At 71.2% G+C, this 461373-nt stretch carries 387 protein-coding genes, 11 pseudogenes and 1 riboswitch (1 of these 399 only partly in view); of the genes and pseudogenes, 174 read left to right on the forward strand and 224 right to left on the reverse strand.

Annotated elements, in window-relative coordinates:
* Positions 1-375 precede the first annotated feature (375 nt).
* Positions 376-846, reverse strand: coding sequence for an ATP-binding protein (locus ACIPFH_RS11330; protein ID WP_401825174.1), 471 nt, complete (start codon positions 844-846; stop codon positions 376-378).
* Between the two features lie 169 nt (positions 847-1015).
* Between ACIPFH_RS11330 and ACIPFH_RS11335 the strand changes: the two genes are divergently transcribed.
* A complete protein-coding gene (locus ACIPFH_RS11335) occupies positions 1016-1384 on the forward strand; it encodes an STAS domain-containing protein (RefSeq protein WP_401825175.1) in 369 nt (122 codons plus the stop codon).
* Positions 1385-1644: 260 nt separating this feature from the next.
* Here ACIPFH_RS11335 and ACIPFH_RS11340 read toward each other — a convergent pair whose 3' ends face one another.
* Both ACIPFH_RS11340 and ACIPFH_RS11345 read right to left on the reverse strand, forming a co-directional pair.
* Positions 1645-2136 carry an NUDIX hydrolase gene (locus ACIPFH_RS11340; protein WP_401825177.1) on the reverse strand — a complete coding sequence of 164 codons (492 nt, stop codon included), beginning with the start codon at positions 2134-2136 and terminating at the stop codon, positions 1645-1647.
* Between the two features lie 197 nt (positions 2137-2333).
* On the reverse strand, positions 2334-3185 hold the full coding sequence (locus tag ACIPFH_RS11345; RefSeq protein WP_401825179.1) for a LysR family transcriptional regulator: 852 nt from the start codon (positions 3183-3185) through the stop codon (positions 2334-2336).
* A gap of 401 nt (positions 3186-3586) precedes the next feature.
* On the opposite strand from ACIPFH_RS11345, the gene ACIPFH_RS11350 reads away from it, so the two are divergent.
* Positions 3587-3949: a DoxX family protein gene (locus ACIPFH_RS11350; protein WP_401825181.1), complete on the forward strand. Its 363-nt coding sequence runs from the start codon at positions 3587-3589 to the stop codon at positions 3947-3949.
* A 419-nt stretch (positions 3950-4368) separates the two neighbouring features.
* Positions 4369-5049, forward strand: a complete 681-nt coding sequence (locus ACIPFH_RS11355; RefSeq protein ID WP_401825183.1) for a class I SAM-dependent methyltransferase — start codon at positions 4369-4371, stop codon at positions 5047-5049.
* A 234-nt stretch (positions 5050-5283) separates the two neighbouring features.
* Here ACIPFH_RS11355 and ACIPFH_RS11360 read toward each other — a convergent pair whose 3' ends face one another.
* Both ACIPFH_RS11360 and ACIPFH_RS11365 read right to left on the reverse strand, forming a co-directional pair.
* The gene (locus ACIPFH_RS11360; RefSeq protein WP_401825185.1) at positions 5284-5790 is read right to left on the reverse strand and encodes a hypothetical protein; all 507 of its coding nucleotides are present in this window, start codon (positions 5788-5790) and stop codon (positions 5284-5286) included.
* Positions 5791-5856: 66 nt separating this feature from the next.
* Positions 5857-6414, reverse strand: coding sequence for a hypothetical protein (locus tag ACIPFH_RS11365; protein WP_401826802.1), 558 nt, complete (start codon positions 6412-6414; stop codon positions 5857-5859).
* Between the two features lie 509 nt (positions 6415-6923).
* Here ACIPFH_RS11365 and ACIPFH_RS11370 point away from each other — a divergent pair.
* Positions 6924-7526 (forward strand): HutD family protein, encoded by a 603-nt coding sequence (locus ACIPFH_RS11370; RefSeq protein WP_401825186.1) that lies wholly within the window; start codon positions 6924-6926, stop codon positions 7524-7526.
* 434 nt (positions 7527-7960) lie between these two features.
* Here ACIPFH_RS11370 and ACIPFH_RS11375 read toward each other — a convergent pair whose 3' ends face one another.
* Positions 7961-10105 carry an alpha-galactosidase gene (locus ACIPFH_RS11375; RefSeq protein ID WP_401825188.1) on the reverse strand — a complete coding sequence of 715 codons (2145 nt, stop codon included), beginning with the start codon at positions 10103-10105 and terminating at the stop codon, positions 7961-7963.
* A 168-nt stretch (positions 10106-10273) separates the two neighbouring features.
* On the opposite strand from ACIPFH_RS11375, the gene ACIPFH_RS11380 reads away from it, so the two are divergent.
* The 5 genes from ACIPFH_RS11380 (at position 10274) to ACIPFH_RS11400 (ending at position 17285) form a co-directional block, all read left to right on the forward strand.
* The gene (locus ACIPFH_RS11380) at positions 10274-11344 is read left to right on the forward strand and encodes a LacI family DNA-binding transcriptional regulator (RefSeq protein ID WP_401825190.1); all 1071 of its coding nucleotides are present in this window, start codon (positions 10274-10276) and stop codon (positions 11342-11344) included.
* A gap of 114 nt (positions 11345-11458) precedes the next feature.
* On the forward strand, positions 11459-12772 hold the full coding sequence (locus ACIPFH_RS11385) for an ABC transporter substrate-binding protein (protein WP_401825192.1): 1314 nt from the start codon (positions 11459-11461) through the stop codon (positions 12770-12772).
* Positions 12773-12852: 80 nt separating this feature from the next.
* Positions 12853-13809, forward strand: a complete 957-nt coding sequence (locus ACIPFH_RS11390) for a carbohydrate ABC transporter permease (RefSeq protein ID WP_401825194.1) — start codon at positions 12853-12855, stop codon at positions 13807-13809.
* Positions 13806-14660, forward strand: a complete 855-nt coding sequence (locus ACIPFH_RS11395) for a carbohydrate ABC transporter permease (protein WP_401825195.1) — start codon at positions 13806-13808, stop codon at positions 14658-14660. The genes ACIPFH_RS11390 and ACIPFH_RS11395 overlap by 4 nt, the downstream gene beginning before the upstream one ends.
* Positions 14661-14729: 69 nt before the next feature.
* A complete protein-coding gene (locus ACIPFH_RS11400) occupies positions 14730-17285 on the forward strand; it encodes a CBM35 domain-containing protein (protein WP_401825196.1) in 2556 nt (851 codons plus the stop codon).
* A 265-nt stretch (positions 17286-17550) separates the two neighbouring features.
* Here the strand turns inward: ACIPFH_RS11400 and ACIPFH_RS11405 are convergent, their stop codons facing one another.
* From ACIPFH_RS11405 to ACIPFH_RS11425, 5 genes are read right to left on the reverse strand one after another with little or no spacing between them, the layout of a single operon-like run.
* Positions 17551-17934, reverse strand: coding sequence for a nuclear transport factor 2 family protein (locus ACIPFH_RS11405; RefSeq protein WP_401825198.1), 384 nt, complete (start codon positions 17932-17934; stop codon positions 17551-17553).
* 23 nt (positions 17935-17957) lie between these two features.
* A complete protein-coding gene (locus ACIPFH_RS11410) occupies positions 17958-19550 on the reverse strand; it encodes a Na+/H+ antiporter (protein WP_401825200.1) in 1593 nt (530 codons plus the stop codon).
* Positions 19547-19687: a hypothetical protein gene (locus tag ACIPFH_RS11415; protein ID WP_401825202.1), complete on the reverse strand. Its 141-nt coding sequence runs from the start codon at positions 19685-19687 to the stop codon at positions 19547-19549. Before ACIPFH_RS11415 ends, ACIPFH_RS11410 begins: the two co-directional genes overlap by 4 nt.
* A gap of 19 nt (positions 19688-19706) precedes the next feature.
* Positions 19707-20090: a DUF2255 family protein gene (locus tag ACIPFH_RS11420; protein ID WP_401825204.1), complete on the reverse strand. Its 384-nt coding sequence runs from the start codon at positions 20088-20090 to the stop codon at positions 19707-19709.
* Positions 20087-21493, reverse strand: a complete 1407-nt coding sequence (locus tag ACIPFH_RS11425; RefSeq protein WP_401825205.1) for an MFS transporter — start codon at positions 21491-21493, stop codon at positions 20087-20089. The genes ACIPFH_RS11420 and ACIPFH_RS11425 overlap by 4 nt, the downstream gene beginning before the upstream one ends.
* Before the next feature lie 187 nt (positions 21494-21680).
* Between ACIPFH_RS11425 and ACIPFH_RS11430 the strand changes: the two genes are divergently transcribed.
* Entirely contained in the window at positions 21681-22580 is a 900-nt protein-coding gene (locus tag ACIPFH_RS11430) for a helix-turn-helix transcriptional regulator (protein WP_401825207.1), read from the forward strand.
* A 25-nt stretch (positions 22581-22605) separates the two neighbouring features.
* On the opposite strand, the gene ACIPFH_RS11435 is transcribed toward ACIPFH_RS11430, so the two are convergent.
* The gene (locus tag ACIPFH_RS11435; protein ID WP_401825209.1) at positions 22606-23640 is read right to left on the reverse strand and encodes a zinc-binding dehydrogenase; all 1035 of its coding nucleotides are present in this window, start codon (positions 23638-23640) and stop codon (positions 22606-22608) included.
* 158 nt (positions 23641-23798) lie between these two features.
* Positions 23799-23978, reverse strand: coding sequence for a hypothetical protein (locus ACIPFH_RS11440; protein ID WP_401825210.1), 180 nt, complete (start codon positions 23976-23978; stop codon positions 23799-23801).
* A gap of 123 nt (positions 23979-24101) precedes the next feature.
* Here ACIPFH_RS11440 and ACIPFH_RS11445 point away from each other — a divergent pair, with 123 nt between their 5' ends.
* Positions 24102-25037, forward strand: a complete 936-nt coding sequence (locus tag ACIPFH_RS11445) for a helix-turn-helix transcriptional regulator (RefSeq protein ID WP_401825212.1) — start codon at positions 24102-24104, stop codon at positions 25035-25037.
* Between the two features lie 227 nt (positions 25038-25264).
* Here ACIPFH_RS11445 and ACIPFH_RS11450 read toward each other — a convergent pair whose 3' ends face one another.
* On the reverse strand, positions 25265-26113 hold the full coding sequence (locus tag ACIPFH_RS11450) for an SDR family oxidoreductase (RefSeq protein WP_401825214.1): 849 nt from the start codon (positions 26111-26113) through the stop codon (positions 25265-25267).
* A 223-nt stretch (positions 26114-26336) separates the two neighbouring features.
* Complete coding sequence (locus tag ACIPFH_RS11455) at positions 26337-27251, reverse strand: helix-turn-helix transcriptional regulator (RefSeq protein WP_401825216.1); 915 nt, start codon at positions 27249-27251, stop codon at positions 26337-26339.
* A gap of 151 nt (positions 27252-27402) precedes the next feature.
* On the opposite strand from ACIPFH_RS11455, the gene ACIPFH_RS11460 reads away from it, so the two are divergent.
* The 3 genes from ACIPFH_RS11460 (at position 27403) to ACIPFH_RS11470 (ending at position 29879) form a co-directional block, all read left to right on the forward strand.
* Positions 27403-28254 (forward strand): aldo/keto reductase, encoded by an 852-nt coding sequence (locus tag ACIPFH_RS11460; protein ID WP_401825217.1) that lies wholly within the window; start codon positions 27403-27405, stop codon positions 28252-28254.
* Between the two features lie 138 nt (positions 28255-28392).
* Positions 28393-29166 (forward strand): SDR family oxidoreductase, encoded by a 774-nt coding sequence (locus ACIPFH_RS11465; RefSeq protein WP_401825219.1) that lies wholly within the window; start codon positions 28393-28395, stop codon positions 29164-29166.
* A gap of 92 nt (positions 29167-29258) precedes the next feature.
* Complete coding sequence (locus ACIPFH_RS11470) at positions 29259-29879, forward strand: flavodoxin (protein ID WP_401825221.1); 621 nt, start codon at positions 29259-29261, stop codon at positions 29877-29879.
* A 463-nt stretch (positions 29880-30342) separates the two neighbouring features.
* Here ACIPFH_RS11470 and ACIPFH_RS11475 read toward each other — a convergent pair whose 3' ends face one another.
* Genes ACIPFH_RS11475 through ACIPFH_RS11485 form a run of 3 tightly spaced genes read right to left on the reverse strand, consistent with a single transcriptional unit; the run spans position 30343 to position 32973 of the window.
* On the reverse strand, positions 30343-30873 hold the full coding sequence (locus tag ACIPFH_RS11475; RefSeq protein WP_401825222.1) for a cupin domain-containing protein: 531 nt from the start codon (positions 30871-30873) through the stop codon (positions 30343-30345).
* Positions 30874-30919: 46 nt separating this feature from the next.
* Positions 30920-31972, reverse strand: a complete 1053-nt coding sequence (locus ACIPFH_RS11480; protein WP_401825224.1) for a phosphotransferase family protein — start codon at positions 31970-31972, stop codon at positions 30920-30922.
* A complete protein-coding gene (locus ACIPFH_RS11485; RefSeq protein ID WP_401825226.1) occupies positions 31969-32973 on the reverse strand; it encodes a C-terminal binding protein in 1005 nt (334 codons plus the stop codon). The genes ACIPFH_RS11480 and ACIPFH_RS11485 overlap by 4 nt, the downstream gene beginning before the upstream one ends.
* A 735-nt stretch (positions 32974-33708) precedes the next feature.
* Here ACIPFH_RS11485 and ACIPFH_RS11490 point away from each other — a divergent pair.
* On the forward strand, positions 33709-34977 hold the full coding sequence (locus ACIPFH_RS11490) for an MFS transporter (RefSeq protein WP_401825228.1): 1269 nt from the start codon (positions 33709-33711) through the stop codon (positions 34975-34977).
* 155 nt (positions 34978-35132) lie between these two features.
* On the opposite strand, the gene ACIPFH_RS11495 is transcribed toward ACIPFH_RS11490, so the two are convergent.
* Positions 35133-35912: a fumarylacetoacetate hydrolase family protein gene (locus tag ACIPFH_RS11495; protein WP_401825229.1), complete on the reverse strand. Its 780-nt coding sequence runs from the start codon at positions 35910-35912 to the stop codon at positions 35133-35135.
* 183 nt (positions 35913-36095) lie between these two features.
* Between ACIPFH_RS11495 and ACIPFH_RS11500 the strand changes: the two genes are divergently transcribed.
* Complete coding sequence (locus ACIPFH_RS11500; protein ID WP_401825231.1) at positions 36096-37184, forward strand: LacI family DNA-binding transcriptional regulator; 1089 nt, start codon at positions 36096-36098, stop codon at positions 37182-37184.
* A gap of 293 nt (positions 37185-37477) precedes the next feature.
* On the opposite strand, the gene ACIPFH_RS11505 is transcribed toward ACIPFH_RS11500, so the two are convergent.
* The gene (locus tag ACIPFH_RS11505; RefSeq protein WP_401825233.1) at positions 37478-38071 is read right to left on the reverse strand and encodes an NADPH-dependent FMN reductase; all 594 of its coding nucleotides are present in this window, start codon (positions 38069-38071) and stop codon (positions 37478-37480) included.
* Between the two features lie 444 nt (positions 38072-38515).
* On the opposite strand from ACIPFH_RS11505, the gene eno reads away from it, so the two are divergent.
* The 6 genes from eno to ACIPFH_RS11535 all read left to right on the forward strand — a co-directional run bounded on the left by eno (position 38516) and on the right by ACIPFH_RS11535 (position 44701).
* Positions 38516-39826 carry a phosphopyruvate hydratase gene (gene eno / locus ACIPFH_RS11510; RefSeq protein ID WP_401825234.1) on the forward strand — a complete coding sequence of 437 codons (1311 nt, stop codon included), beginning with the start codon at positions 38516-38518 and terminating at the stop codon, positions 39824-39826.
* A gap of 60 nt (positions 39827-39886) precedes the next feature.
* A complete protein-coding gene (locus tag ACIPFH_RS11515; RefSeq protein WP_401825236.1) occupies positions 39887-40891 on the forward strand; it encodes a VOC family protein in 1005 nt (334 codons plus the stop codon).
* Between the two features lie 24 nt (positions 40892-40915).
* The gene (locus ACIPFH_RS11520; RefSeq protein ID WP_359121931.1) at positions 40916-41467 is read left to right on the forward strand and encodes a carboxymuconolactone decarboxylase family protein; all 552 of its coding nucleotides are present in this window, start codon (positions 40916-40918) and stop codon (positions 41465-41467) included.
* Positions 41468-41526: 59 nt separating this feature from the next.
* Positions 41527-42633, forward strand: a complete 1107-nt coding sequence (locus ACIPFH_RS11525; RefSeq protein WP_401825238.1) for an alcohol dehydrogenase catalytic domain-containing protein — start codon at positions 41527-41529, stop codon at positions 42631-42633.
* A 109-nt stretch (positions 42634-42742) separates the two neighbouring features.
* Complete coding sequence (locus ACIPFH_RS11530) at positions 42743-43663, forward strand: LysR substrate-binding domain-containing protein (RefSeq protein ID WP_401825240.1); 921 nt, start codon at positions 42743-42745, stop codon at positions 43661-43663.
* Positions 43664-43834: 171 nt separating this feature from the next.
* The gene (locus tag ACIPFH_RS11535; protein ID WP_401825242.1) at positions 43835-44701 is read left to right on the forward strand and encodes a 3-hydroxybutyryl-CoA dehydrogenase; all 867 of its coding nucleotides are present in this window, start codon (positions 43835-43837) and stop codon (positions 44699-44701) included.
* Positions 44702-45506: 805 nt separating this feature from the next.
* Here ACIPFH_RS11535 and ACIPFH_RS11540 read toward each other — a convergent pair.
* From ACIPFH_RS11540 to ACIPFH_RS11550, 3 genes are all read right to left on the reverse strand, one after another.
* Positions 45507-46685, reverse strand: coding sequence for an acyl-CoA dehydrogenase family protein (locus tag ACIPFH_RS11540; protein WP_401825244.1), 1179 nt, complete (start codon positions 46683-46685; stop codon positions 45507-45509).
* Positions 46686-46742: 57 nt separating this feature from the next.
* Positions 46743-47987 carry a CaiB/BaiF CoA transferase family protein gene (locus ACIPFH_RS11545; protein ID WP_401825246.1) on the reverse strand — a complete coding sequence of 415 codons (1245 nt, stop codon included), beginning with the start codon at positions 47985-47987 and terminating at the stop codon, positions 46743-46745.
* Between the two features lie 62 nt (positions 47988-48049).
* A complete protein-coding gene (locus tag ACIPFH_RS11550; RefSeq protein WP_401825248.1) occupies positions 48050-48484 on the reverse strand; it encodes a Zn-ribbon domain-containing OB-fold protein in 435 nt (144 codons plus the stop codon).
* Between the two features lie 341 nt (positions 48485-48825).
* Here ACIPFH_RS11550 and ACIPFH_RS11555 point away from each other — a divergent pair, with 341 nt between their 5' ends.
* The gene (locus ACIPFH_RS11555) at positions 48826-50724 is read left to right on the forward strand and encodes an SMI1/KNR4 family protein (RefSeq protein ID WP_401825250.1); all 1899 of its coding nucleotides are present in this window, start codon (positions 48826-48828) and stop codon (positions 50722-50724) included.
* An 85-nt stretch (positions 50725-50809) separates the two neighbouring features.
* Here the strand turns inward: ACIPFH_RS11555 and ACIPFH_RS11560 are convergent, their stop codons facing one another.
* Positions 50810-51457, reverse strand: a complete 648-nt coding sequence (locus tag ACIPFH_RS11560; protein ID WP_401825251.1) for a tetratricopeptide repeat protein — start codon at positions 51455-51457, stop codon at positions 50810-50812.
* A 286-nt stretch (positions 51458-51743) separates the two neighbouring features.
* Positions 51744-52601, reverse strand: a complete 858-nt coding sequence (locus ACIPFH_RS11565; RefSeq protein ID WP_401825252.1) for an IclR family transcriptional regulator — start codon at positions 52599-52601, stop codon at positions 51744-51746.
* Positions 52602-52691: 90 nt separating this feature from the next.
* Between ACIPFH_RS11565 and ACIPFH_RS11570 the strand changes: the two genes are divergently transcribed.
* From ACIPFH_RS11570 to ACIPFH_RS11580, 3 genes are all read left to right on the forward strand, one after another.
* On the forward strand, positions 52692-53165 hold the full coding sequence (locus ACIPFH_RS11570) for a hypothetical protein (protein WP_401825254.1): 474 nt from the start codon (positions 52692-52694) through the stop codon (positions 53163-53165).
* 329 nt (positions 53166-53494) lie between these two features.
* Positions 53495-54283, forward strand: a complete 789-nt coding sequence (locus ACIPFH_RS11575; RefSeq protein ID WP_401825256.1) for a cyclase family protein — start codon at positions 53495-53497, stop codon at positions 54281-54283.
* Between the two features lie 44 nt (positions 54284-54327).
* A complete protein-coding gene (locus ACIPFH_RS11580; RefSeq protein WP_401825257.1) occupies positions 54328-55137 on the forward strand; it encodes an IclR family transcriptional regulator C-terminal domain-containing protein in 810 nt (269 codons plus the stop codon).
* A gap of 174 nt (positions 55138-55311) precedes the next feature.
* Here the strand turns inward: ACIPFH_RS11580 and ACIPFH_RS11585 are convergent, their stop codons facing one another.
* Both ACIPFH_RS11585 and ACIPFH_RS11590 read right to left on the reverse strand, forming a co-directional pair.
* Positions 55312-55758 (reverse strand): RICIN domain-containing protein, encoded by a 447-nt coding sequence (locus tag ACIPFH_RS11585; protein ID WP_401825259.1) that lies wholly within the window; start codon positions 55756-55758, stop codon positions 55312-55314.
* Between the two features lie 85 nt (positions 55759-55843).
* Positions 55844-56614, reverse strand: a complete 771-nt coding sequence (locus tag ACIPFH_RS11590) for a M23 family metallopeptidase (protein WP_401825261.1) — start codon at positions 56612-56614, stop codon at positions 55844-55846.
* A gap of 163 nt (positions 56615-56777) precedes the next feature.
* On the opposite strand from ACIPFH_RS11590, the gene ACIPFH_RS11595 reads away from it, so the two are divergent.
* Positions 56778-58058 (forward strand): SH3 domain-containing protein, encoded by a 1281-nt coding sequence (locus tag ACIPFH_RS11595; protein ID WP_401825263.1) that lies wholly within the window; start codon positions 56778-56780, stop codon positions 58056-58058.
* Between the two features lie 122 nt (positions 58059-58180).
* A complete protein-coding gene (locus tag ACIPFH_RS11600; RefSeq protein ID WP_401825264.1) occupies positions 58181-59071 on the forward strand; it encodes a M23 family metallopeptidase in 891 nt (296 codons plus the stop codon).
* Between the two features lie 39 nt (positions 59072-59110).
* Here the strand turns inward: ACIPFH_RS11600 and ACIPFH_RS11605 are convergent, their stop codons facing one another.
* The 4 genes from ACIPFH_RS11605 to ACIPFH_RS11620 form a co-directional block, all read right to left on the reverse strand.
* Positions 59111-60550 carry a serine/threonine-protein kinase gene (locus ACIPFH_RS11605; RefSeq protein ID WP_401825266.1) on the reverse strand — a complete coding sequence of 480 codons (1440 nt, stop codon included), beginning with the start codon at positions 60548-60550 and terminating at the stop codon, positions 59111-59113.
* A complete protein-coding gene (locus ACIPFH_RS11610) occupies positions 60547-61332 on the reverse strand; it encodes a serine/threonine protein kinase (RefSeq protein ID WP_401825268.1) in 786 nt (261 codons plus the stop codon). The genes ACIPFH_RS11605 and ACIPFH_RS11610 overlap by 4 nt, the downstream gene beginning before the upstream one ends.
* A gap of 334 nt (positions 61333-61666) precedes the next feature.
* On the reverse strand, positions 61667-62926 hold the full coding sequence (locus ACIPFH_RS11615; RefSeq protein ID WP_401826804.1) for a cellulose binding domain-containing protein: 1260 nt from the start codon (positions 62924-62926) through the stop codon (positions 61667-61669).
* Between the two features lie 73 nt (positions 62927-62999).
* Entirely contained in the window at positions 63000-64646 is a 1647-nt protein-coding gene (locus ACIPFH_RS11620; RefSeq protein WP_401825270.1) for a glycoside hydrolase family 27 protein, read from the reverse strand.
* A gap of 467 nt (positions 64647-65113) precedes the next feature.
* On the opposite strand from ACIPFH_RS11620, the gene ACIPFH_RS11625 reads away from it, so the two are divergent.
* From ACIPFH_RS11625 to ACIPFH_RS11635, 3 genes are all read left to right on the forward strand, one after another.
* On the forward strand, positions 65114-66748 hold the full coding sequence (locus ACIPFH_RS11625) for a glycoside hydrolase 43 family protein (protein ID WP_401826807.1): 1635 nt from the start codon (positions 65114-65116) through the stop codon (positions 66746-66748).
* A gap of 53 nt (positions 66749-66801) precedes the next feature.
* The gene (locus tag ACIPFH_RS11630; protein ID WP_401825271.1) at positions 66802-68808 is read left to right on the forward strand and encodes a non-reducing end alpha-L-arabinofuranosidase family hydrolase; all 2007 of its coding nucleotides are present in this window, start codon (positions 66802-66804) and stop codon (positions 68806-68808) included.
* 95 nt (positions 68809-68903) lie between these two features.
* Positions 68904-69869, forward strand: a complete 966-nt coding sequence (locus ACIPFH_RS11635; protein WP_401825272.1) for a glycoside hydrolase family 6 protein — start codon at positions 68904-68906, stop codon at positions 69867-69869.
* A gap of 201 nt (positions 69870-70070) precedes the next feature.
* Here ACIPFH_RS11635 and ACIPFH_RS11640 read toward each other — a convergent pair whose 3' ends face one another.
* Positions 70071-70676: a sugar O-acetyltransferase gene (locus ACIPFH_RS11640; protein ID WP_401825274.1), complete on the reverse strand. Its 606-nt coding sequence runs from the start codon at positions 70674-70676 to the stop codon at positions 70071-70073.
* 111 nt (positions 70677-70787) lie between these two features.
* Entirely contained in the window at positions 70788-71495 is a 708-nt protein-coding gene (locus ACIPFH_RS11645) for an IclR family transcriptional regulator (protein WP_401825275.1), read from the reverse strand.
* Between the two features lie 382 nt (positions 71496-71877).
* On the opposite strand from ACIPFH_RS11645, the gene ACIPFH_RS11650 reads away from it, so the two are divergent.
* Positions 71878-74733: a BTAD domain-containing putative transcriptional regulator gene (locus tag ACIPFH_RS11650; protein WP_401825277.1), complete on the forward strand. Its 2856-nt coding sequence runs from the start codon at positions 71878-71880 to the stop codon at positions 74731-74733.
* A 193-nt stretch (positions 74734-74926) separates the two neighbouring features.
* A complete protein-coding gene (locus tag ACIPFH_RS11655) occupies positions 74927-75769 on the forward strand; it encodes a BTAD domain-containing putative transcriptional regulator (RefSeq protein ID WP_401825279.1) in 843 nt (280 codons plus the stop codon).
* Positions 75770-75891: 122 nt separating this feature from the next.
* Here ACIPFH_RS11655 and ACIPFH_RS11660 read toward each other — a convergent pair whose 3' ends face one another.
* Positions 75892-76500, reverse strand: coding sequence for a hypothetical protein (locus tag ACIPFH_RS11660; protein WP_401825280.1), 609 nt, complete (start codon positions 76498-76500; stop codon positions 75892-75894).
* 522 nt (positions 76501-77022) lie between these two features.
* On the opposite strand from ACIPFH_RS11660, the gene ACIPFH_RS11665 reads away from it, so the two are divergent.
* The gene (locus tag ACIPFH_RS11665) at positions 77023-77865 is read left to right on the forward strand and encodes a hypothetical protein (protein WP_401825282.1); all 843 of its coding nucleotides are present in this window, start codon (positions 77023-77025) and stop codon (positions 77863-77865) included.
* A 224-nt stretch (positions 77866-78089) separates the two neighbouring features.
* Here ACIPFH_RS11665 and ACIPFH_RS11670 read toward each other — a convergent pair whose 3' ends face one another.
* Positions 78090-78716, reverse strand: a complete 627-nt coding sequence (locus tag ACIPFH_RS11670; RefSeq protein ID WP_401826810.1) for a class I SAM-dependent methyltransferase — start codon at positions 78714-78716, stop codon at positions 78090-78092.
* A 403-nt stretch (positions 78717-79119) separates the two neighbouring features.
* Positions 79120-80061 (reverse strand): aldo/keto reductase, encoded by a 942-nt coding sequence (locus ACIPFH_RS11675; RefSeq protein ID WP_401825284.1) that lies wholly within the window; start codon positions 80059-80061, stop codon positions 79120-79122.
* 46 nt (positions 80062-80107) lie between these two features.
* On the opposite strand from ACIPFH_RS11675, the gene ACIPFH_RS11680 reads away from it, so the two are divergent.
* The gene (locus tag ACIPFH_RS11680; protein WP_401825286.1) at positions 80108-81547 is read left to right on the forward strand and encodes a PLP-dependent aminotransferase family protein; all 1440 of its coding nucleotides are present in this window, start codon (positions 80108-80110) and stop codon (positions 81545-81547) included.
* Between the two features lie 107 nt (positions 81548-81654).
* Here the strand turns inward: ACIPFH_RS11680 and ACIPFH_RS11685 are convergent, their stop codons facing one another.
* Positions 81655-82650 (reverse strand): LysR family transcriptional regulator, encoded by a 996-nt coding sequence (locus ACIPFH_RS11685; protein WP_401825288.1) that lies wholly within the window; start codon positions 82648-82650, stop codon positions 81655-81657.
* 95 nt (positions 82651-82745) lie between these two features.
* Between ACIPFH_RS11685 and ACIPFH_RS11690 the strand changes: the two genes are divergently transcribed.
* On the forward strand, positions 82746-83903 hold the full coding sequence (locus tag ACIPFH_RS11690) for a nuclear transport factor 2 family protein (RefSeq protein WP_401825290.1): 1158 nt from the start codon (positions 82746-82748) through the stop codon (positions 83901-83903).
* Here ACIPFH_RS11690 and ACIPFH_RS11695 read toward each other — a convergent pair.
* Positions 83827-84663, reverse strand: a complete 837-nt coding sequence (locus tag ACIPFH_RS11695; protein ID WP_401825292.1) for an alpha/beta fold hydrolase — start codon at positions 84661-84663, stop codon at positions 83827-83829. The two genes, ACIPFH_RS11690 and ACIPFH_RS11695, sit on opposite strands and share 77 nt — an antisense overlap.
* 591 nt (positions 84664-85254) lie before the next feature.
* On the opposite strand from ACIPFH_RS11695, the gene ACIPFH_RS11700 reads away from it, so the two are divergent.
* From ACIPFH_RS11700 to ACIPFH_RS11800, 21 genes and pseudogenes are all read left to right on the forward strand, one after another.
* On the forward strand, positions 85255-86733 hold the full coding sequence (locus ACIPFH_RS11700; RefSeq protein WP_401825294.1) for a sugar transferase: 1479 nt from the start codon (positions 85255-85257) through the stop codon (positions 86731-86733).
* Between the two features lie 73 nt (positions 86734-86806).
* Positions 86807-88123 (forward strand): nucleotide sugar dehydrogenase, encoded by a 1317-nt coding sequence (locus ACIPFH_RS11705; protein ID WP_401825296.1) that lies wholly within the window; start codon positions 86807-86809, stop codon positions 88121-88123.
* Positions 88113-89377: pseudogene (locus ACIPFH_RS11710) on the forward strand (glycosyltransferase family 4 protein). The gene ACIPFH_RS11705 and the pseudogene ACIPFH_RS11710 overlap by 11 nt, the downstream one beginning before the upstream one ends.
* On the forward strand, positions 89374-90750 hold the full coding sequence (locus ACIPFH_RS11715; RefSeq protein WP_401825297.1) for a Wzz/FepE/Etk N-terminal domain-containing protein: 1377 nt from the start codon (positions 89374-89376) through the stop codon (positions 90748-90750). The pseudogene ACIPFH_RS11710 and the gene ACIPFH_RS11715 overlap by 4 nt, the downstream one beginning before the upstream one ends.
* Positions 90747-92264, forward strand: a complete 1518-nt coding sequence (locus ACIPFH_RS11720; RefSeq protein WP_401825298.1) for a Wzz/FepE/Etk N-terminal domain-containing protein — start codon at positions 90747-90749, stop codon at positions 92262-92264. Before ACIPFH_RS11715 ends, ACIPFH_RS11720 begins: the two co-directional genes overlap by 4 nt.
* Before the next feature lie 3 nt (positions 92265-92267).
* Positions 92268-94193 (forward strand): asparagine synthase (glutamine-hydrolyzing), encoded by a 1926-nt coding sequence (gene asnB, locus ACIPFH_RS11725; RefSeq protein WP_401825300.1) that lies wholly within the window; start codon positions 92268-92270, stop codon positions 94191-94193.
* Between the two features lie 25 nt (positions 94194-94218).
* Complete coding sequence (locus tag ACIPFH_RS11730; protein WP_401825301.1) at positions 94219-96414, forward strand: bi-domain-containing oxidoreductase; 2196 nt, start codon at positions 94219-94221, stop codon at positions 96412-96414.
* A complete protein-coding gene (locus ACIPFH_RS11735) occupies positions 96411-98372 on the forward strand; it encodes an alginate lyase family protein (protein ID WP_401825303.1) in 1962 nt (653 codons plus the stop codon). Before ACIPFH_RS11730 ends, ACIPFH_RS11735 begins: the two co-directional genes overlap by 4 nt.
* Before the next feature lie 14 nt (positions 98373-98386).
* Positions 98387-99910 (forward strand): right-handed parallel beta-helix repeat-containing protein, encoded by a 1524-nt coding sequence (locus ACIPFH_RS11740; protein ID WP_401825305.1) that lies wholly within the window; start codon positions 98387-98389, stop codon positions 99908-99910.
* A 16-nt stretch (positions 99911-99926) separates the two neighbouring features.
* A complete protein-coding gene (locus ACIPFH_RS11745) occupies positions 99927-101159 on the forward strand; it encodes an O-antigen ligase domain-containing protein (protein WP_401826811.1) in 1233 nt (410 codons plus the stop codon).
* A gap of 2 nt (positions 101160-101161) precedes the next feature.
* Positions 101162-102436 carry a glycosyltransferase gene (locus ACIPFH_RS11750; RefSeq protein ID WP_401825306.1) on the forward strand — a complete coding sequence of 425 codons (1275 nt, stop codon included), beginning with the start codon at positions 101162-101164 and terminating at the stop codon, positions 102434-102436.
* Positions 102433-103668 (forward strand): class I SAM-dependent methyltransferase, encoded by a 1236-nt coding sequence (locus ACIPFH_RS11755; RefSeq protein WP_401825308.1) that lies wholly within the window; start codon positions 102433-102435, stop codon positions 103666-103668. Before ACIPFH_RS11750 ends, ACIPFH_RS11755 begins: the two co-directional genes overlap by 4 nt.
* Positions 103665-104492 carry a glucose-1-phosphate cytidylyltransferase gene (locus ACIPFH_RS11760; RefSeq protein WP_401825310.1) on the forward strand — a complete coding sequence of 276 codons (828 nt, stop codon included), beginning with the start codon at positions 103665-103667 and terminating at the stop codon, positions 104490-104492. The genes ACIPFH_RS11755 and ACIPFH_RS11760 overlap by 4 nt, the downstream gene beginning before the upstream one ends.
* A complete protein-coding gene (locus ACIPFH_RS11765; RefSeq protein WP_401825312.1) occupies positions 104489-105136 on the forward strand; it encodes a PIG-L deacetylase family protein in 648 nt (215 codons plus the stop codon). The genes ACIPFH_RS11760 and ACIPFH_RS11765 overlap by 4 nt, the downstream gene beginning before the upstream one ends.
* A 3-nt stretch (positions 105137-105139) precedes the next feature.
* Positions 105140-106165, forward strand: coding sequence for an SDR family oxidoreductase (locus ACIPFH_RS11770; RefSeq protein WP_359129500.1), 1026 nt, complete (start codon positions 105140-105142; stop codon positions 106163-106165).
* The gene (locus ACIPFH_RS11775) at positions 106162-107436 is read left to right on the forward strand and encodes a DUF4910 domain-containing protein (RefSeq protein WP_401825314.1); all 1275 of its coding nucleotides are present in this window, start codon (positions 106162-106164) and stop codon (positions 107434-107436) included. The genes ACIPFH_RS11770 and ACIPFH_RS11775 overlap by 4 nt, the downstream gene beginning before the upstream one ends.
* Before the next feature lie 5 nt (positions 107437-107441).
* A complete protein-coding gene (locus ACIPFH_RS11780; protein ID WP_401826814.1) occupies positions 107442-108713 on the forward strand; it encodes a hypothetical protein in 1272 nt (423 codons plus the stop codon).
* Between the two features lie 61 nt (positions 108714-108774).
* Positions 108775-109722: a glycosyltransferase family 2 protein gene (locus tag ACIPFH_RS11785; protein ID WP_401825316.1), complete on the forward strand. Its 948-nt coding sequence runs from the start codon at positions 108775-108777 to the stop codon at positions 109720-109722.
* On the forward strand, positions 109719-110951 hold the full coding sequence (locus tag ACIPFH_RS11790) for a polysaccharide pyruvyl transferase family protein (protein ID WP_401825318.1): 1233 nt from the start codon (positions 109719-109721) through the stop codon (positions 110949-110951). Before ACIPFH_RS11785 ends, ACIPFH_RS11790 begins: the two co-directional genes overlap by 4 nt.
* Positions 110948-111499, forward strand: a complete 552-nt coding sequence (gene rfbC / locus ACIPFH_RS11795) for a dTDP-4-dehydrorhamnose 3,5-epimerase (RefSeq protein WP_401825319.1) — start codon at positions 110948-110950, stop codon at positions 111497-111499. The genes ACIPFH_RS11790 and rfbC overlap by 4 nt, the downstream gene beginning before the upstream one ends.
* Positions 111492-112850, forward strand: a complete 1359-nt coding sequence (locus ACIPFH_RS11800; protein ID WP_401825321.1) for a glutamate-1-semialdehyde 2,1-aminomutase — start codon at positions 111492-111494, stop codon at positions 112848-112850. Before rfbC ends, ACIPFH_RS11800 begins: the two co-directional genes overlap by 8 nt.
* Positions 112851-112857: 7 nt before the next feature.
* Here the strand turns inward: ACIPFH_RS11800 and ACIPFH_RS11805 are convergent, their stop codons facing one another.
* Positions 112858-113538 (reverse strand): phosphatase PAP2 family protein, encoded by a 681-nt coding sequence (locus tag ACIPFH_RS11805; protein ID WP_401825323.1) that lies wholly within the window; start codon positions 113536-113538, stop codon positions 112858-112860.
* 641 nt (positions 113539-114179) lie between these two features.
* Here ACIPFH_RS11805 and ACIPFH_RS11810 point away from each other — a divergent pair.
* Positions 114180-114560, forward strand: a complete 381-nt coding sequence (locus ACIPFH_RS11810; protein WP_401825324.1) for an antibiotic biosynthesis monooxygenase family protein — start codon at positions 114180-114182, stop codon at positions 114558-114560.
* A gap of 178 nt (positions 114561-114738) precedes the next feature.
* Here the strand turns inward: ACIPFH_RS11810 and ACIPFH_RS11815 are convergent, their stop codons facing one another.
* Positions 114739-115962 (reverse strand): sensor histidine kinase, encoded by a 1224-nt coding sequence (locus ACIPFH_RS11815; protein ID WP_401825325.1) that lies wholly within the window; start codon positions 115960-115962, stop codon positions 114739-114741.
* Positions 115955-116650, reverse strand: a complete 696-nt coding sequence (locus ACIPFH_RS11820) for a response regulator transcription factor (protein ID WP_401825327.1) — start codon at positions 116648-116650, stop codon at positions 115955-115957. Before ACIPFH_RS11820 ends, ACIPFH_RS11815 begins: the two co-directional genes overlap by 8 nt.
* A gap of 518 nt (positions 116651-117168) precedes the next feature.
* On the opposite strand from ACIPFH_RS11820, the gene ACIPFH_RS11825 reads away from it, so the two are divergent.
* Positions 117169-118248 (forward strand): endonuclease/exonuclease/phosphatase family protein, encoded by a 1080-nt coding sequence (locus ACIPFH_RS11825; protein ID WP_401826817.1) that lies wholly within the window; start codon positions 117169-117171, stop codon positions 118246-118248.
* 228 nt (positions 118249-118476) lie between these two features.
* On the opposite strand, the gene ACIPFH_RS11830 is transcribed toward ACIPFH_RS11825, so the two are convergent.
* Together ACIPFH_RS11830 and ACIPFH_RS11835 are read right to left on the reverse strand one after the other, a co-directional pair.
* Positions 118477-118635 carry a hypothetical protein gene (locus tag ACIPFH_RS11830; RefSeq protein WP_401825329.1) on the reverse strand — a complete coding sequence of 53 codons (159 nt, stop codon included), beginning with the start codon at positions 118633-118635 and terminating at the stop codon, positions 118477-118479.
* Entirely contained in the window at positions 118632-119516 is an 885-nt protein-coding gene (locus tag ACIPFH_RS11835; protein WP_401825331.1) for an NAD(P)-dependent oxidoreductase, read from the reverse strand. The genes ACIPFH_RS11830 and ACIPFH_RS11835 overlap by 4 nt, the downstream gene beginning before the upstream one ends.
* A gap of 131 nt (positions 119517-119647) precedes the next feature.
* On the opposite strand from ACIPFH_RS11835, the gene ACIPFH_RS11840 reads away from it, so the two are divergent.
* Entirely contained in the window at positions 119648-120682 is a 1035-nt protein-coding gene (locus ACIPFH_RS11840; RefSeq protein WP_401825333.1) for a GlxA family transcriptional regulator, read from the forward strand.
* Between the two features lie 320 nt (positions 120683-121002).
* Here the strand turns inward: ACIPFH_RS11840 and ACIPFH_RS11845 are convergent, their stop codons facing one another.
* Positions 121003-121437, reverse strand: coding sequence for a VOC family protein (locus ACIPFH_RS11845; protein WP_356260014.1), 435 nt, complete (start codon positions 121435-121437; stop codon positions 121003-121005).
* Positions 121438-121526: 89 nt separating this feature from the next.
* On the opposite strand from ACIPFH_RS11845, the pseudogene ACIPFH_RS11850 reads away from it, so the two are divergent.
* Positions 121527-121884: pseudogene (locus ACIPFH_RS11850) on the forward strand (NADP-dependent oxidoreductase); the annotation flags it as partial.
* A 14-nt stretch (positions 121885-121898) separates the two neighbouring features.
* On the opposite strand, the gene ACIPFH_RS11855 reads toward ACIPFH_RS11850, so the two are convergent.
* A complete protein-coding gene (locus tag ACIPFH_RS11855) occupies positions 121899-122372 on the reverse strand; it encodes a winged helix-turn-helix transcriptional regulator (RefSeq protein WP_401826820.1) in 474 nt (157 codons plus the stop codon).
* A gap of 370 nt (positions 122373-122742) precedes the next feature.
* Here ACIPFH_RS11855 and ACIPFH_RS11860 point away from each other — a divergent pair, with 370 nt between their 5' ends.
* Positions 122743-123315 (forward strand): TetR/AcrR family transcriptional regulator, encoded by a 573-nt coding sequence (locus ACIPFH_RS11860; protein ID WP_401825334.1) that lies wholly within the window; start codon positions 122743-122745, stop codon positions 123313-123315.
* A gap of 256 nt (positions 123316-123571) precedes the next feature.
* On the opposite strand, the gene ACIPFH_RS11865 is transcribed toward ACIPFH_RS11860, so the two are convergent.
* From ACIPFH_RS11865 to ACIPFH_RS11875, 3 genes are all read right to left on the reverse strand, one after another.
* A complete protein-coding gene (locus ACIPFH_RS11865; RefSeq protein WP_401825336.1) occupies positions 123572-124456 on the reverse strand; it encodes an alpha/beta fold hydrolase in 885 nt (294 codons plus the stop codon).
* A 327-nt stretch (positions 124457-124783) separates the two neighbouring features.
* Positions 124784-124987 (reverse strand): transposase, encoded by a 204-nt coding sequence (locus ACIPFH_RS11870; RefSeq protein WP_401825338.1) that lies wholly within the window; start codon positions 124985-124987, stop codon positions 124784-124786.
* Positions 124988-125257: 270 nt separating this feature from the next.
* Positions 125258-125848, reverse strand: coding sequence for a TetR/AcrR family transcriptional regulator (locus tag ACIPFH_RS11875; protein WP_401825339.1), 591 nt, complete (start codon positions 125846-125848; stop codon positions 125258-125260).
* A gap of 626 nt (positions 125849-126474) precedes the next feature.
* On the opposite strand from ACIPFH_RS11875, the gene ACIPFH_RS11880 reads away from it, so the two are divergent.
* The 3 genes from ACIPFH_RS11880 to ACIPFH_RS11890 all read left to right on the forward strand — a co-directional run bounded on the left by ACIPFH_RS11880 (position 126475) and on the right by ACIPFH_RS11890 (position 129013).
* The gene (locus ACIPFH_RS11880) at positions 126475-127380 is read left to right on the forward strand and encodes an NADP-dependent oxidoreductase (protein WP_401825341.1); all 906 of its coding nucleotides are present in this window, start codon (positions 126475-126477) and stop codon (positions 127378-127380) included.
* A gap of 80 nt (positions 127381-127460) precedes the next feature.
* Positions 127461-128522, forward strand: coding sequence for an alkene reductase (locus tag ACIPFH_RS11885; protein WP_401825342.1), 1062 nt, complete (start codon positions 127461-127463; stop codon positions 128520-128522).
* A gap of 11 nt (positions 128523-128533) precedes the next feature.
* Positions 128534-129013, forward strand: coding sequence for a MarR family winged helix-turn-helix transcriptional regulator (locus tag ACIPFH_RS11890; protein ID WP_401825343.1), 480 nt, complete (start codon positions 128534-128536; stop codon positions 129011-129013).
* Positions 129014-129560: 547 nt separating this feature from the next.
* Here the strand turns inward: ACIPFH_RS11890 and ACIPFH_RS11895 are convergent.
* Positions 129561-129959 (reverse strand): winged helix-turn-helix transcriptional regulator, encoded by a 399-nt coding sequence (locus ACIPFH_RS11895; protein ID WP_401825345.1) that lies wholly within the window; start codon positions 129957-129959, stop codon positions 129561-129563.
* Between the two features lie 267 nt (positions 129960-130226).
* On the opposite strand from ACIPFH_RS11895, the gene ACIPFH_RS11900 reads away from it, so the two are divergent.
* Positions 130227-131240, forward strand: coding sequence for an NADP-dependent oxidoreductase (locus ACIPFH_RS11900; protein WP_401825347.1), 1014 nt, complete (start codon positions 130227-130229; stop codon positions 131238-131240).
* Positions 131241-131738: 498 nt separating this feature from the next.
* Positions 131739-132383: a GAP family protein gene (locus ACIPFH_RS11905; RefSeq protein ID WP_401825348.1), complete on the forward strand. Its 645-nt coding sequence runs from the start codon at positions 131739-131741 to the stop codon at positions 132381-132383.
* 112 nt (positions 132384-132495) lie between these two features.
* On the opposite strand, the gene ACIPFH_RS11910 is transcribed toward ACIPFH_RS11905, so the two are convergent.
* The 3 genes and pseudogenes from ACIPFH_RS11910 to ACIPFH_RS11920 all read right to left on the reverse strand — a co-directional run.
* Positions 132496-133860 (reverse strand): glutamate decarboxylase, encoded by a 1365-nt coding sequence (locus ACIPFH_RS11910; protein ID WP_359126498.1) that lies wholly within the window; start codon positions 133858-133860, stop codon positions 132496-132498.
* 250 nt (positions 133861-134110) lie between these two features.
* Positions 134111-135349 carry a PP2C family protein-serine/threonine phosphatase gene (locus ACIPFH_RS11915; RefSeq protein ID WP_401825350.1) on the reverse strand — a complete coding sequence of 413 codons (1239 nt, stop codon included), beginning with the start codon at positions 135347-135349 and terminating at the stop codon, positions 134111-134113.
* A gap of 358 nt (positions 135350-135707) precedes the next feature.
* A pseudogene (locus tag ACIPFH_RS11920) lies at positions 135708-135952 on the reverse strand (aldo/keto reductase); the annotation flags it as partial.
* 225 nt (positions 135953-136177) lie between these two features.
* Between ACIPFH_RS11920 and ACIPFH_RS11925 the strand changes: the two are divergent.
* Both ACIPFH_RS11925 and ACIPFH_RS11930 read left to right on the forward strand, forming a co-directional pair.
* Positions 136178-137863: a ribonuclease J gene (locus tag ACIPFH_RS11925; protein ID WP_356265449.1), complete on the forward strand. Its 1686-nt coding sequence runs from the start codon at positions 136178-136180 to the stop codon at positions 137861-137863.
* 106 nt (positions 137864-137969) lie between these two features.
* The gene (locus ACIPFH_RS11930; protein WP_401825352.1) at positions 137970-138707 is read left to right on the forward strand and encodes a spermidine synthase; all 738 of its coding nucleotides are present in this window, start codon (positions 137970-137972) and stop codon (positions 138705-138707) included.
* 338 nt (positions 138708-139045) lie between these two features.
* On the opposite strand, the gene ACIPFH_RS11935 is transcribed toward ACIPFH_RS11930, so the two are convergent.
* The 4 genes from ACIPFH_RS11935 to ACIPFH_RS11950 form a co-directional block, all read right to left on the reverse strand.
* Positions 139046-139615: a TetR/AcrR family transcriptional regulator gene (locus ACIPFH_RS11935; protein WP_401825353.1), complete on the reverse strand. Its 570-nt coding sequence runs from the start codon at positions 139613-139615 to the stop codon at positions 139046-139048.
* A gap of 419 nt (positions 139616-140034) precedes the next feature.
* The gene (locus tag ACIPFH_RS11940) at positions 140035-141003 is read right to left on the reverse strand and encodes an anti-sigma factor RsbA family regulatory protein (protein WP_401825354.1); all 969 of its coding nucleotides are present in this window, start codon (positions 141001-141003) and stop codon (positions 140035-140037) included.
* Entirely contained in the window at positions 141000-141788 is a 789-nt protein-coding gene (locus ACIPFH_RS11945) for an MEDS domain-containing protein (RefSeq protein ID WP_401825356.1), read from the reverse strand. The genes ACIPFH_RS11940 and ACIPFH_RS11945 overlap by 4 nt, the downstream gene beginning before the upstream one ends.
* A gap of 631 nt (positions 141789-142419) precedes the next feature.
* A complete protein-coding gene (locus ACIPFH_RS11950; protein ID WP_401825357.1) occupies positions 142420-142860 on the reverse strand; it encodes a MarR family winged helix-turn-helix transcriptional regulator in 441 nt (146 codons plus the stop codon).
* 158 nt (positions 142861-143018) lie between these two features.
* On the opposite strand from ACIPFH_RS11950, the gene ACIPFH_RS11955 reads away from it, so the two are divergent.
* From ACIPFH_RS11955 to ACIPFH_RS11975, 5 genes are all read left to right on the forward strand, one after another.
* Positions 143019-144116: a substrate-binding domain-containing protein gene (locus ACIPFH_RS11955; RefSeq protein WP_401825359.1), complete on the forward strand. Its 1098-nt coding sequence runs from the start codon at positions 143019-143021 to the stop codon at positions 144114-144116.
* Between the two features lie 111 nt (positions 144117-144227).
* Positions 144228-144509 (forward strand): zinc ribbon domain-containing protein, encoded by a 282-nt coding sequence (locus tag ACIPFH_RS11960; RefSeq protein ID WP_401825361.1) that lies wholly within the window; start codon positions 144228-144230, stop codon positions 144507-144509.
* A 214-nt stretch (positions 144510-144723) separates the two neighbouring features.
* Positions 144724-145971: a formamidase gene (gene fmdA, locus ACIPFH_RS11965; RefSeq protein ID WP_401825362.1), complete on the forward strand. Its 1248-nt coding sequence runs from the start codon at positions 144724-144726 to the stop codon at positions 145969-145971.
* A gap of 47 nt (positions 145972-146018) precedes the next feature.
* Positions 146019-147053, forward strand: a complete 1035-nt coding sequence (locus ACIPFH_RS11970) for an alpha/beta fold hydrolase (protein WP_401825364.1) — start codon at positions 146019-146021, stop codon at positions 147051-147053.
* Positions 147054-147055: 2 nt separating this feature from the next.
* Positions 147056-147658, forward strand: a complete 603-nt coding sequence (locus ACIPFH_RS11975; protein WP_401825365.1) for a DUF1097 domain-containing protein — start codon at positions 147056-147058, stop codon at positions 147656-147658.
* Between the two features lie 832 nt (positions 147659-148490).
* On the opposite strand, the gene ACIPFH_RS11980 is transcribed toward ACIPFH_RS11975, so the two are convergent.
* Positions 148491-149372, reverse strand: a complete 882-nt coding sequence (locus ACIPFH_RS11980; protein ID WP_401825367.1) for an NAD(P)-dependent oxidoreductase — start codon at positions 149370-149372, stop codon at positions 148491-148493.
* Between the two features lie 96 nt (positions 149373-149468).
* Here ACIPFH_RS11980 and ACIPFH_RS11985 point away from each other — a divergent pair, with 96 nt between their 5' ends.
* Positions 149469-149951 (forward strand): winged helix-turn-helix transcriptional regulator, encoded by a 483-nt coding sequence (locus tag ACIPFH_RS11985; RefSeq protein ID WP_401825368.1) that lies wholly within the window; start codon positions 149469-149471, stop codon positions 149949-149951.
* 148 nt (positions 149952-150099) lie between these two features.
* Here ACIPFH_RS11985 and ACIPFH_RS11990 read toward each other — a convergent pair whose 3' ends face one another.
* Positions 150100-150519, reverse strand: coding sequence for a VOC family protein (locus tag ACIPFH_RS11990; protein ID WP_401825370.1), 420 nt, complete (start codon positions 150517-150519; stop codon positions 150100-150102).
* Between the two features lie 20 nt (positions 150520-150539).
* Entirely contained in the window at positions 150540-151313 is a 774-nt protein-coding gene (locus ACIPFH_RS11995) for an ArsR family transcriptional regulator (protein WP_401825372.1), read from the reverse strand.
* A gap of 495 nt (positions 151314-151808) precedes the next feature.
* Here ACIPFH_RS11995 and ACIPFH_RS12000 point away from each other — a divergent pair, with 495 nt between their 5' ends.
* Complete coding sequence (locus ACIPFH_RS12000) at positions 151809-152153, forward strand: zinc-binding dehydrogenase (RefSeq protein ID WP_401825374.1); 345 nt, start codon at positions 151809-151811, stop codon at positions 152151-152153.
* 287 nt (positions 152154-152440) lie between these two features.
* Here ACIPFH_RS12000 and ACIPFH_RS12005 read toward each other — a convergent pair whose 3' ends face one another.
* The 6 genes from ACIPFH_RS12005 to ACIPFH_RS12030 all read right to left on the reverse strand — a co-directional run bounded on the left by ACIPFH_RS12005 (position 152441) and on the right by ACIPFH_RS12030 (position 159743).
* Positions 152441-153247 carry a GntR family transcriptional regulator gene (locus ACIPFH_RS12005; protein ID WP_401825376.1) on the reverse strand — a complete coding sequence of 269 codons (807 nt, stop codon included), beginning with the start codon at positions 153245-153247 and terminating at the stop codon, positions 152441-152443.
* Between the two features lie 147 nt (positions 153248-153394).
* Positions 153395-153847 carry a hypothetical protein gene (locus tag ACIPFH_RS12010; protein WP_401825378.1) on the reverse strand — a complete coding sequence of 151 codons (453 nt, stop codon included), beginning with the start codon at positions 153845-153847 and terminating at the stop codon, positions 153395-153397.
* A 377-nt stretch (positions 153848-154224) separates the two neighbouring features.
* The gene (locus ACIPFH_RS12015) at positions 154225-156336 is read right to left on the reverse strand and encodes a SpoIIE family protein phosphatase (protein WP_401825379.1); all 2112 of its coding nucleotides are present in this window, start codon (positions 156334-156336) and stop codon (positions 154225-154227) included.
* A gap of 142 nt (positions 156337-156478) precedes the next feature.
* The gene (locus ACIPFH_RS12020) at positions 156479-157693 is read right to left on the reverse strand and encodes an FAD-dependent monooxygenase (RefSeq protein WP_401825381.1); all 1215 of its coding nucleotides are present in this window, start codon (positions 157691-157693) and stop codon (positions 156479-156481) included.
* Entirely contained in the window at positions 157690-158598 is a 909-nt protein-coding gene (locus ACIPFH_RS12025; protein WP_401825383.1) for a dioxygenase, read from the reverse strand. The genes ACIPFH_RS12020 and ACIPFH_RS12025 overlap by 4 nt, the downstream gene beginning before the upstream one ends.
* Entirely contained in the window at positions 158595-159743 is a 1149-nt protein-coding gene (locus ACIPFH_RS12030; RefSeq protein WP_401825385.1) for a maleylacetate reductase, read from the reverse strand. The genes ACIPFH_RS12025 and ACIPFH_RS12030 overlap by 4 nt, the downstream gene beginning before the upstream one ends.
* Before the next feature lie 154 nt (positions 159744-159897).
* Here ACIPFH_RS12030 and ACIPFH_RS12035 point away from each other — a divergent pair, with 154 nt between their 5' ends.
* The 7 genes and pseudogenes from ACIPFH_RS12035 to ACIPFH_RS12065 all read left to right on the forward strand — a co-directional run bounded on the left by ACIPFH_RS12035 (position 159898) and on the right by ACIPFH_RS12065 (position 166245).
* Positions 159898-160680 (forward strand): IclR family transcriptional regulator, encoded by a 783-nt coding sequence (locus ACIPFH_RS12035; RefSeq protein ID WP_401825386.1) that lies wholly within the window; start codon positions 159898-159900, stop codon positions 160678-160680.
* Positions 160681-160778: 98 nt separating this feature from the next.
* Positions 160779-160958, forward strand: a pseudogene (locus ACIPFH_RS12040) (hypothetical protein); the annotation flags it as partial.
* Positions 160959-161250: 292 nt separating this feature from the next.
* A complete protein-coding gene (locus ACIPFH_RS12045) occupies positions 161251-161787 on the forward strand; it encodes a DinB family protein (protein WP_401825388.1) in 537 nt (178 codons plus the stop codon).
* Positions 161788-162081: 294 nt separating this feature from the next.
* Positions 162082-163542: a glycine betaine/L-proline transporter ProP gene (gene proP, locus ACIPFH_RS12050; RefSeq protein ID WP_401825390.1), complete on the forward strand. Its 1461-nt coding sequence runs from the start codon at positions 162082-162084 to the stop codon at positions 163540-163542.
* A gap of 185 nt (positions 163543-163727) precedes the next feature.
* Entirely contained in the window at positions 163728-164174 is a 447-nt protein-coding gene (locus ACIPFH_RS12055; RefSeq protein ID WP_401825392.1) for an SRPBCC domain-containing protein, read from the forward strand.
* Positions 164171-164569: an ArsR/SmtB family transcription factor gene (locus tag ACIPFH_RS12060; RefSeq protein ID WP_401825393.1), complete on the forward strand. Its 399-nt coding sequence runs from the start codon at positions 164171-164173 to the stop codon at positions 164567-164569. Before ACIPFH_RS12055 ends, ACIPFH_RS12060 begins: the two co-directional genes overlap by 4 nt.
* A gap of 854 nt (positions 164570-165423) precedes the next feature.
* Entirely contained in the window at positions 165424-166245 is an 822-nt protein-coding gene (locus ACIPFH_RS12065) for a CAP domain-containing protein (RefSeq protein WP_401825395.1), read from the forward strand.
* A 604-nt stretch (positions 166246-166849) separates the two neighbouring features.
* Here the strand turns inward: ACIPFH_RS12065 and ACIPFH_RS12070 are convergent.
* Complete coding sequence (locus ACIPFH_RS12070) at positions 166850-167278, reverse strand: ATP-binding protein (RefSeq protein ID WP_401825397.1); 429 nt, start codon at positions 167276-167278, stop codon at positions 166850-166852.
* A gap of 221 nt (positions 167279-167499) precedes the next feature.
* Here ACIPFH_RS12070 and ACIPFH_RS12075 point away from each other — a divergent pair, with 221 nt between their 5' ends.
* A complete protein-coding gene (locus tag ACIPFH_RS12075; RefSeq protein WP_401825399.1) occupies positions 167500-167865 on the forward strand; it encodes an STAS domain-containing protein in 366 nt (121 codons plus the stop codon).
* 396 nt (positions 167866-168261) lie between these two features.
* Here ACIPFH_RS12075 and ACIPFH_RS12080 read toward each other — a convergent pair whose 3' ends face one another.
* The 10 genes from ACIPFH_RS12080 to ACIPFH_RS12125 form a co-directional block, all read right to left on the reverse strand.
* Entirely contained in the window at positions 168262-172824 is a 4563-nt protein-coding gene (locus ACIPFH_RS12080) for an HAD-IC family P-type ATPase (protein WP_401825401.1), read from the reverse strand.
* The gene (locus ACIPFH_RS12085) at positions 172821-173432 is read right to left on the reverse strand and encodes a hypothetical protein (protein ID WP_401825403.1); all 612 of its coding nucleotides are present in this window, start codon (positions 173430-173432) and stop codon (positions 172821-172823) included. The genes ACIPFH_RS12080 and ACIPFH_RS12085 overlap by 4 nt, the downstream gene beginning before the upstream one ends.
* 380 nt (positions 173433-173812) lie before the next feature.
* Positions 173813-177004: an RICIN domain-containing protein gene (locus tag ACIPFH_RS12090; RefSeq protein ID WP_401825405.1), complete on the reverse strand. Its 3192-nt coding sequence runs from the start codon at positions 177002-177004 to the stop codon at positions 173813-173815.
* Positions 177005-177088: 84 nt separating this feature from the next.
* Entirely contained in the window at positions 177089-178855 is a 1767-nt protein-coding gene (locus ACIPFH_RS12095; protein ID WP_401825407.1) for an amylo-alpha-1,6-glucosidase, read from the reverse strand.
* A gap of 103 nt (positions 178856-178958) precedes the next feature.
* Positions 178959-179720, reverse strand: coding sequence for a carbohydrate ABC transporter permease (locus ACIPFH_RS12100; RefSeq protein ID WP_401826823.1), 762 nt, complete (start codon positions 179718-179720; stop codon positions 178959-178961).
* 80 nt (positions 179721-179800) lie between these two features.
* Positions 179801-180784 carry a carbohydrate ABC transporter permease gene (locus ACIPFH_RS12105; protein WP_401825408.1) on the reverse strand — a complete coding sequence of 328 codons (984 nt, stop codon included), beginning with the start codon at positions 180782-180784 and terminating at the stop codon, positions 179801-179803.
* 19 nt (positions 180785-180803) lie between these two features.
* On the reverse strand, positions 180804-182048 hold the full coding sequence (locus ACIPFH_RS12110; protein ID WP_401825410.1) for an extracellular solute-binding protein: 1245 nt from the start codon (positions 182046-182048) through the stop codon (positions 180804-180806).
* Positions 182049-182212: 164 nt separating this feature from the next.
* Complete coding sequence (locus tag ACIPFH_RS12115; RefSeq protein WP_401825411.1) at positions 182213-183268, reverse strand: LacI family DNA-binding transcriptional regulator; 1056 nt, start codon at positions 183266-183268, stop codon at positions 182213-182215.
* An 833-nt stretch (positions 183269-184101) separates the two neighbouring features.
* Positions 184102-184437: a hypothetical protein gene (locus ACIPFH_RS12120; protein WP_401825413.1), complete on the reverse strand. Its 336-nt coding sequence runs from the start codon at positions 184435-184437 to the stop codon at positions 184102-184104.
* Between the two features lie 161 nt (positions 184438-184598).
* Positions 184599-185132 carry a hypothetical protein gene (locus ACIPFH_RS12125; protein WP_401825415.1) on the reverse strand — a complete coding sequence of 178 codons (534 nt, stop codon included), beginning with the start codon at positions 185130-185132 and terminating at the stop codon, positions 184599-184601.
* Positions 185133-185197: 65 nt separating this feature from the next.
* On the opposite strand from ACIPFH_RS12125, the gene ACIPFH_RS12130 reads away from it, so the two are divergent.
* Positions 185198-185794, forward strand: coding sequence for an HD domain-containing protein (locus ACIPFH_RS12130; protein ID WP_401825417.1), 597 nt, complete (start codon positions 185198-185200; stop codon positions 185792-185794).
* Positions 185795-186022: 228 nt separating this feature from the next.
* On the opposite strand, the gene ACIPFH_RS12135 is transcribed toward ACIPFH_RS12130, so the two are convergent.
* On the reverse strand, positions 186023-187009 hold the full coding sequence (locus ACIPFH_RS12135) for a hypothetical protein (protein WP_401825418.1): 987 nt from the start codon (positions 187007-187009) through the stop codon (positions 186023-186025).
* A gap of 173 nt (positions 187010-187182) precedes the next feature.
* Entirely contained in the window at positions 187183-187536 is a 354-nt protein-coding gene (locus tag ACIPFH_RS12140) for an ArsR/SmtB family transcription factor (RefSeq protein ID WP_401825419.1), read from the reverse strand.
* A 137-nt stretch (positions 187537-187673) separates the two neighbouring features.
* Here ACIPFH_RS12140 and ACIPFH_RS12145 point away from each other — a divergent pair, with 137 nt between their 5' ends.
* The 4 genes from ACIPFH_RS12145 to ACIPFH_RS12160 all read left to right on the forward strand — a co-directional run bounded on the left by ACIPFH_RS12145 (position 187674) and on the right by ACIPFH_RS12160 (position 191209).
* Positions 187674-188651, forward strand: coding sequence for a zinc-binding alcohol dehydrogenase family protein (locus tag ACIPFH_RS12145; RefSeq protein ID WP_401825421.1), 978 nt, complete (start codon positions 187674-187676; stop codon positions 188649-188651).
* Between the two features lie 496 nt (positions 188652-189147).
* Positions 189148-189939, forward strand: coding sequence for a hypothetical protein (locus tag ACIPFH_RS12150; RefSeq protein WP_401825422.1), 792 nt, complete (start codon positions 189148-189150; stop codon positions 189937-189939).
* Positions 189876-190619, forward strand: coding sequence for a DUF1775 domain-containing protein (locus ACIPFH_RS12155; RefSeq protein ID WP_401826826.1), 744 nt, complete (start codon positions 189876-189878; stop codon positions 190617-190619). The genes ACIPFH_RS12150 and ACIPFH_RS12155 overlap by 64 nt, the downstream gene beginning before the upstream one ends.
* Positions 190620-190738: 119 nt before the next feature.
* Entirely contained in the window at positions 190739-191209 is a 471-nt protein-coding gene (locus tag ACIPFH_RS12160; RefSeq protein WP_401825423.1) for a DUF6174 domain-containing protein, read from the forward strand.
* 25 nt (positions 191210-191234) lie between these two features.
* On the opposite strand, the gene ACIPFH_RS12165 is transcribed toward ACIPFH_RS12160, so the two are convergent.
* Together ACIPFH_RS12165 and ACIPFH_RS12170 are read right to left on the reverse strand one after the other, a co-directional pair.
* Positions 191235-192461, reverse strand: a complete 1227-nt coding sequence (locus ACIPFH_RS12165; protein WP_401825424.1) for an MFS transporter — start codon at positions 192459-192461, stop codon at positions 191235-191237.
* A gap of 295 nt (positions 192462-192756) precedes the next feature.
* Positions 192757-193104 carry a PRC-barrel domain containing protein gene (locus tag ACIPFH_RS12170; protein ID WP_356265556.1) on the reverse strand — a complete coding sequence of 116 codons (348 nt, stop codon included), beginning with the start codon at positions 193102-193104 and terminating at the stop codon, positions 192757-192759.
* A 758-nt stretch (positions 193105-193862) separates the two neighbouring features.
* Between ACIPFH_RS12170 and ACIPFH_RS12175 the strand changes: the two genes are divergently transcribed.
* The gene (locus ACIPFH_RS12175; protein ID WP_401825426.1) at positions 193863-195308 is read left to right on the forward strand and encodes a M6 family metalloprotease domain-containing protein; all 1446 of its coding nucleotides are present in this window, start codon (positions 193863-193865) and stop codon (positions 195306-195308) included.
* Positions 195309-195469: 161 nt separating this feature from the next.
* Positions 195470-195805, forward strand: coding sequence for a YnfA family protein (locus ACIPFH_RS12180; RefSeq protein WP_356262071.1), 336 nt, complete (start codon positions 195470-195472; stop codon positions 195803-195805).
* 232 nt (positions 195806-196037) lie between these two features.
* On the opposite strand, the gene ACIPFH_RS12185 is transcribed toward ACIPFH_RS12180, so the two are convergent.
* Positions 196038-197207 carry a hypothetical protein gene (locus tag ACIPFH_RS12185; RefSeq protein WP_401825428.1) on the reverse strand — a complete coding sequence of 390 codons (1170 nt, stop codon included), beginning with the start codon at positions 197205-197207 and terminating at the stop codon, positions 196038-196040.
* Between the two features lie 632 nt (positions 197208-197839).
* Between ACIPFH_RS12185 and aspA the strand changes: the two are divergent.
* Positions 197840-198036, forward strand: a pseudogene (aspA, locus tag ACIPFH_RS12190) (aspartate ammonia-lyase); the annotation flags it as partial.
* 141 nt (positions 198037-198177) lie between these two features.
* Here the strand turns inward: aspA and ACIPFH_RS12195 are convergent.
* The 3 genes and pseudogenes from ACIPFH_RS12195 to ACIPFH_RS12205 form a co-directional block, all read right to left on the reverse strand.
* A complete protein-coding gene (locus tag ACIPFH_RS12195; RefSeq protein ID WP_401825430.1) occupies positions 198178-198921 on the reverse strand; it encodes an RICIN domain-containing protein in 744 nt (247 codons plus the stop codon).
* Positions 198876-199511 (reverse strand): annotated as a pseudogene (locus ACIPFH_RS12200) (RICIN domain-containing protein); the annotation flags it as partial. The pseudogene ACIPFH_RS12200 and the gene ACIPFH_RS12195, both read right to left, overlap by 46 nt.
* A gap of 947 nt (positions 199512-200458) precedes the next feature.
* A pseudogene (locus ACIPFH_RS12205) lies at positions 200459-200761 on the reverse strand (substrate-binding domain-containing protein); the annotation flags it as partial.
* 2 nt (positions 200762-200763) lie between these two features.
* Here ACIPFH_RS12205 and ACIPFH_RS12210 point away from each other — a divergent pair.
* Positions 200764-201375 (forward strand): annotated as a pseudogene (locus ACIPFH_RS12210) (beta-galactosidase); the annotation flags it as partial.
* Positions 201376-201548: 173 nt separating this feature from the next.
* On the opposite strand, the gene ACIPFH_RS12215 reads toward ACIPFH_RS12210, so the two are convergent.
* The gene (locus ACIPFH_RS12215; protein ID WP_401825432.1) at positions 201549-201980 is read right to left on the reverse strand and encodes a MarR family winged helix-turn-helix transcriptional regulator; all 432 of its coding nucleotides are present in this window, start codon (positions 201978-201980) and stop codon (positions 201549-201551) included.
* Between the two features lie 64 nt (positions 201981-202044).
* On the opposite strand from ACIPFH_RS12215, the gene ACIPFH_RS12220 reads away from it, so the two are divergent.
* Together ACIPFH_RS12220 and ACIPFH_RS12225 are read left to right on the forward strand one after the other, a co-directional pair.
* The gene (locus ACIPFH_RS12220; RefSeq protein WP_401825434.1) at positions 202045-202806 is read left to right on the forward strand and encodes an alpha/beta fold hydrolase; all 762 of its coding nucleotides are present in this window, start codon (positions 202045-202047) and stop codon (positions 202804-202806) included.
* A gap of 132 nt (positions 202807-202938) precedes the next feature.
* Positions 202939-203385: a DUF6086 family protein gene (locus ACIPFH_RS12225; RefSeq protein WP_401825436.1), complete on the forward strand. Its 447-nt coding sequence runs from the start codon at positions 202939-202941 to the stop codon at positions 203383-203385.
* A 158-nt stretch (positions 203386-203543) separates the two neighbouring features.
* Here the strand turns inward: ACIPFH_RS12225 and ACIPFH_RS12230 are convergent, their stop codons facing one another.
* The 4 genes from ACIPFH_RS12230 to ACIPFH_RS12245 all read right to left on the reverse strand — a co-directional run bounded on the left by ACIPFH_RS12230 (position 203544) and on the right by ACIPFH_RS12245 (position 206194).
* Entirely contained in the window at positions 203544-204242 is a 699-nt protein-coding gene (locus ACIPFH_RS12230) for an alpha/beta fold hydrolase (protein WP_401825437.1), read from the reverse strand.
* Between the two features lie 71 nt (positions 204243-204313).
* Positions 204314-204724, reverse strand: coding sequence for a nuclear transport factor 2 family protein (locus ACIPFH_RS12235; protein WP_401825439.1), 411 nt, complete (start codon positions 204722-204724; stop codon positions 204314-204316).
* A gap of 2 nt (positions 204725-204726) precedes the next feature.
* Positions 204727-205533 carry an MBL fold metallo-hydrolase gene (locus ACIPFH_RS12240; RefSeq protein WP_401825440.1) on the reverse strand — a complete coding sequence of 269 codons (807 nt, stop codon included), beginning with the start codon at positions 205531-205533 and terminating at the stop codon, positions 204727-204729.
* Between the two features lie 34 nt (positions 205534-205567).
* Positions 205568-206194: a DsbA family protein gene (locus ACIPFH_RS12245; RefSeq protein ID WP_401825442.1), complete on the reverse strand. Its 627-nt coding sequence runs from the start codon at positions 206192-206194 to the stop codon at positions 205568-205570.
* A gap of 472 nt (positions 206195-206666) precedes the next feature.
* Here ACIPFH_RS12245 and ACIPFH_RS12250 point away from each other — a divergent pair, with 472 nt between their 5' ends.
* The 3 genes and pseudogenes from ACIPFH_RS12250 to ACIPFH_RS12260 all read left to right on the forward strand — a co-directional run.
* Positions 206667-208013: a jacalin-like lectin gene (locus tag ACIPFH_RS12250; protein ID WP_401825444.1), complete on the forward strand. Its 1347-nt coding sequence runs from the start codon at positions 206667-206669 to the stop codon at positions 208011-208013.
* A 186-nt stretch (positions 208014-208199) separates the two neighbouring features.
* The gene (locus tag ACIPFH_RS12255) at positions 208200-208514 is read left to right on the forward strand and encodes a DUF6980 family protein (protein ID WP_401825446.1); all 315 of its coding nucleotides are present in this window, start codon (positions 208200-208202) and stop codon (positions 208512-208514) included.
* A 102-nt stretch (positions 208515-208616) separates the two neighbouring features.
* Positions 208617-209039, forward strand: a pseudogene (locus ACIPFH_RS12260) (SAM-dependent methyltransferase); the annotation flags it as partial.
* Positions 209040-209171: 132 nt separating this feature from the next.
* Here the strand turns inward: ACIPFH_RS12260 and msrA are convergent.
* The 6 genes from msrA to ACIPFH_RS12290 form a co-directional block, all read right to left on the reverse strand.
* Complete coding sequence (gene msrA, locus ACIPFH_RS12265) at positions 209172-209684, reverse strand: peptide-methionine (S)-S-oxide reductase MsrA (protein ID WP_356265594.1); 513 nt, start codon at positions 209682-209684, stop codon at positions 209172-209174.
* A 189-nt stretch (positions 209685-209873) separates the two neighbouring features.
* On the reverse strand, positions 209874-211334 hold the full coding sequence (locus ACIPFH_RS12270; protein WP_401825448.1) for an aminotransferase class I/II-fold pyridoxal phosphate-dependent enzyme: 1461 nt from the start codon (positions 211332-211334) through the stop codon (positions 209874-209876).
* 156 nt (positions 211335-211490) lie between these two features.
* Positions 211491-213659, reverse strand: a complete 2169-nt coding sequence (locus tag ACIPFH_RS12275) for a S9 family peptidase (protein WP_401826828.1) — start codon at positions 213657-213659, stop codon at positions 211491-211493.
* 89 nt (positions 213660-213748) lie between these two features.
* Positions 213749-215533: an N-acetylglutaminylglutamine amidotransferase gene (locus ACIPFH_RS12280; protein ID WP_401825450.1), complete on the reverse strand. Its 1785-nt coding sequence runs from the start codon at positions 215531-215533 to the stop codon at positions 213749-213751.
* 100 nt (positions 215534-215633) lie between these two features.
* Positions 215634-216818: a glutamate--cysteine ligase gene (locus tag ACIPFH_RS12285; RefSeq protein WP_401825451.1), complete on the reverse strand. Its 1185-nt coding sequence runs from the start codon at positions 216816-216818 to the stop codon at positions 215634-215636.
* Between the two features lie 846 nt (positions 216819-217664).
* Positions 217665-218885: an acyl-CoA dehydrogenase family protein gene (locus tag ACIPFH_RS12290; RefSeq protein ID WP_401825453.1), complete on the reverse strand. Its 1221-nt coding sequence runs from the start codon at positions 218883-218885 to the stop codon at positions 217665-217667.
* Between the two features lie 131 nt (positions 218886-219016).
* Here ACIPFH_RS12290 and ACIPFH_RS12295 point away from each other — a divergent pair, with 131 nt between their 5' ends.
* The 7 genes from ACIPFH_RS12295 (at position 219017) to ACIPFH_RS12325 (ending at position 226681) form a co-directional block, all read left to right on the forward strand.
* The gene (locus ACIPFH_RS12295) at positions 219017-219853 is read left to right on the forward strand and encodes an enoyl-CoA hydratase/isomerase family protein (RefSeq protein ID WP_401825455.1); all 837 of its coding nucleotides are present in this window, start codon (positions 219017-219019) and stop codon (positions 219851-219853) included.
* A 95-nt stretch (positions 219854-219948) separates the two neighbouring features.
* Positions 219949-220581, forward strand: coding sequence for a hypothetical protein (locus tag ACIPFH_RS12300; RefSeq protein WP_401825456.1), 633 nt, complete (start codon positions 219949-219951; stop codon positions 220579-220581).
* Positions 220578-223223 (forward strand): putative PEP-binding protein, encoded by a 2646-nt coding sequence (locus tag ACIPFH_RS12305; protein WP_401825457.1) that lies wholly within the window; start codon positions 220578-220580, stop codon positions 223221-223223. Before ACIPFH_RS12300 ends, ACIPFH_RS12305 begins: the two co-directional genes overlap by 4 nt.
* Positions 223220-224338, forward strand: a complete 1119-nt coding sequence (locus ACIPFH_RS12310; RefSeq protein ID WP_401825458.1) for an acyl-CoA dehydrogenase family protein — start codon at positions 223220-223222, stop codon at positions 224336-224338. Before ACIPFH_RS12305 ends, ACIPFH_RS12310 begins: the two co-directional genes overlap by 4 nt.
* 20 nt (positions 224339-224358) lie before the next feature.
* Positions 224359-224808 carry a Zn-ribbon domain-containing OB-fold protein gene (locus tag ACIPFH_RS12315; RefSeq protein ID WP_401825460.1) on the forward strand — a complete coding sequence of 150 codons (450 nt, stop codon included), beginning with the start codon at positions 224359-224361 and terminating at the stop codon, positions 224806-224808.
* Positions 224805-225959: a thiolase family protein gene (locus tag ACIPFH_RS12320; protein ID WP_401825462.1), complete on the forward strand. Its 1155-nt coding sequence runs from the start codon at positions 224805-224807 to the stop codon at positions 225957-225959. The genes ACIPFH_RS12315 and ACIPFH_RS12320 overlap by 4 nt, the downstream gene beginning before the upstream one ends.
* Before the next feature lie 17 nt (positions 225960-225976).
* Positions 225977-226681 carry an SDR family NAD(P)-dependent oxidoreductase gene (locus tag ACIPFH_RS12325; RefSeq protein ID WP_401825464.1) on the forward strand — a complete coding sequence of 235 codons (705 nt, stop codon included), beginning with the start codon at positions 225977-225979 and terminating at the stop codon, positions 226679-226681.
* 6 nt (positions 226682-226687) lie between these two features.
* On the opposite strand, the gene ACIPFH_RS12330 is transcribed toward ACIPFH_RS12325, so the two are convergent.
* Positions 226688-227362, reverse strand: coding sequence for a TetR/AcrR family transcriptional regulator (locus tag ACIPFH_RS12330; RefSeq protein WP_401825465.1), 675 nt, complete (start codon positions 227360-227362; stop codon positions 226688-226690).
* A 140-nt stretch (positions 227363-227502) separates the two neighbouring features.
* Between ACIPFH_RS12330 and ACIPFH_RS12335 the strand changes: the two genes are divergently transcribed.
* Positions 227503-228108, forward strand: a complete 606-nt coding sequence (locus ACIPFH_RS12335; RefSeq protein ID WP_401825467.1) for a TetR/AcrR family transcriptional regulator — start codon at positions 227503-227505, stop codon at positions 228106-228108.
* Positions 228109-228160: 52 nt separating this feature from the next.
* Here ACIPFH_RS12335 and ACIPFH_RS12340 read toward each other — a convergent pair whose 3' ends face one another.
* The 4 genes from ACIPFH_RS12340 to ACIPFH_RS12355 all read right to left on the reverse strand — a co-directional run bounded on the left by ACIPFH_RS12340 (position 228161) and on the right by ACIPFH_RS12355 (position 232244).
* Positions 228161-229639, reverse strand: a complete 1479-nt coding sequence (locus tag ACIPFH_RS12340; RefSeq protein WP_401825468.1) for a 2-oxo acid dehydrogenase subunit E2 — start codon at positions 229637-229639, stop codon at positions 228161-228163.
* A gap of 5 nt (positions 229640-229644) precedes the next feature.
* Entirely contained in the window at positions 229645-230670 is a 1026-nt protein-coding gene (locus tag ACIPFH_RS12345) for an alpha-ketoacid dehydrogenase subunit beta (protein WP_401825470.1), read from the reverse strand.
* Positions 230671-230675: 5 nt separating this feature from the next.
* Complete coding sequence (locus ACIPFH_RS12350; protein ID WP_356264886.1) at positions 230676-231680, reverse strand: thiamine pyrophosphate-dependent dehydrogenase E1 component subunit alpha; 1005 nt, start codon at positions 231678-231680, stop codon at positions 230676-230678.
* Between the two features lie 96 nt (positions 231681-231776).
* Positions 231777-232244, reverse strand: coding sequence for a VOC family protein (locus tag ACIPFH_RS12355; protein ID WP_401825472.1), 468 nt, complete (start codon positions 232242-232244; stop codon positions 231777-231779).
* Positions 232245-232399: 155 nt separating this feature from the next.
* Between ACIPFH_RS12355 and ACIPFH_RS12360 the strand changes: the two genes are divergently transcribed.
* The 4 genes from ACIPFH_RS12360 to ACIPFH_RS12375 all read left to right on the forward strand — a co-directional run bounded on the left by ACIPFH_RS12360 (position 232400) and on the right by ACIPFH_RS12375 (position 236721).
* Entirely contained in the window at positions 232400-233716 is a 1317-nt protein-coding gene (locus tag ACIPFH_RS12360) for an aromatic ring-hydroxylating dioxygenase subunit alpha (RefSeq protein WP_356264880.1), read from the forward strand.
* On the forward strand, positions 233713-234537 hold the full coding sequence (locus ACIPFH_RS12365; protein ID WP_401825474.1) for an SDR family NAD(P)-dependent oxidoreductase: 825 nt from the start codon (positions 233713-233715) through the stop codon (positions 234535-234537). Before ACIPFH_RS12360 ends, ACIPFH_RS12365 begins: the two co-directional genes overlap by 4 nt.
* A 52-nt stretch (positions 234538-234589) precedes the next feature.
* Positions 234590-236326, forward strand: a complete 1737-nt coding sequence (locus tag ACIPFH_RS12370) for a PEP-utilizing enzyme (RefSeq protein ID WP_401825475.1) — start codon at positions 234590-234592, stop codon at positions 236324-236326.
* 71 nt (positions 236327-236397) lie between these two features.
* Positions 236398-236721 carry a putative quinol monooxygenase gene (locus ACIPFH_RS12375; protein WP_356260467.1) on the forward strand — a complete coding sequence of 108 codons (324 nt, stop codon included), beginning with the start codon at positions 236398-236400 and terminating at the stop codon, positions 236719-236721.
* 55 nt (positions 236722-236776) lie between these two features.
* Here the strand turns inward: ACIPFH_RS12375 and ACIPFH_RS12380 are convergent, their stop codons facing one another.
* The 4 genes from ACIPFH_RS12380 to ACIPFH_RS12395 are packed head-to-tail and all read right to left on the reverse strand — an operon-like array spanning position 236777 to position 239756.
* Positions 236777-237808, reverse strand: a complete 1032-nt coding sequence (locus tag ACIPFH_RS12380) for an NADP-dependent oxidoreductase (protein WP_401825477.1) — start codon at positions 237806-237808, stop codon at positions 236777-236779.
* 4 nt (positions 237809-237812) lie between these two features.
* On the reverse strand, positions 237813-238028 hold the full coding sequence (locus tag ACIPFH_RS12385) for a transposase (protein WP_401825479.1): 216 nt from the start codon (positions 238026-238028) through the stop codon (positions 237813-237815).
* Positions 238029-238035: 7 nt separating this feature from the next.
* The gene (locus ACIPFH_RS12390; RefSeq protein ID WP_401825481.1) at positions 238036-238338 is read right to left on the reverse strand and encodes a 2Fe-2S iron-sulfur cluster-binding protein; all 303 of its coding nucleotides are present in this window, start codon (positions 238336-238338) and stop codon (positions 238036-238038) included.
* 8 nt (positions 238339-238346) lie between these two features.
* A complete protein-coding gene (locus tag ACIPFH_RS12395; protein WP_401825483.1) occupies positions 238347-239756 on the reverse strand; it encodes an SRPBCC family protein in 1410 nt (469 codons plus the stop codon).
* A gap of 438 nt (positions 239757-240194) precedes the next feature.
* Between ACIPFH_RS12395 and ACIPFH_RS12400 the strand changes: the two genes are divergently transcribed.
* Genes ACIPFH_RS12400 through ACIPFH_RS12415 form a run of 4 tightly spaced genes read left to right on the forward strand, consistent with a single transcriptional unit; the run spans position 240195 to position 245137 of the window.
* The gene (locus ACIPFH_RS12400; RefSeq protein WP_401825485.1) at positions 240195-241337 is read left to right on the forward strand and encodes a substrate-binding domain-containing protein; all 1143 of its coding nucleotides are present in this window, start codon (positions 240195-240197) and stop codon (positions 241335-241337) included.
* 59 nt (positions 241338-241396) lie between these two features.
* Complete coding sequence (locus tag ACIPFH_RS12405; RefSeq protein ID WP_401825486.1) at positions 241397-242980, forward strand: sugar ABC transporter ATP-binding protein; 1584 nt, start codon at positions 241397-241399, stop codon at positions 242978-242980.
* Position 242981: 1 nt separating this feature from the next.
* Entirely contained in the window at positions 242982-244091 is a 1110-nt protein-coding gene (locus ACIPFH_RS12410; RefSeq protein WP_401825488.1) for an ABC transporter permease, read from the forward strand.
* On the forward strand, positions 244088-245137 hold the full coding sequence (locus tag ACIPFH_RS12415; RefSeq protein WP_401825490.1) for an NAD(P)-dependent alcohol dehydrogenase: 1050 nt from the start codon (positions 244088-244090) through the stop codon (positions 245135-245137). The genes ACIPFH_RS12410 and ACIPFH_RS12415 overlap by 4 nt, the downstream gene beginning before the upstream one ends.
* Before the next feature lie 345 nt (positions 245138-245482).
* Here ACIPFH_RS12415 and ACIPFH_RS12420 read toward each other — a convergent pair whose 3' ends face one another.
* The 3 genes from ACIPFH_RS12420 to ACIPFH_RS12430 all read right to left on the reverse strand — a co-directional run bounded on the left by ACIPFH_RS12420 (position 245483) and on the right by ACIPFH_RS12430 (position 248382).
* Positions 245483-246280 (reverse strand): ThuA domain-containing protein, encoded by a 798-nt coding sequence (locus tag ACIPFH_RS12420; protein WP_401825492.1) that lies wholly within the window; start codon positions 246278-246280, stop codon positions 245483-245485.
* 3 nt (positions 246281-246283) lie between these two features.
* Complete coding sequence (locus ACIPFH_RS12425; RefSeq protein WP_401825493.1) at positions 246284-247048, reverse strand: SDR family NAD(P)-dependent oxidoreductase; 765 nt, start codon at positions 247046-247048, stop codon at positions 246284-246286.
* Between the two features lie 89 nt (positions 247049-247137).
* Complete coding sequence (locus tag ACIPFH_RS12430; protein ID WP_401825495.1) at positions 247138-248382, reverse strand: acyl-CoA dehydrogenase family protein; 1245 nt, start codon at positions 248380-248382, stop codon at positions 247138-247140.
* 195 nt (positions 248383-248577) lie between these two features.
* Here ACIPFH_RS12430 and ACIPFH_RS12435 point away from each other — a divergent pair, with 195 nt between their 5' ends.
* The 4 genes from ACIPFH_RS12435 to ACIPFH_RS12450 are packed head-to-tail and all read left to right on the forward strand — an operon-like array spanning position 248578 to position 252975.
* Entirely contained in the window at positions 248578-250116 is a 1539-nt protein-coding gene (locus tag ACIPFH_RS12435; protein ID WP_401825496.1) for an AMP-binding protein, read from the forward strand.
* Positions 250117-250152: 36 nt separating this feature from the next.
* Positions 250153-250758: a histidine phosphatase family protein gene (locus ACIPFH_RS12440; RefSeq protein ID WP_401825498.1), complete on the forward strand. Its 606-nt coding sequence runs from the start codon at positions 250153-250155 to the stop codon at positions 250756-250758.
* A 30-nt stretch (positions 250759-250788) separates the two neighbouring features.
* Positions 250789-251979, forward strand: a complete 1191-nt coding sequence (locus ACIPFH_RS12445; RefSeq protein ID WP_401825499.1) for an acetyl-CoA C-acyltransferase — start codon at positions 250789-250791, stop codon at positions 251977-251979.
* 18 nt (positions 251980-251997) lie between these two features.
* Complete coding sequence (locus tag ACIPFH_RS12450) at positions 251998-252975, forward strand: PDR/VanB family oxidoreductase (protein WP_401825501.1); 978 nt, start codon at positions 251998-252000, stop codon at positions 252973-252975.
* A gap of 172 nt (positions 252976-253147) precedes the next feature.
* Here the strand turns inward: ACIPFH_RS12450 and ACIPFH_RS12455 are convergent, their stop codons facing one another.
* Positions 253148-253351: a tautomerase family protein gene (locus ACIPFH_RS12455; protein WP_401825503.1), complete on the reverse strand. Its 204-nt coding sequence runs from the start codon at positions 253349-253351 to the stop codon at positions 253148-253150.
* 190 nt (positions 253352-253541) lie between these two features.
* Here ACIPFH_RS12455 and ACIPFH_RS12460 point away from each other — a divergent pair, with 190 nt between their 5' ends.
* Complete coding sequence (locus ACIPFH_RS12460; protein WP_401825505.1) at positions 253542-254420, forward strand: helix-turn-helix transcriptional regulator; 879 nt, start codon at positions 253542-253544, stop codon at positions 254418-254420.
* 67 nt (positions 254421-254487) lie between these two features.
* On the opposite strand, the gene ACIPFH_RS12465 is transcribed toward ACIPFH_RS12460, so the two are convergent.
* The 8 genes from ACIPFH_RS12465 to ACIPFH_RS12500 all read right to left on the reverse strand — a co-directional run bounded on the left by ACIPFH_RS12465 (position 254488) and on the right by ACIPFH_RS12500 (position 267960).
* On the reverse strand, positions 254488-255090 hold the full coding sequence (locus tag ACIPFH_RS12465) for a sarcosine oxidase subunit gamma (protein WP_401825507.1): 603 nt from the start codon (positions 255088-255090) through the stop codon (positions 254488-254490).
* Positions 255083-258325, reverse strand: coding sequence for a sarcosine oxidase subunit delta family protein (locus ACIPFH_RS12470; protein WP_401825508.1), 3243 nt, complete (start codon positions 258323-258325; stop codon positions 255083-255085). Before ACIPFH_RS12470 ends, ACIPFH_RS12465 begins: the two co-directional genes overlap by 8 nt.
* 11 nt (positions 258326-258336) lie before the next feature.
* Entirely contained in the window at positions 258337-259569 is a 1233-nt protein-coding gene (locus ACIPFH_RS12475; RefSeq protein ID WP_401825509.1) for a sarcosine oxidase subunit beta family protein, read from the reverse strand.
* Positions 259570-259716: 147 nt separating this feature from the next.
* The gene (locus tag ACIPFH_RS12480; protein ID WP_401825510.1) at positions 259717-262155 is read right to left on the reverse strand and encodes an FAD-dependent oxidoreductase; all 2439 of its coding nucleotides are present in this window, start codon (positions 262153-262155) and stop codon (positions 259717-259719) included.
* 227 nt (positions 262156-262382) lie between these two features.
* Positions 262383-263369 (reverse strand): ABC transporter substrate-binding protein, encoded by a 987-nt coding sequence (locus tag ACIPFH_RS12485; RefSeq protein ID WP_401825511.1) that lies wholly within the window; start codon positions 263367-263369, stop codon positions 262383-262385.
* 12 nt (positions 263370-263381) lie between these two features.
* Positions 263382-265382, reverse strand: a complete 2001-nt coding sequence (locus tag ACIPFH_RS12490) for an ABC transporter permease (RefSeq protein ID WP_401825512.1) — start codon at positions 265380-265382, stop codon at positions 263382-263384.
* Positions 265379-266470 (reverse strand): glycine betaine/L-proline ABC transporter ATP-binding protein, encoded by a 1092-nt coding sequence (locus ACIPFH_RS12495; RefSeq protein ID WP_401825513.1) that lies wholly within the window; start codon positions 266468-266470, stop codon positions 265379-265381. The genes ACIPFH_RS12490 and ACIPFH_RS12495 overlap by 4 nt, the downstream gene beginning before the upstream one ends.
* A 20-nt stretch (positions 266471-266490) precedes the next feature.
* Positions 266491-267960 carry an aldehyde dehydrogenase family protein gene (locus tag ACIPFH_RS12500; RefSeq protein ID WP_401825515.1) on the reverse strand — a complete coding sequence of 490 codons (1470 nt, stop codon included), beginning with the start codon at positions 267958-267960 and terminating at the stop codon, positions 266491-266493.
* A 218-nt stretch (positions 267961-268178) separates the two neighbouring features.
* Between ACIPFH_RS12500 and purU the strand changes: the two genes are divergently transcribed.
* Complete coding sequence (purU, locus tag ACIPFH_RS12505; RefSeq protein ID WP_401825516.1) at positions 268179-269051, forward strand: formyltetrahydrofolate deformylase; 873 nt, start codon at positions 268179-268181, stop codon at positions 269049-269051.
* A gap of 144 nt (positions 269052-269195) precedes the next feature.
* Here the strand turns inward: purU and ACIPFH_RS12510 are convergent, their stop codons facing one another.
* Both ACIPFH_RS12510 and betA read right to left on the reverse strand, forming a co-directional pair.
* Positions 269196-270029 (reverse strand): 5,10-methylenetetrahydrofolate reductase, encoded by an 834-nt coding sequence (locus tag ACIPFH_RS12510; protein WP_401825517.1) that lies wholly within the window; start codon positions 270027-270029, stop codon positions 269196-269198.
* A gap of 3 nt (positions 270030-270032) precedes the next feature.
* Positions 270033-271703, reverse strand: coding sequence for a choline dehydrogenase (gene betA / locus ACIPFH_RS12515; RefSeq protein WP_401825518.1), 1671 nt, complete (start codon positions 271701-271703; stop codon positions 270033-270035).
* 202 nt (positions 271704-271905) lie between these two features.
* Between betA and ACIPFH_RS12520 the strand changes: the two genes are divergently transcribed.
* On the forward strand, positions 271906-272652 hold the full coding sequence (locus tag ACIPFH_RS12520; protein WP_401826830.1) for an IclR family transcriptional regulator: 747 nt from the start codon (positions 271906-271908) through the stop codon (positions 272650-272652).
* A 9-nt stretch (positions 272653-272661) separates the two neighbouring features.
* Here the strand turns inward: ACIPFH_RS12520 and ACIPFH_RS12525 are convergent, their stop codons facing one another.
* From ACIPFH_RS12525 to ACIPFH_RS12565, 9 genes are all read right to left on the reverse strand, one after another.
* Positions 272662-273792 carry an aromatic ring-hydroxylating dioxygenase subunit alpha gene (locus tag ACIPFH_RS12525; protein WP_401825519.1) on the reverse strand — a complete coding sequence of 377 codons (1131 nt, stop codon included), beginning with the start codon at positions 273790-273792 and terminating at the stop codon, positions 272662-272664.
* 171 nt (positions 273793-273963) lie between these two features.
* Positions 273964-275124, reverse strand: coding sequence for an NAD(P)/FAD-dependent oxidoreductase (locus ACIPFH_RS12530; RefSeq protein ID WP_401825521.1), 1161 nt, complete (start codon positions 275122-275124; stop codon positions 273964-273966).
* On the reverse strand, positions 275121-275483 hold the full coding sequence (locus tag ACIPFH_RS12535; RefSeq protein ID WP_401825522.1) for a bifunctional 3-phenylpropionate/cinnamic acid dioxygenase ferredoxin subunit: 363 nt from the start codon (positions 275481-275483) through the stop codon (positions 275121-275123). Before ACIPFH_RS12535 ends, ACIPFH_RS12530 begins: the two co-directional genes overlap by 4 nt.
* Positions 275484-275742: 259 nt before the next feature.
* Positions 275743-276372, reverse strand: coding sequence for an MBL fold metallo-hydrolase (locus ACIPFH_RS12540; RefSeq protein ID WP_401825523.1), 630 nt, complete (start codon positions 276370-276372; stop codon positions 275743-275745).
* Positions 276372-277457 (reverse strand): S-(hydroxymethyl)mycothiol dehydrogenase, encoded by a 1086-nt coding sequence (locus tag ACIPFH_RS12545; RefSeq protein WP_401826832.1) that lies wholly within the window; start codon positions 277455-277457, stop codon positions 276372-276374. Before ACIPFH_RS12545 ends, ACIPFH_RS12540 begins: the two co-directional genes overlap by 1 nt.
* Positions 277458-277694: 237 nt before the next feature.
* Entirely contained in the window at positions 277695-279725 is a 2031-nt protein-coding gene (locus ACIPFH_RS12550; protein WP_401825524.1) for a PQQ-dependent sugar dehydrogenase, read from the reverse strand.
* Complete coding sequence (locus tag ACIPFH_RS12555; protein ID WP_401825526.1) at positions 279722-281119, reverse strand: glycoside hydrolase family 27 protein; 1398 nt, start codon at positions 281117-281119, stop codon at positions 279722-279724. Before ACIPFH_RS12555 ends, ACIPFH_RS12550 begins: the two co-directional genes overlap by 4 nt.
* Complete coding sequence (locus tag ACIPFH_RS12560) at positions 281116-282942, reverse strand: discoidin domain-containing protein (RefSeq protein ID WP_401825528.1); 1827 nt, start codon at positions 282940-282942, stop codon at positions 281116-281118. Before ACIPFH_RS12560 ends, ACIPFH_RS12555 begins: the two co-directional genes overlap by 4 nt.
* 11 nt (positions 282943-282953) lie before the next feature.
* Positions 282954-283739: a Tat pathway signal sequence domain protein gene (locus ACIPFH_RS12565; protein WP_401825529.1), complete on the reverse strand. Its 786-nt coding sequence runs from the start codon at positions 283737-283739 to the stop codon at positions 282954-282956.
* Positions 283740-284254: 515 nt separating this feature from the next.
* Here ACIPFH_RS12565 and ACIPFH_RS12570 point away from each other — a divergent pair.
* A complete protein-coding gene (locus tag ACIPFH_RS12570) occupies positions 284255-284974 on the forward strand; it encodes a glycoside hydrolase family 75 protein (protein ID WP_401825530.1) in 720 nt (239 codons plus the stop codon).
* A 247-nt stretch (positions 284975-285221) separates the two neighbouring features.
* On the opposite strand, the gene ACIPFH_RS12575 is transcribed toward ACIPFH_RS12570, so the two are convergent.
* The 3 genes from ACIPFH_RS12575 to ACIPFH_RS12585 form a co-directional block, all read right to left on the reverse strand.
* Positions 285222-286739, reverse strand: a complete 1518-nt coding sequence (locus ACIPFH_RS12575) for a glycoside hydrolase family 43 protein (protein ID WP_401825532.1) — start codon at positions 286737-286739, stop codon at positions 285222-285224.
* Between the two features lie 57 nt (positions 286740-286796).
* Positions 286797-288335, reverse strand: a complete 1539-nt coding sequence (locus tag ACIPFH_RS12580) for a cellulose-binding protein (protein WP_401825533.1) — start codon at positions 288333-288335, stop codon at positions 286797-286799.
* Positions 288336-288544: 209 nt separating this feature from the next.
* Complete coding sequence (locus tag ACIPFH_RS12585) at positions 288545-289603, reverse strand: LacI family DNA-binding transcriptional regulator (protein WP_401825535.1); 1059 nt, start codon at positions 289601-289603, stop codon at positions 288545-288547.
* A 276-nt stretch (positions 289604-289879) separates the two neighbouring features.
* On the opposite strand from ACIPFH_RS12585, the gene ACIPFH_RS12590 reads away from it, so the two are divergent.
* Positions 289880-291640, forward strand: a complete 1761-nt coding sequence (locus ACIPFH_RS12590) for a cellulase family glycosylhydrolase (RefSeq protein ID WP_401825537.1) — start codon at positions 289880-289882, stop codon at positions 291638-291640.
* Positions 291641-291883: 243 nt separating this feature from the next.
* Here ACIPFH_RS12590 and ACIPFH_RS12595 read toward each other — a convergent pair whose 3' ends face one another.
* The 6 genes from ACIPFH_RS12595 to ACIPFH_RS12620 form a co-directional block, all read right to left on the reverse strand.
* On the reverse strand, positions 291884-292765 hold the full coding sequence (locus ACIPFH_RS12595; RefSeq protein ID WP_401825539.1) for an SMP-30/gluconolactonase/LRE family protein: 882 nt from the start codon (positions 292763-292765) through the stop codon (positions 291884-291886).
* A gap of 15 nt (positions 292766-292780) precedes the next feature.
* Complete coding sequence (locus tag ACIPFH_RS12600) at positions 292781-293755, reverse strand: sugar kinase (protein WP_401825541.1); 975 nt, start codon at positions 293753-293755, stop codon at positions 292781-292783.
* A complete protein-coding gene (locus tag ACIPFH_RS12605; RefSeq protein WP_401825544.1) occupies positions 293752-294372 on the reverse strand; it encodes a bifunctional 4-hydroxy-2-oxoglutarate aldolase/2-dehydro-3-deoxy-phosphogluconate aldolase in 621 nt (206 codons plus the stop codon). The genes ACIPFH_RS12600 and ACIPFH_RS12605 overlap by 4 nt, the downstream gene beginning before the upstream one ends.
* A 62-nt stretch (positions 294373-294434) precedes the next feature.
* Complete coding sequence (gene dgoD / locus ACIPFH_RS12610) at positions 294435-295580, reverse strand: galactonate dehydratase (RefSeq protein WP_401825547.1); 1146 nt, start codon at positions 295578-295580, stop codon at positions 294435-294437.
* Positions 295577-296323, reverse strand: a complete 747-nt coding sequence (locus ACIPFH_RS12615; protein ID WP_401825549.1) for a FadR/GntR family transcriptional regulator — start codon at positions 296321-296323, stop codon at positions 295577-295579. The genes dgoD and ACIPFH_RS12615 overlap by 4 nt, the downstream gene beginning before the upstream one ends.
* 67 nt (positions 296324-296390) lie before the next feature.
* Positions 296391-297134 (reverse strand): SDR family NAD(P)-dependent oxidoreductase, encoded by a 744-nt coding sequence (locus ACIPFH_RS12620; protein WP_401825551.1) that lies wholly within the window; start codon positions 297132-297134, stop codon positions 296391-296393.
* Between the two features lie 168 nt (positions 297135-297302).
* Here ACIPFH_RS12620 and ACIPFH_RS12625 point away from each other — a divergent pair, with 168 nt between their 5' ends.
* From ACIPFH_RS12625 to ACIPFH_RS12635, 3 genes are all read left to right on the forward strand, one after another.
* Positions 297303-298646, forward strand: a complete 1344-nt coding sequence (locus ACIPFH_RS12625) for an ABC transporter substrate-binding protein (RefSeq protein ID WP_401825554.1) — start codon at positions 297303-297305, stop codon at positions 298644-298646.
* Positions 298647-298711: 65 nt separating this feature from the next.
* Positions 298712-299617, forward strand: coding sequence for a carbohydrate ABC transporter permease (locus ACIPFH_RS12630; RefSeq protein WP_401825556.1), 906 nt, complete (start codon positions 298712-298714; stop codon positions 299615-299617).
* Positions 299614-300543 carry a carbohydrate ABC transporter permease gene (locus ACIPFH_RS12635; protein ID WP_401825559.1) on the forward strand — a complete coding sequence of 310 codons (930 nt, stop codon included), beginning with the start codon at positions 299614-299616 and terminating at the stop codon, positions 300541-300543. Before ACIPFH_RS12630 ends, ACIPFH_RS12635 begins: the two co-directional genes overlap by 4 nt.
* Before the next feature lie 185 nt (positions 300544-300728).
* Here the strand turns inward: ACIPFH_RS12635 and ACIPFH_RS12640 are convergent, their stop codons facing one another.
* Entirely contained in the window at positions 300729-302777 is a 2049-nt protein-coding gene (locus ACIPFH_RS12640; RefSeq protein WP_401825562.1) for a glycoside hydrolase family 2 protein, read from the reverse strand.
* Between the two features lie 161 nt (positions 302778-302938).
* On the opposite strand from ACIPFH_RS12640, the gene ACIPFH_RS12645 reads away from it, so the two are divergent.
* Entirely contained in the window at positions 302939-304258 is a 1320-nt protein-coding gene (locus ACIPFH_RS12645) for a cellulase-like family protein (RefSeq protein ID WP_401825565.1), read from the forward strand.
* Positions 304259-304309: 51 nt separating this feature from the next.
* On the opposite strand, the gene ACIPFH_RS12650 is transcribed toward ACIPFH_RS12645, so the two are convergent.
* From ACIPFH_RS12650 to ACIPFH_RS12675, 6 genes are all read right to left on the reverse strand, one after another.
* A complete protein-coding gene (locus tag ACIPFH_RS12650; RefSeq protein ID WP_401825568.1) occupies positions 304310-305206 on the reverse strand; it encodes a helix-turn-helix transcriptional regulator in 897 nt (298 codons plus the stop codon).
* A 400-nt stretch (positions 305207-305606) separates the two neighbouring features.
* Positions 305607-308849 (reverse strand): glycosyl hydrolase family 95 catalytic domain-containing protein, encoded by a 3243-nt coding sequence (locus ACIPFH_RS12655; protein WP_401825571.1) that lies wholly within the window; start codon positions 308847-308849, stop codon positions 305607-305609.
* Between the two features lie 152 nt (positions 308850-309001).
* Positions 309002-309703: a FadR/GntR family transcriptional regulator gene (locus ACIPFH_RS12660; RefSeq protein WP_401825573.1), complete on the reverse strand. Its 702-nt coding sequence runs from the start codon at positions 309701-309703 to the stop codon at positions 309002-309004.
* A 99-nt stretch (positions 309704-309802) separates the two neighbouring features.
* The gene (locus tag ACIPFH_RS12665) at positions 309803-310846 is read right to left on the reverse strand and encodes an ABC transporter permease (RefSeq protein ID WP_356262472.1); all 1044 of its coding nucleotides are present in this window, start codon (positions 310844-310846) and stop codon (positions 309803-309805) included.
* 2 nt (positions 310847-310848) lie between these two features.
* Positions 310849-312423 (reverse strand): sugar ABC transporter ATP-binding protein, encoded by a 1575-nt coding sequence (locus ACIPFH_RS12670; protein WP_401825575.1) that lies wholly within the window; start codon positions 312421-312423, stop codon positions 310849-310851.
* Positions 312424-312530: 107 nt separating this feature from the next.
* A complete protein-coding gene (locus tag ACIPFH_RS12675; protein ID WP_401825577.1) occupies positions 312531-313586 on the reverse strand; it encodes a sugar ABC transporter substrate-binding protein in 1056 nt (351 codons plus the stop codon).
* Between the two features lie 863 nt (positions 313587-314449).
* Between ACIPFH_RS12675 and ACIPFH_RS12680 the strand changes: the two genes are divergently transcribed.
* The 4 genes from ACIPFH_RS12680 (at position 314450) to ACIPFH_RS12695 (ending at position 318615) form a co-directional block, all read left to right on the forward strand.
* A complete protein-coding gene (locus tag ACIPFH_RS12680) occupies positions 314450-315301 on the forward strand; it encodes a fumarylacetoacetate hydrolase family protein (protein ID WP_401825579.1) in 852 nt (283 codons plus the stop codon).
* An 11-nt stretch (positions 315302-315312) separates the two neighbouring features.
* Entirely contained in the window at positions 315313-316659 is a 1347-nt protein-coding gene (locus tag ACIPFH_RS12685) for an L-fuconate dehydratase (RefSeq protein ID WP_401825581.1), read from the forward strand.
* Positions 316656-317414 (forward strand): SDR family oxidoreductase, encoded by a 759-nt coding sequence (locus tag ACIPFH_RS12690; RefSeq protein ID WP_356262458.1) that lies wholly within the window; start codon positions 316656-316658, stop codon positions 317412-317414. Before ACIPFH_RS12685 ends, ACIPFH_RS12690 begins: the two co-directional genes overlap by 4 nt.
* A 235-nt stretch (positions 317415-317649) precedes the next feature.
* Positions 317650-318615, forward strand: coding sequence for a YihY/virulence factor BrkB family protein (locus ACIPFH_RS12695; RefSeq protein WP_401825584.1), 966 nt, complete (start codon positions 317650-317652; stop codon positions 318613-318615).
* A 79-nt stretch (positions 318616-318694) separates the two neighbouring features.
* Here the strand turns inward: ACIPFH_RS12695 and ACIPFH_RS12700 are convergent, their stop codons facing one another.
* Together ACIPFH_RS12700 and ACIPFH_RS12705 are read right to left on the reverse strand one after the other, a co-directional pair.
* Complete coding sequence (locus ACIPFH_RS12700; RefSeq protein ID WP_401825587.1) at positions 318695-319123, reverse strand: DUF6003 family protein; 429 nt, start codon at positions 319121-319123, stop codon at positions 318695-318697.
* Between the two features lie 186 nt (positions 319124-319309).
* Entirely contained in the window at positions 319310-319981 is a 672-nt protein-coding gene (locus tag ACIPFH_RS12705; RefSeq protein WP_401825589.1) for a beta-glucanase, read from the reverse strand.
* A gap of 218 nt (positions 319982-320199) precedes the next feature.
* On the opposite strand from ACIPFH_RS12705, the gene ACIPFH_RS12710 reads away from it, so the two are divergent.
* Positions 320200-320415 carry a hypothetical protein gene (locus tag ACIPFH_RS12710; protein ID WP_401825591.1) on the forward strand — a complete coding sequence of 72 codons (216 nt, stop codon included), beginning with the start codon at positions 320200-320202 and terminating at the stop codon, positions 320413-320415.
* Positions 320416-320502: 87 nt separating this feature from the next.
* On the opposite strand, the pseudogene ACIPFH_RS12715 reads toward ACIPFH_RS12710, so the two are convergent.
* From ACIPFH_RS12715 to ACIPFH_RS12735, 5 genes and pseudogenes are all read right to left on the reverse strand, one after another.
* A pseudogene (locus ACIPFH_RS12715) lies at positions 320503-320652 on the reverse strand (DUF3140 domain-containing protein); the annotation flags it as partial.
* A 191-nt stretch (positions 320653-320843) separates the two neighbouring features.
* Positions 320844-323792, reverse strand: a complete 2949-nt coding sequence (locus tag ACIPFH_RS12720; RefSeq protein WP_401825594.1) for a poly(A) polymerase — start codon at positions 323790-323792, stop codon at positions 320844-320846.
* Positions 323792-325513, reverse strand: coding sequence for an RNA ligase family protein (locus ACIPFH_RS12725; protein ID WP_401825596.1), 1722 nt, complete (start codon positions 325511-325513; stop codon positions 323792-323794). The genes ACIPFH_RS12720 and ACIPFH_RS12725 overlap by 1 nt, the downstream gene beginning before the upstream one ends.
* Before the next feature lie 338 nt (positions 325514-325851).
* Positions 325852-326790, reverse strand: coding sequence for an amidohydrolase family protein (locus ACIPFH_RS12730; RefSeq protein ID WP_401825598.1), 939 nt, complete (start codon positions 326788-326790; stop codon positions 325852-325854).
* A 188-nt stretch (positions 326791-326978) separates the two neighbouring features.
* Positions 326979-327182 carry a cold-shock protein gene (locus tag ACIPFH_RS12735; protein ID WP_356262773.1) on the reverse strand — a complete coding sequence of 68 codons (204 nt, stop codon included), beginning with the start codon at positions 327180-327182 and terminating at the stop codon, positions 326979-326981.
* A 404-nt stretch (positions 327183-327586) separates the two neighbouring features.
* Between ACIPFH_RS12735 and ACIPFH_RS12740 the strand changes: the two genes are divergently transcribed.
* The 4 genes from ACIPFH_RS12740 to ACIPFH_RS12755 all read left to right on the forward strand — a co-directional run bounded on the left by ACIPFH_RS12740 (position 327587) and on the right by ACIPFH_RS12755 (position 331608).
* On the forward strand, positions 327587-328255 hold the full coding sequence (locus ACIPFH_RS12740; RefSeq protein ID WP_401826834.1) for a hypothetical protein: 669 nt from the start codon (positions 327587-327589) through the stop codon (positions 328253-328255).
* A 478-nt stretch (positions 328256-328733) separates the two neighbouring features.
* On the forward strand, positions 328734-330719 hold the full coding sequence (locus ACIPFH_RS12745; protein ID WP_401826837.1) for a SpoIIE family protein phosphatase: 1986 nt from the start codon (positions 328734-328736) through the stop codon (positions 330717-330719).
* A 334-nt stretch (positions 330720-331053) separates the two neighbouring features.
* On the forward strand, positions 331054-331410 hold the full coding sequence (locus ACIPFH_RS12750; RefSeq protein ID WP_356262782.1) for a PRC-barrel domain-containing protein: 357 nt from the start codon (positions 331054-331056) through the stop codon (positions 331408-331410).
* 24 nt (positions 331411-331434) lie between these two features.
* Complete coding sequence (locus tag ACIPFH_RS12755) at positions 331435-331608, forward strand: hypothetical protein (protein ID WP_401825601.1); 174 nt, start codon at positions 331435-331437, stop codon at positions 331606-331608.
* A 62-nt stretch (positions 331609-331670) separates the two neighbouring features.
* On the opposite strand, the gene ACIPFH_RS12760 is transcribed toward ACIPFH_RS12755, so the two are convergent.
* Positions 331671-332129 carry an SRPBCC family protein gene (locus ACIPFH_RS12760; RefSeq protein ID WP_356262787.1) on the reverse strand — a complete coding sequence of 153 codons (459 nt, stop codon included), beginning with the start codon at positions 332127-332129 and terminating at the stop codon, positions 331671-331673.
* 277 nt (positions 332130-332406) lie between these two features.
* Between ACIPFH_RS12760 and ACIPFH_RS12765 the strand changes: the two genes are divergently transcribed.
* Positions 332407-333396: an aldo/keto reductase gene (locus ACIPFH_RS12765; RefSeq protein WP_401825604.1), complete on the forward strand. Its 990-nt coding sequence runs from the start codon at positions 332407-332409 to the stop codon at positions 333394-333396.
* Between the two features lie 67 nt (positions 333397-333463).
* On the opposite strand, the gene ACIPFH_RS12770 is transcribed toward ACIPFH_RS12765, so the two are convergent.
* The 3 genes from ACIPFH_RS12770 to ACIPFH_RS12780 all read right to left on the reverse strand — a co-directional run bounded on the left by ACIPFH_RS12770 (position 333464) and on the right by ACIPFH_RS12780 (position 336452).
* Positions 333464-333757 (reverse strand): hypothetical protein, encoded by a 294-nt coding sequence (locus tag ACIPFH_RS12770; RefSeq protein WP_401825606.1) that lies wholly within the window; start codon positions 333755-333757, stop codon positions 333464-333466.
* Between the two features lie 107 nt (positions 333758-333864).
* A complete protein-coding gene (locus ACIPFH_RS12775; protein ID WP_401825607.1) occupies positions 333865-334554 on the reverse strand; it encodes a 1,4-alpha-glucan branching protein in 690 nt (229 codons plus the stop codon).
* Between the two features lie 410 nt (positions 334555-334964).
* Positions 334965-336452 (reverse strand): long-chain fatty acid--CoA ligase, encoded by a 1488-nt coding sequence (locus ACIPFH_RS12780; protein ID WP_401825610.1) that lies wholly within the window; start codon positions 336450-336452, stop codon positions 334965-334967.
* A 150-nt stretch (positions 336453-336602) separates the two neighbouring features.
* Here ACIPFH_RS12780 and ACIPFH_RS12785 point away from each other — a divergent pair, with 150 nt between their 5' ends.
* From ACIPFH_RS12785 to ACIPFH_RS12795, 3 genes are all read left to right on the forward strand, one after another.
* Positions 336603-337811 carry a PucR family transcriptional regulator gene (locus ACIPFH_RS12785; RefSeq protein WP_401825612.1) on the forward strand — a complete coding sequence of 403 codons (1209 nt, stop codon included), beginning with the start codon at positions 336603-336605 and terminating at the stop codon, positions 337809-337811.
* A 770-nt stretch (positions 337812-338581) separates the two neighbouring features.
* On the forward strand, positions 338582-339811 hold the full coding sequence (locus tag ACIPFH_RS12790) for a PP2C family protein-serine/threonine phosphatase (RefSeq protein ID WP_401825614.1): 1230 nt from the start codon (positions 338582-338584) through the stop codon (positions 339809-339811).
* 96 nt (positions 339812-339907) lie between these two features.
* Positions 339908-340744: a hypothetical protein gene (locus ACIPFH_RS12795; RefSeq protein WP_401825617.1), complete on the forward strand. Its 837-nt coding sequence runs from the start codon at positions 339908-339910 to the stop codon at positions 340742-340744.
* A gap of 27 nt (positions 340745-340771) precedes the next feature.
* Here ACIPFH_RS12795 and ACIPFH_RS12800 read toward each other — a convergent pair whose 3' ends face one another.
* From ACIPFH_RS12800 to ACIPFH_RS12820, 5 genes are all read right to left on the reverse strand, one after another.
* Positions 340772-341245 (reverse strand): hypothetical protein, encoded by a 474-nt coding sequence (locus ACIPFH_RS12800; RefSeq protein ID WP_401825618.1) that lies wholly within the window; start codon positions 341243-341245, stop codon positions 340772-340774.
* A 146-nt stretch (positions 341246-341391) separates the two neighbouring features.
* Positions 341392-342249: a DMT family transporter gene (locus ACIPFH_RS12805; protein WP_401825620.1), complete on the reverse strand. Its 858-nt coding sequence runs from the start codon at positions 342247-342249 to the stop codon at positions 341392-341394.
* Between the two features lie 156 nt (positions 342250-342405).
* The gene (locus ACIPFH_RS12810; RefSeq protein WP_401825622.1) at positions 342406-342639 is read right to left on the reverse strand and encodes a hypothetical protein; all 234 of its coding nucleotides are present in this window, start codon (positions 342637-342639) and stop codon (positions 342406-342408) included.
* Positions 342640-342760: 121 nt separating this feature from the next.
* Entirely contained in the window at positions 342761-343189 is a 429-nt protein-coding gene (locus tag ACIPFH_RS12815; RefSeq protein WP_401825625.1) for a DUF3618 domain-containing protein, read from the reverse strand.
* Entirely contained in the window at positions 343186-343626 is a 441-nt protein-coding gene (locus tag ACIPFH_RS12820) for a phage holin family protein (RefSeq protein ID WP_356265131.1), read from the reverse strand. The genes ACIPFH_RS12815 and ACIPFH_RS12820 overlap by 4 nt, the downstream gene beginning before the upstream one ends.
* A gap of 448 nt (positions 343627-344074) precedes the next feature.
* On the opposite strand from ACIPFH_RS12820, the gene ACIPFH_RS12825 reads away from it, so the two are divergent.
* The 3 genes from ACIPFH_RS12825 (at position 344075) to ACIPFH_RS12835 (ending at position 347769) form a co-directional block, all read left to right on the forward strand.
* On the forward strand, positions 344075-344536 hold the full coding sequence (locus ACIPFH_RS12825) for an excalibur calcium-binding protein (protein ID WP_401825627.1): 462 nt from the start codon (positions 344075-344077) through the stop codon (positions 344534-344536).
* Positions 344537-344927: 391 nt separating this feature from the next.
* Positions 344928-347204, forward strand: a complete 2277-nt coding sequence (locus ACIPFH_RS12830) for a catalase (RefSeq protein WP_401825629.1) — start codon at positions 344928-344930, stop codon at positions 347202-347204.
* Positions 347205-347295: 91 nt separating this feature from the next.
* A complete protein-coding gene (locus tag ACIPFH_RS12835; RefSeq protein ID WP_401825631.1) occupies positions 347296-347769 on the forward strand; it encodes an MSMEG_6728 family protein in 474 nt (157 codons plus the stop codon).
* 126 nt (positions 347770-347895) lie between these two features.
* Here the strand turns inward: ACIPFH_RS12835 and ACIPFH_RS12840 are convergent, their stop codons facing one another.
* From ACIPFH_RS12840 to ACIPFH_RS12875, 8 genes are all read right to left on the reverse strand, one after another.
* Positions 347896-349578, reverse strand: a complete 1683-nt coding sequence (locus ACIPFH_RS12840) for a RecQ family ATP-dependent DNA helicase (RefSeq protein WP_401825633.1) — start codon at positions 349576-349578, stop codon at positions 347896-347898.
* A 73-nt stretch (positions 349579-349651) separates the two neighbouring features.
* Complete coding sequence (locus ACIPFH_RS12845) at positions 349652-350851, reverse strand: SGNH/GDSL hydrolase family protein (RefSeq protein ID WP_401825635.1); 1200 nt, start codon at positions 350849-350851, stop codon at positions 349652-349654.
* Positions 350848-353214 (reverse strand): glycosyl hydrolase family 95 catalytic domain-containing protein, encoded by a 2367-nt coding sequence (locus ACIPFH_RS12850; protein ID WP_401825637.1) that lies wholly within the window; start codon positions 353212-353214, stop codon positions 350848-350850. Before ACIPFH_RS12850 ends, ACIPFH_RS12845 begins: the two co-directional genes overlap by 4 nt.
* A 55-nt stretch (positions 353215-353269) precedes the next feature.
* Positions 353270-355099, reverse strand: coding sequence for an alpha-galactosidase D (locus tag ACIPFH_RS12855; protein WP_401825640.1), 1830 nt, complete (start codon positions 355097-355099; stop codon positions 353270-353272).
* Positions 355100-355222: 123 nt separating this feature from the next.
* Entirely contained in the window at positions 355223-356404 is a 1182-nt protein-coding gene (locus tag ACIPFH_RS12860) for an ROK family protein (RefSeq protein ID WP_401825642.1), read from the reverse strand.
* Between the two features lie 157 nt (positions 356405-356561).
* Positions 356562-356705, reverse strand: a complete 144-nt coding sequence (locus ACIPFH_RS12865) for a hypothetical protein (RefSeq protein ID WP_171401420.1) — start codon at positions 356703-356705, stop codon at positions 356562-356564.
* Positions 356706-356867: 162 nt separating this feature from the next.
* Positions 356868-357446, reverse strand: coding sequence for a cell envelope biogenesis protein OmpA (locus tag ACIPFH_RS12870; protein ID WP_401825644.1), 579 nt, complete (start codon positions 357444-357446; stop codon positions 356868-356870).
* A 392-nt stretch (positions 357447-357838) separates the two neighbouring features.
* Positions 357839-358336 (reverse strand): GNAT family N-acetyltransferase, encoded by a 498-nt coding sequence (locus ACIPFH_RS12875; RefSeq protein ID WP_401825645.1) that lies wholly within the window; start codon positions 358334-358336, stop codon positions 357839-357841.
* Between the two features lie 100 nt (positions 358337-358436).
* On the opposite strand from ACIPFH_RS12875, the gene ACIPFH_RS12880 reads away from it, so the two are divergent.
* Entirely contained in the window at positions 358437-359543 is a 1107-nt protein-coding gene (locus ACIPFH_RS12880; protein WP_401825648.1) for a YihY/virulence factor BrkB family protein, read from the forward strand.
* Between the two features lie 42 nt (positions 359544-359585).
* Here ACIPFH_RS12880 and ACIPFH_RS12885 read toward each other — a convergent pair whose 3' ends face one another.
* Complete coding sequence (locus ACIPFH_RS12885; RefSeq protein ID WP_401825651.1) at positions 359586-360266, reverse strand: pyridoxamine 5'-phosphate oxidase family protein; 681 nt, start codon at positions 360264-360266, stop codon at positions 359586-359588.
* Positions 360267-360501: 235 nt separating this feature from the next.
* On the opposite strand from ACIPFH_RS12885, the gene ACIPFH_RS12890 reads away from it, so the two are divergent.
* The 4 genes from ACIPFH_RS12890 to ACIPFH_RS12905 all read left to right on the forward strand — a co-directional run bounded on the left by ACIPFH_RS12890 (position 360502) and on the right by ACIPFH_RS12905 (position 364893).
* A complete protein-coding gene (locus ACIPFH_RS12890; RefSeq protein ID WP_401826840.1) occupies positions 360502-361650 on the forward strand; it encodes an amidohydrolase in 1149 nt (382 codons plus the stop codon).
* 97 nt (positions 361651-361747) lie between these two features.
* Positions 361748-362257: an SRPBCC family protein gene (locus ACIPFH_RS12895; protein ID WP_401826842.1), complete on the forward strand. Its 510-nt coding sequence runs from the start codon at positions 361748-361750 to the stop codon at positions 362255-362257.
* Positions 362250-363881, forward strand: coding sequence for a phytoene desaturase family protein (locus ACIPFH_RS12900; RefSeq protein WP_401825654.1), 1632 nt, complete (start codon positions 362250-362252; stop codon positions 363879-363881). Before ACIPFH_RS12895 ends, ACIPFH_RS12900 begins: the two co-directional genes overlap by 8 nt.
* Positions 363882-364014: 133 nt before the next feature.
* Entirely contained in the window at positions 364015-364893 is an 879-nt protein-coding gene (locus tag ACIPFH_RS12905; RefSeq protein WP_401825656.1) for an SDR family oxidoreductase, read from the forward strand.
* Positions 364894-365056: 163 nt separating this feature from the next.
* Here ACIPFH_RS12905 and ACIPFH_RS12910 read toward each other — a convergent pair whose 3' ends face one another.
* From ACIPFH_RS12910 to ACIPFH_RS12975, 14 genes are all read right to left on the reverse strand, one after another.
* Positions 365057-366298 carry an aminotransferase class V-fold PLP-dependent enzyme gene (locus ACIPFH_RS12910; protein ID WP_401825659.1) on the reverse strand — a complete coding sequence of 414 codons (1242 nt, stop codon included), beginning with the start codon at positions 366296-366298 and terminating at the stop codon, positions 365057-365059.
* A 92-nt stretch (positions 366299-366390) separates the two neighbouring features.
* Positions 366391-366630 (reverse strand): hypothetical protein, encoded by a 240-nt coding sequence (locus tag ACIPFH_RS12915; RefSeq protein WP_356263439.1) that lies wholly within the window; start codon positions 366628-366630, stop codon positions 366391-366393.
* A 223-nt stretch (positions 366631-366853) separates the two neighbouring features.
* Positions 366854-367603, reverse strand: coding sequence for an alpha/beta hydrolase (locus ACIPFH_RS12920; protein WP_401825662.1), 750 nt, complete (start codon positions 367601-367603; stop codon positions 366854-366856).
* Between the two features lie 52 nt (positions 367604-367655).
* Positions 367656-368477, reverse strand: a complete 822-nt coding sequence (locus tag ACIPFH_RS12925; protein WP_401825664.1) for a restriction endonuclease — start codon at positions 368475-368477, stop codon at positions 367656-367658.
* A 198-nt stretch (positions 368478-368675) separates the two neighbouring features.
* The gene (locus tag ACIPFH_RS12930) at positions 368676-369968 is read right to left on the reverse strand and encodes an MFS transporter (RefSeq protein WP_401825667.1); all 1293 of its coding nucleotides are present in this window, start codon (positions 369966-369968) and stop codon (positions 368676-368678) included.
* Positions 369969-370105: 137 nt separating this feature from the next.
* Positions 370106-372286, reverse strand: a complete 2181-nt coding sequence (locus ACIPFH_RS12935) for a SpoIIE family protein phosphatase (RefSeq protein WP_401825670.1) — start codon at positions 372284-372286, stop codon at positions 370106-370108.
* Between the two features lie 357 nt (positions 372287-372643).
* Positions 372644-373789 (reverse strand): winged helix DNA-binding domain-containing protein, encoded by a 1146-nt coding sequence (locus ACIPFH_RS12940; protein WP_401825672.1) that lies wholly within the window; start codon positions 373787-373789, stop codon positions 372644-372646.
* 177 nt (positions 373790-373966) lie between these two features.
* The gene (locus ACIPFH_RS12945) at positions 373967-374791 is read right to left on the reverse strand and encodes an SAM-dependent methyltransferase (RefSeq protein WP_401825675.1); all 825 of its coding nucleotides are present in this window, start codon (positions 374789-374791) and stop codon (positions 373967-373969) included.
* Between the two features lie 169 nt (positions 374792-374960).
* The gene (locus tag ACIPFH_RS12950; protein ID WP_401825677.1) at positions 374961-376067 is read right to left on the reverse strand and encodes an NAD(P)/FAD-dependent oxidoreductase; all 1107 of its coding nucleotides are present in this window, start codon (positions 376065-376067) and stop codon (positions 374961-374963) included.
* Between the two features lie 263 nt (positions 376068-376330).
* Positions 376331-378505: a beta-L-arabinofuranosidase domain-containing protein gene (locus ACIPFH_RS12955; protein WP_401825679.1), complete on the reverse strand. Its 2175-nt coding sequence runs from the start codon at positions 378503-378505 to the stop codon at positions 376331-376333.
* A gap of 140 nt (positions 378506-378645) precedes the next feature.
* Positions 378646-380610, reverse strand: coding sequence for a glycoside hydrolase family 127 protein (locus ACIPFH_RS12960; RefSeq protein WP_401825681.1), 1965 nt, complete (start codon positions 380608-380610; stop codon positions 378646-378648).
* A 180-nt stretch (positions 380611-380790) separates the two neighbouring features.
* Positions 380791-381612 (reverse strand): carbohydrate ABC transporter permease, encoded by an 822-nt coding sequence (locus tag ACIPFH_RS12965; RefSeq protein ID WP_401825682.1) that lies wholly within the window; start codon positions 381610-381612, stop codon positions 380791-380793.
* A 107-nt stretch (positions 381613-381719) separates the two neighbouring features.
* Positions 381720-382670 (reverse strand): carbohydrate ABC transporter permease, encoded by a 951-nt coding sequence (locus ACIPFH_RS12970; protein WP_401825684.1) that lies wholly within the window; start codon positions 382668-382670, stop codon positions 381720-381722.
* A 167-nt stretch (positions 382671-382837) separates the two neighbouring features.
* On the reverse strand, positions 382838-384154 hold the full coding sequence (locus ACIPFH_RS12975) for an ABC transporter substrate-binding protein (RefSeq protein ID WP_401825687.1): 1317 nt from the start codon (positions 384152-384154) through the stop codon (positions 382838-382840).
* Between the two features lie 216 nt (positions 384155-384370).
* Here ACIPFH_RS12975 and ACIPFH_RS12980 point away from each other — a divergent pair, with 216 nt between their 5' ends.
* From ACIPFH_RS12980 to ACIPFH_RS12995, 4 genes are all read left to right on the forward strand, one after another.
* Complete coding sequence (locus ACIPFH_RS12980) at positions 384371-385399, forward strand: LacI family DNA-binding transcriptional regulator (RefSeq protein ID WP_401825688.1); 1029 nt, start codon at positions 384371-384373, stop codon at positions 385397-385399.
* A gap of 155 nt (positions 385400-385554) precedes the next feature.
* The gene (locus ACIPFH_RS12985) at positions 385555-388806 is read left to right on the forward strand and encodes a discoidin domain-containing protein (protein ID WP_401825690.1); all 3252 of its coding nucleotides are present in this window, start codon (positions 385555-385557) and stop codon (positions 388804-388806) included.
* Positions 388803-390296 (forward strand): family 43 glycosylhydrolase, encoded by a 1494-nt coding sequence (locus ACIPFH_RS12990; RefSeq protein WP_401825693.1) that lies wholly within the window; start codon positions 388803-388805, stop codon positions 390294-390296. Before ACIPFH_RS12985 ends, ACIPFH_RS12990 begins: the two co-directional genes overlap by 4 nt.
* A gap of 4 nt (positions 390297-390300) precedes the next feature.
* Positions 390301-391461, forward strand: a complete 1161-nt coding sequence (locus tag ACIPFH_RS12995) for an RICIN domain-containing protein (protein ID WP_401825696.1) — start codon at positions 390301-390303, stop codon at positions 391459-391461.
* 103 nt (positions 391462-391564) lie between these two features.
* Here the strand turns inward: ACIPFH_RS12995 and ACIPFH_RS13000 are convergent, their stop codons facing one another.
* The 5 genes from ACIPFH_RS13000 to ACIPFH_RS13020 all read right to left on the reverse strand — a co-directional run bounded on the left by ACIPFH_RS13000 (position 391565) and on the right by ACIPFH_RS13020 (position 396768).
* On the reverse strand, positions 391565-392383 hold the full coding sequence (locus tag ACIPFH_RS13000; protein WP_401825699.1) for a hypothetical protein: 819 nt from the start codon (positions 392381-392383) through the stop codon (positions 391565-391567).
* A 30-nt stretch (positions 392384-392413) separates the two neighbouring features.
* Positions 392414-393571 (reverse strand): PP2C family protein-serine/threonine phosphatase, encoded by a 1158-nt coding sequence (locus ACIPFH_RS13005; RefSeq protein ID WP_401825700.1) that lies wholly within the window; start codon positions 393569-393571, stop codon positions 392414-392416.
* Between the two features lie 117 nt (positions 393572-393688).
* Positions 393689-394447 carry an IclR family transcriptional regulator gene (locus ACIPFH_RS13010; protein WP_401825703.1) on the reverse strand — a complete coding sequence of 253 codons (759 nt, stop codon included), beginning with the start codon at positions 394445-394447 and terminating at the stop codon, positions 393689-393691.
* Between the two features lie 146 nt (positions 394448-394593).
* Positions 394594-395265 (reverse strand): hypothetical protein, encoded by a 672-nt coding sequence (locus tag ACIPFH_RS13015; protein ID WP_401825705.1) that lies wholly within the window; start codon positions 395263-395265, stop codon positions 394594-394596.
* 237 nt (positions 395266-395502) lie between these two features.
* Positions 395503-396768 (reverse strand): ROK family protein, encoded by a 1266-nt coding sequence (locus tag ACIPFH_RS13020; protein ID WP_401825708.1) that lies wholly within the window; start codon positions 396766-396768, stop codon positions 395503-395505.
* 214 nt (positions 396769-396982) lie between these two features.
* Between ACIPFH_RS13020 and mmsA the strand changes: the two genes are divergently transcribed.
* The 3 genes from mmsA (at position 396983) to ACIPFH_RS13035 (ending at position 401019) form a co-directional block, all read left to right on the forward strand.
* On the forward strand, positions 396983-398533 hold the full coding sequence (gene mmsA / locus ACIPFH_RS13025) for a multiple monosaccharide ABC transporter ATP-binding protein (RefSeq protein WP_401825710.1): 1551 nt from the start codon (positions 396983-396985) through the stop codon (positions 398531-398533).
* Complete coding sequence (gene mmsB / locus ACIPFH_RS13030) at positions 398530-399828, forward strand: multiple monosaccharide ABC transporter permease (RefSeq protein ID WP_401825713.1); 1299 nt, start codon at positions 398530-398532, stop codon at positions 399826-399828. The genes mmsA and mmsB overlap by 4 nt, the downstream gene beginning before the upstream one ends.
* A gap of 81 nt (positions 399829-399909) precedes the next feature.
* Positions 399910-401019, forward strand: coding sequence for a sugar-binding protein (locus tag ACIPFH_RS13035; RefSeq protein WP_356248432.1), 1110 nt, complete (start codon positions 399910-399912; stop codon positions 401017-401019).
* 76 nt (positions 401020-401095) lie between these two features.
* On the opposite strand, the gene ACIPFH_RS13040 is transcribed toward ACIPFH_RS13035, so the two are convergent.
* The gene (locus ACIPFH_RS13040) at positions 401096-402019 is read right to left on the reverse strand and encodes a LysR substrate-binding domain-containing protein (RefSeq protein WP_401825716.1); all 924 of its coding nucleotides are present in this window, start codon (positions 402017-402019) and stop codon (positions 401096-401098) included.
* 105 nt (positions 402020-402124) lie between these two features.
* On the opposite strand from ACIPFH_RS13040, the gene ACIPFH_RS13045 reads away from it, so the two are divergent.
* On the forward strand, positions 402125-402970 hold the full coding sequence (locus ACIPFH_RS13045; protein ID WP_401825719.1) for an SDR family oxidoreductase: 846 nt from the start codon (positions 402125-402127) through the stop codon (positions 402968-402970).
* 63 nt (positions 402971-403033) lie between these two features.
* Here ACIPFH_RS13045 and ACIPFH_RS13050 read toward each other — a convergent pair whose 3' ends face one another.
* The 3 genes from ACIPFH_RS13050 to ACIPFH_RS13060 form a co-directional block, all read right to left on the reverse strand.
* Positions 403034-405199 carry an RICIN domain-containing protein gene (locus ACIPFH_RS13050; protein ID WP_401826844.1) on the reverse strand — a complete coding sequence of 722 codons (2166 nt, stop codon included), beginning with the start codon at positions 405197-405199 and terminating at the stop codon, positions 403034-403036.
* Positions 405200-405340: 141 nt separating this feature from the next.
* Complete coding sequence (locus tag ACIPFH_RS13055) at positions 405341-406744, reverse strand: ricin-type beta-trefoil lectin domain protein (protein WP_401825722.1); 1404 nt, start codon at positions 406742-406744, stop codon at positions 405341-405343.
* The gene (locus ACIPFH_RS13060) at positions 406726-408006 is read right to left on the reverse strand and encodes a ricin-type beta-trefoil lectin domain protein (RefSeq protein WP_401825725.1); all 1281 of its coding nucleotides are present in this window, start codon (positions 408004-408006) and stop codon (positions 406726-406728) included. Before ACIPFH_RS13060 ends, ACIPFH_RS13055 begins: the two co-directional genes overlap by 19 nt.
* A gap of 365 nt (positions 408007-408371) precedes the next feature.
* On the opposite strand from ACIPFH_RS13060, the gene ACIPFH_RS13065 reads away from it, so the two are divergent.
* Complete coding sequence (locus tag ACIPFH_RS13065) at positions 408372-408695, forward strand: antibiotic biosynthesis monooxygenase family protein (protein ID WP_401825728.1); 324 nt, start codon at positions 408372-408374, stop codon at positions 408693-408695.
* A 108-nt stretch (positions 408696-408803) separates the two neighbouring features.
* On the opposite strand, the gene ACIPFH_RS13070 is transcribed toward ACIPFH_RS13065, so the two are convergent.
* Positions 408804-409355 (reverse strand): YciI family protein, encoded by a 552-nt coding sequence (locus ACIPFH_RS13070; RefSeq protein WP_401826846.1) that lies wholly within the window; start codon positions 409353-409355, stop codon positions 408804-408806.
* A 338-nt stretch (positions 409356-409693) separates the two neighbouring features.
* Between ACIPFH_RS13070 and ACIPFH_RS13075 the strand changes: the two genes are divergently transcribed.
* A complete protein-coding gene (locus tag ACIPFH_RS13075) occupies positions 409694-411001 on the forward strand; it encodes a PP2C family protein-serine/threonine phosphatase (RefSeq protein WP_401825730.1) in 1308 nt (435 codons plus the stop codon).
* Between the two features lie 188 nt (positions 411002-411189).
* Here the strand turns inward: ACIPFH_RS13075 and ACIPFH_RS13080 are convergent, their stop codons facing one another.
* A complete protein-coding gene (locus ACIPFH_RS13080) occupies positions 411190-411747 on the reverse strand; it encodes an AAA family ATPase (protein WP_401826849.1) in 558 nt (185 codons plus the stop codon).
* A gap of 162 nt (positions 411748-411909) precedes the next feature.
* On the opposite strand from ACIPFH_RS13080, the gene ACIPFH_RS13085 reads away from it, so the two are divergent.
* From ACIPFH_RS13085 to ACIPFH_RS13120, 8 genes are all read left to right on the forward strand, one after another.
* A complete protein-coding gene (locus ACIPFH_RS13085) occupies positions 411910-412725 on the forward strand; it encodes an SAM-dependent methyltransferase (protein WP_401825732.1) in 816 nt (271 codons plus the stop codon).
* A 152-nt stretch (positions 412726-412877) separates the two neighbouring features.
* Positions 412878-412988: riboswitch (SAM riboswitch) on the forward strand.
* A gap of 34 nt (positions 412989-413022) precedes the next feature.
* Entirely contained in the window at positions 413023-413139 is a 117-nt protein-coding gene (locus ACIPFH_RS13090) for a putative leader peptide (protein WP_401825735.1), read from the forward strand.
* A gap of 190 nt (positions 413140-413329) precedes the next feature.
* On the forward strand, positions 413330-414952 hold the full coding sequence (locus ACIPFH_RS13095; protein ID WP_401825737.1) for an ABC transporter substrate-binding protein: 1623 nt from the start codon (positions 413330-413332) through the stop codon (positions 414950-414952).
* Between the two features lie 8 nt (positions 414953-414960).
* Positions 414961-415920 carry an ABC transporter permease gene (locus tag ACIPFH_RS13100; RefSeq protein WP_401825739.1) on the forward strand — a complete coding sequence of 320 codons (960 nt, stop codon included), beginning with the start codon at positions 414961-414963 and terminating at the stop codon, positions 415918-415920.
* Complete coding sequence (locus ACIPFH_RS13105) at positions 415917-416900, forward strand: ABC transporter permease (RefSeq protein WP_401825742.1); 984 nt, start codon at positions 415917-415919, stop codon at positions 416898-416900. The genes ACIPFH_RS13100 and ACIPFH_RS13105 overlap by 4 nt, the downstream gene beginning before the upstream one ends.
* Positions 416897-418852, forward strand: coding sequence for an ABC transporter ATP-binding protein (locus ACIPFH_RS13110; RefSeq protein WP_401825745.1), 1956 nt, complete (start codon positions 416897-416899; stop codon positions 418850-418852). Before ACIPFH_RS13105 ends, ACIPFH_RS13110 begins: the two co-directional genes overlap by 4 nt.
* Complete coding sequence (locus ACIPFH_RS13115) at positions 418849-419673, forward strand: DUF1684 domain-containing protein (RefSeq protein ID WP_401825748.1); 825 nt, start codon at positions 418849-418851, stop codon at positions 419671-419673. The genes ACIPFH_RS13110 and ACIPFH_RS13115 overlap by 4 nt, the downstream gene beginning before the upstream one ends.
* Positions 419674-419720: 47 nt before the next feature.
* Positions 419721-420821: an LLM class flavin-dependent oxidoreductase gene (locus ACIPFH_RS13120; RefSeq protein ID WP_401825751.1), complete on the forward strand. Its 1101-nt coding sequence runs from the start codon at positions 419721-419723 to the stop codon at positions 420819-420821.
* Between the two features lie 124 nt (positions 420822-420945).
* Here the strand turns inward: ACIPFH_RS13120 and ACIPFH_RS13125 are convergent, their stop codons facing one another.
* From ACIPFH_RS13125 to urtA, 9 genes are all read right to left on the reverse strand, one after another.
* Positions 420946-422400 carry a WGR domain-containing protein gene (locus ACIPFH_RS13125; RefSeq protein WP_401825753.1) on the reverse strand — a complete coding sequence of 485 codons (1455 nt, stop codon included), beginning with the start codon at positions 422398-422400 and terminating at the stop codon, positions 420946-420948.
* An 84-nt stretch (positions 422401-422484) separates the two neighbouring features.
* Positions 422485-422739, reverse strand: a complete 255-nt coding sequence (locus tag ACIPFH_RS13130; RefSeq protein ID WP_401825756.1) for a hypothetical protein — start codon at positions 422737-422739, stop codon at positions 422485-422487.
* Positions 422740-422882: 143 nt separating this feature from the next.
* On the reverse strand, positions 422883-423917 hold the full coding sequence (locus tag ACIPFH_RS13135; RefSeq protein ID WP_401825759.1) for an MASE1 domain-containing protein: 1035 nt from the start codon (positions 423915-423917) through the stop codon (positions 422883-422885).
* 50 nt (positions 423918-423967) lie between these two features.
* Entirely contained in the window at positions 423968-424816 is an 849-nt protein-coding gene (locus ACIPFH_RS13140; RefSeq protein ID WP_401825761.1) for a PP2C family protein-serine/threonine phosphatase, read from the reverse strand.
* Between the two features lie 294 nt (positions 424817-425110).
* Positions 425111-425833 (reverse strand): urea ABC transporter ATP-binding subunit UrtE, encoded by a 723-nt coding sequence (gene urtE, locus ACIPFH_RS13145; RefSeq protein WP_356248462.1) that lies wholly within the window; start codon positions 425831-425833, stop codon positions 425111-425113.
* 5 nt (positions 425834-425838) lie between these two features.
* Positions 425839-426636, reverse strand: a complete 798-nt coding sequence (urtD, locus tag ACIPFH_RS13150; protein WP_401825763.1) for an urea ABC transporter ATP-binding protein UrtD — start codon at positions 426634-426636, stop codon at positions 425839-425841.
* On the reverse strand, positions 426633-427754 hold the full coding sequence (urtC, locus tag ACIPFH_RS13155; RefSeq protein WP_401825764.1) for an urea ABC transporter permease subunit UrtC: 1122 nt from the start codon (positions 427752-427754) through the stop codon (positions 426633-426635). The genes urtD and urtC overlap by 4 nt, the downstream gene beginning before the upstream one ends.
* A complete protein-coding gene (gene urtB / locus ACIPFH_RS13160; protein ID WP_401825767.1) occupies positions 427751-428638 on the reverse strand; it encodes an urea ABC transporter permease subunit UrtB in 888 nt (295 codons plus the stop codon). Before urtB ends, urtC begins: the two co-directional genes overlap by 4 nt.
* Positions 428639-428827: 189 nt before the next feature.
* Positions 428828-430084, reverse strand: a complete 1257-nt coding sequence (gene urtA / locus ACIPFH_RS13165) for an urea ABC transporter substrate-binding protein (RefSeq protein WP_401825768.1) — start codon at positions 430082-430084, stop codon at positions 428828-428830.
* A gap of 318 nt (positions 430085-430402) precedes the next feature.
* On the opposite strand from urtA, the gene ACIPFH_RS13170 reads away from it, so the two are divergent.
* Positions 430403-430891, forward strand: coding sequence for a MarR family winged helix-turn-helix transcriptional regulator (locus tag ACIPFH_RS13170; protein ID WP_401825771.1), 489 nt, complete (start codon positions 430403-430405; stop codon positions 430889-430891).
* Here the strand turns inward: ACIPFH_RS13170 and ACIPFH_RS13175 are convergent.
* The 4 genes and pseudogenes from ACIPFH_RS13175 to ACIPFH_RS13190 form a co-directional block, all read right to left on the reverse strand.
* Complete coding sequence (locus tag ACIPFH_RS13175; RefSeq protein WP_401825773.1) at positions 430848-431963, reverse strand: substrate-binding domain-containing protein; 1116 nt, start codon at positions 431961-431963, stop codon at positions 430848-430850. The two genes, ACIPFH_RS13170 and ACIPFH_RS13175, sit on opposite strands and share 44 nt — an antisense overlap.
* Before the next feature lie 141 nt (positions 431964-432104).
* Positions 432105-433745, reverse strand: coding sequence for a phosphoglucomutase (alpha-D-glucose-1,6-bisphosphate-dependent) (gene pgm / locus ACIPFH_RS13180; RefSeq protein ID WP_401825776.1), 1641 nt, complete (start codon positions 433743-433745; stop codon positions 432105-432107).
* Between the two features lie 100 nt (positions 433746-433845).
* Positions 433846-434022, reverse strand: coding sequence for a hypothetical protein (locus ACIPFH_RS13185; RefSeq protein WP_356248498.1), 177 nt, complete (start codon positions 434020-434022; stop codon positions 433846-433848).
* Between the two features lie 156 nt (positions 434023-434178).
* A pseudogene (locus ACIPFH_RS13190) lies at positions 434179-434402 on the reverse strand (iron chelate uptake ABC transporter family permease subunit); the annotation flags it as partial.
* Between the two features lie 283 nt (positions 434403-434685).
* On the opposite strand from ACIPFH_RS13190, the gene ACIPFH_RS13195 reads away from it, so the two are divergent.
* Entirely contained in the window at positions 434686-435072 is a 387-nt protein-coding gene (locus tag ACIPFH_RS13195; protein WP_401825778.1) for a hypothetical protein, read from the forward strand.
* A gap of 189 nt (positions 435073-435261) precedes the next feature.
* Here the strand turns inward: ACIPFH_RS13195 and hypE are convergent, their stop codons facing one another.
* From hypE to ACIPFH_RS13280, 17 genes are all read right to left on the reverse strand, one after another.
* A complete protein-coding gene (gene hypE, locus ACIPFH_RS13200) occupies positions 435262-436341 on the reverse strand; it encodes a hydrogenase expression/formation protein HypE (protein WP_401825781.1) in 1080 nt (359 codons plus the stop codon).
* Positions 436334-437461 (reverse strand): hydrogenase formation protein HypD, encoded by a 1128-nt coding sequence (gene hypD / locus ACIPFH_RS13205; protein WP_401825783.1) that lies wholly within the window; start codon positions 437459-437461, stop codon positions 436334-436336. Before hypD ends, hypE begins: the two co-directional genes overlap by 8 nt.
* Complete coding sequence (locus tag ACIPFH_RS13210) at positions 437458-437763, reverse strand: HypC/HybG/HupF family hydrogenase formation chaperone (protein WP_356248473.1); 306 nt, start codon at positions 437761-437763, stop codon at positions 437458-437460. The genes hypD and ACIPFH_RS13210 overlap by 4 nt, the downstream gene beginning before the upstream one ends.
* Positions 437764-437794: 31 nt before the next feature.
* Positions 437795-440185: a carbamoyltransferase HypF gene (gene hypF, locus ACIPFH_RS13215; protein WP_401825785.1), complete on the reverse strand. Its 2391-nt coding sequence runs from the start codon at positions 440183-440185 to the stop codon at positions 437795-437797.
* A complete protein-coding gene (gene hypB / locus ACIPFH_RS13220; protein ID WP_401825787.1) occupies positions 440182-440946 on the reverse strand; it encodes a hydrogenase nickel incorporation protein HypB in 765 nt (254 codons plus the stop codon). The genes hypF and hypB overlap by 4 nt, the downstream gene beginning before the upstream one ends.
* A gap of 3 nt (positions 440947-440949) precedes the next feature.
* Positions 440950-441348, reverse strand: a complete 399-nt coding sequence (hypA, locus tag ACIPFH_RS13225) for a hydrogenase maturation nickel metallochaperone HypA (RefSeq protein ID WP_401825789.1) — start codon at positions 441346-441348, stop codon at positions 440950-440952.
* A gap of 143 nt (positions 441349-441491) precedes the next feature.
* Positions 441492-441596: a DUF6893 family small protein gene (locus ACIPFH_RS13230; protein WP_401825791.1), complete on the reverse strand. Its 105-nt coding sequence runs from the start codon at positions 441594-441596 to the stop codon at positions 441492-441494.
* 27 nt (positions 441597-441623) lie between these two features.
* The gene (locus tag ACIPFH_RS13235) at positions 441624-442175 is read right to left on the reverse strand and encodes a hydrogenase maturation protease (protein WP_401825793.1); all 552 of its coding nucleotides are present in this window, start codon (positions 442173-442175) and stop codon (positions 441624-441626) included.
* Entirely contained in the window at positions 442172-443620 is a 1449-nt protein-coding gene (locus tag ACIPFH_RS13240) for a hypothetical protein (protein WP_401825796.1), read from the reverse strand. The genes ACIPFH_RS13235 and ACIPFH_RS13240 overlap by 4 nt, the downstream gene beginning before the upstream one ends.
* Entirely contained in the window at positions 443617-444309 is a 693-nt protein-coding gene (locus ACIPFH_RS13245) for a DUF6084 family protein (protein WP_401825799.1), read from the reverse strand. Before ACIPFH_RS13245 ends, ACIPFH_RS13240 begins: the two co-directional genes overlap by 4 nt.
* Positions 444306-444947: a DUF5947 family protein gene (locus ACIPFH_RS13250; RefSeq protein WP_401825801.1), complete on the reverse strand. Its 642-nt coding sequence runs from the start codon at positions 444945-444947 to the stop codon at positions 444306-444308. The genes ACIPFH_RS13245 and ACIPFH_RS13250 overlap by 4 nt, the downstream gene beginning before the upstream one ends.
* A complete protein-coding gene (locus tag ACIPFH_RS13255) occupies positions 444944-445477 on the reverse strand; it encodes a hypothetical protein (RefSeq protein ID WP_401825804.1) in 534 nt (177 codons plus the stop codon). Before ACIPFH_RS13255 ends, ACIPFH_RS13250 begins: the two co-directional genes overlap by 4 nt.
* Positions 445474-447255, reverse strand: coding sequence for a nickel-dependent hydrogenase large subunit (locus ACIPFH_RS13260; RefSeq protein WP_401825807.1), 1782 nt, complete (start codon positions 447253-447255; stop codon positions 445474-445476). The genes ACIPFH_RS13255 and ACIPFH_RS13260 overlap by 4 nt, the downstream gene beginning before the upstream one ends.
* An 82-nt stretch (positions 447256-447337) precedes the next feature.
* Entirely contained in the window at positions 447338-448426 is a 1089-nt protein-coding gene (locus tag ACIPFH_RS13265) for a hydrogenase expression protein HypE (RefSeq protein WP_356248483.1), read from the reverse strand.
* Positions 448427-448529: 103 nt separating this feature from the next.
* Positions 448530-450272 carry a hydrogenase maturation protein gene (locus ACIPFH_RS13270; RefSeq protein ID WP_401825810.1) on the reverse strand — a complete coding sequence of 581 codons (1743 nt, stop codon included), beginning with the start codon at positions 450270-450272 and terminating at the stop codon, positions 448530-448532.
* Positions 450273-450472: 200 nt separating this feature from the next.
* Complete coding sequence (locus ACIPFH_RS13275; RefSeq protein ID WP_401825812.1) at positions 450473-450730, reverse strand: hypothetical protein; 258 nt, start codon at positions 450728-450730, stop codon at positions 450473-450475.
* Positions 450717-451031: a DUF6400 family protein gene (locus ACIPFH_RS13280; RefSeq protein WP_401825815.1), complete on the reverse strand. Its 315-nt coding sequence runs from the start codon at positions 451029-451031 to the stop codon at positions 450717-450719. The genes ACIPFH_RS13275 and ACIPFH_RS13280 overlap by 14 nt, the downstream gene beginning before the upstream one ends.
* A gap of 832 nt (positions 451032-451863) precedes the next feature.
* Here ACIPFH_RS13280 and ACIPFH_RS13285 point away from each other — a divergent pair.
* The 5 genes from ACIPFH_RS13285 (at position 451864) to ACIPFH_RS13305 (ending at position 459542) form a co-directional block, all read left to right on the forward strand.
* Positions 451864-453660, forward strand: a complete 1797-nt coding sequence (locus tag ACIPFH_RS13285; protein ID WP_401825818.1) for a methylmalonyl-CoA mutase family protein — start codon at positions 451864-451866, stop codon at positions 453658-453660.
* Positions 453660-455834, forward strand: coding sequence for a methylmalonyl-CoA mutase (gene scpA, locus ACIPFH_RS13290; protein WP_401825819.1), 2175 nt, complete (start codon positions 453660-453662; stop codon positions 455832-455834). Before ACIPFH_RS13285 ends, scpA begins: the two co-directional genes overlap by 1 nt.
* A 5-nt stretch (positions 455835-455839) precedes the next feature.
* Entirely contained in the window at positions 455840-456826 is a 987-nt protein-coding gene (gene meaB / locus ACIPFH_RS13295; RefSeq protein WP_401825822.1) for a methylmalonyl Co-A mutase-associated GTPase MeaB, read from the forward strand.
* A gap of 110 nt (positions 456827-456936) precedes the next feature.
* The gene (locus ACIPFH_RS13300; protein ID WP_401825824.1) at positions 456937-457308 is read left to right on the forward strand and encodes a universal stress protein; all 372 of its coding nucleotides are present in this window, start codon (positions 456937-456939) and stop codon (positions 457306-457308) included.
* Between the two features lie 182 nt (positions 457309-457490).
* Positions 457491-459542, forward strand: a complete 2052-nt coding sequence (locus ACIPFH_RS13305; RefSeq protein WP_401825827.1) for a SpoIIE family protein phosphatase — start codon at positions 457491-457493, stop codon at positions 459540-459542.
* A 51-nt stretch (positions 459543-459593) separates the two neighbouring features.
* Here ACIPFH_RS13305 and ACIPFH_RS13310 read toward each other — a convergent pair whose 3' ends face one another.
* The gene (locus ACIPFH_RS13310) at positions 459594-460316 is read right to left on the reverse strand and encodes a TetR/AcrR family transcriptional regulator (RefSeq protein WP_401825829.1); all 723 of its coding nucleotides are present in this window, start codon (positions 460314-460316) and stop codon (positions 459594-459596) included.
* A 157-nt stretch (positions 460317-460473) separates the two neighbouring features.
* On the opposite strand from ACIPFH_RS13310, the gene ACIPFH_RS13315 reads away from it, so the two are divergent.
* Positions 460474-461373, forward strand: the 5' portion of a protein-coding gene (locus ACIPFH_RS13315) for an APC family permease (protein ID WP_401825831.1). It continues 615 nt past the right edge of the window; 900 of the gene's 1515 nt are visible here — the first part of the coding sequence; the start codon lies at positions 460474-460476; its stop codon lies beyond the right edge, outside the window.

The following is a 461373-nucleotide window of genomic DNA, read 5'->3' on the forward strand; positions in this document are numbered from 1 at the left end:
GTCCCGTCGCCGTCCTGCAACAACCCTGGCTTCGAAACTCCACCGCCGCACCGTCCTGCGCAATGCAACTGCGTACTGCTGCCCGGCAGTTCGTGCCTCCGGGCCCTTCTTGATCTCGGCTACGAGAGAAACCATAACCGGACTGCCACCCAATGTCTACTCCAGCCAACATAGATTTTCGTGCACCCGACTGCGAGATAGTCACCCACGAACGGGACAGGGAACAGGCATACGAGCCTCCCCCGCGGCCGGGCAACGGGGCCAGTGGCATGTCTCCGGCACGGCGGCCGCCGTCTTTGAAATGGACCCCTTGCGGGCCCTTCGTACACCCCGTTGACGCTATGACCACGGTCACGCTCCAAGCCGACGTGCCTCTCAGCGGCGGACGGTGCCGCTGTTCGGTGTGTCGGTCAGGGCGATGCGTGCGGTGATGCGTTTGCCGACCGGTTCCTGCTCGGTGAAGAGCGACTCGGTGACTGCCTTGACGATCTCCAGGCCGTGCTGGCCGATCCTGTTGGGATCGGGGGCCCGGGCGGCGGGAACAGCCGGGTGGCTGTCCCAGACGACGATGTCCACGGCGCGGGTGTTGATGCGCAGTTCCATCAGAACGGGGCCGGGGGCGTACTTGAGGGCGTTGGTGACCAGCTCGCTCACCACCAGCTGGGTGAGGTCTCTGGCCCGTGCGGGCACGGGCAGGTGGTGGTCGGCGTGTGCCTGGTCGAGGAAGGCGACGGCGTGGTGGCGGGCTTCGGCGATGCGGGCGTCGCCTCCTTCCAGGGCGTAGCCGGCGCGCATCAGGTGCTCGTCCGGCTCGGTGCCGCCGTCATCATCGTCATGGGATGTCACTGGCCTCGCCCTCATTCCCCGTTTTACGCGCGCCTCTACCCCCGATCCCGTCTTACATGTCAGAGGCATGTTGTTCGGCACCTGCTCGAGCGTATGCGGCCGGGCTGTTGGGGCAGAATCGTCTGTGCACGCCCTCACCCGGGGCATCCTGAGCGCAGTTGAGGAGACGGTGAGCAACATCGAGAAAGCGGAGCGGCCAGGCGGGCTCTCCGTCGAGCACAGCATGGTCGAGGGCGTGCGCGTCGTGACCGTGCAGGGCGAGATCGACCACGACGTCAAGGAAGTGCTCAGCGAAGCCCTGCTGCCCAGGGACGGCACAGCACCCCCGTCACGGATCGTGGTGGACCTCAGCGGCGTGACCTTCATGGACTCCAGCGGCATCAACGTCTTCGTCGCCGCCCACCAGGCCGTCAGCGGCAACGAGGGATGGCTGCGTATCGCCGCCGCACAGAAACCCGTCCTGCACGTGCTGCGACTGGTCGGCATCGACGCCCTCATCACCTGCCACCCCACCCTCGAGCAGGCCCTCGAACCCTGACCGTCCTACCCGGGCCGGTCCGCAGCATTCTCCTGGCGTAAGTGCCGCTGCACGGCTGCCTCCAGCTCCGGGCCCACCGGCTCCGCCGGCGGTCGCCCCGGCGCCCGGCCGATCACCGATGCCGCGACCGTGTGCAGCTTGATGTCGGTGTGGCGGGAAACCTCGCCGCATCAAGCTGCTCGAGCTCCAGATGTTCGGCCGCGCAGACTCCGCCCTTCTCCGAAGCCAGTCCCGCGCGCGCCATGACTCGGGCTGTCCGCTCAGAGACCCAGCCGCGCCGGCCTGGCCGGAACACCAGAGGTGATCAATGCTGTCAAAGGTGTCGCAAGGTCGCGGGGGGAGAAGAGATCGGCACCGGCATAGGAAGCGACTTCACGCGGGTGCCACCAACGCAGACCGCTGATGTTCTCCGCAGCAAGCTGCTCGGCGGACAGTGTCCCGCGCGGAGTGAACTGGGCGGTGCGCACGAGAAAGTAGTCGTTGACGATCCCGTCGTAGCCTGGGGCATGGCCTGCCACGACTTCCTGGTGCCACACGTGCGGCGGATCGGTCTCGACCGACAGGCCCACCTCTTCCCGCAGTTCGCGGCGCAGTGCGGCAAGCGGTGTCTCGCCCGGCTCGATCCCTCCGCCGGGAGCTGCCCACACCACCGTTCCCGCTGGTTCTGGAATCGTGTGCCGGCACAGAAGGATGCGGTCGGCCTCGTCCAGGACGACCGCGCGGACTGAATGACGCAGGTTCACAGACGGCATCCGCACACGCTAGCCGCCCTCAGCCTGGAGGGTGCGATGGAACAAGGTAGGCCAAGCCCAGTAGCTCACCGTCACCGACCACGGAAGTTGACCCAGAACCGGAACGGGCAGCAGATGGTCACTGTTTCGGGACGCAGACCCGAGGGCCGCCGCGTTCGCGTTGTTCACGAGTTGCGGCAGCACCGTTTGCCAGGTACTCAGTAGCGGTACGCGGCTGTCGCGATCTCGATGAACGATCGGATCAACGGGTTGGTGTCGCCCTGGTTCCACACCGCCACCACTCGGCTTGGCGCCATGTCCATCAGCGGCACCACGGCCAGCTCCGCGGGCAGCTCGTGCCCGAGCGGGGCCAGGCCGACCGTGCCGTTCCACAGCACGGCCTGCAGGCATTCCTGGACGACGCGCACTACTGGCCCCCCGCGCGGCTCGCCGCCGTTCCAGTACGACTGCCAGATCGGGTCGGTTCCCTGCGGGAACCGGAACCAGCGGCGGTCGCCCAGGTCGGCCAGCTGCAGTTGACCTCGGCGGGCCAGCGGATCGTCGGCGCGCAGGACCACGCCCACCGGATCGGTACGCAGCTCACGCAGCGTCAGGGCGGTCTCGTTGAACGGCGCCCGAGTCAGGGCGACGTCGACCAGTCCGGCGCGCAGCCCGCAGGTCGGGTCGGTCAGGTCGGTGTCGCGGATGCGGATGTCGATGCCGGGGTGGCTTCGACGGTAAGCGGCGGCCAGCCTGGTCGCTCCCGGGTCAGTGCTGTCGCCCAGGATGCCGACGGTGATGGTCGCGTCGCCGGCCGCGGCCGTCACGCGTACGCGGACGCGGTCGGCGTGCTCGAGCAGGGCCCGCGCCTCGTCGAGCAGTACTGCTCCCACCGGGGTGAGCGTGACGCCGACGGACGAGCGGGCGAACAGCAGGGCACCGACCTCGGTCTCCAACTGCTTGATCGCCCGGCTCAACGGCGGCTGGCTCATGTGCAGTCGAGTGGCGGCCCGGCCGAAGTGGAGTTCCTCAGCGACCGCCACGAAGTAGCGCAGGGTACGTAGGTCCACGCTGCAACGATACCCAAGCGGTATCGGCGTCGCGGAATGGGTCTTGGACAGGCGCGGGGCCCTGGCGGTGCACTCGGAGCATGACCGAAGAGGCGAACACCAGCGCACCGCAGGCCGACCCCGCCGTATCGGTGGTCGGTCCGACGACGGCGAGACGGTCGTCACGGACACCACGTGCATGCGCGTCCTCAGCGATGAGCCGCTACGCCACAGAGCCCGGCACCGACCTCAGCTGAAACCGTCGGGTTGACATCACCCGGCCGTCCTCCACCTGACCAGCGCAGCCGGGGCGCTCCCACCTTTCAGCTTCCGGGTCGCTTAGACAACGGCTCGGGCCTTCTCCGGGGATCGCCCTGGGAATCGACGGGTCACCCGCAAACCGGTGACCGTGGACGGGAATCATGAACATCGCGTATTGGATCGTCGCCGGACTGCTCGCCCTCTTCTACCTCTACGCAGGCGCGATGAAGGTTTTCCGTAGCCGAGATCAACTCCGCCCGATGATGGCCTGGGTCGATCGCGTGCCCCTGCCCGCCGTCAGGGCGCTGGGGGCGGTCGAGATACTCGGCGCGACCGGGCTGATCCTGCCGCCCCTGACCGGCATCGCACCCTGGCTGGCAATCGCCGCGACCATCGGGTTCGTGCTCCTGCAGCTCGGTGCGATCGCCGTCCATCTGACCGGCGAGGACCGCCGGATCACACTCAACCTCGGGCTCATCGCCACTGCGGCCGTGGTCATCTGGCCGGCCACCACCTGGCTGTGACCGAGCACATGGTGGAGGCCGGGAATCCATCTCCGTTCCGCCGCCCTTGGCAGACCGAAGACATGCCGTTGGGCCGAACGCCGACCTGCCGTGGTCGAGCTCATGGCCAGGGTCCGGATTCTGAAGAAGCCCGAGGAATACGGGCTTTTTCAGCCTTCAACCCGTGGGTGTTGCGCGGCATCCCGTGCTCTCGGGCGACCGGCTCGTGGATACGCGGGGCTGTGGCCTTGCCCGCGGCTCCGAGAGCGCCGGCTTGTGCCATCGAAGACTGCCTGCGCAGGGTGAAGAGGCCGCGGCCGGTCCGTCTCGAGGATGTCCAGTACGACTACCGCCCCGCTGTTCCTCGCCCCTCGGACGCCGTTTTGCCGGACCGGCAACAGGAGTGGCGGCACCGGGAGGCGATGGGCGACGGTGGGCCCGTGACCGACAACATTCCCGTACGACCGCCCGCGCCCGACGCCCCCTTGCCTGCCGACGGATACGTCGGAGACCCCGCGGTGCGGGCGGAGTGGGACAACCGATACGCCGACCGACAACAGCTGTGGAGCGGCCGGCCCAACGGTGCACTCGTGGCCGAGGTCGCCGGGCTCACACCCGGGCGGGTGCTCGACGTCGGCTGCGGCGAGGGCGCGGACGCCGTCTGGCTCGCGCGCGCCGGCTGGGACGTGACCGCGCTCGAGGTCTCGGGCGTGGCGCTGGAGCGGGCCGCTGGGCACGCGCGGGACGCCGGCCTCACCGTTCGCTGGGTGCACGCCGCACTGACGGAAGCGGCACTCCCGCCGGCCTCCTTCGACCTGGTCTCCGCGCAGTACCCGGCCCTGCTGCGCACCCCCGACGCCGCAGCCGAGCGAGCGCTGCTCGCGGCCGTCGCGCCCGGCGGCGTGCTGCTGCTCGTACACCACGCGGGAATGGACACCCGGCAGGCGCACGACACCGGCTTCGACCCTGCCGACTACGTCTGGCCCTCGATGGTCGCCGCTCTGCTCAACGAGGACTGGGAGGTGGAGGTGGACGAGCAGCGACCACGCGTGGCACCCGACGGCGGAGCCGGCGCGCACCACGACGACGACCTCGTGCTGCGGGCTCGTCGGCTGCGCTGAGTCTTTCTTCGGGCGTCACCGACGCGAACCCGGGCTTGGATCGTCAACTCCCCAGGACCACCCACAGCACTCTCCTGACCGCCGCCGGGCGGCCGGGCCGGTAGGCCCTGGCTCCCACTGCGGGGCCTCTCTCATCCCCTGGCCGCCCTGACGGTAAGCCACAGGTCCACCTCCGGCAGGATGGCTGCCGGACCAATCGAGGCGGCTCTCCGCCACGCCGTCCGCCGCGTTGTGTCAGGTGACCAGCAGGCGGTTGAAGAACGAACGGTAGTGGCGCAGTGCCTGGCGCAGGTCTTCGGTGTTCACCTGTTCGCCTCGGTTCCACTGGCCTTCGAGTTCCTGTTTGTGGTCGGCGAACGTGGCGGCCAGCCTCTGCATCACGTCGGCGACGAGAGCGTCGGCGGTGTGCACGGCGTCGCGCGGGTCGTCCACAAACCTGTCCTGCACTTCCTGCCAGCGGGTGCGGAACCCTTCCTCGTCGTCTGCGGTGAGGAGTTGCGGAACGTCGTCCTCGCCTTGGGCGTTCTGGCCCGTGGTCGGGGCCGGAGTACCTGCGGCGGCCTCCACGGGCTCGTCTTCGGCGGGCCTGCGCGGCGTGTCCGTGCTCTCACCGGGGAAGGTCGGTACATCGGCCTGCGGGCCGGCCGCGCCCTCCTGCATGGACCGGTCGCGAGGCTGGGCGAGGTCGTCGGTGGACAGGCCGCTCGCGGCGGCGGTGCCCCGTGTTTGTTCGCGTCGCATGTCTCCTCCGTTCCCGGACGCCTGGACGGTGTCCCGGCTCGGGTGGCGGGCTGCTCGCCGAGCCGTTCAGGCCCGGGCGTGGCGGGGTCGTCCGCCGTCGGCGAGCAACTCGTCGAACAGGGCGCGGTAGTGCACCATGGCGCCCCGCAACTGTTCGGTGGTCGCCTCGTGACGGGTGCTGAGCACGTCGACATCGTGGGCGGCCCGATAGTGCTCGAGTGTGCGGCCATGCTCGACCGAGAGGTCTTTGAGCTGTTGCCCGAAGTCCTTGGTCGGGTAGCCACGCTCGTGCATCAGCGAGGTCACCAAGCGGTCGGCGTCATGCACGGCGTCTTCCGGACGGTCCACGAACTCGTCCTGCACGTCGGTCCAGTCCCGCGTGTACCGATCCCTGACGCTGCTGTCCAGCGGCTTGATGGCCAGCGAGTCATGTCGCTTCTCTCGGGCCCTGAGCTCACGTTCGCCGGCCATGCGGCTGTCGGCGTCCTCCACCGTGCGCGTGTACTCCGGGCCGAAGCGCTCACGCAGCTTCCGGCGGCGCATGAGGAGGAAAACCGCGACGGCTGCCAGGGCGATCACCACCACGACGGGAACGATGATTGCCAGAAGTGTCCCTGTCGACATGGGCAGAACCCCCTCACGGGCGCGCAAAATTTTCTTATTATGCCGGTTCCCGACGTTTTGTCTTTGAAACGAGACGGGCGGGATCGTGCATGGGTGTGCTCGCGCCGACCGTGCCACCGCTTCCCGTTCACCACATCTGGCAGACAGTGCCTGCTGAGCGCGTTTGTCGGCCCGTGAGGGGCCGGATGGCCCGGGTGAGCGCCCCAGGCAGCCGGAATGGCACCGCCTGCTCCGCCGAAAGCCTCCGTGCACTGCCCCCGCACGGCGGATGAGAACGGAACCCCTCCTCAAGCCGCCGGCCGAGCCGGCCTGGCGCTCGGAATCGCGGCGAGCCTCGGGACTCGACTGGTGAGGCACTCCCGGCCTCCGTGCATGGACGGCGCGTAGGCTGGCCCCGGACCCGGTGATCACGTGCCTGGGCGCCCCTTCCGTCCGGCGGCCGAGAGGTCGGTGGCCCGGCTTCGCCGGTGAAGGCGGCCGGCCAGAGGACGGAGCAAGGAGGCGGCTCGATGGGCGGAGATACTCTGCGCTGGAGCGGATACCGCCGCATGCCGTGGAAGAACGGCGGCGGAACGACCCGAGAGGTCGCGTCGGGCGCCGTGCAAGGGCCTGCGGTCCCGGCGGAGATCGCGGACGGCATCGACTGGCGGGTGAGCGTCGCGGACGTGGACGCGGGAGGCCCCTTCTCCGCCTTTCCCGGGATCGACCGCGTGATCACCCTCGTCGAGGGCGAGGGCATGGTACTGACCGTGGACGGGACACCGCATCCGGTCGGGCGGTTGAGTCCCTTCGCCTTCTCCGGCGACGCGGGGACGGACTGTCGGCTGGAGGCGGGCCCGGTCCGCAACATGAATGTGATGACCCGCAGGAGCCGGGCTACCGCAAAGGTGCGGATCATCACCGTCGCCGCCGCCCGGGAGGCAGAGATGGCCTGCGCCGCGGGCGAGACCCTACTTGTCATGGCCGTCACCGAGGGGATCGCCGTCGGCGGACCGGACGGACGCGAGACCACGCTCGGCCGTCTCGACTGCGTGCGTCACGAAGGCCCGGCGGTGCTGACACTGCGGGGCGACGGCACGGTGGCCGGGACCAGGATCACCGCGGCCCGCTGACGGCAGGAATCGGCGCCCGCCCGGTCGTCTCGTGCTCCCGCGCCGACTCCTTCTCGCCCCGAGCCCCGGAAGAACACGCCCCGGCCCATGAAGCGGGGAGGGGATCAGAGGAGTTGACCCGAGAACGGTCCGTACGAAGCGGTCCAACGAGGACGTCTTCGCCCAGCACTGGCTGTCCGCCGCAGCCGAGGCGCAAACTTCCGAGCCCAGTTGCCGCGTGACGGTCACCATCGGCCCGTACTCGGACATCGTCGTCCGCGACGACATGTGACCACACGGTCGGGAAGCAACCAACCCGTTCCTGACGCGGTGGCGCCGCCTACCGGAAGTACGCCGTGTCGTTGTAGCTGACCGATACCGGCTTCGGCTTCTCCCTGCTCAGTGAGTTCCGGGCCCCGCTGCCCGAGTCGCCTGCGGGCCGCGTGGTGATCGACTCAAGCGGAGCCCAACCGGAGAAGAACGGCGGTGTCGGCGCGCGGCAGGGAGACAGTGAGCTCCCCGGCAGCCGCGTCCCACTCCGCGGTGGCATCGGCGGTCATGGGTTGCAGCACCGTGGGGCTTACGTGAGCGCCCGCCAGATGGGGGATGGTGAGCGTACGTCTGCCGGCTTGCCCGTTTCGGCCGTGCGGGCTCAGAGCGGCTCGGCTGCCGCCCCTGCCCGGCTCCCGTCTCCAGACCGTGAGGTAAGTGGAGTCCTCGCTCCGTAGTCCGTGGGCGATCCACTCGTCCTGCCAGGCGGGGAGTCCCAGGGGCCAGAACGGGTGGGCGTCGGGGATGTGCGGCCGGATGTCCTTGTAGACGGAGATCGCCGAGCGGACGAGGTCGAGTTGTTCGTGGCTCATGCGGTCGAGGAAGCCGGAGAGGTGGATGCGGCCGAGGAGTGCGCCGGTGAGCGTGAAGGCGATCTGGTCGAGGCTGTGGTCGGGCTGGGGATAGGCCCACACGGCTGCCTGTTCGGGTGTGGCGGCGGTGGCGGCCGCGGCGGCGATGGGCGGGTAGCGCTGCGGGTCCTGCTGGTCGCTGGTGGACTGGATCTGCGCCACGGCCAGCTGTGCGTAGTCCATGCGCAGACCGCCTGAGCCGCAGTTCTCCAGGACCAGTGCGGGGTGCCGGTCGAGGAGGGAGGCCATCCAGTCGAGGTGGGCGCGGTGGTGTCCGAGCAGTCCGGCGCCCGGGCTTTGGGTGCCGTTCTCCGTGCCGGGGCCGATGTTGATGTTGTAGTCGAGTTTGAGGTAGCCGACGCCCCACTCGCCGACCAGCCGGTTCACGACCTTGTCGAGGTGGGCGCGGGCCGCGGGGTGGCGCAGGTCGAGATGGTGACGTCCGTGTTCGGTCACCCGCATCCCGCCGCGCTGGAAGAAGGCTTCGGGTGGCAGGGTGTGCGCCAGGGGGCTGCGGACGCCCACGACCTCGGGTTCCAGCCACAGTCCCGGGGTCATTCCGTGTCGTCGGATGGCGTCCAGGACCTTCTGTATGCCGCCGGGGAAGCGGTTGGGGGCGGGTTCCCAGGCGCCGACGGAGTCCCACCAGCCCTGGGCGTCGTCGTCGTACCATCCTGCGTCGATGACGAAGACCTCGGCGCCGGCCGCGCTCGCTGCTGTGATGAGGGGCAGGAGTTTTTCGGTGGTGGGGTCGCCCATGAGGGTGTTCATGTAGTCGTTGTAGATCACTGGGAGGGTGTGCAGGTCGGGGTGGTCGCGGCGGATGCTGCGGCGGTAGTCGGTGAGTTCGCCGAAGGCGGCGTCCAGGCCGCCGGTCCGGGTGTGGACGAGGGCGGCGGGGACGGTGTGGAACTCCTGGCCGGGCTCGAGGGTGTGGTGCCACTGGTGGTGGGCGTCGTCGGGGCCGAACAGTGCGGCATAGGCCGCGCCTTCGCGTTCGCCGGTTTCGAAGCGCCAGCCGGCGCTGGACTCGATCTGCCAGAGCCAGGCCCGGTCCTCGTGGTCGGTGAGGGCGCCGATCGGGAGGTGGCGGCCGGTGGACCAGCTGCCCTGCGAGTAGCGCTCGAAGCAGCCGCGTCCCTCGTGGCCGTGGGCGGGCCGGCTCAGGGGGACGGCCTGGTCGCGGAAGGCGGCTTGGCGCCAGCGGCATTCGGCGAGCCAGTCGTTGTCCGCCCAGTGCAGGGTCAGGCCGTCGAGGCCGCCGTCGGCGTCGACGATGCCGCCGAGGGTGAGGGTGGTCACGCTTTCCAGTCGCAGCGCTGTGCTGCCCTCGTTGACCAGGCGCACCCGGGAGCGCAGGAATCCGGCCCCCGGACGGGTCTCCAGGCTCACGTCGGCGGCCAGGCCCGTCGCGGTGTCGGCCAGCCGGATCGTCGTGCGCTCCCGGTGTGCGTGCTGGAGCGTCTCGTGGCCGCGGTAGGTCAGGCGGTGGCCGATGGCTGTCTCGATGAAGCGTTCTCCCGACCACAGGCGTCCGTGCCCGGTGGCGGTCACCTCGACGAGGGGCACCAGGCGGTCCCAGTTCTGGCCGGGCATGCCCAGCCTGACCGAGCCGGTGGGGTCCACCACGGCGTGCAGCCCGAGCTCCGGATGCGACCAGACACGGGTCCTCTCAACTGTTGCGGCGGCAGCGGTCAACGCGTTTTCCCTTCCGGAACGGTTCGGTACTGCGGTGGCTCGTGGGGTCTGAGCTGGTCGTTCGCGCTCGGAGGGCGGCGGGTGGGGCGCGTCGGTGCATGTGTTGGGGGAGTGAATCCCGGGTTACGGGCTCTTGACGCCCACGTTGTGACCGCTCACAATCCTCGCATGTCTGTGACCGGTCACACAAGTTCCGGTAGCTATCCCGCCCCTCCTCAAGGGCAGCAGAAGGCCGCCAGCATCCGCGATGTCGCCCAGGCGGCAGGCGTCTCCTACCAAACCGTCTCGCGGGTCATCAACGGCCATCCGAACGTCAAGGAAGAGACACGCCGGCGGATCGAGGCGGCCATCCAGATCCTGGGATTCAGGCGCAACGCCACCGCGTTCGCCCTGGCCAGCGGCGTGACCCGATCGGTCACTGTCCTCACCTCGAACACCGTCCTCCACGGCTACGCGGCCACCCTGCAGGTACTGGAGGAGGCATCCCGCGCCGCCGGGTACGCGCTCGGCGTGCGGGTCGTGACACCCGAGGACGACCCGGACCGGACGATCGCCTCGACCGTCGACACCGGTGGCGGCCTGGTGGTCATCGGCTTCGACCGTCTCGGCGCCGCCGCACTGGATCGCGTACCGGCGCATGTGCCGTGCGCGGCGGTGGTGGAAGCGCCGGCGCCCGACCGGACACCCGGCCGTCCGGCGGTGTGGGCCGACGACCGGGAGGCGGCCCGTACCGCCACCGCACACCTGCTGGCGCTCGGCCACGAAACCGTGCACTATGTGGCGATCCCTGCCTCCACCGGAACCCGGCGGACGGCGGCACCCCGCGCCGAGGGCTGGCGTCAGGCCCTGCGCGCGGCCGGCGTGACCCCTCCCCCGCCGTCGGGCAAGGCGTGGGACGCCCAGGCCGGATACGAGGCCGGGAAGAAGCTCGCCCAGAGCCCGGACGTCACCGCGATCCTGTGCGGCAACGACGACCTGGCGCTGGGTGTCCTGCGGGCCCTGCACCACGCGGGCCGACGGGTCCCGGAGGACGTCAGCGTCATCGGGTTCGACGACGCCCCGCACTCCGCCTTCGCCACCCCGTCCCTCACGACGGTCCGGATGGACTTCCACGGACTGGGGCGTGCCGCCTTCGGCCTCCTGCACGCCCAACTCGAATCCGACCCCCACAGACATCCGCCGGTGCCTGCCGAACCCACCCTCGTCGTGCGAGAGAGCTCCGGACCGCGGGCCACATGAACCGGACCCGGCACTCGCCCTCCCCCTGCCTCTCAGCCGCCCTGCCCCGCGGCTGGCGCCCCATCTCCGCAGCCCCGCCCCGCCCTGCCTCTCCGCACCATCAAGGATCTCGCCATGAGAAGAGCCGTCTCCGTCCTTGTCACCGCCTGCATCGTCGGGCTGACCGCCACCGCCTGCAGCGACACGAGCGGTAACAGCACCGGCGCCGCACCCACCGGATCGGTCGACGCCACCGCCTCTCTCAAGGGCGTCAACCTGACCATGTGGGTCGCCCAGAACAGCGTCGCGGAGCCCAAGCAGGCCATCGAGGCCTTCGAGAAGGCCACCGGCGCGAAGATCACCACGGAGGTCATCCCCGACCCCTACGAGTCGAACGTCCCCACCAAGCTCGCCTCCGGTGACAAGCCCGACCTGATGTTCTGGCAGCCGACGGCCAGCACCCTGCCGTTCATCCAGCCGGCCAAGAACCTGCTGCAGCTCGACAACGAGGACTGGGTCTCCAAGCTCGGCAAGACCGAGCAGAGCCTCGGCCAGGTCGACGGCCACCGCTACGCCGCCATCGTCACCAGCCCCGCGGTCCTCGGCGTCTACTACAACAAGGGCGTCTTCGAGAAGGCCGGCATCGACAGGATGCCTACCAGCTACGACGACATGCTCGCCAAGGCGGCGCAGATCAAGGCGAAGGTGCCGGGTGTGGCCCCGTTCTTCGAGGTCGGCGGCGACAAGTGGCCGCTGCAGTGGCAGGTCCAGGCCCAGATGACGGACCTGCCCCAGTCGTTCTGGGACGACCTGAACAAGAACAAGGACTCCTGGACCAACAAGACCATCGTCGGCGCCATCACCAAGTACAAGACGAAGATCCTCGACGGCGGCCTGGCCCAGAAGAACTACAAGACCGCCACGTTCGTCGACCAGGGCAAGGCGATCATGGACGGCACCGCCGCGATGGCCCTGAACGTCACCGCGCTCCAGTCCCAGATCCAGGCCACCTCCAGCACGCAGGAGATGGACAAGAAGCTCGGCTGGTTCCCCATCGCCAACAGCGCCGCCAACGCCGAGTACTCGCCCGACCAGACCAACGGCGTCGTCGCCTTCAACACCGGCGACACCAAGCGTCAGAACGCCTCGCGGCAGTTCATGTCCTTCTGGCTCGGCCCGGACTACCCGGCCTACATCAAGGCCAACAAGCTCGTCTCGGTGGAGCCGTCCGTGCCCAACCCCATCGGCCTGCCGCAGACCGCACTCGCCCAGTCCCATGCACTGGCCACCGCCACGGGTGTCTTCCAGGTCAACGCGTTGACCGCCCCGGACATGCACCTGGCCCTCGCCGACATGATCTACGGCAAGAAGACCCCGCAGCAGGTCGCCCAGACCGCCGAGGACCAGTTCACCCAGGTCCTCAAGGCACGCGGCATCTCCGGCTTCTGACCGGCGCCCGCCTCTTCCTGCCCCTTTCCCCGGGCCGCCCGTCGGCGGCGCGTCCGGGGCCCCGTACCGGAGGTTGAAAAGTGGCGAACACAGCCACCATCGGCGTCAGTGACGCCCCGCACGCGAAGGGACCGGACCGGCCCGCGCGTCACGGCCGCCGCCCGCGCCGTCGCCGCAGGGCCAACCAGCCGTGGTGGTTCGCGGTGCCCGCGCTCGCCGTGTTCGGCCTGTTCTTCCTGCTGCCGAACCTGCTGAACTTCGTCTACCCGTTCACCGACTGGTCGGCGTTCCACCCGCGGATCAGCTTCGCGGGCCTGTCGAACTTCAGCACCATCCTGCACGACGGGTCGATGGCCCGGGACATCCGCATCACCCTGGAGTACGCGGTCCTCGTAGCCGTCTTCCAGAACGGCTTCGGTCTCGGTCTCGCCCTGCTGCTGGAGCGCGACAGCCGCTTCAACCGCTTCTTCCGAGCGGTCTTCTTCCTGCCCGTGCTGATCTCCGCCCTGGCCGTCGGCTACATCTTCCGGGCCCTGCTCGCCCAGGACGGGGCGCTCAACAGCGTGCTGTCCTCGCTCGCCGGACACCCCGTCGACACCCCGTGGCTCGGCTCGACGACCTGGACCCTGGCCGTGGTCACGCTCATCCACGGCTGGAAGTGGATGGGCCTGGCCATGCTGATCTACCTGGCGGGCCTGAAGAGCATGCCCGGTGACGTGCTGGAGGCCGCCCGCATCGACGGGGCCGGTTCCTGGCGCACCTTCTGGGCGATCCGCTTCCCCCTCCTCGCACCGGCGGTCACGTTCAACGTCACCACCGCGCTGATCGGCTCCATGAACACCTTCGACATCGTCCAGGCCACCACAGCCGGCGGTCCCGGCAGCGAGACCGAGGTGTTCAACATCTACATGTTCCGCATCTTCGGCCAGGGACTCTACGCGCAGGCGTCGGCGATGAGCCTGGTGCTCTTCCTCATCGTCGTGGTCCTCGCCGTGCCCGTCATCGTCGGCCTGCGCCGCAGGGAGAACAACCAGTGACCACCGTTACCGCGTTCGCTCCCGCGCACCGGCGCCCATCGCGCTGGATCCAGCCCGTCGTCGTCGTGATCGTCGCCGCCGTCACCATCGGCATCCCGCTGTGGCTGGTCGCGGTCACCTCGGCCAAACCCCAGGGCGAGGCCATCAAGCCCAACCTCGCCCTGCCCCACCACGTCCAGGCCGCCGCCAACTACCAGCAGAGCTTCGACGAGGGCAAGGTCGTCCAGGGCTTCGTCAACAGCCTCCTGGTCGTCGCCCCGTCGGTGGTCCTCGTCCTGCTCCTGGGGGCGGGCGCCGCCTGGGTGTTCGCCCGCCGCAAGGGGCGCCTGGTCAACGCCATGTACGCGCTGAGCATCAGCGGCCTGCTCCTGCCTCCCGCCGTGATCACCATCGTCATGGAACTGCGCCAGCTCGGCCTGGCCGGCACCCGGCCCGGCATGATCGGCGTCTACGCCGGGATGTACCTGTCCACCTCGATCTTCTTCATGACCGGGTTCATCCGCGCTCTCCCCGAGGAACTGGAGGAGGCCGCGCGCATGGACGGCGCAGGCCCGGTGCGGGTCTTCCTGCGCATCATCCTGCCGCTGCTGCGGCCGGTCATCGCCACCGCGACGATCATGGTGATGCTCTTCGCCTGGAGCGACATCTTCTACTCGTTCTTCGTCCTCGGCGGAGGAGCCAAGGCCACCCTGCCGCTCAATCTCTACCAGGTCGCCAACGCGCAGCTCTACCTCAACAACTGGCACCTGATCTTCGCCTACGTCGTGATGATGAGCCTTCCCATGATCCTCGTCTTCGTCATGGCCCAGCGCCGCATCGTCTCCGGCATCACCAGCGGCGCCGTCAAATAGCCCCGGGTGGAACCTGCCCGGGGTCAGACCCGCGAGCCCCCGCAACGGTGCGGGAGTCAAAGGACAGTCATGCCTCGAACACATCGCAGATCCGGACGCTTCCGCGGCCTCGTGGGCGCGGGCGCCGTCACCGCCGCCCTCGTGAGCACGGCGTTGACCATCCCCGCCGCGCAGGCCGCCACGCCGCAGCTGACCGTCGACCTCGCCCAGACCACCGGCGCGGTCATGCACGGCGCCAACGGAGCCCTGTACGGACTCAGCGACGACGGCGTACCCGGCGACAGCATCACCACCCCCCTGCACATGACCTCGATCGCGACGAAGGCGCCCGACGGCGCGCAGCACCCCAACGGTGACGCGCTGGTCGTCCAGCCGCAGTTCGCCCGGGGCGGTGGCGGCGACAACCTGATCTACATGCAGGACATCTACGTCAACTGGCCCTACGAGAACCTCGGTCTGAGCGACTACCTGGCCAAGGTCGACACGATGGTCCGCAAGGTCGCCGCCCGGCCCGACGCGGACACGTTCGTGTGGGTGCCGTTCAACGAGCCGGACGGCAACTGGTACACCGGTCTGGGCAGTTCCAACCCGACCACGTACACGAACGCGCTGAGCAGTTTCGAGAGCGACTGGACCACCGTCTACAAGAAGATCCGGTCGATCATCCCGGACGCCAGGATCGCCGGTCCCAACGAGACGCACTACGACACCCGCCTCATGGGCGACTTCTACCCGTGGGCGAAGGCCAACAACGTCCTGCCGGACATGACCACCTGGCACGAGCTGGACCCGGGGTCGCTGTCCCACTTCGAGGGCACCCTCAGCGCCTACCGGGCCATCGAGCGCAAGATCGGCATCAGCCCCCGGCCGGTCAACATCAACGAGTACGGCAACCGCCGCGACCTCTCGGTGCCCGGCCAGATGGTCCAGTGGATGTCCATGTTCGAACGGAACAAGGTCTATGCCGACCAAGCCTACTGGGACGTCGCGGGGAACCTGGACGGCAACGTCAGCCAGACGAACATCCCCAACGGCGACTGGTGGCTGCTGCGCTGGTACGCGGGCCTGACCGACAAGACCGTCAAGGTGACCCCGCCGCAGTCGAACGTCATCGACACACTTCAGGGCATCGCATCGCTGGACGCCCATGCCAAGCAGGCCCAGGTGCTCCTCGGCGGCGGAACCTCCGGCTCGGCCGACACCGTCATCCAGCACATACCGGCCTCCTTCGGCACCAAGGTCAACGTCTCCGTGGAGCGCACCGCCTGGAGCGGTTACGAGGGAGCGGCCCCCGCACCGACGGTGCTGGCCCGCACGACCTACGCCGTCGGCGCGGACGGCAGCGTCACCGTGCCGCTGACCGGCCTCGACCCGATGGCGGCCTACCGCATCACCGTCAACCCGGCCGGCACCGGCTCTCCCACCGCGGCCGACGTCCCCTGGTCCGCGACGTACGAGGCGGAGGACGCCGCCCTGACCAGCGGCACGGTCTACACCCAGGGCACGGTGTCCAACCCCTACGGCTACGCCACCTCGGGCACGAAGGATGTCGGCAGCCTGAACAAGGCCGACAGCAGGGCCGCCTTCACCGTCGACGTCCCCAGCACGGGCACGTACGACCTCGACGTGTTCTACGGCAACCAGTCCGGCGGACCGGCGACCCAGACCCTCACCGTCGACGGCGGTTCGGCACAGACGATCACCTACACGCCGACCCTGAACTGGACCTACCGTTCCATCGCCGGCGCCTCGGTGTCCCTGTCAGCGGGCAAGCACACCCTGACCCTGGCCAAGGGGACCAACGAGGTCACCCTCGACAAGATCGACCTCACCAAGGCCTCCGCCTCGGAGACCGTCTACCCGGCCACCTACGCCGACATCACCGGAAAGCCCTCCTACCACTACACCGACTCCGGCATCACGGGCGCGGGCGCTCTGCACCTGAAGACGGGCGACTCGGCCACCTTCGACGTCTATGCGCCGACCGACGGTTACCACACCGTCCACACGGACTACTCCTCCAAGGGAGGCGCCACCCTTACCCTGAACGGCACCGCCGTCGCTCTGCCGTCCACGAGCGGCGATCTCGCCGACCGGAGCACACGGCTGTACCTGTCCGCGGGCAACAACCGCGTCACCGCCGCCACGTCCGGGTCCAATCTGGACCTGAGCGACCTGCGCGTCGCCGCCGCCGGGGACACCTCGGGCGTCACCGCCTACGAGGCCGAGGACGGCACCCGCGCCGGAACCGCCGTCGTCGCCTCGGACACCTGGGCATCCGGCGGCAAGTACGTCGGCTACGTCGGCAACGGCTCGGGCAACACTCTCACCGTCAAGGTCGACGCCCCCGAGGCCGGGCGGTACGTCATGGCCGTCCGTTACGCCAACAACCAGGTCTCCGGCTCCGGGAACTACAACACCAACGTCGTCTCCCGCGCGGCCCGGATCAGCGTCAACGGCACCGCCCAGACGGTCATGTTCCGCAACAACTACAGCTGGTCGAGCTACTGGGACCTGCCCGTCCCGGTCACCCTCAGCGCGGGCGCCAACACGATCACCTTCGCCAACGCCGACGCCTACGCACCCAACATCGACCGCATCACCGTCGCGCCGGTCACCGGCTGACCGCCCGGCTCCGAGCGGGGCCCGGCAACGACGCCGGCCTCGCTCGGCCCCCACTTCCACAAGCTCCGCCCCATCCCGCCAACTTCGAGGACCTCGGCCGACATCGCCCTCCACACCATGGCCCTGTCACCGGCGGCCCCGCCGCCCCCACACCTCCCGCAACGCCACTACACCCGCGACCACGGCCCCGACGCCTACTACGCAACCCCACTTCCACGCCCGTCCTGTGACAACCGGTGTCCGCTGCGAGCCCGCCGCCCTTGTGTCACCAGGTTGTCGCCACGGAGCGCAGCGCGGTCCACGTCTCGCCTTCGCGGGCGTAGTCCATGGTGAATCGCAGCGGCCAGTCGGCGTGTGTGCCGTAGACCGTCGCCTCGGTGACGACGCGGCCGACGAGGCGGGCCGTGTCGCCCTCCACGTCGACGGCGACGTTCTTCTCGATCACGCCGTGATAGACGAACTGGCCGGCTCGCATCTGGGACAGCCACTCGGTCTTGGGCTGTTGGTACCCGGTGATGTGAGTGAGGGTGAAGCCGTCGTCGAGCAGGTCGTCCAGGGCGTCGGTGTCGCCGTCGGTCATCGCCCGCAGGTGGGCACGGTAGGCCGCCAGGACCTCTTCACGGGCGTTCGCGTCCGGGGATGCGTTCATGGGGGCTCCTGGCCTGGTGGGGGTCATTCGGCGGCTTGGCCTCGGGACAGCCGCACTTCCTCGATGTCGAGATGGCGCTGGACATGGCGCAGCACGGTGTCGTCGATCTGGTGGTCGTCGCGGAGGCGGAGCACCGTGGCGCGTTTGTGGGCGAGGAGAGCCAGACGCAGGGCGGTGTAGTGCCGGTGGTGGCGCAGGACGTCCTCGTCGTCGGTGGCCGTCTCGCCGCCGCCGGCGCGGACGACGAGCAGGTGGGTCTCGAACTCCTGGCGCATGCGTTCGGCGACCGCCGGGTCGGTGTCCAGGTCGTCGGCGAGTGTGGGGAGGGCCTTGAGGGCTTCCTCGGTGGCGGTCGTCTCGGCGAGGAAGCGTTCCTCCTCCACCGAGGTGTCGCGCGGCAGCCGGGCCCAGCGCACCACGGCCGGCAGCAGCAGTCCCTGCACGACCAGCGTGGTGACGATGACCCCGGAGGTGACGAAGACGATCGTGTCCCGGTCCGGGAAGGGCGCGCCCGAGTCGAGTGCCGTCGGCACCGACAGGGCCACCGCCAGCGACACCGCACCCCGGAAGCCCGCGATCGAAGTGACCACGCGGGCGCGGTAGTTCATCCGGCGCAGCCGCTGCTGCGGACGGCGGTCCAGCAGACGGATCAGGTACGGAACGGTGAAGTTGAAGGCGAAGCGCGCGGCGACGACCACGGCCGATACGGCCGCGACGGCGACGAGGGCATGGGTGAGGTCACTGCCGTGCAGTTCGCGTACGGCGGCCTGTGCCTGCAGGCCGACGAGGACGAACAGGGAGCCGTTGAGCACGAAGGTGGCCAGCGACCAGGCCTCCTCCGCCTGGCGTCGCATCGCCGCCCCTGCCACGCGCGGCCCGGCCTGGCTCATGATCAGCCCCGCGACCACGGCCGAAAGGACGCCGGAGGCGTGGATCAGCTCGGCGAGAAGATAGGCGGTGAAGGGGGTGAGGATCATGGCCACGTTGCCGAGCAGCGGGTCGTCGAAGACCCGCCGCGCCCTGATCACCAGCCACGCCGTCAAGGCTCCGGCCGCGGCCCCGCCGACGTAGGAGACGGCGAACAGTGCGGTGACGTGGGGCACGGTGAAGTGCTCCTCGCCGACCGTGATACCGACGGCCAGCCCGAAGACCACCAGCGCGGTGCCGTCGTTGATGAGGCTCTCCGCACGCAGCAGGGTGATGTTGCGGCGGGGCAGTGCCTTGGCGAGCACGCCGACGGCGGTCGCGTCGGTGGGGGCCACGGCCGCGCCCAGCACCCATGCCGGCCCCCAGGCCAGACCCAGTTCGTGTGCCACGGCCGCCACGGCTCCGGCGGTGCCGATGACCAGCACGGTGCTCATCAGGATGATGCCGCGCAGATCCCGCCGGATCTCCCGCAGGGAGGTGGTCAGGCTCTCCCAGTACAGCAGCACCGGCAGGAAGATGAGCAGGACCGCCTCCGGCGGAAGCTCCACCTCGCGCAGCGCGGGCACGAAGCCGAGCAGCGCGCCGAAGACCAGCAGTACGACGGGCGGTGCGATCCGGTAGCGGTCACCGGCGGCGTTGCCCAGGAGCACCGCCACGCCGAGGATCACGACGAGTTCGAGACCGATCACGGCATGGCTCCCCGCCGGGTCAGGAGCCGGATGCCCGACTTCGCGGCATCGTGGGGACTGGGATCACGGCGCTCGGGCATGGTCGGGTCGAGGGGCTCGCCGGACGACGTGTCGGCGTGGGCGTCGGCAGTGGACATCGGCCTTCTCCCGCGGCGGTCAGCGCGGCAGGAGCCGCATGGTCGTCGAGCCCGCGGTGGAGCTCGTGATGCGCTGGATGGTGTTGGCCGAGTAGCGGCCGTACTTGGTGCGGTAGGCGGCGTCGACCGCGTCGTTGATCTCGCCGTCGACGTCCTCGAACGTCACGTCCCTCTCGACCCCTCCGGCCTCGACACGGCCCTCGTGGCGGGCTCGGGTGCCGCGGAACCAGGCTGAGGCGGGGCCGTTCACGGAACGGACGTAGATGCCGTCGCCGACCCGGACCACCCAGATCGTCCGTCGGCTGCCCAGTTCGCCGCCGCGCCGCAGGGACGCGATCTGCAGTTCCTCCGCGTGCTCGATGCTGTCGAGCTCGTGGTCGGTCCAGGCAGGTGTCGAGGTCATGAGGACTTCTCCTTGACGAGTACAGAGGCCGCCGCGGTCAGGGACACGAGCAGCGCGGCGATCAGGAGGCTGGTGCGCAGACCGTGCAGGAACTGCGCGTGGTGGGAGACCAGGGCCCCGAAGACGGCCACCGACAGGGCGCCGCCCAGCTGGCGGGAGGCGTTGAGCACGCCGCTCGCGGTACCGGCGCGCTGGGCGGGGACCCGGTCGAGGAGCAGCGAGGTCACCGCCGGTACGGCGAGGCCGCCACCGGTGCCTACCGGGATCATCAGCAGCACGAGCAGCCAGGCGGGCGCCGACGCCGACGGAACGCAGAGCGCCACCAGGCCCACGGCCATCAGCAGCTGCCCGGTGACGATCGGCATCCGCGGCCCGAACCTTGCGGCGAGCCGGGCGGCCGTCGGGCTGACGACGGCGGTCAGCAGCGTCATCGGCAGGAACGCCAGCCCGGTGGCCATCGGCGAGAGGCCCTGTTCCTGCTGGAGATACAGGCCGAGCAGGAAGATCATGCCGTAGAAGCCGACGTTGAGCGCGAACCCGATGGTCGCCGAGAGCGCCATCGTCCGAGCGCGCAACAGCTCCAGCGGCACCATCGGGTTCCGGCCGCGTGCCTGGGCCACCACGAAGACCACCGCCGCGACCACGGCCACCGCCAGGGCGAGCAGCACGCGCGGCGCGCCCAGGCCCACGGCGCCGGCCTCGATCGCCGTGTACGTCAGGCCGCCCATCGCCGCCACCGCGGCGATCTGCCCGGTCCAGTCGAACGGGGCGTCGCCCTGGCGGGGCGAGCGGGCGGTCCGGGCGAGCAGGAACAGCGCCAGTACGCCCACCGGCAGATTGACGAAGAAGATCATCCGCCAGCTGAGCTCACTGAGCACTCCCCCCAGCACCGGTCCGGCCGCGGCGCCCACCGAGCCGCCCATCGCCCACACGGAGATGGCCCGCGCCCTGCGGGCCGGGTCGGGGAACGCCTCGCGGATCAGCGCCAGCGAGGCGGGCACGATCACCGCGGCGCCCGCACCCTGCACCAGCCGCGCCACGATCAGCACAGTCAGGTTCGGTGCGAAGCCGCAGGCCGCCGAGGCGACGGTGAACACCACGAGTCCCGCCCCGAACGCCTGCCGCGCACCGATCCGGTCGGTCACGGAACCGGCCGACAGCAGCAGCGCGGCGAACATCAGCGTGTAGCCGTCCACCACCCACTGCAGGCCCGTCATACCGCCGCCGAAGCCACGCCCGATCTCGGGCAGCGCGACGTTGACGATCAGGGCGTCGAGTGTCATCACGAAGAAGCCGAGCAGCGCGGCCGCCAGCGCCCACCGGGCACCGTTCGCGGTGCCGGGCCGCCCGGCGGCGGTGTCGGCCGACGACGACGGCTTGTCCGATGCGACAGAACTGGACACGGGTGGTTCTCCTGAGAACGAAGCGAAATGGACTCTGTGCGGAACGAGTGCTTCAACCGTCGTCCAGCCTGCGCGCCGGACGCGTCGCGTGGCAGGCCGAGCTGTGCCGGGGAGCACTGTTCGGGGGTGTGACAGGGCCCCCCAGGACCAGCACCTGGATCATCGCCCGGCCTGACAGACTGGCCCCATGGCACGTGAGCAGCGCAACGGCAGCGACGGCACCGAACTGGGGCGCTTCCTGCGCGCCCACCGCACCCGGGTGACGCCCGAGCAGGTCGGTCTCAAGGCCGGCCCCGGCCTGCGGCGCACGCCCGGGCTGCGCCGTGAGGAACTGGCCACCCTCGCGGGGGTGAGCATCGACTACTACACGCGGCTGGAGCGAGGCAAGGAGGCCCATCCCAGCCCGTCCGTCGTCGACGCGCTCGCCCGTGTGCTTCTGCTGGACGAGCACGCGCACGAGCACTTGCGTGACCTCGCCGTGTGCGCCGCCCGCCCCGCCGCCTCCGAGCCCCCGACGGCGCCCACCTCGTCGGTAGGACCGGGGATCAAGCTGCTGTTGGAGAGCCTGCGGCCCCACCCCGCGGTCGTGGTCAGTCGCACGATGGACCTGCTCGCGTGGAACCCGGGCGGGCTACGGCTGTTCGTGGGCATGGAGCAGTGGCCGGTCGAGAAGCGCAACGTCGCACGCTGGGTGTTCCTCAATCCCGGCGCCCGTACGGTGTTCGAGCACTGGGACGAGCAGATCCGTGCGTGCGTGGGGCGTCTGCGCGCCCTGGCCGGCACCGACCCCGATGCCCCCGACCTCGTCGGGCTCGTAGACGAACTACTCGCCGAGAGCCCGGAGTTCGTACAGCTCTGGGACCGTTACGACGTACGGGCGCACACCCACGGCAGTAAGACCTTCCACCTCCCGGACGTCGGCACCCTCACGCTCGCCTACCAGTCCATGCAGTTGGAGGGCTTCCCCGGCCACCGGCTGGTCGCCCACTATGCCGATCCCGGCACCACCGACCACGACAGGATGGTCCTGCTGGACATGGTCGCCACCGGGGCGAACGTGACACCCGCCGAAGAGAAGCGGAACTGACGGCCGGCGCGGGCTCTCGACCGGGTCAGGGCCGGATCAGGACCTTCAGAGCGGTCCGGTCGGCCATGGCACGGTAGCCGTCCGGTGTGCCGTCGAAGCCGACGGTGTGATCGAAGACCCGGCCGGGATCGACCGTTCCGTCGAGGATGTCGGGCAGCAGTTCCTCGATGTAGGCGCGGGCCGGGGCAGCACCGCCGGTGACCGTGATGTTGCCCATCATCGATTCGAAGCCGAGCGGGATCTCGGTGTACTGCGCGACACCGAGCCGGCTGATCACACCACCGTGGCGGACGATGTTAAGCGCCGTGTCCATGGCCTGCGTGGCGCCGACGGCCTCCACCACCGCGTGCGTGCCGTCGCCGCCGGTCAACTCCCTTACGCGCTCGATGCCTTCCTCGCCGCGCTCGGGTACGACGTCGGTGGCGCCGAAATCGCGGCCCAGGTCGGTACGGTCCGTGTGCCGGCCCATGAGGATGATCTGCTCGGCGCCGAGCCGCTTGGCGGCCAGCACCGCGCACAGCCCGACGGCGCCGTCGCCGATCACGGTGACGGACCTGCCGGGGGCGACCCGGGAAGTGACGACTCCGTGGTGGCCGGTGCAGTACACGTCGGACAGGGTCAGCAAGGACGGCAGCAGGGCCGAGTCCTCGGCGACCGGCAGCTTCACCAGCGTGCCCTGCGCCTGCGGGACCCGCACGGCCTCTCCTTGGCCGGCGTCCACTCCGTTCGCGCCCCACTGCCCGCCGTGACGGCAGGAGGTCTGCAGGCCTTCGGTACAGAAGTCGCAGGTGTTGTCCGCCCAGACGAAGGGCGCGACCACCAGATCACCGCTCTTCAGGCCGGACACGTCCGAGCCGACGTCCTCGACCACACCGAGGAATTCGTGGCCCATGCGGCGGCCCTGCTCCGAGGCCGGCATGGAGCCGTACGGCCACAGGTCGCTCCCGCAGACGCAGGAACGCACGACGCGTACGACGGCGTCCGTGGAGTTCTGGATCTTGGGGTCGGGTACGTTCTCGACGCGGACATCGCCGGCGCCGTACATCACTGTTGCTCGCATGAGCCTTCTCCCTACGTGCGATGGTGCTGATCAGAACCGTGGGTCCGCCGTTCAGCGGGTGCTGCTGCTCGGCGCGTCGTAGTCGGTGTCGTCGACCTTCTCCAGCCAGGTCGTCTCCGGGCTGCCGTCGCCCGCGCCCTCCCACATGGCGAGGTGGGTCATGAAGTGGTCGGGGGTCGCACCCAGTGCTCCTCGCCCGGCGGCGTGTGGATCGTGTCGCCGGGGTGCGCCTCCTTGGGTCGCCCGGCGAGCGCCTGGTAGGTGATGACCTCGACCGGCTCGTCCTTGCCGGGGCCGGGCGCTCCCGGAGGTCGCCGAACGGAAGTCTCCGATGCCATCGACCCTTGCCCCATCCCACGCCGCGTGGCAGGGCGGGCTGTGCCGGGGAGCGGCATTCCGGGGTGTGACAGGGCCCCCCACGCATATGCCGCAGCGGTCGCGCGGCCCGCAGACTGGAAGACATGAACAGCGAGCAGCACAACGGCGTGGGCACCGAGCTGGGCCGCTTCCTGCGCGCCCGCCGGGCCCGGGTGAGGCCGGAGGAGGTCGGCCTGACGGCCGGTTCCGGCCTGCGCCGCACGCCCGGGCTGCGCCGCGAGGAACTGGCCACCCTGGCCGGGATCAGCATCGACTACTACGTCCGCCTGGAGCGCGGCAAGGAGACCCGGCCCGGCACGTCCGTGGTCGATTCCCTGGCCCGCGCCCTTCTGCTGGAGGACGACGAGCACGAACACCTGCGCAGCCTGGCCACCCGCGCGGCGCGCCGGGCGCCCGAGCCTCCCGCCGCGCCCAGCCGCACCGTCCGGCCCGGCGTGAAGCTCCTGCTGGAGAGTCTGCGCCCCCAACCCGCGCACGTCGTCAGCCGTACCAACGATCTGCTCGCCGCCAATCCAGGCGGACTGCGGCTCCTCGCCGGCATCCAGGACTGGCCGGCCAGGGAGAGGAACATCGCCCGGTACCTCTTCCTCCACCCCGCCTCGCGTGAGCTGTTCCACGACTGGAAGGCCCAGGCCCGCGGCTGCGTGGCCCGGCTGCGCGCCCTGGCCGGCACCGACCCCGACGCTCCCGACCTCACCCGGCTCGCCGGTGAGCTGCTGCTGAAGAGCCCGGAGTTCGCCCGCCTGTGGGAGCGCTACGACGTCAAGGGCCACTCCTACGGCCGCAAGACCTTCCACCACCCCGACGTCGGCGATCTCACCCTCGGCTTCCAGTCCATGGAACTGGAAGGCACCCCCGGCCACCGCATGGTGACGTACCACGCCGAGCCCGGCACCGCCGATCACGACGCGATGGTCCTGCTCGACCTGCTCGGGCAGGAGCAGCCCGCGAAGAAGACGCCGGCACACGAGGACCGGTCGGCGGCTGTGGAGGACGATCCCACCTCCCCCCTGTCCTGACCTTCCCCCTTCCCTCGGACTTCGACCGATCCGCCGTCCTGTCAGAGGTCACGGGGGTCGAGCCGGGCGGCCCCGAGGACGGCGGACGGGGCGGTGTGCCGCTGTCGCGCGGGCAGGCGTGCGCAGTCCGCGGGGCCCGGCGTGTCAGCGGCGAGGAACAGCCGTCCGTCCGGGTCCGGACTGCGGGCCCGGACCCGGACCGATTCACGGCCGCGGCTCTCGGCTCGTCACGGCGTGGTCAGCTCACCGGCGCGCAGCGCCGCGGTCACGCCGCCGTCCATCAGGAGGTCGGCTCCGGTGATGAAGCCGGCGTCCCGGCCGAGCAGAAAGGCGGCAGCCGCGGCGACCTCCTCGGAGGTGCCGAAGCGCTTGGCGGCCGAAACCTCGCGCACCGTCTCGAACCACTCGCGGCGCGGTCCGGAGAGCTCGTCGAGGGCCAGCGGCGTGATGATCACGCCGGGGCTGACGGCGTTGACGCGGGCCCCGCGCTTGCCCCACGCGGCGGCTGCGGTCTGCACGCGCAGTGAGTTGGCCCGCTTGGACATGGCGTACGCGTGGACGGATGAGCCGATCCGGTCGGGCTGCAGAAACGGCAGCGCGAGCAGCTGCGAGGTCTCGGTGGTCGCGAGCGCCTGCTCGATCTCGCGCGTGTAGGGGCTCTCCCGGTGCCCGGCCATGCTGGCGACCACGATGCCCGCCCCGCCGGGCGCGATCACGCGGGCGAAGGCGTCCAGGACGTACGCCGTGCCGAGCAGATCGACGTGCAGCAGCCGCTCGATGGTCGCCTGGGTGGGTGAGACGCCGGCGGCCTGGATCACCTGGGTGACCGCGCCCATCTCCGCGGCCGCGGCGGCCAGCGCCTCGACCTGGGCGAGATCGGAGATGTCCGTGGTCTGGACGGCCACCTCGTAGCCCTCGCCGCGCAACTGCTCGGCTGCGGCCTGCGAGGCCTTCTCGTCGTGTGCGGCCAGCAGCAGGGTGCGCCCGGTGCCGACCCGGCGGGCGATGGCCAGGCCGATGCTGCCGGGGCCGATGACGACGACGATTTCCTTGACGGCCCTGTTTTCGTCGCTCATGTTTCAGACTCCTTCATTCCATGTTCTCGGGTGACCGGGCGGCCGGGACGCGACCGACCAACCGGTCGGCTGCCCGTTGGCGGCGTAGCGTCGGCGTAGCCCTCGTAAGAGTGAGCGGCTCGTCGGGCTCGGCCGGGTCGGCCGAGCCCGGTTCGACGTCCCCCGCGCGGGTTGCCCAGACCCATCGGCTCATCGCGGCAGGGCACCGTCCGCACCCTGATCGTCAGGATCGTGTGCGCCGCTGCTCTTCGGACGTCATGTCCGGATGCGCGACGGGCCGGGGTGCGGCCAGGTCGAGGAGGAGCATGGCGTCGTGGTCGGGGGTGCCGGGTTCGGCGGTGTAGACGCCGAGGCGCTGGCCGGGGGTGCCTTCGAGGTGCATGCTCTCGCCGCTGAGGGTGAGGACGCCGACCTCGGGGTGGTGGAAGGTCTTCTGGATCTTCTTACGGCCGACGACGTCGTAGCGCTCCCACAGCTTGGCGAAGTCGGGGCTCTTGAGCAGGAGTTCGCCCACCAGGCGGGTGAGGTCGGGGGCGTCGGGGTCGATGCCTGACTGGGCGCGCAGCCGGGCGACACAGCCGCGGACCTGGTGGGCCCAGTCGGGGAAGAGCGTGCGCGCGGTGGGGTGGAGGAAGAGATAGCGGGCGATGTTGCGCTGAGTGGCGGGCCACTCTGCGAGGCCCGCGAACAGGGCGAGGCCGCCCGGGTTCCAGGCCAGCAGGTCCATGCTGCGGCTGATGACGTAGGCGGGGCTCGGCCGCAGTGTCTCCAGGACCAGCTTCAGGTGCGGGCGCACGGCACGGCTCGGCGGCGGCGGGGGCTCGGGGGCGTACCGCGCGGCTCGGGTGGCGAGCTCGCGCAGGTGCTGGTGCTCGGCGTCGTCGAGGTGCAGGGCGCGGGCGATCGCGTCCAGCACGGCGGGGCTGGGGCGGGTCTCCTTGCCGCGTTCCAGGCGGACGTAGTAGTCGATGCTGATACCGGCGAGCGTGGCCAGTTCCTCGCGGCGCAGACCGGGGGTGCGGCGCGGGCTCGTGCCCACGGTGAGGCCGACCTGGCCGGGGCTCGTCCCGGTGCGCCGCGCGCGCAGGAACCGGCCGAGTTCTCCGCCACCCCTGTCTGTGCTCTGCTCGGATGCCATTCCGTCAGTGTCACACCGCGTTGACCTGCGTGGCAGGCGCGTGGGGGGCCCTGTCATTACCCCGAACGCCGCTCCCCGGCACAGCTCGACCTGCCATCCGGGCCGGAAAGGCGGGATGCTCGAATGAACCCACGAAACGTAAGGAACGCCCATGCAGACCGTCACCCTCAACAGCGGCGTCGAGATGCCGATCCTCGGTTTCGGCGTCTATCAGATCCCGCCGGAGCAGACCGAGCAGGCCGTCACCGAGGCCCTCGCCGCCGGCTACCGGCTGCTCGACACGGCCGCCGCCTACGGCAACGAGGAGGCTGTCGGCCGTGCGATCAAGAGCAGTGGCATCCCGCGCGATGAGCTGTTCGTCACCACCAAGTTGTGGATCCAGGACGCGCCCGCCGAGGAGAACACCAAGCGCGCCTTCGAGACGTCGCTGACCAAGCTGGGCCTGGACCACCTCGACCTCTACCTGATGCACCAGCCCTACGGCGACGTGTACGGCCAGTGGCGCGCCATGGAGGCTCTCCACCACGAGGGCCGCGTCAAGGCGATCGGCGTCGCCAACTTCTACCCCGACCGGCTTCTCGACCTCGCCCTCAACAACGAGGTCACACCGGCGGTCAACCAGATCGAGACCCATCCGTTCTTCCAGCGCACGGCCGACCAGGAGCTCATGCGCGAGCACGGGGTCCAGATCCAGTCGTGGGGCGGGTTCGCTGAGGGGAAGAACGACATCTTCACTCACCCCGTCCTGAGCGAGATCGGCGCGAAGCACGGCAAGTCCGTGGCGCAGGTCGTGCTGCGCTGGCTGACCCAGCGCGGCGTCGTCGCGATCCCCAAGTCGGTCCGTGCCGAGCGCATGGCGGAGAACTTCGACATCTTCGACTTCGAGCTCACCGACGACCAGATGGCGGCCATCGCCACGCTGGACACCGGGGCGACGCTGTTCTTCGACCATCACGACCCGGCGATGGTCAGCTGGCTCAGCGCACGGCGGCTGGACGGCTGAGCCGGCGGACGGCAGGGACACCGCACCAGAACGAAATCGCGCGGGTCCTTTGCCGCTACGGACCGAGGCGCGCGCCCGGGAGGGACACCTCCGCGACGTCCTCACGACGGCACCCACCTCATGGAGCAGGGCTTCACCATGTCCCAGAAGCAGAACATCGCCGATGTACTCATGGTCGGCGCGACCGGCAGTATCGGACGGCTCGCGGTGGAGGCCGCACAACGGCATGGTCTGCGCCCGCGGGCACTGGTACGCGACCTACGGCGAGGCGAAGCACTGCTCCCCGGCGTCGAACTCGTGCGGGGCGACCTCGAGGATCCCGCCTCCCTGCGGAGTGCGGTCGGCGGAGCCGATGCCATCGTCCTCACCCACGGCTCCGGCAGCGACCCCGACGCCCGCCGCCGTGTCGACTACGGCGGTGTGCGCAACATCCTGCAGGCCCTCGACGGCGCCCGCCCGCGCGTGTCGCTGATGACGTCCGTCTACGCGACGCGCAGTGACATCCCCGGCGCCACTCCGTGGAAGCGGCGCTCCGAGCGCCTCCTGCGGGCCAGCGGCCTGCCCTGCACGATCGTCCGGCCCGGCTGGTTCGACCATGCCGGCCCCGCCCAGCGGCGGCTCGTCCTGGAGCAGGGCGGTACGGCCGACGGCGGGATCGCCCGTGACCAGATCGCCGAGACGCTCATCCGGAGCCTGCTGACGAACACCGCGCTGGACAAGACGTTCGAGCTGATCGCCGTCGAGGGGGAGGAGCAGTCCGACTGGGCGGAGCTCTTCGGCACCCTGAAGGCCGATGGATCCGGCTCGGTGGACGGCGTGTTGGACCCGTCCGACCTTCCCGTCGAAGCCGAGCCGCAGGCAGTGCGTGCGGATCTCGATGCCGTCCGTTCTCTTCGCGGAACCAGCGGATGACAGCGGGCGGACTCGACGCGGGAAAAGGCAAACCCTCCGCGCTGGGGCGACGCACGCTCCTTCGCGGCGTACTTCTGGGAGGAGCCACCGTCATGACCGGTGTCCAGATCAGCGGCTGTTCCCCGTCGCAGTCGAGCGGGGCGGCGCCGGAGTCCGGTGAGCGCCCCTCCCCGGCCACCGGGTCCGACAAGCGGGTCCTGCTGGCCTACTTCTCCCGGCCGGGCGAGAACTACCACTACGGCGGACGTACCGACCTCCAGACCGGAAACACCGAGGTCCTCGCCCAAACGATCAGCGAGCTCATCGAGTGCGACGTGCACCGCATCGAAGCCGTCGACCCCTACTCCGACGACTACGACGCTACGGTCGCCCGCAACGTCCGCGAACAGGACGCCGATGCCCGGCCGGCCATCGCCAACCGCCTGTCCGGGATCGACCGTTACGACGTGGTGCTACTGGGCAGCCCGATCTGGAACGTCCGAGCACCCATGATCATGTCGACCTTCACCGAGAGGTACGACTTCCGCGGCCGGACGGTCCATCCGGTCACGACACATGCGATGAGCGGACTGGGTACCACCGAGCGCGACTACGCGGCATCCTGCCCGGGCGCGGCCATCGGGGAAGGGCTCGCGGTGCACGGCGAGGAAGTCCGCGAAGCAGACACCGAGGTCCGGTCGTGGCTGCGGCGCATCGGCATCCTCCAGGACTGACCCCGCTGGCGAACAGTCCGGCTCGATGATGTCCAAGAGACGGACAGAAGCGGGGCGTTGTCACATTCTGGCCGACCGTGCCCCGACACAACGCGGCCCGCTACGCCACCAGTCGACCTCAGCACTCGAAGGTCGATCGGGAGCAGCCGCGCCCGCCCCTCTGGGCCCGTGGCAACTTCGGCCGGCCGTCAGGACAAGGCGGTGGGGCGACAGGGAGCGCCGTGGCGAGCCGGACTCCGGTCCTGACCTTTGCTCTGGAGGGGGCCTGACGAGCGGGCACCAGACGCACGGCGGACCTCGGCCCGCGGCCGCTGCGGACGCGCGCCCTGACCCGTGCGGCCGCGACACCGAGCTGCTCGCGCACCTCGTTCGCGGCTGCCATCCGCCAGGGCGAAGGGCGCCTTGTACGTCGGCCACCGGCTGAGAGGACCACTGCTGCCGCGTCGTCCGCGGCTGCGCCGGGTCAGCCGTCGTCTCCCACGCCGACCAGGACGAAGGCCATCGTGACCGGCTGGTCGCTGCGATTGCGCCAGCCGTGGCGGGTGCCGTTCTGTATCACGAGGTCTCCCGCCGAGAGCCGCGTACAGCGGCCGTCGTCGAGTTCGAGGGCGATCTCTCCCTGGAGCACGATGCAGTAGTCCACTGTCGGCGTCGTGTGCATGCCGTCGGGCTCCATGAGATCCGCGATCCCCGGTGAATCGGCCCGCTGCTCGCGATCGAAGGCGACGGGGTCGAAGGCCGGGTCGGCCATCGCGCTGTCCGGCGGGAAGGTCAGGACCACGAAACGTGTGCCGCCCGGCGCCGGGAGCAGGCTGGTGACCTTCGGCGTGGGATCTTCTCCGCTCCGGGTGACGGGTTCGCGGGGTTCGGTGGCCCAGGGCAGTCGGGACACCCAGCCCGGCAGACTGGTGAACTCCCGGCTGCGTGGGACGGGGCCGTCGCTGACGACGACCGACCGGCCGCTCTCGTCGTGGCCGGTGACGACTCTGCGCATGTGCGTCTCTCCTCGGTCGGTCCGTCCAACCGCTCCAGTCGGTTGGTCAACGGGGTTGACTGCGGCCGACCCCGGTCGGCGCTCCGAGCGCCGTCGCCCAGGCGTCCAGCACGTCCGCCACCGTGGCGGCGGGAGCGCGGAGCAGGGCCGACGCCACGGTCCGTACGAACAGCCGGTGCCGTTCGTCCGTGAGGTACTCGACCGGGGACTTGCCGTCCACGCGCGCGAGCAGGAGCGCCGGCAGCAGTGACGCGACCCGCGACTCCAGGGCCGGCCTCGGCTCCCAGTCGACGCACCGGCCGTACTCCTCGGCCAGCACCCGGGCGGACCGCAGGAGATCCTCCCGGCGCTCCGGCACCACCAGGCTCTTGAGCAGCAGATGGTTGACGCAGAAGGCCAGGTCGAAGGCCGGGTCTCCGTACCAGGCGCACTCGGCGTCCAGCAGCACGGGCCCCGTCGGGCCGACGAGGATGTTCTTGGGGCTGACGTCGCCGTGCACCAGAGCGAGGTGCGTGTTCGCCGTACGGTCGGCGAGGCCCTGGAGGGTGTCGCGCAGGCCGGGGTGCGCGGCGGCGGTCGCGAGCAGGTAGGGGTCGACGCGCAGGGCGTGGAAGTTGTCGTCGGTGGCGAACTCCGCGGCCAGGGCCACGTCTCCCGCGCTCGCCGCGTGGAGACGGCCGAGCAGTTCCCCGACGGCCGCGGCGGTCGTCACCCGCACCTCGCCGCGCAGCAGTTGTGCCTTCCACATCGGGTACCGCTCGGGGGGCAGGAACGCCATCGCGAAGAGGCCGGCAGCGGGATCGTGCGCCAGCAGTTCGGGCACGCTGTCCGGGCGGTGCCGGGACGCGAAGCACATCCACGCCCATTCGTAGGCGTTGCGCGACACCGGCGCCTGCCAGTCGGCGGCGACCTTCAGCTTGGCCAGGGCGCGTTTGACGCAGAGGGAGCGGCCCGGCAGGTCCACTCGCCACAGGTCGGACGAGACTCCGCCGGCCAGTGGCGTCCAGCGTGCCGCTTCGTCGGCTCCGGCGAGATGGTGTGCGGTGAGGAAGTCGGTCAGCAGGGGTTCCGGGTTCGCCTCAGCGGGGGTTCCGCTCATCGCGGGTCCCCCGGCCCGGTAGGCGGATTACGGGGGGCGTTGCAGGCGTGGGCCGGCGGCTCGTCCGCCAGGATCCGTACGACCTCCTGGGCCGCACGGCGTCGCAGTTCGGTGACCGAGGCGTCGGAGGAGAAGGCGATGTGCGGAGTGAGCAGGGCGCCCGGCTGCTGGAGCAGTCCGGCGGGGACGTGCGGCTCGGATTCCAGTACGTCGAAGGCGGCCCCGTCCAGGTGCCCGGTGTCGAGCGCCTTGACGACCGCGTCGGTGTCCACCAGGCCGCCCCGGCTGACATTGACCAGCAGCCCGCCCGGCCGCATGGACGCCAGCCTGTCGGCGTCGATGATGTGATGCGTGGCGGGGGTCAGCGGCACGTGGAGGATCACTGCGTCGCTGCGGCTCAGCAGTTCCTCCAGGCCCACCATCTCCACCCCCCTGGCCTCCTTCGGCGGGTACGGGTCATGGGCCAGGACCCGGCAGCCGAACGCGCCGAGCTTGCGGACGGTGGCGCGTCCGATGCGCCCGTATCCGACCACCCCGCAGGTCAGCTCCGACAGCCGGCGCAGCCGGGCCCCGGCGGGGTTCCAACGGCCGGCGCGGACCTCCCGGTCGGACACGGCCAGACCGCGCGTCCAGGCCAGGACCATGCCGACGGCGTGGTCGGAGACCTCTTCGACGCAGTAGTCCGGCACGTTGGTGACCCATACGCCGCGCTCGGTGGCGGCGTCCACGGCGATGTTGTCGAGTCCCACGCCGAGCCTGGCCACGATCCGCAGGCCGGGCGAGCTGCTGATCGCGGTGGCGGAGACGGGGGCCCAGCAGGTGAGGATTCCGGCGGGCCGGTGCTCGGCCACCAGCTTCTCGATCTCCTCGGCGGAAGCGGGATCGGCGGGTCCCGTGACGAGGGTGTGGCCGGCCTCTTCGATGACCGATCGCTCGACGGTGTCGTCGGGCCAGGCGTAGTCGGTGAGCAGCACGGTGCCGGGGCGGCTCGGTGGTTTCATGGCAGGTCGTCCTCGCTGAATCGTGCCGCCGCCACGGACGGCCGGGCGTGGAGCCCGGTCGCGTCCGAGGAGCGGGTGCAGTCGCCGCCCGGAGGGCGGCCGTAGGCGTCTCCGGGCGGCCGTCGGCCGCCGTGGGCAGGCGGAAGGGGTCGCTGATCTCGGGTCGGGGGTCGTCGGCACGCACCGTCTTGTGGTCGGTACGGGCGCCGCGGTATGTCCGGGGATCGGGTCACGAGATGCCGGGGCACGTCGAGTCACTCTGTCACAGCCACGTGATGCTAACGATAGCATTGAGCCTCTTCGGCACGTCAAGTGTCCGCCGTGATTCAGCTCGGCCGCGCCCCGCGTCGGGGCCATACGGCTCCTCCGCGCCAGGCTAGGCACACGAAATGAAGGCCCACCGAAGAAAACCGGTGTGCACATCTTGACGCACCGGAGATATTCCCCTCATGGTTTCTGCCAGCGCCGACCGTGTGACCGATAAGCGTCCACACGGTGTCCGGCTGTCGAAGACTCCATAGCCACGGACGTCCCCGACGGGCGATATACGGCTGAATTCCGCTGCGGCGTCCGACCGCGCGGCAGCTTGTCGTCCCCATTCCGTCAGTCGCCGACGGCATCGCCGTCGCGTCTCGAGTCCGTGTTCAGCTCACCACGACTCGTCATCGCCCATACGACCCGTACGGCGACGGATCCGCCGCGGCCTGCCGCGACCCTTTCCTCCCAGGAGCCGCTATGACTCACGCAGCGCAAGTCGACACCGGCGCGGCACCGGCCGCAGACACTCAGGAAGCCAGCAGGGCCCCTCTTTCCCGCGTCATGACCGGGGTGGGCTTTCTGCTGGTGGTCCTCTCCTACATGGTCAACGCGATGGACCGGCAGGTCTTCCCGCCCCTGCTGCCGAACATCCGCGCCGAGTACGGGTTCTCCCTGGAGCAGGGCGGACTGCTCGCGACGAACTTCACCCTCGGCATGGCCCTGGCCGGCCTGCCCGCGGGCTACCTCCTGGACCGGTTCCGCCGCAAGACGGTGCTGCTGGTCAGCATCGTGATCTACTCCCTCGGCACGATGGCCACGCCGCTGGCGACCGGCTTCGCCGACATGACGCTGTACCGGGTCGTCTCCGGCTTCGGCGAGGGCATGCAGTCCGCCGCCATCTTCGCGGCGATCGGCGCCTTCTTCGCCCACCGGCGAGGCCTCGCCTTCGGCGTCATCGGCGTGGGCTACTCGATCGGCGTGTTCATCGCCCCGCTCATCGGCGTCCGGCTCATGAGCACGCACGGCACCTGGCACGCGCCCTTCTACCTGTTCGGCACGGCCGGGCTGCTGATCGCCACCGCCTCCCTCTTCCTGGTGAGGACCGGCCTGACCGAGCACTCCGCCGAGAGGACGGTCTCGTCCAGGACTCACGAGTACATGCCGGCCTCCGCCTACAACCGCAACACCGTCGCACTGGCCGTCCACTCGGTCGTCAGCGGTGTGGCCATCTACGGGTTCCTCGGCCTCTACCCGACCTACCTCATCACCTCGCTGCACTACACCGCCGGACAGGCGGCCCTGGCCATGAGCCTGCTCGGCTTCGGCGGCATGACGGCCGTGTTCGGAGGCTGGCTCGGCGACCGCTTCGACCAGCGCAACCTGCTGATCCTGAGCCTGCTGGCCGTCTCGGCCATAAGCGTGTGCATCTACCAGACGCATGCGGGGGTCGCGGTGCAGTGCGTGTTCGCCTTCCTCATGGGCGCCTTCGGGCTGGGCTTCGTCTACCCCAACTCCAACAGCGCGATGCAGCGGGCCGTCCGCCCCGGACAGATCGGACGCGCCTCAGGCCTCTTCGTCACCAGCTACTACGGACCGGCGGCGTTCTCGGGACTGCTCTTCGCCGCCCTGGTGGAGGCCTACGGCTGGAGCCGGGCCGGACTGCTCCAGGTCACGCTCCTGCCGCTGCTGGGCGTCGCCGCCCTGGCCTTCGTCCGCACCTCGCGGTTCAACAACGCGGTCCGTTAGCGGACCCACCCCCCGCGTCCCTCACACCAAGGGGCCTGCCACCGCTGAGCGGTGGGCAGGCCCCTTGGGTCTTTCGTTTGATCAGGGCGGATCAGGGAGCGGGGTCCGGTGCCGGCGGACAACCCTCAGGTGTGCCGCCCGACGGATGTTCGGCGTCAGCGGCTCTCGGCCACGACCGGATTGCGCAGCACGCCGATTCCCTCGATCTCCACCTCGACCTCGTCGCCGGGCCGGATCGGCCCGACGCCGGCCGGTGTGCCGGTCATGATCGCGTCTCCGGGCAGCAGCGTCAGATAGCGGCTGAGGTAACCGACGAGGTCGGGAACGGCGAGCAGCAGGTCGGCGGTGCTCGCGGACTGCGCGACGGCTCCGTTCACACGGGTCGTCAGCGCCAGGTCCGAGGGGTCCAGTCCGGTCGCGATGACCGGCCCGAGGGGCGCGAACGTGTCCTGCCCCTTGCCGATCAGCAGCGTTCCGAACGCGCTTTCCCTGCGCTGCACAATGCGGTCGCTGACATCATTTCCGCAGGTGTATCCGAGGATGTACTCATGGGCCTCGGAGGGCTTTACATGGCGGGCTTTCTTTCCGATGACGACGACCAACTCACCTTCGAAATGGATCAGTTCACCGTCCGCCGGATAGACGATGGCATCGCCCGGTCCGATCACCGCGGTGCTCGGCTTCATGAAGCACACGGGAACCTCCGGGACATCACGATCGGTCTCCTCGACGTGCGCGGCATAGTTGTACGCGAACCCGAAAATCCGGGGCGCCACGAGCGGCGGGAGAAGGACGACGTCACTCAGTTCGTCGATACACCCCGCAGGGGACAGTCCGGTGAAGGGATCGCCCTCGAACCTCGCGATCCCGGCCTCATCCGCTTCCCATTCTCCGTAGTGACACTCGCCGCCGACGGCATACCTGACGATCCGCACGGACACCTCCGCAACCAGGCAGCCACGGGCGGCTGCACACCCTATCCAGCAGTGCTAACGTTAGCACAAATGCGATGACCAGCCCGGTGCGTCCGCTTCTCCGACCACGGAGCGCTACGAGAATGCTATCGTTGGCACACGGAAAGTGACGGCACGGGACCAGTCACCTCGAGGGGGCCATACGTGATCACGACCAAGGACATCGCCGAACGCCTGGGAATCTCGGTTTCCACCGTCGGCCGCGCGCTCTCCGACGACCCCCGCATCAGCGAGGAGACCAAGTTCCGGGTCCGTCAGGCCGCTTCCGAGATGGGATACGTCGGCAATCGAGCGGCTCGCATGATGCGCGGCGCCTCCAGCAACGTGGTCGCGCTGGTGATCCCGGACATCCGCAACAGCTTCTACTCCACCATCGCGCACGAACTGTCCAAGAACATGGAGGCCGAGGGCTTCCAGTTGATGCTCTCGGAGACCGACGACGACCGGATGGTGGAGCTGCGCCATCTGCGCGAGCTCTCCGCCAACCGCGTCGCCGGCGTGATCATCGTGCCCACGGCCCGCCCGCACAACGACTCGGTCAAGCTCCTGCGCGGCCTCCCGCACCTCCAGCTGCTGCGCCGCCACCCCTCACTCGGCGCCCAGTGGTTCGGCGTGGACGACCACGAGGCACTGCGCCAGGCCACGGCCCATCTGGTCGCCCAGGGCCACACCCGCATCGCGTATGTCGGCGGACCCGAGGAACTGCCCACGGGCGCCGAGCGACTGCGCGGCTTCCGCAGCGCCCTGAGGGAAGGCGGCCTGCCCGACGACGCCGGGCACACGGCGCTCGGCCCGCCGTCCTCCGTGGACCACGGCCGCCGGGCCGTGCGCCGGCTGCTGAACGGTCCGGACGCGCCCAGCGCACTCGTACTGGGATCGATCCAGCTCACTCTGGGCGTCCTGGAAGAGCTGTCCCAACGGGGTGTGAAGGTGCCTGGGGAGCTGTCCGTGGTCGGCTTCGGGGACGAGCCGGGGTTCTCCTGGTGGGGGCCCGGACTCACCACGATCGGTCTGCCGATCCAGGAGATGGCCACCGGTTGCGCGCTCTGGCTGCTGCGCCGGCTCAAGACGAAGCCCGGCGACGACAGCCCCTACACGTCACTCTCCCCCGGTTCGCTGATCGCGCGCGGCAGCACGGCGCCGCCGGACGGAGAGGCCCGGTCGGGGTCCGGATCCTCCGAGTCCCGGTCCTCCCGGACCGGGTCCCGATCCTCCGAGCCCGGGTCCGGCTGAAGCCGGGGCTGCCCGCCACGCAGGCCCCGCCGCCGCCCACGCAAGCGACAGCGCCCGGAGACTTGGTTCCGGGCGCTTCGCATATCGGCCGGGCCGGGGCCGGGGACCGGGGACCGGGGGCCAGGGGCCAGGGGCCAGGGGCCAGGGGCCAGGGCCGGGGCCCAGGGGCCGGGGGCCAGGGGCCAGGGGCCAGGGGCCAGGGCCGGGGCCCAGGGGCCGGGGGCCAGGGGCCAGGGGCCAGGGCCGGGGCCCAGGGGCCGGGGGCATCAGGTCAGTGCGCTTGACTGCGCCCTTCAGTGCGTCTCGGTGCGCAGCCGCCGCATGACGCGGGCGGTGCGCGCGAGTTCGTCGAGCACCTGCTCGGCGGCGGCCTCGTGTATTTTCCCGGGCCGGAACACGCCGTCCTCGACGAGTTCGCCGATGAACGGAATGCTCACGGTCGGCCCGATCGGCAGCATCCTGAGGTTCGCCACGATCTGCTTGCCCATCTGCACCGCCCGAGTGCCCGCCGAGACGCCCCCGTAGCTGACGAAGGCGGCCGGCTTGTGCTGCCACTCCCCTACGAGGTAGTCCCAGGCGTTCTTCAACGGGGCGGGGAAGCCTCCGTTGTACTCGGGGGTGACGAACACGAACGCGTCCGACGCGTCGACGATCCGGCTCCATTCGCGGGTGTGGCTCTTCGTGTACTGCCGCAGGGCCGGGGGATTCGGCTCGTCGAAGAACGGGAGAGCGAGTTCGTACAGGTCGACGGTGTGCGACTCGAACTGGTCGCACTCCGCGGCCCGGAGGAAGAACCAGTCCGCGACGGATCTGCCCACCCGCCCCGGACGCGTGCTGGCCACGACGGTCGTGAGGGTCAAGGGCGCCGCGGAGGGCTGAAGCGTCATGTGGGGCTCGCTTTCCTGTCGGTCGGGATGCGGCCCGACGGACCCACGCCGCCTGTGCTGTCCGTCCGTCCAGGAGAGCGCGGGTCCGCCGGAGTACTTGATGGCGCACCAGATCAGTGCGAACGATAGCATTGAGGTTCCGAAGGGCCAAGAAGTGGCCTTCAGCAGCATATTCACGCACATCGAGCAGCTACACCCCCTTGACAGAGCCGCTGCATCTCCCCACGATTGCGCTATCGTTAGCATTGCTGAGGGGGCGTAGCGGCGAGCACCTTTCGTCCAGCGGGTCGGCTCGCGTCCGATACGGATGCGAGTACGGCGATCGCCTCCTCGGCGGGCCGGGCCCTGGGGGTTCCTCACTGCTCCAGTCCCGAACTCCGGACTCCGGCCTACGACTTCGAGTCCGAACCCAAAAATTCCTGCCCCCCGAAAGGTTGCACCGCCATGACAGACGCGCGGATCGCCAGGCTCCACGGCCGCAGGGTGTGGGACTCACGCGGCCGGCCGACCGTGGAGGTCGAGGTTCACCTCGCGGACGGCGCGGTCGGGCGGGCCATCGCACCGGCCGGTGCGTCGACGGGCCAGGGCGAGGCCCTCGACCTGCGCGACGGTGGCAGCCGCTTCGGCGGATTCGATGTCCACCGCGCGGTGGGCTCGGTCAACGCCGAGATCGCGCCCGCTCTTGTGGACCTCGACACCACGGACCAGGAAACCGTCGACCGGCTGCTGGTGGACCTCGACGGAACACCGGACCGCAGCCGCCTCGGCGGCAACGCGATCGTGGCCACGTCCATGGCGGTCCTGCACGCCACCGCCGCGTCGGCGGGCGTGCCCCTGTGGCAGCACCTCGCGGGCGGGCGGCCGGTACGCATCCCGCTGCCGGAGATCCAGATTTTCGGCGGTGGCGCACACGCGGACCGCCGCGTCGACGTCCAGGACTTCATGGTCGTCTGTCCCGCGGCACGGAGCTTCTCCGAGGCCCTGGATTGGACCGCGGAGATCTACCGGGCCGCCGGAGCTCTGATGAGGAAGGCCGGCAAGGCCCAGGGGGTGGCCGACGAAGGCGGCTTCTGGCCGGCGTTCGGCGCCAATGAGGAGGCGCTGGAGACACTGGCCCTGGCCATCGAGAGCGCGGGTTTCGCACCCGCGACACAGGTCGGCATCTCCCTGGACGTCGCGGCCTCACAGTTCGGCAACGGCGGACGGTACGCCCTGGCCCTGGACAACCGCACCCTGGACACCACCGCGCTGGTCGACATGCTGGGCGGCTGGATCGAGGACTATCCGATCCTGTCCGTCGAGGACCCGGTGGGCGAGGACGACCACGAGGGCATGCTGGAGTTCACCCGGCGCTACGGCCACCGCTGCCAGGTGATCGGCGACGACTACCTGGTCACGAACGCCAAGCGCGTCGAAGCCGCGGCGGCGGGCGGAGCGGCGAACGCGGTCCTCGTCAAGCCGAACCAGGCCGGAACGGTCACAGAGGCGTTCCAGGCACTGCGCGCCGGAAAGGACGCCGGCTTCGGCACCATCGTCTCGGCTCGATCCGGCGAGACCGAGGACGTCACCATCGCCCATCTGAGCGTCGGATGGGACGCGGGCCAGCTGAAGGTGGGCTCGTTCACCCGTTCCGAGCGCATGGCCAAGTGGAACGAGGTTCTGCGCATCGAGGAGTCCCTCGGTGAATCCGCGGAATTCAGTGGTTGGTCCGCCTTCCCGTTCACCGCGCCCCAAGCCTCGGCGCCCAAACCGTAAACAGCGCCGAAGTATTAAAGTCAACGAAATCCAGAGCCCGATCGGAGCACGGAGACCAGCATGCTGCCACCCGTCAATCTGCGCCCGAGTTTCAATATCACCCGCTCCAGCCATGTGCGTCTCACGGTCGCCGATCTCGCCGAGAGCCGGAATTTCTACGTGAACGTGCTGGGACTCGTCGTCAGTGACGAGGACGAACGCACCTGCTACCTGCGCGGCCTGGCAGAAGCCTGCCACCACAGCCTCGTCCTGGAGCTGGACGAGGGAGGCGGCGGCACCTGCCGCAGGGTCGGCTACCGGGTCTTCCTCGACGAGGACCTCGACCTCGCGTACGCCTGGTTCCGCGAACGCGGGCTGCCCGCCGAGTGGGTCGACCTCCCGTATCAGGGCAGGACCCTGCACGTCGGCGACCCCATCGGCACGCCCCTGGAGCTGTGCGCGCACATGGAGACCCGGCCGAGGCTGCACATCGACTTCGCCTCCTACCGGGGCGCCCACGCGCAGCGTCTGGACCACTACCAGATCTTCGCCCCCGACACCTACGCGCTGTGCGCGTTCTACAGCGAGCTCGGCTTCAGGAACTCGGAGTACCTCGAGCACGGCGACAAGCTGCTGGGGGCGTTCATGTACCGCAAGGGCACCTGCCTGGACCTGGCCATCGTCGAGAACTCCGGGCCCGCCCTGCACCACTTCGCCTACACCGTCTCCGAGAGCCGGGACATCTTCACCGCATGCGACTGGGCGGGGATCCAGGGCTATGGCGACGGCGTGGAGCGAGGGCCGGGGCGGCACGGGCCGGGAGGAATGCTCTTCACCTACCTGCGCGACCCCGACGGGCACCGGGTGGAGGTCTTCAACAGCCACTACCAGACCATCGACACCGAGGTCGAGCCGGTCCGCTGGGACGCGGCGGCGCTGAGCACCAACGCCCGCTGGGGCCTGCCGGCGCTGGAGAGGTGGTACCTCGAGGCTTCGCCCTTCGTGGGGGCCGAGCAGATCCCGCCCGCCGACCCGCCGAACCCGATGACCCTCGAGCGGTACCTGCTCGGACAGTCCGCCCACTGACCCTTCCGTCCCCGAGGAGACACCATGGCTCGAGTCCCCTACCTACACCGCGAAGACGCGGACGATTCGCAGAAGCCTCTGTACGACAGGCTGGAAGCCGAACGCAAGGTGCCGACGGCGAACATCTTCCTCGCCCTGGCCCAGGCGCCGGCCCAGCTGGACGGCTTCCTGACCTACGCCAACTCGCTGCGAGCCGCCGACCTCAGCCCCAAGCTGCGGGAACTGGCGATCCTGACCGTGGGATACGCGACCCGGTCGGCGTACGAGGTGGCGCACCACCAGTCGCACGGGCTGGGGGCCGGGCTCACCGAGAAGCAGCTCGCCGCGGTGGCCGACTTCGAGACGTCCGACCTGTTCGACGCGACGGAGAAGGCGGTGATGCGCCTCGCCAGGGAATCCACGCTCCTCGTGGATGTCTCGGAAGAGACGTGGCGTGCCGCCGCCGCCGAGCTGACGGACAAGCAGATGGTCGAACTCTCGTTGTCCATCGCCTGGTACAACTCCGGCGTTCGCATCATGGGGCTGCTGGGAATCGACCTCGAGGACAATTACCCACACCCTTTCCCGAACTCATAGGGAATTCTTAACGTCTCCGCTCCGGCCGCCGGGACGGAGCAGTTTCAAGGAGTATTTCAATGGCGAAAATGCTCGCTGCACGACTGCACGCCCTCGGTGAACCGATGTCCGTGGACACGATCGACGTGCCCAGCCCGAGGCCGACCGACGTCCTGGTGCGGGTCAAGGCGTGCGGGATCGTGCCGAACATGGCCAACGTGATCAACAACTGGCCGACCTGGTTCCCGCACCAGCCGCTGCCGAAGTTCCCCGCCATCTTCGGCCTGGACGCGGCCGGCGTGGTCGAGGCGGTCGGCGAGGCAGTGCTGCACACCAAGCCGGGCGACCGGGTGTACGTGAACCCCCTGCGCTCCTGCGGCAGTTGTCAGGTCTGCCGGGGCGGTGAGCTGAGCCGCTGCCGCTACTTCACGTTGAACGGCTACTTCAGCACCTCCCGTGACGGCCAGCGGATCTTCGACCTCTACCCGTACGGCGGGTTCGCGGAGTACATGACCGCCCCGCAGTACTCGATCGTCAACATCCCGGACACCATGACGTTCGAACAGGCGGGCAAGCTGGGTTACATCGGCACGGCCTACGGCGCCCTCAAGAACGCGGCGGCCGGTCCGGGCCAGGTCGCGCTCGTCGACGGGGTCACGGGAACCCTCGGCGTCGCGTCGACCGTGCTCGCACTGGCCTCCGGCGCCTCCCGGGTCCTCGGGACCGGCCGCAACGAGGAACTTCTCAAGCGGGTCAGGGAACTGGATCCGGCGAGGGTCGAGGTCTTCCGGCTGGGTGACGGCTCCACCGGTGAGTGGGCGAAGTCCCTCACCGGCGGCGAAGGCGCGGACTACGTGATCAGCGCCCTCGGCGCCAAGGCGCCGGTGGAGACGATGCTCGACTCCATGCAGGGCGTCCGGCGGGGCGGCAGGGTGGTCAACGTCGGAGGCGTGGCCGACCGGCTGCCCGTGGACGTGAAGTGGCTCATGGACGAGCAGGTCCAGCTGATCGGATCCAACTGGTTCAGCACCGCCCAGGGACAGGAACTCGCCGACATGGCGGCCACGGGCGCCCTGGACCTGTCCTACCTCCAGGCCAAGCCCTTCCCGCTGGCCCGGGTCAACGAGGCGATCTCGGGACTCGATGACCGGGACGGCGGCTTCAGCAACTACGTCGTCATCCCCTGACGGCTCGCACTCACCCTGCGGCGGTCCTGTCCTGCCCTGACGCCGCCGCGGGGTGCCCGTTCCACCGGCCGAACCCGCGGCTGGTGCGCCCGGTACGACGGAGGAGCCGATGGAACTGCGCTGGCTGGAGTCATTCGTCATCGTCGCGGAGGAACTGCACTTCGCGCGCGCGGCGGACCGTCTGCATTTGGCTCCTTCGGCACTCAGCGCCCAGGTCAGGGCGCTGGAGTCGCACCTGGGAGTCCGTCTGATCGACCGCGGACGACGCACCCGCCCGGCGCTCACCAGCGCCGGGCGGCTCTTCCTCGAAGAAGCACGGCTGACGCTGGCACAGGCTGCCCGGGCGGAGGCGGTGGGACGGCGGGCCGGTCGCGGGGAGCTGGGGCATGCCGAGATCGCGTACGTGGCCTCCGCCGCCTTCTCCGGCGTACTGACCGACGTCCTCACCCGGTGCGCGGCTCTCGACACCCAGCTCACCGTGCAGGTACGCGAGTTGGAGACACCAGCGCAGCTGGAGGCACTGTCCTGCGGGGATGTCGACGTCGGCTTCCTGCGCTGGCGGCCGGAGTACCCGGCCGGCGTCGCGACCACCTGTCTGCTGACCGAGGAGGTCGTGTTGGCGCTGCCGGACGGAGCGCCGCTGGCGGCGTACGAGGCGGTGCCGGCGGCGGAGCTGCGCCACGAGCAGTTCGTGGCCCCGCACTTCGCCGAGGAGTACGGCTGCCGCGACCAGATCCTGGAAGTGGCCGAGCAGGGCGGCTTCAGTCCCCGGTGCGCGCCTCCGGTACGGGATTTCATCGCGGCCCTCACTCTGGTGGGCGGCGGTCTCGCCGTGGCCCTGGTGCCGGATTCGTTGCGCCGCGTGCGCATACCGGGAGTCGCCTACCGTCCGCTGGCGGACGTGCCGTTGACCACCCGGCTCGTGGGCGCCTACCGCAGAGGCGAGCCGTCGCCCGCGGTGCGCGGCGTGATCCGCCGTCTGCGGGAGTCGGCGGCCGACGCGCCCGCCGCCGACCGGCCTCACGGATGAGGCGGGCGGCCGCCCACAGCCGATCAGCACTGCGCGACGCAGATCTGCGCGCGGAAAACGCATCGTTCGCGCAGGTCAGAGAAATTTACCCAGTGCACGCCCGACTCGGCGCCACAGACCGTCACAGCGTCGCTCGACCGCGACGAAGCGGAGAGACAGGTAGAGGAACACATGACATCGATCAAGCACGTGGGAGTCGTCGGCGCCGGGCAGATGGGCCGGGGCATCACCGAGGTCTGCGCGCGGGCCGGGCTGCACGTCACGTTGTGCGACGTGACCGAGGACCGGGCCCGTGCGGGCCTGGCGGGCGTGGCGGACTCCCTCCTCATGGCGGAGAAGAGCGGCACCCTCGCTCCGGAGGACCGCGCCCACGCCCTGGCCGGCATCTCGTCCACCGCGGATCTCTCCCGGCTGTCCGGTGCCGACCTGGTCATCGAGGCCGCTGTCGAGGACGAACAGGCCAAGACCGCGCTCTTCCGGCTGCTGGACCAGGTGGTCGCGAATCCGGAGGCTGTACTGGCCAGCAACACCTCCTCGATCCCCATCGCCCGGCTCGCGGCCGCGACCGGACGGCCGGAAGCGGTGGTCGGGCTGCACTTCTTCAATCCGGTCCCCGTCATGCCGCTGGTCGAGGTGATCCCCTCACTTCAGACCTCGAAGGCCACGGAACTGCGTATGCGTGCCTTCGCCGGCGAAGTCCTGGGCAAGAAGACGGTTGTGGCACAGGACCGCGCGGGCTTCGTCGTCAACTCCCTCCTGGTCCCCTACCTGTTGGCAGCCGTGCGAATGGTCGGCTCCGGCACGGCGACGGCGGAGGACATCGACACGGGCATGACGGCGGGCTGCGCCCACCCGATGGGCCCGCTGCGCCTCGCCGACCTGATCGGCCTGGACACCGTGGCGGCGATAGGCGAGGCGCTCTACGAAGAGCACCGCGAACCGCTGTACGCCCCTCCCCCGCTGCTGCGCCGCATGGTCGAATCGGGTCTGCTGGGCCGCAAATCGGGACAGGGGTTCTTCAGCTACCGGACCGCCTGATGTGATGATGCGCGGGTCGGTGCCGGGGACGACGAGGACACCGCCGTGGGGCGGGAGCCGCCGATCTCCGGCCGCCGGACTTCCTGCGGACGGCTCATGTGGTTCCACGCCTCCCGGCAGGGAGGAAGATCGTCGTCAGGGACAGCACCCAGGCCGAGGTGAACACCCCGTTGGGGACGTCACTCAGACGCGCGCCAAGCCGGTGAGTCCCGCAGGCACACCGGCACTGACCGTCCCGTCCCGGGCGGCCCGGCCCGGGCCGGCAGCTCCGGCGCAGCCGTTCGCGCTCGGCGCGGGAGAGCTGAAGGGCCGGGCCAGGGTGCCGGGCGCACGGCGATCGCCGGTGTTCACACGGCGGCAGCGCATTCCCGGACGGCGATCTCCAAGGCGTCGGCGGACCGCGACCTCCAGGGCCTCGGCGGCGGACGTGGCGAGGAACTCGGCCTCGTCGTGGACTCCGTCGCGTGGACGCTCGTCGCGCCGTGACGGGCGAGGGATTCCCTGAAGCGCTCCGCCTGCCGGGAGTCACGACGACGACGGGGCCGACGCTCGCCCGACCGTCGATGGTCGCGTCGCCGGCGAGGACCAGGCCGGCGTCCGCCGCTGTCAGACGGCGGCTGCCGGGACCCTCGCGGTGGTCAGCAGCACCGTGACGCCTGTCGTCGCGGATGTGGATCCCAAGGTCGGTACCTCTCCTTCAGCCGAAGGTGTGGTCGGCTTGGGACAAGGTGCGTTCGGCACCCGAGTCTGGCACCTGCTGGCGAGTACGCCGTCGTTCACGGTGCTCTCCCCCGGCCTCAGGCGGTCAGCGGAACGCCGGCTGGCCGGTGATCGCCTGGCCGACGACCAGGGTGTGCATCTCGCTCGTGCCTTCGTAGGTCAGCACGGACTCCAGGTTGTTGGCGTGGCGCAGCGGCGAGTACTCCAGCGAGATGCCGTTGGCGCCCAGGATGCTACGGCACTCCCGCGCGATGGCGAGCGCTTCCCGGACGTTGTTGAGCTTGCCGACGCTGATCTGCTCGGGCCTGATGCGGTGCTGGTCCTTGAGCCGACCCAGGTGCAGGGCCAGGAGCGCGGAGTTGCCCAGGGACACCGTCATGTCGGTGAGCTTCTTCTGGGTCAGCTGGAAAGCGCTGATCGGCCTGTCGAACTGCACCCGGGAGTCGGCGTACTCGATGGCCGCCTGGAGGGAGTCGCGGCCCGCGCCGACCGCGCCGAACAGGATGCCGAAGCGGGCCTCGTTCAGACAGGACAAGGGTCCGCGCAGACCTTCCGCGAGGGGCAGTCGCGCCGAGTCGGGCAGCCGCACGTTGTCGAAGTACAGCTCTGAGGTGACGGAGGCGCGCAGGGACATCTTCTGCTTGATGTCCTGTGTGGTGAAGCCGGGTGTGCCGCGCGGCACGAGGAAGCCTCGGATACCGTCCTCGGTCTGTGCCCAGACGGTGGCCACATCGGCGATGCCGCCGTTGGTGATCCACATCTTGGAGCCGTCGAGGATCCAGTCGGCGCCGTCGTGGACGGCCCGGGTACGCATGCCGGAGGGGTTGCTGCCGAAGTCGGGCTCGGTGAGGCCGAAGCAGCCGATCGCCTCCCCGGCGGCGAGCCGGGGCAGCCACTCCTGCTTCTGCTCCTCGGAGCCCCACTTCCAGATGGAGAACATCGACAGCGAGCCCTGCACGGAGACGAAGCTGCGGAAGCCGGAATCCGCGGCCTCCAGTTCCAGACAGGCGAGTCCGTAGCCGACCGCGCTCGTCCCCGCGCATCCGTAGCCGTCGAGGTGCATGCCGAGAACCCCCAACTTGCCGAGTTCCGGGACGAGTTCGCGGGCGAAGTGGGCGTTCTCGAACCACTCGCCGACATGCGGGCGGACCCGGTCGGCGAGGAACTTGGCGACGGTGGCCTGGATCTCGCGTTCCTCGTCGCTGAGGGTGGAGGAGAGGTCGAGCAGGTCGAGGGGATCCTTCATGGGCTTGGCGCCGCTCATCGTGAGCTCCTGAGGTGTGTGTGGGGTGGGGTCGGTGGTGTCCAGTGCCGCGAGCGGTCAGGTGACCGCTCCGTCCGGCGCGGGTGTGCGGTCGGAAGGTCGGTGCAGGATCTCCGCCGTGTGCTCCCCCAGGCGCGGCGGTGGCAGACGGTACTGCGCGGGTGTGCCGCTGAGCGCGATGGGGTTCGCGACCTGACGCACCGGCCTGCTGTCCGCTGCGTCGACGCATGGGTCGGGCATGTCGACGATGCCGGGGAGGCCGAGCTTGTGGGCGAAGGCGAACGCCTCGTCGAGGGTGTTGACCGGTCCGGCCGGCACTCCGGCGGCCAACAGGGCGGCTGACCAGTGATCGGCGCCGGCCGTGCTGAGCCGGGTGGTCAGGATGTCCCGCAGTGCGGTGCGGTGGGCGACGCGGTCGGCGTTGGCACGGAAACGGTCGTCGAGAGCGAGGCCCGGCTCTCCGACGATGTCGGCGAGCGCCGCGAACTGACGGTCGTTGCCGACCGCGATCGCGATCGGGCGATCGGCCGTGGGAACGGTCTCGTACGGGGCGATGCTGGGGTGGGCGTTGCCCATGCGGCCCGGGACCACCCCGGCGACGGCGTACGCGGACGCCTGGTTGACCATGGCCGACAGCAGAGAGCCGAGGAGATTCACCTCCACCCGCTGTCCCTCTCCCGTGGCGTCCCGGTGGCGGAGCGCGGCAAGGATGCCGAGGGAGGCGTGCAAGCCCGTGATCACGTCGACCAGGGCCACCCCCGCTTTCACCGGCTCCCCGGTGGCGTCTCCGGTCACGCTCATCAGACCGCCGAGGGCCTGTACGAGGAGGTCGTATCCGGGGATCGCCGCGCCCGCGCCGCCACCGAAGCCGCTGATTGAGCAGTAGATCAACTCCGGCTGTCGGGCACGGAGTTCGCGAGGGCCGAGGCCGAGCCGTTCCATCGTGCCGGGGCGGAAGTTCTCCACCAGCACATCGGACTCGGCGACCAGCGCACGAGCCTGTTCGCGTCCGGCGTCGGTCGTGAGGTCCAGGACGACCGACCTCTTGTTCCGGTTGACGCTCAGGAAGTAGGTGGAGGTGCCCTCGTGATCCACCGGAGGTGTCCACGCCCGGGTGTCGTCGCCGCTGCCCGGCCGCTCGACCTTGATCACCTCTGCGCCGAGGTCGGCGAGGAGCATGGTGGCGTAAGGGCCGGCGAGGACCCGGGAGAAGTCGGCGATGCGCAGACCCTCCAGCGCGCCCCGTCCTTCACTGTCGCGAGCGGCGACCGGTTCGTCCGGCGCGTTGTGCTGGGTGCTCACGCACCCTCCTCTCTGATCCGTCCGCCGGTGCGACGTGGCTGCTGGGTCCCGGCCGCCCACCGTCACCACCAGCGCTCCAGAGGCGGTGCCGGATGGGTGAGTTCGACGAGGGGCAGGCCCTGGTCGTGGGGGCCGACGGGCCGTACGACGCTGACCCGTGCCCCCACCGAGACGGCGACCGGCGCCGATCCGGTGACTTGGCAGAGCAGATGGAAGCCTTCGTCCATCGCGACGAACCAGGTGTTGAGCGGGACGTGGCCGTTTCGGCGCACGACGATCCCGGAGCCCGCGCTGCGCGCCCGGGTGAAGGCGGTGGACCCGCAGGCGCGGCAGAACGAACGGCGGTAGGCCGTGGTGGCGCACCACCGGCAGCGCTGGAAAAAAAGCTCCCGGTGGTCTGCCGGTGCATCTGTCGTGGGGGCCGCGTCGGTGGCTGCGGTAGTTGCCTCGTGGTCGTCCGTGAACTCGGTCGGTTCGCGGGTTTCCGTCTGGAGCATCGCGGCCTCCTGCACGCACTTCGGTGACCGGAATCGGCTGGTCGGGATCCGTTTGGGTTCCTCCACCCTGGCCCTGTGGCGGATCGCCGGTCAACGACGTACTGACGCATCTTTGTGCGCGGAACACGTGCCGTTCACCGGGCCCGAGGCCATACGCCGGACCTATGCGTCGCGTGCCCCCGGGCGCGCGACGGCCGTTCAGGCGTCGACGACCGGGCGAGGCGGCTCCCCCCGCGCTGCGCGGTCTCAAGCCCGACTGGCTGCGTGATCCGAAGGTCTGGGGTCCTGCGCCGGGAAGGGGCCGGGGCGCCGTTGTCAGTGCCGGATGACACCATCCAGCCATGAGTGGCGAGTCTTTCAACTGGCACGATTTGCTGGGACGTTGGCAGGAAGAGTGGGTTCCGCGCGCGGACGAGGACGAGGGCGGGGACGGCGGGCGGAAGGTCGTCTCCTTGGGCAGGGCAGGGGCGGACGAGGCGGCCATCGTCGCGGCCGAGGAGCGGCTGGGGCGGCGGCTGCCGCCGTCGTACCGGGAGTTCCTGGCCGTGAGCGACGGGTGGAACGTGGACCAGATGGCCGGGGTCTATCAGCTCGGTGGCGTCGCGGACATCGACTGGTTCCAGGATCCGCACGACATGCCCCCGCTGTACGAGGAGGCTCTGGACGACAACCCACGCGAGGAGGATGTCCTGCTCGCCGGGATGTGGCAGCGAGCGCTGCGGCTGGAGACGGACTCCGACATGTCGTACGCCCTGCTCGACCCGGGAGACAGCGACCAGGACGGTGAGTGGGCGCTCTACGTCTACAAGGGCTGGAGCGGTGAACTACCGGACCGTTACCCGTCGTTCCGCGCGTACATGGAGGCCATGTACCGCGGCTTCCACGCCGACCGGGCGGAACTGGCCGGCTTCGTGAACGCGACCACGCGCGCCCAGGACGCCCATGTGGAGGAGGCACGCCTGCTGGCCCTGCGCGGACGGTACGAGCAGGCCCTGCCCCTGCTCGAGGAGGCGCTGTCCTTCGGACGGCCGGGGAGCGCCGTCCTGCTGAACCAGCTCCGGCATGTGCTGGCTCCACAGGGTTCCCGGGATTACGGCAACCTGGTGGCCGACCCGCGCTACCTCTCCGAGATCCTGCCGGTGCAGGCCATGTCGCCGGCGAGCGGCGAGTGGCGGCTGGGCGGGGACGACCACTGGCTCGGGATGATGACCGCTCGCGGGGCCGCCCGCACGACCGCCGAGGACGTACTGAGCGCGATGCGGGACGGCACCCACCGCTATGCGCCTTCCGGTCCATGGGGTCGGGCCGTCGCCGAGGCCCGGGAGTCGGCCCGTTGGGGGGCGACCGATGCCGCGTGGCGGGTGCTGCGGGACGCGCTCCCGCTGTGGGAAGCACCCGGGCCCTCGCTGATCGCCCCGATCGGCCTGCTCGCCGATCGGGTCCTGGGTCCGCTGATCACCCCGGAGCGCGGGCGGGAGATCCTCGCGACTCCGCGGGCAGGGCAGACGGGACCCGCTCCCGAGGCGGTGCCCGATCTCGACCGGCCGGGCCTCACCTGGCTGGCGGATCCTGCGACGAACCGGCAGCCGCTCGACGGATACCGCTGTGTCTGGGTCGAGGGGATCGACCCCGGCCGCCTGCCCGCCCTGATCGGCGAGGAAGGCGCCGAACTGAGTGCGCCCACGGATCCGCGCACGGCGTCCTGGCGGGCGCTCGCCCCCCACGAGCAAGTGGGTGTGGAACTCTGGGAGGACCGGGCCGTGGTCGCCGTCGGTCGCACCGCCCAAGCGTGGGCCTTCGCCTTCGACGGCTACTCCCAGCGCCACTTGAGCAAGCTGTTCCTGTCCCCCGCTCCGGCCGCCTCCTCGTCCGGCCGCGCGGTGGTGGTGTGGCGGGACCCGAGATCCCCGGGTGGCCATCCGGCCGCTTTCCACCTGTCGGTGGCCGAACAGGGCGAGGAACTCTACTCGTTCACCGTGCGCGGTACGGAGATCCAGCGCTTCGGCGCGATACCCGAGGCCCTGGATCCCGAACGGCTGTTCCGTCCCGAGGACCCGGAACCGGACTGCGAACTACGCGCGTTGGACGCCCTGCACGTCGTACTCGGGCTCTCGCTCCCCCGCTTCGCGCTGACCCAAGGCCGGCTCCACACCTTCACCACCCGCTCCTGGACCCGGGAGCCCCGGCCGGGCGAGGGATTCGGCTACGCCTACCTGGGCTCCCCGCGACACCAGCGGTGAACTCGAGCGGGCCCGCGTCCCCTGCGGAAGGCGGGCCCGCCCGCCGACGACGACCGGCCGTGGCTCAGGTCACGTTGATCGCATCCTAGAAGCGGATGTGCGTGCGGGCTTGCTCGATCCACCCCGACACGGCCTTGGCACCGCTGCTCTCGGCGACCGACTGCGCCTCGTCGAGGTGGTGGGACGCGGCCGTCGGATCGCCGGTTTCGGCCGCGAGGTAGGCCAGTGCGACCAGGCCGGCCGCTTCCCCGGGCCTGAAGCCGATCTCCCGGCGCAGTGTCACCGACTCGGTCAACCGCTCGCGGGCCTGATCGAAGTGGCCCGCGTCCCTGTCGGCGAAGCCGAGATGGCGAATCGCATAGGACATCGTCATCCGGTCGTCCACGGATTTCGCCAGTGCGTACGACCGCTCGAAGTATGGCCTGCCGGTGGCGCCGGCACCCTTGACCACCTGGTGCCAGCAGCCCACCCAGAACAAGGCCTCCGCCTCACCCGACGCGTCTCCCAGACGCTCGTACAACTCGGCCGCGCGCTCGAACAGCACCAGTTCCTGGATGTTCTCTTCCCGGTCGTTGAGGAAGCGGACGTGCAGCACCTTGCCTCGTGCCAGGGAAAGCGGCGCCTCGACCGCGTCCAGCACGTCATCGGCCCGGGCCAGCGCGGACGTGTCCCCGCCGAACATCGCCACTTCGAACAGCTCTCCCGCCCGTTCGATCCAGTCCTGCCCTTGCATACTCCTGCCCCTCCCCGTCGGACGATGTCAGCGCCGAGGCTATCTCCGCGCTGCCGACGGAAGGCGGAATTCTCGGGCGCCGCTCTCGAACACCCCGGTCGCCCGGAGGTGGGAGGCGGGAGGCGGGAGGCGGGAGGCGGACGACAGCCAGGGCGTCGCCGTAGGACCGTGCGCTGCCTCGTTACGCGGTCCGCCGGGGCGCCGACTCCTGCTCCGCTGTCATGACGCTCCTCCTTCGGAGGCCGGGAGGGCCGCCGCCCGGCGGGCGCCGCTCTGGGTGTGGCGTTCAAGCCCCGCGCAGGGCTGTTTCCAGCAGGCTTCCCCAGCGCAGGGCGGCGGCCACGCACTCCTGCGTCCGGGGTTCCAGACGCCGTCGCGGTCCGACGACCTGTACGGCGGCGACGACCTCGTCGGTGAAGTCGCGGACCGGTACGGCGACCGAGTACAGGCCCGGTTCGGCCTCCTCGTCGACGATCGAGTAGCCGCGCCGTCGGGTCACCTCCAGCCGGCGCAGGAAGTCGTCGAGGCCGGTCGGCGTGTTGGGGCCGTGGGGTACGAAGTCGGTGCGGGCGAACACCGCTGCCACCTCGTCGTCGTCGGCGTCGCTGAGCAGCGCCCGGCCGCAGTCACTGCAGTAGGCCGGGTAGGGGCGGCCGATCCACGAACCGAGCTGCCGGCTGCCTTGCGGCACCCGTTCGGCGATGGTCACGGTGGTGTCGCCGACCAGGACGCCGAGATAGCAGCTTTCGCCGGTCTCGGCGGCCATGCCCTCCAGGGCGGTCAGCCCGTCCGTACGCAGCCGGTGCGCCGTGAGGTCGCGCGCCGCCGCGTAGAGCCGCCAGTGCGGCGTGACGCCGCCCGAGACGTCGTCGCGGGCGGCGAACTCCTCCGCGGCCATGGCGGTGAGCATGCGGGAGAGCTGGCTGCGGTCGCGGCCCGTTCGGCGGGCCAGGTCGGAGACGGAGGCGGCGGAGCCGTGTCGCCGACCCTCGGCCGTGCTGCGGGCGAGCGCCGACAGGGCGTCCATGCCCTTCGTCACGCTTGAGTCCACGTGCTCCTCCGCCGTGCCGACGCGCGCGTTCGCCGGGGTGCCGTCCCCGTGGCTGTCGGTCCGCACTGTACCGCCGCCCCTCCCGCCGATCATGAATGTGCACCATCTGCATCTTGCCGTGCATTTAATGCACGCCTAGCATCCTTACATCAGCCGCCGCCGACTGCCGAGGGATGACTGCGCATGGCTACGACGACGATCACGCCGAAAGCCGCCGGAGAGGACCGGGAGCCCGCCCGGGCACCGGTCCGGCGTCGGACGGTCCGGACGATCAAGGTGTACTGGCCGGTCGAGACGGCGACGCTGGCCGCGTGCGCGGCGGGCGGCCTCGAGGCGCTGCGCGCCGACGAGTCCTTCGCCTCGCTGCTGCGGGTCCTGGAGACCTCCCCCGAACTCGGGGACTTCGGCGTGTACGGCGACGTCTTCGAGGTGGCCCTGGGCGCGGAGGGCTTCACCGTCCGGCCCGGCGCCCGTCCCTCCCTCGGCTCGGTCGGCGGACGGTTTCTCTCCTCGACCCTCGCCGTCACCACCTACGTCGACGCCGCGGCGGACGACGACGACCTGGCACGGATCCTCGCCCGCCTCGCCGACGCCCACCCCTGGGAGACTCCGGTGATCGAGCTCTCCGCCCCGCTGGACCTCGTCTCAAGGGCCTGACCCGCCTCCCCGAGCCCGTCGCAGGCGCCCGACACCCGCTGCAGCCGGTGCGCGACCAGCCCGACGCGCATTCCTCACCCGTCGAAAGTGGCCTCACCCCGCCGCATGCCGTTCCGATCGCCCACTGGCGGCCCTGTTCTGCGCCGGGATCGCGCTGCCGGTGCCCGTCTGGGCGCTGGGCCTCACGGCCGTATCCCCGCCGTCCAGGTGCGGTGGGGACACGGCCTCCCGGCGGAGTCGGCCGGCGCGGTCGCTTCCGCCACTGAACAGGCCGAATCGGCGCAACGGGCCGAGCAGTTGAACAACACCGAGAAAGAGGACGAGCACGCATGACACGAGCACGCATGACACCGGAACCGGCCACGGTCACCGAACCGCCGCTGTGGGCCCTGCACCGGGAGCTGATCGGCATGACGGTCCGCACCGACCTCACGCACGCTTTCCATCCCGGTCAGCCGCACTTTCCGGCCTTCCCGGACGAGAAGCGTGAGATGCCCTTCGACATGTCCCGCGGCGACGGGTTCAACGTGCACCTGTACACGATCGTCGGACAGTGGGGCACCCATGTCGACCCGCCCGTGCACTTCGTCGCCGGCGCCCGTCCCCTGGACGAGATACCCGTCGACGAGATGATCCTGCCGCTCGTCGTCCTCGACATCGCCGGGCGCGTCGCCGCGGACCCGGACGCCGTACCGACGCTGGACGACGTGGCGGCCTGGGAGGCGCGTCACGGCCGGATTCCGCAGGGGTCGTTCGTCGCGCTGCGCACCGGCTGGAGCCGCCGCTGGCCCGACCCGGCCGCCATGGCCAACAAGGACGAGGCAGGCCTGAGTCACTACCCGGGCTGGTCCGCCGAGGTGCTGCGCTACCTCTTCGAGGAGGCCGGCGTCACCGCGATCGGGCACGAGCAGACCGACACCGACCCCGGACTGGCCACCTCGGCGGGCGACTTCGGCCTGGAGAGCTACGTCCTGCGACGGGACCGCTGGCAGATCGAGCTGATGGCCAACCTCGACCAGGTACCGGAGGCGGGGGCGCTGATCGTCGCCACCTGGCCCAAGCCGCAGGGTGGTTCCGGCTTCCCCGCCCGTGTCTTCGCCCTGCACCACGAGGGCTGAACGCGGTGCGGACCGGCAGATCACCGGCTCGCTATAGTGCGGAGGTGACGACGAACGGTCCCGCACTCGGACAGTCGGGCCTGGGAGCGGCCTCCTCGCTGCGTATGGCTCTGCGGATGGTCAACACCGTGCTGGACCGCGAAGCCTCCGGCCGGACCGGCTTCAACGTCAGCAGGCTCGCCGACGAGGTCGGCGTCGAGCGCAGCAAGGCGTCACGCACCACCCAGGACCTGTGTGACAAGGGCTTCCTCGAACGCCGCGACGACGCGACGCTGCGCGCCGGCAAAGCCTTCTTCGCCACGGCCGCGTCCTTGCACCCCGGCCTGCTCCGCCGCAGCCGCCCGCTCCTGCGCCGCATCGCCGTCGCGCACGGCGCAGGCGCACGGCTCTCCGTCCGCGACGGCGTCCAGGTCCGGCTGCTGCGCGCCGAGTCCGCCGCGGGTCACGCCCAGGAGTGGCAGGGCCGGGCGAGTCTCGTCACCCCGTGCTGGTGCACCGGCGCCGGCCGCGCGCTCCTCCTGGACCACACCACCGAGGAGATCACCGCGCTGCTCGACGGCTACGAGCTGATCGGCGTCGGCGGCCCCGACGCGGCCCACTCCGCCGGGGAACTCGCCGCCGCCAACGACCGCGACCGTCTGCGTGGCTTCGTCGCTGCGCACGGTGAGTTCGAACACGGCGTCACCGAGTACGCCGTACCCGTGCGTGACAACGACGCACACATCCGGGCCGCTGTCTCGGTCGTCGGCAGACGGCAGGATCTGCTGCCCCAGGAGCGGACGATCCGCACGAGCCTCACCGCGGCCGCCGAGGCACTGGCGGACTGCGTCGACGGTGACGACACACCGCGGTAGCAGACTGGGCTGCGGCGAGGCTCGGGTCGGGCGCCGTCCGGGCAGGGCACCCATCCGCGCCGTGCCGGTGTCCGGCCAGTGGTCAGATCTGCCGGATCAGGATCCGCACGGCGACTGCCACCGCGGACGAGCGGCCGCTTCCCCGCCTGTGGTCGGACACCGTTACCGAAGGGGTCAGAACCAGCTCTGGAACTGTCCGGCATTGCAGCCGAGGGTGCGGAAGCCCAGGCCGCTGTCGTCGATGCAGCGGGTCGTCGCCTGGTTCTTGAGCTCGAGCGTGCCGTCGTTCCAGTGGTGGACGTACCAGCTCTGGTTGGTGCTGGAGTCACACGGCCGGGTCGTGAAGCCCTGGTCGCTGTCGTACATGCAGCGGTTGGTGCCGGCGTTCTTCAGCTGGACGGTGCCGTCGCCCCACGCGTGGACGATCCAGTTCTGGGCGTTGGTGCCGTTGCAGTCCCAGGTGCGGAAGCCCTGGTCGGTGTCGTCGATGCAGCGGTTCGTCGCCTGGTTCTGGAACGTGTTGACCACGTCCGCTGCGGAGGCCGTGGCCGCCGGTACGAGGGCGAGGGCGGCGACGGAGACGCCGAGCGCCGCGACGCGGGTGAGCGTGGAGACGGACATGGGTGGTTCCCTTCGGTCGGGTGATCGTGGAGCGCCGCGGGGCGCGGCAGAGATCGGGGGGCCGGGAGCCCGGCTGTGGGCGTGGTCAGCCGCACTCGCGACTGACGTTGCCCGTCTCGTCGCCCTGGAGGTAGATCGCGCTGACGTAGCCCACCCCGCCCGCACGCAGCGGCAACTCGACCCACTTGTCGCTCGTGTATCCCTCGGCGGAGACGAGCTGGCCGGTCTTCCAGCAGTTCGCCGGGTAGCTCTCGTCGGGCTGAACGGTGCTGACCACGCCGCAGGTGGTGGCGGCGCAGGAGCGGACGTTGGCCTGTGCCCAGGCGGTCACGGTGGTCTGTCCGCCGCCTCCGCCGCCCGGGGTACAGGGCAGGTTGACCCCGCGGTCGCGCAGATAGGGCACCGGGTCGATGCCGCGGACCGTGGTGGACGTGCCGATCCTGACGCGCAGGTGCAGGTGGGGGCCGGTCGCCTCGCCCTCACTTCCCATCAGGGCGATGCGTTGTCCGGCCTGGACCTGCTGGCCGACGACGACGTCGCGTTGGTACATGTGCCCGTACTCGGTCACGGTGCCGTCGTCGTGCAGGATGCGGATCCACTGCCCGTAGCCGCTGGCGGGGCCGGAGGCGATGACCTCGCCGGCGCCGACGGCGTAGATGGGTGTGCCCTGGGCGTTCGCGATGTCCACGCCGTCGTGGCTGCTGCTGTAGCCCTGGCTGATGATTCCGGCGGTGGGGCACGCGGCGGAGTAGGCGGTCGCCGTGGCGGGCGGGGCGGCGACGGCGGGGACCGCTGCCGCCAGGGGCAGGAGCAGAGCGACCGTTGTGACGAGTCCGGCGCGGGGATACAGACGCACGAAGCTTCCTCCGAGGGGTTTCTGTGGGGACGCCCCGGAAGTTATCCGCGCCCGTCGGACCGGCGGCATCCGGAACGTTCCGGAATGACAGCGCGTGACGCCTGCCGATAGGGCTCTCACTTGTCGAACACACCGTCTCAGAGCCCAGTTCGGGAGTCCCGTCGTGCGATCCACCACCAGAAGACTGATCCGGGGCCTGTGCGCCCTGCTGATCGTGGGCGGGCTGCCGCCCGCCACCGCCGCTGCCGCCACCGCCACCGGGGAGCGGCCCGCCACCGCACGGCCGGCCGCGGACTGGCGGGTCGACCTCGCCAGTACCTCGGCGGACCAGCACAACGTCGGCCGCCGCGCGGGCGGCGGCCTGGTCATCGGCGACCTGCGCACACGCACGCCGTCCGCCCCCGGCAAGGCGTTCGCCGTGTACACCGCCCCCTCCCGCGGTCTCGGCCTGCAGGCGGTCGACTTCACCGTCAGCCGTCGGGCCGACGTACCGTCAGGTACCCAGGTGGTGACCGAGGTACGGGGCAGCGGCCACCCCGGCCGGTGGACACAGTGGACCTCCCCCGACGACGCCGGCCGGCTGCGGCTGGCAGAAGCCGTCTCCGTCCTCCAGGTGCGGCTGACGCTCCTGGGCACCGAGGACGCCTCACCGGTCGTCTCCGCGGTTGCCGTGCACGCCGACGGGGCGCGGGCCGTCGCCGGCGCGCGCGGCGGCGCGGCGGCGACGGTCTCGCCGACGTACCGGCTGTTCGCCACCCGTGAGGGCCTGACGGGGCAGACCACGGCCAACGGCCATGTCATCCAGCCGCGTGACCACTTCGTGGCGCTGCCGTCCCGTCGGATGCTGGCGGGCAACGGCGGCCGTGAGTACCAGGTGCGGCTCTGCTACCAGCGCACGGGCCGCTGCGAGACCGCCCCGGTCTGGGACGTCGGCCCCTGGAACACGCAGGACGACTACTGGAACCCGCCCGCGCAACGGCAGATGTGGCGTGACCTGCCGCAGGGCAGGCCCGAGGCGCAGGCGGCCTACGAGTCCGGCTACAACGGCGGCCTCGACGAGTTCGGCCGCCGGGTCGCCAACCCGGCCGGTATCGACGTGGCCGACGGCACCTTCTGGGACGGTCTCGGCATGACGGACAACGACTGGGTGGACGTGACCTTCCAGCCGACCGACGGCGGGGGCGGACAGACCACCGTGACCGCCTGGACACAGGCCAACGTCCGCTCCTGCGCCGCCACCACCTGCGGCGTGGTCAGCACCGTCCAGCCCGACGAGAGCTACCCGGCGAACTGCTGGAAGACCGGCCAGCTCGTCTCCGCCGAGGGATACACGAGCGACAAGTGGGTCGAGTTGCCGCTGCGTGCGGGCGGGGTGGGTTATGTCAGCGGGATCTACCTCAAGGGCGACGTGACCGGCGGCGTGAGCCGTCAGTGCGACGCCTGATCCGCCCCGCGCCCGGGGCCACCCCGTAACGTTCCGGGGTCCCTTCTCCTGCGCGGTGCGGCAACGTCGCCGGTGCGGCGCTGACAGCGCAGCGCACCGATCAGGAGAAGGGTGAGGATCCCGTGAGGTTGTGGCCACGACGCAAACCGGTCTGGGCGGCGTCACTGACGGCGTTGCTGATCACGGCGGGACTGTGCGCGGGCGCGCCGGCCGCGTCGGGGGCGCCCGTCGCCCGCCCGGATTTCAGGCTGCCGTTCCCGTGCGGGCAGACCTGGCAGCTGCAGACCTACCTGGGCCACGCGCCCGACGACAAGAAGCTGGACCTGTACCGCGTCGACGGCGCGACCCTCGGGGCGACGGTGGCCGCCTCGGCCGACGGCACGGTCACCGAGTTCTTCGAGCCCGGCGGCCTGGAGATCAACCACGGCAACGGCTGGTTCACGGTCTATCTGCACATGGACCGCATCGACGTACGCCTCGGCCAGCGTGTGGCTTCCGGTGAGAGCGTCGGGCGCGTCGGCCTGGTCGGCACGGACTCGGCGCATCTGCACTACGAGCAGCTCTACGACACCAACGGCGACAACGACGGCGAGACGGACGAGATGGTCCACCCGGTGCTCCAGGGCACCGAGTACCGGCTCAGCCCGAGCGGCCCGTTCCCGCGGGTCACGAGCACCAACGCCTGCGACGGCGGAGGCGATCCGCAGCGGTACTGGGTGGACACCTTCGCCGACGCCACCGGCTACCGGGACGTCGACTGCGTGGACGACACCACGGCGCGGTGCGCGCCCCAGGGCACGCTGCGCGAGGGCACCAACTACGTCCTGTGCAGGAAGTGGGGCGAGGAGGTACGGGTCGGCGCGTCGTCCAACCACTGGTGGCTGCTCACCGACCTCGACGAGGTGACGCCGGGCGGGCAGGGGCGGGCGTATGTCTCTGCCTACTACCTCCGCAGGTGGGGCAACGACGAGGCCAAGGACAACGACGGCCGGGACATCCGCGGCTGCGCCTGACCCGGCCCGTGGACCGCGCCGGCGGCCGCGCGAGAGCGTTCAGCCGCACTCGGGCACGGCGGGGCGGTCCATCGTACGGACGGCCGGGAGCCAGGCCGTGGACCCGGGTTCGCTGTTCGGCAGCCGGACGCGGTACCACTCGGTGGAACGGGTGCCGACCTCGTCGGTCACCGGCAGTCCCTGAGACATCCGGCACTCCGCGGGAAGGACGTCTCCGTGCCATACCCGGGCGGGCAGCACGTTCTCGATGGTGTACGCCGCCATCGGGTCCAGGGCCAGGCCGAGGCTGCACTGCATCTCACGCTCGTCGGCCCGGTCGCGGCAGGGTTTCTCCACGTTGTACACCGTGACGTGGGCGGCGGGCGCGGTGCTGCCGGCGATGCTCTCGACGTGGACCGGAGTGTCACCCTTCGAACCGCCGTCGTCCTGGTCGTCCGTGCCGGTGTACGACCAGACGGCGGCCGTCGCCGCGCACACGGCGGTGGCGGTGGCGACGACGCGCGCGAGTCGCCTGCGCCGACGGCGGGACCGGACGGCGGGCTCCGTGCCCGTCAGGGTCGCCGCACCGGTCTCGGCTGTGGCCGATGCTCGGATGCGGTCCAGCAGATCCTGCGCGGTGTGCGCGGCGCGCGACTCGTGGGTGGGGGCGAGGCAGTCGGTGGCGAGGGCGCGCCAGAACGGCGGCACCGCGGCGTCGAGCCGCAGCGGCGCCCGGCCGGCCGCGAACTCCTGCACGGCCGCTGCTCGCCCCGACGATGTCGCCCCGACGAAGGGCGAGGCCCCTCCCGTGAACATCTGGTGGATCACGATGCCGAGTGCCCAGATGTCGGCGCTCGGCCGCACCTGCACCCCCCGCTCGCCCAGCGGGGCCTTCCAGCGCTCGGGCGGAAGGTAGTCGGGGGTTCCGAGGGGTGGGATCCAGGCGTGTGTGCCGTGGGTGCCGTCGAGTTCCGCTGCGAGTCCGAAGTCCGACAGGCGGACCGAACCGTCCGCCATGATGAGAACGTTGTCGGGTTTCAGGTCGCCGTGCACCCAGCCCAGGTCGTGGAGATACGCGAGGCCCTCGCAGATCTCCGTCAGCACCCGCTCCCGCTCTGCGTCCCGCACCTGCCCTTCCTGGCCCAGGAGTTGCCGCAGACTGCGCTCGGCGCGCTCCATCACCAGGACCACCGCCCCGTCGAGCCCGGGGTGGTCCGGTTCGTCCAGCACGACGGAATCGAGCAGCCGGATCAGCCGGGGATGGTCGGCCCGGCGGCCGAACTCGCTCTCCCTGCGCGCGCTTTCCACCAGTCCACGAGCCTGTCGCGGCGCGAGTCCGGCCGTGGGCAGGAACTTCAGCGCGACGACGGCGTCCTCGTGCGACCCGCCGACGCTGCGCCCCTCGTAGACCCACCCCCAGCCGCCGTCCGCGATCGGCTCGTCCACCTCCCAGTCCCCGACCCGGTAACCACGTGGAACGCGCTCCGTCGGCTCGCTCACTGACACTCAGCCCGTTCCTGGGCCGTACCCGGTCTGGTCGCCGTACGCGCCGGAAGGAGTGGGAGGTGCCCCTCACCGACCAGTCCGAAGCGCAGCGCGACACCGACGAGCGCCTCGCGCTTGCCGTTGCGGCGGGCACCACGGCCCGCCTCGCCCCCGGCCGGCGGACCGATGCGGAGTTTCTCCTCGGCGAGGTAGTCGATGTGCGAACTCACCGCGCGGGCGGTGAGCTGGACGCACTGCGGATGCGAACGGAGACGCTCGACGATCTCGGGCGTGGTCGGCACCGCGAGCGCCGACTCGTCACGCAGCCGCGGTTCGCACAGCGCGACCAGCACCAGGAAGTACGTGGCGGTCTCGTCCAGCGAGTACGCGGTCAGTGTCTGGGCGCCCCACCGGCCGGGCGCCGGCCCGTCCGGGTCCAGGTAGACGTGATCGGGCGCGAAGACCTGGAAGCTCACCCCGGACCCCCGGGTGGGCAGCACGACCCGCGCGAACTCGAAGGGGATCGGCGCCCCGACGCGACGCGGCGGCACTCGCAGGTACTCCCCCGCACCCTCCGGGTTCTCCACCAAGTAGCTTTGCGTGGCGCTGTAGTTGCTGAGCAGCCAGTGGTCGTCGGCCACCCGGATCTCCCCGGCCAGCCGGGACACCGCCGGGTCGTCGAGCATCAGGTCCACGGCCACCGTGTCCGAACCACGACCGAAGCGCGCCACCTCCCCCGCGCCGAGCCGCACCGTCAGCGGCGGATCCTGGGTCAGATGGATCAGTAAGCTGCTCATGCGCCCCATCTTGGCAGTTCCCTGCCGTCAGCACCGTACATGTGAACGAATGGCGGCCCGCACGTTCCGCGCGGCCCGGTCGGCCGGTGCGCGAGGGCATGAACGCCCCTTCACGCACGCCCAGTTGGTCACGTACAGCCGCCACCGCAGCGGGGTCCCGCTCCCGCTGCGGTGGCGACGGCTGCCGCGTCTGGCGCCCCGGAGCGTACTGTGCGCCGACCCGGCACCGGGAGTTCCCCGCTGCCGCGACCCCGAAGGGCGACGCACCCTGCCCGCCGCCCGACCCGGTGCTCGGTCCGAGGCGGAGAACGCCCGGGCGCCGACGGACCCCGGGTCACTTCGGCGCAGTCACCGTCATGGCGCAGGCCGTGCCGTTGAGAGTGTAGGAGCTCGGCGGAGCGGCGTTGCCGGTGTGGGTCGCCTGGAATCCGATGTCGACGGACGCGCCTGGAGCGATCGTGGCGTTGTGGGCGACGTTCCTGGCCGTCACCTGGCCGGAGGCGGGCGAGTAGTCCGCGTTCCAGCCGGCGGTCACGGTCTGGCCGGCGGGCAGGGCGAGGACGAGGGACCAGCCGTCGATCGTGGTGGTGCCGGTGTTGGCGATACTGATGTTCGACGAGAGGCCGGTGTTCCAGGCGCTGACGGTGGCGGTGACCCGGCAGGTCGCCGTCCCCGGCGGCGGGGTGGAGGTCTGGAACTGCGTGAAGAACTTCCACACCTCGGCCGGCAGCCAGGTCCTGGCTCCGCTGTCACCCGCGGCCCCGTCCTGCGGAGCGGCGATGTGTCCTTCGTCGAACGCGGCCCAGACGACCGGATGCCCGGCCGAGCAGCCCGAATAGGCGGTGACCCGGTGCGTCAGGCTGCCCTGGGCCGGCTCCGGCGGGTTCTGGGTGGCGCAGCCGTTGTTCCTGACGAACCTGTCCCGCAACGCCCGTCCGCCGGAGATGCCGAGGACGTTGTCCCTGAGGCCGTGCACCCCGAGGTAGGCGATGGGCTGGGTGCCACCGCTGCATCCGCTGAGCTGCCCGCCGCTCTGGACCGCGACCGCGCGGAAGACCGTCGCGCGGGAACAGGCGAGCGCGTACGACATGGCGGCGCCGTAGCTGAACCCCAGGGCGAAGCGCTGTGTCGTGTCGACGCAAAGATCCGTCTCGATCCACCTGAGCAGGTCGTCGACGAAGGTGACGTCCTCCCCACCGGCATTGGCCCAGCCGTTGTCGAGGCCTTGGGGCGCTACGAAGATGGTGCTGTCGTTCGCCAGTCGCTGGAGCCCGTAGTAGGCCCAGGTGCCCGTTTCCACGGTGCGGCCCGTAGCCACGTCGGTGGAGGTGCCGCCCAGCCAGTGGAACCCGAAGACCAGCCGGTGGGCTCGGTTGCGGTCGTAGCCGTCGGGGATGCGCAGGATGAAGTTCCGGTTCTTGCCGCCGCTCCGGATCGTGTGCGTTCCGCTCGTCAGGGCGGGGATCCTGCCGCAACCGGAGCTCGGAGCGGCGGTGCCTGCGGATGCGGCTGCCGTGCCGGAGGCCGTGCGCGGGGTCTTCTCGCCCTGGGCGCGGCCCAGTGCGGTGCCTCCCAGGCTCAGGACGACCAGCACCGCGATCACGGCGGAACATAAGAGGGATCTTGTCCTCGTCATCGTGAAACTCTCCTTCTGAAGCCGTGGTTGTTCACGCGCGGGTCCACTTCTGGTTGGCCTGGCCAGTGCAGCTCCACAGGACCAGCGGGGTTCCGTCGGCGGTGCCGGCCCGGTCGGCGTCGAGGCACAGCCCGGCGTGGACGTTGCGGATCGACCCGTCGGAGCCGACGGTCCACTTCTGGTTGCCCTGTCCGTTGCAGGGCCAGGTGATGACCCGGGTGCCGTTGGCGGTGCCCTGGTCGTAGGCGTCCAGGCACTTGTCGCCGAAGACGCGGATCTCGCCGCCCGCCCATGTGGTCCACAACTGGTTGGCGGCCGTGTGGCAGTCCCGGATCAGTGCCGTGGCGCCGGAAGCGGTGGAGGCGTTGTCCACGTCCAGGCAGCGGCCGGACGCGTTGCCGCGCAGCCGCGAGGTGGTGGCGGCCGACGGGCTGCCACCGCTCACCCGGAACACGGCCACACCGTGCGCGGAGACGCTCGCCGAGATCTGCCCGGACGTGCTCGACGTACCGCCGGTCCACAGGTCGGTGAGGGTGAACGGCCCGCCGGACAGGCCGACTTGAGCAGTCGTCGCGTTGACCGTCGCCGTGTCGCCTCCCCGGTTGAACAGGCCCACCGCGACCGAGCCGTCGGACATCTGTTTGGCGAACACCTCGGTGCTGCCGTCGTCGCGCACCCTGCGCCCACCCGCGCCCAGCGGATCCTGGTCCACCGCCAGCAGACGCGGGTTGCGCAGGATCGCGCCGACGTCGGCGGACATGGTGCGGATGTCGTTGCCGGCCATGAGCGGTGCGCCCAGCAGCGCCCACAGGGCGAAGTGCGAGCGGGACTCGGTCAGTGACAGGCCGGGGCGGCCGACGACCAGCATGTCGGGGTCGTTCCAGTGCCCCGGGCCCGACTGCGCCGCCAGCGGCGCGGTGACGTCCAGAACGTTGCCGACGCCCATCGGATAGCTGTTGGTGTTGCCGTTCTGCCAGATGTCGAGCAGGTCCTCGGTCGTCCGCCACAGGTCGGCGACCTCGCCCCAGTTGTAGGTGGCGCCGGTGATGGCGTGCAGGCTGTTGGGGTTGATGCTGTAGACGATCGGCCGCCCGGTGGCCCGCAGGGCGTCGCGCATGAGCGTGAACCGCGCGACCTGCTCGTCGCGGGTTCCGCTGGACGAACACCAGTCGTACTTGAGGTAGTCGACACCCCACGAGGCGAACGCGGTGGCGTCCTGGGTCTCGTGCCCCCTGCTGCCGGTGGACCCCGGGTAGCCGCCCGTGGCCTGCGCGCAGGTGCGTTCGCCCGGCACCTGGTAGATGCCGAACTTCAGTCCCTTGCCGTGGATGTAGTCCCCGAGCGCCTTCATTCCGCTCGGGAACCTGGCCGCATTGGCCCGCAGGTTGCCGGCCGCGTCACGCTGCGGGTCGAACCAGCAGTCGTCGACCACCACGTACCGGTAGCCGGCATCCCGCATGCCCGAGGACGCCATCGCGTCGGCAGCCTGGCGAACCTGCGCCTCGGTGATCCCGCACCCGAAGCTGTTCCAGCTGTTCCAGCCCAGTGGTGGGGTGAGCGCCGGGCTGCCGGGCGCGGCCGAGGCGGTGGAGTGAGCGGACGCGGTCACGGCCGCGGTGACCGTCAGCGCGGCCGCCGCGAGGAGGCGAAGCAGCCGTCCCCCTGATCGTCTGGACACCAAGTGCTCCCTTTCCCGGAGGGCGCCATGGGCGGGTGACGCGAAGATCAATGTCACGTCCATGACACTGCATAGAAGAGAAGGCCGGTTCGAAATTTCGGTAGTCATTCGGAAACTCGAGGCCTCACGGATACTAAAGAGGCGGTCGAACATGTCAACCCCAACGCCGCAACGCCTCCGTGATTCGGCCATACAGACCCGCCGAAGGTGGCCGATCTGCATCATCCGGGCGATTGGCCTGCGGCGACACCGAATCGAATATCTCGAATGTTTCGAAGCCACCGTCGATTCATGCGTGGGGTATTGACGGGATTCCCCGGCCCCCTATCATCCAAAATGCTCGACAAGCCGAAACATGTTCGAAATCTCGTATACGGAGCAGCCGCTCCGCGCGAACCAGCAGGGCACCTCCGGACAACTCCCACCACCTACGGCTGGGCAACAGAAGGAGAACGCCACCCGTGCAGATGTCATGGACTCATCACATCCTGTCCCGTCGCCGCGCACTGACGACCGCCACCGGCGTGGCCGCCGGCGCCCTGCTTCCTGCGACAGCGGCCCACGGCACCGCCTCCGCACAAGGGCCGGTCCTCACGACCGCGGCGGCCTTCACGAACCCGGTGATCTGGCAGGACTTCGCGGACATCGACGTCATCCGCGTCGGTGACACCTTCTACGCCTCGGCCTCGACCATGCACTACTCGCCGGGCGCGCCCGTCCTGCGTTCGTACGACCTGGTCGACTGGGAGATCGCCGGTCACTCGGTGCCCGTGCTCGACTTCGGCGCCAAGTACGACCTGAACGGTGCCCGCGGCTACGTCAGAGGAATCTGGGCGTCGTCGCTGGCCTACCGGCCGAGCAACAGAACGTTCTACTGGCTCGGCCAGATCGACTTCGCCCGCACCTACGTCTACACCGCCACCGCCGCCGAGGGGCCGTGGAACAGGCTGACCACGATCAGCACCCCCTACTACGACGCCGGGCTGCTCGTCGACAGTGACGACACCCTCTACGTGGCGTACGGGAACACCACGATCAGCGTGGCCCAGCTCTCGCCCGACGGCCGCAACCAGGTCCGCACGCAGCAGGTGTTCACCGCCCCGTCGAGTGTCGGCACCCTCGAGGGCTCCCGCTTCTACAAGATCAACGGGCAGTACTACATCTTCCTGACCCGCCCCGCGAACGGCCAGTACATCCTGAAGTCGTCGAGCGGCCCCTTCGGTCCCTACACGATGCGGCAGGTCCTCCTCGACCTGCGCGGACCGATCCCCGGCGGTGGCGTCCCGCACCAGGGCGGGCTGGTGCAGACGCAGAACGGCGCCTGGTACTACCTGGCCTTCGTCGACGCGTACCCCGGTGGCCGGACGCCCGCCCTGGCGCCGGTCACCTGGACCGCGGACGGCTGGCCGGTCGTGCAACTCGTCAACGGCGCATGGGGCACCTCGTATCCAAGTCCGGCCGTGCCCACCCCGCCCCGCCAGGTCACCCCCATGACCGGCGTCGACACCTTCGACGGCACGGCCCTCAAGCCGAGGTGGGAGTGGAACCACAACCCGGACGACACCAAATGGTCGGTGAACAACGGCCTGAGCCTGCGGACCGCGACGGTCACCGACGATCTCTACTGGGCCCGCAACACCCTCACGCACCGCATCCAGGGCCCCACCTCCACCGCCACGGTCCAGCTCGACCACACCTCGATGCGGGACGGCGACAGCGCGGGGCTCGCGCTGTTGCGTGACTCCTCCGCCTGGATCGGCGTCAAGCGCGACGGCGGTACGACGCGGGTGGTGATGGTCAACGGGCTGACCATGGACACCAACTGGAACACGACCGGCACCGGCACCGAGATCGCGAGCGCGGCCGTCCCGGGCGGCCACCTCCGGCTGCGCGCGAGCGCCGACATCCGTCCCGGCACCGGACGCCTGGGCACCTTCTCCTACAGCACCGACGGCACCACCTTCACCCGCCTCGGACCCGCCTTCTCCCTGGGCAACGACTGGCGGTTCTTCATGGGCCACCGATTCGCCCTCTTCAACCACGCCACGCAGGCGCTCGGCGGCGCGGTCCGCTTCACACGGTTCGAGCTGACCACGCCCTGAAGAGGTCCACCGATCGCACCACGCAACCCCCCACCCATCCCACGAGGAGAACCATGAACCCGCTCAAACGGCTCGGCTGTCGCCGAGCCTCGATCCTGGGCCTGCTGGCCGCGACCGTCCTGGCGACACCCGGGACCGCGACCGGCGCGCCCGACGCCGTTCGGGCCTCCACCCTGGGCGCCCAGGCGGCCCAGTCCGGCCGGTACTTCGGAACCGCCGTGGCCGCAGGCCGGCTCGGCGACCGTACGTACACCGGCATCCTCGACCGTGAGTTCAACATGGTCACGCCCGAGAACGAGATGAAGTGGGACACCACCGAGCCGTCCCGTGGCTCGTTCAACTTCGGCCCCGGCGACCAGATCGTCAACCGGGCGACGTCCCACGGTCAGCGCATGCGTGGCCACACCCTGGTGTGGCACTCCCAACTGCCCGGCTGGGTCGGCTCCATCAGGGACGCGAACACCCTGCGATCCGTGATGAACAACCACATCAACACCGTGGCGAACCACTACCGGGGAAAGATCTACGCCTGGGACGTGGTGAACGAGGCCTTCGCCGACGGCGGCAGCGGCCAGCTCCGCAGCTCGGTCTTCCGGGACGTGCTGGGCACCGGCTTCGTGGAAGAGGCGTTCCGCACGGCCCGGACGGCCGACCCGGGGGCCAAGCTCTGCTACAACGACTACAGCATCGACGACTGGAACGCCGCCAAGACCCAGGGCGTCTACCGCATGGTGCGCGACTTCAAGGCACGCGGCGTGCCCATCGACTGCGTCGGCCTCCAGGCCCACTTCGGCGCCGGCGGTCCCCCCGGCAGCTTCCAGACGACGCTGTCGAGCTTCGCCGCCCTCGGCGTGGACGTCCAGATCACCGAACTGGACATCGCCCAGGCGTCACCGACCGCGTACGCGAACACGGTCAGGGCCTGCATGAACGTGGCGCGCTGCACCGGCATCACGGTCTGGGGCATCCGCGACAGCGACTCCTGGCGCAGCAACGAGAACCCGCTGCTGTTCGACCGCAACGGCAACAAGAAGTCGGCGTACAACGCGGCGCTGACGACGCTGGGCGGCACGCCCGCCACCACGCGCGGCACCGCCGACGCCACCGCCCTGCCCAGCAGGTACTCGTGGAGCTCCAGCGGCCAGCTGATCGCACCGAAGCCGGACTCGACCCACAACATCGCCGGCATCAAGGACCCGACGGTCGTCCAGTACAACGGCAAGTACCACGTGTTCGCCAGTACCGCGAGCTCCTCCGGCTACAACCTGGTCTACCTGAACTTCAGCGACTGGTCCCAGGCCGGCTCGGCCACCCACCACTACCTGGACCGCACCGCCATCGGCTCGGGCTACCGGGCCGCACCGCAGGTCTTCTACAACGCCCCGCAGCGCCTGTGGTACCTCGTCTACCAGACCGGCAACGCCTCGTACTCCACCAACCCCGACATCAGCAACCCCAACGGGTGGAGCGCACCCCGCAACTTCTACTCCTCGATGCCTGACATCATCCGGCAGAACATCGGCAACGGCTACTGGGTCGACATGTGGGTGATCTGCGACAGCGCCAACTGCTACCTGTTCTCCTCCGACGACAACGGGCACCTCTACCGCTCGCAGACGACCGTCGGTCAGTTCCCGAACGGCTTCACGAACACCGTCATCGCACTGCAGGACTCCAAGAACGCGTTGTTCGAAGCGAGCAACGTGTACAAGGTGCAGGGCAGCAACCAGTACCTGCTCCTGGTCGAGGCCATCGGTTCCGACGGGCGGCGCTACTTCCGCTCCTGGACCGCCGCCAGTCTCGCCGGCTCCTGGACGCAGCTCGCCGCATCCGAGAGCAATCCCTTCGCCCGGGCGAACAACGTCAGCTTCCCCGCGGGCGCGTGGACCCGGGACGTCAGCCACGGCGAGATGATCCGCGCAGGCTACGACCAGACACTCACCATTCCGGCATGCCGGCTCCAGTACCTGTACCAGGGCCTGAATCCCAGCGCGGGCGGCGACTACAACCTCCTCCCGTGGCGGCTCGGCCTCCTGACCCAGACCAACTCGACCTGCTGACCGACCTGCCCGTGGGGAGCGCTTCCGACGGGGGCGCTCCCCACGCTCACCGCCGGCCATCGGACGCATCCCTGCCAGAGAACCGAGGTACCGTCATGCGCCGCAGACTGCTCGCCCTGGTAGCAGCGCTCTCCTCGCTGCCGCTGGCGCTCGCCGCCGCACCGTCCGCCCACGCGGCGGACCCGACGACCATGACCAACGGGTTCTACGTGGACCCCGACTCCAGCGCGAAGCGGTGGGTGGCCGCCAACCCCGGCGACGGCCGGGCGCCCGCGGTCAACGCCTCCATCGCCAACACCCCGACGGCCCGCTGGTTCGGCTCCTGGAGCGGCACCATCGGCACCGCCACCGGCGCGTACGTGGGCGCCGCGGACGCCCGGGACAAGCTGCCCGTCCTGGTCGCCTACAACATCTACAACCGCGACTACTGCGGCGGGCACTCCGCGGGCGGAGCCTCCTCGCCGTCCGCCTACAGGAACTGGATCGCCCAGTTCGCGGGCGGGATCGCGGGCCGCCCGGCCGTCGTCGTCCTCGAACCGGACTCCCTCGGGGACTACGGCTGCATGACCCAGGCCCAGATCGACGAACGCGAGGCCATGCTCACCGGCGCGCTCGCCGAGTTCAACCGCCAGGCTCCCCAGACCTGGGTCTATCTCGACGCCGGCAACCCGGCCTGGGTGAGCGCGGCGACCATGGCCCGGCGCCTCCACGAAGCCGGCCTCCGACAGGCCCACGGCTTCTCGCTCAACGTCTCCAACTACCTGACCACGGCCGAGAACACCGCGTACGGCAACGCCGTCAACAGTGAACTGGGCGCCCGGTACGGGTACACCAAGCCGTTCGTCGTGGACACCAGCCGCAACGGCAACGGCTCCAACGGCCAGTGGTGCAACCCCTCGGGCCGCCGTATCGGCACTCCCACGCAGCTGGGGGGAGGTGCCGAGATGCTCCTGTGGATCAAGGTCCCGGGCGAGTCCGACGGCAACTGCGGCGCCGGAAGCGGCTCCTCGGCCGGACAGTTCCTCCCCGAGGTCGCCTACAAGATGATCTACGGCTACTGATCGGACCCGCCCGGGCGCGGTTCCGGGACCGGGTCAGGGGCGAGAGCGGCTCGTCGCTGTCACCGGTCCCGGAACGACGGGACCGGCCGCCCCGTCGTTCCGGGACCGGCCCATGACGTCGGAGCCGAGTGCGTCGCGGCTCCTTTCCTCCGGTCCGCCCGCTGAGCCAGACGCGTTCCCTCGCAATGCCCCGCATTCCCTTCAGCGTCCCGCAGCACGTGTCGTGAGGTCCTCGTCCGTGATGGGGCGGACCACTCGGCAGGGTGTCCCGAGCGCGACGGACATCGGGGGAATGTCGCGGCTGACGACGCTGCCGGCGCCGATGACCGACCCGTATCCGATACGGACGCCGGGCAGGACCACCACGTTGCTGCCGATCCACACCTTGTCCTCGATCACGATCGGTTCGGAGAATCTTCCGAAGTCAGCGCGTCGTGAAGGATGAACCGGATGTCCCGTCGTGGTCAGCGTGACACTCGGAGCGATCAGGACACCGTCTCCTATGCGGATGTCCACGTCGTCGACGAACGTCAGGTTCACGTTCCCGAAGAAGTCGTCGCCGATGTGGACGTTGCTGCCGAACCCGGCGTGGAACGGGGGCAGCAGCACCGTGCGTTCACCGACCGAACCGAAGATCTCGACGAGCAGTGACCGACGCTTCTCCGTTTCGCCCGGTGGTGTGTGGTTGTACTCGAAGATCTGCTCCGTGCGGCGCCGAGGACCCTGAAAGGCCGCTTCCGACTCGGTGTAGACCAGCCCCTTCGCGATCCGGGCCCGAACCTCTTCTTCGTCGTGACCACCCGTCACAGCGAGACGCTCCCTTCGCTCGACTCCTCGGGCACAGGCCCGGCGCGCCCCGGTCTTCGGCGCGGTCCCAGAGCCTACGTGCACCGCGCACGCATCATGAATCATTTCTGTTCACCCGCCGGCACCCGGTGCGATACGGGGAGGTCGCGCTGCCCGGCCTGATCCGAGGCGGCCGCCGCCGAGGCCCGCGCTGATCGCCGTGCCGGTCCGCCGTACGACATCGGCGAGCCGCTCCGGCCGGTGTGCAGGGCCGGTCGCGGCGAACAGCGCGGCGACCGGGGCGCCGTTCACGTCGTACAGCGGGGCGGCCACACAGCACACGCCGGGCGTCAGGATCCCTCGGTCGACCGCGACGCCCCGCTCTCGGATCGCTCGTCTCTCCCTCGGCCATGAAGCGGGCACGGCGCTCGGCGGGAAGCGGTACTCCGGCGCTGCGGCGAGCACTTTGCCTGCGGCGGTGTACCAGGGCCGGGCCGTGCGGTTCCGCAGCGCCACGACCGCGACGGCCTCACCGGGTGTCCAGTCGAGGACGAGGGTCCGGTCGTACCGCAGCACCGCGATCCCGACGGCCGCGCCCGTGACCGCTGCCAGGCGGCGAGCGGGCTCGGCCGCGGCGGCACGCAGCCTCGGGTGCGGCTGCCACCCGTTCCCGAGCTGGAACAGGCGCGAGCCGATGCCGTACCCCTCCGCGTCCCGCTCCACCGCACCCAGGCCGACCAGCTGCTCCAGCAACCGGTGCGCCGTGGCTTTGGGCAGTCCGCTCTCGGACGACAGCCGCGTCAGCCCCGCTCCGCCGGTACGTTCCACCGCGGCCAGCAACGCGAAGGCTCCCCCGAGTACACTCCGCCCGCCCCCGTGCGCCGAGGTATGTCGCGAGCCGGACCGGGGTGGGCCCGACGGCCGCTGCCGGACCGGCTCCAGCGGGTCTCCCCACCGCGCCTGCCCGTCGGTGTCCCCGCCCGCACCGGACTCGCCGCCGGTGCGCACACGTACAGATCTTCCGCTCTCTCGCATGTTCTCCCCCACTCCCCCGTGTCCCTGTGCGACGCGTCCGGTGGTCGGCCGTCGCGTGCAGGTCCATGGTGAGAGCCAGGCCTGGGCGAAATGTTGTCAATAGTTTGTCGTCTCCCGCGGTCGGGACTGTCGCTCACCGTTCGGACGTGGGCAGACTCTTGCGACGCCGAAGGACCTGGGGGGCAACATGCTGTACGTGCGATTACTCGGACCTGTCGAACTGGCCGCGCCGGAGCGGACAACCGAGGTGGGGCCACCGCAACGGCGGGCCGTGCTGGCGGCGTTGGCCGTGGACGCGGGCCGACCGGTGACAGCGGACGTGGTGATCAGGCGGGTCTGGGGCACGGACCCTCCGGAGGGGGCCCGCCGCTCGGTGTACTCACACATCGCCCGCATCCGTCAGCTCTGCGAGCAGACGGGTGACGCCGCCGGCGAACGTCTGCGGCTGATGCGCCGGTCCGGCGGATACGTGCTGGAAGCCGGCCGGGAGCAGGTCGACGTGCACCGCTTCCGGCGCATGGTCGGCCAGGCACGGACGGACACGCTGCCGGACCCGGCGCGGGCGTCACTGCTGAGCGAGGCCCTCGGCCTGTGGCGCGGTGATCCGCTCAGCGGACTGGACGGACCGTGGGCGGAGCAGACGCGCGAGGAGTGGCGGCGGGAGCAGGTGGACGCGACCATCCACTGGGCCTCCGTCCGGACGCGTCTCGGCGACCCCGACGCGGCGATCGGCCCACTCTCCGCGCTCCTGGGCGAACATCCGCTGGTGGAGCCGCTGGCGGAGGCACTGATGCGGGCTCTGTACACCGCCGCTCGTGGCGCGGAGGCCCTGGAGTGCTACGCCTCCGTCCGGCAGCGGCTGGCCGAGGAGCTCGGGACGGAACCCGGCACCGCGCTGCGCGAAGTCCACCGGCTCATCCTGCGGGGACAGGAGCTCGGGCCCGCCGCCCCGGCACGTCCTGCGGCGGCGCCCCACTCCCATCCGCAACGGAGCGTCGTTCCCGCTCAACTGCCGGGACGGGTACGCGGCTTCACCGGCCGGGACGCGGAACTGTCGCGGCTGGACGCGCTTCTCGATGCGTCGCGGCCATCGGCCCCCGTGGTGATCTCGGCGGTGTCGGGCACAGCAGGGGTGGGAAAGACCACGCTCGCCGTGCACTGGGGGCACCGGATGCGCAAGCACTTTCCCGACGGGCAGCTGTATGTGAACCTGCGCGGCTTCGATCCGAGCGGGGCGTCGCGGGACCCGGCCGAGGCGCTGCGAGGATTCCTGGACGCCTTCGAGGTACCCCCGGCCAGGGTCCCCACGGGTGTGGACGCACAGGCCGCCCTCTATCGCAGTCTGCTGGCCGACCGGCGCGTACTGGTGGTGCTGGACAACGCCCGGGACGCCGAACAGGTACGGCCGCTGCTGCCCGGCGCGCCCGGCTGCCTCGCGCTGGTCACCAGCCGTAACCGGCTCACCAGCCTGGCGGCGGCCGAGGTCGCCCATCTGCTCGCCCTGGACGTGCTCACCCCCGCCGAGGCCACCTCCATGCTGGCCGCCCGGCTCGGTGCCCCCCGCACGGAAGCCGAGCCCGCCGCCGTCGCCGACATCGTGACCCGGTGTGCGGGTCTGCCGCTGGCCCTGGCCGTCGTGGCCGCCCGTGCCGCCACCCAGCCGCGCATCCCACTCGCCACCCTCGCCGACGAGCTGCGTGACACCGGCGACCGCCTGGACGCACTCGACGGCGGTGATCCGGCCAGCCAGGTACGAGCCGTCCTCTCCTGGTCCTACGACGCCCTCAGTCCCGCCGCCGCCCGGCTCTTCCGGCTGCTCGGGCTGCATCCCGGGCCCGATGTAGGCGCGCCGGCCGCCGCGAGCCTGGCCGGTCTGCCGCCCGCACGGGTCAGGGCGCTGCTGGCCGAACTGATACGGACGCATCTGCTCGCCGAATCCGTGCCCGGCCGGTACTCCTTCCACGATCTGCTCCGCGCCTACGCCGCGGAACTGGCCCATGCCCAGGACGAGGAGGACGACCGCCGTCACGCGACCCACCGGATGCTCGACCACTACCTGCACACCGCTCTGGGGGCACAACGCCTCCTCGGGCCGCCGGCCGACCGGATTCTCCCCCACCCGGCCCAGCCACAGGTTGCTCCCGAGCAACCGGCCGACCGTGAGGCCGCGATGGCCTGGTTCGCCGCCGAGCACCCCGTTCTCCTCAACACCGTTCACCAGGCCTTCGAGACCGGCTTCGACACGCACGTCTGGCAGCTGGCAGCGGCGCTGACCACGTTCCACCAGCGCAGAGTGCTGTGGTCCGAGTGGACCGCCGCCCACACCGTCGCCTTGGCCGCGGCCCGCCGAGTGGGCGACCCGGCGGCGGAGGCGTGTGCCCGGCGCAACCTCGGCAACGCCGCCTCGGCTCTCGGGCGGCAGGCCGAGGCCCGCGTGGACCTCGAGCGCGCCGCGCAGCTGTACCGGGATCTCGGCGACCCGGGAGGCGAAGCGCACGCCCGTCTCGCCCTCGGCCGGGTCTCGACACGCCAGGAACTTCGCACCGAGGCACTGGACCACTCACGGCGGGCGGTGGAACTCTTCGGCGCCGCGGGCGACCGCGCCTGGCAGGCGATGGCTCTGAACAACGTCGGCTGGGACCAGGCGGAACTGGGCCATTACGAGGAGGCCATCGTGCACGGCAGGCAGGCGCTCGCCCTGGTGGCGCAGACCGGCCACACCTCCGGCGAGGCCCACACCTGGGACACCCTCGGTTACGCCCATCATCATCTCGGCCGGCACGACGAGGCCGCCACCTGCTACCGACAAGCCGCGGCCCCCTTCCACCAGTTGGGAGACCGCTACTTCGAGGCGGACATTCTCGCCCACCTCGGTGACACCCACCACGCCGCCCGCGATCGCGACGCCGCCCGCAGCGCCTGGACCCGGTCCCTGACGCTCTTCGAGGAACTCGACCATCCCGACGCCGAGGCGCTGCGGGTGCGACTCCTGCACCATCTCGGCAAGGACCCTGCCGACACCGTGCTCCCGGAGCGCGCCTGACGATGCCCCCACCGGCGCACACGGGCGGATGCGCAGGTGAGGGCGTCGTGTCCACGGCCCGCTGAGCGGAACCCGGCGTGACAAGCGCCTGGCACCGCGCCACGCTTTCGGACCACCTGACGGTTCTGGCGAGCGCCCCGGCCGCCCACTCGGTCGCCCCACTCGGTCGCCACGCCCTTGATGGAAAGCGGGGATGAAGACCATGGAGACCTCCGAATTACTGGAACTGCGCGTACTGGGCCCGCTCGAGGCCGTCGTGCACGGCCGGCCCGTGGCTCTCGGCGGCCCTCAGCCGCGGGGCGTCCTGGCCCAGCTCGCGGCCGTGCCCGGCCGGACGGTGAGCATGTGGGTGCTGGTGGATGAGTTGTGGGGTGCGCGCCCTCCGGAGGGCGCGCACCGGACCGTGCGCACGTATGTCTCGAGGCTGCGCGCGGCCCTGCGCCACGCAGGCGGAGCCGACGCGGCGACGGTGCTGGTCACCCGCCCGGCGGGCTATCAACTGCGGGTGGATCCGACGGTCGTCGACGCTGTGCGGTTCGAGCGGTTGGTGGCATCGGGCCGACAGGCCGTGGAGACACGGCCCCGGCTCGCGTTCGAGCAACTGACCACCGCACTCGGACTGTGGCGTGGCGATGCCTTCGCCGAGTTCCGCCACGTCCCCGCGATCGCCGCGAAGTCGACGCAGCTGGAACAGCTCCGGCTGTCAGCGATGGAGACCCGGATCGAGGCCGCGCTAGCCCTGCGGCTGGAAGCCCAGGCGGCCGTCGAACTGGAGGGGCTGGTCCGGGCCCACCCCACACGGGAACTGCTGTGGGGCCAGTTGATGATCGTGCTCTACCGTCTCGGACGGCAGGCTGACGCCCTGGCAGCGTTCCGCACAGCCCGGGCCGTGCTGATGGACGGACACGGGGTCGACCCCTCGCCGGCCCTCGCCGAGATCCATCGGCGCGTCCTCCGGCAGGATGCCGCCCTCAACCGCGACTGGCGTGCGCCGCTGCCGGAACAGGCCCTGCACGGCTCATCCGGTGAGAGCTGACCGCCTCGGGGCGCGGGAGACACCCGCGCCCCGACACACGACCGACCCGACCGACCGAGGCGATGGACCGACCGACGCGATGGACCGACCGACGCGACCAGGGCGGCCAAGTCGGCCGATGGTCAGGAGACGATGATGCGGACGAACGCGTTCACGGAGTCCAGGCACTGGTTACCGGTGCCGTTGTCGTGCGCGGTGTAGCCGTTGTCCGAGTAACCGTCGTCCTCGTAGCCCAGTTTGAGGCTCCCGCCCCGGCCTCCCACCACATACGGCCGTCCGACCACGTTCACCAGCCGCGCCAGGTCGCCCGTCGCCCCCGGAACGGTGATCAGGCCGTGGTAGAGGTCGCCGTCCGAGGCCGGATCGACGTACCGCTTCCAGGTCAGTCCGTGGCCCCCGGTCTGCACACAGCCTCCCGCGGTCACGGTGACATGGTCGCCCGGAAGGAACGAGAAGGGGTATGTCGTCTCCCGCTGGGTCACGACCGGCTCGGTGATCGTGCAGTCGATGGGCAGTGTGGTGCCCGAACAGCCGGAGCTGTAGATCACGTTCGCCGCCGCCGTCGTCGCGGGCACCCGGCTGACGTTGCGGTTGACGGACGGCCCGGGGTGCGAGGCCGCGGCCGCCGGTGCAGTGCCGGTGGCCGAAGCGGAGGCGGAGGGCGCCGTACTCGCCGCGGCGCCCGCGGCCAGGGCAGCCGCGGCGACGACGGTCATCACGCGCTTTCTCATGCTGGATCACTCCTCGAGAACGGGGGTTTCGCCGGTGAAGAAGTCCGATGGACCTCGACTCCCCTCATCCTGGCGAGGGCCGTCCACAATCCGTTCGCAGCTCGTCGACACCCCTGGTCGGGCGTGGGGAGGAAGACCGGCGACTCATGAGGTCGCCCGGCGCCCCCTCCCCGACCTCGGCCGACCAACCCGCGAGGCGCGGCCTCCTGTGCGCTGGACGGCGAGCTCGGCCGGAAAGTGACCGAGCGGCCGCCGAAGCCGACGTCGATCCCGTCGTCCGTGGAGGTGACCGACCGCAGGCACACCCCTTCGTGGAGGTTCCACAGCCGGACGCGCTCCGCCAGGGCCTGTCGAGCAGCGCGTTCAGCGGTGGGACGAGCCGGGCTCGCGCCACTTCCCGCCGTCGAGGGCGGGCCGCCGGGCACCGTCCCCGCAGCCCGCACCTTGCGGGCTGCGGGGACGGCTCTGCGGGACGGCGTTTCGCACGTCCTCCGGTCCTGCCGGGGGTTCTAGGCTCGGCCCGTGGGACAACCTGAACAGCACGCCGAGATCACGGGACCGTTCACCACCCGGCTCACCTGGCACCTTCCCGACGGCGGCACCGCCGTGTGGGAGTCCCGGCTCGCGCGGCGGCGTGGGATGCTCTCCGTCCGTCCCCTCAGCGCGGCGGCAACTCGTCACATCCGCGCGGACGCCGTTTCCCTCACCCGACTGCGCCGACTCAACGCCATCGCCGCGATCGCCTTCGTCATCGGCGGCGCCCTCTTCGCGGCCGGCGCGGCCGTCGCCCAGTTCGGCTCCGGCGACGCCACCGAGTGCGCCTCCCTCTACTTCGCGGGCGGCCTGTCCTTCAGCACCGGCGGGTACGCCTCGCTGCTCCAGGTGATCAACGCACCCCGGCACGTCGCCGGCGGCGAAGGACGGCTGGTCACCCGCCACTGGCGATGGTGGAGCTACGAGCCGACGCGGGTGGACTGGCTCAGCACCTTCGTCCTCTTCGCCGGGACACTCGTCTTCGCCGTCGACCTGCTGGACTCCTTCCTTCAGGGCCTGACCGCCCAGCAGGTCAACCGGCTGATCTGGACGCCCGACGTGATCGGCTGCGTCCTGTTCCTGCTCTCCGGCCACCTGGCCTTCGTCGAGGTCTGCCACGGTCGGCTCCGCGTCCAGCCGCACAACCTCGGCTGGTGGATCGTCGCCGTCAACCAGCTCGGTTCCGTCCTGTTCATGGTCTCGGCCCTCGCTGCCTACACCCGCCCCGCCACCGGCAGCCTGGTCAACGCCGACATCGCCAACTGGGGCACCCTCACCGGCGCCCTGTGCTTCTCCGTCGCCGGCATCCTCCAACTCGGCGAACACCCCTAGGCGCGCGACGAGGTGACGCCGATCAACCGCTTCACCGGCACCGGCGCAGTGCTCTTCGCGAAGCCTGTCGGCGGTAGCCCTAGTTCAAGGATGAAACGATTCCGAAGGGCGATCGGACGTGGCGCAGCACCCGGGCAGCCGGCTGTGCCGTGTGCGGTCGCGCGCAGGGGCCGGCTGCCCTGCCGCGGGCGCCGGCCCGGAGCAGAGCTAGCTGCCCATCGGGTTCAGGCGGCGGGGCGGGCATGCACGCTGACGGCATAGCCGCCGCCTGGACGGTAGGGCTCACCGGCCCAGGTGGCGAACCGCTGCCGCAGCGCCAGTCCGGCCTCGGAGCACCAGCGATCGAAGTCCGCCACCGTCACTGTGGGCTGCGGCAGTGGCAGGTGTTCCGCGTCCAGGCCCATGCCGGTGATCAGCAGTCCGCCGGGGCGCAGTACGGCGGCAAGGTGCCGCACAACAGCCGGTTCGGTACCGGGGGCCAACAAGGGGATGACGTTGCCGGCGGCGAGCGCCAGGTCGAAGCCGGGTTCCAGACCGAGGCTGTCCAGGTGCGCCAGGTCACCCTGGATCCATTCCTGCGTGGGGGCCTCGCGGCGGGCGACGGCGAGCATGGAGCGGTCGACGTCCACGCCCGTGCAGAGGTGACCCAGCTCGGCGAGGCGGATCGCGATCCGCCCGGTGCCGCAGCCGGCATCGAGTATCCGGGCGGCAGGCTTCAGCAGCGCGTCGCAGAAGGCGGCCTCGCCGTGAACGTCATGGCCTGATTCAGCGAGCCGCGCAAACCGCCGGGCGTACTCCTCTCCGGCCTGTCCGCCTGTCAGTTCCGCCCAGCGGTCGCGTTGGCTGCTCATGGTGTGCGTGCCTTCCGGTAGAGACGACGACGCCGTCACGCCCATTCTTCTTCCTGGCCGCCTCCCGCGCGGCGCACAGCACGACCCCAGCGAGATCGGCGCCGCGGACACCCCGCTCGCCCACGCCTGCGCCCCAGGGCGTGGGGCGGTGTCACCTGTCCCTCGACGGAGTGCGAGCTCCCTGGCCATGACCTGGTACCCGCGGTGGGTGGCGGTGAGCCGGCTGAGCTGGGCGTGCCGGTGCGGGGCGTTGTACGACGACAGCCGGTGCCTCACCCAATTCCTTCCGCGCCGCACCCAGCACGTGGGACGGAGACGCGTCGGCCTTCCGAGCTGCCGGAAACCGTGGCTGGTGCCGAGTCGCCGCCGCCGGTGGAGGCGTTGACCGGGCTGCGGGGGCGAGTCAGGTCGCGGAGTCGAGGCGTTCGCGCTGTTCGGCGGTCAACTCCAGTGACACTCCCGCAATCGCCTCCTCCAGCTGTTGGACCGTGCTGACGCCGACGATCGGCGTGGCGGCCGGGTTCCCTCCTGTCAGCCACGCCAGCACGACCCGGTTGCGGTTCGTGCCGGTGTCCGCGGCGATCTCGTCGAGCGCTGCGAGGCGGCGGGTCGTGCCTGGGTGCTCGTACTCCGTCGGCAGCGGCTTGTCCGCGCGGGTGTAGCGTCCGCTCAGCAGCGGCGTGTAGGCCCACAGGGCCATGTCCGGGTGGTGCTCCAGGTAGTGGAGCACCTCGTCGGTGACCGCGCCGAACCGGTGCACCACGGTGGGCCGGGTCGCGGGGCGCGGTTGCAGGTAGGTGTGGTGTTGCTGCACCGCGGTGAAGCCGGCGCCGCCGTGCGCGCGTGCGATCCGACGGGCCCGTTCGATCTGCCAGACGGGGTAGTTGGAGCAGCCGAGTCGGCCGACCGTGCCGGCGGACACCAGCTCGCCGAAGGCGGCGACCGTCTCTTCCAGTGGTGTGGCCGGATCGGGCTTGTGGGCCCAGTACAGCTCGACGTGGTCCGTACCGAGGCGTCGCAGGCTCCCCTCGATCCCTTTTCTGACGGTCCCGGCGGAGAGGCCTTCGGCCGTCTCAGGGAAGCGGCCGGCCTCGGTCGGTTCGCAGCCCACTTTGGTGCTGATCCTGACGCGGTCACGGACGCCCGGGCGGCGTGCCAGCCAGCGCCCGAGCAATGTCTCGCTCTGTCCGCCGAAGCCGGTGGGATCGGCCCAGAACGAGTAGCAGTCGGCGGTGTCGATCCAGACGCCTCCGGCGTCCACGAATCGGTCGAGGAGTTCGTACGATCGGCGCTCGTCCTGGACCGTGCCGAACAGCATGGCCCCAAGAGCCAGGTTCTCAATCATGCTGATCACGGTATGCAGATTCGGATCGGCGCTACGCTCCAATCCTGTGACCGTTTCCCAGACCAATCTCGCCTGGGCGACGCTGCTGGACGTCAGCCCTCGGAAGCACGGCCGGCGGCGCCTGCACGATCGCCTGGCTCACGCGCTGCGCACCGCGATCCGGGACGGCCGGCTGCCGGAGGGCGCCGCCGTGCCACCGAGCCGAGCGCTCGCCGAAGAACTCGGCTGCTCCCGCTGGGTCGTGACGGAGGCGTACGGGCAGCTCGTCGCGGAGGGCTACCTCTGCGCACGGGTGGGTTCCGCCACGCGTGTGTCATGGTCACCGGACACCGATCCGCCGCGGTCTCGCGCGGGGCGCGCACCGGAGCGGACACCGATCCGGTACGACCTCGCGCCCGGCCTGCCCGACCTGCGGGCCTTTCCGCGCCGCCGCTGGGCGGACGCCGTCCGCACGGTCACCGGCTCCGCCGTCCACTACGACCTCGGCCTGCCCGACCCCGCCGGCCACGCGGTGCTGCGTACCACCGTCGCGCAGTACCTGCGGCGCTCACGCGGCGCGGACGCGCACGCCGAGTCCGTGTCCGTGTGCGCGGGCGTCACCGACGCTCTGGTCCGGACGTGCCGGGCGCTGCGCGCCGAGGGGTTCACCGATCTGGCGGTGGAAGACCCGGGCTGGGGGCGGCTGCGGGAGGCAGCGGCGAGCGCCCGCCTACGCGTGCACCCGGTGGCCGTGGACCACGAGGGCCTGCGCGTCGACGACCTGGCGCGGACGCCGGCCCGGGCCGTCGTCGTCGGCGCGGCACACCAGTTCCCCACCGGCACGGTGCTCTCCCCGGCACGCAGAGCGCGTCTGGTGCGCTGGGCGCGCGAGGTGGACGGCTTCGTCATCGAGGACGACTACGACGCCGAGTTCCGCTACGACCGCCATCCGGTCGCGGTCGTGCAGGGGATGGATCCGAGCCGGGTCTTCCTCCTCGGCTCGGTCAGCAAGACGCTGTCGCCGGCCCTGGGCCTGGGCTGGCTGGTCGCGCCTGCCGCGATGGCCCCGGTGCTCCGGGCAGCGAACGCCGTCGCCGCCGCGCCACCGGTGCTGGACCAGCTCGCGCTCGCCACGTTCATCGACCGCGGGTGGTACGACGCCCATCTGCGCGCGTCGCGGCGGCGATTCCGCTCCCGCCGCGACCTGCTGGTCCGCACTCTCGGCGCCCAGGTGCCGGAGGGCCGGGTCGCCGGCACCGCCGCCGGGTTGCACATCCTGCTCCACCTGCCGGACGGCTCCGACACACAGGCGGCGGTCCGCTCCGCGACCACCGCCGGTCTGCGTCTGGCGGACATCGGCGACTACCGCGCCGAGCCGTCGACGAAGCGCGCGCTCGTCCTCGGGTACGGCAACATCAGCGACACGGACATTCCCCCGGCCATCGCGCTCCTCGGCGAAGCGTTGCGTTCGGCCGTCCCGCGGTCTGGGCTCGACGAGGGCAGCTGAGGACACACGTTGCCCGGCGGACGAGCGCGGCAGACCTCGACGACCTCACGCCCGAAGGAGAGCAGCGGATGTCGGCGCGGCCTCTGCGCGGTGCCGCACCACGCCGATCATCGGCGGTGCTCAGGTGTGTGGCGGGGCGCTTCGATGCGGTGGTGAAGCGCCGACGCCGTGGCGTGGGCGTCCGTGCCGGGCGGGTGGTGCGCGGCCTGGGGGAGACGGAGCGAGGCGAAGGCTGTCACGAGTTGGTCGACCAGGGGTGCTGCGCAGGGGTGGGGGTCGCGGCGCGGTGTGATCGTGTAGATGCCGCGAGCCGGGGGATCGACGAGGGGCACGGTGGTGACGTCGGTGCGCAGCGCGCCCGTCAGCACCCCGGGTATCAGCGCGATGGCGTGACCGGTCGCCACCAGTGCCAGCTTGCCGTGCAGATCGGCCGCCGTGAGGTCGATGCGGGCACTGACTCCGGCACGGGCCGCGTGCCGGCGCAGGAGCACCGCGGAGCCGTCGTTGTCCTCGACCCAGGTCTGGTCGGCCAGCGTCCGCATGTGAACCGGGCTGCGCCCGGCCTGCGGATGGCCGACGGGCAGTACGACGACCATGTCGTCCAGCCCGAGGAACCGTCGCACGACCCGTGAGTCGTTCGGCAGCCCTGGCGGTGCGTCGGTGACGACAGCGACGTCGAGATCACTGGCGGTCACGCGGTCGTGCAGTTGTGCGCTCAGGCCGGGGAGCAGGCTCCACGGGATGGCTCCTGCCTGCTTCAGCAGACCCCGGATGGCCTCGGGGACGATTCCCGCGGCGAGAGAGGGCGTGGCCCCGACGGCCAGCGGTCGCTCGACCGCCCCGTCGCGAACCTCTCGTACGGCGCGAACGGCACGGTCGGCCTCGGCGAGCGTGACCACGGCGTGGCGCCGGAACACCTCTCCCGCAGCGGTCGGACGCACACCGCGCGCATGGCGCTCCATCAGAGTGACGCCGAGCTCCCGCTCCAGGCCCGCGATCTGCCGGGAGACGGCCGACTGCGTGTGATGGAGTTCGGCGGCAGCCGCCGACAGCGATCCGAGCTGACATACCGTCACGAAGGTTCGCCACACGGTCAATTCCATGAAGTGAGTATGCCCGGTCGGTGTGCGAGTACCGCATGGCAGCCCTGCGGGACATGCGCTTGTCGCAGGCATCGCGGTGCACCACTCTGGCGTGCATGACCACACCTCACACGATCGCCGTCCTCGGTTTGGGGCGCATGGGCGGCGCGATCGCGACCCGTCTCGCCGCCCAGAACTGGGACGTCGTCGGCTGGACACGCTCCGGACGCGCATCGGGCTCCGTCAGGAGAGCCGGCGATCCGAACGAGGCCGTGGCGAAGGCCGACCTGGTGCTCCTGGCGGTGTTCGACGGTCCGGCCTGTGCGCAGGTCCTCGACGACGTCCGTGGCTCACTGCGAGCGAATGCGATCGTGTTGAACACCAGCACCGTCTCCCCCGCCGAAGCGGCGAGGCTGGCACGGCAACTCGGCGAGTCCTACGTTCACGCGCCCGTGCTCGGTTCTGTGCCCGCTGCCGCCGCCGGCGCCCTACGCATTCTCGCCGCCGCCGACGACGACGCACTCGAACGAATCCGACCGGTTCTGGACACGCTCGGCACCGTGCGGCGCGTCGGTGACGCCTCCACCGCCGCTGCGCTCAAGTTGATCGCCAACAACAGCCTCTTCGGCGCCCTGTGCGCACTGCGTGACTCACTGCGGCAGGCCGACGCCCTCGGCCTGCCCCGTACCCAGGTGCTGGACGTCCTGGAACTCGGCCGGCTCGGTGGGCTCGTGGCGCGCAAACGCCCCTTCCTCGCCGGACAGGCGACCGCCGTCACGGCCGAGTTCACGATCGGGGCCCTGGCCAAGGACATGGCGCTGCTGGCCACCGCGTCGAACACCCCGCTGCGCAGCGCAGCCGGCCTCGGCGACACCCCGGCCGACCTTGACGCCGACATCGCCGTCGCCGCCACGGCCCCTGCCGTGGAGGACGCCGTGCTCGAACCGCTCCGCGCCTACATCCGCGGACACGCCACCGGCGACTCCACCCACTTTCGCGACGCGTTCCTGCCCACCGCCCACATCGAGGGAATCCGGGACGGTGCCTTCGTTTCCTGGACCCTGGACGAGTACCGCGCCCTCTTCCACGGCCGGCCGGCCCCGGACGAACCGACCCGCTCCCGCCGCATCGACGCCATCGACGTCCACGGCACGGTCGCGACCGCAACCATGACGCTCCGGCACGGCTCGGACACGTTCACCGACGTCTTCCTGCTGGTCCGCGTCGACGACAACTGGCGCATCGCCAACAAGGCTTACCACCGACGCTCCTGAGAGAGGCGGGATCCGGCGAGGCGACCCCGCCGCGAACACCCCGCTTCTGCGAGCCGTCCCGCTGGGCGGGTCGGAGCGGGCGGGCCCTTGAAGGCGCCGGCCGGCTCAGTGGTGGCCGGAGTCGAGGATCCCGTGGAGCCTTCCCGCTGTGGTGACAGAAACCTTGGACAAGCCTCACCATCCCGGCTCGGAAAGCATTTTCATGCTTCCGCTCGGGATCCGGGCGCCAGGGGAAGGCGGATGCCGGCGGCCACCGAGGAAGCCTTCGACCACTGTCGCCAAAGATCGTCCTGCGGTTGCCGGGATCCTCGGCAGCCCCGACCAACAGCTCCCGCATCTCCCCTTCGAGCGGGAACCCGGACGCGGGTACCGGCGAGATTGCGACAATCGAGCGGACCCGCGAGGGGGCGTCCAGCGACATCAGCCGGGCCGCCTTGCCGCCCATCGAGTGACCGATGACCGAGAAGGCGTCCCAGCCGCGGCCGTCGGCCACCGCGAGGCCGTCCGCCGCGACCTCCTCCATCGTGTACGTGCCCAACGGCGTAGTCCGCTCGTCAACGTCGTCGACCAGCCGCCAAGGGCCCTCGTCGCCCACCTCGTTGTCCGGGTCGGTCGCCTCGTTGTACGGGTCGATCGCCCCGCCCGCCTCAGGCACGCGCCCGCCTCGGACACCCCGCAGTGCCACGCTGTAGTGCACGAACCGCGGGACTTCGTCGCCGGACCGGACGCCGCGGAAGGCCTGCTTCAGTTCGCCTGTCATTACCACGTAAGAGCCGCGCGCGGGGGCCGAACGGGCTGCTGGGGCGCGCGATGGCGTCAAGACACCCGTGGGCGGTCAGTGATCGTGGATCAAGTCTCAAAGCTTCAACACAAATTACACACACCCTCTCTTCATACCGGCCCCGATGGTCTAGATTGACCATGCTTCAGCTGTTCGGACACAAGGCGACCCATAATGATCTAGAGGCGACCCATAATGATCTATAGGTCCGGCGCTACGGAAAGCCAGCAGTCACGTCCCCTGCGCCAGACGCGGGAATGATCAATTCTTTGTAGCCCGAGAGGGCCTTGGGTGCGGGGATCACCCGAGGTTTCGACGGGTTCGCGCGCACCTCGAGAGTCCGGCAGGACATACGAGTCCGTCGCCGCCAGGGTGGGTCTTCAAGTAGCTCTGCAACAGCCGGGATGTCATACGCCGGGGGCGTGAGCCTGCCCGGAGGGAGGAACAGCGCGGTGCGGGAGGCCGGGGGGCCTCCCGAGGGGAGGAACAGTGCGGGAGGCGGGGGCCTCCCGGGGGGGAGGAACGGTGTTGGGCGAACACGTCGAACCGCTCGGGGACCTGAGGGGTTCTGTGCGGCAAGGGGAATTGGTCAGCCCATTTCCGACGACGCGCGAGCGTCTGACGAACGGGGCAATCAGCCGGCCCGCGATCGACTGGGAGCAGCGGTACCGCCGTGCCGTGATCACCAGCGATACCGTGGCCACCGCCTTCGTGGTGGCGGCGATCGGCAACTTCTTCGGGGCCCGGGACGCGGCCAACTGGCATGAGAAGTGGGGAATTCTCGCATTCGGCACCGAGCTGCTGGTGCTGGGGGCACTCGCGGTGAGCCGGTCGTGGGCTCCGGCCGTTCTCGGCCAGGGCGCCGAGGAATTCCGTCGGCTCGGACGCTCACTGTTCACGGCGACCGTCGTACTGGCGCTCGGGGGGATCGCCCTCACCTCGCGCAACATCAAGCTCTGGATCTTCGTCGCGATCCCCGCGATCGCGCTGGTCACCATGACCGCGCGGTATCTGCTGCGCCTGTCGCTGCACAAACAGCGGAAGGAAGGACGGTGCCTGAGACCGGTACTCGCTGCCGGGAGCCCGGACACCGTGCGCGACCTGATCACCCGGACCCGCAAGTTCCCGCACCTCGGCTGGCGGGTGGACGCCGTGTGCACGACGGACGGTCTCGGGCTCGACGGAAACCAACTGGACGGAGTGCCGGTCGTCGGCCGACTGGCGGACGTCGCGGGCCACGTCCACCGCGACGGCTACCGTGTCGTCGCGGTCACACCGGACGCGCACTGGTCACCTGACCGGCTGCAGCGGCTGGCCTGGAACCTCGAAGGCAGCGACGCCGAGATGGTCGTGGCCCCCGTTTTGATGGAGGTGGCCGGCCCGCGGCTGCACGTCGACGCGGTGCTCGGGATCCCACTGCTCCGGGTCAGCATGCCGACCTTCAGCGGGGGCCGCCGGGCGGTCAAGGGTGTCGTCGACCGAGTAGGCGCAACGATTCTGCTGATGCTGTTCGCGCCGCTGATGGTGTTCGTCGGACTGCTCGTGCTGGTGGACAGTCGGGGTGGGGCGTTCTACCGCCAGCGCAGGGTCGGCAAGGACGGCCACGAGTTCACCATTCTGAAGTTCCGCACCATGGTCGCCGGGGCCGACGGGGCGCGTGCCGAGCTGGCCGACCGCAACGAGGGAGCCGGCCTGCTGTTCAAGCTCCGCCGGGATCCGCGGGTGACCCGGGTGGGAACAGTGCTGCGCCGGTACTCGATCGACGAGCTCCCGCAGCTTTTCAACGTGCTCACCGGATCGATGTCGCTCGTCGGTCCGCGGCCTCCGTTGCCGGAGGAGTCCGCTGCGTACGGCCCGGACATCCGGCGCAGGCTGCTGGTCAAGCCCGGACTCACCGGCCTGTGGCAGATCAGCGGACGCAGCGATCTGTCGTGGGAGGAGGCGGTCCGGTTGGACCTGCGGTACGTGGAGGACTGGTCGCTCGCCCTGGACACAGTGATCTTGTGGAAGACGCTGCGTGCGGTGCTCTACGGGCAGGGGGCCTACTGATGCGCGGGGATCGTCGTCCGGTCGGCTCGCGGAGCGCAGGCCGAAAGGGCCTGCCTGGGGGGAGGAACGGGTCATGAGAGTCAGCGTTTTCGGGCTCGGCTACGTGGGCTGTGTGTCGGCCGCGTGCCTGGCCAGCATGGGTCACGAGGTCATCGGGGTGGACGTCAACCAGGTGAAGGTCGACCTGGTCAACGACGGCAAGGCCCCGGTGGTCGAGGAACGGATCGGCGAGCTCATCGCCGAGGTCGTGCGGACCGGAGCGTTGCGCGCTACCGACGACGTCCGCGAGGCGATCATGGACAGCGAGGTGTCGTTGGTCTGTGTGGGAACGCCGTCGGAGCCCAACGGCAGCCTGTGCACGACGTACTTGGAGCGGGTCACCGAGCAGATCGGCGCCGCGCTGGCCGAGCGGGGTGGACGGCACACCGTCGTGTTCCGCAGCACCATGCTCCCGGGCACCTGCCTGAACCTGCTGGTACCGATCCTGGAGAAGTACGTCGGCGGGACGGCCGGGGTGGACGTCGGGGTCGCGGTCAACCCGGAGTTCCTGCGCGAGGGCACGAGCGTGCAGGACTTCTTCGACCCGCCCAAGACCGTCATCGGCGAGCTCGACCCGGCAAGCGGCGATGCGGTGATGGCGCTGTACGACGGCCTGCCCGGCGAGGTGTTCCGGGTGCCGGTCCCGACGGCCGAGGCGATCAAGTATGCGGACAACGCGTTCCACGGCCTCAAGATCGGCTTCGCGAACGAGCTGGGCGCGGTGTACCAGGCGCTCGGGGTGGACTCGCACCAGGTGATGGACGTGTTCCTGGCCGACCGCAAGCTGAACATCAGCCCCGCCTACCTGCGGCCCGGCTTCGCCTTCGGTGGGTCCTGCCTGCCCAAGGACCTGCGCAGCCTGGTCCACGCGGCGCAGCGGGCCGACGTCTCGGTGCCCATCCTCTCCCATGTGCTGCCCTCCAACTCCGACCATCTGCAGCGCGCGGTGGAGCTGGTCGAGCGCACCGGCAAACGCCGGGCGGGCCTGTTCGGGCTGTCCTTCAAACCCGGCACCGACGACCTCCGCGAGAGCCCCCTCGTCGAGCTGGCGGAGAGACTCTTCGGCAAGGGCTACGACCTGAAGATCTACGACGCCAACGTGAGCCTCTCCCGGCTGCTCGGCGCGAACCGCGAGTACATCGAGACCCGACTGCCGCACCTCGCGCAGCTGCTCGCGGACTCCGTCGAGGAGGTGCTCGAGCACGCCGACGTGATCCTGGTCGGGACCAGGGATCCGGCCGTGCTGGCGGCGCTGCCCCATGGCGACCGCCCGGTGATCATCGACCTCATCCACCTTCCCGACGCCGACGCGCGCCGGGCCGAACCGGGGTACGTGGGCCTTGCTTGGTGACGCGACCAGGGGCGACCGGCCGGACCGGCGGGCGCTGATTCTGGTGGAGAACCTGTCGGTGCCGTTCGACCGGCGGGTGTGGCAGGAGTGCACGACGCTGCGCGACGCGGGCTGGAAAGTTCACGTCATCTGTCCCCAGGGGAGCAAACGGGACACGGAGCCGGAGGCCGAGATCGACGGGGTGCGGATCCACCGCTACCCGTTGCGCGCGGCCACCGGAGGGCCGGCCGGCTACCTGCGGGAGTACGGATCGGCGTTGTGGCACACGGTCCGGCTGGCCCGAAAGGTCGGCCCGGTCGACGTGGTCCACGCCTGCAACCCGCCCGACCTGCTGTTCCTGCCGGCTCTGTGGCTGAAGCGGCGCGGAGCGCGGTTCGTCTTCGACCAGCACGACCTGGTACCCGAGCTGTACCTCTCCCGGTTCGACCGCGGCGAAGATCTGCTCTACCGCGCCGTGTGCGCGCTGGAACGGCTGACCTACCGGGCCGCGGACGTCGTGCTCGCCACGAACGAGAGCTACCGGGACGTCGCGGTGCGCCGTGGCGGTCAGCGGCCGGCGGACGTGTTCGTGGTGCGCAGCGCGCCCGACACCGACCGGTTCCACCCCGTGGCGCCCGAGCCGGAGCTGAAGCGTGGCAAGCCTCATCTGCTGTGCTACCTCGGCGTCATGGGCCCACAGGACGGCGTCGACTACGCGTTGCGGGCCCTGGCGAAGCTGCGCGACGAGCTCGGACGGACCGACTGGCATGCGGTGTTCGTCGGCGCCGGCGACACCTTCGACGCGATGGTGGAGCTGTCCCGGCGGCTCGGGCTCTCGGAGCAGGTGCAGTTCACCGGGCGCATTCCGGACGCCGACCTGGTGCGCTACCTGTCCACCGCGGACGTGTGCCTCTCCCCCGACCCGCGCAATCCGCTCAACGACGTCTCGACCATGAACAAGGTCCTTGAGTACATGGTGATGGGCCGGCCGATCGTCTCGTTCGACCTCCGGGAGGCACGGGTCTCCGCCGGTGACGCCGCCGTCTACGCACCCGCCAACGACGAGGGCCAGTTCGCCAAGCTCATCGCGCTGCTGCTGGACGATCCGGAGAAGCGGGCCCGGATGGGCGAGATCGGCCAGGAGCGGATAGGCGGGCCGCTCTCCTGGCGGAACTCCCAACGATCCCTGCTGTCCGCCTACGCCGCTGCCTGCCGTGACCACGCCCCGACGTCGGTGGGCCACACGACCGTGCAGGGAAGAGGCCGCTCCGTTGAGCGATGACACGATACGCCTGGTCACGATCGGGCGGATTATCCGTCGGCGCTGGCGGCTGCTCACCATGTTCGCCCTGGTGGGTGCGCTCGTCGGATACGGCGCCTCCACGCTGTTTCCGCCGCGCTACACGACCTCGGCATCGGTGCTGCTGCCGGGGACGTGGGAGGAGCGCGAGCTGCTGACTCAGACGGAGGTGGCGACCAGTTCGGTGGTGGTCGACCGCGCGGCCGCCACGCTCGGCTGGACCGGGGTGAGCGGCAGCGACCTGCGGGATCAGGTCAGCGCCAAGGCCACCGACGGGAACATCATCAAGATCTCCGGCACGGCCGACTCCCCGGAGCGTGCACAGCGGCTCTCCGACCAGGTGGCCAAGGAGTTCGTCTCCTACGCCATGCGGATCGCGAGCGAAACCGCCGACCCGGAGGCGGCGGAGGAGCTCGCCGCGCTTCAGCAGTCGGTGGAGGACACCAGCCGCCGCATCAGCAAGCTGGCCGACGCGACCGATCCGGGGCAGAGCGTGGAGAGCGTGCAGACCCGCACCGAGCTGGAGAAGCTGCGCACCGCGCTGCGGGAGGCCATCGGCACCATCAAGGAGGCCGACCCGGCCGACGACGAGGCGAAGAACATGGTCGTCATGGGGTCGGCGGCCCGGCCGACCGGCGAGGCACCGCCGACGAGGGCGCAGCTCATCGCGGGCGGAGCGCTGCTGTTCTTCCTGTTCGCGGTCATAGGCCATCTCACCGCCGCGCGGATGAGCCGCCGGCTGCGCGGCGAACCGGAGATCACCGCGGCGCTGGGCTCGGCGCTGCTGGGCAGCGTCGACGTACCCGTTGAACGAACCACGCACCGGCCGGAAGGCCGTGGCCTGCGGGCTTTGATCCGCCGGCTGCTGGGCCTCGACGTCCGGTGGGACATCCCGGCCCCGCAGACGTCCGGCGACGAGGCCAGCAGGCGGATCCGCTACCGGCGGGTGTGCTCCCGCCTCCGCGACCAGTTGTCGGCCCCGCAGCGGCTCCTGGTCGTCTTTCCCGACGGTGACGAGATCGCCCGCCGGGCCGCCGGGCAGCTCGTCGTCGAGGCCGGGAGCGATCCGGTGCTGCGAGCGGTGGCGGTCTCGGTGTCCCGGCCGATGGTGCCTGACCGCGGCCACGAGTCCGGTGCCCTGGTCGTGGTCAGCGCCGGCAGCTGGACCGCGGCGGAGCTCGCCGGCGTCGCCGAGGCGTGTGCGGACGCCAAGCACGCGGTCGTCGGCATCGTCCTCGCAGGCCCGGTCCGTGCCACGCGGTCGGCCGACCACCCGCGGCATTCCGCCGTACCGGCGCTCGCGAGCTTCGACGGCGAACTGGACGACGCGACAGGAGTCACAGGGTGACGACGAGTACGACCGCGGAGTCGTCGGCCGCCGCTCCGCTGCTGGATCTTCAGGCTCTGGTGGCGGCGGTGCGCAGGCGGCGCCGCCTCTGGTCGTCCCTCGCGCTGCTGGGGCTGCTCGCCGGCACGGCGGCGGCGTTCCTGCTGCCGCAGCCGCCGACCGCGGTGACCAAGATTCTGGTCGCGCATGAGGAGGACCAGCCGAACGACCCCGGAACGCTGATCCGCACCGACGTCGCACTGCTGCAGACCACACGGATCGCCGACACGGCCCTGAAGTCCCTCGCGTCCCAGGAAAAGGCCGGGGACTTCATGCAGGACTACAGCGGTACCGGTTTGACCAACAACGTGCTGCAGATCACCGTGACCGGTGACAGCGACGCGGAAGCGGTGGCCCGCGCCAAGGCGTTGGCCGATGCGTTCGTCGCGGACCATGTGAAGCGGATACAGGAGGCCTCGAAAGCCGAGGCCAAGGCCCTGCGCGACCAGCGTGACCAGTTGAAGGGCCAACTGGCCCAGGTCAACAAGACGATCGGCGAGGGAACCGAGGCGAGCGGGCCGGGGTCGTCGGCGGACCTGGAGTCCCTCTACGCCCGCCGGGCCGAACTCACCTCGCAGATCACCGATTTCAGCCAGCGCGCCGCGGAGGCGAGCATCGGCACGCCCCGGCTCGTCGCCGGCACGCAGATCGTGGACGCCCCGTACGCGGTGCGGCACTCCCTGCCCAAGGCCGCTGCCACCGACGCCGTGATCGGGTTCTTCCTCGGGCTCTTCCTCGGGCTCGCGGTGGCCGCGGTCGGCGCGGTGGTGGCAGACCGTCCCGTGCTGCGCCGGGAGATCGCCGCGAACCTCGGCGCCTCGGTCATCGTCGAGCTGCCCCACCGGTCGGGCGGGCGATGGCAGCGCCGCCGGGTCCGGGCGGCACGCGAACGGCTCATCGGGTCCCTGGCCCGCACCGTGCGCGGCTCCGCGGAACCCGTATCGCTGCTGGAACTGGGGTGCGCGCGCAACACGAGCGTGATCGCCCTGGACCTCGCCAGGGCGCTGGCGGCGGAGGGGCCGGTGGTCGTCGTCGACGGTCTGCCCGGCCGACAACTCGCCGGCCGCCGCCCGAAGCCGGGTGACCCGGCCGTGGTCACCGGCGAGCGTGCCGCGGCCGTGTCGCCCGAGGAGCGCCGGCTCGGCGTCGGCTCGGTGGCGCCCGGCGCTGCGTGGACCGATCTCCAGTACCTCGGCACGCAGACCGTTCTCGTCGTGCGTGCCGGGCACGGCAGCGCCGCATGGCTGCACACCGTGGCGCGACAGCTCGCGGACCAGCGCATCGCGGTGATCGGTGTGGTGCTGATCGACCCCGACCCGCGTGACCGGACCGACGGCACGCTGTGGAACGGGCTGCACACCGCGCTGCGCGGCCACGAGCGGCCGGCCCGGCAGAACGGGACGGGACGGCGGGGGACGGAGCGGCCTCCGACGTGGGCGGCACGGGTCCCGGACAGCGACCAGGAGGTGCGGTAGGACATGTGTGGCATCGCAGGCACTTACCGATGGCCGGACGGGAAGGTCGTGACCGACCGGCTCACCGAGACCCTCGCCCACCGCGGTCCGGACGGGGCGGGCCGGTACGGCCACCCCCTCGGCGACGGCGAAGTGCAGCTCGGGCACCGCCGGCTGGCCATCGTCGACCTGTCCGAGACCGGCGCCCAGCCGATGGTCTCGGACGGCCTCGTCCTGACGTACAACGGCGAGCTGTACAACGCGCCGGAGCTGCGTGCCGAGCTGGCAGCCGCCGGGGTGCGCTTCCGCGGTACCTCCGACACCGAGGTGCTGCTGGAGGCCTGGCGGCGCTGGGGCACGGACTGCCTGCCCCGGCTGCGCGGCATGTTCGCGTTCGGGATCTTCGACGAGCGAACCGGTGACCTGGTGCTCGCCCGCGACCAGCTCGGCATCAAGCCCCTGTTCCTGCTCCGGCGCGGCGAGGGTCTGGTGTTCGCCTCCGAGCTCAAGGCGCTCGCCGCCGTGACCGGCGGGTCGCTGCGGGTGGACCATGCGGCGCTGGTGGCCTCGCTGCTGTACTACTGGGTGCCGGACTCACGGTGCGCGTTCCGCGAGGCGGAGAAGCTGCCGCCGGGGAGCTGGCTCCGGTGCCGGCCCGACGGCCGGGTGGAGCGCGGCCGGTACTGGCATCTGAAGGACGTGGCCGCCGAGGGGCAGGAGCGGGCGCGCAGCGGCGAACAGCCGGATCTGGCTGCCGTCGTCGAGGAGTCGACCCGGCGCCACCTGCTCTCCGACGTACCCGTGGCGACCTTCCTCTCCGGCGGCCTCGACTCCAGCTACCTGACCGCGCTGGCCGCCCGCGACCGACCCGGGATCTCCGCTTACACGATCGGGTTCCGCGCCGAGGACGCCAGGTTCGAGGCGATGCCGGACGACCTGCGCTATGCCCGGCAGGTGGCCGAGCGGTTCGGCGTCGACCTGCACGAGATCGAGATCGCTCCGAACGTGCTCGACCTGCTGCCGCAGATGACGTACCACCTGGACGAGCCGATCGGCGACCCCGCCGCGATCAACACGTTCCTGATATGCCAGGCCGCCCGGGAGGCCGGGGTCAAGGTGATGCTCTCGGGGATGGGAGCCGACGAGCTGTTCGCCGGCTACCGCAAGCACCTCGCCAACCTGATCGCGCTGCGTTACCAGCGCATCCCGCGGCCCCTGCGGCGCGGCCTGTCCAGGACCGTGGACCGGCTGCCGGTCGCCACGGCCCGCCGGGGGTACCGGTCGGTGCGATTCGCGAAGCGGTTCCTCTCCTTCGCCGATCTGCCGGAGGAGACCGCGTTCCGGCGCAGCTACACCATGTACGACCGGGACGAGCTGCTCGCCCTGATCGATCCCGAGCTGGCCGGGACGGTCGACGACGTGCTGACCGAGCATGCGGACACCTACCAGGACAACGACCTCGACGACTTCGTCAACCGCATGTGCCTGGGTGACGCCCGGATGTTCCTGCCGGGCCTGAACCTCGCCTACACGGACCGGTCGAGCATGGCCGCGTCGACCGAGGTGCGGGTGCCGTACGTGGACGTGGAGGTGGTCAAGGCGGCGTTCGCCGTGCCCGGTGATCGCAAGATCGTCGGACGGCAGGGCAAGGCCGTCCTCAAGGAGGCGGCCGCCTCGATCCTGCCCCGGGAGATCGTGTACCGGCCCAAGGGCCTGTTCAGCGCCCCGCTGCGCGCCTGGATGAGCCGGGATCTGGCCCCGCTGGTGCGCGAGGTGGTACACGACGGCGTGCTCGTCAATTCCGGGCTCCTGCGCCGCGACGCGCTGGCGCGCATGGTCGCCGAGGACGCCGCCGGGCACCGGGACTTCTCCAAGCATCTGTGGCACGTGCTGACCCTCGAGTACTGGTATCGCGGCGCGACCTCCGGGTCCGGCCAGAACTCTCTTTGACGGCGTAGAGACAAGAGGACTTCGGGTGAAACAGGTTGTGCAGAACTACAAGAGTGGCGAGCTGGCGCTGCTTGACGTGCCGGTGCCGGGGTGCAAGCCGGGCGGTGTGCTGGTCCGCACCGCCTACTCGCTGATATCCACCGGGACCGAACTCATGAAGGTCTCCGAGGCCGGCATGTCGATGCTGGGCAAGGCCCGCTCCCGCCCGGACCAGGTGGCCAAGGTGTTGCAGAGCGTGGCCACCAACGGGGTGCCCGCCACCTACCGCAAGGTGATGGGCAAGCTGGACTCCTACACGCCACTGGGCTACTCGCTGTGCGGGGTGGTCGAGCAGGTCGGCACCGGGATCGACGATGTGAAGGTCGGCGACCTCGTGGCCTGCGCCGGCAACGAGCACGCGTTGCACGCCGAGCTGAACTGGGTGCCCAAGAACCTCTACGCCCGGGTGCCGGACGGCCTCGCGCCGCGGCACGCGGCCTTCGGCACCGTCGGGTCGATCGCGATGCAGGGCGTGCGCCAGGGCGAGCCGCAGCTCGGCGAGGTGGCGCTGGTCATCGGTCTCGGGCTGATCGGGCAGCTGGTGGTGCAGCTGCTGGCCGCCTCGGGAGTCCGCGTCGTCGGGGTCGACCCCGACCCGGTGCGCTGCGAGCTCGCCGAGCGCCTGGGTGCGGCGGCCTGCGGCGATCCCGCGTCCGTGGCGGTCGAAGCCGCCGTCGCCGAGCTCACCGGTGGTCACGGTGTGGACCAGGTGTACCTGGCCGCCGGCGGCGGCAGCAACCAGCCGGTCGAGCTGGCCGCCCGGATGAGCCGGGACCGCGGCCGGGTCGTCGACATCGGCAAGTGCCGCCTGGACCTTCCGTGGAACGCGTACTACGAGAAGGAGCTCGACGTCCGGTTCTCCCGCAGTTACGGCCCCGGGCGCTACGACCCGGAGTACGAGCTCGAGGGGCGGGACTACCCGATCGGCCACGTGCGCTGGACCGAGCGCCGCAACCTGGCGTGCTTCCTCGATCTCCTCGCCCGCGGCCGCGTCGACGTGGAGCCCCTGGTCTCCCACATCGCCGACTTCGACGACGCCGTCGAGACGTACCAACGCCTGAAGGACGGCGACCTGAAGGCCGTGGCCGTGCTGTTCCGGTACCCCGAGCAGAAAGAGGAAGCGGGCGAGGCGGAGGCCCCGGCGGTGGCGGTGCCCGCGGTGCGGCACGGCGGCGCGGTGTCCACCCCGGCCCGGTCCGCCAAGGCGCCGGTGCGGCTGGCGTTCGTCGGCGCGGGAAACTACGCGACGTCGATGCTGCTGCCGCACCTGGCACAGCGCGACGGCGTCGAGCTGTCCACGGTCGTCACCACGACGGCACTGTCCGCGGCCAACGCGCAGCGGAAGTTCGGCTTCGCCGAGGCGACCACCGATCTCGACGCCGTGCTCGGCGACAAGTCCATCGACGCGGTGTTCGTCGTCACCCGGCACAGCTCGCACGCCGAACTGACCCGAAGGGCACTGCTGGCCGGCAAGGCGGTGTTCGTCGAGAAGCCCCTGGCCCTCACCGAGGACGAGCTGGCCGGCGTGCTCGCGGCGGTCGAGGAATCCGGCAACGACCGGCTCCAGGTGGGCTTCAACCGTCGGTTCGCGCCGCTGTTGCAGGAGGCCAGGAAGCGGTTCGGCGCCCGGACCGGTCCGGCGAGCCTGCGCTACCTGGTCAACGCGGGCCGGCTGCAGCACGGCAGCTGGTACCTCCAACAGGGCACCGAGGGCTCGCGCTTCGCCGGCGAGGGCGGACACTTCATCGACACGGCGAGCTGGCTGCTCGAGGCCGACCCGGTATCGGTGTACGCGGTCGCCACGTCCGGCAACGAGGACCTGCAGGTCGTGCTGCACTACCCGGACGGGTCCACCGCCACCATCAGCTACGTCACCACCGGCGCGCCCAGCTTCCCCAAGGAGACGCTGGACCTCGTCGCGGACGGCAAGGTGCTGCGGCTCGACGACTTCGTCCGTGCCGCTGTCTACGGTGGCAGCCGCAAGCGGTGGGTCAGTTCGCGGCTGCCCAAGGCTCGGGACAAGGGCCAGAACGCCGAGCTGGCCGCGTTCATCAAGGCCGTGCGGACCGGCGGGCCGATGCCGGTGCCGCTGGAGTCGCTGGTCGCCACCACGGCGGCCACACTCGCCGTGCAGGCCGGCCTGGTCGGCGGCCTGCCGGTGACGTTGGCGGGGCCGCGATGACGGTGAACTCGGGGAGCCCGGGCTGGTACCTGCGGCGGCTGTCCCGGATGGGACCGCGGGAGGTCGGCGGCCGGGCGGGCGACGCGGTGCGCAGGCGACGGTGGCGGTCGTCGCGGCCGGAGAGTCCGAGCGTGACCGGCGCCCCGTTCACCGCGGTACTGCCCGCGGGGACGAGCGCCGATGTGCCACCGGACGCCGCGAAACGTCTCATCGCCGAGGCGGACCGGCTGATGGCCGGGCACGCCGAGTACTTCGGGGTGGACCGCGACGATCTGGCCGACCCGGACTGGTGGTACGACCCGAAGACCGGGCGCCGGGCTCCGTGGGGCTACGCCTTCGACGTGCCGTACCGGAACGAGGACGCGGTCGGGGACATCAAGCAGATCTGGGAGCCGTCCCGGCATCAGTACCTCACCGTGCTCGCCGCCGCCTACGCGGTCACCGGCAACGAGCGGTACGCCGAGCGAGTGGCCGAGCACCTGCGGTCGTGGTGGGCGGGCAACGCGCCGCTGCGCGGGGTGCACTGGACCAGCGGCATCGAGCTGGGGATCCGGCTGCTGTCCTGGGTGTGGATCCGCCGGCTGCTCGACGGCTGGCCGGGCGCGGCGGCTCTGTTCGAGGACAACCCGGTGGCGCTGAACCAGATCTGGCACCACCAGCACTGGCTGGCCGCCTTCCCCAGCCGGGGGTCTTCGGCGAACAACCACGTCATCGCCGAGGCCGCCGGGCAGTTCGCCGCGGCCTGCGCGTTCGGGTGGTTCCCCTCCTCGGCGCGCTGGCGAGCCGACGCGCTGCGGTCGCTGGAGCGGCATCTGCGCGGCAACACCTTCGACTCCGGCCTCAACCGCGAGCTGGCCACCGAGTACCACGGACTGGTGCTGGAGCTCGGCCTGGCCGCGCTGGCCGAGGCGGATGCCGCCGACGTGCCGGTCCCCGCGTCGATCCGGCTGGTGCTGCTGCGGATGACCGACGCGCTCGCCGCCATCGTGGACAGCCGGCTACGGCCGCCACGCCAGGGGGACGCGGACGACGGGCACGGTCTGGTCGTGGACGGGGCGGGCACCGACCGCTGGGCCTCGCTGCTGGCCACCGGGGACGCCGTGTTCGGCCGGCTCGCCTGGTGGCCGACGGTGACCGGCACCGATGTGCGCACCCCGCTGCTGGCCGCGCTCATCCGGCCCACCGCACCGGCCGTGTCCCGCCCGGCGAGCCGACCGGCCCATTTCGCCGACGCGGGCATGACCATCCTGCGCGGTCCGGCGGAGATCTGGTGCCGCTGCGACGGTGGTCCGCACGGATTCCTGTCCATCGCCGCGCATGCTCACGCGGACGCCCTGTCCGTGGAGGTCCGGCACGACGGGGTCGACGTCCTCGCCGACCCCGGGACGTACTGCTACCACGGGCAGCCCGAGTGGCGGCAGTACTTCCGGTCGACCCTCGGCCACAACACCCTGCAACTGGACGGCGAAGACCAGTCGGTGTCCGGCGGCCCGTTCCTGTGGACCCGGCACGCCCGCAGCCGCGTCCTGACCGTGGACACATCCGGCACCTCCGACGGGGGGACGGCCCGCTGGTGCGCCGAACACGACGGCTACCAGCGCTCCGTGCACCGCCGCCGGGTGGAGCTGACGGCCGCGAGCCAGGAGCTGAGGGTGGTCGACGAGGTGCGCGGCCCGCGCCGGGCGGTGCGCCTGGCGTTCCACCTCGGCCCGACGGTCACCGCCGAGCTGGCGGGGAACCGGGCGGCGCTCACCTGGTCCCGGGACGGCGAGGACCGCTCCGCGGCGCTCGACCTGCCCGAGCGGCTGTCGTGGCAGGCGCATCGCGGCGAGAGCGACCCGCCGCTGGGCTGGTACTCCGCCGGCTTCGGGCGCAAGGAACCCGCGACCACCCTGGTCGGGACCGGCTTCACCGATGACACGGAGGGCTTCACCACCGTGCTCAGGTTCCACGGTTAGGGAGGGGAGGACGCATGGGGATCAAGTGGCGGCACCGGGCGTTGCCGGCGGCACCGCTGGCACTGGCCCTGCTGGCGGCGACCGGCTGTGACAGCAGCACGCGGGACGCGGCGCCGACGCCCACCGCTGCGCCCTCCACGTCCGTGGCCCGCGTGTGTGCCAAGCCCGCCGCCGGGCCGGTGAAGGCGCCGGCGGGCGCGGTGACCGTCGACCCTGCGGTGCCCGGCGACTTGGCCGCGAAGACCGAGAGCAGCCCTGCGCACACCACCTTCTGGCTTCGGCCGGGCAAGCACACGCTCCTGTCGGACCGCTACGACCAGGTGATCCCCAAGGAAGGGGACGTCTACGTCGGCGCGCCCGGGGCGGTGCTCGACGGCCGGAAGAGCAACCACTACGCGTTCGGCGGCACCGCCCGCGACGTCACCATCCGCTACCTGACCGTGCAGGGGTTCGCGGCGCCGCAGGACGAGGGCGTGGTCAACCACGACTCGGCCGACGGGTGGGTGATCGAGCACGCGACGATCCAGAACAACTCCGGCGCCGGGCTGATGGCCGGCGCCCGCCAGCAGGTCCGCGCCAGCTGCCTGCGCGACAACGGCCAGTACGGCATGAACGCGTACCAGGCCGCCGACGGTATCAGCGGCCTGGTGGTCGAAGGCAACGAGATCGTGGGCAACAACAAGGACGACTGGGAGCGGCGGCGGCCGGACTGCGGCTGCAGTGGAGGCGTCAAGTTCTGGGCCGTCGACGGCGCGGACATACGCGGCAACTGGGTGCACGACAACCGCGGAACCGGGTTGTGGGCGGACACCAACAACAACGACTTCCTCATCGAGGCCAACCTGATCGAGGACAACGACGGCGCCGCGCTGATCTACGAGATCAGCTACAACGCGGTCATCCGGAAGAACACGATCCGGCGGAACAACCGGGTCGAGGGCCGCGACTACGCAGCCGCCGGCGACAGCTTCCCGTTCGGGACCGTCTACCTCTCCGAGTCCGGGGGCGAACCGCGGATCCGAGCCCGCACGGACAAGATCGAGATCTATCGGAACGTGCTGGAGAACAACTGGTCAGGGATCACCCTGTGGGAGAACGCCGACCGGTTCTGCAACAGCCCGGCCAACACCTCGTCCGGTGACTGCACATTGCTGGTGAAGAACACCGACCGCTGCACGCAGCCCGCGATCGCCAAGGCGCCGCTGTATTCCGACTGCCGGTGGAAGACCCAGCGGGTGGACATCCACGACAACCGCTTCGTGCTGGACAAGTCCGTCGTCGACTGCACCGTGAAGTGCGACCGGATGGCGGTGCTGTCCAACTACGGCACCTATCCGGACTGGTCGCCGTACCAGGGCGAGCGGGTGGCCGAGGCGATCACCGGCGAGCAGCACAACCGCTGGCACGACAACGTCTACGTCGGACCGTGGACCTTCGTCGTCCACGACGCGAGCCGGACAGTCGGCTTCAAGCAGTGGCAGGGCACTCCGTACCGGCAGGACGCGGGCAGCACCTTCCGTGCCGGGGACGGTGGTTGAGATGGGCGCGGCTGAGATGGGCGCGGACCACACGTCGAAGATCGTCGGGACGGTCTGGGGGCTGCTCGTCCTCAACACCCTCGGCTCCGCCGGGGCGAGGACCATCGTCCCGCTGCCCCGCTCCCTCATCCAGATGGCCACCATGGGCGCGCTGGTCGCCGCGTTCGCACTGGCGCTCGTGGTCAACCCCCGGGTGCGTATCCGGGCCAGCGCCTACGTGTTCCTGCTCACCCTGCTGCTGGTGCCGAGCCTGATCTCCAGCGTGGACCAGGGGGCCGGGCTCGGCGCGCTGTTCCGCTGCGCCCGGCTGGCTCTCTTCGTCGGCACGCTGTGGCTGCTCAGCCGCTGGTGGGACGGCGGCCTGACGTTCGTCCGGCACCACATCCGGATGTACTTCGCGGTGCTCGGGTCGGTGGCCGCCGGCCTGGTCGTCTCACCGGGCGCCGCCCTGCCCGACCTCTACGGCGGGCGGCTGGTGGGCGCCTTGTGGCCGCTCACCCCGCCGCAGATCGGACAGTACGCCGCGGTGATCATCGGGCTCACCGTGCTGCTCGTCCTGGGCCGCCGGACCGACCGGACCAGCGCGGCGTTGGTCATCGTGCCCTGCCTCGCCCTGCTCGCGCTGACCCACACCCGGACGGCCACGCTCGGCCTGATCATCGCGCTGGTGCTGGCGATCACCTCCCTCGTCCTGACCAGCGCCGCCGCCCGCCGGCTCTTCACCTGGGCGGTGCTGTGCGCCGCGGTGGCGGCGGTGGGGTTCAGCTCCGCGCTCCAGGCGTGGTTCCTGCGCGGGCAGAGCCAGGAGAACTTCGCCAGCCTCACCGGCCGGGCCAAGGTCTGGCACGCCCTGCTGGCAGCGCCCCGGACGATGTCGGAGTACCTGTTCGGCGCGGGCCTGGGCGACAAGTCGTTCGGCGGACTGCCGATCGACAACAGCTGGCTGGCCGTCTACAACGAACAGGGCATGATCGGCGTCGCGTTGGTGGCGGCGGTCATCATCGTGCTGGGCGGCGTCGCGTTGCTGCGGCCGCCGTCGCTGTCGAGGGCCTGCGCGATCTTCCTGATCAGCTACTGCGCGATCGCGTCGTACACCGAGGCCGGGCTGGGCGACGCCTCGCCGTATCTGCTGCATCTGGCCGTGGCCGCCTCGCTGCTGGCGACACCTGTCGAGGCCGCTCCCCTGCCGGTGCCCGAAGCCCCTCGCCGACGCGTCCCGCGATGGGCCCAGAGAACGGAGGTGACCTGAGCATGCACGTACTCGTGGTGCACAACCGCTACGCCTCGGCGCAGCCGAGCGGGGAGAACAAGGTGGTCGACCAGGAGGTGGCGCTGCTGCGCGGAGCCGGGCACCGGGTCGAGGTGTTCGAGCGGCGCAGCGACGACATCGCCGCCCGGTCCCCGCTGGGCAAGGCCGCGGTAGCGCTGCTGGTGCCGTGGAATCCGGCGGTCCGCGCGGAGCTCGCCGCCCGGCTTCGGGCCGACCGGCCGGACGTGGTGCACGTCCACAACGTCTTCCCGCTCCTGTCGCCGGCCGTGCTGGCCGCCTGCGCCGACGTCGGCGTGCCCGCCGTCGCCACGCTGCACAACTACACCCAGGTCTGCCCGCCCGGCACGTTGCAGCGGGACGGCCGGCCGTGCACCGAGTGCGTCGGGTCCGCGCCGCTGCCCGCGGTCCGGCACGGCTGCTACCGGAACTCCCGGCTGGCGACGGTGCCGCTCGCGGTCAGCCTGTCGGTCAACCGGCGGCGATGGTGGTCCGGCGTGGAGCGGTTCTTCTGCATCTCCGCGGCGCAGCGCGACGTGCTGGTGCGCTCGGGGATGCCGCCCGAGCGGCTGGCGGTGAAGCACAACTTCGTGCCCGACCCGGGCGCCTGCCGATCGGGCGCCGGCGAGCATCTGCTCTATCTCGGCCGGCTCGCGGAGGCCAAGGGCGTGCGGCTGCTCATGGACGCGTGGGACGAGATCGCCGCTGACGGCGGTGTGGGCGTGCCGCTCGTGATCGCCGGCGCGGGGCCACTGGAACGAGAGGTGGCCGCCTGGGCGGCGGGCCGGGACGACGTGCGGTACGTCGGCCTGTACGACTCGGCGGAATGCGGGCAGGCCATCGCGCGGTCGGTCGCCGTGGTGGCTCCCTCCACCTGGCTCGAGGCGTTCGGCCTGGTGGTCGTGGAGGCGATGGCGGCGGGAGTCCCGGTCGTCGCCGCCGGTCACGGCGCCTTCGTCGAACTCGTCGAGGAGGGGAAGACCGGGCTGCTGCACCGGCCGGGCGAGCGCGCCTCGCTCGCGTCCTGCCTGCGCCGGATCACGGCCGAGCCGGGCCGCAACCGGGAGATGGGCCAGGCGGCCCGGCGCCGTTACGAGCGGGACTTCAGCCCGGCCGTCGGGCTGGAGCGCCTGATGGACGAGTACCGCACCGCGATCGCGGGTCGGTCCGGTGGCGGGGACAGCCCGCCGCCGGTAGGGGACAAAAGCACTGGCTCGCGGCGGGGGCACTCGCGCGAGCGGGATGGGGGCAGTCAATGACACGATGCCGACTCTGCGGCTCGGCGGCGCTGGTGAGCGTCGTCGATCTCGGGGCGACTCCGCCGTGTGAGAGCTTTCTCGCCGCGGACCAACTGGACCAGCCGGAGCCGGCGTACCCGCTGCACCTGCGGGTCTGCACCGACTGCTGGCTCGCCCAGATCCCTCCGCTGATCACGCCGGAGGAGACGTTCAAGGAGTACGCGTACTTCTCCTCCTACTCGACCTCGTGGGTGGAGCACGCGCGCACGTTCGTCGCCGACGCGGTGCGGCGGCTGGATCTCGGCACCGACGCCTTCGTGGTCGAGGTCGCGAGCAACGACGGGTACCTGCTGCGGCATGTGGTGGACCGCGGGATCCGCTGCCTGGGCATCGAGCCCTCGGTGAACGTCGGCGCCGCGGCGCGGGACGCGGGTGTGCCCACACGCACGGACTTCCTGGACCCGGCCACCGGCGCCGACGTCCGCGCCGAGCACGGCCCGGCGGACCTGGTCGTGGCCAACAACGTGTACGCGCACATCCCCGACGTGGTCGGGTTCACCCAGGGGCTGCGCGCCCTGGTCGCCGACGACGGCTGGGTCTCCATCGAGGTGCAGCACCTGCTGACCCTGATCGAGGAGAACCAGTACGACACGATCTACCACGAGCACTTCCAGTACTACACGGTCGCGTCCGCCGCCCGGGCGCTGGCGAGCGGCGGACTCACGCTCGTGGACGTCGAGTTGCTGCCCACGCACGGCGGCTCCATCCGGCTGTGGGCCCGGCCGGCCGAGGTGGCCGGCGAGCCGACCGGGCGGGTGGCCGACGTGCTGGCCCGGGAGAAGGCCGCCGGGCTGCAGGAGCTGTCCGGGTACACCGAGTTCTCCGCTCGGGTGGCCAAGGTGCGCCGGGATCTGCTGCGGTTCCTCATCGAGGCGGCCGAGCGCGGCGAGACGGTCGTCGGCTACGGCGCCCCGGGCAAGGGCAACACCCTGCTCAACCACTGTGGCATCCGGCCCGACCTGCTCCCCTACACGGTCGACCGCAACCCCTACAAGCACGGCAGGTTCACCCCGGGCACCCGCATCCCGATCCTGTCGCCCGAGCAGATTGCCGCCGACGAGCCGGACTACGTCCTCGTCCTGCCGTGGAACCTGCGGGCCGAACTGGTCGAGCAGCTGTCCTTCGTGCACGCCTGGGGCGGCCGACTGGTCTTTCCCATACCGGAACTGAGCATTGTCGAGGTCAAGGCATGAAGGTCGTACTGTTCTGCGGCGGCTACGGGCTGCGGATGCGCAACGGAGCCTCCGACGACGTGCCCAAGCCGATGGCGATGGTCGGCCCACGGCCGCTGATCTGGCACGTCATGCGCTACTACGCGTACTTCGGGCACACGGAGTTCATCCTGTGCCTCGGGTACGGGGCACACCACATCAAGAACTTCTTCCTCAACTACGAGGAGACGACGTCCAACGACTTCGTGCTGCGCAAGGGGCAGACCGAGCTGCTGTCCACCGACATCGCCTCCTGGACGATCACGTTCGCGCAGACCGGCATCGAGTCACCGATCGGGGAGCGGCTGCGCCGGGTGCGGCACCACCTGGACGGCGACGAGATGTTCCTCGCCAACTACGCCGACGTGCTCACCGATGCCCCGCTGCCGGAGATGATCGACCGGTTCGCCCGGCGCGACGCCGGTGCGTCGATGATGGTGGTGCCGCCGCAGTCCTCGTTCCACTGCGTGGACCTGGGCGAGGACGGCCTGGTGGGGGGCATCACCGCGGTGAGCGAACTGCCCCTGTGGGAGAACGGCGGGTACTTCGTGCTCCGCCAGGAGGTCTTCGACCACATCCCGGAGGGCGGGGACCTGGTCGCCGACGGGTGCTCCCAACTGGCCAAGCGGGGACGGCTGGTGGCGCACCAGCACCGCGGCTTCTGGAAGCCGACCGACACCGTGAAGGAGCGGGCCGCGCTCGACGACGCCTACGCCCGGGGCGACCGCCCGTGGGCCGTGTGGGAACGGGACGGCGCGGGGGCGAGCGCGACCGGCGGCAGGAACGGCTCCGGAGCGAGGGCGTGATCCGGCTCGGGGCCGGGCGCCCGGACCGGATCGTCGCGGTGGGCGCGCACTGCGACGACATCGCCATCGGCGCCGGCGGCACGCTGCTGACGCTGTGCCTCGCGCGGCCGGGTGTCCGCGTCGACGCGCTGGTGCTCTCCGGCGGTGGCAGCGAGCGGGAGCAGGAGGAGCAGGCCGCGCTCGCCGCCTTCTGCCCGGGCGCCGACCTGCGGCTGACCGTGCACAAGCTGCCGGACGGCAGGCTGCCCGCGCACTGGGAGGAGGCCAAGGCGGCGGTCGAGGAACTGCGCGCGCAGACCGAGCCGGATCTCGTGCTGGCCCCGCGCACCGAGGACGCGCACCAGGATCACCGCGGCCTGGCGAAGCTGATACCCACCGCGTTCCGTGACCACCTCGTGCTCGGCTACGAGATCGTCAAGTGGGACGGCGATCTCGGCCGCCCGACGGCTTACCAGCCGCTGTCGCCGGAGATCGCCGAACAGAAGGTGCGGCTGCTGCAGGAGCACTACCCCTCGCAGCGGCACCGGCCCTGGTACGACCGGGAGGCCTTCCTCGGGCTGGCCCGGATCCGCGGCATCGAATGCCACGCGCGCTACGCCGAGGCGTTCGCCGTCACCAAACTCACTCTCGACCTGGGGGAATGAACCTTGCGCGTACTACTGACCGGACATCAGGGCTACCTGGGCACCGTGATGGCTCCGGTACTCGCGGCCGCCGGGCACGAGGTCGTCGGTCTTGACGCCGGCCTGTTCGCCGACTGTGTGCTGGGCCCGCAGCCCGCGGACCCGCCGGGGCCGCGGGTGGACCTGCGCGACGTCACGGCCGAACACGTGGCCGGGGTGGACGCCGTGATCCACCTGGCCGCCCTGTCCAACGACCCGCTGGGATCGCTGGCGCCGGAGCTGACCTACGACATCAACCACCACGCGTCCGTACGCCTGGCCCGGCTGGCCCGCGACGCCGGCGTGCGGCGCTTCCTGTACGCGTCGACCTGCTCGGTGTACGGCGCCGCCGGCGGTGACGACCTGGTGGGCGAGGACGCCCCGCTGCGCCCGGTGACGCCGTACGCGGAGTCGAAGGTCCGGGTGGAGGACGACCTGCACGCGCTGTCCGACGGCGACTTCAGTCCGGTGTTCATGCGCAACGCCACCGCCTTCGGCTTCTCACCCCGGCTGCGCGCCGACATCGTGCTGAACAACCTGGTGGGCCACGCGCTCCTGTCCGGCGAGGTCCTTGTGCTCTCCGACGGCACCCCCTGGCGGCCGCTGGTGCATGCCGCCGACATCGCACGGGCCTTCGCGGCCGCGCTGACCGCGCCGCGGGAAGCGGTGCACGACCGGGCCTTCAACATCGGCAGCGAGATCAACAACGTCACGGTCGCCGAGATCGCCGATCAGGTCGCCGAGGCGGTGTCCGGCGCGAAGGTGGTGATCACCGGGGAGAACGGTGCCGATCCGCGGTCGTACCGGGTGGACTTCTCCCGGATCCGGGCCGCGATACCCGGCTTCGACTGCGAGTGGACGGTGAAGCAGGGTGCGCTCGAACTCGCCGACGCCTACCGGGAACACGGGCTGACCCGGGAGGACTTCGAGCGACGCTTCACCCGGCTGGCCGTGCTGCGCGCGGCGTCCGACGCCGGCGCCGTCGACGACACCCTGCGGTGGCGCCGATGACCACACCCGGCGAGGAGATGCACGCGCTGGTGGAGCGGTTGTACCCGCTGTGCCGGAGCATCACCGGCGACGGGGTGCGCGCCACCCTGGAGATCGTCGGCGAGTACATCCCGCTGCAGAGGCACGAGGTGCCGACCGGGACTCAGGTACTCGACTGGACGGTGCCGCAGGAGTGGAACATCCGGGACGCGTATGTCGCCGACACCGCCGGCCACCGGGTCGTCGACTTCGCCGCGTCCAGCCTGCACGTGCTCGGCTACAGCGTGCCGGTGTCGGCGACCATGCCGCTGGAAGAGCTTCGCGCGCACCTGCACACCCTGCCGGAGCACCCGGCCTGGGTGCCGTACCGCACCAGCTACTACAAGCCGGAATGGGGGTTCTGCCTCGCCCAGGACACCTTGGACGCGCTGCCGGACGGCGACTACGAGGTGCGCATCGACTCCACGCTGGCGGACGGCCACCTCACCTACGCCGAGCACGTGGTCCCCGGGCAGGTCCCCGACGAGGTGATCGTCTCGTGCCATGTCTGCCACCCGTCGCTGGCCAACGACAACCTGGCCGGCATCGCGGTGGCGACGTTCCTGGCCCGGGCGCTGGCCGAGCGGACGCCGTACTACACCTACCGGTTCATATTCGCGCCCGGCACCATCGGGGCGATCACCTGGCTGGCCCGCAACGCGGAGCGGGTGGAACGGGTCAAGCACGGCCTTGTGCTGGCCTGCGCCGGCGACCAGGGTCGGCTGACGTACAAGCAGAGCAGGCGCGGCGACGCGGAGATCGACCGGGTGATGCGGCACGTGCTGGCAGCCTCCGAACGCCCGCACCACATCACCGAGTTCACTCCGTACGGCTACGACGAGCGGCAGTTCTGCTCACCCGGATTCGACCTCGGCGTGGGCTCGCTCAGCCGGACGCCGTACGCCGGCTACCCCGAGTACCACACCTCGGCGGACAACCTGGACTTCGTCTCCCCGGAGGCGATGGCCGACACGCTCGCCGTCTGCCGCGAGGCATTCGCCGTCCTCGACCGCAACCGGCAGTACGTCAACCTCAGCCCCTACGGCGAGCCACAGCTGGGCCGGCGTGGGCTGTACGACGCGCTCGGCGGCCGCAGCGACACCAAGCAGGCCCAGATGGCCATGCTCTGGGTGCTCAACCTCTCCGACGGCGAGCACAGTCTGCTGGACGTCGCCGAACGATCCGGGCTGCCGTTCGACGCCGTCGCCGTCGCGGCCGACGCCCTGCACGGCGCCGGGCTGATCAAGGCATGACGCCGATGACCACCGAGGGGGCGAAGACGACGACGCCGGCCGGATCCGCCCGGCGGGCCATCGTCGGCCGGCTGTCCTGGGGGCTGGCCGACCAGGCGGCCTCCAGCATGACCAACTTCGCGGTGGGGATCTACGTGGCCCGCTCGCTGGGCGTGACCGCGTTCGGTGTGTTCGGCCTCGCCTGGGTGACCTACGGCGTGGTGCTGAGCGTCTCCCGCGGGCTGGCCACCGACCCGCTCGTGGTGCGTTTCAGCGGCGTCTCGGACGCGTCCTGGCGCGGGGCGGTGGCCCGGTCGTCGGGTACCGCGCTCAACGTCGGCGTCGCCATCGGCGCGGCGTGTCTCGTGGTCGGCCTTGCCCTCGGCGGCGGCGTGGGGCCCGCGTTCGCCTGCCTCGGCGTCATGTTGCCGGGGCTGCTGCTGCAGGACGCCTGGCGGTACTCGTTCTTCGCCGCCGGCAACGGGCGGAAGGCGTTCGTCAACGACCTCGTGTGGGGCGTCGCGCTCGTCCCGGCCATGGTCGTGGCGGCCCGCGTGGGCAGCGTGGCCGCTTTCGTCCTCGCGTGGGGCGTGTCCGCCGCGGTGGCCGCGGTGTACGGCTGCCTCCAGTCCGGCATCCGGCCCCGGATGACCGGGGCGCGCGAGTGGCTGCGCGAGCAGCGCGATCTCAGCTACCGGTACCTGGTCGAGAACGTCGGCGTCAGCGGCGCGAGCCAGCTGCGGGCGTACGGGCTCGGCGCGATCGTCGGGGTCGGCGCGGTGGGTGCGGTCCGGGGCGCGGAGCTGCTGCTCGGCCCTTTCCTCGCCGTGCTGATGGGTCTTTCGCTGGTGACCGTCGCGGAGGCGGCACGGGTGCTGCGGCGGGCCCCGCACCGGCTGGCCAAGTTCTGCCTCCTGCTCGGTGCCGGGCAGGCCGTCGCCGCGCTGTTCTGGGGCGCGGCGCTGCTGCTGGTGCCGGACGGGGCCGGCGAGTTCGTGCTCGGCGACGTCTGGAGCTCAGCCTCGGAGCTCATCGTGCCGGCCACGCTCGGCGTCGCGGGCGCCGGCCTCGGCACCGGCGCGGCGGCCGGGCTGCGCGCACTGGGCGCGGCCCGGCGCAGCCTGCGCAGCCAGCTGTTCGCCTCGTCCTGTTACGTCGGCGGCGGACTCGGCGGGGCGGCCGTGGCCGGCACGGTCGGCTCGGCCTGGGGCGTCGCCGCCGCCACCGTCTGCAGCTCGGCCGTGTGGTGGCTGCAGCTGCGGTCCGCCCTGCGCGAGCGCCACCGAGGGGGTGCCTGATGGATCTCCGCGGCGTCGCGACGCCCGGCACCCCCCACCCCATCCCCGAAGTGAGGACCTCATGACCGCGCAACCCAGGCTGAGCATCGGCCTGCCCGTGTACAACGGCGAGGAGTACCTGGCCGAGTCGCTCGACGCCCTGCTCGGCCAGACCTACGAGGACTTCGAGCTGGTCGTCTCCGACAACGCCTCGACCGACGGGACCCAGGACCTCTGCCGCCGCTACGCCGCGAAGGACTCGCGCATCCGGTACCTCCGGCTGCCCCGGAACATCGGCGCCGCGCCGAACCACAACCACGTGTTCACCGAGTGCCGCGGCGAGCTGTTCAAGTGGGCCTCACATGACGACCTGTACGCCCGGGACCTGCTGAAACGCTGCGTTGAGGCGCTGGACGAGCGGCCGGACGTGATCCTCGCGCACAGCGGCCAGGCGGTCATCGACGGCGACGGCCAGGTGAAGGTCCCGTACGAGTACGGTCTCGCCACCGACTCACCGCACGCGCCCGAGCGCTTCCGCAGCCTGCTGTTCGAGCCCGGTGGCGACGACTTCTACGGGGTGATGCGCGCCGACATGCTGCGCCGGGTGAAGCCGCACGACAGCTACCACCACGCGGACCGCACGTTCGTCGCCGAGATCACCCTGCACGGGCCCTTCCACCAGGTCCCGGAACTGCTGTACTTCCGCCGCGACCACCCCACCCGCGCAGAGCGGGCCAACCCCTCCAAGCGCTCCCGGTGCGTCAACCTGGACCCGCGCCGGGCGGGCCCGCTGCACCCGACGCCCCGGCTGCTCGCCGAGTACGTCTGGGGCTTCGCCTCGGCGATCCGGCGGGCGCCGTTGTCCCCGGCCGACCGGCGCGCGTGCTTCCGCCACCTGGCCGCGTGGATGACCAGCCGGGTCCGGCCGGGCGCCGGCGAGCGGGTCGAGGACCGCGCCCCGGTCGACCCGGGCGGGCTCACCGTCTCCGTCGACGCCCTCGTCGCCGGACGTGAGGGGAGGCAGGCATGACGTCCGCGGACGAAACCCCGGTGCGCGTCGGGGTGTTCGGCCTGCTCGGCTCCGGCAACCTCGGCAACGACGGGTCGCTCGAGGCCGTGCTGGGGTACCTCCGCGCCGCGCATCCGGAGGCGATCGTGGATGCGCTGTGCGGCGGACCCGAGGTCGTCGCGGCCCGGTACGGGATCCCCGCGACGCGGCTGCACTGGTACCGCGGGGAGTACCGGACCGCGTCGCGTGCGGGCGCGATCGCGTCGAAGGGCCTGGGCAAACTCGTCGACGTCTTTCGCACCGCTGCCTGGGTGCGCCGGCACGACGTGGTGATCGTGCCGGGCATGGGCGTCCTGGAGGCCACGCTGCCGCTGCGGCCGTGGGGCTTCCCCTACTCGCTGTTCCTGCTCTGCGCGACCGGCCGGCTGTTCGGCACCCGGGTCGCGCTGGTCGGCGTGGGCGCCGCCGCGATCGGCGACCGGCCGACCCGGACCCTGGTGCGCTGGTCGGCGCGGCTGGCCGCCTACCGGTCGTACCGGGACGCCCTGTCCCGCGACGCGATGCGGGCGATGGGCGTGGACACCGCGCGCGACGAGGTATATCCGGACCTCGCCTTCGCCCTGCCGACGCCGCAGGCGAGCGCGCCCTCGACCCCGCCGGGCCCGGTCTGCGTCGGCGTCATGGACTTCCACGGCGGCAACGACGACCGCGCCCGGGCCGAGGAGATCCACCGACGCTACCTCGACGGGACGATCCGGTTCGTCCGCGCGCTGGTCGAGGACGGCAGGCCGGTCCGGCTGCTCACCGGCGACGAGTGCGACGCGCCGGTGGTCGCCGCGATCCTCGACGCGGTGGACTCGCCCCTGGTCACCGCTGCCGAGGCCGCCTCGCTGGCCGAGCTGATGAAGGAAATGGCGGCCGCCGACACCGTGGTGGCGACCCGGTACCACAACCTGATCTGCGCGCTGAAGGTCGGCACGCCGACGCTCGCACTCAGCTATGCGGCGAAGAGCGACGCGCTCATGGCCCAGATGGGCCTTGCCGCGTACTGCCATCCGGCTCGCGAGGTCGACACCGACCGGCTGCTCGAGCAGTTCCGGGAGCTGGAGAAGCGGTCGGCGGAACTGCGGCGGACCCTCACGGAGCGGAACCTGGCCGCCGCCCAGCGCCTCCAGCACCAGTTCACCGCCTTGACCACGGCCCTGTTCCCGGCAACCGACCACGCCCACGCCCTGCGAGAGGCTCCATGAAAGCGACCCGAGTCCCGGCGATCGCCGGCGCGTACCTGTTCGAGCCGACGCCCTACGCCGACGAGCGCGGCTTCTTCTGCCGCACCTTCGACGCCGACGTGGTCCGGTCGGTGGGCCTCGACCCGGACGCCTTCGTCCAGGACAGCCTGTCCCGCTCGGTCCGGGGCGTACTGCGCGGCCTGCACCTGCGCTCCGGCGCCGGCGAGGCCAAGCTGGTGCGGTGCTCGTACGGGAGGATCTTCGACGTCGTCGTGGACCTGCGGACGGACTCGCCGACCTACCGCAACCGGGCCTTCTTCGAGCTGTCGGACGAGACGCAGGCGACCCTGTACATCCCGGCGGGGTGCGCGCACGGTTTCCAGGCGCTGACCGAAACGGCCGACACCTCGTACCGGATCGACCGCCCGCACGATCCGGCCGAGGACGTGACGATCGCCTTCGACGACCCGGAGCTCGCCATTCCCTGGCCGCTGCCGGCCACATCGATGTCCAAGCGGGACCGGGAGGCGCCGAGCCTCGCCGAGGTCCTGCAGCAAAGAGATGAGTGAGGTCGGCGTGGACACCGAAGAGACCCGAGAGACCGAAGAGTTCCTCCTGCCCCGGTCGCGGGCGGCGAACGAGCGGCTGCACGCCATGATCCCCGGCGGCGCGCACACCTACGCCAAGGGCGACGACCAGTACCCCGAGAACCTGGCCCCGGTCATCAGCCACGGCCACGGTGCCCATGTGTGGGACATCGACGGCAACCGCTATGTCGAGTACGGCTCCGGCCTGCGGTCGGTCAGCCTCGGCCACGCCCACCCACGCGTGATCGAGGCGGTCCGGCGGGAAATCGACCGCGGCAGCAACTTCGTCCGGCCGTCCATCGTCGAAGTCGAGGCCGCGGAGCGTTTCCTGGCCACGGTGCCGACGGCCGAGATGGTGAAGTTCGCGAAGAACGGCTCCGACGTCACCACCGCCGCGGTGCGCCTCGCCCGGGCCGTCACCGGGCGCCCGCGGGTGGCCATCTGCGGCGACCACCCGTTCTTCTCCACCGACGACTGGTTCATCGGCACCACGCCGATGTCCGCCGGCATTCCGGCGGCGACCACCGAACTCACCGTGTCGTTCCCCTACGGGGACCTGGCCGCCACGGAGGAGCTGCTCACCCGGCACCGGGACGAGGTCGCCTGCCTGATCCTCGAACCCGCCGGCCACAGCGAGCCGCCGCCCGGGTACCTCGTCGGCCTGCGCGAGCTGGCCGACCGGCACGGCTGCGTACTGATCTTCGATGAGATGATCACCGGCTTCCGCTGGTCCGAGGCGGGCGCCCAGGGCCTGTACGGCGTCGTCCCCGACCTCTCCACGTTCGGCAAGGCGCTGGGTAACGGGTTCGCCGTCTCCGCGCTGGCCGGGCGCCGCGAACTGATGGAGCGGGGCGGACTGCGCCACGCCGGCGACCGGGTGTTCCTGCTGTCCACCACCCACGGTGCGGAGACGCACTCGCTGGCAGCCGCGATGGCCGTGCAGACCACCTATGTGGAGGAAGGCGTCACCGCGCGGCTGCACGCCCTCGGCGAGCGGTTGGCCGCCGGTGTCCGTGACGCCGCGGCCGGCATGGGCGTCGGCGACCACCTCGTCGTCCGGGGCCGGGCAAGCAACCTGGTCTACGCCACCCTCGACGAGAACGGGCAGCCATCCCAGCAGTACCGCACGCTGTTCCTGCGCCGGCTCCTCGCGGGCGGGGTGCTGGCCCCGTCGTTCGTGGTGAGCAGCGCGCTCGACGACGCCGACATCGATCACACCGTCGACGTGGTGGCCCAGGCATGTGCGGTGTACCGCAAGGCACTGGACGCCGGTGACCCCACCCCCTGGCTGGCCGGACGGCCGGTGAAGCCCGTGTTCCGCCGCTTGGCGTGACCTGACGTCAGCCTCGCTCCGGTCGACCGGCGTCGGCCGTCCGGTCGGCCAGCCGGTCGGCCGTCCGGTCGACCAGCCACGCGGTCGCCGGTATCACCGCCAGCGCGGTGCACCAGCCGCCGAGGACGTCGGTCGGGTAGTGCGCGCCCAGGGCGACCTGGGCCCAGCCCATGGCGGCGCCGGCGACCAGCGCCGCGGCGAGCACGAGTGACGTGCCGGCCGTCCTGCCGAGGCCGAGCCGGCCGGTCGCGAGCAGCGCCACCACGAGGGCGAGCGCGGTGAGGAAGGCGGTGTGCCCGCTCGGGTAGGACAGGTTCCCGTCGTGGATGGTGCGCCCCACCAGGGACTTGAGCAGCGTCGCCGTCACCACGGCCATGCCGACGCCGGCGACGACGAGCACCGCCGCGCGAGGTCGCCGAAGCAGCAGGCAGCCTGTCACGGTGGCCGCGACCAGCGTCGCCGCTCCCACGGGCTCCCCCAGGAAGTCCGTGGCCTGAGCGACGTGCCGCCACGGCGGCCCCACGCCGTACACGGCCGCCCCGATCCGCGTGTCCACCATGCCGGGCTCGCTGTCGTCGGCGTACAGGATCCCGAGCACGACGACCACCAGCGCGGCGAGGGACGCAATCAGCCCGAGCCACCCGCGCAGCGACGCGGGCAGGACCGCGGGCCCCGACCGGCCGGTCACAGGCCCACCTTCTTGTCTGCGCAGACCGTCCGGCAGATGCGAAGCACCTTCCCTTCCCGTCAGGGCCGGCGCCATGTCAGCCGCCGCTACCGCGATGCCGCGCCCCGAGAACTGCCCGCCGGCGCCCGCCGACCTGGCCGGAATCGTCACATCGCACGGGCTGTGCGCGGCTGGACCGAGCAAGACTGCAAACACGTCAAGCGCGAACCGGGCCGGGCCGACTTGCCACCCTAACCAACAATGCGGTCGCGGCAACCGCCTTCGGAAAGTCCGCGTCCCAGCGCTCCACGAATTCTGCTTCCGGATCGCCTGTCCGTGCCGAAGCCACGGAGCGTCCGCGAAACCGCGATCGTGACGCGTCGTGGAGGACACCACGGTCGGCTGCTTGGCTTTCGGCGTCCCCGGTGTGGGCGCGGGAGCGGTCGCGGCTTTCCCCGGGTGGGCTGGGTGAAGTTGGTGCCGTCCAGGTCACTGGAGAAGCGATCGGCGTCCGCGTACCGGTCGGTCCCCGGCGCGGGAGACTGGTCCTTTCTGAACTGCGCATGCTGCCCCGGGCGGGCCAACCGGCAGCCCGATCCCTTATGCGTCCCATCCGGGAAAGACGCTGGATCGTTGGGCGCATCCCGCCTTACGGTGGCGTCATGAGCAATCACGCGGAAGCGTCTGTCGCACCCGTCGAGGCCTATGAACCCCCTTACTACGTGGCCGTCTTCACTGCGGTGCGAACCCAGGACCAGAGCGGCTACAGCGAGACCAACGCACGCATGGAAGTCCTGGTGAAGGACGTTCCTGGGTTCCTGGGGATGGACCACGCGCAGAGTCCTGGCGGGCTGTCCATCACCGTCGGGTACTTCCGCGACGCCGACGCCCTCACGGAGTGGCGGTGCAACGCCGAGCACCGCGCGGCGCAGAAGCGCGGGCAGGAAGAGTGGTACCAGAGCTACACGCTGCATGTGGCGAAAGTCGAGCGCAGCCACGGGTTCACGCGAGCGCAGGCCGCGCAGAGCCCGACAGCAGGGTGACCAACAGAAGTCACCTCGGCGACCGTCCCGTCACAAGCTCGCGTGGAACGGGTCGGCGCGTACCGGGCGAGCCCGATCCAGTGTTCTGACCGCACAGGTTCGCCGGCTCTTCGTTGTGCTCGTCGGCGTGCTGATCCGTCACGACGTATCCAGCGACGTCGCCGGTTGAAGCACGGATTCATCGTCCGAGACGGCGGCCGTGGGCCCGCTGTCGACAAATCGCGCCGCAGTACGCGCCGCAGTAACGTGCCGGGCGCCCGGTGCTCCGGGCATCGAACTGGGCCCCGCACTCCTCGCATCGCGGCCCGGTTGCGGGTAGTTGCACAGTGATGCGGATCCCGCCGGCAGTGCGCGGGGTGAGGGTGAGTGTTCCGTCGTGTGCGTGGGTGATGGTCTTGACGATTGCCAGGCCGAGGCCGACGCCCGCATGGTCGGCGTGTACGCGCTCGCTGCCGCGCTGGAATGGTTCGGTGAGTGTCGAGGCCAGCTCTGGAGTGAGCTTCTCGCCGGTGTTCTCTACAGTGAGCATCACAGTCTGGGGGCGGACGCCGGTATTGACCCACACGGTGCCCTGTCGGGGCAGGTTGTGGACGATCGCGTTGTGCAGGAGGTTCGCGATCAGCTGCAGCAGGAGCGCTTGCGATCCGATCGTGGGCGTGATGTCGCCGGAGGTCTCGATGGTGACGCCGCGCTTTTCCGCGAGGGGAAGAAGTGTTTCGGTGGCCTCTTCCACAAGCAGGGTCAGGTCGAGGGGTTCTCGGGCGAAGGACCCCTGGTTGGCGCGGCTGAGGAGGAGCAGAGCTTCAGTGAGGTTGATCGCTCGGGTGTTGACGGCGTGGAGGCGGTCGATGACTTCGCCGGCGTCGTGGTGCGGATCGGTGCGGGCCACGTCGATGAGCGCCTTCGAGATCGCCAGCGGCGTGCGCAACTCGTGAGAGGCGTTGGCTGCGAATCTCTGCTGTTCGGCTACGTGTGCTTCGAGCCGTGCGAGCATCGTGTCGAAGGCGTCGGCGAGTTCGCGGAACTCGTCCTCGCGGCCCGGCAGCCGGATTCGGTGGGAGAGCGTTCCGTTCGTGGCCATGCGTGTGGCGCCCGTGATGCGGGTCAGCGGGGCGAGCATCCGGCCAGCGAGGATCCACCCTCCCACGAGGCCGAACAACAGCAGGAACGCCAACACCGCGGCTGCCCTCGGAGCGAAAACGTGCAGGAGGTTGGACCGGACGGGAAAGACGCCACCCGTGAGCGTGTCAGTGGAGCCGGGGACGATGAGCGCACGGTCCGGGACGTAACGCAGGAGGAACACCCATACCGCCGCGAGCAGCAGGACGCCGGCAAGCATGAGGAACGCGGCGTAGCTGAGGGTGAGTTTGAGCCGAACGCTCAGCCCACGTGCTCTATCCACGCTCACCTCCCTCGTGTCCGGCCTCCGGTTGCGTGCCGATGCGGTAACCGACGCCTGGCACGGTGGCGATGACCCACGGTTCGCCGAGGCGCTTGCGCAGTGCCGACACGGTGATGCGCACCGCGTTGGTGAACGGGTCGGCGTTCTCGTCCCACGCCCGCTCCAGGAGTTCTTCGGCGCTGACGACACCGCCTTCGGCAGCGACGAGGACTTCTAGCACAGCGAACTGCTTCCTGGTCAGCGCCACGTAGCGGCCGTCCCGGTAGACCTCTCTGCGGAACGGGTCCAGCCGAAGGCCCGCGATCTCCCGCACGGGCGGCCGGTTGTGGGCACGTCTGCGGTCGAGCGCTCTGAGCCTGAGCGCGAGCTCTCGGAGTTCAAAGGGTTTCGTGAGGTAGTCGTCGGCGCCGAGTTCGAACCCGGAGGCCTTGTCGTCGAGACGGTCGGCCGCGGTGAGCATGAGGATCGGCATGCCGCTGCCGGAGGCGACGATGCGTTTGGCGATCTCGTCACCGGACGGTCCGGGAATGTCGCGGTCGAGGACGGCGATGTCGTAGGCGTTGATGCTCAGCAGTTCCAGAGCGGTGTCGCCGTCACCCGCGAGGTCGGCCGCGATCGCTTCCAGGCGTAGGCCATCGCGGATGGCTTCTGCCAGGTAGGGTTCGTCCTCGACGATCAACACGCGCATGCTGTCGATGCTACGAGCCGGCCCATATCGTCGGCGTATCGAAAACCGCATACGGGCCGGCAACACCGCGTTGCCTTGACTGGCGGCATGGCCAATCACACCAGCAGCACGAACAACGACCCGCCGGATTCACCGGCTCCTTGCCATCGGCCCGATAGTCGTCATCGCGGCGATCACCGCGGCCTTTGGCCACCAGTCGCCGAATTACTCGATCCAGATCTGCTCAGGGCCCCTCCGACAGGGTGCGACGGACGTCGCGGAATACGGAACCGAGTTCTACGTCAACAGCGGCCGGCGCTCCCCGGGTTCCGGCGTCAGCTTGGCATCTGGCACTCCGATGCGACGGCGTGGCCGTCCAAGCATGTCGCCGAGTACGGGCTGTGCCACATCTTCAGGAACGCCCCCCGGCCGTACGACCTGCGCACCCGTGCGATCGATCGCGGTGGCCCGCGTGTGCATGCCGACCCCACCCAGGATCCAGGGGTGCGGCGGTGACCGGCAGTGAGCGCGGACGGACGATGACGCGGGTGGACACGGCGGAGACCGGGCAGGGCGGCTCCGGCCCCCGGGGTGCGGGCCCGGGTTCCCGGCGCGCGGGCATCCGCCGGGCGATCCGCGTCGTCTCACGGCCGGGGCCCTGGAAGCGCGGCCTGGTACTCGCGGCGCTGGCGCTGCTGCTGGGTCTGCTCATGCTGCTGCACGCGAAGATCCCCAACCGGATCGGAAACCTCGGCAGCCTGGCGGAGACCGTCCTGCCGTGGTTCGGCCTGTTCATCCCGGTGCTGCTGGCCGGGGCGCTGTGGCGCCGCTCCGCCTCCGCGGTGGCCGCGCTGCTGCTGCCGGTCCTGGTGTGGCTGAGCCTCTTCGGCGGGCTGCTGATCGACAAGTCCCACCCGGGCAGCGACCTCACCGTCGCCAGCCACAACGTCGGCGCCGACAACTCCGACCCGGTCGGCACCGCCCGCGACCTGGCCGCCTCCGGCGCGGACGTGCTGGCCCTGGAGGAGGTCACCCCGCAGGCCAAGCCGTTGTACGAGAAGGAACTGGCGAGGGCGTACCCGTACCACACGGTGCAGGGCACGGTCGGGCTGTGGAGCAAGCTCCCGCTGTCGGACACCCAGCCGGTCGACACCGAGATGGACTACGGGCCGCTGGCGGACACCAAGCCGGTCGAGGTCAAGATGGCCTACAACCGGGCGCTGCGCACGACGGTGGCCACGGACCAGGGTCCGCTGGCGGTGTACGTGGCTCACCTCGGTTCCGCACGGGTGAACCCCAGGAGGGGCTTCTGGACGGAGTCGCGGGACAGAGGCGCGCAGGCGCTCGGCAGGGCCCTCGCCGCCGAGCAGAACGAGCGAGTGGTACTGCTCGGCGACCTGAACGGCACCATGGACGACCGCGCGTTCGCCGACATCACCTCGCGGCTGCGCTCGGCCCAGGACGCGGCCGGCAATGGCTTCGGCTTCAGCTGGCCGGCAAAGTTCCCGGTGGTGCGGATCGACCAGATCCTGGTCCGCGGCGTGAAGCCGGAGAGCTCCTGGTCGCTGCCGGCCACGGGCAGTGACCATCTGCCGGTGGCGGCCGGAATCAGCTGGTGAACACCGCACAGAGCCGGCGCTCCACCTACTGCAGACGGCACTTGTCACGGCCGCCGTCCCGGCTTCGTCGGCCGAACGGCGGCACCGCGCTGAAGCGGCGACCCTCCCTTCGGCCGAGACGGGGTCGGACCCGACCCAACGCCGAGAGCGCCACGTCCGCAGCCGTCCCGGGCGCGCTGCTGAACGACACCGGTGACGGCTGCGGCTCGTCCTGTCAGTCCACCTGCCTCAACGCCCGCCCCACCGCGTCTCGGCCCCGCCGCACGCGTCCGCCACGGCACGGAACACCGGGCCGTCCAGCGTCGACGCCACGTGGCTCGACGGCGTCAGCGCCCGATGGGCGACCTGGTCAGGCACCGGGTGCTCCAGCGCTGGTGTCACGGTCATTTGTCGTCCGCCGGGTTCTTCAGGACCTCGATCACACTCGCGTAGCTGTCGGAGCCGTGGCCTGCGGCCTTGGTCCGTTCCATGGCGGACTTCAGGAGTTCGGGCAGGGCGTTGTCGATGCCACGGGCCGCCGCGGCGTGGATGAGATGGTCGATGGCAGCGATCTGCACGTCGACGGTGGCGTCGTCACCCGGGTAACGGCCGGCGTCCACCTGGGGCGCGTAGGTGGTCAGAAAGCCGGCCACGGCGGTCAGCCAGCGGATCGCGACGGGGGTGAAGGCCGTGGCCGGTGTCTTCTCGGCGCCGACCAGCGCGGTGCCGTGCAGCCAGCCGGTCATGGTGGACCACATCAGGCCGAGCAGGGCGGCGTCGTACAGGGAGGCCAGGCCCGGGTCGGCGCCCAGGTACAGGGGGTCGCCCAGGGACGACAAGGTCGGGCAGTGGGTCTGGAAGGCGGCATCCGAACCGCTGTAGAGGAACATCATCTCGGGACTGCCGACCCCCGGCGGGGTGGTCATGATCGCGCCGTCGAGGTAGTCGGCGGCATGCGATCGGGCCCAGGCGGCGGCCTGGTGGGCCTGCTCCGGGGAACCGGAGGTGAGGTTGATCAGGACCTTGCCCGCGACGGAGCCGGCGACGGGGTCGAGGACGGCGTGCAGCGCCTCGTAGTCCAGTACGCAGGCGATGGTCAGGGGGCTTGCCGCCAACGCCTCCTCGGGTGTCGCGGCGAGGCGGGCACCCCGGTCGACCAGCGACCGGGCCTTGTGCGCAGAGCGATTCCACACGGTGGTCGCGTGGCCCCGTTCCAGCAGCACGGTGGCCAGCGCTGAGCCCATCGAGCCCAGTCCCATGACGGTTACCGCCGGGCGATCAGAATGCATTTTTTCCACAACTCCCTGTACGTCCGCCTGCGGCGGGTGATCACGTAAGGGCCAAGATCGCAGTGCACGGCGGCTGGAAACAGTGACACCGGTGACGGCGACCACCAAATTCCTGCCATACGCTTCGAGGCATGAATCCTGGTTCCGTCGCCGTAGTGGTGACCGAGGACATCGGAGTCCCCTCATGGGATCTTTACGAGTTGAGCATTCCCTGCACCGTCTTCGGGAAGCCGCAGCCTGACCTGGCCGACCCCTGGTACGACCTGCGGCTGTGCGGTACGGGCGGGCCTCAGCAGGACAGCGCCCCCACCGAAGCGGGGCTGTCTCTGCGGACCCGGTACGGACTCGATGACCTGGTCGGCGCCGTCACGGTCATCGTCCCCTCGGTGCCCGACCCCTGCGTCGACGAGGGAAGACCGCTGCCGCGGGAACTGATCACGGCCCTGCGCGACGCCTACGACGCGGGCGCCCGCATGGTCTCCTTGTGCACCGGCGCCTTCGCACTCGCCGAGGCGGGCCTGCTCGACGGACGACGCGCGACCGCCCATTGGATGCATACCGCTCAACTGGCCGAACGCTATCCGAAGGTACAGGTCGACGACTCGGTCCTGTACGTGGACGACGGCGATGTACTCACCAGCGCCGGGCTGACCGCCGGACTCGACCTCTGCCTCCACCTGGTACGCCGTGACCTGGGTGCACACGTCGCCAACCAGCTGGCCCGTCGGATGGTGGTGCCCGCGCACCGGCCCGGCGGCCAGGCGCAGTTCATCGACCTCTCCGTGCCCACCACCGACGACGCGAGCCTGGCACCCGTCCTGGACTGGGCTCGTACACACCTGGACCAGCCACTGACGGTCGAGGAGCTGGCACGGCGCGCAGCGATGAGCCCGCGGACCTTCCACCGGCGACTCCAGGGAGCCACGGGGACAACTCCACTTCAGTGGCTCCTCAACCAGCGCCTGGGACGGGCTCAAAGCCTGCTGGAGTCGACCGACTTGCCCATCGAGAAGGTCGGGGAGCTGAGCGGGCTTGGCACGGCGAACAACCTGCGCCACCACTTCCTCAAACAGATCGGGGTGTCGCCGGGCAACTACCGACGGGCCTTCCCCCGCAAGACGCCCGACACATCTCCCTCCCCGTCCGAGAGCACAACCGAGGGCTGAGAGGGCGGTCAGGAGGCGGTGGTGCGGGCGCTCCGCGGATCGCCCACGTCATCTCCGGCGCCGTAGCCGGAGGTGTCGTCCCACCGCTCGGTCCGTCGATCACGTCGAAGAGGTGGCGGCCGCGGACTACGGCGCCCGAGTGGGGCGGTCCGTCGCGCGGATACCGGCGATCGTCGGAATCCGGGGAGAACGCTCAGGCGTGCGGGACTTCACCGCCGGTGCCCAGCCCGTTGTCCGGACGGGAGGTCGGACCCGGTGACGAAGCCGCCCGGACGGCGTACGCACGCGTCGACTCGCGACGGTGCCACGTTCGCCGCCACTCAGTCGAGACAGAACTCGTTGCCCTCGATGTCCTGCATCGGGAGGCACGACTCGTTGAATCCATCGGCAAGCAGTAGTTGCCCGCGTACCGCGCCGAGCGGGATCAGTCGGGCGCACTCGGCCTCGAGTGCCGCGAGGCGCTCTTCACCCACGAGCCCGGTGCCGACCCGCACGTCAAGATGCACCCGATTCTTGACGACCTTGCCTTCGGGCACGCGCTGGAAGAACAGTCGCGGGCCGACCCCTGAGGGATCCATGCACGCGAACGCCGCACCCTGACGCTCGGGCGGCAGTGAGCGATCGAATTCGTCCCAAGTGGCAAACCCCTCCGGTGGCTGCGGTACGACGTACCCCAACACCTCGCACCAGAACCGAGCGACGCGCTCAGGCTCTGCGCAGTCGAAGGTGATCTGGACCTGCTTGATCGACGCCATCGGTCCATCGTAGAGGCAGGTTCTTTCGTCGTCTCAACGGGCCTGCCCCGGCTGGGCCTTGGCGCACGCGGTTGTTTGAGCGACCTCACCTGGGCGCGCCGCTGGACGGTCCCGCGGTCGGCCGCGTCCTGGCGTCCAACGCCGAGGGCTTCGCTCCCGGCGACCACGTGGTGCACGTGCTCGGCCGGCGCGACCACGCGGTCGTCGACGCGGCGACCGCCCAGAAGGTGGACCCGGATCTGGCGCCCCTCACCGGCTACCTGGGCGTGCTCGGCGTCACCGGCCTCCGCGTACATCGGGCTCGAGCGGTTCGCGAAGATCAAGGAGGGGGACACGGTCTTCGTGTCCGGCGCGGCGGGCGCGGTCGGCACCGTGGCCGGTCAGATCGCGAAGCTGAAGGGCGCCGGACGGGTGATCGGCAGCGCGGGCTCGGCCGAGAAGGTCAAGCCGAGTTCCTCAGCTCACTCGGGCGACCTCATACGAAAGGCGGGGCCTGGGACGCTCTCGATGTCCTTCGCCTGCACCGGGTGGCCTCGTTCGCAGCGAATCTGGAGGTCGACGTGCGCGCCGCACTCGCGGTGCCGCGCCAGCATCGCCGGCCCCTCAGGGTCGGCGCGGTAACGGTCACCCCACTGCAGGAGCCCCATCACGGCGGGCACCAGATCCATGCCCTTGGGAGTGATCACATACTTCGGCCGACTGCGCGAACCGGGCTCCTTGTACGTCTCGGTCGCCAGGATCCCTTCCTCCACCAGCATCCGAAGCCGCGTCGCCAGAAGGTTACGAGGACAGCCCAGGACACGTTCGAAGTCCCCGAACCGGGACGAGCCGTAGAACACCTCACGCAGGATGAGGATGGTCCACTTCTCGCCCACGATCTCAAGAGTCCGCGCTATCGAGCAGTTGGACGTGTCCCGGTCGAGTCGGGGGTCCATGCCGGTGTCTTGACGAACTTCGGTCCACGCATCCATGGGAGCGATTCTAACCGAGCTTGAGTTCATTTTTAGATACTCAGCCGTGGGTCACCGTCGGCCGCTCGACCTGACCGCACACGCGCAGCGTCAAAAGCTCTCGCGGGGTCCTCGGCGAGCCGATCCGCCGGACCGACCCGAGCACAGTGCCGGGACCGCGACCCGTCCTGATCGCGTTGAGCCATTGAGGCAACCCGTGCGGCCCTCGACACCGAGAAACCCGCAATGGACGCAGACCATCCCATTGGCCATGATCGTAATATTATGCGCGTCAGGCCATCGGCCGGGCTCGGACCGCAGGGCCACGGCCTTACATCGCGACGGGAGGAAGCCTGTGGCGCGCTACGCCAGGGAGCACAAGCAGGTGACGCGGCAACGGATCATCGACAAGGCCGGGCACCGATTCAAGCAGGACGGGATAGACGGCTCGGGCATCTCGACACTGATGGCGGACGCCGGGCTCACCAACGGCGCCTTCTACGCCCACTTCGCCTCCAAGGACGACCTCGTCGCCCACGTTGTCGCCGATGAACTGCGCACTCAGGTGGAGAGGTACGACGAGCTGCGGCCCGGCCGACAGGGACTCGAGGACTTCGTTCGCGTCTATCTGTCGCCCGAGCACCGTGACCAGCCCGGCACCGGATGTCCCTCCGCCGCACTGCTCGACGAGATCGGCCGCTGCGCGGACGTCACCAAGCAGGCGTACACCGAGGGCGCGACGGCCATCCTGGACGAGATCGCCGCCCGTCTGGCGCCTGCGGATCCGCAGTCCGCTCGCGGCAGGGCCATCGGGCTCTTCACCATGATGGTGGGGACGCTGCAACTGTCCCGCGCCCTCGCCGACCGCAAGTTCGCCGACGAGGTCCTCGAGCAGGGAATCGAGATCGCCCGGACGTTCCTGCACTGAGAGGAACGACCGAGGCGCGACAGTGCGGTGCTCGACCCGCGCCGGGCGATGCGCGAGTGCGCTGCGCCGAGCCCGGATGCGTCAACCGTACGTCAACCGTTCCACGCGTCCGGGCACGCCCACTCGCGGCCACTCGCGGCTCGTGAAGTGGCCTCCGCGGCTTCTGCTGCCTCGCCTCATCACCGGCTGACGGTGGTCGACCACCCCGGAAGCCTCCGACGCCTCCAGCGCACGCTCCGCCCGCCCCTGACACCCACTACCGCTCAAGGAAGTCGAGTGCTTCCGCCACGAACTGCTCGTGGAACTGGAAGATGCCTCCGTGGCCGGCGTCGGGGTAGACGACCAGGTCGGCGTTCGGCAGTCGCCGGGCCAGTTCGAACGAGTTCTTCGTCGGCACCATCCTGTCGCTCTCGCCATTGGCCACGAGCACGGGCTGATGGATGACGGAGAGGTCCTGGAGCTCCGCCAGGCCCCAGCGGTGGATGGCCTTGAGCTGGGCGAAGTACGATGCGAGCGAGATCGCCTTGTCCCGGTCGTGGGTGCGCTCCTTGAGACGGGCCAGGAACTGCTTTCCGGCTCGGCGCCCGCCCGCGGTGCGGGTGAAGAAGAGGAACTGCTTCGGGTCCTGGAGGGTGAACAGGGCCCGGACGGTGTCCAGATGGGACAGTCGGCTCACGTTCTTGATGCCCTCGCCGCCTGCGGGGCCGGTGCCCGTGAGGATCAGCTTGCGGACGAGCTGCGGTTCGTCCTGCACGATCACCTGGGCGATCATGCCGCCCATCGAGAAGCCGTGAACGTCGACCTGCTCGAGCCCGAGTCCCCGGATGAAGGTGACGGCGTCCTTCGCCATTTCCTCGATGGTCTTCGGTGTCGAGCCGCTGGAAGCGCCTACGCCCCTGTTGTCGAAGGTGATGACGCGGCGCCTGGCGGCGATGCCGTCGACGACCCGGGGGTCCCAGTTGTCGAGGACCGCGGCGAGGTGGGTGATGAAGACCACCGGGACGCCGGCCTTCGGGCCGAGGTCGCGGTAGGCGAAGGTCACTCCCCCGGCGGTGAGGGTGCGGGTGGGCGCCTTCCTGTACGACGTCACCACGTCGCCTCGTACTCCTTGTGCGTCGTTCACGACCGTGCCCTTCTGCATGGGGTTTGCGGACTGCGGCTGCAATCAGTTCGGTCGAGGGCAAAAGGCCCGCAGGAGCCGGAACCCTGTTCGGCCGAGTCCTTCAGCATCACGCCGACCATTAGAGTATGACCATAATTCCAAGTGCCCGCAAGAGGTGCGCGGCACACGATGACGCCCCCATTGCCGACCAGGACCAGCCGACCAGCGCCACACCCCGCTCCCGCCGCACCCGACCCCGCCCGACCCCGGGGCATGGCACGCGCGAGAGAAAGGCCCCTCTTGCGGGCTCGCCGACCCACGACTTAGAATGATGAACGTAATTTAATTGGCGGGAGCCTGGGCCGCTCACACCGGCATCCACGACGCGAGGCAATGCCGCTCAGAAGCCCGGGCGGCCTCGAGTTTGGCGGCGGCCTTGTGCCCGTGGCGCGGCCTGGGGACGAACTCGCCGTTGGAGTCGGCGAGGAAGTTCGCTATGCCCAGGTCGATGCCGACCGCGCTGCCGGTCGCGGGCAGGGGCCGCGACCGCTCCTGTTCGGCGGTGAGCACGACGAACTACTTATGGCCCTCACACTGGACCGAACCGCCGGCTGATCACTTGGGAGAGCACGGAGGCGCCGTCCTCGGCAGCCTGCGGCAGCCGAGGACGGCGATGATCAAGAGCTTGGCTCCGGCGAAAAACCGCAGCCGGGGTCTTCCACCGACTTCGGCAGCGCAGGAGCTGAGACCCGGTGGCGTCGGCCGGGTCGCGGATGGGAGAGAACCTGCCGGCGTCGGACTTCGCCGAGAGCCACGGCCTGGGGCCGGCGATGTGGTGCGTCAGACGCGCTGCCCGGCATCGAGCAGGGCGAGGGCGTTGTCTATCCCCTGATCGAGGAGCTCATCGGCGAGTCGACTGTCGGTCAAGGCACGGGAAAGCTGCAGCGTCCCGGCCATCAGGCCGAGGAGGCTGAGCGCCTTCACACGTGCGGAGGACGGGGCCTCCGGCACCATGCGGGCGGCGATGCCCTCGACAAGAACCAGCACACCGTCGGTGTAGGCCTGCCTGGTCGTGTCGGTGCAGCGCCCGATCTCGTCGAGCAGAGCGGCATTGGGACAGCCGTCGCCAAGGCTGTCGCGGTGCTGGGGCGACAGGTACCCCCGCACTATCTGCTCGAGTCCGGCCCGGCCGGGCGCAGCCCGGGCGACGACATTCTCGGCCTGCGCCTTCAACTGCTCGGCGATTGCCGTGGTGACGAGGTCGTCCTTGGACTCGAAGTGAGCGTAGAAGGCTCCATTCGTCAGCCCCGCGTCCTTCATGAGCGTCGAGACCCCGGAGCCGTCGATCCCGTCCTGCTTGAGCCGGCGGCCCGCCGTCTCGATGATCCGTCGCCTCGTCTCCGACTTGTGCTCTTTTGCGTACCGCACCACAGCACACACTCCTCGCCGACCGGAAGGACCGGTTGCCCTTTACCGACTTCACCAGTCTATGGTATTGCGAACGTAATCCGAAGGGTCGGTGGCGACGGTCGGTAACCTCGTGGCCCGTTGGCCTCTGCGGCCAGGACGACGGGCGGGCGTCGGGCTTTCCTCAGTGGGGGCAGACAGCGGACCCGGCGTCCGAACTCGCTCTCATGGGCCGAGGCTCATGGCGTCGGCCGTCACCACGAGCGTCGCCGACCACTCCACAGGCACGCCGGCGCTGACGTACGCAGCCGGAGTCGGGGAATTCGCCGCGTGACTGCCGCCTGCCCGGACGGTCTCCGGCTGATCGGCCTCAGCCACTACGGCGGCCGGGGCCTGCCCGACGCCACCGACGGCCTTCCCATGGCGGCCACTCCGGTCGGTGCGATCCCGCTCGCCCGGGCCACGGAACCCTTGCTCACACCCTGGCGGTCGTCGCGGTCGTTTACGTGGTCGGCCACGCAAGTGGTCGAGGCACCCCGAAGCGAGCCGAGGTGGACCGCCTTCGCAAATACTTGGCTAGCCACACGATTGCTGCTAACTTAATTACGTGGCCAGCCACTCTTTTGGTGGCCGAAGGGAATGGAGTCATCATGAAAGCAATCGTCTTCGACCAGTTCGGCGGCCCGGACGTACTGCACGAGGCGGACGTCGAGGTGCCGCAGCCCGGCCCCGGCCAGGTCCGGGTCCGCGTGAAGGCCGCCGGGCTGAACGCGCTGGACGGCAAGATCCGCTCCGGGATGCTGGAGGCCGTCCGCCCGACGACCCTCCCCGCCGTCCCCGGTGGCGAGCTCGCCGGCGTGGTCGACGCCCTGGGTGAGGGCGTGAGCGACGTGCAGGTCGGCGATGAGGTGCTGGGCTGGTCGGACACCGGCTCGTACGCCCAGTACGCGCTGGCCACCACCGTGACCCCCAAGCCCGCCGGCCTCGACTGGCAGCACGCGGTCGCGCTGCCGGTGGCCGGCGAGACGGCCGAGCGGGTCCTGAACCTGCTGGAGGTGGCCGCCGGGGAGACCGTGCTGATGCACGGCGCGTCCGGAGCAGTGGGAACCCTGGCGGTCCAGCTCGCCACGGCCCGCGGAGCACGCGTGATTGCCACCGCGGGCCCCTCCAACCAGGACTACCTCACCTCGCTCGGCGCCACCGCGACGGTGTACGGCGACGGTCTGGTCGAACGGGTGCGAGCGCTGGCCCCCGACGGCGTGGACGCGGTGTTCGACCTGGCCGGGAAGGGCGCCCTGGAGGACTCCATCACCCTGCGGGGCGGCACCGAGCGCATCGTCACCATCGCCGACTTCGGCGCACGGCAGCTGGGCATCACCTTCTCCCAGGGAGCCCAGGAACGCTCGACCGCCCGCCTGGCCGCCCTGGCCCAGGACGCCGCGGCCGGCAAGCTCGTCACCACCGTCACCGCCTACCCGCTCGACCAGGCCGCCACGGCCCAGCAGGTCAGCGACGCCGGGCACGTGCGGGGCAAGCTCGTCCTGACCGTCGACTGAGCGCCCCCGCCCACCGCCTCCCCACGACCACGCTGCCTTTACGGTGACCTGCCGGTCACCGCCCTATCGAAGGACCCCTCATGCTGAATTCCCTGTGGACGCCGACCACTCTTGGCGGCATACCTCTGCCGCACCGCCTGGTCATGGCCCCCATGACCCGTGACCGCTCCACGCCCGAAGGCGTACCGACCGAGCTGAACTCCGAGTACTACGCCCAGCGGGCCTCGCACGCGCTCATCATCACCGAGGGAACCCAGCCCTCCGCCGACGGCCAGGGCTACCTCCTGACCCCCGGCATCCACAATGACGAGCAGATCGCCGGGTGGCGCAAGGTCACCGACGCCGTGCACGAGGCCGACGGCCGGATCGTCATCCAGCTGATGCACACCGGACGCATCGCCCACCCCGACAACACCCCCCACGGGCGCCGGCCGGTCGCCCCTTCGGCAATCCGGCCGCAGGGCATGATGTTCACCGCGTCCGGGCCCCAGGAGATGCCGACCCCCCGTGCTCTGTCGACGCAGGAGGTCACGGCGACCGTCGACGACTTCCGCCGCGCCGCAGCGGCCGCCGTCGCGGCCGGCGCCGACGGCGTGGAGATCCACGGCGCCAACGGCTACCTGGTGCACCAGTTCCTGTCCGACAACACCAATCAGCGCACCGATGGCTACGGCGGCTCGATCGAGGGCCGCATCCGCTTCGCCGTCGAGGTCGCCGCCGCGGTGGCCGACGAGATCGGCGCCGAGCGCACCGGCATCCGTATCTCCCCCGGCAACCCCTACAACGACATCGCCGAGTCCGACACCGCCGAGCTGTATCCGGCGCTCCTGGACGCCCTGCGCCCCCTGGACCTGGCCTACCTCCACGTGATGCACGCGGGCGACGAGGAGCTGCTGGGCACCCTGCGCGCGCTGTGGCCGACCACGCTGATCCTCAACCGGGGCGGCACCGACCTGCCCGCCCGTGCCAAGGACATCGACAACGGCACGGCCGACCTCGTCTCCGTCGGCGCCCTCGCGCTCGCCAACCCGGACCTGGTCGAGCGGCTCCGCGTCGGCGCGCCGCTGAACACCCCCGACCCGGCGACCTTCTACGGCGGCGGAGTGACCGGCTACACCGACTACCCCACCCACACCGTCTGAGGAACCGAACCATGCCCACCCCCGAACCCCTCATCCCCACGACGGCCGGCGCAGGACCGATGAGCTACGCGATCTTCCAACTCGCCCGCGCCCACCGCGCCTACGCCGCCGCCATGCTCCGCGAGATGGACCTGCATCCCGGACAGGAGCTGCTGCTGATGCACCTTCTTGACCGCGACGGCCAGACCCAGTCCGAGCTGCTCGACAGCGTCGGCCTGGACCACTCCACCGTCTCCAAGTCCCTTCGCCGCATGCAGGACGCCGGCCTGCTCATCCGTGAGCCGGCCGCACATGACCGGCGCGTCATGGTGGTCCACCTCACCGACAAGGGCCGGGCGATGCGCGAGCCCCTGGCAGCCCTGTGGCAGGCCCTGGAGGAGACCTCCGCCCGGAATCTGTCGGAGCAGCAGGCGGAGTCCTTCGTCGAGACCGCGTACGCCATCACCGAGGCGATCAGCAGCCGCGCGCTGCCCGAAGAAGAGTCCGCGTGACCCCCCGGTGTGCACCCCACGAGGACTGGGGTGCACACCGTCCCGCATGCGGCGCGACCACCGCCAGGTCGGCCCTGTCACCCATCCGTCGCGGCTGCCTGGACGCGGCACGTTCCGGCGGCGAGGCGCACTGCGGATCCGCCCCCACGGCCCGCCTCCATCGGCCCCCCGGCACGCGGGCGCCCATGTCTGCCGCCGCGCCTGCCAGCCCACCAAGCCCCTCGCTGACGACCTGACGGAAAGTCAGGCCGGCCGGCGACGCCAGCCGGCTCGAAAGCCGGGGCGTTCAGATCGCCCGCGGCGACACGCTCGACGTCGACTCGCTCGTTGCCGCGATGCCGCGATGCCGAGAAGATCCTGGAGTCGACGCACGAAGCCCTGACCGCACCACACCGGCCTTGACCCGAAATCCTGGACACGGGCCATGCGGCCGGGGCCCAACGCCACGTAATGAAGAGTTCGTTGGGCCCGTCAAGCACACCCCGGCAGCGCTCAGGCCACCGGCAGACCGAGCCCACCACGAGTTCCTGGCGCGACCGCGCTCAGCTCACTCGGCGGGCCTGACCCGAAACGCCGGGCCGGGGACGCTTCCGATGTCCTGCGCCGGCACGGTGTGGCCCCGTTCGCAGCGGATCCGGGCGTCGACATGCGCGCCGCATCCGCGGTGTCGCGCCAGTACGGCCGGGCCCTCGGGGTCGGCGCGGTAGCGGTCGCCCCACTGCAGGAGCCCCATCACGGCCGGGACCAGAGCCATGCCTGCGGGCGTGATCACGTAATGGGGCCGGCTCCGCGAGCCCGGTTCCCGGTAGGTCTCGGTGGCCAGGATTCCTTCCTCCACGAGCATCCGGAGCCGCGCCGCGAGGAGGTCGCGCGGGCAGCCGATGACGCGTTCGCGCTGAAGCGGGACGAGCCGTACCAGACCTCGCGCAGGATCAGGATCGTCCACTTCTCCCCCACGGTCTCAAGAGTCCGGGCGATGGAGCAGTTCGACATGTCCCGGTCGAGACGGGGGTCCACGCCGGCGCCCCGAAGAGCTTCGGTCCTCGCATCCGTGAGGGTGATCCCAACCCTCCTGAGTTTACTTTTCCATACTCAGACAGTAGCGTCGTGACCAGCACATCAACCCGGCCGCAGGCGAGAAACGAGCGCGCAGGGCGACCTGCGCGAAGAATCGCACCGACCACCGCAACACCCGCACAGAAAGGCGGCCGGCATGAAGGCATTCGTCGTCGAGAAGTACGGCAAGGACGGCGCGCGCGCCGCAGACGTACCCGAGCCCACCGTCGGAGACCGCGACGTACTGGTCGAAGTGAGCGCCGCCGGCATCAACCCGCTGGACAAAATGGTCCGCAACGGGGAGTTCAAGCAGCTCCTGAGGTACAAGCGGCCGTTCGTGCTCGGGCACGACGTGGCCGGCGTCGTGACGCGGGTCGGCTCCGCCGTACACGGTCTCGAAGTCGGCGACGAGGTCTACGCCCGCCCGCGCGACCTGCGGATCGGAGGCTTCGCGGAGTTCATCGCGATCGACATGGACGATGTCGCGCCCAAGCCCGCCTCCCTCACTCTCCAGGAGGCAGCCGCAGTGCCGCTGGTGGCGCTTGCCGCCTGGCAGATCCTCGTCGACCGCGCCCACGTGAAGCCGGGCCAGAAGGTGCTCATCCACGCCGGCGCCGGCGGCCTGGGCTCGACGGTCATCCAGCTCGCCAAGCACCTCGGCGCCACCGTCGCGACGACCACGAGCACCGACACCGAGGAGTTGGTCAGGAGCCTGGGCGCCGACGTCGTCGTCGACTACACCAAGGAGGACTTCTCGAAGGTCCTGTCCGGCTACGACCTGGTGCTGGACTCCCTGGGCGGAGCGAACCTCGAGAAGTCGCTGACCGTGCTGAAGCCCGGCGGCCTCGCCATCAGTGTCGTCGGTCCGCCCGACGCCGGCTTCGCCAAGCAGCTCGGCGGCCCCTCCTTCCTCAGCCTGGTCATGAGCACGCTCAGCCGCAAGATCCGCAAGCAGGCCAAGGCACTGGGCGTGCGCTACCAGTTCTTCTTCATGCAGGCCGACGGCTCCCAGCTGCGCAAACTCGGCGCCCTCTACGACAGCGGCAAACTCCGCCCGGTCATCGACAGCACCTTCCCGTTCGACCAGACGCTCCAGGCGATGGCGCACGTCGAGCACGGCCGCACCAAGGCCGGCAAGGTCATGGTCTCGATGGTGCCCGCCAACGACTGAGACCGTGCCGTCCACAGCCCCTCCGTCCGACACGGTCACCGGACGGGCGACGACGCCGTCGGCGATCCACTGGCGACCACGGTCGCGAAGAGCAGCCCCTCGCGGCACCGGCCCCGCAGGTTCCGATCCGGACGTCGGGATCGCACGCGACGAAGCGATCCTGCGCTCGGTCCTCCTCGGCATCACGACACCCGGCCGACTGGCCGACCGCGCCGACGCCCAGGTCTCCGGCGACCTCGGAAGGCTGACGGAGCTCCTCGGCCGGCTCAGCGACCGGAGCCCGACTTCGCCCTCATCACTCCGTGACCGGCCGTACGCCCGCCCGGAAACAGCCCGCCGGGGGGCCGTTGCCGCCATGCGGGCGTGGCCTGCTTGACCGGCCCGGCCGCCGCCTGCAGAGTCGGAATGCGGCACCGCAGCGGCACCGCCTCCCTCTGCCGACCGGTCCGCCCGTCCACAGGTGGCAGACGGCCCTGACACCCAGGAGCGATTGATCCGATGGTCCTCGACCTGGTGGTGATCGGTACGGCCATCACCCTGGGGCCCTTGCACAACAGCGCCTTCATCCTGCTGCTCTCGTCACGGCGCGGCGTTCGCCAGGGCCTTGCCTTCCTGTTGTCCTGGCTGGCCAACCTGGTTGTGGTGATCGCCTGCGTGGTACTGCTGACCGGTGGTCAGCCCCCGGCCGGTCACAGCGCGCCCTCGACCGCCGCGATCGGTGCGAAACTCGCCATCGGCCTGGCTCTGGTGCTGTACGGCGCATACCGGCACCGCCGACCGCCCCGCCCGCACGGCCCGCCACGCTGGACCGCCCGGATCGACAACGCCTCCCCGGCCACGGCAGCCGGTCTGGCATGGCTGCTGCAGCCCTGGGCGCTGGTGGGCGCCGGCGCCGCGACCGCCGTCGACGCGAACCTCTCCACCCTCACCGACTGGCTCGCACTGACCGGCTACTGTCTGCTGGCCACACTCAGCCTGGTCGTCATGGAGATGTACGTGGTCTGGGCGCCCGCGGTCGCGAACGCCCGGTTGAACGCCCTCCGGAGCTGGCTGGAGCAGCACCAGGAGCAGCTGATCGTCACCCTCTCCCTGCTCTTCGGCGTGTTGCTGACGGCCCGGAGCATCGCCGAGCTGGTCGCCTGACAGGGGGCGCCCCCGAACGCGCGTCATCGGTGGCGGGCCGGCCTCCCGGGGTGTCGGGCTTCGGTCGGTTGACCGCCTTGCCCACCGGAACCACGACTCCGTCACAAGGGTGTCAGTAGCCGGTGCCGCGCTTGACCTGGGTCCGCTCGATCCCGTGGGCCGCACCCTTCTCGTCCAACGTGCGACACGCGTCGGCGATGTCCTGACTCAGACGATCGATCTGCTCGCGGCTCAGGGTCTCCTTGACCAGAGCGCGCAGGATCTTCACCCGCTCCGCGTTGGGCGGGAGCGTGTATGCCGGCACCATCCAGCCCCGCTCGGCCGAGAGCTGCCAGGCGATGTCGGACTCGTCGTAGGCGTGTGTGCCGGCGAGGCGGAAAGCGACCAGTGGCAGCTGCTCGAGGTCGCTCCCGATCACTTCGAAGCGGCCGCTGCTGCGCAGGTTGTCCGCCAACGCGCGGGCGTTCTCCTGCATGATCTTCATGACGTAGGTGTAGCCCTGACGACCGAGCCGCACGAAGTTGTAGTACTGCGCGAGCACCATCGACGCACCGGTGGAGAAGTTCAGCGTGAACGTCGCGTCGGTCTTGCCCAGGTAGTTCTCGTAGAAGACGAGATCCTTGGCCAGGTCGGACTCCTCGCGGAAGACCAGCCATCCGATGCCGGGGTAGACCAGGCCGTACTTGTGTCCCGAGACGTTGATCGAACGTACCTGCTCGAGCCGGAAGTCCCATTTCGAGTCCGGGTAGAGGAAGGGCCACACGAATGCCCCGCTGGCGCCGTCGACGTGAATCGGGATGTCGAGGTCCCGCTCTTTGCGGATGTCACGCAGGAGTTTGTCGATCCCGACGACATCGTCCTTGTGTCCGGTGAACGTGGTGCCGAGGACGGCGACGACGCCGATCGTGTTCTCGTCGAGGTGGGGCTCCACGTCCTCCGGGCCGATCGTGTACTTGCCCTCGGCAAGCGGCACGATCCGCGGCTCGACGTCGAAGTAGCGGCAGAACTTCTCCCACACGACGTGGACGTCTCCCCCGAAGACCAGATTGGGCCGGTCGGTCGACAGGTTCGCCGCCTGGCGGCGCTCGCGCCACTTCCACTTCAACGACAGCGCGCCGAGCATGATCGCCTCGGACGAGCCCTGGGTCCGACACCCGGTCGTCCTGCCCGGCGCGTGGAAGAGGTCGGCGAGCATCCGCACGCAACGCTGCTCGATCTCGGCGGAAATGGGGTACTCCGCATGGTCGATGAAGTTGCGGTGGAGGTTCTCGGCGATCAGCCGCTGCGCCTCCGGCTCCATCCAGGTGGTGACGAACGTGGCGAGGTTGCGCTGCGGGTCGCCCTCCATGGCGAGATCCACGTCCACGAGCCTCATGGCGTCCGTCGCGGCCATGCCCCCCTCGGGGAAGGTCTCCGAGGGAGCGGGCGCGGTCAGGAATCGGTTACCGAAAAGAGCTGAATCATCACTTTTGGTCATGCAGCGATTCAAACAGCGCGGTAGCCTGCCGCGGGCGAGGGACACACCGGGACGGAACCGCGAGCGGGTCACGAACGGGACCCTGGGCACGGATTCGCCGACGGTCGGTCTCCCTGCGCTCCGGCCCGCGAGCTTGTGCAGGGCACCGGCCACGGCCGGCCGGTGGCCCTTTGGGCCGTGGTCGCCCCACGCACTTCCGGGCTCCGGGAGGCGCTTCCCGCCCTCGGCCGACGCCCGGGAGAGCCCCAGGTCACCGCCCCTGCCGCATGCGGCCGGCTGAAGCCTGCCGAGTGTCCGCACCGGAGCTGACGTGCCGGTGGGTCTCCTGGTGGCCGTGCCAGTCCAGACACATCACGGTGGCATCGTCTTCGAGCCGGCCGCCGGCTGCCTCCCGGACCGCGGACGTCAGCATCAACGCGGTCTCCCGCGGGTGCAGCTCCCGGGTGCGCTCCAGCAGGGCGGGCAGGTCGACCTTCTCCCCGTGCCGTTCGAGCATGCCGTCGGTGAGCATGAGCAGACGGTCACCGGGGCGCAGGTCGATGTCCTGAACCCGGTAGGGGCGGGGCACGGGCATGGAGAGCCCGAAGGGATGGTCCACCTCGCAGGCGATCTCCTTCGCAGTCCCGTCACGCACGCGCAGCGGCCAGGGATGACCGGCGTTGACGAGCCGGGCCTGCCCGGTGTGGAGATCGATGCGCAGCAGCTGCCCGGTGGCGTGACCGCGGCCGTGATCGGCCAGCGCCTGGTCAGCCCGGTGGGCCTGCTCGGCCAGGCCGACTCCCGCACGGCGGGCGCCGCGCAGGGCGCCCACCAGGACGGTGGCGGCCAGTGCGGCATCGATGTCGTGGCCCATCGGATCGGTCACCGAAATGTGCAGGGTGTCGCGGTCCAGGCTGTAGTCGAACGTGTCGCCGTTGAGGTCTTCGGAGGGCTCCAGGCTCCCGCACAGGGTGAACTGCGCAGCCTCGCACGACAGTGACAGGGGCAGCAGCTGGTACTGGATTTCCGCTGCCAAGGTGGGGGGCCAGGAACGTTTGCCCCAGGTGTAGAGGTCGGTGAAGCGCCCGTTGGCGATCACGACGTAGGCCAGCGCGTGGGCGGCTTCCTCGACCGCGTCAAGGACGTCGCCGCCGGGGGCGGTCGGCAGGAGCAGTTCCAGCAGCCCGATGGCATCTCCCCGGTTGGTGACCGGCACAATCACTCGCTGTCCCTGGCCGGTCGCCTCCTGATACAGCCGCTGGGTACGGATCACCTGCTCGTAGACGCTGCCGAACAGCGGGATGCGCTCGGCTTCCCGCCCGCTCGTCACGGCGGCGGCGGTGGACAGCCGCGCCACCGCCTTCCCCGTCAGGTCCACGATGAGGAAAGTGACCTTCGTGGCCTCGAAACGCCGCCGTAGGTCCTCAGCCACCACGTCGACGGCGTCCACCGGCGCCGCTGTCTCCGCCGCCGTCAGCAGCCGGGTAAGTTCGTTCTGTCCACCACTCACGGCCGCGGTCCCTTCGACCAGCCCTTGCTATCAGCTTGGGGACCGCCACGGTGAGCGTCAATCCGTGAACAGTCACGGTGGGTGAAGGCGGTCACGTGGTGCCTTCGCAGAAGTGGTCGAGCCCCGGCGTCCGCCCGGGGTCACGCGGCCGTCACGCCTGCCCTGGCCGCGAAGCCCCACGATACCTGCCGCAGCCGCCCCGCTGCTCGGCAGCCGGATCCGAGGGGCCCGACAGACCCCGGCCGCTTCGACGGACACACGGCTCATGAGAGGGGCGCCGCGGGCCACCTCGCTTTCGCGCGGTCGTCGCGGAACCGGCTGTCCCGGGACGGCACGACGCCTGGCGCAGCCCGGCTGCGCCCGCGGCCGGCGTCAGGTTGTTCAGGCGCTCGAGCTGAGCGGCGGTCAGTTCGATGCCGTCGGCGTTGGTGTTCTCTTCGACGCGCGTAACCCGCCGGGTTCCGGGGACGAGGGCGATGTCGTCGCCGCGGGTCAGCGGCCACGCCGGCGCGGTCTGTGCCGGGTGGCTCCGATTTCGGCGCCGATGGCCCGCACTTCGTCGACGATCGCCAGGTTGCGCTGGAAGTTCTCGCCGGTGAAGCGTGACTGACCGCGGGGGCAGCGCCGCCCCTGCTCCGGGATCTCCGGTCGTCATGCGGCGGCTCCCATCATGCGGACAGCGCGGCATCGAGGACGCCCACCAGCGCGCCCGAGTCCGGATCCTGTGCCTCCCCCGCAGTGACCGCGACGCCCGTGATTCGCACCGTGCCTCGCATCGACGGTGCAGGTGGTGGATCACACCCGCAGACTCTTCGGTAACGTGAGGCTATGAGCCATCCGCACCCAGAACTCAAAGCCGCCCCGCCGTTGCCCGAAGGCGGGCTGAGGGTGACCGCCTTGGGCGGCTTGGGCGAAATCGGTCGTAATATGACCGTCTTTGAGCATGCCGGCAAGCTGTTGATCGTGGACTGCGGTGTGCTGTTCCCAGAGGAGAACCAGCCCGGGGTGGACGTGATCCTGCCCGACTTCACCTCGATCCGGGACCGCCTGGACGACATCGTGGCCGTCGTGCTGACGCACGGCCACGAGGATCACATCGGGGGCGTGCCCTATTTGCTGCGGGAGCGGGCGGACATCCCGGTCGTCGGCTCGAAGCTCACCCTCGCGTTCTTGGAGGCCAAGCTCAAGGAGCACGGAATCAGGCCCCGCACGGTGCGCGTGCGCGAGGGCGATCGACGCGACTTCGGCCCGTTCGGCTGCGAGTTCGTGGCCGTCAACCACTCCATCCCGGACGGGCTGGCGGTGGCTTTGCGGACCCGAGCCGGCCTGGTGCTGCACACCGGCGACTTCAAGATGGACCAGTTCCCCCTGGACGACCGGATCACCGACCTGCGTGCCTTCGCCCGCCTGGGCGAGGAGGGCGTGGACCTGTTCCTCACCGACTCCACCAACGCCGAGGTCCCCGGCTTCACGACCTCCGAACGCGAACTGAACCCCGCGATCGAACAGGTCATCCGCACCGCGCCACGCCGGGTCATCGTCTCCAGCTTCGCCAGCCATGTGCATCGCATCCAACAGGTGCTGGACGCCGCCCACCAGCACGGCCGCAAGGTGGCCTTCGTCGGCCGCTCGATGGTCCGCAACATGGGCATCGCCCGCGACCTCGGGTACCTCAAGGTCCCGTCCGGCCTGGTCGTGAACGCCAAGGAACTGGAGAAGCTGCCGGACCACCGGATCACCCTGGTGTGCACGGGCTCCCAGGGTGAGCCGATGGCCGCCCTGTCACGGATGGCCAACCGCGACCACGCGATCCGCATCGGCAAGGGCGACACCGTTCTGCTCGCCAGCTCCCTCATCCCCGGCAACGAGAACGCCATCTATCGGGTGATCAACGGCCTGACCCGCTGGGGTGCCAACGTCGTCCACAAGGGCAACGCCAAGGTGCACGTCTCCGGCCACGCCAGCGCCGGCGAACTCGTCTACTGCTACAACATCGTCCGACCCCGCAACGTCATGCCCGTCCACGGCGAGTTCCGCCACCTGCGGGCCAACGCCGACCTCGCCATCCGCACCGGCGTCGACCCCGACCGGGTCGTCATCGCGGAGGACGGTGTCGTCGTCGACCTCGTCGACGGCCGTGCCTCCATCACCGGCAAGGTGCCCGCCGGGAACGTGTACGTGGACGGCATGGAAGTCGGCGGCGCGACCGAGGCGTCCCTCAAGGACCGGGTCACGCTCGCCCAGGAGGGCGTCATCACGGTCGTCGCCATCGTCGACGCCGACACCGGCGCCCTCGCCGAGGCCCCCGACTTCCTGGCCCGCGGGTTCGTCCACGACGACGCCACTTTCGAGCCGGTCATCCCCGTCATCGAGAAGACGCTGGCCACCGCCGCGCAGGAAGGCGTCGGCGACGCCCACCAGCTCGAACAGCTCATCGCCCGCGCCGTGGCCAACTGGGCTTTCCGCACGCACCGCCGCAGGCCGCTGATCATCCCCGTCATCATCGACGCCTGACCGGCCCCACCGCCCCGGTCCCCCCGGCTCCCACGCCGGGGCGGATCATCCGTCGCCGCGCCGGCAACGGCGCCCATGCATCCACGAACGTAAGAAAGGTGAGCGGATGGGCCTGCGCTTCGAGGAGATCGACTGGCAACCGACGCCGATCGGCGAGATCAGTCTGCGGCGGCGCCGGCACCCGGTCACGGGAGACAACGTCTACGAGGTGAAGCTCGGGGACGAGTTCCTGATGTCCAGCGACTTCACCGCCGGCGAGATCGCGCTCACGGAACTCGGACTGGCCGAGCTGCCGAACAACGAACGGCCCGAACTGGACGTAGCCGTCGGCGGGCTCGGGCTCGGCTACACCGCCCAGACGGCCCTGGACGACCCCCGGGTGCGTTCGCTGACCGTGATCGAAGCGCTCGCCGAAGTCATCGACTGGCACCAGCGGCACCTGGTACCCCTCGGAGCCCAGCTGACCTCGGACACTCGCTGCCGCCTGGTGCACGGCGACTTCTTCGCGCTGGCGGCCGACCCTGGGGGCCTGGATCCCGAGGCGCCGGGCCGTCGCTTCCACGCCGTCCTGCTGGACGTCGACCACTCACCACGCCATGTGCTCCACCCACGTCACGCGGCCCTCTACCAACCCGCCGGGCTCCGTGCCCTCGCCGAACACCTCCACCCCGGCGGGGTGTTCGCCCTGTGGTCGAACGACCCGCCCGACGAGCAGTTCACCTCCGTGCTCACGGACGTGTTCGCACACGCGTCAGCCCAGGTCGTCGAGTTCGACAACCCCCTGCAGGGCGGTAAGTCGACCAACACCGTCTACGTGGCCCGTCGAGCGCCGGGCACACCGTAGGGCGACGGCCAGGGCAGGATCCGGCGCGGCACTCGCACAAGGCACACCGTCCAAGCTCGACGGGCGGGGTTCCGTCGGGTGCGGTGGTGTCCGGCAGGCCGCAGCGCGGGGCGATCACAACGCGCCCGCCCCGTCGGCCGTGCGTGTCCGTTTCAGTCGGCGGTGCGGCGGTGCGGCGGTGACCGAACGAGGGCGTCAACCGCGACGACCGCCTTATCCGGCGCCCCGTCCCCGCCGCCGTGCGCTCGTGGTTTCCGGCCATGCGACCCGCTCCGGCGACCAGGGACATCCACTCGCAGAGCGCACCGGTAATCGAGCCCACCGCGCAACGCGATGCCTCAGCGCATGCCTGCCGCATCCAGCAGGACGGCCACAGTCGGAGCGATGAGCCCTGCCAGGTTGTCGGCCTGGATGCCCGCGCGGGCGCTGGCGCCGTCGAAGACGAGCATCAGCTGCCGGGCCAGCAGGTCGGGATCACTCACCCCGCCCCTTCGGGCCTCGGCACGGAAAAAGGCTGTCAGATTGCTCTTGACCTGGTGGGCCACCTGGCTCGCAGGGTGGTTCTGGTCCTTGAGCTCGATCTGAACGGCCAGGTACCTACAGCCCCGGAACTCGGACGCGCCCGAATGCGATTCGAGCCGCTCGAAGACGTGCAGGATCCGCTCGCGGGGCGGACGGCCGTCGTCCGCCGCGGGAAGAAGCCCGGCCACGAAGTCGGAGGCGCGTTCCTTCAGGCTCGCCGCCAGCAGTTCGTCCTTGCTCTCGAACAGCTGGTACATGGAGCGCTTGGACACCCCCGCCGCCTTGCACAGCGCCTCGACGCCGATGCCGACACCGTCTCGGTAGGTGAGCGCGGCCGCCGCCTCCAGCAGCCGCTCTCGGGAACTTGGCTTCACTTCGGTGGTCATACCGCGAGGTTAACCCGATCCCGACAAAATGGAAACCGATCGGTGTACGAGGGCGTGTCGGGGTGATGTCCCGCGGCCCCGCGCAGCCGGGCGGGCACCTGAAGTGCGAGAGGTCGGCACGGCGGCTCGGCTACGCCCTTACCGAGGAACGCCGTCGCCGATCCCCCGGTGGTGCGCGCACCGCCCTCCCCGCGAGGCGACACACGACGGGGCTCCACCGGCGCGTCTGACCGCCCGGGTGACGCATCAGCCGAAGCGGCCACCATCGGCTCACGTCACCGTCGGGTGGTCACGTCGCGGCGCAGCTGCTACCCACCCCACCCTGCGACGACTTGGCCTGGGCCGGGCCCCCTGCCGGGCCTGTTCAGAAGGCCGGCAGGCCTTCGCCGAACGCGTCCTGGCTCTGTGGGTCGGCTTCGTCAGCTTCGTTCGGTGACGTCGACATGCAGGCGGACGGTGGTGCCCTGGTCCCGGGTGGAGCGGATTTCGACGAGGTCGCAGAGCTGGTGGGCGAGCCAGAGGCCGCGGCCGCCGATCTGGTCGGCGGTGGGACGAGTGCGGCCGGCCATCACGTCGGGGATGTAGCCGGCGTCGCGGAACTCGCACAGGAACGTCGAGTCCCGGCTCCAGGTGCGCAGGGTTCCGCGGCCCCCGCCATGCCGGATGCTGTTCGTGGCGATCTCCGTGACGGCGACTGCGAGCTTCCGCAACTGGTCCTCCGAGACACCGGCGTCCGTTGCGCACTGGGACACCTTCGAGCGGATCGCGGCCAGGTCACCGTGCGTGTAGCTCAGTTCCTGGTACGGATCGCACGGGGCGTTCATGGCCTCGAAGGGATACTCCTCGGCGGTGAGGTAGCCCTCGTTGCGCACGTAGTGGCCGTCCTGGCGGATCAGCGGGTGGCAGCGGGACAAGGACTGCAGGGCGCCCTGGTCCTCGTCGGAGTCGTCGTAGGGGCACAGCATCGACCAGGCGGAGCTGCGGGCGAAGGCGCGGTTCAAGAGCCACTCGTGATAGCGCAGCTCAGAGAGGTGTGCGGCGCTGCGGGCCTCGCGCCAGGCTGTCTCCCCGATGCCCCGTACCGGTCTGTCGCCCTCGCCCCGCTCCCTCATCCAGGCCACCCAGGCGCCGACGAGGCGGCCGGGGTTGGGGCCGAGCGTCGTGGTATCGACGAAGGTGACCGCAGGCTCGTCGGCGAGTTCGCCGCGCAGGAGCGACGCCCTGTCCGAGGGGATGGCGACGACCACGGCCTCGCCGCCTTCCAGGGCCTCCTGGATGTAGCCCAGGGTCCCGGACAGGAACTGCTCCTCCCCGCGATACGGGTAGAGCTCGTGGCGGAACGAGGGCTCGACCTCGCCGGACGGTTCGGGGGGCAGGACGTCTGTCATGCGGCCATCACCACCGGCATGCCGGTGACCGCGTAGCCCGCGAGCTCCCAGCACAGACGCACGGTCTCGTTGGCGCCTTCCACGACGATCCGGCGCTCCGGCACGTGACGGGCGGCGTCGACGAGGGCGTGCATACCAGCGGCGTCGATCATGTCCAGGGCGTCGAAGCGCAGTCTCACCCTGGACGAGCGCCGGGTCACCGCGCGTACCGCCGCGTTGAACGCGTCCGCGCACTCCGAGTCGATCACTCCGTCAACGCTCCAGCTGTCGGCGCCCGCACTGTACATCCGGAAGGCCGGACGTTCAGCGCGTATGCCCATCTCGTGCGGGTGCACACATGCCACGTGTTCCAGCGTAGACGCGTCCCACTGCGACGGCCTGAAGGCGCACACCACGATGGCGTTGCTCTCCGAGGCGAACTCGTCGAGCCTCAGCTCCTGCGCCACCAGTTCCTCGGTCCCCCTGTGCACCGCGCCCGGCACCCGCTCGGTGAGCACGCGCACCGAGCGGTAACCCTCCCGGGCCGCGGTACGGGCTTCCCGGCGGACCGCAGCCAGGACGGCGTCAGGGTCCGCGAGACGAGGGAGATCGAGAACCACCGAGGCGGAGGGCACCGCATCACGCGGCAGACCCGAGGCGGCGCCGGCGGAACCGACAACCACGATCTTGTCGCCGTACAGAGCGCCGTCAGCCACGTAGGCGAGCACATCCGCGGGGGACGCGGCGGTTGAGTCCGGATGCCAGCAGACGTGGTCACCGAGCTCGACGTCGTCGAACGTAGCCAACGTCCGAGCCGCTCTCACCTGGCCCCCCTCTCCGACCTGCCAACCCTTCCCGGACAGAGCGTACTGGGCCGACCCTCCGATCGTTAACCCGAATGGAGATCTTCCAGCGGCGGCCCGCCGATGTCGGAGTTCTCGAGCAGCCGGGCCGAACATCCGTGTCCGTAACCACGTCAGGCCGTGTGTCGGCGCGGTTGTCGTCCCCGCGGCAGGGCGAGTCCGGCTGTCGGCCGGCGCACCTGCTGCACGCGTGCACGGTCGTGCGGCCCCCGCGGCGCGGCATCTCCCGCGCCCTGGCGGCTCAGGAGGCCCGCGGTCTGCAGGGCTGAAGGGCTCGCAACTTCGTCACCGGAGGATGACGCTCACGCACCGGTCCTCGAGGGTTTCCAGGATCAGGTCGAACAGCGACACCTCGCCGTCGGCGGTGGACTTGCGCTGTGCCGACCGTGCTCTGGCGTCGGCCGAGGCATCCAGTGCTGAGCTGCGAGACGGATCGGTTCTGGCGGCGGCGCCGAAGAGCAGGGCGGCGGGGAAGCGCGCCGCCGTTTCCTACATGCCCCGCCACGGGTCCGCCTCGGTGAACGGGACGGACTCGACGTACGACTCCGCCGACGGAGGTCCCGGCTCGCGACAGTCAGCCCAGGCGCCTCGAGGCCCGCCCCAGCAGCGTCCGCAGCAGGGCCGTCTCCTCGGCGCCGAGGGCGGTCACGATGTGCTCCTGTTCGCGCTCGATCGCTGTCGTCCAGCGCGTCAGTGCCTCGCTGCCCCGCTCGGACGCGAACACCAGCACGCGCCGCCGGTCCGCGTCGTCCACCCGGCGCAGGACGAGGTTGAGCGACACCATGCGGTCGACGACCTTGGTCAGGGTCGGTGCCGTCAGCAGCGCGAACTCGGCGACTTCGGTCATCGCATGGCCGACGCCGTCACCCAGGAACGACAGCACGCGCCATTCCTCGAGCGTCGCGCCCTCCGCCTTCAGCGCCTCACCGAGCCTTCGGACGACGTTCCGCTCCACCAGCGTGAGCGCTCGCGCCAGGTCGAGTTCGGATACGGCCGCCGGGGTGGTCGTGGTCATCGCCCTGCCAAGAGTCGTGGTGGTCGTGGGGGCTGCAGCGATCGCCGTCGGGCAGGCTGGCGCGGCAGGGGGAATCGCGTGGAGCGCTTCCACGATACAGTCATTTCCTTATCGTCGCGAAATATTCTCGTAGCAACGGATCTCTAGTGTGAGCGCCTATGATCGAGAAGGCGTCTGTCCGGCTCGGTTCTCCGCCATGCCGGGCCGGGGACGCGCTGGACGTCGCCCTGGTGATCCCGCTCCAGGGCCCGGCCGGCATCTTCGGCCCGTCCTGCGAGTGCTGCGCGCAGCTCGCGGCCGAGGAGGTCAACTCCGAGGCGGGCGTGCTGGGCAGGGAGCTGCGGCTGGTCCTCGTCGACGGCGGGGCGCCACCCGAGCAGGTGGCGAGCGAGGTCGACGCGCTGATCTCCGGTGGCGTCGTGGACGCGGTGGCCGGCTGGCACATCTCCGCCGTCCGCGAGGTCGTCGCCCCGCGCATCGACGGCCGCGTGCCGTACATCTACACCGCGCTCTACGAAGGCGGAGAGCGGTCGCCGGGTGTGTTCCTGACCGGCGAGACCCCCAACCGGCAACTGCGCCCCGCGCTGCGGTGGTTCGCCGGCGAGCTCGGCATCCGGCGCTGGACGATCGTCGGCGACGACTACGTCTGGCCCCGCTCCTCCGCCCGCGCCGCCCACCGCTATCTGCGCGAACTCGGCGGTGAGGTCTGCGACGAGATGTACGTGCCGCTCGGCACCAAGGACTTCGGCCCGGTCCTGGCCCGGGTCGCGGCCAGTGGCTGCGAGGCCGTCCTCATGCTGCTGATCGGCGACGACGCCGTGCTCTTCAACCGCGCGTTCACCGCGGCCGGGCTGGACCGCGACCACATCCGGTTCAGCTCGCTGATCGAGGAGAACGTCCTGTTGGCGACCGGGCCGGAGAACACCCGGGGCCTGATGACCTCGGCAGGCTACTTCGAGGACCTGCCGACCGCTTCCGGCCTCGACTTCGCCGCCGCCTACGCACGCCGGTTCGGGCCACGGGCACCGGTGCTCAACAGCCTCGGCGAGTCCTGCTACGAGGGCGTCCGCATGCTCACCGAGCTGCTGCGCCGGGCGGGCGCCGTGGACATGGCCCGGATCCAGGCGACCGCCGAGGGCCTGGAGTACGAGAGTCCGCGCGGCACGGTCCAGATACGGGACCGCCATCTCGCGCAGCGTGTGTTCCTCGCCGCAGCCGACGGACTGCAGTGGGACGTTCTGCAGCAGCTGCCGTAGCCCAGGCGTCCGGACGCATCTTCTTTTACACGCATGTAACACGAACAACCCTTGCCCAATTGCTTCGGCCGGAAATACTTTTTTCCCGAAGCTTTTGGAGGTGGGTCGTCCATGGCCACCTATCAGTACCGCTGCCCGGGCTGCGGACCCTTCGACGTGATCCGTCCGATGGGCCGCGCCCTCCCCGACGAGCCGTGCACCACGTGCGGTGCCCAGGCCCGCCGGGACTTCACCGCCCCGATGCTCACCCGCACCTCCACTCCCCTGGCTCGCGCCCTGGGTGCCCAGGAGGCCAGCGCCCACGAACCGCGCGTGGTCACCGAGGTGCCTTCCGCCCACCGCCGACCGGCCCCGGCCGCCGACCCCCGGCACACCCGGCTGCCCAAGCCCTGAACCCTGCCGCCGGGACCGCTCAGTCCCTTGCCCAAGCGCTGAACAAGCTTGCCCGATCCCCCATCCCCGGTCCGCAAAGCCCTCTTGCCCAGGCCTTCAGTCACCTGCCCGACCCCGCAACCACTGTCGGCAGCCCACAGCCCACTTGCCCAACACCCCGGCCTCAGCTCCCGACCCCCAGCCCCCTTGCCCGCCTGACCCGAAAGGCAGCCCCATGCCCGAAGTCGTCTTCAGCGTCGACCAGGCCATGTCCATGCGCGACCAGAAGGTCCCCGGCCACAACCGCTGGCATCCCGACATCCCGCCCGCCGTCACCGTCAAGCCGGGCTCGGACTTCCGCATCGAGTGCCGGGACTGGACCGACAACCAGATCGGCAACAACGACTCCGCCAACGACGTCCGGGACGTCGACCTCACGCACGCCCACATGCTGAGCGGGCCGATCGCGGTGGAGGGGGCCGAACCCGGCGACCTGCTCGTCGTCGACATCCTCGACCTGGGCCCCGTACCGCAGTCGCAGGGCGGGGGTTCAGGGGAGGGCTGGGGCTACACCGGCGTCTTCGCCAAGAACAACGGCGGCGGCTTCCTCACCGACCGCTTCCCCGACTCGTACAAGGCCGTCTGGGACTTCCACGGCCAGCAGGCCACCTCGAGGCACATCCCCGGCGTCCGGTACACCGGCATCACCCACCCCGGCCTCTTCGGCACCGCACCCTCCGCCGAGCTGCTGGCCCGCTGGAACGCCCGCGAGCAGGCCCTCATCGACACCGACCCGCACCGGGTGCCGGCGCTCGCCCTGCCCCCGCTCGCCGCCAACGCGCTGGCCGGGTCGGCGGCCGGCGAGACGGCCTCCCGAATCGCCGCCGAAGGCGCCCGCACGGTCCCGGCCCGGGAGAACGGCGGCAACCACGACATCAAGAACTTCACCCGCGGCTCCCGGGTCTTCTACCCCGTCCTCGTCCCCGGCGCCCTGCTCTCCGGCGGCGATCTGCACTTCAGCCAGGGCGACGGCGAGATCACCTTCTGCGGCGCCATCGAGATGGGAGGCTTCATCGACCTGCACGTCGACCTGATCAAGGGCGGCATGGAGAAGTACGGGGTCACGACCAACCCGATCTTCATGCCCGGCAATGTCGCCCCGCAGTACACCGAGTTCATCTCGTTCGTCGGCATCTCCGTCGACCACGACACCGACACCAACCACTACCTCGACGCGACGATGGCGTACCGCAACGCCTGCCTCAACGCCGTCGACTACCTCACGACCTTCGGCTACAGCGGCGAGCAGGCCTATCTCCTGCTCGGCTCGGCCCCGATCGAGGGCCGGATCAGCGGCGTCGTGGACATCCCGAACGCGTGCAGCACCCTCTACCTCCCCACGGCGATCTTCGACTTCGACATCCGGCCGACGGCCGAAGGGCCGAGGAAGGCCGACCGCGGACGGTGCGCGGTCACGTCCTGAAAGCCCCGCGAGCCCTCCGAGCCCCGTCACATTTGAAAGGCAGCCCCATGAGCGGTCATCTCACCTTCCAGCTGGGCGACTTCACCACCCAGCATGGCGCCACCCTGCGCGGCGCCCACCTCGCCTACACCACCTACGGCGAGCTCAACGCGGACAAGTCCAACGTGATCGTCTACCCCACCTGGTACTCCGGGCGGCACTGGGACAACGAGTGGCTCATCGGCCCCGGCATGGCCCTCGACCCGGCTGAGTACTTCATCATCGTGCCGAACATGCTCGGCAACGGCCTGTCCACCTCACCGAGCAACACCCCGCCGCCGTACGACCGCGCCCGGTTCCCCCGCATCACGGTGTACGACCAGATAGCGGCCCAGCACAAGCTGGTGACCGAGGAGTTCGGCATCGAGAAGATCGCGCTGGTGACCGGCTGGTCGATGGGTGCGGGGCAGACCTTCCAGTGGGCCGTCAGTCACCCGGAGATGGTCGAGCGGATCGCCCCGTTCTGCGGCTCCCCCCGCACCAGCCTGCACAACAAGGTCTTCCTGGAGGGCGTCAAGGCCGCGCTGACCGCCGACGCGGTCTACGCCGGCGGCTGGTACGACGCGGAGAAGTGGCCGACCACCGGACTGCGCGCACTCGCCCGGGTGTACGCGGGGTGGGGATTCTCGCAGGCGTTCTACTGGGAGAAGGAGTACGAGAAGCTCGGCTTCACCTCTCTGGAGGACTTCCTCGTCGGCTTCTGGGAGGGCTTCTTCCTCGACGGCCGCGACCCCAACAACCTGCTCACCATGCTCTGGACCTGGCAGAACGGGGACGTCGGGCTCACCCCCGGCTTCGAAGGGGACACCGAGGCGGCGCTGAGCTCCATCAAGGCGACCACACTCGACATGCCCGCCGAGAAGGACCTCTACTTCCCGCCGGAGGACGAGGCCTGGGCCGTCAGCCACATCCCCGGCGCCGAACTCCGTGTGATCCCCGGCATCTGGGGCCACTTCGCCGGCGGCGGCAGCAGCCCCAAGGACACCGAGTTCATCGACACGGGTATCAAGGAACTGCTGGCCAAGCCGGGCGGGTTGGCGTAGCCATGGGCGCGAGACATACCGGGTCCACCGGACGCATCGGACTCCCGCACGAGGTCAGCGCATCGATCGTCGCCTTCGCCACGGTCTTCCTCCTCATGAGCCCCCTCAGCATGCCGACGTGGGCCATCTTCATCACCTGGGCTGGAACGTTTCTGCAGGGTGGCCCGAGCATCGCCAACGCCATTTCCATGATCACCGCCACCACGACAGGGGCGGGATTCGCGGTGGTGGCCGTGCTGCTCAACCGCGAGACGGGCACGATGTTCGGCACCGGGGAGTTCGCCCGGACCCTGGCGTTGGGCGTAGTGATCTTCGTCGTCAACGGCACCCTGCTGGCGACCGGCCGGCTGAAGCCGTTCGCGCTCATCCCGGCGATGTTCTTCGGCTTCGCGTCGACCTTCGCCACGTACTTCGGCGGATTCGGCTATGACGCCGGGAATCTGGGCGCCTCCTTCGTCAGCGCCGCCGCGATGTGCGCGCTCGGCCCGCTCGCGGCCGCCCTCGGCATACGGCTGATGTTCGCCCCACCTGCCGCCGTGCCGGAGCCCGCGCAGCGGCAGGAGCACGAGGAGGTGACACCCTCGGTCGGCGAAGCACACGCCTGACAGGGGCGCTCGCGAGAACCAGGGGGCGGTACGGGTGGTACGGGTTGTCAGGACGGTGTCCTGCGTAGTGCTCGCCAACGACCCAACTCCGGTTCCCGATCCGGTCCAGAGCCTGCTGGCAGGGCCGACCGCACCCAGAGAGCCGGCCCCGGCTCGACGGCCCGGACCCCATCGACCCCCCGTTCGCCCCCTTTTCTCCGCCCGGTCGTGGGCGGAAGAGAAAGGGGGCGAACCGGCAGGTCCGGGCCGGGCCCAGCGGGCCGGAGCACCCCCACCGGTGCGCGACATCGACGATCCTGGTCTCCCGCGCCCCGGGCCCGGTGAGTTCCCGCTGTGCCCCGAGCAGGCGCCGTTCCCGTGATGTGCCGTGCCGGAGACCTGCCGGTCGATTCGAAGATCCGCGCCAGGTGCCTTACCGAGATGCCCATCACGCCGGCCACCTGGGCGGCTCCGAGACGGAGGTCGTGCAGATGCCGGTCCATGTAGTCCTCGGCCACGATGAGCTGCGAACGGTAGGCGTCGGGCTCCGGCCGCCCTCCCGTACGCTCCTCGACGAGTTGCCTCAGCAGGTCGAGCACGGCCACCTCGGCTTCGGCGGGATCGCAGGGCCCGCCACGCGACGCGGCGGCCGACCCCCGAGTCGGGAACCCGGCGCGGCCACGAGCGCGCCCTCCCGTGCGGTGCCCCGCCCGAACAGCATCGGCCCGGGCAGCCCGCCGCTCACGCCGGTCGGTGCCGTCTTTCCCGTGGCAGACGTGGCCACTTGCGGATTCCGGACATCTGGCCGGCCGGGGAGGCGGCCCGGGAAGTGCGGACGACGGAAAGCGGCCGGTCAGCGGACCAGCAGGTCGATCACGCCTGTCAGGTCCTCCTCGCCGCCGCTCTCGGCCAAGCGGCGGCGCATGAGCTGGAAGTAGGGGGTGAGCAGTTCCGGGCTGACGCCCTGCTGCTCGGCGGTGCTCAGGAAGGTCGGTGTGCCGGCCACCTGCATGGCGAGACTGGAGACGACGTTCTTGGTGTAGTCGCCGCTGCGAAGCTGGTCGGCTGTCCGGTGGACTGCCGGGGCCATCGCGACGAGCCAGTCGGCGAGCAGGGGGGCGAGCGCCGCGGGATCGATGTCCTCCTTGCGGACCAGGGCGAAGGCGTGCGCTGCCCCGGCGAACATCCCGTACATGGCGCCGAGCAGGGCAACGTCGTGCAGGGCCGCGAAGCCCGGGTCCTCGCCGACGTAGGTGGTGCCGACCGGGACCCCCAGGGTCTTCTCGTGCCGCTCGAACAGCTCCCGCGAACCGCTGTAGAAGACGTAGCCACCGGCTTGCGGGACGCCGATCATCGGTGGGACGGCCATGATCCCGCCGTCCAGGTAGCGGGCGCCGCGCTCGCGGGCCCACGCGGCGCGGGCGCGGGCCTGGGCCGGGGTACTGGTGGTCAGGTTGACCAGGTCCTTGCCGGCCAGGTCGACGTCGGCCAGCACCTCGTCGGTCGATTCGTCGTCCAGCAGACAGACCACGACCAGGGTGTGCGCTGCGACCGCCTCAGCGGCGCTGTCCGCGGCGCTCGCCCCCTCGGCGGCGAGCGCCGCCGCTCGGGCCGGGGTGCGGTTCCAGACGGTGAGCGGGTGGCCGGCGGCAAGCCAGGTACGGGCCAGCGCGGTGCCCATCGCGCCGAGGCCCAGCAGGGTGACGGAGGTTTTCTCAACAGTGTTCTGTGCCATGCGGATTAGGCTGGTCCCAGGCCCGGAAGTGATCAAGTACCCACTTCGGAGTGGGTGGTTACCCCGGGGTGAGCGAACACGTCAAAGGGGTGGGGCATGACGACGCTGAACCGGCCGGGCGCACCAGACGGACACGTCTGCGGGATCGACACCGCGATGGAGGTGATCGGCGGCAAGTGGAAGGTCCTGATCCTCTGGGCGCTCCACGAGCACCCCTACCGCCGCTTCGGCGAGCTGCGTCGCATGCTTCCGGGGATCACCGAGAAGGTGCTGGCCTCTCACCTGCGCGAGATGGAAGCGGACGGCGTCGTGCACCGCGTCTCCTACGACGAGGTGCCGCCGCGCGTCGAGTACTCGCTGACCGAGGACGGCATGCGCCTCAACGACGCCCTCCGGCCGCTGGCCGCCTGGGGCCGCGAGCGGCCGGCCGGCCGAGGACTGGAGCAGAGGGCGGGTCAGGGAGCTGTGGTCGGAGGCCCTCAGAAGCCGACAGAGCCGATCCGGCCCCACTCGCGGGCGATCACGCCCGGTCCCACCCCGGCCCCAGCGTCCGTCGCGGCCTCATCGGTCCTGCGCTGACTCCTTGCCGACGCGCCCGGCACGCGCCCGGCGCACGCGTCCACGACGCCGATACCGCAGGACACGGACGAGCCGCGCGACGCACGACGGCGCACCCTGAGCGCGGCCTGCCCGCAGCCCGCCGCAAGGGCTGTGGGCGAGGGAGGGGTCAGCGTCGCGCCTGGTCGGGTCCGGCCGACGCGGTGGGCCGGCGGGCGGGCTGGAACAGCTCGATGAGGTTGCCCGCCGGGTCGGCCAGCAGGATCTGGCGTCCTCCGGGACCGGCGACGACCTCACTACGGAAGGAGAGCCCGGCGCCGCGCAGCCGAGCGACCTCGGCATCGAGGTCGTCGTAGGTGAGGTGGATGCGATTGCCGCCCGCGACCGCAGCCTCCTTCGGGGTAGCCCGGGCGCCCGAGCTCGCCGGGCCCGACAGCAGCAGCCGCAGCCGGTCACGGACCACGTCCGCGAAGGCAGGGACGGCGCTGGTGCGCAGCGTGAAACCCAGGTGGGTGGTATAGAAGTCGGTGGCGGCCTCCACGTCGTCGACCAGGTAGCGGACGCTGACGTATTCCTCGTGATGGGTCATGGCTCGGACCTCGCAACGGTCTAGGGAGTGTTCAGGACCGGCATCAGGTACTTGATACGGATGTCTATGTCTGCCGCCGCGTGCTGGAAGGCCGCATAGCCGGCCTGGCCGGTGTCACCGGCCGCACCCGGGTCGGCCATGCTCCAGTGCGCCCGTCGTGGGCCGAATTCCGGGCAGACCTCACGCGCCTTGTCGCACAGGGTGATCACATGGTCGAAGCGGCGGCCGACCAGGTCGTCGACGTGCTGGGTGCGCCGTCCGGAGAGGTCGATGCCGAAGGACTCGCGCAGCACCCGGACGGCATGCGGGTGCACCTGCGGCCCGGGACTGGTGCCGGCACTTGCCGCGGTCACCCGGCCCCCGGTGTGGTGGCGCAGCAGGGCTTCAGCGACCGGCGAGCGGGCGCTGTTGCCGGTGCACACGAAGAGCACCGCGACACGGCGGGCTCGGGCCAGGACGACCGGACGACGCGGCGGCGAGGGGGGCCGGCGCAACGCCGGATGCAGGGCGGCACCGCTGGCCATCAACGCCTCAGCGCAAAGCTCCAGGTCCAGGCGGTAGTAGCTGTCCCGGCCGTCGAAGCTGCTCCGCCTGACCGTGACCAACCCGCCGTCGCGCAGCAGCCGCAGGTGGTACGAGACCAGGTTCTGCGGCTCCCCGACACGTTCCACCAGTTCACGGACCCGATAGTCACCGTCGGCGAGTTCCGTCAGCAGCCGCCAGCGCAGAGGATGCGCAGCGAGCCGGACGAATTCCGGCGGTGCGACGGGCTCATCCGGAGATCGGGGTCCCATACGTCGAATGTACATCAAGCCAGATTGATGCATCAACACCTGCCACTGGCCTTGGAGTGCCCGCCGCCTCCCCTGCCGGTGAACCTTGTGCGGGCGCCACCGATGTTTCCTCTGCACGCCGATCGGTCATGGCCGGCTGCCTCTCAGCCCGTGCACGTCGCCGAAAAGCCCCCCCCCTCGACTGAGGCCGGAGGAAGGCGGGGAGAGCGGGTCAGTACGCTTGCCGGGGAGGTGGGGGAATGATCGACGCGATGTTCCTGAGCGCCAGCGCTTTCGGCTTCCTGGCATTCGGCGCGTGGCTTGTCCGGCGGCAGCAGCGCAGACGTGCGCACACCGCCGCGGGATGGGGCTCCGTCGCCATCGGGCTGGGGCAATCGCCACCTCTCGATCGGCGGAGAAGCGCAAGTCCCTGGCCGCGGCGGGCGCCAAGGTCGTGCTCGACGCCACCGACCCGGACTTCGTCGATCGTGTGCGGAGGCCACCGCTGGTCACGGCGTGGACATCGCCGTGGACAACCTCGGTGACCCGGCGATCTGGGACGCCACGCTCTGCACCCTGGCTCGCGGCGGCACCGTGGTCACCTCGGGTGCGTTCCTCGGTGGCAAGGTCCAGGTCGACCTGCGGCGCCTCTACTCCGACTGTCTCCGCATCATCGGCGTACGCACCGGAAACGCGGCCTCGGTCGACGCACTGTGGACCGAGGTCGAGCACGGATTCCGCGCTGTCGTCGACCGCACCTTCCCCATCGCCCGCGCTGCCGACGCCCACCGCTACATGGAGGAAGACAACAGCCTCGGTCGGGTCGCACTCACCCTGGGCCCCGGGGACTGGGACGCGTAGGTGAGCGGCGCCCGCACCAGTGGACGGGTGCAGCCCGGTCACGGCAGCTGGGGGCAGTCGGCGTCGCGCTCCGGTCGAGCGGTTCCCGCGGTGGCGACGAGACGTCGGAGCACTGGTACCGAGACTTCGGCGCACCGCCACGGCGATGCTCCGGCCGCCCTCCGTCCCCCGTCCCCCGTCCTTCGTCCCCCGTCCTCACGCCGGCCGCCGGTTCCGTGGCGTCCGGTCTCGGCCGGCGCCGCTTCCGTCGGCTCCCGCAGCCGCCCGTCCGCCGTGCCGACCTGCCGTCAGGACTGACCGTTACCCGCGATCCCCAGCGCGGTGCGTGTGGCCGCGGGTTCGTACTCCGGGGCGATGTCCGCCAGAACGTTCAGAGCGGTGCGCGCGAGATGACGAGAGATCACGCGTACCGCTTCGTCCTTGTCGCTGAGCCGTAGCGCCTCCAGCAGTGCTTCGTGCTCGGAGTGCGCACGGGCCCACGAGTTGTGTACGCCCAGTTGCGCCAGCCGGATGTAACGCTCACTGTGCTCGCCGAGCGAGGCGAGCATGCGCTGCAGATGCGGTGCCACGGCCTGCGTCGCGATGCGGTGGAATTCCCTGTGCGCCGCATGCCACTCGTCGGGGCTGTCGTCGACCGCCACTGCCTGCATACGCTTCAGTGCTTCGCCCATGCGCGCCAGGTCCTCTGAGGCGAGCGACCTGGCCGTCACGCTCACAGCGAGCGATTCGAGCATGATGCGGGCCCCGTAGACGCCGTCGAGGTCCTCGGGATCCACCGCCCGCACCCTCGCCCGCTGGTCGGGCTGTGCGTCGATGAGCCCTTCTTCCTGGAGGAGCCGGAACGCCTCGCGCATCGGCGTGCGGCTGACGCCCAGCTTTCGTGCCATCTCGGCCTGGAGCAGCGCAGACCCCGGCGGCAGTTCCCCGCTGAGGATCATCAACCGCAGGCGTCCGTGGACGTCCAGGGCGAGTCGGCGTCCGCCCGCGGCCGGCCCGGGTTTCCCGCCCGTCGGCTCGAACGGGACCCGCGACGCGCTGCTGCCGTTGTCCGCCGACCGTGACTCCTCAGGGGTCTCGCCCCTCTTCCTGCTCATACCCAGGAGTCTACCCAGGTGTATGCAGCTGAGGACACGGAAACCGGCAGGGAGCAGTCCCTGCCGGGTCCATCCCTACACACCGCTTCAAGCATGAGGTCGCACTGTATCCACTGCCGGAAAGTGGTCACTCGGTCGTCGGAGAGCTCAGCGCTCCTGGCCGGGACCGATCAGCGACCGGAGCGGGCAGGGGGACTGCCAGTCCGGGGTGAAGCGGCGGCGCAGGCCGGCCACCGCCTCGATGCCACGCAGGGTCACCTCGGGCGAGGTGGACGGTCCCGCGGGCCCGAGGAGGCCGGGAGCCGCGGCCCGGGCGGCGGCCTTCGGCAGGCCGTGCCGTACCAGCGCCGCTTCCACGCCCGATGCCCCGGAGGTCAGAAGCTCGTGCGTGCTCAGCCGGCAGACCTCGAGGTAGGCGCGGATGCGCCGCGAGGTGGCGGCGGTGCGCGGCGCCACCACCACACCGGTGAGGATGTCGGGTGCCACCTGGAGGTGGCCGCCGAGGCGCGGGTATCCCTTCTCCGCGGCAAGGACGTCGAAGGGCGGATGGAGCGTGGTCCCGTCCACAGCGCCCGTCGGCAGTTCCTGGAACCTCTGCAAAGCGCCTCCCACCGAGACGAGTTGGTCGTCGGTGACGGGCGCGTGGGCGACGTCGGCGAGTACGGCGCGCAGGACGAACGCGAAGGCGCTCTGCGCGTTGCTAGATGCTCAACGCGCAGCAGTGGGCGATCCGGGTGAATCCGGGACACGAGTTCCACGACTTCAACATCGACGACGGCGGGATGCGGGTCCGCAGGATCCTCGACGCACAGATCGCACCGCAGCGGGGCCGGGACCGAACAGCCTCGGGAGCCGCCTGGCCGCGGTCGCCGCCACGACGCGGGAGGCGGCATGACCGGCACCGCCGACGTCCCCATCCGGCGCCTCGGGGCCGGGCCGGACGGCTGCGCGTACCACCGCGCGTCGTCGCCTCCGGATCACGCTCCTCGCGGGAGGTCCTGCTCCGTCCAGATGCATTTGCCGTCGTGGAGATAGCGGGCGCCCCAGCGCCGGGAGAGGGCGGCGACGAGTTGCAGGCCGCGTCCGCCTTCGTCGGTGTAACTGGCGTGGCGCACGCGCGGTGTGGTGAGGCTGCCGTCGTAGACCTCGCAGATCAGGGAGCGGCTGCGCAGCAGCCGGAGGCGGACGGGGCCCTTGGCGTGGCGTACGACGTTGCCCATCAGTTCGCTCACCAGTAGCTCGGTGGTGAACACGAGGTCGCCGAGCCCCCAGGCGTCGAGCCGTTCGCGGACGTAGGCCCGGGCCTCTCCGGCCGCACGGGGATCGTGCCGGAGGTCGCAGGAGGCGACATCACCGGCGCCGGTGCACCGCGCGTGGACGACGAGCAGACCGGCGTCATCGGCCGTCTGCCCGCGGTCGGGCAGCAGAGCCGACACGACGGTGTCGCACAGCCGCTCCAGGCGTCGCACGTCGTCGTCCTCGTCGGCGGCCTCGAAGCAGCCGGCCTCGGCCGGGGCCAGGGAGAGCGTCTGCCGCAGCTGGGCCAGTCCTTCGTCGGCGTCCCGGGTGATGGATTCGACCAGCCCGTCGGTGCACAGGACGACCAGGCTCTCGTCGGGCATGGGCAACCGGTGTGTTTCGAAAGGCAGTTTGGCGGCCCCCAGCGGCGGATCCGGAGCCACGTCGGGGCTGTGGACCGTGCCGTCCGGATGGGCGACGACCGGCGGAGGGTGGCCGGCCAGGGCGTATGTGCACGTGCGCGCGACAGGGTCGAAGACGGCGTACAGGCAGGTGGCGTAGAAGTCCTCGCCCAGGTCGGAGACCAGGTCGTTGAGGCGGCTGAACAGCTCGTCGGGGTGCATCTCCAGGTCGGCGAGGGTACGTACGGCCGTACGCAGCCGGCCCATCGTGGCGGCCTCGGTGATGCCGTGGCCCATGACGTCGCCGATCACCATGGCGACCCGGTCGGCGGACAGCGGGATCAGGTCGTACCAGTCGCCGCCCACCTCGTCACCCCGGCCCGCGGGCAGGTACCGCGCGGCGGCGACGGCGGCGGGCAGCCGGGGCAGCGTCCTGGGAAGCAGGCCCCGCTGCAGTTCCCGGGCGCGGGCATGCTCCACGTCGTACAGGCGGGCCCGCTCCAGCGACTGACCGACCAGGCCGCTCAGAGCCGTCAGCAAGGAGCGCTCGTCGTCGCTGAACGAGCGCGGCTCGCTGAAGGACACCACGCACACGCCGATGACCCGCCCCGAGGCCATCATGGGCAGGAACGCCCATGCCTGCTGCGGGGACGCCTCGGTCACACGGTTCAGTGAGGGAAAGCGCCCGACGAGCTCCGCTCTCGACCCCACGAACAGCGGAGTACGGGTTCGCACCATGTACTGCAGCTGCGCATGGGCGCCGAGCGGGATCCCGTCGACCAGGCCGAGGAATTGCCGCGGATATCCGGAGGCGCCGACGACGTTCAGGCGGTCCCCCTCCAGCACCTGGAACACCAACCCGTCAGCGCCGAACGGGGCGAGGACGAACTCCGCGACGGCCCGTACGACGTCACGGGAGGTGACGGCCTCGGCAAGCGCGGCGGTCAGCTCACCCATGCGCAGGGAGCGCTGAACCCCGTTCTCCCCGCCGGGGCCGGGCGACGGGCCGGGCCCACCGGCCAGACGCGCGCCGGCCCACCCCGCCAACGCGCGCAGCAGGGACCGTTGGGCCTCGTCCGGCTCAGCGGACGCCGCCGTGAGCACGGACAGCACACCGCCCGGCGCGTCGGCGCCCGGAAGGGCTACGGCCACCGTGCCGGCCGCGCCGATGCCCAGGCTGTCCCCCGCGACGCTCACGACAGCAGCGCGCCGTACGGCCTGGGCGGGGGCCACGTCCTGCTGGTCGGACAGTTCCGCCCACTGGGCCGCGGTTACCCGGTCGAGCCCGCTCGCCGCCACCAGGCACAGCCGACCGGCGGCGGCGTCGTGCCGGTGCACCAGGGCCCCCACACCGTCGAGACATGTCGTCGCCTGGCGGAGGAGGAGGTCCAGTGTCTCCGTGCCGCGGTCGCCCGTCCCCCAGACGCCTTGGCGAGGCTCGACCGTCACCCGTCCTCCTGCCCGCGCGCAGACGGTGGGGCGGCGGCGACACCACTACCGCTGCACGAATCGGCACAAATATGACCTTATCGGCAGGCTATCACCGCTCCCCCACCGGGCCGTCCCCGCTCCGGCGACGCGGACCGAGCACTCACACCGGCGCTTCTCGCAGGGCCACCTCCGCGTCGTGGCCATAGATCCAGCCGTTGTGCGCCAGGGGATCCTCGTCGGCGAACGACGCGTCCCTGGCCCGCTGTGCGGGCCCGTCGGGCAGGTGGTTGCTCTCCGCCCTGCCCCGGCTCATCAGCTGCACCCGGGTGGCCCGGGGCCGGCGGACGTCCTCGTAGCGGCGCAGTGCGGCAGAGGGGTCTTCCGGCTGGTCGGCGAGGCAGCCGGCCAGGACGGCGGCGTCCTCCATCGCCTGCGCGGCCCCCTGCGCGAAGAAGGGGAACATCGGGTGTGCCGCATCGCCCAGCAACGCGACGGGCCCGTTCGTCCAGCGAGGCAGTGGGTCCCGGTCGAGCAGGGCCCACCGCCCCACGCGCTCCGCCGCCGCGAGCAGCTCCGTCAGTCCCTCGGACCACCCGGCGAACTCGGCGCGCAGGTCCTCGATCCGGCCCTCGGCCGACCAGGACTCCGTCGTCCAGTCGTGTGCGGGCCCGAAGGCGACGATGTTGATCTGTGCGCCCGCGGAGATCGGGTAGTGCACCAGGTGGCGGTCCGGACCGAGCCACAGGGTCTGGACCGGGCGGCGTGCGAACGTCGGAGCGCGCTCCGCCGGTACGAGGGAGCGGTAGGCGCACATGCCCGAGAAGCGTGGTGCTTCCGCTTCGGCCACGAACCGACCGACCGTGGTGTGCACGCCGTCGGCACCGATGACGATGTCGGCGACCTCCCGTGATCCGTCGGCAAAGGTCAGCTCGACGCCTTCGTCCAGTCGGCGAAGCCCGGCGATCCGCAGGCCCAGACGCAGTGACGCCTCGGGGACGGCGGACCGCACTGCGGCGAGGAGATCGGCGCGGTGCGCGACGTAGCTCTGCTCGCCGAAGCGCCGTTCGCATTCCGTGCCGAGCTCCTGGGAGAAGAGCACGCGCCCGTCCTCCCAGCGGCGGAACTCCCATCCGGCCCGCAACGGCACCGCGCGTTCGCGAAAGCGATCCAGTCGGCCGAGGCTGCGCAGCAGTCGCACGGCGTTCGGGGAGACGACGAGACCGGCGCCGACCTCGGTCAGGGCGGGTGCCTGCTCGTACACGGTCGCCTCGATCCCCGCCCGGTGCAGGAAGGCCGCGGTCGTCAGACCGCCGATTCCTCCGCCGATCACGGCTACCCGCAGGTCGGGCGGGTGCTTGTCGTCGTGTCTGTTCATTCACAGACTCCTGTCCGTGCGGGAGCGAGGACGATGTCGAAGCGGACGCTGGACCAGGCGTCGCCGCCCAGGTCGCGTCCGTCGGGTGCGGGGGTTCCCGCGGGATGCTCCACGAAGTGGTGGATGAGCGAGTCCTTGACGCCGAACACGGCGTCGGAGGCGAGGAGTTCGTCGCCCCGGACGAAGATGTGGGTGATCAGGGTGCGCTTGCCGTCGGCACGGACGTCGAAGTGCAGGTGCGAGGCGCGCATGGGGGAACGGCCGACCGCGGCCAGCAGTGCGCCGACGGGGCCGTCGTGCGGGATCGGGTACGGGGTCGGGGTGATCGCCCAGAACCGGTAGTGGCCCCTGTCGTCGGCGACGAGGTGACCGCGCGCCGCCGTGCGGTCGTCGTCGTACTGCACGTCGTAGAAGCCGTCCTCGTCGGCTTCCCACACCTCGATGCGGGCGCCCGGCACGGGTTCGCCGTCGGTTCCGGTGACCGTGCCCTCGACCCAGCACGGCTGCCCCGCGGCGCCGAAGGAGAGGTCCCCGCCCAGCGGGATCGCGGGTGAGCCCTCGACGAAGAACGGCCCGAGCACGGTCGCCTCGGTCGCGTTCGCGAAAGCCTCGTTGCTGATCGCGATCGTCTGCATGGACGCCCCGAGCACGTCCGAAAGCAGGATGAACTCCTGCCGCTTGTCGTCGGTGATGTGCCCGGCCGCGGTGAGGAACTCGATCGCGAACGCCCATTCCGCCTCGGTCAGCCGCACCTCGCGCAGAAACGCGTGCAGGTGCCGGGTCAGCGCCTGTGTCAGCTGCTTCAGCCGCGGGTCCTTGGCCGTCTCGAACGAGGCCACGACCTGCTCGACCAGGTTCTGCTCACGCTCCCGCTGCTCGGCAGTCCCGTGCCGTTCACTCGTCATCGGTCCTCCTCGACATCGGACATCTCGCGCGGGTCCGTCCCCCGCCAGGCGGAACGCAGCAGGCGCTGGAGAGAGCCGGCCGTCACCGGACGTGGATTGCCGTCGGGCAGCACGTCAAGTACCGCCCGCACGGCGTCGTCGACATCGGACTCCCTCAGCCCGTGGTCGCGCAGTGCCTTCGGCGCGTCCACGTCGTGCCGGAGGCGCTGGAGGCCGTCGATCGCCGACCGTGCTCCGAACGCGGCCGCGATCCGCTGCTCTGCCTCCGGGGCGCAGGGCGCGTTGAAGGCCAGCACGTACGGCAGCACCACCGCGTGGGTCTGGGCGTGCGGCAGGTCGTACCGGCCGCCCAGGACGTGGCAGATCTTGTGATGCAGGCCCGGCCCCGCCGACGAGAACGCCACGGCCGCCAGATACGTCCCGTACAGCGTCCGCTCGCGGCCCGGAAGGGCGGCCGGGTCGGCCACCACCGCGGGCAGTCCGGTCGCCAGCGCGTGGATCCCCTCCCCCGCCAGCGCCCGGTCGATCGGATCGACGCGAGGGCCCCACATCGCGTCGACGCAGTGCGCCAGCGCGTTCAGTCCCGAGGCGACACTCATCGCCACCGGCAAGGACACCGTCAGCGTCGCGTCGTACACCACGGAGCGGGGCAGGACTCGCGCATCCACCCCCGTGGTCTTGCGCGCCCGCTCGGTCAGACCCCATACGTTCGTGGCCTCCGAGCCCGCGTACGTGGTGGGGACGGCCACTACGGGCACGTCCGCCGTCAACGCGATCGCCTTCGCCAGTCCGGTGGTGGAGCCCCCGCCGACACTGACCAGACAGTCCACCTCGTGTACGGCCGCGGCGGCACGTGCCCGCTCGGCGACCTCCACGGGAACGTGCATCACCACCTCGCTCCACCGCAGCACGACCGGCAGGCCGACGGTGACCTGCTGCGCGAGCCCCGCCTCCGCCGCTGCCGCGATCACCATCACGCGCGTGGCGCCGAGCCGCTCCACCTCGGCCCGTAGCGTCGACGCCGCCTCGCCCGAGGCGAAACACACCCGCTGAGGCAACGTCTCGTGCTGAAAACGCGTCAACGACCTGTCTGCCGGGTCGGTGTCATGACCGCCGCGGACTCGCGGCGTCACGGTCATGCGCATGTCGGAACTCCTTTCATCGGTGAGTGGGACCGGCGACGGCCACCGCAGCCGACGGCGGCGGCATCCCCCTCGTGTCATCCCGTGAACGGGCCTCGGGGGCCCTGTGGTGAGATTCCGCGATCCGCCTTCCCGGGGTCAGTACGATGTCCGCTGAATGGACACCGAGCAGGGAGTCGAGACGGCCAACAGCAACGACCGCGGGCGCACGGTCACCTCGCGGGCCCTGGCGATCATGGGGGCGTTCACACCGGAACGCCCGGAGCTGACACTCACCCAGATCTGCCGGATCACCGGTCTCCGCCACGCCACCGCGCACCGGCTGGCCGGTGAACTGACGGCGTGGGGAGCGCTGGAACGGGTCGGCGGTGGCGCCTATGTCATCGGCCTGCGCCTGTGGGAGCTGGGCATCCTCAACCCGCGCGGGCTGCCGCTGCGGGTCACGGCGATGCCGGTGATGGAGGACCTGCACGCCGCGACGCAGCAGCACGTGCAGCTGGCCGTCCTCGACGGCACCGACGCCCTGGTCGTCGAACGGATCTCCACGACGCAAGCGGTTCCGGTGGTCTCCGGGGTCGGTGGACGGCTGCCCCTGCATGCCTCCGCCGTCGGGCAGATGCTGCTGGCCCACGCCGGCGAGGAGCTGTTCAGCGAGGTCGTACGGCACGGCCTCGCCGGTTTCACACCCAAGACCATCACCGATCCCGCCGCACTGCGCGGGGCGTTGGCGGAATGCCGGCGGACCGGCGTCGCCGTCGTGCGCGAGGAGATGAGCCCGGACGCCTATTCGGTGGCGGCACCGATCACCGACTCCAAAGGTCGCGTCATCGCGGCCCTGTCCGTGGTGGGTGCAGATGCCCGGACCCACCTGCTGGTGCCGGCGGTCGTGCTGGCCGGCCGCGGTGTCTCGCGCGCCCGGGGGGCCGGGGCCGAAGCGTGAGGCGCTCGCACCAAGCGTGAGGTACTCGCGCCGAGTCGCCCGGCGTGAACCACGTGAAGTCTGAATGTGCATACACATCAGCATGTTCCGTGGAGGGCGGCTCGGGCCCCGGCCGGGAACCTGGGCTGCAGGGCACCGAAATGTGGTTGGCCGTCATCTGGCTGCTGGCCGACCTGGTGGGGGTGGCGGATCGGCTGGGGTACCGGCTGCGGGGTGTGCACCGTCCGGAACCGGTCCGCTCCCCCATGTTCACGATGCCCCCACCGTGTTTGCCGTGAGCGTCCGTTCTCCGCGTGCGCGCTGTACCGGGGGTCCGACGGGGTTGCTCCGAAGCGGGTCCGAAGTAGATCCCTTGCGGGGTCGGCCGAGGGCCGGGTGGCGCCCCCTTCATGAGGTGGAGGCAGGCCGGCTCGACGGGTAAGGCACCCTCGGCAGCTCAACCGTAGAGCCGGACGCACCGCTCCTGGCGAGGTCGTGGTCAGGGTTTCCACCACGAGCGATGAGTTCCGATGCGGTGAGGAGTCTCCCCGACCGGAAACCGGTCTGACGGCGAGCGAGGAGACCCGAAGCGTGAGCGACATTGTCGTGGAGAAGATCGTTCGGCCGGAGCGCACACTGTCCGGCTCCTGGTTGGAGGTCGTCGCCTCCAATCTCGACCACCACCGGGCGACCTTCCTGTGGAAGTGCGAGGGTCTCTCGGACGCGCAACTGCGCCAACGTCCCCTGGAATCATCGGCGTTGACTCTGCTGGGGCTCATGCGCCACCTACAGGGCGTCGAACGCGCCTGGTTCCAGCGGACGCTGGCGGGAGCGACCCCTCGGTTCTTCCCCTATCGGACCCACGTCACCGCTGCTGGTGACGAGTGGTACGACGAGTCCGACCCCACGTCGGCCAGGGACGTCTACGAGGACTATCTGACGGCCTGCGCCGAGTCACGACAGGTGTTCGCGCGGGCGACCGCGGACCCTGCGCGCATCGTGCCGAACCCGGAGTTCGGCGACGCCGCCGTGCGGTTCGTCCTCCAGCACGTGATCGAGGAGTACGCCCGCCACGTCGGCCACGCGGATCTCCTACGTGAAGCCATCGACGGCGCCGTCGGCGAGTAGCCCGCCTCCTCCTCCACGATCGTCCCGGACCCGCCCACGCGCCCACCCACCTGCCCACCTGCCCAGTGGGTCGGTTGTCTTCGCCGGACGCGAGATGGGTCACAACGAGAGCCGTCGAAGTGCCCTCCTGAGCGGGCCCAAGGGCCTGCCCACACCGCATTTACATGCAATATGCATCCAAGTACGCACAGTCCGTTAGGGGCACATGTCCCCCTATCGTCGCACTCTGGCCTGCCGCCGGCGCCGTCGAGCAGACCCAGCCCCTGCCCCCGACGAAAGTAGGCGAGCGAAGCTTTGCCGACTGCCACAGTCGCCCCTCCCCCGACGCCCCCGCCGACCGTCCCGAAGAACGCCACCGTCACCGACCCCGCGCTCGTGAAACGCGCCGTGAAGGCCGCCGCGCTGGGCAACGCGATGGAATGGTTCGACTTCGGCGTCTACAGCTACATCGCGGTCACCCTGGGCAAGGTCTTCTTCCCGTCCGGGAACCCGACCACCCAGCTGCTCTCCACCTTCGGCGCCTTCGCCGCGGCCTTCCTGGTCCGACCGCTCGGCGGCATGGTCTTCGGGCCGCTCGGCGACCGCGTCGGCCGTCAGAAGGTGCTGGCCGTCACCATGATCCTGATGGCCGCGGGCACCTTCGCCATCGGCCTCATCCCGTCGTACGCCTCGATCGGCGTCGGAGCCCCGCTGCTCCTGCTCGCCGCCCGCCTGGTGCAGGGCTTCTCCACCGGCGGCGAGTACGCCGGCGCCTCCACCTTCATCGCCGAGTACGCACCCGACAAGCGACGCGGCTTCCTCGGCAGCTGGCTGGAGTTCGGCACGCTCGCCGGGTACATCGGCGGCGCCGGCCTGGTCACGGTGATGACCGCTCTGCTGTCCACGGAAGACCTGCTGAGCTGGGGCTGGCGGATCCCGTTCCTGATCGCCGGCCCGATGGGCATCGTCGGCCTCTACCTGCGCATGCGGCTGGAGGAGACCCCTGCGTTCGCGGCCGAGCTCGAGAAGGCCGAGTCGAGCCGCCCGAAGGTACCGCTGCGCCGGATGATCGTGGGCCAGTGGCGGGCCCTGCTGCTCTGCGTGGGCCTGGTGCTGGTCTTCAACGTCACCGACTACATGCTGCTGTCGTACATGCCGAGCTACCTGACCAGCGAGCTCGACTACGACGAGACGCACGGCCTGCTCGTCGTGCTCGGCGTGATGGCTGTGATGATGATCGTCCAGCCCTTCGCGGGCGCCCTGACCGACCGTGTCGGTCGCCGACCCGTGATCGCCGCGGGCTGTGCGGGCTTCCTGCTGCTGTCCGTCCCCGCCGTGCTGCTGATCCGCCAGGGCAGCCTGTTCGCGGTCGCACTCGGCATGGGTGCGCTGGGCCTGCTGCTGGTCTGTTTCACGGCGGCGATGCCGTCCGCTCTGCCGGCGCTGTTCCCGACGAAGGTCCGCTACGGATCGCTGTCGATCGGGTTCAACGTCTCCGTCTCGATCTTCGGCGGCACCACCCCGCTGGTGGTGACAGCTCTGATCGGGATGACCGGGAACATGATGATGCCCGCGTACTACATGATGGCCGCGGCCGTGATCGGCGGCGTGGCGGTGTGGTTCATGGCCGAGTCGGCGGGACGCCCGCTGCCGGGCTCGGCGCCCTCGCTGGAGGCCGAGGACGTCCGGACCGGTCAGCCGGGACACCGCGCGCGGGCCGCCGGGGCCGTGCCGGCCACCGGCCGGGAGGGCAGGCGGTTCGCCCCCGAGCGCTGACCCTGCCGCACTCCGACCACCGAGGCTCCGCAGGCCGGCCCCTCGTGGCCCGCGTCGAGGCGCCGACTCCACAGCGTCCCGACGCGGGTCGCTCGATTCACCGAGATGCAACCTTCGGGTTGCACCTCGGGATCTCATGTGCAACTCTGGGGTTGCATCCGATGGTCACGACGAAGGAGCCCTTGATGAGCGAGGACCGGATCGAACGCGAAACCCTGATCGCGGCACCCCTGGAGCGGGTGTGGTCGCTGGTGGCCCAACCCGGATTCTGGGTGGCCGACAAGACCAGCCTGCCCGGCACGGTGGCCAAGGAGGGCGAGTCGATGGTGGCGAAGAACCCCGAGCACGGCGACTTCCCGGTGCGCGTGGAGAAGGTCGAGCCCCCGACGTACCTGTCCTATCGCTGGACCAGCGCCTTTCCCGGAGAAGAACTGCGCGAGAACAACAGCACCCTCGTGGAGTTCACGTTGACCCGGGAAGGCGACCAGACACGACTCCGCGTCGTCGAGAGCGGATTCGCGGCGCTGGACGGGTCCGAGGAGCTGCGCAGTCAGAACCTGAAGGACCACAGCGAAGGCTGGCCCCTGGAGCTCGACGCGCTCAAGACCCGTGCCGAACAGCCTTCCACGTGACGGAAGAACGTCCCGGCGCCGCCGAGGTCGTCGACAGCGTCCTCGGCGCGCTGGCCGACCCGACACGACGTCAGCTGCTCGATCTGCTCGCCGCACAGGGTGAGGCCACCGCCACGACGCTCGCCGAACGACTTCCCGTCTCGCGGCAGGCAGTGGTCAAGCACCTCGCCGTCCTGGACGCCGCCGGGCTGGTTTCCGGCGGCCGGGTCGGACGCGAGGTCCGGTACGCGGTGCGGCCCGCGGCGCTGGACACGACGGCCCGGTGGATGGCGTCCCTCGCGGCCGACTGGGACCGGCGACTTGCACACATCAAACGCGTCGCTGAGGCAGCGGAGCAGAATCCACACGCGACACGCCCCGACCCCGACCCCGACTTCGACCCCGACTTCGACTGAGGGGAAGCACGCTGCGACTCGCCCCGTCCTGACGGACGGGGCTTGTCGCCATGCTTGGTCGGCGTTGTGGCGGACCGGCCCGGCCCGCGATACGCCGGCGGGTGGGTGGCTCCGACCGTGTCGGCGTGGGCGGTGCGGCCGCAGGCGCAGCACCGGGACTTTTCCGGGTGGACCGGTTCTCCTCGGCGGTCTGCCCGCCTCGGGGCAGGCGCGGGAGGTGTCGCGCGGGCCACGGCGATCATTTGCCGTCCGGCAGAACGGTTCGACCCGGCCTTGCGTCGAGATCGACCGCTCCGGGTCGCTACCGACGCCGAGGCCGCTGACGCCCTCGATCACCGTCGGCGTCGCCCACCGAGCGCGACCGTCGGCCGGGCTCTGCGAACGCGTCGCGATCCCGCGGCGTAACAGCCCGACGAGCGGCGCCGGAGCCGTCCACGGGAAAGGAAACTCCCGATTCCGTGACATCCGTCACAGCGGCTAGGAGAACTAGGCGTCGCCGATAGTAGACGCCACTCCGATGACATATGGGATTTGTCTGACTTGGCCGATGCGTGCATCACGTCGGAGTTGCAGCACGCCGCACGCGCGCCGCCTTTCTCCCGCGATTCCAGGAGGAGGCTTTCTGACGGGCCGACAGAGCTTCTCACCATGCGCGGAAGTCGGAGCAGCACGCCCCAGCGCCCATGACAAGGGCGGTCCTGGCACTACGAAGCAACGTAGTACAACGGCCCATTGCTCTTGGTGTGAAGCAGTCCTGAGAATGACGACTCGCAGGGCGTCTCCGCAGTTCAGGAGCCGAGCCGCGCAGAGCCAGCCGGACAAGGGCGCTCGGCGATTACCGAGTGAGGTCACGCATGGGTAAGCATCGCAAAAAAGAGCATTACCGGCGAATAGTCATCGCCGCAGTCACCATGGGCACCTTGGGCGTGCCATCGGTCGCTCTGGCCTGTACCGACTGGCGGGACAGCGGAGAGCACCAGCTCTACAGCGCCGAAAAGAACACCGCCAGGGACTGGTGGAGCGACGCCGCCAGGGATCGCGCCGCGCAAGGCGGCTGGGGCCGGGGCGGGAACGTCACCGCGCCCAGCGAGCCCATTCCGGCAGCGTCGCAGACGCCGACCACCGCTGCGCCCACCCCGAAGCCCACCACGCAGAGGCCCAAAACGGCCGGCGCTTCGAAGACCGCGAAGAGCACGGCCGCCACGCCCACGACCACCAGGCCGCCTTCGAGCACTGCGAAGCCCCCCGCCTCCGCCACCCCCACATCGCCCAGCACTCCCAAGGCCGCCGCGCCGGCGTCCGGGACCACCGCTCGCATCGTGCAACTCGTCAACGCCGAGCGCGGCAAGGTGGGTTGCTCGCCGCTGACGCTGAACGCCGTTCTCACGAAGGCCGCCCAGGCACACAGCGTGGACATGGCAGCTCACCAGAACATGTCGCACACCGGGTCCGACGGGACTTCCCCCGGGGACCGGATCACGCGCGCCGGCTACAGCTGGAGCACCTACGGTGAGAACGTCGCCTACGGTTACGCCACACCCGAGCAGGTCATGGCGGGCTGGATGACGAGCCCCGGCCACAAGGCGAACATCCTCAACTGCGCGTTCAAGGAAATCGGCGTCGGAGTGGCACAGCCTGGCAGCTACTGGACGCAGGACTTCGGAACCGCGCGGTAGCCGATACCCAAGGCGCCTCCCGCGGGTGGTCCTGTTCGCACTGCTTCGCACCGCTCGACGAGTTCCCCACCGCACGCCACGCCCTGCCTGACGCCCCGGCCTGCCGGTGCGGGAGAATGCCGCGCATGGCGACTTGAAGAGCACCGGCCGGACGACGGCACTGGGTCAAGGTCTCGGTCTGGGACACGGTCCAGGACGGAGAACGACGAATCTGCGCTGCTTGCGGGGCAGTCGTCCGCTCCTACCAGTACCGCTTCCATCCGCCCGAGTCCTCGATGTTCGAGCGATGCGTCGGCTTCGCGTGGTGTTCCGTCTGCCGGATCTTCTCCGGAGCGATGGTTCACGTGCCACGGACACGCGTTCTGGTCGACGCCCTGGAATCGGTTCCCGAGGATCAGCGGGAACGGCTGCTTCGCAGAGAGGCAGCGCTGATCGAGTACCTGGACAACCGAGCCGGAGGCCGGACGCCGAGGTGAGCCGGTCGACGAATGGCTGCATCCGACCAAGGAGGGCAGGGTGTCATGCCGCCCGCCCCCTCGGGCCCGTGGATTCTTCGGCCGACCGTCGTGACAAGGCAGTGGGGCGACGGGGGCGGCGGCGGCCGCTACCGGGTGCGCCGACGGGTGTCGTGTCCCGCGGGGTCGTCGGACAGGGCGATGCGGGCCGTGATGCGCTTGCCGACGGGTTCCTGCTCGGTGAAGAGCGACTCGGTGGCGGCCTTGACGATCTCCAGGCCGTGTTGGCCGATCCTGTCGGGATCCGCGGCCCGGGCCGCGGGAACGGTGGGGTCGCTGTCCCACACGACGACGTCCACGGCATGAGCGTTGATGCGCAGTTCCATCAGGACGGGCCCGGGGGCGTATTTGAGGGCATTGGTGACCAGTTCGCTGACCACGAGCTGGGTGAGGTCCCTGGCGCGTGAGGGTACGGGCAGGTGATGGTCGGCGTGGGCTTGGTCGAGGAAGGCGGTGGCGTGGTGGCGGGCGTCGGCGATGCACCCGTCGCCTCCTCTTAGGGCATAGCCGGCGCGCATCAGGTGCTCTTCCGTGCCGGTACAGCCGTCACCGTCCGCATGGGGTCCCACGTATCTCGGCCTCACTCCCCCGTTCATGTCCGCCGGTACCCGCGCCGGCGGCATGCATGCCACCGGCGAGCCGTTCGGCTCGACCGTCCGGGTGCATGCTGCCGCAGCGGTGGGGCAGAATCGTCGCAGCACGCCCTGATCGGGCAAGCCCAGGCGCAGTCGAGGAGACGGTGAGCGGCATCCAGAAGGAAGACCGGCCCGGCCGGTTCTCCGTCCAGCCCGAGGTGGTCGACGGCGTCCTCGTCGTGATGGTGTGCGGCGAGATCGACCACGGCGTCAAGGACGCCTTCAGTCAGGCGCTGATGTCCGAGGGCGGCGCGATGCCGCCGCGGATCGTGGCGGACCTGAGCGGGGTGACCTTCATGGACTCCAGCGGGATCAACGTCTTCGTCACCGCCCACCGGCGCGTGAGCGCCGCTCAGGGATGGCTGCGCATCGCCGGCGCCCACGAGTCCGTCGTGCGACTGCTGCACCTGGTCGGTCTCGACGAGATCATCGACTGCCACCCCACCGTCGAGCAGGCTCTGAACGCCTGAAGCCCTGCTCGGCCGTGTCCGTGCCCTCGTCGGTGAGACGCGCGGGATGGTGCCCGTCGCGGCGAGGGGCCGGTGGGGCTTCAGACGGACGATCGTCCCCGCAGGGGACGCGGGACGCCTGCGAGCTCCCGTCCCGGCTCGGGGGAAACACGGAACGGGAGCTCACCGCCCATCTTCCTCGCATCGGTGCCATACCGCCGCATCAGGCGCGGCACGCTCGGAGCCGTTACGCTCCGTGGCCCCTGGCGGCCTGTGTGTGCCCTGGCTTCCAGGATCACTGCACACGGCGCCGGCCGCTGACCTGTTGTCACCCGAACGGACTTGGTCAGGCTCCCTCCAGGTGTGAGATCGCCGGCGGCGTTCCAGCGCCAGTGTCGGTCCGGACGCGTCTTCCCGTCAGCCCAGTCGCGCTGCCAGAGTCGGCCAACGCCTGATGATCGCCTCCTCCACCTTCGGCACGGCACGCTGCCCTGCCACCGCCAGGGCGATGGCCGCCGCCACTCCGGCCCAGGCGAGCGGGCCGAGGGGGGTGCAGCCGAAGAGCTGGCTGGCGCCCGGGGTCTGGACCAGTGCGACGAGTGCGACGGCCGAGCCCAGGGACGTGGCACGGACGAGCGGACTGTCCCGGCGGTCGGTCAGCGTCTGGGCGAGTTGCGTACCGACGACCGCGCACAGCGCCATCGTCGTCGAACGGCGGGCCGTGCCGGGCGTGAAGCGTCCGAACAGCCAGGCCACGGTAGCCCCGAGACACGTGGTGAGAGCACGGTGCCGGATCTGACGGATGAGAGGGGCGCCGAGGAGGGTCGTACCGAGGGGCTCGCCGGCGTCCGTGCCGGCCCTCTCCCCCTCCGCCGTCTTCTTCGGTGTCACCGCCACCGCCATCGCCGGGAACAGGTCCGTGAACAGGTTCACCAGCAGCATCTGGCGGGTGGACAGGGGCGCGGCGCCCGACAGGAGCGTGCCGAGGATGCCGAAGCCGACCTCGCCCGCGTTGCCGCCGATGAGGATGGCGATGGCGTCCGCGACGCTGTGCCACAGGGCGCGGCCTTCGTGGACCGCCTCGATCAGCACGGACAGGTCGTCGCCGGTGACTACGAGGTCGGCGGCGTTGCGGGCGGCAGCCGAGCCGCGGGCGTTGATGCCGACGCCGATGTCGGCGGCGCGGATGGCCGCGGCGTCGTTCGCGCCGTCGCCGACCATGCCGACCACCCGGCCGGCGTCCCGGAGGGCCTCGACGACCTGGAGTTTCTGCTCGGGCGCGACCCGGGCCACGACGTCCGCGTCCCGCAGCATCCGGGCGCGGGTCGAACGGTCCGCGGCGGCCAGTTCGTCACCGGTGACCACGCTCGCGTCCTCCGGCCAGCCCAGGTCCGCGGCGATGGCGCGGGCGGTCTGCGGATGGTCGCCGGTCAGCACGACCGGTCGTACGCCCGCCTCGCGCAGCCCGCGCACCAGGGCCGGGGACGTCTCGCGCGCCACGTCGGCCAGCGCCAGCAGCCCGGTGAACTCCAGTGCCCGCATGGGCTCTTGGAGTGCGTCCTGTGCCTCCTCGTCCTCCTCCAAGGGGCGCCGGGCCACCGCCAGGACGCGCAGTCCGTCACCGGCGAGCGCATGTGCCCGGTCGGAGGCGTGGGAGGGAAGGTCGGAGCAGGTGGGCAGGACGGTTTCCGGGGCGCCCTTGACGACCAGCACGCGTGAGCCGTCCCCGGTGCGGCCGACGGCGGCGGCGTATCCGCGGGCTGCCTCGAAGGGCAGTCCCTCGGTCTGCGTCCACTGCGGGTCGGCTCCGGCGGCGTCCAGGACGGCCTCGTCGGTGGCGTGCGCCGGCCGGACCGAGTCGCCGTTCAGCCGGGGGCAGGCGCGGGCGGCGACCCGCAGCGTGTCGGCGGCGTCCGGCTCGTCGAGGGTGTGGACCGTGCCGTCCGCGCCGGCCACCCGTACCAGGCGCAGCCGGTTCTCGGTGAGGGTGCCGGTCTTGTCGAAGCAGACGGTGTCCATGCGGCCCAGCGCCTCCAGGGTGCGCGGGGTGCGCACGAGGAGACCGCGGCTGCTGAGCCGGCGGGCGGCGGCCAGTTGCGCGACCGTGGCCACCAGCGGCAGCCCTTCGGGTACGGCGGCGACCGCCACCGCCACTCCGCCGCTCACCGCCTGCCGGATCGGCGTGCCGCGCAGCAGCGACAGGCCGGTCACCGCGGCGCCGCCCGCCATCGTCAACGGCATGGCTTTGCGGGTGAGTTCCTGGATCCGGGCCTGGACTCCGCCGGCCGACGGGACACGGGCGGCGAGGGAGACGGCCCGGGCGGCCTCGGTGCGGTCGCCGGTGTCCACGACGACGGCCCGGGCGCGTCCGGCCACCACGGTCGTCCCTTCGAAGACCATGCAGTGCCGTTCGGCCACGGGGGCGCGGGGGGCCGAATCCGTGGACTTGTCCGCCGGCAGGGACTCACCGGTCAGCGCGGACTCGTCGACCTCCAGTCCGTCCTCCCACAGCAGGCGGGCGTCGGCGGGCACGACGTCGTCGGCCTTGAGGTCGATGACGTCGCCCGGGCTGAGTTTGGCCGCGTCCACGACATGAGGCTCGGCCGACGGCTCCTCTTCGGCGACCCGCGCCTTCTGCTTCTGCTGCGCGAACAGTCCGGACAGGGCCCGCTCGGCCCGCAGCCGCTGGACGCCGCCGACCAGGGCGTTCAGATCGAGGGCGCCGAGGACCAGCAGGGCGTCCATCGCGGAGCCGAGAATCGCCGACGCGGCCGACCCGACCGCCAGGACCGGGGTGAGGGGGTCGTCCAGTTCGCTGCGCACGGCCCGGGCCAGTTGCAGCGACCACCGGGCCGGGGCCAGCACGGGCAGTCGTACGACGGGGTCGAGCACCGCGCGCACCCGGGCGGTCGCCTGCTCGGCGGCGGCCGGCTCCGGGGGCGCCTCGTGCGCCAGCCGTTCGCGTACGTCGTCCGGGCCCAGCGCGTGCCAGGCCACCCTCGGCCGGGGGTGCGGCGCGCGAGCCACCGCCACGCCGAGGGCCGCGCGCACACCGGTGAACAGGGCCGCCGCGGCGGCCACGTCGACCGGCGCGTGCCGCAGGCCGGGCAGCGGCGCAGGGGTCCCCCGGCGGGACTCGCCGACGGCCACGAGCAGCCCGGACAGCGCGGCGCCGGACCGGGCCAGCGTCTGGGACCGGCGACCGACCGCGCGGGCCACCGATACGGCGGTCAACACCCGCCACACGTCGAGGAGTCCGTGTGGGGCGAGGACGTCCGCGCCCCAGACGACCTGGCCGTCCCCGTCGGCGAGGGCGACGGCCACGTCGCCGTGGAGGAGGCCGCAGGTCACGTCCGCGTCCTCGCCGGGGCGGGGGCGGGCGACCGTGAGGACGCCGCCCTCCTGGCGCAGTTCGTCCACCACCTCGCTCAACGGCCGGTCGGCGCCGACGACTTGGTCGGCGAGCCCGGTGAAGTCGGCCAGCGCGGGATCGTCCACGACGACGACCCGCAGCCCGGCCTGTCGAGCCGCGTCCAGTACGGCCTCGGTCCACGGGTCCGCTCCGTCGCCGGGGGTCCGCAGCGCGCTCGGGTGCAGGACGACGGTGCCGGCCATCTCCAGCTGGCGCAGCCGGTCCGGGTCGCGCACCAGTACGCCCGCCCGGGACAGCGCGCCGCTCAGCACGGCGTGGAAGGCGGCGGGCCCGTACCGGGCGGCCTTGGGCGAGCCGGCGAGGACCGCCTCCGCCGCCTCGTTGACGTCGTGCTTGACGAGCAGCGTCGCCGCCGCGCCCAGGACACTGCCGGTCGAGGCATGAGCGGCGTACTCCTGGGCCGGGGAGGTCCTGAGCGGCGGACGCAGGGACGCGTCCGCGGGCACGCTGTCCCGCCCCGGCCGGCACAGCTGGTCGTGCACGGTCTCGAAGGCTGCCGTGCGCACCAGCGCCTCCGCCAACTGGCAGGTGCGCAGTGCGCCGTCGAGCAGCAGCGAGGTCGGGGACTGGCCCGCGCCGTGGACGGCCGCGTTCGCGACGGCCAGTGCCACGTCCATGCGGGCACTGCCGAGCCGGGCGCGCAGCCAGGAGCGAAAGCGTGGGTTCTCGCGCAGCAGCGTCAGCGCCGCGGTCGCCATACGGGGCGAGGACGGCAGCCGCAGCGCGGACCCCGTCACGGCCGCTGCGACGCCCACGGCGTCGGCCGCGAGCGCCGCCGCGGCGGTGCGCACGGAAGCTGGATCGCCCGGGTGACCGAGCTCCTCCACTGTGTCGTCGTCCGGGACGAGCCCGTGCCGCTCGGCGAGCTCCGCCGCCCGCTCCATGACCCGGTCGCCGACCGCGTCCTCGGTCGCCACCACGACCAGCCGCGCCAGCCCACGGTCCCAGTACGCGAGCGCCACGTCCGGATGCTCGGCCAGATCCACGGCCACGCGCCGCGCGAGGTCTTCCGTACGACGGGACCACGACGGGGTGCGCTCCGCACCGCCCGGGCCGCCCGCCGGGCGGTCCTCACCGGCCGGCTGTCCCGTCGCCGAGTCCTCGCCCCCGGCTCCCTGCCGTGCCGTGTGCCCGGCGCCGGCCGAGCTCCGCGCCGGGAAGGCCGCACCGGCGGCCGACGGCTCCGCACCGCCCGGGCCGCCCGCCGGCTGAGCCGTCCGCTCGGCGTCGTCCGGCCCACCCGCCGCCTTCGCCGCCCATCCGGCGGCGTCGGCCTGCCGCAGGTCCTCGGGCACGGCCTCTCGCAGTGCCAGGTGCGCCCGGGTGCCCGTCCGCCAGTCGGCGGTGCCACCGGGGAGGGCCGCACGGGCGACCCCGGCAAGCCGCAGCGCGAAGTCCGCGCCCCGTACGCCGGCCCGTGCCGTCCCCGCCACCGCTCCGGCGGCCGCGCCCACCGCCGGTGCCGCGCCGCGGGCGAGCAGGCGCGGCCCGGCCAGGACCAGCCCGGCCGCGGCCGCCGTCGGGCGGCTCAGAAGTCCCCTGCTCATCGCTCGCCCGGGCCGCGCGTACCGGCATGTCGGGTGGTCGTCGAGCCGCCGGGTCCGCCGCTCGTGGGGGATCCGGCGGGCGGCGCCTCGCCGTGCGACGGCAACTTGTCGGAAGGCGTCGCGGACGTCGCCGTGCCCTCCGAGGAGGGCCTGCCGGGCGACGCCATGACCTTTGGCGTGGGTACCGAGCCGGACGCGTGGCCCGCGGCCGCCCCGGACGGGTCGGCACCCTCTGCTCCCCCGCTGCGCGCGGTCTCACCGACCGCCGTGGCACCTTCCTCGATCTCCTGGTTCCTTTGGCTCTCCTCGGTCTCTTCGGTCTCTTCGGTCTTCTGAGTCCCCGCCGACTCCTCCCGCCGCTGTTGCGTCAGCCACGCCACCGCAGCTCCGGTGACCGCGACGGGCCACTCCACGACGCCCGCGACGCCGAGCACCCCTGCACCGGTGTACACCGCGATCCGCCGCCCACGCGGCGACACCGCTCCGACCTTGTCCAGCACGTCCTCGCCCGCCCGGGTCACCATCCCGGCGCCGGGCACCTTGCGCAGCACCGAGGCGGCTGCCCGCAGTGGCTGCGGGAGCCCCGGCTGCGACTTCTGCTCGACCATGACTCTCCTCAGGTTGACACCTGACCTTGCGACACCCGAGTTCCCGCACTTCGCAGAGTCATCCTGAGTCCCGGCGGGGCTCCTCAGCCCCGCCCCACGGCCGCCGTGCTCGCCTCTCCTGCCCGCGTCCGGCCACGGCACGCCGGTGACGGTCGTCCACGCCGACCGCTCCCCGCCGAGGCCGTGGTCGGCGAGACCGGCGCCACGCCGGCGCGGGTGGCTCTGGCACGGCAGTGACCCCGGCGACGGCAGCGCCCTGATTCGCCCGGTACGCGCGCGGAGGGCCACGGCCGGGTGCCGTGGCCCTCTCACGGGGTTCTGCATGGGGGTGGGATGTCTCTGCCGGCGTGGCCGGGGAACGCGGTGGGATCCGCTGCTGGTCAGCTCTTGCCGAGCAGGCGCCAGATCTGGTTCTTCTTGGTGGTCAGGGTGCTGCCGGTGTCGCAGGTCCACTGGTGGATCTTCGCGCCGGGTGTGGTGGAGATGGTGCTGACGTCGACGCACTTGCCGCTGTGGACGGCGACGAGTTGGTAGTCGTGGCTGTTGCCGAGAGCGGTGACCGCGCGCAGGGTGAACTGCTGGTTGTTGGCGCCGGTGCAGGTCCATTGCTGGACGGCGGCTCCGTTGGCGGTGGAGAGGGCGGAGATGTCGAGGCACTTGCCGCTGGAGTGGTTGATGACGGTGTAGGTGTCGGTCGCGCCGCTGACGGGGTGGAAGTCGAAGCGCTGTTCCTGGCCGGCGCCGCAGGTGTTCTGCTGGTACTGGGTGCCGTCGGCGGTGGACTGTGCGGGGTCTTCGAGGCAGAGCGCGCTGTGCTGGGCGACGGCGGTGGAGGAGAAGCCGGTCGAGGCGCCGATGTGCAGGCTCGCGGGTCCGAAGGAGACCTGGTCGAGGTGGGGCGCGGAGCTGGAGCGCATGGGCTGTCCGATGTCGGTGCCGCCGCCTGAGTAGACCAGGCCGATGGTGGTGCCGTCGTAGTCGTAGAGCTGTGAGGCGGTGAACCTGACGGTGTTCGCGCCCGCGGTGAGGGTGACGGGGACGGTGTAGTCGTTGAACTGGTTCCAGTGCAGGGTGCTGGCGAAGTTGACGCGGGTGGCGGTGCCGCCGTTGACGCTGACGTCGGCGTGCTCGGCGTACAGGTCGGGGTTGTAGTGGTTGGAGGGCAGTTCCTCGCCGTTGGCGTAGCGCATGGTCATGGCGTAGGTGCCGGCCGTGGGTGCGCTGACGTTGAGGGTGAGGGAGTTGGCGGTTCCGTTGCCGATGCCGGTGACGACGCCGCCGTTGGCCTGGCTGGAGGTGGTGTCGGCGGCCGCGGTGCCGGTGAGGGTGCCGTTCTCGGCCTGGTAGGTGACGACGTTGCCGGTGGTGACCGCGTCGGTGGCGCTGAACGGGGTGACGGCCAGGTCGTCCAGGGCGAGGGTGCCGGCGGCGCCGGTCACCTTGACCTTGTTGATGCCGGCGGTCAGGTGGACCCGGTTGGTGGAGGTGGACCAGGCGCTGGTCGTCGCGCCGGAGAGGGTCTGGTCGTCGGCCGCCTTGCCGTTGACGGTGAGGTCGGCCTGGCCGGTGTTGCGGTAGCGGGCGGTCAGGTCGGCGTAGCCGTCGCGGGCGGAGTAGACCCAGAACGTCGCGGACTTGCCGGAGGTGAGGTTCACCGCGCCCGCGCCGGACTGGCCCTGGGAGGTGTAGGTGGTGGTGCCGCTGTCGGACAGCGAGGCCTGTTCGGCCTCGTAGAGCGTGGTGCCCTGGACGGCGGGGTCCTGGTACTGGAGGTCGATCTTGTCGACGATGGCGTCGCCGTCGGTGGCCGCGCCGTTGTCGCCGGTGGTGGCCAGGGTGATGGTGTGGCTGCCGGAGGTGAGGTGCACGGTGGTGTCGCTGTGGCCCCACACCACCCACTGGAAGCCCACCGGTATGTCGACCCTCTTGGACGCGCCGCCGTCGACGCGCATGTACACGTCGGTCGGACCGTGGACCTGGGCGTCCTTGGCGTAGCTGTTGCCGAAGACCGACACCTTGTAGTCGCCGGTGGTGGGCACCGTGACGGGGAAGCCGATGACGGTGCTGGAGCCGGTGCGCAGACCGCCGACGTCCTTGGTTCCCGAGGTGGCGAAACCGCCGACGTTCCCGGTGGTGCCCTCGGTGTTGATGTTGTAGCCGCTGCCGCTGAGGGTGGCGTTCTCGGCCTCGTACGTGGCCGACCAGGTGTTGTCGGAGGCGGTGGTGCTGCCGGTGCCGCCGGGGGAGACGATCACCTCGTAGGCGGACATCGCGTCGAGGGTGACGGGCAGGGTGATCGAGCCGTCGGAGCCCACCGCGACGTCGGCGTCGGAGAGCCGGGTCGGGGTGGCCGCCGCGCCGATGTAGCCGCTGTAGCGGTCCTGGAGCACGCTCACGTGCACGGTGCTGCCGAAGACCGCGGGGTCGATGTTCTTGATGACCGTGTCGGAGGCACCGCTGGTGCCGCCCCCGGCGAGGATGACGCGGGCCTGCTTCTTGGCCGTGTCCAGACTTGCCAGGCCCTGAAGGGTGTACGCGGCATCGGACGCGGCGCCGGTGACCTTCACGGTGTTGCCGCTCATCGAGCTGTACCAGTTGTACAGCCACCACTGGGCGTTGGGCGTGTTCTGGGCGGCGGCGGAGTCGCCGAGGTTGCCGTTGATGTTCCAGTACGGCAGGTTGCCGTCGATCTTCTTGTCCTCGAGCGCCGCGATCCACTGCACCATCTGGCCGGGGTCGGTGAGGTGGTAGCGGTGGGCGTACTCGTTGAGATTGATGGCGATCGGGGAGGTGATCCCCGCGGCCGTCTCCACCGAGCGGTAGGAGTTGACGGTGCTGCGCACGTCCGCGGGACTGCCCAGGGTGTGCCAGGTCACGACGTCGGGCAGGCAGTTGTTGGTCTTGCAGTAGCTGAGGAAGCCGCTGAGGGACGAGGAGGTGTAGCCGGAGGTGTTGGGCCCTGCCAGCCGTGCCGCGGGCCAGATGCCCTTGACGAAGTTGTAGGTCTGGCGCCACTCGGCGTTGAAGTTGGCCAGCGCGGTCGAGTTGGTGCGCATGCCGCTGAACCAGTTCAGGTCGGGCTCGTTGTAGGGGATGAAGACGATGCGGCTCGCGTAGGGGCTGGCCATCGCCTGCTCGACCTGTGTCCTCATGGTCGCCTGGTAGGCCGTGTAGCTGGCGCGTTCGTAGTTGGCGCGGTACACGTCCGTCATATAGATCAGGATGTCCTTGCCGCCGCTGTCCACGAAGGGCTTGGCGATCTCCAGCGCGTCCGAGCCGGGGTGCTGCTGACCGTCCTGGTACTTGGTGTTGGTGGTCTGCAGCCCCATCCCCTCGATGAGGTTGTTCGTCGGCACGTCCGGGCCGTACAGGCCGTACAGCGCGCCGGAGGCACCGCCGTGGAAGGCTCCGGTGGTGGTGCCCAGATCGACGGTGAGGGTGGGGGTGGCGGCAGAGGCCGGCGTTGCCGACCCGGTGGTGACACCGGCTATGACGGTCAGCGGAATCAGCGTGCTGGTAATGCCATGGAGAAGGCGTCTCGTGGTCGAGCGCCTTTGCCCGATTCTCGGCATGTGCTTACGTCCCTTCAGGGATGCGGCTGGTTGTTGCTGCGCCGGCCCCCGTGCCGGACGTGTGGGTGGGTTCTCGCTCGCGGGTCAGGCGGTGGCGGTGACGGTGGTTTCGGTCCCGGCTTCCGCGCGACGGTGGTGGTCGCGGGCGAGCAGCAGGTAGCTGCTGGCGGTCCAGGTGTAGGCGCGGTCGCGCAGTCCCTGGCCGGTCAGGGCGTCGAAGTTCTCGGCGAAGCCGGACGTTTCGCACAGGGCGCGGAAGCGGGCGCTGATCTCGTCCGCGAGGCGTTCGTGCCCGGCGCGGCGCAGGCCGTCCTCGATGAGGACGGTGGCAGGAGCCCAGATCGGGCCGCGCCAGTAGCCGTCGGACTCGTAGTGCGGGGAGCCGGGGTGTTCCGTCGCGAGGCCGAAGGCGGTGAGGTGGGCCTCGATCTGTTCGGCCAGCCGGTCGCGGGTTTCGGCGGGCAGCCGGTCGCCGAGCACGATCGGCATCAGATCGAGCAGGCTGGCGCTCCGGGCGAGGGCTCCACCGTGGGCCGGGCGGCTCAGGAACCGTTCGCCGTCCCAGAGCTCGTCCAGCAGGGCCGCCTGGAGGGCGTCGGCCGTTTCGGCGCGGCGCCGGGCGTCGTCCGGGAAGCCCAGTTCGGCGGCCAGCCGGGCCAGTTCGTCGAGCTGGAGGATCAGTATCGCGGCGAGGTCGGCGGTGACGGTCACGCGTCCGGGGTCGAAGGTGGTGGCGTTGTCCCAGCCGCTGTCGTTTCCGTGCTGGTAGTGGGGAAGTTCGGCGCCGGGGGCGCGCCGCGCGGTGAGCCAGAAGTCCGTCCAGCGGGTCAGTCTCTCGTACGCCTCGGTCAGTTGCGCCGGGGTGAGCGGCTCGGGAAGCAGTCGGCGCAGGTGGCCGAAGGCCCACCCGTGGATGGGCGGTTTGACGAAGTTGTAGAGGACCTCGGAGTGGGTGACGGAGTCGGGCAGAGCGCCGCTGTCGTCCTGGTGGTCGAAGGGCAGCGCGAACTGGTCCCGGGCGAGGCCGGGGGATCCGGGGGCCAGGGCCAGGGCGTTGAAGCAGTGGTCCCAGCTCCAGACCTTGTCCATCCAGTGCTTGGACATCAGCACCGCGGGCCTCGTGAGCAGCCCCGCCGGGCGCACGGTCGCCGACCACACCACGTAGGCGGCGAGTTCGGCTGCGGGAGTGCCGGTGGAGCGCCACGGGGCGACCGTGTCGACGAATGCGGCGAACGACTGCCGCGCGTTCTCCATGACCTCGCCGAACGAAGCCGAGGAAACGTAGGGCTGCCGCGCGCTGTCGAGTTCCTCGACCGCGGCCTCCCACGAGCCGTCGGCCCCGGCGGTGACCGTGAGGCCGCGGTCAGCGGCGCCCAGCGCCTGCGCACCCGAGACGTCGGGAACCGTGCCGGACAGCACGGTGATGCGGTAGCGGCGGCCCGTCTCGTAGGAGGTGAACACATGCGCGTCGTCGACCGGGTCGCGGTAGAAGTAGGTCCCGCCGAAGGGGGTCAGGGCGTGTGCCGCCGCGCTGATGGCGAACCCGAGACCGGTGCCGTGTATGCGTACGGTGTCGGGCGACTCGTAGGCGAGGTCGATGCGCCCGTCCGCACCGGTCCAGCTGAGCAGGCCCGGCGTCGCCCGGACGGCGGTCTCGGCCCGCTCGCCGGTCGCCGCGTCGAGGGGGACGAGGCGCAGGACGGCGTGCATGCCGTTCTGGTGCGAGACGAGGTGGAGGTCCTCGGCGTACGTCTTCTCCGCCAGCACGGGAGAGATGCCGAACCAGGAACCATGGGTGCTGAAGGGTATGTCGTGAACGGAGAATGCCGGGCCGGACGGTACGGCGGTCATGAGGGCGTACTCGTTTCTTGAGCGGGGGATCGGCGGTCTGCCGGGCGGGCGACGGTGCTCGCGGGGCGGCTCGTGGAGAGCGCGGCTCATGCGCGTGGCCGGGTCAGTCCTTGACGGCGCCGGCCGTCACCCCGGCGGCGACGTAGCGCTGGGCGAGGACCAGGATCACTGTGGCGGGCAGGGAGGCCACGACGGCGGTGGCCATGATGGCGTTCCACTCCTGGTTGTTGTTGCCGATGTAGTGGTAGATGCCGAGGGTGATCGGCTCGTGCGCCCCGCCGCCCGCGAGGGTGCTGGCGAAGATGAAGTCGGACCAGGACCACAGGAACGCGAACAGCGACACCGTGACGACGGCGTTGCGGCTCATCGGCAGGACGATCGACCAGAAGGTGCGCAGGGGCCTCGCTCCGTCCATCTGCGCGGCCTGGATCAGCTCTCCGGGGATGCCGGACATGAACGCGGTGAAGATCAGGACCGCGAAGGGAACGGCGAGCGTGGAGTCGGCGACGATCAGGCCGGGCACGGACTGGAGCAGGCCGAGGCTGAGGTAGATGGCGTAGAAGCCCATCGCCATGATGATGCCGGGGACCATCTGGGCGACGAGCAGGATGAAGCTGAGTACGCCCCCGCCGCGGGGGCGCAGTTTCGCCAGCGCGTAGCCGGCGGGTGCGGCCAGCGCCACGGTCAGTACGACGGTGCCCAGGCCGATGACGAAGCTGGTGCCGAGGTAGGGCAACTGCTGGTCGAGGACGGCGCGGTAGCCGGCCAGGGTGCCATGCGCGGGGAACAGGTCGGGCGGGGACTTGCGCATGTCCTGGTCGCGGGTGAAGGACACGTTGATCATCCAGTACACCGGGAAGAGCATGACCGCGGTGAGCAGGACACCGACGGTCGTCTTGACCCAGGTACGGTCGCGGCGCTTGAGGGTGTGGACGGCGGTTCTGGTCACGACAGTGCCTGCTTTCGCTGGACCCGGACGTAGACCAGGCCGAAGACCAGGGCGGCGACGACCAGCAGGTTGCCGACGGCCGCTCCGGGGCCGAAGGCGGGCAGCAGGTTGCCGAAGCCGAGCTGGTAGGACCAGGTGGCGAAGGTGGTGGAGGCGTCGGCCGGGCCGCCCTTGGTCATGATCCAGATGATGTCGAAGACCTTGAGCGTGTAGACCAGGCCCAGCAGCAGGGTGATCGCGGACACCGGGCGCAGCAGCGGGAAGGTGATGCTCCAAAAGCGCCGCCAGGGGCCCGCCCCGTCGAGGGCGGCCGCCTCGTAGAGGCTGGTGGGAATCGACTGCAGGCCGCTGTAGAGCACGACCAGGTTGAAGGGAACACCGATCCAGACGTTCGCGATGATCACCGAGGCCAGCGACCACGATGGCGAGGTCAGCCAGTTCACCGGGCCGATGCCGACCGCGTGCAGCGTGGCGTTGACGATGCCGGAGTCGCTGTTGAGCATCCACGACCAGGTCGAGGCCGACACGATCAGCGGCAGCAGCCACGGCACCAGGAACAGCGCGCGCAGGGTGGCGGAGAGCCGGAAGTGCTGGTTGAAGAAGACCGCCAGCGCCAAGCCGATCGCATACTGGAAGACCAGGCACACGGCGGTGAACACCACGGTGTGCAGCAGGGCCGGAGCGAACGTCGGATCATCGAAGACGGCCCTGTAGTTCGCCAGGCCCGTGAACGGCGCGTCGCCCTGCACGAACGAGCGGACGGTGTAATCCCGCAGACTCAGATCGAGGTTGCGGTAGAGCGGATAGGCGTAGAAAAGAGCGAGATAGAGGGTCACCGGGGCGAGGAACGCCCAGGCGGCCCACTGCTGGGAGGCGGGACGACGCCGGGTCGCGGTGCGGGCCGGGGGCGGGGCGGCACTTGCCGCCCCGTTCCGGTCGAGCACCGGCCGACGGTCCGGCGACTGTGTCATGTGCTTCATCGGCTGGCCGGAGTCCTGGTTACTTGACGGCGGACTGTGCCGAGCCGAGCGCGTCCTTCGGGGACGCCGACCCGCTGAGCGCGGACTGGACCGCCTTCCACAACTGCTCCGAGATCTTCGGGTACTTGGTGCCCAGGTCGTCACTGGTGCGGCCCCTGGCCGCCTGGACCGCGTCGACCCAGGGCTTGAGCTTGGCGTTCGCCGCGACCTGCTTGTCCTGGACTTCGGTGGTGGGTGCCACATAGGACAGGGTCGTGTCGGTTTCGAGCAGGTTCTGGCTGTTGGTGAGGCAGGACACGAGCTTCTGCGTGGTGGCGTAGCGGGCGGTGTCGTCCTGCACGGGGATGGTGACGAACTCGCCGCCCGTCGGGGCCGCGGCGTCGCCTCCCGTGGCGGCGGGGACGGGGATGACGCCGTAGTCGAAGCCTGCCTTGTCGGCGTTGGCGAGCTGCCAGGTCCCGTTCTCCGCGAACGCGTAGTCGCCGCTCGCGAACTCCTGCCAGCTGGTGGTCTGGGTGTTGTTGATCACCGAGTTGGGGGCGTAGCCCTTGGCCAGCCAGTTCTTCCACAGCGACAGCGCGGAGACGGCCTGGCCGGAGTCGAGTGCGGTCAGCTGGGCTCCGGAGCCCCAGTACCAGGGCAGGAACTGGAAGCTTCCCTCCTCCGTGCCGATCGCGGAGAACGTGATGCCCTTCTTGCCCGCCGCCTTGACCTTCTCCAGCGCCGCCGTCAACGACTTCCAGTCCTTGACCGAGGCGATGTCGACGCCTGCGTCCTTCAGCACTGCCTTGTTGTAGTAGAGGGCGAGGGTGTTCGCGCCGATGGGCGTGCCGTACGCCTTCCCGCCCGACTGACCGGCCGCGAGCAGGTTGCGGTCGACCTTCGAGACGTCCAGCTTGTTGTCGTCGGTCGAGGTCAGCACGCCCGCCTCCGCCAGGGTCGACACCACCGGGTTGTCGACGATGAGGACGTCCGGGGAGTTGCCCTGCTGCGCGGCGAGGAGCGTCTTGTTGGTCAGGTCGCTGGTGTCGAACGCGGTCCGCTTGATCTTCACCCCGGCCTCGGTGCCACAGCCGTCCAGGAGCTTCGCCCACGCCGAGCTCTTGTCGAACTGCGGGTACGGGTCCCAGATCGTGTACGTGCCGGCGTCCGCGGCCTTCGTCGAGGTGCCGCCCGCGCCGGAGGAGCACGCGGTGGCGCCGGTGGTGACGGCGGCGACGGTCAGGACTGCGGCGGTGAGACGCCGTCTGGCAGATCGGTTCATGGCTTGTTCCTCGTCGTTCTTGGCACAGCTGTGCCCTGGGATCGGCACAGGTGTGCCCTGGGAGGGTGATCGGGGGGGTGCTGGGCCCGCCGAACCCGGGCGGTGAGCTGCCCGGTCGGCCGGTGTGTGGTGCGGAGGGTGTACGGGAGGCTGCGGGGTGGCGGTCAGAGATGCCTGGGGGCGCCGAGGTCCGCAGCGGGGTCGGCGGGTCCGGCGCCGGCGGGTGCGGTACTGGCTCGCAACGAGATCGGCGGCGTGAGCAGGTGATGCCGGGGCGGTGCGTCGGGGTGGTCGAGCCGCTCGACCAGCAGGTCGACGGCGAGGCGGCCCATCTGCTCCGCCGGCACGTCCGCCGCGGTGAGCTGCGGGGTCACCGTCTCCGCCCACCGGCCGGCCACCACTCCGGTGACGGAGAAGTCGCGTGGCACATGGCGGCCGGCCTGGGCCAGCCCTCGGTAGAGCCCGCCCAGGGCGGCCTCGTTCAAGGTGACCAGGGCCGTGGTGGCGGGATCGTCGTGCAGGATCCGTTCCAGACAGGACAGGCCGGAGGCGGCGTCGTCCCCGCAGCAGTACGTCCGGACGGTGAGTCCGCGTTCCGCCGCGGCCTTGGTGAAACCGTCCAGTCCACGCCGGGCCGACTCGTACCCGGCCCGAAGCAGTTGCTCGGGACGGTTGACGAAGGCGACCCGACGGTGCCCCAGGTCCGCGAGATGGTGCACGCAGGCCGCCGCCAGTGCCGTGTGATCCAGGCCCACCCACCAGCTGCCCTCGGGTCGGGCGCTGCGGCCGATGGCGACGGAGGGGAAATCCACCGCGGTGAGGTGGTCCAGCCGGTCGTCCTGCAGCCGGATCTCCATCAGGATCGCGCCGTCGACCCGGCGCTCCCCCAGCAGCCGCTGGAACGAGCGGTCGCTGTCCACACCACTCGGAGACAGCAGCACGTCGTAGTCGTAGGCTGCGGCGGCCTCGGTGACGCTCCCGATGAAGTCCAGCTGCATGCCGGTGTAGTGGTTCCCGGCCGGCGGGAAGACCAGACCGATGGTGCTGGTCCGGCCGTTGGCCAGGGCCCGCGCACTCGCGTTGGGCTGGTAGCCCAGCTCGTCGATGACCCGCTGGATCTTCTGTCGGGTGTCCTCGGACACCGGGCGCTTCCCGCTCAGGGCATACGACACGGTGCTCCGCGAAACACCGGACCGCTTGGCAATCTCACCGATGTTCACGGGGGGCTCCTTGCTGAGAGCGGTCGAATCGGTTCGATGATTCCAAAGAACGAAATCGGCCAGATGGTGGTCGTCGAACCGGTTCGCGTGAAGTGAAGGTAGGAGCAACCCGGACGGGTGTCAACGCCTCTTGCCGAATTCCTCGTAACGGACCGGAAACGTGAGTGTGCGCAGACGTGGCATCCGGCCTGCCTCCACGCCTCCCGCTCACCAGCAGGTCAGCTGCGGGAATCGGTGAACGGAGCCGCGCTGCGCCCGCCCGGACGGCCGGCCGTGCGCGGCCGAAGGGATCCGGGTCGGGTGTATCGCCGACCGGTTTCCTCGACGCCAGACCACTCGAACCGGTTCGAGGAGATGTGGGCGAGAGGGCCGCTGACCTACACGGTCGGTCGGTTGTCGGTAGCGGCCTCTGGGAACCGGGGCTCATGGACGACTGTCGGGTCAACTGACACGACTGTCGGGTCAACCGACCGCGCGCAGCGTCGTGGACGATCGTGAAGAACGGTGATGGACCGCGCGTTGGTCGACGTCGCCACCCGGCCCGCCGTGTTGCCGAACGCCGCCGTTCGTCGACACCGCTGCGCGCTCGCCACGACTTACCTCCTGCTGGAACGGATAACCCGGTACCTGCGCCGCTGACGCCGGCCGGCGCCGGCCCAGTCACGGAGTCGTCTCCTCAGGGCCTTGTCCGACCCGACGTGCCGGTTCCGAGCGGTTGCGGCAGACGGCCGTCGGCGCCGGTCAGTACAGGAAGGGGGGTCCAGGAGGGCGGGGTCCGTCCAGGTCGCCGCTACGCCGCCCGCCGAGCCCAACCGGGACGGCGGGTCGGTTGTTCACTCCGGGAGGGCCGCCGCCTCGCGCTGGAGCTGCACCGCGGCCAGCAGGCTCAGCTTCGGCTCCGCCTGACGCAGTGCCTTCACCGCCGCAACCGAGCTGATGTCCCCATGAAAGCCGACCGCGGCCAGACGCGAGCGGACCCAGCGGGCGCGCAACCGTGTCTCTTCGGCCGCGGCGCTGGACTCCACGAGGGCGACGGCACGTTCCAGTCCCGGCCGCTCCTCGGGCGCCGCCTCGGCGAGCGCCTGGCGCAGCGCCGCGGCGACCACGTCCGCGTCCCGGATCGTCAGCACGAAGTTGTGCTTCTTGTTCAACCCCGCGATTCCCGTCATGTGAATCATCCTGGCCGTCGGCTTCCCTCGTTGCCAAGGAACTTGAGCAGCCTCAGAGGATCGAACCCGGTCGGCACGAGTTCCCGGGCGGATCCTCCAGACCAAGGGAGCGGTCACGACGCGGGGGCCGCGTCACCGATCGATCGCCCCTCGACCGGACCTCAAACTCCCTCTCGGACAACGGCCGGTGCGGGAACGCCGACCGTCATCGCCTCCAACCGCTTGATCTTCTTCCGCACCACGTACAGCGGGATGACCCCGAACACCCCGAACGACATGTCGATCACGCTCCACCAGAAGGGAATCTCTCGGAGAGGACCGCAGATCAGTGCGAGCGGGATGATTCCGACGCAGGCGATCATCGAGAACTCGACGACCCATATGTTGCGCACCGGGTCGCGGTAGGGGCCGTAGAAGGCGACGGCGATGACGAGATGGGCGTAGGCCAGCCAGTCCGTTCCGTAGAGGAGGAAGGGGTGGTCCGCGTCGGCGGTGTCGAGTCCGCGCCGGACCCGCTCGATCCACTCCATGAGGCCGGGCAACCGGTCGGGGACGGACAGGTGCCGCAACAACTCCTCGGACCAGCGCAGTTCGTGCACCAGTGGGAAGGCGGTGGCGCCACTGAGCACCAGACAGACGACGAAGAAGGCCAACCACGCACGGACGCCCTTCACCAGGGCAGCTCGGTCACTCATGAGGGCAGCGTACGCCCATAATTGAACGTGTTCAAAACTGTCTGATGGGAATGTAGGCTGCCGAAATGATCCTTCCGACGGTCGATGAGGTACGCGCACTCCACGAGCGGTACGCGCCATCCCGGGAGGCACTGGACCTCGTCTTCACCCACTGCGAAATCGTCTGCGGCATCGCCGAACAGCTGGCAACCCGGACAGACCTCCCCCTCGACGCCGACCTTGTCCGGATCGGCGCCCTGCTCCACGACGTCGGCGTCTACCGGCTGTACGACCGGGCAGGTCGGCTCGATCACCACAACTACATCCGCCACGGCGTCCTCGGCCACGAGATCCTCCGCGAGGAGGGATTCCCCGAGCGTCTGCGCCGCTTCTGCTCCTGCCACACGGGGGTCGGCCTTACCCGGCACGACATCCGCAAGCAGGGACTCGCCATACCCGAGGCCGACTATCTGGCCGAGACCGTCGAGGAGCAACTGGTCATGTACGCCGACAAGTTCCACAGCAAGACGACTCCCCCGACGTTCCTCAGCGCCGACTCCTATGCCACGCACGTGGAGAAGTTCGGCGCGGACAAGGTCCACGCCTTCGGTCTTCTGCGGGCCCGGTTCGGCGAACCCGACCTGACCTCGGCCAGGGCGCGATACGGCCACGCCCAGGCTTGAAGCCGGCAACGTAGGCAGTGATGCGTGACACGTATGTGCGGCAACTGTGTCACCGGCCTGCGGACGAACTCCTCGAAGTCGGCATTCTGCCGGCCCGACCCAGGTCTGCGACAAGGAACATCCGCACCGGGACGACGACGCTTGCGCCGGAATCGTCCTGCCGTGGGCGGGTGGGCCCGCCCTCACCGTCGTGTGTTGCGCCTGCCGATGACTCGTGAGTCGCGAGGATCAACCGGGTGTGCCGAAGTCGTTGGTCTGATCGCTCGTTGCGGGGCCGGTGGCCTGCCACTGCTCGGGACTCAGCAGACGTGCCCGCGCAGCCAGACGGCGCAGGGCGGCGACGGCGCCTTCGTCGAGTTGAGCCCCGCTGTAGCCGATGTACGCCACGACACCGGGCACCGGCTCCCAGGCCAGCGCGCCGTTGCCACCGAACGCCGATGTGACGACCGCGGGCTTGCCGTGCACGGTCCCCGCCGTCTGGACGCGGGTGGCGTACAACTGGTCTTCGAGGCCGCCGCACCGGGCGACGCCGGTGAAGGTGAGTCCGCCTGAGAGCTCGTCGGCCTCGCCGGTCTCCCTCGAGCTGTAGCGGGCCTCGTGGATGGAGGACGGGCGTGAGGTGCCCGTGGCCGTCACGGAAAGGCCGGGTGGTGGATCCACCTCGGGGCGACCCGAGACGACGCCGACAGCGGCGGCGACAGCGACCAGCTCGGACTGCGGCAGATCCCCTCGGACCCGTGCGTAAGAGCCCCCGACCGGCCAGGTGATCTCACGCTCGAGGGCCCTTCCCGAGACGCTGCCGACACGGACCGGGCGTCCCCCCTGCGGCGGGGGCACGGGGAACGTGACCACCGCTCCGTGCCGTCCCAAAGACCCGTCCGAGCGTCGTAGGACCACTGTCGACGGACCCTCGTAAGCTCTGCGGTCCCTCTTGATCAGCGTGGCGTTGCGGGGCAGCGGTAACCCTGCGATCACCAGGCCGGGGGTCTGCCCCTCCCTGGTGATCGCGTCCGGGCCGTCGGGAAAGGCGCTGCCGGAAGGCGATGGCGACGACGAGGTCGGGGGTGCCGCCGGGGTCTTCTCGTCGGACCCGCTCACGGCCACGATGCCCACCACGAGTGCCGCGGACAGGGCCACGGCTGCGGCCGCGGTGATCAGCCGGCGCGGTGGTCTCCAGGGCGGTCGGTCCGGGCCGCTGCTGAGCACATCCCCCATGTCTGCAGTCTGCCCCACCGGCTCCGGGCCGTACAGCCGTCGGATCGGCCTACCGGGGCTGGGTGCGGGGCGGGGTGCTGAGGCCGGTGGATGTCATGCGGGGCCGCCGGGGCGCGTGCGTTGTGTCCTCGTCCTGGACGAGCCGACCTCCGGGGGGTGCGGAGCCAGCCCGATCAGCGGGCCTCACCGGCGCCGTCTTCGCGCAGGAGCAGGGCGAGCAGCCCGGGAAAGCGCTCCTCGAACTCCTCGCGGCGCAGACGGTTGACCCGCCTGGCCCCCTCGTCACGCTGTTCCACCAGACCGGCGCCGCGCAGGACCGAGAAGTGGTGACTGAGCGCGGCCTTTCCGACGGGCACGTCGAAGCTGCCGCAGCTGCGCGTCCAGTCGGCGGAGCCCGCCAGCTCGCGGATCAGCGTGATGCGCACGGGGTCGGAGACCGCGGACAGCGCTGTGAGCACGGACACCTCCTCGGGATCCGTGTGCACCGGCGCCGCACGGTGAGAACCGCCCGCAACCTCGTTCGACATACCCCTCCCGTCGCCACGCGTTCCCGACCGGATGCCACGCGGAGCGTCCCGGCCGGTTGTCGAGTGTTCGATGGATATCTTACAGTCCAAGTGTTCGCTTCCCGTTGAACACTCATCGAAGGGTGCGGTGATCCGTCATGCGCGCAGTCGAGTTCCAGGAGTACGGCGCCCCCGAGGTGCTGCAGGTCGTCCAGGCCGAGGTTCCCGAACCCGGGCCGGGCCAGGTCACCATCGACGCCGCCTACGTCGGCGTGAACTTCGCCGACCTCAAGGCGCGCGCCGAGGGCTACCGGGTGCAGTCGCTGCCGTTCCGGCCGGGGCTGGAGGTCTCGGGACGGGTCCGGGCCGTCGGCGACGGCGTCCAGGGGCTGCTCCCGGGACAGGAGGTCGCCGCGCTCGTCGACGGCGGGGCCTACGCCGAGGTGGTCGTCGCCGACGCCGTCACCGTCTTCCCGCTTCCCGAGGGCCTGGACCTGCGCACCGCCGCCACCTTGCCCACCGTGGTGCCGACCGCACACGCCCTGATCCACGAGGTGGGGCGGCTGCGGGCCGGGGAGACCGTGCTGGTGCAGGGCGCCGCGGGCGGCATCGGCACGGTGGCCGGGCAACTCGCCCGGGCGGCGGGCGCCGGCACCGTGTACGGCGTGGTGTCCTCGGCGGCCAAGGCCGAGCACGCGCTCAAGCACGGTTACGACGAGGTGTTCGTCGGCGACGCCTTCGCCGACGACGTCCGCCGCGCAACCCACGGCAAGGGGGTCGACCTGGTACTCGACCCGGTGGGCGGCGACACCCTGCGCCGCGGCCTCGACGCGCTGGCAGTCTTCGGACGCCTGGTGTCCTTCGGCAACGCGAGCGGGGCCGAACCGTGGCACGTCGGACAGCCCGAGCTGTACGGAAGGGGGCGGTCGGTCGGCGGCTTCTCCATCCTGGGGCTCGCACAGACCGCGCCCGAGGCGCTGCGCGCCCTCGCCGAGCGCGCCTTCCGTACGGTCTCCGACGGCAGCGTGAGCCTTCCGATCACCGCGGAGTTCCCACTGGCGGAGGCGGCCGAGGCGCACCGGCTGATGGGCGGGCGTACGTCGACGGGGAAGCTGCTGCTACGCGTGGCCGACTGAGAGCAGTCGGCCCGGGCGCAAGCCGGTCGCCGGCCCTCGGCAGGACGACGGCCGGCGACCGGGCATGGCTCGTCGGCCACGGCCACCACCCGGCCGAAATCCCCTTCCACGCGACCCGCGCCTCGCGGCCGTAGGCCCGGCGACCACTCCGGCGAGGCCGACGGCCAACAGGTCCTCGCCCGTGTGGACATGCCCGCCACCGTTGTCCTCAGCGCCCTCACCCACGGCCCTGGGCCTCCCCGCGGCCGGGCCCGGCCGCGGCTCGACCCGACCCGCGCGCCTGCACGTCCCGCCCGTGTGAACGGCCTTGCCCGCCCCGCCGTATACGTCGAGGTGAACGCCCCTGACCTCCACCAGCCGGAACGTCCAGGACGAACGGCCAACCGCCCGAGTCGCTCGTCACTCGGTCGTGGCGGCGCGAACCGGGCGTCGTCGACGGTCGGGCGTACGGGGCGCGGTCGTCGGGGGATGATGGGCGACCGTGCAGCCTGATCACGTGACAGGGCACCAGAGACGTGCCGCGGCAGGCCGGGCCGGCCACGCGGGAACGTGCGCGCGGGCCGGTCTGTTCGCCGTGCTCGGCACCGTGCTCGCGACCTTCGGCCACCACGCCATCGACGAAGGCACGGTGCCCTGGCGACTGGTGACCGTGCTGGTCGTGGCGCAGTTCTCGGCGGTCCGGCCGCTCGCACGGCGGCGCTACGCCCCGGTGGCGACCGTCGGGTTCACGTTGGTGACGCAAGGGGCGCTGCACCTCGCACTGTCCTACGCGGGCGGCGACGCCTCGATGGCCGCCGATCCCCGGCACACCATGCATGCCGGGCACATGGCCGCCGGGGACGGCCACTCCTGGCATCACGCCGGAGCGGCGATGACCACGGCGCACACGGCCGCCGCTCTGGTGGTGGCCTGGCTGCTGCACCGGGCGGACACGCGGATGGCGGCGGCGCTCAATTCGCTCCGCACACTCGCCAGGGCCGCCGCGGTCGCCCTGACCCAGATGCCGCCGCGATCGCTCGCGGATCCCGACCTGGTGGCGTCCCGGCTGCCTCGTCGGCGGGCGGGTACGTTCTTCGAGGCGGCGGCACAGGCACGGGAGGAAGCACTGGAGCACGCGGTGGTGCGCAGGGGACCGCCGCGACGGGAGCACTCTTCGGTCCTTCACCGGCCCCGGTGTCCGCGGGGCCGGGTTCTCCCGTATCCGCAAGGAGTCTCCCTGTGTCCATCTCCACCCGTCCGTCGGCGCGCGCCGGCCGTCGTCTCGTCCTCGCCGGCGCCGTCGCGCTGACGGCCACACTCGCCCTGGCCACCCCGGCCGCCGCGCATGCGGAGGTCGAGGCCGACAAGCCCCAGGCCCTGGCCGAGAACGTCACCCTGAGCTTCGTTTCCGAGGCCGAGTCCGACTCCGCGGGCTTCACCGCACTGCGCGTTGTCCTCCCCGAGGGCATCGCCCCCGCCGACGTCACCCTCGACGAGAGCCCCAAGGGCTGGAAGCTCACGGCCACCAAGGACGGCTACACCGTCGCCGGCCCTGCGCTGAAGACCGGTGTCGACGCCGAGCACAAGATCAGGATCCGGCAGCTGCCGGACGTCAAGGAGCTCGCGTTCAAGACCGTCGAGACCTACAGCGACGGGGAGGTCTCCCGCTGGATCGAACTGCCCGCCGGCGGCGAGGAGCCCGAGCAGCCCGCGCCGCTGCTGAAGCTGAAGGCCGCCGCCCCGGGCGCCAAGCCGATCAGTCCCAGCCCGACCGCGGCCGAGAGCGCGTCGGCCAGTGCGGCCGCCCCCGCTCCTTCCGTCACGGCGAGCGAAGCGGACACCTCAGCGGCTGCCGGTGACACCGCCGCCGACAAGGACGACGGCACGTCCTCCGGCGCCCTGGTCGGTGTGATCGTCGCCCTGCTCGTGCTCGGCGGCGGAGCGTGGTGGCTGCTCAAGCGCCGGGCCGCCTCGTCCGGCGGGAACTGACGTTCACCGTCGGCGCCTTGGGGCGGCACTGCCGCTGTCCCAAGGCACCGACGGAACACACCGTGAACGTTTTTCCGGCGCCGGGCGTCACAGCGGTAGTCGACCGCTGGGGAGTAACCATGACCGCCGGACCTTCGCTCTCTCGATCCGCAGCCACGGCCGCCCTGCTCGGCGCCCTGCTATGCGCGACCGCGGCCTGCGGTTCCCCACCGTCCACGCGGTCCGCCGAGACCGACGCGCCGAAGATCACCTGGGAGGAACCTTCCGCGTACGCGTACACGTTGACCTCGAGCACCCAGGTCCTGGCGGGAACCTTCCGGGTGAAGGTGCGCGACGGCAAGGTGGTGGAGGCCGTCGGGGTCGACGAGGACAGCCGGCGCCAGGTGCTGGATCTGCCCGGTGAAGTACCCACGATCGGCGAGCTGTTGAGGACTCTGGACCGGGCCCGCAGCGAGTCCGCGGACACGGCGGAAGCGGACTACGCCGCCGACGGGCATCCTGTGCGGATCTCCCTGGACTGGGACGAGAACTCCATCGACGACGAAGCCCTGTACACGATCAGCTCCTTTGCACCGACTCCCGGCCAGTGACCGGCAGCGCAGCCGGGAAGCCGTTTCAGCGACCAGCCGTTTCGGTGGCGCTGTCCTGCGCGGGCGCTGTGACGACGGTACGGGACCTGACGTCGACAGCGGGGGCCAGGAAAGCGGCACAGGCGACGCAGGCCAGGACGACGAACATGGCGGGGCGCAGGCCGATGTGGTCCCCCAGGAAGCCGAGGCCGGGGGGCCCGACGAGGAACGCGACATAGCCGATGGTGGCGACCAGAGCGACCCGGGCCGTCTCGTCGGGCCCTGACTCGCCGGCCGCGGAGAGCGTGAGGGGAAAACCGAGCGACGCGCCCAGTCCCCACAGCAGCACGGCGACACCGGCCAGGACGGCGCTGTCCGAGACGATCACGACGAGGAGGCCGAGCGAGCCACTGACGGCGCTGGCACGCACGACGGCGGTACGACCGAAGCGGTCGAGGAAGAACGTTCCGCTGAAGCGGCCCACCGTCATGGCCGCGGCGAACCCGGCGTAGACGAAGGAGCCCGATGTGGCGTCCATGCCGTGTCCGTCGACCATCAGCAGGGGCAACCAGTCGTTGGCCGAGCCTTCGGCCAACGCCATGGCGAGCACGATCACGCCGATGAGGACGAGCCTTCCGTCCTTCCACACCGCGGGGTGGCGCCCGTCGCCGTGAGCTTCCCGGGGACCCTTGGGCGCGACGCGCCCGGTGCCCGCCGGCAGGGCGCGGGCCGCGAGGACGAAGAGTGCGGCGGCCACCAGGGTGGCGGCCGCGAGGTGCCAGTGCACGGGCACGTCGGACGCCGTCATCGCCATGCCGGCGCCGGCTCCCAGGACCGTGCCCAGGCTGAAGCAGCCGTGCAGCGCGGGCAGAGTGGTCACCCCGCTGATCCGCTCCACGTCCGTACCGTCGACGTTCACGGCCACGTCACCGACGCCCATGCCGGCGCCGAAGGCGCACAGACCCGCCGTGACCAGAGGGATCGAGGCGGCGGCGCTGCCGACGCAGATCGTGGCCATCCCGGCGAGCAGGAGAACGGTCCCCCAGACGACGACGGGCCGTGTCCCGAACCGGGACACCAGCCGCCCCGAACAGGTGATCCCCGCCATCGAGCCGAACGACAGCCCGAACAGCACGAGTCCCATCTGTGCGGTGGTCACGTCCAGCCGGTCCCGGATCGCGGGCGTGCGCGTCACCCACGACGACATCGCGATCCCGGCGAGCAGGAAGAGGAGGAACAGCGCCCGACGACGGTGACGCACGGCCTGATCCATGTGAGTGCTTCTCCGTGCGAGTTCGGACGGCTGCCGCCGGTCGGCGGTCGGGTATCGATGCCCACCCGACCCGGGCAAATGTACATGCCTGTCCACGGCACCGAGAAAGCGCTTACGCGGTGACGCGGAGCGACGACCCTTCTCCCCCTGCGCGAGGCGGACGGCTGTCGACGTGAGACGTCGGTGCGGAATTCCCGGGCGGCCCGCACCCCTCAAGAGGCGCGGGCCGCGTCTGTCAGTGCCCCGTTCCGGGTGCCGGCGCCCGGAACGGTGCGTCAGTGCCCGGATCGGTGCGTCAGTGCCCGGATCCGTGCCGGCCGCCCAGCTGGTCGCGGTGACGTGGATCGCCCAGATATGTGTCCGCGTCGAAGACGGGCGCCGACTTGGCCTGCGTCCTCGACCGGGACAGCTGCACGATGCGGGCGTCGTGGTCGACGCCCATGACGGCGTCCGCCGGGAGCACCACGTCCCTGCCGAGAACCCACAGGCCGGTGTGCACCACCAGGAACCGCGGACCGAGGTCCCTGGAGTACTTGCTGACCCTGCCGACGTGTCCGTCCGTGGCGTCCACCTGGTATCCGGTCAGGTCGTCGTCCGGCGTGTGGCCGGCGGTCGGCACGTGGTGTGCGTGGTGTCGGGTCACGATGTCCTCCCTGTCGTCCTGTTCCTGCGGGTGCCCGCTTAGGAGCACGACAGGCGTGCGGAACACGTCACGGCGCACGTCGCGGGGCTACGCCGTCCACACCCACGGCCGCCGTGTACTGCTGCACCGGCGCGACCCGCCCCGTCCTGCGCCGCGCATGGCTCGCCCCGGGCACGCACGTGAGCTCGGTCGGCGGCTTCCACGGGCCCGAACTCGACGACGACACCGTCCGGGACGCCGCGCTCTTCACGAGGACGAGGACGCTGACGGTTCCACCGATGAGCGTGCACAGCAGGCCCGCGTGCGATCGCCCTTCTGCCGGGCAGGGACGGTGCCGAGCAGGCCGCAAACGCGAACGCCATGCGGCCATCGAGCCGGTGCTCCTCGCCGGCCCACCGCGTCATGGCAACCGATGGATCCACCCAGGCCCGGCCACAGTGCCCGACGCCACTTCCGTCACCGGGCACATGGCGCCGTGTACCGCCGACGGCCGGACAGTCGCTCGGGCGGCACTCGCGCGGTGAGCGCGGGCACCGCCCGCAGCGACTTCGAGGGCGAGGAGGTGAGTTGAAGCGTCAACAGGTCAAGCTCCGTGCTCCTGACTGCGTTTGACCAGGCCTCGGGCCGGAGGGAAGCTGGATGTGTACAGCACGAACGCAGGGCGCGCGAACAGGCCCTGCTCAAAGAACCACTGCGTTTCGTCCCGCGTGGTCCTGCCCCTACCTCTGCGATCGTCCTACCTCAACGGAGTGGTCGCTATGCGATACCCCCGTACTCTGCAGAAGGGCCCCGCCGCAGCCTGCGCGGGGCCCTGCCCGGTTCCGCTGGCGCCTGACGCCCTGGCCCAGCTCTACGCCCGCTACCTCGACCTGACGACATCGGGCCGGCTGCCGGGCACCATCACCTTCGAGGACTACTACTACACCTGGCGCTCCGCCCGGCGCGGCGCCAAACGCATCGGGCTCGACGACGGCGCCGTCCGCGTCGCCCCGAGCGGCACCCGCCAGCTCATCACCCGGCCCTCCAAGCGCCTGAAGGGCCCGATCCACACGCTGGTGCTACTGGTCGACTTTCCCGACCGGCCGCACGACCCGAACCGCCGCCCCGGCCATTTCCGCGAGCTGCTGTTCAGCACGAAGTCCCTGCCGACCGGCAGCATGCGCGACTACTACCGCACAGTGAGCGGCTTCGACCCCATAGGCGACACCGGCATCGACGTCCAGGGCGAGGTCCATGGCTGGTTCCGCATGCCGCAGCCGCTGTCGTTCTACGCCGACGGCAACTCCGGTCTCACCGAGGACGGCTTCCCGCGCAACACCCAGGGTCTGGCCCGGGACGCGGTACGGCTCGCCATGGCGGAGGGCGTCGACTTCACACCCTTCGACGCGCTCGAGGAGCAGACGGTCACCGCCCTGTTCCTCGTGCACGCCGGCCCCGGCGCCGAGGAGACGCTCGAGCGCGACGACCTGTGGAGCCTCAAGTGGGGCGTGCCCGACGGCATCGAGGTCGCGCCCGGCCTGACCGTGGAGACCTTCCTCACCGTGCCCGAGGACTGCGCGATGGGGGTGTGCGCCCACGAGTGGGGCCATCTCGCCGCACGCTGGGCGGACTACTACGACACCGGCCAGCTGGAAGCCACGACGTCCAATGGCCTCGGCAACTACTGCCTCATGGCGTCGGGTTCCTGGGGGAACCACGGGCTCACACCGACCTTCCCGAACGGCATGCTGCGCATGTTCCACGGTTGGGCGGCCCCTCAGCGCGTCACGGCGACCACCAAGGACCTGGTACTGCGGCCGTCCGCGGAGAGCGGCGACCTCGTGTTCATTCAGAACGAGGACACGATGACGGAGACGCAGTACCTGCTCGTCGAGTACCGGCGCCGCCGCGGGCAGGACGCGTTCCTCCCCGACTCGGGCGTCGCGGTCTACGTCGTCGACGAAGCCATCGAGGACGTCAACCAGGAGGACGCCCTCGCCATCGAACTGCTCCAGGCCGACGGCAAACGGGACCTCGGGGCGATCTTCGGCCGGGGCAACCGGGGAGACTCGAACGACCTCTATCCGTCCCTGGGCAACACGGCGCTCGGCGAGACGACGATCCCGCCGCTCAACCTGCCGGACGGACACTGGTCCGGGGTCACCATCGAGGTCGAGGGGAGCCCGGGCGACGAGACGATGGCGATCGACGTCCGCATGGAATGACGTAGCAGTGCCACCGAGCTGAACGGGTTCATGGTCGCCCCCTCGTCCTGGTGATCACCTTCGGCTCGGTGATCACCGCATGGAGCGGCACCGCCGGCGTCGGCTCCCGCACGGCGCCCGTCGGGGATCAGCGGCGCGAGCCACAGGTAGGGTCCACCGCTATGACCGTCGCTCGTTCCGTCGCCCTGTTCGTCGTCGCCGCCCTCTTCGAGATCGGCGGTGCCTGGCTTGTCTGGCAGGGGATCCGCGAGCACAGGGGATGGATCTGGATCGGCGCCGGCGTGATCGCCCTCGGCGTCTACGGCGTGGTGGCCACCTGGCAGAGCGACGACGACTTCGGGCGCATCCTGGCCGCGTACGGCGGGATCTTCGTCGCCGGGTCGATCGCCTGGGGCATGGTCGCCGACGGCTACCGTCCCGACCGCTACGACGTGATCGGCGCCCTGATCTGCCTCGCCGGGATGGCCGTGATCATGTACGCGCCCCGCGAGCACTGAATTCCCCTCAGGTGGTGCGGCTGGGCCGTACTGTGCCTGGGTGCGCTACTCGGTGGAGCCTTACATCATCGGGGCCTTGAGGTGCCTTACATCATCGGGGCCTTGAGGCGGGGGCGGGGGCGTTCGGTTGGGCAGTAGTGCACGGGAGCCGTTCGCGGACGACGGGTCGACCAGGGTCTCGTACAGGGCGAGTACCACGACTTCGTACGGGCCCGCCGCCCGTCCGGCCCGCTCAGTCCTGAAGCCGAGCGGCTTCCTGGACGGAAGCCGTGGCATCGGCGTTCTCCGTGCGGCGCACGGCCACGCGCAGCGTCACCGCAGCCGCGACTCCCGACAGCAGGCCCCAGATCAGGGCTGCCGGGACGCCGTTGCCGACAGCGGCGGACAGGTACATCAGGCCGTAGCGCATGCCCGTTCCGTCCGTCGCCATCCGCAGCAACTGGCCAGCCAGCAGCCCCAGGACGGTCGCGCAGACCGCGCCGACCGCCATGGCCGGCACCGTGGCTCGCGTGAGCAGTCCGGGCAACCACCGCAGCGCCCACCACACCACGGCGAGCAGCAGCACGTCGGCGGCCCGGTACAGGAGCCAGTCGCCCAGCGGCGAGCCCGCCGGGCCGGCCCAGGCGCCCAGCAGCAACCACTGGCGCAGCAGGTCGCCCGGTTCGGCGAACAGCCCGCCGCCCGAGAAAGCCGTCTGGAGAGCGGCGGCGACCGACTGGTACGACAGGACCACCAGGGACAGCGCGATCACCACGGTCCCGGCACCGGCGGCCAGACGGGCGGCACGCGCCGGGACGACCTCGCGTGGCAGCGGACCGGCGCCCTTGGCGGTGACCCGCGCCGCGAGCACCGTTCCCACCGCCGCGAGCAGCGCGGTCACCACCACGATCTGCCGCCCGGTGGAGATCACACTCGCAAGCTGCGGGAGGAAGCGGTAACTGCCGTGCCCCTGCGAGGCGATCAGCCACGGCGCCGAGACGGTCACCGCCAGGGTCCCGGCCACGAGACCCCAGGCCCATACCGCGAGCAGCGCGGCGGGCATCCGGCCGTGCACCGGCGGCAGCCTGCGGATCAGCAGCAGCGCCCCGGGCACGAAGAAGGCGAAGACCGCGGCGAACCTGATCTGCAGTGCGGTCTGGTACAGGTCGAGGTAGCGGGTGCCGTCGGTACCGGCCGGCCCCCCGATCTCGCCGGACGCCCCGGCGCCGAACAGAACCGAGGTCGGAGGGTCGTACGACCAGGGAGCGAGCCACTGTTGGAGATCGGCCGCGGCCCGGCCGCCGATCACGTCGGCGGTGCCCGGCAGGTGCAGCGCCTGCGCACTCGCCCCCGCCCACCACAGGAGTGCCGTGAGCAGCACTCCTCCGATCAGTGCCGGTATCGCCGCACGCCCATACGCCATGTGTCGTCCCCCGTTTTGGTCGCGCGTCCCGCGCCCCCCTGGTCAGGTGGAGACTACGGGGCACGGATCACATGCGGATCACGAGGGGGGCAGACCACGGGCGTGCGGTCGTCATGCTCGTAGTGCCTGACGGGCTTGCGCGAGCCGCGCCCGGACGCCCCCGGGGACCGCCTACGTCTCCTGTCCCCGTGGGTCGCGCGCGTACCCGATGCGCAGGAGCTGCGACAACAAGTCGGAGCGCCGCAGCAGCGGTTCGACCACCTCTCGCGTGACGTGTACCCGTTCCCTCGCGGACTGCAGCCCGCCGGCAGGAGCCCCGCCGTGCCGGCGGAAGCGCGCTGAGCAGCCGTCTGCATCGTCACGACGTGCAGCCATCCCACATGCCTCCTCGCACAACGAATCCTCACGGCTCCACCAGTGGCCACCTCCCGGCGAGGGATCGTGATCCGTGGTTGCCGTCTACTCCTGGGACACCTGGTGCCCGTAAAGGAGACTGCTGACCCCTGCCGGGGGTTGCACGGTCCCGGCCGCCGGCAGAGACCGGTCTCCTAGCCGGCGGCCGTCTGGGCGAACTGGTTGGTGTCGAAGAGCTGGTTGATGTAGACGCCGGGCTTGGACTCGACCAGGCGGCCATCGCCGGGTTCCCCGACCTGGTCACCGCACTGGCGGCGGTCAAGCAGGCGGCCGCGCGGGCCAATAATGACCTCGGCCTGCTGCCCCCGGACCCGCCGAAGCGATCATCGGCGCGTGCGTGGAGATCGGCTCCGGACACCCGCACGAGCAGTTCGTCGTCGACCCCGTCCAGGCAGGGGCAGGCACCTCCACGAACGAAGCGCCCTTCTTGGCCACACAGCAGGATCCCCACCGAGCAGATACCCACGCAGCAGGGCCTCCTGGCGCTCGGGTCGTCACGCGATCCCGAGCCGGCAGGAGGCCCTTCGTGAGCCGACGACGAGAGGGCGCCCGCCGCTCAGTTGATGCGGACGATCTTCCACTGCTGGTCGTCGACGTTCACGTCGTTCCACTGGACGACGGCGGCGCCGTTGGTCGTGGAGGACTGGGCGACGCCGGCGTTGAGGCCGCTGTTGACGTTCTTGAGTTCGTAGTAGCCGTTGCCCGCGTCGGTGAGCGTCCATTTCTGCGAGCCGGCGGCCGAGGGCGTGTTCTGGACGACCGCGGCTCCCGCGGTGGTGGAGCCGGAACGGATGTCCAGGTTGAGGTTGCCGTTGGCGTTCTTGATGGTCCAGGCTCCGCCGCCCGCGGACTGGAACGTGAACAACTGGCAGAGGCACGCGCTGTTCTGCCACTGGCCCACGGCCGTACCCGTGGCCGTGGAGCCGTTGGGGATGTCGAGGTACTTGCCGCTGTTCTTGTTGACGAGGACGTACTGTCCGGTGCCCAGTGGCGGCAGGGCGGTCTGGGTGAGGTTCCAGCGCCGGCAGGCGCAGCCCGTGTCGCTCCATTGGTCGGCGATGGCGCCGGCGGAGGTGGAGGCGTTCGGGATCTCGAGGGCCTTGCCGGTGACGCGGTTGGTGAGGGTGTAGCCGCCGGCGGCGTTCGGGGCGACGGCCCATTCGTGGTCGAGGGTGCCGTTGTCGTCCCACTGAGGATCTTGGCGCCGTCGGCGGTGGACTGGTTCTCCACACCCAGGACCTTGCCGGTGGCCACGTTGAAGATCTTGAAGAAGCCGGAGGGCTGCGCCATGAAGCGCCACTGCTGGTCGGTGGCGTTGTCGGTGCTCTGCTGGGTCGCGTAGGCGCCGTTGCTCGTGGAGCCGCCCGCGATGGCGAGCTTCAGTCCGCTGTTCGCGTTGGACACGGTGTAGGTGGCGCCGTCCGAGATACCGCCGCCCAGATCGATGGTGCCGTACGTGACAGGATTCCGGACGTTGCTGCCTCCGCTTCCCCCACTGAGCACCAGCAGGCTGTGGCCGTCGGGCAGGGGCAGCATGCCCCTGCTGTAGCCGCCGACGACGGTGGAGTTGATCCGTGTCCAGGTGTCCGCGGCACCGCCCGTGGTGTTCAGGAACAGGTCGCCCGTGCTGTAGGCGCTGACGACGAGGGTGCCGTTCGGGCCGCCGGTGGGCAGCCATGTGATGTACGGGGTGCTGGTGGGGACCACTCCGTCCGTCGAACGCAGGGGTATCCCCGTGACGGAGTCGAAGGCCTCCGGGTCGGCGGAGATCTTGTAGTAGACGGCGAAGTTGCCCGAGGGAGAGCCGCCGTACTCGTACGTCATGACGTAGTTGCCGTTGGGCAGTTTGGCGACGGTGGGCATGCCCGGGCGCTGCTTGTAGGTGGGCATCGCCACGTCGTCCACGACCGGACCCCAGGTGCGCAGGTCCGTGGAGACCTGGTGCACGACCTTCTGGCCGTGGGGCGGCGTCGCGCTGGTCGGAGTAGTACACGATCAGCTTGCCGCCGGAGACGAGGAAGAACGGCTCCCACACGGGAGTGTTTCCGTTCGTGTCGAAGGCCGCGCCACCGGTGGCTATGTTGCTCAGGAAGGTCCAGGTCTGTCCGCGGTCGGTGCTGGCGTAGACGTCGATCTTGATGGCGGAGCGGTCGGCGGGGACGGAGGCTCCGGCGGCGAGAATGGTGCCCGCGGGGAAGTCACCCACAGCGGTGGGGAGTTCGAACAGCTCGGGCTCCCAGCGCATGCCCCAGCCGTTCTGCGTGTCGGCGACCTCGGAAAGCTTCGTCCAGGAGTTTCCGTTGTCGGTACTGCGGTAGATCGGGAGGACCGGCGTGCCGGTGGTGTACTGCTCGAACGTCGCCAGAAGCGTGCCGTTGGCCGAGCCGTTGTGCTGCAGACGCATCGCCCGCGGGTAGAACGATCCGGGCGAGGGCGCGTTCGACGGGGGCGTGTACATCGTCTGCGACGGCCGGGCCAGAGCGTCCGCGCGGCCCGCGGCGGGCAGCACCAGCGTCGCCACCGCGGACAGCGCGGCGAACATCAGCGTCAGGAGGAAGAGGGGACGGGAACGTGGAGCGGCGCCGGATCTGGCGCCTGTCTGCGCAGGGGACATTGCGGCTCCCAGGGGAAGGGACAAAGGTGTGTTTCAGTGCCCGCCGCACGCCGGACCGATCGGGGCGTGGCACGGCGGAGTCGATGAGTGAGGTCGGCCGGCGCGACAGCGTCCGATGTCGCGGCGACGACGTCTCCGACGAGCCGCTCGGAATGAGGGCCGTCGGACGACAGAGGGTGTTGCTCACGCGTGCGCTGTGCTCCGCACCCGTCCGGGTGGTTGCTCAGACGGCGCGAGGCACCGTCTGTTCCTGAGGGGACGGCGGGGGTGCGGTCGAGCCGCGGACGACGAGTTCGACGGGCGGTTCACTCGCGGGAGGCAGTTCCCTCTCCGGCTGCTCGATGGCGTGCACGAGCAGCCTGATCCCCTCCAGTGCCGCGGCGTCGAAGGGCTGACGGACGGTGGTCAGGGGCGGGGTGACGTAGGCGAAGACGGGGTTGCCGTCGAAGCCGACCACGCTGATGTCCTCCGGCACTCGTCGGCCGCCCTCCCGCAGGGCATGGATCAGTCCGACGGCCATCTCGTCGGGTGAGGGAGGAGGCGGCAGCGAACCTCGCCCGGTTCGCGCGGAGCGGGGGGACGCTGGCCGTCGGCTTCCACAGTGGCATGGTCGAGGAGAACGGCCATGTCGTCCTCGGCGGCTACCCCGGCGCGTTCCGCGACGTCCTCGGAGTATCGACAGACGAGCTCTTCCCTCTGCTGCCGGGAGAGACGACGGGGCTGGCCGGTGAAGTACGCCCGGGGGCCACGGCCGACCTGTGGTCGGAGCGCGTCCGTCTCGCCGACGCGCGGGAGATCGTCTCCTACGCCGACGGACCGCTGGCCGGCCTGCCCGCCGTCACCCGCAACGAGTACGGCAGCGGCACCGCCTGGTACGTGGCCACCCATCCCGACCGGGACACCCTCTCCACCTTGCTCCACCGCTTTCGCGAGGAGGCCGGCGTGGTCCCCGAACACGAGGTGCCCGCCGGGGTCGAGGTGGTTCGGCGCCGCGGCGCGGCAGCCGACTTCCTGTTCCTCGTCGACCACGCCGGAAAGGGCGCCGAGGTGCCCGCCGAAGGGGTCGAACTGCTCACCGGCAGCCAGGTCTCCGGCACCGTCGTCGTCCCGCCCGGCGGCGTCGCCGTCGTCCGGGAGCCGCACGGCACCACGTCGGCTTCCCCGCCTGTTCCGGGTGGGCGCGAGGCGGCGGGCGGTGCCGGCCTGTGCGTCGGCGACGGCCAGGTGTAGGGCCATGACGTCGGGATGCCGAATCCAGCGTCATGCCGTCATGCCGTCATGAGTGAGCATGTACGCCACACGCCGTTGGGGCGTCAGGGCCCGGCTTCGTCCTCGGGCCGCCCCTCGATCTTCCGCAGCAGCCCCAGCAACGCCTCCCGTTCCGTCTCCGCCAACCCCTCGAAGCACTCCGCGAGCACCGAATCCGCCACCCCGTGGCCTGCCTTCAGCACCCGCTGACCCTCGGGGGTGAGGTGATGCTCGATACGCCGGCCGTGTCCGGGCTGCCGATCCACCAGCCCCTGTGCCACCAGGCGGCCGGCGAGCGTGCCGAACGCCTGCTCGCTCTGGAACGTCGCCGCCGCCAGCTGTCGCGCACTGGCGCCCGGCGTGCGGCCGATCGCGCGGAGCGCGTCCCACTGCGCGAGTGTGCTGCCGATCGACGCGAGGCGGCTGTCGAGCGCTCGGTGCTGGCGGTACTGGGCGGCCTTCACGGCCCTTCCGAGGATCTGCAGTTCAACGACCATGCCCACCAGGCTAGCACCATGACTAAACTTGCTTATATAAATATCCTTAGTTACTCTCCTGGGCATGATCTCGGAACTGACAATCACCGAATTCGGCCCCGCCGCCGGCCGCCCCGTCCTCGTCCTGCACGGCGGCGGCGGTCCCGCGACCGTCGCCCCGATCGCCGAACACCTCGCCACGACCGCCCATACCCTGCTGCCCACCCACCCCGGCTGGAACGGCACCCCACGGCCCGACCGGTTCACCTCCGTGGCCGATCTCGCCGCCGCCTATCTGGGCCTCCTCCGCGACCGTCACCTGTCCGACGTCCTGGTCGTCGGCTCCTCGCTCGGCGGCTGGATCGGCGCCGAGTTGGCCGCGGCCGACACTGAGGGCCGGATCAGCGGGGTCGCTCTGCTGAACTCGGTCGGCATCGAGGTGGACGGCGAACCGATCCGGGACTTCTTCGCACTCGACGCGCGGGGTGTCGCCGAGTACGCCTTCCACGACTCCGAGCGCTTCTACGTCGACCCCGCCACCTTCCCGGCCGAGCGACTCGCCGTCATCCAGGCCAACATGGCAGCTCTGCGCGTCTTCTCCGGCGGCCCCGCCATGAACGACCCCAGCCTCCGCACCCGTCTCGCGGCCGTCACCGTCCCCGCCCTCGTCCTGTGGGGCGAGAGCGACCGCATCGCGACTCCGGCCTACGGTGAGGAGTACGCCGCGTCGTTCGGAAACGCCCGCTTCGAAGTGGTGGCGGAGGCGGGCCACTTGCCCCATCTCGAACAGCCCGCGCAGACCTTCGCCCTGCTCGACGCCTTCGCCACGGAGACCGGACGCGGCTAGGACGTCGTATCGCCGCCGGAAGCCGCGGTCGTCATACGGGGGCCGACCGGCGCCCCGGCGCGCACGGGCGGCTCGGGGCCACCCGCCCGATCTTCTACCCTGTGCCAAGGCGGCTGATCAGGGGGATCCGCGATGAGCATGTACTTCGACGTCGGTGACGAGACTCTGTGGAACCCGTCGACCGGTGCCGGCCGCCTCTTTCTACGGCAGGTCGAGGTCTTCGAGACGGAGCTCGAGCTGTCCTCGGGAATCGGCCAGGGCAAGTACTGGGGCGACCCGGACACACTCGAGGTCGACCCGGCCCTGTACGCGGAGTTCGCACGCTGCCTGGTCGCCTGGCACTGCCGGACGGGACACTCCGTGATCCTCGCGCTCTCCGAGGGGTTCGTGGCGACGGCGGTCGCGCTCGCTCGGCGCGCGGGAATCGAGGTGGAGATGCCCGAACCGGAGTCCGGCCCCGTGCGCGGTGGTGTCCAGCGCGATGTGCCGGTTCCCGGCAGTCCCTGGACCGCGTCGGCCTCTGTCGTCACCGCGCTGGACACGAGGGCTCGGGAGATGGACCGCTGGATGGCCCGCTGAGCCGGTGCGCCCAGGAGGCTCCCGTGTTTGGTTGACGCTCGGCAGAGCAACGACTCTGCTGTGGCAGGGAGTTGAGGTCGTAACAGACGGACGGGCTCCCGGTGTCCGTGAACGCGGGAGCCTGCCGACCGGACCGGCCTTCCGGACCGGCCTCTGGGTCACTCGCCCGTGGCGGCCCGCGCGACCGCGGCGGCGAGGACGTCGGCGACCTCGTCCGTGTGGGACAGGTGCGGGGAGTGCCCGGACGGGACGCGCACGCTGTGGGTGGCGCGCGCGGCCCACTGCTCCTGTACGGCGGGCGGGAGCGACGGGTCCTCGGTGGCCACGACGTAGGTGAGCGGAACCCGGGTCGGAGCGGCGCCGAGCTTCTCGGTGAACGCGCGCATGCCCTGCCAGTTGAGCCGCTTGACGGCCTCGGCGGTCAGGGCGGGATCGACGCCGCTGTAGATCGACTCCTCGGCGTCCCCCGCCCTCACGGCGAGGCCGTCGGGCGAGTGGATCCAGGTGGACGGGAAGTCCCCGCCCATCCACTCCGTCATCGAGGTCCCGGCCTCCAGCGCGAACGCGGCCAGGTGGACGAGTTCGGCGACCTGGTCCGCCTCTGCGGCGGCCCAGGTGGCAGGGACGCCGCCGTAGGAGTGCGCGGCCAGGACGACACGCCCGCCCACGGCCTCGATCGCCGCTCGAACCACCGCGACGTCCTCCCTCAGCCCCAGAGCGGCGGCGCTGTCCGGGTCGCTGCTGGGCAGTTGCACGGCGCGCGAGGCGACACCGCGGGCGGAGAGCCGTTCGCGCAGCGGGTCGAAGATCCACGGGGTGTGCATCGCGCCATGGACCAGGACGACGGTCGTCTTCACAGGAGCATCCTCAGGTGCGGCCCGTACGCCGCGACGCGTGTGCGCCGCGGCGTACGGGTGGTAATGCGAGATCAGAGGGTCATGGCGTCGCGGACGAGCGCGGTGTCGACGAACTGCTCGAAGCGGACGATGAGTCCGCCGCGTACGACGAAGTGGTGCGCCACCCGGACGTCGATCGCCTTGGCGGTGGCGTTGTTGGTGGCGGTGTAGCGGGCGAGGACGACGACGTTCTCGCCGTCGACGACGTAGGTGTCGTCATGGGCGGCCCAGCCGTCCCAGTCCTTGCCTAGCTTCTCCATCACGTTGCTCGTGACGCCGTCGGGGGTGCGGTAGGTGCCGGCGAGGGGGAAGCCGGCCATCTCGGTCCATTCCACGTCCGGGGCGAGGGTGGCGCGCAGTGCTTCCAGGTCTCCCGCGGCCGAGGCGAGGTACTGGCGGCGCACGACGTCGGCGGGGGCGGTGGAGGTCGCGAACTCGCTCATTGTCAGCCCCACTTCATTTCGCCCTTGGCGACCTTCGCGCCGATCTGCGCGGCGATCAGCATCCCGTTGTCCGGGTAGCGCTGGACGAGTGCCTCGGTCAGCGCGGCGCCGTCGGCGGCCTTGCCGAGCTCCTCTTCGAAGGCGAGGAGGTAGTCGCGGGTGGCGGTGATGGCGGACGCGTCGGCCGCGGTGCCGGGCAGGCGGTGACCGGGCACGACCAGCTGCGCGTCCAGCGCGGCCATCTCGTCGAGCAGGGCGATCCAGGCGGCGCGGTCGCCGGGGGTGGGGGTGTCGGCGACCCAGACGTGCTCCTGCTGGAAGAGCAGGACGCCGCCGAGGAGGGCACGGTGCTCGGCCTGCCACAGGTAGTGGCGGTCGGGCAGCGTCGCCGGACCGCCCTTGAGCTCGAAGGCGTGGCCTTCCAGGGTCAGGTCGCCGGTGAGGGGCTCGAGGTCCACCAGACGGGTGGGCAGGTTCGGGCCGAGGGCCGCCCAGGCCTTGAGCTTGCCCTCGTAGGAGTCCTTGATGTGTTCGATGACGAGCGGGGTCGCGACGAACTTCGCCTCCGGGAAGGCGTCGGCGAGGACCTCGGCGCCGAAGTAGAAGTCGGGGTCGGCGTGGCTGACGAAGACGGTGGTCAGCTTCTTGCCGGAGTCGAGGACCTCGGCGGCCAGCCGGTGGCCGTCGGCGCGGGTGAAGGCGGCGTCGACCAGCAGCGCCTCGTTCTCGCCGGTGACGAGAGTGGCGGTCTTGTTCTTGCTGCCGGCCGGGAAGTCCAGGTCGAGGACCTTGAAGTCGAGTGTGCTCATGATGCTTCCTTCGGGGGAGGTGGTCGGGCGGGTGTCAGGAGGAGCGGGTGGAGACGAACGCCGCGAGGCGCTGCTTCACCTCGTCGGTGGTGGCTCGGCCGCGCGCCAGGACGGTCTCGTCCTCTTCGTCGGCGGCGAGGAGAGTGGGAAAGGCGTCGACACCCAGCCCGGCGGCGCGCGCGAAGTCGGCCTCGGCCGCGGCTCGCGTCTCGGACGCTTCGAGGGCGGAGGTGACGTCGTCCGCCTCAAGGCGGGTCCGCTCGGCGACCTTCCGGTAGGTCGCGGGGTCGGAGAGGCTGAGGCCGTCGACGTAGAAGGCGTGCTGCAGCGCCATGGCCAGTTCCACCGTACGCGTGGGGGCGGCCTGGCGCAGGGCGGCCAGCCCGCGGGCGGCGGCCTGTGAGTCCATCACGAACGAGCCGTCGGCGATCAGCCGGTCGTACGCCTCGCCGAACTCCGCGCCAGTCAGCTCGGCGATCTTGGCGTTGGCGCCCTGGACGTATCCGAACTCGCGGATCGGCACCCGGCGCGATCCGGTGAACAGGCCGCCGGAGACCACTTCCACGTCGAGCTCCGGGTGCAGCGAGGTCACTTCGCGAAGCGTTCGGGAGAACCCGTGCGACCAACCGCAGTAGGCGTCGAAGACGTAGATCAGCTTCATCGGGACCTCGGCAAGGATGTGGCGCTCACCTGCTGCGAGCGGTTCACCCGGCCAACAGTACCTGACTAGTCAGATATTCCCCTGACCCTACGAACGTCCTCGCGTTCGCGCCGCCCTCGCCGACCCCGTGCGCCTGTCGCGGCCGATTCGGGGAGGGCGGTCACGCTCGCCCCCGGCCCTCGTCCCCGCCTCCGCGGATATGGAACGGCCGTCGGGACCAGCGTCACCGATCCTTCGCCGCAGGTCATGAACTCCGCCAGTGGTCCTGAGTCAAATGGTCCCCAAGCCTGCGACCGGCCGGACGCCTCCCAAGAGGTTCACCGCGCCGACTCCGGACGGCCGGCCATCGGCGAACCCGCTGGCCTGGACCACGCGGTCAAGTTTCGATCTCCCCCGACCGAGCCGGCGACAGAAGAGGGTTACCAGCGGTAAGTTCCCGCTGCCCCTCCCCACTTCACAGGAGTTCCGCTTCATGCGCCGTCTTCTCACCTGCCTCACGGCCGCGGCCATCACCTGCGGCGGGTTCGTCGCGACCGCGTCACCCGCCGCCGCCGCGGACCCGGCCTCCGGATCCTTCAGCGCCCTCACCTACAACGTAGCGGGCCTGCCGGAGATCCTCTCCAGCGCGTCCACTCCCCGCGAGTCCAGCACCACGGCCATCGGCCGGCGCATCGCGCCGTACGACATCGTGCATGTCGAGGAGGACTTCAACTATCACGCCTACCTCTACGCCGGAGACACCGCTCACGCCTACCGCACGCCCACCAGCGGCGGCGCAGGCATCGGCAGCGGGCTCAACACGCTCGCCAAACTGCCCTACGACACCGACGACTTCGAGCGGGTGCACTGGAACTCCTGCCAGATCGACTCCGGCGACTGCCTGACGCCCAAGGGCTTCACCTTCATGCGTGAGCGGCTGGCGGAAGGCGTCTACGTCGACTTCTACAACCTGCACACCAACGCGGGCACCAACGACGGCGACCTGGCCTCGCGCGCCGACAACCTCAGTCAGCTGACTGCCTTCATCAAGGCCCACTCGGCCGGCAACGCCGTCGTGGTCATGGGCGACACCAACACCCGCTACACCCGCAGCGGCGACACCATCGCCGAGTTCGCCGCGGCCAACAGCCTCACCGACGCCTGGGTGCAGCTCATCCGCGGCGGCACCCCGCCCGCCAAGGGCAGCGACGCGCTCGTCTGCGACCAGAGCGGCCCCACCGTTCCCAACACCTGCGAGGTCGTCGACAAGATCCTGTATCGCGGCAGCAAACTCGTGTCCCTCAACGCCACGTCCTACGACAACGAACACGCCAAGTTCCTCACCGACGCCGGTCTCATGTTGTCCGACCACGACCCGATCGCAGTCGGCTTCTCATGGTCGCGCAACGCCGACTTCCAGCTCAGCGACCAGTACGGCGGACCGCACGGTGACTACTACACCGACATCGACGCCGTACCCGCCGGCGCCCGCCCGGTGAGCATCTCGCTGCGCAGCGGCTCCCGCGTCGACAGCGTCGGCCTGACGCTCGCCAACGGCAGGGCCCTCGCCCACGGCGGCACCGGCGGCACGGCGTCGTCCCTCACCCTGGGCAGCGGGGAGTACGTCACCTCCGCCCAGCTGTGCCAAGGCCAGAAGGACGGTCACACCCGGATCTTCTACGCCAGGTTCAGCACGAACCTCGGCAGGAGCCTGTCCGGCGGAACCACCACGTCCGACTGCGTGACGCGCACCGCACCCTCGGGCCGGCAGCTCGCCGGGTTCCACGGGCGCGCCGCCGACGAGATCGACAAGCTCGGCTTCATCTACACGACGCGCTGACCCACCTCCCCGCACCGGACACGCGGCGGCGGCCCCCGGGCCGTCGCCGCGTGGCGCCACTCCTCCGCGCCCGACCACTCATCCGGCTTCGACGCGTTCGCCGGGCCGGCCGGCGGGCGCGGCCCGGCGGGCCACCGACCGTGATCTACTTCTGGGCACCCTGCCGATCAACGAGAACGTGAGGTCATGACCGACCACTGCTGCGAGGCGATGACCAGCCGCGTGAACATGCGCTGCGCACAGCACGACGACCCCTTCGCCTGCCCGGACGTGCTGATCGGGTTCAGTGCCAGGTTCCAGGAGTACGGGCTGATCGTCCATGACGGCGGCACGTCGAGCATCACGATCGATTTCTGTCCCTGGTGCGGACGGCGGCTCCCCGCCTCGCAGCGGGACCGCTGGTTCGACGAACTGGAACGCCGCGGGATCGATCCGTGGGAGGACCGGATTCCGGCCGAGTTCCAGGACGATCGATGGCTCGCCGCACCTCCCCGGGACTGACGAACGAACAGGGCGACCGGAACAACCAGTCCCCCGAGCCGCCTCCGGGAACCGCCCCTGGACAGGCCCGGCGCCGAGCGGCCGGAAGTCCCGGCGGGCCGCGTCAGAGTATTGGCCGAACTCGTCGCGCCCGGTGGGGTGCTGGTGCTCAGCGACGCGGTGGACCTGACGAGCGACCGAGTTCCCGACACGCCGTACAGCGCGGCGATGCGGGCGATGTGGCGAGGACTGCGGGACACCATCGGCACCGATGTCTCCTGGGTACCGTCGTACCCGCAACTGCTGCGCGAAGCGGGGCTGGTGTCCGTCGCCGCCGAGATCCACGTGCCGGCGCTGCTCCCGGGCAGTCCCGTCAGCCGCTTCTGGGCGGACACATGGGATCGGAGCAGAGCCGCGATGCTGGCCACCGGTCTGGTCGACGACGCGGCCGTCGACGCGGCGGTCCGCTACCTGCGGTCCGAGGAGTGCGCGGCGCTGTCGGCCGGCATGCTCACCGTGTGGGGATGGAAGCCCGACGAGAGCTGACCTCTCACGCGTTCGAGATCCCGGCAGCCGGGCAAGTGCGGCCCCGGACTCCGCAACCCTCGCCACGGCGTCCGCGATGATGCGGACGCCGGGCATCGGCCGCTGCCGGTCCAGCGCCGGCGGCGGAGTGGTTCAGCCCTCCGTGCGGGCGGGCAGTCGCCATCCCGGGCGCGGGAAGTGGCAGGTGTAGCCCTCGGGGTAACGCTCCAGATAGTCCTGGTGCTCGGGCTCGGCCTCCCAGAAGGGGCCGACGGGCTCGACCTCGGTGACGGCCTTGCCCGGCCAGAGTCCGGAGGCGTCCACGTCCGCGATGGTGTCCTCGGCGATCCGCTTCTGCTCATCGTCCACGTAGTAGATGGCCGAGCGGTAGCTGAGGCCTATGTCGTTGCCCTGGCGGTTCTTGGTGCTCGGGTCGTGGATCTGGAAGAAGAACTCCAGGATCGCGCGGAAGTCCGTCTGCTGCGGGTCGAAGAGGATCTCGATGGCCTCCGCGTGGGTGCCGTGATTACGGTAGGTGGCGTTCGGCACGTCACCCCCGGTGTATCCGACGCGGGTCGCCGTCACGCCCGGGAGTCGGCGGATCAGGTCCTGCATCCCCCAGAAACATCCGCCCGCAAGCACGGCCCTCTGCGTCTGCGCTGCCATGTCGGCACCTTCCCATCTGTCGCCTCGGCGACTTCCACTGCTCGCTCGCACACCGTAGGCGTCCCAGCCATTGTGGCTACAACAGCGCGTGAGAGGCCCGAACAATTCCGCGCCCTCGCGACCGGCGCCGCCGGCCGCCTGCCTGGCCGGGCTGCCGCTCCGCCGCTCGCACGACCGCTTCCCTCGTGCTCAGCGCCGCACCACCCGCAGCGTCCGCACCGACGGGTCGGCCGCGTCCGGGATCAGGACACCGTGGTCGACGCCGCTGCGAAGGTAGTCGAGGACCTCGTCGGTGATCACCTCTCCGGGGGCGATCACCGGCACTCCCGGCGGGTAGGGGCTGATCATCTCCGCGGCGATCCGGCCCGCCGCTCGTTCGGCGGGCACGTGGTCGACCTCGGCGAAGTACGCGTCGCGCGGCAGCATCGCCTGCTCCAGCTCCAGGATGGAGGGCTCGGGCAGGTGGACCGGCGTCTGCCGTTCGATGGAGTCGGCGCCTTCGACGAGGGCACGCAGGGCGTCCAGCAGGACCTTCTCGGTCTCGTCGTCGTCGGCGTACGTGATCGAGGCGCTGACGCGGCAGGTGTCGGAGCCGCCGAGGTCGACATTCCGATGGGTCCGCAGCCACTCGGTCGCCTGCATGCCGCTGATGCCGAGCTCGCGTACGTCGATCACGATCTTCAGCGGGTCGAAGGAGGCGGCGAGCCCCTCGTCGACGACCTCCTGGCCCATCGGCCGCAGGCCGGACAGCTCGCCGGCCGCCGTGCGAATACGTTCCGCGCGGTGCAGCGCGTCGTCCAGGAGGTCGTATCCCTGCTCGACCATCTGACGGCGCCAGCCGTCGAGCGTCGCGTACACCAGGGACGAGGCGCTGGTCGTCCCCAGCAGGTCCTCACGCTGGCCGAGGACCTCGGGCGACACCCGGTCGTACTGCAGGTGGAAGACGGAACTCTGCTCGATGGCCCCGCCCATCTTGTGGACGCTGGTGACCACCAGGTCCGCCTCGGCATCCATGCCCCAGGGGGGCAGCGAAGGATGGAACGGCAGCACCGCGCCCCACGCCTCGTCGACGATGAGGGGGACCTCGTACTCGTGGCACACCCGGGCCACGCCCCGGATGTCGGCGCAGGTGCCCCAGTCCGTGGGCGTGATCAGCAGCATGCCCTTGGCGTCCGGGTGCTCCCGCAGGCACCGGCGTACGTCGTCGGGCTCCGGCGGGTGGGCGATGTGCCGCTCGGTGTCGAACTCGGGGTGGACCCAGATCGGCTGGACGCCGTTGACCACGACGGCCGCGATCACCGTCTTGTGCGCGTTGCGGGACAGCAGCAGCTTCTCGCCGGGGCCGGCCACGGCCAGCATGGCGGTCTTCACCGACAGGGAGCTGCCACAGGTCGAGAAGAACGCGTGCTCGGCCCCGACCGCGTCCGCCATCAGCTCCTGGGCCCGGCTCAGCACGCCCTGGGACTGGCGGCGGTCGTCCAGCCCGTTGAGGGAGAGGACGTCCGAACGGAACACGTCCATCCCGACGATCTCGGCCACCCGCGGGTCCACACCACGGCCCTGCTTGTGCCCGGGCGGGCCGTAGGCGATGTCTCCACGGCGCCGGAACTCCTGCAACGCCTCCAGAACGGGTACCCGCGAGTGATCCATCGTTTCTCCCCAGTAGGCCCCCGGGAACGGCGGAGCACGCCTTCCTCATCCACGGACCGAGTGCACCGGGAGCGGCTGTCGAAACGCGGGCCGCCCGTACGGGGGCCGTGGTGCCGCCTGTCGTCGGGTACCCCGCACCACCGGTGACGTTGCGGTTCAGCCGGTCAGGTGGCGTTGCAGCCAGTCCGCGGCGGCCCGGCGGAACAGCCGCCGGTTGTCCGCGCGCAGGAAGTCGTGGCCCTCGTCGCGCAGGGTGAGCAGCTCGGCCGGGACGCCGCGGTCGCGCGCCGCCCGTACGAACTGTTCGGACTCCCCCGGCGGCACGTTGGTGTCGTGTTCGCCGTGGACGGCCAGCACGGGGACGCGCAGCGCGTCGATGCGGGTCATCGGCGAGAGCTCGCGCAGCAGTTCGCGGTCGCGCTCGGGGTGGCCGTACTTGTGGGCCGCCGACTCCGCGAGCCAGGGCTCCGTACCGGCGAAGAAGGTCGCGAGGTCCGACATCCCGCAGACGGCGACGCCGGTGCGGAACAGAGCCGGGTGGCGTACGAGGGAGGCGAAGGTCAGATAGCCCCCGTACGAGCGCCCCATGACCGCCAGTCGGGTCGGGTCGGCGGGGCCCGCCGGCACCGCGTGCGCCGCGCAGTCCGCGACGTCGTCCAGCGCGGCGAAGCGGCCGGCGCCCAGGTCGGCGTCGACGAACGATCTCCCGTGCCCCGACGAGCCCCGGACGTCGGGGGCGAAGACGTCCAGTCCGCGGCCGGTCAGCTCGTGGTAGAGCGGGCTGAAGACGGGGCGCTCCTGCTCCTCCGGACCACCGTGCAGGTGGATCACACAGGGTGCCGGGTCGCCCGGGGGCCGGCCCGGGGCCCGGTAGTACCAGCCGCTCAGGGGCAGCCCGTCCCGCGCCGTGAGGCGCAGGAGGACGGGGCGCACGGGCGGGCGGGCCGGCCCGGCGGCGTCCTCGTCACGGGACGACCAGGGGGTGCGCAGCAGGGACACGCCCTCGAACGCCGACCACACCCCGGGCCGGCGCTGGGACCCGGACAGCGCCGACAGCAGTCCTCGCGGGCCGGCCGCCTCGACGCGGGTGACGACCTCGTGGGGCAACGGGACGTGCGTCGTCCGCAGCGGGCCGGGGCCGTACGGCGCCCTGCGGCCCGGGAGGATCTCGACGAGTTCGAGCCTGCTCGCGCCCCGTTCGTTCCAGGACAACGCGGCGGTGTGGCCGTCGTGCGACACCGCCAGGAGGTCGAGGTCGCTGTCCGGCCGTTCCGCCACGACGGACCGGCCGTGCGGCCGGCCGTCGGTGCCGAGGGCGACGGCGAGAAGCGCCGCGTACTCGCGTTCGGCGTCGCTGCGCAGCCACAGCGTCCGCCCGTCGGGCGAGAACCGGCCGATCCACGGATCGCCGTCGGCGACCGGCAGAGTGCACGTCGTCGCCGCGTCGGCCGTGCGCCGGACGACCGCCTCGCGCCGTCCGCGCGGCCCCCGGCGCAGCAGCACGAGCCCGCCGTCGCGACTGATGTCGCACACCCGCAGGGTGGCGGCGTGCGTCTCCGTGGCGAGCAGTACGGGGGAGGCCAGACCGTCGGGATCGATCAGGTAGGCCGACAGACCGCCGTCGGACCGGACCGACGGTACGGGGGGAGCCAAGGCGTCGACCGAGGGCACGGTCCGTCCCGCCGCCTGCGCGGTCTCGTAGGGGGTTCCGCCCAGGAGCGTGGCCCGGCCGTCGCGGTCGGCCCAGTTCGCCGGCAGAGCGGTGTCCGTGCGCGTCGGCCCCCCACCGTCCGGGGGCGTGCGGGTGTCCGGAGCGGCGAGCGTGACGGCGACGGCCGAGCCGTCGTGCGCCCAGCAGCCCAGGTAGGCGGTGTGGCCCGGGTCGGCCCCGGCCAGGACGCGGCGGCCGGTGCCGTCGGGTCGTACGCACAGCACCCGGGAGTGCTCGCCGCCGCCCGGTGCGGTGGTGTAGGCGATCCAGCGGCCGTCCGGTGACCAGGACACCTCTTTGACGGGGTCCGGGAAGGAGTCGAGCAGGTGCGCGTCGTCCCTGTCGACGGGCCCGGCCCACAGCTGGGGAACGCCGCCCCGGTCGCAGATGAAGGCCGCCTCGGAGCCGTCGGCGTTGGCGGAGGGATACCAGCAGCCGTGGGAGCGCAGCCGTGTCACGGCGTCCCGCGGCCCGCTCGTGTCGGGCAGGAAGACCGGTGCCGGGGCGGCGGCGGGGGCGGTGCCCCGCCCGTCCGCCGGCCGGATACCGGGCGGCGGAGCGACCGGCGCGCCGGGTTCCCCGGGTGGGGCGACGACGGACGGCGGGGTGAACACCGCGCCGGTCGGTTCCGCCGCCGTGCTCTCGTCGCTCACGTGATGGCGTGTGCTCCGGTCGCTCACGTGATGGCGTGTGCTCTCGTCGGTCACGTGATGCCGTGCGTCTGAAGCCATATCTCCAGCAACGCTATCTGCCACAGGGCGTTCGCTCCCCGTTTGGTGCGGTGCTCGTCGGGCGCCTCGAGGAGCTGGGACACGTACGACTCCTGGAAGAGGCCCCGCTGCCTCGCCTCGGGCGCCTCGAGAGCCTCGCGCACCCGTTTCAGGACCGGGCCCGCCATGTGCCTGATCGCCGGGACCGGGAAGTATCCCTTGGGGCGGTCGACGACGTCCCGGGGCAGCAGCTGACGGCCCGCCGCCTTCAGCACGCCCTTGCCGCCGTCGGCCAGTTTCAGTTCCGGCGGGCAGGCCGCGGCCAGCTCGACCAGTTCGTGGTCGAGGAACGGCACCCGGGCCTCCAGGCCCCAGGCCATGGTCATGTTGTCGACCCGCTTGACCGGGTCGTCGACGAGCATCACGTGTGTGTCCAGGCGCAGGGCCGCGTCCAGGGCCGTCTCGGCGCCAGGGACCGCCATGTGGCCCCGGACGAAACGGCCCGAGACGTCGTCGTCGGACAGCATGCCGGGTTCCAGGACCTGGGCGAGGTCGGCGTGCGGCCGGTCGAAGTACGTGTCGGCGTACCGCTCGGCCGCGTCCGCGCGGGCGGCCTCGGCGAGCCGCGGGTACCAGTGGTAGCCGGCGAGCACCTCGTCGGCGCCCTGTCCGCTCTGCACGACCTTCACCTCCTTGGACACCTGCTCGGACAGCAGATAGAAGGCGACCACGTCGTGGCTGGTCATCGGCTCGCTCATCGCCTCGACGGCACCGTCGAGGGCTGTCGACACCTGGTCGGAGGGAACCATCAGCCGACGGTGGTCGGTGCCGAACTCCCGCGCCACCAGGTCCGAGTACCGGAACTCGTCGCCGGCCTCCCCGCCCTCCGACTCGAACCCCACGCTGAACGTCATCAGGTCCCGCTGTCCCTCCTGGGCCAGCAGCGCCACGATCAGACTGGAGTCCAGGCCGCCGGAGAGCAGGACGCCGACCTGGACGTCGGAGACCATCCGTCGGCGCACGGCCTTGCGCAGCGCCTCCTGGATCGCGTCCCGCCAGTCGTGCGCGTCCATGTCCGCGTGCTCCGCCCGGCGCGTGTACGACGGCTGCCAGTAGCGGTGGTCGCGGTGGGTGCCGTCCGGTTCGACGACCCGCACGGTGGCCGGCGGGAGCTTGCGCACACCCACCAGGACGGTGCGCGGGGCGGCGACCGTGGCGTGCCAGCTCAGGTACTGGTGGACGGCCACCGGATCGAGTGAGGTGTCCACGTCGCCGGCGGCGAGAAGGGCGGGCAGGGACGACGCGAACCGGAGCCGACCCGGTGTCCGGGCCAGGTACAGGGGCTTGATGCCGAGGCGGTCCCGCCCGAGCACCACCCGTCCGGACCGGTGCTCGACCAGGGCGAAGGCGAACATGCCGTGGAAGTGCTCCACACAGGCGGTGCCCCACTGCCGGTAGGCCTTGAGCACGACCTCGGTGTCGGATGTCGACGTGAACCGGTGCCCCAGGCCCCGCAGCTCCTCGCGCAGCTCCCGGTAGTTGTACACGCAGCCGTTGAAGACTCCGGTGATCCCCGCTCCGGAGTCGGTCATCGGCTGTGCCCCGAGGTCCGACAGGTCGATGATCTTCAGTCGCCGGTGCCCCAGTGCCACCGCCCCTCGCGTCCAGGTCCCCTCACCGTCGGGGCCACGGGCGGCGAGCCGCTCGCTCATGCGCTCGACAGCGTCGAGGTCGGGTCGGCCACCGTCGAAGCGGATCTCCCCGCTCAGACCGCACATGTCGTGCCGCCTCCTTCTCGTTCGTCGTGGACCGGGCACCGGGACGCGGGTGCCGGCCCACCGGCGCAGGGGTAGTAGGGGTCATCGGTGTCCATGGCGGTCACCTGGAGGTCAGCGGCCGGACGGACAGGGGGGAGGAGCCTGCCACGTCGGGGGCGTACAGGTTCTGGCGGCGGGTGCCCGTGGCCCCGCGCGGAGCGCGTTCGCCCCGGGTCTCGGCGATCAGCGTGTCGACACAGGCCAGCAGGTCCTCGTCCTGCGCGATGCGGCGCATGCGCTGGGCCGCGCTGCCGTCGGCGAGGGCCTCGTCCGCCAGCTCGCGGACGGTCTGCCAGTCGCCCTGCGCCTCCAGTGCGGGGCGCAGTCGGGCGAGCAGCTCGCGCACCACCTGCGCGGCGGGCACCTCGCGGTGGGTGCCGGGGTCGACCAGGCTGCCTTCGAGCCCGGATCGTGCGGCCCGCCAGGAGGCTCCGCGCAGCCACTCGTGCCGGCCTTCGCAGTCCGGGACATCGCCCGTCCCGAGCCTTTCGCAGGTCTGGGTCACCAGGGCGCGGAACAGTCCGGCGACGAGCACGACGGTCTCGGCGCGGGGGCAGGCGTCGCAGATGCGCAGTTCCAGTGTCTGCAGATGCGCGGAGGGGCGGACGTCGTAGTAGATCATCCCCTCGTCGCTGATGATCCCGGCGCCGACGAGGTCGCGGACCGTGGCGTCGTATGCGTCCGCGTCGGCGAAGCAGCCGACCGGGCCCGCGGTGGGCCAGCGCTGCCAGAGCATGGTGCGCCAGCTCGCGTAGCCGGTGTCGGCGCCCTGCCAGAACGGCGAACTGGCGGAGAGCGCCAGTAGCACGGGCAGCCAGGGAGAGACCTCGCACATGACCCGCACCGCCGTGTCGCGGTCGGGAACGTCCACATGGACCTGGGCACCGCAGATGAGCTGCTCGTCGGCGACGGTGCGGTAGTCCTCGACCATGTGCCGGTAGCGCGCTCCCGCCGTGGGGCGCGCGGACGCCGCGGGCGCGAGCGGCGCGGTGCCGGCGGCCACCGCCGCGAGGCCCAGCGAGGAGGCGGCGGCGTCGAGCCTCCGTCTCGTTTCCGCGAGGTCGGCGAACAGATCACCGAGCGAGGTGTGCACCTCGCTGTTCGACTCCACGGTGGACTGATGCAGTTCGGTCGTGAAGGTACGCCGTGGGAGGCGTCGCAGAAGCGGATTGGCGCGCGGTACGAGCAGCCCGCTCTCCACCTCCAGGACGTGGAACTCCTCTTCCACTCCTATACGAACGCTCACGGTCACTCCTCGGGGCGATGAACGGCTGCCCGCCGCAGGCGAGAGAGGCTGCCTCACCGGCGGACACGGCGGCCTGTGCGGATCTTCGAGTCACCAGAACGCCGATTTATAAGCCTGCGGGGCCCATGTGACGCAGGTGACCCTCGAATGAGCGGCCCATTCGCGTGCACACGCGAGCGTCGGGGCACTCCGAGCAGCCGGTTTCACCGTCACCTGCGGCTCGGCAGCCGGTCGAAAGCCGTCCGGGTCGCGCGGACCGGGACGCGGGCCGGGACGCGGGCCGGGCTCCGACTGCCGCCCGGGCGGGTTCCTCAGAGCGACAGGGCGGACAGGGCGGGGGTGCCGGCCGTCCGGCACACCGGGCGGACGCTGCGGCAGGCGATACGGGCGAATCGACCTGGGGGCTCTGTTCCCATGGGCAGCCACCACCTCACCGGCCGGCCCTCGCCGAGTCCGAGAACGAGGCGGCCTTCTCCTGAGGGTATGGACGACCGCGCTCCCCCGCATCCTCATCACCGCATGCGGCCGAACCGACGTTCGACAACACACGCGACCTCGCGGTGGGGAGCGGCGGCGGAGACCATGGGGGCGGCGGCACGGCCCCTACGGCCGGGGACCCACGCGTGCCCGACCCCTACGGCCCCCGGGCCGCGAGCACCTGTCGCAGTGGCTGGACGTGACCGAGCTGCGCCGCACAGGACCACGGCGTGCCCGACCCCTACGGCTGAAGCCCCGCGCGTGCCCGCCCGGATCGAAGCACTCAACGCCCTACGTCAACCGCACCGAACCACTCAACGCCCTACGTCAACCGCACCGAAGCACTCAACGCCGTGCACGTCGGAGCCGTCACCGGCCCTCGGTGGCACCCGTGTGCCGCTGCCGGTAGGGCCGCACAGCGCGGCGCGCTATGGCGAAGCGGTGGGTCTCCGACGGGCCGTCGTAGATCCGGAAGGGCCGCACCTCCCTGTACAGGCGGGCCAGCGGGGCGTCGGCGGCAGAGATGCCGAGGGCTCCGCAGATCTGCACCGCCCGGTCGACCACCCGGTTCACCGCCTCCGCCACGAAGGTCTTGGAGATCGAGGTGAGCTGCGAGGCGGCGGCGGAGCCGGTGTCCAACTCCCAGGCGGTGCGCAGGATCAGGGCGCGGCTCGCCTCGATGTCGATCTCGGAGTCGGCCAGCATCTGCTGCACCATGCCGAGGTCTCCCAGCGCGGAGCCGAACGCCACCCGGCTCCCCGCCCGCTCCAGCGCGACGTCCTGGGCGCGCCGGGCCGCTCCCAGCCAGCGCATGCAGTGGGTCATCCGGGCGGGACCGAGCCGGACCTGGGCGCCCTCGAAACCGTGGTCCACCGCGCCGAGCACCTGCTCCTCCCCCACCACGCACTCCTCGAAGACGATCTCGCTGTGCCCGGCGAAGAGCGACTCGTCGAGGGTCTCGATGGTCCGGACGAGACGCATGCCGGGGGTGCCGGCGTCGACCAGGAACATGGTGGCGCCGCCCGGGTCGCCGGGGCTGCCGGAGGTGCGGGCCATGACGATGGCGAAGCCGGCTCCGTCGGCACCGGTGATGAACCACTTGCGCCCGTCGATGCGCCAACCGCCCGGCACCCGGGTCGCGGTGGTCCGCAGGGAGCGGGGGTCGGCGCCCGCCCCCGGAGCGGGTTCGGTCATGGCGAAGCAGGACCGTGTCCCGCCTGCGGCGAGCGGACGCAGGTACGTCTGCTGCTGCTCCTCGGTGGCGACCTTCTCCAGCAGGTGCATGTTGCCCTCGTCCGGGGCCGCGCAGTTCAGCGCAAGCGGTCCGAGCAGCGAGTAGCCCGCCGCTTCGAACACCACCGCCTGACCACGCAGGTCGAGCCCGTGTCCGCCCCACCGCGTCGGCACGTGCGGCGCGAACACGCCTGCCTCGCGGGCGGCCTTCTGCAGGGTTTCCCGGAGAGCCTCGGGGGCGTCGTGCACCGACCCGCCGCACTCGCGCTCGGCCGGGATGACCACCTCGCGCACGAACTCGGCCGTCGTCCGGGCGAGTTGAGCGACAGTCGGATCGACATCGAACTGAATGGGCACGGGGCCTCCCGCCGACGGGCGTACGGGCATCGACTTCCCGTCGCGTTCTAGAAACTGTATAGCGTCTTTAGTATCTTGCCGGGAAGCACCGGGACGCACCCGGCGACGGGAAGTCGACAGGAGAAACACCCATGAGCCTCCCCGTGAGCACCGGCCCGGTCCGGATCGTCCGCCACCCCGACGGGGTCGTCGAGCTGAGGCTGGACGACCCCGGGCGGGGGAACGCCCTGGATCTGAGGACCGCCGAGGCGCTGCGGGACCGGGCCGGCGAGGTGGCGGCGGACCCGGGCGGCGCGGTGCTGCTGCGAGCGGCGGGCGGCAGCTTCTGCGTGGGCGGTGACCTGCGCGCATTCGCCGGCCTCGGTGCGAAGACCGGCGCCTATGTGCACGCGGTGGCGAGCGCGGCGCACGCGGCGGTACAGGCGCTGCACGATCTGCCGGTGCCTTTGGTGACCGCCGTGCGCGGCGCGGCCGCGGGCGGCGGGATCGGTCTCGCCCTGGTGGGCGACATCGTCCTGGCGGCCCGGTCCGCGCGGTTCCGGCTGGCGTACACGGCGATCGGGCTCACGCCGGACTGCGGGGCGTCATGGTTCCTGCCGCGCCTGGTGGGCCCCCGCAAAGCGGCGGACCTCATCCTGACCAACCGGGTCCTGACCGGCGACGACGCCGAACGGTGGGGTCTGGTCTCCCGGTCCGTGGACGACGGGGAACTGGACGAGACGGCACACCGGACCGCGGCCGATCTGGCCGCCGGCGCGACCGGCGCGCTGAGCGCGGCGAAGGGCCTGCTGCGCGGTGGCGCCGGCGCCGATCTGCGTCGCCACCTCGCCGAGGAGGCGCGCTCGATCGCCGACCTGGCGAACGGCCGGGAGGCGCAGGACCGCATGGCGTCGTTCGTCGCCGCGCGAGCCCGCCCGACGGCGGGCGACACCCCCACCGAGGCCAGGGAAACGGAAAGTGTTTCTTGAGTTCCTCTTCACTAACCAGCCCGTCGGGGCGTAACCTCCGGGCAACACAGAACCAAAGGAACCGGTCACCACAGAACCGGGGAAAAGGTGTGGCGATGCAATCTGCTGCCGTGGACCTTCCGGACGCACACGACGAGCCCCTCGCCGAAGCCGTCGTCGACCTCGTCCTGCGGGGCATGTGGCGCGGTCGGCCGGAGTCCGAGCACCGCCCGCTGGTCGACGCCGGGCTGGCGATGGTGAAGGGGCCGGTGGTACTGCCGACCGAGCGTGCCAAGGCCGCCGCCGCGCAGATCCTGCGGGTTCCCGCCGGCTCCGAGCAGGAGGAGCGGATCACCGCGGCGTACGAGGCGTTCCTGCCGGTCAACCGGAAGATCCGCGACGTGTGCACAGCATGGCAGTGCCGCCCCGACGGCACCGCCAACGACCACTCCGACGAGGTCTACGACGCCGGGGTGCGCGAGTCGCTGGAAGACGTGCACGAGGCCATCCAGCCCGTGCTGCGCCGGCTGGACCAGGTGCTCGCGGGCAGCGGACAGTACCTGACGGCCCTGGACGAGGCCCTCGACCACTTCGACGACGGCGCGCCGGCGTGGCTGGCATCGCCGCTGTGCGACTCGTACCACACCGTGTGGATGCGGCTGCACCAGGAACTGCTGCTCGTACTGGGAATCAGCCGCGCCGAGGACGAGGCCCTCGAAGAGGAGCTGGTCAAGAGGAGCCGGGGTTGAGCGTCACCGATCGCGAGGCGGGCCCGCTCGAACAGTCCGGCCCGCCCCTCGTGCCCTCCGGGACCCACGGGACCCGGCAGACCTCCGCGACCCCCGGCCGGAACCTGGTGCCCTACGGACAGGGACGCATCCGGGGCCTCGACGCCGACGAGCTGGGCGCGCACGGGGCGGCGATGGACCGGCTGGTGGCCCTCGGCCTGCCGGTCGTGCCGGGGCTCACCGTGCCCGCCGGCGCCGCCGCGTCACTGTGCGAGACCGACACCGCCGAGGCCGCCGTACAGCTGGTCGAACAGCTCTCGGGGCGGCACATCGGGGACGCGACCCGGCCGCTGTTGCTGCGCCTGTCGGCGAGCGCGCCGACCGAGATCGCCGGACTGCCGCCCGACCTCGCCTGTCTCGGCCTCGCCCCCGCGCGTGCCGACGACCTGTGCGCTGTCATCGGAAGTGAAGACGCACTGTACGAGGTGTGGGCCGCCACCGTGCGCATCATCGCCGAGTACGCCCTCGACGTGCCCGGTGCCGTGCTCGACGACGCCCTTCTGGACACGTCCTGGCCCCGGGCACGGGTGGAGGTGTTGCTGTCCCTGGTGGCGGAGCACGGCTCCCGGCCCTTCCCCGACGCCCCCGCCCAGCAGCTCGCGCTGGCCGCGCGCGCCCTCCTCGGCCGGTGGGACTCGCCGCGTGCGCGAAGGTCCCGCCGGTCCCAGCGGCTCCCCGCCGGACTGGCCGTCGCCCTGCATGTGCAGGCCCTGCGCATCGGCCCGTCGGACCACTCGGGCTACGGCACGGCCGTCAGCCGGGATCCCGAGACCGGGCGCCTCTCCCCCCACGGCTCCTTCTTCCGGGGCGTGCGCCGCAGCGCCCCGCCGCCGCACACCGGTGAACCGCTGGACCGGCTCGCGGGCGGCACCGCGCTGCTCGAGCACTCCCTGCTCACCCTGGAGCGTCACCTGCGCGCACCGGTGTCGGTCGACTTCGAGGTGCGCGACGACGAGATCTCCCTGCTCGCCGCCTCGGCGCAGCTCCGCCCACCCCTTCGGGCCTCGGTGTGTCTGGCGGCGGACCTGGCCCGGGACGGGGCGATCGGCCGCGACGAGGCCGTACGGCGGATCACTCCCGCGCAGGTGCAGGAGTTGCTGCACCCCCAGCTCCGACTGACCGGCGGGGAGGAGCTCCTGGTGCAGGGGCTGCCCGCGTCCCCGGGGGCGGCGACCGGAGCGGTCGTGCTGTCCAGCGAACGGGCCCTCGAACTGGCCGCGGACGGTACGCGGGCGGTGCTCGTGGCGGCCGAGACGAGCCCGGCGGACGTGCCCGGGATGCTGGCCTCCGCCGCCGTACTGACCGGCAGCGGCGGGATCGCCTCGCATGCCGCCGTGGTGGCACGGGGCGCCGGCAAGCCCGCTGTGTGCGGCGCCGACGGGCTGCGCGTGGACCTGGCCGCCGGGACGGTCCGCTTCGGGGAGCGGGTCGTGCGCGAGGGCGACCCGGTCTCACTGGACGGCCGTACCGGCGCCGTCTACGCGGGGACGCTGAGCGTCAGTGTGGCCGGACCGCCGCCCGAACTGTCCACCCTGCTGGAGTGGGCGGACGGCGCACGCCGGCTGGGCGTCCGCGTCAACGCCGACACGGCCGCCGAGGTGGAGACGGCCCTCGCCCTGGGAGCGGAGGGTGTCGGGCTGTGCCGTACGGAACACCAGTTCCTCGGCGAGCGCCTGCCGCTGATCCGCCGGGTGCTCCTGGCCGCCGACCCGGCCGCCCGCGACGACGCGCTGCTCGCGCTGGAGCGCGCCCAGCACGAGGACTTCACGGCGCTGCTGACCGCCGTGGGCGACCGCCCGGTGACCGTGCGCCTGCTGGACGCCCCGCTGCACGAGTTCCTGCCCGCCCCCGGGCAGGCCCTGGACGCGGCCGAGGAACAGCGGGCCGCCGCGCTGCGCGAGGCGAACCCGATGCTCGGGCTGCGCGGGGTGCGGCTGGCGCTGCTGCACGAGCGGCTCTACCCGGCGCAGGCCGAGGCGCTGTTCACCGCCTGGGCCGAGGTCGCCGCCACCGGGGTCCGGCCGGAGCTGGAGGTGATGATCCCGCTGGTCAGCCTGCCGGAGGAGCTGGCAGCCGCGGCCGCTTACGTACGCGGTGCCGCCGACGCGGTCGCCGCCCGCACCGGGGTGGAGGTCCCGTACCGGCTCGGCACGATGATCGAGACGCCGCGGGCCGCGCTGCTCGCCGGTGAACTCGCCGAGCACGCCGAGTTCTTCTCCTTCGGCACCAACGACCTCACCCAGCTCACCTACGGGTTCTCCCGGGACGACGTCGAGCGCCAGGTGCTCGCCAACTACCAGGAGCGCGGGTTCCTGACCGCCAGTCCGTTCGCCCGGCTCGACCCCCACGGGGTGGGCGCCCTGATCGCCCTGGCGGCCGAGCGGGCACGGGAGGTACGGCCCGGCATCAAGCTGGGCGTGTGCGGTGAGCACGGCGGGGACCCCGAGTCGATCGCGTTCTGCGACGACCTCGGTCTCGACTACGTCTCCTGTTCCGCGCACCGCGTGCCGGTGGCCCGGATGGCGGCCGCGCACAGTGCCCTGCGACAGCGGCGCGAGGAGAGCGAAAGCGCGGGGCACGACGACAGCGGGAGCACACGATGACGAGCACCGTGACCGACGGCACGGCCCTGTCGGACACCGAGCTGGACGACCTGCGTGAGACCGTACGGTCGGTCTGCGCCGACGCCGGCGGCACCGCCGCGGTACGCCGGCTGTCCGAGACCGCCCCCGGCATCGACACCGGGCTGTGGGACGCCCTCGGCCGGCAGGTGGGCCTCGCGGCCCTCGGCCTGCCCGGGTCGGCCGGCGGCATCGGCGGCCTCGCCGAGATCGCCGTCGTCTGCGAGGAGCTGGGCAGGACCCTGGCACCGGTACCGCTGCTGTCCTCCACCGTGCTGGCCGGCCAGGTGCTGGCCGGCTGCGGTACGGCCGACAGGACACTGGCCAGGCTGGCCGAGGGGGCCGTGCACGCCCTCGCCGTGGCCTCGCCCGACGGGACGTGGCGGGCCGACGCCGTGCCGGTGGCCGTCACCTGGCAGGGCAGCGTCCCCCTGCTGGACGGCACCGCGCCGTTCGTCCTCGACGGCGCCCATGCCGAGGCGCTGGTGGTGGCCGCGGCCGGGACCGACGGCGTCGACCTCTTCCTGGCCGACCCGCGCGAGCCGGGAGTCACGGTGCGCCGGGTGCCCACCCTGGACCTCAGCCGGGGCCAGGCGGTGGTCGCCTTCTCCGGTGCCCGGGCCCGCGCGCTGACCGCCGGCGGCGAGGGGGCGGACATCGTCTCCCGCGCCCTGGACGTGGCCCTGGTGGCGCTGGCCGCCGAGCAACTGGGCGGAGCACAGGCCGCCTTGGACATGACGGTGGCCCATGTGCGCGACCGTACCCAGTTCGGCAGGGCGATCGGCGGCTTCCAGGCGGTCAAGCACGCCTGCGCCGACATGCTGCTCCAGGTCGAGGCCGCACGGTCGGCCGTGGTGCGCGCGGTCCGCGCGGACGGATCGCCGCGGGCGCAGGCCGAGGCCGCGGCGGTGGCACAGGCGTGGTGCGGCGAGGCGTTCGTCTCCGTCGCCGCCGAGTGCGTCCAGCTCCACGGCGGAATGGGCTTCACCTGGGAGCACGACGCGCACCTGTACTTCCGGCGCGCCCAGTCCGACGCGGTGCTGCTGGGCGGCGCCGCACACCATCGGGAACGGCTGGCCGGCCTGCTCGGCTGGTGACGCGGAAGAAGGGAGGGAACATGACCACCAGACTGATCGACGAGTCGCTGTTCGAGAACCGGGAGTACGACGGCGAGGGGTTCGACGACGCAGATCCACCACGGCTTGCGGGCGCCCGCTGCTCCGGGTGCGGCACCGTCGTCTTCCCCCGGCAGGACTCCTGCCCCAGGTGCCCGGACGGCACGATGTCCGTGCGGGTGCTGCCGGTGAGCGGGCGGGTGTGGTCGTGGACGCTCCAGGCGTTCCCGCCGAAACCGCCGTACCGGCCCCCGGCGGGCGGCCACCGGCCGTACCACGTGGGCTATGTGGATCTCGGTGAGGTGCTGGTCGAAGCGCGGCTGGCGGTTCCCCGCGCGCAGATCCGGATCGGTCTGCCGGTCCGGCTCACCACGGTGCCCGCCTACCTGGACGAGGACGGGACCGAGGTGGTGACCTTCGCGTTCCGCCCCGAGCGGGACGGCGAACGATGAGCCGGCCCGACGAGGTGTACGTGGTCGGATGCGGGATGCGTCCCTTCGGCCGGGACGAGAGCGTCACCGGCATGGACATGGCCGAGCGGGCGATACGCGAGGCGCTGGCCGACGCCGGTGTCGGCTGGGAGGACATCGGCTACGCGGCCGGCGGCTCCGACGTGTCCGGCAAACCCGACACCCTGGTGGGCCGGCTGGGCCTGACCGGAGTGCCGTTCGTCAACGTGCAGAACGGCTGCGCGACCGGTGCCTCCACCGTGCTCGCGGTGGCCAACGCGCTGCGCGCGGGCGAGGCCTCCCTGGGACTGGCGGTGGGGTTCGACAAGCACGAGCGGGGCGCGTTCCACGTGTCCGCCGCCCGCTACGGCCTGGGCGACTGGTACGCCGAGACCGGCATGATGCTCACGACCCAGTTCTTCGCGCTGAAGACCCAGCGGTACCTGTACGAGCACGGGATCTCGGAACGCGCGCTGGCGACGGTCGCCGCGCGGGCCTTCCGCAACGGCTCGCACCACCCCCTGGCCTGGCGGCGCAAGCCGCTGACGGAGCAGGAGATCCTCGACTCCGCCGAAGTCAGTCCGCCGCTCACCCAGTACATGTTCTGCTCGCCCGGACAGGGCGCGGCGGCCTTGGTGCTCGCGCTCGGCGACCGTGCGTTCGACCTGTGCGAACGACCGGTCAGGCTGGCGTCGTTGGCCTTCCGGACCCGCCGGTTCGGCTCGTTCGAGGTGTTCTCGCCCTGGCTGCCTCCGGGACCGCACCACAGCCCGAGCGTCGACGCCGCGCAGGCCGCCTTCCGCGCGGCGGGGGTGCGGCCCGCCGACGTCCAGGTCGCCCAGCTGCAGGACACGGACAGCGGCTCGGAACTGATCCACCTGGCGGAGACGGGGCTCTGCGGCCACGGCGAGCAGGAGGAGCTGCTGGCCGCCGGGGCCACCGAGCCCACGGGCCGGATACCGGTGAACACCGACGGCGGCTGTCTTGCCGGCGGGGAGCCCGTCGGCGCCTCCGGGCTGCGTCAGTTCCACGAGGTCGTACGGCAACTGCAGGGCCGGGCACCCGGCGCGCAGGTGCCGGGCGCGCCTCGGGTGGGCTTCACCCATGTGTACGGGGCGCCCGGGATCAGCGCGTGCTCGGTCCTTACGGTATGAGAGGCGGCGGGCGAACCATGCGGCACGGGGAGAGAACCGCGCTGGTGACGGGCGGGGCGCGTGGAATCGGCCTGGAGATCGGCCGGCAGCTCGCGAGCCGGGGACTGCGGGTCCTGGTCGGGGCGCGAAGAGCGGCGGCCGCCGAGGAGGCGTGCCGTGCGATCGGTCCGGCGGCGCTTCCGCTGGCCCTGGACGTGACCTCCGCGAGGAGCGTCGGTGAAGCGGTCCGCCAGGCACGGGAGCTGACCGGCGGGATCGACGTCCTGGTGAACAACGCGGGGGTGTCGCTGGACGCGGAGCTGCGGCCCCCGTACGTGGACGAGGACATCCTGCGCGAGACGCTCGACACGAACCTCACCGGCGCCTGGCGCGTGGTGGAGGCCGTCGTCCCGGGGATGGTGGAAGCCGGCTACGGCCGGGTCGTGAACGTCACCAGCTCGTACGGTTCGCTGTCGCTGATGGACTCCGGCCGGCACCCCGCCTACCGGATCTCCAAGGCGGCGCTCAACGCCCTGACCCGCATGCTCGCGGCCGAACTGGCCGGCACCGGCGTCCTGGTCAACGCCGCCGACCCCGGCTGGACCCGCAGCGGCATGGGCGGCCCGTCCGCCCCGCGCGGTCCGCGGGAGGGTGCGGACACCCCGGTCTGGCTGGCGACCCTTCCCGAGGACGACGGGACGACGGGCGGGCTGTTCGCCGACCGCAGACCACTGCCCTGGTGAACCGCCTCAGGTCCGTGAGGGGGCCGGCTTCGTCGGCCTGACCGCACTCTGCTCGGCGGCGACGATGCGCAGCGCCAGCTCCCTGACCGCCTCCAGCACGGACCGGGAGGGCATCTGGGACAGGGGTCCTCCCTCCGCCCGCAACGCGGTGACCAGCATGGTCGTGCTGATGAGCGTGCGCACCGCCAGGGCCTGAGCCGCGTGGCGGGCCTTCGCCGCCCGGGGGCCGCGCGTGGTGCCCTCGGGCAGATAGTCGTAGCCACGCTGGATGTGCCGCTGCTCGAACTCGTCCCGCAGCACCTTGACACTGCCGTTGGCCGAGGCGACCTGAACCTGGTACAGCCGGGCCTCGTCGGGGTTGCGCTCCACCCATTCCCACACGGCGTCGATGACGCGGACCAGGCCCTCCGCGTCACCCGGCTCGGACTCCGGCCGGGCCGCCTCCACGACCGCGTTCAGCTGGTCGAAGACCCGGCGCATGGCGAGTTCGAGCAGCTCCTCCTTGCCGTCGAAGTGGTAGTAGACGGCCGTGGGGACCACCTGTGCCTCGTCGGCGATGTCCTGGATGCTGCTCTCCGCGAAGCCGTTGCGGCCGAACACCCGCACGGCGGCGGTGATGATGTGCTGCCGCCGCGAAGGTCGGTGGGCGGGCTGCTTGCCGTTCTTCGTGGTGGCCATCATGCTCCCTGCCGACTGCCGTGAACCCGCGTCCGTGGGCCCTGGGTACTGACCATTGTATGCAGTAACTCCGACCCCCGAACCGCATAATTCCTGCTGCGCACTGGTGTCTGAGGTACCGAGGTCCCGGCATACTTGACAGCATGACGACATCCGGAGCCCGCGCCGCCCACCGTCCGTCGCGCAAGCAGTGGGTGATCGAGGCAGCCACGGAGTTGTTCGCCACGCAGTCGCCGGACGAGGTGACGGTGGCCGACATCGCCGCTCGCGCCGAGATGACCTCGGCAGCGGTGTACTACCACTTCTCCTCCAAGGACCAGGTCCTGGCGGCGGCCATGCGGGCGTTCGCCGCCGCACTGCGCGAGCAGTTGCAGACGATCACCGATGCCCATGAGCTCGGCTCGGACCTCGGAGCGGCCGTCACCACGCTGCTGGCCTGGATGGGCGAACACCGGTCCGCCGCCACCGTGTTCTTCGTGTCGTCGGCCGGCATGAGCCAGGACGCGGAGGCGCTGCGCCAGGAGAGCCGTGCGGAGTTGCTGGAGGAGTTGGTCCGGCTGATCCGCAGGGCCCGCGAGTCCGTCTCCGACGCCGAGGCGGCGGTGATCGGTCTGGGCCTGCTGGCGCTGCTGGAGACCGCGGCGATCTCACAGGTCCGGGGCGACGACGTCTACCGGTCACTGGGACACCGCTCCTTCGTCCGCGAGGTCGGCGAACTCGCGGAACGGATCGCCGACCCGGCCGCATAGCGCTCCGGTCACCCGAACGGGCGCCAGGAAGCACACCGGCGGACGCAGGGGATCACATCAGCAGGCGGAGGGGCCTGCTCAGCAACTCGCCCACCGTGCGCAGATATTCGGCGGCCGGCGCCCCGTCCACGGCCCGGTGGTCGAAGGTGAGGCTCAGGGTGAGTACCCGCGTCCGCAACGGCCTGTCGTCCACCCACTCGACACCGTCCCTGAGCCGGCCCACCCCGAGAATCGCGACATTGCCGGGGTTGACGACGGGGGTGAAGAAGTCGACGCCGTATCCACCGAGCGAGGTGACGGTGAAGGTGGCCCCCTCCAGCTGTACGGGGGAGATCCGCCCCTCGCGCGCGGCCTGGGCCAGCGCCCTCGACCGGCGCGCGATCTCGGGCAGCGCGAGCGCCACCGCGTCCTCGATCACGGGGACCATGAGGCCGCCCGGAACGGCCACCGCGAAGCCCACGTGGATCTCGTCGAGCAGATGGACGCCGTCCTCCCGCACCGTCGCGTTGAGCAGCGGGTGCTCGCGCAGGGCCAGGGCGGCGGCCTTCACCAGGAAGTCGTTGAGGCTAGGCACCGGCAGTTCGCCGTCGGCCCACTCCACCTTGAGCCGGTCCCGCAGGGACACCACGGCGTCCATCCGCACCTCGTAGCCGTGCGTCAGCTGGGCCATCTCCTGGAGGCTGGCGTGCATCCTGCGGGCGATGGTGCCGCGCATCCCGGTGAGCGGGAGGACGTCGCCGGGCTGCGGGGCCGCGTTCCTGCGGACGGGCTCCGGGTTGACGGCGTCGAGGTCGGACCGGCGGATCCTGCCGCCGGGACCGGTGCCGCTGACGTCGGCGAGGTCGATGCCCCGCTCCTTCGCCAGCTTGCGGACCAGCGGCGAGGAGGAGGCGCCGCCCGGCGGGACCGGCACGACGAGGTCGCCGGGCAGGTCGTCGGGGAGGGCCGCGAGGAACTCCTCCACGTCCTCGGAGAGGATCCGGCCGCCCGGGCCCGTGCCGCGGACGGCGGTGAGGCCGACGTCGGCGGCCGCGGCCACCCGCCGGGCGTTCGGTGAGGAGAGAAGCCGGCCACCGGTGCCGTTGACGGAGGGCGCCACGGCAGCGCCGCCGGGGTCGGCCGCCGCACCGGTGCCGGTGAGGGTCCGTGGGACGCCCGCACCCGCCGCTCCGCCGAGGGACGGCACGGCGGCGCCACCCGCAGCGCCGCCGTTCGGGGCAGGAACGGCGGCCGTCTCCGCGCCCGTGGCGGAGCCGGCCGGCGTCGGCGTGCCCGCCGCCTCCGGCGGCTGCTCGCCCTCGGCCAGCAGCCAGCCGATGAGAGCCCCGGCCGGCAGGGTGGCCCCCGCCGGAGCCACCGGGTGGAACAGTCCCCCGGCCTCGGCCTCGACGTCCACGTCGACCTTGTCGGTGGCCAGCCGCAGCAGCGCGTCGCCCTCGGCGACGGCCGCGCCGGTGGGCACCAGCCATTCGTCGATCGTGCCTTCCTGCATGGTCAGGCCGATCTTCGGCAGCAGAACCTCGACCGCCACGTCCGTCACGACCTTTCGAGGAGACGCCGGCAGCCCTGGGCGATGCGGGCGCGATCGGGTACGTACGCCTTCTCCAGGACGGGAGAGAAGGGCACCGGGCTGAAGGGGGCGCCGATGCGCAGGACCGGCGCGTCCAGGTAGTCGAAGACCACGTCCTGGATCTGGGCGGCGATCTCCGCCCCGAGCCCGCCGAAGGTGACGGCCTCGTGCACCACGAGCACCCGGTTGGTGCGGCGGACCGAGGCGAACATCGTCTCGGTGTCCAGCGGCTGCACGGTCCGGGGGTCGATCACCTCGATCTCCACGCCCTCGGCGGCGAGTTCGTCGGCCGCGGCCAGGGCCTCCCCCACCATGCGGCCGAGGGCGATCACGGTGACGTCGGAGCCCTGCCGCGCGGTGTGCGCCTGGCCCAGCGGGATGCCGTAGATCTCCTCGGGCACCTCGCCGGAGCTGCCGAGCAGGACCTTGTTGAGCATGACGACGACCGGGTTGTCGTCCCGGATGGCCGAGACGGTCAGGCCCTTGGCTGTGTACGCGTCGCTCGGCATCACCACCTTGAGGCCGGGCACATGGGCCAGCCAGGCCTCCAGGCTCTGGCTGTGCTGGGCGGCGGCGCCGAGGCCGGCGCCGGAGGCGGTGGTGATGGTGAGCGGCACGGACAGCCCGCCGCCGAACATGTACTTCATCTTCGCCGCCTGGTTGACGATCTGGTCGAGGCAGACGCCGATGAAGTCCATGAACATCAGGTCGACGACGGGACGCAGACCCCGGGCGGCGGCTCCCACGCCGAGGCCGACCAGGGCGGCTTCGGAGATCGGGGTGTCGATCATGCGGCGGGGGCCGAACTCGTCGAGCAGGTTGTCGAACATGCGGAACACGCCGCCGTATCCGGCCACGTCCTCGCCGGCGACGAAGACGTTCTCGTCCTCGCGCATGGCCTGCGCGAGTCCCTCGTTGAAGGACTTGACATAGGTGAGTTTGCGGGCTCCGGCATGCGTGGCGACGGCCGGCGCTTGGGTGGTGGTGGTCATGGCGGTCATCCCGAGTAGACGTTGAGCAGCAGGTCGGCGGGGTCGGGCAGCGGACTCGCCTCGGCGTACGCGATGGCCTCGGCGATCTCGTCGCGCGTGCGCTGCCATACGTCGTCGAGCTCCGCACGGGTCGCGGTGCCGTCGGCGACCGCGCGGGCCTCGATCAGGTCGATGGGGTCGCGGGATCTCCACTCGGCGACCTCCTCGTCCGAGCGGTAGGGGTGCCGCAGACCCTTGACGCCCTGGTGGTCGAAGAAGCGGTAGGTCTTGGCCTCGATCATCATCGGACCCTCGCCGCGCCGGGCCCGTCCGACGGCTTCGGTGGCGGCGCGGTGGACGGCGACCGCGTCCATGCCGTCGACGATCACGCTGGGCATGCCGTAGGCGGCGGCCCGGTCGGCGACGTCGGTGATCAGCATGTGGCCGGACTGCGGGGTGAACTCCGCGTAGCCGTTGTTCTCGCAGACGAAGAGCACGGGCAGGCCCAGGATCGCGGCCATGTTGGCGCCCTCGTGCCAGGCGCCGATGTTGGTGGCGCCGTCGCCGAAGAAGGTCACCGCGACGCTGTCCTCGCCCTTGTACCGGGCGGCGAAGGCTGCGCCGACGGCGATCGGGACGCCGGCCCCGACGATGCCGTTGGCGCCGAGCATGCCGCGGGTGAGGTCGTTGATGTGCATGCTCCCGCCGCGGCCGAGGCAGGCGCCGGTGACCCGGCCGTACAGCTCGGAGTACATCTCGCGGAAGCCGACGCCCTTGGCCACGGCGTGCCCGTGGCCGCGGTGGGTGGAGGTGATCTGGTCGTCGTCGCGCAGGGCCGCCATCACTCCGGCGGCAACGGCTTCCTGGCCGACGTACAGATGCAGGAAGCCGGGCAGCCTGCCCGCCTCCATGAGCTTGCCCGCTTCGGTCTCGAACAGCCGGATGCGCACCATGCGCTCGTGCAGGTCCTTGATGACCTCTGTGCTGACCTGCGGGGATTTCTTCGACGCCGTTGACGCTCGTTGAGCCATCGTCCGCCCCTTCGTCCGAGGGAGGTTGCCAAGCAATCGGACTTACTTGTGCCTGTCTACAGTAACCAGCACGGGGCACCTTACTGAACAGCGTCTCTAATTACTATGCCCCGGACCCGGGTCTCCGCCCCGCGCGTCCACCAACTCCACGGCGTTGCCCTCCGGATCCGCCCAGAAGCTGATCCGCCGACCGCGCGCCAGGACGACGACCGGGTCCGACAGGGGCCGGGCGCCCGCGGCCGGCAGCGCCGCCACCACCGGGTCCAGGTCGTCGAGATGGAAGGTGAGATACGACAGCCCCGGGCGCCCGGTCGGCACGAGTGCCGTGTGCGCCGACACCGGGGCCGACACCTGCTCCGACCGGGAAAGGATCAACTTGACGCACCCGCCGGAGGGCACCCGCAGCCAGACGACCACGAGCTCGCCGCCGAGCCCGGCCGGGCCCCCGACGGACGCCGGTACGCGGGAGCGGTGCTCCGCGCGACAGCCGATGGCGTCGCAGTAGAAGCGCTCCATCAGCTCCAGGTCCCGCACCACCACACCGACCTCGAACGGACGCGTCATGACCATCACACCCACCCCCACGGCGCACCGAGTGGCGACTTCGACACTTTCTATTGACAGACCACACTAAGTCCTGTTGTCGTTTCGGACACAACCCAGCTGTCGCATTCCTGAGCCGGTCACCGGCTCGCGGCTGGGAGGATTGTGAGGACATCGTGGTCCAGACCAGTTCGCCGGAGATTCGGGAAGCAGGCGCCGAGCGCAGGTCGCCGGTCGCGGCTCCCTCGGCTCCCTCCGTCCCCTCCGCGCCCGCATACTCGTCGTGGATCAGCCAGGACCGGTCCACCGACGCGGCATCCGAGACCATGCGCCGGGAAGCCGCCGAACTCGTCGAACGGGTGATGGCGCACTACCGCGACAACACCACGCACGAGGCGGACGGCCAGTGGACGGAACCCGTGGCCAACTACCTCGACGCCGACCGCTGGCAGCGCGAGACGGACGCCGTCCACCGGAGCGTCCCGCTGCCGCTCGCGATGTCCTGCGAGCTTCCGGGGCCGAACACCTACAAGGCGATCGACGTGCTCGGCATCCCCGTGCTGATCACCCGGGACCGCCAGGGCGCGGTGCACGCGATGATCAACGCGTGCCGGCACCGGGGAGCCAAGCTCCTCGAACCCGGCTGCGGTGTGTCGAAGCGGCTCACCTGCCCGTACCACTCCTGGTCGTACGACCTGGCAGGCGAACTGCGCGGCGTGTATCAGGAGAAGACCTTCGGAGAGGTTCCGCGTGAGGGCCGCAGCCTCGTCCGGCTCCCTGCCGGGGAACGCGCGGGAATCGTCTTCGTCTCGCTGGATCCGGCGGCCGAGCCCGACCTGGACGGCTGGCTGGGCGACCTGCTGCCGCTCCTGGAGGGCCTCCGGCTGGCGGAGTGCCTGCACTACTCCAGCAGCGAGCTGACCAGTCCCAACTGGAAGGTCACCCTCGACGGGTATCTGGAGACGTACCACTTCGCCTCACTGCACCCGAAGACGGTGTTCGAGACGAACCTGTCCAACATGATGGCCCACGACACCTGGGGTCCCCACCAGCGCATCGCACCGGCCCTGCGCCCCATCGCGCAGGCGGTCGATCTGCCGCCGGACCAGCGTGACCCCGGGGACTGCGTCGGCCCCATCTACTGGCTCTTCCCCGGCCTCGCCATCGCGGGCGGCTGGCGCCAGAAGATCGCCGTCTCCCTGGTGCTCCCCCGCACGGCGACCGAGTCGGTGACCCAGCAGATCATCCTGCTGCGGGAACCGGCGGTCACCGAGGAGGAGCGCCAGGCCGCCGACCGGTTCGGCGAGTGGTTCCACGAGGTGGTCCGCGACGAGGACTACGCGACCACCTACGGAGTTCAGCAGGGTCTGAAGGCCCTGGCCGGGACCGACTTCGTCTTCGGACGCAACGAGCCCGGGCTCCAGCACTTCCACCGCACCATTCACCGACACCTGGACAAGGGCGCGACAGCAGCCCCCAGAGCCGCCAGGTGAGCAACCAACAAGACTCGCGGGAGAACACCATGGTGGCTACGGGCAGCCTCGACGGACGTGTCGCGGTGATCACGGGCAGCACACGCAGTATCGGCCGCGCCATCGCCGAGGCCTTCCTCGCCGACGGCGCCACGGTCGTCGTCAGCGGCCGTTCCGAGATCAAGGGCAAGCAGGCGCTGGAGGAGATGGGCGCCGGGGACCGGGCCGTCTTCCACCCCTGCGACGCCAACAGCCAGGAGGACATCGAGGGCCTCGCCGACTTCGCCGCCGAGCGCTTCGGCAGGCTCGACGTCTGGGTCAACAACGTCGGCGGCAGCTCCGGCTTCGCCCCCATCCACCAGCTCAGCGACGAGGCGTGGCACGAAGCCCTCAACCTGAACATCAACGGCTACTTCTACGGCACCCGCCGGGCGCTGCCGAAGATGCTGGCGGGCGGCTGGGGCCGCATCATCAACATCTCGTCGGTGGAGGGCAAGCAGGCCAACAAGCCCGCGATCAGCCACTACATCACCAACAAGCACGCCATCCACGGCCTGACCAAGGCGACCGCCTTCGAGTACGGCACCCAGGGCATCACCTGCAACGCCATCTGCCCCGGCGCCGTCGACACCGACCTCATGCGGGCCGCGGGCCCCGCCGCGGCGGAGGCCGAGGGCATCTCGTACGAGGAGTGGCTGGGCCGGTTCGCCGAGCATGCCGCCACCAAGACGATCACCACCGTGGAGCAGGTCGCGGCGGTCGCCTCGCTGCTCGCGAGCGAGGCGGGGGCGGGTATCACCGGCACGTTGATCAGCGTCGACGGCGGAACGGCGCAATGGTAGGCCGGGGACGGGCAGCGGCGGGCTCAGGCACGGACAGCGGGAGATCTCGGGCATGAAGAGCTGGATCACGGACTGGCAGCGCAGTGAGCGGCTGCCGCACTACACCCGGGCCAACGCGGGTGAGACCCTGCCGGACCCGGCCAGCCCGCTGGGCTGGACCCTGGTCTGGGGGCGGGGCCTGCAGGGCTGGCGTCGCGGATTCGTCGGGTTCGGCATCTACCGCGAGGAGGAGGTGGCCGGCCCCCGACCGCCGTTCGTCGGGATGTTCGGCGGCCACTTCTATCTCAACCTGTCCCACATGCGGCTGTTCGGCATCCGGATGGGCCAGACGGCGGACCAGATCGACGCGGCCTTCGTCGGCCAGCGCTCCGACACTCCGGCGTACGTGGCACACCCGGACGACCAGGACGGGGAACTGACCGGCAAGGCGGGCGCGACGCTTCAGCGGATGCTCGGCCAGGCAGGGTTCCCCGAGGCCGATGCCGACCGGGTCCGGCTGCGCGCCCTGCGTCACTCGCGTCCCGACCTGACAGGGCTGTACGACGCCGAACTGGTCGCGCACGCACGGTCGTTGCTGGACGAGGTGGAGACGACCTTCCAGCGGCACGTCGAGTCGTCGCTGCCCGCGTCCGTGGGGCCGGCGATCCTCGGACCGCTGTGCGCGAGCGTGGACCGCCCCGGCGCCATGCTCGACCTGATCGGCGGTCTCGGCGACGTCGACTCCGCCTCGCCCTCGACCGGGCTGTGGACGCTGTCCCGTCAGGTGGCGGCCTCGGCCGAGCTGACCGCGCTGTTCGACCGGGGTACGGCCGCGGTGGAGCAGGCGCTCGGCGCCGCGACCGGGGATCTCAAGGCGTTCCGTGACTCCTTCGAGGAGTTCCTGGCGGAGTCCGGCGACCGCGGCCCCAACGAGTGGGACATCCACGCGCTGTCCTGGGAGGCGGCGCCCATCCAGGCGCTGGCCCTGGTCGACCGGATCCGGCACAGTCCCGACGACGACTCCCCGGCCGCCCGCCGAACGCGGCTGACCGAGGGGCGTGAGCGGACGGCGCGGGAGATCCGGGCCGCGCTGCCCGAGGAGACACAGCCCATGTTCGACGCCGGCATGCACGCCTCCCAGGTGTGGATCCCGGCCCGCGAGCGCACCAAGGCGAACTGCGTCACCGTCGTCAACGAGATCCGCATGGCCGTACGCGAACTCGGTCGCCGCGGCGTCGAGACGGGAGTCTTCGCCCGTCCCGAGGACGTGATGATGCTGCTGGACACCGAACTCGACGGCTATGTCGCCGCCCCGGAGTCCTTCGGGCCGGTGATCGCGCAGCGGCTCGAGCAGTACGCGGGCCTGCACGACCTGGAGCCGCCGTTCTTCGTCGCCGACGACACGCAGACCGAGATCGACACCTGGCCGCGACGCGCCGAGGAACAGACCCCGGCGGCCGTCGAGGGCGATGTGCTCGGCGGTGTGGCCGGCAGCCACGGCACGTACACCGGCACCGTACGGGTGATCACCGACCCCGCCTCGTGCGAGGCGCTGGAGCCCGGCGAGGTGCTGGTCGCGCCGATCACGGACGCGGCCTGGACCCCGCTGTTCCTCGTCGCCGGAGCGGCCGTCGTGGACGTGGGCGCGCTCAACAGCCACGCCGTGGTGGTCTGCCGTGAGCTGGGCATCCCGGCCGTCATCTCCGTCGAGGGCGGGACACGACGACTGCGGGACGGCATGGTGATCACCGTCGACGGCGAGCGGGGCACGGTCACCGTGGACGCCGTTCCCGCGCCGCTCGGCGGCTGAGAACGCCGCGGGCCCGTCGCTTCCCACGCACGGAGCGACGGGCCCGTGGGCACGACCGCGAAAGGAGACCCATGGCTCTTGTGGCCGAGGAAATCATCGTCGCCGGCTGGATGGACTACGAACCCGGCGACCGCGCCATCCTGCTGAAAGCTCTCGTCGAGCTGGGCCGGCGGACCCGCGAGGAGGAACCCGGCTGCCTGGACTACGCCATGACCGCCGATCCCGGCGACGAGCGGCGGATCCGGGTGTACGAGCACTGGACCTCCCGGCAGGCCCTCGACGAGCACTTCGCCACCCCGCACATCAGTGACTTCCGGGCGGCCGTGGCGGGGCTGAACCGGGTCGGGGCCTCACTGACGGCCCACACCGTCGCGGCGTCACACCCCATGCGCTGAGAACACCTTGTGCGTGAAATCGGCGCCCCTGTCAGGGGGCGCCGTTTCCGCGCGTTCAGTGGGAGTCGTCGAGCCGTACCAGCATCTTGCCGACGTTGCCGCCGCCCAGCAGGGACAGCAGCGCGCCCGCGGCGTTCTCCAGGCCGTCCACGACCGTCTCGCGCGCGGTGATCCGGCCTTCGGCGAGCCAGCCCGCGACCCGTCGCTCGAACTCCGGTCGCAGGTCGTCGTGGTCACGGACGATGAAGCCACGCAGGGTCAGCCGTTTGAGGACCGCCTGGATCAGCTGGTTGATGTCGGCGGACCGCCGGTCGCCGCCGAACTGCGACATCATGCCGCACAGGGCGACCCGGCCACCGGCGCGCAGCGCGTGCAGCGCGGCGGCGAGCTGCTCACCGCCGACGTTGTCGAAGTACACGTCGACGCCGTCGGGCGCCAGCCGGGCCAGCGCGTCGCGTACCGGCTCGGCGCGGTAGTCCGCGGCCGCGTCGTAGCCGAACTCCTTCACCAGCAGGGCGCACTTGTCCGGCCCTCCGGCCGTCCCGATGACGCGGTCCGCTCCCAGCAGGCGCGCCAACTGGCCGGCCGCGGTGCCGACGGCGCCGGCCGCCGCCGACACCAGGACGGTGTCGCCGGGACGCAGCTCCGCGATCCGGGTCAGGCCCACATAGGCGGTGAACCCGGTCTGGCCGAGCAGGCCCAACCAGGTGGGCAGCGGGGCGAGTCCGGGGTCGATGCGCCCCGCGCCGTCGGTGTCCGCCGCGTCCAGCACGGCCCGCTCCCGCCAGCCGAGCTGGTGGCGTACGTGGGTGCCGGGCGGCACCGAGGCGCAGCGGCTCTCCTCCACGACGCCGAGGGCTCGGCCGTCGAGCGGCGAGCCCGGGGTGAAGTTGTGCGTGTAGTGCTTCTCGGTGCTCTCCAGGCGCCCGCGCATGGACGGGTCGACGCTCATGTAGAGGTTGCGTACGAGCAGCTGTCCCTCTCCCAGGGGCGGCAGCGGGCGCTCCTCGACGGCGAAGTCGGTGGGGAGCGGTTCTCCGTCGGGCCGGCGCACCAGACAGACCACCCGGGTGGTTCGGGGTGTCACGGGTTCACCGCTCCGGCTGCGGGGGCGTACGGCGCCGGGCGAGGCGGCCGACCCAGCCGGCCATCTGGAGGTCGGCATGGCGCAGGTCGCCGGACTGCCACCGGGCCTGGAAGTCGAAGACGCCCCGGGCTCCGGTCCTGGGGTCGGTCACCTCGACCAGTCCGTCCTCGGTGAGCCGGTAGACATGCCCGGTCAGTGGGTGGATCACTTGCTTGGGCATGGGGGCCTCACTCCTGCACTCGGCGGCGTACGCCGCGCTTGGTCACGGTCACCGGGCCCTCGACCCGGAGCCGGCAGGCGAGCCGGGTCAGGCCGTCCACCGGTCTGCGCAGAGCCTCGATGCCCTCGCGTTCCAGCGGGCCCACGGGGGAACAGTTCTCGGCGCCCTCCTCCACCTGGACGAAGCAGGTGCGGCAGGTCCCCCTGCCGCCGCAGACGGTGGGCCAGCGGTAGCCGAGCCGCTGGGCGGCGGTGAACAGGTCCTCGCCGTCGAGGACTTCGAGTTCTTCGCCCAGGGGTCTGACCGCCACCCGATGGGTCACTTCTCCATCCACCGGTCGAGCGTCCGGTTGAAGTGGCGGATGCGGCTCTCCTGGTAGTTGGCGAGCGTGATGCCCGGCTTGCGCATCGCCTTCAGGCCCTGTTGGACGTAGGGCAGGTTCTCGCAGTCCTGGTCGAAGACGGGCCCGAGCACGCCCAGTTCGGGGATGTCGGCGAAGAGCATGTCCTCCGGTACCCAGCGGATCTTCACCGGGGGCGGCAGCTCGCCGGGCTGCTTCGGCGACGACATGAAGATGATCTCGGCGGTGCAGGAGTCGGGGTCGAGGCCGTTGGGGCGGAACCGGTAGATGATGTTCGACTTGGCGCCGCCCCAGGGGTTGAAGTTGGGGAACAGCAAGTAGTTGATGGCGTCCAGCAGTTCGGTGTCCGCGACCCCGGAGAAGTCCTGTGTCGAGGTGGCCGCCAGTTGCGCGCGCATCCGCTCGGCGAGGACCTGACGGGCGGTGCCGCCGGGCGGGATCGCCGGCAGTTCGTCGCCCTCCTGCATCACCAGGTCACGGCCCTGGGCGGCGGCGTAGAACGCGCGCGAGTCGTAGAAGGTCTCCAGGACGTCCTGCTCCGTGACGGAGTCCGCCACGTGCGGACTGGGCGCGCCCTGGATGTTGATCATCCGGTTCCAGTTCGGCTGGTCCGCCATGACGTCGTACTGGGAGTTGGCGTCGGCGAGCCACGGCAGCATCTGCGGGTGGGTGGCGATCACATGGAAGGACTCGATGAACGCGTCCTGCGCGATCTTCCAGTTACAGGGCAGCACCTTGCCGATGTGCAGCGACTTGTAGCGGTTCTCCAACGGCCAGATGTAGTAGTCGTCGAAGGTGCCGCGGTAGCTGTCGAAGGACTCGGCGCAGGGGTCCATGTTGATGAAGACGAAGCCGCGCCAGGTGGCCACCCGGGCCTCGGGAAGGGCGAACTTCTCCGGGGTGACGTGCGGGAAGTCCCAGGCGCAGGGCGGGGTCCGCATCGTGCCGTCGAGGTTCCAGGCGAAGCCGTGGAACGAGCAGCGGAACTCGCCGACGTTGCCGCCGCTCGTGCGCAGTTTGCGGCCGCGGTGCAGGCAGACGTTGACGTAGGCGCGGATCTCGTCGGGGGTCGTGCGGACGACGATGAGGGAGTCGTCGCCGATCTCGTAGACCTCGTGGTCCCCGACCTCGGGAATCTCGCTCTCCAGGCAGGCGAACTGCCAGACGCGCCGCCAGACCTGCCGCATCTCGCGTTCGGCCCACTCGCGGGAGGTGAAGCGGGCGGTGTCGATGTCCTCGCTGCCGAGGTGGTCGTTGCGCTCGTACCTCAGAGCGGGGGGAACGGGGCGGCTGTCCTGGTCGAGGTAGTCCTGGACGCTGGGCCCGGGGCACCGCGCAGTGGCCGGCTCCGACGTTTCGTCCATCATCTCTCCTCCGGCAGAAACTTTAGAGTGAGTGTAGTTATGGGTGCCACTCAGGAGCAACACTCGCGGCATCGCGCGGACACCGCAAACGTCGATGTCACGGGGGACAGGCTGGGTTGCAGCTCTAATTCGTCGCACCTGACCCCTCCCCAAGCCCGTCCGGGCGTGTCACACTCCGTCGCAACCGAGGCTGTAGAGCCTCATAAGTTTCTCCATGGCCCGGGGCGGTGTCCGCCTCATGTGGGCCACAGCGCCGCCCGACTCCACCGGCGGCCCGCGCCGTACCCCACGCCGGCGAACCGATGAAGGCGCTCGATCAGTCATGCGTGCCGTCCGGTCCGGACGGCCCAGGACCCGCCTGTGCAGAACCGGCCGTCACGGACGCGGGAGCGACGCGGCCGCGGCAGCAGCGCAGGCGCCACACCACGGGAGTACTCAACGATGAGTTCAAGACCCGGACGCGCGATCCGTCGCGCGCTCACCTCGATCGTCCCCGTCACCGCCCTGCTCGCCCTGGCGGCGTGCGGCACCGACACGACGCCGGCCGCCGACTCCGCCAAAGCCGCGGCCTCGGACTCCCCCGGCCTGATCGCGGCCCGCGAGGCCGTGAAGAAGTACTCCGAGCACCCGGCCCGGATCCCGGTCACCGAACCGGTGGGCAAGAAGATCCCCGAGGACAAGAAGATCGACTTCATCCTCTGCGGGGTGCAGTCCTGTCAGGACCTGGCCAACTTCTTCACCGCCGGCGCGGAGCTGCTCGGCTGGCACGTCAAGCAGATCGCCACCCAGGGCACTCCGGAGTCCGTCCAGGCCGCCTACGAACAGGCGCTGCGCGACAAGCCGGACGCCGTCGTCGCCTCCGGATTCCCCCGCGCGGTGTACGCCAAGCAGCTGGCACAGCTGAAGGCGGCGGACATCCCGGTCATCCAGTCGAACGCCGACGACGTGGTGGGCGAAGGCATCGCCCTGCTGAAGAACGGGCCCGACGACGTCGCCGTGCAGGGCGAGATGCTCGCCTCCTGGGTGGTGTCCGACAGCGCCGCCCAGGCCGACACCGTCTACTTCGACCTGCCCGCCTACACCATCCTCAAGCCCGTCAAGGACACCTTCGCGGCCAAGTACAAGGAGTGGTGCGAGGGCTGCGCGCTGGACAGCGTCGACGTGCCGATCACCTCGATCGGCAAGGACATGCCGGACCGGGTGGTGTCGTACCTGCGCTCGCACCCGAAGGTGACCCACGTCGTGTTCTCCCTCGGCCTGCTCAACGTGGGCGTCCCGGCCGCGTTGAAGACCGCCGGCATCACCGGCAAGCACATCGCCGTGAACGTCGGTGACGGGCAGAACTACCAGTACATCCAGAGCGGCCTCAGCGACGCCGCGATGGCACTGAACTCGCACGAGGCCGCATGGCTCCAGGTCGACGCGCTGGCGCGCCACTTCACCGGCCAGTCCATGGACATGGACCAGAAGGCGGTGCTGCCCAACATGCTCATCACCAAGGACAACCTGCCGAAGGGTCTCGGTGACTTCCCGCTCGTCGAGGACTACCAGGCGCAGTTCAAAGCGCTCTGGGGCCTGAACTGACCGACCCGCCCGCCGCCGGCCCAGGCCGGCGGCGGCGCCACTCGACGGATGGAGCAGCAGTGCACGCTGACACGTCAACGGAGACGACCGAGCCGGCCGATTCGGTGCGCGGGGCGGCCGGGACCGACGAGAGCGACCGGCCCGTCCTGCGGGTGTCCGCGCTGTCCAAGCGGTTCGGCGCGACCCAGGCGCTCGAGGACGTCGACCTCGACATCGCCCACGGCGAGATCCACGCCCTGATCGGGCCCAACGGCTCCGGCAAGTCCACCCTCATCAAGATCCTCGCCGGGTACCACCATGCCGAGCCCGGAGCGGTCGCCGAACTCGACGGCGAGCCTTTCGGCCTGGGCCAGGTCACCGGCTCCCGGCACGCCCGGCTCCGCTTCGTCCACCAGGAGCTCGGCCTGGTGAACGAGCTGAACGCCACCGACAATCTCGCCCTCAGCCGCGGCTTCGCCCGTACCGCCCTCGGCAACATCCGCTGGCCGGAGATGGAACGGCGCACGACCGCCCTGGTCGAACGGTTCGGCCTCGGCATCGACGTACGCCGTCCCCTCTCGGCGGCCACTCCCGTTCAGCGGGCGGTGGTGGCCATCGCCGCCGCCCTGCAGGGCTGGGAGGGCCGACGCGGGGTCCTCGTGCTCGACGAGCCGACCGCCGTGCTGCCGCCGGGGGAGGTGGCCCGGCTCTTCGACATCGTGCGGGAGATCCGCGACACCGGTGCCAGCGTCCTCTACGTCTCGCACCGCATGGACGAGATCTTCGCACTGGCCGACCGGGTCACCGTGATCCGCGGCGGACGCCGGATCGCGACCCGCCCGGTCGCCGGGCTCACTCCCCGCTCGCTCGCGGAGCTGATGGCGGGCGAGGAGACGGAAACCGAGCATCGGCCACAGCCGCCCACCGGGCCCGCCCCGGCCGTCCTGGAGGTCCGTGACCTGTGGGCCGGCCCGCTGCGCGGAGTCGGCTTCACGCTGGGGCGGGGCGAGCGGCTGGGTGTCACCGGCCTGGTCGGCTCCGGCCACGAGGTACTGCCGTACGCGGTGTGCGGAGCGTACGGCGGACCGGTGCGCGGCCAGGTGCGGGTACCGGAGCGGTCCCGGCGGTGGGCCGACGCGAAGGACGCGCGTGAGCTGGGCATTCCGCTGGTCCCCGCGGACCGGGCCACCGAGGGGGTGATCGGCGAATTCTCGGTCGGGGAGAACCTGACCCTCCCGCTGCTCGACCGGCTTCGCGCCCGGGCCGGACGCCTGCACCGACGCCGCGAGTCCTCGCTCGCCGGGGAATGGATCCGGCGGGTGGGGGTGCGCACCGCCGGACCGGGGGCTCGGATCACCACCCTGAGCGGCGGCAACCAGCAGAAGGTCGTCATGGCCCGCTGCCTGGCCCAGCGGCCTGAGGTGCTGGTGCTGTGCGAACCCACGGCGGGCGTCGACATCGCCACCCGCCTCCAGCTGTACGACCTGATCGAGCGGCAGGCCGACGACGGCATGGGAGTGATCGTGTCCTCGTCCGACACCGAGGACCTGCTCGCGCTCTGCACCCGCGTCCTGGTGGTACGGGACGGCCGGATCGTACGCGAGATCAACGGCCGGGACATCACCGAACCCGCGCTGGTCCACGCCATGGAAGGAACCGAGTGAGATGACATCCACCCCGACCCCGGCCGCACGGCTCCGGCCGACCGGACCCGACGACCCCGCGGTCCCCGCCGTGGGGGCACCGGGCGCGCTCGGCCGGCGGGCGGCAGCAGCCCTGTCGTTCCGGAACATCGGCGCCGTCTACGTGTGGCTGCTGATCGCCGTGCTCTTCTCCGTATGGGCGCCTGACACCTTCCCGACCGTCATCACGGTCAAGCAGGTCCTGAACGGCAACGCCGTGGCCGGACTGGTGGCGCTCAGCGTCGTACTGCCGCTGGCCGCCCGCGTCTTCGACCTGTCGGTCGCGTACACCATGTCCCTCACCAGCGTGCTGACCGCCCACTTCATGGTCTCCACGGGCCTGGGCGCCGCCGCGGCGATCGCCCTGGCGATGGCCGCGGCCCTGCTCGTCGGGGTGGTCAACGCCATCGTGGTGGTGGTGCTGCGGGTCGATTCGTTCATCGCCACCCTGGCCACCGGCGCGCTGATCCAGTCCCTGATCACCATGGTCACCAACGACAGCTCGATCACCGGCGTGCAACTGCTCGCCAAGCCGTTCGCGGACATCGCCCAGCTGGACGCGGGCGGCATCACCCTGCCGGTGCTGTATCTGTCGCTCGCCGCCCTCGCCATCTGGTTCCTGCTGGAACACACCGCCACCGGACGCCGGTTGTACGCGACCGGCTTCAACGCGGACGCGGCACGTCTGCAGGGGGTGCGCACCGACCGGCTGCGCTTCCTGACTCTGTTGGCATCCGCGCTGCTGTCGGGTTTCGCCGGGATCGTCTTCGCTTCCTCGGTGGGATCCGGATCGCCCACCGCCGGCACCCCGTATCTGCTCTCCGCCTACGCGGCGGCGTTCGTCGGAGCGACGCAACTGCGTGCGGGCCGCTTCAACGCCTGGGGCACGGTGATCGCGGTCCTCCTGCTCGGCACGGGCATCACCGGGCTCGGCCTCGCCACCAGCGCGCAGTGGGCCGCGAGCCTGTTCACCGGCTCGGTCCTCATCGTGGCGCTCGTCCTGACCGGTGGACGCATCGCCCTGCCCGCCGTCCTGCGCCGCCGGACGAGCACCCGGCACGATTCGACCACCGGCAAGGAGGTCCGCGGATGAAGGCCGTCCAGTACCGGCGGGTGGGGCACGCCCCCGAGGTCGTGGAGATTCCGGTGCCCGAACCCGGCCCGGGCCAGGTGCTGTTGAAGGTGACGGCGGCAGGGATCTGCCACTCCGATCTGGCGGTGATGGGCTGGCCCGAGGAACTGTTCCCCTACGCGCTGCCGCTGGCCCTCGGCCACGAGGGGGTCGGGACGGTGGCGGCCTTGGGCGCCGGTGTCACCTCCGTGGCCGAGGGCGAGGCGGTGGCGGTGTACGGCCCATGGGGCTGCGGCAGCTGTCCCAAGTGCGCCGAGGGCAAGGAGAACTGCTGTCCGCACGCCGCCGGGCTCGGCATCATGCCGCCGGGGCTCGGCTCCCCCGGCGCCCTGGCGGAGTACATGCTGGTGGACTCGCCCCGCCATCTCGTGCCGCTGCACGGGCTCGACCCCGTGCAGGCCGCGCCGCTCACCGACGCGGGGCTGACTCCCTATCACGCGATCCGCGGGTCGCTGCCGAAGCTGGTGCCCGGCAGTACGGCGGTGGTGATCGGCGTCGGCGGCCTGGGTCATCTCGCCGTACAACTGCTGCGTGCCCTGACCCCGGCCCGGGTGGTCGCGCTCGACGTGAGCGAGGAGAAGCTGGAGCTGGCCGCCAAGGTCGGCGCGCACGAGACGCTGCTGTCCGACGGCGAGGCGGTCGCACGGCTCCGGGAACTCACCGGCGGCATGGGAGCGGAGGTCGTCCTGGACTTCGTCGGAGCCGAGGCGACCCTGGCGGTCGCCGCGGCGTCGGTGGCGGTGGCGGGCGATGTCACCGTCGTCGGCCTCGGCGGGGGCACGCTGGCCGTCGGCTTCGGAGGCGGACTGCCCTTCGAGGTGTCGGCCACCTTCCCCTACTGGGGCAGCCGGACGGAGCTCATGGACGTCCTCGAACTCGCCCGGCGGGGCCTCGTGTCCGCCCACGTCGAGACCTTCACCCTGGACCAGGCGCCCGAGGCCTACGAGCGCCTGCACGCCGGCGACATCAACGGCCGCGCGGTGATACTGCCGACGCCATCTCGATGAGCCCCGACGGCGGCAAGCCCCTGCTCCAGCCCTTACGGCGACCGACCCGCACAAGCCCGGATCCCCCCGCCTCTTGAGCCGCACACCCCAGCGACCCAGCCCCTCGGGTGACCGAGGGGCACGAGCCGACCCATCCGGCGACCGAGCCGCACATACCCGGATCCTCCGGCTCGGCCGGCCGCACACCCCTCCGGCTCGGCCGGCCGACGACGGAGCCACACACGCCAACCCCTCCAGCGCTCCTGAGCCGCACGGCCCAGCCGGCCGGCGACGGAGCCGCACAACATATACCCCTCCGGCGTTTGAGGAGCGGGGGTCCAGGGGGCAGAGCCCCCTGGTGACGTTTCAGCGGCCGGCCGGGAACCCGGCCGGCCCGCCCGCGTACACCGCCCGCTCCACGCACCGCCGCAGCACCGTCAGGAACTGCGGTGTCTCCCACGGCCCGACGTCCCGGCGACCGGTGTCGTCCACGCCGAGGTCCTGCAGGTCGTAGCGGCCCCGGCAGTGCCCGAGGGTGAAGTAGCAGACCTCGCCGAGACCGTGCCGCTTGAGGTACAGCACCGGTCGGGGCGCGCTGTCGAGTGCCGCCGCCTCGCCCTCGGCGAAACCGCGGCACGGCCCCGTGTACTCGGCGTGCAGCAGCACCTCCAGCTCCCCGTGCAGCTCGCACACGTACAGCTCGTCGGTGACGGTGAACGGTCCGATCCCGGCGACCAGCGGATGGTCCGGCCGGGACACCATTACCTCGTACGGCTCGATCGGCGGATGGGCGAGGAACTGGCTGCCGAGCACCTGCGCCAGTTCCCCGAGGAGCCGCGGAGTCGTGAACACCCGCGGCCCCGCACCGGTCGACGGCTCGATCACCGAGTTGGTGCCGTGCAGGGCGAGCCAGCGCCCGCCCCGCTCGACGAACCGGGCCAGCGCGGCCCGCTGCACCGGGCGGGGCCGGACGTCACAGGTGTAGGTGACCAGCAGGTCGGCCTTGTCGAGGGCGGCCACGCAGTCGTAGTCCTGGTACACGGTGCTGCGCACCCGGGGATGCTCACCGAGCATCCCCAGCAGTCGCAGCCGCGCGTGGTCGAAGTCGTGCCAGCGGCCGCCGCAGACGAGCACGGCGTCCAGGCGGCCGGCCGGGCCTGCCACGGGTCAGTACTGGACGCGGGTGAGCAGCCCGCCGTCCACCACGAGGTTGACCCCGACACAGAAGGAGCCGGTCCGCCCGAGCAGGAACGCCACCGCCGCGGCCACGTCCTCCGCGGTGCCGTAGCGGCCGATCGGCAGCTTGGCGAGCACCTCCTCGTACACCTCCGGGCGGCTGGTGCGGATGGTCTCCCAGGCGCCGCCGGGGAAGTCGATCGGGCCGGGCGAGACGGTGTTGACGCGCACCCCCTTCGGCGCGAGGGCGTGCGCGAGGGCCGAGGCGTGCTGGACCACGGCCGCCTTGAGCGCCGAGTACGAGTTCGCGCCGGCCGGACGCGCGGTGTCGGAGGCGTTGGTGGTGCCGATGGCCACGACGGCGGCCCGGTCGGAGGCCTCGAGATGCGGTAGGGCCGCGTCGACGAGTCCCGCGAACGGGATCAGGTCGCCGCGCAGGCTGGCCTCCCAGGAGTCGGGGCCCTTCACGTTGCCCGCCGACACGTTGGACACCAGCAGGTCGAGCCCGCCGAGTTCACCGGCCGCCCGCTCCACGAAGCCCGCGAGGGCGGCCGGGTCGGTGACGTCGACCGGTTCCGCGAACACGGTGGCGCCCTCTGCCCGCAGTTCGGCGGCCGCCTTGGCCAGCCCCTCCTCGCCCCGGGCGCACAGGGCCAGTGCGCAGCCCTCCGCCGCCAGTGTTCCGGCGATCGCCCGGCCGATGCCCCGGCTCGCGCCGGTCACCAGCGCCTTCGCGCCCGTCAGTCCCAGATCCATCGATGTCACTCCTTCGTGATTGCCGGATTTCCGAAACGAATCCCGGTCGCTCAGTGGCCGGGCAATCCCTCGGTCGCCCGGGCGGGGCCTCAGTTGCCGGGAAGCTGTGAGAACGGCGCCCGGTCCGCCCGGGGTTCCGGCGGCAGCTTCAGCACCCGCTCGCCGATCAGGTTGCGCTGGATCTGGTCGGTGCCTCCGGCCAGCCGGTAGCCGGGTGCGCCGAGGAGATGCTGGGTCCAGGCGAAGGTGCCGGATTCACCGGTGTCGGCGCTGATCCGCGCCCCCATCAGCTCGGCCGCGACCTGTCCCGTCCGGGTGAGCAGGTCGGAGGCCATGAGTTTGGTCAACGACGCCTCCGGGCCCGGCCGTCCGCCGGCGGCGCTCGTCCTGGCGACGCGGTCGACGGTGGCCGCGCGCAGTGCGGCACGTACGTACAGGTCGGCGAGGCGCTGGCGGACCAGCGGATCCGAAGTGCGGTCGAGCGAGCGGGCGAGCGCCAGCACGTCCGTGAAGGTGCCGCCCTTGCGGCGGTTGCCGCTGCCGGAGGCGGTCCGCTCGAAGGCGAGGGTGGTGGTGGCGACCTCCCAGCCCTGGCCCGGCCGTCCGATCCGGAGCCGGTCCGGGACGCGCACGCCGCTGAGGAAGACCTCGTTGAAGGAGGCGCCGCCGCTCATCTGGCGGATGGGGCGCACCTCCACCCCGGGGGCGTCCATGGGGACCAGGAAGGCGGTGATGCCGGCCTGTTTGACGACGTCCGGGTCGGTGCGGGCGAGCAGCAGACCGTAGTCGGCGAACTGGGCGCCCGAGGTCCACACCTTCTGACCGTCGATCACCCACTCTCCCTCACGCCCTTCCTGCCGGGCGCGGGTGCGCACGGCCGCGAGGTCGGATCCGGCACCGGGTTCGCTGAAGAGCTGGCAGGCGAGCAGGTCGGTGCGCAGGAAGGCGCGGGCCTGGTCACGGCGCTGCTCGGCCGTCCCGAAAAGGGAGACGGCCATGGCGACCAGGCGGACGGTGACGCTGATCAGCTCGGTGGACGGCGGCACCTCGAAGTCCGACTCCTCGTCGGCGAAGGCCACCACATGGGCGGCGCTCAGGCCCGCCCCGCCCTTGTCCACGGGCAGGGTCAGCGCCTGGTACCCGGCGTCGAAGCGGGCCCGCTGGTAGGCGCGGCAGCGTTCCAGGAGCAGGCGTTCCTCGTCCTCGGGGAGGTTGTGGAACACGGCGAGGTCGGCCGGCTCCCCGGCCGACTCCGCCGCCCGCGCCGGGGTGAGCACGGTGGCCAGCCACTGCCGGACCTGTGTGCGCCATGCGTCCGGATCGGGCTGGGACATGGCTCCTCCTCGGGTACTTACCAGATGACATTTTCAGTAACAGGGAGTGGGATGCGTGCGTTCACGACCGCTTAATCATGCGGGAACGGCTCCTTCTGGGATCAGAGTGTTCCGTACTTTCTTGATAAACGCTACAGTCTCTGCATCCCCTCTCCCCTCGAATCGGGAGAGGACCGAGGAGCCGCCGGAGGAGCCATGTCGCTGCTGCCACTCGACCGTCGCGCCCAGGAGACACCCCATGAACCCGCCTTGGCGGACGACCTGGGCGTGCTGTCCTGGTCCGGCCTGACCGACCAGGTGACCCGGGCCGCGGCCCGGCTGCTGGAGTTCGCGCCCGGGCCCGACGACCGGATCGCCGTCCTCGGTGACAACGCGATCCCGACGCTGGTGGCCCATCTGGCGGGCCTGCGCGCCGGAGTGGGGACCGTGGCCTCGTCCCGGAACCTGACATCGCGCGAACTCGTCGACCAGATCATCGACGCGGGCGTGACCGGGATCATCGCCGGTCCCGTCGGCGCGGGCGCCGCCCTCGACGCGGCCCGCGAACTGGGCCTGCCGATCGTGACGCACGGAACGCCGGCGGCCGGGCACGCCTTCGACTGGGACCTGTGGCTGGCCGCCGCGCCCGCCGACCGCACGCTCCCGACGGACCGGCCCGCCCGGCCTCCGCTCGTCTACACCTCGGGAACCACCGGTCGGGCGCGCGGCACCGAGGTGCGCTGGGTGAGCGGCCCGGTGGCCGACAGCTCCGCCTACCTCGCCGCGATGTCCGCCCGGCCCGGGTTCCCGCCCGGACCGCATCTGGTGTGCGGCCCCCTCCAGCACAACGCGCCACTGACCTCGCTGCGACACCTGGCGGCCGGCCAGCCGGTGGTCGTCCTCGGCAGGTACGACCCGGAGACCTTCCTCAGCCGGGTACAGAGGTGGCGGGTCTCCTCGACGGTCATGGTGCCCACCCACTTCCAACGGCTGCTCGCCCTCCCGGACGAGGTCCGCGCCCGGTACGACGTCTCCACCCTGCGCCAGGTCTCCCACACCGGCTCCGCGTGTCCGCCGGAGGTGAAGCGAGCCATGATCGAGTGGTTCGGTCCGGTGCTGACCGAGTCGTACGGCGCCAGCGAGGCGGGCACGGTGGCCCGCATCGACAGCGACGAGTGGGTGGCGCACCCGGGCTCGGTAGGGCGGGTCCGGCCCCCGTTCGAGGTCCTGGTCACCGATGACGACGGCCGGCGGCTGGAGCCCGGCGCACGCGGACTGCTGGCCTTCCGGGCGCCGGAGGGCCAGGGCGTCCGCTACCACGCGGACCCGGACAAGACCAGGTCCGCCTATCTCTCCCCCGGCGTCTTCACCCTCGGCGACATCGGCTACGTCGACGCGAACGGCTACATCTACATCACCGACCGGGCCGCTGACGTCGTGGTCTCCGGTGGCGTCAACCTGTACCCGGCCGAGAGCGAGGCGGTCCTGCGGGAGCACCCGGCGGTCGTCGAGGTCGCGGTGATCGGCGTGCCCGACCCGGACTTCGGCGAATCGCTGCGGGCGCTGGTCGTGGTGGCGGGGGACGAACCGCCGGCCGATGAGCTGGACCTGTTCTGCCGGGACCGTCTCGCCGCCTACAAGTGTCCGAAGTCGTACGAGTTCGTTCCCGAGCTCCTGCGCAACGCGATGGGCAAGCTCGACAAACGCGCGATGCGCCGCCCCTACTGGAGCTCGGAACGGACCATCGCCGGCTGAGCCCGCCCGCCCCTCCCCCGCGTACGAAGGATCGTCATGACCGAACTCCTCCTCATCCGGCACGGTCTTCCCGTGGCAGGCGTGTTCGACCCGGGGCTGTCTCCGGAGGGCACCGCTCAGGCCGGCCGCCTCGCCGCCTGGCTCGCCCACGAGGACGTCGACGCCCTCTATTCCAGCCCGTTCCGGCGGGCCCGTGAGACCGTGGCGCCCCTGGAGCGCCGCACCGGCATGACCGCCACCGTCCTCGACGACCTGCGCGAGTGGGACACGGACGTGTCCCAGCCCTACACACCGCCGGAGCAGATCGGCGCGGACGATCCCCGGGCGGCGGCGCTCGCCGAAGGACGCTTCGAGGACTTCGTGCCCGACCTGGACTGGGACGCCTTCCGCGGGCGTGCCCTGCGGGCCATGGACACCATCTTCGACGCCCACCCCGGCGGCCGGGTCGCGGTCGTGTGCCACGGCGGCATCACCAACACCTATCTGGCGACGGTGCTCGGTCTGCCCACGATGTTCTGGTTCCACCCCGACTACACATCCGTCAGCCGGGTGCGGCGCATGCCCGGCGGCCGGATCGTTCTGCACTCGGTGAACGAGACGGCCCACATGATCGCCGATCGTGCCGTCGACGCGGTCGTCTGACCCCGTCCCACACCCCAGGAGGTCCCGGTCATGCCCGGATCCGTCATCGTCGCCGGAGCCAGGACGCCCATCGGCAAGCTGATGGGCGCCCTGAGCACCGTGTCCGCGGTCGACCTAGGCGCCCATGCCATCGGCGCGGCACTGGCCGCCGTCCGCCTGGAGCCGACGGCCGTGGAAGCCGTCGTCATGGGCCACGTCGTCCAGGCCGGGGCCGGCCCCAATCCGGCACGACAGGCCGCGATCCGGGCCGGCATTCCGTTCGCCGTGCCCGCCAGCACCGTCAACAAGCTCTGCCTGTCCGGTCTGCACGCCATCGCCCTGGCCGACCTCATGATCGCCTCCGGACGCCACGAGGTGGTCGTCGCGGGCGGCATGGAATCCATGTCGGGTGCCCCGCACCTGCTGCGGGGGTCGCGCACCGGCTGGAAGTACGGCTCGGCCGCGGTGGAGGACGCCCTCGACCGCGACGCCCTCCTCTGCGCCTTCGACGGCGTGTCCATGGGCGCGGCCACCGAGCGCTACCAGCAGCCGTTCGCGCTGACCCGCGAGGAACAGGACGAGTACAGCGCGCTGTCCCATCAACGGGCGGCCCGCGCCCGGGAGTCGGGCACGCTGTCCGAGGAGATCTCCCCCGTCACCGTGGCCGGGCGCCGGGGCGAGACCGTGGTCGACGCCGACGAGGGCGTACGGCCGGGAAGCACTGCCGAGAGCCTGGGACGCCTCAGGGCCGCCTTCTCCGGTACGGGCACCATCACCGCGGGCAACTCGTCACAGCTATCCGACGGCGGTGCGGCCGTCGTCGTGATGAGCGCGGAGCGCGCCCGGCGGGAAGGCCTGACCCCGCTCGCCGAGATCGGCGCCTACGGCACGGTCGCCGGGCCCGACCCCTCGCTGCTCGTCCAGCCGGCCGGCGCGGTCCGCGACGCCCTGGCCAGGGACGGCCGGCTGAAGGCCGCCGATCTGGACCTGTTCGAGATCAACGAGGCGTTCGCCGGAGTGGCCCTGGCCTCCGTACGGGAGCTGGACATCCCCCTGGACAGGGTGAACGTCAACGGCGGCGCGATCGCGCTCGGCCACCCGGTCGGCATGACCGGGGCCAGGCTGGTGCTGACCCTCGCGGCGGAACTGCGGCGGCGCGGAGGCGGCAGCGGAGCCGCGGCCCTGTGCGGGGGCGGCGGCCAGGGCGACGCGCTGTTGCTGCATGTCCCGACGCAGGCCTGAACCCGGAGCTGAACAACCATGAACGACCAACTGCCCCCGGGCGACATGACCCTCGCCGTGGCGGCCCGCACCCGGGCCGCCGACGGCGTCGTCTCCCTCACCCTGCGCCGCCCCGACGGCGGTCCGCTCCCCACCTGGACGCCGGGCGCGCACATCGACGTGCTCCTGAACGGCGAGGACGGTACCGGCGGCGAGCTGATCCGCCAGTACTCCCTGTGCGGGCGCCCGGCCGCACGCGAGTCCTGGCAGATCGCCGTGCTGCGCGAGCCACAGGGCCGCGGCGGCTCCGCCTACGTCCACGACCACCTGCGCGAAGGCGCCACCGTGCGGGTCCGCGGACCGCGGAACAACTTCCCGCTGCGGCCCGCCGCACGCCATCTGTTCATCGCCGGCGGCGTCGGCATCACGCCCATCCTGCCCATGGTCGAAGCCGCCGAGGCCGCGGGGTCCGACTGGCGGCTGCTGTACGGCGGCCGCACCCGAACCTCCATGGCGTTCCTGGACCGCCTCGTCCCGCACGGGGACCGGGTGCTCGTCCGTCCGCAGGACGAGTACGGTCTGCTGGACCTCGCCGCCCTCCTCGGCGTCCCCGAGGAGGGCACGCTGGTGCACGCCTGCGGCCCCGAACCCCTGCTCCGGGCGGTGCAGGAGCGGTGCGTGGGCTGGCCGCCCGGCACCCTGGGCGTGGAGCGCTTCGCCCCGGCTCAGGCGGCCGGAGCCGGGCCCGCCGAGGCCTTCGAGGTCGAGCTCGCCCGTTCCGGGCTCACCCTCACGGTGCCGGCGGACCGCTCGGTGCTCGAAACCGTGGAGAGTGCCGGCGTCGCGGTGGACTTCTCCTGCCGGGAGGGCACCTGCGGCACCTGCGAGACCGACGTACTGGACGGAGAGCCCGACCACCGCGACTCACTGCTGACCGAGGACGAGCGGGCCGCGGGCGACACCATGCTCATCTGCGTCTCCCGCTCTCGGGGGCCTCGCCTGGTCCTCGATCTGTGACGGCGACCGCCTCCGGGGTCCGTCGCCGACGCACATCCGGCTGAGGGCCGGTATGCCCGGATCGAGGCGCCGGCCCCGGGCAGGGAACGGCTGGGCCGTGCCGAACTCGACGACTCGCCGATCGGGGCGTCCGCCGCCTCGCGGGCCGGCCCTCGGCCTCCGACCCGCTACGTCACCGGTCGAGCATCGCCAGGGTCAGGACGTCGCCGCCGATGCCCCAGCCGCCGTCGGTGACCTCCTCGACGAGGACCAAGGTGGTGGCGCGGGCCCGTTCCCCGTAGATCTCCACATAGAGCTCGGTGGCGCGGGTGACCATCTTCTCCTTCTGCTCCTCGTCGAGGGAGCCGGCAGGGACCTTGAAGTTGGCGAACGGCATGGTGGTTCTCTTTCTGGAGTGAGCGGCGATCGCCGAGACGACCTCGCCGCCGTCACGGCCGGGGCCCAGGTGGGTTTCCCCCCGCTTGCGTCTCCAGAGTGGGCCGGTGCCGCCGCGCCGGCCAGGGCTGTCTGCACCCAGGGGTTGCCACCCCCTGGCTCAGGGCAACGGCGCGCGTGACGATGGAGGCGTGAACCACTCCGAACTCGCCGCGTTCCTCAAGTCCCGGCGCGCCCGCATCCGCCCGTCCGACGTCGGTCTGCCCACCGGTCCCCGGCGCCGGGTGCCCGGGCTGCGGCGCGAGGAGGTCTCCCAACTGGCGGGTCTGTCCGTCGACTACTACACCGAGTTGGAACGCGGTCGCGGCACCCGGCCCTCCGCTCAGGTGCTGGCCGCCCTGGCCAGGGCGCTGCGTCTGGACGGCGACGAGCGGGACCACCTGTTCCATCTGGCCGACCGCCTCGTCCCTCCGGCCGCGCACGGCCCGACCGCGCATGTGCAGCCGGCCCTGCTCGGCCTGCTGGACCAGCTCACCACCACGCCCGCCCAGGTCATCACCGACCTGCACGAAACCCTGGTGCAGAACCGCCTGGCCGCCGCGCTCATCGGCCGGCCTCCGGCGGTGCACGGCCCCGAAGCGAGCTTCGTCCACCGCTGGTTCACCGACCCCGCCGCCCGTGCTCTCTATCCGGCCGAGGACCACCCCCACCACTCGCGGGTCTTCGTCGCCGACCTCCAGGCGGTGGCCGCGCGGCACGGCGGCGACACGGCGGCGCATCGGATGGTGGCCACGCTGCGTCGGCGCAGCCGGGAGTTCGCCGACCTGTGGGACACCCACGACGTCGCCCTCAGACGGACCGACCACAAGCGCATCGTGCACGCCACGCTGGGCGTCATCGAGCTCGACTGCCACAGCCTGTTCAGCGAGGACGGACGTCAGCGTCTGCTGTGGTTCAGCGCCCCGCCCGGCACCGAAGGCGCCGCCCAGTTGCAACTTCTCACCGTCATCGGCTCACAGGACCTGGCTCCCGGCGCGAGCGCACCGGCAGGCGTGCTCGGACGATCGTAGGGGTTTCGCGTGGGGAACCTCGAGCGGCTCCCCACGGCACGCCCGACGCGAACCCGCCGAAGAACGCTCAGACGTATTCCGTCGCCGCGTCGAGCAGCCAGTCCGCCAGGTAGCCGGCGAAGGAGGAACGGACCAGTAGCCAGAAGCCGGCCCTGGTTTCGTCACGGGAGACCAGGACGATCTGGGTGCGGGCCAGGGTGGTCTGGGCGCAGCGTCCGGGGCCGAAGGTGCGCGGGTGCAGATCCAGGGGGCAGCCGTGGGCCAGGAGGTCGCGGGCGCGGGGCCCCGTCACGAGGAGCGTGGTGCGCTGGGCGGAGACGTCGGTGACGGAGACGGGTTCGTCCCCGGCGGCCGTTCGGATCCGGCTCTCCAGGTCCCCCACGCCGCCGGGCGGGCCCACCAGCAGCCATTCGTCCGGGCCGAGCCACAGAGCGGTCGACTCCCCTGCGCGTACGACGGTGTTGGCTTCCAGGGGGAGGGGGAGGCCCAGTGCCAGCCCGACGGCGTCCGCCGCCGCTCCCTTGGCGTCGAGGCGCACGTTCACCTGAGTCAGGAAGGGGAGTTCGGCCAGCCGGACCGCGCCCCTGGACATGCGCGTCGCGTCGGCCAGACGGTCGGAGAAGTTCGCCAAAGGGCTGCGGAGTGGGGCGGCAAGGGCGGTGTCAGCCATCGCGACGGGCTCCCTCGGGGTCGTAGAGGACGGGGCCGGTGACGGTCACCGGAACCAGCCGGTCGCCCACCGGGGCGTACAGCCGCTCGCCGATGCGCTCCCGGCCGCCCTTGATCAGGGCGAGCGCGAAGGTCCGGCCCAGGGCGGCACTGCGGTAGCTGGAGGTGACGTGGCCGAGCATCGGGACGGGCGGCACCGGCAGCACGCTGTCGGCGATCAGCTGGGTGCCTTCCGGGAGGAAGGTGCCGGAATCCTCGGGGAGAAGGCCGACCAGGTGCTTGCGGTCGGCACGCGCGGTGTCGGCGCGGGCGTGGGAGCGCTTGCCGATGAAGTCGGGCTTCTTCTTCGACACCACCCAGCTCATGCCCAGGTCCTGCGGGGTGACGGTGCCGTCGGTGTCCTGGCCGATGATGGGGTACCCCTTCTCCGCCCGCAGGACGTGCATGGTCTCGGTACCGTACGGGGTGATGCCGTACGGGGCTCCGGCCTCGTACAGGGCCTCCCAGAGGGCCGGGGCCTCCCACGGTGACACGTTGATCTCGTAGGCCAGTTCGCCGGAGAAGCTGATCCGGCACACCCTGGCCGCGATGCCCGCGACCGTCGTGTCGCGCCATGCCATGAACGGGAAGTCGTCGTTGGCCACGGCGAGTCGGGGAGCGAGCGTGCCCAGGACCTCGCGGGAGCGCGGGCCGACCAGGGCGACCGTGGCCCACTGCTCGGTCACGGAGGTGCAGTGGACCTTCAGCTCGGGCCACTCCGTCTGGAGCCACTCCTCCATCCAGTCCAGTACGGCTGCCGCGTTGCCCGTCGTGGTGGTGACGAGGAAGCGGTCCCGCGCGAGGCGGATGACCGTGCCGTCGTCGAAGACCATGCCGTCCGGGCGGCACATGACGCCGTAGCGGATCATGCCGACCTTCAGGGTGCTCATCATGTTGGTGTAGAGCAGGTCCAGGAAGACGCCGGCGTCCGGGCCCTGTACGTCGATCTTCCCGAGGGTGGAGGCGTCCATGAAGGCGACGCCGTCGCGCGCGGCGGCGCACTCGCGCAGCACGGCGGTCTCCATGTCCTCGCCTTCCCGGGGGTAGTACCAGGGGCGCTTCCACTGGCCGACGTTCTCGAACAGGGCGCCGTGCCCGGCGTGCCACGCGTGCAGGGCCGTCACCCTGATCGGGTCGTGCAGCGCTCCGCGGTCGCGGCCGGCGAGCGTGGCGAAGGAGACGGGCGTGTAAGGGGGGCGGAACGTGGTCGTGCCGAGCGCGGCGATGTCCACCCCGAGCAGTTCGGCGACGACGCCGCCGGCCAGCAGACCGGACGTCTTGCCCTGGTCGTTCGCGGTGCCGGCCGTGGTGTAGCGCTTGGTGTGCTCGACCGAGCGCATACCGGCGCCGGTCGCCCGGGCCAGGTCGTCGACGGTGACGTCGCGTTGGAGGTCGACGAAGCGGTGGGCGCCGGAGGTGCCGGGGACCACGTACACGTGCATGGGTGGCGTCCACGGTCGGGCGGCCACGTCGGGGAGGCGGGGGGACTCGGAGGTGTAGCCCTCGGCCTCGATCGCGCGCGCCCCGGCGGCCGCACCCTGGGTGAGGACCCGGGCCAGGTCGGGGACACCGCTCGCGCTGCCCGCGACCTCGACCGCCTGACGGCAGGCGTCGGGGACGAAGGAGCCCAGCGTCTCCTCGTACCGCAGCTTGCCGCCCGCCTGGCTGAACAGCTGCGCCGCCGGATTCCAGCCGCCGGAGACCAGCAGCAGGTCGGCGGCGAACCGCTGCCCCGCGGCCGCCCCGTACGGGGCGACGGTCACCGCGGTGAGGCGCGCGTCGCCTTCCGTGCCGGTGACGGCATGCCCGGCGAGCACCTCGATGCCGGCGCCCCGGGCCCGCTCGGCCCACTCCCCCGGCTCGGAGCGGGTGTCGACGATCGCCGCGACTCCCACGCCCGCCGCGGCGAGGTCCAGCGCTGCCTCGTAGGCACTGTCGTTGGTGGTGAAGACGACGGCGTGCCGGCCGGGCAGGACACCGTGACGGTTGACGTAGGCGCGGGCCGAGGAGGCCAGCATGACACCGGGGCGGTCGTTGTCCGCGAAGACCAGTGAGCGTTCGTGGGCGCCGGTGGCGAGCACCACGCGGCGCGCGCGGATGCGCCAGACGCGCTCGCGGGAGGTGGACGCCGGGGCGTTGGCGCCGAGGTGGTCGGTGCGGCGCTCGACGGCGAGGAGGTGGTTGTCGTCGTAGTAGCCGAAGACGGTGGTGCGGCGCAGCACGCGTACCTCGGGCTCGGCTTCGAGCAGCCCGGCGACCTCCGCCACCCAGTCGAGGTGTTCGCCCGAGCCCAGGAGGCTGCCGCCCGGTTCCGGTCGGTCGTCGGCGAGGATGACGCGCGCGCCGCTCCTCGCGGCCGCCGCGGCGGCCGCGAGGCCGGCCGGGCCCGCGCCGACGACCAGCAGGTCGCAGTGGGCGTGTACGGCGTCGTAGCGGGCGGGATCCGGTTCGGTGGAGAGGCGGCCCTGACCGGGCAGGCTGCTCGCGACCAGGCCGTCGTACAGCTCGACCGTCGGCGCGGGGAGCATCGGCTCGGGGAAGGGGGCTTCGATCTGGACGACCGCGTTGGGCTCCTCGACGCCCGCCGAGAAGATGCCTCGCGGGCGGCCGAGCTTGATGCTGGTGCCGGCCTGGATGATGCCGTTGGCGAGGAGGGCCGAGGCGAGGGTGTCGCCTCGGTAGCCCTGGTACTCGGTGCCGTCGAAGGTGAAGGTGAGGGGGGCTGCCCGGTCGACTCGGCCGCCGGTGGTCAGGCGGAACGGCTGGGTCCTCTCCACCTCGCTCCTTCCCGGCGCCGGGGGGCCGTCCACGGATCCCGCTGGGGGCTCCGTCCCCAGGGCCCCGTTCGGCCCCGAAGGGGCCTCGTCCTCACACGCCGGACGGGCTGCCGTACGCGGCTGATACGTGACCGGGCGCGGCTCGGCCGCCTCCGGACGGGCCTCCCCCGGCCGGTACACCGCCAGAAGCTCGTTCGTCGCTGTGTCGCGCACCGCGTTGAACCACTTGCGGCAGCCCGCCGCGTGGCTCCATCGCTCGGCGAACGGGCCCTTCGGGTTGTCGCGGAAGAACAGGTACCGGGCCCAGTCCTCGTCGTTGAGGGCCGACGGGTCCTCGGGGTACGGCACGTGTGCCTGGCCGCCGTAGTGGAACTCGGCCTCGTCGCGGGGCCCGCACCACGGGCAGGGGATGAGCAGCATGGATCGGCTCCCTAGTGGGCCACCGCGGCCGCGCCGTGCTCGTCGACGAGCGCGCCGGTGGTGAAACGGTCGAGCGAGAAGGGGGCGTTGAGGGGGTGAGGGGTGTCGTGGGCGATGGTGTGGGCGTATACCCAGCCGACGCCCGGGGTGGCCTTGAAACCGCCTGTTCCCCAGCCGCAGTTGAGGTAGAGGTTGTCCACCGGCGTGAGGCCGACGATCGGCGAGGCGTCGGGGCTGACGTCGACGATGCCGCCCCAGGTGCGCAGCACGTGGGCGCGGGCGAAGACCGGGAAGAGCTCCAGGGCCGCCGACATCTGCTCCTCGATGATGTGGAACGCGCCGCGCTGGGTGTAGGAGTTGTACGAGTCGATGCCCGCGCCCATCACCAGCTCGCCCTTGTGCGCCTGGCTGACGTACACGTGGACCGCGTTGGACATCACGACCGTCGGGTGCACCGGCTCGAGCAACTCCGACACGAGTGCCTGCAACGGGTGGCTCTGCAGCGGGAGTTCGATGCCGGCCATGGCGGCGAGGACCGAGGTGTGGCCGGCCGAGCAGAGCGCCACCTTGCCGGCCGCGATCGGGCCCAGGGTCGTCTGTACGCCGACGACCCGGCCGCCGACCACGTCCAGGCCGGTGACCTCGCAGTTCTGGATGATGTCGATCCCGGCGGCGTCGGCGGAGCGGGCCAGGCCCCAGGCGACGTGGTCGTGCTTGGCGATGCCGGCCCGTGGCTGGTAGGTGGCGCCCAGGACCGGATAGCGCACGTCCGGCGAGACGTTGACGATCGGGCAGACCTCTTTGACCCGCTCGGCGTCGAGCCATTCGGCGTCGACGCCGTTGAGCCGGTTCGCCTCGACGCGGCGCACGCTGTCACGGACGTCCTGGAGGCTGTGGGCGAGGTTCAGCACACCCCGTTGGGAGAAGAGGATCGGGTAGTCGAGTTCCTCGGCCAGCCCCTCCCACAGTTTCAGGGCGTGCTCGTAGATGCCGGCGCTCTCGTCCCACAGGTAGTTGGAGCGGATGATCGTGGTGTTGCGGGCCATGTTGCCGCCCGCCAGCCAGCCCTTCTCCAGCACGGCGACGTTGGTGATGCCGTGGTTCTTCGCCAGGTAGTGGGCAGTGGCGAGGCCGTGTCCGCCGCCGCCGACGATCACCACGTCGTACGACCGCTTCGGCTCCGGCGTGCGCCACAGCCAGTCGGGGTGCTCGGGGAGCTCGGAGCCGGGGGTGCGCGGGCTCATCGGACGTCTCCGTCTTCTGAAGGGGCTGCTGGATGGGCGTCGGAGCGGGCTGCGGAGGGGGCTGCGGGGAGGGCTTTCGGAAAGTGCGGACGGAGCGGGTGGCCGGGGATCGGCGGGTCGGGCGCCGGCGGTGCCCCGCACTCGCGGTCAGCCACGGAGGCGGGACATGGTCGGGTCGAACAGGGGCTCCTCGGCGACGACCGCCTCGATGCGCTGGTCGAAGTAGCCGATGCGCAGGGTGGTGCCCGGGGTGGCGAGGTCTGCCGGCAGCCAGGCGTAGGCGATGCCCTTGCCGATCGTGTAGCCGTAGGAGGCGCTGGTGACATAGCCGACCGCGCGGTCGCCGTCGTAGACCGGTTCCTTGCCCAGGACGACCGACCGGGGGTCGTCGATCGTGAGGCAGGTCAGCTTCCGCCGCAGGTCGGCCCTGCGTCGTTCCAGCGCCGCCTTCCCGACGAAGTCGCCCTTGTCGGGCTTGACGGCGAAGCCGACGCCGGCCTCGTAGGGGTCGTGCTCGTAGGTCATGTCGGTGCCGAAGGAGCGGTAGCCCTTCTCCAGGCGCAGGCTGTTGAAGGCGCCGCGGCCCGCGATGATGCCGCCCAGCGGCTCGGCCGCCCGCCAGAGGGTGTCCCACAGCTTCTGGCCCTGGTCGGCGGTGGTGTAGAGCTCCCAGCCGAGTTCACCGACGTACGACAGGCGCATGGCGGTGACGGGCACCGATCCGATGTAGGCGCGTTTGGCGCGGAAGTACTTCAGGCCGTCGCCCGAGAAGTCCTCGGACGTGAGCGGCTGGAGGACCTTGCGGGCCAGCGGGCCCCACAGGCCTATGCAGCAGGTGCCCGGGGTGATGTCGCGGACCTGGACCGTGCCGTCGGCGGGGAGGTGGCGGGTGAACCAGTCCAGGTCCAGGTTGCCGTTGGCCCCGACCTGGAAGAGGTCACGGGCGAGGCGGGCGACGGTGATGTCGCTGCGGATGCCGCCGTCGTGGTCGAGCAGCAGGGTGTACGTCACCGAGCCGACGGACTTGGCGACCTTGCCGGTGACCAGTCGCTCCAGGAAGTCGGCGGCGCCGGGGCCGGCCACCTCCAGCCGCTTGAGGGCCGTCATGTCGTACATCGCGACGGTTTCGCGGGTGACCTGGGCCTCGGCGCCGACGATGGGCGACCAGTACCGCGCCGCCCAGTCGTTGGGGGTGGGGATGTTGCGGCCTTCGACGAGTCCCGCGTTGGCCTCGTACCACTGCGGGCGTTCCCAGCCGTTCGCCTCCAGGAAGAACGCGCCGTGCTCCCGCTGGCGGGCGTGGAAGGGGCTGGTGCGGATGGGGCGCGGGCGCCCCGACGGCTGGAGCGGGTGGAGGATGTCGTAGACCTCGACGAAGTTCTGGCAGTCGCGGGCCAGGACGTACTCCGGTGACAGCTGGTGCTGCTCGAAGCGGTTGACGTCGCACTCGTGCAGGTCGAAGGAGGAGCAGTGGCCGTCGACCAGCCACTCGGCGACGGCCCGTCCGACGCCCGCGGAGTGGGTGACCCAGACGGCCTCGGCGACCCAGAAGCCCTTGACGTCCGGGGACTCGCCGAGCAGCGGGAAGTTGTCGGTGGTGAAGGAGAACAGGCCGTTGATGCCTTCCTCGACCTTGGCGTCCTGCGTCGCGGGGAGCAGGGACCGGGTCTCGGTCCAGGCGTCGGCGAAGTCCTCCTCGGTGAACTTCAGGACCGACGGCATCTGGTCGGCCTCCTCGACGGACAGGATGTCGTCGGCGGTGATGGGCATCGGGCGGTGGCCGTAGTAACCGATGCCGATGGTGTCGAAGCGGTCGCGGTAGTAGAGGTCGGCGTCCTGGTGACGAAGGATCGGGCGCACCGCCTCCTCGGTCTGGCCCGCGAGGGCGGGTACCGGGCCGGTCCAGGCGAGCTGGTGGGCGAGCGGGGTCAGCGGCAGGTTCATGCCGACCATGCGGGCGATCTTCGGGCCCCAGATGCCGGCGCAGCACACGACTATGTCGGCGGGAATCTCGCCCTGGTCGGTGAGGACGCCGGTCACGCGGCCGTCGGCCTGCCGGACGTCGAGGACTTCGTGCCGGGCGAGGAATCGCACACCGCGCTCGGTGGCCCGGCGGATCTGGGCCTCGACGGCGAGTACGGCCTTGGCGAGGCCGTCGGTGGGGACCAGGAGGCCGCCGAGGACCCTGTCCGGGTTCACCAGCGGGTGCTGCTCGACGCACTCCTCGGCGCTCAGCAGCCGGGACTCGATGCCCCAGGCGGTGATCCAGCCGTGGCGGCGGTGGAGTTCGGTCAGGCGCTCGGGGGTGGTGGCCACCTCGAGACCGCCGACCTGGAGGAAGCAGGGCTTGCCGTCGACGTCGAGGGAGCAGAACTTCTCGACGGTGTAGCGGGCCAGCTCGGTCATGGTCTTGGAGGAGTTCGTCTGGAAGACCAGGCCCGGGGCGTGTGACGAGGAGCCCCCGGTGGCGGGCAGCGGGCCCTGGTCGACCACGGTCACTTCGGTCCAGCCGCGCGCGGAGATCTCGTCCGCGAGTGCCGCTCCCACGACACCCGCTCCGATGATCACCACTCGGGGTCCCGCCATCGCCGCACCTCCGAATTCAAAACCGATCCGGTTGCTGTCTACGCAACATGCTTCAGGTTGCGCAACTCAATGTGCCTGTCGCGGGGAGGGGGTGTCAAGAGGTCCGTGACGCCGGAAGCCGACCCGGACCACAGCCCGCAACAGCGCCCTGGACATGGCGATGCCCGGTGGGCGGCGCGCACCTGTGCGCACCGCCCACCGGGCATGTCCGACCGCGGTCGACTCCGCTACTTGATCCAGGCGTCGACCTTCTCCTTGTTGGCGTCGACCCACTTCTTCGCCGCCGCGTCGGCCGTCATCTTGTCCACCGCGATGTACTTGGCCACGGTGTTCTGGTCGTCGTTCGTCCAGTTGAACTTCTTCACCAGGTCATAGGCGGGACTGCCGGACTTGGCGAACCCGGCGCTGACGATCTTGTCGAGGTCGTAGACGGGATAGTCGCAGGCGACCTTGGCCGCGTCGGCGTCACAGCCCGTCTTGTAGGCCGGCAGGTTCACCTTGACCAGCGGCACCTCGGAGAGGAACCACTGCGGCTCGTAGAAGTAGCCGATCACCCATTCCTTGTTCTTCTCGGCCTTGCGGTAGGCCTGGATGAGCGCGGTCTCACTGCCCGCGTACACCACCTTGAAGTTCAGCTTCAGGTTCTTCACCAGCGCCTCGTCGTTGGTGACGTACGAGGGGTCGCCGTCGAGGAGCTGCCCCTTGCCGCCCGACTCCGAGGTCTTGAACTCGTCGGCGTACTTGTCGAGGTTCTTCCAGTCGGTGATGTCCGGGTGCGCCTTGGCCAGCCACGGCGGCACGTACCAGCCGATGATGCCCTTGTTGCCGGTCTGGCCGGCCTCCACGGCGGTCTTCTGCTCGGTGACGTACTTCTTCTTCAGGTCGTCGTGACCCCAGTTCTCCAGTACGGCGTCGACCTCGCCCGTGCCGAAGCCCTGCCAGGCGATCTCCTCCTTGAGGTCCTTCTTGGTGACCTTGCAGCCGAGTTCGTGCTCGGCGACGTACGCGACGACCGCCGCGTCCGCCTCGTAGCCCACCCACGGGTTGACGGCGAGGTTGAAGGTCCCGCACTTGTCCGAGCTGCCGGAACTGCCGGAGCCCGCGGAGTCTTCACCGACCTTCGCGCCGCCGCAGGCGGTGAGGGCGAGCCCCATCACAGTGACGACCGCTGTGCCGACGGCGCCGACTCTCCACTGTCTTGCTTGCCTTGCCATGGTCAGTGCTCCTTATGCGCTCGTGCGTCGCGCCGCTGCCTGAGTGATCCGGTCGAACATGACGCCGAGAAGGACGATGGCGAGACCCGCCGCGAGTCCCTTCCCGTACAGCTGTCCCTGCGAGAAGCCGGCCACGACGTCGTAGCCGAGGGCGCCCGCTCCTACCAGGCCGCCCACAACAACCATCGACAGCACGTAGATCAGGCCCTGGTTGGTCGCGAGCGTCAGGGCACTGCGTGACATCGGCAGTTGAACCTTGGTGATGATCTGCCAGGTGTTGCACCCGGCGGACGTGGCCGCCTCCACGGTGGTCGCGGGCACGGCCCGCACACCGTCCGCGATGATCTTTATCGCGACCGGCACCGCGTAGACGATGGCCGCGACGATCGCCGTGAAGCGCGTCGCGCCGAACAGCGCGAGGAAGGGCACCAGATAGACGAACGGCGGCATGACCTGCGCCGCGTCCAGCGAGGGCCGCAGCACCCGGTCCACGAGCATGCTGCGCCCCATCCACACCCCGAAGACGATGCCGAGCAGCATGACCAGCACGGTCGCCACGACGGTCGAGGCGAGCGTCGTCATGGCGTCCGACCACAGACCGGTGCCGATCAGCAGGCCCACGCACACGGCCGTGGTGACCCCGGCCTTCCAGCCGCCGAGCACCACGCCGAGCGCGATCAGCACCGCGCCGACGAGCCACCACGGGGAGTCGGTGAGCAGCGACTGGAACGGGTTGAGCAGGCCGTTGGTGATGGCGTCCCGGAAGCCGTTCGTCAGACCCGACAGGTTGTCCTGCGCCCAGGTCGTCACGTCGTCCGCCGCGCTCGCGATGTTGCTGCCCGTGCTGCCCTCGCCGGGGAACTCCGCCGCCCACAGATAGGTGTGCGAGAGATAGACGAGCACCGCGGCGACCACCGCTCCGGCTGCCAGCAGCGGCCGCCGCCACTGGGCGAAGCGGTTGTCCGAGCGCCGGGCCGCCTCGGCCCGCGCGCTCGCCGCGGTCGTGACCCGGTCGAGGACGATGGCCATGACGACGATGGCGAGGCCCGCGTTGAAGGCCGTACCGACGTCGAGGGACTGGAGCGCCTGCATGACGGTCTTGCCGAGGCCGGGCGCGTCGATCAGGGCCGCGATGGTCACCATCGCCAGGGCGGCCATGATGGTCTGGTTGACGCCCATCACCACGGTCCGCTTGGACATGGGCAGCAGGACCTTCAGGAGCGACTGGCTCCGCGTCGCGCCCAGGGAGTCGGCCGCCTCGACGGTCGTCCCGGGTACGGAACGGATGGCGTGCGCGGTGATGCGGATCGCCGGTGGGGCCGCGTAGATCACGGTGGCGATCGTCGCCGAGGCCCCGCCGATGAGGAAGATCAAGGTCAGGGGCGCCAGGTAGACGAAGGTCGGCATCGTCTGCATCAGGTCCAGGAACGGCGTGAGGATCCGGTTGAACCGGTCGGACAGCCCGGCCAGCACGCCCAGCGGTATCGCGAAGAGCAGGGCCACGAACACCGCGCAGAGGATGAGCGCCAGGGTGTCCATGCTCTCCTGCCACAGGCCCTGGAGCCCGAAGAAGGTGAAGCCGGCCACGGCGAGCAGCGCGACCCGCCAGTTGCCCACGGCCCAGGAGACGTAGCCGGCGAGACCGACCACGCCGAGCCAGCCGATCTGCGGGAGCGGGCGGTCGCCGGACGGCTGGGAGATCAGGTCCTGGACGAAGGTCACCAGATTGTCGATGACCAGCCGGATCTCGTTGAAGAAGTACAGGAAGAGCGGGTTGGAGTTGCGGTTCGAGCCGACGGAGTCCCTGATGTCGTTGAGCCACCGGTGCAGATCGGTGAGGTCGGCCGCCGCCAGGGACAGGGTCTGCCGGCCGCGCAGCACGGCGAAGAGCACCAGCCAGACGACCAGGATCGCCGCCAGCAGCAGCGAGCGGCTGATCCTGCGCTCCCCCGCGACGGGTGCGGCGGTCTCCACCGTCTCCGTCCGCTCGGGTTTCTCCATGACGACGGTCATCGCGCGTCGCCTTCCTGCCCGGCGACGACCGCGAGGATCTCCTCGTCGCCGACGATGCCGAGCAGCTTGCCGTTCTCGACGACCTTGACCGGCTTCTCCGCCGCCAGTACGGCCCGGGTCGCCTCCCGCACCACGACGTCCGGGCCCAGCTCGGGACCGTCCAGGGCGTCGCCGTCCTCCGGCGCGCGCATGATCCACCGCAGGGTGAGCACGTCTCCGCGCGGCACGTCCTTGACGAACTCGCGTACGTAGTCGTCGGCCGGGGCGCCCACCAGCTCGTCGCCGGTGCCGCACTGGACCATCTTGCCGTCGCGCATGATGAGGATGCGGTCGCCCAGCTTGAGCGCCTCGGAGAGGTCGTGGGTGATGAACACCATCGTCTTGTTGACCTCGTGGTGCAGCCGGATGACCTCGTTCTGCATGTCACGGCGGATCAGCGGGTCCAGCGCGGAGAACGGCTCGTCGAAGAAGAGGACGTCCGGGTCGCCGGCCAGCGCCCGGGCGAGACCGACGCGCTGCTGCATACCGCCGGACAGCTGGTCGGGGTAGGAGTTCTCGTAGCCGGCGAGACCGACGAGTTCGACGACCTCCATCGCGCGCCTGGTGCGCTCGGCCCTGCTCATGCCGCGGATCTCCAGGCCGAAGCCCACGTTGTCCACCACCCGACGGTGGGGCAGCAGCCCGAAGTGCTGGAAGACCATGGAGAACTTGCGGCGGCGCAGTTCACGCAGGCGTCTGCCGTCCGCGTTGCGGATGTCCTCGCCCTCGAAGACGATCTCTCCGGCGGTGGGTTCGATCAGTCGGGTCAGACATCGCACCAGTGTGGACTTGCCCGAGCCGGACAGGCCCATGACGACGAAGACCTCGCCCGGTGAGACGTCGAAGTTCACGTCCCGCACGGCGGCGGTGCATCCGGTGCGGTCCATGAGATCGCGGCGGGTGAGACCGCAGAGCTCCTCGGAGCCCGGCACCCGGTCGGCCTTCGGCCCGAACACCTTCCACAGATTGCGCACGGATATGACCGGAGTGTCCTCCGAGTCCTGGGGCGTGCCGCGCCGCTGCGCCACCTCGGTCTGTGTGGGGGTCACGATCGACCTCTTTTCGGCGTTCAGCCGCGGAACCAGTGCTGCGGCCGGGGTTGGATGTTCTGCCAGATGTGCTTGGGCTCTCGGTATTCGTCCAGGCCGGTCGGTCCCAGCTCCCGGCCTACGCCGGAGTGCCCGAAGCCACCCCATTCCGCCTGCGGCACATAGGGGTGGTAGTCGTTGATCCACACCGTGCCGTGGCGCAGCCGCCGGGCGACCCGCTGGGCCTTGCCGGCGTCCTGGGTCCAGACGGCTCCGGCAAGTCCGTACTCGGTGTCGTTGGCGATGCGTACGGCGTCGTCCTCGTCGGTGAACCGCTCGATGGTCAGCACGGGTCCGAAGGACTCCTCGTGCACCACCCGCATCTCCTGGGTGCACTCGTCGAGCACGGTCGGCGGGTAGTAGTGGCCGCTCGCGAGGGCGGGGTCGCCGGGGCGTTCACCGCCGCAGCGCAGTACGGCGCCCTCGGCGAGGCCCGCGGCGACGTAGGCCTCGACCTTCTCCCGGTGCTGGGCGGAGATCAGCGCGCCGGTCTCGGCCCCGGGGTCGAAGGGCCCGCCGAGGCGGATCTGCCGGGCGCGGCGGACGACCTCGTCGACGAAGCGGTCGTGCAGCGAGTCCTCGACGATCAGACGGGCGCCGGCCGAGCAGACCTGTCCGGAGTGCAGGAAGACGGCGGTGAGCGCGAAGTCCACGGCCGTGTCGAAGTCGGCGTCCGCGAAGACGACGTTCGGGTTCTTGCCGCCGAGCTCCAGCGCGACCTTCTTCACGGTCGCGGCGGCGGTGGCCATGATGCGCCTGCCGGTGTCCAGGCCTCCGGTGAAGGAGACCATGTCGACGGCCGGGTCCTCGGAGAGGGGGGCGCCGACCTCGGGCCCGGCGCCCAGGACGAGGTTCGCCGCGCCGGCCGGCAGACCGGCCTCCTCCAGCGCCTTCATCAGCAGGACGGAGGTCGAGGGGGTGAGCTCGCTGGGCTTGAGGACGATGGTGTTGCCCGCGGCGAGGGCGGGCGCGACCTTCCAGGAGGCCTGCAGCAGGGGGTAGTTCCAGGGCGTGATGAGCCCGCACACGCCGATCGGTTCGTACACGACGCGGCTGACGGCGTCGTCACGGCCGGTGTCGATCACGCGGCCGGCGTCGGTGCCGGCGATCCCTCCGTAGTAACGGAAGCAGGAGACGACGTCGGCGATGTCGTACTCGCTCTCCACCAGCCGCTTGCCGGTGTCCAGCGATTCCGCGCGGGCGAACTCCTTGGCGTCGCGCTCGATGAGGTCTGCGGTGCGCAGCAGGAGGGCGCCGCGCTCCCGCTCGGGGGTACGGGGCCAGGGGCCCTCGTCGAAGGCGCGGCGGGCCGCGGCGATCGCCGCCTCGGTGTCGGGACGTGTCCCTTCCGATACGGTCGCCGCGAGGGTGCCGTCAGCGGGACAGCGGATTTCCCGGTGGCCTCCGGCCGCCGGTTCCCGCCATTCACCGTCCACATACAGGTCTGCCACGCGCCATGCCCTTCGACCGAAATGCGTTGCGCATTGTGCATTCAATTGCTTGTGGTGGAACACCCTTGCGAATGTGCAGACATACGTCAAGAGGTTGGCGGATGACGATTTCACCATGCGAGCAGTTGCCGTGCCGCCCTTGACCACGGGCGGCACCGAGCCGACCATGTTGCGTATCGCTCACCCAGTTGTGCATTACGCACCGACGGAGGCCGCTTATGTCCCCTCGACCGCAACCCGGCCGTGAGTACGTCCTCACTCTCTCGTGTCCCGACAGCGCGGGACTGGTCCACGCCGTGAGCGGCTTCCTCGTCAGGAACTCCGGCAACATCCTGGAGAGCCAGCAGTTCGATGATCGACTTCAGGGCCGTTTCTTCATGAGGGTCCACTTCGACGTTTCCGATCCGGACGCGGATCTGAAAAATCTGCGTTACCGGTTCGGCCCGGTCGCGGAGGCCTATCGCATCTCCTGGACCCTGAGGGACGCCTCGACGCCGACCCGGACGCTCATCATGGTGTCGAAGTTCGGGCACTGCCTGAACGACCTGCTGTTCCGCCGGCGCACCGGCGCGCTGAACATCGAGATCCCGGCGATCGTCTCCAACCACCGGGACTTCGAGAAACTGGCGGAGACCTACGACATACCCTTCCACCACATTCCGGTGACCAGCGACACCAAGCCGGAGGCCGAGGCTCGGCTGCTGGAGCTGGTGCGCGAGCTGGACGTCGACCTGGTGGTGCTGGCCCGCTACATGCAGGTCCTCTCGGACGACCTGTGCAAGCAGCTGGAGGGTCACGCGATCAACATCCACCACTCCTTCCTGCCCAGCTTCAAGGGCGCCCGCCCGTATGTACAGGCCTACGACCGCGGGGTGAAGCTCGTCGGCGCGACGGCGCACTATGTGACGCCGGACCTGGACGAGGGACAGATCATCGAGCAGGACGTGGTCAGGGTGGACCACTCGCTGGACCCCGGGGAGCTGGTCACGGTCGGCCGCGACGTCGAGGCACAGGTCCTCGCCCACGCGGTGAAGTGGCACAGCGAGAGCAGGGTGATGGTGTACGGCAACCGCACGGTGGTCTTCCGCTGAGGTCTTCCGCCGAGCACGTCCGTATACGGATGCGCGCAGGCGCGGAAGGTCGCCGGACGGGCAGATCGGCCCGTCCGGCGGCCTTCATCGTCCTCGTCCCGGCCGCCCGCGCGCCCCGGGTCGCCGTCAGCCGCCAGGTCGCCGTCAGCCCTCGAGTCGCTCCAGCAGGGCCCGCCGCCACTTCTCCGTCTCGGCGATCTGGTTGAACGTGTACAGGTGCAGGCCCGCCACCCCCGCCGAAGGCGCGGTGAGCGCCTCCTCGGCGCGGGCCAGCAGCCGCTCGGGCGCGTACCCGCCGGGCGCCGCGAACCGCAGGAACCATGACGCGTGCTTCGTGAGGAAACGCGTCGACTCCCCCACCCCGATCTTCGTCGCCATGGACAGCAGCTTGGCCCGCTGCACGGGCCCCGCGACGCCCACGTGGAGGGGCAGGGTGACCTCCCGGCGCCGTATCCGGCCGATCCACTCCCCCAGCACCCGTGCGTCGAAGCAGAGGTTGCTCACGATGTACGTGGCGTGCTCGCGCTTGTCCCACATCGCCTGGATGGTGACGTCGTCGTGGATGAGCGGATGGCTCTCGGGATACCCCGTGACGCCGACGCGGGCGAAGGGCCTGCCCAGCTCGCTCAGCGCCCGCAGCACCGGCAGCGCCCCGTCGTAGACGCCGGCCGGCGGATCGGCGTCACCCGCCGGGAGGAAGACGTCGGCCACCCGCGCCGCGCGGAGCCGGTCGACGACCTCCTTCAGGTGCACCTCGTCCCGCAGCAGCCGCGCGGGCACGTGCGGGACGACGCGGTAACCGTGCGCCGACAGACGTGTGGCGAGGCCGAGGGTCGGCTCCAGGCCCTTGACCGGCGACGCCGTCACGGTAACGACGGCGTCGCGCGGGACGTGGGCGAGGACCTTGTCCTCGGTCGCCTTCGCGGGCAGCACCTCGTAGCGGACGTTGCGCAGCAGCGTCCCGATCCCGGCGCCCAACGTCTACCCGGCCTGCTTCTGGGCGTCCTGGTGCCGGTAGTAACCGGCCTTCGACGGCGGCAGCGGCTCCTTGCCGAGGATCAGGTCGGCGGCCTTCTCGGCGACCATCATCACCGGCGCGTAGATGTTGCCGTTGGTGACGTACGGCATCACCGACGCGTCGACCACGCGCAGGCCCTCGACGCCGTGCACCCGCAGGCTCGCGGGGTCGACGACGGCCATCTCGTCGGTGCCCATCCTGCAGGTGCAGGACGGGTGCAGAGCGGTCTCGCCCTCCTTGGCGACCCAGGCGAGGATCTCCTCGTCGCTGTCCACGGACGGGCCGGGCGAGACCTCCCCGTCGTTGTAGGGGGCCAGCGCGGGCTGCTCGAGCAGCTTGCGGGCCACCCGGATCGCCTCGACCCATTCGCGGCGGTCCTGCTCGGTGGAGAGGTAGTTGAAGCGCAGCGCCGGATGCTCGTGCGGGTCCTTGCTCTTGATCTTCACCGAGCCGATGGCATCGGAGTACATCGGCCCCACGTGCACCTGGTAGCCATGGCCGCCGGCCGGTGAGGAGCCGTCGTAGCGGACCGCGATGGGCAGGAAGTGGAACATCAGGTTGGGGTACGCGACGTCCTCGTTGCTGCGGGCGAACCCGCCGGCCTCGAAGTGGTTCGTGGCGGCCGGGCCCTTGCGGAAGAGCCACTGCAGCCCGATGAAGGGGGCCCGCCACTTCGCCATGTACGGCTGCATGGAGACCGGCTGCTTGCAGGCGTACTGGACGTAGACCTCCAGATGGTCCTGCATGTTCTCGCCGACGCCCGGCAGGTCGTGGACGACGTCGACGCCGAGGGCACTCAGCTCCTCGGCGTTGCCCACCCCGGAGAGCTGGAGCAGCTGCGGGGAGTTGATCGCGCCGCCGCAGAGGATGACCTCCTTGGCGCGGACCTGCTGGAGGGCGCCCTTGCCGCGCCGGTACTCGACGCCGACGGCCCGCTTGCCCTCGAAGAGCACGCGGGTGACGAGAGCGCGCGTCCTGATCGTGAGGTTGGGCCGCTTCCTGACCGGCTTGAGGTACGCCTTGGAGGCCGACAACCGCCGTCCGCGGTGGACGTTGCGGTCGAACTTGGCGAAGCCTTCCTGCCGGAAACCGTTCACGTCGTCCGTGGGCGCGTATCCCGCCTCCTCGGTGGCCTTGAGGAAGGCGCCGAAGAGCGGGTTGGTCGCGGGGCCGCGTTCGAGGACGAGGGGGCCGTCGTGGCCGCGGAACTCGTCGTCCGGGTCGGCCGCGAGACAGTTCTCCATGCGCCGGAAGTACGGCAGACAGTGCGCGTAGTCCCAGGCCTCCATGCCGGGGTCGGCGGCCCAGCGCTCGTAGTCCATGGGATTGCCGCGCTGGAAGATCATGCCGTTGATGCTGCTGGAACCGCCCAGCACCTTGCCGCGCGCGTGGTAGACGCGCCGGCCGCCCATGTGGGGCTCGGGCTCGGACTCGTACTTCCAGTCGTAGAACCGGCTGCCGATCGGATAGGTCAGCGCCGCGGGCATGTGGATGAAGACGTCCCACGGGTAGTCGGGCCGGCCGGCCTCCAGTACCAGTACCCGGTTGGCCGGATCCGCGGAGAGCCTGTTCGCCAGTGCACTGCCGGCCGAACCGCCGCCGACGATGACGAAGTCGTATTGCAGGGGAGCCATGGTGCCTCGTCTCGCTCGCGCCGTAGATACGCGAGGCATGGTAGTACCGGTAGCGCCATACGCACCAGGTTGCGAACGACGCAACTTGCAAGGGCTTGGTTTCGGGGCTGTTACTTGCAGTGGTGTTGTTTACTACGCGTATAGTTTTGTTGTGAGCAACCACAGCCAAGGCACCGAAACGTCAAATTCGCAGGCCGGCGGAGTGCAGTCGGTCGACCGAGCCATCAGCGTCCTGGAGATCCTGGCCCAACGCGGCGAGGCGGGCGTCAGCGAGGTGGCCGCCGAGATCGATGTTCACAAGTCCACCGCGTTCCGTCTGCTCGGCGCACTGGAGGCACGCGGTCTGGTCGAGCAGGCGGGCGAGCGCGGCAAGTACCGGCTCGGCTTCGGCATCGTACGCCTGGCCGGTGCGGTCACGGGACGTATCGACATCACGCAGCAGGGCCGCCCGGTCTGCGAGCGCCTCGCCGAGGAGATCGGCGAGACCGTCAACATCGCCGTCATGCAGGAGCACTACGCGATCAACCTCTACGAGGTACGCGGCCCCGGCGCCGTCACCGCGCACAACTGGGTCGGCGAGCTGACCCCGCTGCACGCCACCTCCAGCGGCAAGGTCCTGCTGGCGCACCTGCCCGCGAAGGACCGCGCCGCGCTGCTGACCGAGGCCGGGATGAAGAAGGTCACCCCGCACACCATCACCGCGAAGACGAAGCTGGAGAAGAACCTCGCCGAGGCCCGGGAGCGCGGATACGCGTGGACCCTGGAGGAGCTGGAGGTCGGCCTGCACGCCATGGCCGCGCCGGTCCGCAACCGCGACGGAGAGGTCATCGCCGCGCTCAGCGCCTCCGGGCCCGCGTACCGCTTCACCGAGCAGCGGCTGCACGAGCTCTCCCCGGTGCTGCTCAAGGGCGCCGAGGAGATCAGTCACCGGATGGGCTACCTGGGCTGACCGGCCCCGCTACCGCGGGCCGCTGCCCAGGCGGTCGTTCACCCAGTCGTGGAAGGCGCCGATGTGGTGCTCGCTGGGCACCAGCACGCCGCCCTTGGCGTACATGCGGGAGCTCATTCCGGGCTGCGTGCGCTCGCACGCGTCGAAGTCCTGGCGGTTGACCCGGTCGAAGAGTTCCACGGACCGGCTGACGTCCTTTCCGCCCTCGACGACGTGCGGGAGGTAGAGCCAGTCGCACTCGACGATCGTGCGGTCGACGGCCACCGGGTACATCCGGTGGAAGATGACATGGTCGGGGACGAGGTTGATGAACACCTGCGGCTTGACGGTGATCGCGTAGTAGCGGCGGTCCTGGTCCTGCGCCACCCCGGGGATGCGGTCCAGTCCCTCGGAGCCGTCGACGGTGAAACCCTGGACCCCTTCACCGAACTCGGCGCCGTGGCCGACGTAGTACTGGGCGGCGTAGCCGTCGGCGAACTCGGGAAGCACCTCGGTGAGTTCGGGGTGGATGGTGGCGCAGTGGTAGCACTCCATGAAGTTCTCGATGATGAGCTTCCAGTTCGCCCTGACGTCGTAGACGATCCGTTTGCCGACGGAGAGGTGGTCGATGTCGTAGTGCTCGATCGACTCCACGTCGCCGAGACGGCCGACGACCTCGCCGATGACGTCCTCCTCGAAGGAGGGCGGGTTCTCCGCGAGGCACACCCAGACATAGCCGAGCCACTCACGGACGGCGACGCTCACCAGGCCGTACTCGGTGCGTCCGACGTCGGGCATCCTGGTGAGGTTGGGGGCCGCGACGAGCTTGCCGTTCAGGTCGTACGTCCAGGCGTGGTAGGGACACTGGAAGGCCCGCTTGACCTCGCCGGTCTCCTCCGTGCAGAGCTTGGCGCCGCGATGCCGGCACACGTTGAAGTAGGCGCGGACGGTGTGGTCGCGCGCGCGGGTGACCAGGATGCTCTCGCGGCCCACGTCGACGGTGCGGAAGGCACCGGGCTTCGCCAGTTCGGAGGCGCGCGCCACGCAGAACCACATGGTCTCGAATATGCGCTCCTGCTCCTGGGCGAAGATCGCCGGATCCGTGTAGGAGGAGCCGGGAAGGGTGGCGATCAGGCTGTCCGGCAGACTGGTCGAGGTCACGGTGCACTCCTCGGAGGACGTCGTGGAGGGGCAACTGCGAGCCGCAGGCTTGCGCAGCGGAATTGGGGAGCGCCCCGCAGGGGCGCGGGACTGCCTTCTACGTGCGGCCGCGCCGCGTGGGCGCGACCGGCCACGACGGCGCCGCGGAAAAGCAACGACCCATCACCGTGCTCACGGCGGAGCGCTGAGCTGCTTGCGCCAGCGGGTGAACAGCCGGGGCTGGTTCATCCCGAGCACGGCGACCGGCCGGCCCGCACGGCGGTAGACGGCCAGGACGTCGCGGTCGTCCGCGGCGCCTTCCTCCACCGTGACGCTGTCGGCACCGGCCGCGTGCCCGGCGAACTGGATCCTGACGCCGTACTGGTCGGACCAGAAGTACGGCGGCCGGGGCACTCCGGGTTCCACCGCGCCGCCCGCCAGCAGTGTGGCCACGGCGGCGTCGGGGCGCTCCCGCGCTCCGGTCCAGTGCTCGACGCGGCGGTGGGCGCCGGCGCGAGGGTCGTACCAGTTGGCGCAGTCGCCGACCGCGACCACACCGGCCAGGCTGGTGCGGCCGTCGGCGCCGCAGGTGACGCCGTTGTCGAGCTCGACTCCGGATCCCTCCAGCCACTCGACGCACGGGCGGGCCCCCACGCCGACGACGACGATGTCGGCCGGGATGCTGCGACCGTCCTCGAGCAGGACGGCGTCCACCCTGCTCTCCCCGCTCAGCCCCTTGACGCCCACACCGCACAACAGCCGTACGCCGTGGTCGGCGTGCAGGGCGGAGACGACGCTGCCCATGGCCGCGCCGAGCGGCCCGGCGAGGGGGGTCGGGGCCACCTCGACGACCGTCACGTCGAGCCCGAGGGCACGGGCGGTGGAAGCGACCTCGGCGCCGATGAATCCGCCCCCGATCACCACCAGCCGTCCGCCCCGGGCCAGTTCGTCGCGCAGGGCGCGGGCGTCGTCCAGCGTGCGCAGGGAGTGCACTCCGGCGAGGCCTTCGGTTCCCGGCAGCATCCGCGCGGCGGCACCGGTCGCGATGACCAGGCCGTCGGTGCGGACCTGGCGTCCGTCGGCGAGCCGGACGGCGCGTTCGGTGCGGTCGAGTCCGGTGGCACGGGCGCCGAGCAGCCACTCCGCCCGGAGGTCTTCGTCGTCCGTCTCCAGCGAGAGATCCGCTTCACCGAGGGTGCCGGCCAGGAACTCCTTGGACAGCGGGGGCCTGTCGTACGGGCGGTGGATCTCGTCGCCGATGACGACCAGCCGCCCGTCGTAGCCCCGCTTCCGCAACGAGCGCGCCGCCGACAGTCCGGCCAGCGAGGCGCCCACCACGGCGACGGTCCTCACGCGGGACCTCCGGCGAGCCGGGACGCGACGCACGGCGGCAGGTTGGGGGCGTCCGTGGACACCCGGACGTAGATCATGCCGTCCTCGACCAGGACCCCGTGCGTCCGCACCGGCAGCTTGGCCGGCGGGGCGTCGACGGCGCCGGTCCGCAGGTCGAACTTCGAGGCGTGCAGCGGGCATTCCACCTCGCAGCCCTCCAGCCAGCCGTCGGCGAGCGAGGCGTCCTGGTGGGTGCAGGTGTCGTCGATGGCGAAGACCTCGCCGTCGTCGGTGTGGAACACCGAGACCGGCGGGTCGATGTCGAGCCGGAAGGCCTCACCTCGCGGGAGATCCGCGAGACGGCACACGGGAATCATCATGACACCTCGGTGCGTATAACGAAACGGATTGCGGTAAGCGCAACATCAGTCTGAAGTCGGCCCGAATCCTTGTCAAGGCGTTCACGGGCCGGACAACATGGCCCACGAAGTTGCCCTTGATGCAACTCCGTGCACCATAGGCAACAGCACGGACGAGCGTGACCCCACGCTCCGCAAGAGTCGGAGCACAGGAAGGCGGCCGCCTCCTCGCCCCCTGGGGGCGGAGAAACGGGCGCTCCGCCTTCTGCGTACGGGGCGGTCAGAAGCCCCGGTCGATCCACTCCTGAAGGTGCGGAGCCTCGGCGGCGACGGTGGTCGTACCCCCGTGCCCGGTGTACACGACGGTGTCGCCCGGCAGGGTCAGCAGCCGCTCGCGGATCGAGTCGACGAGGGTGGGAAAGTCGCTGTACGACCTTCCCGTCGCCCCCGGTCCACCCGCGAACAGCGTGTCGCCGCCGAAGAGGGCCGTCAGGGCCGGCGCGTACAGGCAGACCGCGCCGGGGGCGTGCCCGGGCGTGTGCAGCACGGTCAGTTCGACGCCCGCCACCGCGAGCACCCAGCCGTCGGCCAGTTCGCCGTCGGGCGTCCGGTCCGGGTGGGTCTGCTTCCACAGCGGGAGGTCGTCCGGGTGGAGGAGGATCGGCGCTCCGGTGCGCACCGCGAGCTCGGGGGCCGCGTCGATGTGGTCGTTGTGGGCGTGGGTGCACACGATGGCGCGCAGCGTGCGCCCGCCGAGCGCGTCGGCGATGGCCCCGGCGTCATGTGCGGCGTCGACGACGATCACCTCGTGGTCGTCCCCGACGATCCACACGTTGTTGTCGACGTCCCAGGTGCCCCCGTCCAGCGAGAACGTCCCCGAGGTGACCAGGTGCTCGATGCGGGCGGTCATCAGAGGACCACCACCGAGCGCAGGACGTCGCCGCCGTGCATCCGCTCGAAGGCCTTCTCGACCTCGTCCAGCGCGATCGTCTCCGTGACGAAGGCGTCCAGCTCGAGCCGGCCCTGGAGATAGAGGTCGATGAGCATCGGGAAGTCGCGGGAGGGCAGGCAGTCGCCGTACCAGGAGGACTTCAGCGCGCCGCCGCGTCCGAAGACGTCCAGCAGCGGCAGTTCGAGCTTCATCTCCGGCGTCGGCACACCGACCAGGACGACCGTGCCCGCGAGGTCACGGGCGTAGAAGGCCTGCCTGTAGGTCTCCGGGCGGCCCACCGCCTCGATGACGACGTCGGCGCCGAAGCCGCCGGTCAGCTCGCGGATCGCCTCCACCGGATCGGACCGGCTGGAGTTGACGGTGTGCGTCGCACCCAGCTTCCTGGCCGTGGCCAGCTTGCGGTCGTCGATGTCGACCGCGATGATCTTCGCCGCGCCCGCCAGGCCGGCGCCGACGACCGCCGCGTCCCCGACACCGCCACAGCCGATGACCGCCACACTGTCACCGCGTCCGACGTTGCCGGTGTTGATGGCGGCGCCGATGCCGGCCATCACCCCGCACCCCAGCAGGCCGGCGGCCGCCGCCGAGGCCGCCCGGTCGACCTTCGTGCACTGGCCCGCCGCCACCAGCGTCTTCTCCGCGAACGCGCCGATGCCCAGCGCGGGGGACAGCTCGGTACCGTCGAGCAGGGTCATCTTCTGCCTGGCGTTGTGGGTGCTGAAGCAGTACCACGGGCGTCCGCGCAGACAGGCCCGGCACTGCCCGCACACCGCGCGCCAGTTGAGAATGACGAAGTCGCCGGGGACGACATCGGTGACCCCCTCCCCCACCGACTCCACGACACCTGCGGCCTCGTGCCCCAGCAGGAAGGGGAAGTCGTCGTTGATGCCGCCCTCCCGGTAGTGGAGATCGGTGTGGCAGACCCCGCAGGCCTCGATCTTCACCAGCGCCTCCCCCGGGCCGGGATCAGGCACGATGATCGTTTCCAGGCTGACGGGGGCGCCTTTCCCTAGTGCGACGACAGCGCGGACCTGGTGAGTCATGGCACTCCTCGGCTGGTGCGAGTTCTGGTCGATGTTGCTCATCGCGGCACGTTTTCCATGTGCCGCAACAAAGCATCGTGGAGCGCCGACCGAGGGTCAAGGATCGGGGAGGTCCCCACTGCGGCGACCCTCCCGTTCCTCCGGAAACACAAGGCCGCCCGACCGGCGAAGACGCCGGTCAGGCGGCCTTGTGGGCAGAGAGGCGGCGGGCCCGGGCCACGGGCCGCCGACCGTGTGCTACTGGTCGATGTTCACCCGGAGGATCTTGTCCGCCCCGTCCGCCGCCCCTCCGTTGTTGTCGCAGTTGGTCGTCGACAGCCAGAGCTGGTCGGCTCCCGGCACCTTGGTGACGGTCCGCAGGCGACCGTAGGTCCCCACGTAGTACGCCGTCGCCGTGCCGACGGTCTCCGTGTCACCGTTGATCGGGATCCGCCACAGACGCTCGCCGCGCAGCGACGCCATGTAGACGGTGTTGCGGACGATGGCGATACCGCTCGGCGAGGCCTCGGAGACGCTCCAGGTCTTCTTCGGGTTGGTCATGCCGGAGACGTCACAGGTGCCTTCGCAGGTCGGCCAGCCGTAGTTGGCGCCCGGCTTGATCAGGTTCAGCTCGTCCTTCGAACTGTTGCCGAACTCCGCCTCCCACAGTCGCCCGTTGCGGTCGAACGCGAGGCCCTGCGGATTGCGGTGGCCATAGCTGTAGACGTAGTTGCCGAACGGGTTGCCGGGGGCGGCCCTGCCGTCCGTCGTCATACGCAGGATCTTGCCGTTGAGGGAGTTCTTGTCCTGCGCCAGATCGGGCGTCTGGGCCTCGCCGGTCGAGACGTAGAGGTAACCGTCCGGACCGAAGGCCAGCCGTCCGCCGTTGTGGTAGCGGTTCTTCTTGATGCCCTGGAGGAGGACCGTGTAGCCGGTCAGCGAGCTGCCGTTGTACGTCATGCGGACGACCCGGTTGCCCTCGGACGCCGTGTGCATGAAGTACACGTAGTGGTCGGAGGCCCAGTCGGGGTCGACGGCGACGCCGAGCAGACCGCCCTCGCCGTTGGTGGTGACGGCGTTCGGCACCGTGCCCACCTGGGTCCTGGCTCCGTCCTTGGTCACCTTCCAGACCCGGAAGTCGTCCCGCTCGGTCGCCAGCGCGGTCTGTCCGTCGGGCATCCAGTGGATGCCCCACGGGATGGTCCAGCCGCTGGAGACGGTGGTGATCGACGACGGGACTCCCCCGTCACCCACACACGCCTTGGTGGTGAATTTGACCGTGTTGCTCTGCTGGGACACGTTGCCCGCCGCGTCCTTCGCGACCACGTTCAGCGTGTACGGGCTGTCGCAGGCCAGGCCGGTGAGCGTGGTCGACGTACCGGTGACCGTCTTGTAGACGGTGTCGCCGCTGCGTACGTCGTAGCCCGTGACACCCTTGTCGTCGGTCGAGACGCCCCACTTCAGCTCCACGCCGGTCGCCGTGACGTTGGTCGCGCTGAGCGTTCCCGGAGCGCTCGGCGCCGTGGTGTCGGAGCTGGGTGTGGTCGTGCAGTCGATGACCGGACTGGCCTGCGAGGTGTTGCCGGCCGCGTCCCGCGCGATGACGGTCAGGTCGTAGGTGGTGTTCGGGCTCAGCCCGGTGAGAGCCTTCGAGGTGGCGCCGCCCGCCGCCTCGCCCAGTTTGTTGCCGTGCTCGTACAGGTCGTACGCCGTCACGCCCACGTCGTCGGTCGAGGCGCCCCAGGTCAGGGTGAGCCGGTCCTCGCCGATCGCGGAGCAGCTCGGCTGCCCCGGCCGGGTCGGCGCCTGGCCGTCGGCCGCCGCAGCGACGCCGATCCGGTCGAGGTTGGGGCCGCCGTTCGCCGTGGTGGCGGTGGCGCGGATCTTGTTGGTGCCCGCGGTCAGCGGCACGTCGACGGTCCTGGTCACCCAGGTGTCCCAGTCGACGGTGGCCGGGAACGAGACGCCCGCGGCGACGACCGTCCCGCCGACGGAGATGTCCATGGGCCGGTCGACGGACGTGCCGTTGGAGTACCGGAGGGTGACGGACCCGGTCCCCGCGGCGGCCGCACCGACCGTGAACTCCACGGCGGAGCCCTTGACGTTGGTGTAGTCGACGAAGCCGGTACCGGTGTACCCGGTGTGGTTGGTGGCGACGGCGCCCTGGGTGATGGCGGCGTCCTCGGCCTGGTAGTCGGTGGCCGCGTGCGCCGCACCGGAGGCCAGACCGGCCAGGGGCAGCGCCAGGACCAAGGAGAGGCCGCACGGAAGAGCTCTGGTGCGTTTCACGATTGTTCCCCCTCAGCCCGTGACGGGGCGGAGACCTTCGGGGAGTCGGCCGGCTTCACCCGGATCAGCCGGGTCTCGCCGGGCCTCAGGGTGGCGCCGTAGGAGTCCGCGATCACGCCCTTGTGGGAGCCGGACCACAGGTCGGTGACATCACCGGAACCGGTGAAACCGACCTGTGACCAGTCCACACTCACGGAAGTGCTCCCGGACGTACCGGTGTTGAAGAGCGCCACCACGTACTGGCCGTCGCTCTCCTTCTTGCTCCACACCTGCTTGACCCCGCTGTTCACGATCCGCTTGGCAGCCACTCCGTCCTGGTCGACACCGAGCAGCCGGTCGTTGGTCAGCATCGCCCTGTCGACGGGGTCGAGCTGGGTGAGGTCGGTGCCCAGCAGCAGCGGTGAGGCCGCCATCGCCCACAGGGTGAAGTGGGAGCGGCGCTGGTCGGCGGTGAGACCCACCTGGTCGCCGTTGCCGAGCTCCAGTGAGTCCAGGTCGTTCCAGCCGCCCGGCCCCGCGTGCTGCTGCCAGGAGGCGGCCGAGTTGAAGCGGGTGGAGACGTGCGACCAGTCGGTCAGCGGGTAGCCGCTGCCGTTGGAGCCCGGCCCGCAGTAGCACTCGACGTCTCCCTGGGTGCGCCAGCTGTTCGCGAGCTGCCGCCAGGTGGAGGCGTTCGCGACGGGCAGGTTGTTGGAGAGGGCGAAGTTGATCGGCCGTCCGGACGCCCGCAGTGCCTTGTCCCAGGCCTGCACGTCCGGGATGTCCGCGCTGCCCACACCGTCGATCTTCAGGTAGTCGACTCCCCAGGAGGCGAACTGCCGGGCCCAGGAGTTCACGAACTCCTGCGCGCCGGCCTTCCCGTAGTCGATGTAGTACATGTTCCTGCAGTTGTAGTTCTTCTCGGTCTTCGAGGTGTCCGCGATGTCCTTCGCGTGGTACGAGGTGCCCTCGATCGGGGTGTTCCTGGTGACGGCGTTCTTGGCGATGCCGGGCGTGACGTAGAAGCCGAATTTCAGGCCCTTGGAGTGGACGTGGTCGGCCAGCGCCTTGATGCCGCCCGGGAACTTGGCCGTGTCCACGCTCCAGCGGCCGAAGGAGTCGACGACGAAGCCGTTGTCGTCGCACTTCTGCCAGAAGTCGTCGAGGTTGACGTACACGAAGCCGTGGTCCCTGAGGCCGGTCGACACCAGGGCGTCGGCCTGCGCCTTGAGCTTCGCCTCGGTCGGTGTGCGGCGCACGAAGCTCCAACTGCTCCAGCCCATGGCGGGCCGGACCGACTGGCCGTTGTCGGAGGCGGCGGCGGGGCGGGCGGTGGCCAGCAGCGGGATCGCCGAGGCGATCAGCAGCCCGACCGCGGCCATGACCAGTGCTCTGACGCGGGTGGTTCCTGTCATGACCGTCCCCCGTTCACCGGAGTCGCGTACGAGTTGCCGATCCACGCCTCGTCGATCCGCAGCCGCTTGTAACGGGTCGTGTCGGTGGACGCGGCCCAGGTGGTGTCGACCTCGAGGCGGACGTAGCGGGCGTTGACGGCCGTGAGGTCGATTCCCTGTATCCCGCGCCGACTTGCCAGCTGTCCCGTCTTCACGGCGCTGCCCCAGGTCGAGCCGTCGTTGCTGACGAACACCTTGTAGTCCTTGATCCGTGCCGACTGCTCGGTGTCCGAACGGGCGTACGCGACGGAGTCCTCGCGCTGGTTGAGCCCGATGTACTGCGCCTTCTTGGCCGAGCCGAGGTCGAAGGTGAGGTGGACGGGCAGCGTCTTGTCGCTGTCCCAGTAGGTGCCGTGGTCACCGTCGCCCGCCGCGGTGCCGCCGTGACCGCCAGCCGACGCGCTCGCGCTCACCTTGACGCCCGAGAGGATGCCCTGCCGGCCGGCCGTGGTGACTTTGAAGACGGTGTCGTAGGGGTCCCAGCCGCCGAGGCCGCTCAGGGTGAGCACGCCGCCCGACTGCGACCAGGAAACCGCCGCTCCCGTGCGCAGGTCGGTGACGGCCGCTATGCGGTGGCCGTTGTCCCGGATGCGCAGCACGCTGGTGCTGGGCGGGGTCAGGACGTGCACGTACTGGCGGTTCGGGTCGGTCTTCGCGACGGTGGTGACGCCGTGTGCCCCGTCGTTCCAGAAGCCCGGTTTGAGACCGCCGTACAGATAGCCGCCGCCCTCGGTGCCGTGCAGGGACTCCCAGATGGGGTCGAGGTAGGAGTCCGCGAAGGTGTTGAAGGAGGCCTGGTTGGCCGGGAACCTGCCGTTGACCTGGGCGGTCTCGGCCATCAGGGCCTTCACGGAGGAGCCGGCGTTGGTGACGAGCCGGCCGAGGGTGAGCTTGCGGTCCACGGCGGGGTCCGAACCGTCGTACCACCAGGCGCCGGCCGAGGGGAGCTTGAAATCCGCCTCTGTCAGGCGGGGTTGGGCGGTGTACACGGCCTGCGGGTAGTCGTAGGCGGGCGACATCCCCGTCTTCTGCTCATTGCTGATCATGTCCATGATTGGCGTGTCTTCGTTGTTGTTGCTGAGCGTGTAGCTCGGGCGCCTCCGCTGGATCTGCGCGTAGAGGTCGTGACTCTCCCAGTACGCGTTGTCGTTGTCGATCCAGAAGCCGCCGAGGTCGGGATAGCGGTCCATGACCTCGAAGAAGTTGTCGTAGCCGAACTGCCCGAAGCCGTCACGGGTGGTCAGGTCGACGTCCGCGCCCTTGTAGGCCGAGTACGCGGACGAGTCGAGCCATTCGTGGCCCCCCTCGGCATGCCACTGGGGGTCGTCGGTCATGTACAGAATGACCTTCATGCCCTTGGCCTTCGCGGCGGTGATCAGTTCGCCGACGAAGTCCCGCTCGGTGGAGCAGGAGCCGGGAATCCTGGACGGCCAGGGGCGGGCATAACCCAGGCGGCTGTGGAAGGTGGCCAGGACCAGGTACTGGGTGTGCAGCTTCCGCGCCTCGTTCACCCAGTAGTCGGGTGACCAGCCGCCGCCGGTGACGTCGTCCTCCCAGGCGGAGCAGCTGGTGTGGGCGGGGGCCGTGCGCAGGCCCCAGTGCAGGAAGAGGCCGCCGACGGAGGCCCGGAGGAAGTCCTGGCGGGAGTTGTCGGTGCGCGGAGCGGGGGGCGGAGCGGAGGACGGGGACGCGAGGGCCGCGGGCTGGACGAGTCCGAGGACGAAAGCGAGGACGCACAGGATGATCGCCCCTGCCCCGCGCCCGGGAACGCTGGGGGATTTCATGGGACGGCTCCTCATACGAGCTGGTAGCCGCGGAGACCGGTGAGCAGGAGATAGGTGTCCTGCAGGGAGCCCGAGGTGTCGCCCAGGGAGCGGTAGATGCCCCACTTGGGCCGCACCCGGTCGGCCAGGAAGGTGTCGACGCCGGTCTTCGACGCGTCGATGACGGTCGAGCCGCCGCTCTTGAGGATCCAGCGGACCGAACCCGCCGAGCCGTTGCCGACCTTGATCTGGAAGTCGACGTCGGTCCATCGGTCGTGCAGCGGGTCCAGGTCGGTGCGGCCGATGAGGATGTCGTCGATGGCCAGCTTCAGCTCGATGGTCTGCTTGCCGTTCACCCGGCGCAGCGACTGCACGACGATCGGGGAGGTGCCGCTGCCGGGCTGCTTCATCTGCATGATGTGGGTGAAGGTGGTGGTGGCCTTCAGGGAGCTGGGGATGTACATCGAGTACGTGACCCGCCAGGTGTGACCGGAGGTCCATTTCAGGTAGTCGCTGCCGCTGCCGTTGCGCAGACCGGTGACCTCCTGGCGCTGACGGTCGGTGGAGGTGTCCCGGTCGGCCTTGTGCATGTTGAAGCGCCAGTTGTTTCCGGTGGCGAAGATGTGCGGCTGACCCGACGGGTGGGAGTCGGCGCGGTCGTCCTCGATGGTCTCGAAGGCGCCGAGGCCGTCGCTGCTCGCGGAAGGCGCCCACTTCTGCTGCCAGGAGGCGGCGTGCGCGGTGCCGGGCAGACCGGTGACCGAGGCCGCGGCGCCGGCGACCGCCGCGCCGAGCAGGGTCCTGCGGGATGTGCTCATGACTGACTCACCTCGTTCTGTGTGGGGGTGCCGCGCGGTTCCCGGCGTATGGACGGACGGCGGGGGCGCGGGTCTGGGGACGAGCGGTGGTCACCTGCCACCGGGCCGCCGAACCGTCCTGAGCCGCTCGTTCGTGATCAGGAACGTGCCGAGACCGGCTTTGAGGGTCGGTCCTCCGATGTTTCCTGAATACTCCGTTCCGCAAGCTGGGTTCCTGAAGGTTCCTCACTCATGAGGCGTGCTCGCTTTCCTGGGGACCGCGAGGGCGTGGAGTGCGGAGATACTCTCGGCGGACACCTGTCGTTCACGTACATGCACCAGGTTCACGCGGCCGATTGAGGGGCGTGCAACAGAGTCCCGGTCGAACCGAACGGGGTCAATGGTCCGGACCGATAAGGTCGGACCCATTTCCGGCCAATCTCCGGTCGGCACACAGGGGTTGACGGCACCTACAGGGAGGGGCCACTTTGTACCGCACCCAGTAAGGAAACTTTCCTAACAGAAGGGTCCCCACAGTGCGCTCTCGAACACTGACCCTCACCGCGGCCGCGGGTGCCGCTCTTCTCGCCACCGCCGCCCTTCCGGCGCACGCCTCCGGACTCTCCCGGGGCCCCGGTTCGGACGCCACCGGCCCCACCGCGGTGCGGGAGGGCTCGGTCAGCGCGGCCGATCTGCTCGCGAAGGTGACCTCCTGCTCGCAGATATCGAGCGGCAAGTACAGGACCGACGACGAGACCTCGGCCACCGTCCCGGTGTGCGGCAAGAACGGCGCGGTCTTCTGGAAGGCCGACATGGACATCGACTGCGACGGCCAGCGGACGTCCAAGTGCAGCGAGGACACCGACCCCTGGTACCAGGACGACACGGCGTTCCACCAGTCGAACGGCAAGCCGCTGCGCGCCGACACACTCCCCTACGTCGTCGTGCCCAGCTCCAGCTCGATCTGGAACTACGGCTCGGCCGGCATCAAGGGCGGCGGAGTCGTCGCCGTGATCTACCAGAACAAGGTGGAGTACGCGGTCGTCGGCGACACCGGTCCCACGAAGATCATCGGTGAGGCCTCGTACGCGACGGCCAAGGCGCTCGGGATCGATCCGGACCCGGAGAACGGCGGCACCGACTCCGGCGTCACCTACATCCTCTTCAAGAACTCCCAGGTCTCCCCCATCGAGAGCCACAGCGCGGCGGTGGATCTCGGCGACCGGCTGGCCCAGACGTTCATCCGCAACAACTAGGGTCTTTCGTTCGGAACGGGGCGGATCAGGGAGCGGGGGCCGGTGCCGCGCATCGAGGCGGAGGAGGGAGTCGGGGCGGAGCCCTGGCGACCGACGACGACGCGGCGAGGTGCGGCACCAGGGTTCGCGAGCCCGGCCTGATCCCAACGAGAGGCCCTCGCTCGTGGTTCGACGGCTTCGGGCCCGGCGGGCGAGAACAGCGCCCGTCGAGCCCGGAGCAGTGCGACACCGACTCGGTGCGGCCGTGTCAGCGTTCGACCGGCTCGTACTCGAACCAGTCGAAGTGGACCGAGCCGGCGCCGGCGAACATGCCGATCACCCGGCCGGTGAAGCCGCCGGCGACCTCCGTGGAGAGGTACTTCCCGTCCAGTGACGCGAGTTCGGCGAAGGTGCCGTCCGGCTCCTCGACACCGATCGTGACGGTGTCCGGGCCGGTGCGGGCGTCGTTCAACGCGTGCACGGCGGTCACCTCGATACGGAGGACGACGGGTCCGGGGGGTGTCCGCCGGGCGGCGACGACGGTGTTCGACGGGCCGATCCGGGCCCGCACCCGCACCTCGCCCGACGAGGCCTCGATGTCGTAGTGATGCTGCTCGTCGAGGCGGACGGCCAGGCCGCCGCGTCCGTCCGCGACATCGACCAGGGCGCGCACTCGGCATGACATGTGCTGCTGGCGCCGGCCGACGAACGTCACGTCGGTGTCATCGAGCGACCCGCCGCGCGCCTGCAGGGTGAGCCAGCCGGGCTTCTCCTTCGTGCTGCACGCCTCCGGCGGCCGGTGACGCAGCGAGATCCAGTGCGGGGCCGGCTCACTGAGGTCGAAGTCGTCCCGGCCCGGCAGGGCGGCCTGCGGCTGCAACGGCCAGTGGGGGGCGGGCATCGAGGTCGACAGTTCGCCGACGACCGGCCAGCCGTCGGCCCAGTCGACCGGCACCAGGAACGTCTCGCGGCCGAGGACGTGCCACCCCGGCGTGCCACCGCCCGGCCGCACACCGAGCAGCACCATCCACCACGAGTCGTCGGGCGCCTGCACCAGGTCCGCGTGGCCGGTGTTCTGGATGGGGTGGTCGGTGCCCCGGTGGGTCAGGATCGGGTTGGCCGGGCAGGGCTCGAACGGGCCGTTGGGTGTGCGGCTCCGGGCGATCGAGACGCTGTGACAGCGCTCGGTGCCGCCCTCGGCGATCAGCAGGTACCAGTAGTCGCCGATCTTGTAGAGGTGCGGTGCCTCCGGGGCCTTGGCGCCGGGGGCACCGGACCAGAGCCGGCGTGACGGACCGAACGTCTCCCCGGTGTGGGGGTCGATGCGGATCTGTCCGACCCCGGCGGTGGTGCACCAGCAGTTGCCGTCCTCGTCCCAGGCAAGGTCCGGGTCGATGCCCTGCACTCCGGGAAGGCGGACCGGATCGGACCAGGGGCCGGCCGGATCGGTGGCCGTGAACAGCAGATTGCCGTCCCCGCTCACATTGGTGACGATCAGCCAGAAGCGGCCGTCGTGGTGACGGAGGGTGGGTGCGTAGATGCCTCCCGAGGACGGCGAGTCCAGCGGCAGGCGCAGCTGGTTCGGCCGGTCGAGCGCGTTCCCGATCTGGGTCCAGTGGACGAGGTCCCGGCTGTGGAAGATGGGCACGCCGGGGAAGTACTCGAAGCTGGAGCACGCCAGGTAGTAGTCCTCGCCGGCCCGGCAGACGGACGGGTCGGGATGGAAGCCGGGGATCACCGGATTGTCGATGGTGCTGCCCTTCTCGGGGATGCTCGACACCCTCATCGAGTCCTTTCACTGGTGTGCGCGGGGAGAGATACCGGCGGAGCCGGAACGGATGGTTCAGGCGGGGCGGAGCTGGACGACCACGATCGAGTAGGCGGGGACGGTCTGGCGGGTGGCGCTGCCCGTCGTCGCGGAGCTGATCGACGCGGCGTTCTTCCGGTACGAGAACACCGTCGGGGTGGCCGAGGACGGGGTGAAGCCGCTGTACGACAGGGTGACCGTCGCGTCGTTGGCGGGGTCCTCGTTGATGAGCATGACGCCGAGGTCGCCGTTGGCCCGCCGGACGGCGTGCGCGGAGACCGTCGGGGTCGAGCCGACGGCCCGGACCAGCGTGTCCCCCGGCGCACCCAGCTTGGTGATCATCCGGGTGCCGTGGTAGGCGGGGAAGGGTGTGTTCAGGGGCGGCTCGCAGGAGGCGCCGCTGGACAGTATTCCTCCGTCGTCGTAGTCCGTGGCGCCTTCGACCGTGGTCACGTGGGTGCAGTCCGTGCCGTTGTGCAGATTCCACCAGTCGACGGTGAACGCTCCGTTCTCCATCCAGGTCAGATACTCGTCCGGTGCGAACAGGCCGTTCGGGGACGTGTTCTTGTAGGCGTTGGCGTTGACCTCCGTCACCGCGATGCCGACGTCGGGCGCGTTGCTCCCGGTGTACTGGTTGATCAGTGAGCGCAGCGTGGCGGCCATGTTCGGGATCTCCGCCCGGGGCTTGCCCAGCAGGTCCGCCTGGCTGTTGCCGATCGGGTAGTGGTGCACGATCACGAAGTCGATCTGCGAGCCGGCGATCGACAGGACCGTGTGGTTCCAGTCCGCCGGGTCACCGGGTCCCGTGAGGCCGTCGGGCCAGGCCCCCGGGGTGGTCAGCACCGCACCGATCCTGATGGACGGGTCGACGGCCTTCATCGCGGTGGCGTACCGGACGAGGTTGGTCGCGTACGTCGTGGCGGTCCTACTGGCATGGTGGTCGATTTCCCAGGTGGCGCCGTAGAGGCCGTTGCCGTAGACCTCGTTGCCGATCTCCCAGTACTTCGCCCCGTAGCCCTTGGTCACGTTGGCGTACCGCACCCAGGCCGCCGCCTCCTCCGGTGTGCCGGAACCGTAGTTGGCGGTGATGATCGGCTGTGCGCCGACGGCGCGTACCGTGCCCATGAAGGTGTCGAACTCGGTGCCGGGCGCGACGTAGCCGCCCTCGACGGTATGCGTCTGCCAGTGGTAGCCGTCGGCGTAGCTGCCGCCCGGGTAGCGGACCATTCCGGTACCGGCGTCCTTCAGCAGCCCGGGGACGGCCGGGTGGTTCATGTTGCCGTCGTAGACCGCGACGTTCATACCGACACCCGTCGCCGGGATTCTGGCCGTCGTCCGGCCCGCGTCGACCGACACCGAGGCGTTGAACGCGGCAGGAGCCGCCGACGCCGACGGGGCGACCGCCACGCCCGGTGCGGCAACGGCCAGTGACACCGCTGCGACCAGCCCCATCAGCCGGGCACGGTAACTGTGGACCAACCTCCGCATGAGCTCCTCCAGGGGGATGCGACCGAGGCGGGTGGAGCGGGGACGGCGTTCATGGTCCGCGCGGTCGCGGAGGTTTACCAGTCTCATGAGCACAGCGAAACTTTCGCTGTCCATGGTCGGATAATTTCCTGGGGAGGTTGACGAACAGAGCCCTCACGGTCAACGGTCGCGCGGCCAAGCCCCCTCATGGAGCCCCCAAGAACACCAAGGCGCCCGCTGCCGGGGCGTCGGTTCGACAGCGGGCGTCGCCGCAGCTGATGCGGGGTGAAGCAGCCGTCGAGGGCGGCTGCCGAGGGTCAGCTCCTGGGTGGGGCCGTGCTGCCTCGGACCGTGAGAGTCGTCGCGATCTCCAGGCCGACCTGTGGCGCCGCTTCACCCCGCCCGAGCGTGAGCGCCAGCTCGGTGGCGGCCGCGGCCATCTCGGTCAGGGGCTGGTGGACCGTGGTCAGCGGTGGGTCGACCCAGGCCACGACCGGCAGGTCGTCGAAGCCCACGACGCTCAGGTCGTCCGGGATCCGCAGCCCGGCCTCGCGCGCCGCCTGGTAAACGCCCAGCGCCTGCAGGTCGTTGGCGGCGAAAACGGCAGTGGGACGGTCGGGCAGGGCGAGCAGGAGCCGCGCCGCCGCACAGCCGTCCTCACGGGTGAGCGGCGCGTGCACGACGAGTTCCGGCTCGACCGTCAGGCCGGCGGCCCGCATGGCCGAGCGGTAACCGTCCAGCCGGGCGCAGCAGTAGAGCTGGTCCTGGGGACCGCCGATCATGGCGATGCGGCGGTGGCCGAGTTCGGTGAGGTGGCGGGTCGCGGCCCGGCCGCCCGACCAGTTGGTGGCGCCCACGAACGGGACGTCGTCGGGCAGTTCCGTGGCCGGGTCGAAGACGACGAACGGGATCCCCTTCGCCTTCAGCTGATCGCGCTCGGCCTCGGAGAGCTGGGCCACGGACAGAACGCAGTTGGGACGTCTGGAGACCGTGTCGTCCCAGCTGGGCTCGGCGGTGTCGTGCAGCCCGAACTCGGAGACCATGAGGCCGACGCGGTGTTGGCGGGCCACCCGCTCGACGCCCCGGATGATCTCGATCGCCCACATGTGCTTGAGCTCGCGGAACACGAGCTCGACGACGTTGTTCCTGTTGGCTCCCGAGGGTTTGCGGTAGCCGTACTCGTTGACCAGCGCCTCGACCCGGGCACGGGTGTCCGCGGAGACCCCCGACTTGCCGTTGATCACCTTGGACACGGTCGGGACCGAGACCCCCGCCGACTCGGCGATGAACGCGATGGTCACCGGGCGGGACGTATCGCCCTGCCGGTCGCCCTCGCCCGTCGGATCGTCCGGCCCGTCCGCTGCGTTGTGCGCCAAGGTCGCCTTCCCGGTCGTCGAACCGTCCCCCGGCAGAGGCCTGACGCGAAAGCCGGGTGAACAGCGTCGTAAGGATGTGCGCGGCCATTCTGGCATCTCCGGTGGAAGAACCTGTGGCCTCGGGCACGGCTTCATGTTAATTTCTCCGCCGCGTACAGCGAAAGTTTCCTTCCCGAGTCACATCCCGGTCGGCTCGCGCCGGCCCCCACGTGTCGAACGGTCCGGCAGGGTTCCGCCGGGCCCGCGCCGCCCACCCCCAACCGGAAGGTGCACGTGATGACGAGGAGACCGGCACGATTCCTCCCACGACGAGAACGGCCGTCGCGGCTCCGGCTCCGGCAGCGACCCCGGCTGAGACTGACGGCACTGCTCCTGGCGATCGTCCTGCTCCCGCTGGTGCCCGCCACCGCACGGGCCGCCGATCCGCCCGTCCCGCCGTCGAGCGCCCCGGCCGCCCGCAGCGCGGTGGCGGCCATGCAGCCCGGCTGGAACCTCGGCAACACCTACGACGCCATCCCCGACGAGACGTCCTGGGGCAACCCGCCCGTGACCCGGGCGCTGCTGAAGAAGGTCAGGTCACAGGGGTTCAAGAGCATCCGTCTGCCCGTCACCTGGGGCATCCACCAGGGCGCCGCGCCCGACTACACGATCGACCCAACCTGGATGGCGAAGGTCCGGCAGGTGGCCGACATGGCGCTGGACGAAGGCCTGTACGTGCTGCTCAACATGCACCACGACTCGTGGATGTGGGTCAACAACCTCTCCACGGACCACGACGCCGTGCTCGCCCGCTACCGCGCCACCTGGACCCAGATCGCGGCGGAGTTCCGCGACGCCCCCGCCAGGCTCGTGCTCGAAAGCATCAACGAGCCGACGTTCAAAGGCACTTCGGGGGACGAGGAGAACTTCCGGCTGCTGGCCGAGCTCAACCGGGTGTTCCACACCATCGTCCGCGACTCCGGCGGCAGGAACGCCACCCGGCTGCTCGTGCTGCCCACCCTGTACACGAACGCCGACCAGAGCCGGCTGGACGCGCTGGCCGGCGAGCTGGCCTCGCTGCGCGATCCCATGGTCGTCACGACGATCCACTTCTACGGCTGGTGGCCGTTCAGCGTGAACATCGCGGGCTACACCAGGTTCGACGCCACCTCGGAGCAGGACCTCACCGAAACCTTCGACCGGGTGTACAACACCTTCGTCTCGCGAGGCATCCCGGTCATCATCGGCGAGTACGCCCTGCTCGCCTACGACCACAACCGGCCCGGCATCATCGAGCGGGGCGAGGTACGCAAGTACTTCGAGTTCCTCGGCGACTACGCCCGCCGGCGCAAGCTCACCACCATGCTGTGGGACGCCGGACAGTTCCTGAACCGCAACACCCTGCAGTGGCGGGACCCGGAGCTGTTCGCCCAGATCGAGTCGAGCTGGACCACACGGTCGGGAACCGCCTCCAGCGACCTGGTGTTCCTCGCCAAGTCGGCCGACATCACGAGCCGGACGCTCACCCTCAACGCCAACGGCACCGACTTCCAGGGCCTGCGGCACGGATCACGCAACCTTGTGCGGGGCAAGGACTACACCGTCTCCGGCGACCGGCTCACACTGACGGCCGCCGCGCTCGGCGAGTTGGCCGGCGACCGGGCGTACGGAGTCGACGCGACGTTGGAGGCCCGGTTCTCCCGCGGTGTCCCGTGGCGGATCGACGTGATCACGTACGACGCCCCGGTGCTGTCGAACGCCTCGGGAAGCACCACCGGGCTGAGCATCCCCACCGACTTCCGCGGCGACCTGCTGGCGACCATGGAGGCCGGATACGACGACGGGAGCAACGCGGGTCCGGCGAACTGGACTCCCTATCAGCAGTGGGACACCGCCTTCTCGGCCTACACGGGTGACTCGATCAAGCTGACGTCCGACTTCGTCGGCTCGCTGAGGGAGGACTCCCGCGTGACGCTCACCTTCCACTTCTGGAGCGGCGGCTCGGCCACGTACCACGTCACCAAGTCGGGCGCCACCGTGACCGGCACGACCGCCTGACCTCCCCGGCCCGGTACCGGCCGGACGCTGCCGGGCCGCCCGTCGGGGATCGCGCCGCGGCTGTCGCACGCCGCGGCGCGATCGGGGTTTCGACGAGGGCCGGGCCGGGGGGCCTGGCGCGGTGTCAGGAGCGGGGGAAGCCCTCCGCGCCGAGGCGGACGCCACCGGCCGCGCCGCCCCGGACGCCTGGCGACGCGTCGTCGCCCTGGTGATCCGGTCCCTCGATGCGGCCAGAACGCGGCGTCAGCCGCGCCAGGCGCACGCCGCTGTTCCCCTGACCGGTACGTCAAGGCTGAGCACCGCGCCCAAGGCCGCGGTCGGACTCCTCACCCCGTACCGGGCCGTGGTGACGAAGAGGCGGTTGTCGTCGGGGTGCAGACACACCGAGGTGGGGTGCGGGGCAGGGACGGTCACGGTGTGGAGCAGGCGGCCGTCGGGGTGGTAGCGGCGGACCGCACCCGCGCCCCACAGCGCGACCCACAGACAGCCCTCATCGTCGACCGTCATGCCGTCGGGGCCGCCTTCGCCGTCACGCAGTTGGGCAAAGGGTTCCGGGGCACCGCGGAGGTCGCCCGAGACGGGGTCGACCCGGCAGCGCAGGACGGTGCCGACGGCCGTGTCGGCGAGGTACATGAGGGCGCCGTCGGCGGTGAACGCCGGGCCGTTGGCGATGGTCAGGCCGTCGAGGACACGGACCACCGTGCCGTCGGAGTCCGTTCGGTACAGGGAGCCCGCGCCGGGAGTCCCGTCGTAGGCCATGCTGCCCGCCCAGAAACGTCCTGCGGGGTCGGCGACGCCGTCGTTCATCCGGCTGGGGACAGGGGTGCGGTCCTCGGGTCGGTCCAGCCATTCCAGGGCGCCGTCGGGGGTGAGCAGCGCGATGCCGGTGCCCGCGGCGGCGATCCAGGCGCCCGGCTGGTCGCCCACCGGCGCGACGGCGCCCAACGGCACGTCGAGCCGGGCCAGTTGGCGCGCAGCCGCCGGTTCGGTGTCGTCGCGCAGCTCGAGGAGCCGGCCGCTGAGGATGTCGACGTACACGTACCGGCCGTCGACCCAGCGGCCGCCCTCGGCGAGTTCGTACGCTCCGTCCACGACGACCGCCGTCGGCAGTGCCGTTGATGTCATGTCGCGTCTCCTGGGTCAGCGGATGGTCGTGCCGTCGGGCTGGTCGAACAGGCCGAGTTCGTCCCGCGTCGGAAGACCCTCCCAGTCGCCCCGGGTGGCGACGGCGAAGGCCGCGGTGGTGACGGCCAGGTGCAGGCGGGCCGGGACGTCCGCGCCGGTGAGCAGCCCGGACAGGTATCCGGCCACGAAGGCGTCGCCCGCGCCGACCAGGTCGACCGCGTCGACCTGTCGCGCCGCGCAGTCGGCCGCCCCGTCCACGGTGAAACCGGTCGCGCCACGTGCGCCACGCTTGACGACCACCTCGCCGACCCCTTCGGCCAGGATGCCGCGCACGGCCTCGGATTCGTCCACCCCGGGCCGTTCGAGCACCAGCGGCAGCTCGTCCTCGGAGGCTATGAGCAGGTCCGTGCGGGCCAGCAGCGGCCGGAGCGCGGTGCGGGCGCGGTCGGCGGTCCACAGCCGGGAGCGGTGGTTGACGTCGAGGCACACGGTGATGCCGGCGTCGCGGGCGGCCGTGGCGGCGGCGAGGACGGCATCGGCCGCGGACGGGCTGAGCGCGGGTGTGATGCCGGTCAGATGCAGGATGCGGGATCCGGGGACCAGCGCGGGCAGGACGTCGGCCGGTGAGACGGCCGAACCGGCGGAACCGGCGCGGTAGTAGCTGACGCGCGTGAGCGTGCCCAGGCGGGGTTCGGTCAGCAGCAGTCCCGTGGGCCGACCGGTGTCGTCGGTGACCGCGTGGCCGATGTCGACGCCCTCGGCGCGCAGGGTGCGCAGGACGAGCGCGCCGAGTTCGTCGGCGCCGACCCGGCCGGCCCAGCGCACTCGGTGACCGAGCCGGGCCAGGCCGATCGCGACGTTGGACTCGGCTCCCGCCACGGACAGGCCGAGGCTCCCGCCGAGCCGCAGCGCGCCATGAGCCCGCAGCGCCGCCATCGTCTCGCCGAAGGTCACCACCTCGGGCGGGGCCTGCCCGGCCGGAGCCGTCACGGCGTCTCCCCTTCGGCCACCTTGCGGAACCCGGCCGCGCGGATGCGGAGTCGGTCCAGGCTGCCGCCGTCGGCCGCGTCCCCGACGAGGGGTGAGCCGACGCCGACGGCGAGGGCGCCCCGGTCCAGGTAGTCGCGGGCGGCCTGTGCGTCCACTCCGCCGACGGGCACGAAGGGCACGTCGGGGAACGGGTCGCGCAGGGCCTTCAGATAGCCGGGGCCGCCGAAGGAGCCGGGGAAGAGCTTGATCGCGGTGGCACCCCGCGCGAGGGCGACTTCGACCTCGCTCGGTGTCAGGGCGCCCATCAGCACGGGTACGCCGTATGGCTCCAGCCCGTCGACCAGTGCCGGGGTGACGAGATACGAGGCACCGGCCTCCACCGCACGGGCGGCGTCCGCGGCCGAACGCACGGTTCCGGCGCCGAGGAGGGCGTCGGGGCCCAGTTCGGCGCGGGCCTGCCTGATCACGGTCAGGGCGTCGGTGGTGGTCAGTGACACCTCGACGGCCGCGATGCCCTCTTCGGCGAGGGTGCTCACGGTGCGCAGGGACGCCGCGGGGTCCTTGCCTCGTACGATCGCCAACAGGCGGTGGGTGCGGAGGGATTCCACCAGGTTCACGGGAGCGGGCTCTCCTTGGGCGTGACTCGGGTCGTGGGGTTCGGGGGCCGGGCCGGCGGTGGTCACCATTCGGTGAACGCCCCGTCGGGGCCGCGCCATACGGGGTTGCGCCAGCGGTGTCCGGTCTCGGCGGCCCGGCGTACCGCCTTCTCGTCGATCTCGACGCCGAGACCCGGGTGGGAGCCGACGGCGGCGTATCCGCTCTCGAACCGGAACGGTTCGGGGTCCATCACGTACTCGAGCAGGTCGCACTGCTGGTTGTAATGGATGCCCATGCTCTGTTCCTGGATGAGGAAGTTCGGCACGGAGAAGGCGATCTGAAGGCTCGCGGCCAGGGCGATCGGGCCGAGGGGGCAGTGGGGGGCCATCGCGACGTCGTACGTCTCTGCCATGGCCGCGATGCGGCGGACCTCGGAGATGCCGCCGGCGTGCGACAGGTCGGGCTGGGCGACGGCGATGCCGCTGGTCATGACCTCGCGGAAGTCCCAGCGGGAGTAGAGGCGTTCGCCGGTGGCGAGCGGAATGCTCGTGGTCTCCACCAGGCCGCGCAGATGGCCCGAGTGTTCCGGGGCGACGGGTTCCTCGACGAACAGCGGGTGCAGGGGTTCCAGCAGGGGCAGCAGGCGGCGTGACATGGCGGTGGAGGCCCGCCCGTGGAAGTCGACCGCGATGTCCCGCTCGTCCCCCAGCACCTCGCGGACGGCCGCGACGCGTTCGACGACCTCGGCGGTGCGTGCCGGGGTGTCGATCGGGGCGAGTTCGGCCGAGGCGTTCATCTTGACGGCGGTGAAGCCCGCCTTCATCTGCTCCTCGGCGAGCTCCGCGACGTCACTGGGGCGGTCCCCGCCGATCCAGGCGTACATGCGGACGCGGTCGCGTACGGGCCCGCCGAGGAGGCGGTGCACCGGGACGCCGTAGGTCTTGCCGGCGATGTCCCACAGAGCCTGGTCGATGCCTGCCACGGCACTGGAGAGGATGGGACCGCCACGGTAGAAGCCGCCCTTGGTCAGCACCTGCCAGTGGTCCTCGATGCGCAGCGGGTCCCGGCCGACGAGGTAGTCGGCCAGTTCGTGGACCGCGGCACGTACGGTCTCGGCGCGGCCCTCGATCACGGGCTCGCCCCAACCGATGACGCCCTCGTCGGTGGCGACGCGCAGGAACAGCCAGCGCGGAGCCACCAGGAACGTCTCAAGTCCGGTTATCTTCAAGGAGCTTCCTCAGGGAGCGGGTCGGTCGGGACGTCGTCGGGATCTTCCTGGGCCTGTACGGCCGCCAGGTCGTGGGACGCCTGCGCCAGCAGTGACTCGACGGCGGCCACCGCCGCGTCCGGGTCACCCGCCTCGACCGCCTCCAGCAGTTCCTGGTGCACGGGGATGGAGTCGGAGAAGTGCCGGGCGCCGTGCACGATCCGGTCACGCACGCGCAGACCGGCCTCGATGACGACCTCCATCCGGCTGAGCAGTTCGTTGTGCGCGGCGTCCAGCAGGGCGCGGTGGAAGGCCAGGTCCGCCTCGACCATCGCGTCGGCGTCCGTTCCCGCCGCCGCCATCGCCTCCAGCGCCTGCCGCATCGCGTCCAGGTCGGCTGCGGTGCGGCGGGCAGCGGCGAACCGGGCTCCGGCGGGCTCGACCATGGCGCGGACCTCGGCGAGGTCCTCCAGGAAGCCGTCGGTGGGAGCGCTGCTGCCCTGCCAGCGCAGCAGGTCGCTGTCGAGCAGGTTCCAGTCGGCGCGGGGCCGGATGATCGTGCCGCGCTTCTGCCGTGATTCGAGGAGGCCCTTGGCCGCCAGCACGCGCAGCGCCTCGCGCACGACGGTCTTGCTGACGCCGAGCTCGGTCTCGAACTTGACCGGGTCCACCACGGAGCCCGGGGGGTAGTCGCCGCGGATGATGCGCCGGCCCAGTTCCTCGACCGCCTGGCCGTGCAGCCCCCTACCGGGATGGGTCACCACGTTCTCCGTTTCCGTATCGGTCCTGTTCGCGCATGCCGCGCACGGCTCACCGCACGGTGCGGGCCGCTCACGAGGACTCCTTCATGACACTCCATCCTCCGTCGACCACCAAACTCGCTCCCGTCACGTAGGAGGCGTCCGCGGATGCCAGGAAGGCGACGGCCGATGCCACCTCCTCCGGCTGCCCGAACCGCTTGGCCGCCGTGGCCGCCACGCTGCGCGCCCGGTCGGACTCCGGGATCCCCTCCCACGCGGCGGTGAGGATGGGGCCGGGCAGCACGGTGTTGACCCGGATGTCCGGCCCGTACTCGACGGCCAACTGCCGCCCCAGCGAGCACAGCGCGCCCTTCGCGGCGGCGTAGGCGGCATGGCCCGGCAGGCCGATGACCGCGTGCACCGAGGAGGTGAGGACCACGCACCCCGAGGCCTCGCGCAACATGGCCGCGAAGGTCTTCATGCCGCGCCAGGCCGGCTTCAGCAGCACGGCCATCTGACCGTCCCACTCGGCTTCGCTCAACTCGTGTGCGGGCTTGTTGAGTTGTGCGAAGGCGTTGCTGTGCAGCACGTCCAGCCGCCCGTGGTGCTCGTCGACGTGGCGGCCCAGGTTCTCCCAGTCGGCGGCCGAGGTCACGTCGCAGCGTACGTACTCCGCCCGTCCGCCGCCGTCCTCGATGCCCGCCGCGACCGCCTTGCCGGCCGCGTCGTCCACGTCCGTGACCACGACCACCGCCCCTTCGGCCGCGAGCCTGTGAGCCGTGGCCGCGCCGATCCCGTGCGCCGCACCGGTGATCACCGCCACGCGCCCCGCCATCCTGCGGCATTCCGTCATCACGTGCGTCTCCCCTCACTACTGCCTACGTGCCCACCATAGCTGTTTCAATTAATTATGAATATATCTTGACGGGGTGACGATGCCGCTCCGAGACTGACCGGCGTGCACCAGGCACCACCAGTACGAAGCCAGGAAGGACCTCCTCGCATGAGCCGCACCACACACGTCCGCAGAAGCCGGGGCGCACTCGCAGCGACCCTCGCCGCCGCCTCCCTGCTCCTCTCCGCCTGCGGGGGTTCGACCGATGCGCAGGACAAGGCACAGGCACCCGTCAAGCCCGGCCAGAAGGTCGACCTGCGCTTCTGGTCGTGGGTTCCCGGTGTCGACAAGGCCGTCGACCAGTGGAACGCCACCCACCCGGACATCCACGTCAAACTGGAGAAGATCCCGGCAGGCAGCAGCGGCGGCTACGCGAAGATGCGCGCCGCGCTCAAGAGCGGCAACGCGCCCGACCTGGCACAGGTGGAGTACCAGGAGATCCCCTCGTTCCTGCTGGAGAACGGCCTGGTGAACCTGTCCGAGTACGGCGCGGACAAGGACCGGTCGAAGTTCGTGGACTGGCAGTGGCAGCAGGGAGTCTTCGGCTCGGCTGTCTACGCGATCCCCCAGGCGTCCGGTCCGATGGGCCTGTTCTACCGCTCCGACCTGTACAAGAAGTGGGGCATCACGCCTCCCGCCACCTGGGACGAGTTCGCCCAGGCCGCGCAGAAGATCCACGACGCCGACCCGAAGGCCTACATCAGCACCTTCCCTGCCGGCAACTCCGCCTGGTTCACCGCACTCGCGTGGCAGGCCGGCGCCAAGTGGTTCGGCGTCGACGGCGACACCTGGTCGGTGAACATCGCCTCCCCGCAGACCCTCAAGGTCGCAGCCTTCTGGGACGACCTGCGCAGCAAGGGAGTGATCAAGACCGAACCCGACTTCGCCAACGGCTGGTACAAGGACCTGCAGACCGGTGCCATCACCTCGTGGGTCAGTGCCCAGTGGGGCGACGCCATCATCAGCGGAAACGCTCCTCAGACCGCCGGCAAGTGGGCGGTGGCGCCCATGCCGCAGTGGGAGAAGGGCACGGGCGTGTCCGCGAACTGGGGGGGATCCTCCACGGCTGTCCTCAAGGGCGCCAAGCACATCCCCGAGGCCTTGAAGTTCGCCGAATGGCTCAACACCGACCCCAAGAGCGTCGACCTGCTGCTGCAGGGCGGATACGGCTGGCCCGCGGCGGCCGACGCGTTCAAGGGCTCCTCGCTGGACAAGCCGTCACCGTTCTTCGGAGGCCAGAAGTACAACGAGGTCTTCGCCCAGGCGGACAAGAACATCGACACCTCGTGGAAGTGGATGCCGACGATCGACGCCACCTACCAGCACCTCAACGACGGCTTCCAGGCCGCTGTGGCGGGCAGGGGCACGTTCGTCTCCGCGGTCCAGCAGGCACAGAAGCAGACCGTCGAGGACCTGAAGAGGAAGGGCCTGAAGGTTTCCACCGGCCAGTGACCACCTCCGGAGGGCGCGACACGGCCGCCGCCGTTTCCCCCCTCCGGACTCCAGAAAGTACCCTGATGCCCACCCGAGCGCCCCGCCGCCGCAGAAATCTGGCGCCCGTCGCCTTCGTCGCGCCATTCCTCCTGCTGTTCCTCCTGACCTTCGCCGTCCCCATCGGCTACGCCGTCCACCAGAGCGTCATGGATGTCGAGCACACCGGTCCGCTGGGGCTCGGCGGCACCCGTACCGTCTTCGTAGGGCTCGGCAACTACTCCGACGCGTTGTCCGATCACGCCTTTGTGCGCAGCATCGGTCGCGTACTGCTGTTCGCGGTCGTCCAGGTACCGGTGATGGTCGCGTTGTCCGCCGGGCTCGCGCTGCTGCTGGACAGCGCCTCGGCCAGAGGCGTGCGGTTCTTCCGCGCCGCCTTCTTCCTGCCCTACGGCGTTCCGGGGGTCATCGCGTCCATCCTGTGGGGCTTCTTGTACGTTCCGGGAGTCAGCCCTCTCGTGGACGGCATGCGCCACCTGGGGGTGTCGGTGGACCTGCTGGGCGGAAACACGGTTCTGTGGTCCATCGCGAACATCGTCACCTGGGAGTTCGCCGGCTACAACGTTCTGGTTCTCGTCGCCCAGTTGCGCACCATCCCCGCGGAGTTGTACGAGGCCGCCCGCATCGACGGCGCCACTGCGTGGATGACGGTCCGGCATGTGAAGCTGCCGCTGCTGCGCCCGGCGCTGATCCTCACCACGGTCTTCACCATCATCGGCACGCTGCAACTGTTCGCGGAACCACTGGTGCTCCGGCCCGTCTCGTCGAGTATCGACAGTTCCTACACCCCCAACCTCAGCGCCTACAACGAGGCGTTCACCAACGACAACTACCACCTCGCAGCCGCCGAGGCAGTGCTGCTCGCCCTCGCCGCGTTCGTGCTCTCCTTCGGTTTCCTGCGGCTGATCAACAAGAGGGGTGAGGACGCGTGAGTCTCCAGACACCGGCCCGCACAGTCCCGCCGACGGGTGAGGCGCCGGCCCCCGACGACGGCACGACGCCGCGCGGCGGCATCACCGGGGTCACCGCGCGCAGTCGTATCCTGGTCACCGGCCTGCTCGTGGCAGCCGCCGGGTACTTCCTGCTCCCGGTGTACTGGCTGGTCGTGGCGTCCACCAAGTCCACCGGCGACCTGTTCGGCAGCTTCGGGTTGTGGTTCTCCCATCCCCGGTTCCTGAGCAACCTGCACCAGGTGGTCACCTACGACCATGCGATCTATCTGCGCTGGGCCGCCAACAGCCTGCTGTACGCGGGGGTCGGCGCAGGCGTGGCGACGCTGCTGGCCGCGATGTCCGGCTACGCGCTGGCCAAGTTCTCCTTCACCGGCCGCGACACGATCTTCAACATCGTGCTGGGTGGCGTCCTGATCCCCGCCACGGCGCTGGCGCTGCCCATGTACCTGCTGTTCAGCAAGGCGGGCCTGGCCAACACCTACTGGGCCGTACTGCTGCCGAGCTTCGTCAGTCCCTTCGGCGTGTACCTGTGCCGGATCTACGCCGCGGCATCCATACCGGACGAGCTGTTGGAGGCAGCCCGCATCGACGGCGCGGGAGAGATCCGCATCTTCACGGTCGTCGCCCTGCGGATCATGGTCCCCGCCCTGGTGACGATCTTCCTCTTCCAGTTCGTCGGCATCTGGAACAACTACTTCCTGCCGCTGGTCATGCTTTCCGACTCCAAGCTGTACCCCATCACCCTCGGTCTGACGTCGTGGCAGTCCTTCGCCGACCGCCAACCGCAGCTCTACCAGATGACCGTGGGAGGCGCCTTCGTCTCGGTCGTCCCTCTGATGATCGCGATGGTCGCCCTGCAGCGCTTCTGGCGCAGCGGTCTGACCGAGGGCAGCGTGAAGGGCTGACCCGCCGGACCGGACGGTCCTGCCCCTTGCGGCCGGAGGTGCGGCAGCGCACGGCGCCCAACGGGTTGCAGCCCCGAGCCGGTCCGGTCGAGGGCGCGGACCCGGTCGCGAGACGCAGGAAGGGGAGGGGCGATCGCCCCTCCCCTTCTTCAGCGCCGTCGGTGCCTCGGGACGGACGCGCTCAATCACTCCGCCCTGGGACCGGCGGCCTTGCGGAAGACGTCGTAGACGAGCTTGGGCCGCTCTTCGGCGAAGGTGAGCAGCCCCATGACGGAGATGCCGTTGTAGGCCTGGTTGTACCCGGCCCGCTGCTTGTAGTCCTTGAGGACCCAGTAGGTGAAGCCCGCGACGAACTCGCTGCGCGCGGTCACCTGCGCCCAGTGGGCGGTGAAGCTTGCCGCCTGCCACTCCTCCGTGCCCTGTGTGGTGCTGGGGCCGTGGGTGCCGGCAATGGACCAGGTGCCGTTCTCGGTGATCAGGATCGGCTTGTCGGGATACTTCGCGTGCACCGCGTCCAGCGTGGGGCCGAGGTCGGCGTCCTTGCCGTAGAAGTAGCCGAAGTACTCGTTGAACCCGATCACGTCGGCGAGGTCGAAGGCGGGGTCGTTGCTGGTGTTGGAGGCCCAGGTCACGGGGCGGGCGGTGAGATCGACCGCCTTCACTGCCGCCTTCAGGTCGGCGAGCCAGGCCCGGTAGACCGGAGCGCCGTCGGGGTCGATCTCCGACTCGTTCTGGAGTCCCCAGAGGATCACCGAAGGATGGTTGTGCTGGTTCCAGGCCATGGTCAGGGCCAGGGCCCGGGCGAGGCCGTAGCGCTCGGTCTGCAGCTTCTCCTGGTCCGTGTTGAGCCACATGGTGTCGATGTCGTCCATCACCAGCACCCCGTGCTCGTCCGCCCAGTCGTAGACGTACGGGTGGCGGTTGTAGACGCAGTTACGGATGAAGTTGGCGCCCACCGCCGTCACATGGCCCAGTTCCCGGTCGTACTCGGCCGGCGTCATCGCCCTGCCGTGCGCGGCGGTCTCCTCGTGCCAGTTGAGCCCCTTGAGGAACAGCGGCTTGCCGTTCAGCCGCAACTGCGCGTCGTCGATGGCCAGTTCACGCACGCCGTACTCGGTGGACAGCGTGTCCACGCGCGGGCCCGAGTGCCTCCCGGCGGTCAGGGTGGCGCGGGCGGTGAGCGTGTGCGGCGAGGCGGGGCTCCAGCGTGGGGCGCGGGGTATCGGGACCGGGACGCGTACGACGCCTGCCGACCGGGCCGCGATCCGGGCCGCGACCACGACGGGCCGGCCGCCGCTCCCCCGGCCGGGATCCAGCGTCAGGCGGCCGTCGAAGTCGGTGGCGCCGTGGTTCTCGACGACCGCGCGGGCCTCAAGGCGCCCGTTCGCGCCGACGGCGAGCAGTTTGGCGATGGTGACCTGCGGGACCGCCTCGATCCAGGCGGACCGGGTCGGTCCAGCGTAGGGCCAGTGGTCGACGGGCTTGTACGGCAGCTCGTGGTCGTCGGTGACCGGCTGAGCCGTCGAGGCCGTGTAGTCGGTGTAGCTCGCGCGGCGGAAGACCCGCACGGCGATCGTCTGGCGCGTTCCGGGCCGGAGCGCGCCCCCCACCGGAAGCGCGAAGGGCGAGTTGGCGCCCTCGTGCTTGCCGAGGTGAGTGCCGTCGACCCAGACCTCGGCGCTGTAGCCGACTGCCAGGAAGGCGATGCGTACATGCCGGGCACGCCAGGAGGCGGGCACGTCGACGGTGGTGCGGTACCAGGCGTAGCCGTCGGTGAACGCCGTGCCCTTGCCGAAGGCGGCGCTCTCCGAGCCGAATCCCGGAGTGTTCAGCAGGTCCCAGGCCGCCGGGACGTCGATGAGGCCCCATGCCCGGTCGTCGTGGTGCGGGGACTGCCAGCCCTCGCCGAGCCCCTGGCCGGCGGGGTCGAAGCAAAAGCGCCACCGCTTGTCCAGGGACAGGTAGTCGCGCGTGGGCTCACGGGTGCGCCAGCCGTCGAAGGACGGGAGCACCGTGCCGTACTGGAAGACGACGTCGGTGCCGCCCACGTCACGCACATGGGTGCCCGAGGGCTCGGTGGCGGGGTGGGTGTCGAGCACCGGGCCGTTCGCGGCGGCCGCGGGCGCGCCGTCCGCCGCTCGAGCCGTCTCCGGCCAGGCCGGCAGGGCGACGAAGGCGGCCGCGCCGAGTGCCGTGACGACGGTGCGCCGGGACGGATGGATGGATTCGGTCATGACAGGCGGCTCCTCGATGCGCGTACGCGTGTTCGTCCGCCCCACAGCCTGGACAACCCCGGCACCCCCGTCAAGGATTATTCATAAATAATGAATTGAGCTAGCGTGGTGTCGTCGAGCCGCCGACGGCGTCCCACCGCACACGAACGACGGGTGACCTCATGACCGCACAGCAGCAACCCACCACGAGCGAGAGCACGAGCCGACTCGCCATCACCCTGTGGGACTTCAGCTGGTACACACAGGCAGGACCCGGCGAGCCGTTCGCCGACCTCGACCGCGCCTTCGCCGAGGCGGTCGAACGGGGCTTCAACACCGTGCGCGTCTGCGCCATGCCCTTCCTGCTGTTCTCCGGCCGCGTCCACGAGCCGGAGTCCATGCAGGTCCGCGGCCTGGGCGAACAGTTCGGACAGCGCACCCGCTGGTACGACGTGCGCGGCGGTTATCCGCTGGACGGCCTCCGACGGCTCGTCGAGCTGTTCGAGGCGGCCGCCCGCCACGGCTGCAAGGTGATCGTGTCCTCGTGGGAGTACCAGCAGTCCCCCAGCTTCGCCGACACCGACGCCTGGCACCGCGCCCTGGCCGAGGTTCCCGGCCCGGACCGCGCCGAGGCGGTGGCCGAGGCGCTCGCCGGGCTCCTTGACCTCCTCACCGAGCGCGGACTGGCCGACCACGTCGCCTACGTCGAAGTGCACAACGAGGTCGACAACTGCTCCCTGGTGCCGAACGACGGCGACACGGCCCACTACGCACGGCTGCGCGGACCGCTCGAACGCGCCGTGAAGCTGTTGCGGGCACGCCACCCGGCCGTCCCCGTGACCTACTCGCTGGGTGAGCCATGGCCCGACGAGCTCGACGACCTGCCGGAACAGGGGCAGATCGCGCACTTCCACTTCTATGTCTACGGCGTGCTCGGCGCGCTGTACGAGGCGGTGGGACTGGGGCACGGCACCGAAGCGGCGCCCGCGACCGCCACCTGGCCCACCCCCGAACTCGGCGCCATGCTGCGCCCCGACGCGCCCGCCTTCGCCGACTACCAGCCGGACGAACCCTGGCGGCTGGCCGCCACGGGGATACCGCGCGAACTGTTCTACGCGCACGACTGGGTGGATCCCGACCGCTGGGACCTGTGGCTCTACGAGAACTATCCGGCCCACCGTCAGGCCATGCGGGAGACCCTGGCCTCGTGGGTCGACTCCGTCGCCGAGTTCGCCCGCCGCCGCGGCATCCCCGCCGTCCTGGGTGAAGGCGTCGTGGGCTACACCCCGCTCCTGACGCGCTTCGAGGAGGACGCCGTCGGCAAGGACATCGCGGAGTTCGTCGTCGACCGCTGCCTCGCCGCGGGCTTCCAGGGCGTCGTCCTGACCTCCAACGCGGCCCCTCACCACCCCATGTGGAACACGGACCGGGACTGGATGCGGCGGATCAACGCCCGTGTCACCGCGGCCTCCCCGGCCGGATCCGCGGCCCGAGCCGACTGACCGCAGGCACCGGCCGCCACGGGCCCCGGCCCCCCGGGCCCGGGCCCGCGCTCAGTGATCCCGCCGGCCGGAGGCGGCGGGATCAGCGGGATCCCCGGCCGCCTCCGTGGCGGCCCAGGCGGCGAGAAGCCGCAGGGCGTCGTGATCGGGTGTGCCCGGGGCGGCACTGTAGGCGGTCATGGTCAGGCCGGGTCGGGCGGACAGTTCCATGGCGTCGAAATCGAGCGTGAGAACGCCGACGGCGGGGTGCTGGAAGGACTTGCGGCCGGTGTGGTGCAGGCGCACGTCGTGCTTGGCCCACCCGGTACGGAACTCCTCGCTGCGGGTGACGAGTTCACCGATCAGGCCGGTCAGCTCGCTGTCGTGGGGGGTGCGTCCGGCCTCGGTGCGCAGCAGGGAGACGGTCGTGTTCAGGGACGACTCCCAGTCGGGGAAGAAGTCGCGGCCGCGGGGGTCCAGGAACTGGAAGCGGGCGATGTTGGCCGTCCGGGTGGCGGGGTCGGGGAACAGCGGTGCGTACAGGGCGCGGCCCAGGGCGTTGGTGGCGAGGATGTCCAGGCGTCCGTTGCGGATGAAGGCCGGGGAGTCGGTCATGGACCGCAGGACCCGCAGGACGCTGTCCGGGAGCGGGCCGGAGGCGCGCTTGGCGCGGCGGGCGGGGCGTCTGGCGGCGGCACGCGCCAGGTCGAAGAGGTGGGCGCGTTCGGCCTCGTCGAACTGGAGGGCGTTCGCGACGGCGTCGAGGACCTCCTCCGAGGCGCCCGCGAGATGGCCGCGTTCGAGGCGGACGTAGTAGTCGACGCTGACACCCGCGAGCAGGGCGACCTCTTCGCGGCGCAGGCCCGGCACCCGGCGGTTGGCCCCGTAGGCGGGCAGCCCCGCCTGCTTCGGGGTGATCCTGGCACGGCGCGAGGCCAGGAACTCTCGGATGTCGCTCTCGGTACTCACGCACTCCAGGCTAGGCCGGACGGCGCACGAGTGGGGGGCAGGGCAGCCCTGTCTGCTGCGGGGTGATCCTGGCGTGCGGTGAGCGACGTCGACCCGGTCATCGACGTCTGGACCGGTTCTGACAGCTTCGGACCGATGCGGGACGACGATGCCGACGGCGTCGACGACGGCGTCGTCGTCGGCATGGGCCCGGACGGGGGTGCCGGGTGGCGCCCGAGTTGGGCAATCCGGTTGCGGATCGGCCAAGGCGCCGCCGGCGCACCCGGTGCGCCGACGGCGCCGAACCGGCGGCGCTGGCCGAACTCCCCCTGCCGGGCGGCCCGCACGCGACGCGCGCCCACCGCGCGGGCGGCGGGCTCGGTCCCGCCCGCCGTGCCCGCGCCCGCCGGTCTCCCCGCCGTCAGGGCCTGCCCGGCTTCACCTTCCTGTCGGCGCCGTTCACCCGCACGGTGACGTCCCTGCGGTGCGGCGCCCGGTCCGCCACGATCTCGTAGGACGTCACCTTCCCGTGCCGCCACTCGCAGCTGACCTCGTAGCCGCCACGGGCCCGCAGCCCGGAGAAGGACCCCGTGGCCTTCCAGTCGTCCGGCAGGGCGGGCAGCAGGTGGATGACGCCGTCGTGGCTCTGCAGGAGCATCTCCGCCACGGCGCCCGAGATGCCGAAGTTGCCGTCCATCTGGAAGGGCGGATGGTTGCAGAAGAGGTTGGGCAGCGTGTTGTAGGTCAGCAGTCCGCGCAGCATGATCTGGGCGCGCTGCGCGTCACCGAGGCGGGCGAAGAGGGCCGCCCGCCAAGGCCACGTCCACGAGCGGCGGCTGTCGCCGGAAACCGTCGCGGCCGTGAACGGTACGCCGTCCTTCTCGCCGCACCGTGCCTTGAGCGAGACGAGGGCGGCGGCCGCGAACTCGGGCGTCCTCGGGGTGATCTGGCGCCCCGGGTAGACGGCGAAGAGGTGCGAGGTGTGGCGGTGGATGTCGGTGGGGCTGTCGAGGTCCTCCTGCCACTCCTGCAGCTGACCCCACCGGCCGATCCTGTTCGGCGCGAGGCGCGCCTGCATGTCCGCGACCCTGGACCGGTAGGCGGGATCCGCCTCGAGCACCGCTTCGCAGTCGAGGTAGTTCTGGAAGAGGTCCCAGATGATCTGCTGGTCGTACATGACGCCGTCCTCGCGGGGCCCGTGCTCGGGCGACCAGCCGTTCGGTGCGACGAGGAGTCCGTCCTCGCGCTCCTTCAGGTGGTCCTCCCAGAACTCGCAGATCTCCTTGATCATCGGGTGGGCGACGGTGCGGAGGTAGACCAGGTCCTGGGTGAACGCCCAGTGCTCGTAGAGGTGTTGCGCGTACCAGGCGCTCGCGACGGTGTTCCACTCCCACGAGTTGCCGCCGAAGACGCTCTGGCTGGTGCGGGCGGTCCAGCCGCGCGTGTCCTGGCCGAAGGCGTTGCGGGTCGCCACGCGGCTGGGCACCGCCACCTGCTCGATGAACCCGACGAGCGCCTCGTGGCACTCCGGCAGGTTCGTCGTCTCGGCCCCCCAGTAGTTCATCTGGACATTGATGTTGGTGTGGTAGTCGGACGCCCACGCCGGCTGGTTGCTGTCGTTCCACAGGCCCTGGAGATTGGCGGGCAGGCCGTTCGGGCGCGAGGAACCGATCAGCAGGTACCGGCCGTAGTCGAACATCGACTGCTCGAGCGTCGGGTCCGTCCCGCCCGCCGCGTAACGGGCCAGCCGCGCGTCGGTCGGCAGCGCGACGACGGCGGCGTCGGTGGTGCCCCAGTCGACCGAGACGCGGTTCATGAGGGCGCGCGTCTCGGCGATGTGCTTGGCGCGCAGGGTGTCGTAGGACCGGGAGGCGGCCTTGCCGAGCGCCCTGGCGACGCCCGCCCGCGGATCGGCTCCGCGCCACCCGGCGGCGGCGTCGAGCTTGTAGTCGGTGCGGGCGTCCAGGAGCAGGGTGAGGGTCGTGCAGCCGCTGAACCGGAGCACCGACCCGTCGGCGCTGAAGTCGCCGTCGGTGTGCACGGCCTGGACGGTGCACGCGTGCTTGAGGCCGTTGCCCATGACTCCGCTGAAGGCGATCCGGCGGCCACCGGCGTCGACGGTCGTCGGTGCCTGGTCCTGCCCGGACGTCAGCGAGATCGCTCCGGACAGGCCCTGGGCGCTGTCCGACGTGTACCGGAAGACCATGACGTCCGCGGACCGGCTCGCGAAGGCCTCCCGCAGGACGCGCTGTCCCGGCGCGCCGAAGCGGGTGACGTGGACGCCTTCGACGAAGTCGAGGGTGCGCCGGTAGTCGACGACGGTGTGCTGGGTGCGGGTGTCGAAGTTCTTGCCCGCCAGCGCGATCTCCGCGATCTGGAAGCCGGTGGAGGACGCGCCGGGGGTCAGGGTGAGCCGGTAGGCGCGGTAGGCCGTGCTGTTGGTGAGCTGGAAGGTCCGGGTCTCGCCACGGCCGAAGGGCGTTCCGGCGTCCTGCGTGTCGAGGGTGACCCAGGCGGTCCCGTCCTGCGAGGCCTCGAGCGTCCATCGCCGGGGGTCGTCCCGCGGGCGGTCGGGGGCCGCCGTCAGTGTGTACGAGGTGACGGCGGCCGCGCGGGACAGGTCGGCCTGCCAGACGACCGCGGGTGCGCTGCCGTCGACCCGCCAGACGGTGGCCGGATCGCGGTCCGCCGAACGGGAGATGCCCTTGGCCTTCGACCCGGTCCCGGTACCCGATCCCTTGGAGTGCCCGCTCGGCGACGACAGGTACATCGAAGCGACCGCGCCCAGGTCGACGCCGGCCAGGCCGATCTCGCTCACCTGGAAGTGGCTGACCCCTGCCTTGGGCACGAAGTCGAACCGGTAGAAGCGGAAGGCCGCGGTGTCGGCACAGGTGAACTCCTTTGTCTGGTAACGGCTTTCGAACGGCGTCCCCGGAGTGCGGCTGTCCAGCGCGGTCCAGGTGGCGCCGTCGGCGGAACCGGAGAACGTCCACTCCTGCGGGTCGCGCTGCGGCACGTCATTGGCGCTCGTCAGCCGGTAGGAGGCGACCGTGACGGGGGCGGGGAGTTCGACCTGCCACCGCACCTTCGAGCCGGGCCCCTCGATGCACCACTTGGTGCTCGGGTCGCCGTCGTACGTCTTGTCGACGCCCTCCGACGAGGAGGAGCTGTAGGGGCCGCCCGGGGCCGTGACCGTGACCTTGGGGCGGGTGGCGAAGGTGACGGCGAGGTCACCGAAGTTCCGGTACGAGCCGAAGCCGGTCATGCCGGTGTCGAAATCGCTGTCCGGCTTGCCGGCGAGAGCGTTGTCGTAGTTGTTGAGGCCGCCCCACAGACTCTGCTCGTTGAACTGGATGCGCTCCTCGTCGGGATCGGCGAAGAGCATGGCGCCGAGCCTGCCGTTGCCGATGGGCAGGGCCTGCGACTGCCAGTCGGCGGCCGGGACGGAGTACGTCAGCGCCTTGCGCGACAGGGTGGGCCACTGGATGCCCGCCGACGCGTGGTTCCCCGCGGCGACGGCCTGTCCCGTGGGGGTGGCCTGTCCCGTGGGGGTGGCCTGTCCTGTGGGGGTGGTGTCCGTCAGCCGAGTGCCCAGAGGTGCTGCGGCGAAAGCACCGCCGAGCTTGAGGACGCTTCGTCGCAGCGGTTGGGATTCATTGATCACAGTAAGATCTCCCGGCCCATTCATCGGCTGTTTCACGGAAGGAGGAGCGGACGCACCGGCTTTCGCCAGAGCAAGGTCATCTTCGCCGGATGATAGATCGGATGTCTAGAGGTGTGCGTCCGCGAACGACACAGGGGTCGGGCGAGTCCTGGTCAGCCGTCGGCCGACGGCTCCTCCGCGTCGACGAGGCTTCCCGCGAGCCAGTGCTCGACGGCGGCCACATGGACCGTCGCGGCGGAGGCGGCGAGCAGGGCGTCACGTGCCCGGAGAGCGCGGAGGATCTCGTCGTGTTCCACGTGTGCGCGCTCCACGGCGCGCTGCGTCGAGGTCCCCCGCACGATGCGGACCCGCTGGGTACGGGTGGAGAGGACGCGCAACAGCATGGACAGCACGGGGTTGCCGACGGCTTCGACGATGCGCAGGTGGAAGGCGATGTCGTGGGCGACGAACTCGTCGACCGTGGCGGCGGCCCGGGACCGTTCGAGGATGGCTCCGAGTTCCTCCAGGTCCTGGGAGGTCAGCAGAGTGGCGGCCAGCCCGGTCGCCGGCGGTTCCATCAGCCTGCGTACCTGGAGCAGCTGCAGGGCGGTCCGCCCGTGCGAGACGTCGGCGGCGAAGGACAGCGTCTCGAGCAGGAGATGGGGCTCGAGGCTGGACACGTAGGTGCCGTCGCCCTGCCTGGTGACCAGGATGCGCATGGCGGTCAGCGCACGGACGGCCTCCCGAAGCGAACTGCGGGACAGACCGAGCTGACAGGCGAGAACGTCCTCCTTGGGCAGGCGGGAGCCGGGCGCGAGTTCACCTGCGACGATCAGCGCCTTGATGTTCTCCATCGCCTCGTCTGTCAGTGCCACGAGGGTGCCTCTCTCTGTCCCGGGGACGTGCGAGGGGGTGCCACGCGGACCACGAGCGCGCCCGCGTGAAGCTCCCGAGTACTGCGCCTGCTCCCGCGCCTACTCCTGCTTCTCGCCGGACGCGAAGCGGGAGATGATCAGGGCGACGATGATGATCGCGCCGTTCAGGAACTGGTTCCACAGGGGCGGTACGCCCGCCAGCGTCATGACGTTGACCACCAGTTGGAGGGTCAGCACACCGGTGAGGGCTCCGAACACCGAGCCCTTGCCGCCGTTGAGGCTGACTCCGCCGATGACCGTCGCGGCGAAGACCTGGAAGATCCAGCCGCTGCCCTGGGTCGCGGAGATGGATCCGTAGTGTCCGCTGTAGAGGATGCCGGCGAACGCGGCGAGCAGGCTGCCGATGATCAGGACGACCCACACGATCCGGTCGACCCGGATACCGGCGGTCCGGGCGGCCTCCGCGTTGCCGCCGATGGCGTAGAGCGCCCGCCCGTGCCGCAGCCAGGCCAGCGCGCTGCCGCCGGCGGCGAACAGCACCGCGCAGATCCAGATGGCGGCCGGGACGCCCAGCCAGGAGGCCTTGCCCAGGTAGGTGAAGGAGGAGGGCAGGTCCACGATGGACTGGCCTTCGGAGAGCGCCACTTGGAGCCCGCGCAGCATGGTCAGCCCGCCGAGCGTGACGATGAACCCGTTGAGGCGCAGCTTGAGGATGAGGAAGCCGTTGAGGGCGCCGATCGCCACCCCGACCAGGAGGCAGAGCGGGATCGCCGTCCACTCGGGGAAGAGCCCGAGGCCGTTGAACCGGCCGCCGCTGGTGGGCAGCACGAGCCATACGGCGATGACGGGCGCCACCCCGATGGTCGACTCCAGGGACAGGTCCATCCGGCCGACGACGAGGATCAGCGCCGTGGCCAGCACGAGCAGGCTCAGCTCGGTGGACTGCTGGGCCACGCCGATGAGGTTGTCGGAGGTGAGGAAGGCCGGGGAGACGATGAACCCGATCAGACCGAGGACGAGAATGGCCGGGACGAGGGACAGTTCACGGAAGCGGCCGAGATCGAGTCCGCGCCGGGTGATGCCCGCGGCGGGCCGCTGAGCCACGTTCGCTGCGGGGTCGGTGACGTCTGAGGTGGCGGACATGACTACCTTCCGTGCTCTTCGGTGTCGGATGCTGCGGGGGTACCGGCGACGCCCTCCATGGCGGCGACCATCTGTTCGTCCTTCCAGCCGCGGTCGAACTCCGCGACGACGCGACCGTGGAACATGACGAGGACCCGGTCGCACACCCTGAGGTCGTCGAGTTCGTCGGAGACGATCAGCGCCGCCTTCCCGCCTTCGGCGATCCCGCGGATCCTGGCGAGCAGGAACTCCTTGGACTTGACGTCCACTCCGTTGGTGGGCCGGATGGCGACCAGCACATGGGGGTCGGTGGCCAGGGCCCGGGCCACGACGACCTTCTGCTGGTTGCCGCCGGAGAGCGCGGAGACCGGAGTGCCCGCGCCCGGCGTCTTGATGTCGAGATCGCGGATCATGCGCTGGGCGAACGTCCTGGTGCGGGCCGGCAGGACGGTGCCGAACGGGCCGAGCTGGTCGGTGACGGTGAGCGTCGCGTTCTCCGCCACGCTGCGGTTGTTGACGAGGCCCTGGAGGTGGCGGTCCTCCGGCACCAGGCCGACGCCCGCGGTGAGGGACGCCGGGACACTGCCCGTACGGATCGTCCGGCCGTCGACCGAGATCCTGCCCCCTTCGGCCCGGTGCAGTCCGGCGATGGCCTCGCCCACCTGGACATTGCCGCTCGCGGTGGCGCCCGCGAGGCCGACCACCTCCCCGGTGCGGACGGAGAGCGACAGGTCCCGGCAAGTGCCGGACAGCGTCAGCCCGTTGACGGTCAGGAGCTCCTTGGAGCCGACCCGGGAGTCCGTGCTCGTGTCGCCGGCGCTCGTCGGGGTGGCGGATTCTCCGGTCATGGCCTCGACCAGTTCGTGCTTGCCGAGTCCTGCCACCGGCGCGGTGCGGATGTGGGCCGCGTCGCGGTAGACGGTGACCGTGGTGCAGAGGTCGTAGACCTCTTGCAGATGGTGGGAGATGAAGAGGAAGGCGACGCCCTGCCGTTGGAGGTCCCGGAGCTTGTCGAAGAGCCGGTCGATGCCGCGGGCGTCCAGCTTGGCGGTCGGCTCGTCCAGGATGATGAACCGGGCGCCGAAGGACAGGGCGCGGGCGATCTCGACGAACTGCCGCTGCTCCACAGTGAGGTCCCTGGCCCGGGCCGTGGGGTCGACGTCCACCCCGTACTCGCCGAGCAACTGCTCTGCGCGCCGGCGCAGATCCTTCCAGCGGATGGGGCGCAGCGCGGCGACACTCTGCCGGTTGAGGAAGAGGTTCTCGGCGACGGTCAGCTCACCGATGATCGTGGAGCGCTGGTAGACACAGGCCACCTTGGACCGCCAGGCGTCGATGTCGCCGAAGGCGGGCGCCGGTTCGCCGGAGAAGTGCAGGGTCCCGGTGTCGGGCTGCTGGAGCCCGGTGAGGATGGACACGAGCGTCGACTTGCCGGCGCCGTTGCGTCCGACCAGGGCGTGCGACTCGCCCTCGGCGATGGTGATGCGGGCGTCGCGCAGCGCGACGGTGGCGCCGAACCGTTTGCTGATACCGGTCGCCTCGGCCACCGGGGCGCGGCTCGCGGTGCCTGTCGCCGGGGCGGTCGCGGTGTCCGCCATGGTGAATACCGTCCTTCTGGTCCGGATGCAGGGGTGAGGCGAGGTGGCGGCCGGGGCGGAGGGAGGGGAGAGCCGGTCCCTCCGCGCGCCGGCCGTCCGGCCGGCCGTCACTGGCCGACGGTGTTGCCCCACAGGGTCTTGTCCTCGACGTTGGCCTTGGTCACCAGCGGCGCCGGCAGCTGGTCCTCGAACCCGTTCGGGATCTTGATGATCGTGGAGTCGTGGTCGGTCGGGCCCGCCTTGAAGGTCTTGCCGTCGGCCGCGGCCTGCGCGTAGAAGAGGGCGTACTTGGCGTAGAGGTCGGCGGGCTGGGAGACGGTCGCGTCGATCCGGCCCTTGCGGATCGCGTCGAACTCCTGCGGGATGCCGTCGTTGGAGATGATCGAGATGTGACCCTTCTGGCCGGCCGGCTTGAGCAGCCCCTTCTGCTCGAGCAGCGCCAGGGTGGGCTGGAGGAACACGCCGCCGGCCTGCATGTAGATGCCGTTCAGGTCGGGGTGCTGGGCGAGCAGGCTCTGCAGCTTGGCGGAGGCCACGTCGCCCTTCCAGTCGGTGGGCAGCTCGAACACCTTGATCTTCGGGAACTTCTCCTTCATGCAGGCCGCGAAGGCCTCGGAACGGTCGCGCCCGTTGATGGAGTCGAGGGCGCCCTGGAGCTCGGCGACCTTGCCCGTGCCACCGAGCTGCTTGCCCAGGAACTCACAGGCCTTGGTGCCGTACGCCTTGTTGTCGGCGCGTACGACCATGTAGACGTCGCCCTTGTCGGGGCGGGTGTCGACACTGACCACGGGGATCTTCTTCGAGGCGAGGGTCTCGAGGGTGGAGGCGATGGCGCCGGTGTCCTGGGGTGCCATGACGACCGCCTTGGCGCCCGTGTTCTGGAACACCTGGACGTTGGCGACCAGCTTGGTGACGTCGTTCTGGGAGTTGCTCAGCGGCAGCGCGTTGATGCCGTCGGCCTTGACGTCCTTCTTCAGGTAGTCGGCGTAGGAGTTCCAGAAGTCGGAGTCGGAGCGCGGCAGGTCGATGCCGATGGCGGGCTTGTCCCCGCTGCCCGAACCGTCCGAGCTGGTGCTCTCGCGGTTGCATGCGGTGACGAGGGCGAGAGCTACGAGGACGGTGCCGGCGGCTGCGACGGCGGAGCGTGTGCGAGCGAGCTTCATGGCCGTGTGTTTCTCCTTAGCCAGGGCAGGGCGGTGCGCGGCGGCGGCAGAGGCGTCCGCGCCTGGTGGGCGGGACGAGGACTCGAACCGTGAAGCGACCGCTGCCGAGGGCGTGCGCGGACCGTGCCGGCGGGGACGGGATGAGGGTGGGGCGAGGGGCCGAGAAAGCGGACTGAACAGCCAAGAGGAGACAGTGAAGCCGATTCCTCCGATGTATCCGGGACGACGTGGACGTTACGACGGCGTTGCCAGCGTTGACAAGAGGCCGTCCCCCAACGATTTCCGCGGTATCGCCCCGCATGCGGTCCCGAGTCGGCCCGATGAGTCCGGCTGCGTCCACGCAGGCCGGTCTGAGCTGCGCTTATCCTCCGCCATCCGTCCGGGGTCCGACAGGTGCCCCAGTTCACGATTCGGCATAGTCCCGGTCTCGGGAACGACGGCCGAGGGCGAGGCGAGGTCCGTCGCCGACCCCATTCTGCCCCCTGGAGCGCCGTGGAGCGGTAGTCCCGTCCCTCGGGGCGGACGAGGCGGCCGATGCGCCGCGCGCCCCACTCGTCGCACATTCGTCCGATGGTCCGCGCCCCGCCCGCGAGACTGCCCCGATGAATGCGGACATGTCACTGCGGACTTTCGAGCGGGCAGCCGAGACGTGTGGAATACATCCGAGGAATGCATTGCCCGGACGCCCGTACACCCTTACAGTCACGGAGTCGTCATTCCTCCGATGAATGCGGTCGAGTCCGAACCGTGAGCGCAGTCCGGCCGGGACATGCGCAGAGAGAGCGGCACGGCTCGCCCGGCGGCTCCTCGCCGCGCGGCGAGCGCACTCGCGGACGAAGCACCCATGGCTAGGGAGTTGCTCAGTGAAACTGCTACGCGTCGGGCCTGCGGGAGAGGAGCGGCCCGCGGTCCGCACCGACGACGGCCGACTGCTGGACCTGACCTCCGTGACCCCCGAGATCGACGGCGTCTTTCTCTCCTCGGGCGGTGTCGACCGGGCGCGCACGGCGGTCGAGGCCGGCGTGCTGCCGGAGCTCGACGCGGACGGGCTGCGCGTCGGCGCACCCGTCGTCCGGCCGGGAAAGATCGTGTGCGTCGGTCTGAACTACCGTGACCACGCCGCCGAGACCGGGGTCCCGATCCCGGCCCGTCCGGTGGTCTTCATGAAGGACCCGGGCACCGTCGTCGGCCCCGAGGACGAGGTGCTGGTTCCGCGCGGCTCCCGGAAGACCGACTGGGAGGTCGAGCTCGCGGTCGTCATCGGACGGCGCGCCCGCTATCTGGCGGGTCCCGAGGAGGCGTCCGGGGTCATCGCGGGATACACGGTCAGCCACGACGTCTCCGAACGCGAGTTCCAGCTCGAGTACTCGCCGCAGTGGGATCTCGGCAAGTCCTGCGAGACCTTCAACCCGCTCGGCCCGTGGCTGGTCACCGCCGACGAGATCGCCGACCCGCAGGACCTGGGACTGCGGCTGACCGTCAACGGCGTCAAGCGGCAGCACGGCCACACCCGCGACATGATCTTCCCGGTCCACCACATCGTGTCCTATCTGAGCCAGTACATGGTTCTGGAGCCGGGGGACGTGATCAACACGGGTACCCCCGCGGGCGTGGCCCTCGGCCTGCCCGGCACCCCCTACCTCCGTCCCGGCGACATCGTCGAGCTCGAGATCGACGGGCTCGGCGGCCAGCGGCAGACCTTCGGTCAAGCGTGAAAGGCACCCTCTTGTCTGCAACCCCCGCCCGGATCATCTCTGTCGACACCTACGACATCCGCTTCCCGACCTCCCGGGAACTGGACGGCTCCGACGCGATGAACCCCGATCCCGACTACTCGGCCGCCTATGTGGTGCTGCGCACCGACGCCGGCGACGGGCTCGAGGGCCATGGCTTCACCTTCACCATCGGGCGCGGCAACGACGTCCAGGTCGCGGCGATCGGCGCCCTTCGCCCGCATCTCCTGGGCCGCTCCGTCGAGGAGCTGTGCGCCGATCCGGGGTCGCTCAACCGCGATCTGATCGGCGACAGCCAGCTGCGCTGGCTCGGCCCCGAGAAGGGCGTCATGCACATGGCCATCGGAGCCGTGGTGAACGCCGTCTGGGATCTCACCGCCAAGCGGGCCGGGCAGCCGCTGTGGCGCCTGCTCGCCCACGCCGATCCCGAGTGGCTCGTCTCCCAGGTGGACTTCCGCTACATCGCCGACGCCCTCACCCCCGAGGACGCCCTTGCCCTGCTGCGGGAGGGACGCGACGGGCTCGCCGAGCGCGAGACGGACCTGCTCAAGCGCGGCTACCCCGGCTACACCACCTCACCGGGCTGGCTCGGCTACTCCGACGAGAAACTCACCCGGCTCGCCAAGGAGGCGGTCGCCGACGGCTTCACCCAGATCAAGCTCAAGGTCGGCGCCGACCTCGACGACGACATCCGTCGGCTGCGCACCGCCCGCGCCGCCGTGGGCGACGGCGTGCGCATCGCCATCGACGCCAACCAGCGCTGGAACATCGGTGAGGCGATCGAATGGGTCCAGGCCCTCACGGAGTTCGACCCGTACTGGATCGAGGAGCCCACCAGCCCGGACGACATCCTCGGCCACGCGGCCATCCGTGCGGGCGTCGCACCGGTGAAGGTCGCCACCGGCGAACACGTCCAGAACCGCATCGTCTTCAAGCAGCTGCTCCAGGCCGGCGCCCTCGACGTCCTCCAGATCGACGCCGCCCGGGTCGGCGGCGTCAACGAGAACCTCGCGATCCTGCTGCTGGCCGCGAAGTTCGGGGTGCCGGTCTGCCCGCACGCCGGCGGGGTGGGCCTGTGCGAACTCGTGCAGCACCTGTCGATGTTCGACTACCTGGCCCTGTCCGGGACGACCGAGAACCGGGTCATCGAGTACGTCGACCATCTCCACGAACACTTCACCGCGCCGGTGGTGATCCGCGACGGCCACTACACCGCCCCGCTGACCCCCGGCTTCTCCGCCGCCATGCACCCCGGGTCCCTCACCGAGTACCGCTACCCGGACGGCACGTTCTGGGTCGCCGACCTGGCCGACCTCGCCGAAGGGGACCAGACCTCATGACTGGCCTCGCAGGTCTCACGGCCGTCGTGACCGGCGGCGCGTCCGGGATCGGGCTGGCCACGGCCAGGCTGCTGGCCGCGCAGGGCGCCGAGGTGGCCGTACTCGACCTCGACCCCTCCGGGGTGCCACAGCCGTTGCTCGCGCTGAAGGCCGACGTCACGGACGACGCCTCGGTGCGAGCCGCGACGCAGGAGGCGGCAGGGCGGCTCGGCGGCCTCGACATCCTGGTCAACAACGCGGGTATCGGCGCCGCGGGAACCGTCGAGGACAATCCCGACGAGCAGTGGCACCGCGTCCTCGACGTCAATGTCATCGGCATGGTGCGCACGACCCGTGCGGCCCTGCCGTATCTGCGGCGCTCGTCCCACGCGGCCGTGGTCAACACCTGCTCCATCGCCGCCACGGCGGGCCTGCCGCAGCGTGCCCTGTACTCCGCCAGCAAGGGCGCCGTGCTGTCGCTGACCCTGGCCATGGCCGCCGACCACGTCCGCGAGGGCATCCGCGTCAACTGCGTCAACCCGGGCACCGCCGATACCCCCTGGGTCTCCCGGCTGCTGGACGCCGCCGACGATCCCGAGGCCGAACGCGCGGCTCTGGAGGCCCGGCAGCCCATGGGACGCCTGGTCACCGCGGACGAGATCGCCGCCGCGATCGTCTACCTCGCCGGTCCCGCCGCCGGCAGTGTGACCGGCACCGCGCTCGCCGTCGACGGCGGTATGCAGGGACTGCGGCTGCGACCGCCGACCGGGCCATGAGAACCGCCCGGCCGAGTGGCACCGGCCCCCTGCCCAAGGGACTGCGGCTGCGTCCGCCGGCCGGGGCATGAGAACCGCCCGGCCGAGTGGCACCCGGCCCCCTGCCCACCGGGCCGCCGTCCGGCGCCCGCGTCACAGGGGTCCGAGCGAGCGAACGGGACCTGGCCGCGGTGCATGATCGTGGATCGCGGGGCAACCGGACAGGGAGCGATCTCACGACCAGGGAGCGAACCCCATGGGCACCGCCGTCCACGTCCCCCAGACCCGGGACATGATCGGAGAGGAACTCTCCGGCGACGAAGCGTTCACCGCGCTGCGCCACTACGGAGGACTGCGGCTGCTGACCGACTCCTTCGCCCGGTTCCGTTACGCGGACGGCTTCACCAACGCCCGCGCGCTCGCCTTCCAGGTGGTGCTGGGCCTGGTGCCGTGCACCGTGGCGCTCGTCGGGCTGGCCACCTCGGTGCACACGGAGGGCGTGGGCCGGATCATCGAGCTGACCCTCGGCCGGATCGTGCCGGGCGCCAGCGCCGGCATCGTCGAGGACGCCTTCGACGGGACACGGCGCAGCGCCCACGGCAACGCGTGGAGCACGCTCGCCCTCTGGCTCGGTCTGGCCTTCGCACTGCTGAACCTCGCCTCGGCCATGGGCCAGATCGAACGCGGCGCCAACCGCATCTACGGCATCGAGCGCGACCGCCCCTTTCCGCGCAAGTACGCCAGGGCGTTGGTCCTGGCGCTCTCGGCGGGTCTGCCCCTGGTGCTGGGCTTCGTCGCACTCGTCGCGGGCGAGGCCGTCGGCGACGCGGTCGCGGACACCGCGGGACGGGAGGGCGGCGGGCCGCGCTGGTGGAGCGTGCTCGACGTCCCCGTGGGACTCGCCCTGGCCTGGGTGGCCTCCGCCGTGATCTTCCGGTGGTCGCCGCGTCGGGTGCAGCCCGGCTACACCTGGCTGGCCTTCGGCTCCGCCCTCCACCTCCTGCTGTGGATCACGGCCACCTGGCTGCTCGCCCTGTACGTCGAGCGCAGCGGTGCCTTCGGCGCTTTGTACGGGCCGCTGACCGCGTTCATCGCGCTGCTGCTGTGGGCGAACCTCACGGCCGTCGCGCTCTTCCTCGGCATGGCGTTCGCCGCCCAGCTCGAAGCCGCCCGGGCCGGCGTCGAATCGGCCGTGCACCCGGACCCCGGCCCGGGTGCGTAACGCGTCGTTTCCCCTCTCCCTCAGATCGGCCGGCCGCCTGCGCTCGCTCGTCCCCGCTCCCCCGGGTACGGCCGACGCGTCATCGACCGCCGGCCGCGGCGGTGACCGTAGCGGGGTCGACGCCGGTCAGTTCCACGATGCGATGCGGCGGCACGCCGACGGCCAGGGCCCGGCCGATCAGATCGTCCCTGCCGTCTGCGCAGTCGCGGTAGGCGAGCAGTTCCTCCTCGACCCCGGCGTGCGCAGCCGGGGCCATCCGGTGCCGCACACGGCTCAGTTCCTCCTCGCTCAGCGGGACCGGCAGCCGCTCCGCGCCCTCGGGAACGGTCCCCCTCTCCTCCGGCGGCACCAGTCGCAGGCGGGGCGACGTCGCCGTGCTTCCCTGCGCGTCCAGCCAGGCGCGTACCGCCGGAGTCTCCATGCAGGCGAGGTCACCGACGGCGGCCGGAGCCACGCCCAGCGCCACGGCGACGTCGTCCAGCAGAAACAGGTAAGCCTCGTCGGTCATCCTCGGCTCCTTCTCGACGGGAGGGATCCGGCCACCACGGTGCGGGGCCGGTCGACGTCCCTCTACCCCACCGCACCCGGATTACCGTCGGCCCGTCCGGCGACGTCACCCCGACCGCACCACAGACGCCATGGCCGGACGAGGACCGGCCGGGAGCGGCGGCGCCGGAACCGAGGCGCCGCGTTCTCAGGTGCCGGAGCCCCGGTCCACCGCACGGTGGACGACCAGGCTCTCCACCACGTACGACAACTCGGTGGTGTCGTCGTCCGGAGGTGGATGGTAACGGCCCGCGCACACCGAGAGGTTGACGATGAGGTAGGCGTGCCAGGAGGACCCGACACCCCGTCCGTCGGCGAAGACCCGCTCGCCGTTGAGCGACCAGACCACGCTCCGCCTGCCGAACGTCACGCTCAGATCGACGACGCCACCGGGGCGGACGGCTTCGTCGCGCACGTAACTGTGCCCTTCGCGTACGTGGTTGCTGAGCTCCAGGAGGTCCGGGTTGTCCGGGTGGTACTCGAACACGTCCACCTCGTTGCCTCCGTCCCGCCAGGTCCAGATCGCCGGCCAGGAGCCCGACCCGGTGGGCAGGCGCACCCTGGTGTCCAGGCGGTCTCCGGTACGGACCATGAAGTTCTCGGCGCTCTCCTCGGTGGTCAACAGGCCCGCGTCCCACAGGCCGTCGGCTCTGCGGGTGGCGCGGAACGTGCCGGTGCGGGAGTACGAGGGGTCGTCGGTGAGGTGGTCCAGTTTGTTGTCGCCGGGATTGGTGGGGCCGCCGTCGGGATAGGCCCACGAACGCCCCGCCACCCACTGGCGGTCGGAGGCGAAATCAGCTGTGAAGACGACTGCGCTCACCCGCGGGCTCCCTCTGTGGCCGGGTACGGCATCGCATGCCGGATTTCTCCCCAGCGCCGTCAGGGCCATGCGGTGCCCGGATCCGCGCGGCCGGCGATTCACCCGTTCGGCGTAGGGAAGACGCTGTGCGGGGCGACAGGCCGGCGACATCCGATGGTCCCCACCGCGTCGCAGTAGGCCCGCATGCGCATGTGCGGCGAAGGGCCCACGCTGTTCACATGGCCCTTGTCCAGCCCGTCGTGATCTATCCGCCCGCCGCGGACGGCGGACGGCGGGTACGCGCCGGTGATCACTTCCTGGGGATGGCGTACGGACTGCTGGACGTCGCCGAGTTCCTCCGGGAGGCCGGGGTCGACGACGCCGACGAGGCCTACGTCGAGTCGTCCGCGCTGATCGAATGGCGAGGGGGCGGACCGGAGGCATGGAAGCCCTGAGCATGGGAGGCCCGACCGGACCGCCGGTGAGTTCGGCGTGCCTCTCGTGCTCGCCTTCGTGCGGTCGGCGCCTGCGGGCCGGGCGGGTCATGTCCCTGGATCGTGGCCCCAGTTCATGAGGGAGTAGCGCCAGGGGGTGTCGGCGACGTCACCGCCGGGACGCTGTGCGACGTGGCGGTGGACATAGCCGACGACCTTGCGCATGTGGGCGAGGTCGTCGTCGGTGAGGTCCGCCTTCGTGGTGGGAGCAGGCGTCGCGGGGCTCACCTGCGCTCAGGGCCTGCTGGCCGCGGGCGTCGGCGTCGAGGCCCGCGCCGTCCGGGAGGTGCTGCGCGACCTGGGACGGTAGCCGGGTGACGCCCACCGGAAGACGCGGAGGCCGGCGCGCCGGGCGTCATGTCACCGCACGGTGGGAGCCGGGCGTCACATCACCGCACGGTGGGGATCGCTCCGCCCTCGACGCGGGTCACCTCGACACCCGGCAGACCCGTGACCCACCGGCCCGCGATGTCGGCGAGCCGCTCCGCGCCGAGTGGCGTGTGCCCGAGACCGATGGCGTAGCGCGCGCTCGTGGCTCCCTCCGGGGACGCCGGCGTGGGGGGCAGGGGCCGCGGCCAGGCGTGCGCGTCCTTCACCCCCGCGTCCTGCAGCGCCCGGAGCAGCGCGCGCACACGTCCGCGTACGCGCCCGTTCAGCTCGTCGAAGTCATGCCCCCGGCGGGGTACGACCGTCACCACGGCCCATGCCGCGTGCCGCCGGTGCAGGGGCGGCGCGGTCAGCAGCTCGGGCCACGGATCCGTACCGGCCTCGGCCGCGGCCTCCACCGTCTCCCAGGCCTGGTAGAGCTCCTGGCCCAGCAGATCGCGGCCGTGCGGACCGACCTGTTCGGTACAGGAGCGCACGGGTGCGCCGGGCGTCAGCACGGTCAGGGCCTCATGGTTCTCGCGACCGTCCCCGGTGAGGGCGTCATGGTTCTCGCGACCGTCCCCGGTGAGGCCGACGGGCTCGCGCCAGTCCCACGCGGCCCATGTGCCGAAGAATTGCCGCAGCAGATCGCCGTGGTCCGTGAGGTCCGGCGACTGCCGGACCGTGCGGGCCGCGAGCACCGCCCACGCCACTCCGGGCAGGCCGCCGAACGGCGCCGCGTCCAGGCCACGCGCCCGCGCCCACGCCTTCACTCCTCGTGCCAGCACCGCGAACCGCGACCTCCCCGGGTCTCCCACGGCTTGCGCGGTCACGGCCGCCAGGACCGCGTCCGCGTCCGACACCGAACTCAGCGCGACCGCCGCGGCCTCGCCCAGTTCCGCCCGCCGGGCCGGCGCGTCCTTCGCCGGGATCGCGCCGGTGGCCACGACCACCAGGTCCACGTCGAGCCCTTCGACGTGGAACCGCAGCCCCGGCACGCGCGCGCCGACGACCTCCCGCATCCGCTCGGCGTCCGGCAGCGCGGCCGTGACCCGCGCCCGCACGACCGCGAGGTCCACGGCGCCGGGCAGCGCCGCCACGACGTCCAGGTCGGATCCGGCGAGTGCGCAGCCCATGCGCCGCGACCCCGCGAGGTGGACGACGCCCTCGCCGAGCGCGTCCGTCAGGCGCCGCACCACCTGCTCGGCCGCGGCGTCGTCCGTGGCGGCCAGGACGGCCGCGTCGGACGAGGACGCGGCCCAGTCCTCCCATTCCCGGTCGGGCCGGCCGAGAGCGGGCTCGGGCAGCCATCGCACCTCGCCGGTGCCGAGGGCGACCGTGGCCCGCGGTCGCATCGGTTCCTCGCCCCGCCGGGACAGCAGGACCAGCTCGCCGACCCTCGCGGTCATCGGGAAGAGACGGGCCGCGCAGTCGACGGCGACGGCGTGCGGGTCGTCGGTCCGGCCGAGGCTCAGATGCGGCGTGAATCCGTCGTGGCGTCCGCGGCAGCGCGGGAAGCGCCGTACGAGTGCCTGCCACAGCTCCGCCCACGGCGTCTCGTCGTCGGCCGCGGGGTCCAGCCACACGGTGGCGTCGTGCCGGTGGCCGAAGGTGTGCAGCCCCTCCAGCCGTGCCCTGAACGGCGCCACCTGCGCGGCCGCCGCGGCGAGCAGCGGGGCCGCCCGCTCGAAGTCCGACTCGGGGACGAACCCGAACAGCACGTTGACGTGCGGCGGCCAGCGCCGGATCTGGACGTCGTGGTCCCGGCGCACTTCCTGCAGCGCCGGCCACAGCTCGCGCGGCGGAACCCATGCCAGCGCCGTACGAGGTGTCGGCGCGAGGTCGAGCTCGTCGACGGGTGTGCCGGAGCCGCGGTGCAGGTCGGCGGCGACCCCGTAGTGGTCGGAGATGTACAGCCCCTGCGGGGTGGGCGAGGTGCCGAGCCGCGCGGCCCCGGTCACCCGCGCGCCGTCGGCGGGGCGGACGAAGACGCGGTCGAGACGGGAGGCGCGGCCCGACAGCGACGAGACGGCGGCCAGCGGATTGACGCCGGGGTCGAAGGTGGGCGAGTCGTCGTGCGGCCCGTGGGTCTCGGTCCAGGCGTCGAGCATGCCGAGTGTGCGCGCCGGGCCGGGGCCGCCGTCGTTGAAGTCGCCGACGAGGACCAGGCCGCCCTCCGCGCCGGCCAACCCCTCGGCCAGCCGGGTCAGTTCGGCGCCGCGCCGGGTCGGCCCGTCCTCGGAGTGGTCGCTCGTCAGATGGGTGGCGGCCACCGTCAGGGGTCCGGACGCGGTGTCCACGACGACGGCGGTGACGGCCTTGTGGTGGCCCAGGACATGCAGGGCCGCCTCTCCCACCGGGAGCCGGCTGAGCAGGAGGAGACCGCAGTCGTCGACGTCCTTGCCGTAGGGGTCGGTGCCGACGGTGTAGTGGGCCCGTACCCACGCCGCGTCCAGCAGCATGGCCAGCAGTCCCGCCTCGACCTCCTGAAGGGCGATGACGTCCGCGTCGGCGCGCTCCAGTGCGTCCAGCAGCAGCGGGCGGCGCAGGGCGGTGTCGATGCGGTGGCTGTCGTAGCGGTCCCAGAGCGTGTTCCAGGTCAGCACCCGTATCCGGTCCCGGCCTGCCTCCCCCCGGGCGGGCGCGGCGGGGCCCCACCGCCCGGCGGCGGCGTCCCAGGCGTGCGGCGTGCGTGCCGTGAAGAAGGGCGCCCGCAGCCGCCGTGCCTCGCGCGCCCGGCCGGCCCCGGACGCGTCGACGCGGTCCACGCCCGTGGCGCGGTCCCACACGACCTCGCCGTCCGCCTCGACGAACAGCACCCGGTGCCAAGGGATCTCGCCACCCGGCACGAACATCGGCAGCGGCACCCGCTTGGGCGCGGCGCCGCGCTGGTGGATGCCGAACACGAACCGCGCGGGATCGAAGCGCGCGTCCCAGCGCACGCGGTGGTAGATCTCCTCGCTGGTACGCATCAGGCGTCCTCCCCGTCCAGTGTGCCGTCGCGGTCCTGGACGGTCCCGTCCGCGCCCACGTACCAGGTGCGGTGTGCCTGGCCTGGATACGGCGGCACGAACCGGCGCAGCTGCCCGGTCAGCACGTCCGCCGGCACCGGATGCGCGCGCGTGGCGTTGCGCCGCACGAGCTCGTCCTCGTCCGTGAGGACGACGGCGTGCGTGACCAGCGCATCACGCCGGCGCGCCACGGCGTGCACCAGGGACCGCTGGTGCGGGTTGAGCGACGTGGCGTCCCACACCACCGTGCCGCCGGCCCCGAGCGCCCTGTCCAACCGCTCCAGCCCCTCCCGCAGCACCTCTCCGTTGGCCCGCTGATCCCCTCGCGATCCGCGTGCGGCACGCAGTCCGTCCAGCGCGACGCACGCCGCGACGCCCTCCGACCGTGCCGCGAAGTCGCTCTTGCCGCTGCCGGACGGCCCCACGAGGTGCACCAGCCGGGGGAAGTCCCCGTCACGCCACCGCCACGTCGCCGCGACGGCCTCCTCCACCGTGGAGACCCGCCCCTGCGCGTACATCTCGCGCGCCTCCGCCCAGCAGCGGTCCCCGGCCTCGCCGTCGACCCCGTCGCGCGCCAGCGCCTCCCGCAGCCCGGCCCGCAGCGGACCGAGCGGCGCCTCACCGAGCAGCCCGGCCTCCTCCGCGTGCAGAGCGGACCACTCCACCTGCTCCCGCGCCCGCTCCTCCCCCGCGACCGCGCCCGCGACGGCGTGCAGCACCCCCAGGTCGGCCGCGAACGACATGCGTACGAGCCCGGCCCGCCGCTCCACGTCCGGGTACGGCCGGTGCAGCGCGGCGTGCAGCCCCACCAGGTCGGCCGTACGCCTCGCGAGCGGCACTCCCAGGGATCCGGCGGCCCGGCTCATCAGCGCCGCCCGTCGCGTGCGGTGCAGCAGCGCGGCGAACACCCCCGCGAGCCGTGCGTCCCCGCTCCGCCCCGACGCGTCCAGCCGCGCGCCCGCCTCGGCGGCCGCGTCCGCGTCACCGTCCGCCGCACCCAGGTGCCCGGCCAGCGCCTCCGCGTCCGGTGCCGCCCCGGACCGGACCGCCCACAGCGCGGCCGCCGGGCCGAGCCCGTTCGGCACGACCGTCGCGTGCATCCAGTGCGTCCCCGTCGTCACATGCCCGTGCCGCACCCACTTGGCGACCCGCCCGGCGAAGTCCTCCCGCGCGAAACCCCCGGAGGTGCGTACGACGTACCCCTCCTGCCGCCCGGTCTCCACCCGCAGCCGTCGCAGCGCCCGCTCGTCGAACGTCCCCCGCCACAGCACCGGCGGCGCGGGCACGCCCAGCCCCCGCAGGAACCGGACGGTCTCGTCCCAGCCCAGACACCGGTCGTGCTCGTCCCACACGGAGAACCCGTAGAAGTAGCCTTCCAGCGCGTCGTACGGGATCGAGTGCCGCGCGTACATGTTCTCCCCGCACACCCGCCACCCCGCGGGTATCCGCGCCCCCACCCGCCCCTGCAGCGCCTTGGCCCAGGCCCGCGACGGATGGTGCGCGGAATCCACGGACCGGGCATGCAGGCCGTCCGCGTACAGCGTCGTGTTCTCCCCGTCGAGCTTCTCGGTGACGACGACCTCCCGCCCGAGGAACCCGTCCAGTCCACCGGCCCGCACGTCGTCCGCGGACATGCCCGGTGACCAGGGCAGATGAGGGGTTCGGGGATAGGGGGTAGGCATGCGGGCCACTATAGGAGCGCGGAAACGGCTCCTCCATCGGATTACCGACCGGCGCGGGCCGAGCGGCAAGGCGACGCCGCCACTCCTACGCCGGTGCGGCCTCGGGGGTCAGGTGGAGCGTATTGGCGCGCTCACCGGGCGACACCGACGGGGGCTTCGACATCGACGGTCTCCACAAGGGACGCGGACATGGGTACCTCTCTCCCGGTCGGTTCGGGACCGCCCCCACGGTTACGGTGCGGAGCGGACACCTGCGGCGAGGCGACCCACACAGCCGCACCGGGAGACTTGTCGGCACCGCCGGACGGAATGACTCATGGGCAGGTGCGAACCGGCTCTCACAGTCCGAACAGCTCTGCCGCGTTGTCGTGGCACACGGCCCGCAGCCACGCCTCCCCGAGGTCCAGCCTTTCCAGAGCGTGGAGTTGGTGCGCGTACGGGTAGGGGATGTTGGGGAAGTCGGAACCGAGCAGGACGCGGTCGCCGAGACCTGCCAGCCGGGGCAGTGCCCGGCGGGGGAACGGCATGAGCCTCTCGGCGAAGTCGGTGAACGCCATCGTCGTGTCCAGCCGCACCTCCCCGTACCGCTCGGCGAGGCCGAAGAAGTCCTCGTACTCGGGCATCCCCAGATGCGCGACGATCAGCCGCAGCCGGGGGTGTCGCGCCAGCACCCGCGCGATCGGTTCGGGGCCGGTGTGCTTGCCGGGTGCGGGCCCGGAGCCGCAGTGGATCACGATGGGGATTCCCGCCTCGGCCAGCAACCCCCATGCCTCATGGAGGAGTTCGTCGGCCGGGTTGTAAGCACCGACCTGTACATGTGCCTTGAACACGCGCGCGCCGGCCTCGACGGCCTCCCGGACGTATGCCTCGACGCCCGGCTCGGGGTAGAGGGTGGCGGTGTGCAGACAGTCGGGAGTGCGGTGGGCGAAGTCGGCCGCCCACCCGTTCAGCCAACGGGCCATGCCCGGCTTGTGCGGATAGAGCATCGCGGTGAAGGCACGTACGCCGAACTCCCGTAGCACGGCCGTCCGTTCGGCCTCCTGCTGCCGGTAGGTGATCGGCCACTCGACGCCACCGGTCAGCGATCCGAGCGCGTCGAAGTAGTCCCAGACCTTGCGCAGGACCCGCTCGGGCATGAAGTGCGTGTGCACGTCGACCAGCCCCGGAAGACCGAGGCTCTCCCAGAAGCGCCGGACCTCACCGGCCTCCTCACCCACTGGAAGGCCGTCGCTCATCGCTTCTCGAGGTTCGACGGGTACCACGCGGTGATCGTCCATGCCGCCCACGATCGGCCCGACCCGGGTGACAGTCCACCGTTTCGCGCAAGGATTCCGTGAGGGATCCGTCACCGCCGGGTGGTGGGGAGCCTGACTTCGAAAGGCGGTGGTGCGCAGCACGCTTGTGCGCCCGGAACGCGCTCAGGTCCCGGAGCCACCTGCTCCGGGACCTGAGTCGGCGTGCGGGATCAGGCAGGCGTGATGTTCTCCGCCTGCGGGCCCTTCTGGCCCTGGGTGATCTCGAAGGTGACCGCCTGGCCCTCCTGGAGCTCACGGAACCCGGACGCGTTGATGTTGGAGTAGTGCGCGAAGACGTCCGGTCCGCCGCCGTCCTGGGCGATGAAGCCGAAGCCCTTCTCCGCGTTGAACCACTTGACGGTTCCGCTGGCCATGCTGGTGCCTCTCAGTCGCTGTCGGGAACCGCACCGCGCGGAACCCGGAGGTGATCGCCCTGGTCCGGCACTGGACAGCAAAACACCCGCGCAGCAGCGCGGGCGGGTACTGCGAACCAACCACGACATCTGAGAGCGACGCTACACGGCGAAACCGGCCCCCACCAGACGGCGACGGCCCTGTTTCGCCGAACGGTTGGGGCATGCGGCACACATCACCGGCCCGCCGGGAGGCGGGCAGCATGACACCGAGGAAGAACCATTCACGCCGCATGTCCGTACTATCTCTGCAGCAGGGCCATGCACATGTGCCTGTCGCTGCGTGCCCGACGAGCATCACCGCGGCGGCGCGCACGGCAGTTGGTCATGTGCCGCCACCGCACCGAGGGAAGGTCGAGCCCGTCATGTCCGAAACCGTTTCCGCCACCGAACTCGCCTCTCAGTACACCGCTCAGGTGACCGCCGACCTGGAACGCAACACCAAGGAGCAGGAGCGGGTCGGCGCTGAAATCGCGTCCCTGCAAGAGCAGTTGGCGGCCCTTGAGCACGATCACTCCGTGCTCGTCAGCATTCAGCAGGCCATCGACGCGGCGCCGGTGACCGCCCCGGCGGCCCAGCCGACCGACAGTGTCGCGGTGCCCGCGCCCCGTAAGAAGGCCGCCACGTCCGGCACGAGCAAGCGGACGCAGAAGACACAGTCGAAGCCGAAGAAGACCGCGTCCGGCGTCACCCGCAAGGCTGAAAAAACGGCCGCCCCCAAGCGCGCGAGCGCGACCGAGCAGGCCGCTCCGGCCGACACGGCGCAGCCGACACTGGTCGACCTGGTCCGCCGCCATCTCACCGAGCAGAAAGAGCCCCGTTCGGCAGCGGAGATCACCGCCGCTCTCGGCCTGGCCCACCCCGAACGCACCATCAAGACCACCGTGGTGCGTACCACCCTCGAAGGCCTCGTCGCCAAGACCCGGGCTCAGCGCTCCAAGCAGGGCTCATCGGTCTTCTACACCGCCACCGAGGCAGCGGAACCGACCACCGCGGCGCAGACCGACGAACAGGCACCGCTCGCTACCGCATGACACCCACTGTGCCCGTGCGCAGTGAGCGGGAGCCGCACACGACGGGCGGCCGGCGGACTTCAGTGTCCGCCGGCCCGCTCATGTGTCTCCGCCAGTGCTCCGTGCGGCCGGGCCACCCACGGCGACGGAGCGGCGACCAGGGCCGCCGGCCGCACGCACGGTGGGTCCTCTCGGGATGATCACCGTCGGCGGGACCGTCGACGCCGCCCTCATGTGTGCCCCTGCCGCATGCCTGGCTGTCGCAAGCCCGGCGCCACATGCCCAGATGTCGCAAGCCTCTCTGTTGTGGGCTTCTCTGCCGTGTGCCTCTGCTGTGTGCCTCTGCCGTGTGCCTCTGCCGAGAACAGGTGGAGTTCCCACTTCCGGATATGGTTTTTGCATATGAAATCTCGTCCGATGGGGAGGTCGTGCGGTGAATGCCCCCCAGACGGCGGGCCAGACGCCCGAGCAGCCCTTGGGGGCTGTCGGGTACGCGGGTGTGCTGCGGGAGCTGCTGCCGATCGCCCTGTGGCGGGAGGACGCGGACGGCCGCATCGTGGAGTGGTCGCTGGCCGCGCAGGATCTGCTCGGCTACCGGCCGCAGGACGTGCTCGAGCGGGCCGCGTCGGCCCTGCTGGTGCCCGAGGGCAACCGTGAACTCGCCGACCAGCTGACTTGTCGCGTCCAGGGTGGGGAAACCGTCGTCGGCACTCTGTCGGTGCGCCACCGTGACGGCCATCAGGTCACCATGGAGATGTGGATCGTGCCGGCCGCCGACGCGCAGGGGCGGGCCGGAGCTCTGCTGATCGCCGTGGAGACCTCGCAGGTCCTGCGCATGCGCGATTCCCTGGCGGCGCTGGAGAGCCTCTTCAGTCAGTCACCCATCGGCCTGGCGACCCTCGGCGTCGATCTGCGCTTCCTGCGGGTCAACGACGCGCTCGCCCGGATGAACGGCGTGTCAGCCGCCGAGCACGTGGGCCGGCGGCTGACGGAGGTCGTACCCGGCGTCAACGCCGTGGCGCTGGAGTCGACGATGCGGGAGGTGCTGGACGGGGGTAAGGCCGTCGTCGACGTCCGCCGCAGCGGGCGGACCCCGGCGGACCCCCACCACGAACGGACGTGGTCGTGCTCCTACGCCCCCCTGCTCGACGGCGCCGGCCGGACGCTGGGCCTGATCGCCTCCCTCATCGACATCACGGAGGGCCAGCAGGCCGAGCAGGACGCCGATCGCGCCCGGCGCCGCTTCGCCCTGCTGGCGGAGGCCGGTACCCGTGTCGGCACCACCCTGGACCTGCGCCAGACCGCGGAGGAGATCGCGCAGATGCTGGTGCCCCAGCTCGCCGACTCCGCCGACGTGCAGCTCCTGGAAGAGGTGATCGCACCCGACGAGTCCACCGCCGCGACCCACGGCGTGGTCCGGCGCATGGCCGCCCTCTTCCCGGACCCGGCGGCCCCGACGGCGAGGCTGCGGCCGGGCATGACGTCCCGGATCGCGCGCGGCTCACTCTACGAAAGGGTCATCGCCGACGGCCGGCCCACCAACCTCTACCGGTCCGACGTCCCGGCGCTGGTCACCGATCCCCGGGCCGAAGAGTTGCGCACCTACCTCATGAGCCTGGGTTCCGCGAGGCTGATCCCGCTGGTGGCCCGGGGCAAGGTGCTCGGCGCGGTCGTGGTGACGCGGCTGCGCAGCCGTGAGCCCTTCGACGAGCAGGACTGCGTGCTCATCGACGAGCTGGCGGCGCGCGCGGCCCTGAACATCGACAACGCGCTCATGTACACGCGGCAGCGGGCGGCGGCCCTCACGCTGCAGCGCAGCCTGACCAACAGCGCGCTGCCCGCCGTCCCCGGACTCGAGCTCACGGGGCGGTATCTGCCCGCCAGTGAGCACGACGTGGGCGGCGACTGGTTCGACGTCATCACGCTGCCCCAGAACCGCACCGGACTCGTCATCGGGGACGTGATGGGGCACGGCATGCACGCCGCGGCGCTCATGGGCCAGCTCCGCACAGCGGTGCGGGCGCTCGCCCGGCACGACATCGACCCGGCCCGCATGCTGCGCTCGCTTGACGCCGTCGTCGCCGACATGGGTGAGGACCAGATGGCGACCTGCGTCTACGCCGTCCACGACCCCGCCTCCGGCGGATGCCTCGTGGCCAGGGCCGGTCACCCCCCGCCGGCCGTGGTGACACCCGGCGGCGCGCTCGCCTTCCTCGACGGGTCGCCGGGCACCCCGCTGGGAACGGGCGGACAGCAGTTCCGCACCGAAGAGGTCCCGCTTCCGCCGGGCAGCCTGCTCGTCCTGTACACGGACGGACTCATCGAAGCCCGGGGCAGGGACCTCGACCAGGGCCTCGACCGGCTCGCACGGGCCCTGCGCTCGCCCGGACGGCCGCTCGCCGTGCTCTGTGACGACGTCCTCGCACAGATGTTGCCGCATCCCGCCCAGGACGATGTCGCGATACTGATGGCCCGCCCGCAGTGACCCGCGACGGGCACCGCACGGCGGCACTCACGAGCGGCGCTCCCGCCTCGTTCGCATGACAATGGCTGCGTCCGCCGGTCCCGGTGCCGTCCGCCGGTGCCGGTCCCAGTGCCGGTGCCGGTGCCGGTGCCGGTGCCGGTGCCGGTGCCGGTGCCGGTCCCGGTGCCGTCGAGCGTCCCAGTGATGTCGGGCGTCGCGGTGCCGCCGGGCGTCGCGGTGCCGCCGGGCGTCCGGGTGTCGGCACCGTCCAGGCTCGTCGGCGGGGCAGCTCGTCGCGTGCGCGCCTGACATCGGTGGCGCGAACACGGGTACACGCATCAGCGGAGGTTCCTCAATGATCGAGGCAAGCGATATCCGTGAGTGGCGAGGTCACGACGTGGTCGATCCGCAAGGTCACCGGATCGGTGTCCTGGAGTCGGTCTACGTGGACACCGGGACCGACATGCCTTCCTTCGCCACGGTGACCGTCGGTCTGCCCACCCGTCGCCGCCTGGTGTTCGTGCCGCTCCTCGGGGCGACGGTCGGCCCGGGCTATCTGAAGGTCGTCCACGACAAGAACGCGGTGAAGAAGGCCCCGTCGATCGATGTCGACGGCGAACTGCCGGCCCCGGACGAACCGAAGGTCTTCGCACACTACGAACTGGACTATGCGCCGGGCGTCGGTGGCGAGCGACGCCTCGCCCGTCGCTGACACGTCGAGGCCGCGGGAGAGCCAATGAGCCTGTTTCTGTTCCTCATCCTCGTAGCCCTGGTCCTGGGCATCATCGGATTCGCGGCCCACGGGCTGTTCTACCTGCTGATCATCGGCGCGGTCGTGCTCGTCGCCGACCTCTGCTACGCGACCGTTCGGTTCCGCCGCGGCGGCCGCAGGCACCGCATCGCCCGCTGACCGGCGCCCTCACGCGGACCGCCGGTTCAGCGGGGCACTCCGACAGCCCCGGGGCTCAGGGCTCAACGGGCCGCGATCGCCGCTTCGGCCGCCGCCTTGATGCGGGCACCGAAGGCGTCGGCATCCTTGCGGGCGGCGGTGAGCGCGAGGCCGACGAGCAGCTTGCCCAGTCCGTGACCCTCCAGAACGTTGAAGATGCGGACCCTGGTTCTGCCGTCGGACAGCCGCTCGAGGTCGTAACCGCCTTCGCTTACCGTCACGGTGTTCTTCGAGGCCTCGGCCCACCGGATCTTCACCGGGGCTTCGAGAGCGGTGATGCGGAACTCTCTGGCCGTCTTCATCCCGGCGTCCTTGACCGTGCTCCGGAAGACGGTTCCCACCGTGGTCGGCGCGTCGGGGATCCGCTCGATCTTGAGCACCCGAGGACTGAACTGCGGATCGTTGCGACCGTCGGCGAGGTAGGCGAACACCTCCTCGACAGCCCGATCGACCTCCACCGTCGCTTCGAACTGTCCTGACATGGGCACTCCTCATCGGTCGTGTCGCACGCGATCGAGCTGTGCCGTACCGCCCGTCCTGTCACAGCGGCACCGCGACCCCATGGGACCACCGAACGTCTCGCGCGGCAACGGCACACGAACCGGACGGGGCCCGTCCGCGCCGGTTGGTCCTCGGTCCCGGTCCGCTCCCCCCCGCCGCGGACGGCGGGCCCGTCCGGAAAACCGCTTGGAGCGCGCCACAGCCGCAACAAGACTGTTCCGCGCCCCACTTGAGACGACCCGGAAAAGGATCACTTTGATGAGGACACACCGTCTCGGACGAAGCACGGTGGAAGTCACGGAGCTGGGCTTCGGTGGTGGGCCACTGGGCGGGCTGTTCGCCCCGCTCGACGACGAGACGGCGGCTGCGACGCTGAGTGCTGCCTGGGACTGCGGCATTCGCTACTTCGACACGTCGCCCCACTACGGCATCGGTCATTCCGAGCGCCGGACCGGCGACTTCCTGCGCGGAGCGCCGCGTGCGGCTTTCACGCTCTCCACCAAGGTCGGCCGGCTCCTCGTCGCGCAGGATCCGCAGGGCCGCAGCGACGAGGCCTTCCATGTGCCCGCGACGCACCGCCGGGTATGGGACTTCTCCCGCGACGGTGTCCTGCGCAGCGTGGAGGAGTCCCTCACCCGCATGGGCGCCGACCGCATCGACGTGCTGTTCCTCCACGACGCGGAGAAACACTTCGACGTCGCACTGCGCGACGGCTTCCCCGCGCTGGCCGAGCTGCGCTCCCAGGGCGTGGTGGGCGCCGTGGGGGCGGGCATGTATCACCCGGGTAAGTTGACGACGCTGGTGCGGGAGACCGACGCCGACGTGGTGATGCTCTCCGGCCGCTACACGCTGCTGGATCACAGCGCTCTCGACCACCTGTTGCCCGCGTGCACCGAGCGGGGCGTCTCCGTCCTCGCCGCCTCCGTCTTCAACTCCGGGCTGCTGGCCACGCCGCGGCCCGCGGAAGGAGCGACGTTCGACTATGCGCCCGCCTCGCCGGACGTCCTGCACCGGGTGCACGGGATCGCCGACGTCTGCGAGGCGCACGGTGTGACGCTTCCTCAGGTGGCGATGGCGTTCCCGCTGCGTCACCCGGCCGTGGCGGGCATCGTGCTCGGCATGCGCTCCCCCGACGAAGTACGCCACAACGCCGCGGCGTTCGACACCCACATCCCCGAGCAGCTCTGGTCCGACCTGCAGGAGGCGGGATTCCTGGACGAACGTGCACCGGTGGGCACGCCGAGGTGAGGGGCCAGGCGTTTTCGTGCCCACCCCGGAAACCGCCGACCCGGAAGCGAGGCCGGGAGTTCAGTGCTCAGGCATTGGCGTGGCGGCCCGGGACCGTCCTTCGTGGAGCCGCATGGTGCACGGACATGCCCTCACCGGCAGTCTGCTGACGCCACAGCCACAGCGAAGTCAAGGACAGCAGACCGGTGAAGACCACCAGGAAGAGCACCGACACCCACATCTGCCGGCTTCCGGGGTCGTCCCACCCCGTCCAGGCGGCCGATGCCGCCCACAGCAGTGCTCCGCCTGCGTAGACAGGGCGGATGCGTCGCAGCTGCCGCACGGCACGCACGGATTCGACGTGATCATTTTTCTGTGCCATGCGGCCCAGGTACCCCGATCCACGCCATCCATCAGTCATCAGTTCATGAGTTCTCAGCCATCAGTCATCAGAAGCATGGGGCTCGGCCCGGTGCTCCCGGCACCACGTCACGTAGTGAGGCCGACCGCCCGGTTCTCGTGCGAGCCGCCGTGCAGGACTGCGAACAGCCCCCGCGCGCGGGTTCCGTCCGGCATCCGCCAGGAGCCGGCCACGTGGCCGGTCGCCCGCGAGGGCAGAAGGGGCATGTCGTCCGGGGCGGGGCGCAGGACCCGGTGCAGGCGCAGTGTCGTGCCATGCGGTGCGGACAGCTCAGTGCCCTCATGGTCGTCGGTGGCGCCGGGGGTGAAGTCCGTGAATGCGGAACCCTCACCCTTGTGGGAGCGGGTGACCTCCCGGTCGGGGGTGTCGCTGCTGTTCTGGTCCTGGGCCTGGACCCGGCCCTCGATCAGGGCCGACAACTGGGCGAGCAGCACCGGGTCGTGACAGCCGTCGTAGGCCCAGCGTCGTCCCAGCACCCCGTGCTCCATGGTGCCGACGAGGGCGTGCTCCGCACCGTCGAGCGGGGCGCCGCGATAGGTGAGCGGCACCAGGTAGGCGGCCGGGTGGGCGCCGGAGGTGTCGGTGACCGCCATGAACTCGATCCCGACCTCGCCCTGCGGATCGTCCAGCCGGAAGCCCCCGGCCTTGGCCAACGCGGGTTCACCCCCGCCACCCGAGAACCAGGGCCTGGACGGCAGCCAGGCGGCGAGCAGTTCCAGCTTGGTCGGCTCGAGGACAGTGCGGTGGATGACGGCCATGCCGAGGCTCCTCCTGGTGTTGAGCGGATACGACGCTCACACTCTCCCATCCGTGCGGCGTCGGCGAAGCGCTGATCCGATCGACAAGATCCGTGAGGACCGGGCATCGCCCACCACGGGACCGTCGAGGACCTATCGCCCCTCACCCTCGTCCTGGCCCGGCCCGGCCTGGTCTGGCCGGGCCGGGCCGGGCCGGGCCCAGGACTTCCACTCACCGGCCGTCTCCCTCCGCACCGACCGTCGTCTCCGTCCGCACCGACCGCTGTCCCCGTCCGCACCACGACCGCCGTCTCGGCCGCGGCGCACCCCGTGGCCCCGCACGGGGGCGGGCTGCGGACGAGACCTGGTGCACCTCGGCCCACAGCGGTTGAGTCGCGGCTCCGGGCGACGCTCTTCGGGAACCGGTGTGGTCAGCCGGTCGGCGCGGTGATATCCCGCTTGAGGATCTTGCCGCTGGGGCCGGTCGGCAGGGTGTCCACGAGCCACACCTCGCGCGGGTACTTGTACGCCGCCACCCGGCTCTTGACGAACTCCCTCAGCTCGTCGGGAGTGGCCCGGGCGCCCGGGCGCAGGACGACCGCGGCCGCGATCTCCTCGCCCAGATGGGCGTGCGGCACGCCCACCACGGCGGCCAGGGCGACGGCCGGGTGTTCGTGCAGCACCTCCTCCATCTCGCGCGGATAGACGTTGTAGCCGCCGCGGATGATCATGTCCTTCTTGCGGTCGACGATGTACAGGTAGCCGTCCTCGTCCTGTCGCGCGAGGTCGCCGGTGCGCAGCCAGCCGTCCGGAATGGTGATCGCGGTCTCCTCGGGGCGGTTCCAGTACCCCTTCATCACGTTCGGGCCGCGCACGACCAGCTCACCGACCTCGCCAAGGGTGACGTCCTGACCCTTGCCGTCGATCAGCCGCACCTCCACGTCACGGATCGGGGTGCCGATGGAGCCCGCCTTCCGCGGACGGTCGGGGTGGTTGAACGTGACCACGGGGCTGGTCTCGGACATACCGAAGCCCTCCAGCACGGCACAGCCGAAGCGCCTCTCGAAGCCGTGCAGAACCTCCACGGGCAGTGAGGCCCCGCCGGAAATGCACATCCGCAGCGTCGGCAGGTCCGCCTGCGACGGGTGCTGGACCAGCGCGGCGTACATCGTGGGAACGCCCTCGAAGACGGTGGCCCGGTCCCGGGCGATGGCGTCCAGCACGGTCTGCGGTTCGAAGCGGGGGATCAGGGTGAGGGACGCACCGGCGCGGACGGCCACGCTCAGGGTGCAGATCTGGCCGAAGATGTGGAACAGCGGCAGACAGCCCACCACCACGTCCTCCGGTGTGATGCGCTGGACGTGGACCGCGTTGACCTCGGTGTTGTGCCGCAGCCCGGCGTGGGTGAGCGCGGCGCCCTTGGGACGGCCGGTGGTGCCGGAGGTGTACAGCAGCACGGCCACGTCGTCCGCGTCGGTCGGGGCCACCTCGGGCAGTGGCTGGTGCCCGGCCAGCCGTGCGGCGAACTCGACGGGTTCGACGGCCAGGTGGGGCACCCCGGCGGCGACCGCGCCCTGCGCGCCCTCGCCCGGCGCCCGGTGCCATTCGAACAGCAGCACCGCCCCCGAGTCGTCCAGGTGGTACGCGGTCTCCCGCGTCTTCAGCAGCGGGTTCATCGGTACGACGATCCCTCCTGCGCGCAGGACGCCGTAGTACAGGACGACGAACTCGGGGACGTTGGGCAGCATCAGGGCGACGCGATCCCCGGGGCGAACACCCTCGGCCCTCAACAGTGCGGCGGCGCGGGCGCTGCGCTCGTCCAGCTCCGCGTAGCTGGTCACCTGCTCGCCCAGGCGCAGCGCGGGGCGTCCCGGCTGCCGCTGTGCCGTCTCCACCAGGAACTGCGCCAGATTGGCCATGACCCGCCTCCACGAACGTCACCGTTGAAATCCGCTGTTCACTTCGCCGACATCGTGCTGCCGCTCACGGCGTCGGCCTATGGGCGGTGGGACAGCACCTCCCCTCCCTGCTTGTCCCGAGGAACAAAACGATGGCGTTAAGCTGCGTGAATGGACATCTCGGGCGTGGCCGCGGCGTTGCACTCCAGGCTGCCGGCACTGGGTGAGCGGATCGCACAGCGCATCCGCTCGGACGTCGACGCCTACGACGAGGAGTCGCTGATCCCCTTCGACTCACTGCGCCGCTCGTGCACCGCCAACGCGGACCTGGTGCTGAGTCACCTCGTTCACGCGGACGCCCCGGACCCTAGTCCGGCCCGCGAGACCGGCCGGGTGCGCGCCGAACAGGGTGTGCCGCTGGCGGACACCCTGCACGCGTACCGGGTCGGCTTCGAGCTCCTGTGGACGGAGATCCTGGTGGAGTCGCGTACCCATCCCGAGGTGTCCGACGACCAGTTGGTGTCACAGTCTGCGGAGATCTGGGCGTTGTTCGGCCTGTACGCGGAGGCGGTGGCGGCGGCCTATCGGGAGACCTCCGCCGAGTTGACCTCACAGCGCCACGCCAGGCGCTCGGCGCTGGTGGAGGCGCTGTTCACCGGCGTCATCGCCGACCGGACCACGCTGTGGGAGGCCGCCCGTGAGCTGGGCCTGCCCGAGCACGGCCCCTACGCGGTCGCCGCGGCGGCGGCCGGCGCTCCCGGCCAGGAGCCCCTCGCGGGAGTCGAAGCCGCGCTGCATCAGGCACAACTCCCTTCGGCCTGGCGGCTCTTGCCCGACCATCAGATCGGACTGATCGCCCTGCCCACGTCGGCGGCGGAGAGCGCCTGCCTGCGCATCCTGCGCCGATCGCAGGCCCGCGTGGGAGTCAGCCCGTGCTTCCACTCCCTGCGCGACACTCCCCAGGCTCTGCGTTTCGCTCGTCTGGCCCTGACCGGGCTGCGGGAGACCGGTGCCGGCGTCGCGCGGTTCGACGACAACCCGCTGGCCATGGTGGTGGCCGCCGCTCCGGCAGAGGCGGCTCATCTCGTGGGTGTGGTCCTCCAGCCCCTGGTCGATCTCCCGGTGGTGGAGCGCGCTCGCCTGCTGGAGACCCTGGAACGGTGGTTCGGCGCCGCCGGTTCGGCCACCGACGCGGCTCGGAGCCTGTTCGTCCACCCCAACACCGTCCGTTACCGGCTGCGCCGCATCGAGGAGTTGACGGGCCGCTCCCTCTCGGATCCGCGAGCGGTGGCGGACATCGGCGCGGCGCTCCTGGCCGTCCGCAACGCCGCCGTCGTTCCGGCCGGGCAACCGCCGACCGCGACACCCGGCGCCGGATGACGACCGAGCCGAGCAAAGGCCTCTCCACGATCCGGCAGCAGAGCAACGGGCCGCTTTCTCGACGCCCGTCAGGACTCCGGCGACGACTTCCGGTCCTCACCCGTACCGCCACGGCGATGCACCGCGCGTGGCCGGCTTCCCGCCTGGTCACCGTCACCGGTGCCGACCGGCACGGCGTCCACGGCGCGTACGGCGACACCTGCGTAGAGGGCACGGCCAACGCCTGTCTGCGCACCGGGAAACCGCCCGCGCGGACGTCACCGGCGCGGCCGGGCACACCGGCGCGGCGGAGCGAGCCCCCCGCCTGGGGAGGTGAGCCCGTCGTCCTGACCGCGTCCTGGTGCCGACCGACTGCCCCGTAGCCGATCGGCGCGTCCGCGCACCGAAGGGGGCCCTGGTCCAGTCTCCGCTCAGGCCGTTCCTCGTGCGGGCCCCCGTCCGACACGGGCGCCGCGGTGGGCGAGCGAAGGCGCTGATCGCCTTCGGTGTGAAGAGCGGCCACCGGCCCGCGACCGCACACGTCCGCGAACCGAAGGGGGCCCTGGTCCAGTCTCCGCTCAGGCCGTTCCTCGTGCGGGCCCACGTCCGACACGGGCGGGGTGGCGCCGGTCGCGGGTGAAGATCAGGCACCGGCCCGCGACCGCAGCAGCTTGTGCCGCCCAGGAGCGGGGAACGCGGGCGTGGAGGACGCGGTTTCCGGGCCCCGCCGCGATCTCCCTTCTATCGTGGAACGGCACAGTGACGCTCGGCACCGAGACAGGCGGCAAGACATGGAAGAACCGCAGATCGACTATGTGGCGGTCTTCCGAGCCCTGCCCGGCATGGTGGCCCTCCTCACGCCCGACCTGGTCTACGCCGACGCCAATGACGACTTCCTGCGGCTGGCCGGGCGGACCCGCGAGCAGTTGGTCGGCCGGTACATCTTCGACGTGTTCCCCGAGAACCCGAACGACCCGGCCGCGGCCGGCATGCGGGAAACCCGGGAGTCGATGCTGCGGGTGGTGGCCACCGGCGACCGCGACACCATGGCGCTGCTGCGCTACGACATCGAGGATCCGCAGCGGCCCGGGCTGTGGCACGAGCACTGGTGGAGCCCGGTGAACGCGCCCGTCCACGGCCCCGACGGACAGGTGGCGCTGGTCGTGCACCGGGTGGAGGAGATCACCGAACTGATGAACGCCCGCGGCGGCACGGACGGCGGGGCCCGGGCCCGTGTGCTGGAGGCCGAGCTGTACACCCGGGCGCGCGACCTGCAGGAGGTCAACGAACGGCTCCGCCGGGCGCACGCCCATGAGCGGGAGGTCGCACTGGCCCTCCAGGCGGCGATGCTGCCCGCCCCCGGCCCGACCGGGCCGCACGCCACGGCCGTGCGCTACCGGCCGGCGATCGGCGCCCTGAACGTGTGCGGCGACTGGTACGACCTGGTCGACCTGCCCGGCGACAACCTCGCCGTCGCCGTCGGTGACGTCGTGGGACACGGTCTCGCGGCGGCCTGCGCCATGGGGCAACTGCGCAGCGCCCTGAGCGCCGCCTGCCGGGTGGCCGACGGCCCGGCCCAGGCTCTGGAGGCGCTCGGCCTGTACGCCCGGTTCGTCGACGGAGCCGAGGCGACCACCGTCGTGACGACCTTCATCGACTGGGACAGCCGCACCATCTCCTACAGCTCCGCCGGCCATCCGCCACCCGTCCTCGTGCACGCCGACGGCACCGTCACGCTCCTCGACCAGGCCACCGATCCGCCGCTCGCCGCCCGCCCGGAGCACCTCCCCCGCCCTCAGGCTCACACCGGCTTCGCCGAGGGCGACACCCTCGTCCTGTACACCGACGGCCTGATCGAGCGCCGCGGCGAGGACATCTACACGGGGCTGGCCCGGCTCGCCGCCTCTCTCACCCACCACCGGCACTCGTCCCCCGAGCCCCTGGCCGACGCCCTGCTGAGCGACCTCCTGCCCACCACTGGGAACACCGACGACACCGCCCTGATCGTCCTGCGCCTGTGACTGCCCTTTCCGCTGTTCAGGGCGTGATCGCAATCGAATTGACGTCCGGTGCGGCGGTGGCCGAAAGTGCATCCTGCCAAGGAGCAGGGGTGGGACGTGGATCAGCAGTACGCACAGCAGTGCTCGGAGTTGTTCGCCGTCGGTGGCTACGCGGCCGTACGGCGCGCCGCGCAGGCGGGCCTGCGGGAGACGGGTCCGGACGTCGTGCTGTACCGGTGGCTCGGCCAGGCGCACGCGGCCGAGGACGAGGACGACCACGACGCCGAGGCGGAGGACGCCTACCGGCGGGGTCTGGAGCTGGATCCCGACGATCTCGGACTGCTCGTGTGCTACTTCGAACTGTGCCGGCGGGCCGATGCGTTCGACTATCCCGGAAGAGCGAGACGTGCAGTCACCCTGCGCGCCCGCATCGACGAACTCGCACCTGAGGGCTCGACCTGGCGCGAGCGGGTCGACGACGCCCTGGGATGGGCCGGCCGGGGCTACTGGGACGATCCGACCGCTCCCGTCACGATCGCGCGCACCACGCGGCCAGGGCTGGACGAACTCGACGCACAGGGCAGTGGGGCGCCACGTACTCCTGCGGACAGCGGGGCGGGCCCCACGAAGACCGGCGAGGGGGATGACCTGAGAGCAGCCGAGCTGGCCGCAGCGTCGGAACTCCTGCGGGGCCGACGCAACGCTCCGCTGCGTCTGCTGCTGACCTACCGCGGCGCGGCCTACGCGGTGACGACCCTTGCCTCCTTCGCCGTGATCCGGTCCCTGATCCCCGGCGGGCCGGTCGACCACAGGATGTGGGGAGCGCTGCTGTGGATACCCCTCCTCGCCGCCGAAGCCAAACTCCGCGCAGTGCGCAAAGTGGCCGGGCGACGAGTCGTCGCACGCATGGAGGCCCGCCATGCCGAGCAGCGCATGGCGCCCGAGGGGCGCTAGGTCAGCGCTAGGTCGTGTTCGCTCCCGTCAGGTGAAGGGGCCGGTCGGTTCACGGGTGCCGGGGCTGTCGGGCCGAGCCGTGTGATCGGGGTGGTTGCGCGTCCGGCGGGCTTCCTTCATCTCCGCCTCGTACAGGTGGTCGCGCCCGTCGGCGAGCTGCTCCACCGCCTCCCGCTCCAGCTGTCGGAACGCTCGGTAGTAGGTCCCGTCGTAGGCTTCGACGATCTGGAACGTCCAGTGGCCCGGGATGACGTTGCGTCCCAGGATCTCCGTCTCGACGCGTTCGGCCCACGCCTCGTGGCCCGCCCCGCGCAGCAGCTCGACCGCGCGGTCCAGTTCCAGGTCCGCGGTGCCGGTGAGCTGGTGGAACGAGTAGAGGTGCCCACGGGCCCGCTCGATCGTCTCCAGTGCCTTGGACAGTGAGCCGAGCGCTTCCACCGTCTCGTCGCTGACACCCGCGGGGCGCCGGTGCTCGTCGTCCGGACCTTGCAGGTCACCCATGCCGTCACTCCTCTCGGCGGGCGGTCAGGAAGGGAGCCTGCTCCGCCCGGCAGTCCCCTCCTGTCCGGAAAAGCACAGCACAACCCCGGCGGCGGCACCGTCCGTGCCGCCCGGTTGCACGATCGTGGAACACGATCGGGCCGATCTCATCGGACGACGTCGACGAGGTGGGGCACGACACGGGTCAGGCGCAGCACGCTCCGGAGGATGAGGAGCGCGCCGATCGCCTCGGGCAGCAGCCACCAGCCCGTACGGATGCTCTCGTCGAACAGGACGACGCCCAGCAGGAGGCTCACGGCCGCGTCACCGATGGTCAGCGCGGGCTGTGAAGCGACCAGCGGGCCGGCTTGCAGGGCGTTCTCCAGCAGCAGGAGGGCCAGGACCCCGGTGAGGGCGAATCCGTAGGTCTGCCAGGCGGTGAGGAAGGCGGGCAGTCCCGCGTCGGCGAGGCGTCCCGTGGCCGACTTCAGCAGGGCGGCGGTCAGGGCGTTGCCGACCGCCGCGGCCGAGGCCAGCGCGGCGGCACGGAACAACGGCGAGGAGGCGGAGCGCGCGAGGAGGAACGCCACGGTCATCGCTCCCAGGGCGATCGCCAGGACCGGGATCCATCGCGCCATGGAGGCCTGTTCCCGGGAGCCGGAGGGGGCTGCCGAGGCCAGGAGCAGGGTGAGGCCGGCCACGACTCCGCCGACCGCCCACCAGCCGTCGGCCGACAGCCGACGGTGCATCAGGGGCACCGCCAGAAGCAGCGCGAAGGGAAGCTCGAGGATGAACAGGGGCTGGACCAGCGCCATGGGGCCGTTGATGAGGGCCAGCGCCTGGAACACCGCGGCGCCCACCACACCCGCGATGCCGATCGACCAGGCGGGCCGCCGCACGAGGGCGAGCAGCAGCCGTACTCCGCCGCCCTGTTGCACCGTGGAGGCGGCCTTGCGCTGGAACGCCGTGCCCACCGCGTTGCTGATGGCGCCCAGGACGGCGAAAAGCACGGCGAGCGCCATCATGACTCCCCCCTGACCGGACGGCCGGCCGTCATACGTGAACGGGTGGCTGCCACTCGAGCGGCAGCGTCGTCGCGTCGTCCCGGAGGTGGCTGGTCCTGTCGTCCCGGAGGTGGCTGGTCCTGTCCTCCTGGATGGCGTGGATGAGTCGCCGGAGGGTTACGGGGGCCAGTTCTGCGGCGGCCACGGCGTGAGCGGCGCGCCGCGCTCGTCGGCCGGCAGGTCGCCCGTCTCGACGCCGCCGACCCGGCAGCAGCTGCCAGCCGACGCGGGGCCGGGGCGGCCGCAGCTGGGGCCCGGTGCCCCGGTGCGGCGCGCCACATGCGTGGACCGCTGCAGGGCAGGGTCGGCGAGGAAGTCCATGCGCTGCTCGTCGTCGCCGTCGGCCGTCACGCCACCACCGCCCGATGGGCTGACCGCTTCGACCGCAGTCTCACACCCGGCGGCATGATCCGCAGGTCGGCAACGGGCACCGCCCGCCCCGTGGGTCCGGCGGCGCCCGTTCAGCCGTCGGCTAGTTCTTGCTTCGGCGCAGCAGCAGGTAGGCGAGGGCGACCGCCGCGGCGGCGCCGATGAGGGCGCCGCGGTGGTCGCGCACCCGTCGGGGCGCTTTTTCCTGCCACAGCTGTTCGGCCTGCCCGGCCTTGGCCCTGAGCTGGACGGCGGCCGCGGCGGCCGTGTCCTTGACCGGGGCGGGGACCTTCTCCTCCAGCAGGTGGGCCGCCTCGGTCGCCTTCGTCCTGGCCTGCTCGGACAGGTGCGACGCGGTGGTGCCGGCCTGTTCCTTCAGTGCGGTCGCCTTCTCCTGCGCACGGGCCTTGACGTCCGTCTTCGCCGACAGCGCCTCGACCGTCTCGCCGAGTTCGTGGCGGGTCTGCTCGACCTGTCGGCGCAGTTCTTCGGGGCCGGCGGCGGTCGGCTCGTCCTGGGGTGGCTGGGTCATCGTCGTGCACTCTCCTTGATCTCCGACACATCGGCTTTCACGCTGTCGACGGTGCGTTCGGGCATCGGCGGGGCGGCCGCGCCGACCTGCTTCTTGCCGGTCAGGGCCAGCACGGCGGTGATCACCGCCAGTACGGCCGTGACGATCAGGGCCGCGGCCCACACCGGAAGCGGGACCGCGATCGCGGCGATCGCGGTGGCGGCCAGCGCCTGAAGGGTGAGGAAACCGAAGAGCCCGGCCCCGCCGAACAGGCCCCCGCCCTTGCTGTAGCGTTTGCCCTTCTCGACCATCTCCGCCCGTGCGAGTTGCATTTCGCCGCGCACCAGTTCGGTCAGCTGCTGCGAAGCGCGCTGGACGAGTTGACCGACGGACTCACCGCCGTCGGCGGTCCGTGTGCCGCGCTCGCCGTCCGTGCCGTACCGTCCTGCTTCAGCCATCACCTTCACCCCTTCCTCTCGGTGCCGGTCCGAGTACCCGATGACCGGCGGGAAAGACATTCCTTTCCGGGCCGGGCCGGGCCGGGCCGGAAAGGGTCGGCGCCCGCGCTCCCCGCGTCGGCCGTCTCGGGAAGGGGCACGAGCTCGCGGGTGCAGAACCCGCGGCGGCGCGCTCGGGCGGGCACCGAAATGAGGCACTCGGGGCGGTCCCGCTCGTCGCCCTGGAATTCCACACGCTCCACTCCGCCCCTCTCGGCTTTCGCTCGCCTCACGGGCGGTCGCGACGCTCGCGGCGGTCGGAGGACGTCTCGCCCCGTCGGCGCCGGGCACCCCGCCGGCGGTGGCCGGGCACCGGGCGGGGTCCACCCGGATGGACCCTCGCCCCGCGCGACGGCGTCGGTCGTTGCCTAGCGTCGAAGCGACGGCCCCCGGCCAGGAGGAGACGCCCATGCCGCACCGCGCCATCGTCACCGGCATAGCCGCGACGATCATGACCTTCGCACCGCTGTCCGGAGTCGCCCACGCGCAGGATCTCGACTGCCGCGACTTCACCTACCAGGAGGACGCCCAGGCGGTGTTCGACCAGGACCCCAGCGATCCCAACCGGCTCGACGAGGACCGGGGAACGGACGACGGCATCGCCTGCGAAGTCCTCCCGCACCGGTCGGTGCCCACCCTCGTGCCCGCCACGAGCATTCCGGCGCCGGTCCCGACCGGTACCGCGATCCCGACCAGTACCGCGGTGCCGACCAGCCCCGCGCCGCTGCCCAGCCTCGGCGTGCGCGGGGGTGTCGGCGGCGCCGTGACCGCCGGACCGTCACGCTGGGACATCGGCATCGGCGTCAGCCTGACCACGGCGGGCCTGCTGGCCGCGGCCGGTTGCGTGAGGCGGCGCCGACGCCGGTTCTGACGGCCCCGGAACAGGCCCCGGTCGCCGACGCCGTGCGGACAGCCCTCGTCGGACAGCCCCGGACCGCGCTTCAGGAGGCCGTGCCGCCGGGATGCCGTCCGGGCCCCTCGCTCCGGTCCGCCGGCGGCGTCGGCGACAGGGCCGTGTCCTCCTCACCGGGTTCCGTGCCGGTGCCCGCCCCGGACGCGAGTACACACGCGTCCGCTGTCGATCCACGGCGTCGGGCGCGGCCACCGCTTCGCGCCGCGACGGCCTGGCGGAAAGCTGTTTGGCCCGGCCCGCGGCGGAAACCCCGGTGGTCCGGGTGGGAAGTCGCCAAGAGGTTCACCCCATCGGTGCACTGACCGTATTTTTACGTGTTTTTCGGTACGAGTCGAAGGACTGTCATCCCATGAGCGAGAGCAACCCCCTGAAGCGGGCGGCCCAGAAGATCACCGACAGTCTCCAGGGCGGCGGCGCGGCGCCGGAGGAGGGCGTTCCCGGCAAGCCGGGTCCCGAGTCCCCGTCCGTCGCGGAGCCGACGGAGCCGCGCGAGCCGCTGCCGCCGAAGCCGGACCAGAGCGGCCCCGACACCGTGTCGCCGACCGGGCAGCCCACGGGCGCCGACCAGGCGCGCATGGCGCAGTCCGGCAGCTATCTGACGACCGCGCAGGGAACACGGCTCCACGACACGGACCACTCGCTCAAGGCGGGCCCCCGGGGGCCGGTGCTGCTCCAGGACCACCATCTGCGCGAGAAGGTCATGCACTTCGACCACGAGCGCATCCCGGAGCGCGTCGTGCATGCCCGGGGCGCCGCCGCGCACGGCGTGTTCCAGAGCTACGGCACGGCGGCCTCGGTGACCAAGGCGGCGTTCCTGTCCGAGGACGAGGAGACGCCGGTGTTCGTGCGCTTCTCCACGGTGCTGGGATCGCGGGGCTCGTCCGACACCGTACGGGACACCCGCGGATTCGCGACGAAGTTCTACACCAGCGAGGGCGTCTTCGACCTGGTGGGAAACAACATCCCCGTCTTCTTCATCCAGGACGCCATCAAGTTCCCCGACGTCATCCACGCCGGCAAGCCGCACCCGGACCGGGAGATCCCGCAGGCGCAGAGTGCCCACGACACCTTCTGGGACTTCGTCACCCTGCACACCGAGGCCACCCACCACACCCTGTGGAACATGTCCGACCGGGGCATCCCGCGCTCGTACCGGACCATGGAGGGCTTCGGCGTCCACACCTTCCGCCTCGTCAACGCCGCGGGTGAGACGACGCTGGTGAAGTTCCACTGGAAGCCGAAGCTGGGTGTGCACTCGCTGGTGTGGGAGGAGGCGCAGATCATCAATGGCGTCGACCCCGACTTCCACCGCCGGGACCTCGCGGACGCCATCGAGGCGGGCGCGTACCCGCAGTGGGAGCTGGGCATCCAGACGTTCCCCGACACCCCGGACCAGATGTTCGAGGGCATCGATCTGCTGGACCCGACGAACCTGGTTCCCGAGGAGCTCGCGCCGGTACAGCCGGTCGGGCTGCTGACCCTGAACCGCAACCCGTCGAACTTCTTCGCCGAGACCGAGCAGGTCGCCTTCCACGTCGGCCACCTCGTCCCGGGCGTCGACGTCACCGACGACCCGCTGCTCGCGGGCCGCCTGTTCTCCTATCTGGACACCCAGATCACCCGGCTGGGCGGCCCCAACTTCCCGCAGCTGCCCATCAACCGCCCGCACGCGCCCGTCAACGACATGCTGCGCGACGGCTTGCACCAGACGGCCGTGCACCGGGGTGTGGCCCCCTACCGGCCCAACTCCCTGGACGGCGGCTGTCCGTTCACAGCGGGGGCGGACACCGGGGCGTTCGTCGAGACGCCGGTGCGCGTGCCGGAGGGCGCCAAGGTCCGGGACGCGCCCGAGTCGTTCGCCGACCACTTCAGCCAGGCCCGCCGGTTCTGGCTCAGCATGTCCCCGGTGGAGCGCGAGCACATCATCGGCGCGTACAGCTTCGAACTCGGCAAGTGCTACGAACAGGCCGTCAAGGAGCGGGCGTTGCAGGTCCTGGCCAACATCGACCCGGAGCTGTGCGGCGAGGTGGCGACGGGTCTCGGGCTGCCGGCGCCCACGCCCACCGTGCCCCTGGCCGACGTCGAGCCCAGTCCGGCCCTGTCGCAGCTCGGCCACAGCTGGCCCACGGACGGCCGCGTCATCGGAATCGTCGTCGCTCCGGACGGCGATCTGGACGGTGTGCGCGCCGTGCGCGAGGCGGTCCTCGAGGGCGGCATGGTGCCGCTGGTCGTCGCCCCGGTCGGTGGCGTCCTCGGATCCGGAGAGGGCGTGGTGACCGTTCAGCGCACATACGCCACCGCGCGGTCCGTCGAGTTCGACGCGGTGCTGCTGGCCGGGTTGCCCGGGGTGGGCAGTGACGCGTACGGCGCCCGTGACGCCAAGGCGTTCCCCTCGGCCGCGCGACAGCTGACGGGCGATCCTCGCGTCACCCTGCTGGTGTCCGAGGCGTTCCGGCACGGCAAGGCCGTGGGCGCCTGGGCGGGCGGCGAGGCCGTCCTCGAAGGCGCGGGAGTGCCGACGGCCGCCCCGGGTGTGGTGGTCGGTGACAGCGGCACGGCCGCGCTGGCACAGCTCGTGACGCTGTTGGGCGAGCACCGGGTGTGGGACCGCTTCACCGCCGCCTGAGCGCGCCGGACCGGTTCAGCGTCGCCGGACACCGTCTGAGCGGTGTCCGGCGGCGCACCGGTGAGGGCTTCCGTCATACGGGGGTTGGACCATGCAGACCTTCCTGCCGTACCCCGACTTCACCGCCTCGGCCGCCGCCCTGGACCCGCGCCGCCTGGGCAAGCAGCGCGTCGAGGCGCTCCAGGTGCTGCGGGGCCTGACGGTCTCCGGCTACGGATGGCGCCACCACCCGGCGGTGCGCATGTGGACCGGGTACGAGGAGGCGTTGGTGCGCTACGGCCTGGAGGTCTGCGGTGTGTGGACGGCGACCGGCCGTGCGGACACCTGCGCCGCCTCGCTGGTGACCGGCTTCACCGGACAGCCGGACGGCATCCGCACCCAGGAGCGGCTCGCCGAGGCAGGTGAGCTGCCCCCGTGGCTCGGCGATCCGGCGTTCCACCGCAGCCACCGGTCGGCGCTCGTGCGCAAGGATCCGGAGTTCTACGCGGCTCTGTTCCCGGGTGTGCCCGACGATCTGCCGTATGTCTGGCCGGCCTCCGACCGGGCCGCGCCGCTCGGGGAATGAGCGTCCCGCGTGGGCGCGGGGCACCGGCCGACCGGCACCCGGTCCCGTTCGCCGACCGGCGCCACAGGACGGCGCTCCCTCTCTCCACGTCCGGCCACGCGACGGCCGGACCGCGCGGCGCGACCGTCAGTGCGTGGGCGAGGATCCGCCCGGTCGCTCCACCACCTCGAGCAGGTCGTCGCGTGCGGCCAGCGCGTCGAGGGAGAGCGTGCGGTAGCCGGCCTGGTCGAACAGCACGGTGATGCGGTCGCCGTCCGCGCTCAGCACCGTCCCGTCGAGCCACTCGCCGTGCCTCACCTGGGAGCCGACGGGATAGTCGGACACCGCCGGATGGACCGGTCGCCGCTCCTCGGGAGAATCCCCGTCGGCCGTGTCGCACGCGTCGCAGCCGTCGCACGGCGGCTCGTACTCCTCCCCGAAGTAGCCCAGCAGGAAGCGCCGGCGGCAGCCGGTCGCCTCGGCGTAGGCGCGGGCCATGTCGACGCGGGACCGGTCGGTACGGCGATGCGCCTCGGCGGCCTCGGCGGCCCGGTCCACCGCGGTGGCCGACGCGGTGCCGGGAGCGGGACGCAGCTCGCCCTCCTCCCCCGTGGTGACGGTGCCGGTCTCCCGCAGAAGGTTGACGGCCGCGGTGACGCGGTTGCGCGAGAGACCCGTGTCGTGGCGGAGTCCGTCGAGGTCGGCGGGGTCCGCGCGGTGGGCGTGGATGGCGTCGGCCACCTCGGTCAGGACCTCGTGGCCCGGCGCGCGGCCGGCGAAGTACGTCTGTATGCCGGTGTCCTGCGGGCGGTGGTGGAGCACCGCGAGGGCGGGTTTCCCGTCCCTGCCGCACCGGCCGATCTCCTGGTAGTAGGCGTCCAGCGAGCCCGGCAGGGCGGCGTGCAGGACGAACCGCACGTCCTCCTTGTCGATGCCCATGCCGAACGCCGAGGTCGCCACGACGACGTCGGCCTCGCCCGTGAGGAAGGCGTCGTGGATCCTGGCACGCTCCGAGGCCCGCAGCCCCGCGTGGTAGGCCTCGGCGGCGAGGCCCAGGGAGGCCAGTTCGCCGGCGTAGTACTCGGTGTCCGCGCGGGTGGCGGCGTAGACGATGCCCGGCTTGGGTTCGGCGGCCGCCCGCTCGAGCACCGCGCGACGCCGGTCGTTGTCGTCCTGGAAGCGCCGGGCCTCCAGTCTGATGTTCGGGCGGTCGAAGCCGGCCACGGTCACCCCGGGCTCGCGCATGCCGAGCCGTTCGACGATCTCCCTGCGCACCGGCGGGGCCGCGGTCGCGGTCAGGGCGAGAACCGGCGGCCGTCCCAGGCGCTGCACCGCCTGGTCGAGACGGAGGTAGTCGGGGCGGAAGTCGTGGCCCCAGGACGCCACGCACTGGGCTTCGTCCACCACGAACAGCGCGGGGCCGATCGCCGCGAGCCGTTCCACGACCTCGTCCTTCGCCAGCTGCTCCGGCGACAGGTACACGAACCGGACGTCGCCCGTGCGCAGGGCCTCCCATGCCGTCTCGGTCTGCGCCACCGTCAGGTCCGAGTTCAGGGCGACACCGCCGGGCGCCCGGTCGCCGTCGGGCAGCCCGGCGATCTGGTCCCGCTGGAGGGCGAGCAGCGGCGAGACCACGAGGACCGGCCCGGGCAGCAGCATGCCGGGGACCTGGTAGACGGCGGACTTGCCGGATCCGGTCGGCATGACGACGAGGGTGTCCCGTCCTTGCAGGACGGACTCCATCGCCGTGAGCTGTTCGGGCAGGAGGGTGTCCCACCCGAACACCTCGGCTGCGGTGCTTCGAAGTCGTGCCGTCTGTCGTCGGGCCATGAGCGCTCCTCTCGCGACCGTCCGGGTACCCCGACGGGCCGCCGCCTCCCCGCCCGGGTGCGGTCGGTCGCGGTCAGGCGCAGCCGAGCGCCGTGAGGTCCACGGCGTCGGCCATCGCCTGCATGCCCTTGTCGTTGGGGTGCAGGTGGTCGCCGCCGTCGAAGACGGGCAGGATCCGCTCGGGGTCGTAGGGGCTGCGCAGGATGCGGTCGAAGTCGGTGACGGCGTCGAACTCCCCACCGCTCCTGATGAACGTGTTGACGTCCTGGCGTACGGACTCGGCGGCCGGGTCCCACTCCGACCAGCCCTTGAAGGGGGCCACGGTGGCGCCGACGACGCACTTGCCCGCCTCGTGCGCACGGCGGACGATCTCCCGGTATCCGGTGATCATGTCCTGGGCGGTCACTCCGGTGTGGGCCTTGATGTCGTTCACGCCCTCGAAGAGGAACACCGTGCGCACGCCCGGCTGCGACAGCACGTCCCGCTGGAGCCGGTTCAGCGCGCTCTGGCCGAGTCCGTCCGCCAGGACCTTGTTGCCGGAGATTCCCTCGTTGGCCACGCCCCTGATCTCGGCGTCCGCCTGCCGCAGGCGGCGGGCGAGGTAGTCGGGCCAGCGCCGGTCGAGGTCGGAGGTGGACTGCCAGCCGTCGGTGATGGAGTCGCCGAGCGCGACCACCGCGCCCGTCGACGCGTCCGCTCGGACGGAGACGGCGTCGAGGTAGAACCAGGAGCCGGTCGTCGCGCTCCACCGATCGGCGCTCTCCTCGGCCGTGTGGTCGCCCTGGCTGACGTACGACGTCTGCATGGCCATCCCGTGACCGCTCGCCGGGCCCGCCGCGTCCGGCGAGTGCAGGCTGACCACCAGGCCGGTCGCCGCGGGCAGTCGGCCGGGCAGCGCGTCGCTCAGCGCGGTCCCGCCGGCGGGGATCGTGACGGAGTGCGCGCCACCGAAGCTCAGCCGCCGGTTGCTGCCGCGCACGAGGGTGGCGCCCTGCTGCTGGACTCCCGCGTGGACGCTGTCGAAGGTCACCGGCCGGTCGCCGAAGGCGTTGGTCAGCCGGATCCGCAGGTCGCTGCCGCCGACGCTGGTGCGCACGACGAGCCGGTAGCCGCGGTCGGCGACGCCTTCCCCCAGGCGGTCGGCGGACGCCGCCCAGGTGACGACGTCGTGCCGGGTGACCGCCGCGTGGGCGGCCGCCGGGAGGGCCTGCGGCAGGACGACGGCGAGCAGGGCGGTGACGAGCACGCGGACCGGCGTGCGACGGGCCGTCATCGGGTGAGGCCCTTCAGAGTGACGGACTCGCCCGGCCGCAGGTCCACCCTCCTGGAGGTGCGGCCGTGGGCCACCGTCGTGGTCCGGCCGCCGACACTGCGCAACCGCACCGAGGTGGGCGTGCCGTCGCGCCATCGCAGGTCGACGACGAACCCGCCGCGCGCGGGCAGGCCGGTGACCTGCCCCTTGGCGGCCCAGGCGTCGGGGAGTGCGGGCAGGAGTTCCAGGTGCCCGGGGCGCGAGTACAGGAGCATCTCCGTCATCGCGGCCGGGGTGCCGAAGTTGGCGTCGATCTGGAAGATGCCGCGGCCCTGTTCGACCTCGTAGATGTCGAACAGGTTGAAGGCGGTGCCGTTGCCGCCGCCGGTCGACGGGCGCAGGTTGCTGGTGACCAGCTCGTACGCCTTCTCCGCGTTCTTCAGACGGGCCCAGCACAAGGCGCGCCAGGCGTTGGCCCATCCGAAGCTGTCCATGCCGCGCGCGGTGAGGAGGGCGGTGGCGCCGTCGACGGTCTCCTGCGGGGTGGAGCCGTCGGGGCGGATGCGGTCGCCGGGGAACAGGCCGACGAGCGGGGAGAGGTGCCGGTGGGTGGTCTCGCCCAGGTTGTCGGGTGACATCCACTCCTCCAGCCAGCCGGTCCTGGGGCTCACCTGTGGCAGGTACAGCCGTTCGCGCAACCCGGCGACGGTGTCCGCGTAGGCGGCGTCCCTGCCCAGTTCGCCGGCGGCGGTGCGGTAGTGGCCGAACAGTTCCCACACCAGCTCCTGGGCGTAGGTGATGCCCTGGGCCTCGAGCGGGCCGTGTTCGGGCGACCAGTCGCTGTCGGCGACGAGGACCTCCCGCGTGCCGCCGGGAAGCGTCGTCGGCAGCAGCCGCGCCTCCCAGAACTGGCAGGCACCCTTCAAGAGCGGGTAGATCCTCGCCAGATGGGCGCGGGAGCCGGTGAACTCGTAGTGCTCCCAAAGGGTGTTGGCGAGCCAGGCGTTGCCCGCGGGATGCCACCACCAGCCCATGCCCCCGTGCGGGTTGGTGGAGATCGCGACGGTCCAACCGGCGTTCTTCCCAGTGGAGTTGCGGTAGCGGTTGCGCGGGTCGTTGAACAGGGACCGGGTGAGCGCGGTCCAGGACGGCAGTTGGGCCAGGCAGTAGTCGGTGAGGGCGTCGAAGCACTGGGACAGGCCGGCGCGGTCGGCCATCCAGTAGTTCATCTGGAGGTTGATGTCGGTGTGGTAGTCGCCCATCCAGTCCGGGTCGTTGCCGTCGAGCCACAGCCCCTGGAGGTTGAGCGGGAGGCTGCCGCGGGATCCGGAGATCATCAGGTAGCGGCCGAACTGGAAGTAGGCCGACTCGAGTTCGGGGTCGGGCGTCCTGTCTCGGGCGCGTGCGGTGAGGCGTTCCCAGGTGTCCAGGGAACGCTGCTGCGCGGTCGACGTGCCGAGCGAGAGGTCCAGTTGACCGTAGAGGGCGCGGTAGTCGGCGACATGGGTGCGCAGCAGCGTGGCAGCCGGGTGGGCGGCGGCCGCGCGTACCTTCGTACGGGCCAGCTTCTCGGGGTCGAGGGACGGGTCGCGGTACTTCGTCCTGGCGTCGGGCGCGTAGTTGGTGCCGCCGCTGACGACCACCGTGAGCTCGGTGCAGCCGGAGAAGTCGATGCGCGCGCCGTTCACCCGGACCCGGCCGCCGGTGCCGTGCGCCGTGACGGCCGCGCCGTAGCGCAGGCCGCCCGGGAAGGACGCTCCGAAGGACTCCGCCGTCCCGCCGGTCTCGCCGTGTGTGCCGTCCAGCGTCACGGACCCGGTGTACCGGCCGCCGCCGCTCTGCGTGAAGTGGAGCACGATCACGTCGTCGGGCCGGCTGGCGAAGATCTGCCGCCGGTACGTCACCGCGGAGCGGACGTACGTGGTCGTGAGCAGGGCCTGGGAGAGGTCGAGGGTACGGCGGTAGCCGTTGACGGCGGACAGGTCGTGGTCGGGGATGTCCACGGTGAGCCGGGCCAGCAGGGTGAAGGAGCCGAAGTCGGCGCGGCCGTAGGGGAACTGGCCGTCGGCGTCGAGCTCGTCGTTGAGGCCGCCGGTCCACATGGTGGCGTCGGTGATCAGGAGGAGTTCCCGGCCGGGGTCGTTGCTCGCCAGGGCGCCGAGACGGCCGTTGCCGACGGGCAGTCCCTGTTCGATCATGGAATGGTCGTCGGCGGGGGCCTGCCACCACAGCAGGTGACGGGTGGCGTCGGCGGGCGGCGGAGCGTCGGCGGGTCGCAGCGGTGCGGCGGAGGCGGTGAAGGCGGGCAGTCCGGCGAGGGCGGCGGCGGTGAGACCGGCGGCGAGGAGGGCGCGTCTGCCGGGGTCCGTGGGGCGGGGGTTCATGGCGGCTCCGGAGGTCTGAGGGGGCCCGGGTGCGGTACCGGGCCCCCGGGTGTCGTCAGGAGGTCTTCGGTACGTCGATCCGGTCGATGTCCGGCGCGTAGCCCGAACCGCTGTCGAAGGTGACGGTGTTGGCGCCCGCCTTCAGCGTCACCGGCACATGGACGCGGGCGACGGTCCCCCAGTCGCCGGTGGCGGGGAACGTGTGACGGGTGGCGCCGCCGCCGTTGGCGGAAACGCTCGCGGAGCGTGCGTCGCCGCTGATGTAGGCGACCTCGATCTGATAGGTGCCGGGCCTGTCGACGACTACGCCGGTGAAGGTCAGCTTGCCGCCGAGGTAGAGGTTGCCGACCTTGCGGTCGCCGGAGCAGGCGGCGCAGTCGGCGACGGAGGCGTTGCCGCCGAGGGTGTTGGCAGGCGCCTCGGCCTCGTAGCCGGTGCGCTCGACCGCGCTGCCGCGCGGGGTGACGGTGAACAGGCGGGAGCCGTGGGCGGGCAGCGCCTGGGTGATCCTGTTCTTGAACGTGCCGAGGTTCTCGTGGTTCCACAGGTCACGGACGGCCGCGTTGCCGGTGAAGCCGAGCGTCGTCCAGTCGGCGCTCACCGAGGCCGGTGCGCCGGCCAGATTGAACAGGGCGACGGTGTAGGTGCCGTCGGGGTTCTTCGCGGCCCACACCCGCTGGGGGTCGGACGCGGTGACCGGGTGCGCGGGCGGTGCGTCGCCCTGGTTGACGGCGATGACCTCGCGGTTGGTCAGCAGGGACAGGCCGTAGGAGTCCAGGCGGGTCAGGTCGTCGCCGGTGTAGAGCGGCGACTTGGCGATGGCCCACAGGGTGGCGTAGGTCTGCCGCTCGGCCTTGGTGAGGCCGTCCATCGCGCCGTTGCCCACGTCGAGCGAGTCGAGGTCGTTCCAGCCTCCGGGACCGGCGTGCCGGGTCCAGGCCGGCAGGTCGTCGAAGCGGTCGTCGACCGAGTTCTCCCAGGAGACCAGGGTGTTGCAGTAGCACTCGACGTCGGTGTCGATGCGCCAGCCGTCGGAGTACTTCTTCCAGTCGGCGGCGTGTCCGATGTCGAGGGACCAGGACACCTCCAGGTGGATCGGGCGTCCGGTGGCCGCGATCGCCTTCTGCCAGGCGGCGACGTCCGCGACGTTGTCGTAGTTGTCGCCGCTCTTGGAGGAGCCCGGGCCGACGCCGTCGAGCTTGAGGAAGTCGTAACCCCAGTCGGCGAACGTCCGCGCCTGGGAGTCTATGTACTTCTGGGCGCAGGGATCGGAGGAGTCGATCTTGTAGGCGCTGTCCCAGCCGTTGGTGGTGCGCAGGTCGTCGTAGACGATGTCGGCCGTGGTGCAGCCTTCGGCGTTCCAAATCGGGGCCTTGCCGTCGGCGTACGCCTCCTTCTCCAGGCCGACCGGCAGGTAGATCCCCGCCTTGAGGCCCTTGGCGTGCACGTGGTCGGCGACGGCCTTCATGCCCCGGGGGAAGCGCTGCGGGTCGGCCTTCTGCCGGGCGTACTGGTCGAACTGCGGCTTCCAGGCCTTGTCACGCCACCAGCCCGCGTCGATGTTGACGTACTCGTAGCCGTACTTCTTCAGCTTCGACGCCAGGGCGTCGGTCTGCTTCAGGACGTTGGCCTCGGTGAGGTAGCTGTAGTCGCCGTCGGGGTTGAGGCCCGGGTACTTGGAGGACTGCATGCTCCAACTCGACCAGCCCATGTACGGCTTGGCGGCGGGAGCCGGCCCGGTGGCCGTGACGTGGGCGGCAGGAGCGGGCTCGGTGGTCCCCGCGTGGGCGGCGGGGGCGATGCCGGCGGTGAGCCCGGCGAGCGCCAGGACGACGACGGCTCCCAGGGCGCGTGCGGGCAGGACGGAGTGCGAGGGTGACCGCATGGGTCTGACCTCCTGGGGTGGGGATGGGCGGGACGGCTCCAGGGCAGCCCGGTCATGGCCCGTACCAGGGGGGAGGGGCCGCTGACCAACTGGCGGGAGCGTGAAGTGGACGCTCTCGTACGGTCAGTTCGGGTCGGTGATGAAGGACTGGATGGCGGTGGCCGCGGCGCCGCGCGCCCACTCCTCGAAGGGCAGCGGGCGGGTCTGCAGGTCGCACTGCGCGGCCGAGCCGAACGCGGCCGCCACGAAGGCGCTGCGGATCTGGTCGGCGAACAGGTCGTAGGCGGCGAGGCCCTCGCCGGAGATGACGACACGCTCCGGGCCGAGCAGGTTGGCCACGGTGGCGATGCCCCGGCCGATCGCCTCCCCCGCCCGTGAGTACGCCTCGCGGGCGTGGGTGTCACCCCGGCGGGCGAGGTCGACGGCCTCGGAGGTGTCGGTGACCTCGACGCCCGTGCCCTCGCGGATGCGGGCGAGGATCGCCGGGTCCGCGGCGATCGCCTCGACGCAGCCGCGGTTGCCGCAGTGGCAGAGCGGCCCGTTCGGGTCGACGGTGACATGGCCGATCTCGCCGGCCACGCCATGGGCTCCGGCGACCACCCGGCCGTGTACCACCAGGCCGCAGCCGACGCCCGCGCCGACGGTCACCACGGCGAAGTTCGACAGGCCCACCCCGGCGCCGAACCACTGCTCGGCGACGGTGAGGGCCCGTACGTCGTTGTCGACGGTGGCCGGCAGGCCGGTGATGGTGGAGGCGAGTTCGGCGAGCGGTACGTCGCGCCACTCCAGGAACGGCGAGTAGCGCACCACGCCCTCGGCGCGGTCCACGTCGCCGGAGACGGCGATGCCCAGGCCCATGACGCGTACGCCGTATCCGTCAGCCTCGGTCAGCAACTCCCGTACGAGCTCCGCGGTCGAGGCCAGGACCGCCTTGGGAGCACGGTCGGTCAGGGGTGCGTGCCGGGCGAGCAGGGTCCGGCAGCGCAGGTCCGTGAGCACCCCGTAGATCTCGTCGCCGGTGAGCTTGAGCCCGAGGAACGACGCGCGGCCCCCGTCGACCCGCACCAGGTTCGCCGGCCGCCCGAGCGCCGGGCGGGCCTGCGTGTCGGCGTCCTCCACCAGGTATCCCGACTCGATCAGGGGCCGGACCGCCTTCGTGACGGCCGCCGCCGACAGGCCGGCCCGCCGGGCGAGTTCCAGGCGGGTGAGCGGGCCTTCGGACAGGACGGTGGTGAAGATCTGCGAAGCGGCCGGCGTTGCGGCGGGGAACGTCTCGGCGGGGTGCGCGGCGAAGGACGAGGGCATGGCCCGGAACCTAGGGCTCTTATTTTCCGCTGTCAATGAAAGAAGCAGGAATTAGCTGAAGGCCCGCTGTGAGCCCCGAGCCCCTTTCGAAAGACCTACGGTGACGAGGTATTGACGTGCGATCGAAGCCGGTGCTCCCCTGGAGGCACGGTCGGCGTCAGCGCCGCGTCCGCAGGCGGGCCAGCAGGCCGCGCGCCTGGGCACGACGGCGCGGGTCGGCCGCCGCGCGCCGTGCCTGCTCCATCGTGCGCCGCCCCTGCGGGCTCCTGGCGAACTCCTTGATGCGCTGAATGACGCTCATCCTCGTCCTCCCCTTGTCTGTCGGCGTACTGCCTCTTCCGGTCGTCCGGCTACCCCCGAACGCGCCGATCAGGCCCGTCGGACGGGGCGTCCGGGTCGGTAGCACGGACGGGGCGTCCGGGTCGGTCACGGACGGCTCGCTCCCCCACCGCCGGCCGTCCGCTCACGCCGCGCGCCCCCTGGCCGCCGTCGTCGGCACAGGCGCGGCCGCGGGGCGGGCGCCCGTGGTCCGGGTGCGGGCGGCGCGGACCCGGTAGGTGGTCTTCGTCGGGTCCGTGACGGGCTCGCCCACCGTGATCCGTCCGGCCGCGTACAGCGCGTCGCACTCGGTGGCGGACAGCGCGACATAACAGCCGCCGCGGCCGCTGTCGGCGTCCAGCGGCCGCCAGTAGCCGTACACCCGGCGTCCATTGGCGTGCTCGGTGACGAACACGGGTGTGCGCGGATCGGAGACGATACGCAGCACGTCGGTCCCGGCACGGTTCGGCGATCCGCTCGGCCGGGTCGACGCGGCCGGCCGCACGTTCCGGGCCGCGCCGCCGTCGTCGGGGACGCCGGGACGCCCTGCCGGACGCGCCTTCTCCTCGCGGCCGATCGGGAGCGGGCCGCGGGGGCTCGGCACGCCGGCCGCGACGACGACCGCGCCCGCCGCGCCGAGCATCGCCTCGTACCCGCGCTGCCGACGGTGAACGTCGGAACGAACGTCGAGGACCTGCGGCTGGACGGCGGTGGGCGGCATCATCGGTGACCTTTCCTCTGCAGGGACAGAGACCGACTACCCGGCAGAGCCGAAGTTGATCTCCTGTCGGGCATCCTTCATCACGCCACTGACAACGGGCCGTGCGAGAAGCCCTGCGCCGCAGGGTGAACGTCGGGTGTCATCGTCCTGGTGACGGCCTTCGGCGTGCGACCCGCCATCGCCGCCGCGAGCACCGTCTCCGCGGTGCTCGGCCGCACGGTGGTCGGAGGCTCCGGGCCCGTCCGGGCTGTTGACCGGGGGCGCCTGGCGCCGACGGACCGGGGAAGGGCCTGCTAGACCTCCCCAGGCGTCACCGCCCTTCCCCGGTCGGCAGGCAACGATTACCCGGATACCCCGGGCTCATGCCCGCGAGATCGACGAACGGCTGTGACCACTCACACAACGCGCTCCATGCACACCAGTTGATCCCGTTCCTCCCATGATTCGGCGACGGTGAAGCCGAGGCGTTCGTACAGGGAGACGGCACCTGTCCGCCACTTCCACACCGACAGCCGAAGGGTGGCGACACCGCTCTCCGCGGCATGCGCGAGCGCCGCGCCGAGCAGGCCGGACGCGATGCCCCGGCTGCGGAACGCCGGGTCCGTCCAGAGCCTCTTGATCTCCGAGCACCCTCCGACAGGGGCGGTCACCACGAGGCAGCCCACGGCCGTGTCCGCGCACAGAGCCATGAGTACGACATCGTCGGCGAACGCGCGCCGCGGGTCCTCGATCTCCGCCCGGTAACGGTCCGGCAGCGCGGCCACCTCGACGACGGCCTCGCCCTTCTCGGCCTCCGTCCGCAGATGGTAGGCCGCCAGAAGCCCGGCCAGCCGTCCCACGGAAGCGCCCCGGCCCGGCAGGCGCACGACGACGACCTCGGGTCGATCAGTCATCCCGCCAGCATCACACATCCGCACCGGTGACCGGCCAGATTGATGCCACATTTGCCGCAAATCCATGTATATGAGATGTGATGCCGGATACCCGTGCGGCATGGTGAGGACACTGAAACGGCATGGACGGCACGGCGGCCGCGTCGCGGACGAGCGTGAGAACGAGCGGGAGAAGGAGCGCGGTGACGAGCGCGGTGACGAGCGCGGGAACACGCGGGTCACGGACACCGCCGGGCCGGATGAGCAGGTGGAGCGGCGGGCGCCGGACAGTCCCACGAAGCTGCCCAAACGCTCCTGGAAAGCGGTGCTGAAGGGCACCCTGAAGGAGTTCAAGAAGGATGAGCTGACGGACCGGGCCGCGGGCCTGACGTATTACGGGATCCTGGCGCTGTTCCCCGCGCTGCTCGCGCTCGTGTCCTTGCTGGGCATCGTCGGACAGTCGGCGACACAGCAGGTACTCGACAACATCCAGAAGCTCGCCCCCGGCCCCGCGCAGGACGTCCTGCGCAACGCGGTGCAGCAGATGCAGGGCAACGGCGGGCTGGGTTCGCTCATGGCGATCGTGGGTCTGGTACTCGCGGTGTGGTCGGCCTCCGGCTATGTCGCCGCGTTCATCCGCAGCGCCAACGCGGTCTACGACATCCCCGAGGGCCGTCCGGTGTGGAAGGTGCTGCCGGTGCGGGTCGCCGTGACCGTGGTGCTGATGGTGATGGCCGTGATCAGCGCGCTGATCGTGGTGTTCACCGGCGGGCTCGCCCGGCAGGCGGGCACGGCGCTCGGAGTCGGCGACGCGGGGCTGACGGCCTGGTCGATCGCGAAGTGGCCGGTACTGGTCGTCCTCGTGACGGTCATGATCGCGCTTCTGTACTGGGCGACCCCCAACGCCCGGGTCCGGGGCTTCCGCTGGGTCACACCCGGCAGTTTCCTCGCGCTGCTGATCTGGATGGTCGCCTCCGCGGGCTTCGCGCTCTACGTGGCCAACTTCGCCTCGTACAACAAGACCTACGGGACGCTCGCGGGCGTGATCGTCTTCCTGGTGTGGCTGTGGATCACCAACCTGGCGATTCTCCTCGGCCTGGAGTTCGACGCGGAGCTCGTGCGCCAGCGCGCCGTCGCCGGGGGCCACCCGGTCGACGACGAGCCGTACGTCCGGCCGCGCGACACCCGCAAGTGGGACGAGGAGGACTGCCGCCGCCTCGGAACCTGAGGCCGCGGAGCGGCTCGTCCAGTTCGGGGAAACCCGCGCCGATCACCCGAGACGGGTGCCGCTGCGGCCCCGGATGTGCTCCGGCGGTTCGGTGCCTGGCGGGAGCAGGGGGTCCGACTCGGGCTCGCCCCAGGTGGAGACCAGGGGGAGGACCCCGGCCCAGATCCCGAGGTCGGCGTCGGGCCCGTCGCCGTCGTCCGGCCCGCCGGTGCGTATCTTCACCGACGCCTCCTCGAGCGAGAGGGCCAGCAGGACCGTCGCCGCCAGTTCCCTGCGGTTCGGCCGGCGCGCGTGGTCCCACTGGGCCGGTGCGGCCTGTTCGGTCAGGCGGCGCAGCCCCGCGAGCTTCTCCTCCGGGTCTGCGACCAGGCGCGGGACGCCGTAGATCATCGCGCTCCGGTAGTTCACCCCGTGCTCGAACACCGACCGGGCGAGGACGAGTCCGTCGAGGTGCGTCACCGTGACGCACACGGTCGCCCGGGGCGACGCGAGCAGGCTGCGGGCGGCCACCGACCCGTGGAAATAGAGAGTGCGTGAGTCGTTCCCGTAGACCGTGGGAACGACCATCGGCTGCCCGTCGACCACCACACCGAGGTGGCAGACGAAGCCCGCGTCCAGGATCGCGTCGAGTGCGGCACGGTCCGGACTCCCCTGGTCCCGCAGACGACGGTGACGGGTGCGGTCGGTGTCGGGCAGCGTGGGAGGCAGTGGGTCCTGGTTCACATCGATCCTTCGCTCGGCACGACCGAAGAGTATCGATACCGTCTTTCGATCGCCAGGTTTCGACGAAATCAGTTCCGAAGAGCGTCACCCACAACGAAATACGTACAAGACGTCGTCGCCGTGTCGGCGGGCCGTCCGGTGGAACCCGGCTCCCTGCGGGAGGCCGAGCGAATCCCAGGGAGGCCACGTGTACGAGACGCCCGACGAGACCTGCCGTCGCATCCACGAGGCGGTCATGGACCGGGCCGACGCGCTCTGGCGGGTCGCGTCGGCGCTGCACGCCGATCCCGAGTACGCCTTCGCCGAGGAGCGGGCGGCCACGCTCCTCACGGACGAGCTGCGCCGGGCCGGTTTCGACGTACGGCTGGATGTGGCGGGCATGCCGACGGCGTTCACCGCGCGCTACGGCGAGGGCCGCCCCGCCGTGGCGCTCCTGCTGGAGTACGACGCCCTTCCGGGCCTGGGGCACGCCTGCGGGCACAACCTGATCGCCGCCGCCGGCCTCGGGGCGGCGCTCGCCGCGCGGGCCGTGCTGGAGCCGGGCGCCGGGGCGGTGCTCGCGGTGGGGTCCCCCGCCGAGGAGGGGGGCGGCGGCAAGGTCCTGGAGGTGGAGGCCGGCGTCTTCGACGACGTCGACGCCGCGCTCATGTTCCATCCGGGCGTGTACGACTGGGCGCGGGCGCCGCTCACGGCGCAGGAGCAGTACCGGGTCGGCTTCCACGGGCGGGCGGCCCACCCCACGGGCAATCCCACCGAGGGCGTGGACGCGCTCGCCGCGCTCGTGCAGCTGTTCAACGTGCTGGCCGCAGTGGGGCCCCGACTGCCGGAGGCCTCCCACGTCCAGGGCATCGTCACGCACGGGGGCACGGCCACCAACATCGTGCCCCCCTACGCCGAGGGACTGTTCGGGCTGCGCGCGGCCACCACGGGCGCACTGGACGACCTGGCCGGACGTCTGCGCTCGTGCGCCGCCGGAGTGGCCCGGGCCACCGGCACCACCGTCTCCGTCGAGCGGGCCGGCGTGCGGTACGAGCACTTCGTCGACAGCGCCGCGCTGTCCGGGCGCTTCGCCGCTCATCTGGGCCGGGCGGGGATCGCCCTCACGCCGCCGGCGCCGGGTGTGTACCTGGGCTCGTCGGACATCGGCAACGTCAGCGCGCGCGTACCGGCCATCCACCCCTTCGTGGCGATCATGGACGAGGACGGATCCGACCACACCCCCGAGTTCGCCTCCGCCGCCGCGTCCGACCGGGCCCGCCGGGTCCTGCCGGCCGTCACGGAGGCCCTCGCCTGCACGGCGCTGGACGTGCTGCGCGACGCCGGCCTGCGCGGCGAGGCGTGGTCGGGACACCGCGCCACCACCGCCGGGGCCCTCGCCCGCTGACTGCGGCACGCCCGCGCGGACCCGTGGCGTGACGCGGTTGACCACCTGCGACATGGGCACTCGGCGAGACACGTTCGGCGACTGCGGGAGGTACACGGTGGCGGTACGGCATCGGTTGATCAAGGCGAGTCCAGGGACGGTGTGGGGCGTCCTGGCCGACGGCGACCGCTACGCGGAATGGGTGGTGGGTCCGTCTTCGTCCCAGCAGGTGGAGGGAGACTGGCCGCAGGTCGACTCGACGATCGCCTACGAGATCCGGCTGGGACCCGTCAGCCTGACCAACGAGACGGTCGTACGGCGCTGCCAGGAGCCGGAAGCCCTGGAGCTGGAGGCGCGCGCCGGGGTGCTGGGCACGGCGCGGATCGCGTTCGAGCTGCGGCCGTGGGGCCGCCACTGCCTGGTGATCCTGGACGAGCATCCGCTGCAGGGCGTCGGCGGGCTGCTGCACAACGCCGGCGTGGAAGTGGTGACCCAGGTCCGGCACCGGGCGCTGCTCGGCCGGCTGGCGAAGGTCTGCGAGGCCGAGGCCCGCGCCGAAGGGTCCGGTGGCGGCCGGGAAACGCCGGTGGCGGCCCGGTCGCAGGCCGCGGGAGGCGCCGATGCCTGACGCGGTGGTGATCGGGGCCGGGCCCAACGGGCTGGTGGCGGCCAACCTGCTGGCCGACGCGGGCTGGAGCGTCGAGGTCCTCGAGGAACAGCCCGAGCCCGGGGGCGCGGTGCGGCACGACCGGTCCGTGGACCCCGACTTCGTCAACGACCTCTTCAGCTCGTTCTATCCGCTGGCCGTCTCCTCCCCGGTGCTGTCCGCACTGCGACTGCACGAACACGGGCTGCGCTGGAGCCACGCGCCCAGTGTCCTGGCCCATCCCCTCACGGACGGCGGCTGCGCGGTCCTCGACCGCAGGATCGACGTCACCGCCGACTCCCTCGACGCCTTCCACGCCGGGGACGGAGCTGCCTGGCGCCGGCTGCACGAGGTGTGGGACCAGCTCCGCCCCGGCATTCTCGACGCGCTGTTCACCCCGTTCCCGCCGGTGCGGGCCACGGCCCGGCTCGCGGCCAGGCTGCGCGCCGCCGGGGGCCTGCGGATGGCCAGAACGCTGGTGCTGCCGGTGCGGCGGATGGGCGAGGAGGAGTTCCGGGGCGAGGGCGGCAGGCTGCTCCTGGCGGGCAACGCCCTGCACGCGGACCTCGCTCCGGAGGCCGCCGGCAGCGGCGGTTTCGGCTGGCTGATGTCCATGCTCGGGCAGTCCTACGGCTTTCCCGTGCCGGCCGGCGGCTCCGGGGCCCTCACGGAAGCCCTGGTCCGACGGCTGCGTGCCGGCGGCGGCACCCTGCGCTGCGGGCGGCGGGTCAGCCGGATCGTGGTCCGTGACGGGCGGGCCGTGGGGGTGCGCACCGCCGACGGGGAACTGATCGCCGGACACCGCGCGGTGCTGGCCGACGTGTCCGTCCCCGCTCTGTACGGCGCGCTTCTGGAGCCGGAGCATCTGCCGCCCCAGGTGCTGGCCGACCTGAAGCGTTTCCAGTGGGACTTCGCGACCTTCAAGGTCGACTGGGCTCTCGACGGGAAGGTGCCCTGGCAGACCGAGGCGGCCCACCGGGCCGGGACCGTGCATCTGGCCGACGGCATGGACGAGCTCACCCGGTTCGCGTCCCAGATCGCCATGCACCAGGTTCCGGACCGCCCCTTCTCGCTGTTCGGCCAGATGACGACCTCCGACCCCGGGCGCTCCCCCGTCGGCACCGAGTCGGCCTGGGCCTACACCCATGTGCCGCAGCTGGTCGAGGGCGACGCGGGCGACGAAGGGCTCACCGGCGCCTGGGACGCGAGCGAGCAGGAGCTCATGGCCGACCGCGTCGAACGCCAGGTCGAGCGATTCGCTCCCGGCTTCCGGTCCCTGATCCGCGCCCGTCGCGTCCTCGCCCCGCCCACCCTCCAGTCCCTCGACGCCAATCTGCACGGCGGCGCGATCAACGGCGGTACCGCCGCGCTCCACCAGCAGCTCTTCTTCCGCCCGCTGCCCGGCAGCGGGCGCCCGGAGACCCCGGTGCGCGGGCTGTTCCTGGCCTCCGCCGGCGCCCATCCCGGCGGCGGCGTCCACGGCGCGCCGGGCGCCAACGCCGCACGGGCGGCGCTGCGCCGGCACCGCCCGACCGGCGGGACGTACGCGCAGCGGGTGCTCGCCCGCCGGGATCGCACCGGCGCCAGGAAGCCGTCCGCCGGCTGACCGACGCCACTCACCACTCCCCCGACACCGCCGAGGAGCCGCTGCGTCGCCGCGTCGCCGCCGAAGACCGTCGTCGAGGCCCCGACAAGCACCGCCGAGGCCCGATGTGGATCATCGAGGAACGGAGCAGGCCGTGCATGAGAGTCCCCTCCAAGACCGCACCGTCGTGGTCACGGGAGCCGCCCGCGGGGTGGGAGCGGCGCTGGCACGGGAGCTCGCACGGCGCGGTGCCCGCCTGGCCCTGATCGGCCACGAGCGGGCGGCGCTGGAGACGGTGGCCGGGTCGCTGCCCACCGCCGCGCTGGCCGTCGAGGCCGACGTCACCGACGGCGAGGCACTGGAGCGGGCGGCCGAGCTCGTCCGCTCGCGGCTCGGTCCGCCCTCGGTCGTCGTCGCGAACGCGGGAATCGCGGAAGGCGGCCCCTTCGCCCTGGCGGACATGGCCTCCTGGCGACGGGTGATCGACGTCAACGTCACGGGCAGCGCCCTGACGGTACGCACCTTCCTGCCGGACCTGCTGGAGACGGCGGGCTACTACCTCCAGATCGCCTCGCTGGCCTCCTTCGGGGCAGCTCCCCTGATGAGCGCCTACTGCGCTTCCAAGGCCGGTGTGGAGGCCTTCGCGCACGCGTTGCGGGCCGAGGTGGCCCACCACGGCGTGGCCGTGGGCATCGCCTACCTGAACTGGACCGACACGGACATGATCCGGGACGCCGACCGCCACGCGGTCCTGCGTGAGCTCCGCGCCCATATGCCGCCGCCCGCCCGGCGCGTGTACCCGCCCGAGTTCGTCGCCGAGCGGCTCGCCACCGCGGTGGAACGCCGCCGCACCGCCGTCTACGTCCCGGCCTGGCTGCGCCTCGTCCAGGGGGCGCGCGCGGCGCTGCCGCCCCTCGTCCTGCGCCGGTCCCGCCACGAACTGCCTCGTCTCGAGGCCTCCGAGCCGTTCCGCCCCACCGGGCTGCTCGGCGCGGGCGGCCGCGCCGACGGCACGGCCGGGCACGGGGGCTGACACACCCCACGGCCCGTTGCACGGCCGGCCGTTCGGCCTCGTGGCTCTCTCACGGGTAACGGGAACGCCCGGCGGCCTGCCCTCCCCCACGGGGCGGACGAGGTGTCGGGGTGTCCCGGCGGTCCGACCCGAAGGGGGCCGATGCTCACGCATCGGCCGAGCACTACGCCCGGGTCCGTGAATCCCCGGCCTCGCGGGCCCACTTCTCGACGACCGGCACGCAGACCTCGGCGAAGTGCTCGTAGTCGTCGGGGGTGTTGTAGACGTGGGCGGACAGGCGGAGGTACCCGAGTCCGCCGAAGCTGGTGAACGCGGCTTCCACGCCCAGCTCGGCGGTCGCACGGTCCCGCAGCGCGTCCGCCGCGAGCCGGCTCGTTCCCAGGCCCTCGGGCAGCCGGACCAGCCGCATCCCGGGGACGGGCATCCCGACGTCCACGGGATCGGCCGGAGCCCCGGACCGGCCGAAGGCCGCCGCGACGACCCGGGCGCCGTGGTCCGCCAGCTCGTCCATGTACCGGCGGGCCGTGTCCCAGCCCCAGGTGTCGTCGACGAAGTCCAGTGCGGCGGGCGCGGCCAGCCAGGCGGTGGCGTCGATCGTGCCCTGCTGGTCGAAGCGGTCGGGGAAGGGTTCGGCCGCGCCCCACGAGTCGATCAGCGGGTGCAGGTCCGCCGACAGCGGGCCGCGGGCGACGAGCGCCGCCGTGCCACGCGGGGCACACCCCCACTTGTGGAGGTTGCCGACCCAGGCGTCGCAGACCAGGCCGTCCAGGGGCGCGGCGAGCAGACCGGGGGCGTGCGCGCCGTCGACGAGCAGGGCGACCCCGCGCCGGGCGGCTTCGGCTCCGACGCGTTCGACCGGCATCAGCCGGGCCGTCGCGGAGGTGATCTGGTCCAGGACGATGAGGGCGACGTCGTCGTCCACCTCCGCCATCACCGCTCGGTACGCCTGCTCGGCGTCGGCCGCCAGCGGTACCCGGGCCGTGCGGACGCGGGTCCCCCAGCGTTCCGCCAGCCGCCGCGCGCCCATGGTGACGGCGCCGTAGCCGTGGTCGGTGACCACGATGTCCCCGCCTGGCCGGGCGGCCAGCGCGGCATGGACGACGCCGGCCCCGGCACTGGCGTTCGGCACGAACGCCAGGTCCTTCACGTCGGTCCGCAGCCGGCCGGCCACGGCCGCGCGGGCAGCGGCGATCCGCCCGGGCAGCGCCGGGAACCATGCGACCGGGGCGCGTTCCATCTCCGCCCGCAGCGCGTTCTGCCGCTCCTGCGCCACCCGTGGGACCGCGCCGAAGGAGCCGTGGTTGAGGTGCCGCATCCGGGGATCCAGCGTCCACGCCTCCAGCGCGGGCCGCCCGTCGGGCAACGTCAACGGCCGGGGCACGGTGACGACTTCGCCCTCGTTCACGGATCTCCTCGGATCGTCCCTGGTCGGGTGCCCTGCCGACGCCGGGCGGGCCCACGATACCGGGGGCGGGTCCGCCCTTCGGACGGACGGGCTCAGGAGAAGAACCCTCGCGGCGCGGGCAGGCCGGGCGTGAAGGAGGAGGGGGCGCTCATGACGCGGTCCAGGTCCCGCTTGATGCGTTCGGCCTCGCCTCGTACCTGAGCGGGAATGTCGCCCCGTTCGGTGATGAGGCGGTGGTAGATCGGGGTGTCGTCGAAACCGGGGATCACCGAGGTGGCTCTGCTTTCGTGGACGGTCGGGCAGGCCGACACGGCAGGACTTGCTTCGGACACAACCGACGATCCGACGGGGCGAACCGGCGTTTTGATGACGTCCGCTGACGGTTCGACAGCGGAACCGCCCGTGGGGACGTCATCGTATTCTCCCCGATGGGCCGGAGGCGGGTGACCGCGGGGGGCACGGGAGCGGTGGCGGCGGGCCGCGAACACGCTTCCCGGACGCGCCCCGCCGACCCTCGGCGTGACCGCCTGCCGCCGCGATCCGCTCGGTCCGGCGTCACCACGGCAGTGGGCCGTCCGCCGCGCAGGCCTCACCGGCGAGCCCCTCCAACACCGGCTCGGACCTCAGCAGTTGGGCGACGATCGCGGCGGTGGCGCGGTGCCAGTCGGCGCCGCGCCGGAGCATGGCGTGATCTCCCCGGCGGACGAGGACGAGGCCTGCCTGCGCCGTGACCCGCCGGGCCCGTCGGACGTACTCCGCGGACGCCTCGGGATCGGTCACCCGGTCTCGGTCTCCGTGCAGCACGACGATCCTCGTCCCGCCGAGGTGGGCGACGGGTTCACCGGGCGGGCACCACGGCGCCAGAGCGAGCACGCCGTTCACCGCGGGGTCGGCCGCGGCCCGTAGCGCCGCCCGGGCGCCCATCGAGTGCCCCACCAGGGTCACGGGCACCTCTCCCACCGTCCGGCGCAGTTCGTCGAGGGCTCGTACGGTGTCGTGCACGGGGTCGGCGGTCGCGTTCCACCCCCGGTAGCGGTATCGCACCTCGGCGAACAGCACGTCCTGGCGGTCCGTCGCGGCCACGGCCGCCCGGAGGACGGGACGCATGCGCAGGGCGGCCAGATGCCGGCCGCTGGACGCCTCCCGGCTGTGTTCCCGGCCGCCGTGCAGGACCACGACCGCGGCACCCGGCCGGGCGGCCGGCCGGTGCCGCACCACCAACGCGGACGCGGCCCCGCCGACGGCTCCTCTTCGTCCGCCTCCTTCTCCCTCTCCCGCTTCTTCATCTGCCGCCTTCTCGCGCACCGCCCCGCCGCCTCTCCCGCATCGCGCCCGGATCCTGTCGACGACCACCGGTTCAGGCCGCCGCGAAGTCCTGCTCCCAGGGCCTCGGTCCCGCTCCGGCCTGCCAGTGCCAGAGGTCCTGGCCGTCCACGCACACGATGCCGCATCGCCGCGCGTACTCGACGGCGGGCTCCGTGAAGTCGCCGGTCGTGACGACGACCGCGACCTCGGCCCCGTGCACGGTGTAACAGGTGCCCCCGAAGCGCTGCAGGTCCTGGGAACCGACGCGGTTGCCGTCGCTGTACCGCTTGCACTGGACGACGAGCAGGCGCCCGTCCGGTGTCCTCGCCACGACGTCGGCGCCCAGGTCACCGGCCCCGCCGACGACGTCCACGTCGGTACAGCCGTCGCGTCGGCACAGCTCGGCCATCGCCTGCTCGAACTCGGCGGGGTCCAGCTCTTCGTAGTCGATCGCCCCGGTGGCGGCGGCCGCTTCGCCGAAGGGCGGATCGAGCGGCTGATCGACGGGCTCGGTGAGCTGGATCGTCCGGGCCGTGTCGAGCCGGCCGCCGGGAGAAGGAGCCGGTGGCGGGGTCTCGAGAGCCTCCACCACCGTCTCCGTGGCCGCCTCCAGGGACCGCGCGGCGCGACGCGCGACTCTCGCCGCCGAGAACCTGCGCCGCCCGCGGTGGCCCGCGACGACACCGGCGGCGCCCACGAGCACGAGCGCGACGGCCCAGCCGGGGCGGTGCTCCGCCGCGGCGGTGGCGGTGCGGGCGACCCAGACCAGCAGCGTCAGGAGGATGGCGAGAAGCACGAAGTACACGGCCGTGTAACGGAGTTCGAAGCGACGCGGACTGCGTTCGGACTGCCGCGCGCTGGGGGGTACGGTCATGGCGATGCTTCTCCCGGGTCCGTCAACGAAGATCATCGAGCGGGTGCCCGGTCCCGGAGGTTCTATCGGGAAGAGCGCCGACACGCACGTACGACTTCGCGGGGTACGGCATGCGCGGTCACCCCGGGGCGGCCGGGCAGAAGCGTCCGCGGCCTCGCCAGGAGGAGTTCGTGCCCGAGCCGCCCGACCGGCGGGGGTTCAGCCCGCCGCGTCCTCGTCCGCCGCACACCTCGCGGGTTCCGACGCAACTGCCGCCGCGGCCTCGGGCCGGTCCTCGACAGCGGCGCGAAGGGTGCGCACCTGCGGTGAGAGGAGGGCCGACGCGCTGGCCAGGGTCACCAGGGCCGCGCAGCCCACCAGCGCGTGACCGGTGCCGACGGCGGCCGCCACGGGGCCGGCGGCGAGCAGTCCGAGCGGTGCGAGGGCGAGCGAGCCGAACCAGTCGTAGGAGCTGACGCGGGAGAGGACCTCCTCCGGGATCGCGCGCTGGACGGTGGTGGCCCAGAGCACGCCGAAGACGTCGCTGGAGACGCCGGCGCCGAACATGGCAGCGGCGATCAGCCACACCGGGGCCCGGACGCCGAGCAGGGCGATCGGCACAGCCGCCGGGAAGGTGGCCAGCACGGCGACCAGGATCGGCCGTTCGACCCGCACCCGGGCGGCCAGCCCCGCTCCGGCGACGGTCCCCAGGGCCTGCGCGGCCACGATGAGCGACCACGCCCGTGCTCCGCCGAGGTGCTGTTCGGCCGTCAGCGGGCCCAGGACCCCGACGTTGGCGTTGAGCGCGGCGACCACGATCGCGTATTGGACGACCACCACCCACAGCCACTGGCGGGAGGAGAACTCGTGCCAGCCTTCGCGCAGGTCGGCCCAGCCCGACGACTTCTTCGGGGGCCGTGTCGCTGTCCGCAGCCGGGCCGTCAACGCGGCGCTGACCACGAAGGACGCCGCATTCATGGCCAGCGCCCAGCCCGGGCCGACCAGCGCCACGGTCACCCCCGACAGGGCCAGGCCCAGGAGCAGTGAGCTGTTGGTGCCGACCCGAAGCAGGCCATTGGCCTGTTGCAACCGGTCGGCGGGCACGATCAGCGGCACGATGCCGTCCATCGCCGGAGCGAAGAGGGCCGTCGCCGTCCCGGCCGCGACGGCCAGCAGACACATCCCCAGCAGCGGCGCAGGACCGGTCAGCACCATCGCGGCCAGGCCCCCGTACGCGCCCGCCCCCAGCACGTCGGCCACCGCCATCAGCCGGGATCGAGACATCCGATCCGCGATCACCCCGCCGACCAGGATGAGCACGAGCTGCGGAACCGCCTGGCAGGCGACCACGAGCGACAGACGGCCCGGGCCGGCTCCGGGCAGAGCCAGTACCGCGAACGCCAGCGCCACCCGCGCGAACCCGTTCCCCAGCACGGAGATGATCCGCGCGGAGGCGAGCAGTACGAATTGCCGGTCATGCCGGAGCGGCGACCCGGTCGACGAGACAGTCACGGCCGGGCACTCTATGCGGCCCGAGCCGTCCCAGAACCTGATCCGGCCACATCGGAACGTGTCCGCCCCGATGGACATGGCGGGCGGCCGCCGCGCGTCCCTCGACGGCGCCGACGTGGCCGTGGCCTGCGGCGCTCCTAGGCGAACGTGAGCGCCGGGAGCTCGGTCGAGTCGCTCAGCGCGGCCCAGACCGTCTTCCCTCGGCGTGCGTGGCGGGTTCCCCAGTGCTCGGCGAGCTGGGCGACCAGCAGCAGGCCGCGGCCACCCTCGTCGAAGACCCGGGCCCGGCGCAGGTGAGGGGTGGTGCTGCTGCCGTCGGAGACCTCGCACAGGAGGGCGTGGTCGTGGATGAGGCGCAGCCGGATGGGCGGTTCGCCGTAGCGGACGGCGTTGGTGACCAGCTCGCTGACCACCAGCTCGGCGGTGAAGCCGAGCTCATCGAGTCCCCAGTCCGTGAGCTGCCGGGAGACGTCCGATCGGGCCCGGGCGACGGCGGTGGGTTCCGCGGCCAGTTCCCAGGTGGCCACCTGGCGGGCGCCGAGCGCTCGGGTGCGGGCCACCAGCAGGGCGACGTCGTCGTCCGGCCGGGCCGGCAGCAGGGCATCGATGACGGTGTCGCAGACGGCCTCCAGGGAGGGGGCGGGTCGGGCCAGGGCGTGTCGCAGCCTGGTGAGACCTGCGTCGACGTCGTGGCCCCGGGCGTCGACCAGACCGTTGGTGTAGAGGGCGAGCAGACTGCCTTCGGGGAGTTCGACCTCCGTCGCCTCGAACGGCAGGCCGCCCAGGCCGAGTGGCGGGCCGGACGGCAGGTCCAGGATCTCGGCCGTTCCGTCCCGGGTCACCACGGCAGGCGGCACATGGCCCGCGCGGGCCAGGGTGCAGCGTCGGGAGACGGGATCGTAGACGGCGTACAGGCAGGTGGCGCCCGTGCCCCCGGGGCCCACGTCACCCGTCCCCATGTCCCCGGCGGCCGCATCGCCGGCGGTGTCTTCGTCCGTGTCGTCGAAGGCCTCGTCGGACGTGCGCAGGACGACGTCGTCCAGGTGCGTGAGGAGTTCGTCGGGCGGCAGGTCGATGTCGGCGAGGGTGCGCACGGCGGTCCGCAGCCGGCCCATGGTGGCGGCGGCGTGGATGCCGTGGCCGACCACGTCGCCCACCACGAGGGCGACCCGGGCTCCGGACAGCGGGATGACGTCGTACCAGTCGCCGCCCACGCCGACCTGGTCTCCCGCCGGGAGGTAACGGTGGGCGACCTCCACGGCGGACTGCCGCGGCGTACCGCGCGGGAGGAGGCTGCGTTGCAGGGCGAGGGCGGTGGCTCGGGCGTGGCTGTAGCGGCGGGCGTTGTCGACGGCCACCGCCGCCCGGGCGGCGATCTCCTGCGCGAGGAGCAGATCCTCGTCGTCGTAGGGGTCCGGGTCCTGGTGCCGGGAGAACTGGGCGACACCGAGCGTGGCGCCGCGGGCGCGCAGCGGCACCACCAGCGTGGAGTGGATGCGGGGGCCGTCGGCAGCGGCAGCGGCCGCGTCGCCGTGGTGCTTGGCCGGCTGCCCGGTGGCCAGGGCGCGGGCCGTCGGCGATCCGTCCAGGCAGGTGTGGAGCAGCGGCGCGGAGACCGGTGCGGGATCGTTCTCGGCCCTTGGCGAGTGCGCGGTCCGGCGCAGTACGAGGGGCGCTTCGCTCGCGGTGTCACGGCCGTGGAGCACGGCGTCGAGCAGGTCGACGGTGACGACGTCGGCGAAGTGCTCGGTGGCGAGGTCGGCCAGCTCCTGGGTGGTCGCGGCGATGTCCAGGGTGGTCCCGATCCGCAGGCCCGCTTCGTTCACCGTCGAAAGCCGCCATTGCAGCCGGCGCTCCCGCTCCTCGTGGAACGCGACGACGCCCTGTTCCGAGGTGCGGTCCACGTACGCGGCCGACGTCGCGATCAGGCGTCGCGTGGCCGCGCTGACCAGCTCGGCGTCGCTGGTGAACCGGGGCATCTCACGGAGCAGGCGGTCGAGGACGATGCCCTGCGCGAGCCGGAAGGCCCGCAGCATCGTGCCGAGGGGGATGCCACGCCGGGCCAGCCGCTGCGCGCGGTGCACATCGGCCGGCGGTGGTTCGATGAGGCCGGGCTCGATGGCGTACTCGAGGCCGGACAACCCGGCGACGATGTGCTCGGCGACGTTCACCGACACCGTGTGCGCGATGTCCGGGTCCTCCCACAGCTCGGGCAGCTCCCGCCGCAGGCGGCGCTCCACCTCGGCGGTCAGCTCGTCCGCTCTCGAACCGAACTCGCGCGCGAGACGGGACACGAGACCGGCAGCCGTCAAGTCCACAAGGACGACGTTACGCCGTACGGGCGCGTAGGCCCCGTCGGGAGGAAATCGGCCTCGCGGACCCACGCACTCCGGGCCCTGCCGCACGCGGCGCCGCCATCCGGCAGCGGCTTCTCGAACTGCCCGCCCCGTCCTCGCGGACGCCACCCCGATGTACCGGCCGACGCTCGACAAGTGCGCGGGGGCCGTCTGCGACGCCGCCCGGCGCAGCTGAGCGCCGCCGCTCCAACCGAACCGAGCGGCGGTTTGCCCCGGGACCCGGAGGCCGTCATGGCGACTGCTCCAAGCGGTCCCGCAGGTTGCGGCGGGGCCGATCGAACCTGCCCGGGTACAGGCTCGGCGCGGGACAACCGACGGTCATGGCGCTGTGGGCAGCAGACGTACCTCTGCCTCGGGGAGCTTGGCCCACCAATGGTGGTAGCGGCTGTAGACCGCTGCCTCGCGTCCGGCCAGGCACGCCGCCAGGGACTGGGCCTCCGCGAGGAGTCCGTCCCAGGCGGCGGGCGAGAGGGGGTGGAAGGCTGTGGCCTCGATGCCGCCGTCCACCTGTCGCCACACACCGGCGACATGACCGTCCACCAGCAAGGTGGGCAGCACGTCGCCATTGTTGCGGATCACCAAGGGGCGGTAGGCCGCGGGGATCACCCGGCTGCGGTCGGCGTAGGCCAGCAGAGTGCTGTCCCACATCGCCATGAGCCGGGGCGGGGCGGGGGTGTCGGCGGGCGGCCGGGAGGCGTCCGGGAGGTCGAACAGCGCTGCCTCCCCCGGCCCCTGGAGCTGCTCGACGGCACCGTCCAGGGTGCGGAGGGCTTCGCGAACGGGTGCCCGCTGCACCATGGCGAACTGCGCCACGTCCGCCACCGACGCGGGCCCGAACCCTGCCAGATAGCGCAGGATCAGGGTCCGCAGTGCCTCCGGTTCCACCACCCGTCCCGAGGGCACGGGTCCGGTCGGGGCCGCGACGAAAGACGGCCGGAGACCGAACGACCACGGCGCGTCCGTCGGGGCATGGTGCAGCGGCGCGTACGCCTTCAGCCCCCACCACGCGCCGTCCTTCTTCTCGGTTCCGAACCGCTCTTCGACCCATGTCTGCATCTCGGCCGCGCTGCGTGGCCGGTCCGCGAAGGCCAGCAGCTCCGGGACGACCGCCTCGGCCTCCGCCGGCGTCAGCCCCGCGGCGGCGAAGCGATGGCCGAGCCGGGTGCCGTACAGCGTCGGCTGCATCGCCGCGCGGAAGGCCTGGTAGTCCTCGGCGTGCACGGCGTGCAGGGTGATGCGCATCAAGGTCGCCTTGACCACGGAGCGCTGGACGAAGGCGGCGTCCAACTCGGCCGGGGTGAAGCCGGCGAGCCGGTTCCACAGCGCGAGATACGGTGAGGCCGGATGCTGCGCCTGGAGCGCGACCACGCGCCGCACTGCTTCCGGGACAGTCAACGGCTCGCGCGTCAGCAGCAGTTGCCGGCTGAGGGTGGCCCGGTTGAGTTCCTGCGCGGTGATCTTCACAGGCTGGATTGTGCCGTGCCCCGTGCCCCGTCCCCCGTCCCCCGTCCCCCGTCCCCCGTCCCCCGTCCCCCGTCCACCAGCGTCGACCACGGCCCGGGAGGCCCCGCCGTGCTGCCCGCGGGTATCCGCGCCCCATGCCTCCCAGGGGCTGCCCGCGCCGGTGGTCCGGGCCGGACGCTACGGCTTGCGTCCCACCCCGCAGTAGGCGTCCACGGCGGCGGCGAAGTTGGCCGGATCACCGGGGTCCGCACGCCACTCGGTCACCCGGACGATTCCGGGTTCCACCAGGTCCAGCCCGTCGAAGAAGCCGCCGATCTCCTCGACGGAGCGCACGTGGTACGGCACGGCCCCGCTCGCGTTGTACGCCTCCGAAGCGGCGATCATGCCCTCGCTGGTGGCCGTGCTGTCGCTGATCACCAGATGGCTGCCCGAGGGGAGACCCGCCATGAGCCGCCGGACCAGATCACGCGCCTGCTCGTGGTCGGCGACATGGCCGAGCGTGTTGAGGATCATCAGGGCGACCGGCCGGGTGAAGTCGAGCGTTCCCGAGGCGGCCCGCAGAACGGCTTCCGGGTCGTACAGGTCCGCGTCGAGATAGGCGGTCCTGCCTTCCGGCGTGCTCGTCAGCAGAGCGTTCGCATGGGCCAGGACGACGGGATCGTTGTCGACGTACACGATCCTGGCGTCCGGGGCCACGCGCTGTGCCACTTGGTGGGTGTTGTCGGCGGTGGGCAGCCCGGTGCCCACGTCAAGGAACTGGCGGACGCCCTGCTCGCCGGCGAGATGTCGCACCGCACGCCCCAGGAAGTGCCGACTGGTGACCGCCACGTCCACGAGGCCGGGGAAGATCTCCTTGATCCGGTCCCCTATCTCCCGGTCGACCTCGTAGTTGTCCTTGCCGCCGACGAAGTAGTTCCAGAACCGGGCCGAGTGCGGCTTGGACGTGTCGATCCGGCCGGGGGCTCCGGCAGTCACGGCGGTCTGGGCGGTCGGGTCCGACATGGTGAGGCCTCCTGCACGGGAACGTTGATGATCAGGACGATCAGTGCACCAACGTAGGCGAACTTTCTTTCCGTGCTGGGAAGTTGAGAGCGCTTACTGCCACCTGACATGCCGTTTCGGCCAATCGCCCGCCGCGCCGGCGAGTCGACCCCGAGAACCGATCCGCGGCTCAGGTCGCGGTGTAGCCGAGCTGGCGCCTCATGTACGGGGTCATGAGGGTCTTCGCCTTTGCCAGCACGGAGGTGCGGCTGCCGAGAACGGCGCTCTCACCACCCGGCACGGGCAGCACCGTCAGTCCGTCGGCGGCGCCGAAGGGCACGATGAGCGGGGTGCGTTGGATCGGCCGGTAGAGGCGGGCCTCCCCGCGGTGCCTGCCGGAACTCCTCAGCTGGACGCGGATGTTGTGGGCGGCGAGGTCGGCCTGGGCGAGCGCGGCGGGGGTGATCTTGAGTTCGGTGGCGTCGTTCACGTCGCCCACCGCGAACACCTCCGGGTGCCCCTCCACCCTGAGTCGCCGGTCGACCTTGACGTGCCCGGCCGCGTTCAGCCAGTCCCCGTGTCCGCCCAGCCGCAGCCAGAGTGTGTTGGGGGTGGTGCCCGTCGCCCAGAAGGAGAGGTCCGCTTCGATGGTGTTGCCGCGCGCGTCGCGATAGGTGCCGAAGTCGTTCCCGGGGGACATGAACGAGTCGAGGCGCACCTCCACATCGTGGGACTCCAGCCAGGCCAGCGCCCTGCGTCCGGCCCGCTCGCTGCCGGCGGAACCGAGCAGCGCCGTTCCCGCGTGGGCGAGCGTGACGCGGGCGTCCGGCCGGGCCAGGCGTATCTCGGCGCTGAGTTCGACGCCGGAGGGTCCACCGCCGACGACCAGGACGTGTTCGGCGGTGGCGACCTTGCGCTGGTGCCCGGCGAAGGAGTTGATCGTCTCCTCCGGGGTCGTTCCGGTGAAGCGGGCCGGTTCGGGGTAGTCGGCGCCGGTGGCGATCACGACGACGTCATAGGGGAGCCGTTCGCCCGTCGCCAGGACGACCTGCCGTTCGGCGGTGTCGATGCGGACCGCCTTGCCCACGACCACCCGGCCCTCGCGCAGCAGCCGGTCGTACGGGATGAAGGGGGTGACCGACCACTCCGGACGCACTCCGGCGCGCAGGGCGGCGATGCGGTGGAAGAAGACCTCCTTGCGGTCCACCAGCGTGATCCGTGCCGTCGTGTCCAGTCGCTTCGCCAGCCGGACGCCCGCGTAGCCACCGCCGATCACCACTATGTCGCCGTCGCGCACGCGCGTCTCCTGAGCATGGGGGGGAAGCGAGCGGCTCACCGTGGGGCTTCCTCGGCCGCTCGAACTGCCGACGAGCGTAGCGCTTGAACTTTTAAGTTCCAATGGAGCTGTGTGCAGTTGTGTGCACGTTCGGTGAAGCCGTGCCGGGTTCGGGTGGCTCATGACCGGGCGTGCGCGAGCGCGGCGATGTGCGTCAGGGCCGCGGTGGCGAGACCGGTGTCGGCGATGCGGGTGCGCGTCGGGGGCGGTGAGCGACTCGCGGCTCAGCGGCGCAAGTCGGATGCGGTCGCGGCCGCGACGACGCGGTCCCGTTCGGTCCGCGTGAACAGGCCCTCGGCCAGCCAGTCGTCGGCCAGGGCGCGCACCGCGTCCACGAAGCGGCTGAAGTTCGCGAACGGCGCCCGTTCCCAGAGGACGTCGAGAAAGGTCAGGCCGTCGGCGCGGGCACGGTTCGCCACACCCGAGTCGGCGGCGCCGAAGACGACGACCGGCTCGGCGCGCCTGAAGTACGCGTGGTAGGGGGCGTCGTCCGCGATGTGGAAGGGGGCCAGGGTGAGGCCGTTCGTCGTGAAGTGCTGGGGGCGTCCTTCGGGTCGGACCGCGTCGGCGAGGTCGCCCCGCAGCGTGAAGTCCCGGTAGAACGAGAACTTCCGGAAGTCCGTCTCCGGGCTCCTCGCGACCAGCAGGACCGGCCCGTGGAACAGCGACTGGACGGCGGGATCGTCCAGCGCCCTTTCGACCCGCAGGCGGTAGGGGGCCGAGACCGCGACCCGGTCGCCGCGCCGCCAGTTCCTGCTCAGGGTGAGGTAACTGCCGGGCACCGCCTGTGTCTGTTGCCGGACGCCGTTGACCGTGACGGTGAAGCCGGCCGTGGCCCAGGACGGCACCCTGAGCTTGAGGTCGAGCCTGCCGCCGCCCTCACGGAACGTCAGGGTGCGGACGCTCTCGGCGGGGTAGGCGCTCGTCTGCTCGATGACCAGCCCCCGTTCCGGCCACCGCAGAGTCGAGGCGAGGTAGAGGTTCACGTACACCGCGTCGCCGTCGGCGGAGCGGAAGTAGACCGAGTCCTGGTACTTGGTGTGGTTCTCCATGCCGGTGCCGCCGCAGCAGGTGCCGGTGTTGTCGTACTCGCGCACCACCCCCGGGCCCATGCCGACGAAGTAGGTCACCTCCGGGCTGTCCGCGCCGGGCGCGTCCCGGCGGGAGGCGAGGATGTGGTTGGTCAGGCCCCGCTCGTAGTGGTCCATGTAGGCGGGGTCCGGCTCGTGGAAGAACAACTGCCTGCCCAGTTTGAGCATGTTGTACGTCGCGCAGGTCTCGGCGTTGTCGTCGCCCAGGGTGGCCGCGACGGCACCTCGGGCCCGGAACATCTCCCCCTGGCCCGTACCCCCCAGGCTGTACGTCCGAGGGCCCGCGACCATGCCCCAGAAGTTGCGGGCCGCGGCCGCGTACCGCTCGTCCCCCGTGTGGTCGAACAGCCGGGCGTAGCCGGTGAACTGGGGGATGTGCTGGTTGGCGTGCCTGCCCTCCAGGATGTCCCGGTCGCCGGCGCAGGCGTCCAGCAGCGCGGTGTTGTCGAAGCAGCGGGCGGCGGCCAGGTGCTCCGCCCGTCCGGTGAGGGCGTGGAGGTCCGCCATCACCTCGTTCATGCCGCCGTACTCACCGGCGATGTAGATCGACCACATGCGCTCGAGCTGCGCCTTCGGCAGCCCGCCCAGTCTGCTGTGCACCCAGTCGCCCAGCTTCGAGGCGATGGCGAGGGCCTGCGCGTTCCCGGCCAGGGTGTACGCGTCGAGGAGACCACGCATGATCTTGTGGCAGGTGTAGTAGGGCGCCCAGATCGTGGGGTAGGTCGTGTAGCTCTCCAGCAGGATGAACTGCGTCTCCGGGTACGCCGCCAGGTAACCGGGGTGACTCGGCTTCGGCGAGCCGTGCTCGGCCAGGGCCCGCTGGCACTCGCCGAGTGCGGCCACCAACTGGTCGAGCTTGGCCTTCAGCGCGGCCTCACGCGTGTCGGCGTACGCCTGGGAGACGAGGGTGAGGAAGTGGCCGCCGTAGTGGCCACGCAGGTTGCCGTCGGCGGTCTCCCAGCCGCCCGGTGGCCGGGCGCCACGGGTGTCGAGCCCTGCATTGGCCCGGAAGACGGCGAGGATGCGGTCGGCGGGGTAGGACCTGGCGTAGTCGAGCATCAGATCCCGCTTGCGGCGGAAGACGCCGTCACCGAGGGTCACCTGGTCCAGGGGGAAGGGGTGGACCGCCCAGGCGTGCGGGACGGGAGCCGGGGCAGCGGTGGGCGGGACGTGTGGCGAAGTCGCGGTGTGCGCCGTGGCGGTGGAGGAGGTACGGGCCGCCGCCGGGGCCGCGTGCAGCAACGGGGCGGCGCCCGCGGTCCCGACGGCCAGCCTCAACAGACGGCGACGAGTGGGGGGTTGGGACATTCTGGGCTCCGTTTCGCGGTGGGTGACGGATGTGTGGGGGCGAGGGATGTGTGTGGTGAGGCGGGTTGTGTGCCGGGGACACACGCATGGTGGTCCCCCGTGCCGCATGGACACCGCCCTGTCGCGGGAGGCCTGCGCCGCTACCTCCCGGGGGGCGCTGTCGGCGGTTCCGTCGCCGTCGGCAGCCACACCCGCATCGTCGATGGGCCTCGGCGCGCCCAGGAGTGGTAGGGCACCAGGACGACGCCGGTGCGTTCTGCGGCGGGGGCTGTGTCCTGGCCGAGCGGCCGGTACGGCCAGGGGGCGTCGCGTGGTCCGTCCCGCGGGGCGACGAGTTCACCGGGCGCCACGACCGTGTCGTCCGGCCCGTCCCGCGGTTCGAGGGACGGGTCCACTCGCACCGTGTCGACGTCCTGTCCGTCCGGAAGGTCCACCGACTCGGCGCAGTACACCAGCGGCCCGCGCTGGACGGCGACGGTGCCGCGTACGGCGTCGACGCGCGGGTCGGACCCGATCCAGCGCGGGATCACGGGCAGTTCGAGCCGTACCTCCTCACCGGGCCGGAAGAGCCGGGTGACCTCGGCCGTGCCCGGTCCTACGGCGCGGCGCTCGCCGTCCGGGCCGACCAGGCGGGCGGGGGTACCCGCCGTCCACGCGGGGACGCGCAGCGACAGCGTCCACGGGTGGTCCGGCGACCGGTCGATCCGTACGCTCACACTCCCGCCGGATGGGTAGTCGGTACGCACACGCAGCGCGACGCCGTGCCCGCCCGCGAGCGAGGTGACGATCTCCGCGTCGGCGTACTGGTGCAACTGGATGCCGTGGTCGTCCGCCGTCGCCAGATAGGCGGGCAGCAGGGCCAGGGTCCGCGCCACGTTGGTCGGGCAGCAGGACACCGCGAACCAGGGTGCCCGCAGGCTCGATTCGGCGCGCGGGCTTTCGGAGCCCGGGGAGGGTACGGTGCCGCGGCGGCGCCGGTGGAGGGTGTTGGAGTAGAAGAAGGCCCGGCCGTCCTCGGACGGGGAGGTCGCGACCACGTTGAACAGGGTCCGCTCCGCCAGGTCGGCGAAGCGCGGCTCGCCGGTCGCGAGCAGCAGCCGCCAGCTGAGCATCACGGAGGCGACCCCGGCGCAGGTCTCCGAGTAGGCGCGGTCCGGCGGCAGCACGAAGTCGTCGCCGAAGGACTCGTCCCGGTGGTGCGAGCCCATGCCGCCGGTCAGGTAGGTGCGCCGGGCGACCGCTGTCTCCCACTGCCGTACGACCGCGGCGAGCAGGTCGTCGTCGCCGGTCTCCACCGCCACGTCGACGGCGCCGGACGCGAGGTAGAGGGCGCGGACGGCATGGCCACGCAGCGCCGTCGCCTGCCGGACCGGCAGGTCGTCCTGGTAGTAGGCGCGGCCGAACTCATGGTCGGCGAGGGTGCCGTGCCCGCGGCGGGCCACGAAGAGCGCGGCCTGGTCGAGGTAGCGCTGCTCCCCCGTCGCCCTGGCCAGTTCGACCAGGGCCGTCTCGATCTCCGGGTGTCCGCAGACGCCCTCGACACCGCCCGGACCGAAGGTGGCGCACACATGGTCGGCGGCCCGCCGGGCGACCTTCGCCAGCTCACCCTCGCCCCGGGCCCGGGCCTGGGCCACGCCCGCCTGGATCAGGTGCCCGTGGCAGTACAGCTCGTGCCCCCATTCGAGGTCGCTGTAGCGGGGCTGCTGGCCGGGGCGGCCGAAGGCGGTGTTGAGGTAGCCGTCCGGTTCCTGGGCCGGTGCGATGGTCTCGGTGAGTGCGGCGATCCGGAGGTCGAGCGAACCACCGGGATCCTGCCCGGCTTCCCAGGCCATGGCTTCGAGCAGCTTGTACACGTCGGAGTCGGCGAACTCCCGGCCTCGCCGGTCCCGGTTGATCCGGCCTTCGACCGCGGCCCGGAAGTTGCCGATCCAGCCGACGCGCTCCATCCACTCCCGGCAGTGGTCGAGTGTCGCGGTCGCGTTGACCTGTCGGCGCCGGGCCCAGAAACCCCCGGTGATCCGGACCTCGTCGAGGCCGAGCGGCCGCAGCCGTCCCCGGCTCGGCGCCACCGGCAGGACGTTCGACCGCGCTGTGTTCTCTCTCACCAGTTCATGCCTTCGGTTCGTCCCTTCGGTGGTCCGTCAGGTTGTCCGTGCATGTGGTCCGTCAGGTTGTCCGTGCATGTGTCTGTTCATGTGTCTGTTCATGTGTTCAGTGCACGTGGTCCGCACTGCGGGCCCCTCAGGTTGTCCGTCCGGGCGCGGGGCGCGGGTCGGGCCAGGGCCTCAGCCCTTGAGCGCGCCCGACATGAAGCCGCGTACGTAGTGCCGTTGCAGCAGCAGGAAGAGGAGCAGGCAGGGCACGGCGAGCACCACCACCCCGGCTTCGGTGGCGCCGTAGTCGACGGCGCCCATGCTCTGCTGCCGCAGGTTCGCGACGGCCAGCGGCAGGGGCGCCTTCTCGCTGTCCGAGATGAGGATCAGTGGTGCGATGAAGTCGTTCCAGGCCGCGAGGAAGGCGAACAGCCCCACCGTGATCAGCCCCGGCCGCACCGCGGGAAGGAGCACCCGGCGCAGCGCGCCCGCCGTTCCGCATCCGTCGACCAGAGCCGACTCCTCTAGTTCGCGCGGTACCGCCTCGAAGGAGATGCGCATCATGAAGGTGGCGAACGGCAGTTGGAACATGGTCAGCACCAGGCTCAGTCCGAGCAGCGAGTTCTGGAGATGGAGCCTGCCGAGCAGCACGTAGAGCGGGATGAGGAGCGTGGCGTAGGGAACCATGAGGATGGCCAGCGTCAGCAGGAACAGCGGGTTCTTGCCCGGGAAGTCGAAGCGGGCGAAGGCGTAGCCGCCGAGCAGGGAGACCCCGAGGGTCAGGGCGACGGTGAGCGCGGAGACGACGGTGCTGTTGCCGAGGTACCGCCACAGGCCGGCGTCGTAGTCCAGCAGCGTGCGGTAGTTGCCGAGGCCGTAGCCGGACTCCTGTGCGGTGCCCGGCTGCGCGCTGACCGAGGCCCAGGCGTTCCACGCCAGCGGGAAGAGGAAGATGACGGCCAGTCCTCCGGCGACGACGTGGTGAGGGGTCCGGCCGAGGGCTCGGGTGAGCACCGGTGTCTCCTTTCTCGAGTTGCTCGAGCTGCCGGGCTTGCTCGAGCGGCTTGAGCGGCTTGAGCGGCTTGAGTTGCTTGAGCGGCTTGAGTTCCTGCTTGAGCGGGTCATGACTCGTCGGCACGGCGAAGACCGCGGAACTGGGCCACGTTGAGCAGGAGCAGCGCGGCCAGCACGACGATCGACAGTGCCGCCGCGGTCCCGAGGTTCAGCCGCTGGAAGGCCTCGCGGTAGATCAACTGCACGACGGTGACCGTGCTGTTGTCCGGCCCGCCCTTGGTGAGGACGAAGAACTGGTCGAAGGCGAGCAGTGATCCGGTCACGCAGAGCAGCAGGGACAGGGCGAGGGACGGACGCAACAGCGGCAACGTGATGGAACGGAAGACCTGGCCGCGGCTCGCGCCGTCCATCCGAGCCGCCTCGTAGACCTCGTGGGGGATGCGCTGGAGGCCGACGAGCAGGATCAGCATGTAGAAGCCGGCGAACTTCCAGACGACGAGGAACACCGTCGACAGGAGGGCGGAGGTCGGCGTGCCGAGGAAGGAGACCGGGTCGTCGATGACACCGAGCTTCTCCAGGACGCGGCTGAGCGGTCCGGTGGTGGGGCTGTACATCCCCCAGAAGAGCAGGGAGGCCGAGGCGAGTCCGAGGGCGCCGGGCAGGAAGTACACCGTGCGGAAGAAGCCGGCGCCGGGGCGGGACTCCTGCACCAGCAGCGCGAGGAACAGAGCCAGGCCGAGCAGGGCGACCGTGACGATCACGGTGTAGAGCAGGGTGAAGCGGACGGCCGGCCAGAACAGGGGGCTGTCGGTGACGTCGGTGTAGTTCTCCGGGGCGTTGCCGCCCTTGTCTCCCGCGAGGAGCGGCCAGTCGCTGAGTGACATCTGTGCCACGAGGAGGAGAGGCAGCACGAAGAGGACGGCGACGAACACGGCCGTGGGAGCGGCGTACCCGAGGCCCTGGATCCGGCGGGGTGCGGCCGTACGGGGTCGGCGGGTCGGGCGCTGCGGCGCGGGCCGGTGCGCGGTGGTCGTCCGGTCGGGCGCCTTGACCTGCATGGCTCTCCTCTGCCGGGTGACGTGGGAGGGGTCGTGCCGGGGTCCGGCGGCTCCGTCGCGTCCGGTACGTGAGTACGTCCGGTGCATCCGGAGCCGTGCCCTGCTGTGTCCTGCCCTGCTGTGTCGTGCCGTGCTTTGTCGTGCCGTGCTTTGTCGTGCCGTGTCGCTCAGTCGGCCAGCGAGGCGGTGACCGCCTTGTTGTCCTTCTCGACGGATGTCCCGTCCCCGAAGACGGCGTCCCGCATCAGGGACAGCCAGGGCCCGTTGGGGTCGTTGAAGGTCTGGCCGAACTTCAGGGCGTACGGGGTACGGCCGTCCGCCACGAGCCGGTTGATGGTCACCAGGCGCGGGTCCGCGGCGGAGTACTTGTTGGCGGCGAGGTCGGTGCGGGCCACGACGTCCTTGTGCGCGGCGACCACGTCGACCTGTGCCTCGTCGCCCAGTGACCAGGCGAGGAAGTTCCAGGCCTGGTCGGCCGACCCGCTGGTGGCGGAGATGCCGATGGCGTCACCGCCGACGAAGGTGGAGGTGCCGCCGTCCGGGCCGGGGATGGGCGCGACACCGAGGTCCAGGTCCTTGGGCATGAGCCCCAGCGTGGTCGACGGCATGGGCATGACGCCGACCTTTCCCTTGGGGAAGGCGCCGGTCCAGGTGGTGCCGGTCTCGTCGCGTGCGCCGGGGGCCACGATGCCGTCCTTCACCCATCCCCGGTAGGTGTCGTAGACCTTCTTCGCGGTGGCGGAGTCGAGGTTCGCCTCGGTTCCCTCCTTGTTCAGGACCTCCTCCCCGCCGGCCCAGATGGACGGCCACCAGGTGAAGACGCCGCAGCCCCCGCAGTTGCCCCCGAAGAAGGTGCCGTCGACGCCGCCGCCCAGCGCGTCCACGGCCCGGGCCTGCCGGTCCCACTCGCCCAGCGTGGTGGGCGGCTTGGCGGGGTCGAGCTCGGCCTTCCGGTAGAGCTCCTTGTTGTAGAAGAGCACCGACAGGTCGAGGGTGTGCGGGACGACGTACTTCTTGCCCTCGTACGTGCCCGCCCTGATGTGCGACTGGGCCAGGTTCTTGGCGAAGGGCAGGGCGTCGACGCGCCCGGTGAGGTCGGCGAAGAGGCCGCTGCCGGTGTAGTTGGGTACGAACACCACGTCGGAGGCGAAGAGGTCGGGGAGGTCGCGGGAGCCGGCGGCCGCGCCGACCTTCGCCTGGTAGTCGTCGGTCGGGACGACGGTGAGCTTGATCTTGTTCTTGTGGCCCGCGTTGTAGGCCTTGACCAGTGCCTCGCTCTGTGGCCGGGTCGCCGCGCGCGTCCACATCGTCAGTGTGGTGCCGTCGTCGACGCCCTTGGCGTCCGCGGCTCCGCCCCCTCCCCCGCCGTCCGAGCCGCCGTCCCCCGAGCCACAGGCCGTGATCAGGCTCGCGGTGGCGAGGAGCGCGACGACGCCGGTGGCGAGCCGGCGAACAGGTCCACGTGGTCCGGTCGTGCTCCCCATGACGATCCCCCCTGGCTGGGTTCTGCGACGGAAAGAAACCGAAAAGGCTTTCTGAAAGCTAGGACCCGGCTCACGGCCCGTCAATCCCCTTGCAGAGAACGGTTGTAGGAGCTGCCGTACAGTGCGTGCCGAAACCTGTGAAATTCTCCGGCACGCATCCCGGCCGAAACTTCTCGCGTACGGTTTACGCACGCGACGCGAGACAGGAGAACCTCCATGGCACCGGCCCTCGGCCCCTCTCGTTCGCAGCCCGCCACGCTCAGCGATGTCGCCCGGCTGGCGGGTGTCTCCATCGCCACCGCGTCCAAGGCCCTCAACGGCCGCAGCCAGGTGCGCGCGGAGACGCGGCAGCGGGTGATCGAAGCGGCCGAGCGGCTGGCCTTCCGGCCGAACCAGCTGGCCCGGGGCCTGCTCGTCGGCCGGTCGGGCACCGTCGGTCTGCTCACCAGCGACCTGGAGGGCCGGTTCAGCATCCCGATCCTGATGGGCGCCGAGGACGCCTTCGGGGCGGGCGAGGTCGCGGTGTTCCTGTGTGACGCCCGCGGCGACGCCATCCGCGAGCAGCACCATGTCCGCGCCCTGCTCGGGCGCCGCGTCGACGGCCTCATCGTGGTGGGCAGCCGGACGGACCCCCGGCCGTCCCTGGGCCGTGAGCTGCCGGTTCCCGTCGTCTACGCGTACGCGCCGTCGGACGATCCGGCCGATCTGTCCATCGTCCCCGACAACGTCGACGCCGGCCGGATCGCGGTGGAGCACCTGCTGGCCTGCGGCCGCACCCGGATCGCGCACATCACCGGCGACCCCGGGTACCTCGCGGCGCGGGAGCGGGCCGAGGGGGCGCGGGCCGCGCTAGCCGACGCCGGTCTCGCCCCGGTCGGCGAACCGCGGTTCGGGGCCTGGTCGGAGGGGTGGGGGCGGGCGGCCACGGCGCTGCTGCTCGACCGGCACCCGGACCTCGACGCCGTGCTGTGCGGCAGCGACCAGATCGCCCGTGGCGTCATGGACGTCCTGCGCGAGCGGGGCCACCGGGTGCCGGAGGACGTGGCGGTCATGGGCTTCGACAACTGGCAGGTCCTGACCGCCGCGTCGCGGCCGCCGCTGACCAGCGTCGACATGAGTCTGGAGCAGGTCGGCCGGGCGGCGGCGCACGCCTTGTTCAGCGCGATCGGCGGAGTACGGCGCTCGGGAGTGGAGAGCGTGTGCTGCCGGGTGGTGATCAGGGGGTCGACGGCGCCGCTGTCCTGATCCTCCGGTGGGCGTCGTTCCGGGTTCGCGCCGCCCTCTCTTGACACTTCATCAGCCCGCTCCTACGTTGCGAAAACCTTTTAGGTCAGTTTCCGTGCACGTATGTCAGGCACATGCCATTGCCCGCTCGCCGTCACCCTGACAGGGAGCACCTCATGAAGCGCCTCCTCGTCGCACTCGTGCTCATCATCTGTTCCGTCTGTTCCGTGACCCCGGCCGCCGCCGCGCAGACCATCGGGTTCCCGACCTTCAGCGGACCCGCGATCCCCGCCCCGCCCGTCGCCTACACACCGGGCGACATGATGCGGAGCATCTACGACGCGGAAAGTTCGGGAACCGATTTCTGGATGGACCGTCTGCTGGCCCGCTCCGGCGACGACCCGGCCGGCCCCTGGCTGATGAGCCGTGGGCGCGCTGTCTTCATGAAGACGCACGACCCGGCGGTCCTCGGCTTCGGCGGTCATGTCGCCTACTGGGAGAGCGTCAACGACAACAACGCCTACACCGTCGCGATCAGCCCGGGCACCTTCACCGAACAGGTCTCCCAGCGGCGGCAGGTGCCGAGCCACTGGAAGAGCGTGCACACCAGCGGCTCGATCGAGGTCACCCAGACCAAGTTCATCACCGAGAACAACGTCGCCGTGACCAACCTGTCGATCAGGAACAACGGCACCGGCTCCACCACCCTCCAACTGCGGGCGACTTCGCCCTACGCCACCACGGGCACCGGCAGCGAGCTGACCGGGCAGGTGAACGCCTACAACAACCTCACCACCATCCGGCCCAGACTCACCGGCGACGGCTTCGGCGTCTCGGGCGGGGGTCTCAACCGGTCCGTGACCGTGGGCGCCGGAGCCACGGTGACCGCCAAGGTGGTGATGGGCTTCGTCACCGACGAGATCCCGGAGTCGCTGACCGACTACAACGCCTACGCGGGCTACTCCAACGCGACCGCCTTCGCCACCCACGTCAGGGCGTACAACCTGTGGTGGGCGCAGAACGTGCCCTACATCGACGTGCCCGAGCCGGCGATCAAGAAGAACATCTACTACCGCTGGTGGCTGATGCGCTTCAACAACCTCGACGCCGACATCCCCGGGCAGACCTTCCAGTTCCCGACCTCGACGGAAGGCGTCCTCGGCTACAACAACGCGATCGCGCTCACCCAGCCCATGCACATCGACGACCTCAAGTACCTGCGCAACCCGGCCTACTCCTACGGGGACTGGCTCAGCGCCGGCCAGACCTCCAAGGGCGGCCGCTTCCTCGACAACCCCGGTGACCCGGAGAACTGGTCCAACAGCTACACCCAGTACATCGCCGAGGCGGCCTGGAAGAGCTACCAGATCCACGGCGGCCAGCCGGCGATCGCCGGCAACCTGGCCCGCTACGCCGAGGGAGACGTCAAGGGGCAACTCGCCTACTACGACCACGACAACAACAAGCTGATCGAGTACGACTGGGGCGCGCTGACGGGCAACGACGCCGACGCCGTCTCCTTCCACTGGAAGCCCGGCAACATGGACCGCGCCGAGTCCGCCTACCAGTACAGCGGCGCGCTCGCCGCCGCCCAGGCCTACGAGGCGACCGGCAACACGGCCAAGGCCACCGAGATGCGCACCCTCGCGACACAGATCAAGGACGCCATCGTCAACGTCCTGTGGAACCCCGGCCGGCAACTGTTCGAGCACCGGCTGAAGTCGACCAACGAGTGGGTTCCCTGGAAGGAGATCAACAACTACTACCCGTTCGCGGTCGGAGCCGTCCCCGACACCGCCACCTACAAGCAGGCGCTGCGTCTGTACGACGACCCGGCCCAGTACCCAGTCTTCCCCTTCTACACGGCCAACCAGGCCGACAAGAAGGCGGCGGCCGACGCCGGGAACCCCGGCTCCAACAACTTCTCCACCATCAACTCGACCGTGCAGTTCCGGCTCTACTCCTCCGTGCTGCGCAAGTACCCCAACTCCTGGATGAGCGCGACCGACTACAAGAAGCTGCTCTACTGGAACACCTGGGCGCAGTACGTCGGCGGCAACACCCAGTGGCCGGACGCCAACGAGTTCTGGGCCGACTGGAACGGCAGCGGCATCGACTACCGCTCCTGGATCCACCACAACATCCTGGGCAGCAGCAACTGGACGGTGATCGAGGACGTCGCCGGTCTGCGGCCCCGCAACGACGCGAAGGTCGAGCTCTCGCCGATCGACATCGGCTGGAGCCACTTCACCGTCAACAACCTGCGCTACCGCAACGCCGATCTGTCCGTCGTCTGGGACGACCCGGCCGACGGTGTGGTCCGCTACCCCGGCGTCCCGGAGGGCTACTCGATCTACGTCAACGGCAACCGGGCGGCGACCGTCAGTTCGCTCGTGCCCTTCACCTGGGACCCGGCCACCGGGGACGTGACCACGAGCGGCACGGTCACCCACCACACGGCCGTCGCCGGCCTCCAGGCCCCCAACCAGGTCGTGCAGAACAGCCCCCGGATGGTCGACATGCTCGCCAAGGCGGGCGTCGACCTGACCGCCGACCTCACCAACCTCGCCACCGGAGCGACCGTGTCCGCCTCCGCCACCGCGTCCGGCAGCAGCACCGCCGGCGCGGTCGACGGATACCCCACCAACGAACCGTTCTGGGGCGCGGGCGGATCCGCCAACAGCCAGGACTGGTACGAGCTGAACTTCGGTACCGCCCGCACGCTCGACGAGGTACGCCTGTACTTCAAGGACAGCCGCCCGGCCAGTACGACCTACCGGGCGCCGTCCGCGTACACCATCCAGTACCACGACGGAAGTTCATGGGTGAACGCGCCCGGCCAGACCAGAAGCCCGGCGGTGCCACGCGCCAACTACAACCTCGTCCGGTTCCCGGCGATCAGCGCCCAGCGCGTGCGGGTGCTGGCCACCAACGCCTCCGGCGCCAGGACGGGGCTCACCGAGGTCAAGGTGTACAACCGGGGCGGTGTCCAGCCACCGGCCAACCTGGCGACGTCCGCGACGCCGTCCGCGTCGTACACCTCCGCCTGGGAGAGCGTCACCGCCGTGAACGACGGCATCGATCCGCCGTCGTCCGACGACACGGTGAACCCGCGTTGGGGTACCTGGCCGGAGACCGGCCAGCAGTGGGCGGAGCTGACCTGGCCGGCGGCGAAGACCCTGAACAGGGCCGAGGTGTACTTCTTCGACGACGACCAGGGCATCGACATGCCGGCCGCCTGGAAGCTCCAGTACTGGAACGGCAGCGCCTACGTCGACGTACCCGGCGCCGGCGGCTACCCACTGGCCAGGAACCAGTACAACACCGTCACCTTCACCGCCACGAGCACCACCCGGCTACGGGTCCTGCTCACCGGCAACGGCACCAGTTCCGTCGGCCTCCTCGAAGCAAAGGTGTACGGACCGTGACCCGTTCCAGATACCCGGCCGCACTCATCGCCCTGCTGACCCTGGCGGTCGCCTTCCTCGTGGCGCCGCCCGCGTCCGCCGCCGTCGCCTTCACCTCCACCGGGGTGAACCAGAACGGCGGCAACTGCCTCGACCTGCCCGGCGGTTCGACGGCCGACGGAACGCAGCTGCGCGCCTTCACCTGTGGCTCCGGCGCCAACCAGAACTTCGGCCACACCCTGGTCGCCGGGACGAGCGACACGTACACGATCACCACGCAGTCCGGCCAGTGCGTCGACGTCTACGGGGCGTCCACGGCGGACAACGCGGCGATCATCCAGTGGCCCTGCCACGGCGGGACGAACCAGCGGTGGCGGCTCGTGCCGGTGTCGGTGAGCGGAACCGACAAGACCTTCAACCTGGTCTCCGTGAGCTCGGGCAAGTGCGTCACGCCCAGCGCCGGATCCCCGGCGTCCAACACCGACCTCGTGCAACTGCCGTGCGCCGCAGCCAACGGCAGGGTGTGGCGGCTGCCCGGCTTCACCGGCGGCGGCACCAGCCCGCACACGTTCACCAACCCCCTGTCCCAGCACGGGCCCGACCCCTGGCTCACGTACTACGACGGGTACTACTACCTCGCCACGACCACCTGGAACTCGACGGTCACCATGCGCAGGGCGAGCACCCTGGCGGGACTCGCCACCGCCACCGACCAGGTGATCTTCAACCTCAGCCGGCCCAACGGGGCGGGCACGATGTGGGCGCCGGAGTTCCACCTGCTCGACGGCCCGAACGGCAAGCGGTGGTACTTCTACTACACGGCCGGGCGGGAGCCCTACGACCTGGGCACCCAGCGGATCCACGTGCTCGAGAGCGCCGGCCTGGACCCGATGGGGCCGTACAGCTTCAAGGCCGACCTGCTCGACCCGACCCAGGACAACACCTGGGAACTGGACCCGGGCATCCTGCAACTCAACGGTCGGCTGTACCTGTTGGGCACCTTCTACAACGGCTCGCAGCCCATGTTCATCCGGCCGCTGTCCAACCCGTGGACCGCGAGCGGCACCCGCCGTGTGCTGTCCACGCCGACCTACGACTGGGAGACGGTGGGCGGCGCGGTCAACGAGGGTGCCGAGGTCCTCCAGCGGGACGGCAGGACGTTCATCGTCTACTCCGCGAGCCACTGCTCCACACCCGACTACAAGCTCGGGATGCTCACCTACAACGGCGGTGACCCGCTGAGTTCCTCCTCGTGGGTCAAGTCACCGAACCCGGTCTTCCAGCGGTCCAACGCCAACGGTGTCTACGGCCCCGGCCACAACGGCTTCTTCAAGTCGCCCGACGGGACCGAGGACTGGATCGTCTACCACGCCAACAACTCCACCGGAGGCGGCTGCGACATGAACCGGACGACCAGGGCGCAGAAGTTCACCTGGAACGCCGACGGCACCCCGAACTTCGGCACCCCGGTGGCCCTCGGCGTCACGCTGCCCTCGCCCTCGGGGGAGTAGTCGGATGACACGGTCCCGGTTCCTGCCCCTCTGGGCGACGCTGCTCACCGTGATGATCGGTGCGGTCATGGGCACCGTGGCGCTCGCACCGCCCGTGCAGGCCGCGACGGCGTTCACCTCCACCGCGGTCAACCGCAACGGCGGCAACTGCCTGGACGTCCCGGGCAGTTCCACAGCCGACGGCGTCCAGCTCATCCAATGGGCCTGCCACGGCGAGGCCAACCAGACCTTCACCTTCACCCCGGTCGGTGGGACCACCGACCAATACGGCATCGGCACGTCGACCGGCGGAAAATGCGTGGACGTCAACGGAGCGTCCAGCGCCGACAACGCCACGATCGTTCAGCGCACCTGCGGCACCGGGACCAGCCAGAGGTTCCGTCTCCAGCCCGTGACGGTCGAAGGAACGAACAACGTCTACGGCCTGCAGTCGGTGCACTCCGGTAAATGCCTCGCCCCCGCCGGCGACTCCTCCGCCTCCGGCACCGGCCTCGTCCAGCTGCCCTGCACCGGCGCGACGGCTCGGACATGGCGGCTGCCCGGCTTCACCGGCAGCGGCGGCGGCCCGACCCCGCCGCCGACGAAGACCGTCCGGGTGTACTGGCTGAAGCCCTCCGACGTTCCGTTCGACCAGCGCTACCCCGACGGCATCGCCAACGTGATGCGGGAGGCACAGCGCTACTACCGGCAGGAACTGGGCAGGACCTTCACGCTGAACAGCCCCGTGGTCGAGGTCGTCGACGGGGACCAGCCGCGGAGCTGGTACGAGAACACGCCCAACGGCGGTGACCGTTACTGGTGGGCCGTCACGAACATGCAGAACGAACTCGCCAGAAAGTTCGGCCTGAACAACCCCGACAGCCGTTGGCTCAACGTGGGCGAGATCAGCGCCGAGGGAGAAGGCGCGGGCGGGGGCGCCAGCCCCGGCTGGGTCGTCCTGAGCGGGCACGACGCCGACGGCGCCGCGGGCACCGGCGGACAGTCGATGAACCGCTGGTACGGCGGGATGGTGCACGAACTGGGGCACGCGTTCGGCCTGCCGGACTCGTCCTCGACCGACGGCACACCGATGTCCGCGTCCTTCTACGACTACCCCAACACCCACTTCAGCCAGAGCCAGAAGAATCAGATCCTCGACGGCCCCTACGGAGGCTTCCTGTCCTGACGCCGACCGCCCGTGAGCGCCGTGCCGGGACCGACCTCGAGCACCTGGACCCGGTCCGTCCCGGCCGGCCCTCCCGGCAGCGCCCTGCGCGAGTCACCCCGCGTCAGGAGGCGCACCCGCCCACGCGCCGGGTGCTCAGCGCCACGTCGTCCATGCGGACGTCGTACGACTGGGGCGTGGGCCCCGGCTGGTACAGCTGCCAGCCCAGCTTGAGCGTGTCGAAGCGCGGGAAGACGAAGTCGTCCGCGCCGCCGCCGTGCTCCTTCGTGGAGACCGTCAGCTCGGACCGCTCCTCGCCGTCGAGGTAGACGGTGACACGGTTGTCGGTCGCGTCGAGGTGGAATTCGACGCAGCTCCAGGCGCCGGCCGTGGCGGGGGCGGAGGTCTTCCAGGCGGTCCAGTCACCGGTGGGGCCCAGATCGGAGCCGACACCCCAGAAGTTCGCCTGCGAGGTGGGCACGTACTGGCCGCCCAACGGGCGCACCAGCGTGGGGACATCGGAGCCGGAGGCCTCCGCGACGGTCCAGTGCGCCCAGTCGGGGGCCGTGGGGAACCCGGCCACGCGCAGCCGCAGCCGGGCCCAGAAGCTGTTCCCGGCGGGCGCGAGGTCGGAGAGCACGAGGAACGCCCGGCCGTTGCCCTCGGTGCGCAGACGCAGTTCGCGGCCGTGACCGGTGGCGCTGGGTTCGACGGTCAGTGACCCGTGGGAGGCGTCGGTGGTCCAGCCGCGGCCCGCGGTGACCGGACCGAGCGGGAGACGGTCGAAGCTCTCCCTGACGAAAGGGGCCTGCGGGGCGGGAGCCGCCCGCGAGGCAGAGGTGGCGGAGGCGGGGGTGGGGGTGGCTGAGGCGGTGGGGGTCATCACAAGCAGCGCGGCCGAGGCGGCGGACACCGCGGCTGCGATCTTCCTCATGCGTGTCATGGACACAGTCTGCGGCACACGCCACCACGATCACACCGCCTGGTCCCCCAACAGCTTTTCAGGGGAGGCCGGTTGAGGGATCGGCAGGACTGCGGCAGCCGGCCGGCGGATCAGGAGCAGCGCCGCGTCGTCGTGCAGCCGACCTCCGACGTGCGCCAGCAGTTCGTCGTGGATCGCGCCGACCGTGCGCGCCGGCTCGTCGCCGAGATGGCGCGCCAGGCCCTCGACGAGCGGGTAGAACTCGCGGTCGCGGTCACGGGCCTCGATGACGCCGTCCGTGTACAGCAGCAGCTGGTCCCCGTCGGCGAAGGACAGCACCTGAAGGCTCGGCCTCTGGTCGGTGAGGGCGCGCAGCCCGAGGGGCGGGGCGGGGTGCGCCGGTTCCACCGCCGTGACGCTTCGGGAGGCGCCGACGAGCAGCGGTGGCGCGTGACCGCAGTTCACCACTTCCAGCTCCCCGGGACGCGGGTTTCCGGCGACCACGGCGGTGACGAAGTCGTCGGTACCGAGGTTGCGGGCGAGGCTCCGCTCGATCCTGTCGACGACGGCGAGGAGATCGGGTTCGTCGTAGGCGGCCTCCCGGAAGACACCGAGGACGAGTGCGGCGGTACCCACGGCCGGCAGCCCCTTGCCGCGTACATCGCCGACGATCAGCCGTACGCCGTACGGGGTGGGCACCAGCGCGTAGAGGTCTCCCCCGATCCGGGCCTCCGCGGCCGCGGCGCTGTAACGGACCGCCACCTCGAACGGACCGACGGTGGCCGGCACCGGCCTGAGCAGCGCGTGCTGGGCGGCCTCCGCGACCGAGCGGACGTCCGCGAGGACCCGCTCACGGCGTCCGCGCAGCGCGCTGGCCATGGCACTCCCCAGGGTGACGGCCACCAGGGCGGCCAGTACCGCCGCCACCTCACGGCCGGGAGCACCGGCCCGGGCGCCGAGCGTGGCGCCGACGGCCGCGGCGAGCAGGCCGACGCAGACGACACCGCGAGGGCCGTTCGTGGTGGCCGCCAGCGCGGGCCCTGCCGCCAGCAGGGGCAGCCAGATCATCCCCGCCTGGCCGAAGAGGCCGACCAGCATGATCACGAGGAGGATCAGGACCGGCAGCAGAGGACCCGCCCCCCGGTGCCTGAACGATCTGAACAGCCGCGTCGGGCAGTGGTCGCCGCCATGGTTGCGCGCAAGACTCATGCTTCGTCCGCAGTCCTCACCTGTGGGTGCGCCGGGGCACTTCGGAAATGTCCGTTTCCTCTAGAGAACGGGATCGCCCCAGTGCTTACAAGGATCAGGTTTTCAGATAGTGAACGATCACATCGTGAGGGAAAGCCCCCTGGTCACGCGGCTGGCGGTCGGGAGCAGCCGCTCCCGTACCCGCTCGAGCCGGGGAAGCCGGTCGGCCGGCAGCGAGACCCCGAGCGAGCCGAGGGTTTCTCCGCTGTAGACGGGCACGGCCACGCAGACCGTGCCGAGCGCGTACTCCTCCAGGTCCGTGACGGCCGGCGCCGCGGGCGAGGAGTCCAGTTGCCGGAGCAGTTCGGGGGCGCTGGTGATGGTCCTGGGCGTGAGGTCGGCGAGGTGATGGCGGGAGAGGTAGTCCTTGCGGGCTTCGTCGTCCAGTTCCCGCAGCACCGACTTGCCGAGGGCGGTGGCGTGCCCGGCGTCCTCGAACCCGACCCACAGGTCCACACGGGGCGCCCGGGGACCGTCGACGATCTCGGCGACCCTGATCTCTCCCTCCTCGTAGAAGGTGAGGTAGGCGGCGGTCGCGAGTTCGTCCCGCAGCGCGGCGAGTGCGGGACGGACCCGGTTGAGCAGCGCCTGGCCGCGGCCGGCGGTGTGCAGCGTCTGCAGCCTGTCCCCCATGACGAACCCGCCGTCCGGCAGTTTCCGCAGGTAGCCGTCGTGGACGAGGGTGCGCAGCAGGTGGTAGGCGGTGGCCAGGGGCAGCCCCGTCTCGCGCGCCAGCTGTTTCGCCGGCGCGCCGTTCTCATGTGCGCTCGCCGCCTCCAGCAGGCGGAACGCCCGCTGCACGGAGGTGATGAGCGTGGGGCCGTCCCGCTCACCCATGGGACCAGCGTGCGCCAGACACCCGTCCCGGGCAAGGCGCGGGGCCCGGAGAGGCTGCCCGGGGTGCGGGGCGGGCGAGAGTCCGCCGACGGCCGACGTGGGCGGGCGGGCCGACGCGTGGGTCCTGCGGATCACCGGCGAGCTGCTCAGCGCACCGGCCGCTTGAAGTGCGCGTAGGGCGGATACGGCTTGAAGCTGATCATCACCTCCAGGGGGTGCCCGCCACCGGGCGGCTGGACCAGCGCCGGGAGCGCCGTCATCAGCGCGGAGCGGCCCTTCTCGACTCCTTTCTGGCGCGGGCCCCAGCCCGCTGCCCCGGCGAGGTCCGTGGCCGTCTCGGCGAAGACGTCCCGGCTGCCGAACAGGAAGAACGTCCGTGCGTGAGTGGCGTGTCGCAGTTCGTCCCGGAAGTCGGCGCGCCCGGAGCGTTCCCGCCAGGAGGCGGCGTCCCGGGCGGTGCGTGCCTCGTCGGTGCCGACGGTCAGCTCAGTGCCGTTCACCAGCTTGCGCCGCAGCTCGGGCCACTTGCTGGGGCGCAGGCCGAGTGTGTGGTGGGCCAGGACCAGGTCCACCGGTTCGCCGATGGCCTCGTCGGGCGCAGGGGTGTAGCGCAGCGGTACGTGGACGATCGTGTGCCGGGAGTAGGCGGCGAAGGAGAACAGGCCCGCGAGCCGGTTCAGCCCGTCGTGGTCGCCGAGCAGCAGACCGATGGGCCGGGGGGCGCTCAGCGAGGTGTGGCGGAGGGGGTGCCGGGGCTGGACGACACGGTGCTCGTGCGGCCCGGTCCGGGGTCTGAACTGGCGCAGCCTCAGCTGCATACGGAGTACCTCATGGGGTCAGGATCGCGGGCGGCCGCTCCTGTCGGCAACGGAGATTCCGGCGTCCCGCGTGCCTGCTCACCGAGTGCCGCCCGGGCGGGAGCGGCTCGCCCCCTCTCGTGGGCCCGGGACCGCCGCCGTTGAGTCGCGCCGGGATGGGAATCCGCAGCCTGGTGCGTGCCGCGGCGACGGGCCCCGGCTTCCGGACGGATCCGGAGTCAGGGGTGAGCTCGCCTGTCACATCCCGCCGGGGGCCACCCCCGTGCCCAGCAGGGCCGACAACTGCGGGGAGTACGTGGCGTGCAGGACGAGTGCCGCGCTGCCCACCACCGCCGCGTCCGTGCCGAGCCAGGACGCCTCGACCTCGACCACCCGGACGTGCCGGGACAGCGGCCGCCTCGCCAGCGTGGCGGCGACGACCTCGACGTACCGCGACTCGACGTGCTGGATGCCGTGCCCGCCGAGAACGATCAGGTCCACGTCGATGAAGTTCACGATGTCGACCGCGACCGAGGCGACGTGCTCCGCGGTCTCGTCGATGACCGCCGCCGCGACCGGGTCGCCGGCCGCCGCCGCCACCCCGATGGCGGCGTGGTCGACCGCCTCGGGATGCTCGGCGAACACCCGTGCCAGCGCACTGTCCGGGTGCGGTCCGGCGGCGAGCCTGCGGTGCACCTCGGCGACGATCGCCGTCGGGTTGACGAGCCGCTCCAGACATCCCCGGTTGCCGCAGTAGCACTCCGGGCCTTCGGGCAGCACCGAGGAGTGCCCGAACTCCCCCGCGTTCAGTGAACCGCCCCTGTACACCTGGTGGTTCAGGATGAGTCCGCCGCCGACGCCGGTGCCGAAGAAGAAGTAGGCGAAGTCCGCCACGCCCCTGCCCGCACCCGACCAGCGCTCGCCGACCGCGGCGGCGGTGGCGTCGTTGTCGAGGGTCACCGGCAGGCCGGTCGCCTCGCTCAGCATGTGCTGCACCGGCACCCGCGTCCAGCGGGCGAGCTGGGGCGCGCCGACGATCGCGCCCGCCTCGAGGTCGATCGGCCCGGGCGTGGCGAGGCCGAGACCGAGGACCTTGCCGCGGTCGACGCCGGTCTCGGCCAGCACGTCGGCGACCAGTTCCGCCATGTCCTTCACGACCTGGGCCGGGTCGGTCGCGGGGTCCGTGGGGCGTTTCTTGACGACCAGGGGCCGGCCGAGCAGGTCGACCACGGTGCAGCTGAGCTCCACGGGATCGAAGTGGAGCCCGACCGCGCTGCCCGCCTCGGCGTTGATCCGCAGGGTGGTGCGGGGCTTCCCGCCGCTGGACACCCTGCTCGCGCCGTCCTCCCGCACGATGCCCTCGTCGAGCAGGCGGCGCACGATGCCCGACACCGTCTGCGGGGTGAGACCCGTGTGCTGGGCGATCTCGACCCGGCTGACGCCGTCGGCGAGCTGGATCTGGTCCAGGACGACGGCCCGGTTGTATCGCCCGACCTTGGGAAGGTTCGTTCCTGCCTGCCGCACGCACGGTCCTCTCTCGTTACCCCACACCAACCTATCCCTCGCAGCCCATTGACTTAGTAAAACAAATGGATTTAGTGTCCGGACCCGCAGACGAAATCTCGGACACGACGGCACAGGGCAGTGCCATCGGAGGCAAGTTGATGTCCATGCAATGCCGCAGGCCCGAAGGCTCGGGGGCGCCTCGGCGCGTCCCCGGCGGTGGGGAGCGCCTCTCATGACGCCCACCGCCCCGACCCTGCTGGAGATGCGGTCGATCACCAAGACGTTCCCCGGCGTCACCGCGCTCGCCGACGTCAGCCTCCTCGTGCGGGAGGGCGAGATCCACGCGATCTGCGGCGAGAACGGCGCCGGCAAGTCCACCCTCATGAAGGTGCTCAGCGGTGTGCACCCGCACGGCAGTTACACCGGCGACATCGTCTACCGGGGCGAGCAGGTCCGGTTCGGCGACATCCGGGCCAGCGAGCAGGCCGGAATCGCGATCATCCATCAGGAACTGGCCCTGGTGCCCGGTATGTCGATCACCGAGAACCTCTTCCTCGGCAACGAACCGCGCCGCCGCGGCGGCATCGACTGGAAGACGGCCCAGCGCCGAGCCCTGGAGCTGATGAGGCAGGTCGGGCTCCGCGAGGACCCCGACACCCTGATCAGGGACATCGGCGTCGGCAAGCAGCAACTCGTAGAGATAGCCAAGGCGTTCGCGAAGGACGTGAAACTGCTGATCCTCGACGAGCCGACCGCGGCCCTCAACGAGGCCGACTCGCGGCACCTGCTCGACCTGCTGCGCGGCTTCCGCGAGCGGGGTGTCACCTCGATCATCATCTCGCACAAGCTGAACGAGATCGAGGCGGTCGCCGACACCATCACGATCCTGCGCGACGGCCGCACCATAGAGAGCCTCGACGTGCGGGCCGACGGCGTCAACGAGGACCGCATCGTGCGGGGCATGGTCGGCCGTGCACTCGACAGCCGCTTCCCCGACCGCACGCCCGACATCGGCGACGTCTTCTTCGAGGTCCGCGACTGGACGGTGCGGCACCCCAGTTCCGACGAGCGCATGGTGTGCAAGGGCTCGACGTTCCACGTCCGCCGCGGGGAGATCGTCGGCTTCGCGGGACTCATGGGCGCCGGCCGCACCGAACTCGCGATGAGCCTCTTCGGCCGCTCCTACGGCACCTGGCTGTCCGGTCAGGTCTTCAAGGACGGCGAGGAGATCCGGCTGAAGACCGTCTCGGACGCCATCGGGCACGGACTTGCCTACGTCAGCGAGGACCGCAAGTCGATCGGCCTGAATCTCCTGGACGACATCAAGACCTCGATGGTGGCCGCCAAGCTGTCGAAGATCGCCCGGCGCCGCGTCATCGACCCGGTGCGCGAGCACCGGATCGCCGAGGAGTACCGCCGGAGCCTGCGGATCAAGACCCCCGGCGTCGACGAGGGAGTCGTCAAGCTCTCCGGCGGCAACCAGCAGAAGGTCGTCCTGGCGAAGTGGATGTTCACCGACCCGGACCTGCTGATCCTCGACGAGCCGACCCGCGGCATCGACGTGGGCGCCAAGTTCGAGATCTACGGGATCATCCAGCGGCTCGTCGCCCAGGGCAAGGGCGTGGTGGTCATCTCCTCCGAGCTGCCCGAGCTGATCGGCCTGTGCGACCGCATCTACACGGTGTTCGAGGGCACCATCACCGGCGACGTGGCGCGCGGCGACGCCGATCCGGAACTCCTGATGAAGCAGATGACCGCTACCAAGAAGAGCCCCACGCCATGAGCCGAATAACTGACCTGCAGAAGAACCTCTTCGGGGGCACGACCTCCAACGCCCGCCAGTTCGGCATGATCTCCACCCTGGTGGCGATAGTCCTGCTGTTCCAGATCTGGACCGACGGCCTGACGCTCACGTCCGGCAACCTCATCGCCGTCGTCAGCCAGTACTCGTACATCCTGATCCTGGCCATCGGGATGCTGATGGTGATCGTCGCCGGGCACATCGACCTGTCGGTCGGCTCCGTCGCCGCGTTCACCGGCATCGTCGTCGCCAAGGCGATGCAGGAGTACGACCTGCCGTGGCCACTGGGCATCCTGCTCGGCCTGCTCGTCGGCGCGGCGATCGGCGCCTGGCAGGGCTTCTGGGTCGCCTACATCGGCGTGCCGGCCTTCATCGTGACCCTCGCCGGGATGCTGCTGTTCCGCGGCGGCAACCAGTACATCGGCAACGCCGACACGGTTCCGGTTCCCGAGGGCTTCCGCAAGATCGGCGCGGGCTTCCTGCCCGAGGTCGGTCCGGACACCGGGTACAACAACCTGACGCTGCTGCTCGGCGTGGCCGCGTGCGCGGGAGTGGCGTGGCGCGAGTGGCAGGCGCGCCGGACCCGCCGCGAGATGAACGCCGACCCGGCGCCGCTGTGGGTCACCGGCATCCGCCTGGCCGTGATGGCCGGCGTCATCGTCTTCGCGACGCTCCGCTTCGCCGGCGGGCGGATCGGCACCAGCCTGCCGATCTCCGGCATCATCCTGATCGTCCTGGTCCTCGCGTACTCGCACTACACCCGCAACACGATCGGCGGCCGGCACATCTACGCGGTCGGCGGCAACGCACGCGCGGCCGAACTGTCCGGTGTGAAGCTCAAGCGGGTCAACTTCCTGGTCATGACGAACATGTCGGTGCTGGCCGCACTCGCCGGCATGATCTTCGTCGCCCGGTCCTCGGCCTCCGGACCGCAGGACGGCCTGAGCTGGGAACTGGACGCCATCGCGGCCGTGTTCATCGGCGGCGCGGCGGTCTCCGGAGGCCTCGGCACCGTGAGCGGCTCGATCGTCGGCGGTCTGGTCATGGCACTGCTCAACAACGGCCTCCAACTGGAGGGCGTCGGTTCGGACATGGTCCAGATCATCAAGGGCCTGGTCCTCCTGCTCGCCGTCGCCTTCGACGTCTACAACAAGAGCCAGGGACGCTTCTCGATCATCGGAACGCTGACCCGCCCGTTCCGGCGGGACGACCCGGCGGCACCGGCTCCCCCGCCGGCCCCGAACTCCGACGCCGACAAGGCCAAGATCGCGGGCTGACCGCGAAGCCCGTACCGCCCCGCCGCGCTCGACGGCACACCGCACTCCGGCAACCAGCACCGCACGAAGGGTCAACTCACCATGCGCACAACCGTCATCAGAAGCATCGCCGCCGTCGGCGCCGCCGCCCTGCTCACCCTGGGCACGGCCTGCTCCAACGAACGCGAGGGCTCCACCGGCAGCGACAGCGCCGACGGCAAGGGCTTCGCGAAGGACTCCCTGATCGGCGTCGCCCTGCCCGCCAAGACGTCGGAGAACTGGGTGCTCGCCGGTGACCTGTTCACCGGCGGTCTCAAGGACGCGGGCTTCAAGGCGGACGTCCAGTACGCGGGCGCCTCGACCACCGTGGCCGACCAGCAGGCGCAGATCTCCTCCATGGTCACCAAGGGCGCGAAGGTCATCGTCATCGGCGCGACCGACGCCTCACAGCTCGCGACCCAGGTGAAGCAGGCCAAGGAGGAGGGCGCCACCGTCATCGCCTACGACCGGCTCATCACCAACACCCCCGACATCGACTACTACATCGCCTTCGACAACTTCAAGGTCGGCCAGCTTCAGGGCCAGGCCCTGGTCGACGGCATGAAGGCGAAGAAGCCGAAGGGGCCCTGGACGATCGAGATGTTCTCCGGCTCGCCGGACGACAACAACTCCAAGGTCTTCTTCGACGGCGCGATGGACGTGCTGAAGCCACTGATCGACAAGGGCGACATCGTTGTCGGCTCGGGGCAGACCGACATCAAGCAGACCGCGACCCAGGGCTGGAAGGCCGAGAACGCCCAGCAGCGCATGGACTCGCTGCTGACCTCGGCCTACGGCGGCAAGAAGACCCTCGACGGCGTCCTGTCCCCCAACGACACCCTCGCCCGCGCGATCCTCACCTCGGTCAAGGGCGCCGGCAAGCCGGTCCCGGTCGTCACCGGTCAGGACTCCGAGGTCGAGTCGGTGAAGTCGATCATGGCGGGACAGCAGTACTCGACCATCAACAAGGACACCCGCAAGCTCGTCGCGGAGACCGTCAACATGGTCAAGGCCCTCCAGAAGGGCGACAAGCCGACCATCAACGACACCAAGTCGTACGACAACGGCAAGAAGGTCGTCCCGTCCTACCTCCTTCCGCCCGTGATCGTGACGAAGGAGAACGCGGCCGAGGCCTACGCGAACGACCCCAAGCTGGCGGCGCTCACCAAGTAGCACCGACCGTCGCCTCCGCCCGCCCCGAAAGGCTCTCCGGGGCGGGCGAAGGCGACCCCCCGCCGCGGGAACCGGGTCAGCGCGTCGTGCGGGTCGAGGCTCCGACGTCGCGGGCCGCCGCGAGGTAGGCGAGCACCAGCGGCCGTCGGTCCTCCCGCCCGGCGGCCACCGCCAACCGGGAGGGGGAGACGCCCCGGACCGGCACGGCGATCACCTCGTCCCGTACGAGCAGCGGGGCGTTGCCGGTCGCCAGCAGCGCCACGCCCTGGCCGCCGGCGACGGCCTCGTGGGTTTCCTCGGCACTGGCCACCACCCCGCCGATCCGCGGCGGGCGACCGTCGCGGGCGTCGAGCGCGAGCCAGTAGTCCCGCAACGGGCCGGCCTCCGCGGGGAGGGCGAGGAAGGGCTCGTCCAGCAGGTCGGCGAAGTCCACCTTCCCCTCGGGGTCGGACGCGGCCCGGGCCGCCAAGGGGTGCCCGTGCGGCAGCGCGACCAGCCGGGGTTCGCGGGCCACCACCGCGTACTGATAGCGGTCGTCGTCCGGCAGCGGGAGCCAGACGAAGGCGACGTCGCTGGATCCGTCCGCCAACCCGGCGCTGGGATCGGCCCAGTTGACCTGACGCAGGACGGGATGTGCGTCCGGATGCCGGGACACGAGGCGGGTCCGCAGGGCCGGCAGCAGCCCGCGGCCCGGGCTGGTGGACATACCGATCACCAGAGTGCGCCGCTCGGCGGTCTTCGCCTCCTCCACGGCCGCCTCGGCGGCCTCCCATGCGGCCAGCACCTCGCGGGCGCGGGGCAGCAGGGCCTCCCCCACCGCGGTCAACCGCACGGTCCGCCGGTCCCGTTCGAACAGGACCGCACCCAGTTGCCTCTCCAGCATCCGTATCTGCTTGCTCAGCGCGGGCTGGGAGACGAACAGCCGCTCGGCGGCGCGGGTGAAGCTCAACTCCTCGGCGACCGAGGCGAAGTAGCGCAGGTCGCGCCCGTGGATGTCCATAACCCATGGCTATCACGGAGGGTCTTGGACGCCACCCCGGTACCTGCCGAAGGATGGGACCTGTCGACGGGGAGCCCCGGACGGCAGTTGACGAGGGAGACGAAGATGAGCGAGAACGCCAAGGTCTGGCTGGTCACCGGCGCGAGCAGCGGCTTCGGACGGGCCATCGCGGAGGCCGCGGTCGCCGCCGGTGACACGGTGATCGGCACGGCACGGCGGACCGAGGCGCTGGACGACCTGATGGCCGCGCACCCGGACCGGGTGGAGGCGATCGGCCTGGACGTCACCGACGGCGAGCGGATCGACGCGGTGGCCGCCGACGTCCTGGCCCGGTACGGCCGGGTGGACGTGCTGGTGAACAACGCCGGCCGCACCCAGGTCGGGGCGTTCGAGGAGACCACCGACCGGGAGTTGCGCGACCTGTTCGAGCTGCATGTGTTCGGCCCGGCGCGGCTGACCCGCGCGCTGCTGCCGCAGATGAGGGAGCGGGGCGACGGATCTGTCGTGAACATCAGCAGTTTCGGCGGGCAGTTGTCCTTCGCCGGGTTCTCCGCCTACAGCGCGACCAAGGCGGCGCTGGAGCAGCTGTCGGAGGGCCTGGCCGACGAGGTGGCGCCCTTCGGCATCAAGGTGCTGATCGTGGAGCCCGGCGCGTTCCGCACCAACCTGTTCGGCAAGGGTGCGGCGTACTTCTCCGAGGAGAACCCGGTGTACGCGGAGAAGGTCGGCGCGACCCGGCAGCTGGTGCAGGGCGGTGACGGCGGCCAGCCCGGCGACCCGGCGAAGGCAGCCGCGGCGATCCGGCTGGCCCTCGCCGCCGAGAGGACCCCGCTCCGCCTCGCCCTCGGCGGGGACGCGGTCGACTTCCTGACCGGACACCTGGACTCCGTGCGCGCCGAGCTGACCGAGTGGGAGAAGGTCTCCCGGGGGACGGACTTCGACACGGAGTGACGGCCGGGCGGGCGGAGGGACCGGCGGGCCCCTGCCGCGAGCCCGGCTCACGGCTGTTTCACCTCACGGATAGCTCACCAGGTTGGCCACGTTGGTGGCGGAGTTGGACGGCCCGCCCCGGTCGTTGATGACGTGCCGGATGGTCCCGGTACCGCCGAGCGAGACGGTCACCATGTTCTGGAAGCGCACGTTCGGATTGGCCGGGGCCTCGAAGGCGTGCTCGGCGGTGACGCCCGGGTCGACGTTGAAGTAGCAGTAGCTGCCGAGCCCGTAGGCCTGGTGGCCGGTGACCGAGTTCGCGACCTTGTAGGCGGCGTAGCCCTGGGTGGAGCCGTTCATCCAGGCGGCCTGGTTCGGGGGATCGTAGGGCATCTCGTTCTGGTAGAAGTACGTCCGGCCGCCGTTGCCGTTCCACAGGGTCTGGTGCTTCTGGTAGTGCTCGACGAACAGGCCGTACATGGTGACGTCGTCGCCGTTGACGACGAGTCCGGTGTCCGCGGTGTTGGTGTTCCAGCCGATGCCGGTGCCGTGGTCGCCGCGCCAGATCCACATGTGGTCACCGATGACGTCGTCGCTGTTGACGACGAGGCTGGTGGTCGCCCTGCCCACGGCGGCCCCGCCGACCCGGAAGTACACGTCGTGCAGGGAGGTGGGGTTCGCCGCGTGGTCCGCGGCGGCGCCGCTTGGGCCGATCTCCACGAGTGTCTGCGAGTTGGTGGTGCCGGCGTCGAAGAGGACGCCGGCGACCTTCACCCCGTCGACGTCGGCGACGGTCATGGCGGTGACGCCGTTGTCCGGGACGAACGTGGCGAGGCCGAGACCGAGCACCACGGTGTCGGGGCGGGTCACCCGCAGGGTCTGGTCGAGGTGGTACACGCCGGGAGTGACCAGCAGGTTCCTGCCCCCGGCGAGGGCGGCGTTGATCTGTGCCGCGGTCGCGCCGGGTTTGACGACGAAGAACTGGTCGATGCCGAGCGAGCTGCCCGCGGCGGTCCCGTTCGCCCAGGTGGTGGCCGAGGAGTTGGTCCGCACGGACGGGACGAACACCTTGTAGGCGCCGGTACCGTCCACGTACAGGAAGGGCTTCTCCCGCGCCGTGGGAGTGCGGTCGACCGTGGTGTAGGGCGGGTTGGGGAAGCTGTTGCCGGGCACGCCCTGGCTGCCGACGAAGACCATGTTCCAGTTGGAGCCGGTCCAGCCGCCGAGCTGGGAGTTGCGGGTCAGCCACTGCTGCTGGGTGCCGGACCGCACCTGTCCGTCGATCTTGCTGTCGGCCATGAACCCGCCGCTGGACCAGCCGCCGTCGCTCAGCTCCAGGTTGCCGCGCACATGCATGCGGCGGTACCCGGACGCCTGGGACACGGCCCACCGGTCCGTGCCGCCCGTGGGGTTGACCGACAGGTTCTCGGCGCCGCGCCAGAAGTTCTGGGTGGCGTTCTGCGGCGGGAACCAGTCGGCCTCCACATGTACGGCGCCGTTGATGGTGACCGAGTCCGGCGACTGCCCGAGGCCCAGGACCTGGGTGTAGAAGCCGACGTTGACGTCGTTGCTGTACGTGCCCGGCTTGAACATGACCGCGTAGCGCTGGGAGCCGAACTGGTTCGTCTCCTGCTGCTGGAAGATCGAGTTCAGCCGGCTCTGGATCGTGGACGAGGGCATCGACGGGTCGAAGACGACGACGTTCGGGCCGAGGTCGACGTCACCGGGCGCGGTGCTCACGGGCGCGACCTGGAAGCGCTGGGCTGCGGTGCCGTTGCAGGTGTACTGCACCAGCTGGACGCTGTCGGCCGTCGAGGCGGACGGGACGTCGAGACACTTGCCGCTGTTGCGGTTGACGAAGCGGTACGCGCCGCCGCCCTCGTCGACGGCCTGCCACTGCTGGTTGGCGCCGCCGCCGTAGCTCCACAGGTGCACGGCCGCGTTGTCGGCCGTGGAGACGTCGCTGACGTCCACGACCTGCTGGGCGTCGTTGCGATTGCCGATCCGTACGAAGCCGTCGCCGGTCGCGGTGAAACTCCACTGCTGGGCGGTGCTGTTGTTGCAGGCGTACTGCTGCACGGCGGTGCCGTTCCCGGTCGCGGCCGACCGGGCGTCCAGGCACTTGCCGCTGCCGGAGTTCACCACCGTGGACCAGCCGGTGGGGAGGGCGGTGGCCGCGTCGGTGGCCGCCCGGCTGGGCTGGACTCCGGTCAGGAGCGAGACGGCCGTGGCCGCGGCCACGGAAGCCACGGTCCAGGGGCCGGCGAGGGATGGTCGTGGGAAGCGGAGCACGTCTTCTCCTGTGCCGCCGGAACGGCGTGAGTGGGGGTCGGGGAAGTGCGGGAGGGGCCGACCCGGGTACGGGAGGGGTCGGCCCGGGTACGCGAGGGGTCAGCCGGCGTACTGCGCGAAGACCCGGGTGAAGTCCCAGGGCTGCTGGGAGACGCCCGAGCAGGTGTCGGCGCCGCCGCCGGTGCAGGGCCGGTCGCGGTTGACCGACCAGAAGGTCAGCCGGGCCAGGTGCCGCTGCTGGGCGTACGCGAGGATGGTGCGGAAGTCGGCGACGGTCACCGTCTCGCTGTCGTCGGTGACGCCGTTCATCGAGGAGATGCCGGTGTGCCGGTAGGCCTGGTCGTCCGAGTAGCCGTACGCGTTCTTCACCGCGGTCTTGAGTCCCTCGGCGGCCCGGACGGTGAGCAGGCCCATGTTCTGGCCCGCGCCGCCGAAGTCGAACGGCATGATCGTCCAGCTGTCCACGGTGAGTCCGGAGGCGGCGGCCCTGCCGATCAGGCTGCTGTCGGGGCCGTTCTGGCCGGTGCCGAAGGTGACGTACACCTTGATGCCGGGGTTGTTCGCCCTGACGGTCTTCAGCGCGTCGACCGTGCGTTGCTGCACGACGGCGCTGTCGTACGCCGCCGCCTCGATGTCGATGTCGATCGCCTTGAGACCGTAGGCGTTGATGACCTTCTGGTACGCGGCGGCCAGTTCGCCCGCGCTGCCGCAGGAGCTCTCCAGTTTGTTGCCGCTCCAGCCGCCGAAGGAGGGGATCACGTCTCCGCCCGCTCCCCGGACGGCGGTGACGGTCTGCTGGTCGACTCCGCCGGTCAGCGGGCGGCTGCCGTCCCACCGCGGATCGCAGTAGCCGTTGCTGAGGACGAAGGCGAGCGTGAACCACTTGACCCCGGTCGCGTTCATCACGGTGGTGGGGCTGGGCGGGCTGCCCCAGCCGTTGTAGAGATACGGTGCGACGGCCATGGCTCCCGGTCCGGGCGCCGGCTCTCCCCCGCCGCCGGGCGCCGTCCACTTCTGGTTGGCGGTTCCGGTGCAGGTCCAGATCTGCAGCCGGGTGCCGTCGGCGGAGCTGTTGCCGGTCGCGTCCAGGCACTTGTCCGCCTGCGGGTTGACGATGTCCCGGGCGGCGGTGACCGTCCACTGCTGGGCCGCGGAGCCGTTGCAGTCCCACAACTGGGTCCGCGTTCCGTCGGCCGTGCCGCCCGAGGCGACGTCCAGACACTTGCCCAGCGCGCGGATCGTGCCGTCGCCGCCCACGGTCCACTGCTGGGCCGCGCTGCCGTTGCAGTCGTACAGCTGCACGGCGGTGCCGTCGGCGGTGGCGGCACCCGCGATGTCGACGCACTTGCCGCCGATCCCGGTGATCTGCCCGGCGGCCGCCGCGGCGCCGCTCGCCGGTGTTCCGTTCAGGCCGGTGAGCAGGGCGGCGACGGCCGCCGCGCCCAGCGCGCCGCGTACCGCGCGTCGGTGCGCGAACCTCGTGGTCATCGGGTCACCGTCCATTTCTGCTGGGCCGCGCCGGTGCAGGTCCAGATCTGCAGCCGGGTGCCGTCGGCGGAGCTGCCGCCCGTGGCGTCCAGGCACTTGTCCGCCTGCGGGTTGACGATGTCCCGGGCCGCGGGGACGGCCCACTGCTGGGCGGCGGAACCGTTGCAGTCCCAGAGCTGTACGGGGGTGCCGTCGGCCGTGCCGCCCGAGGCGACGTCCAGGCACTTGCCCAGCGCGCGGATCGTGCCGTCGGCGCCCACGGTCCACTGCTGGGCGGCGGTGCCGTTGCAGTCGTACAGCTGCACGGCCGTGCCGTTGGCGCTGTTGGCCCCGGCCACGTCCACGCACTTGCCGGCGAGGCCCGTGACGGGGCCGCCACCGCCCGGCTGGGCGGTGCCGGTGCTCACCCGCACGTGGTCGACCAGGAGCTGCTGGGGGAGGACCGTGCTGCCGTCGGGGTCTCCGGGCCAGTAGCCGCCGACCGCGAGGTTGAGGATCAGGAAGAAGGGCTTGTCGAAGACCCACTGCCGCCCGCCGAGGTCGGCGGGGGTGCGCCGCTGGTAGACGGTGCCGTCGACGGACCAGGTGATCGCGTTCGGGCTCCAGTCGACGGCGAAGGTGTGGAAGGCGTCGGCGAAGGCCTGTCCGCCGGGCAGGGTGTACCCGGCTCCGATGCCCGCGGAGCCGGAGTATCCCGGGCCGTGCAGGGTGCCGTGGACCGTGGCCGGCTCGAAGCCCACGTTCTCCATGACGTCGATCTCGCCCGAGGCGGGCCAGCCGACCTGGCCGATGTCGTTGCCCAGCATCCAGAACGCGGGCCACATGCCCTGCCCGCGCGGGACCTTCATCCGGGCTTCGACACGGCCGTACGTCGTGGTGAACCTGCCGGCCGTGTTCAGCCGGGCGGAGGTGTACTCACACCGCCCGTACCAGCACTGGTAGTTGCCCGGGTTCTCCCGGCGGGCGGTGATCACCAGATGGCCCTGGCCGTCCAGAGCGGCGTTACGGTTGCCCGCGGTGTAGTACTGCCGCTCGTGGTTGTTGACGTTGTCACCGGTCTCGATCTGCCAGCGGGCGCCGTCCACGGCGGCGCCGGCGGGCCCGTCGAACTCGTCGGAGAACGTGACGGCTGCCGCGTCGGCCGACGCGACGGCGTGTGCGGAGGCTTGCGCCGCCGATGGGGACGCGCCCTGCGCCGGTCCGGTGGACAGCGACGCGAAGGCGAGGAGCGAGGCCAGCGAAAACAGCAGGCGCCGGGGCAGGCGCGGAGAGGCCATAGCTCTCCCTTCCTGATGCGTGACGGGCTGACACAAGCACGGCATGCTCATGACAGACCGGAGCGCGGAAGGGCGTACCGCCCGTGACCGCGCCGACTGGGTGGGGGGTGCGAACCGGCCCTGGCGGGGGCTTAGTTCACTACGTGATTTAAGAAGTGAGTAATGAACCTGTCAAGGGTTTGGTATGGACCAGATTCCGGACCTGGAGACGTCCTGGCCGAGGACCACGTCATTCATGGGTGGCGTGGTGGAGGCGTGGGTGCCATACGCGAGGCAGCGTCCCCGGAATGTGGCGCTGTCGGTCGGGTGCCGCCCCGGTGGGGGCGGTCCACGGCCCGCGCGTTCCGAGAGGGCAGGATGGGAGCATGAGCGTAGTCAAGATCAACGTACTGACCGTCCCGGCGGAGCAGCGGGAGACCCTCGAGAAGCGGTTCGCCGCCCGGGCCCATGCCGTCGAGAACTCGGACGGCTTCGAGTGGTTCGAGCTCCTGCGCCCCGTCGAGGGAACCGACGACTACCTGGTGTACACGCGGTGGCGTGACGAGGAGTCGTTCCAGGCGTGGATGGAGGGCCCGATGAAGACCGCGCACCAGGGCGGCACGGAAGGGGAACGGCCCAAGCCCGCGGCATCGGGCTCCACCCTCTGGTCGTTCGAGGTCGTGCAGCAGGCGGCGCCGAAGGGCGAGTAGTCCGCCTCGGCGGCGGGTGGAGACGGCGTCGTCCACCCGCCGGTGGCCGTCAGCTCAGGTCGACGGCGGTCCTGGCCGGGTGCGGCACGGCCCGGCTGTCGGCGGAGTTCATGACGGCCGTCCGCCGAACTGCCATTCGTGAACCTCGATGTCGGCATACAGGTGCGGGGCCAGGACGGCTCGTGCCGTGTCCGGGTCCGGGGCTCTGAGCAGCACCGCGGTGCCCACGGTGGTGGCGCCGTCGTCGGAGAGCAGCGGGCCGTACGCGATCAGCTCGTCCCGGTCGGACGGCACGACGAGGTCGGTGTCCCGCCCCGAACCGAGGCCGAGGACCAGGTACCGGTCGCCATCGGTCCGGCCACCGGGGAATTCCCACATGGTGCGGCCCAGCAGGTTGCGCCACCGGCGCAGCAGCACGTCCCGGTAGACACCGGCCTGGTAGTTGGGCTCGTCGAAGGCGAACGCGCGGGCGGCGGCGGCGTCCGGGAGGTCGACGATGTGCACGCTGCCGGTGGGTGTGTCGCCGTCGGCGGCGAAAGTCGGGCCACGAGCGATCATCTCCGCGGCGTACCGGTCCATGTAGGACCAGTGCTTCTCCAGCAACTCGTCGCGCAGGACGGCGGAGGCGGGCCGGTCACGGTGGTAGCAGAAGAACTCCATGCCCACAGACCCTCCCCAAGGCAGCCCGCCATCTCAACAGGTTTGCCGCCGCATGATCCCGAAGCTCGTGCCCGCCCGCCTCGCCCCGACCTCGGCCCGAGCGGCCGAACCGCCCACGACGCTCACCCGCGACCGCGCCGGGCCGGGCCGGTGACGCTGCGGCGACTGGGTTTCGCCCCCGTCGACTTGACGCGCCATCATATAGTTGCGACGGCTCACGGTGATCCCTTGTACCCCGCCGCGCGGCCGCACCCCACTGGAAAGGCACGACCCTGCGGAACGAACCGCGCAGCCGCACCGACGACGCCTCCGCCGCCCTGTCCTCGCCCCGCCGGTCGGTGTTCTCCCCCGCGGCCGACGTCATCGGCTCGGAACTCGATCTGCGGATGACCGGCAGCCATGTCGTCCACGCACTGACGCCCGGGTTCTGCGACGCGGCTTCCGTGTACCTGCTGGAGCGGTGGCGCGTCGAGGAGAACGCGCACGTCGGAGCGGACGCGCCCAGGATCGAGGCGCGCCGGATGGCGCTGCGTGTCGGACCGGGCGCGCTGGAGGACTGGGAGGGCATGCTGCCGGTCGGCGAGGTGGTCTCCTTCCCCCGGGAGACGCCGTACGCCCGCGCGCTCGCCGCCGGGCAGGCGCAGGTGCTCGACTCGGTGGACCCGCACACGTCGGACCGGCTCATCGCCTCCGGAGACGGCGAGGCGCGCGTCCGCGACCTGCTGCGGGTGGCGTCCTTCCTCGTCATGCCCCTGCGCCTGCGGGACGTGCCGATCGGCTTCGTCACGTGTACGCGGGGACCGGGCCGTGTGCCGTTCGGCCCGGCGGACACGGCCGCCGCGGAGGCACTGGCCGCGCGGGCCGCCGTAGCGCTGGACAACGGGCGCCGGTACGAGCGTGAGCGGCGGACCGCGCTGGCCATCCGCAACAGTCTGCCGCCGGGAACGGCACAGGAGTTCGGGGGCTGCCGCACCGCGCACGGCTGTCTGCCCGCCGGGCAGGGCAACCTCGTCGGCGGCGACTGGTTCGACGTGCTGAAGCGGCCGGGCGACCGGGTCAGCCTGATCGTCGGGGACGCCATGGGACACGGCCCTGAGTCCGCGGTCGCGATGATCCAGCTGCGCACCGCCGTCCGTACCCTGGCGGGCCTCGACATCTCGGCGGCCGACCTCATAGGACGGCTCGACACACTCGCCGGGGACTCCCCCGGCGTCTCGTTCGCGACCTGCATCTACGCCGAGTGGGATGCCCGGCGGCGCACCTGCACGCTGGTGGGGGCGGGCCACCCGCCCCCGTTGCTGCGCGGCCCGGACGGCCGCACGGCCCCGGTCGGACTGACCGGGGCGGGCCTGCCCCTCGGGCTCGGTACGGGCAGCTACGAGGAGACCGTGCTGAGTGTCCCGGATCCGGCCCTGCTGGTGCTCTACAGCGACGGTCTGGTCGAGTCCCGCGACGCCGACATCGACCAGGAGATCAGCCGCCTCGCGCGCACCGTGGACGCGGCGGCGGCCGTCGGGTCCATGGACGGCGACGGGCAGGACGCCCTGCCGTCGTTGTGCCGTCGGCTCCTGCACACCCCTTCCGGCACGGTCGGCGCCGACGACCGCACCCTGCTGCTGGCCGAACTGACCCCTGCCGGGTACTGAGCCGCTGGGAGCGGCCGGCCTGCGGGTCCTGTGCGTCCGCTCAGGCCGTCAGGGTCGCCCACACCGCGTTCCCCTCTCCCGGCATCGCGGTCGGTCACCGCCGGCGCCCGGACGCCCCCGACGACGCCACCGACGCCGAGGTCAGCCCTGGACGGGCGTGGGCGTCAAGCCGTAGCCGGACCGACCGGTCAGGCGGGGGACGAGCCCGGGGGCGGGTGTTCCCGGGCGGGAAGGCTGTCCAGGCCCGTGTCGCGCATGATGCGGTCGACGGTCCTCGTGAGCGTGCTGTCGGCACCGATGACGGTCTCGGTGCCGCTCGGCAGCAGATCGAGATCCCGGTACCAGACGCGCAGGTCCGCCTCGCCCACCTCGTCGGCGATCGGCTTGCCGGCATGGCGCACGAGGGTCTCGGCGAGCGGCACATGGAGGTAGTAGCCGTGGGTCGGGCCGCGGTGGTCCGCGCGCAGCCGCTCGAGCATGGGGCCGTACCGGTCGGCGTACAGAATGCCCTCGAGGACCACGTGGTACCCGGCGTCCAGGGCGTAGCGGGCGACGGCCTCGATCAGCCCGATGTTCGCCGCGCCGGGCCGGTCGTGCTCGCGCAGTACGACCCGGCGGAGGTTGTCCTGCCCGACCAGGGCCAGGCCCCGGCCGAACCTGTCACGCAGGCCGGCCGCCACCGTCGACTTTCCCGAGGCACTGTTGCCCCGCAGCACGATCAGCCGGGTCTCCCGGGTCCCCACCATCACGGCGGTCACGCTACCGGCACCGACCGCAACTGGCGGAAGTTGGCGTGCGGATACCGTTCCAACCGACCGAAAATGTGAACGCGTGTACGTAACAGGGTCGTTGGGACGTAGGTTGTGGCTCGAACTGCTCACGCCTCGGCTGAAAGACGGACGCCCCTCATGACCGACCATGTGACCTCGCCCGGACCAGCGGCGCACCAGAAGATCGACACATCGGTGCCGCACTCGGCCCGCATCTGGAACTACTGGCTGGGCGGGAAGGACAACTACCCCGTCGACGAGCAGGCCGGTGACGCCTACACCGCCGTCTTCCCCGGCATCGTCACCATCGCACGGAGCAGCCGTGCGTTCCTGCGCCGCAACATCACGTATCTGGTCTCCGAGGCGGGCATACGACAGTTCCTGGACGTCGGGACCGGCCTGCCGACCGCCGAGAACACCCACGAGGTCGCCCAGCGCATCGCCCCCGAGACCCGGATCGTCTACGTCGACAACGACCCGATGGTCCTGGCCCACGCCCGCGCGCTGCTCTACTCCACCGCGGAGGGCGCCACCTCCTACGTCGACGCCAACGTGCTGGAGCCGGAGCGCATCCTGGCGGCCGCCGCCGAGACGCTGGACTTCACCCGTCCCACCGCGCTCATCCTCAGCAACATCCTGGGCCACGTCGCCGACTACGACCAGGCACGCTCCATCGTCACGACCCTGATGGCGGCCCTGCCGTCCGGCAGCTACCTCTCCGTCAACGACGGTTCGCGGGGCATCGACCCGGTCTTCGAAGCGGCCCAGGACGCCTACAACGAGAGCGGCGCCGTTCCGTACAACCTGCGCTCCGTGGACGAGATCACCGCGTACTTCGACGGCCTGGACCTCCTGGAGCCGGGAGTCGTCCCGGTCCCCCTCTGGCGCCCGGAGACCACCTCCCCCGCCCCGGAGGTCATCGGCGAACACGGCGGCCTCGCCCGTAAGCCGTGACCGGGGCCGGCGCCGGCGTCCCTGCCGGGCGTCCGGCCGACGAGCGCTGATGTGCGTCCCGCCGCACCGGCAGTCACGGCCGGTGCGGCGGAGTCGTTCAACTCTCCGACCGATATTGACGGACAATGTGAGTACTCCGTAAGGTCGACACCGGCATTGAGTGTCAGCGTCAAGCCCTGGCTAGCTGACCGGCAACCCTCCTCCGCGGTGGGGTGCTCCAGGTGAAAGCCCGGCGGGGTCATTCGACTCCGCAAGCGCGTAGCCCCGGTTCCGGGGCCTGAGAGGTGGAGGACCGGCGTGCGGCACAACGGCAACCTGAGTTCCTCCATCGCGACCGCTGCACCGTTCTCCGGATTCTCGCGCCGTCGCCACATCGACCTGCGGCGTTCCGCCAGCTGTCTGTGTCAGGGCTGATCACGCCCCACCCCACCGGCTGACCCTCGCCCCCGGCGCGGTCATGTCGTCGTCGACATCGTCGTCGGCGTCCCCCCTGAACAGTTCTGAGCAGTGCCGACCCGTGCGGGGACGGCACCTTCCGCGCATCGCCATGGCCGCGTTCCGCCCCGGCATGTGCGCGGTGACCTTGGAGTAGGAGAACCATCCCGTGACAGCGCATCCGGATTCCCGTACTCACCGCCGGGCGGCGTTCGCCGCACTCGTGACCGGCGGGCTGCTGCTGAGCGCCTGCGCGTCGAGCGACACCGGCAGCGCCGGCGGCGAGGGCGGCCGGCCGAAGTCGGGCGGCACCCTCACCTTCGCGGTGGGTTCCGACGCCGGCTGCGTGGATCCGCAGCAGGTGGCCAGCAACGACACCATCTACTCACTGCGTCAGGTCGTGGACTCCCTGACCGACCAGGACCCCAAGACCGGAAAGATCGTGCCCTGGCTGGCGAAGAGCTGGGACATCAGCCCGGACACCACGACGTTCACGTTCCACCTGAGATCAGGTGTGACCTTCAGCGACGGGACACCCCTGACGGCACAGGTGGTGAAGGACAACTTCGACGCGGTGCCGAAGCTCGGCGCCCTGGGCACCCTCGCCCAGGGGTACCTGAGCGGCGTGGAGAGCACCACCGCGGTGGACCCGCTGACGGTGCGGGTCAGGTTCAAGCAGCCCAACGCGCAGTTCCTGCAGGCCACGGCGACGCACTCGCTGGGGATCGAGTCGTCGGCGAGCGCGAAGGAGAGCCCGCAGGACAAATGCAGCAAGGGCGTGGTCGGATCCGGGCCGTTCGTGCTGAAGGACTATGCGCAGAACCAGTCGATCACCCTGGCCAGGCGCGCCAAGTACGCGTGGGGTTCCACGCTGTGGACCAAGAAGGGCGAGGCCTACCTGGACAAGCTGGTGTTCAAGGTGGTCCCCGAGGCCGGCGTACGCACCGGCAGCCTCCAGTCCGGCCAGGTGGACGCGATCGGCAGCGTCGGCAAGGCCAACGAGGCCGCGCTCCAGGGCGGCGCGGTGAACCTCCCCCAACGGGCCAACCCGGGCGTGGTGTTCAACCTGGGGCTCAACAACTCCCGGGCGCTCTTCAAGGACGCGAAGGTGCGCCAGGCGCTCCTGTTCGCCATCGACCGGCAGCAGATCGTGGACGCCGTGTTCCCCACCGGCACCGAGCCGGCGACCAGCATCCTGGCGCACACCACACCGGACTACGCCGATCTCGGCCCGGACCTGGCCTTCGACGCGGGCAAGGCGAAGTCCCTGCTGGACTCGGCCGGTTGGAAGGCGGGCAGCGACGGCGTCCGGGTCAAGGACGGCAAGAGGCTGAGCCTGACCGTCAAGTGGTTCGCCAACGCGGCCACCAACCAGCCCGCGCTGGAACTGATCCAGCAGCAGCTCAAGGCCGTCGGCATCGACGTGGCGCTCAAGCAGCTCCAGATCACCCAGTTCTCCCCGACCCTTCAGTCCGGTGACTTCGACGCGGTGTGGGGCAATGTGACCCGCGCCGATCCGGACATCCTGCGCAGCTCGTACTCCTCCCGGCTGGCCAACTTCTACCACCTGCCGGCGAGCTCCCTGGACGACGCGCTGACGCAGCAGGCCGCGACGAGCGACCCGGTCAAGCGCAAGCAACTGGTGGGCGAGGCACAGAAGTTGATTGTGCAGAACGCCTACGTCGTGCCCGTGGTGGAGCTGCAGACCCAGCTGGGGGTGGCGAAGAAGGTGCACGACCTCGACTTCGAGGCCTCCAGCCGGATACAGCTGCACGACACCTGGATCGGGTAACGGCCGGCATGCGTCCCTATGTGGTCAAACGTCTCGCGCAGGCCCTCGGGGTGCTGTGGGCGGCCTACACGGTCTCCTTCCTCGTGCTGGACTACCTGCCCGGTGACCCCGTCTCCGCGATGGCCGGCGCCGGAGCGGACACGGGGCAGGTCGATCCGGCCCAACTCGCCGCGCTGCGACACGAGTACGGCTTCGACAAGCCGGTGCCGGCGCAGTACGCCGACCATCTCGGCAGGGCGGTGCGCGGTGACTTCGGCGACTCCGTGTCCACCGGCCGGCCGGTGACCTCGACCCTGGCCGACGCGCTGCCGCAGACCCTTCAGCTGACCGGGGCGGCACTGCTCCTCGCGGTGCTCCTCGGCGGCGGTCTCGCGGTGCTGGCGACCTTCACCGGCCGCCGGTGGCTGCGGCAGTTGCTGCTGTCGTTGCCGCCGCTCGGGGTGTCGGTACCGACGTTCTGGGTCGGGCTGCTGCTCGTCGAGCTGTTCTCCTTCCGTACGCGGCTGTTCCCCGCGTTCGGCAACGACGGACTGCGGGGCCTGGTGCTGCCCGCGGTGACGCTGGCGATACCGACCGGCGCGCTGGTGGCGCAGGTACTGGCCAAGAGCCTGTTGACGGCGCTCGACCAGGCCTACGTGGAGACGGCACGGGCCAAGGGCGCCGGCCGGCTGCGGATCCATCTGCGGCACGCGCTGCGCAACGCCTCACTGCCGGCCCTGACGGTCGTCGGGCTGCTGGCCGGCCAGCTGATCGCCGGTTCGGTCGTCGTCGAGACGGTGTTCTCCCGCGACGGCCTGGGCCGGGTGACCGCCGCCGCGGTCACCGTCCAGGACATTCCGCTGGTCCAGGGGGTCGTGGTGTTCGGAGCGCTGATCTTCGTGACGGCCAACCTGATCGTCGATCTCGTCTACCCGTTGCTCGACCCGCGGATCGTGGTGGCCTCGAGCAGGAAGGTGCGTCCCGCATGAGCCGGACCCTCGCCGACGATGTCGCCGCCGGAGCGGCCAAAACCGTGGAGGCCGCGGCCGGCCTGGCCCGGCCGGTCGATCCCGGTACGGATCCAGGTCCCGCGGGCCAAGGTCCCGCGAGTCCGGGTGCCGCGGGTCCGGGGCGCCTGGTCGGAGCGTTGCGGGTCCTGCGTTTCGTGGTGCGCCGGCCCGGGCTGTCGGTCTCGGCGCTGGTGCTGGTGCTGGTGGTGCTGGCCGCGTTCTGGCCGTCCCTGTTCACCTCGCAGGATCCGCTGCGCGGGGTGCCCTCGCAGAACTTCCGCAGCCCCGGCGGCGGGCACTGGTTCGGCACCGACGAGCTGGGACGTGACGTGTTCTCGCGGGTGGTGCACGGTGCGCAGCTGTCACTGAAGGCGACGTTGATCGCGGTGGGGTTCGCGTTCGTGGTCGGCGGGCTCATCGGCCTGGTCGCCGGGTTCGTGGGCCGCTGGGTCGAGGACGTGCTGATGCGCTTCGTCGACGTACTGCTGTCGATTCCGTCGCTGTTCCTTTCCCTGGCCCTGGTCACCGCGCTGGGCTACGGGACGGTGAAGGTGGCGGTCGCGGTCGGCATCGCCAGCGTCGCCGGCTTCGCCCGGGTGACCCGCGCGGAGGTGCTGCGCGTGCGGCAGGCGGTCTTCGTCGAGGCGTCGCGCTCCTGCGGTGCCCGCTGGTACTCGGTGCTGGGCCGGCACGTCCTGCCCAACGCGGCGGGCCCGGTGATCGTGCTGGCGACCCTCGAGTTCGGCGCGGCCATCCTCGCCGTGTCGTCGCTGAGCTTCCTCGGCTACGGGGCGCCGCCGCCTGCGCCCGAATGGGGCACCTTGATCTCCGAGGGGCGCAACTACCTGGCCAACGCCTGGTGGCTCACCGCCCTGCCCGGCCTCGCGATCGCCGCGACGGGCCTCGCCACCAACCGCATCGCGCGAGCGCTGGACGGCGAATGGTCCCGACAGCGATGACCGGCCCCACGACGAACGAACCCACGACGAACGAACCCGAGACGGACGAACCCGTGCCGCACGAGGCCGTGACCGACCAGCCGGTACCCGACAAGACCGTCCCCGACCGGCCGACGACCGACGAGGCCGTCGCCGACCGGCCGACGACCGACAAGACCGTCCCCGACCGGCTCCCGACAGACCGGGCCGCCATCACCGTCCGGCCCCGAACCGACCCCACCGGGACCGGCCGACCCCCGACCGGCCGTGGCGCCGCCGATCAGGCCGTGAGCGGTGAGGGCTCGGTCAGGGAACCCGCGCTGTTGGAAGTGCGGGGCCTGTCGGTGTCGTACCGCACGCGTGGGGGCACCGTGCGAGCGGTGCGGGGGGTGGATCTCGACGTGTGGCCGGGGCAGGTCACGGCGGTGGTCGGCGAGTCGGGTTCCGGGAAGAGCACGACCGCGCACGCGATCACCCGGCTGCTGGCGGCCAACGGTGGCATCGACGCCGGTACCGTCCGCTTCGGCCGACACGACCTCACCGCGCTCTCGGAACGGGAATTGCGTACCGTACGCGGCGCGCAGATCGGGCTGGTGCCCCAGGACCCGACGGTGTCGCTCAACCCGGTCAAACGCGTCGGCGAGCAGGTCGCCGAGGTACTGCGCATCCACGGGTTGGCGACCCGGCGCTCCGCGCAGTCGGCCGCGATCGCGATCCTGGACCAGGCAGGGCTGCCCGACGCGGCCACCCGGGCCCGGCAGTACCCGCACGAGCTGTCGGGCGGGATGCGCCAACGGGCCCTGATCGCGGTCGCCATCGCCGCCGAACCGAAACTGATCATCGCCGACGAGCCGACCAGCGCGCTGGACGTCACCGTGCAACGGGTCATCCTCGACCACCTCCAGCACCTCACCGAGGAGTCCGGCACCGCCGTGCTGCTGGTGACGCACGATCTCGGCGTGGCCGCCGACCGGGCCCAGCGCATCGTGGTCATGTCCGAGGGGCGGGTCGTGGAGGCGGGTCCCACCCGCGACATCCTGGAGAACCCGCGGCACGCCTACACCCGGCGGTTGCTGGCCAGTGCGCCCAGCCTCACCACGGCCCGCCCTCGTGCCACGGGCTCCGCCACCGCGCCGGCTCCCGACGAGGCGCCGCTGGTGGAGGCCCGCCATCTGGTCAAGGAGTTCCGGCTGCCCGCCGCCGGGGGCGCCGCCCGCACCCTGCGGGCGGTCGACGACGTCAGCCTCACCCTGCACCGCGGCCGGACGCTGGCCCTGGTCGGGGAATCCGGTTCGGGAAAGTCCACCACGGCCCGCCTGGTGCTGCGGCTGGCCGATCCGACCGCCGGAAGCATCCTGTTCGACGGCGCCGATGTCACGACCGCCCGAGGCGCACAGGCCAGACAACTGCGCCGGCGGGCCCAGCTCGTCTACCAGAACCCGTACGCCTCGCTGGACCCCCGGTTCTCCGTCGGCGAGGTGATCACCGAGCCGCTGCGTGCGTTCAGGGTCGGCGACCGTGCCTCACGGCTCGCCCGGGCCCGGGAACTGCTCGAGAAGGTGGCGCTGCCCGCGTCGATGCTGGGCCGTCGCCCGGCGGAACTGTCCGGCGGGCAGCGCCAGCGCGTCGCGATCGCGCGCGCCCTCGCACTCTCGCCGGACCTGGTGGTGTGCGACGAACCGGTGTCCGCGCTCGACGTGTCCGTCCAGGCCCAGGTGCTCGACCTGCTCGCCGAGCTCCAGGCCGACACCGGAGTGGCGTACCTGTTCATCTCGCACGACCTGGCCGTCGTACGCCAGATCGCGCATCGGGTCGCCGTCATGCGGTCCGGGCGCATCGTCGAGACGGGCACCGCCGAGGACCTGTTCACCCGCCCCCGCCACGACTACACCCGCGAGCTGCTCGCGGCGATCCCCGGCGGCCGCCACGCGTCGGCCGGGGTCGGGCCGCACCAACCGAAGGAGCACAAGTGACCGTTCACGACACGTCGGCAGACATCGAGGCCTTCGTCCTCGACTGGCAGGAGTGGCATCACCGGCAGGAGGCACGACTCGCCGACCCGCACGGATTCCTGGCGGTCACCGGCCTGCACTGGCTGAGTGAGCAGCCGGAACGTTTCCCGGACGCTCCGGGGGCGTGGTCGACCGACGCCGACGGAATCGTCGTGGTCCTCGACGACGGCGAGGAGCTGGTCGTCGACGGCGTTCCCGTCCGGGGCGAGCACCGTTTCGGGGTGATCCCGGAGCGCGGCGGGGTCGACGCCGTCTGGGGCGACGCCGTCATCGAGGTGGCCAAGCGCGGCGGACACGACATCATCCGCCCCCGCCATCCGGACACACCGCTGCGCACCGCCTTCACCGGAACGCCGGCCTACGCCCCGCACCCCCGCTGGGTGGTTACCGGCCGTTACACGGCGTTCGACGAGCCCCGGCCGACGACCGTCGGCGCGGCGGTCGAAGGACTGGAGCACGTGTACGACGCGCCGGGCCGGGTCGAGTTCGAGCTGGACGGGCGGCCGCTGGCGCTGACCGCGTTCCCCGGCCACGGCCCGGGCGGTCTGCTGGTGCTGTTCACCGACGCGACCTCCGGGGTCACCACCTACGCGGCCAACCGGGCCCTCGCGCTGGACGCACCCGCGGCCGACGGCACGGTCGTTCTGGACTTCAACCGGGCGACGAACCTGCCGTGCGCCTACACCGATCTGGCAACCTGCCCGCTGCCGCCGGCGGAGAACCGGCTGCCCGTGCCGGTGGAGGCCGGCGAGAGGATCCCCCGCGAGCGGGGCGGGTCGTGAACGCCGAGCGCCGATGAGCCGACCCCGACCATGAGGACGAGCACCGTATGAGCAGCCCCACCCTCACCTCGCTGGCTTTTCTCACCCCGGGCAACTTCGCCGACGACGATCCGTACACCGGTCTGGAGGAGACGCTGCAACTGTTCGAGTACGGCGAACGGATCGGCTTCGACGGTGCCTGGATCCGGCAGCGCCATCTCGAACACGGGGTGGGCTCGGCCGCGGTGTTCCTCGCCGCGGCGGGCCAGCGGACCGAGCGGGTCGAGCTGGGCACCGCGGTCATTCCGATCGGGTACGAGAACCCGTTCCGGCTGGCCGAGGACCTGGCGCTGGCCGACGTCCTGTCGCGCGGCAGGCTGCAGGCCGGGTTCAGCACCGGCATGCCGCACGCCGAACTGCTCGGCGATCTGGTGTACGACGGGGACTGGCGCGGTTTCGACCTGTCCTACGGAAGGATCGCCCGCGTCCTCGACCACCTGCGCGGGAACTACCTCGGGGGCCCGGACACGGTCATCCGGTCGCCGGGCAACACCCAACGGCCGCGGCTGCAACCGCACGACCCGGCCCTCCTGGACCGCGTCTGGTACGGGGGCGGCAGCCTGCGCTCGATCAGATGGGCCGCGGAGCACGGCCTGAACCTGCTGAGCGGCAACATCGTCACCGGTGAGGGCACCGACGACTTCACCACCGCCCAGCTGGCCCTGGTCCGCGAGTACCGGCGCACGGTTTCCGCCGCGCGTCCGGCGCGGGTGGCGCTGGGGCGGGTGATCGTGCCCTTCGACAGCGCCGACGCCGGCACCCGGGCCCGCTACCGGGAGTACGCGGCCGGCCGACGCGCGCGCACCCTGGCGCCGCAGGGTGAGAACCGGACCCTGTTCGCCCCGGACCTGGTCGGCACGGCGGAGCAGATCCTGGAGCAACTGGCCGCGGATCCCGTGGTGTCGGCCGTTTCGGAACTGCGCCTGGAGCTGCCGTACGAGTTCCGTCGCGCCGACTACGAGCAGATCCTGCACGATGTCCGGCACCTGATCGCGCCGGAGCTGGGCTGGCGGCCCGCCGAGGGGACCGCCCCGGCCGCACGGCCGGTCGCCGCCGGGGGCGGGACCGGCCGGGGGCGGGACCGGCCCGTGAGCGGGACCGGCCCGTGAGCGGGACCGGCCGGTGAGCGGGACCGGCCCGTGAGCGGGACCGGCCCGTGAGCGGGAAAGCGAGGGACCGGGAAAGCGAGGGAGCGAACGGCACGGCGACCGCCCGCGGGTACGCCTCGCCCGGTCACAGCAGGCGTCGGATGTCACCGCGGACCCGGTAGAAGCCGCCGGCCGCCGTGTGCAGGGCGTCCACGACATAGCGCGCCCCGGGCTCCCGTATCTCGCGCGGGAACTGGACGTTCCACGAAGCGTCGTAGCCGTCGGACACCACGTGCACCCGGACCCGGCCTGCCTCCCGGACGCACTCGACGACGACCGCGCCGGAAGGCGCGTGAGCCACGGTGGCCACCGTGGCCGCGGCTGTGGCGGGCACGTAGGTCGGCAGGGCGGCGGCAAGCTTGACGTCCCGGACCACCGGCACCGTGCCCTGCTGCGCCGCGGCGATGGCCGTCTCGCTCGCGTCCACGCACACCAGCGAGCCGTCCGTGGTCACCAGGTACAGCCGTTCGTCGCGGTACTGCATCGACAGGGCCGAACCGCCGCCCGTGCCGAGCTTCCACAGGCGCGTGCCGTCCCGGTCGAAGCAGTAGACGGACGAGGACCCGTCACCGGCGAACACGAACCGCCCGCTGGGCGAGGTGGCGCACGAGTACACCGCGCTGTCGCAGCCGTACGTGGCCTCCACCGCGCCGGTCGCCTTCGACAGCCGCTGCACCACCTTGTGCGCGGTCCCGGCGTAGACGGCGTCCTCCTCCTGCCAGCCGAACAGGACACCGCCGCGGGTGGGCGTGTGCCAGAGTTCGCCGCCGCCGTCGGGTGCGTAGGCGGTGACGCCCCGGTGGTGCCCGTGGTAGACGGCGCGGTCGTCCGCGCGGACCATCCAGGCGTGCTCACCCTGGCTGCGCCGGGCCCACTGGTGCTCGTCCTCGTGGTCGATGACGGTGAGCCGGCCGTCGCGGTCCGAGACGTTCAGCAGGCCCTCGTGGATGTCCAGCCAGAAGATGTCGACGTCCGCCGTGATGTCGTACGCCGCGAACGGCAGCTTCGAGGAGAGGTCGTAGACCTTGCCGTCGTCGCAGCCCGCGTAGATCCAGAAGTCGTCGGCCACCAGGCACTTCACGCCGTCGGGCAGACTGAATCGGGCCAGGACGCCACCCTCGTGGTCCAGGGTGTAGACGTCGCCCGACTGGTTGCCTACCCAGCAGTGGTCGTCGTCCACGTGGATGCCGAATGCCGAGGAACCGGTGCGGAAGCGCCACAGCACCGGTGCCACGGAGCGCGCGGTGGACGGTGCCGAGGTCACCTGACGGCGGGTCACCGCACGTGGGGCACGCTGCCCGGCGACGGCCGGGGCGTACCCCTTGCGGACCTTCTCGCCGACCTTGCGCGCGGCGGCGGCCCGTGCCTTCTCGGCGGTGGGGAACGTCGTCGTCTGCAGCTGTCCGGAGGCGCCGATCCGCCCGTACCGCACCGTCACCACCACGCCGTCCACGGCCACTTCGTAGAACTTGTGCGCGCCGCCGCTGTCCTGCGAGAGCTCCAGATACGTCGTCGACACGGTGCTGGACCCGGTTGCCATGACAAACCCCTCCCCAGGGTGGACCCGCGGCCGTTCCGGCAGGTCCCACTCCCAGAACCGTAGGCCCAGGCACTGACAATCACGTCAGGGATCCTGCGACGCCCCCGCCAGGTCGCCCGGCGCGCAGCGCGGGTAGAAGGAGTCGAGGCCGGCGTGGAGGAAGTCGTTCGGGGGGCTGCCGCTGTCGCCGGCCGGGGGCGTGTACTCGTCGGGGTCTCTCGTGAGTCGCGCGGTGCCGTCGCCTCGCGAGTCCTCGCATCCGGCGAGGAGCAGCGGGCCGGCCGCGGCGAGGGCGGCCTGCCTCAGTCGCCTCTTGCGTGCCTCCGCCCCAGAGATCATGGCCGCCGAACATGGCACCCGGGGGTTCCGGCCCGCATCGGGAGGGTCGGCCACGACTTGGCGGCGGCGCGCACGGCCTGGCGGCGGCGCGCACGGCCTGGCGGCGGCGCGCACGGCCTGGCGGCGGCGCGCACGGCCTGGCGTCAGCCGCCCGTGTCCCTCGTTCCCTCGTTGTCGTGGGTGTCGTGGGCGTCGTGGGCGTCCTTCGGCGGGCGCGGCGGCGGGGCGTCTCCCGCGGTCAGGTGTTCCAGGACCTCGACCAGTTCCTGGCAGGCGCGTTCCACCGAGCGTCTGGTGTTGCGTTGTTCGGCGATCACCGCGGAGAGCAGCAGGGCGGTCAGGGCCATCGTCCCGTTGAAGGCCTGGAGCTTCATCATCACTTCGACGCGGCTCAGACGTGCGAAAGGCCCGACCCCGTCCGTGGCGGCGATCGTGGCCATGACCGAGGTGAAGAGGGCGCAGAGCATACTGCCGGCGAGCTGGAAACGCAGCGCCGCCCAAATCAGCAGGGGGTAGACGAGGAAGAGCAGGCTGACGGGACTGGACGTGGCCAGCGGGACGAGAGCGCAGGCGACGAGAGCGACTCCCGCGGCCTCCTTCCAGCGGGACGGGCGGAAGGGCCTGCTGATCGTGTGCAGCACGAGCAGGACCGGCGTGACGATGAGAACGCCCATCGCGTCGCCGACCCACCAGCCCAGCCAGACGGACCAGAAGCTGTGCGTGGCGAGCTTGTCGGTGAGGACGAGGAGGCCCACCCCGATGGTCGAGCTCAGCAGCATGGCGGTGAGGGCGCCCAGGAAGACCAGCGCGAGGCCGTCGCGTAATCGCGCCAGATCGTTGCGGAAGCCCACCTTGCGCAGCATGAGGTACGCGCAGACAGGAGCGGCTGTGTTGCCGACCAGGTTGCCGATGACCACGGGCCGTAGCGAGGTCAGCGACATGATGACGAAGAGGGAGCCGAGGGCGATGCCCGGCCAGCAGCGGATCCCGAAGATCAGCAGACAGGCCACCGCCACGCCCGTGGGCGGCCAGATGGGTGTGAAGACCGCGCCCTCGACGACGAGCTCCCGCACCAGTCCCAGCCGCCCGGCCGCGTAATAGCCGAGGGCGACGGCCAGCGTCCGCACGGCGAAGACGGCTGATCGACGCGGATCCGGGGTACCCACCACAGCAGTCATCAGACACCGGCGCGGCGCCGTCGGCGAGGCGGGACGCGCGGTGTCCGGCCCTATGGCTGAACCAGGGGGACGTCCGGCGCCGTCCGCCCGTCGTGTCCGACCACCAGCACGGCCGCGTCGTCCTCGTGTCCCACGTGCTCGGCGCCCCTGATCACCGCGGCGGCGAGCGAGTCCGCCTGCATGCCCGCGACGGCGGCGACGCCGGCGAGCCGTACGACCGTGTCGAGGCCCTCCTCGACACTCAGGGTCGGCCCCTCCACCACGCCGTCCGTGAGCAGGACGAACACCCCGCCCTTGGTCAGCCGGTAGCGGGTGACCGGATACTCCATGCCTGCCTGCACCCCGAGGGGCGGTCCGCCCTCGTCCTCGGCGACGCCGGACTTGCCGTCCGCCGTGGCCCACACACAGGGGATGTGACCGGCCCTGGCGCTCTCCAGTTCCCCGGTGGCGGGGTCCAGCCGCATGAAGGTGCAGGTGGCGAAGAGTTCGCCGCCCAGGGAGAGGAGCAGGTCGTTGGTCCGGGCGAGGAGCTCGCCGGGCTCGCCGGTGACGGAGGCGAGGGCGCGCAGACCGACCCGGACCTGGCCCATGAACGCGGTCGCCTCTATGTTGTGGCCCTGGACGTCGCCGATGGACAGGCCGATGCGTCCGTCCGGCATCGTGAAGGCGTCGTACCAGTCGCCGCCCACGTTGAGGCCGTAGCAGGCGGGCGCGTACTTCACGGCCAGGCGGAAGCCGGGAGCGGCGGGCAGGTCCCTGGGCAGCATGCCGCGCTGGAGGGCGAGGGCCAGCTCCACGCGGGAGCGTTGCAGCTCCGCGCGCTCGCGCGCCTGGGCGGTCAGCGAACCGAGTCTGGCAAGCAGCTCGTCGCCGTCGTCCGAGGGGCGCTTGCGGGACATCGATCACTCCGGCGGGACGGCAGCTCGTCGGGAGGGCCGCCCCATCGGGCAAACCTCACATTTTATCCTTAGAGGATGATAGCGGGCCTGAGGCGCGGCCCGACAGAGCCGACGTCGCGCGGGCCCCGGCGGACCCGTGCGCGCTCCCGCGACCAGGTGGTGTCCCCGGCGCAGGCCCTCGGGCACGACAGCGCGGTCGGATCACGGCTCACGGACGCCCCGGAGGACTCCGCCCCCGGGGCCTGCGTGCGAACGCCGACGGCCCGGGGACGGATCCGGCGCCGTGGCCCCGGCTCACACGCTCAGCGCCGCCCGTACGGTGTTCTCGGCGCCCGTTCCGCCCTCGCCCGAGGAGGTCACCCGGCCCGCCTCCAGAACGTAGTAGTGCTGGGCGGCGCGCATGGCGAAGCCCACGTGCTGCTCGACGAGGAGGACGGAGAGTCCGCCGCGCCGGGCGAGGGCCAGGATCGTCTCCTCGATCTCGGCGACGACGGACGGCTGGATGCCCTCGGTCGGTTCGTCGAGCAGGAGCAGCCTCGGCCGGGTGACCAGGGCGCGGGCGATGGCGAGCTGCTGGCGCTGGCCGCCGGAGAGCAGTCCCGCGCGGCGCCCGGACAGCTCGCGCAGGACGGGGAACAGGTCCAGGGCCTCGGCGATCGCCTCCTTCCCTCCGCCTCCGCCCGGCCGGCCCTGTGTCGCCCTGGGGCGGCCGTCAGCGACGAGTTGCAGGTTCTCGGCGGTGGTGAGGTGCGGGAAGGACTGCTGGCCCTGCGGGACGTACGCCATGCCGCGGGCCACCCGCTGGTGCGGGGAGAGCCGCGTGATGTCCTCGCCGTCGAGCAGGACGGTCCCGCCGGTCGGCCTGATCAGGCCCATGGCGGCGCGCAGCAGGGTGCTCTTGCCGGCCCCGTTGTGTCCGAGCACGGCCGCGACCCCGTTCCCGGGGACCGCGACGCTCACCCCGTGCAGCACGGTGGTGCGGTCGTAGCCCGCCCGGACGGTGTTGATCTCGAGCATGGGCTTCACGCCTCCTCGGCGACGGTCGCGGCTGCGGGGGTGGGCGCCGGCCGTGGGGTGGGCTCGGGTTCGGAGGCTCGTCCGAGGTAGACCTCCTGGACCTTGGCGTCGGCCTGGACCTCGGAGACGGAACCCTCGCTGAGGACCTTGCCGGCGTGCAGGACGCTGACGCTCCGGGCGAAGGAGCGCATGAAGTCCATGTCGTGTTCGATGACGACGACCGTGCGGTCCTCGCTCACCCGCCGCAACAGCTCACCGGTGGCCTCGCGTTCGTCGTGGCTCATACCGGCGACGGGCTCGTCGAGCAGGAGCAGCCGCACGTCCTGGACCAGCAGCATGCCGATCTCCAGCCACTGTTTCTGTCCGTGGGCCAGCACCCCGGCGGGGCGGTCGCGCAGGCCGGTCAGGCCGATGGTCTCGAGGGCCCTGGCGACCGGCTCGGGCACGTCCTTGCGGCGCCGCAGCATGCTCCACGCCCCCCGGCCGGCGCCGGCGGCGATGTCCAGGTTCTGCACGACGGTCAGCTCCTCGAAGACCGTGGCCGTCTGGAACGTCCGGCCGATCCCCGACCGGGCGATCTTCTGTACGGGCTTGCCCAGCAGGTCCTGGTCGCCGAAGCGGACCGATCCGGTCGCCCTGACCAGACCGGTGACCGCGTCGACGAGGGTGGTCTTGCCCGCGCCGTTCGGCCCGATGAGGAAGCGCAGGTCGCCGGGGCGGATGTCCAGGTCGACGCCGTCCACGGCGGTGAACCCGTCGAACGTCACCCGCAGGTCGCGCACGGTCAGTCCCTCGCCGCTCATGCCGTCTCTCCAGTCGCAGGGGTGCCGGTACGGGTACGGCGCCGCCGCAGGACGACGCCGAGGGAGGCCAGACCGCCGGGCAGGAAGCCGACCGCCAGGACGAAGAGCAGGCCCTGGAGGTACGTCCACGCGGCGGGGAAGGCGTCGGAGAGCGTGCTCTGCGCCCAGGCGACCGCGATCGCTCCCAGCACCGCGCCCACCAGCGAGGCCCGGCCGCCGACCGCGGCGCCGATGACGAAGCCGATGGACGGCACGATCCCGATCAGGGCCGGCGAGATGATCCCCACCGCCGGGACGAAGAGGGCGCCGGCCAGGCCCGCGGCGCCGGCGGCGAGAACGTACGCGACGAGCTTGACGTTGGCGGGGTTGTAGCCGAGGAAGCGGACTCGCTCCTCGGAGTCCCGTACGGCGATGAGGAGTTCGCCGAAGCGGCTGACGAACAGCTGGCGTGCGCCCGCCGTCAGCAGGAGCAGGACGGCCGCGATGACGAAGTACACCATCCGTTGGTTGACGGGATCGTCCAGCGAGTAGCCGAAGAAGCCCTGGATGTCCGTGAGCCCGTTGGTGCCGCCGGTGGTGGCCTGCTGGCCGATCAGCCAGATGGACAGGGCGGCGGCCAGGGCCTGGCTCAGGATCGCGAAGTAGGCGCCCCTGACCCGTCGCTGGAAGACGAAGAAGCCGAGCAGCGCGGCGACCGCCATCGGCAGCAGCACGGTCATGGCGAGCGCGAAGGCAGGGTCGGCGAAGGGCTTCCACCACCAGGGCAGGGCGTCGCCGGTGCCGTACAGCTGCATGAAGTCGGGCAGCGTCTCGCCGGTCGCGGCGGCGTCGGTGAGCTTGAGGTGCATGGCCATGGCGTAACCGCCCAGGCCGAAGAAGACGCCCTGGCCGAGCACCATGAGCCCGCCCCGGCCCCAGGCCAGGCTCACGCCGACGGCCACGATCGCGTAGCACAGGTACTTCGCGAGGAGCGAGAGGCGGAAGTCGGAGAGGGCGAGCGGGGCAACGCCGAGGAGGAGGACGGCGCCGAGGAGGAAGGCGCCGGGTACCCGCAAGCGGGCCGACGGGGGCGGGGGCGCCGGGGTCACCGCGGAAGGGGGCGTCGTTGTCGTCGTCATGCCAGGCTCCGGGTGCGCAGTGTGTACAGGCCCTGGGGTCGCCACTGGAGGAAGGCGACGATCGCCACGAGCACGACGACCTTGGCGACGCTGACCGTCGTCGAGTACTCGAGGACCGACTGGAGCACGCCGAGCGCGAAGGCGGTGATCACACTGCCCTTGAGCTGCCCGATACCGCCCACGACGACGACCAGGAAGGCGTCGACGATGTAGTTGGTGCCCATCGTCGGGCCGATCGGACCGACCAGGGTGAGCGCGACGCCGGCCACGCCCGCGAGGCCCGAGCCGATGAAGAAGGTGACGCGGTCGACCCGGCCGGTGGCGATGCCGGACACCTCGGCGAGGTCTCGGTTCTGTACGACGGCCCGGATACGGCGGCCGAGCGGGGTGAGCCGCAGGACGATCGTGAGGGCGAGGACGCTGAGCAGGGCGAGGCCGAGGATGAACAGCCGGCTGCTGGCGAAGGTGACGCCGCCGCCCGTCGAGATGTTGCCGGTGAGCAGGTCCGGGGCGTGGGTCTGCACGTTGGGGGCGCCGAAGACGTCGCGGGCGAGCTGCTGGAGCATCAGTGAGACGCCCCAGGTGACGAGCAGGGTGTCCAGCGGGCGGGTGTAGAGGCGCCGGATGAGCAGCCACTCCAGCAGCGCTCCCATGGCCCCGGCCACCAGGAAGGCCACGGGGAGGGCGACGAGCAGTGAGACGCCCGCGCTGCTGATGGACTTCTGGAGGACGTACGTGGTGTACGCGCCGGTCATGATGAACTCGCCGTGCGCCATGTTGATCACGCCCATCTGACCGAAGGTCAGGGTCAGGCCGAGCGCGATGAGCAGGAGGACTGCGCCGATGCTGATGCCGGTGAAGGACTGGTTGAGGATGACCGTCATGAAGCGGCTCCTGGTCGGGGACGGGGTGCGGGCGGGCCATGGGCGTGACCCGGCCCCGTGACGGGGCCGGGTCCCACCGCGCGAGCGGGGATCGGGCCGGCGGCCGGGGCGGGACCGTGCATCAGGGCCGCCCAAGGATCAGGTCCGGCCAAGGATCAGGTCCGGCCGGGGATCGGTCCGACCCGGGGCTCAGGACAGGCCGGAGGCCCAGTCGTAGCCCTTGAGGTAGGGGTCCGGCTTGATCGGACCGCCCGAGTTCCAGACCTCGGTGATCAGCCCGTCCGCACCGACCTTGCCGATCCGGGCCGTCTTGTAGACGTGCTGGCTCGCGCCGTCGACGGTGACCTTCCCCTCGGGGGCATCGAAGGTGATGCCGTCCGAGGCCGCCTTGACCTTGGCGACGTCGAAGGAGCCGGCCTTCTCGACCATCGCCTTCCACAGGTACACGGAGATGTAGGCGGCCTCCATCGGGTCGCTGGTCGGCTTGTCCTTGCCGTACTCGGCCTGATAGGCCGCCACGAACTTGGTGTTGGCCGCGCCGGGCGTGGTCTCGTAGTAGTTCCACGCGGTCAGCTGGTCCTGGAGGTACTGGGTGCCGATGCTCTTCACCTCTTCCTCGGCGATGGAGACCGACAGCACCGGCATGCTCTTCGCGGTCAGTCCGGAGGACTTGTACTCCTTGAAGAAGGCCACGTTGCTGTCGCCGTTGAGGGTGTTGAACACGGCGTCCGCGCCGGAACCCTTGACCTTGTTGACGATGGTGCCGAACTCCGTGGAGCCGAGCGGCGCGTAGTCCTCGCCGACCACGGTCATACCCTTGGCCTCTGCATAGGCCTTGATGATTTTGTTTGCGGTGCGCGGGAATACATAGTCGCTGCCGACCAGGTAGAGCTTGGTCAGGCCCTGCTTCTTGAGGTAGTCGAGGGCCGGGACGATCTGCTGGTTGGTGGTCGCGCCGATGTAGAAGATGTACGGCGACTCCTCCAGGCCCTCGTACTGCACGGGGTAGAACAGCGGCGACTTGTACCGCTCGAAGACCGGCTTGACGGCCTTGCGGCTGGCCGAGGTCCAGCAGCCGAAGGTGGCCGCGACCTTGTCGTCCTTGATCAGGGCCTCGGCCTTCTCCGCGAAGGTGGGCCAGTCGGAGGCGCCGTCCTGGCTGACGGCCTTGAGCTTCTTGCCGAGCACGCCGCCGACGGCGTTGATCTCCTTGATGGCGAGCAGCAGCGCGTTGTGGACGGTGACTTCGCTGATGGCCATCGTCCCCGACAGGGAGTTCAGCAGACCCACCGCGACCGTGCTGCCGGAGGTGTCGGCGGAGGCGCCGGCCGCGTCCGTCGTGGAACTGTCCCCCGTTTTGGCGCCACAGGCGCTGAGGGCGGCGGAGGCACCGACCGCCGAGATACCGGCCAACAGGCCACGCCTGCTGATGCTGAGCCCGGACATACAAGACCTCCATGCCCCGAAGGGCGGTGCGAAGCGAGCGGAATGACTCTGGGGAGGAAGGGGAGTGCGACGCGGCTCAGGATCGGCGGCGTTGGCGCACAGCCTGCGAGTAAACTGTTTCCGCCGCGTTTCCGAGGAATTGAAGAACAGTTTCTGGTGGAAGTAATAATGCGAGCCCAAAGAAATAGCCGGAGGGGCGAGTTGCGCGCGTGACGGGACCTGATCGACGACGGTCGATACTTCCTGCGGAAAGGACCTTTTGCGGTAGGATCCGGCCAACCCCGCACGGGGAAAGAGGGTTTCGAGCGAAGGAGTGCGATGGCGAGGCGGCCCCAGGAACTGTTCCGTCTGCTGACCCGCGCCGAGCGCCTCGCCGTCCGCCGGGTCCAGTCCGTGCTGGAGGACTTCGACTGTTCGGTGGAGGCGTGGTGGGTCCTGGACCTGCTGTCCGACGGGCAGGGACACAACATGACGGCCCTCGCCGACCACGCCTTCATGCCCGCGCCGAGCGCCACCAAGCTGATCGACCAACTCGTCGACCAGAACCTGGTGTTCCGCCGGGTCGACCCCGCCGACCGGCGCCGCGTCCTGGCCTACCTCACCCCACGGGGGATGCAGCGCCGACAGCAACTGGTCCGCGAAGTGCGGGCCGACTGGGCCGGATTGGAGCCGCTGCTCGGGGACCAGCCGGGCGAACGGCTGGAAGTCCTGCTGGACCGACTGGCGGACGTGCTCGAAGGCGGAGCCGGAGGCGAAGCCGGTGTCACGACAACTCGTGCGGAGCGCGCAGTTGAGCCAGGACGTTGAAGTCGAGACCGTCCGCCTGCGCCAGATAGATGCGCTGGCGCACGTGCCGGCCCTCCAGACCGACCAGGCCACGCGGCCCCTCGTACGACACGGTGTCGGCGGTGGCCCCGATGGCGGTCACGTCCAGAGTGCCGGCCCGTTCGATGAGCGCCGCGAGCAGCAGCACGCCCTCGTAACAGGACTCGCCGAGACTGCCCGGGGTCGGGGCCGCCAATCCGAAGCGGTCGGCGTACCGGCCGTGGAAGTCCAGGGTGTTCTGGTCGGCCAGTGAGGCGAAGAAGCCGGCCGTGCTGTAGAGGTCGACGGTGGCCTCGGGACCGCTGCCCAGCAGCATGTTCTCGTCCATCAGCGTGCTCAGCCTGAGACAGCGCCGGTCGAGGCCGGCGGCGGCGAAGGCCCGGTTGAAGCGGACCGCGTCACTGCCGACCAGCAACATCAGTACGGCGTCGGCGTCGGCCCGCTCGATGCGGCGCAGCACGTCGTGGAAGTCGTCGGCGCCCAGCGGGAGGTACGCCTCGCCGCACACCCGGCCGCGGGAGTCGTGGGCGTAGCGGCGAGCGGCCCGGGCGGTGCGCCGGGGCCACACGTAGTTGTTGCCGACGACGAACCAGCGGCGCACGCCCCGCGCCTCGGTGAGCAGCCGCATGGCGGGCAGCAGTTGCCAGGCGGGGGTCTCGCTCGTCAGGTAGACGCCGTCGGTGCACTCGCCGCCCTCGTACAGAGCGGTGTAGACGTACGGCACCCGGTGCGCGATCCGCGGGGCCATCGCCTGCCGCACCGAGGAGATGTGCCAGCCCGTGACTCCCTGCACCACGCCGGTGGCCACCAGGGCCTCGACGTCGTCGGCGACCCGCTGTGGCTCGGCTCCCCCGTCGACCTCGAGGAGCCGCAGCTCCTTGCCCAGCACCCCGCCCGTCTTGTTGATCTCCTCGGTGGCCAGCCGGGCACACGTCTCGCAGGTGGGTCCGAACACCCCGGCGGGCCCTTGCATCGGGTAGACGAGCGCGATGTTCAGGGTCGAATCGTCGACGGTGAACCATTCGGGGGTCGGGAGACGGACGGGCCGGTGCATGGGCCCATGATTGCCGCAGCGATCCCGCAGCCCAAGCGGCGGCCCGGATCGAGACCGATTCTTGAGGTGTCCCCCCGGGTGGGGGCGCCGGCGCGTTCCGGCCGTGCCGAAGGCCGGCGCGAGCGCCCCCGTGCCGGGGGCTCAGCCGCCCAGTGCGGCGTCGACCACGTCCCTGGCCTCCTCCTGGACCCGCCGCAGGTGGTCGGGGCCCTGGAAGGACTCGGCGTAGATCTTGTAGACGTCCTCGGTGCCCGAGGGTCGGGCGGCGAACCAGGCGTTGGCGGTGGTCACCTTGATGCCGCCGATGGACGCGCCGTTGCCCGGGGCCTCGGTGAGCACGCCGGTGACCGGCTCCCCGGCCAGGGTGTCGGCGGTGACCTGTGCGGGCGAGAGCTTGCCCAGGAGCGCCTTTTCCTCCCGGGTGGCCGGGGCGTCGATGCGCGCGTAGGCGGGCGCCCCGAAACGGTCCGTCAGAGCGGTGTAGTGCTCGGACGGGGTCTTGCCGGTGACCGCCGTGATCTCGGAGGCGAGCAGCGCCAGGATGATGCCGTCCTTGTCCGTGGTCCAGACGGAGCCGTCGCGGCGCAGGAAGGACGCGCCGGCCGACTCCTCCCCGCCGAAGCCGAGGGTGCCGTCGACCAGTCCGTCCACGAACCACTTGAAGCCGACGGGCACCTCGACCAGTCGGCGTCCGAGGTCGGCGGCGACCCGGTCGATCATCGAGGACGACACCAGCGTCTTGCCGATCCCCGCGGCGGCGGGCCACTGCTCACGGTGCGCGTAGAGGTAGGCGATGGCGGCGGCCAGGTAGTGGTTGGGGTTCATCAGGCCGGCGTCCGGCGTGACGATGCCGTGCCGGTCGGCGTCGGCGTCGTTGCCGGTGGCGATCCGGAAGCGGTCCCGCTGCTCGATGAGCGAGGCCATCGCGTACGGCGACGAGCAGTCCATACGGATCTTGCCGTCCCAGTCGAGCGTCATGAAACGCCAGGTGGGATCGGTGAGCGGGTTGACGACGGTCAGGTCGAGCCGGTGCTCTTCGGCGATCCGCCCCCAGTAGGCGACGGAAGCCCCGCCCAGCGGGTCGGCGCCGATGCGGATCCCGGCGGCACGGATCGCGTCCAGGTCGAGGACGCTCGGGAGGTCGGCGACATACGTGCCGAGGAAGTCGTGGCGGCCGGTCGTGGGCGCGGTGAGGGCCCGGGTGTAGGGGATGCGCCGTACGTCCTTCAGCCCTGACGTGATGATCTCGTTGGCCCGGTCCTGTACCCAGGAGGTGGCGTCGGAGCCGGCGGGGCCGCCGCTCGGCGGGTTGTACTTGAAGCCGCCGTCGGCGGGCGGGTTGTGCGACGGGGTGACGACCACGCCGTCGGCGAGGGCGGCGGTACGGACGCGGTTGTGGGTGAGGATCGCGTGGGAGACGGCGGGCGTCGGCGTGTAGCCGTCGGCGCTGTCGACGAGCACCGTCACCCCGTTCGCCGCGAACACCTCCAGAGCGGTGACCCGGGCGGGCTCGGACAGGGCATGGCTGTCGGCCCCGAGGAAGAGGGGTCCGTCGGTGCCCTGGGCGGCCCGGTACTCGCAAATGGCCTGGCTGGTCGCGGCGATGTGGTCCTCGTTGAACGCCGTGTTCAGCGACGATCCGCGGTGCCCCGAGGTGCCGAACGCCACGCGCTGCGCCGGGTCGGCCGGGTCGGGGTGCAGCGCGTAGTACGCCGTGACCAGCCGGGCGACGTCGACGAGATCCTCGGGGCCGGCCTTTCTGCCCGCTCGCTCGTGCTGCATGTGCCCGCTCCTCCACATCGGTTGATCATGGCTTGCGCCTTCCATCTTCCCTTGTGGTGGCGGCTGTCCGCGAGTACGGGTCGGTTTCCGCCCGAAGCGCTCAGCGCCGGCGGCCGCGCACCGACCAGCCGCTGCCGATGCCCGCGAGGTGCAGGGCGAGCACGGTCAGGCCGAGGAGCATGAGGTTGGTGGAGGTGAAGGTGTCGTTGGTGGATATCTCCGCCGCGTTGATCAGGAAGGCGATGAAGAACAGCACTGCCGAGATGATGGCGAGCACGGGGGTCCGTCCCTTCGGGATGTCGACTCGTTCAGTGTCTTGTTCTGCACATGCCCCCGACCGGGCCGTGAACACCGGGGCCCCGACCCCGGGAATCGAACACCGTGTCGGGAGGCCGGGGTTGCCGGGTCCGTCGAGCGGCACGGCATGCCGCCACCGTCGGCCGCGCACCAGCAGCTGCGGGAAGTACGGCGTGCCGATCACCGCCGTCATGACACCGGCGCCCAGTCGGGCGGGGTGATGACCGTGCGGCCGAGCAGATCGGCCGCGCAGACGAGTGCGACACCGAGGAGCACGGCGACCGGCGCCACCCGCCGCCGGCCGACCAGGGCACGTGCCGCGTGCGGTGCCACGAGGCCCACGAAGCCGATGGCGCCGGCCGAGGAGCAGCCTGCCGCCGCTCCGCCCGAACGGGCCGAGGCCGGGGTCCATGGCGGCCAGGTAGCTGGAGGGCCGGACCGTCTTCCGGCGGACGACGGCGCCACCGAGCGGGCAGCGTGGCCCAACCCCGCCCAGAAGCGATCGTCAACGATTTCGACAGCGCCGTCGGGGAGTGGACCGGAAGGCCATAACGTGCCCAGAAGGTGACAAAATGGGACAATCAGAGCACTCGGCGACGCGTGACCGGCGTCCTCCACAGACCACGAACAGGCAGGTCGGACCATGTCGAAGAAACCACGTTCGTCCGAACCCCCGCACGGCAAGGGCCCGAGCCGTCACGAGGGCGCCGGGCAGCACGGCTGGTCGCCCGACGTGGACGAGACACGTCAGCAGGACAACCCGAGCGCCCCCCGCTCCTTCCGAACGGCCGAGCACGCCGACGAGAAGGGCCGGGGCCGCACCAAATCCGCGGAGGAGTCGAAGTCCGTTCCGGGCGACACGGTCAAGAGTCACGGCGGACGCGGCGAGGAGTACGCCGACGCCGACGAGAAGGGCCGTCGGGACACCGGACGCAGGGGTCGCTCCCAGCGACCCAGCGGCACCAAGGACGCCTCCGCCGAGACCGGCGTGGACCCGCAGGACCCGCCGTCCGGACGCCGATCGGGCTGACGATCCCGTCGGCGCGCCCGGCGACGGTCCGGATCGGGCGCGCCCGGCGACAGTCCGGTACGGGCGCGCCCGGCGACAGTCCGGATCGGGCGCGCGCCGAGACCGGTTCGGCGCGGGGCGCGCCGGTCCGGTTCGGCGCGGGGCGCGCCTGCGGGATCCTGATCCGGGATCTCCGGACAGGCGCCCGTATCAGCAGATCCGCGGCAGCTGCTCCCCGATCGGCAGATCGACGACCCGGGTGCCGCCCAGGCCGGTCCGGGCCACGACCATTCCGGGGTGCGCCTCGACGGCCTCGCCGATGACCACGGAGTCCGTGCCCAGCGGATGGGCCCGCATCGCGTCGAGGACGGCGTCGGCGTGCTCGCGGGGAACGAACGCCACCAGCTTCCCCTCGTTGGCGATGTACATGGGGTCCAGGCCGAGGATGGCGCAGGCATTGGCCACGGCGGGCGGGACCGGGACGTCGCGTTCCCGGATGACCACCCCGGTTCCGGACGCCTCGGCGATCTCGTTGAGCGCCGCCGCCAGGCCACCCCGGGTGGGGTCGCGCAGCACGTGCAGATCCGGGGTGACGGCGAGCATCGCGTCGACCAGGCCGCCGAGCGCCGCGCAGTCGCTCTGGATCTCCACCCCGAACTCCAGGCCCTCGCGCACGCTCATGACCGCCACCCCGTGGAGGCCGATGGCGCCGCTGACGATCACGACGTCACCGGGGACGACGCGTTGCGGCCGCAGGTCGACGCCCGCCGGGACGAGCCCGATGCCCGCGGTGTTGACGTAGATCCCGTCGCCGTGTCCGGCCTCCACCACCTTGGTGTCCCCGGTGGCCACTTCCACACCGGCGGTGCGCGCGGCCGCGCCCAGCGCCTCGGACACCCGCCTGACCACGTCCAGCTCGACGCCCTCCTCGAGGATGAATCCGCAGGAGAGGTAGGCGGCCCGGGCGCCGCTCATGGCGAGGTCGTTGACGGTGCCGTTGACCGCGAGATCGCCGATGCTGCCGCCGGGGAAGAACAGGGGCCGCACCACGTAGGAGTCGGTGGAGAACGCCAGCCGGGCCCCGCCCAGGGACAGGACGGCGGCGTCACCCAGCTGGGCGAGCACCTCGCCCCCGAAGGCGGGCGCGAAGATCTGCTGGACCAGTTCGGCGGAGAGGACTCCACCGCCGCCGTGGCCCATGACGACGCGCGGCCGGTCGCGCACCGGCGCCGGGCACGTCCATCCTTCGAGGTCCAGGGCGGGGACGGGGAGATCGGTGGTGTCAGACAACGGGGCTCGCCTCCCGGGCCGTGGCGGCCGGCACGTCCAGACGCCGGTAGAGGTAGTAGGCGGCACAGGCGCCCTCGGTGGAGACCATGGTGGCTCCCAGGGGGGTGCGGGGCGTGCACAGAGTGCCGAAGGCCTCGCACTCGTGCGGCTTGAGCAGCCCTTGCAGGACCTCTCCGCTGCGGCACTCGGCGGGTTCCTCCGTCCGGATCCCGCCGACCGAGAAGCGGTGCTCGGCATCGTGGTCGCGGTACTTCGACGACAGCCGCCAGCCGCTGTCGGGGATCACCCCGATGCCGCGCCAGGCGCGGTCGGTGACCTCGAAGACGTCCTCCAGCATGGCCCGGGCCGCCGGGTTGCCCTCCGGGCGGACGGCGCGGGCGTAGGCGTTGTCGACGGTGTGCTCACCGCGTTCCAGCTGTCCGACGGCCCGGCGCACGCCTTCGAGGATGTCCAGTGGCTCGAAGCCCGTCACGACGATCGGGACACGGAAGCGTTCCGCCAGTTCCGGGTACTCCCCCGTGCCCATCACGCTGCACACGTGACCGGCCGCGAGGAAGCCCTGCACCCGGCAGCTCGGCGACGACATGATCGCCTCGATGGCCGGCGGTACGCGGACGTGGGACACCAGCATGCTGAAGTTCCCGATGCCCAGCTTGCGGGCCTGGTGGACGGTCATGGCGTTGGGAGGCGCCGTCGTCTCGAAACCGATGCCGAAGAACACCACCTCGCGGTCCGGGTTCTGCTGGGCGATCCGCAGCGCGTCGAGCGGCGAGTAGACGACGCGCACGTCACCGCCCTCGCCGCGAACCTGGAACAGGTCCCGTCCGGTGCCCGGCACGCGCAGCATGTCGCCGAAGGAGCAGAAGATCACCCCCGGTCGGGAGGCGATCTCCAGAGCCTTGTCGATGACCTCCAGCGGGGTCACGCACACCGGGCAGCCGGGCCCGTGGATCAGTTCGACCTCCGCCGGCAGGAGTTGGTCGATGCCGTGGCGGATGATGCTGTGCGTCTGCCCGCCGCACACCTCCATCAGCGCCCACGGCCTGGTCACCGTGGCGTGGATGTCGTCGAGGAGCCGACGCGCCAGCTCCGGGTCCTGGAACTCGTCGATGTACTTCACTGGTTGCGCACCTCTTCCACCGGTTTTGCGCCCGCCTCTTCCGCCGCCGTCTCCCAGGCGTCGCCGAACTCCTCCTGCAACAGGCCGAGTTCGGCGAAGAGTTCGAGCGTCTGCCGCGCCGACTCCTCGTCCAGCCGTTGCAGGGCGAAGCCGACGTGGACGATGGCGTACTCGCCGACCCGGAGGTCGGGCAGGTACTCCAGGCACACCTCCTTGACCACACCGCCGAAGTCGACGGTGGCCATCCGGGTGCCGTCCCGGTCCTCGATGTCCAGCACTCTGCCGGGTACCGCCAGGCACATGAGCCTCTCCTCGCTGTGGGTCGCGCGTTGCTCAGTCGGTGCGAGTGGCACGGGCGGCCACCATCAGCTGCCCCAGCGCCAAACCGCCGTCGTTGGGCGGCACCAGCCGGTGCCGCAGGACCGTGAAGCCGTCCTCGCGCAGGGTGGCGGCACAGGCCGAGGACAGCAGCGTGTTGGCGAACACGCCGCCGGTCAGGGCGACCGTGTCCAGTCCGTGCCGCTCCCGGGCCCGCGCGCAGATCCGGTGCACCAGGCCGGTCACGCCCCGGTGGAAGCGAGCCGCGACGAGGGCCGGCCCGACGCCCGCCCGCAGGTCGCCGACGATCGCCGTGAGGACGGGCGCCGGATCGGCCCGTACGGCTCCGCCCCCGTCCTCCTGCGACGCGTGCAGGGCGAAGGCGTACGCGGTGGTGTCCCGGTCGGGTGCGCGCAGAGCGGCGCCTTCCAGCTCGACGGCGGCCTGTGCCTCGTATCCGGCGCGGTGGCACACCCCCGCGAGCGAGGACACGGCGTCGAAGAGCCGGCCCATGCTGGATGTCGGGACACAGTGCAGGCCGCGCTCCAACTGCTGTTCCAGCACGCGAAGTTCGTCGGGCGGACAGGCGGCCGTGCAGGGCAGGTCGGCGGACCAGCCGATCCCGGCCGCCCTGAGGTGGGCCAGCGCCATCCGGTACGGCCGGCGCACCGCGGCGTCGCCACCGGGCAGCGGGACGTACGCGAGGTGCCCGAACCGGGTGGAGCGGTCGTAGTCCGCGAGCAGGAACTCCCCGCCCCACACGGCTCCGTCGTCGCCGTGGCCCGTGCCGTCGAAGGCGACGCCGATGACCGCCCGGGTGCCGTCCAGGCCGTGCTCGGCCATCACGGCGGCGACGTGCGCGTGATGGTGCTGGACGCGTACGACGGGCCGCTGGGCCGCGTTCCGGTCGGCCCACCGCACGGAGCGGTAGCCGGGATGCCGGTCGGACACCAGGGTCTCGGGCCGCACCCCCGTGAGCGACTGCGACTGCGCCACCGCGCGTTCGAAGGCCCGCTGGGTGCCGACGTCGTCCATGTCGCCGATGTGCGCCGACAGCCAGGCCCGTCGGCCCGCCCCCAGGCAGAAGGCGTTCTTCAGGTCGCCGCCGACGGCGAGGGCCGGCCGCACGGGCAGCGGGAGCGGGACCGGCAGCGGGGCGTAACCGCGGGAGCGGCGGATCACCAGCGGCTCCCCGTCGCAGACGCGGACCACGGAGTCGTCGCACGGGACGTGGATCGGCCGGTCGTGCGTGAGCCAGGCGTCGGCCAGGTGCGCGAGCCGCTCCAGCGCGTCCGTGTCGTCGGTGACGATCGGTTCACCGGACACGTTGCCGCTGGTCATGACGAGCAGCCGGGGGCCTTCCGGATCGCCGGGCAGACCGAGCAGCAGATGGTGCAGGGGCGTGTACGGCAGCAGCACGCCGAGGTCGGGGCTACCGGGTGCGAGGGCCTCGGCGGGCCGTGGATCCCCGGCCGCGTACGACGGGTGCGGGCGCCGTCTCAGCAGGACGACCGGCCCGGCCCGGCCTTCGAGCAGGGTCCGCTCCTCGGGGCTCAGCCGGACGAGGTGACGGACGTCGTCCGCGGTGGCGGCCATGACCGCGAACGGCTTGTCCCCGCGCGCCTTGCGACGGCGCAGCAGGGCCACCGCCGCCTCGTCGGTGGCATCGCAGGCCAGGTGGTAGCCGCCCAGGCCCTTCACGGCGAGGATCGCGCCCCGGGTCAGCAGTGCGCGCGCCTCGGTGACCGGGTCCGCGCCGTCGACGCTGCGGAGCCCGGACTCCTGGGCGACGAGCAGCCGCAGTCGTGGCCCGCAGGCCGGGCAGGCCACCGGTTGCGCGTGGAAACGCCGGTCGGCCGGATCCGCGTACTCGCGGGCGCAGTCGGGGCACATCGCGAAGCCGGCCATGGTGGTGTGGGCCCGGTCGTACGGCACTCCGGTGACGATCGTGAAGCGCGGGCCGCAGTGCGTGCAGTTGACGAACGGGTGGCGGTAGCGCCGGTCCGCCGGGTCGGCCAACTCGGCGAGGCAGTCGGCGCAGGTCGCCGAGTCCGGGGAGACCAGGGTGCGGGCCGGTCCGTCGGTGCGGGAGGCGAGGATGGTGAACGCGGTGCCGCCGGCGGGGGGCATCTCCCGGTGGTGGACGGACTCGACCCGGGCCAGTGGGGGCGCCTGGGCGGCGATCCGGTCGCAGAACCGGACCACGGCCGAGGCGGTGCCCTCGACCTCCACGACGACGCCCTCCGGGGTGTTGGTGACGTGTCCGGCCAGGGCGAGTTCGGTGGCCAGGCCGTACAGGTAGGGCCGGAAGCCCACGCCCTGCACCACCCCCCGGACGGTGACCCGGCGGCGCAGCGGCTGGTCGTCGGCGACGGCGGCCGACGGCGGCGGCGGCGGAGCGCTCACGAGCGGGCGGGGGCCAGGTCACCGGCGTCGGTCTCGCCGGCATGAGTGTGCGGGTGGGCGTGAGTGAGGTCGGGTTGGCCGGCCATCACCGGCGTGTGCACGGGCGCGCCCTCCGCGGCGGCGAGCGCCCGGTCGAGCAGCGCGCCCACGTTCTTGCCTCGGCGGGCCGAGGTCAGGATCACCTCGACGCCCGGGTTGACCTGCTGCACGTTCGCGCGGAAGGCGATCTCGTCGAACTCCACGGCGTCCGCGATGTCGGTCTTGGTGACCACGACCAGGTGGGCGAGACCGAACGCGGTGGGGTACTTGAGCGGCTTGTCCTCACCCTCCGTCACCGAGGCGAGGACGACCCTGAGGGTCTCTCCGAGGTCGTAGGAGGCGGGACAGACCAGGTTGCCGACGTTCTCCACGAACAGCAGCCGGGTACCGTCGGGCAGCCACCCGTCCAGGTGTCCGGCGAGCATCCCCGCCTCCAGATGACACAGTCCGTCGGTGAGCACCTGCTTGACCGGGGCGCCCGACCGGGCCAGCCGGGTCGCGTCGTTCTCGGTGGCGAGGTCGGCGGTCAGCGCGGCGACGGGCAGGGACCGCTCGCGTGCGCGCAGCAGTTCGCTCTCCAGCAGGGCGGTCTTGCCGCTGCCCGGACTGGACAACAGGTTGACCACCGTGGTGCCGTGGGCCGCGAGGCGGGTGCGCAGCGCGTGGGCACTCGCGTCGTTCTTCGCCAGCACGGCCTGCCGCAGGTCGACGACACGACACATGGTTCAGCACTCCTCGGAGATCGGTTCGCGGGTGGGCGCGGGCTGGGGGTCGCCGGTCTCCCACTGCACGGAGGCGATCCGCAGTTCCCGGCCCGCGAGCAGATCGGTGGTGGTCCCGTCGCAGACGGGGCAGGCCAGCCGGGGCGGCATGCCGACGGCCCATTCGTGTGCGCAGGGCGTGCAGCGGGCCCGCCCCGGCACCTCCTCGGTGACGAGTTCGGCGCCTTCCAGCAGGGTTTTGGCGCAGACCAGTTCGAAGCAGAAGGCGAGCGAGTCGGGTACGACGCCGGCCAGTTGGCCCACCTGGAGCCGCACCGATCGCACCGCGGTGACGTCGCCGGCCCGTTCGGCGGCCTCTGTCACCTGGTCGACGACGGCCAGTGCGACGGACATCTCGTGCATGGGTCTCCGTCCTTGTGCGGCCTGCCTCCGGTCGGCCTTCATTAGAGGCGCGCGCTGCCGGGTCGCACGGCCCGGCACGCCGTCGCCGGCCGGCGGGTACGCCGTTCGACGCAACCGCGCGGCACCCCGGTGGCGGCCGTGGATCACATCCGTCGGATGCGCAGGTAGCGCCTCAGGTCGGGAAGCACCTCGACGCCCAGGGCGACCAGGGCCGCCAGGGCCGCTCCACCGATGACGATCTTCTTCATGCGTCTCTCCTCATGTCGGGTCACTCCTCATGTCGGGATTCCACCCGACGTGGCCCGCGGCGCGGGCTCTTCCGGCTCCCCGTTCGTCAGCAGTTCCTCGATCAGCCGCACGGCCTGCGGTACGGCCTCGGACACCGGCGCGCTGAGTCCGATCCCCTCGTCCACCGAGGCCGGTTCGCATCCGACGACCAGGACACGGCGTGGTGGCTCGCCGCCGGTCCCGGCGCACAGGGTGCCCAGCAGCGCCAGGACGGCGTCGGGGGTCATCCGGTGGCCGTCCAGCGGGGGCGTGCCGGGCGACGGGCTCGCGCCGCCGGGCTCGTGTTCGATCACGTACAGCGTGCCGGGGGCTTCGCCGCGCGCCGTGGCGTCCACCAGGACGAGGGTGTCGTAGCCGTCCAGGAGCTGGTAGGCGAGGTGCACTCCGCGCACCCCGATGTCCACGACCTCGACCGCTGCGGGCAGTTCGCGCTCGGCGAGCCGGCGCGCGGTCTCCACGCCGAAGCCGTCGTCCCCGAGGAAGATGTTGCCGATGCCCGCGACGAGTGTCCTGGGAGCCGCCGGTGGGGACGGGTTCATGCGTCGGCCTCCAGCGGTGTGACCTCGTCGGGCTGGAAGTACAGGAACCGTCCCTGCTCTCGGCGGATGTCGGCGCCCGGGTCGCCCTCGACCGTGACCGCCAGGTGCACGCCGCCGTCGACGTCGTGCAGCACCGCCTCGACCTTCGCGGTGCGGCCCCGCAGGAAGATGTCCTGCGCGTCGGTGCGCCGCAGCCCCGGGCGCAGTTCGACGCGGCTGCCCCTGGCCACCGTCCGGCCGTCCACGAGCACCTGGTCGCGCGCCGGGTCGAAGCCGGCCTCGCTCGCGGGGTCCCACCAGGGGGTGTCCGGCCGCTGCACCCCGTACTCGTCGGGGAAGCCGCCGTCCGGGGCGGTGGGGTCCGGCGGGGCGGCGGGGTCCGGGCCGGTCACCTCGCGCAGACTGCGCACCGCCCCGTGCAGACGCTCCAGCACCTCGGGCGGCATCGAGTCCGCCAGCTCGATCACGGCGGCCGCCCGCTCGTCGGTGCCACGGGCCTCGCGTTTCTCCTCGTCGGTGAGGGCGGCGGTGCGCAGCGCGAGGATCTCGTCGATCTCGGTGGCGTCGTAGAGCGCGCCGGGGCTCTCCGGCGCGATGGCCGGATGGTCCTCCAAGATGATCGGCGAGGACAGCACGAGGTCGGCGCTGCCGGGCTCGCCGGCGAGCACGGGCCAGGTGTGCAGGTTGCGGCAGACGGCGACCGCGCCCTTGGCCCACTCGGGGGGATCGGTCATCGACAGGAAGGATCCGGCGCTGAGGGCCATGAGGAGGTGGGTGGCGACCAGGGAGTGCGGCAGCGCCGCGTCCCGGCCGGCGCCACGGCTCTCGGACGGTGTCCAGTCAGTGGTGTTCTCGACGACGGCGGTCAGCCGCACGGTCCGGTAGGGACCGTCGAGTTCGCGGGCGGACAGCCGGATCGTCCCGCTGATCTCCTCACACCGCCGCAGGAGCCGGCCGACGGTGCGGCCGGACGCGTCCAGGACCGGTGCGGTGTCCTCCCGGGCGGGGCGTCGGAAGGGATGCGTGACACCGTCGCCGAGGAGCTCGTCCATGGCGGCGACCACTTCGACGCGCTCCTCGTTCCCCTCGTCCCAGGGCACCAGCACCCGGTCGTCGAGGGGGAGTTCGGGGACGGTCTCGAAGCCGCCGTCCGGGCGGACCCGCTGCACCGTACGCCGCCGGGCGTGCAGGAAGCGCACCTCGACGGAGAGGGTGGCGTCCGCCTTCGGTTCCATGAGGAGTTCGGTGTGCTGGAAGTCGTGCTCCTCGCAGTCGGCGCCCCAGCCCGGCGGCACCAGCACCCCGAACTGCCAGCGCAGCCGGTTCTTGGCCGCCGACGCACGGTAGGGGTAGAGCACATAGCCCTCGAAGAGGACGGCGTCGGCCACCTGCCGGGCGAGGGCGAACCGCTCCTCCGTCTCGGAGGCGAACGCGGTCACGGTCACGGATCCGTCCTTCCGGTGGTGCCGGTGAGCGCGCGCAGCGGGTCGCCCCGGGGCGGCTCCGCGGCGCCGCTGTCGTCGAGCAGGGCTCTGAGGGTCGCCTCCCAGGAGGGCAGCGCGCGCCGGGAGCGGTAGGCGAGGAGGGCGTCCATGGTGTCGCGGGGCAACCGGATCCAGCCGCATCCGGGGAAGTGCTGCTCGACCATCTCCCGCCAGGTCGCGACCGGCATCCGGTAGGCCGCCTCCCGGTCCCACGGCACCGGCTCCACCTGGAAACCGCCGTCCCCGGTGAAGGCCGTGCCGGAGAACAGCATCAGCAGTGGGACCTCTCCGTCGGCGAGGGCTTCGAGGTAACGGGTCGCGGCGATGTCCATGTCGTAGGTGCAGGGCACGACGAGGTCGGCCTCGGTCTCGCCGGTGAAGCTGGGGACCATGAGCGAGATCTGGGCGAACTGCACCGGCTGAAGGGTGCTGCCCCAGCGGGAGCGCTCGCCGAAGAGGTCCGCCAGGCCGTCCGCCTCTGCGGGCCGGTAGCCGCGGCGGGCGGGTTCGATGCGGATCTGGCAGCGCAGCGCGAGGGCGTGCACGCGGGCGCCGTCGGCGGCGGTGACACGCAGCCGGAAGACGAGCGTCGGTCCCGCGGCGTACCGGTCGGCGCGGACGCCGGTGCAGGCGAAGGAGAACTCCGTCATGGCCGCACCGCCCCGTCCACGGGCCGGGCACGTCGCGAGACGTCCGCGAAGAACGTGTCCAGAGCCGCCCTGGCCTCGGCCCCGCCGTCGAATCCCTGCCACAACAGGCGCATCCGGCCCACGAGTTCGTAGCAGATGTCGATCGGTACGAGGTGGCACTCGAAGCGGCCGTCGGTGCGGCGCAGCAGCAGCGCCTCCACGTCGGGTTCGAGCAGTTCGGCGAGGCGGCTGCCGCCGAGGACCGCCGTCCAGGTGGCCGGTTCGAGTTCGCTCTCGGTGGCTCCGGCGGGGCTCGGGTAGAGAGCGACCAGCCGGTCGAGCGCCGCGTTGCGGAAGAGGAAGGCGACGCCGACCGGGATCTGCAGGGCTTCCCAGGTGCTCTCGTCGAGGCGGTGTCCGGGGTCGGTGAGGTAGCGGGCGGGGACCGTGCGGAAGCGGCCCGCGGCGGCGCCCGGCTGCTCCATCAGCAGCGCGCAGGGGGTGCAGGCGCAGGCGAGCGCGCGTTTCTCGGTGTCGACCAGATGGCGGTGGTCCGCCTCCACCGTCACGGCGCACAGCTCACAGCGTTCGACTTGTGGAGGTCTCTCGGTGAGGAACCTCCGCAGGCCGGGCGGGCGCGTCGCCGAGGACGCCGTCATCGGGCCCCCGTCGGTGCCGTGCCGATCTGGAGGAGCGTGGGCCCCGCGGGTGCTGTCCGTACGTCGACGGCCCGGACCTCCGGTGCGAAGCAGGCGAGGGCTGCCTGCGCGGCCTCCCGGGCGCCCGCTCCGGAGCCGCAACCGCAGCCGCCGCTCTCCCGGGCCCGCAACGTCAGGGCACCGCTCTCCTCGTCGAAGTCCTGGACGTCCAGGGCGTGTTCCCGGACGCTGTCGAGGGCCCGGGCGATACGGGTGTCGCGGTCCTCGGGGTGCAGGTCGTGCAGGACGAGGAGGCTCGCGACGAGTTCGTCGCCGAGCAGGCCCGCCACCGCGTCCTCGCGGGAGGTGGACAGCAGCTGGAGCACGCGGGCCAGGCCGGCGCCGTAGAAGTCCATGAGGGAGCGGACGAGTTCCTCGGCCGCCGCCGCGGCGGCCGGGTCTCCGCTCGCGGTCAGCCGCTCCAGCACCTCCTCGACTCGGCGCCCGGTCTGCTCCGCGTTCACCGGCGTCGTCGCCGTTCCCGCGCTCATCCGCCCAGTCCGCTCAGGCCGGTGGGCACATGCATCGACTTCACCGTCTTGCCGCCGCCGACGTACATGTGGACGCCGCAGGGCAGACAGGGGTCGAAGCTGCGGACGGCGCGCATGATGTCGATGCCCTTGAAGTTCTCCGGGGTGTTCTCCTCGAAGATGGGGGTGTTCTGCACGGCGTCCTCGTACGGGCCGGGCGTGCCGAAGGAGTCCCTGGTGCTGGCGTTCCAGGGGGTGGGCGGATACGGGTGGTAGTTGGCGATCTTGCCGTCGCGGATCACCATGTGGTGGGAGAGGACACCGCGGACCGCCTCGGTGAAGCCGACGCCGAGACCCTCGTCGGGGACCTCGAACTTCTCCCAGGTCTGGGTGCGTCCGGCGCGGACCTCCTCGAGGCCCTTCTCCGCGAAGTGCAGGGCGACGGCGGCGGCGTACGCCTGGAAGTAGGTGCGCGCGCGGTTGCGCTCCAGCGCGTTGGACCACTTCGGGATCTTCCACTCGAAGCTGGTCTCCGGCTTGGTCATGGTGCGCGGCAGGTTGATGACCACGCTGTGGCCGGTGGCCTTGACGTACCCGATGTCGACGAGTCCGGACAGCGCGGTGGACCACAGGCGGGCGATGGGGCCGCCGCCGGTGTCCAGGGCGAGGTGGTCCTTGCCGTCGAACCAGCGCGGGGACATGACCCAGCTGTACTTGTCGTCGAAGTCGCGCTTCTGCGGGGCGGGGATGGTGTGCTGGTTCCACGGGTGGCGCGGGTCCACCGGGTTGCCGAGCGGGTCGTGGGTGACGAACTGCTCCTGGCCCTGCCAGTCCTCGTAGTAGGAGCTGCCCAGCAGGATGCGGATGCCGAGGTTGATGTCGGTGAGGTCGTTGGTGACGAGTTTGCCGTCGACGATGATGCCGGGCGTGACGAACATCCGCCGGCCCCAGTCCGTCATGTTGGCGTAGGTGAAGTCGCAGTACTCGGGGTCGTTGAGCGCGCCCCAGCAGCCGAGCAGGACCCGGCGGCGGCCCACTTCCTCGTACCCGGGGAGGGCCTCGTAGAAGAAGTCGAACAGGTCGTCGTGCAGGGGCACGACCCGCTTCATGAACTCCACGTAGCGCATCAGCCGGCTGAGGTAGTCGGTGAAGAGCTGCACGGAGGCGATGGTGCCGACGCCGCCCGGGTAGAGCGTGGAGGGATGCACATGGCGGCCCTCCATCAGGCAGAACATCTCGCGCGTGTAGCGGCTGACCTGGAGCGCCTCTCGGTAGAACTCCCCTTCCAAGGGGTTCAGCGAGCGCATGATGTCGGCGATGGTGCGGTAGCCGTGCTCGGCGGCGTGCGGGGCCTCGGTGCGCTCGGCGAGTTCGAGGACGCCGGGGTTGGTCTCCTTGACCATCTTCTCGCAGTAGTCGACCCCCACCAGGTTCTCCTGGAAGATGTTGTGGTCGAACATGTACTCCGCGGACTCGCCGAGGTTGATGATCCACTCGGCGAGGTGCGGAGGCTTCACGCCGTACGCCATGTTCTGCGCGTACACCGAGCACGTGGCGTGGTTGTCCCCGCAGATTCCGCAGATGCGGCTGGTGATGAAGTGCGCGTCGCGGGGGTCCTTGCCGCGCATGAAGACGCTGTAGCCGCGGAAGACCGACGAGGTGCTGTAGCACTCCGCGACCCGCTTCTGCTTGAAGTCGATCTTCGTGTGGATACCGAGGCTGCCCACGATCCGGGTGATCGGGTCCCAGGCCATCTCCACCAGGCCGCTGCCGTCTCCGGCCGTCTTCGTCCTTGCCATCGTCTTTGCCGTGCCCTTCGTCGCGCGGGGTTGGGGGTGTGGGGGATGCACGAAGCAGAAGCGGGTCACTCGCGGTGGGGAGTCACCAGGGGGGCCGGTAGCCGGTGGTGATCTTCTCTCCGGTGCGGCGCCACTTGGGCTCCTTGTCCACCGTCTTCGCCGTGATCGAGCGCAGCTTGCGGACCACGGCGCCGTAGGCCCCGCTGGCGTTGCTCGACACCTTGGCGCCGGGGGGCTCGTCCATGAACGGCATGAACTTGTCGGGGAAGCCCGGCATGGTGCACGCGATGCAGATACCGCCGACGTTGGGGCAGCCGCCGATCCCGTTCATCCAGCCGCGCTTGGGCACGTTGCACTTGACGACGGGCCCCCAGCAGCCGAGCTTGACCAGACACGTCGGCGAGTCGTACGACAGGGCGAACTGACCCTGTTCGTAGTAGCCCGCGCGGTCGCAGCCCTCGTGGACGGTGGCCCCGAACAGCCAGGTCGGGCGCAGCTTGTCGTCCAGCGGGATCATCGGGGCGGCGCCGGTCGCCTGGTAGAGCAGATAGGTGAGCGTCTCGGAGAAGTTGTCGGGCTGGATCGGACAGCCGGGGACGCACACGATGGGGATGCCGGCGTGGGACTTCCAGTCCCAGCCGAGGTAGTCGGGCACGCCCATCGCGCCGGTCGGGTTGCCCGCCATGGCGTGGATGCCGCCGTAGGTGGCACAGGTGCCGATGGCGACGACCGCCAGGGCCTTCGGGGCGAGCCGGTCGATCCACTCGCTGGTGGTGATCGGCTGACCGGTCTCCGGGTTGTCGCCGAAGCCGCACCAGTAGCCCTCGGGTTTGATCGCCTCGTTGGGGACGGAGCCCTCGACGACCAGGACGAACGGGTCGATCTCGCCCCGCTCCCCCTTGAAGAACCACTCGATGAACGTGTCCGAGCCGCCGACCGGACCGCACTCGAAGTCGATGAGCGGCCAGTGGACGGCGATCTTCGGAAGCCCCGGCAGCACGCCGAGCACGATCTCCTCGATGCTCGGCTGCATGGCCGCCGTCAACGCGACCGAGTCGCCGTCGCAGCTCAGCCCCGCGTTGATCCAGAGAATGTGGATCGTGGGTGCCTCTTCAGCGGGCGCACTGTCGGCGTCCGCAGCGCGGACCGTGCCCGGCGTGGCCTCAGTCATGGGACCGCCTCCTGGGGAGGAAAAGGGATGAAGGCCCACATTTCGGCCTTCACGGTTCTTCGTATCAGTCGTCCGGCCGTGATGAGACGGCATCCAGGGCCATTCAGGTGACGGCGGCGGAGGAGGGGACCGGGCCGGGTTTCGCAACCGCGGCCGGACCGAGGTGCGGCGGCGTGCCCGACGGCCGCTCCTTGTGGACGAAGGAACGGCGCAGCGCGTGGTACGGGGCGTTCGGGTCGTCGAACGTGCGGCGCATGCGGGCGAGCTCGCGCTCACGGAAGCCGGCCAGCGGCGTCCCGCTCTCCAGCCGGTCCAGCACGGTCTTCTTCGCGGTGATCCGTGCCGCCGTCGCCGGCAGGGCCGCCAGCCGCGCCGCCAGGCCGGCGACCTCCGGCGCGAACCCGCCGGGACCGCACTCGAGCACCCGGTCGACGAGCCCGAGGCGCAGCGCGCTCGCCGAGCTGACCGGCAGAGCCTCACGCAGGAGCCGTTCGGCCGTCTCGGGACCCACCCTGCGCGGCAGGGTGTGGGTCCAGTACTCCGAGCCGTGCAGGCCCATCAGACGGTAGTGCGGGTTCAGCACGGCGCCCGAGCGGCACCACACCTCGTCGGCCGCCAGGGCGAGCATCACCCCGCCCGCCGCGGCGTTGCCCGCGAGCGCCGAGACCACCAGCCGGTCCGTCGTCGTCAGGACCGCCTCGACCAGATCGTCGATGGCGTTGATGTTCGCCCAGGACTCGGCGGCGGGGTCGTCGGCCGCCTCGATGACGTTGAGGTGGATGCCGTTGGAGAAGAAGTCCCGTTCGCCACCCAGCACCAGCACCGACGTGGGGCGCGCACACGCCTCCCGGTAGGCGTCCAGCAGCCGTCGGCACTGCTCCGTGCTCATGGCCCCGCCGGGGAAGGAGAACGCCAGGAAGCCCACGTTCCCGTCCTCCCGGTAGCGGATGTCCGTCCAGGCGCCCGGCCGCGCCCCGGGTGACACGGGCGCGGGGTCCTCGGGCAGCGGCGGCAGCCGGTCGCCCAGGGCCCGCACGGCGGGCAGTTTGAACGTGGGCGGCCCACCGGGCGCGCGCCGGGGCCGCAGTTCGGGGATCCACACGGCGCCGTCCCCGGTGGCCCGGCAGACCGCCCCGGCCCGGGTCGCCAGCAGCTCGCCCGGACGGCCGCGCAACACGCTCTCGGGGTGACCGCCGTGCAGGTACCACTCGCCGCCGAGCAGCGCGTCCAGCACACCGGGCTGCGAGTCCGCCGCCCTCAGCTTGCGCAGGACGGTCCGCGTGGAGTCCTCGGTCCAGTCGATCCGCCGGACGCTCTGGTCGAGGTAGGGACGCGTACGCAGGCGCGCGTCGGCGGTGCCTGCCGGGTCCTGCCTGTGCGGTACGTGGGTTCCCCCGGCGAAACGCTCCACGGCGAGCAGGACGGCCTCGAGCGCGGCGTCGGCGATCTCACCCCGGTACAGCTCGCTCTTGGACACCTGAGGAAGCCGGCACGGCACGGTGGCCCACACGTCGCCGGTGTCCATCTCCGCGTCGGCCTGGAGGACCGTGACGCCCCACTGTTCGATGCCCTCGTGGATCGCCCAGTCCAGGGAGGACGGCCCGCGGTCGCCCACGGGCCCCGGATGGACGACGAGACAGGTGTGCGCCGACCAGACCTCCTCGGGAATCGCCGACTTCAGCATCGGCGCCACGATGAGCTCCGGCGCGTGCCGACGCACGGCGTCCGGCAGAGAGCTGTCCGGCAGGGCCAGTTCCACCGCCACCCGGTGACCGCCGTCGCGCAGCTCGGCGTGGACTCGCTGGGTCAGGCTGTTGAACGCGCTGGCCAGGATCAGGATGTGCACGGCTGCCTCCGGGCGGACGAACGGCAGGCAGGAATGACCGCCGCCGCGATCCTCGGCCCCCGCTGTCCGCCGCCCCCGGCGACATGCGGTGGGATCATCCGAAAGCGGGGGCCGATCCGCCGTCCGGCCTCACCGGCCGCCGCTCACGGCCGCACCGGCGCACCGACGTCCCGCCGCACCGGGCCGGCCGTCGGGGAGGATCAGCGTCGTCGCAGGCCGCTGGTGATGCGCTCCCACGGGGAGCGGGTGGCGCCGAAGTGGGTTTCGTGTGCCCAGATGTGGGTGCACGACCGGCACTGCAGGTGGAGCAGGCTGCCGGCGTTGGAGAGCAGGTAGCGCCAGTGCTCGGAGCAGGAACGCCCCTGCTCGCAGGTGACGCACCCGCGACGGTCGTCGCAGTTCGGGCAGGCCACCCAGGCCCGGCGTCCGATGTCGGCCTGCGGGTCAAGCGGCAGCATGGCCACCTCCTCGGCGCGGAAGCACGCCGGCCGAGACCAGCTCGTCGTACATGCGCTGCTGCTCGGGGTCGAGGCCGGAGTACAGCAGCTCGTACGCGGCCTCCTCGCCGCGCAGTGCGGCGACGGGGTCCCAGTCGGGGCCGACGGCGTCCAGGACGTGGGCGCGCCGTAGCAGTTCGTGCGAGCCGAGGTCGATGGAGAAGTCGACGGGGGGCGGGGCGCCAGGCCGGTCCGGGGCAAACCCGTTCGCCGTATCGGGTTCGTCCGGTTCGCCGGGAAGGGCACGATCACGCGAGGACATGCGACCGAACGTAGGTAGGTGCTCCTCGCCCGGGCAAGAGCGGGTGGGGGAAGTCACAACGGTCGGTGCGGGACCTGTGCCCGCGCCGTGCGGGGCCGGAGGCCAGTGCTCAGGTCCATGCCATCGACGCCGGTGACCGGCGTGACCCGGGCGCCGTGTCGAGTGAGCGGGCCGGGGCCGGTGCGGCGGATCGGGCGCGGAGCGGTGTCATGGCGCCGACCCGACACCTCGACGGACCGCCGCTCGTGCCCCCGGGGACGGGGCCGGCTTCGCCCACCGGGTCGCCGCACGTCCGGCCACCGCCACGGCGCGGAGCGGCCGTCCGGTGCGGGTCGACGGTGCGTCGCTCCTCGCGGAGCGGGCCGCTTTCACCGGGCACCGCCGACAGGGGCGGACCTCGGCGGGCGAAACGGAGCCGGCTGCTGCCCACGGCGGACGGCTGGGCGGCCGTATCCTGCGCCCGCCCCGACGATCCGCCGCCGCCGCGGGCGCTGGTCGGCGCCGTGCTGCCCGACGACCCGTGGCCCGCGGTCGTCGACCGGTCGCGGACGCACACCGGCACGGAGCCCGGCCGAGCGGGGCCGCCCTGCTCGGCCTCGCCGCCGCGCCCGTACGTCCGTCGGCGGCCCGCCCGCTGCCCGCGCCCGGTCGTCGCGGCGGGAAGACGCTTTGGCTCACGGGCAGACGCTGCCCTCACCATGATTCGCCGGACAGGCCCGGGTCGCGGTGAGCGGCCGAAGTGCCGAAGAGGCCGAGGTCACAGGGGGGCAGCGGCCAAGGTCACAGCCGTGCCCACTGCTGCTCTCCGGTGCGTCTGCCCTAGCATCCGAGCATGACGGTCCTGCCCGACGACGGGCTTTCGCTGGCCGCCGAGTTCCCTGACGCGACCCTTGAGCAGTGGCAACGCCTCGTGGCGGGTGTCCTGCGCAAGTCGGGCAGGGAGGTCTCGGACACGGCAGCCGAGGAGACTCTGTCCACCGCGTTGGAGGACGGGCTTCGCGTCCGGCCCCTGTACACGGCGGACGATCCCGCTCCCGACCCCGGCCTGCCCGGTTTCGCGCCCTTCGTGCGCGGGGGCCGGGCGGAGGGGAACACGGTCGGCGGCTGGGACGTGCGGCAGCAGCACACGACCGGCGGCGCGGTCCTCGGGGACCTGGAGAACGGCGTCACGTCGCTGTGGCTGGTCCTCGGCGACGGCGGCATGCCGGTCGACTCGCTCGGCCGGGCCCTCGATGGCGTCCTTCTCGACCTGGCGCCCGTCGTCCTGGACGCCGGACACGATGTCGAGGCCGCCGCACGGGAGTTGCTGCGGCTGTACGAGGAGCGGGGCGTCGCCGGGGAGGCGGCGCGCGGCAACCTGGGTGCGGACCCGCTGGGCACCGAGGCCCGTACCGGCCGGCCGCACGACTTCGCCCCCATGGCCGGCCTCGCGCGCCGGTGCGCCGAGGCGTATCCGGGGCTGCGGGCGTTGACCGTGGACGCGCTGCCGTATCACGAGGCCGGCGGTTCGGCCGCGCAGGAACTGGGCTGTTCGATGGCGACCGCGGTGGCCTATCTGCGGGAGCTGACCGAGGCGGGGCTGCCGGTGGAACAGGCCTGCGCGCAGCTGGAGTTCCGGTACGCGGCCACGGCCGACCAGTTCCTGACCGTCGCCAAACTCCGGGCGGCCCGCCGGCTGTGGGCACGCGTCACCGAGGTCTGCGGAACCCCGGTGGGGCAGGTGCAGCACGCGGTGACCTCGCCGGTGATGATGGCCCGTCGCGATCCCTGGGTGAACATGCTGCGCACGACCGTCGCGACGCTGGCGGCCGGGGTGGGCGGCGCCGACGCGGTGACCGTGCTGCCCTTCGACCACTCGCTCGGCCTGCCGGACGCCTTCGCACGGCGCATCGCCCGCAACACCTCCACGATCCTCATCGAGGAGTCGCACCTGTCCCGGGTCGTCGACCCGGCCGGCGGCTCCTGGTACGTGGAGCGGCTCACCGACGAACTCGCCCGTGCGGGCTGGGAGTTCTTCCAGATGATCGAGCGGTCGGGCGGCCAGGCGGCCGGTCTGCGCTCGGGCCGGATCGGCCAGGACCTGGCGGACACCTGGGAGGCCCGCAGCGCGAAGCTCGCCAAGCGGCGCGAGCCCGTCACCGGTGTCAGCGAGTTCCCGTACCTCGCCGAGCGCCCGGTGGAGCGCGCGCCCGCGCCCGCACCCCGTTCCGGCGGGCTGCCCCGGGTACGGCGCGACGAGACGTACGAGAGGCTGCGCGCCCGTTCCGACGCCCACCTCGCGGCGACCGGATCCCGCCCCCGCGTCTACCTGGCCGCCCTCGGTCCCGCCGCCGCGCACACCGCCCGCGTCGGCTTCGCCGCGAACCTGTTCCAGGCCGGCGGCATCGAGCCCGTCACGGAGGGCACCTTCGCGGACAGCGGCGCCACCGAGGTCTGTCTCTGCTCCAGCGACGCGCTGTACGTGGAACAGGCGGCGGCCCGGACCGAGGAGCTCAGGGAAGCCGGCGCCTCGCACGTGTTCCTCGCGGGCCGTCCGGGTCAGTACCCGGGAGTCGACGCGTACGTCTTCGCGGGCTGCGACGCCGTCGCCGTGCTCTCCGCCGCCCTCGACCGCATGGGAGTGTCCTGATGGGAATCCCCGACTTCTCCGGGATCGAGCTGGGGGCCCCGGCCGTCGGCGCCGGCGCCGACGAGTGGCGTACGGCCGTCAAGCAGGCCACCGGGGGTGACGAGCCGCTCTGGGAGACCCCGGAGGGCATCGCGGTCAAGCCGCTGTACACGGGCCGTGACCTGGAGGGCCTGGACTTCCTGGGCACCTACCCGGGCATCACCCCGTATCTGCGCGGCCCGTATCCGACGATGTACGTCAACCAGCCCTGGACCATCCGCCAGTACGCGGGCTTCTCCACCGCCGAGGAGTCCAACGCCTTCTACCGGCGCAATCTGGCGGCCGGTCAGAAGGGCCTGTCGGTCGCCTTCGACCTGCCCACCCACCGCGGCTACGACAGCGACCACCCTCGGGTGACGGGCGACGTCGGCATGGCGGGCGTGGCCATCGACTCGATCCTCGACATGCGGCAGCTCTTCGACGGCATCCCGCTGGACCGCATGACGGTGTCGATGACGATGAACGGCGCCGTGCTGCCGGTGCTCGCGCTCTACATCGTGGCGGCCGAGGAGCAGGGTGTGCCGGCGGAGAAGCTGGCCGGGACCATCCAGAACGACATCCTCAAGGAGTTCATGGTCCGCAACACCTACATCTACCCGCCGAAGCCGTCGATGCGGATCATCTCCGACATCTTCGCCTTCACCTCGCAGCGCATGCCCCGCTACAACTCCATCTCGATCTCCGGGTACCACATCCAGGAGGCGGGCGCGACGGCCGACCTGGAACTCGCCTACACGCTCGCGGACGGCGTGGAGTACATCCGGGCCGGGCGGGAGGCGGGGCTGGACGTGGACGCGTTCGCGCCCCGGCTGTCGTTCTTCTGGGCGATCGGCATGAACTTCTTCATGGAGATCGCCAAGCTGCGGGCGGCGCGTCTGCTCTGGGCGAAGCTGGTGCGGCAGTTCGACCCGCAGAACGCCAAGTCGCTTTCGCTGCGCACCCATTCGCAGACCTCGGGCTGGTCGCTGACCGCTCAGGACGTGTTCAACAACGTGACCCGTACCTGCGTCGAGGCGATGGCGGCGACGCAGGGCCACACCCAGTCGCTGCACACCAACGCCCTGGACGAGGCGCTCGCGCTGCCCACCGACTTCTCGGCGCGCATCGCCCGCAACACCCAGCTGCTGATCCAGCAGGAATCCGGCACGAACCGGGTGATCGACCCGTGGGGCGGCAGCGCGTACGTCGAGAGGCTGACGTACGACCTCGCCCGCCGGGCCTGGCAGCACATCCAGGAGGTCGAGGCGGCGGGCGGCATGGCCAAGGCGATCGACGCCGGCATCCCCAAGCTGCGTATCGAGGAGGCGGCGGCCCGCACCCAGGCCCGCATCGACTCCGGGCGCCAGCCGGTGATCGGCGTCAACAAGTACCGCGTCGAGACCGACGAGCGGATCGACGTGCGGTCGGTCGACAACTCCTCGGTCCGCGCCCAGCAGATCGCCAAGCTGCGGAGGCTGCGCGCCGAGCGCGACGAGCGGGCCTGTCAGGACGCGCTCGACGACCTGACCCGGGCCGCGGGCGGCGAGGGCAACCTGCTGGAGCTGGCGGTTCGCGCGGCCCGTGCGAAGGCCACCGTCGGGGAGATCTCCGACGCCCTGGAGAAGGTGTACGGGCGTCACGCGAGCCAGATCCGTACCATCTCCGGCGTGTACCGCAACGAAGCCGGAGAGTCCCCTTCCGTGGAACGCACGCGCACCCTGGTGAACGCCTTCGAAGAGGCCGAGGGCCGCCGTCCGCGGATCCTGGTCGCCAAGATGGGCCAGGACGGGCACGACCGCGGCCAGAAGGTGATCGCCACCGCCTTCGCCGACCTCGGTTTCGACGTGGACGTCGGCCCGCTGTTCCAGACGCCGGCCGAGGTGGCCCGTCAGGCCGTCGAGGCGGACGTGCACATCGTCGGCGTCTCGTCGCTGGCCGCCGGGCACCTCACCCTGGTGCCGGCGCTGCGGGAACAGCTCGCCGAGGAGGGGCGCGAGGACATCATGATCGTCGTCGGCGGGGTCATCCCGCCGCAGGACGTGCCCCTGCTGCTGGAGATGGGCGCGGCGGCCGTCTTCCCGCCCGGGACGGTGATCCCGGACGCGGCGTACGACCTGGTGGAACGGCTGTCGACCGGCCTCGGGCACGACCTGTAACCCCCATGGCCATCGACCTCGATACCTATGTGAAGGGTGTGCTCGACGGCAGGCGGGCCCTGGTGGCCCGTGCGATCACGCTGGTCGAGTCCACCCGGCCCGATCACCGCGCGCTGGCCCAGGGGCTGCTGACCGAGCTTCTCCCGCACAGCGGGAAGGCGCGGCGGATCGGTGTCAGCGGGGTGCCGGGCGTGGGCAAGTCGACGTTCATCGACGCGTTCGGCACCATGCTCACCGCGCTCGGGCACCGGGTCGCGGTGCTCGCCGTCGACCCGTCCTCCAGCCGCACCGGCGGCTCGATCCTGGGCGACAAGACGCGGATGGAACGCCTGGCCGTCGACCCTGCGGCCTTCGTCCGTCCGTCGCCGACCTCGGGCACGCTGGGCGGAGTGGCCAAGGCGACGCGCGAGTCGATCGTGGTGATGGAGGCCGCGGGCTACGACGTGGTCCTGGTGGAGACGGTCGGTGTGGGCCAGTCGGAGACCGCGGTCGCGAACATGGTCGACTCCTTCCTGCTGCTGACCCTCGCCCGCACCGGCGACCAGCTCCAGGGCATCAAGAAGGGCGTCCTGGAACTGGCCGACGTGATCGCCGTCAACAAGGCGGACGGCCCGCACGAGCGCGACGCCCGCGCCGCGGCACGTGAACTGGCGGGCGCCCTGCGACTCATGCACGGCCGGGACGCCGCCTGGACCCCGCCGGTCCTCAGCTGCAGCGCCCGCGAGGCGGCCGGCCTGGACACCGTCTGGGACCGCCTCGAGCAGCATCGCACCCTGCTCGACTCCACGGGCCGGCTCGCCGCCAAGCGCCGCGAACAGCAGGTCGACTGGACCTGGTCCATGGTCCGCGACGAACTCCTCGGCCGACTGCACTCGGCCCCGGCGGTCCGGGCCCTCGCACCCGCACTCGAACAGCGGGTCAGAGACGGTGAGTTGACGGCCACGCTGGCCGCCGAGCACATCCTGAGGGCGTTCGGCGCAGAGGACGGCTGATGGCCGCACCCGGGTGACATACGTGCACGGAAGGCCCCAGTAGTACGGAAAGTCCCATAGCTCCCTTTTGTATGGATCCGCTGATCCACGCACGACCGGAGCGAGGGAACATGGCCAACGAGATCGCCGACCCGGGCCCGCCCGGCGGGTTGAAGGCCGATGCGATCGGGTTCGTCGACGCGCTCGTCATCGGTCTGAACTCCACCTCCCCGGCGTACTCGGCCGTCCGCCAGGCCGGGCGAACCGGACTCGATCACGCCGTGCGGGTGGCCGACGAGGCCGGCGTACGGACGGCTGTCGAGATCATCGACCAGAAGCCCGCGCCGGCACTGATCGACGCCGCCGCACGCCATACGGCGAGGCTGATCGTGGTCGGCACCTGGGGCGAGAGCCCGATGCGCGGGGCGCTGCTGGGCTCGACCCCCCACAAGCTCCTGCACCTGTCGGGCGTCCCGGTTCTCTGCGTGCCGACCGAACGGTGAACGATGGGCGCCCGCGATGGGCGCCCGGCAGGCGGAGCGCCTGCTCAGGGAGACGGCCGTCGCCGCCCACGGGATCAAAAGATCTTCGCGACAGCGTTGCTCTTCGGACCGTAATGTGACGTAATCGAAGCTCAGGAACGGATCTTGGCGGTGCCCCTGCCGCGCCGGAAGGAGCGGCTGGCATGCATGGGTATGCGGCGGACGGCGACGAGGTCACAGCTGCGCCCAGCGGGCTGCTGGACCTCCTGAAGGTCGCGGCCGTCGTGCTGGACGCCGGCGGGCACATCGCGCTGTGGAGCCCCGAGATCGAACAGCTGCTCGGCTTCTCCGCCGAGGAGGCCCTCCGGCAGCGCGCGGACACCCTCCTGGTCTCGCCCGGCAACCGGGCACGGGGCCGGGAGCTCTTCACCCAGGTGCGTTCGGGCGCCCGGTGGGCGGGTGTGTTCCCGCTGCGCCACCGGGACGGCACGGAACGCGCCGTGGAGTTCCGCACGATGCGTCTGCTCGACAGCGAGGGGCAGCCCCACCTGCTGGGGCTCGCCACGGACGCGATGACGGTGCGGAGCGTGGAACGTGATCTGGCCCTGTCCCACAGTCTCGTCAACCAGACCCCGCTCGGCATCGCCGTCTTCGACAACGACCTGCGCTGGGTCGGCGTCAATCCCTCGCTCGAGCGCATGAACGGCGTGTCCGAGGCGGCGCTGGTGGGCCACCGGGTGGGTGAGATGCTGCCGGACCTGGACGTGGAGGCCATCGAGGCCCGTATGCGGCACGTCCTGGCGACCGGCCGGCCCCTGCTCGACCAGCAGACCATCGGGCGCACGGCGGCGGACGTCGAGGAGCGCGCGTACTCCGAGTCGTATCACCGCATCGAGGACACGAACGGCCGGGTGCTCGGCCTCGCGATGGCCGTCCTGGACGTCACCGAACGCCAGCAGGCCGCGACCGAGGTCGCCCAGGCCCGCCAGCGCCTGTCCGTGATCGCGGACGCCGGGGTACGGATCGGCACCACGCTGGACCTGCGGCAGACCGCGCGGGAACTGACCGACGTGACCGTCCCGCACGTGGCCGACCTGGCGGCTGTCGACATCCTCGAATCGGTGGTGGCCCACGGCATCATCACGCCCGTCATGGGTCACGCCCCCGCCGAGTTCAGGGCGCTGGCCGTCGCGGCCGGTTACCCCACCGACGCGATCCACGCCGCCGACCCGGTCGGCGAACTGGCCACCTACGGCTCCTCGCGGATCATCACCCGGTGCGTCCGCAGCGCCCGGCCGGTCCTCGTCGCGCGCGTGGACGGGCGCATGATGCGGCGCATCGCCCGTGACGCGAACGCCGCCCAGACCCTGCACGAGGCCGGTGTCCACTCCTACCTGGCACTGCCGCTGATGGCCCGGGGCAAGGTTCTCGGGACGCTCAGCCTGTACCGCACCGTCAACGAGCGCCCCTTCGACGAACAGGACCGGGTGCTCGCCTCGGAGCTCGCCGCGCGCGCCGCGATCTGCATCGACAACGCCCGCCTGTACGGCCGGGAGCGCGCCACCGCCCTGACCCTCCAGCGCAGTCTGCTGCCGTCCGCGCCCGCTCCGCGGGAGGGGCTGGACATCGCCGCCCGCTACCGCCCGGCCCTGAGCGAGGTCGGCGGTGACTGGTACGACGTGCTGCCGCTGGGGCCGCAGCGCACCGGGCTGGTCGTCGGGGACGTGATGGGCAAGGGCGTCCAGGCCGCCGCGATCATGGGGCAGCTGAGCAGCGCCACGCGTGCGCTGGCCCGCCTCGACCTGCCGCCGGCCGAGCTGATGCGGCACCTCGACGACATCGCCGGCTCGCTCGGCGACGCGATCGCCACCTGTGTCTACGCCGTGTGCGACCTGCGGCGCGGCATCTGCACCCTGTCCAGCGCCGGACATCTGCCGCCGGTCCTGACCAGGGACGACGGCACGACCGAACTCGTCGACATCCCCGGCGGCGTGCCGCTCGGGGTGGGCGGCGTCGACTTCGGCACCGCGGAACTGGAACTCGCTCCGGGCTCGCTGCTCACCCTCTACACGGACGGACTGGTCGAGAACCGGGAGGAACCGATCGACACCGGCCTGACCACCCTGACCCGGCTCCTCCAGGACACCGGCGGCCGCTCCCTGGAACAGACCAGTGACGCACTCCTCAACGCCCTGCGTCCGGAACCCGACGACGACGTCGCGCTCCTGCTGGCCCGGATCCGTCCGGCCCACTGAGGGCGTCCGCCGTGCACCGAATCCGGCCGACTCGCCGCGGTCGCCCCTGTTTCAGGCGTCGGACGGCGTACCGGCGCGGCCGGCCGCCGCCGGGGCGCGGGCGGCGAGGGCGGCCAGCAGCAGGTCCACCGCGTCCTCGAAGGAGCTGTCCGCCATGGTGTGCAGCTCGTCGTGCACGGTGGCCAGCGCCGGGTACGTCTCGGGGCGCACGGCCCGGTAGACCTCCGCCCAGGCCTGCCGGTCGGCCTCGCGCTGGTGCGCCGGGAGCGCCAGAGCCGCCGCGTCCATGGCGGCGTGGCCGAGGACGGTGTCGATGAACGCCAGGTAGAGGCGGACGGCACGGGCGGGCTCGAAGCCGGCGGACAGCAGCAGGCCGACCCCGGTGTCCACGGCACGCATCTCGTTGTCGCGGCGGGTGACGCGGTACGAGGCCATGCTGGCGGCACGTGGATGGGCGAGGTACCCGGCCCGCACCCGCAGAGCCATCTCGCGCAGTGCGGCAGTCCAGTCGGGACCGGGGGCGAACCCCTCCATGGCGTCACCGATGATCCGGTCGGCGATGGCCAGCAGCAGGTCGTCGGTGTTGCGGAAGTAGCGGTACAGGGCGCTGGGGTCGCAGTCCAGGGCGGCGCCGAGCCGGCGTACGCTCAGCGCCTCCTGACCGTGTTCGCCGATCAGCCGCAGCGCGGTCTCCACGATCAGGTCCTCGGAGAGCACGACCCCCGATCGGGTGGGGCGACGACGCCTGCGTTCCTGCGGGACACGGGTGGTCATACCGGGACTCCTCGTTCGCTGCGACGGCCTGCGCACGCTCAGTGGACGCCCGCACCGACCTTATGTCAACAGGATTGACGCAAGAGGCGCGGCCGTTGTTCCATCACATCTCCCGCTCGGCTCTTCCCTCCCTCTCCCTCCCCGTGAGGAGCCCCTCATGTCGTCCACCACGCACGGCCGGACCCCGCCTGTCCCTCCTCCCGCCGAGCTGCGCCGCTCCCTCGGCGTCATCGACGGTGCCGCCATCGCCGCCTCCAGCACGGCGGCCACCACCAGCATCGCCATCGGCATGGGCACCATCGCCGCCACGGTGGGTCTTCAGGCGCCCGCCCTCATGCTCCTGGCCTTCCTGCCCGTACTCGGCATCGCCTCGGCCTACGCCCGCCTCAACCGCTCGGAACCCAACTGCGGCAACGGCTACGTGTGGGTCGGCAAGTCCCTCGGCCCGTGGCCCGGCTTCCTGACCGGCTGGGTCACCGTCGTCGGTACCGTGATCTTCCTCGCCTTCACCGGCGCGGTCACCGGCTCGGTCGTGCTGATCTTCGCCAACAAGGCCGGCCTGCACAGCCTCGCCGGGATCGCCCTCGACCCGCAGTCGACGGCCGTGAGCACCGCCGTCGGCCTGGTGGTCCTCGCGGCGGTCACCGTCCTGGCGGTGACCGGCGTGCGCAGCGCCACCCGGCTCCAGTTCGGTCTGCTCGTCTTCGAGTACGCCGTGCTGCTGGTGTTCTGCACCTGGGCCCTGGTCACCGGCCGGCAGGAGTTCTCGCTGTCGTGGTTCAACCCCTTCGAGATATCCAGCGGCACGGCCTTCGCGCAGGGGCTGGTCCTCGCGGTGTTCTTCTTCTGGGGCTGGGACGCTGCCTTCAGCGTCACCGAGGAGACCAGGAGTCCCGAGGACTCCGCGCGCGGCGGGTTCATCGCACTGTTCGCCATGCTCGGCCTGTTCATCTTCGCCTCGGTCGCCTTCCAGCGGGAGATGAGCCTGTCCGAACTCATCGAGAACGGCCCCCAGGCGCTGCCGTATCTCGGCGCGAAGCTGGCCGCCGAACCGTGG

It is taken from the genome of Streptomyces sp. NPDC088157, from assembly GCF_044741545.1.
Lineage (GTDB): Bacteria > Actinomycetota > Actinomycetes > Streptomycetales > Streptomycetaceae > Streptomyces.

Bases quoted from the DNA above. Each gene is read 5' to 3' on its own strand.
- ACIPFH_RS11865 (WP_401825336.1), bottom strand. From the start codon at position 124,456: ATGCAGAAGGGCACGGTCGTGAACGACGCACAAGGAGTACGAGGCGAC.
- ACIPFH_RS11935 (WP_401825353.1), bottom strand. From the start codon at position 139,615: ATGACCACCGAAGTGAAGCCAAGTTCCCGAGAGCGGCTGCTGGAGGCG.
- ACIPFH_RS11380 (WP_401825190.1), top strand. From the start codon at position 10,274: ATGTCTGTGACCGGTCACACAAGTTCCGGTAGCTATCCCGCCCCTCCT.
- ACIPFH_RS12295 (WP_401825455.1), top strand. From the start codon at position 219,017: ATGAGCCTCCCCGTGAGCACCGGCCCGGTCCGGATCGTCCGCCACCCC.
- ACIPFH_RS12455 (WP_401825503.1), bottom strand. From the start codon at position 253,351: ATGCCGTTCGCCAACTTCAAGGTCCCTGCCGGCTCCCTCGACGAGGAG.
- ACIPFH_RS13285 (WP_401825818.1), top strand. From the start codon at position 451,864: ATGACGGTCCTGCCCGACGACGGGCTTTCGCTGGCCGCCGAGTTCCCT.
- ACIPFH_RS12055 (WP_401825392.1), top strand. From the start codon at position 163,728: ATGAGCGAGGACCGGATCGAACGCGAAACCCTGATCGCGGCACCCCTG.
- ACIPFH_RS12985 (WP_401825690.1), top strand. From the start codon at position 385,555: ATGAAGCGCCTCCTCGTCGCACTCGTGCTCATCATCTGTTCCGTCTGT.
- ACIPFH_RS11525 (WP_401825238.1), top strand. From the start codon at position 41,527: ATGGCGAAAATGCTCGCTGCACGACTGCACGCCCTCGGTGAACCGATG.
- ACIPFH_RS11785 (WP_401825316.1), top strand. From the start codon at position 108,775: ATGACCGCGCAACCCAGGCTGAGCATCGGCCTGCCCGTGTACAACGGC.
- ACIPFH_RS12775 (WP_401825607.1), bottom strand. From the start codon at position 334,554: ATGGCCGTCATCCACCGCACTGTCCTCGAGCCGACCAAGCTGGAACTG.
- ACIPFH_RS11460 (WP_401825217.1), top strand. From the start codon at position 27,403: ATGCAGACCGTCACCCTCAACAGCGGCGTCGAGATGCCGATCCTCGGT.
- ACIPFH_RS11810 (WP_401825324.1), top strand. From the start codon at position 114,180: ATGAGCAATCACGCGGAAGCGTCTGTCGCACCCGTCGAGGCCTATGAA.
- ACIPFH_RS12240 (WP_401825440.1), bottom strand. From the start codon at position 205,533: ATGAGCACACTCGACTTCAAGGTCCTCGACCTGGACTTCCCGGCCGGC.
- ACIPFH_RS12720 (WP_401825594.1), bottom strand. From the start codon at position 323,792: ATGCGTACCAGCGAGGAGATCTACCACCGCGTGCGCTGGGACGCGCGC.
- ACIPFH_RS11630 (WP_401825271.1), top strand. From the start codon at position 66,802: ATGAACCCGCTCAAACGGCTCGGCTGTCGCCGAGCCTCGATCCTGGGC.
- ACIPFH_RS12540 (WP_401825523.1), bottom strand. From the start codon at position 276,372: ATGACCGCCCGCATCGAGCACCTGGTCACCTCGGGGACGTTCTCGCTG.
- ACIPFH_RS12145 (WP_401825421.1), top strand. From the start codon at position 187,674: ATGCGCGCAGTCGAGTTCCAGGAGTACGGCGCCCCCGAGGTGCTGCAG.
- ACIPFH_RS12070 (WP_401825397.1), bottom strand. From the start codon at position 167,278: ATGCGCGCCGGCTATGCCCTAAGAGGAGGCGACGGGTGCATCGCCGAC.
- ACIPFH_RS11780 (WP_401826814.1), top strand. From the start codon at position 107,442: ATGACCACCGAGGGGGCGAAGACGACGACGCCGGCCGGATCCGCCCGG.
- ACIPFH_RS11685 (WP_401825288.1), bottom strand. From the start codon at position 82,650: ATGGAATTGACCGTGTGGCGAACCTTCGTGACGGTATGTCAGCTCGGA.
- ACIPFH_RS12410 (WP_401825488.1), top strand. From the start codon at position 242,982: ATGACATCCACCCCGACCCCGGCCGCACGGCTCCGGCCGACCGGACCC.
- ACIPFH_RS12900 (WP_401825654.1), top strand. From the start codon at position 362,250: ATGCCTGACGCGGTGGTGATCGGGGCCGGGCCCAACGGGCTGGTGGCG.
- ACIPFH_RS11840 (WP_401825333.1), top strand. From the start codon at position 119,648: ATGAATCCTGGTTCCGTCGCCGTAGTGGTGACCGAGGACATCGGAGTC.
- ACIPFH_RS12320 (WP_401825462.1), top strand. From the start codon at position 224,805: ATGAGCCGGCCCGACGAGGTGTACGTGGTCGGATGCGGGATGCGTCCC.
- urtD (WP_401825763.1), bottom strand. From the start codon at position 426,636: ATGAGCGGCGAGGGACTGACCGTGCGCGACCTGCGGGTGACGTTCGAC.
- ACIPFH_RS12815 (WP_401825625.1), bottom strand. From the start codon at position 343,189: ATGACCCAGCCACCCCAGGACGAGCCGACCGCCGCCGGCCCCGAAGAA.
- ACIPFH_RS13060 (WP_401825725.1), bottom strand. From the start codon at position 408,006: ATGGCCTCTCCGCGCCTGCCCCGGCGCCTGCTGTTTTCGCTGGCCTCG.
- ACIPFH_RS12085 (WP_401825403.1), bottom strand. From the start codon at position 173,432: ATGGTCGAGCAGAAGTCGCAGCCGGGGCTCCCGCAGCCACTGCGGGCA.
- ACIPFH_RS13110 (WP_401825745.1), top strand. From the start codon at position 416,897: ATGACCGGCCCCACGACGAACGAACCCACGACGAACGAACCCGAGACG.
- ACIPFH_RS11610 (WP_401825268.1), bottom strand. From the start codon at position 61,332: ATGAGCAGCTTACTGATCCATCTGACCCAGGATCCGCCGCTGACGGTG.
- ACIPFH_RS11885 (WP_401825342.1), top strand. From the start codon at position 127,461: ATGCTGAATTCCCTGTGGACGCCGACCACTCTTGGCGGCATACCTCTG.
- ACIPFH_RS12565 (WP_401825529.1), bottom strand. From the start codon at position 283,739: ATGAGCACATCCCGCAGGACCCTGCTCGGCGCGGCGGTCGCCGGCGCC.
- ACIPFH_RS11340 (WP_401825177.1), bottom strand. From the start codon at position 2,136: ATGCCGTCTGTGAACCTGCGTCATTCAGTCCGCGCGGTCGTCCTGGAC.
- ACIPFH_RS11470 (WP_401825221.1), top strand. From the start codon at position 29,259: ATGACCGGTGTCCAGATCAGCGGCTGTTCCCCGTCGCAGTCGAGCGGG.
- ACIPFH_RS12440 (WP_401825498.1), top strand. From the start codon at position 250,153: ATGACCGAACTCCTCCTCATCCGGCACGGTCTTCCCGTGGCAGGCGTG.
- ACIPFH_RS12925 (WP_401825664.1), bottom strand. From the start codon at position 368,477: ATGACCGTACCCCCCAGCGCGCGGCAGTCCGAACGCAGTCCGCGTCGC.
- ACIPFH_RS13055 (WP_401825722.1), bottom strand. From the start codon at position 406,744: ATGGACGGTGACCCGATGACCACGAGGTTCGCGCACCGACGCGCGGTA.
- ACIPFH_RS12545 (WP_401826832.1), bottom strand. From the start codon at position 277,457: ATGACTCACCAGGTCCGCGCTGTCGTCGCACTAGGGAAAGGCGCCCCC.
- ACIPFH_RS12825 (WP_401825627.1), top strand. From the start codon at position 344,075: ATGCCGCACCGCGCCATCGTCACCGGCATAGCCGCGACGATCATGACC.
- ACIPFH_RS11420 (WP_401825204.1), bottom strand. From the start codon at position 20,090: ATGACCTCGACACCTGCCTGGACCGACCACGAGCTCGACAGCATCGAG.
- urtB (WP_401825767.1), bottom strand. From the start codon at position 428,638: ATGACGGTCATCCTCAACCAGTCCTTCACCGGCATCAGCATCGGCGCA.
- ACIPFH_RS11950 (WP_401825357.1), bottom strand. From the start codon at position 142,860: ATGACCACGACCACCCCGGCGGCCGTATCCGAACTCGACCTGGCGCGA.
- ACIPFH_RS12980 (WP_401825688.1), top strand. From the start codon at position 384,371: ATGGCACCGGCCCTCGGCCCCTCTCGTTCGCAGCCCGCCACGCTCAGC.
- ACIPFH_RS12165 (WP_401825424.1), bottom strand. From the start codon at position 192,461: ATGGATCAGGCCGTGCGTCACCGTCGTCGGGCGCTGTTCCTCCTCTTC.
- ACIPFH_RS13255 (WP_401825804.1), bottom strand. From the start codon at position 445,477: ATGAGCGCGGGAACGGCGACGACGCCGGTGAACGCGGAGCAGACCGGG.
- ACIPFH_RS13170 (WP_401825771.1), top strand. From the start codon at position 430,403: ATGGCGAGGCGGCCCCAGGAACTGTTCCGTCTGCTGACCCGCGCCGAG.
- pgm (WP_401825776.1), bottom strand. From the start codon at position 433,745: ATGCAGCACGAGCGAGCGGGCAGAAAGGCCGGCCCCGAGGATCTCGTC.
- ACIPFH_RS12175 (WP_401825426.1), top strand. From the start codon at position 193,863: ATGCGATACCCCCGTACTCTGCAGAAGGGCCCCGCCGCAGCCTGCGCG.
- ACIPFH_RS13010 (WP_401825703.1), bottom strand. From the start codon at position 394,447: ATGGGTGAGCGGGACGGCCCCACGCTCATCACCTCCGTGCAGCGGGCG.
- ACIPFH_RS11555 (WP_401825250.1), top strand. From the start codon at position 48,826: ATGAGTGGCGAGTCTTTCAACTGGCACGATTTGCTGGGACGTTGGCAG.
- ACIPFH_RS11585 (WP_401825259.1), bottom strand. From the start codon at position 55,758: ATGTCCGTCTCCACGCTCACCCGCGTCGCGGCGCTCGGCGTCTCCGTC.
- ACIPFH_RS13140 (WP_401825761.1), bottom strand. From the start codon at position 424,816: ATGTCCCGCAAGCGCCCCTCGGACGACGGCGACGAGCTGCTTGCCAGA.
- ACIPFH_RS12780 (WP_401825610.1), bottom strand. From the start codon at position 336,452: ATGGCCAATCTGGCGCAGTTCCTGGTGGAGACGGCACAGCGGCAGCCG.
- ACIPFH_RS12945 (WP_401825675.1), bottom strand. From the start codon at position 374,791: ATGTCGGACCCGACCGCCCAGACCGCCGTGACTGCCGGAGCCCCCGGC.
- ACIPFH_RS12330 (WP_401825465.1), bottom strand. From the start codon at position 227,362: ATGATGGCCACCACGAAGAACGGCAAGCAGCCCGCCCACCGACCTTCG.
- ACIPFH_RS12225 (WP_401825436.1), top strand. From the start codon at position 202,939: ATGAGCATGTACTTCGACGTCGGTGACGAGACTCTGTGGAACCCGTCG.
- ACIPFH_RS12785 (WP_401825612.1), top strand. From the start codon at position 336,603: ATGGACATCTCGGGCGTGGCCGCGGCGTTGCACTCCAGGCTGCCGGCA.
- ACIPFH_RS11565 (WP_401825252.1), bottom strand. From the start codon at position 52,601: ATGATCGGCGGGAGGGGCGGCGGTACAGTGCGGACCGACAGCCACGGG.
- ACIPFH_RS11550 (WP_401825248.1), bottom strand. From the start codon at position 48,484: ATGCTCCAGACGGAAACCCGCGAACCGACCGAGTTCACGGACGACCAC.
- ACIPFH_RS12250 (WP_401825444.1), top strand. From the start codon at position 206,667: ATGCGCCGTCTTCTCACCTGCCTCACGGCCGCGGCCATCACCTGCGGC.
- ACIPFH_RS12355 (WP_401825472.1), bottom strand. From the start codon at position 232,244: ATGACGCGTCCGTTCGAGGTCGGTGTGGTGGTGCGGGACCTGGAGCTG.
- ACIPFH_RS13045 (WP_401825719.1), top strand. From the start codon at position 402,125: ATGAGCGAGAACGCCAAGGTCTGGCTGGTCACCGGCGCGAGCAGCGGC.
- mmsA (WP_401825710.1), top strand. From the start codon at position 396,983: ATGACGCCCACCGCCCCGACCCTGCTGGAGATGCGGTCGATCACCAAG.
- ACIPFH_RS11880 (WP_401825341.1), top strand. From the start codon at position 126,475: ATGAAAGCAATCGTCTTCGACCAGTTCGGCGGCCCGGACGTACTGCAC.
- ACIPFH_RS12695 (WP_401825584.1), top strand. From the start codon at position 317,650: ATGGGCACCGCCGTCCACGTCCCCCAGACCCGGGACATGATCGGAGAG.
- ACIPFH_RS12470 (WP_401825508.1), bottom strand. From the start codon at position 258,325: ATGCTGCTCATCCCCTGCCCGTGGTGCGGGCCCCGCGACGAGGCCGAG.
- ACIPFH_RS11940 (WP_401825354.1), bottom strand. From the start codon at position 141,003: ATGACAGACGTCCTGCCCCCCGAACCGTCCGGCGAGGTCGAGCCCTCG.
- hypA (WP_401825789.1), bottom strand. From the start codon at position 441,348: ATGCACGAGATGTCCGTCGCACTGGCCGTCGTCGACCAGGTGACAGAG.
- ACIPFH_RS12315 (WP_401825460.1), top strand. From the start codon at position 224,359: ATGACCACCAGACTGATCGACGAGTCGCTGTTCGAGAACCGGGAGTAC.
- ACIPFH_RS12110 (WP_401825410.1), bottom strand. From the start codon at position 182,048: ATGAACCGATCTGCCAGACGGCGTCTCACCGCCGCAGTCCTGACCGTC.
- ACIPFH_RS11360 (WP_401825185.1), bottom strand. From the start codon at position 5,790: ATGCGACGCGAACAAACACGGGGCACCGCCGCCGCGAGCGGCCTGTCC.
- ACIPFH_RS12805 (WP_401825620.1), bottom strand. From the start codon at position 342,249: ATGATGGCGCTCGCCGTGCTTTTCGCCGTCCTGGGCGCCATCAGCAAC.
- ACIPFH_RS12670 (WP_401825575.1), bottom strand. From the start codon at position 312,423: ATGGCGGACACCGCGACCGCCCCGGCGACAGGCACCGCGAGCCGCGCC.
- ACIPFH_RS11740 (WP_401825305.1), top strand. From the start codon at position 98,387: ATGGGGATCAAGTGGCGGCACCGGGCGTTGCCGGCGGCACCGCTGGCA.
- ACIPFH_RS11830 (WP_401825329.1), bottom strand. From the start codon at position 118,635: ATGACCGTGACACCAGCGCTGGAGCACCCGGTGCCTGACCAGGTCGCC.
- ACIPFH_RS12480 (WP_401825510.1), bottom strand. From the start codon at position 262,155: ATGGCGGGACCCCGAGTGGTGATCATCGGAGCGGGTGTCGTGGGAGCG.
- ACIPFH_RS12430 (WP_401825495.1), bottom strand. From the start codon at position 248,382: ATGTCCCAGCCCGATCCGGACGCATGGCGCACACAGGTCCGGCAGTGG.
- ACIPFH_RS11430 (WP_401825207.1), top strand. From the start codon at position 21,681: ATGGCACGTGAGCAGCGCAACGGCAGCGACGGCACCGAACTGGGGCGC.
- ACIPFH_RS13250 (WP_401825801.1), bottom strand. From the start codon at position 444,947: ATGACGGCGTCCTCGGCGACGCGCCCGCCCGGCCTGCGGAGGTTCCTC.
- ACIPFH_RS11820 (WP_401825327.1), bottom strand. From the start codon at position 116,650: ATGCGCGTGTTGATCGTCGAGGACGAACCCTACCTGGCAGAAGCCATC.
- ACIPFH_RS11655 (WP_401825279.1), top strand. From the start codon at position 74,927: ATGAAGACCATGGAGACCTCCGAATTACTGGAACTGCGCGTACTGGGC.
- ACIPFH_RS11670 (WP_401826810.1), bottom strand. From the start codon at position 78,716: ATGAGCAGCCAACGCGACCGCTGGGCGGAACTGACAGGCGGACAGGCC.
- ACIPFH_RS12770 (WP_401825606.1), bottom strand. From the start codon at position 333,757: ATGGCACAGAAAAATGATCACGTCGAATCCGTGCGTGCCGTGCGGCAG.
- ACIPFH_RS12100 (WP_401826823.1), bottom strand. From the start codon at position 179,720: ATGCTCTTCCCGGTGTACTGGATGATCAACGTGTCCTTCACCCGCGAC.
- ACIPFH_RS13195 (WP_401825778.1), top strand. From the start codon at position 434,686: ATGTCGAAGAAACCACGTTCGTCCGAACCCCCGCACGGCAAGGGCCCG.
- ACIPFH_RS12350 (WP_356264886.1), bottom strand. From the start codon at position 231,680: ATGGCTCAACGAGCGTCAACGGCGTCGAAGAAATCCCCGCAGGTCAGC.
- ACIPFH_RS12590 (WP_401825537.1), top strand. From the start codon at position 289,880: ATGACGAGGAGACCGGCACGATTCCTCCCACGACGAGAACGGCCGTCG.
- ACIPFH_RS11855 (WP_401826820.1), bottom strand. From the start codon at position 122,372: ATGGACCCCCGACTCGACCGGGACACGTCCAACTGCTCGATAGCGCGG.
- urtA (WP_401825768.1), bottom strand. From the start codon at position 430,084: ATGTCCGGGCTCAGCATCAGCAGGCGTGGCCTGTTGGCCGGTATCTCG.
- ACIPFH_RS12435 (WP_401825496.1), top strand. From the start codon at position 248,578: ATGTCGCTGCTGCCACTCGACCGTCGCGCCCAGGAGACACCCCATGAA.
- ACIPFH_RS11750 (WP_401825306.1), top strand. From the start codon at position 101,162: ATGCACGTACTCGTGGTGCACAACCGCTACGCCTCGGCGCAGCCGAGC.
- ACIPFH_RS11760 (WP_401825310.1), top strand. From the start codon at position 103,665: ATGAAGGTCGTACTGTTCTGCGGCGGCTACGGGCTGCGGATGCGCAAC.
- ACIPFH_RS13015 (WP_401825705.1), bottom strand. From the start codon at position 395,265: ATGCAGCTGAGGCTGCGCCAGTTCAGACCCCGGACCGGGCCGCACGAG.
- ACIPFH_RS11975 (WP_401825365.1), top strand. From the start codon at position 147,056: ATGGGCGCGAGACATACCGGGTCCACCGGACGCATCGGACTCCCGCAC.
- ACIPFH_RS11625 (WP_401826807.1), top strand. From the start codon at position 65,114: ATGTCATGGACTCATCACATCCTGTCCCGTCGCCGCGCACTGACGACC.
- ACIPFH_RS11365 (WP_401826802.1), bottom strand. From the start codon at position 6,414: ATGTCGACAGGGACACTTCTGGCAATCATCGTTCCCGTCGTGGTGGTG.
- ACIPFH_RS12270 (WP_401825448.1), bottom strand. From the start codon at position 211,334: ATGGATCACTCGCGGGTACCCGTTCTGGAGGCGTTGCAGGAGTTCCGG.
- ACIPFH_RS12450 (WP_401825501.1), top strand. From the start codon at position 251,998: ATGAACGACCAACTGCCCCCGGGCGACATGACCCTCGCCGTGGCGGCC.
- ACIPFH_RS13070 (WP_401826846.1), bottom strand. From the start codon at position 409,355: ATGGAGTTCTTCTGCTACCACCGTGACCGGCCCGCCTCCGCCGTCCTG.
- ACIPFH_RS12890 (WP_401826840.1), top strand. From the start codon at position 360,502: ATGGACCGGGCCGACGCGCTCTGGCGGGTCGCGTCGGCGCTGCACGCC.
- ACIPFH_RS12740 (WP_401826834.1), top strand. From the start codon at position 327,587: ATGTCCGAAACCGTTTCCGCCACCGAACTCGCCTCTCAGTACACCGCT.
- ACIPFH_RS13175 (WP_401825773.1), bottom strand. From the start codon at position 431,963: ATGCACCGGCCCGTCCGTCTCCCGACCCCCGAATGGTTCACCGTCGAC.
- ACIPFH_RS11845 (WP_356260014.1), bottom strand. From the start codon at position 121,437: ATGGCGTCGATCAAGCAGGTCCAGATCACCTTCGACTGCGCAGAGCCT.
- ACIPFH_RS13100 (WP_401825739.1), top strand. From the start codon at position 414,961: ATGCGTCCCTATGTGGTCAAACGTCTCGCGCAGGCCCTCGGGGTGCTG.
- ACIPFH_RS13125 (WP_401825753.1), bottom strand. From the start codon at position 422,400: ATGGCAACCGGGTCCAGCACCGTGTCGACGACGTATCTGGAGCTCTCG.
- ACIPFH_RS11910 (WP_359126498.1), bottom strand. From the start codon at position 133,860: ATGACCAAAAGTGATGATTCAGCTCTTTTCGGTAACCGATTCCTGACC.
- hypB (WP_401825787.1), bottom strand. From the start codon at position 440,946: ATGTGTCGTGTCGTCGACCTGCGGCAGGCCGTGCTGGCGAAGAACGAC.
- ACIPFH_RS12560 (WP_401825528.1), bottom strand. From the start codon at position 282,942: ATGAAATCCCCCAGCGTTCCCGGGCGCGGGGCAGGGGCGATCATCCTG.
- ACIPFH_RS12870 (WP_401825644.1), bottom strand. From the start codon at position 357,446: ATGATGCCGCCCACCGCCGTCCAGCCGCAGGTCCTCGACGTTCGTTCC.
- ACIPFH_RS13065 (WP_401825728.1), top strand. From the start codon at position 408,372: ATGAGCGTAGTCAAGATCAACGTACTGACCGTCCCGGCGGAGCAGCGG.
- ACIPFH_RS11415 (WP_401825202.1), bottom strand. From the start codon at position 19,687: ATGTCCACTGCCGACGCCCACGCCGACACGTCGTCCGGCGAGCCCCTC.
- ACIPFH_RS11995 (WP_401825372.1), bottom strand. From the start codon at position 151,313: ATGGGACCCCGATCTCCGGATGAGCCCGTCGCACCGCCGGAATTCGTC.
- ACIPFH_RS12395 (WP_401825483.1), bottom strand. From the start codon at position 239,756: ATGATGGACGAAACGTCGGAGCCGGCCACTGCGCGGTGCCCCGGGCCC.
- ACIPFH_RS11980 (WP_401825367.1), bottom strand. From the start codon at position 149,372: ATGGCACAGAACACTGTTGAGAAAACCTCCGTCACCCTGCTGGGCCTC.
- ACIPFH_RS11535 (WP_401825242.1), top strand. From the start codon at position 43,835: ATGACATCGATCAAGCACGTGGGAGTCGTCGGCGCCGGGCAGATGGGC.
- ACIPFH_RS12425 (WP_401825493.1), bottom strand. From the start codon at position 247,048: ATGGATCTGGGACTGACGGGCGCGAAGGCGCTGGTGACCGGCGCGAGC.
- ACIPFH_RS12575 (WP_401825532.1), bottom strand. From the start codon at position 286,739: ATGAGGGTGTCGAGCATCCCCGAGAAGGGCAGCACCATCGACAATCCG.
- ACIPFH_RS13085 (WP_401825732.1), top strand. From the start codon at position 411,910: ATGACCGACCATGTGACCTCGCCCGGACCAGCGGCGCACCAGAAGATC.
- ACIPFH_RS11735 (WP_401825303.1), top strand. From the start codon at position 96,411: ATGACGGTGAACTCGGGGAGCCCGGGCTGGTACCTGCGGCGGCTGTCC.
- ACIPFH_RS12760 (WP_356262787.1), bottom strand. From the start codon at position 332,129: ATGTCAGGACAGTTCGAAGCGACGGTGGAGGTCGATCGGGCTGTCGAG.
- ACIPFH_RS11540 (WP_401825244.1), bottom strand. From the start codon at position 46,685: ATGAGCGGCGCCAAGCCCATGAAGGATCCCCTCGACCTGCTCGACCTC.
- ACIPFH_RS12370 (WP_401825475.1), top strand. From the start codon at position 234,590: ATGAAGAGCTGGATCACGGACTGGCAGCGCAGTGAGCGGCTGCCGCAC.
- ACIPFH_RS12375 (WP_356260467.1), top strand. From the start codon at position 236,398: ATGGCTCTTGTGGCCGAGGAAATCATCGTCGCCGGCTGGATGGACTAC.
- scpA (WP_401825819.1), top strand. From the start codon at position 453,660: ATGGGAATCCCCGACTTCTCCGGGATCGAGCTGGGGGCCCCGGCCGTC.
- ACIPFH_RS12995 (WP_401825696.1), top strand. From the start codon at position 390,301: ATGACACGGTCCCGGTTCCTGCCCCTCTGGGCGACGCTGCTCACCGTG.
- ACIPFH_RS12245 (WP_401825442.1), bottom strand. From the start codon at position 206,194: ATGAAGCTGATCTACGTCTTCGACGCCTACTGCGGTTGGTCGCACGGG.
- ACIPFH_RS11695 (WP_401825292.1), bottom strand. From the start codon at position 84,663: ATGACAGGCGAACTGAAGCAGGCCTTCCGCGGCGTCCGGTCCGGCGAC.
- ACIPFH_RS12730 (WP_401825598.1), bottom strand. From the start codon at position 326,790: ATGGACGATCACCGCGTGGTACCCGTCGAACCTCGAGAAGCGATGAGC.
- ACIPFH_RS11485 (WP_401825226.1), bottom strand. From the start codon at position 32,973: ATGAAACCACCGAGCCGCCCCGGCACCGTGCTGCTCACCGACTACGCC.
- ACIPFH_RS12735 (WP_356262773.1), bottom strand. From the start codon at position 327,182: ATGGCCAGCGGAACCGTCAAGTGGTTCAACGCGGAGAAGGGCTTCGGC.
- ACIPFH_RS12820 (WP_356265131.1), bottom strand. From the start codon at position 343,626: ATGGCTGAAGCAGGACGGTACGGCACGGACGGCGAGCGCGGCACACGG.
- ACIPFH_RS12970 (WP_401825684.1), bottom strand. From the start codon at position 382,670: ATGCAGGTCAAGGCGCCCGACCGGACGACCACCGCGCACCGGCCCGCG.
- ACIPFH_RS12140 (WP_401825419.1), bottom strand. From the start codon at position 187,536: ATGTCGAACGAGGTTGCGGGCGGTTCTCACCGTGCGGCGCCGGTGCAC.
- ACIPFH_RS13130 (WP_401825756.1), bottom strand. From the start codon at position 422,739: ATGATCTCTGGGGCGGAGGCACGCAAGAGGCGACTGAGGCAGGCCGCC.
- ACIPFH_RS13275 (WP_401825812.1), bottom strand. From the start codon at position 450,730: ATGCTGCCGCTTGACCCGCAGGCCGACATCGGACGCCGGGCCTGGGTG.
- ACIPFH_RS12875 (WP_401825645.1), bottom strand. From the start codon at position 358,336: ATGACTGATCGACCCGAGGTCGTCGTCGTGCGCCTGCCGGGCCGGGGC.
- msrA (WP_356265594.1), bottom strand. From the start codon at position 209,684: ATGGCAGCGCAGACGCAGAGGGCCGTGCTTGCGGGCGGATGTTTCTGG.
- ACIPFH_RS11515 (WP_401825236.1), top strand. From the start codon at position 39,887: ATGCTGCCACCCGTCAATCTGCGCCCGAGTTTCAATATCACCCGCTCC.
- ACIPFH_RS12335 (WP_401825467.1), top strand. From the start codon at position 227,503: ATGACGACATCCGGAGCCCGCGCCGCCCACCGTCCGTCGCGCAAGCAG.
- ACIPFH_RS11400 (WP_401825196.1), top strand. From the start codon at position 14,730: ATGCCTCGAACACATCGCAGATCCGGACGCTTCCGCGGCCTCGTGGGC.
- ACIPFH_RS12310 (WP_401825458.1), top strand. From the start codon at position 223,220: ATGACGAGCACCGTGACCGACGGCACGGCCCTGTCGGACACCGAGCTG.
- urtE (WP_356248462.1), bottom strand. From the start codon at position 425,833: ATGCTCGAGATCAACACCGTCCGGGCGGGCTACGACCGCACCACCGTG.
- mmsB (WP_401825713.1), top strand. From the start codon at position 398,530: ATGAGCCGAATAACTGACCTGCAGAAGAACCTCTTCGGGGGCACGACC.
- ACIPFH_RS12535 (WP_401825522.1), bottom strand. From the start codon at position 275,483: ATGATGATTCCCGTGTGCCGTCTCGCGGATCTCCCGCGAGGTGAGGCC.
- ACIPFH_RS12710 (WP_401825591.1), top strand. From the start codon at position 320,200: ATGGCCCTTGTCCAGCCCGTCGTGATCTATCCGCCCGCCGCGGACGGC.
- ACIPFH_RS11755 (WP_401825308.1), top strand. From the start codon at position 102,433: ATGACACGATGCCGACTCTGCGGCTCGGCGGCGCTGGTGAGCGTCGTC.
- ACIPFH_RS12580 (WP_401825533.1), bottom strand. From the start codon at position 288,335: ATGAGACTGGTAAACCTCCGCGACCGCGCGGACCATGAACGCCGTCCC.
- ACIPFH_RS12630 (WP_401825556.1), top strand. From the start codon at position 298,712: ATGCCCACCCGAGCGCCCCGCCGCCGCAGAAATCTGGCGCCCGTCGCC.
- ACIPFH_RS12640 (WP_401825562.1), bottom strand. From the start codon at position 302,777: ATGACCGAATCCATCCATCCGTCCCGGCGCACCGTCGTCACGGCACTC.
- ACIPFH_RS12255 (WP_401825446.1), top strand. From the start codon at position 208,200: ATGACCGACCACTGCTGCGAGGCGATGACCAGCCGCGTGAACATGCGC.
- ACIPFH_RS12755 (WP_401825601.1), top strand. From the start codon at position 331,435: ATGAGCCTGTTTCTGTTCCTCATCCTCGTAGCCCTGGTCCTGGGCATC.
- ACIPFH_RS11530 (WP_401825240.1), top strand. From the start codon at position 42,743: ATGGAACTGCGCTGGCTGGAGTCATTCGTCATCGTCGCGGAGGAACTG.
- ACIPFH_RS12125 (WP_401825415.1), bottom strand. From the start codon at position 185,132: ATGAGTGACCGAGCTGCCCTGGTGAAGGGCGTCCGTGCGTGGTTGGCC.
- ACIPFH_RS13235 (WP_401825793.1), bottom strand. From the start codon at position 442,175: ATGAACCCGTCCCCACCGGCGGCTCCCAGGACACTCGTCGCGGGCATC.
- ACIPFH_RS12850 (WP_401825637.1), bottom strand. From the start codon at position 353,214: ATGAACCCCCGCCCCACGGACCCCGGCAGACGCGCCCTCCTCGCCGCC.
- ACIPFH_RS11440 (WP_401825210.1), bottom strand. From the start codon at position 23,978: ATGGCATCGGAGACTTCCGTTCGGCGACCTCCGGGAGCGCCCGGCCCC.
- ACIPFH_RS12625 (WP_401825554.1), top strand. From the start codon at position 297,303: ATGAGCCGCACCACACACGTCCGCAGAAGCCGGGGCGCACTCGCAGCG.
- ACIPFH_RS13035 (WP_356248432.1), top strand. From the start codon at position 399,910: ATGCGCACAACCGTCATCAGAAGCATCGCCGCCGTCGGCGCCGCCGCC.
- ACIPFH_RS11650 (WP_401825277.1), top strand. From the start codon at position 71,878: ATGCTGTACGTGCGATTACTCGGACCTGTCGAACTGGCCGCGCCGGAG.
- ACIPFH_RS12555 (WP_401825526.1), bottom strand. From the start codon at position 281,119: ATGACAGGAACCACCCGCGTCAGAGCACTGGTCATGGCCGCGGTCGGG.
- ACIPFH_RS11465 (WP_401825219.1), top strand. From the start codon at position 28,393: ATGTCCCAGAAGCAGAACATCGCCGATGTACTCATGGTCGGCGCGACC.
- ACIPFH_RS12300 (WP_401825456.1), top strand. From the start codon at position 219,949: ATGCAATCTGCTGCCGTGGACCTTCCGGACGCACACGACGAGCCCCTC.
- ACIPFH_RS12120 (WP_401825413.1), bottom strand. From the start codon at position 184,437: ATGACGGGAATCGCGGGGTTGAACAAGAAGCACAACTTCGTGCTGACG.
- ACIPFH_RS11635 (WP_401825272.1), top strand. From the start codon at position 68,904: ATGCGCCGCAGACTGCTCGCCCTGGTAGCAGCGCTCTCCTCGCTGCCG.
- ACIPFH_RS12065 (WP_401825395.1), top strand. From the start codon at position 165,424: ATGGGTAAGCATCGCAAAAAAGAGCATTACCGGCGAATAGTCATCGCC.
- ACIPFH_RS12020 (WP_401825381.1), bottom strand. From the start codon at position 157,693: ATGAACAGACACGACGACAAGCACCCGCCCGACCTGCGGGTAGCCGTG.
- ACIPFH_RS11350 (WP_401825181.1), top strand. From the start codon at position 3,587: ATGAACATCGCGTATTGGATCGTCGCCGGACTGCTCGCCCTCTTCTAC.
- ACIPFH_RS13080 (WP_401826849.1), bottom strand. From the start codon at position 411,747: ATGGTGGGGACCCGGGAGACCCGGCTGATCGTGCTGCGGGGCAACAGT.
- ACIPFH_RS12845 (WP_401825635.1), bottom strand. From the start codon at position 350,851: ATGACGGCCCGTCGCACGCCGGTCCGCGTGCTCGTCACCGCCCTGCTC.
- ACIPFH_RS11560 (WP_401825251.1), bottom strand. From the start codon at position 51,457: ATGCAAGGGCAGGACTGGATCGAACGGGCGGGAGAGCTGTTCGAAGTG.
- ACIPFH_RS12800 (WP_401825618.1), bottom strand. From the start codon at position 341,245: ATGGGTGACCTGCAAGGTCCGGACGACGAGCACCGGCGCCCCGCGGGT.
- ACIPFH_RS11490 (WP_401825228.1), top strand. From the start codon at position 33,709: ATGACTCACGCAGCGCAAGTCGACACCGGCGCGGCACCGGCCGCAGAC.
- ACIPFH_RS11800 (WP_401825321.1), top strand. From the start codon at position 111,492: ATGAGTGAGGTCGGCGTGGACACCGAAGAGACCCGAGAGACCGAAGAG.
- ACIPFH_RS13260 (WP_401825807.1), bottom strand. From the start codon at position 447,255: ATGGCAAGGACGAAGACGGCCGGAGACGGCAGCGGCCTGGTGGAGATG.
- ACIPFH_RS12080 (WP_401825401.1), bottom strand. From the start codon at position 172,824: ATGAGCAGGGGACTTCTGAGCCGCCCGACGGCGGCCGCGGCCGGGCTG.
- ACIPFH_RS12160 (WP_401825423.1), top strand. From the start codon at position 190,739: ATGACCGCCGGACCTTCGCTCTCTCGATCCGCAGCCACGGCCGCCCTG.
- ACIPFH_RS11690 (WP_401825290.1), top strand. From the start codon at position 82,746: ATGACCACACCTCACACGATCGCCGTCCTCGGTTTGGGGCGCATGGGC.
- ACIPFH_RS11405 (WP_401825198.1), bottom strand. From the start codon at position 17,934: ATGAACGCATCCCCGGACGCGAACGCCCGTGAAGAGGTCCTGGCGGCC.
- ACIPFH_RS12400 (WP_401825485.1), top strand. From the start codon at position 240,195: ATGAGTTCAAGACCCGGACGCGCGATCCGTCGCGCGCTCACCTCGATC.
- ACIPFH_RS11890 (WP_401825343.1), top strand. From the start codon at position 128,534: ATGCCCACCCCCGAACCCCTCATCCCCACGACGGCCGGCGCAGGACCG.
- urtC (WP_401825764.1), bottom strand. From the start codon at position 427,754: ATGACGACGACAACGACGCCCCCTTCCGCGGTGACCCCGGCGCCCCCG.
- ACIPFH_RS13120 (WP_401825751.1), top strand. From the start codon at position 419,721: ATGAGCAGCCCCACCCTCACCTCGCTGGCTTTTCTCACCCCGGGCAAC.
- ACIPFH_RS13310 (WP_401825829.1), bottom strand. From the start codon at position 460,316: ATGACCACCCGTGTCCCGCAGGAACGCAGGCGTCGTCGCCCCACCCGA.
- ACIPFH_RS13105 (WP_401825742.1), top strand. From the start codon at position 415,917: ATGAGCCGGACCCTCGCCGACGATGTCGCCGCCGGAGCGGCCAAAACC.
- ACIPFH_RS12415 (WP_401825490.1), top strand. From the start codon at position 244,088: ATGAAGGCCGTCCAGTACCGGCGGGTGGGGCACGCCCCCGAGGTCGTG.
- ACIPFH_RS11985 (WP_401825368.1), top strand. From the start codon at position 149,469: ATGACGACGCTGAACCGGCCGGGCGCACCAGACGGACACGTCTGCGGG.
- ACIPFH_RS11960 (WP_401825361.1), top strand. From the start codon at position 144,228: ATGGCCACCTATCAGTACCGCTGCCCGGGCTGCGGACCCTTCGACGTG.
- ACIPFH_RS13265 (WP_356248483.1), bottom strand. From the start codon at position 448,426: ATGACTGAGGCCACGCCGGGCACGGTCCGCGCTGCGGACGCCGACAGT.
- ACIPFH_RS12095 (WP_401825407.1), bottom strand. From the start codon at position 178,855: ATGACCGCCGTACCGTCCGGCCCGGCATTCTCCGTTCACGACATACCC.
- ACIPFH_RS12090 (WP_401825405.1), bottom strand. From the start codon at position 177,004: ATGCCGAGAATCGGGCAAAGGCGCTCGACCACGAGACGCCTTCTCCAT.
- ACIPFH_RS12835 (WP_401825631.1), top strand. From the start codon at position 347,296: ATGCAGACCTTCCTGCCGTACCCCGACTTCACCGCCTCGGCCGCCGCC.
- ACIPFH_RS12105 (WP_401825408.1), bottom strand. From the start codon at position 180,784: ATGAAGCACATGACACAGTCGCCGGACCGTCGGCCGGTGCTCGACCGG.
- ACIPFH_RS13245 (WP_401825799.1), bottom strand. From the start codon at position 444,309: ATGACGGAGTTCTCCTTCGCCTGCACCGGCGTCCGCGCCGACCGGTAC.
- ACIPFH_RS11445 (WP_401825212.1), top strand. From the start codon at position 24,102: ATGAACAGCGAGCAGCACAACGGCGTGGGCACCGAGCTGGGCCGCTTC.
- ACIPFH_RS12485 (WP_401825511.1), bottom strand. From the start codon at position 263,369: ATGGCAAGGCAAGCAAGACAGTGGAGAGTCGGCGCCGTCGGCACAGCG.
- ACIPFH_RS11790 (WP_401825318.1), top strand. From the start codon at position 109,719: ATGACGTCCGCGGACGAAACCCCGGTGCGCGTCGGGGTGTTCGGCCTG.
- meaB (WP_401825822.1), top strand. From the start codon at position 455,840: ATGGCCATCGACCTCGATACCTATGTGAAGGGTGTGCTCGACGGCAGG.
- ACIPFH_RS11575 (WP_401825256.1), top strand. From the start codon at position 53,495: ATGACACGAGCACGCATGACACCGGAACCGGCCACGGTCACCGAACCG.
- ACIPFH_RS12185 (WP_401825428.1), bottom strand. From the start codon at position 197,207: ATGGCGTATGGGCGTGCGGCGATACCGGCACTGATCGGAGGAGTGCTG.
- ACIPFH_RS11970 (WP_401825364.1), top strand. From the start codon at position 146,019: ATGAGCGGTCATCTCACCTTCCAGCTGGGCGACTTCACCACCCAGCAT.
- ACIPFH_RS11930 (WP_401825352.1), top strand. From the start codon at position 137,970: ATGGGCCTGCGCTTCGAGGAGATCGACTGGCAACCGACGCCGATCGGC.
- ACIPFH_RS13135 (WP_401825759.1), bottom strand. From the start codon at position 423,917: ATGACTGCTGTGGTGGGTACCCCGGATCCGCGTCGATCAGCCGTCTTC.
- ACIPFH_RS12220 (WP_401825434.1), top strand. From the start codon at position 202,045: ATGATCTCGGAACTGACAATCACCGAATTCGGCCCCGCCGCCGGCCGC.
- purU (WP_401825516.1), top strand. From the start codon at position 268,179: ATGTCCCCTCGACCGCAACCCGGCCGTGAGTACGTCCTCACTCTCTCG.
- ACIPFH_RS12345 (WP_401825470.1), bottom strand. From the start codon at position 230,670: ATGACCACCACCACCCAAGCGCCGGCCGTCGCCACGCATGCCGGAGCC.
- ACIPFH_RS13305 (WP_401825827.1), top strand. From the start codon at position 457,491: ATGCATGGGTATGCGGCGGACGGCGACGAGGTCACAGCTGCGCCCAGC.
- ACIPFH_RS12490 (WP_401825512.1), bottom strand. From the start codon at position 265,382: ATGACCGTCGTCATGGAGAAACCCGAGCGGACGGAGACGGTGGAGACC.
- ACIPFH_RS12135 (WP_401825418.1), bottom strand. From the start codon at position 187,009: ATGGGGGATGTGCTCAGCAGCGGCCCGGACCGACCGCCCTGGAGACCA.
- eno (WP_401825234.1), top strand. From the start codon at position 38,516: ATGACAGACGCGCGGATCGCCAGGCTCCACGGCCGCAGGGTGTGGGAC.
- ACIPFH_RS12215 (WP_401825432.1), bottom strand. From the start codon at position 201,980: ATGGTCGTTGAACTGCAGATCCTCGGAAGGGCCGTGAAGGCCGCCCAG.
- ACIPFH_RS11745 (WP_401826811.1), top strand. From the start codon at position 99,927: ATGGGCGCGGACCACACGTCGAAGATCGTCGGGACGGTCTGGGGGCTG.
- ACIPFH_RS13210 (WP_356248473.1), bottom strand. From the start codon at position 437,763: ATGTGCCTGGCGGTACCCGGCAGAGTGCTGGACATCGAGGACCGGGAC.
- ACIPFH_RS13280 (WP_401825815.1), bottom strand. From the start codon at position 451,031: ATGTCCTCGCGTGATCGTGCCCTTCCCGGCGAACCGGACGAACCCGAT.
- ACIPFH_RS12790 (WP_401825614.1), top strand. From the start codon at position 338,582: ATGGAAGAACCGCAGATCGACTATGTGGCGGTCTTCCGAGCCCTGCCC.
- ACIPFH_RS11900 (WP_401825347.1), top strand. From the start codon at position 130,227: ATGAAGGCATTCGTCGTCGAGAAGTACGGCAAGGACGGCGCGCGCGCC.
- ACIPFH_RS12975 (WP_401825687.1), bottom strand. From the start codon at position 384,154: ATGGGGAGCACGACCGGACCACGTGGACCTGTTCGCCGGCTCGCCACC.
- ACIPFH_RS11990 (WP_401825370.1), bottom strand. From the start codon at position 150,519: ATGACCCATCACGAGGAATACGTCAGCGTCCGCTACCTGGTCGACGAC.
- ACIPFH_RS12035 (WP_401825386.1), top strand. From the start codon at position 159,898: ATGGACACCGAGCAGGGAGTCGAGACGGCCAACAGCAACGACCGCGGG.
- asnB (WP_401825300.1), top strand. From the start codon at position 92,268: ATGTGTGGCATCGCAGGCACTTACCGATGGCCGGACGGGAAGGTCGTG.
- rfbC (WP_401825319.1), top strand. From the start codon at position 110,948: ATGAAAGCGACCCGAGTCCCGGCGATCGCCGGCGCGTACCTGTTCGAG.
- ACIPFH_RS11925 (WP_356265449.1), top strand. From the start codon at position 136,178: ATGAGCCATCCGCACCCAGAACTCAAAGCCGCCCCGCCGTTGCCCGAA.
- ACIPFH_RS12765 (WP_401825604.1), top strand. From the start codon at position 332,407: ATGAGGACACACCGTCTCGGACGAAGCACGGTGGAAGTCACGGAGCTG.
- ACIPFH_RS12690 (WP_356262458.1), top strand. From the start codon at position 316,656: ATGACTGGCCTCGCAGGTCTCACGGCCGTCGTGACCGGCGGCGCGTCC.
- ACIPFH_RS13300 (WP_401825824.1), top strand. From the start codon at position 456,937: ATGGCCAACGAGATCGCCGACCCGGGCCCGCCCGGCGGGTTGAAGGCC.
- ACIPFH_RS11370 (WP_401825186.1), top strand. From the start codon at position 6,924: ATGGGCGGAGATACTCTGCGCTGGAGCGGATACCGCCGCATGCCGTGG.
- ACIPFH_RS12855 (WP_401825640.1), bottom strand. From the start codon at position 355,099: ATGCGGTCACCCTCGCACTCCGTCCTGCCCGCACGCGCCCTGGGAGCC.
- ACIPFH_RS12700 (WP_401825587.1), bottom strand. From the start codon at position 319,123: ATGACCGACGAGGCTTACCTGTTTCTGCTGGACGACGTCGCCGTGGCG.
- ACIPFH_RS11955 (WP_401825359.1), top strand. From the start codon at position 143,019: ATGATCGAGAAGGCGTCTGTCCGGCTCGGTTCTCCGCCATGCCGGGCC.
- ACIPFH_RS13005 (WP_401825700.1), bottom strand. From the start codon at position 393,571: ATGAGTCTTGCGCGCAACCATGGCGGCGACCACTGCCCGACGCGGCTG.
- ACIPFH_RS13040 (WP_401825716.1), bottom strand. From the start codon at position 402,019: ATGGACATCCACGGGCGCGACCTGCGCTACTTCGCCTCGGTCGCCGAG.
- ACIPFH_RS13000 (WP_401825699.1), bottom strand. From the start codon at position 392,383: ATGACACGCATGAGGAAGATCGCAGCCGCGGTGTCCGCCGCCTCGGCC.
- ACIPFH_RS12385 (WP_401825479.1), bottom strand. From the start codon at position 238,028: ATGCCCAAGCAAGTGATCCACCCACTGACCGGGCATGTCTACCGGCTC.
- ACIPFH_RS12665 (WP_356262472.1), bottom strand. From the start codon at position 310,846: ATGTCCGCCACCTCAGACGTCACCGACCCCGCAGCGAACGTGGCTCAG.
- ACIPFH_RS12725 (WP_401825596.1), bottom strand. From the start codon at position 325,513: ATGCCTACCCCCTATCCCCGAACCCCTCATCTGCCCTGGTCACCGGGC.
- ACIPFH_RS11455 (WP_401825216.1), bottom strand. From the start codon at position 27,251: ATGGCATCCGAGCAGAGCACAGACAGGGGTGGCGGAGAACTCGGCCGG.
- ACIPFH_RS11505 (WP_401825233.1), bottom strand. From the start codon at position 38,071: ATGACGCTTCAGCCCTCCGCGGCGCCCTTGACCCTCACGACCGTCGTG.
- ACIPFH_RS12180 (WP_356262071.1), top strand. From the start codon at position 195,470: ATGACCGTCGCTCGTTCCGTCGCCCTGTTCGTCGTCGCCGCCCTCTTC.
- ACIPFH_RS12235 (WP_401825439.1), bottom strand. From the start codon at position 204,724: ATGAGCGAGTTCGCGACCTCCACCGCCCCCGCCGACGTCGTGCGCCGC.
- ACIPFH_RS12675 (WP_401825577.1), bottom strand. From the start codon at position 313,586: ATGAAGCTCGCTCGCACACGCTCCGCCGTCGCAGCCGCCGGCACCGTC.
- ACIPFH_RS12620 (WP_401825551.1), bottom strand. From the start codon at position 297,134: ATGGCGGGGCGCGTGGCGGTGATCACCGGTGCGGCGCACGGGATCGGC.
- ACIPFH_RS11435 (WP_401825209.1), bottom strand. From the start codon at position 23,640: ATGCGAGCAACAGTGATGTACGGCGCCGGCGATGTCCGCGTCGAGAAC.
- ACIPFH_RS12750 (WP_356262782.1), top strand. From the start codon at position 331,054: ATGATCGAGGCAAGCGATATCCGTGAGTGGCGAGGTCACGACGTGGTC.
- ACIPFH_RS11520 (WP_359121931.1), top strand. From the start codon at position 40,916: ATGGCTCGAGTCCCCTACCTACACCGCGAAGACGCGGACGATTCGCAG.
- ACIPFH_RS12955 (WP_401825679.1), bottom strand. From the start codon at position 378,505: ATGTCCCAACCCCCCACTCGTCGCCGTCTGTTGAGGCTGGCCGTCGGG.
- ACIPFH_RS11480 (WP_401825224.1), bottom strand. From the start codon at position 31,972: ATGAGCGGAACCCCCGCTGAGGCGAACCCGGAACCCCTGCTGACCGAC.
- ACIPFH_RS12325 (WP_401825464.1), top strand. From the start codon at position 225,977: ATGCGGCACGGGGAGAGAACCGCGCTGGTGACGGGCGGGGCGCGTGGA.
- ACIPFH_RS12860 (WP_401825642.1), bottom strand. From the start codon at position 356,404: ATGCCCTCGTCCTTCGCCGCGCACCCCGCCGAGACGTTCCCCGCCGCA.
- ACIPFH_RS12465 (WP_401825507.1), bottom strand. From the start codon at position 255,090: ATGGCTGACACCGCCCTTGCCGCCCCACTCCGCAGCCCTTTGGCGAAC.
- ACIPFH_RS11825 (WP_401826817.1), top strand. From the start codon at position 117,169: ATGACGCGGGTGGACACGGCGGAGACCGGGCAGGGCGGCTCCGGCCCC.
- ACIPFH_RS11570 (WP_401825254.1), top strand. From the start codon at position 52,692: ATGGCTACGACGACGATCACGCCGAAAGCCGCCGGAGAGGACCGGGAG.
- ACIPFH_RS12025 (WP_401825383.1), bottom strand. From the start codon at position 158,598: ATGACGAGTGAACGGCACGGGACTGCCGAGCAGCGGGAGCGTGAGCAG.
- ACIPFH_RS11475 (WP_401825222.1), bottom strand. From the start codon at position 30,873: ATGCGCAGAGTCGTCACCGGCCACGACGAGAGCGGCCGGTCGGTCGTC.
- ACIPFH_RS11775 (WP_401825314.1), top strand. From the start codon at position 106,162: ATGACCACACCCGGCGAGGAGATGCACGCGCTGGTGGAGCGGTTGTAC.
- ACIPFH_RS11660 (WP_401825280.1), bottom strand. From the start codon at position 76,500: ATGAGAAAGCGCGTGATGACCGTCGTCGCCGCGGCTGCCCTGGCCGCG.
- ACIPFH_RS12280 (WP_401825450.1), bottom strand. From the start codon at position 215,533: ATGTGCGGTCTGAGCGGGGAGATCCGCTTCGACGGTGGCCGACCCGAC.
- ACIPFH_RS12865 (WP_171401420.1), bottom strand. From the start codon at position 356,705: ATGAGCGTCATTCAGCGCATCAAGGAGTTCGCCAGGAGCCCGCAGGGG.
- betA (WP_401825518.1), bottom strand. From the start codon at position 271,703: ATGGCTCCCCTGCAATACGACTTCGTCATCGTCGGCGGCGGTTCGGCC.
- ACIPFH_RS12005 (WP_401825376.1), bottom strand. From the start codon at position 153,247: ATGAGCAGGAAGAGGGGCGAGACCCCTGAGGAGTCACGGTCGGCGGAC.
- ACIPFH_RS12880 (WP_401825648.1), top strand. From the start codon at position 358,437: ATGGTGAGGACACTGAAACGGCATGGACGGCACGGCGGCCGCGTCGCG.
- ACIPFH_RS11385 (WP_401825192.1), top strand. From the start codon at position 11,459: ATGAGAAGAGCCGTCTCCGTCCTTGTCACCGCCTGCATCGTCGGGCTG.
- ACIPFH_RS11905 (WP_401825348.1), top strand. From the start codon at position 131,739: ATGGTCCTCGACCTGGTGGTGATCGGTACGGCCATCACCCTGGGGCCC.
- ACIPFH_RS12475 (WP_401825509.1), bottom strand. From the start codon at position 259,569: ATGAGCCCGCGCACCCCCGGCTCCGAGCTCCCCGAGCACCCCGACTGG.
- ACIPFH_RS11705 (WP_401825296.1), top strand. From the start codon at position 86,807: ATGAGAGTCAGCGTTTTCGGGCTCGGCTACGTGGGCTGTGTGTCGGCC.
- ACIPFH_RS11450 (WP_401825214.1), bottom strand. From the start codon at position 26,113: ATGAGCGACGAAAACAGGGCCGTCAAGGAAATCGTCGTCGTCATCGGC.
- ACIPFH_RS12595 (WP_401825539.1), bottom strand. From the start codon at position 292,765: ATGACATCAACGGCACTGCCGACGGCGGTCGTCGTGGACGGAGCGTAC.
- fmdA (WP_401825362.1), top strand. From the start codon at position 144,724: ATGCCCGAAGTCGTCTTCAGCGTCGACCAGGCCATGTCCATGCGCGAC.
- ACIPFH_RS13230 (WP_401825791.1), bottom strand. From the start codon at position 441,596: ATGAAGAAGATCGTCATCGGTGGAGCGGCCCTGGCGGCCCTGGTCGCC.
- ACIPFH_RS12445 (WP_401825499.1), top strand. From the start codon at position 250,789: ATGCCCGGATCCGTCATCGTCGCCGGAGCCAGGACGCCCATCGGCAAG.
- ACIPFH_RS12030 (WP_401825385.1), bottom strand. From the start codon at position 159,743: ATGCGCATGACCGTGACGCCGCGAGTCCGCGGCGGTCATGACACCGAC.
- ACIPFH_RS12840 (WP_401825633.1), bottom strand. From the start codon at position 349,578: ATGGCCCGACGACAGACGGCACGACTTCGAAGCACCGCAGCCGAGGTG.
- ACIPFH_RS12130 (WP_401825417.1), top strand. From the start codon at position 185,198: ATGATCCTTCCGACGGTCGATGAGGTACGCGCACTCCACGAGCGGTAC.
- ACIPFH_RS11835 (WP_401825331.1), bottom strand. From the start codon at position 119,516: ATGCATTCTGATCGCCCGGCGGTAACCGTCATGGGACTGGGCTCGATG.
- ACIPFH_RS12645 (WP_401825565.1), top strand. From the start codon at position 302,939: ATGACCGCACAGCAGCAACCCACCACGAGCGAGAGCACGAGCCGACTC.
- ACIPFH_RS11675 (WP_401825284.1), bottom strand. From the start codon at position 80,061: ATGATTGAGAACCTGGCTCTTGGGGCCATGCTGTTCGGCACGGTCCAG.
- ACIPFH_RS12830 (WP_401825629.1), top strand. From the start codon at position 344,928: ATGAGCGAGAGCAACCCCCTGAAGCGGGCGGCCCAGAAGATCACCGAC.